This window comes from Leisingera caerulea DSM 24564 (genome assembly GCF_000473325.1).
Lineage (GTDB): Bacteria > Pseudomonadota > Alphaproteobacteria > Rhodobacterales > Rhodobacteraceae > Leisingera > Leisingera caerulea.
Genome location: NZ_KI421513.1, coordinates 2,162,074 through 2,605,952 on the forward strand (window position 1 = coordinate 2,162,074; position 443,879 = coordinate 2,605,952).

The window sequence follows — 443,879 nt, forward strand, 5'->3', positions numbered from 1 at the left end:
CTTTCGGGGGCCTGACAGCCGCAGGAGACCGCTATGCCGGCATAAGTCCCAAGCTTCCGGCCATACTGTCCATGCTCCCAAGCGCCGGCTGGCGAGCGTGATGATCAGCAGCTCTGGCCTCCTGGCGGATGGGGGGGCGGCCAGGGCTGCGCGATAAGCAGCATGCGCCCGCCCGGCCGGCGCGGGGCACCCGCCGCGTGAAGGCCTGCTGCCGGGCCTGGCCGCCGGTATTGCCCCGGACAATGCAGCCAAAAACCGTGATATCCGCGGCGCCCGCCGCAGTTCCCGCGAGGCCCGGCCAAATGCCGGGAAAGGCGCGGGGCCGCCGAAGCTGCAGCAACCGGGGTTTCTTGCCGTTACTTCATTCCGGAACAGGGCGGCTGCTGGCTGCAAACCGTTTTAAATAACGCAGCGGTGGCGGGTTTGACCGCCTTGACGGGGGCAGGGCGCGCCGGGCTTGGTCCCTCCGGCAGACCGGCAGCGGCACAACAAGGGCGCTGTCAGGCCGGCTTCTGCATCTGGTTTTTTTCAAGGCAGACCAGAAACCGGATCGTCGTGCCGGTCTCCGCGTGCGGATCGCACCAGATTGTCCCGTTATGACGCTTGGCGATTTTGGCGCAGGTTGCCAGTCCAAGACCGGTGCCAGGCTGGTCGCTGCCGCGCTGCAGCCGCTTGAAGGGCTCAAATATCTTCTCCCGGTACTCCGGCGGAACGCCAATCCCGTTATCCGCCACAGAGATCATCACGCCGGCGCCCGCGGGTTCGGCGGTCACGGAGATTTCGGGTGTTATGCCGCCGCTGTACTTGATGGCGTTGCCGATCAGGTTTTGCAGCAACTGCACGATGTCCGGCGGGAAACACGAGACGCTCAACCCGCCGGGCTGCCATTCGATCCGGGCGCCGGATGCCGCAAGATCCTGCGCCATAACAGCGCGCAGGCTGTCGAACAGGCTCTCGACAGTGACATATTCCGCGGTGCCATTGCTGTGCGGGTTGATATGGCTTGCCAGCCGTTCAATCAGCTCGGAGGTCTTGCGGACCGACTTTTTCATCAGCTCCAGCTGCCGTGCCACCTCGTCAAATTCCCCGTCTTGGTAATCCTCCTGAATCTGGTCGCTGAGAAACTTGATGGCCCTGAGCGGCGCCCGCATGTCATGCACCAGCACATCGGAAAACAGCCGCAGCTCATTCTGCTGCTCCTGGATTCTCCAGCGCATTTCCGCGACCTTCAACCCGTTGGCAACCATCCGCTGGAGAGCCTCGGCAGTAATGGCGGATTTGGGAATGTAATCGCTGGCGCCTGCCAGAATGACACTCTTGGCGATTTCCTCGTCGCCTTGGCCGGTGGTCATAAACAGAACTGCCCGCGGCCAGGTTGCCGTCAGCTGCGCGATAAGGTCCAGCCCGGTGCCGTCCGGCAGAAGGTAGTCCAGAATGATCACGTCAACCGGCAGACCGGCTTGAGACAAGGCGCCTTTGCCGCTGTCCGCCTCGAAGACCTTGGCATCCGGGTGCGATTGCAGCAGCAGCCTGCGCACGAGCTTCCGGTCACCAGCGTCGTCGTCAATGATCAGGATGTTGAGAACCGTCATCGGACACCTTTCTGATGTGAACTTCGGGCAGTTCAACGATGCGCCAGTAATGGTCGAGCGTCGCCATCAGGTCGACAAACATGTCTCCGGCATTGGACTTGAGAATGTAGCCGGCCACATTGTTGGCATAGGCCGCAGAGATGTCCCTTTCGTCCTCAGATGTTGTCAGCACGATAAACAGGATCTTGCGCAGCACAGGATCGGCGCGGATCTCCTCCAGCAGTTCAATGCCGTTTTTCCGGGGCATGTTGATATCGCTCAGCACCACGAAGCTGGGCGGCGGCACCTGGCTCATTTCGCCGCGCAGGAAGGCCAAAGCCTCGACACCGTCGGTGAACCGCTGAATCGGATTGGCGATCTTGGCCCGGCTGAAAGCGCGGCGCAGGGCCTTGGCATCGCCGTCATCATCCTCGACAAGAACGATATTAAGGGCAGGGCGGCCTGCGGGGGGACTGTTGAGTGTCATGCTGGGGTCTCCTTGCTCAGGGCCTCCTGCGGCCAGGTGCAGCGAAAACAGCTCCCGCTGGCAGCGGACCGCTGGGCTGCGGTTCGGCCGACGGCCGCCATCACGCGTTTCTTTCTCAAGGCCCGCCCTCTGCCGCGGCCTTCAACGTGTTCCTCCGGTTTAAGTTCTTGGAGGATTTTTGAGCTTTTGGTGCGGTGCTGCTTTGCAAGTGCGGGGGGATCGCCGCACACTGAAAATTGGCCGATGGACTCTCCCGCGTTGACACCGATCCAGACAGTGCCTTTTGCTTGGTCCCGGTGCCGGATGCCGGTTGTCATCTGGTTCAGCAGACCCGCCTTTAGCGGAAGCCTGGGCAAAGGCAGCCCTCTGTTGCGGCGGGAAGACTGCACTATCCTTCCAATCCGGCCATGCTGCAGCACCGGGCTTCCTGCCTGCCCTTCCGCCCTGTCCGCGGTGACCTCAGGCGCGCGCGTCCGGCGGGTGCGCAAATGAGGCAACAATTCTTCCAGCAGCCAGTTCGAAGCGTTTTGAATGCTCCGCAAGGCGGCTTTCGCACTGTGACAGGCGAAACAGGCAGGCTGCTCCAGATTTTCCTTGGACCTCCGGAGCGGTATGGCCAAGGGCGGCATCCGGTCTTCAGCCAAATTGCACTCGGTTATAACCTTGATAGCGCATGGAAAAAAATCATCACGCCAAGGGCGGGCCTGGCTGGCGGCAATTTCGGGCGGCATCTTTGACCGCTGCTTCGTGCCGCCGAGACAGGCATCGCCCGCGTCTCTGAGGCGATGCAGAATATTCTCCGGCGCGTTCAAAGGCAGCAGTTCCGGATCGCTATGACACAAGTGCGTGGCCGCCCTAACGCTTCCGGCCGGGTCTGGTGGCAGGCCCCGGGTATTCACCCGCCAGGCGTCCTGCAAGCTGCCGCCACTCATCAGAAAGCGCAGCCGGGTACCGGAGGCCCCTTTGGTGATGGGGCTGGCAGACATCTGGTCCTGTTTCGTTTGCGATTGTTCCACGGCCAGGCCGACCGGATCCAGCTGATTGCCGCTGATGCAGCAGCGCTTGACGCCGGCGATTGCAGGGCGGGAGCCAAAGGCGTTCAGGTCCGTTTCCAGATCAGCAAAATCCCCGCCAACATAGCAGGCGCGGATTTGGTTATTCGTGGCGAGTTGCTGAGTTACCTGTTTCCCAATACGCTGTTTTGCGTTCAAGCAGCCGGCAGTGAAGATCAGCGGCAGAGAAACCCCTATGACGCAGACGACAGTTAAGGCAGCTTTGGTCTTCATTCATTTGCGCTCCGCAAGCGGTTTGAGGTTCTCTGCCCCTGGATGGGCAGGCATCTGCCCAGGGCGGCAGGAAGAACTGCTGCCCGCAGTGGCAGGCCGTTATTGCAGCAAATTGGGTGAAGCTTTGGCGGTAAACTCCCGGGTGTCTTCGATCACGCTGTCCAAGTCGTCCATGAACACAACAAGATCCTTGCAGCTGCGTTCCAGCATCGAGACATCCGACAGAACGGCGGGGGGCACGCCGCCATCCTGACGCGCCTGCGACTTGATCACCCGCACCCCCGCGAGCGTCCTCCTCAGAAGCAGCCGAAGATCGGGCCCGCAGCCGACGATGAACCGCTGGAAGATCCGTTTCAGCTCCTTTTCTGAGGCCCGAGCGCTGGACAATTGGCCATAAAGCGCCCGCCGCTCCAGCGCTGAGGCGATGGATTTCATCAGGGAATCCGTCGTCAGCTCATCCTTGACGATGTAATCCGCGCAGCCCCGGCGCATGGCCTCGACGGCGATATGATAATTTGTCGCGCTGGTCAGCATTATAGGAACCGCCTGAACTTGATCTTCATGAGTCACCAGCTGCTTCAACGCATCCAGCCCAGTGTCCATGCCCAGGTTGTGATCGAGGAACACCAGATCGAACTGCTCCGTGTCCAGCTGCTGGCGCATTTCATCCAGGTTTGCTGCTTCGTGGAATTCAGCCGTCATCCCGGCTTTGCGGCACAGCTTGTTCAGGCGCAGCCTGTCAACCTCATCATCATCAACGGAGAGGATGTTCAGATTGACAGCCTGCAGAACCGGCGGGGCGCCCTTGTTGGGGAACTGATTATTTCTCATCCTGATACCTTTTAAAACTGCGCTGCACCCGGATCGGTTGCCTGGGCGTTCACTCTAAGCGGCATTGTAGCCGCTCAATTTCACGTATGGGTTTATTATCTTGAGGCATTTGATTAAGGAAATCTGAGCTCCGGCCAGCGTTGCTGGGATTTTACGTTAAGGATACGTTGGGCAACTTCTATTTGCGGCACCCTTGCGTTTCAGGGTGCAGGACAGTCAGCCAAGGACGCTTGGAGCAGAAAATTTATTGAAAATTCTTGGCAGTAAGACCCGTCCGGCCCGCTCTGACGGGGCCGGATGCCAATCACTTATGGACATACGCGGAAAGGGCGCCGCGCCACGCTGGAGTTTCTTTGGCCTAAAGCTGTTGCCGCATCGCACAGCGGCAGCGGCCGGAACTCCCGCTGCGGAGGCTAAGCGATCCCTTGCGGTGGTCTCCGGTCCGCGCCCCGCCGGAGGCGTAGCGGCGCGGTATGGCTGAACGGTTTGCAAGTCTCATAGGGACAGCAGAAAGGCTGCAGTATAAGGTCCGCCGCGCCAGCCCTGCCATCCCTTGCTGCAGAGAGTCCTGTTGATATCCGCTGCCGGAACGGCGTCTCGGCCGCAGGTTTAAGCGCCACCGCTCCAGACTTGCCAGTGAAAGGCGGGCTGTGCGCCCGCTTAGATCAGAAGTCCTCCCATTTGCTTGCCCCGCCGGTGCCTGTTGCCGCGGGCCTTGCTGCGGCCCCATCCGCAGGCAAGCCAGGCTCATCCTTCCAGAAATCATCCGGCGCCTCAGTGCCGTGCGCACTGGGCTTCGGTATCACCTGGTGGTCCGGGCGGGGTGCTTGCTGCGCGTCAATCGTGAAATGGGACACGAGTTCAGCCAGTTTGCTGGAATCGGTGTGCAGCATGTGGCCGGCCGCGGTGGCCTCTTCGACCATGGCCGCGTTCTGCTGGGTCACCTGGTCAAGCTGGGTGACGCCGGTGTTGATCTCCGCCAGCCCGGTCGACTGCTCGGCTGCGCCCTCGGCAATGCCGGACACCAGCTGCGAGATATGGGTGACCCGTTCGACGATGCTTTGCAGCGCCTCACCGGCCTTGCCGACCAGATCCACGCCGCGCTCCACCTGTTTGGAGCTGTCGCTGATCAGGGTCTTGATCTCCATCGCCGCGTCCGAGGAGCGCTGCGCCAGGGCCCGCACCTCGCTGGCAACCACGGCAAAGCCCTTGCCGGCCTCGCCTGCCCGCGCCGCCTCGACGCCTGCGTTCAGCGCCAGCAGGTTGGTCTGGAAGGCAATGTCGTCGATCACCGAGATGATCTGGCTGATGTGGTTCGAGCTCTGCTCGATCTCGGTCATGGCAGCGACGGCATTCCCGACCACGGAGCCGCTGGATTCGGCTTCGGCGCGCGCTTCCTCCATCGTCGCCTCAACGCTGCGGGCGCCTTCGGCGGCGGATTTCACCGACGCGGTCAGCTCATCCAGTGCCGCCGCGGTCTCCTCCAGCGTGGCGGCCTGGCTCTCGGTGCGGTGGGAGAGGTCATCGGAGGCCTGGCTGATCTCCTCGGCCCCGTTGCGGATACTGCCGGCCGCCACGATCACTTGCTGCACTGTCTCCTTCAGGGTTTCCAGTGTCAGATTGTAGTCATGGCGCAACTGCTCATGATCCTTCGGGAAGGCCTGGGTGATCGGCTGTGAGAAATCCCCGGCGGACAGCCGCACCAGGCCGGCGCTCAGGCTTTCGACCACGAACTGCTGCTGCTGCTGCAGCTCGTTGCGGCGTTCTTCGGCAAGGCGTGCCTGTTTCAGGTCGGCCTGCATCGACACCAGTGTCTTGCCGATCTTGCCGATTTCGTCGTTGCGTGCAGCGGCGTCGATGCTGGTGTCAAGATCGCCCGCGGCGACCGCCTCCATGTGCCTGCAGATTTTGTCGACCGGGCGGGTGATCGACCGCGCGAACAGCCAGCCAAGGAAGGAGACAGCCGCAGCACAGGACAGCGAGATCAGCAGCATGATCTGGCGCTGGCGGACCGCGGGCGCCAGAATTTCCTCCCGGTCCAGCTCCGCAACGATCGCCCAGTTCAGGTCGCGGAAGGTAAAGGGCGCGGTGACGGCGGCAACCGTGCTGCCATCCGGCTTCTGGACGGCCGGGTGGAACGAGACATCCTGTGCGTCCCCGGCAGCCGGTGCGCTGCCCGTAGTGGCGCTGCTGGAAAAGGCAGCCTCGATGTAAGGCAGGCCCGGCAGCTCTTCCAGCACGCTGTGCCGGCCTTCGAGGCGCGACTGGGTGCGGGCCCTGAAGTCGCCGCCGATCAGGTAAACATCCAGAGTCTTCAGCTCGCCGCCGAAATTGGTGGTGATCAGGGCGATCTCGTCGATGGCCACCTGCAGGGCAAACACCCCTGCAAACCGGCCTGCGTTATCCACGATCCGGGTCGCCGCAAAACCTGCCGGGGCGCCTGCACTGGGTTCATAGTCTTCGATATCAGAGAAATAGACCCGTCCGGCTTCGCCTGCTTCGGCCATCCGGAACGCCTTGGCCAAGCCTGTTTCGCGATACGGGCCAGAGACCATGTTAGTGGCATAGTCGCTTTCCTTGGTGACCGAAAAGACCACATCCCCTGCCGGGTTGATCAGGAAGATGTCATAAAAGCCCATCCGCTCCATCACCTTCTGGAAGGCGGGATGGTTGCGTTCGAAGTGAAGATCATAAGGCGATGCGGCGGACGCAAACATCGACAGGTTTTGAACCTCGGCCTGGCCTGCACCGTCCCTGGTGGACCAGGTTGCGGTCAGATCCTTCATCGCGTCGGCGGTTGAGGGGACCGAGGCAATCGTCAGGATGGCCGCTTCAATCCCTTCGAAGTAGGATTGCAGCGCCAGCTCCCGGTCCTGCACCAGCGACTGCATGAAAACTTCGCTGTTGTGGAGCACCCCGCGCCGGAAGTTGCTGGTGCTGACGGCAATCAGGACGGCGGTCAGGACCAGCGCAGTGCTGACGATCAGCAGCGGCAGCTTGTGGGCGAGCTTCATGGATCTCAGAATTTTCAATTTGACCTCCAGCGGAGAGGCATCCCGCGGGCGCCGCCGCCGTCAGATGCCAGTGATGCAATTTGTCTCAGTTTCAATGCCAGATAGATTTTTTATCGGTTAATGCGCCTGCTGTTTTACGATAGGGTTTTGATATTTTCTCTTCGCCTTTCGATTGAATCCGGCCAGTACACTGCAGTCTGGTGCCTTACAGCGCCTGACAAAGGATGGTCTGGACGGCCGGGGCTTTAACGATTGCGGCGGCGCCGGTCACAGCATCGCAGAGCCTTCTTGCCCGCTTCCGCCGCGCCGCGAAGCTGCAAATGGTTAACGATTCCGGCGGCGCGAATCGTTTCCGCAGGGGCAGCGCGGTGTCCGAAACCCGGCTTGGCGGCAGAAGATTTCCCTGCGTTTGCGGGGAGTTCTTTGATTTCCGCCGGTGATGACCGGGTTTTTCTGGCAATGCGAAGGCGTTTTTTGCCATGGTTAAGCATCAATAACCGGGGGGTTAGGGAATTGTTAACGCTGCCGCAATCTGTCCATGAATTCGTCTCTTCATGGCTTTTTTGGGCCTCATTCCAGCCGCACGCCTGAATGACGATGCGTTTATGGGAAGCTGGAGTGGGTTATGAGACTGTTAATTGCTGCAATAGCGGCATGCCTGGCCTTGGGCATGCCCGCCGGTGCGGCTGCGAGTGACGCGCAGCCAAGCGCCACATCCATTGAAGGGTGGGAGGCCGTCGGACGGCTGAACATTGCCAACGGAAACATCTGCACCGGTGCGCTGGTGGCACCGGATCTGGTGCTGACGGCCGCGCATTGCCTGTTCGATCCGCGCACCGGGGCGCAGGTTGCCCCGGCGTCGATCTGGTTCGAAGCCGGGTTGTCGGGGCGGCAGGCTGTGGCCCTGCGGCAGGTGGCTAAGGCGGTGGTGCATCCGCAGTACCGCTACCGGCCTGCGGGCGCGCATCAAATCGGCAGCGATCTGGCGGTGCTCAAGCTGGACCGGCCGATCAGCCGCAGCCAGATCCAGCCGCTGGCAATGTCGCAGGATGCGGAGCGGGGCGATATTCTGCGGGTTCTGTCCTATACTCGCAGGCATGCAACCCGGCCGGGGCTGGAACCGTCCTGCAGCGTGCTGGCGCGGCAAAGCCGGACCCTGGTGTTGTCCTGCCTGGTGGATTTCGGCGCTTCGGGGGCTCCGGTGCTGGAGATGCGCCCGGGCCTGCCGCCGCGGCTGGTTTCGGTGATCTCAGCCAAGGCGGCGATGGGCAAGCGCCGGGTTTCAATCGGCACGGCGCTGGATGCATCGCTGCGTGAGCTGATGCGGCGCGCGGGGTAGGAGCAGCCGCCGTATACCGCGACGCCTGCTGCCTTTAAGGCAGCCGCATGCGGTATCAGGGTTCGCGCAGGGCTTCGCGGGATTTGTAGAGCGGCTTCAGCAGGTACTGCAGCACGGTTTTGGCGCCGGTCTGCAGCTCTGCGGCGGCCCGCATGCCCGGCCGGATCTCGATGGACTGCTGGCGTTCGGTGAAGCCGGATTTGTCGACCCGCACCGTCACCCGGTAATAGGGCTCGGCGCGCGGGTTGCGCTCATCTTCGAATGTATCGGCGGACACGAAATCCACCTTGCCGCGCAGCGAGCCGTAGATGGTGTAGTCATAGGCCGACAGCTTGATCGTGGCGTCCTGGCCCGGCTGTACGCTGGCGATGTCTTCGGGCCTTACCCGCGCCTCGACAAACAGCTCCTCGCCTAGCGGGATAATTTCCAGGATCTCCTCGCCGGGACGGATCACGCCGCCGATGGTGGTCACTGCCAGGCTGTTGACGATCCCGGCCATGGGGGAGGTGATAATGGTGCGGTTCAGCTGGTCCACCGCCAGCCGCTGCTCCTGGCGCAGGGTGGTGAGGTCGCGCAGCGTCTGCGAGTATTCCTCAGCCTGCTCCAGTTCTGCCTGAGTGCCGATCTCGTTGTATTTGGCGCGGGCATCGGTGGCGGCCTTGCGGGCCTTGTTCACCTCGATCAGCGCGACGATCTTCTGCTTGTAGAGCTGCTCCATATTGGCAAGCTCGGCGTTCAGCTGATCCATGATCTGCCGGGCACTGTCGCGGCGGCTGGTGAAGTCGGTCTGCCGGGCGGTCAGCAGGCCGCGTTCCGAGGCAAGAATGCCGGGCGAGCGCTGCGCCAGCATCTCCGGCACCGTGAATTCAAAGGCGCCTTTCATCTGCGCTTCGAGCCGGTGGCGCTTGATCTCCAGGGCGTCGATCTGGTTTTGCAGCTCATCAGCGGCGGCGCGGAACTTGGTGTCCTGCAGCTTGGCCAGCACCTGGCCGGCGCTGACGATATCGCCTTGGCGCACATGCAGCTCTGCCAGAATGCCGCCCTCCAGGTTCTGCACGATCTGCGCGCGGGAGGAGGAAACCACCTGGCCCTCGCCGCGCACGATCTCGTCGATGGAGGCGAATGCCGCCCAGATCAGGAAAGTAAGCACGGCGGCAAGCGCCAGATAGATGATGCGGCTGGCGCTGCGCGGCGTCTCTGCAGTGCCGTAGGGATCGTGCAGGGCCATGGTCACTTGCCTTCGCCAGCGGCCAGATGGGCCAGGACCTGATCGCGCGGGCCGTCCACAACCATCCGGCCGGATTGCAGGATCAGGGTGCGGTTGGTCAGCGACAGGATCGGCATCCGGTGGGTGGCGATCACTGCGGTGCGGCCTTCCAGCCAGTTCTCCAGGCGGCTCACCAATGTGCGCTCCAGCGTCTGGTCCAGCGCTGCGGTCGGTTCATCCAGCAGGACAACTGAAGGGTTTTGCAACCACAGCCGCGCCCAGCCGATCGACTGGCGCTGTCCTATGGACAGGCCGTGACCGCCGTCGCTGATCTCCAGATCCAGGCCCTTATGGTGGTTGCGCACATGGGCGCCGAGGCCTGCAAACTCCAGCGCCTCCATCAACCGGTCGTCGTCGCGCTCCAGCTGGTTGAGGTTCAGGTTGTCGCGCAGGGAGCCGGCAAACAGCCGCACGTCCTGGCTGAGATAGCCGATGTTTGCGCGCAGGTCGCGCGGGTCGATCTGGGCCATGTCGGTGCCGTCAAGCAGGATGCGGCCCCGGTCAGGGGCGTAAAGGCCCGACAGCAGTTTGAGCAGGGTCGACTTGCCGGAACCATTGACGCCCAGCACCGCAACCCGCTGGCCCGGCGTGACGGCCACGGCCTGCACATCCAGCGTCGGCGCTGCATCGTCCTCGTAACGGAACATAATCTCGCGCAGCTCGAACCGGCCTTCAATCGTCTGGCGGCGCAGGTAGGTGCGTTCCTTTTCCTTCTCCTGCGGGGCCTGGGCGATGGCATCCAGACCTTCCAGCGCGGCCTTGACGTTGCTCCAGCGCGCCAGGGTGGCCGCGAACTGCGTCAGCGGCGCCAGCGTCCGGCTGGTCAGGATGCCGGTGGCGATGATGGTGCCGACGGTGAATTCACCGGCAAAGACCAGCAGTGTGCCCAGCACCACGGCGGTGATATAGGTCGCCTGCTGCACCCCTTGCGACCAGTAGGTGAGGGCACTGGACAGCTTGCGCTGCTCCGTTGCGGAATGGGAGGACAGCGTGTTCAGTTCATCCCACAGCCGAAGCACCCGGTCCTCGCCGCGCTGGGTCTTCACGGTGTCCAGCTCGGTCACAACCTCATGCAGCAACCGCCCCGCCTTGGCGTTCGCGCCTTGGGTCTGACGGGTATAGGCGATCATCTTTTTCTGCATGAAGTAGGCAGGCAGCAGCATCAGAATGCCGCCGGCAATGATCACCCAGACCACAGGCCCGGCGATTGAGGCGACCAGCAGCAGGAACACCGCGATAAAGGGAATGTCCGCAAGCGTCGAGATGGTGGAGGAGGTGAAGAACTCCCGCACCGAGCCGAAGTCCCGCATCGCGGCAAACAGGCCGGAGGGCGGCAGCGGCTTCTTGTCGGAGCGCATGCCGATCAGGCGGCGCATCAGGTTGTGCTGCACCGACAGCTCGATCTGGCGGCCGGCCGCGTCGGTCAGCCGGGCGCGGGCCAGCTTCAGCATCGCCTCCAGCGCAATCGCGAGGAAGGCGCCGACAGCCAGCACCCACAGCGTGGCGTGCGACTGATGCGGCACCACCCGGTCATAGACCTGCAAAGAGAACAGCGCGACCGAGACCGCCAGGATATTGGCGACCAGCGACCCCAGCATGATCTCGCCCACCTGGCGGCGGTATTTGGGGAACTCGCTCCAGAACCAATGGCCCGGGTCGATCTGCGGCGTGTGCTTGGCCGCCATCTGGCTGATCGAGGGGCGGGCCGACAGCACGGTGCCGGTGAAAAAGGGGCTGAACTCCGCCAGCGGCACTTCGGTGCGGTTGTCCGGGCAGGAGGTGTCATAGATCGTCAGCACATCGTCTGCCTGGTCCAGCACCAGCACGCATTGGCCGCCGGACATGATCGCCAGCGCAGGCCATAGAGCAGGTGCAAGGCTTTGTTCTTCCAGCACCTTGGGCTGCAGCCCGGCGGATTGCAGCGCCTTGGCCAGCGTGTGCAGCGACAGATCGCCCGGCGTTTCCTTCCACAGGAAGGCGGCGACGTCGCTGACCGGCACTTCGCTGCCCTTCAGTGCAGCAAGGGTGGCGATCAGGCTGGCGCGGTGCTGGATGCGGGCGGCGGCGCCCTCCAGCAGCGAGCCCACTTCAGGCGGAGCGTCCTGCGGCTGAGGCTTGGGCCGGTTGTCCGTGCGCGGCTTAAGCTGCGCCTTGGGGCCGGGCGCCGGGGCAGGGGTGTTGGCAGGCTGCATCCCGCCGTGCGGCGCGGCCTGCGGGCTGGACACGGGCACCGCCCGCAGCACCGGCTTTTTGCCGGAGGCGGGCAGGGGACGCGGGGGCTTTTGTGTCGTGTCGGTCAAATCTTGTCCCCATCGGCCAAAAGGCCCAGGTCGCGCGCCAGTTGCAGCTGGATCAGCACCACCTCGTATTTCGCGTCGATGAATGCCTGCTCGCGGCGCACCAGCTCCTCATAGACCTGGATCACTTCCATCACCGGGCGCTGCCCCGCTTCGAACTGCTTTTGGAACAGCTCATAAGTCTCGCGGCTGCGGCGCACCAGGGCCGCGGTCTCAGCCTCCTGGCGGCGGTAGGAGGCGATCTGCTGAATCTGGCGGCTGTAGGTGCGGCGGGCGGCCTCCTCCGCTTCGCCCACCTGGCGGGTAGCGGCTTCCTTGGAGGCTTCCAATGCCTGAATGGCGGCAGGGGTGCCCAGTCCCAGGGGCTGGCCGACGCCCAGGGTCAGCCCGGCGCCGGAGCCGTCGGTGGTCACGTTGCCCGCAGCGGAGATCTGCGGCAGCAGGCCGGCGCGGCCGGATTTGGCCTGCGCAATGGCGCGGTCCGCTTCGGCGCCAGCCTTGAGCACCGAGAGGAACTGCACCTGCTCCGGCGGTGTCCGGATGTCCAGATGCGCCGGCGTTTGCGGGAAGCTCTGGCCGGTCATCGCGTGCAGCTCCGCGCGCGCAGTGGCGGCGGCATCCCGGGCGGTGGCCGTAGCGGTGCGGATGCCGCTGATCTTGCTGTCCACCACATTAATGTCGGCACGGTCCGACACGCCGCCGTCCACACGGCCCTGCACGATCCGGCGGAAGTCCTGCATCCGGCGCAGCGCCCGGTTTCCATAGGCGGCTTTCTCGTCACCGCGCAGGGCGGCGGCATACAGTCCAACGGCGGTCTCAACCCGGCTGTTCATGTCTTCAGACAGGTTGACCGCGGCAACCTCGACATCAGCGGCGGCAAACGCCCGTTCGGCCTTGCGTCGGCCGTTGTCGAACAGCACTTGTTCGATCAGCAGCCCCGCCACCAGATCGCCCAGCTCAGTCAGGCTGACCGAGGGCCCAAGCGTCGGCAGCCAGTTCTTGGACGCCGCTTCGGCCCGCAGCTTGGCGCTGATCAGCTCAGCCTCGGCGGCGCGGGAGGAAGCGGCGATGGCAGCGGCGGCAACCTGGCCGTAGGCGCTGTCCTCGGCCAGCAGCGACCGCCGGTCCATCAGCTGCCGGATTACCTCCGAGGACGCTTCGCCGGATTGCGCGAAGTTGCTTCGCGGCGCATCGCCGGCCGCGGCTTCCGGGCCGCCGGACAGCGGTGACTGTGCGCATGCCGACAGGCTGCACATCACTGCGATGGCGCAAAGAAAGCGTCCCGGTTGCATTCTGCCCTTTGCCCTTATGTCTAAGGCTTTTGTTGTGTTGGGCCCGGCTGAAAGTCCCCCCGGGCCGGCCGTTCAGATCACGGTGTTGACGTCTTCGTCGACGATCAGCGTGGTGCCGTCATCGCCAATGGTGTAGACGTTGTAGGCTTCGCCATCGATGGTTTCGGTGCCTGTTGCCGCAGCTCCGGTGATGGTGAGCGTGTCATCAGAGCCGCCATGCACAATCACCGTATCGGAGTTGCCGGACAGCGCGTTGATGTCCGCTTCGGTCAGGGTCAGGTCGACGCCATCGGCATGCACCAGGTTCAGTTCGTCGATGTTGAACTGCGACAGGCCTGCGTGGTCCAGAGCGGTTGCGCCCGCGCCGTCCTCAAGCACCACCATCGTGCCGGAGCTGTTGCCCGCATCATCGACCCGGTTGACCACCAGATGCGAGCCATCCGGCACATCCGCGTCGAAGCTGAACAAGGTCCGGCCGCCGGTCAGGTCGGTCTCGGTGCCGGTGATATCGGCAACGCCGCCGCCGCTTGTCAGCTCATGCGCGGTGTCGCCGGTTTCGAAATCATCGCTGAAGAAGCCGCTGACACCGGCGCCGGTGCTGATGACGTCGCCGACATTCGGAGCGTCATATTCTGTGTCGATGCCAAAGGTTTCGGTCAGGGTTTGGGTGTTGCCCGCCGCATCGGTCGCGGTGATCTCTGCGGTGGCGGTGGCGGTGGTGTCGCCGTCGGGCAGGTCATCGGCGTCAAATGCGGCGCTCCAGTTGCCATCGGCATCCACAGTTGCAGCCCGGGTTACGCCGCCGATGGTCACCTCAACGCTGGATCCCGCCTCGACCGTGCCGGTCATGGTCAGGCCCGCTGCGCGCTCCGCGACATTCAGCACATCGTCATCGGTCTGGCTGCTGTCTGCGGTGAACGGCGTTACCTCGGTGTCGATGGTCAGCGTGTCGCTGATTTCCGAGGTGTTGCCTGCGGCGTCGGTGGCTGTGACGGTGATGTCCGCCTCATAGCTGCCCTGGGCAATGTCGGAGGCGGCAAAATCCACACTCCAGTTGCCGCCGGCATCAACCGTCGCGGTTTCGGTGGCGCTGCCCAGCTGCACGACGACGGTCGAGCCCGGCTCCACGGTACCGGTGAGCGTCACCCCGTCGCTATGCTCGGTGTTGTTGACGACGTTGTCGCCTTCGATGCTGCCGGATTCCAGGGTCAGCGGGTCGACCAGCGTGTCCACGCGCAGGCCGGCGGTCGCGGTTGCTGTATTGCCGGCCGCGTCGGTCGAAGTCACGCTGACGGTGGTGTCATATTCGCCGGCAGGCAGCGAGCCTGCTTCGAATTCGGCGGCCCAGTTGCCGTCCGCGTCCACCGTGGCGCTGCGGGTGACACCTTCCACGGTGACACTGACCGAGGCGCCCGGTTCGCCGGTGCCGGTCAGGGTCAGGGCAGACGCCGCCTCGGAGCCGTTGACCAGATCGTCGCCGCCGGCCTGGCCGGGATCAATCTCCACCGCGGTTGTGGTATCGACGCGGATCGTGCCGGTCACGCTGCCGGTGTTGCCGAAGCTGTCGGTCGCCGTGACGGTGACCTCTGAATCATATTCGCCCGCGGCGATCTCAGATGCGGCGAAATCCGCGCTCCAGGTGCCGTCCTCCGTTGCGATGACGGTGCGGGTGACGCCCTGGAATGTCACGTCGACTGTGGCGCCGGCTTCGGCGGTGCCTGTCAGGGTGACGCCATCGGCGGCTTCCGCAGCGTTGATCATGTCATCGCCGCCGGCCTGGCCGTCATCAAGGGTGACTTCGGCAACGGTGTCGATCACTACGGTGGGGCCGTCCAGGTCGAATTCGTTGCCATCCGGGTCAACCACATGAACAGTTGACTCGTAATTGCCGTCCTCCGGCAGGTCATCGACCGGGAAGGTGACGCCCCAGTTGCCGTCCTCATCGACAGTTGTCGTCTGGGTCGAGGTTCCGACGGTCACTGTCACCTCAGACCCCGGCGCCCCGGTGCCGGTGATCTCAACCGGTGTGGTGGTCGAGCCAGAAACGGGGAAGGTGGCGTCCGGGTCGTTCACCGTGGGCACGATGCTTCCCGTTTCGCCGCCGCCATCTCCGCCGCCGCCGGCGATAACCGCGGCGCCGACAACACCCGCCGCGGCCCCTGCGGCCCCCAGACCGCCGAACAGCGGTGCGGCCAGCGGCGCGACCACAGGCTCGATCCGGTCGACGTCCAGAAAGACCATCTCGTCGTAAGCGCTCCACTTGCCAGCCAGGTCGAGCGGCTCATAAGTGGCAAACAGCATGCCGCTGGACTTGTCCTCCAGCACCACTTCGGTGAACTGGCCTTCGGAGCTGAGGAACAGGTTTTTGCCGCCAGTGGTGTCAAAGGCGTAATAGTTTTCCAGCACCAGTTCCTGGCCGTTTGCCAGAGTGATGTGCAGGTCGCTGCCGCGGCGGGCATAGCTTTCTACATCAGCCGGGCTGAGGTTCAGGGAAATATCCTTGGCCGGTGCAGCGTCAATGCGCGCCGGATTGCCTTCGGAGAAGTTTCCATGCTGTGTCGTGCCCGCCATGTTGCGGGTAATAAATGCAACCGTGCTCATTGTTTTACCGCTCAATCTGTACGCTGTGGCGCCATGAATAAGGCGCGCGCTGCGTGGTTCCGTTGCCTGTAGTTTTGCCCTTCGGCCGTCTTTTGCGGCCATTTTGAGGCCATACTGAGACGATTTTTTGTGGCCTGTCCAGTATGTAGGCTCCAAAGCTGCGGCAAAAATAGCGGTAACCGTGTCCTGGCTGCCGCAGAATTTCTAAGGTTTTTCACCGGGCCGGGGCGGCAGGAGGGTCCTGCTGCCCCGGCAGACCCGGCTGCGGCAGGCCCTGAAATACAGGTCAAATGCTCCTTGATCCGCATTAGGGGCGATCAGCAGCTGAGGTGATCTCCAAATAGGAGAAGCACACCCGGAACACCTTGAAATGCCGCGTTGCAGAAGGGGCGGCAGCAAGGGGTGTTCGCTACTATGTGAAGAAAATTTCCCGCAAAAGATTCTGGCAATTAATTAAAAGTACACCACTTTCAGATAGGAAGAAGTTCGTAATTGGTGTAAGCTCGAGAGTAAGTCAAGACGACGCCGACAGCCCTGGTAACCGGGCGCAGGCCGCCGCCAAGAGCGGCCAGCCGGACGTATAACGCCAGCAGCGGCGCCGAGCAGAAATCAGAACTCAACACTGACGCGGACACCTATGCCCACGTGCTGGGCACCCTCTGTCCGCGTGCGAAGGAACGCCAGGAGGAACGGCGCCAGTTAACCAGGAGGCTTGATCCACGATGAAAGACATTGCCGAACTTTTTGCAGAGCAGTACGGCGAAACGCGCGAGCAGGAAATGCCGCTGCAGGACTATTTGAATGCCTGCCGCGACGATCCAAGCCTGTACGCGAACGTCGCCGAGAGGATGCTGAGGGCAATTGGCGAAGAGGAGCTGGTAGACACGTCCAAGGACGCGCGGCTCGGGCCGATCTTTCAGAACCGAACGATCAAGCGGTACAGCGCCTTCCACGATTTCTATGGCATGGAAGACACCATTGAGCGGATTGTCGGCTATTTCCGCCACGCCGCGCAGGGTCTGGAGGAGCGCAAGCAGATTCTCTACCTGCTGGGACCGGTCGGCGGCGGCAAGTCCTCGCTGGCGGAACGCCTGAAGCGCCTGATGGAAGACCAGCCGATCTATGTGCTGAAGGCGGGCAACCAGATCTCGCCGATTTTCGAAAGCCCCCTGGGCCTGTTTGATCCGGTCCGCATGGGAAAGGTGCTGGAAGAGGAATACGGCATTGCCCAGCACCGGCTGCCGGGGCTGATGTCGCCTTGGGCGGTGCAGCGTCTGGATGAATTCGATGGTGATATCAACAAGTTCTCGGTCGTGCGCCTGCATCCTTCGCGGCTGCGCCGGATCTGTGTCGCCAAGGTGGAGCCGGGTGATGAAAACAACCAGGATATCTCGACCCTGGTCGGCAAGGTCGACATCCGCCAGCTGGAGCATTTCAGCCAGGATAACCCGGATGCCTACAGCTTCTCCGGCGGCCTGAACCGGGCGACCCAGGGCATCCTGGAATTCGTCGAGATGTTCAAGGCGCCGATCAAGATGCTGCACCCGCTGCTTACGGCGACCCAGGAAGGCAACTACATGGGCACCGAAAGCTTCGGTGCGATCCCGTTCAGCGGCCTGATCCTGGCGCATTCCAACGAAAGCGAATGGCAGTCCTTCAAGAACAACAAGAACAACGAGGCCTTCATCGACCGGGTGTCGATCGTCAAGGTGCCTTATTGCCTGCGGGTTTCGGATGAGACGTCGATCTATGAAAAGCTGATTGAAAACAGTGAGCTGCGCAATGCCCCCTGTGCGCCGGAGACGCTGAAGATCCTCAGCCGCTTCTCGGTGCTGACCCGTCTGAAGCCGCATGAGAACTCGAACCTCTACTCCAAGATGCGGGTCTATGACGGCGAAAGCCTGAAGGACACCGACCCCAAGGCCAAGACGGTCCAGGAATACCAGGACCGGGCCGGCGTCGACGAGGGCATGAACGGCATCTCGACCCGCTTTGCCTTCAAGGTGCTGTCCACCACCTTCAACTTCGACACCAACGAGGTGGCGGCGGACCCGGTGCACCTGATGTATGTGCTGGAGCAGATGATCAAGCGCGAGCAGTTTCCGCAGGAGACGGAACAGAAGTATCTTGAGTTCATCAAGACAGAGCTGGCGCCCAGGTACGAGGAGTTCATCGGCAACGAGATCCAGAAGGCGTACCTCGAAAGCTATACCGAATACGGCCAGAACGTCTTTGACCGCTACATCGCCTATGCCGATGCTTGGATCGAGGAGCAGGATTACAAGGATCCGGATACCGGCCAGCTCTATAACCGCGAGGTGCTGGATGCGGAGCTTAGCAAGATCGAAAAGCCGGTTGGCATCGCCAACCCCAAGGACTTCCGCAACGAGGTCGTGAAATTCGCCCTGCGCCACCGTGCCAACACCGGGTCCAATCCGGCCTGGAACTCCTATGAGAAGCTGCGCGACGTGATCGAGAAGCACATGTTCAGCCAGGTCGAGGAACTGCTGCCGGTGATCTCCTTCGGGTCCAAGAAGGACAGCAAGACCGAAAGCAAGCATCAGGAGTTCGTCGAGCGGATGCGCGGCCACGGCTATACCGACCGGCAGGTGCGGCGCCTGGTCGAGTGGTACATGCGCGTCAACAAGGCGGGCTAAAGAGGAGCGCTGTGCAACATGCATCATTTCATCGACAGGCGCGCCAATCCGAAGGGCAAGAGCCTCGGGAACCGCCAGCGGTTCCTGCGGCGGGCCCGGGAGAATATTAAGGAGCGCGTCGACCAGTCGGTCCGGGGGAAATCAATCCAAAGCGGAAGCGGTGTCCCGGACGAAGGCGAAAAGGTCACCATCCCGACACGGGGGCTGAAGGAGCCGCGGTTCTTTCATTCCTCCAAGGGCGGGCTGCGCCGCCATGTTCTGCCCGGCAACAAGGATTTTGTTGTCGGCGACACTATCAAGCGCCCGCAGGGCGGTGCCGGGGAGGGCGGCCGCAAGGCTTCAGAGGACGGTGACGGCGAGGACGAGTTTTCCTTCACTCTGACTCAGGAAGAATATCTGGAAATCCTGTTCGACGGGCTGGAACTGCCGGATCTGGTGGAAAAGGCCACGGTGGAGACTGAGACGATCGGCACCCGCCGAGCCGGCCTGACAACTGCCGGAACGCCCAACAACCTCAATCTGGTGCGCACCATGCGCAACTCGCTGGGCCGCCGGATCGCCCTGCAGCGTCCCACCACCAAATCCCAGCGCGATTTGGAAGAGCAGATCGCCGAACTGGAGGCGCTTGATGACCGCACGCCGCCGCAGGAGGAATTCCTGGAGGCGCTGAGGAAGAAGCTCGACGGCATTGTCCGCAAGCGCAAGGTGGTCGGCTATATCGACCCGCTGGACCTGCGCTACGACACCTTTGTGCCCGAGAAGATCCGCAACTCCCGCGCGGTGGTATTCTGCCTGATGGACGTCTCCGGCTCGATGCAGGAGCGCGAGAAGGACCTGGCAAAACGGTTCTTCCTGCTGCTGCACCTGTTTCTGGAACGCTGCTATGAGCACACCGAACTGGTGTTCGTGCGCCATACTCACCACGCGCAGGAAGTGGATGAGGAGACCTTTTTCTACGCCCGTGAAACCGGTGGCACCATCGTGTCGACCGCTCTGGAGAAAATGAAGGAGATCATCGACGAGCGTTATCCGCCGGATGAGTGGAACATCTACGGCGCCCAGGCCTCTGACGGGGAGAACTTCGGCAACGACTCCGCGCGCTGCAAGAATCTGCTGCTGAAGGATCTGCTGCCGGTCAGCCAGTTTTACGCCTATGTGGAGATTGTCGATGAGGCGGCGGAGATGCTGCTGAACAATCCGGAAGCAGGCGAAGACCTGTGGCAGAACTACCGCGAGGTGAAGAGCCAGGCCCCGCATTTCGAAATGCAGCGGGTATCGCAGCCCGGCCATATCTATCCAATTTTCCGGGAGTTCTTCCTCCCCAAGGTGAAAGGGGTGCAGAATGCAGGCAGCTGAAAAGGCGCGCGTGCCGCTGTTCGACGGGCCGGAATGGACCTTTGAACTGATGGAAAGGGCGCGCGACGCGATCGAGCGGATCGCGCTCGAAGACCTCGGGCTGGATGTCTACCCCAACCAGATCGAGATCATCTCTGCGGAGCAGATGCTGGATGCCTATTCCTGCGTCGGCCTGCCGCTGATGTATCAGCACTGGTCCTTCGGCAAGCATTTTGCCCGTGACGAGGCGTTGTACCGGACCGGCCGCCAGGGGCTGGCCTATGAGATCGTGATCAACTCCAACCCCTGCATCAGCTACAACATGGAAGAAAACACCATGGCGATGCAGACCCTGGTGATGGCGCACGCGGCCTTTGGGCATAACCATTTCTTCAAGAACAATTATCTGTTTCAGCAATGGACCGACGCGTCGGGCATTCACGACTACCTGGCCTTCGCCAAGAATTACATCACCGCCTGCGAGGAGCGCTATGGCCTCAGCGCGGTGGAAGAAGTGCTGGACGCCGCCCATGCGCTGCAGTCCCAGGGCGTGTTCCGCTATGGCCGCCCGCCTAAACCGACCAGCGAGGAACTGGTCGCGATGCAGAAGGTGCGCGAAGGCTATGAAAGCAGCCAGAGCGTGCTGGACATCTGGACCGACAGCACCTTGGGCCGCGACAAGCTGAAAGAAGCCGAGGATGCCTCGTTCAGCGCGCGCCGCAAGCAGATGAACCTGCCGCAGGAAAATCTGCTGTATTTTCTGGAAAAGCACAGCCCGGTGCTGGAGCCCTGGCAGTGCGAGATCCTGCGTATCGTGCGGATGCTGGCGCAGTATCTGTATCCGCAGAAGCAGACCAAAGTGATGAACGAGGGCTGCGCGACCTTCGTGCATTACTACATCATCAACAAGCTGTATGAGCAGGGCCAGATCACCGAAGGCGCCTATATGGAAATGCTGCACAGCCATACCAATGTGGTGATGCAGCCGGAATATGACGATCCGCGTTATTCGGGCATCAACCCTTATGCGCTGGGCTTTGCGATGATGCAGGACATACGCCGCATCTGCCAGGACCCGACCGATGAGGACCGGGAGTGGTTCCCGGACTTTGCGGGCAATCCGGACTGGCGCGGGGTGCTGCGCGATGCCTGGGCGAACTACCGCGACGAAAGCTTTATCCAGCAGTTCCTGTCGCCGAACCTGATCCGCAAGTTCAAGCTGTTCACGCTGACCAATGACGCGGATCTGCCCAATCTGGTTGTCAGCCAGATCCACAACCGCGCGGGCTATAAGGCGATCCGCCGCGATCTGGCCAAGCAGTATGACCTGGCCTATCTGGAGCCTGATATCCAGGTGACCGATGCGGACCTGCGCGGCGACCGGGAGCTGAAGCTGACCCATACCGTGCGCGATGGCATCCACCTGGATGAAGAGGATCAGGAAGAGGTGCTCAAGCACCTGCGCCGGCTTTGGGGCTATGGCGTCAGGCTGGATGCGGTCGAGGCCTCGACCGAGGACTGATCCTCATGTGCGGGCCCGGCCTTGTCCTTGGGGCGGGGTGAACACCGCAAGCGCTTAGCACCCAAAATGAAAACGCAGGCCCGGGGGCCTGCGTTTCAAGGTTTGGCATTCGGCCGGGATCAGAACTCCACCACGGCGCGGATGGATTTACCCTCGTGCATCAGATCGAAGCCTTCGTTGATCTGATCCAGGGTCAGCTTGTGGGTGATCATCGGGTCGATCTCGATTTTGCCGTCCATGTACCAGTCGACGATCTTGGGCACGTCGGTGCGGCCGGAGGCGCCGCCGAAGGCGGTGCCCTTCCAGACCCGGCCGGTGACCAGCTGGAACGGGCGGGTGGCAATCTCGGCACCGGCCGGCGCCACGCCGATGATGATGCTTTCACCCCAGCCCTTGTGGGCGCATTCCAGCGCAGTGCGCATCACCTGCACGTTGCCGGTGGCGTCAAAGGTATAATCCGCGCCGCCACCGGTCAGTTCGACCAGATGCGCCACCAGGTCGCCGTCGACCTCGGCCGGATTGACAAAATCGGTCATGCCGAATTTCTTCGCCATTTCCACCTTGCCCGGGTTCAGGTCGACGCCGACAATCTGGTCGGCACCGGCAAGCCGCAGGCCCTGGATTACATTGAGGCCGATACCGCCGAGGCCGAAAACCACCGCGCGGGAGCCGATTTCGACCTTAGCGGTGTTGATCACCGCGCCGATGCCGGTGGTGACGCCGCAGCCGATGTAGCAGACCTTGTCGAACGGCGCGTCCTCACGGATTTTCGCCAGCGCGATTTCCGGCACCACGGTGTGGTTCGCGAAGGTCGAGCAGCCCATGTAATGATGGATCGGGGTGCCGTCCTGCATCGAAAAGCGGGTGGTGCCGTCCGGCAGCAGGCCCTGGCCCTGGGTCGAGCGGATCGCCTGGCACAGGTTGGTTTTGGGGTTGAGGCAGTATTCGCACTCGCGGCATTCCGGCGTGTAGAGCGGGATCACGTGGTCGCCGGGCTTCAGCGAGGTGACGCCTTCGCCGACCTCGACCACGACGCCCGCGCCCTCATGGCCCAGGATCGCCGGGAAGATGCCCTCGGGGTCATCGCCCGAGCGGGTGAATTCGTCGGTGTGGCACAGGCCGGTTGCCTTGATTTCCACCAGAACCTCGCCCGCTTTGGGGCCTTCGAGGTTCACCTCCATGATTTCCAGCGGTTTGCCGGGGGCAACCGCAACGGCGGCGCGGGTCTTGATCATGTGACTGGTCCTTCGTCCATATTCTCCGGGACCGGGCCGCCGCAGGGCGGGACCGGGGTGAAGGCGTTGCCAGCGGCAGCACCGCGGGTCTGAATGACCCAGCGTTACATTTGCAGTCCGGCGCACGCAAGCATTGCCTCGGCACCCTAACAGTCCCGGCGCGCAGGGCTTTGCCTTGAATGCGACAGCTGAGCGGCGGTCCGCGCCATCTGCTGATGTGAAAAAAGCTGCCGATTCCAGCGCCTTGCCTGCAGGCTTCCAGTTTCGGGAAGGAATCTTGCTTCGGGGCCTTGACCTTCCTCTGACTGGAACCCTCATATGAACTCACATAGGACAAAACCCGCAGGTCTCCCATGTCAGAAAACACCGCTGTATCACTGCAAATCACCAACCTGAGCTGCGCAGGCTGCGCCGGGCGCGCCGAACGTGCCCTGGCGGCGGTCGACGGGGTCAAGACGGCCTCGGTGAACCTTGCAAACGCAACCGGCCAGGTCGAGGCCGCGCCTCAGGTGGAACTGGTTCAGCTGACGGACGCGCTCAAATCCGCGGGCTACCCGGCGGCAGAGTCTGAGGTCACCTTGGCCCTCAGCGGAATGACCTGCGCGTCTTGCGTGGGACGGGTGGAACGGGCGTTGCTGGCGGTGCCAGGCGTGCTGGAGGCACGCGTCAACCTGGCCAGCGAAAGCGCGCAAGTCCGGTTCCTTACCGGGGCGGTCCGGGCCGCCGATCTGGCCCGCACGGTGACAGAAGCGGGCTATCCGGCGCGCCTGAGCAGTGGGGCACCGGACGAGGCGGAGCAGGCAAGCCAGCGCAAGGCGGACGAGATCGCCGCGCTGGGCCGGCAGGTTCTGATCGCCGCGGTGCTGACGCTGCCCGTCTTCCTGATTGAGATGGGCGGCCACATGATCCCGGCGCTGCATCACTGGGTGGCGGCCAATATCGGTATGCAGAACAGTTACTTGCTGCAATTTGCCCTGACCACCCTGGTGCTGGCAGGGCCGGGGCGGCAATTTTATACCAAAGGCTTCCCGGCACTGTTCCGGGGGGCGCCGGACATGAACGCGCTGGTGGCGCTGGGCACCTCCGCCGCCTATGGGTTCTCGGTCATTTCCACCTTTGCACCTGGGCTGCTGCCCGCAGGCACAGCGAATGTGTATTACGAGGCCGCTGCAGTGATCGTGGTGCTGATCCTGACGGGCCGGTACCTGGAGGCGCGCGCCAAGGGGCGCACCGGCGCGGCTATCCGCAAGCTGGCCGGGCTGCAGCCGAAAACCGCCATGGTCGTTGCTGCTGGCGAGGCGGTGGAAACCCCGGTGGAAGAGATCGGGGCAGGGGACCTGATCCGGGTCCGCCCGGGTGAGCGCATCGCGGTGGACGGCGAGATCGTCTCGGGCAGCTCCTACATCGACGAAAGCATGATCAGCGGCGAGCCGGTGCCGGTGGCAAAAGCTCCGGGCGATGAGGTGACCGCGGGCACCATCAACGGCAATTCGGCGCTGGAATTCCGCGCCACCCGGGTCGGTCGCGACACCGTGCTGGCGCAGATCATCCGCATGGTGGAGCAAGCCCAGGGCGCCAAGCTGCCGGTGCAGGGGCTGGTCGACCGCATTACCCTTTGGTTCGTGCCCGCGGTGATCGTGGTTGCGGCGCTCACGGTTCTGGCCTGGTCGCTGTTCGGCCCTGCACCGTCGCTGCCGCTGGCCTTGGTGGCGGGTGTTTCGGTGCTGATCATTGCGTGCCCTTGCGCCATGGGGCTGGCCACGCCGACCTCGATCATGGTCGGGATCGGGCGCGCCGCGCAGATGGGGGTGCTGTTCCGCAAGGGCGACGCGCTCCAGCGGTTGCAGGAAGTGCAGGTGGTGGCGCTCGACAAGACCGGAACGCTGACCGAAGGCCGCCCGGCATTGACCGCATTGATCTGCGCTGAGGGCTTCACCCGCGAGGAGGTCCTGCGGCTGGCCGGCGCGGCGGAGGCGCAGTCGGAACATCCCATCGCGCGCGCCATCACGGCTGCTGCGGGCAAGGGGCTGCCCAAGCCGGAGGCTTTTGAGGCGATCCCGGGTTACGGCCTGCGGGCGCAGGTCGAGGGGCGTGAGGTTCTTGTTGGCGCGGCCCGGCTGATGGTGCGCGAAGGCATTTCGATGGACGGGCTGGACGCTGAGGGTCAGCGGCTGGCGGAGCGTGGTGAAACCCCGCTGTACGCAGCCATTGACGGGCAGGCGGCGGCGGTTATTGCGGTGGCCGATCCGGTCAAGCCGGGCACTCCGGCGGCGATTAAGGCGTTCCATGACCAGGGGCTGAAGGTGGCGATGATCACCGGTGATGCCGCAGCTACTGCGCGGGCAATTGCCGCACGGCTTGGCATTGATGCGGTGAAGGCGGAATGTCTGCCGGCGGATAAGGTAACCGCGATTGCGGAACTGCAGCAGGAGCACGGCACGCTGGCCTTTGTCGGCGATGGCATCAATGATGCGCCGGCGCTGGCGTCGGCGGATGCGGGCATCGCGATCGGCACCGGCACAGATGTGGCGATCGAAGCCGCCGATGTGGTGCTGGTCTCCGGCGATCTGCGCGGGGTGGTGAATGCGCTGACCGTCAGCCGCGCCACCATGCGCAACATCCGCCAGAACCTGGGCTGGGCGTTTGGCTATAACGTGCTGCTGATCCCGGTGGCTGCGGGCGTGCTCTATCCCTTTGGCGGGCCGCTGCTGTCGCCGGCGCTGGCGGCGGGCGCGATGGCGCTGTCGAGTGTCTTTGTGCTGTCCAATGCCCTGCGCTTGCGCCGCCTGACACCTGCCATAGATGAGGAGCAGTCCGTATCTCCGGCCAAGGAAGCCGCTAAGCAGGAGGCGCGCGCATGAACATCGGGGACGTCTCCAGCCGCTCGGGCCTGCCCGCCAAGACCATCCGCTATTACGAGGACATCGGCCTGATCAAACCGCACCGCAGCGCCAACGGTTACCGCTGCTTTGCCGAGACCGATCTGCACAAGCTGGCGTTTCTGGGCCGGGCGCGGGCGCTGGGCTTCACGATTGAGGACTGCCGCACCCTGATGGCGCTTTACGAGGACGAAAGCCGCGCCAGCGCCGACGTGAAACAGCTGGCGCTGGAGCATCTGGCCAAGATCGAGGAAAAGATCGCCGACCTGCAGGCGATGCGCGATACGCTGGGGGAGCTGGTCAGCAGCTGCGCAGGCGACAGCCGCCCGGATTGCCCGATTCTGAAGGACCTGTCCGGCGAGGGGTGATCCGGCTGGCGGGGCAGGCAGTCGGCTGGGATCTCCCGCGCCCGCGGCTGCCCTGACGGGACGCCTGGCAGCCTTGGGCATGGCTTCGGGCCGCCGGCCCGAAGCCATGCCCTCAGGCTGGGCGCAGCTCCAGGATCTCGCGGGCCTGCTGCCAGGTGGCGACGGGGCGCTCATATTTCTCGCACAGGTCTGCCGCGCGTTTCACCAGCGCCGCGTTGGAGGGTGCAAGCGTCTCGCGGTCGAGCCGCATGTTGTCCTCCAGCCCGGTGCGCGTATGGCCGCCTGCGGCGATGGACCATTCGTTGACCAGGATCTGCCCCGGCCCGACACCGGCGCCGCACCACTGGGCCTCAGGTGCCAGCCGCTGCATGGTTTTGACGTAGTAGTCGAACACGTCCTTATCCACCGGCATCGCGTTCTTCACCCCCATCACGAACTGGACGTAAAGCGTGCCGGGAATGCGTCCCTCGCGGTTCATCTTCACCGCCTGGTGGATATGCGACAGGTCAAAGGCCTCAATCTCCGGCTTCACCTCATAGGTCCGCATCTCAGAGGCGAGCCAGTCCACCAGGTCGGGGGAGTTCTCGTAGACGCGGGTGGGGAAGTTGTTGGAGCCCACGGACAGCGACGCCATGTCGGGACGCAAGGGCAGCATCCCCCCGCGCTCGCGCCCGGCGCCGGAGCGGCCGCCGGTCGATAGCTGGATGATCATGCCGGGGCAGTGCTTCTGCAAACCTTCCATCAGGCGCGCGAACTTCTCCGGGTCCGAGGTTGGCGTCTGGTCGTCGTTGCGCACATGGCAATGGGCAATCGAAGCGCCGGCCTCAAACGCCTCTTGAGTGCTTTCGAGCTGTTCCGAAATGGTGACGGGCACCGCCGGGTTGTTCTCCTTGGTCGGGACCGAGCCGGTAATGGCGACGCAGATAATGCAGGGTTTGCTCATGGAATTCCCCTTCAGATGTCGAAAAACACGGTTTCATCCTCGCCTTGCAGGCGGATGTCGAAGCGGTAGACGGGCTTGCCGCCGCGTTCGCTGCGGCCGGCAATCAGGGTGGACCGGCGGCGCTCCCACTCTATCACATTCAGCACCGGGTCTGCCGCATTGGCCTCGCCCTCATCCTCAAAATAGAGCCTTGTGTTCAGCCCCACGTTGATGCCTCGGGCCACAATCCACAGGTTGATGTGCGGTGCCATCATCTGCCCGCCCCGGCCCAGGACCAGCCCCGGTTTCACCGTGTCAAAACCCCATTCACCGGTCTCGAAATCCGTGATCACCCGGCCCCAGCCGCGGAACCCCTCCTCTACATCGCCTGGGTGCTCAGGGTGGGCATAGATGCCCTCCGCATTGGCCTGCCAGGCCTCCAGCAGCACGTCCTTGACCGGCGAGCCAGTGCCGTCAACCACTACGCCCTCGACCCGGATCCGCTCTCCCTTGGCGCCGGGGCCGGCAATCTCCCAGCCTAGCTCCTGGTCGTAGATCTGGAATCCCGCCGCGCCGGGCGCGAGGCCGATATGGACGTAAGGGCCAGCGGTCTGCGAGGGGGTTTCCTTCAGATAATCAAGGCGCCGAGGCATCAGTTCCCCTCCAGCCGGTTTTCAAACAGAGTGGACCGCCGCCCGCGCAGCACGATGTCAAAGCGGTAGGCGATGGTGTCCAGCGGAATGGTCGCGTTCATGTCGAGCCGGGCAATCAGCATCTCCACTGCCTCATGATCCGGAATGGTGTTCACGATCGGGCAGCGCGCAATCAGCGGATCGCCTTCAAAATACAGCTGGGTGATCAGCCGCTGGGCAAAGCCGGTTCCGAAGACCGAAACGTGGATATGCGCCGGGCGCCAGTCGTTCACCCAGTTGCGCCAGGGGTAGGCGCCGGGTTTCACTGTGCGGAAATGGTAGCAGCCGTTTTCATCCGTCAGCGTCCGGCCGCAGCCGCCGAAATTCGGATCCAGCGCGCCGAGGTAGGTGTCCTTCTTGTGCCGGTAGCGGCCGGAGGCATTGGCCTGCCAAATCTCCACCAGCGTGTTCGGCACAGGCCGCGCGTTTTCATCCAGAACCCGGCCATGCACGATAATGCGCTCGCCGATCGGACTTTCGCCGGGCTGGGCGAAGTTGCTCAGCAGGTCATTGTCGGTGGCATTGATATCGTTATGTCCGAATACCGGGCCGGTGATCTCGCTGGCAGTGTTTTCCAGGCTGATCAGCGGAAACTGCGGCGAGCGGGTGACCGAGGTTTTGTAGTCCTGCGAGAGGGCAGGCGGATGCCAGCGGCGGTCGCGCTGATAAAATTCTCCCTGTTTCGGCGGTGTGCTCATGCGGGTTCCTCTCCTTCAGCTGCCATTGCGGCATAGGTCTCCTTGGCCAGTTTCAGCGCCTGATTGGCGCGCGGCACGCCGGCATAGATGGCCACATGCTGGAACGCTTCCTGCACGTCTGCCTGGCTGGCGCCGGTGCGGGCGGTGGCGCGAATGTGCATCGGGATCTCAGCGAAATTACCGGTCGCCGCCAGCAGCGCCAGTGTCAGCATCGACCGTTCCCGCAAGGATATCCGGTCCGACGCCCAGACCGTGCCCCAGGCGGCCTCAGTAATCAGCTCCTGAAATGGCTGGTCCAGTGGGGTCTTGGCGGTCTCGGCGCGGTCCACATGGGCATCGCCCAGCACCCTGCGCCGGACCTGCATGCCGCGGTCGTATCGGTCTTGCGTCATTGCGATCTCCCTTTGCTTGGGAGTATCGCATACCGCAGGTGAGCTGTATAATCCCCAGTCAGGCATAAAGTGATACCAAAAGTGATATGCGACTTTCGTCCTCTTTGAAGCTGCGCCATCTTGAAGTCTTCGTCGAAGTGGCCCGAAAGATGAGCGTTACCCAGGCGGCCGAGGCGCTGGGCATGACCCAGCCGGCGGTCACCCGGGCGCTGCGCGAATTGGAGGCAGTTTGCGGCAAGCCGCTGGTGGAGAAACATGGGCGTGGCATCCGGCTCAGCAGCTATGGCGAGTTGTTCCGGGACCATGCCGGACGCAGCCTGGCGCTGGCGCGTGACGGGGTGGCGCTGTTGCAGGGGCTGGGCGAGGCGGAAGGGCCGCAGGTGGCTATCGGGGCGCTGCCCACCGTGGCCGCGGACCTGGTGCCGGACACGCTGGCGCAGCTGCGTGCAGGCAGTGCGCCGGGCCGTTTCATGGTGATGTCCGGCGGCAATCACTATCTGATCGACCAGCTGCGCCGCGGTAGTCTGGATGTGGTGGTCGGCCGGCTGCCTGCGCCGGAAACCATGGCCGGGGTAGAGTTCGACCCTTTGTACCGCGAGCGCGTGGCGGTGGTGGTCGCGAAAAGCCACCCGCTGGCCGGAGTTGCCCATCTGCCGCCGGGTGTGTTTGACGACTACCCGGTGCTGATGCCGTCCGAAGGCTCTATAATCCGCCCCTTCGTCGAGCGGATGTTTCTGGAGCAGGGGCTGGCGCTGCCGCGCTTCCCGGTCGAGACGGTGTCCCCTTCGTTCGGCCGGCGCTTTGTGCTGGCGCATCAGGCGGTCTGGGTCATCAGCCACGGCGTGGTGCGGCCTGATCTGGAGGCTGGAACCATGACGGTGCTGCCGGTGAACACCGACAGCACTTTAGGCCCGGTTGGACTGTGCACCCGCCGTGAGCATCAGCTCAGCCCCGCCGCGCAGCGGTTTTGCGCCGCGCTGCGCAGCCATTGCGCCGCTCTGGGCTTCACTTGAAGTCATTGCGGGCAGCCCTGCGGCAATGCAGGCGTTTCCCTTTGGCTCGTCACACTATATAATTCATCAAATGCGATATTTGCATTTGATGCGGACTGAGTGAAGCGGGAGGAGAGGTCATGGCCTTGAGCAGACGGAATTTCGGCCTGGCGGCTGCGGCGGGGCTGGCTGCGGCGGCGGCACCCGGATGGGCTCCGGCCCGGATCGCGCTGGGGGCGAAGAGGATTGAAACGCTGTCGGACGGCCACCTTACCCTGCCGCAGGAGTTCGTCTTTGGCGGGCTTGACCCGGAAGCGCTTCAGCCGCTGCTGCAGAGCCACGGGATCGGGGACGGGCCGCTGACGCCGGAGGTCAATGTGACCCTGCTCAGGGACGAGGGCCGGGTGGTGCTGTTTGACGCGGGCTCCGGGCCCGGGTTTCAGAACAGCGCGGGCAAGCTCCCTATGGCGCTGGAAGCCATCGGTGTCGCCCCGGAGGAGGTAACGCATGTGGTCTTTACCCATTGCCATCCGGATCACCTCTGGGGGGTGCTGGATGATTTCGACGATGTGCTGTTTCCCGAAGCTGTTTTTCTGATGGGCCAGGGCGAATGGGACTATTGGTACGATCCGGACACCGCCGCCAGCATCGGCAGCAGCCGCGCTGCCATGGCCGCCGGGGCCCGCCGCCGGATGGAGGTGCTGGAAGACAGGATGCAGCTGTTCGCCGATGGCACGGAAATCCTGCCTGGTGTTGCCGCCCAGGCCACCCGCGGCCACACGCCGGGGCATATGTCCTTCGAGATCCGCAGCGGCAGTGAAAGTGTTCTGATCCTGGGGGACGCAATTGGCAATGACCATGTCAGTTTCGCTGAACCGACCTGGCCGGTTGGCTCTGATCAAGACCCCCAGACTGCGGCTGCGACGCGCTTGCGCCTGCTGGACCAGCTGGCGTCGGAGCAAATGCGGCTGATCGGTTACCATCTGCCTGGCGGCGGAATCGGGCGGGCGGAGCGATCCGGCAGCGGTTACCGCTTCGTGCCTGAGGGTTAGGGGCGGGGCTTTTTGCCGGTGCCGCCGGTGCGGCCAGCCCTGGTGCTTTCCGGCGGGGCCTGAGCTTGCCGTTCCGGACTGAACCGCGCGGCCAGTGCTCCACCAGGCTGGTCAGGCCCAAGCCGGTCTGAATCAGCCCCCGGCAAGGAGGCCAAGCCTGCTCAGTATTCTAAGCTTGCAGCCGCCAGGTGTCCTCATGCTCCAGGCTGCTGCTGTCCTGCCCGGGCTCTGCAGCTTGGGTGCGGAAGGCGCCGATGGCTCCCGCCATGGCCTGAGCTTCCCTGGACAGGCCCAGGCTGGAGGAGGTGACCTCCTCGAACAATGCCGCGTTGCGGGTGGTGGCGTCATCAAGATTGGCCATCGCCGTATTAATCTCCTGAAGACTTCCGGACTGTTCGGAGGACGCCTGGGAAATGGACTTCATCAGGTCGGCTGCGCTGGCGACGGAGGCGGAGATTTCGCCGATTGCCGCGCGGGTTTGTTCGACCAGATCCGCGCCAAGCTCAACGTTCTGGCCGGCTTCATCCACAAGCGCAGCGATTTCCGTGGCGGCCTCCTTGGACCGGTGCGCCAGAGTCCGCACTTCGGAGGCGACGACGGCAAAGCCTTTGCCGACAGTGCCGGCGCGGGCCGCTTCGACGCCAGCATTCAGCGCCAGCAGATTCGTCTGCTGGGCAATTGCCTCGATCATGCCGATGATCCGGGAAATCTTCTCGGAACTGTCCTTGATCGCTTCCATCGCGCCGTAGGTCCGCTTCACCACCTCAATGCTCTCGCTGGCATTCTGGCGCGCCGCCTCCACCGAGGCAGAAGCCTCGCCCGAGGCCTGGGCGGTGCCGGCGATGGAAACCGAAAGCTGGTTCACCGCAGCCGCTGTTCCGGCCAGGGTCTGCGCGGTGTGCTCTGAACGCTCGGAAAGGTTGCGGGAGGCCGATGAGATTTCGGTGCTGCCGCCGGCAATCGACTGGCCGCTGGTGCTGAGGCTGCGCACCGAGGCTTCCAGCTTTTCAAGGGCCGCGTTGAAGTCATCGCGCAATTTGGCATAGCCCTCGCCCATTTCGCCGCGGATGCGGTAGGTGAGATCCCCCTGGGACAGCCGCTCCAGACCGCTGCCGATGGCTGTCACCGCGGCCGTCTGCTCGGCCACGCGCGCCTCGCGCTCAGCTTCGGCTGCGGCCTCTACTTCGGCTTTTTGCACCAGCCCGTCGCGGAACACCGACAGCGCCGTTGCGATGCGGTAGATTTCATCGCTGGAACGCTCATAACCGGTCACCGGGCGCAGATTCCCCGCAGCCAGCCGTTCAGTTGTGCCGCTGATGTCGGCCAGCGGGCGCAGGATGAGGATCCGGGTCAGGACCAGTGCTGCCAGGAACACCGCCGCCGCCACAGCCGCCAGGATCTGCAGCTGCCGCTGCGCCGCGGTGACATCGCTGGCAAGCCCATCCGCGATCGAGGCAATCTCCAGCTGGCTTTCAGCGCCGAGCCCGGTCGCCTTGTGGGCAAATTCAAGCACCGCCTCCACAGTGGCCTGCGACGCAACGGCAGCTTCGGCAGCGGCCTCCAGCGCCGCGGCCTTGAACACCGGCAGGCCTTGGGAGGGGTCGGCCAGCGCGATCATCCCTTCCAGCTCCTGGGCGAAAACCCCGTCATTGAACCCGCTGTAGCCCGCCAGCGCAGCGGCGGCTTCCTGCAGCGGTCCGACAGCGGCCCGGGCGGCGGAAATCTGATGCGCGGCGGCCATGTCCAGCGCGGCGACCTGGAAGGCGCTGATCCAGCCATTGATTTCCAGCAGCTGCTGCAGAACGCCGACCTGGTTGTCCAGCAGGCCCTGGATGGCGGTGCGGTTGTCGGCGCTGGCCTGGGTCGCCGCAACTGACAGGGTGAACACCATCCGCTCCATCGACTGGGTCAGCGGGCGCACGCTGGCGTTGCGGGCAGCCAGCACATCTTTGCGGCTGTCTTTCAGCTCCTTGCGGCTGGCCGTCAGCGTATATCGGAACAGCTCAACGGACTCGCGGACCTTTTTCGCCCGGACGGCATCCAGGCCCAGCTCCTCGAGACGGCCCAAAACCGGCTCCAGCCGCTTTAATGCGTCCTTGGCCATTTTCTTGAGCTCCCGTTTGGTAGGCACGTCGCGCACGTGCCCGAGCGCCAGTGCCGCTCCGGACAGGATGCTGATGTCCGCCCGCGCTTCCAGCAGCGTCTGCAGGCCGCCGAATTGCTGTTCCACCAGATTGTTAAGGACCTCATCGACCTGGATGATGGTCTCTTCGCCGCCTGCCATCAGGCTGTCGCGGGCTTCGGAGGCGACCATGACAAGTTTGTTCTGCAGCGTCTGGCTCAGGGTTTGCAGGCTGGCGGTCTGGGCGTCGATCGAGGCTTGATTTTGAAAGGCGCCCTTGCGTGCCGCAATCAGGTTGCTGAGCATTTCAGCAGCGGCGGCTTCCTCCGGCGCGAACAGAGCCTGTTCTCCGGCGGGCAGCTCCGCAACAGTGTCGTCGAGATTTGCGATAGCGGCGGCGGCCTGTTCCTCGGCCTGGGCCAGGTCCTCAACCGATCCGGCCTGCAAAACGCCGATCATCGTATTCTTGGCCCGGCTTGCAGCGTTCACCAGCCGGCTGCTCATCTCCAGCTGCGGGACCTTCTCCTGCGTCAGAACTTCCATCTGGCGGCCGGTCTGCGAAAACACCAGAGTGACCAGAATTCCCCCTGCGGCACAGGCCGCGCCCATCGTCATCAGAATAAGCGTGATCTTGGCGCCGATGCTGGAAAACAGCCGGAAACGGCGCCGTGCAGGAAGGTCATTTTTAATCGTCATAGTCTCACCCAAGGCATCCGTCCGCTTTCATCCGAGCCTGGGCCAGTCAGGGAGGCACCCCGCTGGCGCGAAGGTCAGGCCAGGTATTAAAGGTGCAGGTCCACTGCCGCGCAGCACCCGCTCTCTCCGTTAGAAGGGCGGAAAGAATCTAAAAAAAGCATGAGCAGAGGCGGGAAAGTCAGTTGCATTTTACCGGCCGCCACTTTGTGCGGCGGCGCTGGGCGGGGGGGGGCTGCGGATGCCCTCAGGGCTGCGCCTAGAAAGATTCCGAGAGCCGCCGCATGGCGTGCAAGGGCAGGTTCACGGTATCTGCCGCCGGACGGTAGCCGCTCAGCGGGTCGAACTCATGGCGGATCTGGCCGCCCTCGCGGCAGGAAGTCAGTAGAACCGGGCGGTCATTGACCCGCTCGCCTGACACCGAGACCGGCAATGTGCCGGTGAGCCAGCCGCCATAGCTGACGGCGCCATTGGGGCCGCGGATGACAATCTCAAAATAGTCCAAGGCTGCCATGCGGAATATGAGGTCCGGCGCGCCTTCCAGTTTGCCGCCAAGATGCCCGACCGTCAGCTCTGCGCCGATCAGATTGCTGACTGAGTACCCCCAGCGGTGCATGAAGTCTTCCACAATGCCGAGAATTTCCTGCGTCCGCTCTTCGGGCTGCACAGCCGGGCCGAAGTCAGAGAAACGCCGATCAAATGCCAGTACTGTGCTCACGCCTTCTCCCTGCACCGTCCTTTACGGATCATTATCTGCCCGGTCACCCGCCGGGTCTTGGCGGATGCTAGCACGCTTGGCCTGGTCTTCAGATAAAAGATTCCGTTCGGATGCGCATTTCCCCGCGTCACCCTGCGGCTGAGAAGGAGTATTGTCCGGCCGGGGCTATTCAGGCACCCCGGCCCGCCGCAGCGCAGAGGCCCATTCCGGTCCGGCCGGGCTCATTGCGGCCGGGTTGTCGCGCTGGAATTGCGACAGGCAGAATTTCGGCGCTGCCTCAAGCAATGTCTGCACCGTGGACCGGGCTTCGTCGTCCCGGCCGGACATCTGCAGGGCAATCGCCTTGGAGCGCAGCGGCACCGGGAAGGCGCCCTTGGCCTCCAGCGAGCGGTCGGCCAGTTCGATCGCCCGGCCGTAGTTGCGGGCAGACAGATGCGCGAGGGCCGAGATCGCGTCGAAGTAGTAGCGCTGCGGCCCCAAAGGGGTCAGCTGACGGGCCGCGTCTGTCATCTGCACCGCCTCGTCCGGCATGTCCTGATAGGCCAGCGTCGCCCCTTTCAGCAGCAGCGCCAGGGCTTCGTTCGGGTTGTCGCGCAGAGCCAGGTCATACGCATCCTGCGCCAGATCGAACCGGAAGGTCAGGTGGCTGGAGATGAGCCCCTTGAGCGTATGGGCCAGTGAAAAGGCGGGCGCCCCTTCGATGGCCGCTTCCGCCATCCTGCTGGCGAGGCGGCTGTCTTCCTCCCGATTCGGCGAAAGCCCTTTCTCAACCCGCATCACGTGCCAGAAGCCCATCCAGGTGAGCGGCAGCGCATGTTTCGGCTCCCGCTCCAGCAGATGGGACAGGATCTCATGCGCCCGCTGGAATTTCCGCACGTCCATTTCCTGCATCAGCGAAATTGCGGCCATCAGCAGCACATGGCTTTCCAGCGCCTTCAGCGGCTTGAACCCGGCCAGGCGGACCGCCTCGCCTGCAGCGCTTTGGCCGATCTGCAGCGTGGCGTTCCGGAGCACTGAACTGCGTCCCTCCAGCAGGCTGCTCTTGCTGCCTTCGAAGCTGCGTGACCAGATCACCTTCTCGCGGACCGCATCATGCAGGTCTATTTCCGCGCGGAACCGGCTGCCTTCGCTGGAGACCGTTCCGGAAATCAGATAATCGACCCCTGCGATCGAAGAAACCTCGGCCGGGCGGACCGTGTCCGGGTCAAACTGGCGCGAGGCCAGATAGGAGGTCACTGAAAAGGCCCAGCTGCGCGACAGGTGCCGTGACAGCTCTTCGGACATCAGCGATCCAAGTGGTGCATCCGCCGAGCCCGGCGACCGGTGGACAAAAGGCAAAACCGCAATCGAGGGCAGCAACCTGTCCAGGATCACACGCCCCGGCGTCGCACCGGCGAGCGGCGACGGCTGCGCAGAACTGCGGGCAAACTCCGCCCGGGTCTCCGTCAGCCATGCGTTAAAGACAGTTTCATGAGGCAGCTCAAAGCCTTCCATGAATTCTGCATTGCCCGTGCAGCTGTCCAGCTCCACCCGGGTCAGGTCCAGGATGACCCGTTCGCGGTTGGCAAACAGCAGCTTGGCCGCCTCTGGCCCCAGATGCCGCCGCAGCGTCGACAGAGCCGTGCGCAGGCTCGCCTTGGCCTGCTCCGGTTGCGCCAGGCACCACAGTGTCTTCTCCAGAAAGGCCCGCGTCCGGATCCCTCCGTCGGCTGTGGACAGCAGTGACATCAGCGCCTGATGCTTGGCCCCCAGCTGTACGCTCGCTCCATCCGCGTCAAAGACGCCAAAAGCTCCAAACCGGCAAATCTTGAGAAAGACAGTCATCCGTCAACCCCACTAAACGATTGTTGCATCTGATATTAAACCACCATCACATTGCATTGTCTTTATTTATTTTGCAATTGCTGATTGTAATTTATTGAGCCTTGGGGCGGCGCCATGATGCGCAGTCACGTGGAGGGCTTTCTCAACCTATCATAGTTGACCTTGCGTAAGTCATCAACCGCATCGCTCAGCAGCTGTTCCGCCGACTAAACCGCAGCTTCGCAAGGAGGCTCCTGTTGTATCGAGAGCACTGGCTGCCGCGCACGGAATACGTGCAAACTCTGGCCCTCGGCAGAGCGCGCGGCGGGCAGCCGAAATTTGCCCCATCTGACCAAAGGCGCGGCGGAAGTATGCACAGAGACGCGCGGGGTGAGAGGGCATGGCGCTGACTTCTAGACACCGCGACCGCGGTCATACCGAATTTTCGCAGTGCAAAACCCCAATTATCGAGATGCCGAAACGAAAGAGCCGGTCGCCTGAGTTAAAGGCCGGCTTCAGAGGCGGGGCGCTGACGGGTGCTGGGTGACGGCAACAGTGCGGCGGCCCAAGATGCGGTTCCGAAGGCGGTAGGCGGCGGCCGCGAGGTTCGTCTACTGTGTCGTCAACCTGGCAGTCATCAGGACGACGACGATGGTTCGGCATCGGCGCGGTAACGAACTGTGCTGTCGGCCAGAGCATCTGGTGGAAGGGTCAGCGGCGGATAACAAGCGCTACGACTGGGATCACTGGGCGAACGGTGTGGACTTCAGCTTGCACTAACCCGTGGCGATGGCCTCCAGCGATCTACTGGGGGCCTCCCGATCCACCCGAGACACCCGTTCAGAAGCCGCCAGCAGCACGCCAAAACACTGGGGCCGAAAACGGGGGCAGTTCGGCTCTTTCGAGCTCGTTAGCGTCTTGCAATGTTCGGAAGAAGGCCGATGGCTGGGGTGGTAGGATTCGAACCTACGGTACACGGTACCAAAAACCGCTGCCTTACCACTTGGCTACACCCCATCGGTGAGGCGCTGTCTAAAGTTTGTTGCGGAGGGGTGCAAGAGGGTTTTTGAAAAAAAATGCAGTTCTTTCTCAAAGCTCCCCGCAAAACCTGCCGGCGGGCTGTTTAACACCGTCGGATAAGGGGCTTCAAGGCAGGATCCGCGAACGAAATTAAGGGGTTGTGAGAATGCTCGCCCAAGGTTTTCGAGGCGTGAACCGGTCCCGAAAGTGGACTTGATGAGGATAATCTGGCGGGCCGGGGCCGAAGAAATGCGGCCAGCCCGATGACGGGCTGGCGCCGGGCGAAACAGTCTCAGGAGCCCCAGATGGCCTGATGCGCTTCCTCGCCGCTTTCGAATATGTGCGGCTGCACGCTGCGGCTGGCCAGCTCGCCCTGCATCTTCAGGCGCATGAAGGCGCTGGTGGTGTAATGGGCAACAGAGGCGCTGTTCTTCTCCAGCGTTTCACCGACGGAGGCGGCGTAGCCGTCCTGCAGGTCCTCGGCGATGCGGAAGCCGTTCTGGTTCATCACAATGTTCACGTCACGGCCGCTCTTGGCGAAAGCGTTCCGCAGGACGCGGTCCAGATCCTCGACATCCTGCTTCTTGCGCACGCTCCAGCCTTCGAGGTTGAGGAACATGGTGTGACGGGCGGCGTCATAGGTGACGCGTTCGGAGAGGTTGAGGTTCAACAGGTCGTTCATCAGCCCCATCGGCTCATCCCGGAAGATGCGCGTGTCCATCAGGGCGACGTTTTCGATGATCGGCTTGAACTCCATCTGATCGAGGATGTCGCGCTGCAGGTCGATGCCGGGGGCGATCTCGATCAGCTCCAGGCCCTTGGGGGTCAGCTGCAGCACGCAGCGTTCGGTGACGTACAGAACCGGCTGCGAGCGCTGCGAGGCGTAAGGCCCCGAGAAGGTGATCTGTTCGATCAGGCGGACGAATTTCTTGTTGCGGCCCTCCTGGACGATGCGCAGCTCGCCGTTTTCCACCGCCACTTTCAGCCCGCCCGCGGTGAAGGTGCCGGCAAAAACCACGGCGCGGGAGTTCTGGGAGATGTTGATAAAGCCGCCGCAGCCATTGAGGCGGCCGCCGAAGCGGGAGGCGTTGACGCTGCCCTCGGCGTCGCATTCGGCCATGCCGAGGCAGGTGAGGTCCAGCCCGCCGCCGTCATAGAAATCGAACATCTGGTTCTGGTCAATGATGGCGTCGGCATTGGCGGAGGAGCCGAAGCTGGAGCCGCCTGCCAGCACGCCGCCGACGGCGCCGGCCTCAGTAGTCAGGGTGATATAGGGGGTGGCTTTTTCCTCGTTGGCCACGGCAGCGACGCCGTCGGGCGCGCCGACGCCGAGGTTCACCGCGCCGTTGGGCGGCAGCTCAAAGGCGGCACGGCGGGCGATGATCTTGCGCTGGTCCAGCGGCATCTTAGCAATGCCTTCGACCGGCACCCGGATTTCGCCCGAAAGCGCCGGATTGTGCTGAACGCCATAATTCATCCGGTGCATTTCCGGGTCCTCGGCGACGCAAACGCAGTCCACCAGCAGGCCGGGGATTTTCACGTCCTTCGGCTTGATCGAGCCGTCCTCTACGATGCGTTCGACTTGGGCGATCACGATGCCGCCGTTGTTGTGGGCGGCCATCGCCTGGGCCAGGCAGTCCAGCGTCAGCGCCTCGCGTTCCATGCTGATGTTGCCGGAGCGGTCGGCGCTGGTGCCGCGGATAAAGGCGACGTCGATCTTGGTGGCCTTGTAGAACAGCCAGTCTTCGCCATCGACTTCGACATGCTTGACGATATCCTCCTCGGTCACCTTGTTGACTCTGCCGCCGCCATGGCGCGGGTCGACATAGGTGTGCAGGCCGACCTTGGAGAACAGCCCGGGCTGGCCGGCGGCGCATGCGCGGTAGAGCTGGGAGATCACCCCCTGGGGCAGGTTGTAGCCGCAAATCTTGTTCTCTTGCGCCGCTTGGGCGACCTTGGGCATCCTCCCGAAGTTGCCGGCGATCACCCGGCGCAAGAGGCCGTCGTGATGCAGCCGCCCGGTGCCCAGCCCCTTGCTGTCTCCGGCACCCGCACACATGATCAGCGTGAGGTCGCGGGGGGCGCCCTGTTCCAGGAACCGTTTTTCCAGCGCTGCGTGCAGCATTTCAGGAATGCAGCTTTGCACGAAACCGGTTGTGGTTACGACATCCCCGTCCCGGATCAGCGCCATCGCCTGTTCGGTGGTGGTTGTCTTGTCTTTCATGGCGGCGCGTCCTCCCCGATGCCGGTTGCCGTCTGTTCAGAACCTGCGTCCTGACGGCGGCATGATCGGGAATGTTAGGCCCGCGCCGGCGCGGGGCAGTCCTTCGATTGCGTCAGCGGATCGAGAACTTACGACATCGGTCAGCCACGTCTGGCTGGAAGTTTCCGATCGGCGCCTGCAATTTCCGCGGCCGGGCCGTTTTGTATACTGCTGCCGGCAATTGGGCCTAGAAAAAGCTTGCCCCGGCGTCCAGCCAATCGCTCAGGGTGATGCCTTCGAAGGTCACGGAGCAGCCGTCGCCGAATGCAAAAGTCAGCCCGTCGGCAGTGTCCTTGGCCTGCGCGGTCCAGGAGTGCGGGCCAATGATTTTCGTCCTGTCGACACCGAGTTCGAAGTCCGAAATTGTATCCGCACCTGTTTTTTGGGTGTTGAACACGAAGCAATCTGCGCCTGCTCCGCCGGTCAGGACGTCATCGCCTTTGCCGCCAGCCAAAGTGTCGTTTCCCGTGCCGCCTTCCAGGGTGTCGCGGCCTGACCCGCCCGTAAGGACGTCATTATGGCTGCCGCCTGACAGGAAGTCGGCTGCGCCGCCGCCCTTCAGCCTGTCCGCGCCGCTGCCTCCGTCCAGGCAATCGCTGCCCCGGTTGCCGGTCAGGATGTCCCTGCCGCCGCCCCCCTGCAGGTCGTCATCACCGGAATTGCCGGAAAGGACATCCGCGCCTTTGCGGCCAAAAATGAAGTCCTGGCCGGACCCGCCGCTCAGAACGTCGTCGCTGGCCGTTCCGGCAATCCTGTCCATGGCGGCAAAGGCATCCTTTTGCAGGTTCTGAACATCCGTATTGCGCAGAATAACGTCAGACAGCGACGTGTCCCAAAGCGCCTTCAGATCCTCTGCCGGGATGCCTTCGCGGCCCTCGCTCCAGAATGGGTCGCCGTCGCGCAGGCGGGTGAACTGATCAATCATCACAAGCGTGAAGGTCTGCCCGAGCAGCCCATTGCCAAAGGCGTCCTCGGCAAGGCCGCCAATCCAGGCGTCGACCAGGTCGGTATCGCCATAAGCTTCTTCCAGCTTGGCGGCCAGCGCCGCGTCGGAGGTAATGTCGGAGAAGCTTTCCGCGCGGGACAGACCCAGAGCCTCGCGCAGATCATTATAGCTGGCCACCCCCATGTCGCGCCCGCGCTGGATGTTCAGCGCGGCCAGATCCAGCCCGCCGGCACCCGGCGGCCCGAACAGGAAGGAGCGCACGTCTTCGACCACCTTGGTGTCGATGGCTTCGGATGTCTGGGTGGCCGCCCCGCGCAGGACACTTTCGACCATGCCTTTCTGGCTGACCAGTTGCGGCTGGAAAAACGCATCGCGCAACGCCAGCGGGTCCAGCTGGGTGCCGTTTTCGGTGACCCGCTGCAGGTTGGCCGACAGCAGGGTATGCCCCAGCCGGTAGACGGCGCCGGAAAACTCAATCGCAATTCCCGGGTTCACCTCCGGGTCATGGCCCTGGTAGGCGCCAAAGGCATCATCGCCCAGCAGAACCGGCAGAAACTCCTTGAAGGTGATGGCTTGCACCAGGGCCTCGACCCGTGCGCGGGCGGCCTCGAACAGCTGATCGTCGGTCAGCGACGGGTCCCTTGCCGCCAGCTCTTCAATCAGCCGGTTGTGCTCGCGGGTGAACAGCGTGTGCATCGAGGTCAGGGCTACGTTTTCGGCGGCGCGGACATCGCCGGTCAGGAAGCCATCGCCTTCGAGGTTGAGGAATTGATCCTCAGTCATCTTCAGCTTGCCGCCCTGGTCCCGCATTGCCGCGACCATCTCTGCGGTCGAGCCATAGATCATCGAGGCGTCGATGCAGGCGGTGATCTCGTTGAGGAATTCCCCGTCGTGCTGTTCCACCCGGGTGAACGGAATGATGGCGCTGCCGGTGCCGAAGGGATCAAAGAACGGATCGCCTTCGGGGACTGCTATGTCTGCATGCTCGCCGCTTTCGGTGCCGGTGAGCGACAAGTCATGGTCCAGGAACTGGCCCCAGATCCAAAGGAAATCTGACGCTCCGGCGGCATTTGCCGTTTCCCCGGTCTGGGCGGACAGGATGTTGGACACTTCGCGAGAGTTCGGCCTGTCCGCGCCCGCCATTTCGCCATCCGGCCCCAGCGCGCTGCCCGCAAGCCTCAGCAGCTCTGTGCCGGTTGCGCCCCAGTCAGGATGGTCTGGATTTGCGGACGTGCCATCGGAGGGCCGTGCGGCCCCAATCTGTAAACTGGACATGTGATCCCCCAATCACTCGTAAAAAACAATGTCACCGGAAATGCCATCGCGCGGCCCCGGAAACGCCTGTGCGCCCCGTGCCGCCGAACGCCGATATCCCCCGCAGGTGCAGCCGTGCGCGGGCTGCAGTTTTCAGGTAGTGCTTCACGATTTCGTGTCAAACCGTGGGTTTTCGTGAATACGGCGGCGCCGGCCGATTGCACTCGCCCCGGCGAGAGCCGCCGTGCGGGATTGGGGTGTTCAGGCCTGCCTGGCCTGCGGCGCGGCACCGCCGGTATCGCTGGTTCCGGTCCACTTGGCAATTTGTCCCAGCAGTTCCTTCTTGCGCACCGGTTTAGACAGGAACCCCACCATGCCCGCCGCGCGGCAGGCGGCCTCGTCTGTGCTCAGCACATTGGCGGTCAGTGCCAGAATCGGGCAGGGCGCGCGGCTGTTTTCCTGCTCCCACGCCCGCAGCCGGCGGGTTGCCTCAAGCCCGTCCATCACCGGCATCGACATATCCATCAGCACCAGGTCGAACGGCTGCGCGGCAAAGGTTTCGACCGCTTCCTGGCCGTTGCTGCAAATGGTCATCTGGATGCCGGACGGGCCAAGCATCTTTTTCAGAACCAGCTGGTTGGTGCGGTTGTCCTCTGCCACCAGCAGCCGCAGGCTGCTGAACCCGGCAGCAGCCTGTCTGGCCGCTTCTGATTGCGGCGCCGGGACGGCAGGCGCAGCACCGGGGTGCAAGGCCTCCTGCAGTGTCTGCAGCAGCACCCTGTTGCGGGCGGGTTTCATCAGCACGTGCAAGGTCTTGCACTGCTTGAGCGCCTGGTAGTCTGAGATCAGCCGGCTGCCGACGCAAAACACGACCGGCAGCTCGCGGCAGCCGGGCAGGCTGTGCAGCCGCTGGCACAGGTTTCTGGCTTGCTCCAGCGGCACGCTGTTTTCGACCAGCACCAGGTCAGGCTGCTGCTGCCGGGCGGCCAGCGCTTCAATCTGCTCCAGCAGCTCCGCCGCACCGGGCGGGACCATTGTCTCTGCGCCCCAGAATGCCAGCTGGCGCAGCCGCACATCGCGGGAAAACGCCAGATCGGCGACCACGGCAACCCGTTTGCCGGACAGCGGCCTGGAAGGTGCCGGTGACGGGGCCGCAACCGGCAGCGTCAGGCAAACCGTGAAACAGGAGCCCTTGCCGCTCTTTGAGACCACGTCGATACGCCCACCCATGGCCTGTGCCAGCCGTGACGAGATGGCCAGCCCCAGGCCGGTGCCCTCAAAGCGCCGGGCGGTGGTGCTTTCCACCTGTTCGAAGGCATGGAAGATCTGGCCGATGCTGTCCTCGGGAATGCCGACGCCGGTGTCGCGGACGTCGATGCACAGCGGGATGTTGTGGCTGGGATCGTAATTGAGGGTGATGCTGATATGGCCTTCGAGGGTGAATTTAACGGCGTTGCCAACCAGGTTCATCAGGATCTGCCGCACCCGGCCGCTGTCGCCGATAAATTCTGGCGGCGTGTGCTCCGGGATGTCGATACAGATTTCCACACCCTTGGCGGTGGCGCTGGGCGACATCAGCGTGGCCACGTCATAGATCACATCGCGCAGGTTGAACGGCTGCTGCAGCATTTGCGCCTTGCCGGCTTCCAGCTTTGAAAAGTCGAGAATGTCATTGACGATGCGCAGCAGCGCCTCGGAGGAGGCCAGGATGGTGCCGGTGCAGGATTTCTGCTCCGGGTTAAGCTGGGTTTCGTTCAGCACTTCCGCCATTCCCAGCACCCCGTTGATCGGGGTGCGGATTTCGTGGCTCATGGTTGCCAGAAAGCGCGACTTGGTCTCAGTTGCGGCCTCAGCGCGGGCCTTTTCCTGCTGCAAATGCTCGGCAATCCGCTTTTTTTCCTGCAAGCTCGCATCAAGCGTGTCGAGCGCCGCAAACACGGCCCCGATTTCGTCTTCGGCTTTCGGCGGGCCGGATTGTTCCCCGCTGGCCAGCCGCTGCAGCGTGGCGGCGGCCGACTGGATCGCTGCTGAAATGGTATGGGCCTTACGCATCGAGAAAATCAGCGCCGCGGCCATCATCAGCGCAGTTCCTGTCAGACCAAGAACAAAGATACGCGACAGCGCCTGATTGGCTGCCGCGACGGTTTGCTCCGCGTGCACCGCAGCAAGGGAGGTCACCATCGCGGCCTGCCGGGTGACGGCCTCGCTGCTCATCATCAGCGCGCTGAGGGTCGGGATCTCTTGGGCCGGTTTGATGCTGAGCAGAACAACTGCCATCTGGCACCATTCGGCCAGCATATCGTTCAGCGCTTCGGCCTCGGCCCTGAGCGGCCCTGGCAGCGGTTGCTGCAGCAAGGCGCTGAGGTCGCGGTTTATGACCTGAAGATGCGCCTGGAAGTTTTCGGCCACTTCTTCCTGCGGGATCAGCCGGGTCATCGACAGCACATCCTGGGCATAGGTTTGGGCGGCCGTGATGCCGGTGCTGACGCTGCTGGTGCGGCGGGTGACTTCCAGTGCGGCTTCCAGCACGGCGTCTTTGCGGCTGGAGGCATAGACCGCCATGCCGCCGACCAGCAGCACTGCAAACAGCGCGGCCACCGTGATGACAAGTACCGGCAGGACAATGGATCGCTTGATGATCATGAAAGGATGCCTTCAGCCGCGCGCATCAATTGGCCGGCAGGATCGGTGTGGGCACATTGGTTTCATTGTCCGTCAGTGTCTCAAGAAAGGCGATCAGGTCTGCAATATCGCCCTCGCTGGCGGCGAACCCGTTGATGTCCGTCTGCCGCTCAATTCCGGCAGCGCCGCCATCGGCATAATGACGGATGACCGCAGTCAGCGACGGCAGCGACCCGTCGTGCATATAGGGCGCCCGCAAGACGATATTGCGCAGCCCCGGGGTCTTGAAGCGGAAGTACCCGGTTGGGTCTTGCGGCGGCACGCCGCCGCCGCCCAGGTCCGTGGCGGGCAGTCCGATATCATGCATCCTGTTGTCGGTGAACATCCAGCCGGAATGGCAGGACACGCAGTTTGCGCGCCCGGTGAACAAAGTAAAGCCGCGCTTGGCGGCTTCTGATACCGCGCTGGTATCGCCGCTGACCCAGCGGTCAAAGCCGGCGACCCCGCTGACGATTGTCCGCTGATAGGTTGCCAGTGCGGTAAGGATGGTCTCCTTGCGGATGCCCTGGCCGGGAAACAGCCGCTCAAACCAGGCCTTGTACTCGGTCACTGCCGTCAGGCGGGCGACGATGTCCTCAAAACTCGCGTTCATTTCATCCGGTGCGGTGATCGGGCCGACAGCCTGCTCTTCCAGGCTGGCCGCCCGTCCGTCCCAGAACAGCGGGGTGATCCAGGCGGCATTCAGGATCGTCGGCGCGTGGCGGTGCACGGGGTTGTCGGAAGCGCCGATTGCCTTGGGCACCGGGGTTTCCCAGCCGAAGGAGGGGTTGTGGCAGCTGGAACAGCTGATGTTCTGTGCGCCGGACAAGCGCGGGTCGAAAAACAGCATCTTGCCCAGGGTGGCGACACCGCGGTCATACGGCGCGTTTTCGGGGAACGGTACCGTATCCGGACGCCGGAACGCATCAAGCCCGGCGGGTTGCGCCAGGCTCTGGATAGCCCAAAACAGCAGCGGCACCACAGCGGCGGCAGCTTTCCACTGCATTCAGGACCTCCTCTAGCAATCCATTTCTACCTACCCGGAATGGCAGCATCTGAGAAGGCCGTTAATTTTGCGTGAGACATGCATGTTTGCTGGGGCAGAGCAGGCGGGCCACCGCCCCGGGCTAAGGCTTTCCGGAAACTTTCTTGGGGCCGATGCGCCGGGTGACCAGCCAGGGCCCGGTTTTCAGCACCATCAAAGCAAATCCCGCGGTCCATACCACAGCCGAAACGGTGATCCCGTCCCAGCCAGCGGCGAGCTCTGCACTGCCTGCAAGGCGCAAGGCGGCAGCGCCCAGCAGCAGCATGAACGCAAGGGTCAGGGCAGGGCCAGCAACCAGCGGGCGGCCGCTGTGGCCCATGGTGGCGCGCATCATTACCGCCAGCGTCATGCCGCCGATGGCGCCGATGCCCAGGATATGCGCCGCCGCCGCAGGTTCCAGCAGGCCAAAGGGAACCCCGCCCGCGGCGATCAGCCCGGCCGGCACCAGCGCATAAGCCAGGTGCAGCATCAGCAGCAGCGGATCCGGCAGGGTGGCAAGGCCGCGCCAGCGCGCCAGCCGCACAAGGTGCAGCACACCGGCTGCCAGCAGCAGCGCGCCGCTAAGGGCGGCCCAGGGCGCGGCGGTCCAGGCCAGCAGCGCCGCGGCGCCGACGACCAGCGTCACCGCATCGAATTTCCCGAACGGCACCGGCATCTTTGCAGCCCCGCGTTTGGCCAGCCAGTTGCGGGTAAAGCTGGGAATGATCCGGCCGCCGATCAGCATGATCAGAAAGATCAGAACCGCAATGCCCAAACGGCGCGAGAAATCCGCCGTGCCTTGGGTCATCGCCTCAAGGTGAAAGCAGACGTTGGCGAGGCCCAGAAGGGTAACCGGCACCAGGACCTTGAGGTTGCGCCAGTTCTCGCCGGCAATGATCTCACGCGCGATCATGGCTATGACTGCGGCCAGAAAGGCGCAGTCGGCAACCATCACACCCAGCGCGGGCAGCCCCAGCCAGCCCGCCGCTGCCATCCGCCCCAACAGCCACACTCCCGACAGCAGCGCCAGCGGCCAGCCGCGCGCGGGCATCCGGCCGGTCCAGTTCGGCACTGCGGTGAACAGGAAGCCCGCCACCACCGCGGCGCCATAGCCAAAGATCATCTCGTGAATGTGCCAGTCAGTCGCCGGAAACGGCCCGCTGTAATCCAGATCGCCGCGCCAGATCAGCAGCCAAGCGGGAATTGCCGTCAGAGCAAACAGGCAAGCCCCCAGAAAGAACGGCCTGAAGCCGAAGGAAAACAGAATAGGGCCAGTGTATTCGGTTCGCGCAGCCATGGTGGCCTCCATGCGTCCGGTCAACGTCAGGCGGGCGGCACTGGTCAGGTGCCGCCCGCCGGTTCAGCGCAAGGGACGCAATCTTTCGCCGAACCCCGTGGATCAGCTCCGGCGGGCTGGGAGGAGGGAGGCTCCCCCGGATCCGGGTTCCCGTTTTTTCCCGCACGGTTGTTTCCTCTGCCGCCACTATGCGATAACGGCGGGGTGACCTCTTTGTCCTTCAGCAAACTTGCGGTGCATTCTTGTCCAAGCTCGACGAAAGCCTCCTGACCGGGCTGCCGCCCTTCAGCCAGCTGGAACGCGGCCAGATCCGTGAAATCCTCGACCAGGCGCTGCCTAAACGCTATGACGAGGGGACGGAGATCTTTCACGAGGGCCATGATGCCGAGCGGTTCCACCTGCTGCTGGACGGCTATATCCGGGTGGTGAAGACGACCGAGGGCGGCGAGCAGATCATCGCGCTGCATATTTCGCCAGGGCAATTGTTCGGGATCGCGCCCGCGCTGAACCGCGACACCTATCCGGCTACGGCCATTGCCGCCTCGGAATCGCTGGCCCTGTCCTGGCCGGTGCGGCTGTGGGGGGAGTTCACTTCCAAGTACCAGGGCTTTGCCACCGAAAGCTACAGCACCCTGGGCCAGCGGCTGGGGGAGATGCAGACGCGGATCACCGAATTGGCCACACAGGCGGTGGAGCAAAGGGTGGCGGCGGCGCTTCTGCGGATGGTGACCCAGTCGGGCCGCAAGGTGGAGGAGGGGATCGAAATCGCCTTTCCGGTAACCCGCCGCAATATCTCAGAGATGACCGGCACTACGCTGCACACCGTCAGCCGCCTGTTGTCGGCCTGGGAAAAGGACGGCATCGTGCACTCCACCCGCAAACACATCGTGGTGACGGACCCGCATAGGCTGGTAGTCCTGAGCGGGGCGCAGGGGTAGCAACCGCGGGCAGACCGGGCCGTGTTCCGCTGTCCGGCCGGATGGGTGCAGGCGAAGCGCGGATCAGCAGGCCCGCGTACAGGTTGCCCGGATGCAAAAGAAAACCTTGCGCAAAAGCCGTAAGGCCATTCGCAGAAGTTATTGTCCGCGCCGCCTGGCAGCCCGGCCATGCCCGGTGTTCAGTTCAATTGGCCATTTCGGGCCCGAGTCACTTGTCCTGGGAGTCGTTCAGGGGCTGGTTGCCGCGCTCGTATTGAAGCCGGGAACGTCTAAGGCGCTCAATTTTGTTGCGGCGCAATTCGTTTTCATCCTCCAGGATTTCACGCGCTGCACGCGCGGTCTTTTCCATCGCCGTTTCCTTGCGGGTCAGGCCGGCAAGTTTCAATTCCTCAGTATTAAGCTTGGACATCTGTTCACTCCTGTGAGGCTGATTTTGGGGAGGTTTCAAGTGCGCGCGCGAGAGTTCAGTTCGGACCTTCTTCCAACTGCGCCAGAAGGCCGGTGGAAGCGGCGCTGCAGCGGCTGCGCCGGTCAAACGCGGCAGGTTACGCGGCGGCGGCAGCGTTTGCTTGAAAACCAGCGGTGCTGACTGCCGAGAGGAATGCGGCACGGGCGGCGCCGACGGGCGCGAGACAGTCCATGGCTGCATCAATCTTCTCAAGCGCAACATCCCGGTTGCGGTCGGAAACCGGCCAGGCTTTCTGCAGCCAGAAATGGGCTTGTTCGATTGTAGTGATTTTTCGGGTCCGGCCCTCGGAAGGCAGGAAAATGGTCATGGGAGTGCCCCAGGAGATTTCAATCAAGTTTTATCTTTCTGTATTATGGAAAACCGCATCTGAAAGACAGGTCCGGCAGATGCGCGAAACGGGAGCATGGCAACATGCTCCCGCTGAGAGTTTCAGGCCGGCAGCGGCTTATGCGAGGGCGAGATTGCTGGCGGACTCGCGTCCGTCGCGGCCGCTTTCGATGTCGAAAGTCACGGCCTGGCCGTCGTCAAGCTGCTGGATGCCAGAGCGTTCCAGGGCGGAAATATGGACAAAAACGTCGCGCGAGCCGTGCTCGGGCGCGATGAAACCAAAACCTTTTTGAGAATTGAACCATTTCACGGTGCCATTAGCCATCGTGTCGTCTCCTTTTGAAATGCTATCCGCAACACGCGATAGCCCGGCCCAGTGTCAACATAAGAACAACTGGGGCCGTGAGGAAACAGAAGGTCGTAGGAAGAAGCTTTGCTCCATCAAGGTGGGGTATGCGACCCGCGATTGCAAGGGACCATCGGCAATATCTTGAAAATAGTTTTCAAACAGCCCCCGCCACTCCCTTCAGCTGCTCGCGGAACGCCATCTCCTCCAGCCCGTATTCCTCACAGGCGTCGATCAGCGTGTGAAAGGGGGCGATCGGGCAGCCGGGGCAAAGCATCTGACGGTTCATGAACTCGCCCGCGCAGGCGGGCCAGTGGTGGAACAGCTCTGACAAGGGCAGGTCGGGATTGTCGAAATCGGGGCGTCGCATCGGGCATCCTCCTTTTCCTGCATTTTGCGTGCAGCAATGCGCCCGGTCTTTGCGCTTCAACAACATATGCGGCGGTGCGCACGTTTAGGCAGGGCCTATCCGCAACTGTACTCAGGACCGCGATATGTCAGAGATACTTACCAAGTCGCGGGCCAGGAACGTGTTCTACGGGGGCTCCTTGTTCTTCGTCGTCGTGTTCGTGGCCATGACCGCGCACAGCCACCGTTATATCACCCAAACATCCACCGCTGGCATGGAGCTGACCGACGAGGTGCGCCAGGGCAAGCATGTGTGGGAACGCCATTCCTGCATCAACTGCCACACGCTGCATGGCGAGGGCGCCTATTTTGCCCCCGAAGTGGGCAACGTGATGACCCGCTGGGGCATGCTGGACGATCCCGAAGGCGCCTATGAAATGCTCGACGGCTGGATGAAGTCGCAGCCCTCCGGCATCGAGGGCCGCCGCCAGATGCCGTACTTCGAGCTGACCGAGGAAGAGACCAAGGCCTTGGCCGAATTCCTGCGCTGGGCGGATCAGACCGATACCCAGAACTGGCCGCCGAACGACGCAGGCTGAGGGAGAGAAACAATGAAATATCAATCACAAAAGGTGGCCTACGCCTACTTCATGGTGGCCATGGGCCTGTTTGCCATTCAGGTCCTGGGCGGTCTGCTGGCCGGCTGGATCTATGTCTGGCCCAACACTCTGAGCGAGCTTTTGCCGTTCAACATCGTGCGGATGCTGCACACCAACGCGCTGATCGTCTGGCTGCTGCTGGGCTTCTTCGGTGCTGCCTATTACCTGGTGCCGGAAGAATCCGAGCGTGAGCTGTTCTCGGTGAAACTCGCCTACATACAGCTGGCCATTCTGGTCGTCGGCACCTTGGGCGCAGTCGGCTCTTATCTCGTGGGCATCCACGGCGGGCGGGAGTTCCTGGAGCAGCCCCTGTGGGTCAAGTTCGGCATCCTGGTTGCGGCGGTGATCTTCCTCGTGAATATCTCCCTGACCGTGCTGGCGGGGCGCAAGACCGCGATCACCAACATCCTGCTGATGGGCCTGTGGCTGCTGTCGCTCTTGTGGATCTTTGCCTTCATCAACCCGGACAACCTCAGCTTGGACAAGATGTACTGGTGGTTCGTTGTCCACCTGTGGGTCGAAGCGACTTGGGAACTGGTGATGGCTGCAATCCTTGGCTACCTGATGCTGAAACTGACCGGTGTTGACCGCGAGGTGGTGGAGAAGTGGCTTTACGTCATCGTGGCGCTGGCATTGTTCTCCGGCATCCTGGGCACTGGCCACCACTTCTTCTGGATCGGCACGCCTGGCTACTGGCAGTGGATCGGCTCGATTTTCTCGACCCTCGAAGTGATCCCGTTCTTCGCGATGATGAGCTTTGCCTTTGTCATGGTCTGGAAGGGCCGCAAGAACCACCCGAACAAGGCCGCGCTCCTGTGGTCGCTGGGTGCCTCCACCGTGGCCTTCTTCGGCGCCGGCGTCTGGGGTTTCCTGCACACGCTGCACGGGGTGAACTACTATACCCACGGCACCCAGATCACCGCCGCCCACGGGCACCTGGCCTTCTACGGAGCCTATGTGGCGATGAACCTGGCGATGTTCACCTATGCGATGCCGCAACTGCGCAACCGCGATCCCTATAACCAGGTGCTGAACATGGCCTCCTTCTGGCTGATGACCGGCGGCATGGCGTTCATGACCTTTGTGCTGACCTTTGCCGGCACCATCCAGACCCATATGCAGCGCATTGTCGGCGACTATTACATGGACGTGCAGGACCAGTTGGGACTGTTCTACCTGATGCGCCTCGGCTCTGGCGCGGTGGTGGTGGTGGGTGCGCTCTTGTTCATCTACGCAACCGTCGTGGTCCGCCGCGAAGTCATCAAACCCGGCCCCGCGGCCGTACCGGGAGAATAAGCCATGAACGCGATGAACATGCCTTCCGTGCCCTTCTACCGTCCCTCAGGCGATGAATGCACCGTCTTCGAGATGGCCCAAGCCAACGGTCTGCCCCTTCTTCTGAAGGGGCCCACCGGCTGCGGCAAGACGCGGTTTGTGGAACATATGGCAGCCCGGCTCGGGCTGCCCCTCCACACCGTTGCCTGCCATGACGACCTGTCCGCCGCCGACCTGATCGGGCGCTACCTGCTGAAAGGCGGCGAGACGGTCTGGGTCGATGGTCCGCTGACCCGTGCGGTGCGCGAGGGCGGCATCTGCTACCTGGATGAGGTGGTCGAGGCCCGCAAGGACGTGGCCGTGGTCTTGCACCCGCTCACCGACGACCGCCGCCGCCTGGTGATCGACCGCACCGGCGAGGAGCTGGCCGCGCCCAAGCCCTTCATGCTGGTGGCCAGCTACAACCCCGGCTATCAGAACATCCTGAAAAAGCTGAAGCCCTCGACCCGGCAGCGTTTCCTGTCGATCGGCTTCGACTTCCCGGAAGCCTCTGCCGAAACCGCGGTGGTCGCTGCTGAAAGCGGCCTGGACGAGGACCGCTCCGCCGCGCTGGTGCGGTTGGCGGGCCATATCCGCAAGCTCTCCGGCATGGACCTGGAGGAGGGCGTCTCTACCCGTCTCCTGATCTATGCCGCCACGCTGATCGCCAAGGGCATGGGCGTGGAGCGCGCGGTCGAGGCCGCCATCATCGAACCCCTGAGCGATGAGAGTGATGTGCAGCAGGCGCTGCGCGACCTTGCCGCCAGCGTCTACGGGTGATGCCATGATCCACGCTCTCGACCTTCTGGAACCCGAAGAAACGGTTGGCAACCTGTGGCACGGCATGGCCACGCGGCTCGGCGCCGCAGAGGATGGGGCCGAACACACCGTCCGGTTCGAGGACATGCGCGCCAGCGTGGCGGCGCTGTTCCGGGCGCTGGGCGGGGCCGGGGGTGTGGAAATCCAGGTGGCGCCCGCGGTGCTGTCGGACCACCGCCCGGACCGGCTGCGCCGCATCGGCACTCCGCGGGAGATGGTGCATATGGCCAGTTTCGACGGCGAGCGCCTGCGCCTGCCGCCGGAAATGGCGGCCTTTCCCAGCCCCGAGCTGAACCGCAAGGCCTACCTGTGGCTGGCCGCAATGGCCGCCATGATCGAATTGCCCGAACGCAATGAGGACCGCTATCAGGCCGACCAGCTGGAAATCACTGCCAATGCCCGCGCCGCGGATCAGGTGTTTGCCGCCTGTCCGGGTCTGCGCTCTGCCTATGGCGCGTTCTGTGCCCATGTTGCGGGGACCCGCAAGCGCAACGGCCTGCCGCGGTTCGAGGCGCGGATTGAGCGGATGGTGCTGGATCAGATCGGCTCCGCCTGCCGCGTTGCCGAACCCTGTGCCTGCACCGAACCGCGCGGCTACCGGACCTATCAGCCGGTGCCGTTCTGGCTGCGTCTGCCAGTGCCGCAAGCGGGCCGGGGGGCAGCACCTGAGGCCGAGGAAATGAAAACTCCGGGACTCGCGGTCTCAACACGCAAGACGGCCAAGCGGCAGGATCAGGACCAGACCACCCGCAAAGACAGCTTCATCGTCCACCGGTTCGAGTCCATCCTGTCCTGGGCTGAAAGCCTGAACATCAACCGGATGGTCGATGACGACGACAACGAGAACGCCCAGAAGGCGGCCGAGGATCAGGACAACCTCACCCTCTCGCAGCACATGAAGCGCGCGGCCTCGCGGCTGCGGATCTCGCTGGACCTGTCGCCGCAGGATGCTGAGCATGAGCGGCTGGCGGGCCAGTTCACCTATCCCGAATGGAACCACAAGCTGGGCAAGCACATGCCCGCCCACGCTCGCGTGCTGGAAGCCGAAGGCAAGCCTGCGGACAGCTTCCAGCCCGATCCGAAGCTGGTCACCCGCGTGCGCCGCCAATTCGCGCCCTTGCACCCGCGCCGGGTGATGCTGCCGCGGCAGCTGGATGGTGACGAGCTGGATCTGGAAGCGGTTGTGAAATCCCACGTCGACCTCGCCTGCGGCCAGCAGGGCAGCGACCGGGTCTGGCAGGCCAGCCGCCCGATGGCCCGCGACCTGAGCGTGGCGGTTCTGATGGACTGCTCCCGCTCCACCGAGGCCACGGTCGGCGACCGCCCGGTGATCGGGACCGCCCGTGAATCTCTGGCGGCCCTCGCCGGCGGTATTGCCACCGCAGGCGACCGGCTGGGCATCTGGGGGTTCTCCTCCCTGCGCCGCGACCGGGTGTTTCTGACCCGCGCAAAAGGGTTTGAAGACCCGATGTCAGAGACGGTCACAGCCCGCATCGGTGGCTTCAAGCCTGGCCACTATACCCGTCTGGGCGCCGCAATCCGCCATGCCTCTGCGCAGCTGGCAGAGGAAGGATCCGAACGCCGCCTTCTGCTGGTGTTGACCGATGGCAAGCCTAACGACTTGGATCACTACGAAGGTGTGCATGGCATCGAGGACAGCCGCATGGCGGTGCGCGAGGCACGCGCTCTGGGCCAGTCGGTGCACGGCGTGGTGATCGACGCCGACGGGCAGGACTGGTTTGCCCGCATCTTCGGGCGCGCCGGCTTTACCCTGTTGCCAGACCCGGACCGGCTGCCCCGAGCGCTGCCGGAAATCTATCAATCCTTGACCATGGAGCACTGAGATGAAACACATTCTCTCCTTCGCCCTGCTGGCCCCCTCCAGCGCCTTTGCCGCCACTTTCGAGCGCCCGATCCCGCAGCCGCAGACTGAAACGGCGGAGTTCTGGTTCCTGGTGGGCTCCATCGCGCTGATCATCAGCCTGGGGTTCGTCCAATACCTGGTGAGCCGCCGATGACACCGCAGCCCTCCTGGCGGCTGCTGGCAGCGCTTTACCCGTTCGGGGCGGGCGCGGCGGCCGTCAACATCTTCTTTGCCTCGCTGATTGCCAGCTGGATCGGCTGGCGGGTGCTGACACCTTATGAGTCGGTTATCTGGGGACTGCTGCTGGGTGTGCCTTTGACCTATGTCTTTTCCCGCCATATCGAGCGGCTGAAGCGGCAGGCGGACGGCGGCTGACCCCGCCGCATGGCGGCGTGAAAAAGGGCCCCGCATTGCAGGGCCCCGGCACCGTTTAAGACCGGCGGGACATCAGGTGGCAAGGCGGCTCGGGGGGTGGGGAAGCCGCCTTGCCGCGGGATCAGCCTTCTGCTGCCAGCAAGCCGGCTTCTTCCGCTGCCTGCACCTCGGCGAGATCAGCTTCGCCATCGGCGTTGGAGTCAATGGTGGCAAAGGTTTCTGCAGTCAGATCCGGATAGGCCGCCTGCAGTTCTTCCAGCGAATAGGTGCCGTTGCCATCCGTGTCAGCCTCGGTGATGGATTCCATCGCAGCCAGCGGCGAAGCAGCCAGAGCAGCAAAAGCGGCGGCGGTCAGCGCGAATTTTTTCATGTGAGACACTCCATTCGTTTGTTTGTTTTCTACCTGCGGCCACGGTGTTCCGCGTGCCGTGGAATAGAGCTAGGCCGTGCCTGCGCCAGACGCTATCCCCTTGGTCAAAGAGCGTAATTTCAGGCGCTGCACCGCCGTAACAGCGCCTTGGCTTCGGCGCTTTGCCGCCCTGGAAACGGGCTGGTCCTTTCTCCGCTCAAGCCCGGCTGCCGGTACTGCAAAATTCTGCCAGTGCTAGCGCCTGCACTGGTCGGCATCTTGAAAGAGGAAAGCGGTTACCATGGTTCCTGCCGGGGACAGCCGGGTTGCAAGCGCGCATTCCGCCCGCCGCGACAGGCACGGCAGCTTGCAGAACGGGCAGTGGACGGGTGTTCCGGGCTTACTGGGCGGGAACCGCAAAGCCGCCATTCAAGGCGCTGACGGCAAGATCCGGTGCAGTGTTGCGGTTTGCCATCCGTTCCAGATTGACGATGGTCGACAGCATAATGCGGTCATGGCTCCAGTCGCTGGGCCGCTGCAGCAGCATCGCTGTTGCCAGAACCGCCCCGGCCATGGCCAGGGAAACCAGCCCCCAGCCCAGGGAGTTCGGCTGCTGCGGCTGAACGGCGGTCACCGCAATGATGCGCCGCTGCAGCGATGCGCCCCGGCGGGTTTCGCGGCGGTCGACCAGCGCCACTGCCGGGCTGCGGCGGGTAAACAGAGCCGGGCCGCGGGCGGCATGGGCGCAGGCGCGGATCAGGCATTCACAATAGGCGCGCACGTCAAACCGGGGCCGCGCCATCAGCGCCTGGTCGCAGGCGAACTCGCGCAGCAGCCGCACCTCGCGCCGCCACATGTAAAAGGCAGGGTTCCAGAACAGCAGCGGGCGCAGCATCTCCAGCAGGAACTCGCATTCGATGTCGCGCTGGCGGAAGTGCTGCAGTTCATGCGCAATGGTCAGTCGCAGGTCGCTCGGGTCGTTCAGCAGCGGCGAGGGCAGAACCACATAGCGGCAAAACGGCCCGCGGGTGGAATAGGCCACGCGGATGTCATCTGAAACCATCAGCTGCACCCGGCCGATGCGTTTCCAGGTGAAGGCGCCGCTTAGGTTCTGGCGCAGGCGGAAGACGGACACCGCCACATGCGCCAGGCAGATCAGCGCCCCGGCGGCAAATGCCGCGGCAACGGCCTGTGCCCACAGCGGCTGCAGGCTGGTGAGCCCGCGCACCGCATCCTCGCGCAGGCCCAGGGTGGCCTCGAACGTGCCGGCGCTCATGCTGACATTGCCCTGCAGGTATTGCGAGACCAGCATATCGGAGAAGTTCGGCGGATGGGCGGTGACATAATGGGTGAAGGCGAGGATCAGCACCGGCGAAGCCGCCAGCAGCACCGTCATCCCATTGAGCAGCCGCAGCTGCGGCCGGTAGGCGCGTCCCAGCGGGCTGCGCGCCAGCGCCTTGCGGGCGGCGAACCACAGCACAGTGCCGGCCAGCAGCAGAATATTCAGGTCGATATAGGCGTTCAGCAGAACCTCAGTTGGCATTGTCCCCCAGCCTTTCCTCCAAGAGCGCCCGCATCTCCTCGAGCATCTCGTCGGTCACATCCTCATCATCGACCAGCCGCGCCACCAATGCGGCGGGCGCGCCGTTGAAAAGCTTGCTCGAAAGGTTTTTCAGAGATGTTTTCTGATACTCTGCCTTGGGAACGGCGGGGCGGTAAACCAATGAGCGGTCCTTGCGCTCGCTGGTGAGAAAGCCCTTCTGTTCCATAATCTTGAGAACCGTGGCCACCGAGGTATAGGCGCGTTCCTGCACCTTGTTCAGCTCGGCCAGGATATCGCGCACGGTGCCGCCGCCCAGGTCCCAGACGACAGTCATGAATTCCAGCTCGACTTCTGTCAGCAGGGAAGTGTCGTGTTTCTTGCGCATCGCCTCGGCTGTCCGGCTCATTTGATCGTTCCAGTCATGCTAGGGGAAGGGGGCTCCCGTGAAAACTATTTTTTTAGAAGACGCACGGCGGCGGGGCTGTTGTTGTCAAATTGTGCGCTGCCGCGCGCTCTTATTCAGCTGGGGGCAAGGCGACGTGCCGGCCTCGGAGAAGGTGCCTGGTGCACACGCTGACGGTTTTGGCTGAGAAGGCCTTGAAGGGCAGGTCTGCCTTCAAGGCCCGTCTCCAGTGTGTTTAAGAATTGCGCGTCAAGGACAAGCCGCTTTCGCGGGGCCTGCGGCCTCCTTGAACCGCGGGGGGCAAAGTCAGACCTTCCAGAAGCAGAAGATGCCCCAGGCGATCGACAGCCCCAGCGGCCACCACAGCGGCATTCCCACCAGCCCCAGCCAGGCCAGGAAGATGTAGGAGGTGCCCAGAAGGCTGATGAACAGCCGGTCGCCGCGGGTGGTGGTGAGGCCCAGCACGCCCTTACGGGCCGCGCCGCCGGGGTGGCGGATCTCAGCGATGATCAGCACGCCGATGGCGGTGAAGATGCCGATGAACAGCAGGGCAGTGGGCCAGGTCCAGGCCATCCATGAAAGCATTACACCCTCCCCATCGCGAAACCCTTCGCGATGTAGTTGCGGACAAACCAGATCACGATGGCGCCCGGAATGATTGTCAAAGTTCCCGCAGCCGCCAAGAGCCCCAGTTCATAACCCGCGGACGACGCGGTCTTGGTCATGGTGGCGGCAATCGGCTTGGCGGCGACGGCGGTCAGGGTTTTCGCCAGCAGCAACTCCACCCAGGAGAACATGAAGCAGAAGAACGCTGCCACACCCACGCCCGCCTTGATCGACGGCACAAAGATCGTCGCAAAGAAGCGCGGGAAGGAATAGCCGTCAACAAATGCGGTTTCATCCAGCTCCTTGGGCACGCCGCCCATGAAGCCCTCCAGGATCCAGACCGCCAGCGGGATGTTGAAAAGGCAGTGCGCAAGAGCGACGGCCAGGTGGGTGTCGAAGAGTTCAACGGCGGAGTAAAGCTGGAAGAACGGCAGGGCAAAGACGGCGGCAGGCGCCATCCGGTTGGTCAGCAGCCAGAAGAACAGCTGCTTGTCGCCCAGGAACCGGTAGCGGCTGAATGCATAGGCTGCCGGCAGCGCCACCGCGACCGAGATCACCGTGTTGATCGTCACGTAGAGGATCGAGTTGATATAGCCCCAGTACCAGCTGGGATCGGTGAAGATGGTTGCGTAATTCTCCAGCGTGAAGGTCTGCGGGAACAGCGAGAAGCCCGACAGGATTTCATTGGTTGTCTTGAAGCTCATCGCCACCAGCCAATAGATCGGCAGCATGAGAAACAGGATATAGACGATGGGAACGATGGTGCGTTTCTGCATCTGTCTCCCTCCCTCAGTTCAGGTCGTCTTTGGTCATCAGCGTGTAGAACAGCCAACTGACCAACAGAGTGATTGCGAAATAGATGAGCGACATGGCAGCTGCAGGGCCGAGGTCGAACTGGCCGAGCGCAATTTTCACCAGGTCGATCGACAGCAGCGTGGTGGAGTTGCCGGGGCCGCCGCCGGTCAGAACAAACGGCTCGGTGTAGATGTTGAAGCTGTCCATGAAGCGCAGCAGGATGGCGATGGTCAGCACCGTTTTCATCTTCGGCAGCTGGATGAACCGGAACACCGCCCAGTTGGTGGCGCCGTCGATCTTGGCCGCCTGGTAATAGGCGTCGGGGATCGACACGAGGCCGGCATAGGACAGAAGCACCACCAGAGAGGTCCAGTGCCAGACGTCCATGGTGACGATGGTCACCCAGGCCGCAACCGGATCCTGCGTCATGTCATAATTGATGCCCAGCACGTGGTTCAGGAAATACCCCAGCAGGCCTATGTCGGGCAGGGTGAAGATGTTCCACATCGCGCCGACCACGTTCCACGGGATCAGCATCGGCAGCGCCATCAGCACCAGGCAGACAGGCACCCAGAAGCCCTTGCGCGGCATCGACAGCGCAATGGCGATGCCCAGCGGCACCTCGATGATCAGGATCAGGAAGGTGAACATGAACTGGCGGCCAAGCGCGGCGTGGAAGCGGTCCGAGCGAAGGATCTGCTGGAACCAGTCCAGGCCTTGCCAGAAGAACACGTTGTCGCCAAAGGTCTCCTGCACCGAATAGTTGACCACCGTCATCATCGGGATCAGCGCGTTGAAGGCGACCAGCGCCAGCACCGGCAGCACAAAGAACCAGGCTTTCTGGTTTTCGGTTTTCATCAGGCCGCTCCTTGTTCGTTTGCAGCGGGGGAGGTGGCAAGCCAGCCATCCACGTAAAGCCGGGTCATGTCCTGGCGGAAGGCGAGGTGCACGGCGCTGCCTTTTTGCGGGGCGGCGCCATCGGTGATGGCGTTGATACGCTGGCCGCCGGCCTCGCATTCCACCACCGTGTGGCGGCCGATGTCAGAGACCTTGGTGACGGTCGCGGGCAGGCCGGTGTCCGACAGCGAGACAAACTCAGGGCGGATGCCGATTTCGGTCTGGCCGTTTGCGGCACCCTGAATGGGGCCTTCCAGCGCAATCTGCTGCCCGGCAAACACGGCGGCGCCGTGCTGCACGCTGCAGGGCAGGATGTTCATCCCCGGTGAACCGATGAAATGACCGACAAAGGTATGCGCGGGGCGCTCGAACAGCTCCACCGGCGTGCCGATCTGCACCACCTCGCCCAGCTGCATCACCACCACCTGATCGGCAAAGGTCAGCGCTTCTGTCTGGTCGTGGGTGACGTAGATCATCGTCGCCTTCACCCGCTGGTGCAGCTCCTTCAGCTTGGAGCGCAGCTTCCACTTCAGGTGCGGGTCGATCACGGTGAGCGGTTCGTCGAACATCACCACATTCACGTCCTCGCGCACCAGCCCGCGGCCCATGGAGATCTTCTGTTTATTGTCAGGTGACAATCCTGCCGCCTTCTGATCCAGCATCCCGGTGACTTCGAGCATTTCGGCAATCGCCATCACCCGCTGGTGCACAGTGGACTCGTCCCGGCCGCGGTTCCTGAGCGGGAAGGCCAGGTTGTCGTACACCGTCATGGTGTCGTAGATCACCGGGAACTGGAACACCTGCGCGATGTTGCGCTGATCCGGGGGCAGGGCGGTCACGTCCTTGCCGTCGAACAGGATCTGGCCCTCGGAAGGGACCAGCAGGCCCGAGATGATGTTCAAAAGGGTGGATTTGCCGCAGCCCGAGGGGCCGAGCAGCGCATAGGCGCCGCCGTCGGTCCAGTCGAGGTCGATTTCCTTCAGCGCGTAATCCGAGTCGGATTTCGGCGTCGAAAGGTAGCTGTGGCGCAGTTTTGAGAGAGTTATTTTAGCCATTGATGCCTCACGCCGCGCGGCTGCCGTCGGGGGCAAAGAAATATGCCTGCGCGGGGTCCATGTAGAAGTCGTGCAGCTCACCCACCTGATAGGGGTGGACGCCGTGGGCCAGCGAAACCCAGCTGCCGGAGCCCATCTCGAAATGGGCAGAGCTTTCGGAGCCGGACAGTTCGGTCACCTGCACCTGGCCTGACAGCTGCACATGGGCGCCGTTTTTCGCCACAGGCAGCACGTGGTGCGGGCGGATGGCGATGGTGTAGGTGCCATCGGCCAGCCCGGCGGCGGCACCGCTCAGCTCCCAGGTGACGCCTGCGCCCAGCAGGGCCGTGCTGCCCTGCTTGGTGATCTCGGCTGTGTTGATCGGCGGGTCTGAGAACACTCGTGCTGCATCGACATTGCCGGGGTTGCGGTAGATCTCGGCGGTGGGGCCGAACTGGGTCACCCGGCCGTCGCGCATCAGCGCGGTCTTGCCGCCCAACAGCAGCGCCTCTTCCGGTTCGGAGGTCGCATAGACCACCACTGCGCCGCGGCCTGCAAACAGTTCTGGCAGCTGGTCGCGCAGTTCCTCGCGCAGCTTGTAGTCGAGGTTGGCGAGCGGTTCGTCCAGGAACACCGCGCGGCTTTCCTTGGCAATCGCACGGGCCAAGGCGCAGCGCTGCTGCTGGCCGCCGGACAGCTCATGCGGGCGGCGGTGCAGCATCGGTTTCAGCTGCAGGATCGCGGCGGCTTCCTCGACACGGGCGTCGATTTCCGACTTTGCCATGCCAGCCACCTTCAGCGGCGAGGCGATGTTTTCGAACACCGTCATATGCGGGTAATTGATGAAGAACTGATGCACCAAGCTGATGTTGCGCTTCTGGGTGCTGAGACGGCTGACATCCTCGCCATCCATTAGCACCTGGCCGCTGGCCATCGGGTCGAGGCCCGCCATCAGTTTGATAAGTGAGGTCTTTCCGGAGCCGGTGGCGCCGAGGAGGACGTTGAAGTGACCGGGCTCCAGCAGCAGGGAGGTTTCCTTGATGTGCTGAATAGCGCCGACGCGCTTGGTCACACCCTTGAGTTCGAGTGCCATCTTGCTTTGACTTTCCGGCAGGCGGCCTGTTAGCGCGCGGGGCAGGGGCGCGCTGTCTTTTGGGGAAGAAGGCCCCGGATGACGGGAAAGGGTCTCCGGGGCCTGAATAGCCCGGCCAGATGATGGGGAACGCTGGCCGGACCGGGAGGAGGCCTTAGTTGGTTGCCCAGCGGGCCACCAGCTCGTCATAGTTGACGGTCTGGCCCTGCGGCTTCTCGTTCTCCAGCGGCGGCTTGGCGCCGCCATTGGCGTACCACCACTCCGCGTCTTTCTCTTCGTTCAGGCGCGGGCCGCAGCCGCCATAGACATTCGCCTGCTCGTCTGCGCGCTGCATCCGGCCCATGGTGATGTCCATTTCCTCGGCCAGACGGTCCATCGCTTCCTGCGGCGTGAAGGCGCCGGAGTTCACGTCACCGATCTGCTGCCACCAGATCTGGGCCAGCTTCGGGTAATCCGGAACGTTGATGCCGGTCGGCGACCATGCCACACGGTCAGGCGAGCGGTAGAACTCTACCAGGCCGCCCAGCTTGGGTGCGCGCTCGGTGAAGCTTTCGTGGTTCACGGAAGAGTCGCGGATGAAGGTCAGGCCAACGTGCGACTTCTTCACGTCCACGGTCTTAGAGACCACGAACTGGGCATAGAGCCAGGCAGCCTGGGCACGGTCCAGCGGGGTGGACTTGAGGAAGGTCCAGGAACCCACGTCCTGATAGCCGACCTTTTGGCCTTCTTCCCAGTAGGGGCCGTGCGGGCTGGGCGCCATCCGCCACAGCGGGTTGCCCTCGGCGTCGACGGTGTTGTTGCCTTCGGACTGCGGCTTCACCATGTCGGCGGTGAAGGCGGTGTACCAGAAGATCTGCTGCGCCACGTTGCCCTGCGCCAGTGCAGGCAGCGACTGGTAGAAGTCATAGGATGCGGCGCCCGGAGGGGCATACTTGCGCAGCCATTCGTCCCACTTGCGGATCGCATATACCGCCGCTGGGCCGTTAGCCGCGCCGCCGCGGGTCACGCTGGCACCGGCCGGGTTGCAGGAGCCTTCTTCCATGCGGATGCCCCATTCGTCGATCGGCACGCCGTTCGGCTCACCCTTCGAACCGGCACCGGCCATCGACAGCCAGGCGTCGGTCATCCGCCAGCCAAGGTCCGGCGCGCGCTTGCCGTAATCCATGTGGCCATAGATCGCGGTGCCGTCGATTTCCTTGACGTGCTCGCTGAAGAATTCGGCGATGTCCTCATACGCGGACCAGTTGACCGGAACGCCCAGGTCGTAGCCGTACTTTTCCTTGAACGCGGCCTGCAGGTCTTCGCGGTCGAACCAGTCCTTGCGGAACCAGTAGAGGTTCGCGAACTGCTGGTCGGGCAGCTGGTACAGGTCGCCGTCCGGGCCGGTGGTGAACTGGGTGCCCATGAAGTCATCCAGATCGAGGCCGGGGTTGGTCACGTCCTTGAACTCGCCTGCCATCATGTCGGTCAGGTTGTAGGCCAGCTGCAGGCGCGAGTGGGTGCCGATCAGGTCGGAGTCATTGACGTAGGCGTCATAGAGGTTCCGCTTGGTCTGCATCTGGGTCTGCACGGCCTGAACGACCTCGCCTTCACCCAGGATCTGGTGGTTCACCTTGATGCCGGTGATTTCCTCAAAGGCCTTGGTCAGCACCTCGGACTCGTAGGAGTGCGTCGGGATGCCTTCCGACAGCACGTTGATCTCCATGCCCTTGAACGGCTCTGCTGCCTGGATGAACCACTGCAGCTCCGAAAGCTGCTCATCCTTGGTCAGCACCGAAGGCTGAAATTCCTCATCAATCCATTTCTTGGCCGCCATTTCGTCGGCATAGCCAATCGATCCCGCAACCATCGCGCAAACGGCGGCTGCGGACAAAAGATACTTCCGCATCTTTTTCCTCCCTGAAAGTCGCTTAAAGCCAGCTATGCATTGGCTGCATCTGACTGCCATAGAGCTTTCATAGGTTGGATTATGTTGTCAAACTAATTTTTTAGTAAGTGTTATTGTATTGTTTTTGCATAAAAAAATTCATCATCAACGGGCGGCATTTGCACGTGCAGGCCATGCCGCGGCGCAGCATCTCCAGTTGTGACGCAACGCTTCTTTTCGCCTTCTCAACAGTGAAAAAGCAGTCGCCGTGCCAGGGCATTCCCGCTACAGAGGCGGCATGACGCAAGAAAGCACATTCGAGATCTTCCTGACCGCACCGCCGGGACTGGAGCAAGCGCTGCTGGCTGAAGCCAAGGAGCTGGGATTTGCCGCCCCCAAGTCGGTGCCGGGCGGGGTCACGGTGCAGGGGGATTGGCGTGAGGTGTGGCGTGCCAACCTTTCTGTGCGCGGCGCCGCGCGGGTTCTGGCGCGGATCGGCGAATTCCGCGCCTTTCACCTGGCTCAGCTCGACAAGCGGTCGCGCAAGTTCCCCTGGGGCGATGTGCTGCGCCCGGAGGTGCCGGTGAAGGTGGAGGTCGCCACCAACAAGAAATCGAAAATCTACCACGCAGGCGCCGCCGCGCAGCGGGTGGAGAAAGCCATTGCCGAGACACTTGGCGCCCCCGTCACCAAAGACGCCGGGCTGACGGTAAAGCTGCGCATTGAGGACAATCTCTGCGTCTTCAGCGTCGACACCTCGGGCGAGGGGCTGCACAAACGCGGCCATAAATCCGCCGTCGGCAAGGCACCGATGCGCGAAAACCTCGCCGCCCTGTTCCTGCGCGAATGCAGCTTTGACGGGACAGAGCCGGTGGTGGATCCGATGTGCGGCTCCGGCACGTTTGTGATCGAGGCTGCTGAAATCACCAAGGGCCTGCTGCCCGGCCGCAGCCGCAGCTTTGCCTTTGAACAGCTGGCGACTTTTGACGCGGACGCCTGGGCAGACCTCAAGCAGCAGGGCGAAACACGCGAAACGGATCTGCTGTTCCACGGCTCCGACCGCAACGCAGGCGCTGTGGAGATGTCCGCTGCCAATGCCGAGCGCGCCGGCGTGGCGGACTGCACCCGTTTCTCTCAGGCCGCGGTCAGCGATCTGCAGCGTCCGGACGGCCCGCCCGGCCTGGTCATCGTCAACCCGCCCTACGGCGCGCGGATCGGCAACAAGAAACTGCTGTTTGCCCTCTACGGTGCCCTGGGGCAGGTGCTGAAGGAGCGCTTCTCCGGCTGGCGGGTTGGTATCGTCACCTCGGAAACCGGCCTGGCCAAGGCCACCAATCTGCCCTTCCTGCCGTTCGGCGCGCCGGTTGCCCACGGCGGCTTGAAGATCCGCCTGTTCAAGACAGACCCGCTGCCCTGAGCAGGCATGGAGACGCAAGAGGGCGCCCTGCGGCGCCCTCCGGTCCGGTTAATCCGGCAGGCAGGCTTAGCCCATGTCGTACATATCGCCTGTGCCGCCCTCAGTGCCGCCACTGGGCATTGTGCCGCCCACCGGCAGGTTCATCAGCGCCATGAAGTCCTCGGCGCCGGGCTCGCTGCCGCCGTCCTGGAACTGGCCCGCCAGGTTGGCGTCATACCAGTTGCTCAGGCCCTCGCCGGTGACCCCGCCGTTGGCATAAGCGCTGCCGCTGCTGGCTGCGGTCGCCGGGTCGTAACCACCCTCCAGCACCTGTTGCGAGCCGTCCGGATTGCTGACCACCAGCGACATGCTGCTGAGGTCGATGTCTTCCAATGTCAGCCCGGCGTCGGACCACAGGGTGAAATTGGCATTGGTGACCGTGCCGTCGGTGCTGTCCGGGACCTGGCCGAATTGCACCATCGCGTCGAAGCTGCCGGGCACGGTGGTGCCGGTGTCCAGCGCATTGACGGAATTGGCGCTGGCTTCATGGCCGGTGACTGGCAGCGCATTCTCGTCCGGGAAGAAGTTCAGCCCGCCAACGCTGGCATCATCCGCCATGTTGAAGAACAGCCCGTCGGTATCGGCCACTTCACCGTCCCACGACGTTGGCTCCATCTTGATGAACAGCTGGTTTTCCGGCGTCTGCAGCACCTCGATGGTGACACTTGGATCGCCATTGCCGCCGACTTCGAAAAACACCGAGGTCTTACCGCTGTCATCGCCGCCAGTGCTGCCGGTGCCCTTGGTCCCGCCCGATCCGCCGGAGCCTTTGGTGCCTCCGCTTCCTTTGGTCCCGCCGGATCCCTTGGTCCCGCCGCTGCCGGAGCCGCTGGTGCCGCCGGAACCCTTGGTGCCCGAGCCGCAGCCATGCGTTCCGCCGGATCCCCTCGTTCCTCCCGAGCCGCCCGGTCCGCCGGTTCCGCCTGAGCCTTTCCAGTCATCTTCCTCGCGGTACCACCAGTGCTTTGTGCCGTGATGGTCTTTGCCGCCGCACCCTTTGCTACCGCCGGATCCTTTTGTGCCGCCGGATCCTTTGGTGCCGCCGGACCCTTTGGTTCCGCCGGATCCCTTGGTGCCGCCGGATCCTTTGGTGCCGCCGGAGCCTTTGGTGCCGCCGGATCCATTGGTGCCGCCGGATCCTTTTGTGCCCCCGGATCCCTTGGTGCCGCCTGAGCCGTCTTCCTCATCCTCCCCGCCTTCACGCCAGGCCTTGTAGCCCTTGCCGTTCCAGCCATAGCGGTCTGACAGGTGGCTGTCGTACCAGCGGCCGAAATGCCCGCCTTGCACGCCGCCGTTATAATAGCTGTTGCCACCGCAAGCCTGCTTGCCGCCCCAGCCCCACGAATAATGTCCCCGGCCCATATTTCTACCCCCCCAGGCAAACCTTGAATCACAACTGCGGATTGACCTGGAAACAGGACGCAATCGCGCATTAGACAACGGTAGGAAAGCCGATCAGAAGGGCCAAATTTTCGGCACATTTTAGACAAATTACGCTATTGCCGGAGAGATTCCGGAAACAATCTCCCTGCGCGCCCTGTGATTGTGAGGCAATCCCTCTCCAATGCGCCGCGCCACTCGCGTCCGGCTCGTGCGAATCGGCCTGCGGCCTGCGGTGATTGCCCAAATCTGTCCTGAATATTGCCGCCTTTACCCGCTAGGTCGTTAACCGGAGAGGGGTAAGCTGACCGGAGTCCGGGCAGCGTTCCGGGAAGGGGGCAGGCTATGGCTGACGGAAAATTCGACGACCGCACTGCGTATATCGCGGCGGCGGCCCGGGAGGTGCTCGGCGAGGAGCCTGTGGAGATCACCGCCCCGGGCGGCAAGTCGCGCTCCTCGCTGCGGCTGCATTTCAAAGACCGCACGGCGATTGCCACCCTGCGTGCCAATTTCCGCCGCACCCATCTGGAAGCCTACGTGCTGGAGCAGCTGGCGCCCCATTGCGACGACATTCCGCGGGTGCTGGGGGTGCACAAGGACGTGCTGTTCCAGTCCGACACTGGCGAGACACGGCTGAGTGAAGAGATCATTCTGCACGGGGAGGCCGACCAGCTCGACCTCGCGGCCGAGGCCTGCGCCGCGATCTTCCGCATCCAGGCAGCAGCCCGCAAGACTGAGCTGCACACGGTGCTGCCGCATCTCGGCGCCAACCGCAGCTGGGTCCGCAATTTCATCAGCTCGGTAGAGGCGCTGGAGGCTTACTCCATGGGCATCCCGGATGATTTTGACTACCCGGCGGTGGCCCAGTACATGGAGCAGCCGGGGGTTCAGTTCCTGAAATGGGACTGCCGCGCGGGCAACGCGGCGATCGGCGCAGACGGGTATGTCCGCTGGTTCGACTTTGAATATGCAGGTCTGCGCCACGGTGCGGAGGATTTTGCCTGGCTCATCGGCGACGAGACCTGGCCGATTGCGCCGGACAAGATGGCCGACGTGATGATCGAAACCTTCGATCCGGCCTGCGGCCATGAAATTGGCGAATACCTGGAGTATCTCTCGGCCTACACCGCGCTGCACTGCGTTCAGCGCCTGGAGCTGATCCAGAAAGAGGTCAAAAGCCGCGGCTGGCTCAGCCAGGAGCGGGTGCGCAAGTATGACGACGCCGGGGTGCACCCGGAATTCGCCGCGCAGCTTTGCCGCACCGGGGCATACTACGCGGCCCAGTCCCGGCTCACATCCCCGCTCAGCCGCAACTTCGAAGCCGCAGGCCGCGCCTTCAAGGCGATGTCCGGGGGCTGACGGTTTCTCCCTTCTGTGACGTGCCGTCCAGGTTTCAGCGATGAGGTCCGGGCGGCTATCCTTCTGCCTGCCGCACATGGGGGGATGGATTATGCAGCAGGCCGAAGATTTCCGCGCCGAAAGCCGCGCCTTGGCAGCCATTCTGGAGGATCTGCCGGAGGCGGAATTCCACCGGACAACCCAGTTCAAGGACTGGACCATCGACCACGTGCTGGGACACTTGCACCTGTTCAACGCGGCGGCGGAGGCGTCTTTGCAAGGGGAGGAGGCATTCGCCGCCTTCATCGCACCGGTGCTGCAGGACATGCAGGCGGGCAAGTCTATCCTCGAGTGCCAGTTCCCCTGGCTGAATGGCCTGTCGGGCCGCGCGCTGTTTCAGGCATGGCGGCAAGGGGCAGAGCGCTGCGCCGATGCCTATGCCGCCGCGGACCCCAAGGGGCGTCTCAAATGGATCGGGCCGGACATGAGCGCGCTGAGCGCCATCACTGCCCGGCAGATGGAGACCTGGGCGCATGGCCAGGAAGTCTTTGACCTGCTGGGTCTGCAGCGGCAGGAACAGGACCGCATCCGCAATATCGCGCATCTGGGGGTGGCCACCTACGGCTGGAGCTTCGCCAACCGCGGACTGGACGTGCCGGAGCCCGCGCCGTTTGTGCAATTGACGGGACCGTCGGACGCCGTTTGGGAGTGGAACGAGCCGCAAGGCGGGAATTTCGTGAAGGGCAGCGCAGTGGAGTTCGCGCAGGTGGTCACGCAGGTCCGCAATGCCGCCGATACCAGCCTGCAGGTGGCGGGCGCCACGGCGCAGAAATGGATGCGCATCGCCCAATGTTTTGCCGGCCCGCCGGAAACGCCCCCCGGCAAAGGCAGCCGTTTCACCGCAAAGGCCTGATGCAAAGACCCGCTCCGCTATGTTCGAAGCCCGGCTAAGTCCCGGAAAAGGCTCAGTGCCGGTCCGCAAATGGGCAATGGGCGGCGAAGGGCTCCCGCCCGGCTTCGGCCGTCCTGGCGGACGGCCTGTGCCCGTTGGGCGTAGCGCCGCGCTCCGCGCGGCGCAGCCGGGTCACCTGCAGGCGCGGGAGCGCTTTGTTTTCTCGGACGCAGGCGGTGGGCGGGTTCCTAACACGGCACCTTCGCAAGCATTCGGCCCAGCCGGGAAGCAGCCGCGTCCGCTCAGCGTCCATTCCAGGCGCGGGTCAGCCCTTCCAGCGCCATTCGGGCGGGATCGGCGAGGCTGACTGGCAGCGCCTGCGCCTCCAGCGCCGCCGCATAGAGCGCCTGCAGCGGCGGTTCTGCGATCAATGCCAGGTTCTGGCCCAGCCAATACGGCCGCGCCGCGGCCAGTTCGGCACCAAGCAGCAGACCCCATATCCTGGCGTGCGCAGAGGCGGCAGGCATCTGCCCCAGAACCGACGCAGCCTGCACCGAGGCCAGCCGGGCCGCCAGCAATTCCGGCTTGGCTATTCCGTCCGCTGCCGCGTCCGCCAGCGCGGCCTTGTCCCAATCGCCTGCCGCCGCCAGTCCCGTTGCCTGTGCCGCTGCTTGCGCCAGCTGCCCGGTCAGGGCGCTCTGGAAACTGACCGCCTCGCGGGCGCTCACCTGCACCCAGTGGGTCACCGCTCCGGGCAGGCACACCACGCCGTCCCAATCCGGGTTCAGCTGCAGGAAGCCGCTGAGCTTGGCCAGTGCGCCTTGCATCACGCCGCAGGGCGCCGCCTGGCTGAAGCCGGGCAGCGCGTGAACCTCCAGCGCTTCCAGACGGATGCCGCTCAGCGGCAGTTCCGCCGGCACAGCCGGGACCGGACGCGGAGGCACCAATCCACTGCCGCCCAGCACCACTGGAAAGGTGCCGCCGCCCATGGCCTGGCGCAGTTTCGCGGCCAGCGCGGCAGGGCTCCCGTTCGGCAGCTGCAGCACCTGCGCAGGGGCCGGGGCGCCGTCCGTCACAGTCCAGGCGGTGAGCGTCAGCCCGTCCAGATTGGCAGCCAGCCAGCCGGCCGCGCTTTGGGGAGGGTTCATGATATCCTCATTTCTCTGCCATGGCGTCGCCTGCGCTTATGGCGGTGATTCCCGTTTCCGGCAAGGGCGCGGCACGCAGCAGTATAGGCCCGGATACCCGTTAGAATAGGACCCTGTCCGCCGGTATGCCCGTCATAAGCTAGAACGCCGGGCATTTGTGCAGAAGACATGCCACCCGGCACTGCGCCTGGAGCGCGGTTTCCAGTACGATGCAATAGCCGGGGCCGGGCACTGCCTGCCCCCTGGCCGGCCGCCGCTTCGGACGGCAGCTTACGACTGACCCGGCTCATCCGGAACGCGGCTTGCGCCGTAAACAGTGAAACCGGCCGAGACAGCAACAGGAGAGACCGCAGACATGCCCGCCGCACCGGCTCCGCACAATGCCATATTCGCCCAGCTCGCCGCGCGTCACTTGCTGGCCCAGGGGGTCTCGCCTGCGGCAGTTTTTGCGGGCACCGGTTTCGGCCCGGCCTTGCTGAACCAGGAAGAACCTGCCGCCCCCTTCGCTGCGATCGCCGGTTTCTTCAGCCGGGCCGCGGAGCTGACCGGCGATCCGCTGTTCGGCTTCCGCCTCGGCTGCACCAGCGATCTGCGTATGGCTGGCCTCTTGGGCTATATCGCCCGCACCTCGCCGACCGCCGGCTGCTTCCTGCGCAACATTGCACGCTACGCCGGGGTAATGAGCGATGCCTGGGAGGTGGACCCATCCCGGCTCGCCTCGCACGGGGAGTTCGCCTGGTCCTGCAAAGCGGCCTCCGGCCAGCAGGCGCATCAGTATATCGAGTTCCTGGCGGCGCTGTTCCTGACGGCCCTGCGCGAGGCGGCCGGGACGCGGATCGAGCCGCAGGAGGCGGCTTTTACCCATCAGCGCCGCCGCGGAGCCGAAGAGATGTCTGCCGCTTTCGGCTGCCCGGTGCAGTTCGGTGCCGCGGCCAGCCGCATTGTGTTCAAGCCGGAAGACCTGGATCTGCCGCTGGCCAGCGCTGACCGCCTGCTGCTGCGGGTGCTGCGCGCCTACGGCGACCAGCTGCTGCACGGGCGGGGCCTGGGACGTAAAAGCACGGACCTGACGGCGCAGGTCGAAGAAGCGGTTGCCGCCCGCCTTTCCGCCGGATCGGCGTCGCTGGCAAATGTGGCCGCGGATCTTGGCATGAGCCCGCGCACCCTGTCGCGCAAGCTGGGCCGGGCGGGCACCAGCTACTTCACTATTCTTGAGGAATTGCGCAAGGCCTTGGCGATCCGCTACCTGCGGGAGAGCAGGCTGCCGTTGTCCGAGATTGCCTTTTTGCTGGGCTATTCCGGACTGAACAGCTTCAGCGAGGCTTTCCGGCGCTGGACGGGGCAAAGCCCGGGGCAGTACCGCGGCGGCTGACCAGCCCGGACCAGGCTGCACCAGCAGCGATTCTGCGCCTGATTTCCAAGGTTTGCGAACAATTCCGGAATTTCCCCGGAAATTGTTTCCGCTCACCCTGCCGATTTGAGGCTTTTTTCGGGCTTTCCCGGCGTCTTGCCACAATTTGCGCGAATTTCCTAAAATTTAGTTTAATTAGGGGTGACTGCTGAAATGCAGCGTCGCCAGGGGATTAGGCGAACAACAAAATCGGCGCGGGCGCGTGGGGGCGCGCCCCGTTTTGGAACCTGAAAATCAGTAGTGGTGTTCTGCCGCCAATGGCGCGCGGGAGGCCGGTTTGAGTTTATACACGGCCGCCTTGTCAAAAGGGGGCGGTCCAGCCGGTTTCAGGCTGGATAGCGGGGGTTTTCGATGAAAGACATGGTTCCCGGAGGGGCGGGGCTGTCTTTTGCGCAGTTTGAACAGGATACCGGGGGTGCCGCACTGCCTCCCCGGGCTCTGCAGCATCTGCGCTTGCAGCCAACCAACATGAATGCAGGCTTGACCGGGGTTGCAACGGCCGGCGGGCACATTGCCCGGCCCGGGCGCCGTGCTGGCGGCAGCGGGTACCGGATGGCGGGCAAGCGGGTCCTGGACCTGCTGCTGGTTATTCTCAGCCTGCCGCTGACGCTGCCGGTTATCGCGCTTTGTGCGGCGGCGCTGTGGCTGGAAGGCGGGCGGCCGTTTTACACGCAGCCCCGGCTGGGACGCGGCGGCCGGGTGTTCCGCATCCTGAAGCTGCGCACAATGGTGCGCGACGCCGACGCCTTGCTGCAGCACTATTTGGACTGCGATCCCGCCTTGCGCCGGGAATGGCAGGACACCCAGAAGCTCAAGAACGATCCGCGTATCACCTCGGTCGGGCGGCTGCTGCGCATGACCTCTCTGGATGAGCTGCCGCAGCTGTGGAACGTCTGCAAGGGCGACATGAGCCTGGTCGGTCCGCGCCCGATGATGCCGGAGCAGCTTTCGCTTTACGGCGATGCGCGCGCCTATTTCGCGCTGCGCCCTGGCATCACTGGGATCTGGCAGGTTTCAGTGCGTAACGAAGGCAGCTTTGCCACCCGTGTGCTGGCCGATTTCGAGTACCGGGACGGGCTGTCGCTGAGCCGTGACCTTAGGCTGCTCTGGCGCACTGCCGGCGTTGTGATGAAGGGGACGGGATATTAACCTCTGTCTGATCCTCTGCAGGCCCGCCGGACGGGCCCGGCAGTTGATCGGCCAGCCGTTGCGGAGGGCAGGATTGTGAAGCATTTTGCAATATCAGGGGCGTGTGGCGCCACCCCGGCGCACGGCCCGCTGACAGGACTGGAAGTCGATGAGGACGGCATGAGCGAGCATGGCTACAAGCGGTTCCGCCGCCGCCGCGCGACGGCGGCTGCCACGCCGCCTGCCGCCGGCGGCACCGGCACTGAAGCGGCGCCGCAGATGGCGGCGCCCGGCGCACCGCCGCAGGCGCAGCTGCCGGCCCGCCTGCCGGAGCCTTGGGACCGGATCCGTCAGGTGCCATTTGACCCGGTGGCGCAGCGGGCAGCGCGGCTGCCGCTCGTCAGCCGGTTCCGCGTCTCGCCCGCGGCCAAGTCTTTTGACCTGCTGCGCACCCGGCTGCTGCACACCTTGAAGGCGCGCGGCTGGAAGCGGGTGGCGGTAACAGCGCCCGCGGCGGGCTGCGGCACCACATTCTCGGCGGTCAATCTGGCGCTCAGCCTGGCCCGGGTGCCGGACAGCCGCACCGTTCTGATGGACCTGAACTTCCGCCGCCCCGGCATGGCCCGGGCCCTGGGGATGGAGGCGCAGGGTGATCTGGGCGCCTTCCTGTCCGGCAGCGCCCGGATGGAGGATCACTTGCTGCGCCCGCTGCCGCAGCTGGCAGTTGGTCTCAACCAAACCGCGGATCAGGATGCCGCGGAACTGCTTCACAGCAGCAGCTGCGCCGAGGCTCTGGACGGCTTGATGCTGCGCTCGGGAGCCGATACCGCGCTGTTCGACCTGCCGCCGGTGTTGGAGCATGACGACACCGCCGCTTTCCTGCCGCAAGTGGACGCGGTGCTGCTGATCTCCGATGGCACCAGAACAACTGCCGCGCAGCTCGCGGCTTGCGAGAAGATGCTGGCAGGCCATACAGAGCTTCTGGGCGTGGTGCTGAACCGGGCCCGGAGCACAGACAGCCCGCTGAACTGACCATCCCGGCGTCATAGTTTTGCCCGGTTGCTGTGGTCAGACTCCGGGCGCGGTCCGCTGCCGGGCGGGCTGAGCCGGCAAAGCAACAGGCAGGGGCAAGAGAGCAGACAGATGGGGCCAATTTACTCGCTTGGCGATTTTTGGGACATGGTGCAGCGCAGGCTGTTCACCATCGCCTGCATCTTTGTCCTGGGCTGCCTTGCATCCCTCTGGTTTGCCGCCAGTCAGCAGCACGAGTACGAAACTGCCGAGGTTCTGCAGATCACCCAGCCGCAGATCGCCGGCGAGCTGGCCAAATCCACGGTCGAGGGCTCCTCCGCCCGCCGGATGCAGCTAATTGAGCAGCGCCTGATGGCGCGCGGCACGGTGGTGGAAGTGATTGAGAAATTCGGCCTCTATGCGGATATGGAGGCGCTGACCCAGCTGCAGAAAGTGGCGCTGCTGCGCAAGTCGGTTCGGATCACCGGGGTTGCCGCCGCCCGCGAAGGCTTTGCCGATGACGGCACCATTTCGGTGCTGACCATCACCGCCCGGATGCCCACCGCCGAACAGGCGCAGCAGGTCGCCAGCGAATTCGGCCGCCGCACCATCGAACTCAGCGTCGCCACCCGCATCGACCAGGCGCGTGAAACGCTCAGCTTCTTTGCCGGCAAGGAAGCCGCGCTGGCCGATCAGCTTGCCGCGCTGGAGGATGAAATTGCTGCCTACCGCAACGAAAATGACGTGACTCTGCCGGGCACCATCGAATTCCGCCGGGCTGAAATCGCGGCCCTGAACGAGGGCCTCCTGGAGATCGCCCGCGAACGCATCGAAATCCGCCGCGCCGCAGATCAGGCCCAGGCCACTGAACGCCCCGCCACCGCCCGCCGGATGCAGGAAGAAGCGGAGCAGCAACTGGCGACGCTGGACGCGCAGGAGCAGTTGCTGACCCGCCGCAGGGCCGGGCTCGAGGCGTCCTTGCAGACCACCCCGGAAGTTGAACGCCGGCTGGGCGCCTATGACCGGCGGCTGGAGCAATTGCAGGCAGAGCTTGCGCAGATGACCGCCCGCCGAAATGAGGCGGAGGTCGGCTTCCGTCTGGAAACCGGCCGCCAGGCCGAGCGTCTGACGGTGCTGGAGCCGGCGCCGCTGCCGGATTACCCGGTGACCGGCGCCCGCAAGACCAAGGCGCTCATGGGGGCCGCGGCCAGCCTGCTGGCTGCGCTGCTGGCCGCCTTCCTGCAGGAGCTGCGCCAGCCGGCGCTGCGCACCGCCGAACAGATGGAGCGGGAAACCGGTCTGGTGCCCGTGGTCTCCATCCCGGTTATGGACACCCGCCCGCCGCGCCGCGGCCTGCTGGACCTGCTCAGGCGCAGGAGCTAGGCATCAGGCACTTCCGCCCGGCCGATAGCCGGGCTGAACCCTGCGCTCCCCAGGGGAGGGCGCTCTCGCACCCACCCAGGGCCGGGCGCAGCCCTCATCGGTTCATTCGAAAATTGCGGATACTGGCTCTTGATCATGGGGCACTCAACGCCGCAGCCATGGCCGTGACCTCTTCCCAGTGCCAGCTCAGCGCCGCTCCGCCTGCCGCGACCGTTAGCAGCGCAAACCCCGCATCATGCAGCGGGTCCCAGACGTGGTGCCGCCGCGCCAGCCGCACCAGCACAGGATAGGCTGCCAGCATCGCCAGCCCCAGCGCCGCAATGCCGCCCGCCAGCCCGAACCACACCACGCCGCCCAGAAACATGACTGTCTGCAGGCAGGCCCGCGCGGCTGAAAACACAAAGAACCCGCGGCTGTCACCCGCTGCCAGCGCAGCCTGGTCATAAGTCATGGTGATCACTGCCGGTGCCAGCGCCAGGGCAATCAAAACAATCATCGGCCCGGCCTGCACATAGCGGTCATCATACAGCAGCTGCACCAGCCACGGCCCGGCCCAGGCCATCCCCAGCAGCATCGCCAGGATCCCAGCCGTCAGACCGCCGCGCAGCTGCCGCTGCCGCCGCAGGTTTTCCGGTGCCTCCCGCGCAGGCTTGTCGCGATAGACCGGAATCATCAGCCGCTGGTTCACGGCATGGCCCAGCAGCATCGGAAAGCTCGCCAGGAAATAGCCGATGTTGTAGATCCCCAGCACCTCAAGCGGCACGAATTTCCCCAGGATCGCCCGGTCCCCTTGAGAGGTCAGGAACCAGAAGGCGGTGGACAGGAAAATCCACTTGCCGAAATGGATCAGCTCGCGGGCGGCGGCTTTCTCCCAGCGGAACCGGTTGGCCGCCCCCGGCAGACCGTAGTGGCACAGGGTCAGCTTGGCCGCGGCCTGGATCACCCCGCCCAGCACCAGCGCAATCACCGACTCCGTCGCCAGCGCCAGCGCAATCATCGCCGCCAGCCCGATCACCTGGCCGCCGAGGTCCAGCACGGTGACACGCCCCGCCAGCAGATGCCGGTGCGCGGTCTCGATCCGCGTCGGGTTAAAGCCGGCAATCGCCAGCCCGGCGCCTGCAATCGGCAGATACACCAGCAGCTCCGGCGCGCCATAAAATGCGGCCGCGGGCCAGGCCAGAAGCGCTGTCAGCGCCCACAGGCCAAAGCCGCGGATCACCTGTATGGTCCAGGCAGTATTCAGAAACGCCGGATCGTCCCCCCGCTTGTTCTGGGCAATCGACGGCCCGATGCCAACATCCGAGAACAGCGACAGCCCTACCGTCACAACGGTGACCAGCGCCATCAGGCCAAAGGCTTCGGGGAACAGAATACGGGTCAGGATCAGGTTGGACGCCAGCCGCAGGGCCTGGCTGCCGCCATAACCGATCACCAGCCAGGAGGCCGAACGCAGCACCCGCGCCGCCATCCCCTGGCCTGCAAAATGCGATGCAACCCGCTGCATGCTGTTCCTGTCCCAAACGTCCGCCACCGCAGGCTAGGGAGGCGGGGCAGGGGCGTCAATCTCGGCGCGCCTGCGGTGGCGCAGACAGCCCCGTCAGCCCGGAATTGCAAGACAATACTGCAACCTGTGCCGCATTCTCCACGCCTGGGCGACAAGCGCCACGGGGTGCTGGGCAAGCCGGTAAACCGCCGCTAACCTGCCGCGGACACTTGCCTTTTTACACGGATTTTTCAGCGTTGAAGATCGCCTATGTCCTGAACACCTATCCGCAGCCCTCGCACAGCTTCATCCGCCGCGAGCTGCAGGCGCTGGAGCGTCAGGGCGTGGATATCCTGCGCCTGGCAATGCGCCCCTCCGGCGCGGCGCTTGCCGATCCCGGTGACCAAGCCGAGGCGGACCGCACCGAATATGTTCTGAAGGCCGGGCCCGGGCGCTTGCTGGCGGCTCTGGCGCGGGAGGCGGCGGCACCGGCCCGCTTCGGGCAGGCGCTGAGCCTGGCGCTGAAGCTGGCGCGGGCCTCGGACAAGGGCGTCCTGCGGCACCTGATCTACCTGGCGGAGGCCGCCTTTGTGAAACAGCGCTGCGCGGCCGAAGGGGTGCAGCACATGCACGCGCATTTCGGCACCAACTCTGCCGCTGTTGCGATGCTGGCACATGTGCTGGGCGGCCCCGGCTACAGCTTCACCGTGCACGGGCCGGAGGAGTTCGACGCACCGCACGCCCTGTCGCTGGGTGAGAAAATCAACCGGGCCAGTTTCACCGTTGCCGTCAGCAGCTTCGGCAGAAGCCAGCTGAGTCGTTGGGCTGCTTTCGGCAAATGGGACAGCCTGAAGGTTGTGCACTGCGGCATTGAGCCGGACCGCTTCGCCAGCCCCGCGCCGCTGCCCAAGGGGCCGCTGCGGCTGGCTGCGATCGGACGGTTTGTCGAGCAGAAGGGCCAGATGGTGCTGGTCCGCGCCATGGCACAGCTGGTTAAGGAAATCCCGGACCTGCATCTGGCGCTGATCGGCGACGGGGAGATGCGCGCGGATCTGGAAGCGGAGATCGCAAGGCACGGGCTGGGCGGTCACATCACCCTGACCGGCTGGCTGGCGGAGGAGGGTGTGCGGGCGGAGCTGGCCCGTGCCCATGCGCTGGTGATGCCCTCCTTTGCCGAGGGTTTGCCGATGGTGGTGATGGAGGCGATGGCGGCTGCACGCCCGGTCATCGCAACCTATATCGCCGGTACGCCTGAGCTAGTGGTGCCAGGGCAGACCGGCTGGCTGGTGCCGGCCGGGGATGAAACTGCGCTCGCCGGGGCGGTTCTGGAGCTGGCGCAAACACCGCCGGACAAGCTTGCCGCTATGGGGCAGGCCGGCCGCGTCCGGGTGCTAGGGCGCCACGACAGCGCCACCGAGGCAGCCAAGCTGGCAGAGCATATCCGCCAAACCATCGCCGGGTAACAGCCGCGGCACTCCCGCCCGTCGCCGCCGCATCAGCAGATGCGCCGCTCCCGTTGGGCCAGGCTCAGCGCCCCTGGCGCTGAGCCTGGCCCAAGGCCGCCAAGGGCGCGCTGGCGCAGCCAGGGCATCCTGCGGGCGCGGGAGGACCTCGTTTTGGCCAACGCGGTCAGCGACCGCGTATCCAGCGGGATTGGGAGGCAAACAGCGGCGATTTGACCGCCAAAGCTACCAAACCGTAGACTAGAAACCCGCCCGGATCCGCCGTCAGCAATTTCAGAACCGCCCTGCCACCCGGCGGCTGCTTGTCGTCATTGCGCAGCAGCTGCGGAAACCGGGCGGCCACTTCCGTGACCCCGGCGTTCTGCCGCCGCCGCACCCGCACCAGGTTTCGGAACCCTTCCACCATCGGCCAGCTGTAGCCTGCCGCCACCTGCACCCGCTCCACCGGGGCAAAACTCAGCCGGGCAAAGATGTCGTCGGCGATGATATCCGGCCAATCGCCCCAGCGCGCCCGCCCGGCGCGGGTCATGGCAAACACGCCGAACCCCGGCACCCCGCGGGTGAAGAACGGCAGCCGCACCCACAGCCGCGAATAGGCCCGGGTCACCGCGCTGCGGGCAGGGGCCACCTGCGGGCGGCCGCTGGCATAGCGCGGCGCGCCGTCCGCCAGGGCCTCAGCCAGCTGCGCGATCAGCGCGGGCGAGACCACTACGTCGGCGTCGAGATAGATCAGGATATCCCCGTGCGCCGCCGCATCGCCGGCGGTCAATGCGCGCAACTTGCCACCTTCCGGCAACTCCATCACCGCAAGCGTCCAGCCCGGCGGAGGCGCAAACGCCCGGGCCAGCGCCGCAGTCTCGTCAGTGCAGCCGTTGGCCAGCACCAGCACTTCGCCCGTCATGCCCGCAGGCAGCGGCTTGGAGGCGAACACCGCCTCCAGGCACGCCCCGATATAGCCTGCCTCGTTATGGGCCGGGATCAGCACCGACACCCGCGGGCTCATTTCACCGCCTCCAGCGCGTCCCAGCGCGGGTTATCGTCGCTAAGAGTGCGCAACGCCCCCCAGCTGCCCCATTTGCCGGGCGCGCCCACATCGGCGTAGGCAGTGAACAGCGCGCCCCCAAGCGCACGCCAGCCCGCCAGCAGCTCGGCGTAGAGGGCGCCCATTTCGGGCGTGTAATTGAAGTGGGTGAAAAAGCCGGTCAGCGCGCCATCCTCCACCATCGGCCCGATCCCGACCACATGGCTGCCGCCCTCATACATGATTAGTTCCAAACCGTGCTTTTGCGCAACATCTGCGTGATACGGCAGCACCCGGCCCAGGAGATCCGCCAGCGTGTCGGCGCTGTTGCCCGAGATCAGCCCGTCGCGCAGCTCCGCTCCGGCCTGGGCTGAGGCCGCATCATATTGGTGGCCCTCGATGAAACCCTCCGCGGCGGCACCGTTCAACCCGCGCTCCGCCGCAACGGCCCGGGCCTGATCCCGGCTGGCGTCAATCCAGGCGCGGACCTGCCCGGCCCGGTCCTCAAGCCCCAGGATGCCGCCGAAATAGCCGGTTACCGCATATGCATCGAAATAGGCCGCTGGCGCCATCCGGTCCGCCCGCTCTGCCTTCCACAGCGGTGCGGTCAGCACTTGCTCCTCCAGCCCCAGCCAGCCGGTCTGCGAGGAGATCACCCGCACCAGCCGCCCGCTGTCCGCCCCGAAAACCTCTGTCCAGATCTGAGCAACTTCCGCGGCGCGGCCGCCGTAGAACTGCATCCACAGGCCCTCCCCGCCCCAGCGCGCCTGTGCCTGCGCATCGGCCCAGGCGGCCTGCTGGAACTGCCAGTTCCAGACCTCGTTGGAATATTCGACATAGGCGCGCAGATCCTCGTCCAGGCCCTGTTCCACCAGCCGGGCAAACTGCCGGACATAGGTGTCACCGGCCATGTGGGGCATGTTGAACCAGGGATCGGCACCCAGCGTGCTGGCCAGCGCCAGCATCACTTCAACGGGCACGCCCTTCAGAGCCCAGGTGTAGTCCTGCGGCAGGGGGCGGTCCTCCCAGCCGGTCTGGGTTGAGTCGTTGGTCGCCATCCAGTCCATGAACCGCAGCGCGGCGAAGCCCTCCAGCCGCTCCAGCCACAGCGGATTGAACAGGGCGCCGCTTTCAAAGGCAGACAGATGCTCTTCCTTCACCACGGTGATATTGCGCACATAGCCGCCATCCCGGCCCATGCGCTGGATGCGGATCTCAACCGGGCCAGGGCCGGGCGTGTAATCAAACCGGACCTCGTCCTTGCCATAGCGGACATTTTCCGCGCGGCCTGTGACTTCGATGATGCCCTCGCCCTCAAACCGCAGCACATAACGCCCCTTCAAGGATACCGCCTCCTCCGGCAGGTCGGTCAGGATCACCGTGCCGATGGAGCCCAGCTCCGGCGGGATCGCAGTGGGCCAACCGTCCGGGTCCAGATAGCCTGCGGCCTGCAGGTCGCCATGATCCGCGCCGCCCCAGCGCCCGGGCAGATGGCCGATCCAGGGGCGTGCGGTCTTGAAATGGTCCAGGAAAGGCGCCTGGGTGCTCCAGTCGGCAATGCCCGCCAGGTTGATGGCAACGGGCTGGCGCGCGTGTTTACCTGTCAGTTCCGGCACGTCTTCCAGCAAGTCCGTATTAAGTACGGGCAACACCGGATCCTGCGGCAATGCTGCCGGGTCCGCGGGCAGGGCAGCCGTGCGCACACCGCCCCCTTGGGCCGCGGCCCAGGCAATATCCTGCAGCCGTGCTGCCAGCTCTGGCGGCGGCGCGGGATAGGGTTTGCCCCAGCGGTCCTGGAGCCGGTGCGGCAGGCCCGCGGGGCGTTCCCCGGTCAGCACCGCGTATTGCAGCAGCGCCAAATAGTAAAAACCGGTGGCGTTGGGGTGAATGTCATCGGCAAAGACATCGCGGATGCTGGCAAGCCCCGGCATCGTGCCTGCCTTGATCGCCTCGTCCAGCCGCGCCATCGCCTGGCCCGCGGGCAGCAGCTTCACATCGCCGCCGGTTGCAGCATTGACCTCATCCACCACCGCCTGCCAGCGCGGCAGATCCTGTTCCAGCCGCACCCGCCACGGCACATCCGCCCCGTCGTCAAAGGGCACCTCGGCGCCGGTGCCGCTGTTCAGGCTGTGCCAGGTTTCCTGCAGGTAGAAGTCCACATCCGGGTTCGCCGCGTGCGCCAGTTCATAAAACCGCGTCACGGCGCCTTTGGTATCACTCCACTTCAAATGATTGGCCAGGGGTATGGCTTCGGTCACGATCACCGCGTCCGCAGGCTGCCGCAGCCTTTCACGTGAATCAACGCCCTCCGCGGTGGCACTGTGCTGCCAGTTGTAGCTGAGCGGCGCGCCATTGATGATCTGCGCCTCCACCGTCGTCTCTGCGCGGGTATCCAGCAGCTGCTCCAGCATCTGCGGATTGTCCGGCCCGAACAGCGAATGGCCGACCATCACAACAGAGGTGATCAGCGCGTCCAAGTTCATGCCGCTGCTCTCTCCGCGGCCAGACCGGTACGGGGCAGGTTGAGCACAACCTGCCAGACGATCTGCTGCACCTTGGCCGCGGCCTCAGCGCTAAAGGCCTCTGCCGGGCTGCCATCGGCACGGGTCAGCTCATGCGGCAGCCCAACGGGCGAGCGCTGGTACAGAACCGCAAAATGGGTCAGCGCCACCACATAGGCGCCCAGGTCGTTGATATGGATTGTGTCCAGTTGCCCGTCAGCAGTGCGGGCAAACAGCGATTCACGTGAAGCCAGGCCCGAGATCTCCCCTGCCTCCGCCGCCCGCGCCACCGCTGCCAGCACCTGACCGCCGGGGATCAGATAAAATGGCTGTTGCGGGTTGCGGCGGCTGTCCGGCCCCAGCAGCTTGCCGACCCAAAGCGCCTCCAGATCACCGTCAATCCGCTCCAGCCAGCCATCGGGATCATCCAGCCGGTGCCAGGTCTCATAAATGTAAAGGCGGGAGTGCGGAACAGCCTCCCGCGCCAGATCCGCCCATTTTTCCAGGTATTTGGCCGCGTCGAAATACTTGATTGCGTCGCGCAGCTCGACCATTTCGGTCAGCACCACAGCGCCGTAGTCGCCCGACCTAATGGCTTCCTTCGCATCGCGGAAGGCAGGCGCGCGGTTGGCCGCTTTGAAATCGAGGATGTCTTCCTCCGGCTCCCAATGCGCCCGGAGAGAGGTGCCGGACCCCAGCTGGCTGTTGTAGCTATGCCCCTGTGGTGCGATCTGTGCCAGCATATGCGGCATGTCCGGCCCGACCAGCGAATGACCCAGGTGAAACACCTTCAGCGGCCCCTCGGGCGGGGTCAGCGGCGGCGGCACAGGCACGCTGCGGCTGCGGGTTGCAAACACCATCAGCCCCAGCGTGGCGGCTGCGGCTCCCAAAGCCAGAAACCCGCGCCGCCCCATCATTTGCGCCCCCGGATTTCCGCCGTGGTCATGATCAGCCCGGCCCCGATCGCGAACCGCCCGCCAACCGCCTCGCCGCGCGCAAACGGCGGCCGGTCGGCGGTGAAAAACGCCAGATACGCGCCCGCCGCCAGATCAAATTCCAGCTCCATCCCGTCAAAACCGTAGAACGCCCGGCTCAGCGTGTACTGGGCCTTATAGGCGGCTTCCTTGGCGGAGAAGATTACCTTGGCCATTTGCCCCGGATTGTCCTGGCCCTTCAGCCAAGCCTGCTCCCGGCCGGAGCAAATTGCGGGCAGCAGCTCGTCCTTTAGCGGCGTGTCTTCCTCCACGTCGATGCCCAAGGCCCGTATTTCGCCCTCGTGCGCCAGCACCGCCATGGCGCAGCTCTTGGTGTGGGTGATCGAGCCGACCACACCAGCAGGCCAGACCGGCGCCCGGTCGCTGCCGACCTGCACCGGGGCAGGGCGGATCTGCAGCTGCCGCATCGCCTGATGCACCGCGGACCGCCCGGCGGCGAACTCGTTGCGCCGCTTCTCGACTGCATTGGGCGACAGCCCCGCGGCTTCGGCCGCCAGGGGCGCGGGGGGAGCGCCCAGCGGATCCGCTCCGGCCAGCGCCACATCGGCGGCAAAAAGCGGCCGGACCAGGGCCAGCCGCTCTGCCAGTTTGCTGTTGGTCTCTGTCATCCAGCCCTTGCCCTGCGGTTTGCCCGCATGGCCCGCCGTTTCGACATGGTGTCGGCGCGGTCCGGACCTGCGGTTTCCTGCGGCTGTTTTTTCGTATTTGCCGGGGTGCCTGCAAGCCCTTCGATATGCGCCGCCAGCCCCGCCAGCGTCGGGAAGCGGAAGATATCGGTGATCGACAGCGCCGCTGTGCCCAGTTCCGCGCGCAGCTCCCGGTGCGCCTGCACCGCCAGCAGAGAATGGCCGCCCAGAGCAAAGAAGTTGTCCTGCGCGCCGATGCCGCTGACGCCCAGGATGCGGCTCCAGACCGTAGCGATCCTGGCCTGGGCGCCCGCATCAAGCGGCACCGCCGGGGCGGCTGCAGTGTGCGCAGGCTGCGGGTCCGGCAGCGCCTTGCGGTCGATTTTCTTGTTCGGCGTCAGCGGAAAAGCCTCCAGCGTGACGATATGCGCAGGCACCATGACTTCGGCCAGCCGGGCCGCCAGTGCCTTCTTCAGGGCTTCTTCCTGCACCGGGGCTGAGGCAGTGATGTAGCCCGTCAGTTGCTCCGCCCCTGCCGCGCCGCGCGGCACCACCACGGCGCCGGTCACACCGGGTTGCGCCGCCAGCGCGGCTTCGATCTCACCCAGCTCGATCCTCTGGCCGCGGATCTTCACCTGATGGTCGGTGCGGCCCAGGAAGATCAGGCTGCCATCTTCCGTCCGGCGAACCAGATCGCCGGTGCGGTAAAGGGGCGTTGCTGCGAACGCGGCGTTAACGAAGCGTTCAGACGTCAGCTCCGGCTGCTGCCAGTAGCCCGCGGTGACACCCGCACCGCCAATATACAATTCACCGGGCGCTCCCGCGGGGACGGGCGATTGCTTTTCGTCCAGCACGTAGACCTGCGTGTTGGAAATCGGCGTGCCGATCCCGGCTGTCCCTGCGGGGACACCGCTGATTGTCTCCACCGCCGACCAGATCGTCGTTTCGGTCGGACCGTACATGTTGTGGATACAGGCCCGCGTGGCTTCGCGCAGCGCCTGCACCAGATCGCCCGGCAGCGCCTCGCCGCCCACCAGCAGGTGCTGCAGCTGCGCAAGGCAGGCGCTGGTGTCAGCGTCCGCGGCAATCATCCGCGCCATCGACGGTGTGCACTGCATGTGGCTGACCCCGTGCCGCACGATTTGCGCCGCCAGGGAGAAGTCATCCGCCGCCAGCCCTCGCGGCGCATTCGACAGGCGCAGCACCTCGGCCAAGGGTTTCAACCCCTCTAGCACCACTTCCGGCGCGATGCCGTAGTCGATCAGGCAGGCAACCTCATCCACGCCGATCCGCTTCAGCTGTTCGACCCGCTGGCAAGCGTCCCCGATGGTGCCGAACAACCCGGAGTCCTCGAAATAACGCTCAAACGCGAAGTCGAGGATCGCCTCCAGCTCCTCCTCCGACAGCATCCCCAGATCCATCTCGAAGGGGTTGTTCACACCCTCCGGTTTCTTGAAGGCGGGGAAGGCCCAGGCGTATTGCTTGATCAGCCCGGCGGCAGAGCGCAGGTAGTCCTTCATCGGCTCCCGCGCCACCCGGCGGGCTTCCTCGCGGGTGCCGGCCAGATAGCTGTGCAGCATCAGCGTAACCTTGAAATCCGCGGGGTCGTGGCCCGCCTCGCGCAGGGCGTCGTGGTAGATGCGGATCTTGCCCGCGACCTCCTCGATGCTCTGGCCCAGCAGGTGAGTCAGCACGTTTGCCCCGATCGAACCCGCCTCGCGCCAGGTTTCCGGGTTGCCTGCGGTGGTAACCCAGACCGGCAGCTCCTTGGAGACCGGGCGGGGCTGGGTCAGGACACTGTGCTCACCGCCGTCCTTGCGCGGAAAGGCAACCTCCTCGCCGCGCCACAGCTTGCGCACGGTTTCAATGGCGTCAAACATTGCGGGCTTGTTGGCGGGCGGCGTGTTTTCTGGCCGCAGGATGAAATCGTCCGGCTGCCAGCCGGAGGCAAAGCCGATCCCGGCGCGCCCTGCGGTCAGGTTGTCGATCACCGCCCATTCCTCTGCAATCCGCGCCGGATGGTGCAGCGGCGCCACGCAGGAGCCGGACCGCACGCCGATGTTCTGCGTCACCGCTGCAACTGCGGCGCCGGTCACAGAAGGGTTCGGGTAGGGGCCGCCAAAGGCATGGAAGTGCCGCTCCGGCGTCCAGACTGCGTTGAACCCGTGCTGGTCTGCGAATTTGGCGCCTTCCAGCAGCAGATGATATTTCTGCGGTCCGGGCCCGTCGTCATTGCCCCAATAGAACAGGTTGAAATCCATCTTGCGGCCGCTGAGCGCCACCGGCCCCTTCGACAGCTCCAGCCGGCTTTCGTCACTCGACAGCACCAGCTTCAGCCCGCGCGAGAGCGTCCAGAACAGCTCCAGCACCGAGATGTCAAAGCTGAGGCTGGTGACCGCCAGCCAGGCATCGCCTTCCTGAAACGGGATGCGGGTGTCCATGCCGGTGAAAAAGTTCGAAACGTTGGCGTGGGTGACCATCACCCCCTTGGGCAGTCCGGTGGAGCCGGAGGTATAGATCAGGTAAGCCAGATCGCTGCCGGTGGCGCCGCCGTCAACGTTCTCTGTATCTGTCCCGGCAGAGACAGTTTCGATTTCCAGCACCGGCGCGTCCGAGGCTGGCAAACTGTCCGCCAGCGAACTTTGCGTCACGATCAACTTTGCCTGGCTGTCCTTGATGTAATGCGCAATCCGCTCGGCGGGGTAGGCGGGATCCAGCGGCACATAGGCGCCGCCGGCCTTCATCACCCCCAGCGCGGCAACCACCAGTTCCGGCGCGCGGCGGATGTGGATACCGACATGCACACCGGGTTTTACGTTCATTTCACGCAAGCGGCGGGCCACGGCATTGGCGCGGGCGTTGACGTCTGAATATGTGTAGCTTTGGTCCTCGAACACCAGCGCGGTGGCGTCCGGGGTTTTTGCGGCCTGTGCCTCAAATGCGGCGTGGATGGTCAGATCCGCAGGGAAGTCCGTTGCGGTTTGGTTCCAATCCTCCAGCAGCAGCTTGCGTTCTGCATCCGGCAGACTTGGCAGCTCTGCCACAGGGCGGCTGCCGTCCTCTGCAATGGTGCTCAGCACCAGTTCCAGCCGGGCGGCGAGCAGCGCTGCGGCGCCGGGTGTCAGGGCGGCTTTATCGCAGTGCAGCGCCATGATGCCACCGGTCAGGGAAACAGTGGCAGCGCAGCCCTCAACCGCGGCGTCGCGGCCCAGCATCAGGCCGAGGCCGGGAACCTCCAGCGCCGAAATCTCCGGTGCGCGGGCCACCAGATCTTCGGCAAAGCCGCCGGATTTCCGCGCTCTGCCAATCTCTTGCGCGGCACGCTCGACAGTGGCCGCGACGCTGTCCCGCCGCCGGACCTGCAAGGGCACCCAAGATGAGATCAACCCCGGCAGCGCCTCCATCCCCTCCACAGACAGCGCCACATCGCCGGTTTCCGCGCCGCTGCTGAGCAGGGCAAAGGCAAGCGCGGCAGCGGCGGCTTGCTCTTCGCTGAGACCCGCAGGCAGGGCGACGTCCCGGCGGCTGAAGCCGCTGCCGCCCGCATCAGACGCCAGCGGCATCCGCACCGGCTGCATCGCTGCAAGCCGCTGGCGCCAATGGTCTTCAACTCCTTGGACCGCGGCGAGGCGGGTGGTGAGCGCCCCGGCCTCTGCTGCGGTCAGGGAGGGAACCTTGTAACCGGCTGCGGCCAGTTTGGACACGTCCAGCGGCCGGCCCGAGGGTGCGGTCAAGCGCGAGAGCGTGAGGGCGCCGTCGGCGGTTGCAACTTTAATGCTAGCTTTACTGCGCTCGAGCACGGTGCCCGGCTCGCCGCTGCCCTCCGCAATCTCCGCACCGCCGGCCAGCACAACGGCCCCGCCGATCCGCAGCTTGGCGGCGCACATCGGGTTCCAGTAGCCGCCGGTGTCCAGCGCCCGCACCAGCCGGGCGAGTTCAGCCGCAGGGCGGTTGAGATCGAGCATCCCGCCGGCTGCCGGTCGGTCGGATTTCCGGAACAGGCGGCGCTGGCTCAAGTCTTGTTTCTGCCGGTTCAATTCCCCGGTTTCCAGCTGGGTGACAACCTCGCCAAAGCTGTCCATCGCCGCCGCGTAGCATTTAGAGTTAAGGCTGAAGGCGGTCTCATCCCCCGCCACATCAAACATCCGCTGGGCCAGAATATCGCCCTCGTCCACGCCGCCCTCGATAAGGTGCCAAGTGATGCCGTGCTGCGCCTCGCCGTTGATCAGCGCCCAGTTCGGGGTATTGAGGCCCGCGTAGTGGGGCAGGGGGCCGTCGTGGAAATTGACCGCGCCCTTGGCGGCCAGGGCCAAGACCTCATCGGGGATCACGGTGAGGTTGGCAATCGACAGCAGCCAGTCAAAGCCACCAGTCAGGTCTGCGGGTTTTTCCAGCAGCGTCAGCCCCTTGTCCGCGGCCCAGGCACGGATATCGGCGTCCTGAGAGACCACCGCCCGGATCTGGTGGCCGCGGGCCAGCAGCGCATCGGCGCAGCCGATCAGAAGGGATTCATTGCCGATCAGGGCACAGGTGAATGCGGTCATTTCTGCTCCTTTGCAAACGGAGAAGGGGTGCGCGTTTCCGAAGATGGTGTGCGGCGCGGCGCAAAGAGCGCACGCAGGCTGTGCAGGCAGAGATCGCGCAGGAACTGCGGCGGATCCGCCTGCGGCTTTTTCTGGATCAGGCGGCGCAGGCCATAGATCAGGCTGCCGCTGATGCGGGCCAGCGTCGCGGCGGCGGCATAGGCGCGGCCGTGGTTTTTGACAAAGTAGTGCAGGCGCGAGTCGAACCAGTAGTGCGGCGTGCGCCGCCAGCCCTTCATGCCGGTGGAGGCAGAGCCGATGTGCGCCACTTCGCTGGCCGGCACATAGTGGGTGCGCCAGCCCTCGCGGGCGGCCCGGCGGCAGAGGTCGGTTTCCTCGAAGTAGAGGAAAAAGGTCTCGTCAAAGCCGCCCACGGCCTCGATCACCTCGCGGCGGATCATCAGGCTGGCGCCGGCGGTCCAGTCGACCTGCACCTCGCCCTGCGGCATCTCCATCGCCACGACCCAGGGCCTCAGGAGGCGGGTAAAGACGCCCGTGCGCACGCTGGCCTCGAATTCCCCGGCGATGGAGGGGAAGCGGAAGGCGGTGCGGTGCGGTTCGCCATCGGTGCCGCGCACGTAGGACCCGGCAAGCCCTGCGCCGGGATGCTCCAGCAGGAAGTCGCGCAGGGTGCGGATGGTTTCTCCCTGCACAAAGGCGTCGGAGTTCAGCAGGTAATAGAACTCCGGCGCGCTGCCGTCCGCGAGGCCCGCCTGGATGCCGATGTTCATCCCTGCGCCAAAGCCGCCGTTGACCGGCGAGGCCAGCAGCCGCAGCCGCCCGCTGTCCAGCCAGCCGCGGGCCTCTGCCCCGGCGCGGATCTGGTCAAAGGAGCCGTCGCCGGAGCCGTTGTCGATGATCAGCAGCTCGCCCGGCAGCTCTTCCATCTCGTGCAGCGCCGCTTCTGCCGCCTGCAAGGTCATCTCCGGCGTGCGGTAGTTCAAGAGGATGGTGAGGATGCGCTGCTGGCTCATGACAGTCACTCCGCGGCCTGGGCATAGCGGGACCGCCCGGCAGCGGCATCGGCGGCGTCCAGGCGGGCCTTCACGCCTGCCGCCAGCACGCTGACGTTCGGCACCAGCACCATGCTGTCGTGATCGCCCGGCACCTCGGCCACTTCGGTGGCCGGGGCCCAGCGGGTCCAGTTGTTGTCGTCAAACACATACTCGCGCTCGCCGCTGACCCAATTTCCGCCGGAGACCTGCCATTTGCGGTCCAGCGGCGGCCGGAACAGGGTAAGCGGGCCATGCCAGGGCCGGAGGTCATAAGCCGCGACCGCGGCGCGGAAGGCCAGTTCGATCTTGCGGTTGTTGAACTCCGGCCGGACGCCGGTCTCCGCCGGGCTGGCGCGGCGTTTCTCAAACTCCCAGGCGATGCGGTTCCGGGCCCATTCGGCCAGATACCCCACACCCTTGCGGCGCAGTTCCGCCAGCTTGATCAGTGCCTTGTCGGGGCGGCTGAGGGCCGGACGCACCGGCAGCGGCGTGTCCAGCAGGACCAGCGCGGCGGTCTCCTGGCCCTGGTCCTTCAGCTGCTGCGCCATCTCGTAGGCGGTGATGCCGCCGCCGGAGAAGCCGCCCAGCAAATAGGGCCCCTGGGGCTGGATCTGGCGGATTTCGGACAGGCAGCTGCGGGCGGCATCCTCAATCCGGCTGTGCGGGGCGGCGTCGCCGACCAGCCCCTTGGCCTGCAGGCCATAGACCGGGCGGTCCTTGCCGACCTGCAGCGCCAGGTGGCGCAGGTTCAGCACATTGCCGAACATGCCCGCCACCAGAAAGAAGGGCCGCCGCCCGGTGCCGTCGCCGGGATGCAGCTGCACCAGATGGGTGTATTGCGGCGGCTCCTCCGCGGTTTGGGGGGTGTCCCCCGGTTCCGCCGCAACCCCGCCGCCGGTGCGGGCGATGATCCGCTCTGCCAGCGCAGCGACGCTGGGCGCCTCAAACAGCACCGACAGAGGGAATTCCACGCCAAAGCCGCGTTTCACCTGCGCAAACAGCCGCACCGCAATCAGCGAGTGACCGCCGAGGTCAAAGAAACTGTCCTCAATCCCCACCTGCGACACGCCCAGAAGCGCGGCGAAGAGCTTGGCCAGTTCCTCCTCAACCGGGTTGCGCGGAGCGATGTAATCGGTGTCGAGCTGCGGGCGCTCAAAGGTCTGCGCCTCACCCGCGGCAGGCGCAGCAGCCTGTGCCGCCTGAGCAATCAGCGCGGGCAGATCCAGCGAGGAGACCACCACCTGCGGCAGACCGGTGGCGAGCGCGCGGGCCAGGGCGTCGCCGCCTTCCTCCGCTTTGATTCCATTGGAGATGTTCAGTTGCAGGCGGCGTTCCTCCGGCGACAGCGGCTGCGCGCTGCTGGCAGGCTCCAGCCCCAGTTCCGCCGCACTGGCGTCGGCCTCAGCCGCTGCGGCAGCGGTGTCAAAGCCAGAGGCCAGCCGCTGCATCCGGAAGCCTTCGATCCGGGCCAGCACATTGCCGTCCGTGTCGGTCAGCGTTACGTCAAACATCGCGGAGGCGCTGTCCGGCGCCACGGCCAGCCGCACGTGGCTGAAGATATTCGCGGTAAGCGGCGCGAAGACGCGGATGGTGCGGTATGAGACCGGCACCCAGAGGGCATCTGCCTGATACCCCGGGATCAGCTGCATCGCCCAGCCGGTGGCCAGGTCCATCAGGCCGGGATGCAGCAGAGTGCCGTCCTGCGCCGCAGCCTCTGGCAGGGAGAGTGCGGCGATCCCTTCGCCGTCCCCAAGGGCAGCGCGCTCCAGAACATGCCAGCGCGGGCCAAAGCGCAGGTGAGCCTCTTGCGGAGACTGCAGGCGCCCGCCTGCTGGCGCCTGCTCCTCCGGGCATCGGGTGAAAAACTTCTGGAGGTTGAGTGCGGCGGGGCATTCTGCCGCCGCCGCGGAGGCCAGCATTGCCTGACAATGTAAAGAGTAACCATTTGTACACGCCGAGTAAACAAACAGTTCATAACCATTTTCTTTAGCTTCTAGCTTAACCAGAAGTTTCTTGGGATCGCCTTCCAATACAACCATAGGGCGCATAAAGTAGAGATCGCGGATTTCGAATGGCCCTTGGGTACCCGCTGCCGCCAGTGCCTCGGCTGCCATTTCGATATAGCCGGTGCCGGGAACCAGGGCGGTGCCGTCTGCGGTGCGGTGCTCATCCAGCAGCCAGTCGGCGGTGCTGAAGCAGGGCATGAAGATGCGGTTGCCAGCGGCGTCAAATCCCTGCTGCTGCAGCAGCGGCTGCGGGCAGGGCTCTGGCGTGCTGGCGGCCGCGCCGCTGTTTCGGGCACTCATGGCATCGGCGGCCATGCCTGTGTCTGCCCAGACGCCCCAGTCCACAGCCACGACGCGGGTCTGCCCGCCTGCGCGCTGTTTGGCCCAGGCGTTGAGGTATTCGTTGGCAGCAATGTAGTCCACCTGGCCGGCTGGCCGCGTTACGGCGGAGGAAGAGGAGAACAGCACCAGCAGCTCCAGGCTGCCGTCGGGAAACACCGTGTCCAGGGCGCGCAAGCCGCTGACTTTGGGGGCCAGAACGCGGGCGATCCGGTCCTCGTCCTTGGCCAGCAGCGGGCCGTCGTCGATGACGCCGGCCCCGTGGATCACCCCGGTGACCGGGCCGTTCGCGGCTTCGGCCTGCTCCCTTGCGGTGCGCAGCTCGCCCGCGTGGCAGACGTCGGCGGCCAGCGGCAGCACGGTGCCGCTGCCGGTTTCCTCCAGCGCTTTGACCGCGCGGATGCGCCGGGCGGTGCGGTTGGCCGGGCTGTGGCTGCTGAGATACCGGTCCCAGCTGTCGCGCGGCGGCAGGCCCTCGCGCGAGATCAGCGTGATCTTGGCCCCGCAGTCCCGCATCAGATGACCGGCAATCGCCAGGCCGATGCCGCCATAGCCGCCGGTGATCAGGTAATGGCCGCCCTGTTTGAAAGGCGGTGTTTCCGGTGCCGGCAGGGGCTGCGGGCGCCAGGCGAGTTCGAACCGCTTGTCCCCGCGCCAGGCGGCGGAAAGGTTTGCCGGCTCCGACAGCAGCTCTTCCAGCAGGCGGGGAGTGATGTCGTTGTCCGCCGGTTTTCGGGCAAGCAGGCCCCGCGGCGCCTGCGGCAGTTCGATGTCCACGGTGGTGCAGGTCAGCCCCGGCAGTTCGCGCGGGATCACGCCCAGGGGGCCAGCGATCATGGCCTTTTCCGGGTAGGGCAGGGCCTCGTCCCGGACCTGCGCGGCGCCGGTCGTGAAGACTGACAGATGCACCGGTCCGGGCAGATCGGCGTTACCCAGCTCCTGCGCCAGGGCGGTCAAAGCGTGGAAGCCCATCTCCAGATTGCGGTCAAAAAAGGAGGAGCCGGGGCGGAAGGTTTCCCCTTCTGTCACCAGCCAGAAATGGGCGATGCGGTCCGGCAGCAGCCCGGCCTCTGCCAGATCCCCCAGCAGGGCGCCATAGGCGGCGCGGCCCTGTTCGGGCGGCAGGATATAGGTGGTCGGCGACAGCTGCGCATAGGTGTCGCCTGCGCGCACCCGGGCGACGGCATGGCCTGCGGCCTCCAGCCGGTCTGCGGCGCGGGCAGCATGGCCGGTCTCGTCCTCGAAAATCAGCCAGTTGTGCGGCTCCTGGCCCAGCTCCTGCTGCACATCCAGCGCGCAATCGGCCAGACGCGGGCGCCAGGCGGGGCGGTAGCCCCAGTCCTTAAGGTCGCTGTGGCGGGCTGGCGCGGGGTCTTCCTCAAGCGCCGGTTTGCCCGGTTCGATGAAATAGCGGCTGCGCTGGAAGGCGTAGCCGGGCAGCGGCAGGCGGTTGCGGCGCGCTTCGCCCCAGATCTGCGGCCAGTCGGCCTCGACCCCGCAGGCCCAGAGCCGGCCGATGACGCCGAAGAAGTAGCTGTCGTCCATCACCTGCTGATCCTGGTGGCGCAGGGAGCTGAGCACCTGGCCCTGTTTCACTGCCGGCGACATCTGCGCCAGCGCGCTAAGCGCCTTGCCGGGGCCGACCTCCAGGAACACGCGGCCGGGGGTCTTGGCGAGGGTCTCGACGCAATCGGCATAGCGCACTGTGTTGCGCAGCTGGCCCACCCAATACTCGGCGCTGGTGGCCTGTTCCGCCGTCAGGGCCGTGCCGCTGCGGTTGGAGATCACCGGCAGGTTCGGCGCGGACAGGGGCAGGGAGCGGATGAAATCGCCATACTCCTGCAAGATGCCGTCCAGCATCCGCGAATGGGCGGCAATGTCGATCTGGATGCGCTGATGCTCCACCTCGCGCGCAGTCAATTCGGCGGCCAGCCGATCAAGCGCGTCCTGCGGGCCGGAGACTGCGGTGAGCGAGGGGGCGTTGACGCTGGCAATGTCCAGATCATCGCCGATGATGGCCTTGACCTCCGCCAGCGGGAGCGCAATCGACAGCATCCCGCCCGCAGGCACGGTATCAAACAGCCGGCCGCGCAGGAGGACAAGGTCGATACAATCCTCAAAGGACATAACACCGGCCAGGCAGGCGGCGGTGTTTTCGCCCATGGAATGGCCGACCAATGCGGCAGGCCGCACGCCCCAGCTGATCCACAGCTGCGCCAGCGCATATTCCACGATCATGATCAGCGGCAGCTGCACCGAGGGTTGCTGCAGGCGCGCATTGGCCGTGTCCTCCTCGCCGTCGTCCGGCAGCCAGAGGGCGCGGATGTCGTAGTCGAGGCTTTTTTGCAAATGCTCCAGCCCGCGGTCCATCCAGTCTGCAAAAACCGGCTCGGTCTCATACAGGTCGCGCGCCATTCCGGCATATTGCGCGCCGCCGCCGGGGAACATGAACACCACCTCCGGCGCATCGCCCAAGCGGTCGTGGGTGAAGATCTTGCGCGGGTCGTTTTCCTGCAGCAGCTCAATGGCCTCCGCCGCGGTTTCCGCCACCAGCACCCGCCGTTTGGCAAAGCCGCGGCGGCCTTCCTTGAGGGTGTAGGCGACGTCGGCCAGATCGGCCTCCGGGTTGGCCTTCAGGTACTCCGCCAGTGCCTGGGTATTGGCATCCAGCGCGGCCTTGGACTGGCCGGACACGCAGAGGATCTGGAACGGGAAATCGCTTTCTTCCGAGGCTGCACGCTCCGGTGCTTCCTCCAGGATCACATGGGCATTGGTGCCGCCGACGCCCAGCGAGTTGACGCCTGCCCGCCGCGGGCCCTTGTGAGGCGTCCAGGGGGTGAGGGCGGAGTTCACCTTGAACGGCGAAGTGTCGAATTCAATGGCCGGGTTCGGCGCCTCATACCCCAGCGAGGGCGGGATTTCCCTGTGGTGCAGCGCCAGAGCGGTCTTGGTCAGGCTGGCGACGCCCGCCGCCGTGTCCAGATGGCCGATGTTGGTCTTGACCGATCCGATCCGGCAGTAGCCTGTGTCCTGCGTGCTGGCGCGGTAAGCATCGGTCAGGGCGGACACCTCGATCGGGTCGCCCAGATAGGTGCCGGTGCCGTGGCATTCGACATAATCAATGGTCTCTGCCGGGGTGCCTGCCGCTGCCAGCGCCTTTTGCACCGCTGCCGACTGGCCGGCGACGGAAGGCGCCAGATAGCCCGCCTTGTCCGCGCCGTCGTTGTTGATGGCGGAGCCCTTGATGACGGCCCAGATGTGGTCGCCATCGGCAATCGCATCCTCCAGCCGCCGCAGCGCCACCGCACCGGCGCCGGAGCCGAAGACGGTGCCTTGCGCCCGGTGGTCAAAGGCGTGGCAATGCCCATCGGGCGACAGGATCTCGTTTTCCTTATAGAGATAGCCGCGCCCCTGCGGCAGCTCGATGGTGACACCCCCCGCCAGCGCCATGTCGCACTCGCCCTCGCGCAGGGCCTTGCAGGCGTAATGCACCGCCACCAGCGAGGTGGAGCAGGCGGTCTGCACGTTCACAGAAGGCCCCTTCAGGTCGAACACATGGCTGACGCGGGTCGACAGGAAGTCCTTGTCATTGCCGGTGTGGCGCAGCAGGAACATGCCCACGTCATCGACCAGGGCGGGGTTGGAGCAGATGTTGAAATAGAAATAGCTGCCCATGCCGCAGCCTGCGTAAACGCCGATGGGGCCGTTGATGCTTTCCGGCGGATGGCCCGCGTTTTCCATCGCGCCCCAGGCGACTTCCAGAAACTTGCGGTGCTGCGGGTCGAGGATGGCGGCCTCTTTCGGGCTGAAACCGAAGAACTCGGCATCAAACTCGTCAACCCCCTGCAGCCGGGCCGCGGCGGGCACATAATTCGGATCGGCCAGAGCAGAGGCGCGCTCACCGTTTGCCAGCAGCGTCTCGCGGTCTAGAACCTCAATCGATTCGATCCCAGCGCGCAGGTTCTGCCAGAACGCCCCGGCAGAGCCCGCGCCCGGCACCGTCACCGACAGCCCGACTATGGCAATATCACCGGGCTTTTTCTCTTCGGCAGCGCCCGCCGCTGCGGAAATCCCATCGTGCATCGTCAATACCTGACCCCACTGGCCCTTCGCAAACAGCCCGGCACGCCGCAGCCAGTCCGCATTGTGAAGATGGCAGGGCCCGCCGGACGGGTTGTTTATCTGATGCCGGGGTTCTCCCCGGCGGCTGGCCCGGCCCTGCGGCTTAGATCCCCATCTGCTCCGCGGGGCCGGAAGAACTCTCGTTTATCTTCGTCAATCCATGCGGCTGTCCTAAGGACGCATTGTGTCAATTTCGGCCGGAAAAGCGGAAAGATTGCGGCATCACAGGATGCTGCGCCCTTGCGGCCCGGTGGTGTCAGGCAGCATTGCCTGCGCACCGCCAAACAGGGCGGGTTTCGGCCGGAATAAGCCCGGGTAGAGCAGCCGCTCAGCGTAGCCAAGCACCGACCCGGCGCACATCCAGGTGATCGGAATCAGCGTGGCATTCAGCAGCATGTCGACCATGGTGGCCGCCAGGATCAGCGCTATCGGCGCGGCATAGGGCGAGACGCTGCCCGCAGGCACCTGCCGCGCGGCCTTGGCCAGCAGCACCAGCGGCGCGGCCAGCAGCCCCATCTCGGCGATGTAGCCCAGCCAGCCGAAGGTGCCGAAAACGATGATCCAGCGCCCGTCCGGGATCGACAGGATCTGCCCGGTTTCCTCATGCCGCACCAGGTTGCGGCCCCAGCCGCCCCAGCCGAACCACGGCTTTTCCGCGGCCCGGGCCAGCAGCTGCGCTTCGTTTTCAAACCGGTAGTTCAGCGAATGCGCCCGCTCGGCGCTGATCAGTTCGGCCTGGGCGACAAGCTCTTCGGTCGGCACCAGCCCTGCGTTGCGCAGCATCGGGTAGACCACCGCGATCAGCGCCAGCACCAAGGCCGCCCGCAGCTGCCAGCGCAAGGGCGCCAGCGCCACCACCGGGGTAAAGGCCAGCGCATAGGCGAGCGAGGCCAGGCTCTTGCACAGAACCAGAACTGCAAACAAATAGGCGGCCGCCAGCGCCAGGCGGATGCGGTCCCGGCCCTTGGCGGTGCGGGCCAGGGCGGTGGCCGCCAGCAGCGCTGACAGCATGAAAAATGCCAGCCACAGCGCGTGCGGCAGGAAAACGATGGGCCGGAAGCCGCCCTGGCGCATCATCTGGCTGAAATCATGCTGGAAGAAGCCGTAGATCCAGATGTTGATCTGCGGGCTGAACCGGATCTCGACCAGCGACGGGATGGTATAGGCCAGCGCGCCGATCATCAGCGCCAGCAGCAGCTCGCGCTGGGCCTCGGGTGTGGACAGATACCGGCGCGCCAGCAGGAACGGGATCAGCACGATCACCTGATTGATGACCACCGAGCCCAGGTCGCGCCAGCGCAGCCCCGGCAGCCGGTCGGTCAGGAAGATGATCGGATCGGAATTGGCAATCTTGCGGAAAAGGATCGGTTCGCCATTGGTCAGCACCGTGGGGATGACCCCGAACACGAACAGAAGCGCCAGCAGCCGCACCGCCGGATGCCGCGGCAACAGCGGTACCGGTTTGCGCAGCAGGAAGACGCACAGTAGGAAGGCCATCACCGAGGGGATGGCGAACTTGTCCATATCCGGCACCAGCGGCAGGTCGAACTCGGCCAGCGGCGGCAGCAGCAGGTAGCCCGCGATGATGCACCACAGAACTGCCCGCTCCAGCGGCAGACGCCGGAAGAGCACCACGCTGGCCAGCGGCCAGGCCAGCAGCATCAGATAGGCCAAGGCATTGGGCACAGGCCAGTTTCCCCTCGTTCCCCGGTTGTTGTGTCAAAGTTTAACGGTTGCCGCAGGCGCTGTCCCGCGGATTTGCAAGAACCGGTAAACGGTGTGCAGCGATGCCACGCTGGTTGGCGGGCGGTCCGTCCTGCGCTGGCCTGAGACGGACGGCGGATGTATCAGGGATCCGGGCAGAAACCGGGGGTGTGCTTTGTATTTCGAATTCAATGGCCGCCGGGTGGCGGTGAACATGCCCGGCCGGGCGCTGCTGGAGGCGGAGATCCGCGCCAGGTTCAAGGCCCGCCAGGGCTTTGCGCTGGCCACGGTCAACTTGGATCACCTTGTCAAGCTGGCGCAGTCGCCTGCGTTCCTGGCCGCCTATCAGGCGCAGGACCTGGTGGTGGCGGACGGGCGCCCGATTGTCTGGCTGTCCCGGATCGCGGGCCGCCCGGTGGAGCTGATGCCGGGCTCGGACCTGGTGCTGCCCTTGTGCCGCCTGGCGGCGGAGGCTGGGGTTCCGGTGGCGCTGGCGGGCAGCACGGAAGAAGCGCTGGCGGACGCCGCGGCAGCGCTGACTGCCGAAGTGCCGGGCCTGGACATTGCCTGGTGCCACGCGCCTTCGGGCCGGTTCGATCCGGAGGGCGAGGAGGCGGACCGGATCTTGCACCGGCTGGATGAGACCGGCATCGGGTTGTGCTTTCTGGCGCTGGGCGCGCCCAAGCAGGAGCGCCTGGCGCAGCGCGGCCGCCGCCTGGCGCCGGGCACCGGGTTTGCCTCCATCGGCGCCGGGCTGGATTTCCTTGGCGGCCATCAGAAGCGCGCCCCCGCCTGGGTGCGGGCAATCGCGATGGAGTGGCTGTGGCGGGCGCTGTCCAGCCCGTCCCGCCTGCTGCCGCGCTATGCCAAATGCCTGGCGGTCCTGCCCGGTCAGATCCTGAAGGCGTGGCGGATCCGCGTGCGCTGAGACCAGCTGGAACAGTGGCCGGAGGGCGGCATTTTGCGAGGCTCTGCCTCGCGCTCCGGGATATTTCCGGCCAGATGAATAAAGGATCCGGTCTTCATCTGGCTGAAAAAAAATCCTGGGGTGAATTGGCCCGCAGGCCAAGAGGGGCAAAGCCCCTGAAGGCGCTACTTGTACTCGAGAATCCCGCGCGCCGTGCCGCGCCAGCGGCGCCAGTAAAACTCCAGCGCACCGGTGGCCTCGGCGAATTTCCCAAGCACTGAAAACAGCGCCTGTTCTGTTCCCATGCGGCGGGAAAGGCGCAGAACCTGGGCCGGGTAGACCAGCGCTGCCAGCAGCAGGTACGGGCTGGCCAGCCCGGCGGCTGCAATGGCTGCGGGCAGCACCGCGCCCCAAGCCAGCGCGCGGCGGGTCTCGGCCACCCAGTGGCGCTCCGGCCCCGCGCCATGCAGCGCCGCACCTTCGGCAAAGGCGTGACCAGCACGGCGGCTGCGGTTCCACCACTGGCCAAAGCGCAGCATCTGCGCGTCATGCAGCGTCATTTCCGCATCAAGCCGCCAGACCTGCCAGCCTGCCCGCCGCAGCCGCAGGCACAGTTCCGGCTCCTCGCCGGCAATCAGGCCCTCGCGGTAGCCGCCCGCGGTATAAACCGCGGCCACCCGCATCATTGCATCACCGCCGCAGGCTGTGGCCTCGCCGACAGGTGTGTTCCACTCCGCGTCGCACAGCCGGTTATAGACTGATGCCTCCGGAAACCGCTCCCGCCGCCGTCCGCAAACTGCCGCAGCGCGGGGATGCGTCTGCATAAAGTCCGCCGCGGCGCCGATCCAGCCGGGGTCCAGCTCGCAATCGCCATCCGCAAACTGCACCAGCTCAATTCCGCTGCTGAGGGCCGCCAGCCCGGCGTTGCGGGCGCGCGCCGCGGTGAAGGGGCGGCTCAGGTCCAGGTCCACGACCTCAGCCCCCAGGTCCCGTGCCGCCGCAGCCGAGCCATCGGTTGAGCCGCTGTCCACATATATCAGCTGCTGCACTTGGCCTTGCAGGGAGCGCAGGCAGCGGATCAGGCGTTCGCCTTCGTTGCGGCCGATCACCACCGCGGCGATGGCCGGGGCGCTCATGCGCCGGCTCCGGCCAAGTGAGTGCTGTAACCCGGTGCGCGGCGCAGGAAGCCAATGCGCTGGAGATCGGCGATGCTGGCGTCCGCCAGCGCCGCTTCGGACCACAGGCTCAGCTCCGGCTGCGCTTGCATCGCATCGCTGCGCAGCCTGTCTTCGCCATGTTGCGAGACGGCCTCGGTCCGGGTCTGCAAATCGCGCGCCAGGCTGTCGCCGGCAAACTTGTAGTGGCGGATCAGCCCTTCAACCTCCGCCACCGCCACCCCGGCAGAGACATGCGGATGCACTGCCGCCTGCACGGCGGGACCGTTGAATACCAGCGGGTGCTTGCTGAGGCAGCAGCGCTCGCCGAAGACCTTGCCGCGCACCCCGCCGAACAGCATCCTCGCACCGCCCGGCGGCAGAGCGTTCTGGCGCAGGTAATAGGCAAGCCCGGTGTCCTCGGTGCCATAGTCCAGCGCCTGCACCGTGCTGACGTCGCAATAGCGGAAAGCCTTGACCGCTTCTGCATAGCTCAGCCCGCAGGCCGCTGCCAGCGGGCCCTTCGGGAACATCTCCAGCATCTGCGCCTGCAGCGCGGTGCAGCCCTGCTGCGCCAAATAGCCGGTCAGACCTTGAAGTCCCGCCGTGCCGCTGCCCTCGAAATCCAGCAGCTCGTCCATATCGGCAAACAGGCACCAGCGGTCGCGGCCATACCGGTTGGCGGCATAGGCGCGCAGGCTGTTTTCGAACTCCAGCCAGGGCAGGGCAGAGCGCAGAACTGCGGTGCCCGGCTCCTGCCGGATGCGGTCCACCGTGCCGTCGGCAGAGCCATTGTCGACAAACACAAAACAGGAGACGCCAAGCCGCCGGTAATGCTCAAAAAACACATCGAGATAATAGCCGCCGTCCCGCACCAGCGCGATCAGCACCACCTCCTGCGGAGCGGCAAAGCGCTGGGCGGGCCCATGCAGATGGCGCAGCGACCGGTGCAGCCTTGCCTGGTGCAGGGCGTCTTGCGCCATCCGCCCGGCGCGGGCCGCCAGCCTGTGGCCGAATGATCTGTGCACGCGGGGCTCCGTCTTGCGCCTGCCGGGAATATCGCAGTCAACCTGCAAGGTTCCGCCGGCCGCTGCAAGCGCTGCCTGCGCGCTCAGTTGCAAATGCGGCTGGATTGCTGCACTTGCTGCGCCGGTGCATGACCGGAACAGACCTCAGCAGATGGCGGCTGAGCCGGCTTTTCCGGCCGACGGCCGGCTGTCCGAGTGCAGCCGCTTCACCGTCAGTAGTCGCGCTTGAAGAACAGCCCGAACCCGGTCTCGCCTTCGCTGTCCACAGTGCCTTGAACCGTCAGGCTTTTGGTCACATCCAGATTGATGCTCAGCTCGCTGTCGCCGCGGGTGTTGACGTTGAAATCGGTATAGACGTTCTCTGCCACATAGCCGCCCAGCCCCAGTTGGCCTGCGCCCAGATTGTCGGCGCCAATGTCGACCGTGTCTGCGCCGGTGGCCTGACGCACCTTGCTCTGTGCACCGCCGCCGCGCCCGCTGAGCGTCAGCGCCGAACCGGCCAGCCGGGCCAGCGCCAGCGGCGAGATGTCCTCGATATTGTCGCCGAACAGCAGCAGCGCCAGCGCCTCCTCGGAGGGGCGCGGCGGTTCGGATGTCACCTTGATCTCCGGTGCATCGACCCGGCCGGAAATCTCCAGCGTGGCGGTGCCTTCTTCGGTGGCGGCAGTGGATTTGAACTCCAGGTAGGGTTTCAGATCGCCCAGGAGCGTGATCCGCCCCTCATCCAGCTCCAGCCGCCGGCCCAGGATGTCAAAGGTGCCGCGGATCAGGCTGATCTGGCCCGAGGGCGACAGCCGCGCAGTGGTGCCGCGCAGGCGGATGTCGCCGCCCAGCTCCGCCCGCAGGCCGCGGCCGCGGGCAAACACCCGGGAGGGGGCGCTGATCAGGATGTCCAGTTCGGTTCTGGCCGAGCCGCCCCCGCTGCCGCCGTTGTTGCCGGTCAGCCCGGCCCGCGCCAGGGTCCGGCGCACGTCGCGCGGCGCGTTCACATGGCGGATCGGCGGGATTGGCGCTGCCGAGACCGAGCCGCCGGCGGTGTTGAGGTTGATATTGGTCTCGCCCACATTGATCTGCCCTTCAATCCGCTTGTCGCCCGCCATTGCGCCTGACAGAGCCAGGCTGCCGTTCAGCAGCGTCTCGTAAGACAGGTTGTCGGTCACCACCAGATCGCCGATGGCAATCTGCAGGTTGCTGCTGAAGGGCGGGCGCATCGCCACCGGGCCGCTGATCCGCAGGGTGCCGCCGTCGCGGCCGCGGGCCGAGGCCTGCACCTGCGCGCTGGAGCGGGCAAAGGAGACCGTGGCATTGATGTCATCCAGCCGCTGCGCCGCAGCCGGGATCGCCAGCGAGGCGCCGGGGACCGACACGGTGCCGCTCAGGGAGTCCAGCGCCGGTTCCCCACGCAGGGCCAAATCGAAATTCGCAGGCCCCTGCAAAAGGTTGGGAGAGATGAACGGGTTCATCCCCTCCAGCCGCAGGGTGCCTTTGGCGGTCACATCCGCGGTGCCCTCAGCCTCGTTCCAGCTGCCCGCGATGCGGCTGTCTATGCCTGCGGGGCCGCTGGCGGTGCTGTCCACCGTCCAGGTGCCGTTGCGGCGGGCGGCGGTGCCCTTGGCGGCCAGCCGGCCGGCCAGATCCGGCACCAGCTGCTGCAGCCGGCCGATGGCGCCGTCAAACCGCAGATCGGTGTCGCCGTTGCTCTCGGCAAAGCGTCCTTCGGTCTTTACCGCCAGGTCCGCCGGACCATCCGCCCTGGCGGCGATCTGCCACTCGCCGTTGCGCCGCTCCGCGGTGCCTTCCGCCGTGAGACGGCCCGCCAGTTCCGGCACGAACCGCTCCAGCTCGTTAAAGGCGGCTTCAAAGTCGAAATCGGCATCGCCTTCCAGCGTGACCGACCCGTCCAGCCGGGCGCTGGAGGAATGCGGGCCGGTGAGCTCCGCCACGCCATCAAACCGCCTGCCAGTGCGGGTGAGGGTGGTGGCCAGCTCTAGTGTCCCGGGCGCTTGCGGCAGCAGCACCTCCACCTTGGTCAGCCGGGCGGTGATCTCCATCTGGCCGGACTGGTTGTTCAGCGTGCCGGCTGCGGAGGCTTCCAGCGCGCTGCCGTCCAGTTCGAACGTGTCCACAGTAATGCCGACCTCGTCCCGCGACGCCTTGAGCGCCAGCGTGGTGGTGCCCGCCAGCAGCTCATCCGCCTTGGCAATCCCGGCAGATAGATTCTCGGCGGTGAGATCCAGATCGGTGTCAAACGCACCGGACAGCGGCGTGAAGGAGCCCTGCACGTCCGCGCGCACCGTGCCGCCGAGGGGCCGCCCGGCCAGGTCCGAGAAGCGCGCCAGTTCCGATGCCTCCGCGGTCAGGTCCGCGGTGATCTTCAGCCCCTCTTCCAGCCCATCCAGAGTAACATCGCCCGCCGCCTGGTAATCGGTGCCGCGCAGTTCCATATCCGTGATCCGCAGCGCGCCGGGGCCTTGGGTGCTGAGCGTGCCGTCAAAGCGGATATCGTTGCCGGTGGCCTTGGCCAGCGCCGGGTCGCGCGGCTGGAACCCGCTGAGCGCGGCCGACAGCCGCCCCTCCAGCGCAAAGCCGCTGCTTTGGTCCAGCGTGCCGCGGCCGGTAACTTCGGCCTGATCGACCAGTGCGCCCGGATGGCTCAACTGGTTCAGGACTCCGTCCAGGGTCCAGTTGCCGTCCGACCGCTTGCGCAGCTGCAGATCCGCCGCCGCCAGCGTGGTCTGTCCGCCGCCAACCGGCAGCGTGACTGCGGCCTGGCCCGGCGGCGGTGTGATCGCGGCCTTCAGGTTGGCGGTGTCCAGCCGCCCGCCCGCCGCCAGCGCCGCGGCGCCGCTCACCTGCAGCGCCCGGGTGCGCAGGACAAGCGTGTCCAGCGCAACCGCGCCGCTGCCGTCGCGCGTGCCCTTCACGTTCAACCGCAGGCCGGGACCGAAGAACGGCCGGTGCACCGGCGGCAGCAGCACGTCGATATTGCCGCCCAGGCTGGCGGAAAAACGGATGTCGCGCGGGCTCTCCGGCGCCGCATCGGCAGGCAAGGGCTGGGCCGCCAGCACCACCTCGCCTGCCAGCCGCTCCGCCCCGTTGGCGCTGAAGCTGATATCGGCGGTGAAGTCCGTGACCGGGCCGCTGCCCTTGGCGGTCAGCTGCAAATCCGGGTTGCCCGGCAGGTCCAGGCTGCGCGAGATCAGCCCGCCCGCGGCCTCGTCCGCGGTCAGGTCCAGAGTGATCTGCTGGGTGTCGTTGGCATAGCCCGCCTCCAGCCGCAGATGGTCGCCGGGCTTGTCCAGCCGCACCGCCTCCAGCTTGGTGTCCAGCGCGCCGTCCGCCAGTTGCAGCGACCCCTCGACCCTGAGGCTGGCGGCGGTGCCCGCCAGCGCTTCGCCCAGCTCGATCCGCTCCGCTTTAATCTGGCCCAACTCAATCGCCACCGGCAGCTCCGGCAGCGTGAAGGGTGTGGCCGCCGCCTCCGGCAGCTCCGGGTCCGGCGGCAGCGGCTCGGGCGCGCGCTCCACCGCGATGCGCTCTGCCGACAGTTCATTGACCGAGAACCGTCCGCGCAAAAGCGCCAGGCGGTTCCAGTCCAGCGCCGCGCCTTCGATTGTCAGCCAGATGCCTTGCTCGTCCGCCACCGTGATCTTGCTGATCGTGGCCTCGGAGGAAAACGCCCCCTGCAGCCCGCTGACGCTGATATAGCGGCTGTCACCGGACAGCGTATCCTCCAGGAAATCGACCAGCAGCCCGCCGGCATCCTCTTCCGTTGTGTCCTGCGCCGTCAGCGGCACTGCGGTTAGGCCCAGGGCCAGGCTATAGGCAAGTAACTGTCTCAAAACGCCTGTCCAATCCCGATATAAAATTGCAGACCGTCCTCGGACCCGCCATCGACCGGATAGGCGAGGTCAAGCCGGATCGGCCCGATCCCCGCCACATCGTAGCGCAGCCCGATGCCGGCGCCGGCATGGCGGGCGGACGAGCCAGACACAAAACTGTCCGCATCGACGAAACCGATGTCGTAAAAGCCCACCAGCGAGATCGTGTCGGTGACCTTGCCCCGCACCTCGCCCGACAGCGCCGCAAAGCTGCGCCCGCCGGCGGTGCCGCCGCCAACCGGGACGCCCAGCGACTGGTATTCATGGCCGCGCACCGTTCCCGCACCGCCGGAGAAGAACAGCAGGGTAGGGGAGATCTCGCTTAGGGACGGACCGGCGACAGAGCCCAGCTGCAGCCGCCCGGCCAGCACGATCCGGTCGTCCGCGCCCAAGCCCAAATAGGCCCGCCCGTCCGCCTCGATCTGCAGCCCGGACTTACTGCCGCCAAAACCGACGAAGGGCGTCGCGGTACCCTGCAGATAATACCCGCTGGCCGGGTTCACCCGGCTGTCGCGCCCGTCGTACTCCGCCCGCAAGCGGCCCGCGATATATTTGAACCGCCGCTGGCCGAACACGTCCTCGGCCAAGGTCGAGGACACCCCCAACGCGGCCTCGGCAAAGAATGTGTCGGAAAAGGTGCGCCGCACCCCGGCTGCGCCAAACACCTGGGTGGCCTTGTAATGCTCCTCGTCCAGCTGTTCAGCCTCGATGAGGTAGAAGATCAGGTCATCCGGCCCCAGCGCTGCGGGCCGGTCCAGCCGCACCGCCACACGCCCGTCGATGTCGTTGCTGCTGCCGATGCCGCTGAGCCGCGCCTCGATCCGCAGCTTCTCGGCGGCGCCGAACAAGTTGCGGTGCATCCAGCTGCCCGACAGCTCCACCCCGTCGGAGGAACTGATCTCGGCCCCGAAGGTCAGGCGGCGCGGCGGCAGGTCCTCGACCACTGCGGTGAAATCCAGGGTGCCGTCCGGGTTCGGCTGCTCTGCCTCGCGCAGCACCACGCTGGAAAACGTGCCGGTGCGGCGCAGCCGAGTGGCGGACTTGGCGATCAGGTCGGGGTGGAATTCCTCCCCCGCCGGGAAGCCCGCGATCTTGCGGATGGCCTCCTCGCGCACCCTTGTGTCGCCGGTCACGGTCATCCGGCCAAAACGCAGACGCGGGCCGGGGGCGAGCCGCAGCTGGGCATCCAGGCGGGCCTGCAGGTGATTGGCGGTGATCCGTTGCTCTGCCACTGTGGCTTTGGCGTGGCCGCTGCGCCGCCAGGCCCGCACGCCCGCAACCGCCGCATCGCGGATCGCACTGGTGCTGGCAGGCTGGCCGGGGGCGAATTCTTCGGGGAACTCAACGTCGCTCTGGCGGGGCAGCGGCGACAGTTCCGCCTTGCCGAAGGAAAACCGCGGGCCCGGCTGCACGGTGATGTCTACTTTGCTGACGTTCTGCGGCGGGTTCAGCGGCTGGATCAGCGCCGCCTCGCGCCCGTCCAGGCGGATATTGACCACCGGCGCAAAATGGCCGGCGTCATACAGCACCTGCACCAGCGTCCGGTAATCCGACAGCGCCGCCGCCAGAAGCTCCTGGACGTTGGTTTCGCCGCTGGCCGCAACGGAGGCCGAGGCGCCGCGCAGCCGGTCCGCAAGGCCGGCATCGGCCCCGGGGGCCTGCAGCGTGGCGTCTGCGCCATAGGCGGCCGGCGGCAGCAAGGACAATAAGCTGAAGGCAAGGGCGCGCGCAGTCATGCGCGGGCGGAATGGAAAATTCATGTCTGCTCCCGGCGGCGGGCGTAAAAATATCGGGCCAAGCAGCCCGGCAGGGCAGCAGGCGTCAGCGCTAAGACTAGCACGGGGAAATTGCGGGAGGGAACCTGCAAAGCGGCGGCATTCCGCCTGCCTCCGGGGGCGGCGGATTGCCGCGCATCCGGGCCGCGGCGGGGCCGCCGCAGCACCAGCAGCCGCGGAGAGCGCGTCCGGCAAGAGCAACTTTTTGCCGCTTTGGCGTGAACACCGGAAAAATGACCGTAAACGAGATTGGAAAGTGAAATATTAACTGTACTATTCGGTTCAGCTCCGGCAGGTGGACCTGCCGGAGCTGGCACTCATTAACAAGAACTACATCAGGTAACGCAGGCACAGCCACCACTCACATGCAGCCAGGCCTGCTGGAAATGATACCACGTGGATTATTGCTGTCCATATAATTGTCAGTCTGATAATTTCATGTGGTATCATTCCGCCCGGCCATGGCAGCGCCGGTGCTGAACCAGAAGGTTGAGTTTTCAAGGGGTAACAGTTTTGGATGCTTTAAAATCAATTTTTGAATTGCGCGACATGCTGTTCCAGATGGAGCGCGATATCGGGCTTGACCGGCTCAGCCCGGCGGAGCGGGACGTTCTGCTGGCGGCCCATGCGCTGACCAGCGCGCCGGGAGCGCCGGTGCAATCCGACCAGATCCGCAGCCACCGGCTGGTGCAGGGGATTGCTCAGGCCACCTATCACCGCACGCTGAAGTCGCTGCTGAACATGGGGCTGCTGGAGCGGGCTGGCGGCAGCCGGGCCAAGCATTATGTGGTGCGCTTCGATCCCGCTGCCGAGTGACTGTTTGCCGCCTGCGGCGCTGCATATGATTGCAGGTTCTGCGCCGTCTGGATAAACGGGCGGCATGAGTCGATTTTACCAGTTGCTGTCCCCGGTGCAGGGGTTTGCGGTGATCACCGCTGTCTATGTCATCTGCCACGGCCTGACCGCTTGGGTGGTCACGCCGGTGCAGAACCTGTTTCTGCCGGAAATCACCGTCTTTGCCAGTCTGGCCTACCTGCCGCACGGGGTGCGGGTGCTGTGCGTCTGGCTGTTCGGCTGGAAAGCCGTTCTGCCGCTCGCCGCAGGCGCGCTTTTGTCGGAGCTGATGTTCACCGCGGCCGGCGTGCGGGAGCTGATGGAGCCGGTGCTGCTGCAATCCATCGGCGTCGGGGCGTTCTCAGTGTATGCGGCCTTTGAGATCGCTTGGCTGTTCGGCTGGGATCTGTATGCCGGTCAGTCGCGGCGGATTGCCTGGACCGGGCTGCTGGCCATCGGAGGGCTGGCGTCGGTCATCAACTCGCTGGGGCAGACGGTGGTGTTCTCGGGCCTGATTTTCCCCGACGATCAGCTGCCGGTGATGGCGGTTTACGCAGCCGGCGACCTGATCGGCCTAGCGATCTGCATGTTCGCCCTGATGCTTATTTTCCGCTGGCTGCGGCTGGCAGGACAGGGGCAAAGCCCGCAGGGATAGCCAGCCCGCGCTGTCTGCGGACGGTTCTTAGCCTGCCATCAGCCGGGCCACATCCAGCATCCTGGCGGAAAAGCCCCATTCATTGTCATACCAGCCGAACACCCGCACCTGGGAAGCCCCCGCCATACGGGTTTCCGGCCCGGCGATCACCAGCGACTCGGTCCGCGCGCGCAGGTCGGAAGACACCAGCGGCATATCGGTCCAGCCCATCACCTTGGAGGCCGCCACCCCTTCGCGCAGGGCGGCGGCGAACTCTGCCTCGCCCATCGGGGTCTTGAGCTGCGCCACCAGATCCACCGCCGACACGCTGGCCGTCGGCACCCGCACCGCGGCGCCGCTCACCCGGCCCTTCAGATGCGGCAGCACCTCGTCAATCAGATGCATGGCTGAGGTTGTCGTCGGCACCATCGACTGCGCGCCGCCGCGCGAGCGCGCGAAATCGCCACGCGGCGCGTCCACCATCGGCTGCGAGTTAGTGTAGCAATGGATCGTGGTCATATGCGCGGTATCAATGCCGGCAATCTGGTCCAGCAGCTTGACCAGCGGCGTCAGCGCGTTGGTGGTGCAAGAGGCATTGGAAACAATGCGGGTATCCCCCAACGCCTCCTCGTTGGCACCCAGCACCATGGTCAGCTCAGCCGCGGGGGAGGGGCCGGAGATCAGCACCTTGGCGGCGCCCGCCTTCAGCCCGCGCTCCGCCACATCGGATGTCCGGGCGATGCCGGTGCATTCCAGCACCAGGTCGACGCCGCCCAGATCCACCTTGGTCAGGTCGGGCTCATGGCTGACCGGAATGCTGCGGCCCATCACCTGCAGCGCATCGCCGCCGTGCTCCACCGGATGGGCAAAAGGGCCGAACGTGCTGTCGTACTGGAACAGATAGGCGCACATATCCAAGGGCGCGATATCATTGATCCGCACCACCTCGATGCCGTCTCCGCGCGAAGTGGTCAGAATCTGGCGCAGGATGGCGCGGCCGATGCGGCCGAATCCGTTGATAGCAAGTTTCATGCGCAATCTATGGCAGGCGCGCTTGGACCGCTCAATCCATGCTCCCCGGGAAAATGATCACATTTCCCAAGAGGATGTTTCAGAAAAAGGCGGCAAAACCGCACAACCGTCAGACGCGGCGTTATTTGCGGCAAATGACTTGCGCGTAATAGGTGCCGGTGATCGTGCGCACCATTGTATCGAGATTGACGCTGCAGCCGGTGGCCGCCCGTATGGCCCGCACCGCCTGCCGGGCCGTCAGCACCGCGGGCGGGCGGAAGGCCAGGTGCTCCAGGTTCATCCGCGTGGCGCTGTAGCGGCCCGTTGTGCCCTCGACCGGCACCACCAGCCAGTCACGGCCCAGAACGCTGACCTTGATGCCTTCCACGCCTTTTGCGGACGCGGTGGGCGCAAGCGCGGCACACAGGGCCGCGGCCAGTGCAGTCTGTTTCCTCATCGAAATGCTCCTGCGGGAAATGCCTGCACTCAGCCTAGCGCAGACCCGGCGCAAAGCAAGACGCCCCTTACAGGTGGTCCACCGCCTCTGCCTGACGTAGCTCGGCGGCGCATAGCTGCAGCCCTCGCAGAAGCCGCTCGGCATCTGCCTGCGGCTGCCGCCCGTGCGGGGCAGAACAGCCCGCCACGATCGGCGTCTGGCCCGGGCGCGACACTGGCACCGCATAGCCGGTAATCCCGGCCTCAAACTCGCTGTCGGTCAGGCAATAGCCCTGTTCGCGCGCTTGGGCGACGCGGTCCAGGATGGCAGCAGGGTCGGCCAGCGACTGGCTGGTGTGGTGCGGGATATCTGTTTCTGCCAGTACCGCCGCCGCATCCTCCTCTGGCAGGCCGGCCAGCAGCATCCGCCCCAGGCTGGTATGGGCCAGCGGAATGTGCGAGCCGGCAGTGAAGCCATAGGTGATATGGCCGTGATCGACGGTTGATTGCGCCAGCAGCAGCACCCGGCCCTGGTCCAGCATCGCCAGTGTCACCTCGATCTCCATTTCCCGGGCGTGGCGGTTCAAAACCGGCTGCACCCGGCGGCCGAACTGGTTGGCCTGCAGGAAACCGCCCGCCAGCGCCAGCACCCGGGGCGTCAGCGACAGCATCCGCCCGTCCTGGCGCAGATAGCCCGCCTGCACCAGCGTGAGCGCCCCGCGCCGGGCGGTCGCGCGGTCCTGGCCGGTGCGCCGGGCGATTTCGGCCAGGGTCAAGCTGGGCGTGGCCGCATCAAACACCGCCAGAACCGCCAGCCCTTTGGCAAAGCTCGACGAAATATTCCTGTCCTGTTCCACCGCTGTCATCTGCGCCGCCAAACCTTTTCTCGAAATGCTGCCGCCCGATCCGGCGGCTTTTGTACGAATAATGCACACATTGTTCGCTTTGCGAACGCTGTCAAGCCGTGAAACCTCCGTAATATCCGGATTACGCAACGGGTTACCGGGGAATTGGGCCGCGGGCTGGACGCTGGGGGTAATTCCGGTGCAATTTCAACCCGCTCTGCATCAAGAGGCCGCCCATGGCACAAGACTTCACATCCGGCAAACTGGCCCGTCTGGGGCTGCTCAGCGCAGAGGACTGCCGCAAGGCGGCGGAGATCACCGCCCGCGCGCAGTTCGACGGGATCGAGACGGTGCGGGTGCTGTTCCCGGACCAGCACGGTCTGCTGCGCGGCAAGACGGTCATGGCGGAGGCATTTGCCAGCGTCTTTGAGCGCGGCTTGAATGCGCCTGCAACCCTGCTGCTCAAGGACACCTCCCACCGCAACGCCTTTCCGGTGTGGGAGGGCGGCACCGGCCTGGCCGGGCCGATGCAGGGCGCAGGCGACGTGCTGCTGGTGCCGCGCCCGGACACCTTCCGCGCGCTGCCCTGGTCCGGCCATTCGGCTTGGATCTTCTGCGAGCCGGTCTTCCCGGACGGCCAGCGGATCCCCTTTGCCTCCAGTGCCGTGCTGCAGCGGGCGGTGGACCAGCTGGCGGGGCAGGGGGTGGCGGCCACCTTCGGGCTGGAGGTGGAATTCCATATCTTCGAGCTGGCGGACAAATCCGCCGCCCACGAACAGGCAGGCCGCCCCGGCGTGCCGGTTCAGACCCGCAACCTGACACAGGGCTATCAGTACCTCACCGAAACCCGTTATGGCGAGGTGGAGGGCGTGCTGGACCTGTTGCGCCGCAACGCCCAGAAACTGGGCCTGCCGGTGCGCTCCGTGGAGATCGAGATGGGCCCCAGCCAAGTGGAGTACACCTTTGCCCCCGACAGCGCCATGGCCCAGGCGGACGCAATGGTCATGTTCCGCACCATGGTCAAGGAGGTCTGCGCCCGCAATGGCCTGCACGCCAGCTTCATGGCCAAGCCGCGGCTGGACAATGCCATGGCCAATGGCTGGCACGTGCACCAGTCGCTGCAGGACCTGGCGACAGGGCGCAACCTGTTCATGCCGGAAACCGCCGGGATGCTGACCCCGCCCGCCAGCGCCTGGATGGCTGGTTTGCTGAAATACGCCTCTGAAACTTCGCTGCTGATTGCGCCGACGGTGAACAGCTACAAGCGCTACCTGCCGTTCCAGCTGGCCCCCAGCCGGATCGGCTGGGGTGTGGACAACCGCGGCGCCATGCTGCGCGCGCTGATGCAGCCCCATGACCCCGCCAGCCGGATCGAAAACCGTGCACCGGACAGCTCCGCCAATCCCTATTACGCGCTGGCCGCCCAGATCATTGCAGGCGCGGCGGGGATCAGCGAAGGGCTGGAGGCCCCGAAACCCACCTTGTTGCCCTACAGTGAGGACGCGGAGCGGTTGCCGCGCTCGCTGGGCCAGGCGCTGGAAGGATTTGCAGGATCTGCCCTTTGCCGCGAGGCGCTGGGGGAGGATACCGTGGACTACCTCCTGCAGCTCAAGCAGTTTGAATGGGAGCGCTACCTCGACACCGTCAGCGAATGGGAGCAGGCCGAGTATTTCAACCTGTTCTGAGCAGCCGCGGGGCCGCCGTGGGATGCGCAAAAAATCTATCCATTCCGGGATTGCCGTCTTGATCGCCAGCCCCGCCCATTGATAGCGTACACTCGCGTATGCAGGACCTGCCCGCGCCGGCCTCCTGCCATCCGCGGCCCATTTCCGGCGGCCTCAACCTATTCAAAACCCACGCCTCTTCGAAGGAAAATACCCCCATGAAATATACCGAGGAACACGAGTGGCTGCTGCCCGAGGACGATCTGATCACCGTCGGCATCACCGCCCACGCCGCCGAACAGCTGGGCGAAGTGGTCTATGTCGAACTGCCGGAGCCGGGTACCGAAGTCTCCAAGGACGACGAGATCGTGGTGATTGAATCGGTCAAGGCCGCCTCCGACATCCTGGCGCCGCTAGACGGTGAGATCGTCGAGGTGAACGAGGCGCTGGCCGATGATCCCGGCAAGGTGAACGAGGATCCGGAAGGCGGCGCCTGGTTCTTCAAGATCAAGCCCTCCGACCTGTCGCCGATGGACGACTACATGGATGAAGCCGGCTACAAGGATTTCATCTCCTGATGAATCCTGCCTGCTGCGGGCCCCGCAGCAGGCTGCGCGTGGCGGCGATCACGATCCCGCCATCCCCCTATGCACCCGCCGGTTGCGGGCTACTATCCGGTCATCGCCAACAGACCCATGCTCCGCAGGAGGTGCGCCATGACCGGATTTACAGGGCTCAAGGCCCTTTTCATCAACACATCGCTGAAAAAGGAAGGCAGCAAAAGCCACACCCTCCTGCTGATGGAGGCATCCTCCGCCATCATGGAAAAGAACGGTGTCGCGGTGGAGCATCTGCACATGCTCGACCACCAGGTGCCGCCCGGCGTCTACCCGGACATGACCGAACAGGGCTGGGACCGCGACGACTGGCCCAGGATCTGGGAGAAGGTGAAGGCGGCGCAGATCCTTGTGATCGGCACCCCGCTCTGGCTGGGCGAGGAAAGCTCTGTCTGCCGCGTTCTGATCGAACGGCTGTACGGGATGAGCGGCGAGTTGAACGATAAGGGCCAGTCGATCTTCTACGGCAAGACCGGCGGCACCGTCATCACCGGCAACGAAGACGGTATCAAGCACACTGCGATGACGATCTGTTACGCGCTCAGCCACCTCGGCTTCACCATCCCGCCGCAGGCCGATTGCGGCTGGATCGGCGAGGCCGGGCCGGGGCCATCCTATGGCGATGAGGTGGAGGGCAAGCCCGCAGGTTTTGAAAACGAGTTCACTCAGCGCAACACCACCATCATGACCTGGAACCTGATGCACCTGGCGGCCATGCTGCGCGATGCGGGCGGCTACCCGAACGAGGGCAACGACCGCAACGCCTGGTCGGCGGGCTGCCGGTTCGACTATGAAAACCCGGATTACCGGTCATAGACGCAGCGTTGTGTCCGGGGCTGGCCCGGGAATCCGCCTTGTTCCCTGCCGGAAACAAGGCGGTGCCTCCGGCGGGGATATTTTCAGCCAGAAGAAGCAGGGGGACCTTGCCGTGACGAGCGGGCATGTGGACCTCTTGCAGCTGCAAAACCGATAAACAAAAGGAAGACGCCGATGGACACTTTTCAACTCCCGATTGAGGGCGCATGCCTGTGCGGTCAGGTGCAAGTCCGGGTGACGGCCCCGCCGCTTCTGACGCTCGCGTGCCACTGCCGCGACTGCCAGAAGCTTTGCGCAAGCGCCTATTCTCTGACCGCGATGTTTCCGGCAGAGGCATTCGCTGTCACCGGGGAGCTGGTGACAGGCGGGCGAAGGACCGAGCGCCGGCAGCACAACTTCTGCCCCAAGTGTTTGAACTTCCTGTTTTCACGTATTCAAGGCGCAGAGAGCCGGGTGAACTTGCGCACAACCGTGTTTGATAACCCGGCCTGGTCCGAACCTTTCGTCGAATTGATGACAGAGGAAAAACTCTCATGGTCGCATGTTCCCGCCACGCATAGTTTCGCCCGGTTCCCGGAAACGGCAGCCGAGCTCGAAGCCCTGATGGCGGACTATTCAAAGCGCCGGGGCCTCTAGGCAAGGCCGTTGTTCTCCAAGGGGCCAGCCTTCCGCAGGGGGTAAGAGGTGGACTGGCGTTGCCAGCTCAGTACCCGCGCTGCCGGTCCACCTCGTGCAGCAGGTCTTCCCCGGCCTCCAGCCGCCGGTAATTCTCCACCACGTCCTTGAGCGCATCACCCAGGTGCCAGCCCGACACATGCGGGGTGATGGTCACCTGCGGGTGCGTCCACAGCGGGCTGTCAGCGGGCAGCGGCTCCCGGCTCAGCACATCCAGCACCGCGTGGCCGGGGGTGCCGTTGACGAGCGCCGCCAGCAGCGCGGCCTCATCCACCAGATCGCCGCGGCCCGCATTGATCAGCGTGGCGCCGGGCTTCATCGCCGCCAGTGTGTCCGCATTGATCAGCCCGCGGGTGGCGGGGGTGGAGGGCAGGATCGAACAGACGTAATCGCATTCGCCCAGCATCTGCTGCAGCGCCGCGTCGCCGTGGCGGCAGTCCACACCCTCGATTGCCTTGGGCGAACGGCTCCAGCCCAGCACCCGGAACCGCATGTCCCGCATCAGCCGCGCCGTCCTGCCGCCGATATGGCCCAGGCCCAGCACCCCCACGGTTTTTTCCTGCGGCCGTCCCGGTGCCAGCGGCTCCCAGGCGCTGCGGACCTGCGAGGCCGCATGCGCCGCCATGTTGCGCTGGCCGCGCAGCACATAGGCGAGGCAGTATTCGGCAATCTCATGCGCGGGTTCCTGCGGCTTCAGCCGGGCAACCCGCACATGCGGCGCCAGGCTGGGATGCGCCACGATGGTCTCCACCCCGGCGCCAAGCTTCTGCACCAGCTGCAGGTTCGGCAGCCGGGCAGGCAGATCCCCCTTCAGCGCCGAGACCGCCAGCACCGTGATCTCTTCCAGCTTGCCGGGCGCGGAGAGGGGACGGATATCGGCGCCGGGGTCCAGCGACCGCAGTTCATCCGCGAGTTGTTCTTCCGTGTACCAGCCGTCGTGTCCGATGCTGATCAGCACTGCCATGGGGCTCACCTGCTTGCTATACGCGTCCTTGCGCCGGACTAAGCCACGGTCCGGGGCAGAGCGACAGCAGCTTTCCGCCCGCCGCTGCCATCCCCTGCCGTGTCAGTCCAGGCGCCGGACCAGGATCTGGTTGCCCTCGCCGCGCTTGGTCTCGAACAGCCTGAGCGAGGCAATAAGGTCGCTCAGCTTGCGCTTGCCATAGCTGCGGGTGTCGAAATCCGGCGAGGCGGCGGTGATGTACTGGCCGATCTGGCCCAGGGTGAACCACTCGTCGTCCTGGTCGATGGCGTCCATTGCCCGGATCACCAGCTTGGTCGGGTCTGCCAGCTCCGCCGGTGCGTCATCGTTGGCGACCTCCGGTTTTTTGGCTTTGGGCTTGCCCTTGCCCGGGTCCTCCAGCAGGTTTTCAACATAGATGAACCGCTTGCAGGCTTTGACAAAGGCGGCGGGGGTCTTGCGCATCCCCATGCCGTAAACATCCAGCCCCTGTTCGCGGATGCGACTGGCCAGCCGGGTAAAATCGCTGTCCGAGGAGATCAGCACAAAGCCGTCAAAGCGGCCCGAATGCAGGATGTCCATCGCGTCGATCACCAGCGCGATGTCAGAGGCATTCTTGCCGGTGGTGTTGGCAAACTGCTGGTGCGGGACAATAGCCAGCGCCGCCAGTTTCTCCTTGTTCCAGCCTTGAGGGCTGCCGCCCGCAAAATCGCCGTAAATGCGGCGGATGCTGGCCTCGCCGAAGGAGGCGATTTCCTCGAACATCGCCTCCGCATATTTGGCCGAGATATTGTCAGCGTCGATCAGGACAGCCAGAAGCGGCGGTTTTGTTGTGTTTGCCATGGCGGAGTTGTGCCTCATTTGAGTGTGCCCGGCAGGGTGGCGGCACGGTTGCCTGCCATCAGCCCCTGCGGGATAGGTTGGGTTGAGTATGTGCAGCGCCCGCCAAGATGCAAGGGCGGCTTGCTGTGCGGAAACCGCCTGCAGCTGCCGGCCGGTGCGTAGGGGAGGGGGTGCACAAGGGGTGCACGGGTGGTGTACAGGGGGTGCCGCCGGCTTCCGCTCAGCGGCGGCTCAGGCGAAGGGATCTTCCGGATAGCCCACCCGCGCCAGATACAGCCCGTGACCGGGGCAAACCGGTCCGCAGGCCGCACGGTCGCGGGCCTCCAGCGCGGCCTTCACATCCGCAGGCTCCCAGGCGCCGGCGCCGACCCGCTCTAGCGTGCCGACAAAGCTGCGGACCTGGTTGTGCAGGAAGCTGCGGGCACGCACATGGAAACGGATCTCCGGCCCTGAAAAGCCCTGAACCCGCTCCACCGTCAGCTCATCCAGCGTCTTGACGGGGCTGGCCGCCTGGCAGATCGAGGAGCGGAAGGTGGTGAAATCATGATTGCCAATCAAGTGGCCGGCGGCGTCCTGCATGGCGTCCGTGTCCAGGTCATGGCTCAGCTGCCAGACCTGGCCTGCGTCATGGGTGGCAGGCGCGCGGCGGATCAGGATGCGGAACAGATACTGCCGCTCCACCGCTGAAAACCGCGCGTGCCAGTCATCCTCAACCCGGGCGCAGTCCACAATGGCGACCGGATCGGGCTTGAGATGGTAATTCAGCGCCTCCGAAAGGCGGAACGGATCCCACTCCTTGGCTAGGTCGCAATGGGCGACCTGTCCCAGCGCATGCACGCCCGCGTCGGTGCGCCCGGCGGCGGCGATGGTGTGTTCCCCGGGTTCCAGCCGCGCCAGCGCAGCTTCGATCGCGCCCTGCACGGACGGCAGCTCCTTCTGCCTCTGCCAGCCGGCAAAAGGCTTCCCGTGGTATTCGACTTTCAAAGCAAAACGCGGCATGGGCGGGCAAGTAGCAATGCAACAGGGCCGGGGCAAGTCCCGTCTGCACTCTGGTAAGCCGCCGGCCGGTTGCCTATCTTTGTGCGGGCAAGAACAGAGCAGGATCAGGGCCTTGGTGATAACTTCCCTTGCAGACGGGGTGATAAGCGGGGTGGAGAGCGTTACCAGCGGCCTCTCTTCTGCGCTGTTCGACCGGCCCTTGCGGCTGGGCGTCACCGGGCTGGCGCGCTCCGGCAAGACGGTGTTCATAACCTCGCTGGTTGCCAATCTGATGGACCGGGGCCGGATGCTGCAGCTGAACGCCGCGCGCGAAGGGCGGATCGAGGCGGCCTTTTTGCAGCCCCAGCCCGACGATACCGTGCCGCGGTTCGACTATGAGAGCCACCTCGCGGCGCTGACCGGGCCGTCACCCCACTGGCCGGACAGCACCAGGGCGGTCTCAGAGCTGCGTCTCAGCCTGAAGGTGCGGCCCGCCGGCCTTCTGTCCGGGCTGCAGGGGCTGCGCACGCTGCATCTCGATATCGTGGATTACCCGGGCGAGTGGCTGCTGGACCTGGCGCTCTTGGACAAGAGCTATGCGGAATGGTCCTCGGATGTGCTGTCGCGTATCGCCAGCCGGCCGCAGGCGCAGGGGTTTCTGACGGAAAAATCCAAGGCTGCCCCGGCAGGCACGCATGACGAGCCGCAGGCCCAGGCCCTTGCCGCCGCTTTCACCGGCTACCTGGGCGCCGCCCGCGCCGCCGGGTTCTACGACTGCACCCCTGGCCGCTTCCTGCTGCCCGGAGACCTGGAGGGGTCGCCAGTGCTGACCTTTGCGCCGCTGCCGCCGGAGGCGGGCGCCCCGCGCGGCAGCCTGTGGCGCGAGATGGAGCGGCGCTATGAGGCCTATAAATCCAAGGTCGTCAAACCCTTCTTCCGCGACCACTTTGCCCGCATCGACCGCCAGGTGGTGCTGGTGGATGCGCTGTCGGCGATCCACTCCGGCCCGCAGGCAGTGGAGGATCTGCGCCACGCGATGACAGATATTCTCAGCGCCTTCAAACCGGGCCGCAATCATTTCCTGACCCGGCTCTTGGGCGGCAAACGGGTGGAAAAGATCCTGTTCGCCGCCACTAAGGCCGACCATCTGCACCACGCTCAGCACGGCCGGATGACCGCCATCATCGAGGCACTGACCCGCGAGGCGCAGGACCGCGCCCGCTTTGCCGGGGCGGAGACCGCGGCGCTGGCCATGGCTTCCCTGCGCACCACCACCGAGGAGATGCGCGCCCACAACGGCACTGAGCTTCCTTGCGTCCGCGGCACCCTGCTGGAGACCGGCAAGCAGGCGGCGTTTTATCCCGGCGCGCTGCCTGAGGATCCCTCGCAGCTGCTCACGCCCGCCCGCCAAGGGGCCGAGCGCTGGCTGGAGGGCGACTATCAGGCGATGGCCTTTGCGCCCGCGCCGCTGACCGTGAAACACGGCAGCGGTCCGCCGCATATCCGCCTCGACCGCGCCGCCGAATTCCTGATCGGAGATGCCCTGTGACCCTCTCCTTGCGCCCTGCCGTTCCCTTGGATGCCGGTGCCGTGGGGGACATCCTCTACCGTTTCCAGCAGGACACGGAGTGGATGCCCAAGCTCTACACTTCGGCGGAGGTGATTTCCTTCTGCGGCCTGATGATCGACCGCGGCTGGGTCACCGTGGCGGAGCGGGACGGCAGCATAGCGGGGTTCCTGGCCCAGGACGGCCTGGAGGTCTGCTCGCTCTACCTCGCGCCGGGGGCGTGCGGGCAGGGGGCGGGCAAGGCGTTGCTGGACGCGGCCAAATCGTCCGCACCGCGGCTCACCTTGCGGACCTTCGCCGCCAACATCCGCGCGCAGAAGTTCTACCAGCGCGAGGGCTTTGCCGAAACCGGCCGCGGCGATGGCACGGGTAACGAAGAAGGTCTGCCCGATATCGCCTATGAATGGCGTGCCAAGCAGGAGGCGGCGGCATGAGCAAGAAGCCCGTCCTGTTCGAGCTCGATGAAGACGCCGGGGCGCCTCCGGTTGCGGAAGCCCCGCCGGTACCCGAACCCGCGGTGCCGGAGCCGCTGCCGCCGTCAGCGATGGAGCAGGCGGCCCGGATTGCCGCCCGCAAGCCGTCGCGCCTGGCACGCTGGTTCTGGGCGCTGCTGGTTGCGGTGGTTGGCGCAATGGCCTCGGTCGCGGCCTGGGATTTCGCGACCGGCCTGATCGCCCGGGTGCCGGTGCTGGGCTGGGCGGTCAGCGCCGGGCTGGCCCTTTTGCTGCTGCTGGCCCTGGCGATGGGCTTGCGCGAGCTGGCGGCGCTGTCGCGGCTGCGGCGGGTTGATACCCTGCGGCACCAGGCGGCAGAGGTTGCAGACCTGGCGGCGGCCCGTGCCTTCACCAACCGGCTGGAAGGTTTTTACAAGGGGCGCGAGGATCTTACCTGGCACCAGGCCCGGCTGGCAGAGCGCCAGGCTGAGGTTCTGGACGGCGATGCCCTTTTGCTGCTGGCGGAGGAGGAACTGCTGGTGCCGCTCGACGCCCTGGCCCTGCGGGAGGTGGAGGCCGCCGCCCGGCAGGTGGCCACGGTGACGGCAATCGTGCCGATGGCGCTGGCGGATATCCTGACGGCGCTGGTCTCCTCCCTGCGGATGATCCGCCGGGTGGCCGGGATCTATGGCGGCCGCCCCGGTTTGTTCAGCTCCTGGCGGCTGACCCGTGCGGTGCTGGCGCATCTGGCCGCCACCGGCGCGGTTGCCGCAGGCGATGACCTCTTGGAGCCGGTGCTGGGCGGCTCGGTCCTGTCCAAGCTCTCCCGCCGGTTTGGCGAGGGCCTGGTCAACGGCGCGCTGTCCGCCCGCGTCGGCATCGCCGCGATGGAGGTCTGCCGCCCGATGCCGTTCTCGCAAAAGCGCAAGCCCAGCACCCGCAAGGTGGTGCAGCGGGCGCTGACGGGGCTTTTTTCCAAGGAGAAATAGCGCGCGGCCCAGGCTCATGCGAAGCATGAGCCGCGCCCAAGGCTGCTAAGGTGTTCTGGCGCAGCCAGACTGCCGGCGGGCGCGGGAGCGCTTCCGCCGGCCTGTTTCAGAACAGGTTCGGCGGCTGGTCCTTGGGCTGGCGCATCGCCACGACGCCGGTGCGGAATCCTTCGCCGATGCGGTCGGCCAGCGCGCCCCATTGCAGCGCGGTCTGCGCTGGCAGTTCGGCCCGCAGCACCTCGTGGAACAGGCCCAGCCACATCGGGAAATGCTCCGCCTTCACGTCAGGCCGCGAGACATGCACCCGCATCGGATTACCGCTGTAGCTGCGCTCCCGCAGGATCGCATTGCGCCAGAACCCCGCAATCTTCTCCTCATGCTCCGGCCAGTCGGAGACATGCGCGGCAAAGACCGGCCCCAATACCGGGTGCGCTCTGACGCGCGCATAGAAGACCGCGACCACGCGGGAGATCTCCTCTGCGGTGATCTCAAACCGCGCCAGCGGGTTTGCGGTGTCTGTATCGCTCATAGGATGCTCCAGTCTGTTGTCGCCCGCTAGATAGTGCGGCGGCGGGGCCGGCGGAAGGGGGCAGGCGCATCTGCCGCGGCGCGGAGGCGCGGCACCACTGGCGCCCAGGGCCTCTGCCGCTATGCTGGACGCGTATTTGGCCGAAGGTATTGATTTATGGCGGAGATCACCAAGCGGGTTCTGGTTCTGGGCGCTTACGGATTTATCGGCGCTGAGGTGGTCCGGGCCTTGCGGGCCGATGGGGTCTCCGTGACGGGCCTTGGCCGCAGCGCTGAGCAGGCGGCACGGGTGCTGCCGGGGGTGCCCTTCGCTGCGGGTGATCTGCGTCAGCTATTGCAGCGCGAAGACTGGGGGCCGCTGCTGCAGGGAGTGGACGCAGTGGTGAATTGTGCGGGCGTGCTGCAGGACATGGCGCCGGGAGAGCTGGAGGCCGTGCATCACACCGCCATTTCGGCCCTGGCGGCAGCCTGCGCTGAGCGCGGTATCAAGGTGGTGCAGGTCTCCGCTGCCGGGGCGGGGACAAAAGCCGCGACAGAGTTCATGCGCAGCAAGGGGCGGGGTGATGAAGCTTTGCGCGCCTCAGGTGCTGCAGCTTGGATCCTGAAACCCGGGCTGGTGATCGGGCAGGGGGCTTATGGCGGCACAAGGCTCTTGCGGATGCTGGCGGCGGTGCCTTTGGTGCAGCCGGTGGCGCTGGCCGGTGCTTCGGTGCAATGCGTGGGGATGCCGGACCTGGCCGCGGCGGTGGCGGCCGCGCTGACCGGAGTGCTGCCGCCCGGCACCTACGATCTGGTGGAAGATCAGCCGCACACGCTCGAGGCGGTACTGGCAGAGACCCGCAACTGGCTGGGTTTTGCGCCCGCCCGGATGGTGCTGCGGTTCCCGGACTGGCTGCTGCCGCCGGTCGCGGCCTGCGCCGATGCGCTGGGGCGACTTGGCTGGCGCTCGCCCTTGCGCAGCACAGCAATTGCGGAAATCCGCAGCGGCGTGCGCGGGGACCCGGAACCGTACCGCGCAGCCATCGGGCAGGGGCTCGCGCCCCTGGAAGCGATCTGCCAATCGCTGCCAGCAAGCCGTGCGCAGCGTCTGGATGCTCGAATGGCGTTGCTGATGCCGGTCGCGGTTGCAGTGCTGAGCCTGTTCTGGCTGGCCTCGGGGCTGGTCGGCTTGTGGCAGCTGGACTCCGCGGCCCAAGTGCTGCGGGCCAAGGGATGGAGCACTAACCTGGCCGGCTCGAGCGTGATTTTCTGGTTGCTCGCGGATATTGCCTTGGGGCTGGCTATCCTGTGGCGGCCCTGGGCGGAGCGGGCCTGCCTGGGGATGGCTGCGGTGTCGCTTGTCTATCTGCTGGCGGCCACGGTGGTGACGCCGGAGATGTGGGCGGACCCGTTGGGACCGCTGGTCAAGGTGCTGCCTGGCCTGCTGCTGGCGCTGATCACGCATCAATTGCTGCAGGAGCGTTAAAATGGACCCTGAGCTGACCCTGCGCTGGATGCATGTGATCGGCGCCTGTGTCTTGCTGGGAACCGGGGCAGGCATTGCCTTTTTCATGCTAATGGCGCATCGCACCCGCAACGCGCATCTGGTTGCCCATACTGCGGGTGTTGTGGTGCTGGCAGACCTCCTGTTTACCGCTACGGCGGTGATCGTGCAGCCCGTCACCGGCGGTCTGCTGGCCTGGCGGCTGGGCTGGCCGCTGAGCGAGGGCTGGCTGGCGCTGTCGCTGGGGCTATATGTGCTGACCGGGGCCTTCTGGCTGCCGGTGGTCTGGATCCAGCTGCGGCTGCGCGATTTGGCACGGGCCGCGGCCGAGGCAGGCGAGGCGCTGCCTGCGCGCTATCATCAGCTGTTTGCGATCTGGTTTGCCTGCGGCTTCCCTGCCTTTGTCTCGGTGCTGGCGATCATCTGGCTGATGCTGGCGCGGCCGGACCTGGGTGTGTGGCTGGTGCGCTGATTGATATCTTCCGACCGGCCGCAAGGCCGGGCAGCGCCCGACCCTCCCCACGGGAGGGCGCTTGGCGCCCACCCAGGGCAGGGCGCTGCCCTAGGCGTGATGCGGCACATCTGCCGCTTTACGCCTCCGCTGCTGCGGCCTATAAGGCCTCCCATGTCCCTATTCGCGGCCATCATTATTCGAATTATGTCCCCGGCGCTCTGAAACCAATGAGCCGCCGGGCAAAGGCGCTTGAGCCATCGCGCCGAACCGAATATCCCAATTTCCGACCTTGATCATCCAAAGGACGCCCCCGATGTGCGCCGACACGCCCCAGACGCCTGACTACAAAGACACCCTGAACCTGCCGAAAACCGATTTCCCGATGCGTGCAGGCCTGCCCAAACGCGAGCCCGGCTGGCTGGAGCGCTGGGCGCAGATGGGCGTTTACGACAAACTCCGCGAGAAGGCTGCCGCGGCCAAGGGCACGGACGCGGAACGCAAGCCCTTCACCCTGCACGACGGCCCCCCTTATGCCAACGGCCACCTGCACATCGGCCACGCGCTGAACAAGACCATCAAGGACATGATCGTGCGCTCCCATCAGATGATGGGCTTTGATGCGCGCTATGTGCCGGGCTGGGACTGCCACGGCCTGCCGATCGAATGGAAGATCGAGGAGCAGTACCGCAAGAAGGGCAAGAACAAGGATGCCGTCCCGGTGGTGGAGTTCCGCCAGGAATGCCGCGCCTTTGCCGACAGCTGGGTCGATATCCAGCGCGAGGAATTCAAACGGCTGGGCATCACCGGCAACTGGGATGATCCGTATCTGACCATGAACTACCACGCCGAAGCGGTGATCGCGGATGAGTTCATGAAGTTCCTGATGAACGGCACCCTCTATCAGGGCTCCAAGCCGGTGATGTGGTCACCGGTCGAAAAGACCGCGCTGGCCGAGGCCGAGGTCGAATATCATGACAAGGAAAGCTTCACCATCTGGGTGAAGTTCAAGGTGGCCGAGGCGGGCGGCTTTGTGGCCGCTGACGGCGAGGATGCGGATTTCGCAGGTGCCGACTCGGCGATCGTGGCGCAGGATCTGGAAGGCGCCCATGTGGTGATCTGGACAACCACCCCCTGGACCATCCCCTCGAACAAGGCGGTGGTGTACGGGGCTGAGATCGCCTATGGCCTTTATGAGGTGACCGGCACGCCCGAGGAATGCTGGGCCGCTGTGGGTGACAGGTTCATCCTGGCCGACAACCTGGCTGCCGATGTGTTCAAGCGCGCCCGCCTGGGTGAAGACCAGTACAAGCGCCTGCGCGGGGTCTCAGCTGAGGAACTGTCCAGCCTTTCGCTGAAGCACCCCCTTGCAGGTGCCGAGGGCGCAAACGGCGAATGGGATGCTATCCGCGACTTCCGCGCGGCGGATTTCGTGACCGACACCGAAGGCACCGGCTTTGTCCATTGCGCACCCAGCCACGGCATGGAGGAATTCGAGCTCTACCGTGATCTGGGCATGCTGGAGCAGGTCATCACCTACAACGTCATGGACGACGGTTCTTTCCGTGCCGATCTGCCGTTCTTTGGCGGCACCTACATCCTCAGCCGCAAGGGCGGCGAGGGTGATGCCAACAAGACCATCATCGACAAGCTGGTTGAGGTTGGCGGCCTGCTGGCACGCGGCAAGATCAAGCACAGCTACCCGCATTCCTGGCGCTCCAAGGCGCCGATCATCTACCGCAACACGCCGCAGTGGTTTGCCTCCGTCGACCGCAAGCTGGACGACGGCATGAATGAGATGGGCGACAGCATCCGCGAACGCGCCCTGCGCTCCATCGACGAGCTGGTGAAATGGTGGCCGCAGACCGGGCGCAACCGCCTGCATTCGATGATCGAAAGCCGCCCCGACTGGGTGCTGAGCCGCCAGCGCGCCTGGGGCGTGCCGCTCACCTGCTTCACCAAAAAGGGCGCGCTGCCGACCGATGCGGACTTCCTGCTGCGCAATGAGGACGTCAACAGGCGCATCGTTGCGGAGTTTGAGGAGCACGGCGCCGACGTCTGGTACGAGGACGGCTTCAAAGCGCGGGTTTTGGGGAACAGCGTGGATCCCGACGATTACGACCAGGTGTTCGACGTGCTGGACGTGTGGTTCGACTCCGGCTCGACCCATGCCTTTGTGCTGCGCGACCGCGAAGACGGCACCGAGGACGGCATCGCTGACGTCTACATGGAAGGCACCGACCAGCACCGCGGCTGGTTCCATTCTTCGCTGCTGCAGGCCTGCGGCACCAAGGGCCGCGCGCCGTACCGCAATGTGGTGACCCACGGCTTCACGCTGGACGAGAAGGGCATGAAAATGTCCAAGTCGCTTGGCAACACCATCGTGCCGGAAGAGGTCGTCAAGCAGTACGGCGCCGACATCCTGCGCCTGTGGGTGGCCCAGACCGACTACACCGCCGACCAGCGCATCGGGCCGGAGATCCTGAAGGGCGCCGCCGACAGCTACCGCCGCCTGCGCAACACCATGCGCTTCTTGTTGGGCTCACTTGGCGACTTCCGCGAAGATCAGCGGGTGGCGCCGGAGGATATGCCGGAGCTGGAGCAGTGGGTTCTGCACCGGCTGGCTGAGCTCGACCACAAGGTGCGCACCGGCTACCAGTCCTTCGACTTCCAGGGCGTGTTCTCGGCAGTCTTCAACTTTGCCACTGTGGACCTGTCAGCCTTCTACTTCGACATCCGCAAGGATGCGCTCTATTGCGACGGCGACACCCTGAATGCCCGCGCCGCGCGCACCGTGCTGGACATCCTGTTCCACCGCCTGACCACCTGGCTGGCGCCGATCCTGGTCTTCACCATGGAAGAGGTCTGGCTGGAGAAATACCCGGGCGGGGACAGCTCGGTGCATCTGCAGGACATCCCGGAAACCCCGGGCGATTGGCTGAACGAGCCGCTGGCCGCCAAGTGGTCCAAGATCCGCCAGGCCCGCCGGGTGGTGACCGCAGCGCTGGAGGTGCAGCGCACCGACAAGGTGATTGGTGCTTCGCTGGAGGCCGCTCCGGTGGTGCATGTGCGCGACACGGAGGCGCTGGCGGCGCTGAAATCGGTGAATTTCGCCGATATCTGCATCACTTCGGACATCATGCTGACCAATGATCCGGCTCCGGCCGAAGCGTTCCGGATGCCGGAAGTCGATGGTGTTTCGGTGGTGTTTGAGAAGGCCGACGGCGGCAAATGCCAGCGCTGCTGGAAGATCCTGCCGGATGTGGGCCGCCACAGCCATGCTGGCGTCTGCGGACGCTGCGACAGCGCGCTGAGCTGACCCGCCGCTCACCTCAGGGTAGAATTCAACGCCCGGCCCGATGGCCGGGCGTTGTCATTTTTACGCTGCTGTTGCGGTATTTCCCGCACTTTTCCCGTGTGCCGCCTTGTGTCGCGGCATTTTGGATTCCTCTAGATGTTGACCGGTTTTCCACAACTGGTTAAGAATTCGTTAATTCCACGAAGATTTTCAGCCGTTATTTCAAAACATGGCATGGGGCAGGGGGGCAGTTTTCAATGCTGAAGCTGAAGGCGGACGCGCAACCGGCGGACGAGCTTGGCGCGCCGCGCAAGATGGCGGTCCGGATTGACGGGATCTCTGCGCCGAAAAACATGAAAATCGGGCTGGTGTCTGGCGGTGCGGACCAAATGGCAAGCGCGGCTCCGGCCCCGGTCAAGATGCCCGAACCCGCAGTCGCAAACGCAGCACAGGCGGCGCAGATTTCTCCGCCCGCCGCACAGCAGGCGCCTGCGCGAACCCTGAAACTTGTGAAGGCGGCGCAAGCTGTCAGAGCGGCCCTAGCCGCCCGTCGTGCGCAGGCAGCCCGGCAGCCTGTTGCGGCTGCTGAAACCGGAAGCCCGCTGCCGAAACTGGGCCTCGCTGCGGCCGGGCTGGCGGTGGCCTCTGCCATGCTGCTCTATTTCCAGTTCGGTGGTGCCGCCGCGCCTGCAAAAACAGAGCAGGCCAGCCTGGCGCAGGACGCCGGTCTTCCCGCTGGGGCGGCTTCGGCTGCGGGCCTGGCAGAGGGCGCAAGCAGCAGCGAGGACGCTTTGGTTGCCCGCATCACTGCAGGCACGCTGGCCGCCCTGCGCAGCAAACAGGCTGAGGCCGCCACGGCAGTTCCGGCCGCTGCCGCGACAGCGCCCGCGGAAGGCACTGCGCTGTTCAAAATGGTGATGACAGCCGCCGCCCAGGGCCAGTCCGAGGCCTACATCGACCAGATGGTGAACGGCGCCTATGCACGCCAGGAAATCACCGTGCCCGCCAGTTTGATCCGCGCCGACGGGCGGGTCGACACGGCCACGCTGCTGGCTCTGTTCGTCGGCAATTGATCTTTGCTCCGGCGGCCGCGCCGGAGCTGCCACCGGGCATCCGCACAGGCTTTGGCCCTGCTGGACCGGCGGCTTTTCAAAACAAAAACAACACAGACACGCGCCGCAGCCCGCAAACGGGCGCGGTGGATAAGACTTCCGGGGGGACCATGAAGACGTTTTTCGCTGCCGCAGCCATGGGGCTGTTTGCCCTTGCCGCCAACTCCGCAGCCGCCGAGACCTGCGGCGGGGTTTACACTGTGCAGTCCGGCGACAGCCTGTCGGTGATTGCCGACAAAATGTACAAGGACGCGGGCAAGTGGAGCGCCATCCACAACCGCAACATCGACAAGATCGGCCCCAAGCCGAACGCGATCCGGGTCGGCATGAAACTGTCGCTGGCCTGTCTCGAGGGGCTGCCGCTGGGGCTGCCGGGCGGCAAGGAAATCTCCGCCGCCGTTCCCGCCGCTGCGGTGCCGGTCAAGGTGGCACCCGGCAACGCCGCGGTGCGCAAGAAGATCAACCTGCTGACCGGCGACGATTACGCGCCTTTCACCTCCAAGGCTGCGCACAACGGCGGGCTGATCACCGAGGTGGTGAACGCCGCCATGGCCAAGGCAGCGCCGGCCGAAGGCTATGCCATCCACTGGGTGAACGACTGGTCCTCGCATTTCGACCCGCTGCTGTCCAACGCGCTGCTGGACCTGGGCTTCCCCTGGTACAAGCCCGACTGCGAAACCATGCCGGACAGCTACCGCTGCCAGAACTTTCATTTCTCGGAGCCGATGTTCGAAACCCTGATGCTGCTGTTTGCCGACAGCGGCCGGCCCTTCGCCTTTGAGCAGGACAGCGACATCGAGGGCAAGACCCTGTGCCGCCCCGCGGGGTATCTGACCTTTGACCTGGATGAGCGCGGCCGCAACTGGATTGCGGAGAAGAAAATCACCCTGAAGCAGCCGCACAAGGTGAAGGACTGCTTTGACATGGTGGCCGCGGGGGAGGCCGATGCGGTGGCGATCAACGAATTCACCGGCCGCAGCGTGATGAAAGAGCACGGGCTGGAGGGTCAGTTCACCATCCTGCCGCAGCCGCTGTCGGTGCTGGGCATCTATGTGGTGGTCCACAAGACCCACCCGCGCGCGGAGGAGATGCTGTCGATGATTAACACCGGCCTGCGCAGCATCCAGGAGGACGGCAGCTATCAAGCGATCGTCGAGGACCATATGGCCCGGATCTGGGCCGGTTTCTGAGGAGGATGCCATCATGAAACGGTTGTTCTCCCGCCTTCTTCAGCTGGCCGCGGTGTTCAGTTTTGCGCCGGCCGCGGCCTGGGCAATCTGCGATGTCGATTATGTGGCCCAGCCCGGCGACACGCTGTTCTCCATCGCCGAGACCCATTATGGCGAACGCGAGCGCTGGACGCTGGTATACTACCGCAACCAGAAACTGCTGGCGGGCGCGACAGTGCTGCCGGGCCGCAAGCTGTTCATTCCCTGCATCACCGGGGCGACCGCGCCGGATGCCACACCGCTGCGCAAGGACAAGGCAGAGCTGACACTGCTGACCGGCGGCGGCTATGCGCCCTTTACCGGCCGCGGCCTGCCGGGTCAGGGGATGGTGACCGAGCTGGTCAACGCCGCGCTGGAACTGGCGCCCGCGCCGGTCAGCTATTCGGTCAGCTGGGAGGACGACTGGTCCAAGCACCTGTTTCCGATGCTGGACCAGAAGGAATTCGACATGGGCTTTCCCTGGCTCAAGCCCGACTGCGCGGCTGAGCCGGACAATGAGCGCTGCGCTAACTTCCATTTCTCCGAACCGGTGATGACCCTTCCGGTCATGCTGTTTGCGCGCGCGGGCAGCGGCTTTGAGTACCGCGAGGATGCGGACGTTGAGGGCAAAACCCTGTGCCGCCCGGCCGGCTATTTCACCCATGATCTGAACCGCACCGGGCGCCGCTGGCTGGACGAGGACAAGATCACGCTGGTGCAGCCGAAAACCCCTGCTGACTGTTTCCGTATGGTGGCAGAGGGCAAGGTGGATGCGGTCGCGGTCAACCTGTTCCTGGGCGCCAGCACAATCGTCCGGGAAGGGCTGCGCGACACAGTTGTGCCGCTTGAAAAACCGCTTTCGGAAGAGGGCCTGCATGTGGTGATTTCCAAGCGCCACTGGCGCGGCACCACCCATCTCTACCGGATCAATGCGGGCCTGCAGAAGCTGCGGGGCAGCGGCCGGTTCGAAGAGATCATGTCACGCCACCTGGAGCTGTTCTGGGCGCAGCTGCAATAAGGCGCGGCTGCATCAGGCCGACAGGGTTTTGGCCGCCTCATAGCCGTGGCAGGCCGCCTCGCATTCCGTCTCGCTGTCCGGGGTCTGATGCTCGGCGCGCTGCAGCAGCAGGTGCTCCGCCAGAACCGGGTTTTCCGGAGGCAAGCCGGTTTCGGCCTCAGCGCCGTGCCCGCCGGGGGCGGCCGGATGCCTGCGGCGGTCATTCGGATCGGACGGCTCCAGGGGGGGGGCGTCGGGTTCCTGCTCCCGCGGGCTGGTGTTTGCGGATTCGCTGCGGTCCGGGTCGTCAGAGCGCACAACCGGACGGGCGGTCAGATGGCCGCGGTTCGGTTTGACAGGATCTACCCTTCCTGAAACTGGCAAAAACATAGAGCGGGTCCTTCGCGGTGGCTGTGAACCGGTCTAAAGCGAAGGTTAATGCAAAGCGCTTAACATCAGGTTAATGCGCTTTGGGAGGCGCTGCCGCCGGATCGCTGCTTGAAGCTCAGCCTGGTTGGCCAGTAATGAGCCGGGCCTTGGCATAGCTGGCTTCCGCTTGAAGCGCGCTGACCGGTTTGGGGCCCGCCTGGCAGCCATTCATCAGATCCTGGTAGAACGTGGCCATGTCGGTGCCGTTCACCTGCTTCAGGTTCAGCGCGTCAGTGCGGGCCGCGGAGCGGGCCGGGCCGATGTACTGCGTGGTCAAGGCGTCGGGGCGGGCGCCGCTCAGCGCTTCCTCCCGCTGCACGCTGCGGGCCAAGCCCCGGGAGGTGCCGTCGATCAGGGGTGCATCCACCGGCTGGCCGCCTGCTTGTGCGATTGCGGGCTGCCTCCGGTACGCGGCCTGAAGCTGCTTCATGCCGTTGTACAGACTGGCGGTGCTGGACACTGCAGACAGCATTTGAATACCTTTCACTCCGTTCTTGAGACTCACTTTATGATAATTTGACGTAATCTGGTGAGGAAACCTTAGCATTGGTTAACGCGCCGTTAACCGTACCGGCGCAAGCCAGGCACGGGCCGCCTTGCCAGCGGGGCAATTCCCAGGGATGATGCGGGCTTTGGCAGAGCCGGGGGTGCGGGATGATTTCAGCCAGCCTTGAAACGCCTGTCGGTGCGCTCAGCGTGACAGAGCGGGACGGCGCAATCGTGCGGCTGGCCTGGTCTGCGGCGGCAACAGGGCAGTCAGCCTTGCTGGACCGGGCGCTGGACCAGCTGCGCGCCTATTTCGCCGGCGAGCTGACGGCATTCGATTTGCCGCTGCATGTGGGTGGCTCTGATTTCCAGCGGGCGGTATGCGAGGCGATGCAAGCGATCCCCTTTGGCGAAACCCGCACCTATGGGGACATTGCCAAAGGGCTCGGCGCCCCGCCGCAGCCGGTGGGCAATGCCTGCGGCGGCAATCCGATCCCTGTGATCATCCCGTGCCACCGGGTGCTGAGCGCAACAGGCCTGGGCGGATTTTCCGGACAAGGCGGGGTGGAAACCAAGGTTGCTCTTCTGAAACACGAAGGCGCCGCCAGCCTGCTGATCTGATCCGGCAGGCGGGCCGCGGTGTTCAGTAATGCTACCTTACGGCTGAACATGGCCCCGGGCCATGCGTCAGCAAGGGGCGGAGGAGCAGCGTCCCTCTGGTGAATATCCGGGCCGCGGGGCGGCACGGGCGGGGTCAGGCAAACAGCGCCTTCACCTGGTCATAGAGGGGTGCGGTGTCCGTGCCGGAGCTTTCGGAAAAATCGCTGATCAGCGCCAGGATGACCGATTCCATATCGGCTTCGGACGGTGCCTCGGGGGCGGGTGCCGCGGCGGTTTCTGAAATGCTGTCCGGGCTCTCCGCCGCGGCTGCCCCGCCGGTGGCTGCGGTGCCGGAGGTGTCTCCTGCCGGCGGCTGGGCAGCCTCTGCAGCCTCGGCCTGCTTGGCGCGCCAGCCCCAGGCCTTGGCGTGGTCGGGCGGCCCGGGCTGCTTGCTGCCGGTCACTGCGTTCAGGGCATTGCTCAGCCCGTTTGGGGGCAGGGCAGGGGCGGATACGGGTTGCATGGCGGTCTCCTGTGATCGCTGCCGCAAGGGCAAGTTCCGCATCAGTGTCCGCATTGGCCCGTTAAATCGGGCTTACCGGCAGGGCCGCTTTCTAGGGCAAACTCCATTCAAACTTTCGGCGATTTGCCAAAGCCCCTTAGCGCATACGAAAAGCGCTGCCGGAGCAGGGCAGCGCGTGCGGTCCGCCGCAGGCTCAGGGATGCGACGGCGCGCGGCGGCGTTCGGGAATGATCTGCTGGGCAATGCCGACAAACAGCAGGTAGACCGAGGTGACCACCAGCCCCCAATGGGCCCAGCTGGCCGGATGGAAATCGACCCAGGCGGCCCAGCCGGCAAAGAACGTCCAGGCCAGCGCCACCGGCAGCGAGACCTTGCGCCAGCGGGCCGTGCGCACCGGATGGATGAATTTCAACGGCAGGAACATGGCAATGGACAACAGCGTCACCAGCACCAGAATGGTCCAATGGCTGGGTTCCAGCGCAAAGATCACCAGCACCGGCATGTTCCACACGCCGGGATAGCCGGAAAAGGAATTGTCCTTGGTCTTCATCCGCGTGTCGGCGTAATACATCGCGCTGCCGAAGGTGATAACGATGATCGCGAACCAGCCGGTCCAGCCCGCCATCAGCCCGGACTGGAACAGCGCAAAGGCCGGGATGAAGACATAGGTCAGGTAGTCGATGATCAGGTCCAGCAGCACCCCGTCGAATTCCGGCGAGTAGCGCTTGACGTGGTAATGCCTGGCCAGCGGGCCGTCGACGCCGTCCACGGCAAAGGCCACCACCAGCCAGACGAACATCAGGCTCCACTTGCCGTCCGCTGCTGCCAGCATGGCCAGCATGGCGAAGACGGCGCCAGTTGCAGTGAGCAGGTGTACGGAAAGGGCGCGGATCTGAGGTGTCATGGGTCCCTGATGGCGAATTTGCCCCGGGCCCGCAACCGTTCAGTGCAGATTTGGGCGGAATTCCGTGCCCGCAGCAAACTGGATTCGGGCCATGCGGCGGCCAAAGGGGGCGGGGTCGGTGATATCAGGGGAGGAGAACGGCGCCCTGGAGGGCATATCGCCCATCCGCTCCCACGGCTGGCCGCCGGGCGGCGGGGCAGGGGCGGCAGGGGCACCATCGGCAAACAGGGCGGCAGAACCGGTCATGGTCATAGCGGAATCCTTTCTGGATCGGTTTCCGCCATAAAGCCGGAGCGGCCTTAACACCGGCTTGCCGGGGGCTGAAATAATATAGTGCATTTTAGCTAATCCGGCCCGGATCAGCGGATCCGGCTCAGGTCAGGATATCCGGTTCAAGCGGGCTCAGCCGCAGCAGCTGGTCCCCCTTTGCACCGGCGGGCAGGGAACCGTGCCGTAGGAGCAGAACACGCAGCAGTCGCCGGGACGGGGCCGCAGCAGGGTGCGGCAGCCCGGGCATTCGTGGAACCACTGGCAGGCGTCCTGCGGCATCGTTTCCGTGGCCTGATGGCCGCAGGACGGACAGGTGAGAGTGCTGGTCAGGACGGGGTCTTCAGGCATTGTGCCGGACATGGGCAGGCCTCCCTGTCCCCAGCAGAGGCCGGAAACCGCGCCGGGTCAAGTCATGCCTTGGGGTGGGCGCGCATGTAGACGTCCATCAGATGGGTGGTGTCCACTGCCGTATAGGCCTGTGTGGTCGACAGTGAGGCATGGCCGAGCAGCTCCTGAATGGCGCGCAGGTCGCCGCCCGCTTCCAGCAGATGGGTGGCAAAGCTGTGGCGCAGCGCATGCGGGGTCGCGGTGGCTGGCAGCCCCAGCTGGGCGCGGGTCTTGGCCATCACCCCCTGGATCTGTCGCGGGTTCAGCGCGCCGCCGCGCACGCCCCGGAACAGCGGCGCTGCCGCCTCCTGCGGGTGCGGGCACAGCTCCAAGTAGCGGCCAACGGCATCGCGGGCGGCGGGCAGAACCGGCACCACCCGTTCTTTCTTGCCCTTGCCCAGGATGCGCAGCACCGGCGGCAGCGGTGCGTCGCTGCCCTTCAGCCCCAGCGCTTCTGAAATCCGCAGGCCGCAGCCGTAAAGCAGCGTGACCACCGCCACATCGCGGGCGGCGACCCAGTCCTTGTCCGATTGCAGCTCCACCGTTTCCAGCACCGCTTTGGCAGCTTCCGGGGCCAGCGGGCGGGGCAGCTTCTTTTGAAATTTGGGTGCGCGGGCGGACAGCACCGCGGCCGGTTCAAACCCCTCGCGCTCCGCCAGCCAGCGGTAGAACGTCTTGACCGCCGACAGCTTGCGCGCCAGCGACCGCGCGCCGGTGCCGGAGCTGCGCTCCGAGGCCATCCAGGCGCGCATGTCTGCGGTGGTGATCCGCGCCAGCGCGCCCAGCCCCTGCGGGCCGCCGGAATGCTGCGTCATGAAGGCAAGAAACGCGGTCACATCGCCGCGGTAAGCCGTCAGCGTGTTGTCCGAGGCATCTTCCAGCCCGCCCAGCCGCTCCAGCCAAAACTGCAGCGCATCGCGGCAGGCGGGGGAAATCAGGGTCATGACAGCCAGTAGCGCATCGAGCGTTCAAAAACGCCGCCGAAAAAGGCCAGGAGATCGCTGCCCTGCATGGGGGAAAACTGATGCGGGTCTTCTGAGCCCATCACCAGCATTCCGGGCAGGCGGCCCTCGCCCAGGTCCAGCATCAGGCAGGCCTCCGAGCGGATCCATTCGGCCTTCTGGCCATAGACCCGGGGGCTGGCGCTTTGAGTCTGGCGCAGGGTCACGCTGCGCTGACTGCCGGGCTGGCCGACATAGCTTTCGGTAAAGCCCGGGCCTGCCAGTTTCAGCGAACCGGACTTGCGTTCTACCTCGTCGCCGCCGGGCTGTGAGGTTTCCAGCACCAGCGCCAGGGCGTCGACCCGCAGGATCTCCGGCATGTCCTGCTCCAGACAAGCGAGGAAGGCGGTAAAGTCCTGCGGCTCCAGCAGACGCAGCACCGCCCGGTGGATCAGGTTGGTGCCGGCCAGGTTGTCGTAAGCCGCGGCAATGACGGAGCGGTGGGTGTCCTCCAGCCGGTCGAGCCTTGCCGCCATCCGCTCCATTGCGATGCCGCGCAGGTCAACGACATTGGAACCCATCGCCCGCTCATTGGCGGCAACTAGGGCATTCATCAGGTGCTGGTCCTCCAGCACCGCATCGGGTTTGGCGAGGATCGCCTCGCGCAGCTGGTCTTCCAGGCTGATTGAAGGGCTTGTACTGCTCATGCGTGAAACTCTTACGGCTCCGGACCTCTGACGGGTTTGGTCCCGTGTATAACACGGGTTTTGCGCAATGCTGCGGAAAAATGCGGGGGCGGAGGAAATTGCCGCGCGGGGAGGCTTCCGCCCGTCGCCGGTGCATTACAATGCCCCGCTCCCGTTGGGCCAGGCGCCGGGCGTTCGCCCGGCGCCATCGGCGTTTCACGCCGCCGCAGCGCGCCGCAGGCGCGATGCCGGACCCAAGCCGCTCCATGCGGCCCGGCGGCAGCCGTGGTGCATGGCGGCGCGGGAGTGCCCGCTCCGCAGCGGCCAAAGAAAAAGGCGCCCGCTGCCGGGCGCCTTTATTCGTGTCTCGTCTGGCAGGGTGATCAGAGGATCTTGATCTCAGCCGCCTTGATGTCGGCCAGGAAGGCGTCCAGGCCCTTGTCGGTCAGCGGGTGGTTCACCATCGCCTTGATCACCGCGGGCGGCGCGGTGATCACGTCCGCGCCGATGCGGGCCGAGTCCAGCACGTGGTTCACCGAGCGGATCGAGGCGGCCAGGATCTGGGTCTCAAAGCCGTAGTTGTCATAGATGGTGCGGATGTCCTCGATCAGCTCCATGCCGTCCAGGTTGATGTCATCCAGACGCCCGATGAACGGAGAGATGAAGGTCGCGCCCGCTTTGGCCGCCAGCAGCGCCTGGTTGGCGGAGAAGCACAGGGTCACGTTTACCATGTGGCCGTCATCGGTCAGGGTTTTACAGGCTTTCAGGCCGTCCCACGTCAGCGGCACTTTCACCGCGATGTTCTCGGCGATCTCCACCAGCTTGCGGCCTTCGGCGATCATGGTCTCCGCATCAGTGGCGGTCACTTCTGCCGACACCGGCCCGTCGACCAGGTTGCAGATCTCCTTGGTGACCTCGATGATGTCGCGGCCGGATTTCTTGATCAGCGACGGGTTGGTGGTGACACCGTCGACCATGCCCAGATCGTTCAGCTCGGCAATGGCGTCGATCTCGGCGGTATCTACGAAGAATTTCATGGGGCAGTCCTTTGGATGGGTTGGCCTCGGTCGCTTCTGCCTTTACCTCATGGGATTACGGGCGGCAACATGGGCAGCAGCATGAGCGGGCAGGAGTTCTTTCAGGCAGGCGAACGGGTTGGGGTTCTGACCACGCAACCCCTTGACCGGCTTCTGGATTACCGCGCGCCGGAGGGCGGCTGCTATCTGGGCGCCTATGTCGAGGTGCCCTTGGGCCCGCGCAAGGTGCTGGGCGTGGTCTGGGGGCCGGGTGCGGGCGATTTCGATTCGGCCAAGCTGCGCGCAGTGATCCGGGTGCTGGATGTGGCCCCGATGCGCAGCGAGATGCGCCAGTTTCTGGGCAAGGCTGCCGACTACACCCTGACTCCACTGCCCGCGATGCTGCGGCTGGCCACCCGCGCGCCGGGCCTCAGCGATCCGCCCTCGATGCGCAAGATCCTGCGCCGGGGCGAGGGGGTGCCCGACCGGATGACCGAGGCCCGCACCCGCGTGCTGGAGGTGCTGGAGGACTACGGCGGCCTTGCCTTCACGCCCAGGGAACTGGCCGATATGGCAGACGTCACGCCTTCGGTGGTGAAGGGGCTGGTCAAGCAGGGCGCTCTGCGCGAGGAGGAAGCACCGCGCGATACACCCTATCCGCATCTGGATCCGGAACTGCCCTCCAAGCAATTGACAGATGACCAGGCCGCGGCAGCGTCGGTTCTGGCAGAGGCGGTGCACAGCGGCCGGTACGGCACGACCCTGCTGAAGGGGGTCACCGGCTCCGGCAAGACCGAGGTCTACCTGGAGGCCGTCGCCGCCGCCCTGCGCGCCGGGCGGCAGGCGTTGGTGCTGCTGCCGGAAATCGCCCTGACCGCCGAATTCCTGACCCGTGTGGAGGCGCGGTTTGGCGCCAAACCGGCCGAATGGCATTCCGGCGCCACCATGACAGAGCGCCGCCGGGTTTGGAAAATGGTCGGGCAGGGGGCGGCGCAGCTGGTGATCGGCGCCCGCTCGGCGCTGTTCCTGCCGTTCCGCGACCTCGGACTGATTATTGTCGATGAAGAGCACGACACCTCCTACAAGCAGGAGGACGGGGTTCTTTACAACGCCCGCGACATGGCGGTGCTGCGCGCGGCGATGTGCTCGGCGCAGGTGGTTCTCGCGTCCGCGACGCCCAGCTTGGAAACCTGGGCCAATGCGGAGGCGGGCAAGTACAAGCGGCTGAACCTCACCTCCCGCTTCGGCGCCTCTGTGCTGCCGGAGATGCGGGCGGTGGACATGCGGTCAGAGGACCTGCTGCCCTCCACCTGGATCTCGCCGACCCTGAAACAGGCGATGAAACTCAGGATGGAGCGGGGCGAGCAATCGCTCCTGTTCCTGAACCGCCGCGGCTTTGCCCCGGTCACCGTCTGCCGCGCCTGCGGCGCGCAGGTGGCCTGCGACCATTGCGACGCGCGGATGGTCGAGCACCGGTTCATGAAGCGGCTGATGTGCCACCAGTGCGGCGAGACCAAGCCGGTGCCCGACGCCTGCCCGTCCTGCGAGGTGGAGGGCAAGATGGCCCCGGTCGGCCCCGGTATCGAGCGGCTGGCCGAGGAAGCCACCGCCCTGTTCCCCGAGGCGCGCATCGCGGTGCTCAGCTCCGACCTGTTCGGCTCCGCCCGCGCGCTGAAGCAGCGGATCGAGGAAATCGCCGCGGGCGAGGCCGACATCATCCTTGGCACCCAGCTGGTCGCCAAGGGCCACAACTTCCCGCTTCTGACGCTTGTGGGGGTAATCGACGCTGACCTCGGCCTGCAGGGCTCCGACCTGCGCGCGGCGGAGCGGACGTTTCAGCTGATGCGCCAGGTGGCGGGCCGGGCAGGGCGCGCCGAACGGCCGGGCGAGGCCTTGATGCAGACCTTCCAGCCCGAACACCCGGTGATCCGGGCAATTCTGTCCGGCGATGAGGAAAGCTTCTGGAAAGCCGAAGCCGCCGAACGCCAGGCCGCCGGTGTCCCGCCTTACGGACGGATGGCCGGGATCATCCTGTCCGGGCCGGATCTGGCGGCAGTCTTCGACCTCGGCAATGCCATGGCCCGCAATGACGGCCCCTTGCGCCAGATCGGCGCCCAGCTGTTTGGCCCGGCGCCTGCTCCCATCGCCCGCGTCCGCGGCCGTCACCGGGTGCGGCTATTGGTCAAGGCCCCCAAGGGCGTGCCGCTGCAAGACGCCATCGCCCGCTGGATTGCGCCGCTGCGGCTGAAGGGCGATTTGCGGCTGAGTGTTGATATTGATCCGCAGAGTTTCTTCTGAGCGCAGAACAAAAGGGGCTCTGCCCCCGGCCCTCGCGGGCCTCCCCCGGGATATTTGGGGCCAGATGAAGTGCGGCCCCTTTATTCATCTGGCTGAAAAAATCCCGGAGCGCGAGGCAGCGCCTCGCATGAGGCCCTGCATCAAACCGCTGCGGCTTCGGCTGGCGTGCGGAACAGGATGCTTGTGGCGACGGCTCCAATCCACATGAAGAACAGCGCAGTCCAGGCCGTACCCGCGAAGATCGAGCCGCCGGTGACGCCGGCGCCGATGGCGCAGCCGCCGGCCAGCATGCCGCCGAACCCCATCAGCGCGGCGCCGGTCATCGCCTTGCGCATGGTGGCGGTGTCGTCAAAGGCCTGCAGCTTCATCTCCCCGGCCAGCGCCGCGGCCAGCATCGCGCCGATGAACACGCCGGGCACCAGGCCGATATCGAATTCCAGCACCGCGCCCCGGTCCAGGAAAAACATCAGCGTATGGGCGGAGGGTCCGGTGAAGGTCGCGCTTTCGATCTGCACCGGGTCAAAGGCCACCTGGCTCAGCGCGTAGGTCAGCACCCAGCCGAGCGCGACGGCGAAACCGACGCCGGAGGCAAAAATCAGCCGGGCCGCGCCGATCCGGTTGCGGCGCGCCAGCCCCAGGGCCAGCGCTGCTGTGGCCAGGCCCAGCCCCAGCCCGCCTGCCTGCGGCAGGCCAAGGGCGGCCAGCAGGTCCAGATTGCGTCCGCCGTCGGTGATCCACAGCCGCGCGGCCCAGTCCCGCGCCGGCGACAGCAGGCCGGAAAGGCTCATCTGCGCCACCACCGCAAAAATCAGCCCGGACACCACCGAGCGCAGGTTGCCGGTTGCCGCCAGCACCAGAAGCCGCCCCGAGCAACCGCGCGCCAGCACCATGCCGCAGCCGAACATCAGCCCGCCGAGGATGGCTCCGGACCAGCTGCCCGGCACTGCCATCATCCGGGCGTCGGCGCTTTCCATCAGCCCCAGCAGCTGCGCCGCCTGCACCCAGACTACCGCGGTGGAGAACGTCAGGAGCCAGACCGCCACCTTGTCCCCCAGCCGCCCGCCGGCGAACTCCACAGTCGCCGCCCGCAGGCAGAACCGCGACCTCTGGGCCGCAACGCCAAAGACGATGCCCGTCGCCAGACCCAGCAGCGCCGCCGCGGGCGCTTCGCCGATACGCTCAACCAGGGGAACCAGATCCATCACTCACCTCCAAATTCACATGTTTGCATATGTGGTCCGGCAGGCGGACGCTTTGATGCAGATCAGGGAAGGGGGCGGTATGCTTCTGCGCGCTGGTGCAAAGGTTGATGTGCAGCCGCCTGTTGCCTCTCGCCAAACCGGGCGCAGAGGCGTACATCCTGTGCATGTTCAAACCGATGCCCCTGCACGAGGCGCAAGGCCTCCCGTTCTGGCGCCGCCCTGTGACGCTTTTGTTCCTGATGGCGCTGGCGATGCCGATTGCCTTCAATGCCTGGAACGCGCTGCTCAACAACTTCGTGATCGAGGCGGCGCAGTTCGACGGGGCCGACATCGGCCTGCTGCACACGGTGCGGGAGATTCCCGGCTTTCTGGCGGTGGGCGTGATCGCCGTCATCCTGTTCGTCCGCGAGCAGGTGCTGGGGATGATTTCGCTGGTGCTGCTGGGGGCGGCGACGGCCGTCACGGCCTGGTTCCCGTCGCTGGGCGGCCTGCTGATGGTGACGCTGCTGAGTTCGATCGGCTTTCACTATTATGAGACGGTAAACCAGTCGCTGCAGCTGCAATGGCTGTCCAAGGAGAAGGCGCCTCAGACCCTTGGCTGGCTGGTGGCAGCAGGCTCCGCCGCGACGCTGGTGGTTTACGGGCTGATCGTGCTGACCTGGGAACGGTTTGATCTGGCGTACAACACTGTCTTTCTGGCCGCAGGCGGGGCTACGGTTCTGATCGCGCTGTTTGCGCTCTTTGCCTATCCGCAGTTCGACGCGCCGCATCCGCAAACCAAGAAGCTGATCCTGCGCAAGCGCTACTGGCTGTATTACGCGCTGCAGTTCATGGCGGGCGCCCGGCGGCAGATCTTTGTGGTGTTCGCGGGCTTCATGATGGTGGAGAAATTCGGCTTCCAGGTGCATGAGCTGACCGGGCTTTACCTGATCAACCTGGTGATCAACATGACCGCGGCGCCGATGCTGGGCAAGGCTGTGGCAATGTTCGGCGAGCGGCGCACGCTGATCTTTGAATACGCCGGTCTGGCCACAGTCTTTGCCGCCTACGGCGGGATCTACTGGTTTGGCTGGGGCGTGGTGGTTGCTGCGGTTCTGTACGTGGTGGACCATGTGCTGTTTGCCCTGGCGCTGGCGCTCAAGACCTATTTTCAGAAGATTGCCGATCCGGGCGACATTGCCCCCACCGCTGCTGTGGCCTTTACCATCAACCATATTGCTGCGGTGTTCCTGCCGGTGCTGCTGGGGCTTCTGTGGGTCTATTCGCCGGGCATGGTGTTTGCCCTGGCGGCGGGCATGGCGCTGGTCTCGCTGTCCCTGTCGCTGCTGATTCCGCGCCATCCGGAGCCCGGCAATGAGACCATTTTCAGCAAATACGCCCGCCCCGCGCCGGCTGAGTGACGCGTCAGTCCTGTGGCGCCCGCTGCGCCGCGCGAACTGCGACCGGGGGCGCTGGCTGGCCTGCAGCCAGGCGGGGGACGCTTGACGCGGGGCGCGCGGCGGCCTAGGCGCTTGCCAACAGTTTCAGGAGCGACGCCATGACCACCTTCACCGCCCTCACCACGCTCACCGGAAAAGCCCAGGCCGAAGCGCTGGGCGAAGCCATGGAGCGGTTGAACCCGGAACCCACCGGTGTCGGCGTGTTTGAGATGGAAGACGGCTCCGGCCTGTGGGAGGTCGGCGGCTATTTCACCGAGAGCCCGGATGAGGCAGGCCTCGCCCTGCTGGCCGCAATGCACGAGGCCAAACCCTTTGTCGTCTCTGAGGTGCCGGAAACCGACTGGGTCGCACATGTGCGCCGCGAGCTGGCGCCGGTCGAGGCGGGCCGTTTCTTCGTTTACGGCAGCCACGACGCGGATAAGCTGCCCGAAGGCCGCATTCCGCTGCTGATCGAGGCCGCGATGGCGTTCGGCACCGGCCACCACGGCACCACCCTGGGCTGCCTCAAGGCGCTGGATCATCTGCTGGACCAGGGGTTTCGTGGCGAAAAGGTGGCGGATATCGGCTGCGGCACCGCGGTGCTGGCAATGGCCGCCGCACGGGTCTGGGACGGCACCATTCTGGCCAGCGACATTGACGAGGTGGCGGTGGACGTCGCCGAGGCCAATCTGAAGGCCAACGGCATGGAGGGCGCGGTCACCTGTCTGGAAGCGGCCGGTTTCGATCACCCGGATCTGCAGGCGCAGGCGCCCTATGACCTCATCTTCGCCAATATTCTGAAGGGGCCGCTGGTGGCATTGGCTCCCGATCTGGCGGCGAATCTGCGCCCCTGCGGCTATGCGATTCTCTCCGGGATCCTGAACGAACAGGCCGATGATGTGGTCGCGGTTTATGCTCAGAACGGCATCAATCTGGACCAACGGGACGAAATTGGTGAATGGACAACGTTACTTCTGCGTAAAGCGGGCTGATTGACTTAAGTTTGCGGCGAATTTGAATGGTTTGCCGCATTTTCGCCTCATTTCGAGCCAAGAATAAGCCATCCGCTGGTGGGGGCCAGTTCGGAGGCTCGTAATGGGCGAACATCGTGATCAGTTCCAGGCGCGTTTGAAGCAGATCAACCGCAAGCATGAAGCCTTGTCTGGGGGCTATTCGGCAAGGCTGCGGGCGGATGGCCTGCTGGTGGTGAACCCGCGCCGGGTGCAATCCCGGATTTCCGCACGCACGCTGATTTTCTTCACCGCGGCGTTCCTGCTGTTCAAGGGCTTCCTGATGGCAGCCCTGGGCTTTGGCAGCTATGACGAGAGGGTGCGGCGGCTTGCGGACGGCAGCGGCCTGGAACGTGCAGGTGCCTTCATCATGCAGGCCGACCCGGTATCCGTCTTTTTTGCACAAAAGATCGGCCCCGTGCTGCGCTGACGGTGCAGTCAGCGGTTTGGCCGCAGAGAGGCCGCCGGCAGGGGGGGGCTGGCGGCCTTTTTCCGTTCTTGCCTGATCAAGCGGGATCTTGCGGGGCAGGCAACAAAAAACGCCGCGGCCTTTTCAGGTCCGCGGCGTTTCCCTATTCGCCCCGAGGGAGGAGGCAGGGCTGAAAAAGGGGTCTCAGAAGACGGATTTTCCGCTGGCGACGCTTTCGATGTCGCCGCGGCACATGCCGATGTCGGCCAGTTCGCGGTCGGACAGGCCGGACAGCGCATTGCGGGTCGCGCGGGCGTCGTTCCAGGCGGCGAATGCGCCGGCAGCGCTGGCTACCAGATCGCCGATGCGGCCAAACAGGCCGGTGGAACCATAGGTGGTACGGGTGGTGTCAAAAGCGGCCATATCCTTGTCCTCTGATCTGGTGTTGGCTGTCTTCGCGTTGTTGCGATGGCGGGCATCTAGTGGGGAACATTCAGTGCGGCAAGGCCCGAATTTGCATGTGTCGTATGCAGTTTGCGCATAGCTTAAAGCCTTATAAACAAGGGCTTTCCTTCCGGTCGGCGAAATCGTCGGAAAATGTCGTTCCCGCCTCTGCAGAGGGTCGGTTTCAGACCTCGGCGGCGCCGCTTTGCAGCATTCGGATGAGGGAAAGCAATTGGACATGTTCGCGTTTTGTGCTAGCCGTTGGAAAAATAATTTTCGGACAAGCAGGCAGGGGCCGGGCACATCATGCGGATTTTGGGAATTGATCCGGGGTTGCGGAACCTCGGATGGGGCGTGATCGAATCGCGCGGCACCAGGCTGAGCCATGTTGCCAATGGCGTCTGCACCTCCGACGGCGATGACCTGGGCGAGCGGCTGCTGTCGCTGCACAACCAGGTCACCGAGATCATAGAGGCTTTTGCCCCCGACCAGGCGGCGATCGAACAGACCTTCGTGAACAAGGACGGCGCGGGCACTCTGAAACTGGGCCAGGCGCGCGGCGTGGCGCTGCTGACGCTGGCCAAGGCGGGGCTGCCGGTAGGCGAATACGCCCCCAACCGGGTCAAGAAAACAGTGGTGGGCGTAGGCCATGCCGAGAAGGAACAGGTCATGCATATGGTCAAGCTGCAGCTGCCGGGCTGCCTGCCCAAAAACGCCGATGCGGCGGATGCGCTGGCGATTGCCATCTGCCACGCCTATTACAGGGGCACGCAGCAGCGCCAGCTGAAGGAGAAACGCGCATGACGGGCAGGCAGGCATGATTGGCAAGCTGACAGGGCGGCTCGACTACCGGGCGCAGGATCACGTGCTGATCGACGTGCGCGGCGTCGGCTATATCGTCTATTGCTCCGACCGCACCATGGCGGCGCTGCCGGGCACGGGGGAGGCTATCGCGCTTTATACCGACATGGTGGTGCGCGAGGATCTGATGCAGCTTTACGGCTTCACCTCGCTGGTTGAAAAGGAATGGCACCGCCTGCTGACCTCTGTGCAGGGCGTCGGCGCCAAGGTCTCGCTGGCCATTCTCGGCGCTCTGGGGCCGGACGGGGTGAGCCGCGCGATTGCCCTTGGGGACTGGGCATCGGTGAAGGCGGCCAAGGGCGTCGGCCCCAAGACGGCACAGCGTATTGTGCTGGACCTCAAGGACAAGGCGCCAGGCGTGATGGCGATGGGCGGCACGGTTGTGGATGCGATGGACGGCCCGGGGCTGGAGGTGGTTGACGATGCCGATCCCGGACCTGCCGCCAAACCGGCCCGAAAGGCGCCTCCGAAGAAACCCTCAGGGGCAGCGGCTGCCTCTGCCGGGGCGCTGTCGGCCTTGGGCAACCTGGGCTATGGTCCCTCGGATGCGGCTGCTGCGGTTGCCGAGGCTGCGGCGACCTATCCGGACGCGGATGAAGCAGAGTTGATCCGCGCCGCGCTGCGCCTGCTGGCGCCGAAGGGATAAGAAAATGCCTGCAAGCATATGCGAGATTTTGGATAGGGCGGCGCCCGGCCCGGCCTGTCGGCCGGGCCGATCTGCAGAAAAGTTGAAGCACGCGGAGTACCGCAGATGATTGACGCCGACCCCGCCCTGCGCCCCGAACCGCTGCCGGAAGACAGCGCTGCGGAAAACGACCGCGCCCTGCGTCCCCAGGGCCTCGGCGAATTCATCGGCCAGGCCGAAGCCCGCGCCAACCTGCGTGTCTTCATCGAAAGCGCCCGCCGCCGCGGCGAGGCGATGGACCACACACTGTTTCATGGCCCGCCGGGCCTCGGCAAGACCACTCTGGCCCAGATCGTCGCCCGCGAGCTGGGGGTGAACTTCCGAATGACCTCCGGCCCGGTGCTGGCCAAGGCCGGCGACCTGGCGGCGATCCTGACCAACCTCGAATCCCGCGACGTGCTGTTCATTGACGAAATCCACCGTCTGAACCCGGCGGTGGAGGAAGTGCTCTACCCGGCGATGGAGGATTTCGAGCTGGACCTGGTGATTGGCGAAGGCCCCGCCGCGCGTACCGTGCGTATCGAGTTGCAGCCCTTCACCCTTGTCGGCGCCACCACCCGCATGGGCCTGCTGACCACGCCGCTGCGCGACCGGTTCGGTATTCCGACCCGGCTGCAGTTCTACACAATTGATGAGCTGTTTGAGATTGTCAGCCGCAACGCCCGCAAGCTGGGCGCGCCGGCCGATGACGCCGGCGCCCGCGAGATCGCGCGGCGCGCCAGGGGCACCCCCAGGATCGCCGGGCGGCTCCTGCGCCGCGTGGTGGACTTCGCGGTTGTCGAGGGCGATGGAACCATCACCCGCGAGTTGGCCGATGGCGCGCTGACCCGGCTGGGGGTGGACCAGCTGGGGCTCGACGGGGCCGACCGGCGGTATTTGAAGCTGATCGCGGAGAATTACGGCGGCGGGCCGGTGGGGATCGAAACGATTTCGGCCGCCCTCAGCGAGAGCCGCGACGCGCTGGAAGAAGTAATCGAGCCATATCTTTTGCAGCAGGGGCTGATCCAGCGCACCCCGCGCGGCCGGATGCTGGCGCAAAAGGCCTGGACCCATTTGGGAATGGCGCCGCCGCGCAGCCAGAACGACCTGTTCGGGTAAAAGCAGCGCGCACCACCATAAGTTGTGTCAGTGATGCTGCCCAAATGTTTCGCGCGCGAAACATTTGGGCAGGATGACTGACCTATTTGCGAGGCACCGATTTCTATTCCAGGCAGGCGCTCCCGCCCACCGCCAGCCCATCACAGATGGGCCTGCGCCTGTTGGGCGTGGCGCCGCGCTCACGCGCGGCGCAGCTGCGCTCAATCCGGGCCTGCGCCGCGTCAGCGGCGCCGGGCCCAAGGCTGCTGCCGGCGGCCTGGCGCAGCCAGGAGGCCGGGCAGGCGCGGGAGCCGCCCCCTTGCCGCCGCGCGGCGCAGACGGCATAGACAGGGCAGGACCAAGGAGACGCCCATGACCGCCCAGCTGCCAGACCTGACGCCGGAGCAGATCGAAGCCCTGTTCACCCGCCACGACGGCTCTTACGCCTTTGCCCGCTGGGGGCGGCCTGTGGCGCCGATTGTGTTCGGGGTGCAGGATGAGACGCTGAAAACCGTCAAAGGCGCCCTGGAGGCGGTGATGACGCTGGCGGGCCACCAGATGGCCGAGACCGACCCGGAGCTGGGCTCGAACCTGATGTTCTTCTTCTTCCGCGACTGGGATGAGCTGCTCGCGGTGCCGGACCTGGACCGGCTGATCCCGGGGCTGGCACCGCTGGTTGCACGGCTGAAAGAGGGCGATGCCAGCCAGTACCGCGCGTTCCGGTTTGACGATCAGGGCGGCATCAAGGCGGCGTTTGTGTTCCTGCGGATGCAGGGCGCGATGGCGCAAATGCCAGCCGAGACGCTGGCGCTTACGCAGGCGGTGCAGGTGGCGCTGATGTGGGGTGATGCGGCCTTTACTGAGGCCTCGCCGCTTGCGGTGCTGCCGGAGACCGGCGCCACCATCCTGCGCCCGGAGATCGCGGGCGTGATTGCCGCAGCTTACGACCGGATGATGCCGGTGGCGGCGGAGGACAAATCCCACGCCCTGCGCCTGTTTGCGCGCCTGCAGGCCCCGGCGGAACCGCCGCAACCCTGATGCGCGCTTTCCTGGGCCTGCCGCTGCCCGACGCAGCCCTGGACGCGCTGGAGCGCGTGCAGGAGGGGCTGACGGTGGGCCGCCATGTCCCGGCAGAAAACATGCACCTGACGCTCGCCTTCCTGGATGACCAGCCGGAGGCAGCGCTGCAGGCGCTGCATCAGTTGCTGGCGGAGATCAGCACGCCGCCATTGACGCTGTCCTTCCGCGGGCTGGACACCTTTGGCGGCAAGCTGCCGCGGGTGCTGGCGGCGGAGGTGCAGAAAACGCCGGAACTGACCCAGCTGCGCAGCCGTGTCCGCAGTGCCTGCCGCGATGCGGGAATGGACCTCTCCCGCGAGCGCTTCCGCCCGCATGTGACCCTGGCCCGCTTTCCCCGGCATCTGGAGGCCGGGCAGGTGGAGAAGATTGCGCGCTTTCTGGCGGAAGCGGCGGGGTTCCGGCTGGACTGCGAGGCGGAGAGTTTTGCGCTGTACCAGTCGACGCTGGCACCGGACGGTGCGCGGTATGACGTGCTGGCGGAATATCCCCTGAAGGGTTGAGCGGCTTGCAGCGGCCTGGCGCCGCCCATAGGGTGCGCACGGCTATTCAGGAGGGCAGTCAATGCACCACGAGTTCCCCGTCCGGGTCTATTACGAAGACACCGACATGGGCGGGATTGTCTATCACGCCAATTATCTGCGGTTCATCGAACGCGCCCGCAGCGACTGGGTGCGCGGCATCGGGGTGGATCAGAATGCCATGCGTGAGAGCGGGCTGATCTATGTGGTGCGCCGGATCGAGGCGGACTACCTGGCGCCTGCCAAGTTCGACGAGGAGCTGCTGGTCACCACCTCCATGCAGAACGTGACGCCCGCCCGGATGGTGCTGAGTCAAGAGGTCACACGGGACGGCAAGCCGTTGTTCCGGGCGAAGGTCACCATCGCCTGCATCACCACGGGCGGCACACCGGCCCGGCTGCCGGCAGAGATTCGCGCATTGCGGTAACATTTGGCGCGTCACCGCCTGTTTTGATGGTCTTTGGCGTTGATCTGCGCTAGCGTCCCGTCAAATAAGGCCGGATAAACGGCCGGAACATCTATAGAGCAGGCGAATGGAAGCAGAAACTCTGGCGCTGGCGCAGGAGATTGATTTCTCCATGTGGGGCCTATTCGCGCGGGCCACCGTGACCGTGAAACTGGTGATGCTGATGCTGGTGGGGGCCTCGATCTGGTCCTGGGGCATCATCATTCAGAAGATGATCAACTACCGCAAGGCGCGGCAGGAGGCGGATGCCTTTGACCGGGCCTTCTGGTCGGGCAATCCGCTGGATTCGCTGTTCGACCAGATCGGTGCTGAGCCTCCCGGCCAGGCGGCGCGGATCTTTTCCGCCGGCATGACCGAATGGCGGCGCAGCCACCGCAGCGACGGCGGCCTGATCCCCGGCGCGCAGGCGCGCATCGACCGGTCAATGGATGTGGCCATCGCCAAGGAGACCGAGGGGCTGCAAAGCGGCCTGTCGGTGCTGGCCACCGTCGGGTCCACCGCGCCCTTCGTGGGTCTGTTCGGGACCGTCTGGGGCATCATGACCGCGTTTATCGAGATTGCCGAGCAGCAGAACACCAACCTGGCCGTTGTGGCGCCGGGCATTGCCGAGGCGCTGATGGCGACCGGCCTGGGCCTGCTGGCCGCGATCCCGGCGGTGGTTTTCTACAACAAGCTGAGCGCGGACAGCGACCGCATCATCGGCGGCTATGAGGCCTTTGCCGATGAGTTCGCCACCATCCTCAGCCGCCAGCTGGATTCCTGAGGCCATGGGTGCCGCAGTCCAGCAGCCGCAGGGAGGCGGCGACCGCCGCCGGGGCCGCCGCCGCCGCCGCGGCCAGCCGATGTCGGAAATCAACGTCACGCCGTTCGTCGACGTCATGCTGGTGCTGCTGATCATCTTCATGGTGGCAGCGCCCCTGATGACCGTCGGCGTGCCGGTGCAATTGCCCAAGACCGCAGCCGGAGCCCTGCCGGGCGACGAGGAAGAACCGCTGACCGTCACCATGACCGCGGAGGGCGGGGTCGAGATTCAGACCACCCCGGTGGCGCGCGATGAGCTGGTGCCCAAGCTGCGGGCAATTGCGGCAGAGCGGTCCTCGGACCGGGTGTTCCTGCGCGCGGACGGCAAGATCGCCTATGCCGATGTGATGCAGGTGATGGGCGCGCTGAATGCCGGCGGCTTTTCCAACGTGGGGCTGGTCACCGACACCGGCGGCCCGGCCTTGGACGGGCGGCAGGCGCAGGGCACGGATCAGTAAGCGGGGACGCGGACGGTGCAGACCGGAACCAAGATCTCTCTTGCCGGACACGGTTTGCTGATGGGATGGGTTGTCTTTGGCGCCTGGTTCCCGTCCGAACCCTTGCCGTCCAATGTGCAGCAGGTGGCGCTGATTTCGGCTGAGCAGTTCGAGAAACTGAGCCAGCAGCGCAAGGCGCCGCAGGTCGCTCCGGAGCCTGCGCCGCTGAACGAGCCTGCCGAGGTGCAGCCCGCGCCGGAGCCCGCACCGCAGCCCGACCCGGAACCCGAAATTTCCCGGCCCGAACCGGTGGCACCGGCGGAGCCCGACCCGCAGGTGGTGGAACTGCCCGATGCGCAGCCCGAGCCTGAGGTGCCGGATGCGCCTCCGGCAGCGGCGGAAGAGCCGGAAATTGCCGCGCTGGTGCCGCAGGTCAGGCCGGAGGCTGCGCCGCGCCCGGTGGACCGGGTGGCGCCGGAGCCGGTTGCGCCGCCGGAGCCGGACACGCGGATCGACGATATCGTGCAGCCTGAGGTGGCGCCGGAACAGGGCGCCGAGACCGATCAGGAGGTGCAGGAGGCCACCGCGCGCGAGGCTGCCAGCGACCGGATCGTCACCGAGGAGAACGAGGGCGAGGACGTCGCGGCCTCTGCTGCGCCCGCCATTTCCAAGCGCCCCGTGACCCGGCCGTCGCGGCCGCAGCCGGAACCGGACAGGCAGGTCACCGAAGCCGCGCAGCCGGCAGAGCCGGAGCAGTCCAGCACGTCCTCTGCCGTGGCGGACGCCTTGGCAGAGGCGCTGGCGGGCGGCGCCGATGTGGAGGCGCCGGAACCTTCTGGCCCGCCGCTGACGCTGGGCGAAAAGGACGCCTTGCGGGTGGCGGTGTCGCAGTGCTGGAATGTGGGCTCGCTGTCCACCGATGCGCTGAAAACCACCGTGGTTGTTGCGGTGTCGCTGGCGCAGGACGGCCGGCCCGACACGGGCTCTATCCGGATGCTGTCCAGCACCGGCGGCGCATCGTCGGCGGCGCAGCAGGCCTTTGACGCGGCCCGGCGGGCGATTATCCGCTGCGGCGCCAGGGGATTTCAGCTTCCGGCTGAAAAATACGCGCAATGGCGTGATATTGAGATGACATTCAATCCTGAAAGGATGCGGATCAAATGAGGAATTTTCTGGCAGCACTCCTGATCGGCGCCTCGGCACTGGCCGGGGCAGGCGCAGCCGCGGCGCAGACCGGCCCGCTCCGCATCGAAATCGACCAGGGCGTGATCGAACCTTTGCCTTATGCGGTGCCGGATTTCGTGCCGGAAACCCCGGCGGCTGCGGAATATGCCACCGAAATCGCGCGCGTTATCGCCTCTGACCTCAGCGGCACCGGGCTGTTCCGGGAAGTGCCTGCCAGCGCCCATATCTCCAAGGTGGCGGCGTTCGACGCCCCGGTGAAATTTGCCGATTGGAAGGCGGTGAACGCCCAGGCACTGATCACCGGCGCGGTCAGCGTCACCGGCAACCGGCTGACGGTCCGGTTCCGCGGCTATGACGTGTTTGCGGAAAAGGAACTGGAAACCGCGCTGCAGTTCACCGGCACCACCGACGGCTGGCGGCGGATGGCGCATAAGGTGGCGGATGCCATCTACAGCGAGATTACGGGAGAGAGCGGTTATTTCGACAGCCGGGTGGTCTATGTCTCCGAGAGCGGGCCCAAGAACGACCGCCGCAAGCGGCTGGCGGTGATGGATTACGATGGCGCCAATGTGCAGTACCTGACCAACAGCGCCTCCATCGTGCTGGCGCCGCGGTTCTCGCCCACTGGTGACCGGGTGCTGTATACCAGCTACGAAAGCGGCTTCCCGCAGATCCACGTGCTGGATGTGGGCCAGGTGCAGCGCAAGGTGCTGTCCAGCGGCGACGGCACCATGAGCTTTGCGCCGCGGTTTGCGCCGGACGGGCGCACCGTGGTCTATTCGCAGACGCAGGGCGGCAATACCGACCTCTATTCGATGGATATCGAAACCGGCGCCAAGACCCGGCTGACCTCTGCCCCGTCGATCGAGACGGCGCCGTCGTTCTCGCCTGATGGCAGCCAGATCGTGTTTGAAAGCGACCGCTCCGGCAGCCAGCAGCTGTATGTGATGCCCGCGGGCGGCGGCGAGGCGCGGCGGATCAGCTTCGGGCAGGGCCGTTACGGCACCCCGGTATGGTCGCCGCGCGGCGACATGGTGGCCTTCACCAAGCAGAACAAGGGCCGCTTCCACATCGGCGTGATGCGCACCGACGGCAGCGAGGAGCGGTTGCTGACCGCCTCTTTCCTGGACGAAGGGCCGACCTGGGCGCCCAATGGCCGGGTGATCATGTTCACCCGTGAAAGCCAGGGCAGCGCCGGGCGGGCGCTGCTGTATTCGGTGGATATCACCGGCCGCAACCTCAAGCCGGTCAAGACGCCGGACGGGGCCTCGGACCCGTCGTGGTCGCCGCTGCAGAAGTAACCGCAGCGGCATTGGAGCCGTTAAGGCGGGGATACCCGCATAGAACCAGGCCCGGGCTTATGATAACGTCAGGGCAAGAAACGCAAAGGAATAGGCAGACATCATGAGCGGCTTGAAATTGGCAATGGCGGCGGTTGCCGTGCTGGGGCTTGCAGCCTGCAGCAACAACCCCTGGAACGACGATCTGAACGGTGCCGCCGGGGCAGGCGGCGCAGGCGCGGGCGCTGGCGCGGGGGCACTGGATCCGGCCAGCCCGGCCTATTTCCAGCAGACCGTGGGCGACCGGGTTCTGTTTGCGGTCGATCAGCACACGCTGTCGCCTGCGGCGCAGGCCACCCTTCAGGGACAGGCGCGCTGGCTGGCGCAGAACGCTGATTACGCGGTCACCATCGAGGGTCACGCGGATGAGCAGGGCACCCGGGAATACAACCTCGGCCTGGGCGCCAAGCGCGCCAATGCCGCCCGCGAATACCTGATCTCGCAAGGCATTTCCGGCAGCCGCATCAAGGTGGTGAGCTATGGCAAGGAGCGCCCGCTGGAAATCTGCTCGGACGAGACCTGCTATTCCAAGAACCGCCGCGCGGTCACCGTGCTGGCGGGCGGTCTGACGGGGTAACGGCATGAAACCTCTGCGCACCGCGCTTCTGGCCACTGTGATGCTGCTGCCGCTGCCGCTGGCGGCGCAGGACCAGCAGACCCTGGCGGACATCCGCCAGGAGCTGACCGTCTTGCATGTGGAGGTGCAGCGGCTGAAGCGCGAGCTGTCGACCACTGGATCCCCGTCTGCGGATGTCTCCGGCAACACGGTCCTGGACCGGGTTGCCGCGATTGAAAGCGAACTGCAGCGGCTGACCCAGAAGACCGAGGAGATGGGCCACCGGATCGACCGGATCGTGGCCGATGGCACCAACCGGATCGGTGATCTGGAGTTCCGCCTGGTCGAGCTGGAAGGCGGCGACGTCGGCGCCCTGGGCGAGACCACGACCCTTGGCGGCGGCGAGCTGCCGGCCGCGGTGGCCGCCGCCCCGCAAGCGGTGGACAGCGGCGCAGCGGGCGGTGAACTGGCGATCGGCGAGCAGGCGGATTTCGATGCCGCCGAGAAGCTGCTGGCCGAAGGCCAGTACCAGGAAGCGGCCGAAAAGCTTGCGGCGTTCAATCAGGCCTATCCGGGCAGCCCGCTGGCGGCGGCTGCCGAATTCAGCCGCGGCAAGGCGCTGGACGGGCTGGGCGACACCCGCGAGGCGGCCCGGGCCTATCTGGCGGCCTTTACCGGCAATTCCTCCGGCCCGGTGGCGCCCAAGGCGCTGTTTGAGCTTGGCGCTGCATTGGGCCGCCTTGGCCAGACCGATCAGGCCTGCGTGACGCTGTCCGAAGTCGGCGTGCGGTTCCCGGGCACCGGCGCGGAAGAAGAGGCCAGGGCCGAAATGGCCAAGCTGGGCTGTTCTTGACACCGGCCGGGCGGGATATCCCTGCTCTGGTGCGCAGCCGGTTCCGTTCTGCTCTGCCCGCCAGGCTGGGTATTGCCCTGTCCGGCGGCGGTGATTCGATGGCCCTTTTGCATCTGCTGCACGAGTGTTTCGGCGGCGGAGAGGTTGAGCTTTACGCGGCAACCGTCGACCACGGGCTGCGCCCCGGCTCGGCGGATGAGGCGGCAGCGGCCGGCGCCGCAGCGGCCCGGCTTGGCATCCCCCATGAGGTGCTGCAGTGGACGGACAGGCCGCAGGACGGCAACCTGCAGGCCCAGGCGCGGGCGGCGCGGTATGAGCTGCTGTGCGGCTGGGCGCGGCAGCACGATATCCCGGTTCTGGCGCTTGGCCACACGGCGGACGATCAGGCTGAAACGGTGCTGATGCGCATGGCCCGTGCCTCTGGCGTGACGGGGCTGTCGGGCATGGCGGAGCGGCGCACCCACAAGGGGGTGACCCTGCTGCGGCCGCTTCTGGATGTGAGCCGGAGCGAACTGCGCCGCTATCTGGAGGACCGCGGCGTGGACTGGGCCGAGGATCCAAGCAACGAGGATACAAGGTTTGAGCGGGTGCGGATGCGCAAGGCGCTGGAGCATCTGGCGCCGCTGGGGCTGACGCCCGAAGTGCTGGCCGGCGTTGCCCGGAACATGTCCAAAGCGCGTGAGGCGCTTGACTGGTATGTCTTTCTGGCCGCCCGCGACCTGGCGCATGTCCAGGCCGGCGCCGTTGTTTTGTGCCGGCGCAAGTTCCGCACCTTGCCCGGCGAAATCAGCCACCGGCTGCTGGTGCGCGCGTTCCAATGGATTTCCGGCGCCGCCTATCCGCCGCGCCGGGTGCCGATGGAGAAAGCTGTTCTGGCTGCGCGCAGCGGCAGTTCGGTGACCCTTGCAGGCTGTCGTCTGGTCAGCACCGCCAAGCAGGTCTGGATCTGCCGGGAATACAATGCCGTGAACGGGGAAACCGCTTTGCCGGGGCAGCTCTGGGACGGCAGGTGGAAGATTTTCGGCGGCGATGCAAAGGGATGCGAAGTGCGGGCGCTTGGGCGGCAGGGGCTGGCGCAATGCCCTGACTGGCGCGCCACCGGCGTGCCGGGCCCGGTGCTGGAGGCCACTCCGGCGGTGTGGCGCGGCGCCCGGCTGACCGCTGCTCCTGTGGCTGGAATGGCCAATGGCTGGTCGGCTGAAACGGCCGGAAGCGAAGAAGAGTTCTTTGCATCCCTTTTATCTCATTGAACCTGCCTGAATGATCCTTATTTTAAGCACAACGCAGGCGGCCTGTGAGGTGCGCCTATCTGATAGGGAGAACTTTCCTTGGGCAACGCTCGCAATATCGCCTTTTGGGTTGTTCTGTTTCTGCTGATTCTGGCGCTGTTCAATTTGTTCAGCGGTTCCGGCAGCACGATGCAGAGCCGTGAACGCACTTTTTCTGACTTCGTCAGTTCGGTTGAAACCGGCAAGGTCAGCACCGTCACCTTGGACGGGGAACAGGTGCGTTATACTACCACCGACGGGCAGAACTACGTCACCATCAAACCGGGCGATGCCGAGGTCACCTCGCTGCTGATCGCCAATGACATCCCGGTGCGCGCCGAGAAGCAGCAGCAATCGGGCTTCCAGTCGTTCCTGATCACGCTGCTTCCGTTCCTGCTGCTGATCGGTGTCTGGATCTATTTCATGAACCGGATGCAGGGCGGCGGCAAAGGCGGCGCCATGGGATTCGGAAAATCCAAGGCCAAGATGTTGACGGAGAAGCACGGCCGCGTCACCTTTGACGATGTCGCGGGCATCGACGAGGCCAAGGAAGAGCTGGAAGAGATCGTCGAATTCCTGCGCAATCCGCAGAAATTCTCGCGCCTGGGCGGCAAAATTCCAAAGGGTGCGCTGCTGGTTGGCCCTCCGGGCACCGGTAAGACGCTGCTGGCGCGCGCCATCGCGGGCGAGGCCGGGGTGCCGTTCTTCACCATCTCCGGTTCCGACTTTGTCGAGATGTTCGTGGGTGTCGGCGCAAGCCGCGTCCGCGACATGTTCGAGCAGGCCAAGAAAAACGCGCCCTGCATTGTGTTCATCGACGAGATCGACGCGGTGGGCCGTCATCGCGGCGCCGGCTACGGCGGCGGCAATGACGAGCGGGAGCAGACCCTGAACCAGCTGCTGGTGGAAATGGACGGATTTGAGGCCAATGAGGGTGTCATCATCCTGGCCGCCACCAACCGCAAGGACGTGCTGGACCCGGCGCTGCTGCGCCCCGGCCGCTTTGACCGCCAGGTCACCGTCGGCAATCCGGACATCAAGGGCCGCGAGAAAATCCTGGGCGTGCACGCCCGCAAGACCCCCCTGGGCCCGGACGTGGATCTGCGCATCATCGCCCGCGGCACTCCCGGTTTCTCGGGAGCGGATCTGGCCAACCTGGTCAACGAGGCCGCGCTGATGGCCGCCCGCGTCGGCCGCCGCTTTGTCACCATGGAAGATTTCGAATCGGCCAAGGACAAGGTGATGATGGGGGCCGAACGGCGCTCGATGGTGCTGACCCAGGACCAGAAGGAAAAGACCGCCTACCACGAGGCCGGACACGCCGTTGTCGGCTTGGTGCTGCCGGAGTGCGATCCGGTCTACAAGGCGACCATCATTCCGCGCGGCGGCGCGCTTGGCATGGTGGTGAGCTTGCCCGAGATGGACCGTCTGAACTGGCACAAGGATGAGTGCGAGCAGAAGCTGGCGATGACCATGGCGGGAAAGGCGGCCGAAATCATCAAATACGGCGAAAACCATGTGTCCAACGGCCCGGCCGGCGACATTCAGCAAGCCAGCCAGCTGGCCCGCGCCATGGTGATGCGCTGGGGCATGTCCGAAAAGGTCGGCAATATCGACTATGCCGAGGCGCATGAAGGCTACTCGGGCAATACCGCCGGCTTCTCGGTCTCGGCCCACACCAAGGAGATGATCGAGGAAGAGGTGAAGAGCTTCATCCAGGAAGGCTATGACCGTGCCTTCCAGATCCTCACCGAGCACAAGGAGGAGTGGGAACGCTTGGCCCAGGGCCTGCTGGAATACGAGACGCTGACCGGCGACGAGATCAAGCGGGTCATGAACGGCGAGCCGCCGCAGGCTGGCGATGATGAGGATGGCGGCGAGGATGAGGGCAATGCATCCGTGACCGCGATCCCCAAAGCCAAGCCCAAGAAAACACCGCCGGAAGGCGGCATGGAGCCTGAGCCGACAGCGTAAGCGCCAAGCCAGGAATTGAGACACGTCCCGGAACCCTGCAGCGGTTTCCGGGACGTTTGCTTTTGGGGGTGGCGGGGGCCGCGGCGGGCAGCAGAGCTGCCCGCCGCGGCCCCCGCCCGGATCGGATCGCCAAGGCGATCCGATCCGCAGGCGCATGGCGCCTGCACCGGTGCCGGAGTGCTGTCTCCGGTCTGGGGCCGTAGGACCCCCCGGCATTCCGTTGCCCGGTGGCAGCCGCGGAAAAAGCCTGTAAGGTCCGCTCCATAGGGAAAGTTCGTTTGAGGAGAACCGGAATGCCGGTATTGCGCAACAGCGGTTTCAGCGGCGAAATCACGTGGCTTGGCAGTGTCCCGGCAGGGGCAGGGTTGCAAGCGGTCCCGTCAGACGCGCTGCCGCTGGGGTTCGGCGGAATTGCGGGGGAGCGCCACGAGGGCGAAAACCGGGCCTCCTGCGTGCGGGTACGCAACCTCCACCCGGAAGGCACCGAAATCCGCAATGTGCGCCAGCTCACCATCCTGTCGGAAGAGGAACTGGTGCTGATCGCCGCGGACATGGGGATGGCGCGGGCCGATCCCGCGCATCTGGGCGCCACCGTGGTGCTGCGCGGTATCCCGGATTTCACCTTTGTACCGCCGTCCTCGCGCCTGCAGGGGCCGGACGGGGTGACCCTGACCGTGGATATGGAAAACCGCCCCTGCGTGCTGCCAGGCCGGGAGATCGAAAAGGACCATGCGGGCTTTGGCGCCCGGTTCAAGCCGGCCGCCCGGAACCGCCGGGGAATCACCGCCTGGGTGGAGCGGCCCGGAACCTTGTCCCTGGGCGACAGTCTCACCCTCTTTGTGCCGGATCAGCGCGCTTGGGCCCCGTGAGATCCCCTATTTTGGGTAACGCGTTTCCTTTAAGGAACCCGGAGCGGCGCGGGGAAGGAGCCCACGCCGCTTCAAGGCAGGATAATGTCGGAAATCACGCGCGTGTTTTGCCGCATATTGGCTAAGTCTACCGCGAAACCGGCATCCTTGTGCCGGCGATCGTATGCAAACTCAGCAGGAACCTTGCCATGAGCTACAAGAGTGACATTGAGATCGCGCGGGAAGCGCAGAAGAAGCCGATCCAGGAGATTGGTGCGAAGATCGGGATTTCCAATGACGATCTTCTGCCCTACGGCCACGACAAGGCGAAAGTGTCCCAGTCCTTCATCAACTCGGTGCAGGACAAGGAAGACGGCAAGCTGATCCTGGTGACCGCGATCAACCCGACGCCGGCGGGCGAAGGCAAGACCACCACCACCGTGGGCCTGGGCGACGGCCTGAACCGGATCGGCAAGAACGCGATGATCTGCATCCGCGAAGCCTCGCTCGGCCCGAACTTCGGCATGAAGGGCGGCGCTGCAGGCGGCGGTTACGCGCAAGTGGTGCCGATGGAGGAGATGAACCTCCACTTCACCGGCGACTTCCACGCCATCACCTCGGCGCATTCGCTGCTCAGCGCGATGATCGACAACCACATCTACTGGGGCAACGAGTGCGAGATCGACGTGCGCCGCGTCGCATGGCGCCGGGTGGTCGACATGAACGACCGCGCCCTGCGCCAGATCACCGCCTCCCTCGGCGGCGTCTCCAACGGCTTCCCGCGCGAAGCGGGCTTTGACATCACCGTGGCGTCGGAAGTCATGGCGATCCTGTGCCTGGCCAACGATCTGAAGGACCTGGAGAAGCGCCTGGGCGACATCATCGTGGCCTACCGCCGCGACAAGACCCCGGTCTACTGCCGCGACATCAAGGCCGAAGGCGCGATGACCGTTCTGCTGAAAGACGCGATGCAGCCGAACCTGGTGCAGACCCTGGAAAACAACCCGGCGTTTGTGCACGGCGGCCCGTTCGCCAACATCGCGCACGGCTGCAACTCGGTGATCGCCACCAAGACCGCGCTGAAAGTGGCTGACTATGTGGTGACCGAGGCGGGCTTCGGCGCGGACCTGGGCGCCGAGAAGTTCATGAACATCAAGTGCCGCAAGGCAGGCATCGCGCCGTCGGCGGTGGTGCTGGTGGCCACCGTGCGCGCGATGAAGATGAACGGCGGCGTTGCCAAGGCGGATCTGGGCGCCGAGAACGTCGATGCGGTCAACAAGGGCTGCGCCAACCTCGGCCGCCACATCGAGAACGTCAAATCCTTCGGCGTGCCGGTGGTGGTTGCGATCAACCACTTCGTGACCGACACCGATGCCGAAGTTGACGCCGTCAAAGCCTACTGCGCCACCCACGGCGTCGAGGCGGTGCTGTCGCGCCACTGGGAGCTGGGCTCCGAGGGCTCTGCGCCGCTGGCGGAGAAAGTGGTTGAGATCGTCGATGCAGGCTCTGCCAACTTCTCGCCGATCTACCCCGACGAGATGCCGCTGTTCGAGAAGATCGAGACCATCGCCAAGCGCATCTACCGCGCCGACGAGGTGCTGGCGGACAACAAGATCCGCAACCAGCTGAAGGAATGGGAAGAAGCGGGCTACGGCAACCTGCCGGTCTGCATGGCCAAGACCCAGTACTCCTTCTCGACCGACCCGAGCTTGCGCGGGGCGCCGGTGGGCCACTCGGTGCCGGTGCGCGAAGTGCGCCTGTCGGCCGGTGCCGGCTTCATCGTTGCGGTCTGCGGCGAGATCATGACAATGCCGGGGCTGCCGCGCAAACCGGCGGCGGAAACCATCTGCCTGAACGATGACGGCCAGATCGAAGGCCTGTTCTAAGGCACCGCAAACGGAATGCAGCGGCCCGGGGACACCCGGGCCGCTGAAGCTTTGAGATGACGGGACCGGATCCGGGGCGGCGCCCCCGGCGGAAAGGAAGAGAGCAATGGCAGCAACAGTGATTGACGGCAAGGCCTTTGCGGCCAAGGTGCGCGGCCAGGTGGCGGAGCATGTGGCGCGGCTGAAAGAGGAGCATGGCATCACCCCCGGGCTGGCGGTGGTGCTGGTGGGCGAGGACCCGGCCTCTCAGGTCTATGTCCGCTCCAAGGGCAAGAGCACCGTTGAGGTGGGCATGAACTCGTTCGAGCACAAGCTGGACGCGGGCACCTCCGAGGCCGATCTGCTGGCGCTGATCGATCAGCTGAACAGCGACCCGAAGGTGCATGGCATCCTGGTGCAGCTGCCGCTGCCGGGGCATCTGGACGAGGATCTGGTGATCAACTCGATCGCGCCGGAGAAGGATGTGGACGGCTTCCACATCTCCAACGTCGGCCTGCTGGGCACCGGCCAGAAGTCGATGGTGCCCTGCACGCCCTTGGGCTGCCTGATGATGCTGCGCGAGCACCACGGCTCGCTGTCGGGCCTGGACGCGGTGGTGATCGGCCGCTCCAACATTGTCGGCAAGCCGATGGCGCAATTGCTGCTGGGCGACAGCTGCACCGTGACGATTGCGCACAGCCGCACCAAGGATCTGCCGGATGTGGTGCGCCGCGCCGACATCGTGGTGGCGGCCGTGGGCCGTCCGGAGATGGTGCCGGGCGACTGGATCAAGGAAGGCGCCACCGTGATCGACGTTGGCATCAACCGCATTGACGCGCCGGAGAAGGGCGAGGGTAAGACCCGCCTGGTGGGCGATGTGGACTATGCCTCTGCGGCTGAGCGCGCGGGCGCCATCACCCCGGTGCCGGGCGGTGTCGGCCCGATGACCATCGCCTGCCTGCTGGCCAACACGGTGACCGCCGCCTGCCGCGCCAACAACCTGGCCGAGCCGGAAGGCCTGACCGCGTAAGCGCAGAACGCTGAGCGTTGACCTGACCAGCTCCCGCCGGACGCCTCCGGCGGGAGTATTTGTTTGGAAAGATGAAAAGTCGGGGGTCAGGAAGTGACCGGAACCATGGTGCCCTGCAGGAGGGCAACCAGCTTTTCCTCCTTGCCTGTTATTGCGTGGACCTCTGCCGTGACGATGACAAGGCGGCGGCCCGGCTTGATGACCTTGCCGGTGGCGCGCAGGTGTTCTCCGGCGCCGGGAGCCAGCAGGTTGATCTTCATCTCTGCGGTCATCACTTCGCAGTCCTCGGGCATCACGGTGAGCGCGGCGTAGCCTGCCGCCGTGTCGCCGATGGCGAAGCTGAGGGCGGCATGGGCCACATCGTGCTGCTGGCGGCTGCCCGGCAGGATCGGGGCGGTGATCACCACTTCACCTGCTGCGACGCTTTCGACTTCGGCGCCCAGTGTTTGCATCATGCTTTGCTTGGCGAAGCTGCTGCGGATGCGGTCTTCCATTGCGGTGTCCTTCTGCTGGTCTGCCAGCAGCATAGTGGAGCGCCGGCGCCTTGCGCAGGTGACGCTGCGCCATTTGCCTGGTCAGCGCGGCATCGGCACCGGCAGCGGCCGCGGCCCTGTCAGGATCGCGAGGGCGTCGGGTGCCATCAGCGGAGTGAACGCAGGATCGCTGCTGCGCAGGCCCCCGGTGTAGGTTCCGAAGGCAGGCAGGATCAGACGAAACCGGTCGAGCAGAAAGGCGGGCCGGGAGGTGCTGCGCAGCCGCGCCTTGGGGTGGTAGTGACCGGAGATTTCCGCGCTGGATTTCGGGTCGGCAATGTGGCGGAAGGTGAGCGGGCCCAGCGTCAGGGCGGCGGCGTGCTCTCCGCCAAGGGCTGGCGGGGCAGGGTCGTGGTTTCCCTCGATCCAGATCCAGCGGCGATTCTGCATCAGGCGGGCGATGCGGTTCAGATCAGCCTGGGGCAGCGCGCGGCAGGCTGCGTCATCGTCGAAACTATCACCAAGGCAGATCAGCGTTTGCGCGCCGGTGATCTCCAGCGCGGCTTCGAGCCGGTCCAGCGTGTCGCGGGTTTCATAGGGCGGCAGAACGCTGCCGCCGCGCCGCGCGTGGCGTTCGGACTTGCCCAGATGCAGGTCGGAGACGCAGAGGGTGCGCTGCTCCGCCCACCAGAGAGCGCCGCTGCCGAGGGCGGTCAGGCGGGCGCCTGCGAGGGTGAAATCGAAGCCGTTCATGGTGCGTTCTTAACGGTGCCAGCGGCGCTGGCAAGACCTATTGCGGCAGGGCGCTGAGCCCGGATTGCTGCATCAGAGCTTCGGTTTCCCGCAGCAGCAATTTCTCCTCTGCCGCGCCTTTGACCGGCACTTTTCCAGCCTCTAGCAGCAGCGGCGCGGCAAGGGGGGAAATCCGTTGCAGCCGCCTGAGCATTATGCGGCCCTCGATGCGGTCCAGCATTTCTTCGATCCGTCCGAAATCCACCAGCCCGCGCAGGGCTTCTTCGCGGGTGATGTCCAGCAGCAGGTGATTGGGATCGTACTTGCGCAGCGTGTCATAGAGGATGTCGGAGGAGAAGGTGGCCTGCCGCCCGTTCTTGCGCTGGCCCGGCGTGTTGCGTTCTATGAGGCCTGCGATGGTGGCCGCTCCGCGGAAGGCGCGTTTCATCACCGCATTGCCCGCCAGCCAGCCCTCCAGCCCGTCGCGCAAGGCGCCGGTGTCGAACAGCGGCGCCGGGTCGGTGAGTTCCTCCAGTCCCCAGATCAAGGTTGCGTAGTCGGTGGCGACAAAGCCGAGGGGGTCGAGGCCCAGTTCCTCCATCCGCTTGGTCAGGAGAAGCCCCAGCGTCTGCTGGGCGTTGCGGCCTGCGAAGCCATAGATGCAGGCGTGCTCGCGGCCGTCATGCGGGAAGCTTTCGATCAGCAGGGCGCCTGCGCGGGGAAGCTCGGAAACCTGGCGCTGGAGGTCCAGCCAATCGGCTGTGTGGCGCGGCAGGCTGGGCCAGCTGTCCTGTTTGAACATCTCCAGAATGCGGGCGCTGAGCTGGGTGGAGGTGGCGAATTTGGTGCCGGAGAAGACGGCGATCTTGGGTTTTTTACCGGGGTTGCGGCTGACCTCCACGGTCATCTCGCGCAGGCCCTCGTAGCGCACGGTCTGGCCGCCGATCAGGAAGGTGTCGCCGGGGGTGAGGGTGGCGGCAAAGGCTTCTTCGATCTCGCCCAGCGGTTTGCCGCCGCGATTGCGTTTCAGGCGGACCTTGACCAGATCGGTGTCCTGGATGGTGCCCAGATTCATGCGGATGCGGGCGGCGGCGCGCGGGTCGCGCAGCTGCCACTTGCCATCCGGTCGCTGCAGCAGGCGCTGCCACTGGTCGTAAGCCTTCAGCGCGTAGCCGCCAGTGGCGCAAAAATCGAGACAGGCATCGAATTCGGCGCGGGGCAGGGCAGCATAGGCCCCCGCCTGGGTCATTTCCGCATAGAGCTGGTCAGCGTCGAAGGGGCCCGCGCAGGCTGCGATCAGGATGTGCTGGCACAGGACGTCGCGGGGGCCGGGACCGCGCGGTGCGCCGTCCAGGTCGTTTTCCCGCACCGCCTCCAGCGCGGCGCGGCATTCGACCACTTCGAACCGGTTGGCAGGCACAAGCAGCGCCTTGGACGGTGCGTTATAGCGGTGGTTGGCGCGGCCGATGCGCTGCACCAAGCGTTTGACGTTCTTGGGGGCGCCGATCTGGATTACCAGGTCCACGTCGCCCCAGTCGATGCCGAGGTCCAGGGAGCCGGTGCAGACGATGGCGCGCAGCTCGCCGCGGACCATTGCCGCCTCGACCCGCTCGCGCTGGACCCGGTCGAGCGATCCGTGGTGGATGCCGATGGGCAGCGCGTCCTCGTTGGCGAGCCAGAGATTGTGAAAGAATATCTCTGCCTGGGCGCGGGTGTTGTGGAAGATCAGTGTGGTGTTGTGCGCCTTGATCTGCTCCATCACTGCCGGGATCGCATAGGCCGCGCCGCCGCCGGCCCAAGGGGGCGGCTCATCGGTTTCCAGCATCCGGATGTCGGGGGCGGGGCCGGGGTCGGCCTGCATGATATCGCAGGGGTCCGGATGCCTGGCGAGGTAGCTGGCAATCGCCTGCGGGTCGTCCACGGTGGCCGACAGACCCACCCGGCGCAGATCCGGACAGAGGGTTTGCAGCCGGGCCAGCGCCAGCATCAGCTGGTCACCGCGCTTGCTTTCGGCCAGGGCATGGATTTCGTCGACCACCACCCGCTTGAGGCCCTTGAAGGTGCGGGCCGCGTCCTCGTAGGAGGTGAGCAGGGCGAGGCTTTCCGGCGTGGTCAGCAGGATATGCGGCGGGTCGGCGCGCTGGCGTTTCTTGCGGCTGGAGGGGGTGTCGCCCGTGCGGTCGTCGATGCGGACGGGCAGGCCCATCTCCTCGACTGGCGCGCGCAGGTTGCGCTTGATGTCGGCCGCCAGCGCCTTGAGCGGGGAGATATAGAGGGTGTGCAGCCCCTCGTGGCTGCCGTCCGCCAGCTCCACCAGGGTGGGCAGGAAGCCGGCCATGGTCTTGCCGCCGCCGGTGGGGGCGATCAGCAGCGTGCAGGGTTGAGACGCCCGCTCCAGCATGGCGTGCTGGTGCGGGTGGATTGACCAGCCTTTGGAGGCAAACCAGGTTTCGATGACGGGTGGCAGACTGCTCATCCGTCCCATGTAGGTGCTGCCGCAAAACTTTTTAGAAAAGTTTTGCCCAAAGTTTTCAAAAAACTTTGGATCCGGGTCATTTCACGATCTGCTCGTCCTTGACGAACATGTTGGCCCAGGCCCGGTCGATCAGGTCGGGCGACATCTGATAGGGGATGCCCTCGAACTCGCAGATCGCGATCATCTGGTCGATCAGGAACCCCGGCTGGTAGTTGGCGTAGATGTTGCTGATGGCGGGGTATTTATTCTTGAGAAGGTGAACCAGGGTGCCTTCGTCCAAGGGCATGCCCTTTTTGCGGGCCATCATGGCAAAGATCTTGAGGAAGTTCTCCTGATCCGGCCCGTCGATCTTGATCTTGAAGAAGATCCGGCGCAGCGCCGCCTGGTCGAAGATCTCGTTCGGGTGAAAGTTGGTGGAGAATATCACCAGGGTGTCGAAGGGCACCTCGAATTTCTCGCCTGATTGCAGCGCCAGGATGTCCTTGCTTTCCTCCAGCGGCACGATCCAGCGGTTGACCAGCGCCTGCGGCGGCTCCGCCTGGCGGCCGAGGTCGTCGACGATGAAAATGCCGCCGGTGGATTTCAGCTGCAGCGGTGCCTGATAGGTGCGCGCGGTGGGGTTGTAGACCAGGTCCAGCATGTCCAGCGACAGCTCACCACCGGTGACCACGGTGGGGCGCTCGCACATCACATAGCGCTCGTCGAAGCGGCGGCGGCGGCGCAGGGCGTTCGGGTCTTCGGGCTCTTGCGCGACTTCTGTGTGGACGATCGGGTCGAAGACGGTGATCACCTGGCCGGAATATTCGATGGCGCGGGGCACGTAGACATGATCCCCCAGAGCGTCGCGGATGCCGTTGGAGATCGAGGATTTACCGTTGCCCGGCGGGCCGTACATCAGGATCGAGCGGCCGGCGCTGACCGCCGGGCCCAGGTGGTCCAGCAGGCTGTTGGGCAGGATCAGGTGGCCCATCGCATTGGTCAGCTGGTCGCGGGTCACCTGGATGTTGCGGATCGACTGGCGCTTGACCTGCTCGCGGTAAACCGCCAGCGGCACCGGCATGGCGCCAAAGTACTCCGACTGGCTGAGCGCATCCAGCGCACGGGCCTTGCCGGCATCGGTCAGCTGATAGCCCATCTCGTTGCCGCTGTTGGCGTTCAGCGTGCCGGTGGCTTCGAGCAGCTTCTGCTCGCGGGCCATGTCCACCAGCTCTTGGGTGACAGCGCCGGGCAGGCAGATTGCTTCGGCAATTTCGGTCACCGTTTCCGCGTTCTTGCGAAAGATTGTCTTGAGCAGGATGTCCCGCATCATCACCACCGGCAGCTGCATCTGCTCCAGCCCCTTGGGGGCTGGCGGGGCCGTCACGGTGAGGTTCTGCATGTTCATGGCGGTGCCTGTTCCTGAAGTCCGTATTTGCGCCCCCGGTGCGGAGGCAGGCTTGGAAACAGACTATTCAGGACTGTGGCAACAGCGGGGCAGAGCTGCAGCATTTCCGCGGAGGCGGCAGGAAAACCGGGACAGTTTTGAGGGGCAGTGCCGCTCAGCTGCCGAACAGGGCGGCGAGGATCAGGTAGAGTGCAAGGGTGCCGCCCAGGCACAGGCCCATGGGAAAGCTCTTGCCGGTTTCCCAGCTTTGCCAATGCGGTGCCAGCTGGCGCAGCGGGGTGTATTTGGCGATCCGGTGGGCGGTGAAGCCTGCCAGCAGGGTGGCGGCAAAGATAATCATCAAGAGACGCAAATCGCCAAGCGCAAAGAAGGGCGCGGCGGCACCGGCAAACTTGGCATCGCCGGCGCCGACGGCGCCAGCGGAATAGAACAGGAAGCCCAGGCCGATCCCGGCCGGAAGATGCAGCAGGTGCCAGCCGTAGTCCGCCCAGGAAGGCATCGCAATAGCCCCCACAGCCACATAGATCACCGCCAGCACGTCCACCGCCCAATTCGGGATGCGCATGCCGCGCAGGTCAGTCAGCGCCACCGTCAAGCACAGCGGCAGCACGAAGGGCAGGAACCACAGGGCGGCGTGGGCCGGGAACTGCATGGATCAGCCGTTTTCCAGAGCTGCCAGCGAGCGCGAGGCTTCCTCGAAGTGCTGCGGGTGGGTCTCGATGGCCTCGCGCAGCAGGTTTTCACCCACCTTGACGTCACCCTGCTTCACCGCCGACAGCGCCAGCGTATGCAGCAGCAGCGCGCGTTCGGTCTGGTCCAGCGGGATCACCGGCAGGGTGTAGTTGCGCTGCGCGCCGCGGGCCAGCACCAGGTTGTTCTTGGCGGTGAACAGGCTCGGGCTCTGGCGGATCGCTTCGCCGAACAAACGCTCAGCCCCGGCGAAATCGCCGCGGGTCAGCTTGGAATAGCCCCAGTTGTTCATCACCTTGGCGGGTTTGGTGGTCAGCCCGGTGGCGATCTCGTAGAAGCTGTCCGCCCGCTTCCAGTCCTTGCCTGCATCCGCCACCACGGCCTCAAGCCGGTAGCGCTCATAGGTCTCATGGGTCGGCGGCACTTTGTCCAGAACGGCCTTGGCCGCGTCCCATTCACCGCTGCGCACCAGGGCGCCCGCCAGTTGCACGTGATCCTCGCTGGTGGCGCCCTTCATCGACACCACCTTCTTCCAGGCGGTGGTGCCCTCGGTGGTGCGCTTGGCACGGATCAGCGAATAGGCGAGGCCGCGCTGCAGCTCGATCCGGTCCGGGCTGGTCTTGAGGGTGCGCTGGAAGTGGACCACCGCCTCATTCGGGTCGGCCACGGTCATCATGACATCGTTGAGATTGCTCTCGTCAATGACATTCACTTCCTGAAAGGCCCGTTCCACGGTTTCGTCGGCTTTCTCTGCGCAGGCGGACAGGACCAGCGCCCCTGCCAGAGAAGCGGATAGGAAAAACTGCTGGCGCATGGGTGCGTCCTTTTACTGCTCTGCCTCTGTCATGGTGTCGGGCGAATCAGGTAGCTGCCGCCGCCTTGCCGCACCAATTTATAATCTTGGTTTTGCGGCTCAGTATGCGCAGGATTGTCCAGTTTTGCGAGTGCCAGGCGCAAATTATCGCGGATTGCGTCACTTTCGCCATTGTCCAGCGCATAGGCGCGCTGGAACACCTGCACGGCTTCGGCGGTTTTGCCGCGTTCCATCAGCACGACGCCTAGGTTGTTCATCGGCTCGGGCCAGGCCGGGTCGGCATCGACTGCCTGGCGCAGCAGCTCCTCTGCCTGGCCCAGACGCCGGAGGCCCAGCTTGGCCGAGCCCATGCCGGACAGCACCTCGGCCGTCAGCCCCTGGTCGAGCGCAGCGCGGGTGAAGGCCTCCAGCGCCAGCTCGTGCTCGCCTGCGGCCATCAGCCGGTGGCCGACCTGCAAACCATCCTCTGCGGTTTTCCGGTGGTCGGCGCCGGGCGCCCAGGGGCTGCCCTTGTCCTGTTTCAGACCGCCCGGCGCGCAGGCCGCCGCCAGCACGATGGCGCTGGCGGCGGCAAGAGCACGTCCGAGGCGGACAGGCATGGCCCGTCCTTTTGCTGTCATGTTCAGTTGCCCATATTCATGATGCCCTGTATCGACGGGCCAACCAGAATGATCAGCAGCGGCGGGACCGTCAGTCCCATTGTGGCAAGGGTCATCTTCACGGGCAACTTGTTTGCGGCCTCTTCGGCGCGCATCACGCGCTTGTCACGCATTTCACCGGCATAAACCCGCAGCGCATCTGCAATCGAGGTGCCGAAGCTGGCGGACTGGATCATTACCGTCACGAAAGAGGAGACATCCTGCACCCCGCAGCGGGTGCCCATGTCGCGCAGCACCTTGTCCTTTTCCTTGCCCGCCTTCATCTCATAGGCGACGACCTCGAATTCCTCGGCCAGATCCGGGTAGGAGGCGTGCAGCTCCTTGGCGACGCGGACAATCGCCTGGTCCAGCGACTGGCCGGCCTCGACACAGACCAGCATCATGTCCAGCGCATCGGGGAACCCTTCGGTGATCTTCTGCTTGCGCTCTTCGATGCGGCGGGTGATCCAGTATTTCGGCAGCAAGTAACCAGCCGCGCCGGGTCCGATGATGCGGATCGCCATCTGCTGGCTGTCATAGTCGATGTCGGCCTTCAGCACATAGACAAAGAACAGCCCGCCCATCAGCCCCAGCAGGCCGAGGGCAAACTGGGCAAAATGGAACAGGCGCACCGAGTCTTTTGAGTGGTAGCCCGCCTGGCGCAGCTTGAGCTCCATCGCCGACAGCTCATCGGCGTTCTGCGGCTCCAGAAAGCCCGCGAATTTCTGCAGCTGTTCGTTGCGGTTGGCCTGGCGCAGACGTTCCTTTTTGGGGTCGCTTCGGGTCTCCGGCTTGATGTTCTTCTGCAGTTTCTTCAGCGGATCCTCGGGCTGGTTCAGCAGCAGCGGAACCGCCAGCAGGATCATGAACAGCCCGGCAATGCCAAGCGCAAGGAGCGGGCCGAATTCGCCGAAGTGCGAGGTCAGGTAGTCGTTTATACCGGTCAGAAAACCCACAGTCCCCTCCTTAAACTTTGATGTTGGTCAGCATGCGCATGACAAAGAGGTTGGCGGTCAGCATCACGCCCACCGCAAAGCAGGCGGGAATAAACCAGGGGTGGTCCAGCACCTTGTCGTAATAGTTGGGATCCTTGACCAGGATGCCGACCAGACAGAACAGCGGGAACCCCGACAGGAACTTGCCCGACCATTGCGCTTCGGCGGTGATCGCCTTCACGCGGCGGAACAGGCGGAAGCGGGCGCGGATCACCTTGGCGAGGCCTGCCAGCACTTCGGCCAGGTTGCCGCCCGATTGCTGCTGGATGGTCACGGCAACCGCCAGGAAACGCATGTCCTGCATATCCAGCCGCTCGGCCATTTCCTTGAGCGCTTCGCCGACATCGCGGCCATAGGCGCATTCGTCGGAGATGATGCCGAATTCGGTGGCCAGCGGGTCCTCCACCTCATTGGCGACGATCTGCACCGCGGAGGTGAAGGGGTGGCCGACGCGCAGAGAGCGCACCATCAGTTCCACCGCGTCGGGCAGTTGCTCCTCAATCAGCGCCATCCGCTTGGCGGCCTTTTTGTTGACCCAGAAGAACACCGCGCCGACACCGATGATGACGGACCCCAGAATGCGGACGGGCAGGGGGGCTGACGTGCCGATGCTGAGGCCGACGAAGGCAAGCGCTGCCAGCCCGGCCATGATCAGGATCAGCTGTTTCGGTGAAAAGGCAATGGCCGCCTTCTGCGCCCGTTCCGACAGCAGCGAGTAGAGCGGGATCGACTGCGATCTGGCGTGCTGGCCCAGCTCCTTGCGCAGCTGCTCCAGCACCTGCTCGCGGTTGCTGCCCTTCTCCATCATCTCCAGCCGGCGGTTGACCCGGCTGTTGAGGCTGATGGATTTGCCGAAGGTGAACAGATACAGGCCCTCGACCAGGGCCAGCACCCCGAAGAAGATCAGGCCATAGATAAGCGGTTCCGCACTCAGCTGCATCAGCGCTTCTCCATCACGGTGGGTTCATAGATCGAGGGCGGCAGATCGAACCCCCACAGGCGGAAGCGCTCGGAGTAATGGCTGCGCACGCCGGTGGCGGTGAAGTGGCCGATGATCTTGTTGTCGGGCGTCAGGCCGACGCGCTGGAAGCGGAAGATTTCCTGCATCGAGATCACATCGCCCTCCATGCCGGTAATTTCGGTGATCGAGGTCATCCGGCGCGAGCCGTCCTGCAGGCGGGAGGCCTGCACGATCAGGTTCACAGCCGATGCAATCTGGCTGCGCACCGCCTTGATGGGCATCTCGATGCCGGCCATGGCGATCATGTTTTCCAGACGCGAAATGCCGTCGCGGGCGGAGTTGGCGTGGATCGTGGTCATAGAGCCGTCGTGGCCAGTGTTCATGGCCTGCAGCATGTCGATCACTTCTTCGCCGCGGGTTTCGCCGACGATGATGCGGTCGGGGCGCATCCGCAGTGCGTTCTTGAGGCAGTCGCGGGGGCTGACCTCGCCCTTGCCTTCGACGTTGGGCGGGCGGCTTTCCATCCGGCCCACATGGGTCTGCTGCAGTTGAAGCTCCGCGGTATCCTCAATTGTCAGGATGCGCTCGGCGTTGTCGATGAAGGACGACAGTGCGTTCAGCGTGGTGGTTTTACCCGAACCGGTGCCGCCGGAAACAATCACGTTCAGGCGGGTCGACACGGCGGCTTGCAGATATGCTGCCATTTCTTCGGTGAAGGCGCCAAATTGCACCAGGTCGTCGATGCCCAGCTTGTCCTTTTTGAACTTCCGGATCGACACCAGTGAGCCGTCCACCGCGACCGGCGGCACCATCGCGTTGAAGCGCGAGCCGTCGGCGAGGCGGGCGTCCACGTAAGGGTTGGATTCATCGACCCGGCGTCCCACGGCAGAGACGATCTTGTCGATGATCCGCATCAGGTGCTTCTCATCCTTGAAGGTGATGTCGGACAGCTGCAGCTTGCCGCTGCGTTCGACAAAGATCTGATGCGGACCGTTGACCAGGATATCGCTCACCGATTCATCCTGCAGCAGCGTCTCCAGCGGGCCCAGGCCCGTCACCTCGTCATACAGCTCCTTGTTGAGCTGCTGCCGGTCCTCGCGGTTCAGGACGATGCTTTTCTCGGCCAGGATCTCGGTGGCGATGGTGGCGATCTCAGAACGCAGCTCCGCTTCGCCTGCGCGTTCCAGCGCGGCCAGGTTCAGGTTTTCCAGCAGCTCCCGGTGCAGCTGGATCTTGATCTCGCCCAGGCGCTCCTTGCGCTTGCGCTCCTTGTCCATCGGCTGCGCCTCGGCCGCCTTGCGCTGCACCGGGCGGCGCAGGCTGGCGGCTGGGGCGGCAGCGGCGGCGGCCGCTGCAGCCGGCTCAGGCGTCGGCGCGGCAGGTTTCGGCGCTTGCTTCTTGTACTTGGAAAACATCAACTCACCCCCAATTCAAGCCGTTCAGGCGGCTTCTGCTTCACTGCGGCCCAGCTCATGCAGCGAGGCTGCGAGCTTGGCGATTTCTTTCCGCAAGGGATTTTTCGCAGCCGAAACGGCCAGCGGCAGCCCGTGGTCGCAGCTTTGCAGCACCTGCTTGCCGCCGTCGGGCAATTGCAGGTCGATCGAGATGCTGAGGGATTCGGCCATCCGTTTGACGCGGCTTTTGCCAGCAAGATCTGTAAACTTCGGCGCGCGGTTCAGGGCAAAGCGCAGTTTCTCAAACGGCAGGTCCTCCGACTGCAGCGCCCGTTTCATGCGCAGCGCGTTCTGGGCTGAACGCATGTCCAGTTCGATCAAGGCGAAATAGACATGCGCCGTGCTCAGCACGGTTTCGGACCACTGCACCAGCGTGTGCGGCATGTCGATGACCACAAAATCGAAATGGCTGCGCGCCATTTCGATCACCCGGGTGATGTCCTCTGGCGACAACAGGTCCAGCGGCACCAGTTCCGACGGGGCGGTCAGGACCTGCAGCTTTTCCTGAAACGGCAGCAGCGCCTGGCCGAACAGATCCTCGTCCATGCTCTCGGATTCGCTGAGCATCTCCATCACCACCTCGCGGCGGGGCAGGTCCAGATAGGTCGAGACCGAACCATGCTGCAGGTCCAGATCCAGCAGGCAGACGCTGGGCTCCTCCTGCTCGCTGAGCGCGGCAAGCTCCCACGCCAGGTTCACCGCCATGGTGGTCGAGCCGGTGCCGCCGGCCAGCCCGTGGCAAACAATCACTGCGCCTTCGCGCTGGCTGCCGGACTGCAGCTGATGCGTGGTCTGCGCCACCGGCGGCGGCGGCGCCTGCAGCCGTTCGATGGCCGCCTGCAATTCCTGCTCGGGCAGCGGGTAGGGGACAAATTCATCCGCGCCCTGGCGCAGCAGCGTGTGGAGCGCGGCCGGGGTCACGTCCTCGGCAATCAGAATCACCTTGATACCGCGCGCCTTGGCCTGAGTGATGATCTCGCCCATCAGCGGCAGATCCCCCTCATCGGCGCTGTCGATGGCCAGGGCAACAAACTGCAGCGGTTCCGCCTCGGTCTGACCAAAGAAAGCCAGCGCCTCGGCAAAGCCCAGATCGCCCCAGGCCTCTCCCAAGGCGGCTTCCATATCCTCGATCAGGAGGTCGAAATTCTGCACATCGCGGCTGATTGTGCAGGCAACAATTGCTGGTGTTTCTGTCTGCGGCATACCGCTGCTCATCGCCATCATCCTTGTTCACATGGGCGGAACCGGGCCATGGGCACAGTTCGCCTCTTGGAAACAATGTCGGTGGCAATCTAGGCGATATTGGGGCCAAAAATCCCCAAATATAGGGAATTGTTACTACTTCGTAACCGCCCGGCAGCGCGGCTGCCTTATTGCAGCGTGCGCTCCAGCGACTTCTGCTGGGTCAGGGTGGTCCCCGGAACCGCGCTTTCCAGATATTCGCGATAGATGATCTGGGCGTATTTTCCGTCCAGCACCGTCTGGTGGCGCTTGAGGAAGCCGCTCACCTCGGTCACGGTGCGGCGGTTGCGGCGTTCGCGCTCGGGTGTCGGAATCAGCGGCTGTGTCTCGCCGTGCGAGATAACCGCTTCCAGACGGCTGCGGCTGATGCCGCGGGACACCAGGTAATTCACGGCCGCCCGGGCCCGGCGCAGGCCGAGCTTGCGGTTGTAGGCGTTGCTGCCGACCGCATCGGTGTGGCCGAAGACGCGGAAGCGCACTTCGGGAAACTGCCTGATCCAATGCGCCTGCCGGTCCAGCACTGCGCGCGCGGTCTGGTCCAGCCGGGCGCTGTCAAAGTCGAAGGTGATGGTGGTGGGCACTTCCTGGGCGAACCGGCCGGCCAGCTGGATGGCATAGTTGCGTTCGCCGCTCATCACCGCCGAATTGTTAAGGGTGGCCTCGCCGAAGGTTCCCCTGCGGTTCAGTTCGCGCCCGGCTTCCCGCTCGCAGGCGGCCGCGGTCAGGAAAAGGCCGAGAATTGCAGCGGTTCTGATCATCTGTGCCACTCCTTATCAGTCCAGCACGTAGCCGTAAGAGCCGTTGAAATCCTGCTTGGCCACCTCGGCGGCAGGCCCGGCGCGGTTGCGGGATGTGCGCCCGAACAGGAACAGATCCTTTTCGCTGGGCGGGGCCACCCGGTCGGTCGGCAGCGTCAGCGCCTCGCCGCGGGTCGGGGTGACCAGATGGGCGCTGACGATGATCACCAGCTCGGTCTGCTCGCGCTGGTAATCGGCGCTGCGGAACAGCGCGCCCAGCACCGGCACGTCGCCCAGCCAGGGCAGCTGCGAGGAGTTGTCGAGGAATTCGTCGCGGATCAGGCCGGCAATGGCAAAGCTTTCGCCGTCGCGCATTTCCACCGTTGTGGAGGTTTCCCGGCGGGAGAAGGCGTCGATGGTCAGGCCGCTGAGTTCCAGCGAATTGGTCGGGTCGATGGCGGAAACCGCGGCGTTCAGTTCCAGATTGATCAGGTCGCCGTCAACCACCCGCGGGATGAAGTTCAGCTCGATCCCGAAGGGCTTGAATTCGATGGTGATCACGCCGCCTTCCTGGGCCACCGGCACCGGGTATTCGCCGCCTGCCAGGAATTTCGCTTCCTGACCCGAAAGGGCCGAAAGGTTCGGTTCGGCCAGGGTGCGGACCACGCCCTTCTGCTCCAGCGCTTCCAGCAGCAGGCTGACCTGGACGGAGCCTGCGTTGAAGCCGAACAGGAAGGCACCGGTGTTTTCGTTGGCGGCCGGGATGTTGCCCGCCAGTGAGTTGGCCAGCGCACCGGAGGTGTTCAGGGTGTTGTAGCCACCGGTGCGGCCGTTGCCGGTGCCGCCGTTGAAGCCGAGAGAGGCGCTCAGCGATTTCGAGACCGAGCGCTGCATTTCGGCAAAGCGGACCTTGAGCATCACCTGCTGCACGCCGCCCACCGACATCAGGTTGCTGACCCGCTCTGGTGCGTAGCGTTCAGCCAGGTCGAGCGCCCGCTGCAGCCGGGCCGAGCTGGACACGGTGCCGGACAGCACGATGCCGTCATTGGCGGTGCGCACTTCGATCTTCTCGTTGGGCAGGATCTGGCGAAGACGCTGCTTGAACTCGGTCACATCGGCGGCGACCCGCACGTTGACATTGGTGATCAGGCGGCCGGAAGCGTCGAGCAGCGTCAGTGTCGTCAAGCCGGGCGATTTGCCCAGAACGTAAATGGTGCGGTCGGACAGCGAGGAGATATCCGCGATGCCGGGGTTGGCGATGCTGAGTTCGGCAAAGGGGATTTCGCTTTCCACCACCACCGCGCGGTTCATCGGAACGTCCAGCGTTGCCGCCGTGCCCTTTTTCACCACCCGCAAAGATTGCGCCCAGGCCCCATCTGCCTGCGGCATGCCAATAAGCGATAGACCCATCAGGGCCGCCGCCACGAACCGTCTAAATGCCATGTGACCTGCCTTTCCGATCACGCCTCAGTACCCGGGTCTTTTTGCCCGCTGTTTCGGGCACTGTGGTGCAGATCCCGAATTATTGCAAGAATCAAAGGCTTCGAGACCTTTCCTGAAGGGGCGCCAATGTGGAGCCTGCGCAACAGGCAGAACAGCCGCCCTTCGCTGGGAAGAGACGGCTGAACCTGTTAAAGGACTGTGCGGACATATGAATTCTAGTTGGCGCAAGGGATCGGGATTTCCACAACCTCGGCGCCGCGGCGGGTGCGGATGGTGCAAACCTTTTCCTTCTCGACTTCTTGCGGAGCCTCCAGGGCGCCCAATCCCAGCAGCGTGCGCTGGTCCACTTCAACCACTGTGGCAATGGTGTCATCGCCCGCGCCCACCAGGGCCAGCGACAGCCGCCCGGTGGTTTGGGCTTGCGCCAGCGCCGCCACCTGCGCGGGCTTGACGGCAACGGTGACGGTGCGGGCAATGATGGCTTCATTGATGTCGCCGCCGGCGCTCTGGTCCACAGCCACAAGTTCCACATTGGTCTCGATCAGCCGGGTGACCTCTCCGCGCGCGCCGTTGGCGCCGGGCATCATGCCGGTCCAGTAAACGTCCACCTTGTCGCCGGGGCGTAGAAAGCCGGAGACGCCGGAGGATACATCGACCTTGATCGCAAAGGCGCGCATTCCGCGCTGCAGCCGCGAGGTGATGCCGGCATCCTCGCCCGGGGCGGTGACCTTGACGGCCATGACCGCCTCATCCTTCTCCATGGCGCGCAGCACCACCCGCAGCTTGTCGCCGCTCTGCGGCGGGAACAAGGCGTCCAGGGTGGTATAGGCGCCTTCGGGTATGGCGTTTTCCGGCCAGCGCACGGCACGCACCGCCTCCTTGGACAGCCGCTCGCCGTATTTCAGCGGCTTGGTGGCGACAAACACATCGACCGTCGGCACCGCTTCAGCCCGGGCAGCGCGTTCGCGCGCCAGTTCATTCTGATAGGCCGAGATATAGTTTTTGGCCATCATCACGGCGCCGCCGGCGAGGGCGACACCGACAATCAGCACTAGTCCGAAAACTGCACGCATTGTGTTACCTCTCATCAACTTAGGCCGGCGTTCCGCAATCGGAACCGGCTGCTGGGTGTCTCATACTGCAACGGGAACCCCGGGCATTGGCCGGGTCAGCGCAGGTGCCTTGAAGGCAGCGTACTGGAGCCAGTCGTTTCTGCCGGTATCAGCCGAAAGACCAATTGGACATGAAGGCGGCAATCGCTTGTGCCGCGCCCAGGGCGCCATCTTCCATTGCCGCAGCAATCATTGCGGCCATCCCGACGACTGCAGCGCAGAGAACAACCCAGTCGACGGAAACCGCACCGTCGTCGCTAGCGATGTATAACCGTAACTTCTTCATAGTCTGATCCTCGCTGCCTGAACGGTTCCGGGGCAGAGGCGGCACCGGACTGACCGGCGCCGCCTCAGAAGTCAGGCAGTGATTAGGTCGGAGCCTGGGTGCCCAGGTAAGAACCGGTCTTGCTGGTCAGGTCCGACGCGCCATCTTCGATGGCGGTGTAGACGACACCGCCCAGAGCGGCCACGGCTGCGGTCAGCACAACCCAGTCAACAGTCACGGCGCCGGATTCGTCTTTGCGGAAGTTTTTGAAGAATTTGATCATGGCTTGGTCCCTCCAAAGGAAACTGAAATGCTGTATCTGGCCCGCCGGGCGATCTGGCCAGCTCTCTCCTTCTGGCCTGCCCGCCGGTTGATGAGTCTATTAAGCTTCATGAATGGGGCGTTAATTGGGCGTAATACTGAGTTTTCTGCCCTATTGCCGGGAAACCTGGCGGATCAGTTGGCGCTGAAAAAACTGAGGAAAGCGGCGGGATTCAGGATGCCTGCAAACGAAACAGGCCGCCCGGAAACGGGCGGCCTGTCACGCGGTCAGTCAGACCACTATAAGCGATTAGGTCGGAGCTTGGGTGCCCAGGTAAGAACCGGTCTTGCTGGTCAGGTCCGACGCGCCGTCTTCGATGGCGGTGTAGACAACACCGCCCAGAGCGGCCACGGCTGCGGTCAGCACAACCCAGTCAACAGTCACGGCGCCGGATTCGTCTTTGCGGAAGTTTTTGAAGAATTTGATCATGGCTTGGTCCCTCCAAAGGATCTCAGAATTTGAACTATCCCGCCTTCGCGCCAGGGTCCGCTCTCTCACCTGCTTGACCTCTGTCCGGCTTGGATGAGCTTATATAGCCAGCCCAGCGTGGCAGGATTTGGGCTGAAAGCCGGAAATTGCCGCCTCAATTTTACTTTTTGGCAATGATTTCCGTAACCCTATGATTTTGAGGCATTAATTTTCCGTTACCTTTTGGCGGCCCGTGGCATTTCCGCGCCAGAGTCGGGAAAATATGGCGATTGCGCCAGATTCTGGCGGCCAAAGGCTGGTTTTCAGCAGCCAATTTCCCGAGTCTCGCGTGGCAGAATCCACTGGCAGGCAAAGAAATGGCAGTCCGTAACGCGATTTTGGCACTGGCGGCCTCTGCCGTGCCCCTGACAGCAGCGGGGCAGGAGGCACCGCCGCAACCGTTTCCCCAGTTCGAGGCGAAACGGGTGAAACCGCCTGCGCAGGGCGCCGGCAAGCGCATCACCGTTCAGATCGAGCCGGAACCGGAGGCCGAGCCAGCCGCTCCGGAGCGGGAGCATATTGAGAGCGCAAATCAGACCCCCGGGCGGTATGGCTGGTTCTGGGACAAGATCTCTCCCGGGGTTGAGGAGAGCGGGCCCGGGCGCTTGGACGACGCCCTGCAGGCGCTGGCCGGGGCCAAGGGGCTGGCGGCGCCGCGGTTGCAGCTGATGCAGGAAATCGCCCAGTCCCGCGGGGTTCAGATCCTGACCGAAAGCGCCAGCACACAGGTCTCGCCTGCCTTGGTGCTGGCTGTGATCGCTGTTGAATCCGCAGGCAAGGCGGACGCAATCAGTTCCGCTGGCGCCCAGGGGCTGATGCAGCTGATGCCCGATACCGCGGCGCGCTTTGGCGTGACGGACGCACTGGAGGCGCAGCAGAATATCTCGGGGGGCATCCGCTATCTCGACTGGCTGATGACGGAGTTCGGCGGCGACCCGATTTTGGTGCTGGCCGGGTATAACGCGGGCGAGGGGGCCGTGCGAAACCACCAGGGGGTGCCGCCCTTTGCTGAAACCCGCGATTACGTGCCCAAGGTGCTGGCAGCCTATCAGGTGGCCCGCGGCCTGTGCCTGACACCGCCGCAGCTGATCTCCGATGGCTGCGTGTTCCGGGTGATGAACTAGCCCGGCCCGGTTCAGTCCTCCGCCAGATAGGGGTGCAGCAGCATCCGGGCCGTGTGCCGGGCGTCCCCGGCCGGATCGGGGGTCACCGACATGGCCGCCAGCACGATCGCGCCTTCCTTTAGTGTCAGCAGCTGCCGGGCCAGTCCTGAGGCGTCGGACGCACCGGCTGCTTTGGCCAGGCCCGTGAAATGCTTCAGCAGCATCTGCTTGTGTTCAGTTGACTGCTGATACACCGGATGCGCCCGGTCCTGAAACTCAGCGCTTGCCTTAATGAACATGCAGCCGGCAAATTCCGGTTTGCCGAACCATTCGCCAAGAGCTGTGAACATTGCAAGCAGTTGCCCGGCCGGTGTATCCGACAAAGCCTCCATCCGATTGAACAGCCAGGTCCGGAAGTTCTCGTCCCGCAGGCGCAGCACGGCAATAATCAGGTCGTCTTTGGTGCGGAAGTGCTTGTAGATTGAAGTCTTGGAGATGCCGGTTTCCTTGACCAGCGTGTCCATTCCCGTGGCGTGGAACCCGCCCCGGTAAAAGACCTCCAAGGCCTTGCTGACCAGTTCGTCTCGCTTGTTGGGGCGCATGATTCGTCCTCAAGTGTACCGTTCGGTACATATTGGCGCCGCGCCCGCCCGGCAAATCAAAAATATTTTTGCTGCAACAAAAAGGCGTTAAGACCGGGCGCCGCCGTGCAGCCTTGGTCGCGAGAAAAAGTCCTTGATTTAAAGTACCGATCGGTACACCTTACTGGCGTGAGTTGACAGATCGGTACACTTTGTTAGGGGGACTGGCATGAGACGTCTTTTCAAACCGATGGCTTCACCGTTCGGGCCGGTGATACTGGCTGCCTGCATTGCTGCTGCGCTGACGGCACCGGCCGCGGACACGCGCCCGGATGCGGCGTCCGGCACAGGCGTGCAATTCAATGCGGGAGGGGCCAAGGCATGATTGGGCAACCGGCGAAGCACTGCCCGCGCGGCTGCGCGGGGTCCCGCGCATGAAACAGGAAATTCTTATGGCGGCGCTGGCCGCTGTTCTTGCCGGTGGCGTTCTGCTGCCGGTGACACTGCCGCGGGTGCCCGCTGGGACAGCCGCTGTGCAAGTTCCGAGCGGCGGCTGAAGCTGAGCAGCGGCCTGAACTACCGGCGGCTTCCCCGTGCGAACCGCTGCAGCGGGTTTGGGCAACCCTTCGGCGCCGGTTCGCTGCATCACCCGGCTGCCGCTGGCTGGGCACGCGTCAGCGGTCCTTGGGGGCTGCGGCGGCCAAAGCAGATAACCTTCTGAACAGACGTTTCGCAGCGGCCCGATTTGCGGAGATTTTTCGCAGACGCCCTGCCATCTGCCCAGAGCCGCCGGTATGTTGGCAATAAAGCATATTTTTTTAGCTTAATTTTATTGGAGAACAGATTTGGATTTGGGATTTAACCCATCGGAAATTGCCGTGGGTGCGCAAAGTCTTAGTGGAAAGCTTCTGCTGTTCGCCCTGCTGGCGTTCATTGGTTTTTTCGGGCGGCTCGTCTTCTCCGCATTCGGGCCGCAGCTCGCGGAGTTCAACCCGTTCCGGAAATTCTCGGGTCTGGGGTTTCTCCTGCTGGCGGCGGCGCTGTTTGCAGGGGCGCTCTATGTCTCTGGCAAGCAGACCAAGGCAATGGTTCTGTTGAAAAGCCATCTGGTCGACCCGGTCATTGTCACCGTTCTGGGCCGCGACAGCTGTGATCCGGCGCAGGGCAGCTATTGCGTGGTGGTGTTTGAGGACGGGCGGGAAAAGATCGTCAACTGGCATGATAAGCGCGTCTACATGTGGGAAATCATCAACCCGCCTGCAGGTGCGGTCTGGCACACGCTGCGGCCCCGGCCGCGTCCCGGAGCGGCTGCCGGGGTGTGACCGCCAGCATGACCTGAACGAAAAAGGCCCGCCGGAAACCGGCGGGCCATCATTGCCAGTTTTGATCCGGGATCAGCCGACGATGGTGGCTTCGGTGGAGCTGCGCAGCTCCTCTTCGCTGACGCCCTCGGCCAGCTCGACGATCTTCAGCCCGCCATCGACAACATCCAGAACACCCAGGTTGGTGATGATGCGGTCGACCACGCCCTTGCCGGTCAGCGGCAGGGTGCATTCCTTCAGCACTTTGCTGTCGCCGTGCTTGTTGGTGTGATCCATTACCACGATCACGCGGCCGACGCCCGCGACCAGATCCATGGCGCCGCCCATGCCTTTGACCAGTTTGCCCGGGATCATCCAGTTCGCCAGATCGCCGTTCTCGGCCACTTCCATCGCGCCCAGGATCGCTGCTGCGATCTTGCCGCCGCGGATCATGCCGAAGGAGGTTGCGCTGTCGAAGTAGGAGGTGCGCGCCAGCTCGGTGATGGTCTGCTTGCCCGCGTTGATCAGGTCCGGATCCTCGTCGCCCTCATAAGGGAAGGGGCCCATGCCCAGCATGCCGTTCTCCGACTGCAGGGTGATGTCCTTGTCGCCCACGTAGTTTGCCACCAGCGTCGGAATGCCGATGCCGAGGTTCACATACATGCCGTCTTCGAGTTCCTGCGCGGCGCGCTCGGCCATTTGGTTGCGGTCCCAAGCCATGGTTCAAGCCTCCTCACGCTTGCGGGTGGTGCGCTGCTCGATGCGCTTCTCGTGCTCGCCCTGGATGATGCGGTGCACGTAGATGCCCGGCAGGTGGATCTGGTCGGGGTCCAGCTCGCCGCGGGGCACGATTTCCTCCACTTCCGCCACGCAGATCTTGCCGCACATCGCGGCAGGCGGGTTGAAGTTGCGGGCGGTCTTGCGGAAGATCAGGTTGCCGGTGTCATCCGCCTTCCAGGCCTTCACGATGGAAAGATCGGCAAAGATGCCTTCTTCCAGAATGTAGGTCTCGCCGTTGAAGTCCTTGTGTTCCTTACCCTCGGCAATCACGGTGCCGACACCGGTCTTGGTGTAAAAGCCCGGAATGCCGCAGCCGCCGGCGCGCATGCGCTCGGCCAGGGTGCCCTGGGGATTGAATTCCAGCTCCAGCTCGCCGGACAGGTACTGGCGCATGAATTCCGCATTCTCGCCCACGTAGGAGGAGATCATCTTTTTCACCTGCTTGGACTGCAGCAGGATGCCGATGCCGAAATCGTCAACGCCTGCATTGTTGGAGGCAAAGGTCAGGTCCTTGGTGCCCGCGTCCTTGATTGCCTGCAGAAGCAGTTCGGGGATGCCGCAGAGGCCAAAGCCCCCCGCGGCGATCAGCATGCCGTCGTGAAGCAGCCCGTCGAGCGCTTCGGCGGCGTTGGCGTAAACCTTTTTCATGGAGCTCTCCCAACAACTACCGTTTGACAGTGGTTCTGACGCCGGGGCGGGCACAAGTCAACGATACGGAGAAGTTTGCGTATTTCTACGGAGGGAGGTGCGCTCCCGCGCCCTCCCGGCGCCTGTGCCTGCGGCAAGGCGCCGTCAGGCTTGGGCGTGGCGCCGCTGCGCGGCGTGGAAGGATTTGCAGAATTGCCCGTTAAAGGCAGGCTGCCCTTAACGGATGTTTGGGAGTGTTGTCTTGCTGCGCGACACCTCAAGGGCAAGCCGCTGACGCTGCGTCTGCGCCGCCCTTGACCCGCAGCACGCCGGGGGTGCAAGACGCGAGCGCGCCGCGCCAGCGGCGCCGGGCCCAACGGGCAGGGCGCATGTTAATGCGCCCGCAGTCGGCGGGAGAGCGCCGTCCCGACAGTTTCTCCGGGATCAGTCCTTAGCGGCGGCCTTTTTCGGGGCGGCCTTTTTCTTGGCCGCAGGTTTCTTGGCAGCGGGCTTCTTAGCGGCGGTTTTCTTCTTGCCGCCTTTTGACGCTTTTTCGGAGATCAGCTCGACCGCCATCTCCATGGTCACGTCCTTGGGCTCCACGTCCTTGGGCAGGGTGGCATTCACCTTCTCCCATTTGACATAAGGCCCGTAACGCCCGTCCATGATGTTGACCGCGCCGCCGCTTTCGGGGTGTTCGCCGAGTTCCTTCAGCGGCTTGGCGGCGGCACGGCTGCCGCGCCGCCCCGGGTTGGCTCGTTTTTCGGCAAGCATTTCCACCGCCCGGTTCATGCCGATTTCAAAGACGTCCAGTGTCTCCTTGAGGTTCACGTAAACCGGCTTTTCCTCATCGGGCAGCTGATGCGCGATGTAGGGGCCGAACCGTCCCAGATTGGCTTGAATTTCACCGCCATCCGGATGCTGGCCGATCTCGCGCGGCAGGGTGAGCAGGGTCAGCGCCTGCTCCAGGGTGATCTCGTTCGGGCCCCAGCCGGGCAGGAAGTCCTTGCCTTGTTTCGGCAGCGAGGAGCGCGGCGGCTTCTTGTTTTCAGGCGTGGCTTCGCCGCGCTGGACATACGGCCCGAAGCGGCCGGATTTCAGGTGGATCTCGTCGCCGTCATCTTCGCCCAGAATACGTTCATAGCCTTCGGCGCCTTCACCGGAAATCGGGCGGGTGTAATTGCATTCGGGGTAGTTGCCGCAACCGACGAAGCCGCCGGTGCGCGAGGTCTTCAAATGCAACTGGCCTGCGCCGCACTTGGGGCAGGTCCGCGGATCGGTGCCATCTTCGCGCGGCGGGTAGAGCTGCGGCGCCAGCGCGTCGTCCAGCACGTCTAGAACCTCAGTGATGCGCAGCTCGGAGGTCTCGGCGATCGCAGCGGAGAAATCGCGCCAGAACCTGCCCAAGAGGTCCTTGTAGTCGCGTTCGCCCGCGCTCACGTCGTCGAGCTCTTCCTCCAGGTTGGCGGTGAACTCGTAGCCCACGTATTTGCGGAAGAAGTTCAGCAGGAAAATGGTGACGATCCGGCCCTTGTCCTCGGGGAACAGGCGGTTCTTGTCCTTGCGGACGTATTCGCGGTCTTGGATCGTGGTGATCACGGAGGCATAGGTGGAGGGGCGGCCGATGCCGAGCTCTTCCATCCGTTTGACCAGCGTTGCCTCGGTATAGCGCGGCGGAGGCTGGGTATGGTGCTGCAGCGCCAGCACGGCGCCGTCGTCCGACAGGACCGATGCGTCCTTGCCTGCCTTCTCGGCCTGCGCCGCCAGAGAGGAGGCGAATTTCATCGCCTCGCCTTGCATGATCTGCGGCAGGCGCTTGTCATCCTCGTCCGCGACATCGTCGCGGCCTTCTTCGTAAACCCGCATGAAGCCGTCAAACAGCACCACCTGGCCAGTGGCGCGCAGCACAACCTGCTGGTCGTCCGAACCGATGTCGACGGTGGTGCGCTCCAGCCGCGCGCCTTCCATCTGGCAGGACAGCGTCCGTTTCCAAATCAGGTCATACAACTTGCGCTGGTCGTCGTCGGTTACCTTCAGCGCCCTTGCGTCGCGGCTCATGTCCGTCGGGCGGATACACTCGTGCGCTTCCTGGGCGTTCTTGGCCTTGTTCTTGTAAATCCGGGGCGAGGAGGGAACATACTCGGCGCCATAGCGCTTTTCGATCTCGGCGCGGGCCTCCTGCACGGCTTCCGGCGCCATGTCGATGCCGTCGGTCCGCATATAGGTGATGTAGCCCGCTTCATACAGGCGCTGTGCCGCGTTCATGGTCTGGCGCGCGCCCATGCCGAACTTGCGGCTGGCCTCTTGTTGCAGAGTGGAGGTCATGAAGGGCGCCGATGGGTTGCGGGCCGCAGGCTTGGCTTCGACCGACAGCACCTTGAGCTGACGCGAGGCCACGGCCTGAACCGCCAGCTCTGCCGCGGTGGAATTCTTCAGGCTGTATTTGTCGAGCTTGTCGCCGCCCAGCACGGTCAGGCGCGCCTCGAACTCCTGGCCGCGCGGGGTCGCCAGCTGTGCGCGCACCGACCAGTATTCCTGCGGGTTGAAGGCCTCGATCTCCATTTCGCGTTCGACGATCAGGCGCAGGCAGACCGATTGCACCCGGCCTGCGGACCGTGCGCCCGGCAGCTTGCGCCACAAAACCGGCGAAAGGTTGAAGCCCACAAGGTAGTCCAGCGCGCGCCGGGCCAGATAGGCCTCCACCAGCGGCATGTCGACCTGGCGCGGGTTCTGCATCGCCTCGGTCACCGCTTCCTTGGTGATCGCGTTGAAGGTCACCCGGCTGACGGCGGTATCCTTCTTGATCGAGCGGCGCTTGGTCAGCGCTTCCTGCAGGTGCCAGCTGATTGCCTCGCCCTCGCGGTCGGGGTCGGTAGCGAGAATCAGCGCGTTATCGTCTTTCAGCGCGTCGGCGATGGCCTTCACATGTTTGCGGGAATCATTTGCGACTTCCCAGGTCATGCCGAAATCATTGTCGGTATCGACCGAACCGTCCTTGGGCGGCAGGTCGCGCACGTGGCCATAAGACGCCAGAACCGTATAGTCGGGGCCAAGATACTTATTGATTGTTTTTGCTTTGGCCGGGGATTCGACAACAACTACTGGCATAAATTCTGATACCTCTTCGGACCACTTCTGCGGGTTCTATGGCGGGGCAACATGTGGGGCGCAAGAGGTGATTGTCAATCCGGGTGCATTGGCCGCGGCGGCAAACAGGCAGTTCAAGCAGCACCTGCGGTCAATCGCCGTCCTCCGGAAACGCCTTGGACAGCAGTCCGCCCGGCTGGCGGCGGATCGCGCCTTCAAGCTCCAGATCCGTCAGCGCCGGCGCCAGCTCATGCGGCGGCAGGGACAAGTCGCGCAGCAGCTCGGTCTCGGAGGTGGGGGAGGGGCCCAGCCTGCCGAGGATCTGCTGGTGCAGGGCGTGGGTCTGCGCCAGGCTGCGCCGCTGGGGCGGCGGCGGGGGCAGGTCTGCCAGTGCCTCTTGCAGGCTGTTTCCGGCCGGATCGGGCGGGGGCGGGCCGCATGGCGGCAGAGCCGCCAGCACATCGGCAGCATCGCGGACCAGCAGGGCGCCGTCGCGGATCAGCCGGTTGCAGCCGGAGCTGCGGGCATCAAACGGGTGGCCCGGCACGGCCAGCACCTCGCGCCCGTAATCCAGCGCATCCTGGGCGGTGATCAGGGTGCCGGACTTCGCCGCCGCCTCCACCACCACCACGGCGCGGGCCATGCCGGCGATGATCCGGTTGCGCTTGGGAAAGTCGCGGGCCTGCGGAGTGAGGCCCATCGGCTGTTCCGACAGCCGCAGGCCGGTTTCGCAGATATCCTCGGCCAGCCGCGCGTTTTCCGCGGGGTAAATCACATCGGCGCCGCCTGCCAGCACTGCGAGTGTGCCGGTTTGCAGCGCCGCCTGATGCGCGGCGGTATCAATGCCGCGGGCCATGCCGGAGATCACAGTATACCCAGCTTCACCCAGATTCTGCGCCAGCGACCGGGCCATGCGCAGCCCAAGCGAGGACGCGTTCCGCGCCCCGACTATGGCAATCATCGGACGGTCCAGAACCGAAAGATCGCCAATGGCCCACAACAGGGGCGGGGCGTCCTTCAGTCCGGTCAGGAGTTTGGGATAGTCGGGATCCGGAAAGCACAAAAGCCGCGCTTTGGCGGCTTTTGCGGCCTTAATTTCGGCGTCCACCGCTTTGGCAGGGCATGTTTCATACCCCTTGATGCCTGCGGAGCGTGCCACTTCGGGCAGCGCTTCCAGCGCGTTCTGCGCTGAACCGTATTCAGCGAGCAGCCGGTGAAAGGTCACCGGGCCGACCCGCTTGGAGCGCAACAGACGAAGCCATGAAAACTGAGTATCTTCCGTGGTGGGTGGGAGTGGGGGGTGAGTGGAAGAATGTGCTTCTTCAGTCATCCGCAGCTCCGCCTGTTTGCAGGATTAGAATTAACCCTTAGGCGGTTAACAGTTAGTGAACAGCCGGCAGTTTTCGGCCAATACCCTGAAAATTATCCTAAGTGTCGAAAACAAATGAAGAAATATTAATCCCAAAATGATCTTGCGCCGCTCCGTGCGGCAGAGGGGGCCGGAAGCGCTGGCATCCGGCCCGGAAATTTACGGCAGTATCATGGTTTTACCGGCTTTTTGCGGGATGATTCAGGCCGCCGAGCCGCCAACGGTCAGCCCGCCCATCAGCACCGAGGGCTGGCCGACGCCCACCGGAACCCATTGGCCTGCCTTGCCGCAATTGCCCATGCCAGGGTCCAGCGCCATGTCGTTGCCAAGGCCGCGAATCTGTTTCAGCGCGGTTGCGCCGTCACCGATCAGCGTGGCGCCCTTAACCGGCGCGCCGACCTTGCCGTCCTTCACCCGGTAGGCCTCGGTGCAGGAGAACACGAACTTGCCGTTGGTGATATCCACCTGGCCGCCGCCAAAGCCCACGGCCCAGATACCGTCCTTGATGCCTGCCACCAGATCGCCGGGATCGGAATTGCCGCCCAGCATATAAGTATTGGTCATCCGCGGCATCGGCGCGTGGGCATAGCTTTGGCGCCGCCCGTTGCCGGTGGGGGAGACGCCCATCAGGCGGGCGTTCTGGCGGTCCTGCATGAAGCCGACCAGCACGCCGTCCTCGATCAGCGTGGTTTTCTGGCTTGGCGTGCCCTCGTCATCCACAGTGATAGAGCCGCGCCGGTCCGGGATGGTGCCGTCGTCCAGCACCGTCACCCCTTTTGCAGCAATCTGCTGGCCCATCAGGCCGGCAAAGGCAGACGACCCCTTGCGGTTGAAATCGCCTTCCAGCCCGTGCCCGATCGCCTCGTGCAGCAGGATGCCGGGCCAGCCGGGGCCGAGCACCACGTCCATTTCGCCAGCCGGGGCGGGGACCGCGTCCAGGTTGACCAGGGCGATGCGCAGCGCCTCCTGCACCTGGGCCTGCCAGTGCTGGGGGTCGACCAGCCCATCAAGGCCCAGACGCCCGCCGCCGCCGGCCGAGCCGCTTTCGCGGCGGCCGTCCTTTTCCACGATCACCGACACATTGACCCGCGCCATCGGGCGGGTGTCGCGCACCCGCGCACCGTCCGCGCGCAGGATCTCCACCTCTTGCAGCGAGGCAGCCAGGGACGCGGAAACCTGAACCACGCGTTGATCCAGATCACGTGCATAGGCATCAATTTCGCGCAGCGTCTCCACCTTCACCGGGAACGGCATGGCGCTGATCGGATCGGCATCGGTGTACAGCTTTTTGTTGGTCGCCTGCGGCGCGTCCGAGTAGGTGCCGCCGCCCTCGCCAACGGCCAGTTTGGCCGTCTCTGCCGCCCGCTTCAGCGACGCGATGGAGACATCGGTGGAATGCGCGTATCCGGCCACATCGCCGTTTACCGCCCGCAAACCAAAGCCCTCGGACGCATCGTAGCTGGCGCTGCGCAGCCGCCCGTCGTCAAAGGACAGGGCCTCCGACTTGCGGCGCTCGGCAAAGATCTCGCCATCCTCCGCGCCACTCAGCGCATCGCGCAGCGTCGCCAGCGCCTCATCCTCCGGAAGCGCGGTTTCAAAGGGGCGGAAGGCTGGGTTTTCCATGGCACGGTCCTCGGATTTTTTTGATCTAAATCAAGAAAGCGACGGTTTGACGCTTGGCTGCCTCTTTATCTGTACGCCCGAATATGATTTTAAGCGGCGTCAAAGACAACGGGGCTGGTGCGTTTTGTGGAATCATTGATTCCCCCCATTCGTGCTGCCGCAGATAAATGCGATCAACCGATCAGGACAGAACATGAAAAACGCTTTGATGCTTTCGGGCCTTTTTGCCGGCCTTTCGAGCCTTCCAGCAATGGCGCAAGAAGGCCTGGAAACCATTGGTAAGCCGGTTGACGGCGGGCTGAACTTTCAGCCGGCGGCGACCTCGCTGGCAGAAGGCCTGCAGCGCCTGGACTACATGATCCTGGTGATCATCACCGTCATCTGCGTGTTCGTCGCGGGCCTGCTGCTGTGGGCGATCCTGCGGTTCAACCGCCGCGCCAACCCGACCCCGGCCAAGTTCACCCACCATACCCCGATCGAGATCGCCTGGACCGTGGTGCCGATCCTGGTGCTGGTGTTCATCGGTTCTTTCTCGCTGCCGCAGCTGTTTGCCCAGCAGGAGATCCCCGAGGGCGACATCAACATCAAGGTGACCGGCTACCAGTGGTACTGGGGCTATGAGTACACCGACCACGAGTTCGGCTTCGAAAGCTTCCTGCTGCCCAAGGACCAGCTGGCCGCAAACGGCTATGCCGAGGACGAGTACCTGCTTGCCACCGACACCGCCGTTGTCGTGCCCTCGGGCAAGACCATCGTGATGAACGTGACCGCGGCGGACGTGATCCACTCCTGGACCATCCCGGCCTTCGGCGTGAAGCAGGACGGCGTTCCGGGCCGCCTGGCACAGCTGTGGTTCAAGGTCGACGAAGGCAAGGAAGGCATCTACTTCGGCCAGTGCTCCGAGCTGTGCGGCAAGGACCACGCCTACATGCCGATCACCGTCAAGGTCGTGACCCAGGAAGAGTATGACGCCTGGCTGGAAGGCGCCAAGGAAGAGTACGCGGGCATCCCGCAGGCCTACCAGGTCGCTTCCAACTGATAGCTGGAAGGCGGGGCGCATGCCGCCCCATCTGCCGCAGTGAAAAGACCAGGGTGCGCAGCGATGCGCACCTGTTGCCGCCAAAGGACCCAAGATGAGCGACGCAAGCATCAACGCAAGCCGGGCATATGAGGACGAGGCCAGCTTTGGCGACTATTTCGCCCTGCTGAAACCCCGTGTCATGTCGCTGGTGGTGTTCACCGCTCTGGTCGGGCTGCTGGCCGCGCCTGCCGGCGTGCATCCTGTAATCGGCTTCAGCGCCATCCTGTTCATCGCCATCGGCGGTGGCGCCTCCGGCGCGCTGAACATGTGGTGGGATGCGGACATCGACAAGGTAATGAAACGCACCAAGTCCCGCCCGATTCCGGCCGGCAAGGTCGAGCCGGGCGAGGCGCTGGCGCTGGGTCTGGCGCTGTCGGGCCTGTCGGTGATCATGCTGGCGCTGGCGGCCAATGTCTTTGCCGGTGCGTTTCTGGCCTTCACCATCTTCTTTTACGTGGTGGTCTACACCATGTGGCTGAAGCGCGCGACGCCGCAGAACATCGTGATCGGCGGCGCAGCGGGGGCCTTCCCGCCGGTGATCGGCTGGATCGCCGCCACCGGCACCATGTCGGTTGAGCCCTGGCTGATGTTCCTGCTGACCTTCATGTGGACGCCGCCGCATTTCTGGGCGCTGGCGCTGTTCATGCGCTCCGATTATGACGACGCAGGCGTGCCGATGCTGACCGTGACCCACGGCCGCCGCGCCACCCGCGTGCATATCCTGGTTTACACCGTGCTGCTGGCGCTGCTGGCCGTTGGCACCGCATTCTCCGGCATCGGCGGGCCGCTGTACCTGGCCGCAGCGCTGGTGATGAACGCGCTGTTCCTGCATGGCGCCTGGAAGATTTCCCGCCGCGACGAGGACGATTCCGAAGCAGACAATTTCAAGGTGGAGCGCAGCTTCTTCAAACTGTCGCTGCTCTACCTGTTTCTGCACTTCGGCGCGATCCTGGCCGAGGCGCTGCTGAAGCCCTACGGGCTGGGAGGCTGGTAATATGGCGCTGCGCAAGGAACATGAAATCCACAAACGCCGATCCGGCCGCAACATGGGCGTGGGCATCCTGCTGGCCGCCTTTGTGGTGCTGATCCTGGCCCTGACCATGGTCAAGGTCACCTCCAACGGCTTCTCCTTTCCTGATACCCAGGCGGAGCAGAACTGATGGCGCTGCAAGGTCCCCGGAAAACCGTTCTCCAGCTTGTGGGCGTGGTTGTCCTGATGGGCGGCCTGTCCTGGGCGTCGGTGCCGTTTTACGACTGGTTCTGCCGGGTCACCGGCTTTGGCGGCGTCACCGGCGTGGCCAGCGCCGGTTCGGACACAATTCTGGACCAGACCATCAAGGTGCGTTTCGACGGATCCAAGCAGCGCGGAATGCCGTGGGAGTTCAAGCCGGTCCAGCGCGAGATGGAAGTCCGCCTCGGCGAAACCGGCCTGGCGTTCTATGAGGCGTACAACCCGACCGACCGCCCGGTGGCGGGGCAGGCGTCCTACAATGTCACGCCCTATCAGGCCGGCGGGTTCTTTTCGAAAATCGACTGCTTCTGCTTTACTGAGCAGGTGCTTCAGCCGGGGGAGCGGGTGCAGATGCCCGTGACCTTCTATGTGGATCCCGAAATCATTGACGACCGGGATGCAAAATACGTGCATACGATCACGCTTTCGTACACGTTCCATGAAATCGATCTGCCCGAGGGCTATGCAGCGCTCGAAACCGGGGATAACACCGGGGCAGGCTCAACCACGAACTAGGCCGCTAGGTGAGGGACACTTAAATGGCGCACGCTAAAAATCACGATTATCACATTCTGCCGCCGTCGATCTGGCCGCTGGCCGCCTCTGTGGGCACTTTCGTCATGCTGGTTGGCGCAGTGTTCTGGATGAAGGGCATCACTGCCTGGGCCTTCTGGATCGGCTTCGTCGCGGTTCTGTACTCCGCCTTTGCCTGGTGGTCCGAAGTGGTGGCCGAAAGCCGCCAGGGCGACCACACCCCCGTCGTGCGCATCGGCCTGCGTTACGGCTTCATCCTGTTTGTGATGTCCGAGGTGATGTTCTTCTTCGCCTGGTTCTGGTCGTTCTTCAAACATGCCATGTACCCGATGGAGACTTACATCGGCACTGAATACGTGGCGCCGGAAATCTACCCGGTCGACCCGTTCCACCTGCCGCTGATCAACACCCTGATCCTGCTGCTGTCGGGCTGTGCCGTGACCTGGGCGCACCACGCGCTGGTTCACAACAACGACCGCAAGGCGCTGATCCAGGGCCTGGCCATCGGTATCGCCTTTGGCGTCGCCTTCACCTTCCTGCAGGGCTACGAATATGCGCACTTGCTGCACGAAGGCTGGAAGTTCGGCGGTGACGAGTTCTACTCGAACTTCTTCATGGCAACCGGTTTCCACGGCTTCCACGTGATCATCGGCACCATCTTCCTGACCGTCTGCCTGATCCGCGCGATGAAGGGCGACTTCACCCCGGAGCAGCACGTCGGCTTCGAGGCCGCTGCCTGGTACTGGCACTTCGTGGACGTTGTCTGGCTGTTCCTGTTCGTGGCTGTCTACATCTGGGGCACCTCCGGGCTGTAAAGCGCGGCCTGTAACGGGCTGTTTGTAACGGTTACATGTTTGCGGTTGATTATCCGCAGTCATGAAGTCACACACAGGGCGCGCAAGGGACACCTTGCGCGCCCTTGGTTTTGAAACGGAGCGGCACAGATGCGGCGTGTCATCTTCCTGTTGATCATCAGCGGCGCGGGCCTGGCCGTGCTGATCGGGCTTGGAACCTGGCAGCTGCAGCGCAAGGCCTGGAAGGAAGGCATCCTCGACACTATCGAGGAACGCATCGCCGGTGATGCCGCCGCTGGTCTGCCCGCGCCGCTGGACCCTGAAACCGACAAATACCGCCCCGTGCGCCTGCAGGGTGTAATCGGCCCGCAGGAACTGCATGTCCTCACCTCGATCAAGGGCGTTGGCCCCGGCTACCGGGTGATCTCTCCGTTTGGCCTGGAGGACGGCCGCCGGGTTCTGATCGACCGCGGCTTTGTCCCGGTCAAGGACAAGCAGGCCGCGCGCCTGACCGGCCCGGCAGTCATCGAAGGCAACATTCACTGGCCGCAGGAAACCGACAGCTACACGCCGGCGCCCGATCTGGCCGGTAACATCTGGTATGCCAGGGACGCGGACCGCATGGCCGACCACCTCGGCACCGAAGCTGTGATGATCGTCCTGCGCGCCAATCCTGAGGGAGAGGCGGCCCTGCGCCCGGTGCCGGTTTCGGCATCCGGCATCCCCAATGACCACTTGCAATATGCGATCACCTGGTTTTCGCTGGCCTTTATCTGGGCGGCGATGACCATCTATTTTCTGCGGCGCAGCCGCCCCAACCCGAAGAGCTGAAGGCGATGAAATATATCTCGACCCGGGGCCAAGCGCCCGAGCTGACCTTTGAAGACGCGATGCTGACGGGCCTGGCCCGCGACGGCGGGCTTTATGTGCCCGCGGAAATTCCGCAGATGTCCCACGACGAGATCGCGGCGCTGGCGGGGCTGTCTTACGAGGAAACCGCCTTTCGCGTCATGCGCCCGTTCCTTGGCGATTGCTTCACCGATGAGGAATTCCGCGCCATCATTGCCCGCGCCTACGAGAGCTTCGGTCACGCTGCCCGCGCACCGCTGAAGCAGCTGGCGCCGAACCATTTCCTGCTGGAGCTGTTCCACGGCCCGACGCTGGCGTTCAAGGACTTCGCGATGCAGCTGATCGGCCAGCTGTTCCAGACCGCGCTGGAGCGCCGGGGCGACCGGGTGACCATCGCAGGCGCCACCTCCGGCGATACCGGCTCGGCGGCGATGGAGGCCTTCCGGGGCCTGAGCAACGTGGATGTCTTCATCCTCTACCCGCATGGCCGCGTCTCTGAGGTGCAGCGCCGCCAGATGACCACGCCGCAGGACGCCAATGTCCATGCGCTGGCCGTCGATGGCGACTTTGATGACTGCCAGGCGCGCGTCAAGGATATGTTCAACGACTTCGATTTCCGCGACAGCGTGAAACTGGCCGGCGTGAACTCGATCAATATCGCCCGGGTGCTGGCGCAGGTGGTCTATTACTTCTCCTCCGCCGTCAGCCTTGGCGCGCCGCAGCGCAAGGTGAGCTTCACTGTGCCCACCGGCAACTTCGGCGACATCTTTGCAGGCTTCATCGCCAAGCAGATGGGCTTGCCGATTGACCAGCTGGTGGTCGCCACCAATCAGAACGACATCCTGCATCGCTGCCTGTCGGGGCAGGGCTACTACAAGGGCGAAACCCAGCCCTCGATCAGCCCTTCGATGGACATTCAGGTGTCTTCGAACTTCGAGCGCGCATTGTTCTATGCCTATGGCCAGGACAGCAAGGCAGTGGCCCTCTTGATGGATGAGCTGAAGAACGGCGGCTTTGATGTCTCCCAAGGCGCGATGCAGGCGCTGGCCGAGAATTATGAGTCCGGACGCACCTCCGAGGAAGAAACCCTCGCTACCATCAAGTCCGAGCTGGCCTCCTCGGGCGAGCTGATCTGCCCGCATGGCGCAGTGGCCGTGAAGGTCGCCAATGAGCACCGCAAGGCAGATGTGCCGATGATCACCCTGGCCACGGCGCACCCGGCGAAATTCCCGGCGGCCGTCGAAGACGCCAGCGGCATTCATCCGCCTCTTCCCCCGCGCATGGCGGACCTGTATGAGAGGCCGGAACGGGTGACCCGGATCGCCAACGATCTGGCTGCCCTCGAGGATCATATCAGAAAGAACATCGCGAATTGACAGTTCAGCAGCACACACTCGCCAACGGGTTCCGCATCGTGTCCGAGCATATGCCGGGACTGGAATCCGCGGCGGTCGGGATCTGGGTCACTGCCGGCGGCCGCCACGAGCGGCTTGAGCAGAACGGCATTGCCCATTTCCTGGAGCACATGGCGTTTAAGGGAACCAAAACCCGTTCGGCCCTGCAGATCGCCGAGGAGATTGAGGATGTCGGCGGCTACATCAACGCCTACACCTCGCGCGAGGTGACGGCCTATTACGCCCGTGTGCTCAAGGACGACGTGCCGCTGGCAGTGGATGTGATCGGGGACATCCTGCTGAACCCGGTTTTTGACACGCGCGAGATCGAGGTCGAGCGCGGGGTGATCCTGCAAGAGATCGGCCAGTCGCTGGACACGCCGGATGATGTGATCTTTGACTGGCTGCAGGAAGAGAGCTACCGCGGCCAGCCTTTGGGCCGCACTATCTTGGGGCCGGAGGAGCGAGTCCGCAGTTTCTCCCGCGCCGATTTGCAGGGGTTTGTCGAGGAACACTACGGTCCTGGCCAGATGATCCTGGCGGCGGCCGGCGGTGTGGACCATGACGCCTTGGTTAAACTCGCTGACCGGCTGTTCGGCCACATGGAGGCCAAGACCAGTCTTACCGCGGAAGGCGCCACCTTCACCGGCGGCGAGGCGCGGCAGATCAAGGATCTTGAGCAGGCGCATTTTGCGCTGGCGCTTGAGGGGCCGGGCTACCGCGACCAGTCGATGTACACTGCGCAGATCTACGCCAGCGCGCTCGGCGGGGGCATGTCCTCGCGGCTGTTTCAGGAAGTGCGCGAAAAACGCGGCCTCTGCTACACCATCTTCTCCCAGGCGGGCTCATATGCCGATACCGGTTCAATGACGGTTTATGCCGGCACGTCCGGGGAGCAGCTGGCAGAGCTTGCGGGCATCACCATAGACGAGATGAAACGCGCTGCGGACGACATGAGCGACGCTGAAGTGGAACGCGCCCGCGCGCAGATGAAGGCAGGAATGCTGATGGGGCTGGAAAGCCCCTCTAACCGGGCGGAGCGGCTGGCGCGGCTGGTGCAGATCTGGGACAAGGTGCCGTCGCTGGAGCGCACTGTCGAACGGATCGACGCGGTGACCACCAAGGATGTGCGGGCGCTGGCCGAGACCATGGCCGTGACGGCCCCGGCGGCGCTGGCGCTTTATGGCCCGGTGGCGGACGCCCCGGCGCTTGAGAGGCTGCAGGAGAGGCGCGCTGCCTGATGCTGCTCAGCCGCCGCAAGGTCCGCATTGAAACCGAGCGCCTGACCCTCAGGCCGCCGGTGCATGCGGATTTTCACGGCTGGGCGGCGTTGAGGCTGCAAAGCCAGCCCTATCTGACACCTTGGGAGCCCAGCTGGGCGGCGGATCACCTCAGCCGCAAGAGCTTTACCAACCGGGTCTACTGGGCGCGCCGCTCGGTGGCCTCGGGCTCAGCCTTGCCGCTGTTCCTGATCCGCCGGTCGGACCAGGTTCTGGTCGGGGCGATCACGCTCGACAACATCCGCCGCGGCCCCGCCCAGGCCGGCACGCTGGGCTATTGGACGGGCCAGCCCTTTGCCCGCAAAGGCTACATGCGCGAGGCGATCGGCGCGGTGGTGCATCACGCGTTCACCAAGCTCGACCTTAGCCGGATCGAGGCCGCCTGCCTGCCGGAAAACCAGGCCTCCCGCGGGCTGCTGGAGAAATCCGGCTTCAAGTACGAAGGCGTTGCCCAGTCTTATCTGCAAATCAACGGCCGCTGGCGCACCCATGTGCTCTACGCCGCCCTGCGCCACGATCGGCGCGGCAAGACCCTGACTGGCCAAGCCTAGGCGCTCCGGCCCCGCAAAAGGCAAAGTCTCCCGCCCGCCGCCAGTGCATTGGCATGCACCGCGCCCGTTGGGCATGGCGCCGCACCTGCGGCGCGGCGCCTTCCGGCCTAGTGGCCAGGCGGGGATGGTTTGCTGGCGGCTGCGCGCGCCGGGCTGAAGGCCCGGCGCCAGGCCCAACCGCAAGGCGGAATTTCCAATTCGGCCGGAGCGGACGGGAGTGCCCCGGCAGGTTTTTCGAGCTTGGGGGCTGACAGCGGCGGATTGCGCCCTAGAACCTGCTTCATGCGCGCGCTCTGCTGTCTCCTTTGGCTGATCCTCTGTGCCAGTGCCCTCCACGCTCAGGAGCGGCGGCCCAGCCACTGCATCGCGCTGGCGCAGGAAACACCCGGCCTGAATTATCTGCACAAAGCCAGCTGGCAGGACCCGGTTGCAGCGGACAGCGTGCTGATCCGCTATATAGCCCACGCCTCCTTTCTGCTGCGCACCGAAGGCGGGCTGAACGTGGTCACCGATTTTACCGGCTTCACCGGGGCTGCGCCGCTGATCCCTGATGTGGTCACTATGAACCACGCCCATGAAACCCATTGGACCGCGCATCCCGACCCCGCGATCCCGCATGTGCTGCAGGGCTGGGGGCCGTTCGGAGCAGGCATCGACCACCATCTGGACCTTGGCGAGATGCTGATCCGCAATGTCTCCACCGACATCCGCAACATGTTCGGCGGGGTGGAGGAGCGGGGCAACTCGATCTTTGTGTTCGAGGCCGCGGGGCTGTGCATCGGTCACTTGGGCCATCTGCACCATGTGCCGACGCCGCAACAATACGCTGCGCTGGGACGGCTGGACGTGGTGATGGCAGCAGTGGACGGCGGCATCACCCTGCCGCTTGATCAGATGCTGGAGGTGCTGGGGCGGCTGCGCTCCTCCGTGATCATCCCGATGCACTGGTTCAGCGACTACTCGCTGGACCGCTTTCTGTCTCAGGTAGGCCCGGAATTCGATGTGGTCGATGACGGCAGCAGCACGCTCACCATCTCGCTGCGCAGCCTGCCCAGCCGCCCGACCATCCATGTTCTGCGGCCCAGGTACCTGGTCGAGGATGAGTGAGCTGCCTTGCCAGCCGCAGGGCCTTGCGGCATGGATAGGGCATGACGCTGACCCCCGCCAATCCCGCCTTTGCCGCCCGTCTCTCTGCCTTGCTGCCCGAAGGCGTGCTGCGCCAGCCTGAGCCGCGCCACCTGGAGGAGCCGCGCGGGCGCTATCAGGGGCAGGCGGGGCTGCTGGCGCTGCCGCAAACTGTGGAACAGGTCTCAACACTGCTGCGCGAGGCCAATGCTGCCCGGGTGCCGGTTGTGCCCTACGGCGGCGGCACCGGTCTGGTCGGCGGCCAGGTGATGCCGGACGGCCCGGCGCCGCTGCTTTTGTCACTGGAGCGGATGACGGCGATCCGTGCGGTCCACCGCCAGGAGAACGTGATCATCGCGGAGGCAGGCGCGATCCTGGCGGATGTGCAGGCCGCAGCGCAGGTGGCAGACCGGCTGTTCCCGCTGTCGCTGGCGGCGGAAGGCTCGGCCCGGATTGGCGGCAACCTCTCGACCAACGCCGGAGGGGTCAACGTGCTGCGCTACGGCAACGCCCGCGACCTGTGCCTGGGGCTGGAAGCGGTGCTGCCATCCGGAGAGGTCTGGCACGGGCTGTCGCGGCTCAGGAAAGACAACACCGGTTACGACCTCAAAAACCTCCTGATCGGCGCGGAAGGAACGCTGGGTGTGATTACTGCTGCGGCCCTGAAACTGTCGCCTGTTCCGGCGGGGCAGGGAACGGCCCTCTTCACCGTGAAAGACCCTGAGGCGGCCATCGCGCTGCTGGCCCTGGCCCGGGATCAGGCCGGAGAGGCCGTCAGCGCCTTTGAGCTGATCCACCGGCAGGGGCTGGAGTTCCTGGCCGAGACCCAGCCGCAAGTGCGCCAGCCGTTTGCCCCGGCGCCGGAGTGGTCGGTGCTGATCGAACTTGGCCTGCCGCGCGGGCTGGACCCCGAAACCGCCTTGGCAGAGCTGTTCGCGGCGGCTGAACAGGCCGGTCTTGCTGAGGATGGCGTCATTGCCCAATCCGAGGCGCAGCGGCAGGCGCTGTGGTCGCTGCGCGAGCATATCCCGGTTGCCAACAAGGCGATCGGCGCAATTTCCAGCCATGACATCTCGGTGCCGATCTCAGAAATCCCGGCGTTCATCAAGCGCGGTCATGAAGCTGTGGCGGCCCTAGGCGCCTTCCGCATCAACTGTTTCGGCCACCTGGGCGACGGCAACCTGCACTACAACGTGTTCCCGCCCAAAGGCCGCAAGCGGGAGGACTACGATCACATGCGCGGTGCGGTGAAGGAAGCCGTGCACGACCTGGTTCACACCTTTGGCGGCTCCTTCAGCGCAGAGCACGGGGTGGGAAGGATGAAGACCGGCGACCTTGAGCGGTACGGCGATCCGGTCAAGCTGGCGGCCATGCGGGCGATCAAGCAGGCGCTGGACCCGAACGGGATCATGAACCCGGGCGCGGTGCTGAGAGCCGTCTGATTTCTCTGAAACAGGAAGGGCTCCCGCACCCGCCCGGCTGCGCCGGACCGCCTGACGGCTTTGTGCCCGGCGCCGCGCAGATGCGCGGCGCGCCTTTCAGGTGCCGATGCGGGGCACCTGAAAGGCCACGCCCAACCGGCAAAGCCATTTTAGCAGAAAATGGCGCATGGCGGGCGGGAGAGCCGCGCCGTCAGCGATTAATACACTGGGCCGTTTGACAGGACCGGCTCAGAGCCCTTCGAACTCGCAAAGGACGTGCACATCCATGCCCATGCTCTCCAGCAGTTTGCGGCCGCCCAGTTCCGGCAGGTCGACGATGAAGGAGCAGGACACGATTTCGCCGCCCAGACGCTGGATCAGCTTGATGCCCGCACCCGCGGTGCCGCCAGTGGCCAGCAGGTCATCCACAACCAGGATCTTCTCGCCCGGCTTGATCGCATCGTCGTGGATCTCGACAATCGCCTCGCCGTATTCCAGCTTGTACTCCTGGCTGATGGTGGTGCCGGGCAGCTTGCCCTTCTTGCGGATCGGCACAAAGCCGACGCTTAGCTGATGCGCGATTGCCCCGCCCAAGATGAAGCCGCGCGCCTCTAGCCCCACCACCTTGTCGATCTGCTCGCCTGCATAGGGATGCAGCATCTGGTCGATAGCCATGCGGAAGCCGCGCGGGTCGGCAAACAAGGTGGTCACATCGCGGAACATGATCCCTTCGTGCGGGAAGTCGACGATGGTGCGGATGTAATCCTTGACGGCGGTCTTCTTGGGCATCGGCTTGGCTCCCCTTGGCGCATCGGTTCCGGCGGCCCGGCACTGCCGCCGGGCACAGGGGGTTTGGCCGAAGCCGCGCCGTCATGCAAGGGGGAACCGGCCGCCGCGCCGGTGACGTCACTTGGCGTGCCGGATTTTCCGCCGCGAGAGGTAGCTGCGGTAGAGACTTTCCGGAAGCCAGGCCAGATGCGCGCGGCGCCAGTCACGGCGGCGCAGGACAAGAAGACTTTGGGCGGCGTTGATGTTCATGGTTGATCTGCCTCGACTGTTTAACATTACACTGGTTTCGTGCAGCTTCAGGCGGGTGCGCCGGTATGTTAATTGTATATACAAAAGGGCCGCAAATCAACGTTGCGGCACAGGGGAGAGCAGCAAGTGGCCAAGAAGGACAAGAAAGCCGGCAAGAAAGACAGCCAGCTCATCCTGCGCCTGAGCAAGGAGGACCGGGACGCCTTTGTCGAACTGTGCAAGGAACTGGATACGTCAGCGGCCCGGGAAATCCGCCACTTCATCCGCAAGTTCTTGAAGGACCACGGCAAGCGCTAGGCGCGCAACCGGCCAGCAATTAGCAGGACTGCACCGTTGCCGCAGCCGGGCTGGCGAAGCGGCAGACTGCCAGCGGGTCTTAGCGCGGGAAACTGGTGCTCCAGCGCATCAGCGCCTCCAGCGGCCCGCGTTTCGCAATGAGGTTCCAGATCCAAGCCGCCAGCATGGACAGGGCACAGAAACCCAGCGAGTAGCCGAAGATCTGCTCAGCGGTCACAGAGCCGTCAAGCTGCCCCATGGCCTCCAGGGTGCCCATGCCGAGCAGGATGTGCGCTGCATAGAGGCTCAGTGCCTGCCGGCCCGGGGCGGCCAGCCATTCGGCAAGGCCCGCCTTGTCCAGCGCCGGGGTTATGGCGAGCGTTAGTCCGATGACCGCCAGCGCGCTGCCGGAGGCTGCGATGATATAAAACGGTCCGGGTGGAATGGCGCTGGTGCCCAGAAGCTCCACCAGTTCCGGGTCCTGCACCAGAAACCTAGGCAAGGCCCCCAGCATCGCTGCTGCTGCACCCCAAAGCACCAGGCGCGCTTGCACGCTCCGGCTGGCGAGATCCAAACGCCCTATCCACATACCTAGAAACAGGAAGGCCGCCCAGGGAAACACCGGGTGCCAGCCATTGAAGAAGGAATGGCGCAGGAAGCCTTCCGGCGTCCAGAACTCCGCGTAAGCCAGCGTTTCCCAATTCCAATGCGCCTCGTAGTCCAATACCAGAAGGCCGATCAGGCCGATCAGCACCGTGCCCGCGGCGGCCAGCAGCAGGACCCGGCCGGAGGCTGTCAGGAACGGAAGCGCCACCACAAAGTAAAGCGCGTAGAAATGCAGGATGTCGGCTTCGAAGACGGTCAGGTTCAAGAGCCCGATCAGGAACAGGAACACAGCGCGGCGGAACAGGGTTGCGCGGTCCGGTTTGCCCAGCGACAGGCCAACTCCCGCGAGGACAACGAACAGCGCCGCGGCCCGGCCCTCCAGCGCATTGGTGAACAGCGAGACGGTATCTGTGCCGGGGGGCACTTGCGCCGCGATCCGGAAGTTGACCAGCACCATGCCGCAGAAGGCGAGGAAACGGGCGATGTCCAATCCGTGAAGGCGCATGAAAAGGTCCTGAAATCCTGAAGCAAATCCTGCTGACCGATAAAGGAACCCGATCGGCAAAAGAAAAGGGGCGGCACCCGTTGGTCCGCCCCGAAAATTAAACTGTGTTGCTGCCGGGGATCAGCCCAGTACCCGGCCCGCGACCGCGTCGAGCTTGGCCAGCAGCGCCGGATCCCGCCGCTCCGGCGCGGTCATGATAGCGTACTCCAGCGCCTTGTCGCAGCCGTGCGGGCAGTCCGCGCGCTGCTGGCCCAGCAGGTCAGGCAGGCGGCGCACCAGCTCGCGGGCGTTGGCGGAGTTGCCCTGCAAAGTCGCAATAATATCAGTAATTTCCACCGCGCCATGCTCCGGGTGCCAGCTGTCGTAATCGGTGACCATGGCGATGGAGGCGTAACACAGCTCCGCCTCGCGGGCGAGCTTGGCCTCGGGCATGTTGGTCATGCCGATCACGTCGCAGCCCCATTGCTCGCGGTACATCTTGCTTTCCGCCACAGAGGAGAACTGCGGCCCTTCCATGCACAGGTAGGTGCCGCCGCGGTGGATCTTGATGCCCGCATCCCGGCCCGCGGCCTCTGCCGCGTCCGAGAGCCGCTCGCAGGTCGGGTGCGCAACGCTCACGTGGGCGACGCAGCCGGTGCCGAAGAAGCTCTTTTCGCGCGCAAACGTCCGGTCAATGAACTGATCCACAACAACAAAATCGCCCGGCGCCATTTCCTCGCGGAAGGAGCCGCAGGCGGAAACGGAGAACACGTCGGTCACACCCAGCCGCTTCAGCGCGTCGATGTTGGCGCGGTAGGGGACCTCGGTCGGGGAATGCACATGGCCGCGGCCGTGGCGGGGCAGGAAGGCCATCTTCACGCCGCCCAAGGTCCCGGTCAGAATGTGATCTGACGGCGCCCCCCAAGGCGTTTCCACCGAGACCCACTCGGCGCCTTCCAGCCCGTCGATCTCGTAAATGCCCGAGCCGCCGATCACGGCGATCATGGTTTCGCGGGGTTCTGATGCGGTCACGTGCTGCCCTCCTGATGCTGTTGTTTGGGTTATGCGCAAGTGGGGAGAGCATTGGCAAGCCCAAGCTGCGAAATGAGGGGGTGTCCTGCGTGCACCCCCTGTGCACCCCCTGTACACCGGGAGAGTGCCGCAGGTGTGGGAGCCTCCGGCGGGAGTACTTGGGGAAAGATGAAGCCGGGCATCATGTCAATCGGCCCGCAATTTTGGCTCTGAAGCAGATTTGGTGCAGCCCAACCTGCTAAGCGCTATATATTGGCAGGTTTTGGAGGAGGTTGCCGATGGCGTCACAGTTTTCACGGCGGGATTTCCTGCCAGCAGGTCTCAAGGCCGACCAGGTTGAGCTTGTTGGGAACACGGTCCGGATCCACTCGCGTTCCGCCAAAGCCACGGCGGCGTGCCCGCGCTGCGGCACGGCTTCACGCCATGTTCACAGCAGGTACCGCCGACGGCCTGCCGATCTTCCTGCGCATGGCCGGAAGGTGGAACTGGTCCTGCTGGTTCGCCGCTTTCGCTGCCGTGCTCTGCATTGCCCAGCCAAGATATTTGCCGAGCGGTTTCCGGCGGACGTGACCCGGCCACATGCGCGGCGCACCTCCCGTCTGCAAGGACTGGTCCGGCACCTCGGCCTGGCACTCGGCGGGCGTCCGGCACAGGCGCTCGCCGCACGGCTCCTGCTGCCGGTCAGCAAGGATACTTTCCTCCGCAGCATCCGGGACACGGCTGAGGCCTCAAACAGTGATCTCCGCGTTATAGGTATCGACGATTGGGCTTGGCGAAAGGGGCAGCGATACGGCACTTTGATCTGCGATCTGGAGCGGCGCCGGGTCATTGATCTCCTTCCGGACCGGGAACCGGCCACGGTCGAGGCCTGGCTGCGGGCCCGTCCAGGGATTGAGGTCGTCGCCCGCGACCGCAACGGAGGCTATGGAGGTGCCGTCTCTCGGGCCTTGCCAAAAGCGGTTCAGGTTGCCGACCGCTGGCACCTGTTAGAAAACGTGAGCACAGCTTTCCTGGCCGCTGTGCAGCGTAACATGCCTGCCATCCGCAAAGCGATCGGAGCAAAGACACTGGACCCAAAGCTGCTGACAGCCGCTGAAAAGCTGCAATACGAAGGCTATCTGCGCCGCCAGCAAACCAACCGGATGGTTCGCCAGATGGCTGATGATGGCGTACCGATCCGGCGGATCGTTCGCCAGACAGGGCTCAGCCGCCAGCTCGTCCGCCAGATTTTGCGCGGGGAACGCGAGGATGTTTTCCGCATCCGTGAGAGCAGTCTGACTCCTTGGCTGCCGCGGCTGGAGCGGGAATGGGCGGGCGGCTGCCGGAACGGCGCCGAAATCTGGCGCCGGCTGCGGGCCGATGGTTTCCAGGGCAGCCTCCGCGTCGTCGGGGAATGGGCCACGCGCCAGCGCCGTGCCGGGCGGGCCGCGCCATCGGGAGCAGAAAAATCGCCGCCCGCGCGCAAGATTGCCCGCCTCCTGACCCTGGGCCGGGATCATCTGTGCAAGGCGGATGCCATCCAGGTCGCAAGGATCGAAGCTTCGCTGCCTGCTCTCGCCACAGCCCGAAGGCTGACCGACCGGTTTACGGACATGGTACGCAATGCTCGCGAAGGCGCGCTGGAAGGATGGCTGAATGAAGCGGAAGACGGGCTGCTCGGTGCCTTTGCCCGCGGGCTGCGGCGAGATCAGGCAGCGGTCGCCGCGGCGCTTCGGGAACCATGGTCGAACGGGCAGACTGAAGGGCAGATTAACCGCCTCAAAACGCTCAAACGCCAGATGTATGGAAGGGCGAACATCGACCTGCTCAAAGCGCGGCTCGTTCAAGCGCTCTGATCTGAGGGAGGCCGAAGTTGCACCAAAACTGAGTCAGAGCCATTTTTGGATGCCGATCACCCCTCAACGGGGCCAAAATTGCATGCTGGTTCACAGCCAGCAGGCCACCCGCCACGAGGCTGGCGAGTGCCGGGTTGTTGAACCGGCTGCAATGCCGCCCATCTCCGGGGGCTATTTCACAAGGCTGCGGGCTATGGCGGCGGCCCGGAAGTTGGCAAAGGCTGCGTCAAACCCATCGAGCGGCCAGGTGAGGTCCTGCGACTGCCCGTGCCGGTCGCGGAAGGTGAAGCGGAACGCGCCACCGTCTAGCATCCGCGCAATCAGCTCATCTGCGCCTGCGCCGGTGAAGCTGCAGCTCAGGCCGGTGAGGCAGCCGGGGTGCAGGCTGCGCCAGGTGACCTCTCCCTCCTGTTCGATACGGAAGCCCGCGGGGCTGAACAGGGTTCCGGGCTCGATCCCGAATTCCACTTTCCAGCCGTCCGCATCAGGGGTGAGGAACAGGAACTGGCCGGCGAACCTGGGGCGTGGTGAGAACACATCCACCCAGCGTATGTAACAGCGCTGCATAAGCGTGCCGGTTTCCTCGCGCTCGTCGCAGACGGAGGTCCAGATGCCGAAGCTCTCATAGTGTTTGACCCGCCAGTCGCTGGCGGTGTCGTTTCCGGTCCGGTCCTGCGCAAAGGCGGGTGCGGCGGCGAAGGCAAGGCAGGCAAGCAGGATCCGCATCTCCATTCCCCCAAGGAACTTACTGCGGTTGAACCTGTGTATGGGGGGCCATTGGCGCAATTCACGTTCGCGCGATGCATGACCCCTTGGCGCCGCACCCTTGCCCCATTGGCGTATTTCCGCTAGGGGCGGGCAGCGAACACTCCTCCTCCCGAGCACAGGTACACCCAATGAGACGCGCAGCGATGGCTTTGCTGGCCAAGCAGATATCCCCGCCCAACCTTTCCATTATGCAGGACGAGGGCTTTACCGTGGCCCGCGTGCGCACCGAATTGCTGTCCGGCCTTACCGTGGCGCTGGCGCTGGTGCCGGAGGCGGTGGCCTTTGCATTCGTCGCGGGCGTGCATCCGCTGGTCGGGCTGTATGCGGCCTTTATGGTGGGGCTGATCACCGCGGTGTTCGGCGGCCGGCCCGGGATGATCTCTGGTGCGACCGGTGCGCTGGCGGTGGTGATGGTGGCGCTGGTGGCGGATCATGGGGTGGAATACCTGTTTGCCACTGTGGTGCTGATGGGGATCCTGCAGATCATCGCGGGTGTCATGCATTGGGGTAAGTTCATCCGCCTGGTGCCGCATCCGGTGATGCTGGGGTTCGTGAACGGCCTCGCCATCGTGATCTTCCTGGCGCAGCTGACCCAGTTCAAGGATCCGGCCTCCGGCGGGGCGGAGTGGCTGCAGGGCGGTTCGATGCTCTTGATGCTGGGGCTGGTGGCGCTGACCATGGTGATCATCTGGGGCATGCCCAAGATCACCAACATCATCCCGGCGCCGCTGGCGGGGATCGGCATCGTGGCGGTGCTGGTGATCGCCATGGGGCTGGATGTGCCGCGGGTGGGTGACATGGCCTCGATCGAGGGCGGGCTGCCGGCCTTCCACATCCCGATGGTGCCGCTGAACTGGGAAACCTTTGAGATCATCCTGCCCTATGCCGTGATCCTGGCGGCCATCGGCCTGATCGAGAGCCTTTTGACCCTGAACCTGGTGGGCGAGATCACCGGCAAGCGCGGCGGTGCCAGCCAGGAGTGCATTGCGCAAGGTGCCTCGAACGTGGTGACCGGCTTCTTTGGCGGCATGGGCGGCTGTGCGATGATCGGCCAGTCGATGATCAACGTGAAATCGGGCGGGCGGACGCGGATTGCGGGCATTGCCGCGGCGCTGTTCCTGCTGGCCTTCATCGTCGTGGCCTCGCCGCTGATCGAGCAGATCCCGCTGGCCGCTCTTGTGGGGGTGATGTTCATGGTGGTGATCGGCACCTTCGCCTGGAACAGCCTCAAGATCATGACAAAGGTGCCGCCGATGGATGCCTTTGTGATCGTGCTGGTGACCGTGGTGACGGTGATGACCGACCTGGCGATTGCGGTGGTTGTGGGCGTGATCGTTTCGGCGCTGGCCTATGCCTGGAACAACGCGCGCCGCATTCACGCCTATACCCGCGAGTCGGCGACCGACAAGGGCGCCAAGGTTTATGAGATCGAGGGGCCGCTGTTCTTTGGCTCCACCGACGGGTTCATTGAGCTGTTTGACGTGGCGGGCGACCCGGACCGTGTGATTGTCGACTTTGCCCGCAGCCGGGTGGTGGACCAGTCGGCGTTGCAGGCGATCGAGGCGATTGCCGGCAAGTATGAGGCCGAGGACAAGAAACTGGTGCTGCGCCACCTGAGCCGCGATTGCCATCAGCTGCTGACAAAGGCGGGCCACCTGATGGTCGACAGCGATGACGACCCGGAGTACGAGATCGCGGTGGATTACTCGGTCAAGACCGGGATCCTGGGCGGTCACTGACGCCGGACAGATTGAAAGAGAAACCCGCGGTTCCGGTGAGCCGCGGGTTTTCGTTTGGATAGGGGGCTTCTGGCTCGCCAAACCAGCAGGGGCTTAGTCGGGGGCGAGGGTTTCCAGCATGTCGAGGTCGCCCGACAAGAGCGCGGGTTCGGCGCGGGTGATCAGCTCAGCCGGCCAGTCCCACCATTTGAGCGCGAGCAGCCGGGCAATCTGCGGCTTGGAGAAGCGGAAGCTTTGCACCGTGCCGGGGTTGCCGGTGACGATGGCGTAGGACGGCACCGTGCCGCGCACCACCGCACCTGCGCCGATGATGGCGCCATCGCCGATGCGGGCGCCCGGCAGGACCAGAGCGCCGTAGCCGATCCAGACGTCGTTGCCCACGACAGTGTCGCGGGTGTCGGGCTGGAAACCGGCCATCTGGCCGGGGTCGAACACCGGGAACGGGTAGCAGCTGAGGCCTTCCTGGGCATGGTTGGCCGAGGCGGTGATGAAGCGCGCACCGTGGGCGATCTGGCAGAAGCGGCCGATCACCAGACGCTCGCGGGCGCCGGGGAACAGGTAAGGCGCCAGATGCTGCGCCCAGTTCTCCGGCGGATCGAAATCGGAGGCATAGCTGTAAACGCCGGCCTGGATGTTGGGGTGGTCCAGCACCCGGCTCAGCATCACGGTGCCTGCATGCGGCGTGCCGTCCGGCAGGATGATCGGATTGCGTTTGCGGGGATCAGGCAGCGGCATTGCGGGCCTCAATCGTCGGGACGGGTGAGCGGGAACAGGTCGCGCACCACCGAATAGTCGCGGTAGCCGAGGCGGGCCAGCGGCTGGAAGGTGGTGACGTCGAAGGCGCCGTCCTTGAGGTGCTCGTCGCGCATGTGCACGCCGGTCACCTCGCCGAACACCACCTTGTTGGCCTCGCCCGGCAGGGTCACGATTTTGGTGAGCCGGCACTCCAGCGCCGCGGGGGCTTCGGCGACGCGGGCGCAGGCGATGGTTTCGCACTCCACGGCGGTCAGGCCCGCATGGGCGAACTCGTCCTCGTCCTTGTGCAGCGCGCCGGAGCTGGCGTTCATCGCGTCGCGCAGCGCATAGGAGACCACGTTGACGCAAAAGACGCCGGTGGCCTCAATATTGGCGACGCTGTCCTTGGTGCCGTCCTGGTCCGGCTTGGCGCTGGTGGAGGCAAACATCACCTGCGGCGGCGTATAGGCGACTGCGTTGAAGAAGGAATACGGCGCCAGGTTATTCACCCCGTCGGCGGAGCGGGAGGAGATCCAGCCGATGGGGCGCGGCGTGACAATGGCGTTGAACGGGTTGTGGGGCAGGCCGTGGCCGTCCTCGGGGCGGTAGAACATTCTGGCTTCCTGTTCTGTGGCTTAGGTGTTTGCCCAAGCCTTACGCCCGTGTTAGGCCAAATGCCAGCCTGCAGGGGATATTGGCGGAGGCAGGGCAGCGTGATCGAATTGCAAGCGGAACAGGCGGACGACCGGTGGGAGGTCGAGGCGCTTTACGATCTGTGCTTTGCGCCGGGCCGTGAGGCGCTGTCCTCATACCGGCTGCGCAACGGGGTGCCGCCGGTGGCGGGCCTGAGCCAGGTGGCGCGCGACAGCGACGGGATCCTGGCTGCTGCAATCCGGTTCTGGCCGGTGCTGATCGGTGATGCCCCGGCGCTGCTTCTGGGGCCGGTCGCGGTGCATCCGACGCGCCAGGGCGAGGGACTGGGCGGGTCTTTGATTCGCGACAGCCTGGCCAAGGCAGAGGAAAGCGGCTGGGCCAGGGTGATGCTGGTGGGCGATGCGCCCTATTACCGGCGCTTTGGCTTCACCCGGCTGGAGGGGGTGGAAATGCCGCCCCCCACCAACCCCGACCGGGTGCTGGGGCTGGCGCTGCAGGACGCGGCCTGGGACGGCATCCGGGGCCAGGTAACCCGCTGGCAGGGTTGAAATCGCCCCTGGTTCCGCCGATGTCTTACACAGATACAGGAGGCGGATGTGGCGGACATTCTGAGCAACGCGCGGGAGATAACCCCGCAAGAGGTCGAGGCAGAGCTGGACGCGCTGGCAGAACGTTACCACGCGGCTGGCGGGTTCGGCGTCGAGCTGCTGAACCGGCTGGGCGGCAGCGGCGAGAGCCTGCTGGAGCGGCTGCCCGCCCCGGTGCGTGCCGGGCTGACCGGCGCCACGGAAACCGCGCTGCAGCTGGCGATGAAGGGCGCCACCCGGTCGCGACGGCTGGTGCCCGACCAGAAACCCGGTGTCGACCGAATGGTGAGCGCCGCCATGGGCGCGGCAGGCGGAGCGGCGGGCCTGCCGGGCGCGCTGGTGGAGCTTCCTGCAACCACCGCCTTTCTGCTGCGGACCATCCAAAGCGCCGCTGCCGCCGAAGGCTTTGATCCCGAGGCCGAGAGCGTGACCTTCGACTGCATTCAGGTGTTTGCCGCAGCAGGCCCGCTGGCGGAGGATGACGGGGCCGATTTGGGCTTTGTCTCATTGCGGCTGGGCTTGCCCGGCGGGGTGCACAAGCTGATTGCCCAGGTGGCGCCCAAGCTGGGCGCGGTGCTGGGGCAGAAGCTGGCGGCGCAGGCGGTGCCGGTTGCCGGTGCGGTCGCGGGCGCGGCGGTAAATTATGTCTTCTCTGGCTATTACCGGGAGATGGCGCATGTGCATTTCGGCCTGCGGCGGCTGGCGGTGGAGGCCGGAACGCCGCAGGAGGAGCTGGCGGCGCGGCTGCGGCAGCGGCTGCAACGCCCAGGTGCGGCGGATTAAGCGCATCAAGCACTTGCACTTGCTGGAAAGGCAGATTTAATCGCCTCTTCCTGTTATGAGGGAAAGCATGATTCAATACAGCCTTAAATGCGCAGAAGGCCACAGCTTTGACAGCTGGTTTCAGTCTGCGGCGGCTTTTGACAAGCTGGCGGCGGCGGGCATGGTGTCCTGTGCGGTGTGCGGCGGCACCAAGGTGGAAAAGGCGATCATGGCGCCGCGGGTGCGCCCGGGGCGCAAGGCGGTGTCCGCTGTTGGCGAGTCCGAGCCGCAGGCTGCCGTGCCCTCCGCCCCGGGCGCGTCTTCTGCACCGGTGCCAGCCCGGGCGCCCGCAGCGGCGCAGGCCGGGCCTGGCTTGCTGACCCGCCCGTCAGGCGAGGTCGAAAAGGCAATTGCGGAGCTGCGCCGGAAGGTCGAGGAAAACTCCGATTACGTCGGTGACAGTTTTGTCCGGGAGGCGCGGGCGATGCATCTGGGCGAGGCGCCGGAGCGGGCCATCCACGGCGAGGCCAAACTGGAAGACGCGCGGGAACTGATCGAGGAAGGCGTGCCGGTGATGCCGCTGCCGTTCCGTCCCGGGGGCAAATCGAATTGAGGGACAGGGCAGCATGCATGCAGTTGTGACGGGAACCAGCCGCGGAATCGGCAAGGAACTGGTGAAGCAGCTGCGGGAGGCTGGCTATGAGGTGACCGGCACCTCGCGGGATCATTCCTCGGGGGTGAAGCTGGATGTCTCCGATCCCGGCCAGCAAGCGCGATTTGCCGCCCAGATCCGGAACCGGCCGGTGGACCTGCTGGTGTGCAATGCCGGGGTTTATATCGACAAGGCGATGGGGCTGGAGGATTACTCGGCCGAAGTCTGGGCCAAGACGCTGGCGGCCAATGTGACCGGTGTGTTCCTGACGGTGCAGGCGATGCTGCCCAACCTGCGGCTGGCGGAGGAGCCGAAGATTGCCATCCTGTCATCGCAGATGGCGAGCCAGGCGCGGGCGCCGGGCGGCAGCTATGCCTACCGCGCCTCCAAGGCGGCGGCGCTCAACATCGGCCGCAACCTGGCCACCGATCTGCAGCCCGAGGGGATTGCCGTCGGTATCTATCACCCGGGCTGGGTGCGCACGGACATGGGCGGCGATGAAGGCGATATCACGGTAGCGGAGTCGGTCGCCGGGCTGATCAACGAGTTCGAGGTGTTGTCGCTGGAAACAACCGGCTGCTTCCACACCTGGGACGGGCGTATCCATCCCTACTGACACCCGCACCGGCCCTGTGCCTGACAGGCAGCGGCGGGCTCCCGCGCCCGCAGGTGCCATCAGCGGGGCTGATGCCCCCTTGGCGGCCTTGGGCCCGGCGCCGCACGGAGGTGCGGTGCCATGCCCAACGGGCTGAGGGCCTGGCAAGGCCTGAAGCCGGGCGGGAGCTGTTCCGTGCGCCGCAAGCGCAAAATCCTCAATCAGGCGCGGCACCGGCCGCAAAAAAGCCGGCGCGATGCGCGCGCCGGCTGATGTGTTCTGAACTTCAGCACCCGTATCCGGGCCGGTCGATTACTCCCAGCAGCTGACCAGAACGGTCATACCGGAGGCGAGCCGGGCGATTGCCGCGCTGGGCAGGCTGCCGGCGGCGGGAGACTTGCTCGCTGCGGTCATCCCGGCAGCGTTCAGCGCGCCGCGGAGGGCTTCGGCATTGACCGCAAAGCTGACGCCTTCCGGCAGTTGCTTGCCATCGGGCTGCCGCGGCAGCAGCATGCCGTGCACCGCGCCAGTGCTGTCAATCACCGGGCCGCCGACATCGCCGGGCTGGGCCGCCAGATCGAGGCGCGCCACTTCGGTGTTGCCATCGAGGCTTTTGACATCGGCGATCTTGCCCCAGGTGAGGCTCGGTGCGCCCAGCACACCCTCGTAGGAGAAGCCGGATACCGCCACCTCCGACTGCAGCCGCGGGGAGGAGGTGCTGAGTTCAGCCACCGCGGCGGGCGCCAGCGGCTCTGCCGGGCGCAGGATGGCGATGCCGCCGGCCGCGTCATTGGCCGCAACCTCCGCCTGATAGCCGTGATCCAGGGTGATCCGGGTGCAACCCACCACCACGTCCGAGGTGGTCAGCACGCTGCCGTTGCCGTCCACAAAGAAACCCGAGCGCGACAGTTTCGGTTTGCGGATCTCCAGGCCGGAGACCAGGTCGATGTCCTGCACCACGTCGCCGCCTGCTGCCGGGTCCAGCACGCTGCCGAGGCGGGTGAAGCTGGCCTGCATCGCCGCCAGAACCCGGGTGCGGCGGTCTTCGTCACCGGTGGGCCAGATCAGCGTGAAGCCCTTCACTTCACCGTTCTTCAGGCTGGCCTGGGTGAAGGAGACGATCCGGTCGTTGCGGCCTTCAATGGTGAAGCTGTCGCTGCCGCGCTGGCGCGGGCCATCCAGCGGCACGATTTCCAGCGTCTGCAGGATGTCGTAGAGGCCGAACAGGGTGCGTTTGTCGCCGGGCTGGCTGATCAATAGCACCTGCGCGCCCAGGTCGCCTTTGCTGGTGTAATGGGCAAAGGGCGATTCATAGCGGTCGAACGCCACCTCGTCTGCGGGCATCTGCAGGGCGATACCGGCCTTGGCATCCTCTACCCGCGCCATGCCGACGGAAATCAGCGGCGCGTTGTATTCGTCCAGCAGCACCTGGCGCTGGGCAGTGGTCAGCACGCCGGTCGGCTCAAAGCCGCGCGCTGCCTGCCAGTCGCGCATAGAAGCGCGGGTGCCGCGCCCGAAGGCGCCGTCGATACCGGAGTTGTAGAAGCCTGCCGCCTTCAGCGCCACCTGCAGCTCCATCCGCTGTTCGCGGCTCAGGGCGCGCTCGCTGCGCCGGGCCTCTGCGGGGCTTTCATCGGGCAGGGTGGACTGCAGGGCGGCCTGCTGCTGCGGTTCCGGCTCTGCCTGAGCGGGGGCGGCAGGCGCGGGCGCTGCTTCCGGTTCCGCCGGCGGGGTGGCATCTGCCGCCACCGGGTAGAACTGGCTGCGCAGGTTGCGGCGGAACGCGATGAAGCTGTCGCGCGGGATCTGGCCCTCGGCGCGGTAAACCTGGAGCACCCGTTCGGCGTCGTCGCGGGCGTAGGGGCCCAGAACCACGCCGTACCAGCCGCCGCCAAGCGCATAGCCCGAGACATCGGGCAGGCGTGCGGCATAGGTGCGGGCCTCGCTTTCGGCTTCACGCAGGGAGGGGCGGGCGGCAATCTGGATCCAGACCGCATCCCGGCTGCTTTGCGCCGAAACCGGCGCAGCGAACGCAATGGCCAGCGCAATCAGCGGCAGCGCCAGAGCGGCAAACAGTTTTTTCATGTGTGGGCCTCGTATCCCGGAAGTACGCTTATTCTTTGCCGCGGAGGTTAAGCATTTTGCAGCGGCAAAGGGAACTCCTCATCGCAGGGGGAATTCCCGGCCCGTTGCCGCATTCCCGCACTTTTGCAGCCGATGAAGCGTAAACTGTGGCCAGACGGGGCAACGCAAGCGGCCAGAGGGCGTTGACCCTGCCCATAGCCTTGCATATGACCCTGGCAATGGCCCTTTAAAAGGCTCTTTCAAGTGCCCTGGCCGGGGTCCTTGAGAGATCAATCACCGCAATTGCAGCCCGAGTAGGGATGACAGATGACCCAGACCAACGGCGCGCCGCGCTCCTTCCAAGAGATTATCCTGAGGCTTCAGAATTACTGGGCCGCCAAGGGCTGCGCGGTGATGCAGCCCTATGACATGGAAGTCGGCGCCGGAACCTTCCACCCGGCGACCACGTTGCGCTCGCTGGGATCCAAGGCCTGGGCCGCGGCTTATGTGCAGCCCTCGCGCCGCCCGACCGACGGGCGCTATGGCGAAAACCCGAACCGGCTGCAGCATTACTACCAGTATCAGGTGCTGATCAAGCCGAGCCCGCCGGACCTGCAGGAGCTGTACCTGGGTTCGCTGGAGGCGATCGGCATCGACATGGCGCTGCATGACATCCGTTTTGTCGAAGATGACTGGGAGAGCCCGACGCTGGGCGCCTGGGGGCTGGGCTGGGAAGTCTGGTGCGACGGCATGGAAGTCAGCCAGTTCACCTATTTCCAGCAGGTCGGAGGCCATGATTGCCACCCGGTGTCCGGCGAACTGACCTATGGCCTGGAGCGTTTGGCGATGTATGTGCTGGGTGTCGATCACGTGATGGACATGCCCTTCAACGATCCGGACGCGATGATCCCGCTGACCTATGGCGATGTGTTCAAGCAGACCGAGGAAGAATACGCCCGCTGGAATTTCGACGTGGCCAGCACCGAAGTGCTGCTGCGCCATTTCGAGGAGGCCGAGGCCGAATGCGCCGCGATCCTGTCGCAGGAGCATATCGACCCCAAGACCGGCAAGCGCATCATCATGGCGCATCCGGCCTATGATCAGTGCATCAAGGCCTCGCACATCTTTAACCTGCTGGACGCCCGCGGGGTGATCTCGGTCACGGAACGACAGGCTTACATCGGCCGCGTCCGGGCGCTGGCCAAGCAATGCGCCGACGCCTTCGTGCTGACAGAGGCCGGCGGGCATACGGCTGAGACCGCGGCCTGAGCAGGGGACTGATACGTCATGGGGAAACTCCTTGCGCTGATCCTGATCGTCTTCGCGCTCGCCGCCGGGGGGGCGATGTATTACCTGCAGGTCTATGGCTTCTATGATGAGGTCGCGCTGCAGCCGGGACGCGACGTGGTGCTGGTGCCGCTGGATGGCGGCGAGGGGCAACCGATTGCCTATGCGGATTTCGAGGCGATTGACGCCGGCAGCTCCCCCATCCGTTACCGGGCCTGTTTCAACACCAAGATGACGCCGGACGAGCTGGCCCAGGTCTTTACCCTGTCGGACAAGATTGAGCCGCGCAATGCGCCGGAGTGGTTTGACTGCTTCGATGCGGCGGCCATCGGCGCCAAGCTGGCCGATGGTTCGGCCAAGTCCTTCCTTTCGGTCAAGAACATTTCCTATGGCGTCGACCGGATTGTCGCCGTCACCGATGCGGGCCGCGGCTATGCCTGGCATGAGCTGAACGACTGCGGCCAGAAAGCCTATGACGGCACCGTTGTGGGCGAGGAGTGCCCGCCCCGGCCAGAGAACTGACAGGGGTTCCTGTGGGTGAAACCTATCAGATACCCGGCTTTCTCACGCTTACGCTGGGATTTGCCATCTATCTGCTGGGGGCGGAGATCAACGCGCGCGTTGATGTGCTGCGGCGCTTCAACATTCCCGAACCGGTGACGGGCGGGTTGCTGGGGTCGCTGGCGGTTCTGGGCCTTTACCTGATGTTCAGCCTCGAGCTGTCCTTTGACCTGGCGCCGCGCGACTTTCTGCTGGTTTTGTTTTTCGCCTGCATCGGCCTCAATGCGCGGCTTTCGGACCTGATCGCAGGCGGGCGGCCGCTGCTGCTGTTGCTTGTCCTGACACTGGTGACCATCGTTGCCCAGAATGTGATCGGTGCCGCCGGGGCGGTGCTGTTCGGCTACCCGTTGCAGACAGGGGTCCTGTTTGGCTCTGCGGCGCTGATCGGCGGACATGGCACCGCCATTGCCTGGGCTCCGGAAGTTGCGCATGCCGCCGGGATTGAGGGGGCAACCGAGCTTGGCGTGGCGGTTGCTACCCTGGGACTGGTTCTGGCCGCCCTGGTCGGCGGCCCGGTTGCGCGTCTGCTGGTCGAGGGCCGCAGCCTTGCCCCCGCCCGCCCTGACGAGCAGCACACGGTCGGGCTGCCCGAGGAGGGCGCGCCGGCAGTCTCCCGGATTGACCATCTGACCGTGATGCGGGTTCTGCTGTATCTGAACCTGGCCATCATCTCGGGCTTTTTTCTGCACGGGGCGATTGCCGCTGCCGGATTGAAGCTGCCGCTGTTCGTGCCGTGCCTGATCATGGGCATCGTGATTGCGAACCTGCGCAGCGCCTTGGCGCCAGCTGCGGCACCGGTCTCGCGCACGCCCTCGCTGGCGCTGGTGTCGGAGTTTGCCTTGGGCACGTTCCTGGCAATGTCCCTGATGAGCCTGCAGCTCTGGACGATTGCCGAAATGGGGGCTGTGATTGCCGTGATCATGGCCCTCCAGGCCTTGCTGACGGTGGCATTCGTGATCTGGGTTCTGTTCCCGGTCATGGGAAGCAACTACCGCGCCGCGGTGCTGGCTGCCGGCTTTGGCGGCTTCGCGCTGGGGGCCACCCCGACCGCCATCGCAAATATGACCGCTGTCACGAAACGGTATGGGCCGTCGCCTATTGCCTTCGTCGTGCTCCCCCTTGTATCCGCCTTCTTTGTTGATATCGCCAATGCGATCGTCATCCAGGCGATTGTGAACTTCTGAGGACATCCAGATGCCCGACCTGCTCATTGAACTCTTTTCCGAGGAAATCCCGGCCCGCATGCAGACGCGTGCCGCCGAGGATCTGAAGAAGCGCGTGACCGATGGCCTGGTCGAGGCGGGTCTCACCTATGCCGGGGCCGCGGCGCTGTCGACGCCGCGCCGCCTGACCCTGGCGGTGGACGGCTTGCTGGCGGAAAGCCCGACCGTCCGGGAAGAGCGCAAAGGCCCCAAGGTCGGCGCGCCGGACAAGGCCATCGAGGGCTTCCTGCGCGGTGCGGGCCTGACCCGCGACCAGCTGGAAGAGCGCGAAACCCCCAAAGGCGCGGTCTATTTCGCGCTGATCGAAAAACCGGGCCGCCCGGCGGCGGAGATTATTGCCGAAGTGCTGGAAGACACCATCCGCAACTTCCCCTGGCCGAAATCCATGCGCTGGGGCGCAGGCGCCTTGCGCTGGGTGCGGCCGCTGTATTCGATCCTGTGCATCCTGTCGGATGAAAACGGCGCCTCCGTGGTCGATCTGAATATCGACGGCATCAAGGCGGGCAACACCACCCGCGGCCACCGTTTCATGGCGCCGGATGAGATCACCGTCAGCGGCTTTGACGACTACGCCGCCAAGCTGAAGCGCGCGCATGTGGTTCTGGACGCCCGCGAACGGGCCGAGGCGATCTGGCAGGAGGCCACCAATCAGGCCTTTGCCAGCGGCTTGGACGTGGTTGAGGACAAGGGCCTGCTGGCGGAGGTCGCAGGCCTGGTCGAATGGCCGGTGGTGCTGATGGGCGCGATTGACGAAGAGTTCCTGGAACTGCCGCCGGAGGTGCTGCAAACCTCGATGAAGGAGCATCAGAAGTTCTTCTCGGTGAAGAACCCCAAGACGGGCCGGATCGAGAGGTTCATCACCGTCGCCAATCGCGAGACCGCGGATAACGGCGCCACCATTCTGGCGGGCAATCAAAAGGTCCTGTCGGCGCGTCTGGCCGATGCCAAGTTCTTCTGGGAGAACGATCTGCGCACGGCCAAGTCCGAGGCGGGCATGAGCGCCTGGGTAGATAACCTCGGGAACGTGACCTTCCACAACAAGCTGGGCACCCAGGCCGCGCGCATCGACCGGATTGCCGCGCTGGCCCGCGAGATCGCGCCGGTTGTTGGTGCTGATGCCGGTCTGGCAGAGCAGGCAGCGCGCGTGGCGAAGGCCGACCTGTCGTCGGAAATGGTCTATGAATTCCCGGAACTGCAGGGCCTGATGGGCCGCTACTACGCCGAGGCCGCGGGCCTGCCGCAGGAAGTCGCCAACGCCTGCGAGCAGCATTATTCGCCGCTGGGGCCGTCCGATGATGTGCCGTCGGAGCCGGTCTCGGTCGCGGTGGCGCTGGCTGACAAGCTGGACACGCTGACCGGCTTCTGGGCCATCGACGAAAAGCCCACCGGATCGAAAGACCCCTTTGCCCTGCGCCGCGCCGCGCTGGGCGTGATCCGGCTGGTGCTGGAGAATGATTTGCGCGTGGGGGTCCGGAAAGTGTTCTGGACGCACCTTGAACGCACTCCGGCACCTGTGGCGGGAGACTACGAGGAAACTTCTGACGATCTCCTCTCCTTCTTCCACGACCGCCTCAAGGTGTTCCTGCGTGATCAGGGCATCCGCCATGACGTGATCGACGCCTGCATCGCGATGGGGGGCAACGACGACCTGACCCTCTTGGTGAAACGCGCGCGCGCCTTGGAGGACTTCCTGAAGACCGAGAATGGCGAGAACCTGCTGCAGGGTTTCAAGCGCGCCAACAACATCCTGTCCCAGGCGGAGGAAAAAGACGGCGTGGAATACTCGTTCGGCGCCGACCGCAAGTTTGCCGAGGACGAAACCGAAAAGGCGCTGTTCGATGCGCTGGAGGCAGGCGGGGCGGCGATCTCTCCGGCCATCGAGGCCGAAGATTTCGCGGCGGCCATGCGGGGCATGGCCGCCCTGCGCGCGCCGGTCGATGCGTTCTTTGAAGCGGTGCAGGTGAACGCGGAGAACGAGGTGCTGCGCCGCAACCGCCTCAACCTCCTGAGCCAGATCCGCCAGGTCTGCGGCCAGGTGGCCGACCTCACCAAGGTCGAGGGCTGAGAGGGCGCGGCCGCGCTTTCATCTTTCCAAAAAATACTCGCCCCGCAGGGACCGGCCTTTCCGCAAGGGAAGGCCGGTTTTTCATTTCTGAACCGCTTTCAGCTTCCGGCAGGCCGGTACAAGGCTCTTGCGCCACCGCGTCTTCCCCTTATGGTGACAGGCAAAGGAGACACGCTGCAGTGCAGAAAGATTTCGAACAGACCCCGCCGGCTTGCCTCATCACCGCCACCGCACCGATTGCCACCGCCACCCATGGCGGGCGGGCGAAATGCCTGCAGCGGCTGGTGCGGCTCGATCTGCCGGTGCCGCGCACGGTGGCGTTGTCCTTTGATGCGGTGCATGCCATTGCCGAAGGGCAGTTGCCGGATCTGTCGGCGGTGCTGAACGAGTTCGACTCGGAGGCGTTGCTGTGCGTGCGCCCGTCCTCCGAAGACCCGGACTGGGGCGGTCCCGGAGCGATCCTGAACATCGGCATGAACGATGCCCGCTATGTCGATCTGTGCGACACCCTGGGCCGGGAAGCGGCGGCGGCGCTGTATCTGCGGTTCGTGCAGTCCTACGCGGTGCATGTGGCGCGGCTGGATCCGGATGTGTTCGACGATGTCGAGGACGGCGGCCCGGATGCGCTGAGCGAGATCCTGCACGCCTATGAGGCGGAAACCGATGAGCCGTTCCCGCAGGATCCGGGCGAGCAGCTCGCGGCGGTGCTGCGCTCGATGGCGCGGGCGTGGGAAGGCACTTCGGCGCGGCTGTTGCGCCAGGCCAAGGGCGCGCCGGCCGATGCGGGGCTGGGTCTGGTGGTGCAGGAGATGATCCCCGGTGTGGGCCAGGGCGAATGCGGCTCCGGCGTGTTGCAGCTGGTGAACACCACCACGGGCCAGCCGCAGCTGACCGGGCGCTATCTGAGCCAAAGCCAGGGGCGCGACGCGCTGGGGGCGGGGGCCGGGGCGCTGTACCTGGCCAAGGATGCGCGCGGGCTGTCGCTGGAGGAGCTGGCGCCGGAGGCCTTTGCGGATCTGCAGGCCCATGCCGCGCTGATGCGCCGCAAGCTGCGCGAGGAGATGCAGCTGGAATTCGTCGTCGACAACGGCCGGGTGCATATCCTGGACGGGGTGCGGGTGGCGCGCACGGCTCAGGCAGCGGTGCGGATCGCGGTTGCGCTGGCAGAGGATGGCATCATCCCGCAGGAAGAGGCGCTGATGCGGGTCGATGCGCATATTCTGAATGAGCTGCTGCACCGCCAGGTGGCGCCGGATGCCAAGCGCGACATGATCGGCCGCGGCATTGCCGCCAGCCCCGGCGCCGCCACTGGCAAGCTGGTCTTCACAGCCGCCGGTGCGCAGGCCAGTGCCGCCCGCGGCGAGCCTTGCATTCTGGTGCGGCGGGAAACCTCACCGGAGGATGTGCGAGGTATGCACGCCGCCGCCGGGGTGCTGACCGAAAAGGGCGGCATGACCAGCCATGCGGCGGTGATCGGCCGCGGGCTGGGGCTGCCCTGTATTGTCGGCGCGTCCAACCTGAAGTTTCACACCAAGCGCAAGATGCTGCAGGCGGCGGATGGCCGGGTGTTCAAGGCCGGCGACCTCATCACGATCGACGGCAGCAGCGGCCAGGTGCTGGCGGGTCAGCCGGAAATGCTGGAAGCGGCGCAGGACGGCGCGCTGCAGACCCTTCTGACCTGGGCCGACGACGCCCGCGACATCGGCATCCGGGCCAATGCGGATACGCCAGAAGACGCTGAAACTGCGCGGAAATTCAACGCTCAGGGTATCGGGCTGTGCCGCACTGAGCATATGTTCTTTGACCCTGGCCGCCTGACAGTGATGCGGGAAATGATCTTTGCCGAGACGTCCTCGGGCCGTGCCGCGGTGCTGGAACGCCTGCTGCCGATGCAGCGCGACGACTTTCGCGAACTGTTCCGTATCATGGAGGGGATGCCAGTCTGCATCCGGCTGTTCGACCCGCCGTTGCACGAATTCCTGCCCGCCACCAAAACCGGCCAGCGCGAGCTGTCCGAGGCCCTGGGCATCCCTGTCAGCGATGTGACGCGCCGGGTCGAGGAGATGGGCGAATACAACCCGATGCTGGGCCTGCGCGGCGTGCGGCTGGGGGTCACCGTGCCGGAAATCTACGACATGCAGGCGCGGGCCATATTCGAGGCCACGCTGGAGGCCTCCAAATGGGGCGACCCGGTGGTGCCGGAGATCATGATTCCGCTGGTTTCGGCCAAGCGCGAGGTGGAGCTGGTCAAGGCCCGCATTGACGCGGTGGCCGCGGCGGTGAAGTCGGAGCGGGGCGAGGATTTCACCTACCGGCTGGGGGTGATGGTGGAAACGCCGCGCGCGGCGCTGCGGGCGGGGGAGATTTCGCCGCACACGGCGTTCCTGAGCTTCGGGACCAATGACCTGACCCAGATGACTTATGGCCTGTCGCGTGACGATGCGGGGCGGTTCATGTCTGATTATGTGAATCAGGGCGTTTTCCCGGAAGATCCGTTCCACGTGCTGGACACCGATGGCGTTGGCGAGCTGCTGAAACTGGGGGTGCAGCGCGGCCGGGCGGAGAACGGGGACATCACCTTGTCGATCTGCGGTGAGCACGGCGGCAACCCCGAATCGATCGCCTTTTGCCGGGACGCGGGCTTTGATTATGTTTCCTGCTCGCCCTTTCGCGTGCCGGTTGCGCGGTTGGCCGCAGCCCAATTGGCGATTTCCAGCCAAACCGGCCAGGTCGCGCCAACCTACACAAAATATTAAGAAAAATCGGAGCATTCAGCAGCAGCCGGCGCGAGACCGGCGGCTCGTGTGTTTTCCTAGTCGTGCGGCAGCCCTCCGAAAGCTGGACGTTTCGGGCCATTTCCATTAAGGGATGCGACCGCATGTGCTGGGGAAACCGGGCACAAGCTGCAAGGACGGGGGAACCCTGAATGAAATTGTTGACTATGATTGCCGTGATGGCTGCCACCATCACGATGGGTAAAAGTGTTGCTGCCGAAACCGGCCTGGACTCACTGATCGAACGCGAACAGGCCAGTCTGAACGCGGTGCCTGAGCGGAAATTCAGCGGACTTTTCGGATTCCGCTCGAGTCCGTTCAAAAGCCGCAAGCCCCAGACCAAAGTTGAATACAGCAAGGCGTGGCTGGACTCCCGCCCCAAGGCCACGGGCGGCGAGCAGTTTGCCTGCCTGGCGGAAGCGCTGTACTTCGAGGCCCGGGGCGAAACCGTCAAGGGCCAGTTCGCTGTGGCGGAGGTGATCCTGAACCGGGTGAAAAGCGCCCAGTTCCCGAACACGCTGTGCGGTGTGATCAACCAGGGCACCGGGCGCAAGTACCAGTGCCAGTTCACCTACACCTGCGACGGCTACAAGGAAGTGATCAACGAGAAGCGGGCCTATCAGCGGGTGGCCAAGGTGGCGCGGGCGGCGCTGGACGGGCTCAAGACTGAGCTCACCGATGGCGCGACCTACTATCACACCACCGCGGTGCGGCCGCGCTGGAGCCGGGTCTTCACAAACACCACGCGCATCGGCGTGCATGTGTTCTACCGCGACGATCGCTACCGGACCGCGCTGAGCAATTGAGCGCCTGAAGGCGGCACATCCGTGCCGCTTTCAGCTACTGGCGTGGCGTTTGCGGGACTGTTATGAAGGCGCCGAAAGACTATTGTTGGGACCCACACCCGACACAGCCAGCCAAAGGCCCGATCTTCCATGCCCTCTGAAATCCGCCTTGCCTTTGCGCATCCCTCCGAGCGATCCATGGCGACTGCCGCACCGGGTCCGCTGGACCGTATTTCGCTGCGCGACCATACCGTTGAGGTGGAGATCGGAGCCTTTCAGGCAGAGCGCGGCACCACCCAGCGGATCTGTTTCAACGTGGTGGTGGAAGTGGCGCCGCTGCCCAAGGATCTGGATGACGATGTCGACCGGATCCTGTCTTATGACAAGGTGACGGAGGCGATTGCGCATGAGCTGGCGGCGGAGCGGCTGAACCTGCTGGAAACCCTGGCCGAACGGGTGGCCGAGCGGATCCTCCTGGAGCATCAGGCCGTGCGCGCCTTTGTGCGGATTGAAAAACTGGACCGCGGCCCCGGCGCGCTGGGCGTCGAGGTGGTGCGCTCCAAGGATCAGATCAGCCATCTGGTGGATGAGGAAGAACGCCCGCACCCGCGGCTGATGTACCTGTCCAACGATGCCATCGACAGCGGAAACCTGACCGGCTGGATCGATCAGATGGAATGCCGCAAGCGGCCGCTGATCCTGTGCGTTGGCACCCATCCGCTGCAGGTGCCCACGACCGGCCACAAGTGGACCCAGCGGCGCATCGACCTGCTGGCCATTGAGCAGAACGCCTGGCGGCTGGCGGCCAAGGACGACCGCTGCGTGGTGGTCTCGACCCGGACCGAGCTGGACTGGGCGATGAAAAACGGCCAGATCTGCGTCTGGGCCCCCTCCAAGATTGTGCTGGACGCGGTGGACGGGCCTTCGGCGCCGCCCTCGAACTCGGTGGCGCTGGCGGCCTGGTTTGCGGCGACCTTCGAGGCAGGTGAAATGATTGTGCTTGGCGGGGATTTGCCTGATAATCCCGGTGTCCCCTTGCGGGCCGTCAGCGTGGAGCAAGCACAACTGTGATATATTACCGGCCGTTGGTTCGACATGGCGAGGCGCGCCCCGAGGGCGCTGTTCCGCTTGCAGGCTCCGCCCTGTGGTTCACCGAGGTTGAGATCCTGAGCCGCGACGCGCCGCCGCGGATCGCGCCGGCCGGACTGGTGCCCGAGCTGCAACGCCGTCGGCTGAGCGCGCGGCGTGCGTCCATTGCCGGGCTGGACATGACCCAGCCGCAGATCATGGGCATCCTGAATGTAACCCCTGACAGCTTTTCTGACGGCGGCAAACATACAGGCGTTGAGGCCGGCAAGGCAGCAGCGTTGCAGATGGTGGCCGACGGCGCCACGATCATTGATGTGGGCGGCGAGTCCACCCGGCCAGGCGCTGAGGAAGTGGCCGAGGCCGACGAGATTGCCCGCACTGCACCGGTGATTGCGGCGATCCGGGCTGAAAGCTCTGTTCCCATCTCCATCGACACTCGCAAGGCCACGGTCGGGCTGGAAGCGCTGGAGGCTGGGGCGGACTTGCTGAATGATGTCTCCGGGTTCACCTTCGATCCCGCGCTGGCCCCGCTGGCGGCGCAGGCCAGCGTGCCGGTCTGCATCATGCATGCCCAGGGCGATCCCGCCACCATGCAGCAAGACCCGCAATACGGCAACGTGCTGCTGGATGTGTATGACTTCCTCGAGCAGCAGATCGACCGGCTGGAAGCGACCGGTGTAATCCGCGAGCAGATCGTGATCGATCCCGGCATCGGCTTTGGCAAGACGCAGGAACACAACCTGACGCTTCTGCGCAATCTCAGCCTGTTTCACGGGCTGGGCTGCCCGATTTTGCTGGGCGTTTCCCGCAAGGGTTTTATCGGCAGGATCGGCGGGGAGCCGCGTGCCGAAGCCCGCGCGCCGGGCTCGATTGCCGTGGGGCTTGCGGCCCTGGCGCAAGGCGTGCAATTTTTGCGGGTGCATGACGTGGCCGGGACGGTTCAGGCGCTGCGCCTTTGGCAGGCCGTCCGCTAAGGCCCTATTTGGGCAGGAAAACTTTGATGCGAAATCTCTTTGGCACCGATGGCGTGCGCGGAACCGCCAATATTCACCCCATGACCGCCGAAATGGCGCTGCGCATCGGCGCCGCTGTCGGGCGCTATTTCCGGCGCGACGGCACCGGGGTGCACCGGGTGGTGATCGGCAAGGATACCCGGCTGTCCGGCTACATGTTTGAAAACGCGCTGACGGCGGGGCTGACCTCTACCGGCATGAACGTGCTGCTGCTTGGGCCGGTGCCGACGCCTGCGGTCGGATTGATGACGCGGTCGATGCGGGCCGATCTGGGGGTGATGATTTCGGCCAGCCACAACCCCTCCGAGGACAATGGGATAAAGTTCTTCGGCCCCGATGGCTTCAAGCTCTCGGACAGTGCGGAGATAGAGATCGAGGCGCTGATTGAGGCGGGCGTCGAGCCGGCCCAGGCAGCCAACATCGGCCGGGCCAAGCGGATCGATGACGCCCGCTTTCGCTATGGCGAGCGGGTCAAAAGCTCGTTGCCGCGCAACCTGGGCCTTAACGGTCTGAAGGTGGTGATTGACTGTGCCAATGGCGCGGCGCACCGGACAGCGCCGGAAGTCCTTTGGGAGCTTGGCGCTGAGGTAATCCCGGTGGGGGTGGCGCCTGACGGGCTGAACATCAACCGCGGTTGCGGGTCGACGCATCCGCAGACAGCCGCCGAAGCAGTTGTGGCGCATGGTGCCCATGCGGGCATCTGCCTGGACGGCGATGCGGACCGGGTGATCGTGATCGACGAGACCGGAACTGTGGCCGATGGCGACCAGCTGATGGCGCTGCTGGCGACCCGCTGGGCCGAACAGGACCAGCTGGCGGGCGGCGCGCTGGTGGCGACTGTGATGTCGAACCTGGGCCTTGAACGCTATTTGAACGGGAAGGGGCTGGGCCTGGAGCGCACTGCCGTGGGCGACCGCTATGTGGTGGAGCGGATGCGCGAGGGCGGCTTTAACCTTGGCGGTGAGCAGTCGGGCCATATCGTGATGAGCGATTTTGCCACCACCGGCGACGGGCTGATGGCGGGGCTGCACTTCCTGGCTGAAATGGTTCAGACCGGCAAAAAAGCCTCAGAGCTGGCGCATCAGTTCGAGACTGTGCCGCAGCGGCTGCGCAACGTGCGGTTCCAGGCGGGCCAGGCGCCGCTGGAAGATGAGCACGTGCAGGACGCGATTGCCGCGGCGGAGAAGATGCTGGACGGCCAGGGGCGGCTGCTGATCCGCAAATCCGGCACAGAGCCGCTGGTGCGGGTGATGGCCGAGAGCGAGGACGCAGAGCTGATGACGCTGGCGGTCGACAGCGTTGTTGCCGCGGTCGAGGCGGCTGTGGCGGAGTGATCCGGCAGGGGGCGCTCAGCCCCCTTTGCTGAACAGGCGGCTCAGCCTGCCGAACTGGCTGAGGCCAAGGCCGCCCAGGATCATCGCCATCGCAAGCAGCATTGAGGGCGGCAACTCCTCGCCCAGGAACACCGCCCCCAGCACCACCGCCCAGACCGGTACCTGGTAATTGGTGAGGGTCATGAAAGTGGGCCCTGCCTCCCGCACCACGATGACGCGCAGCAGGTTGGCAGCAGCGGTGGGAATCAGGCCGAGGATGGCCGCGATGAGCAGGGTGCGGCTGTCCGGCATCACTGGCGGGCCTTCGACGGCCCAGGCGGCCGGGAAGATGATGAAGCAGCCGATCACCAGCAGGATGGCCGCCAGCCCTACCGGGTCCACCGGCGGCAGGCGGCGGGTCAGGATGGAGCTGACCGAGTAACAAGCGGCGGCAGACAGGCAGGCGGCGCGGCCATAAGCCTCAAGCTCTGCGCCGCTCGTCTCAAACGCCTTGCCGCCGATCAGCAGCGCGACGCCTGCAAAGCCGATGCAGAAGCCGATAAGGCGGCGCAGGGTCATCTGCTCTCCGGGGACAAAGACATGCGCCAGCGGCAGCACCATCAGCGGGATTGCCGCCATGCTGACGCCGGTGAAGCCGGAGGAGACATGCTGCTGGCCCCAAGAGATCAGCATGAAGGGCAGGGCAGTGCTGAGGATGCCGATGATTACCAGCGAGGGCCAGTTGGTTTCAGACTTGAACAGCTTGAACCCGCGCCAGCCCCAGACCGCGCACAGCAGGAGCGCGGCAAAGCCAATCCGGCTGGCCGCCAGCCAGAACGGGGTGATCCCGTCCAGCGCCAGCTTGATCAGCAAAAAGGTTGCGCCCCAGACAAAGCCGAGAGTGGCGATCATCAGCCAGTAGCGCGGGGTGATGCTGCTTGTGCTCATGACCGGCTCTTGGCCCATTCATCAATTGCGGTCCGAAAGAGTTCGAGCGCCCGTGGCAGGATTGCCGGGTCCTTCATCTTGCGGTCAAGTGTTTCGAGCTGTGGCTGCAAATGGCGATGGTTGCACGAAGACGCTCCTGTGAGTAGAGGGATTGCCTTTGTGAATAAGGCTACGGCTTTTGCATCTTCGCCAAGGTCTGCCTGTGCGATGCCTTGATTGATCAAATTGGTGGCGCGCTGATGGTCAGTATACAGAAAGCCTGTAAACCGCAGACTGTTTTCGCATTTGCGCAACCGCTCATCCGCAGGGCGGCTGAACTTGTGGCATCCGGAAGCGTAGAGGCTAAAGGAGAAGAAATAGATCCAAAACCCCAGAAAGGCCCAGATCGCAATTGCCTTCAGCCATTGCTTGGGAGTGTCGCGCGGTTCAGCGCTGGGCATGGTTTTCTCCTGCGGTTCACGGCGCGACAAGACCCCGCCGAGCGGGCGGGGTCAATGGCAATTGCTTTGTTATCTATCGAAGTGTTCGGGGCTTACGCCACGCGCGGGCGGCGGCTGCGGCTGAGAAGGAGGCCGCCAAGGATCAGCGCCAGCGCGGCAAACAACTGCGGTGGCAAGGTTTCTCCGAGCAGCGCGGCGCCAAAGATCACCGACCAGACCGGCACTTGGTAGTTCACGGTGGACAGGAACGCAGGACCGGCGCTGCGGGCGACCTGGACCAGCAGCACTTGGGCGAGGGCGGTTGGCAGCAAACCGAGGTAGATCACCGCGCCCAGCGGCAGGGCGGCGGGCAGTTCCGGCACGCCTTCGGCCCAGAGCGCGGCGGGGGTCATCATGGCAGCGCCGCACAGGAGCGCTGCGGCGGAAAGCGACAGCATGTTCACCTGCGGGCAGAGCCGGGTGATGATTGAGCCGATGGCGTAGCAGAGCGACGCACCGAGGCAGGCGAGGCGGGCGAGTGATTCAAAATCCGTTCCGGCAGAGCGGAAGGCGTCGAGGCCGATTAGTATGACAACGCCGGCAAAGCCGATCAGGAAGCTGATTGTACGGCGCAGGGTCATGTGCTCGCCCGGCACCAGCAGATGCGCGAGCGGCAGCACAAACAGCGGCACCACCGCCATGCAAACCCCGGCAAAGCCGCTGGCCACATAGGTCTGCCCCCAACTGAGCAGGGTGAAGGGCAGGGCGTTGGTGAAGAACCCCATGCCGATGGCACAGGCCCAGATGATCCGGCCTTCGCGCGTTCGCGGCGAAGGCAGGCCGATGCCCATCGCATAGACCACGCTCAGCAGGCACAGCGCGCCGATGGAGATCCGTAGCGCGGCGATGGTCATCGGCGGGAAGCCTCGCAGCGCCAGTGACACCGCCATGAAAGAGGCGCCCCAGATAACACCGAGGAACAGGAGCTTGGCCCAATTGGCGGCGCCGGGGGAGTCTGGCATCGGATACCCTCAATGGAATAAATGAAAAAGGGCGCCCCAAATCGGAGCGCCCTGCAGAGGTAAGGTCAGCGGGTGGTCCCGCGGGCGCCTTAGTTCTTCTCTTTGTCGACCATCTTGCCGGCCGAGATCCACGGCATCATGCCGCGCAGCTTGGCGCCGGTTTCTTCGATCAGGTGCTCGTCGTTGGCACGGCGGGAGGCTTTCAGGGTCGGCTGGCCAACCTGGTTCTCCAGCATGAAGTCGCGGACGAATTTGCCCTGCTGGATGTCTTCCAGAACCGCTTTCATGCGGGCTTTGGTTTCGTCGTACTTCAGGATGCGCGGGCCGGTGACGTACTGGCCGTACTCGGCGGTGTTGGAGATCGAGTAGTCCATGTTGGCGATGCCGCCTTCATAGATCAGGTCAACGATCAGCTTCACTTCGTGCAGGCACTCGAAATAGGCCATTTCCGGTGCGTAGCCAGCTTCGACCAGGGTCTCAAAGCCGCAGCGGATCAGCTCAACCAGGCCGCCGCAGAGAACGGCCTGCTCGCCGAACAGGTCGGTTTCGCATTCTTCGCGGAAGTTGGTTTCGATGATGCCGGAGCGGCCGCCGCCGATGGCGGAGCAGTAGGACAGGCCGGTTTCCAGCGCCTTGCCGGTGGCGTCGGTGTGAACCGCAACCAGGCAGGGCACGCCGCCGCCTTTGGTGTATTCGCCGCGCACGGTGTGGCCCGGGCCCTTGGGTGCCATCATGATGACGTCGACGCCTTCTTTCGGCTCGATCAGGCCGAAGTGCACATTCAGGCCGTGGGCGAATGCGATGGCGGCACCCGGCTTGATGTTGTCGTGGACGTATTTCTTGTAGGTTTCTGCCTGCAGTTCGTCGGGCATGGTGAACATGATCACGTCGCACCAGGCCGCCGCTTCCGCGATGCCCATGACCTGCAGGCCTTCGCCTTCCGCTTTCTTGGCCGAGGGGGAGCCTTCGCGCAGTGCAACGACAAGGTTCTTGGCGCCGGAATCGCGCAGGTTCAGCGCGTGGGCGTGGCCTTGGGAGCCATAGCCCAGGATGGCCACTTTCTTGTCCTTGATCAGGTTCACATCGCAATCGCGGTCGTAATAAACGCGCATGATCCACGTCCTTTCATTTGGTGTTTGATGGCATCATAGGCATGCGGGCAGGGAAGGCGATTGCTGATGTGCATGAAATTCGCAGTTTCTTTGCGGTAGCCATTCGTTATTTTGCCTGATAGTGAAGAAATCATGCTTGATGATCTCGACCGGCGCATTCTGCGCTATATGCAAAGCGACCCGGAGCAATCGATTCCGGATCGGGCCGAACGGCTGGGCCTAACTGCTTCGCGCCTGTCGCGGCGGCTGGAGAAGCTGCGCGAGGGCGGCGTGATCCTGGGGCAGAGGGCGGTGATTGACTGGCGAGCCTTGGGCTACGAGGTCGAAGTTTCCCTGCGGGTGACGCTGGACAAGACCAACCCGCGCGCCTTTGACGAATTCATCGAGGCGGCCCGTGGCATTGCCGAGGTGATCGAGATCCAGACCTTCCTGGGCCAGGTCGATGTGCGGCTTTCGGTGATTGCGCGGGACATGCCGCATTACCAGCAGATCTACCGCGCCGGCATTCTGAACCTGCCGCATATCACCGATATCGAGGCGCTGATGCATGTGGCGCGGATCAAGTCGGATGAGGTGCTGCCGGTATGAGCGCGCTGGATGATCTGGACTTTGGCATCCTGCGGGCGCTGTCCGAGGATGCGACCTTGTCGGCAGGCGCCTTAGGACGGCAGCTGGACCTCAGCCAGCCCGCCACATGGCGTCGGATCAAGCGGCTGCAGGAAGCGGGCATCATCGCGGGCCGCAGGCTGGAACTGGACAAGGAGAAGCTGGGGTTTGGCGTCACCGTCTTTCTGGGCGTGAAGCTGGCGACCAAGGGGCGGGTCAGCCTGGAGGATTTCGAGCGCGCGGTTTCTGCCATCCCCGAGGTGCAGACGGTGGAGCATGTGCTGGGCATGTATGACTACCGCCTGCGGGTGACGGCGCGGGACATCTCCGATTTTGAGCGCGTGCTGCGTCGCCGGGTAATGACCCTGCCGGGGGTGGGGAATGTTGAGGCCAATGTGCTGCTGAGCGAGGAGCGGCGGCCGGGTCCGCTGGGCTGACGCCGCCCTTTTGTTGCCGATCAGAAACCGGCTTGGCGCAAATGGGGGGAACTTCTGTCGTGCCTGGGCTGTCTTTTTGCCGGGGCGCCGTCAAAATCAGCCTTCGGAGAACGGCCGCTCCGGTGTATGCCAAGTCAGGGTTTGCCAAAGCCCGCAGCACAGTTTAGCCGTTTCACGAGACATTTCAGGGAGGCCGCAATGGCATTGCTCGATACCGTCGACCCGCAGGGTCTGGATGAATTCTCGGTGGTGTTCACCGACCGCTCGCTCAATCACATGTCTAAGACCTTCCAGACCGTGATGCTGGATATCAACGCGATGCTCAAGGAGGTCTATAACGCTGAGGCCGTGGCGCTGGTGCCGGGCGGCGGCACCTATGCGATGGAGGCGGTGGCCCGCCAGTTCGCCCGTGATGCGAAGGCGCTGGTGGTGCGCAATGGCTGGTTCTCCTACCGCTGGAGCCAGATCTTCGAGGCGGGCGGACTTACCGCGTCCTCCACCGTGATGAAGGCGCGCCGCACCGGTAATGAAACGGCCTCGCCGTTTGAGCCTGCGCCGATTGCCGATGTGGTTGCCGCGATCAAGGAACAGAAACCGGACATCGTCTTTGCCCCGCATGTGGAAACCGCCGCGGGTGTGATCCTGCCGGATGACTATGTGACCGCGATGGCGGAGGCCGCGCATGAGGTCGGCGCACTGATGGTGCTGGATTGCATCGCCTCCGGCTGCGCCTGGGTCGACATGAAGGCCACCGGCGTCGATGTGCTGATCTCCGCCCCGCAAAAAGGCTGGAGCGCATCGCCCTCTGCCGGTCTGGTGATGTTCTCGGAGCGTGCGCTGGCGCGGCTGGAGGAAACCGCCTCGGACAGCTTTGCGCTGAACCTGAAACAGTGGCGCGCCATCATGAAGGCTTATGAGGACGGCGGCCACGCCTATCACGCCACCATGCCGACCGATGCGCTGCGCGCCTTCCGCGACACCATGCTGGAAACCAAAGAGTACGGCTTTGAGCGCCTGCGCGAGGCGCAGTGGAAGCTGGGCAACGGCGTGCGGATGATGCTGAAGGACAAGGGCATCACCTCGGTTGCCGCCGAAGGCTTTGGCGCGCCGGGTGTGGTGGTGAGCTATACCAGCGATCCGGACGTGCAGAATGGCAAGAAGTTTCTGGCGCTGGGCACCCAGATCGCCGCGGGTGTTCCGCTGCAGTGCGACGAGCCCGCCGATTTCCGCACCTTCCGCTTGGGACTGTTCGGCCTCGACAAGCTCTATGATGTGGATTCAACCCTGGCACGGCTGAAAACCGTGGTGGATCAGGTGCTTTAACGCATAATCCGGATTGGGCTGCGCAGGGGAATATTGCTTGTGCGGCCCAGCCCATGGCGCAGGGTGAGCCAGATCACCCCGAGGCTGATTGCCAGCCAAATGCCTCCCCACAGCATGGTTGCGCCGCCGAGCTCCTCGGCCATCATCCGGGCGTCCGAGTGCAGGTGGGAACGCGCGATGGTGTCGTCCCAGAGATCGAGCGGGGCGTAGATCATGCTGCTGACCCCGATCACCCGCAGGATCATGTCGTTGATATTGAGGCTGATGTAGCGTGATGCGGCGAGCATCAGAGCGCCGGTGGCAACGCTGAAGCCAAGCGCAAAGAGATCCCGGACATAAAAGGCTGCAACTGCCAAGGTGAGGACGCCGAAGATGGCGAGCACCTTGCGGTCCCAGTCGGTGCGCAGCGCAATCACGAACAGGGTAGAACCGATCAGCAGTGAGCCGGTGTAACCTGCCGTGAGCGTCAGGAACCGGCTGCCGCCGCGCGAGACCACCATGCCGCCCTCATAAGGATCGACGGTGAGGCTGACCAACTCGCCGCCGGTCAGCAATGTCATGGCGGCATGGGAGACTTCATGCAGGAACACGGTCAGGACCCGCAAGGGCAGCATCGCCGGGGTCTGCCAGAGAGCGGCGATGGCCAAGGTCAGGCAGAGGAGCTGCCAGTGGCCTCTGAGGAAGCGTCCGGCAGCCCGCATGTTACTTCACGCCCAGCCCCATCTGCATCAGCGTCTTGCGCACCGGCGCCAGGGAATAGAGCGCGTTGAGGCCAAAGGCGCGCAGGTCGCGCAGCGGGCGCGGGGCCAGCATCGAGGTGCGGTTCAACAGGTCAATGCCCTTCACCCGCAGCAGTATCTCATTGTGGCGGGCCTTGTGGTAGGCGGCCAGCATCTGCGCGTCGCCCAGACCCTCGGGGCGGGCCTCGGCCAGTTCCAGCAGGCTGCGCAGGTCGCCCAGAGACATGTTGAGGCCCTGCGCGCCGATCGGCGGCACCACATGGGCGGCCTCGGCCATCAGCGCCAGGCGCTCGCCGTTCAGCCGCTCCGCTGACTGGCTGATGATCGGCCAGATGGTGCGGCGCGACGCCAGTTTCAGATCACCGAACAAGCCGCAGCTGCGCTCGGTCATAGCGGCCTCGAAGTCGGCCGGCTCCAGGTTCAAGAGTTCCTGCGCCCGCGGCCCGCGTTCCATCCAGACAATGGCCGAGGACGGCTGGCCCTGGTAATCGGGCAGCGGCACCAGGGTGAAGGGGCCGCCGGAGCGGTGAATTTCGGTCGACACATTCTCATGCGGCACCGGATGGGTGACGGCAAAGGCCAGTGCTTTTTGCCCGTAGCGGGTGGTTTTCACCGGAATGCCCGCCGCCTCTCGCATCGGAGAGTTGCGGCCGTCGCAGGCCACCACCAGCTTGGCTGTCACCTGGCTGCCGTCGCTGAGGCTGACGCGCGCCTCATCGGTGCGGGTGAACAGGGCCGTGGTGCCAGTACCAAAGCGCAGGTCTGCGTTGGGCAGCTCCGCCAGCCGGGCAATCATTTCGCGCCGCAACAGCCAGTTCGGCAGGTTCCACCCGAAGGGCTGGTCGGAGATATCGGCGGCATTGAAATCCTTGACCACACGCGGCTCGGGCCGGGCACCGCCTGCATCGACGATGCGCATGATCTGCAATGGCGCGGCGTGCTCTTCCAGCCGCGCCCAGATGCCGCAGCGTGCCAGCAGCGCTTGCGCGGGCTGCAGAAACGCGGTGGTGCGCAGGTCGGAGCCTTCGGCGTCTCGGTCTGTCACCGGCGGGGCCGGGTCGGCGCAGATCACGCTGAAGCCGCTGGACGCAAAAGCGGCGGCTGCGGTCAGTCCCGCAATGCCGCCGCCGGAAATCAGGATATCGCAGGTCTCGGCCATCTCGTCAGCCCTCCGTTCTGGGGCCAGAAATAGGCCCGGACGGCGGGGGAAGACAAGCCGTTACCGGCAGATAGGGCGCTTAGCCGCGGGTGATGGTGATCAGCAGGGTGAACATCACCGGCACCATCGCCAGCGCCGGGAGGTACAGCCCCGGAATGCCGAACAGCATGATCGAGCAGCCCCACAGGCTGACGAATGTTGCGATGGCGTAATAGAGGTTCTCAGCCGGGCCATAGGCGACCTCCTTGATCATCCGGCCCAACAGCGGCACGGCAAACAGGATCCGCTGCCACAGGGTCAGTTGTGCGGGAAGGGCATATGCGCTCATCGGTCAGGCTCCTACGTTTCGTTACGCGGCGCATATAGGGAGGAAAACATGCGGCAAACAGGTATATTTTGCCGCAGGTGCGAAGATTTGCCGGTATGCGATTGTGCACATGCAGAAACGCGGGAATTGCCCGCCCGGAGGCGCCGCTGGCTGAGCCGGAAAATCAGATCAGCTTTGCCAGAAAGCCGGCCAGATCATCCGAATGATGATGGATGTGCGCGGCGGCCAGGGGCTCTGGCGCCACATGCACCGTGCGCATGCCCATCTCATGCGGGGCGGCGAGGTTGCGCGCGTCATCCTCGAACATCGCGGCCTGCTGCGGGGCTACGCCCGCGCGGGCAAAGACCTTGTCAAAGGCGCGGCGCTCCGGTTTCGGGTGGTAATCCGCGTGTTCGACCCCAAAGACACCGTCAAACAGCCCCGACAGCCCCCGTGCGGCCAGCACCCGCTCGGCATAAGGCGCGGAGCCGTTGGTATAGACGATCTTCTTGCCGGGCAGATTGCGGATGCCTGCCGCCAGGGCGGCGTCCTCTTCCAGGTGGTCCATCGAGATATCATGCACCGCGTCCAGATAGGGCTCCGGGTCCAGATCATGTTCCCGCATCAGCCCTGCCAGCGTGGTGCCATGCTCGCGCCAGTAATGGCTGCGCAGGCGGTCTGCCTCGGCCCTGTCCACCTTGAGGGCATCCATCACATAGGCGGTCATCTTGACCTCGATCTGGTTGAACAGCCGCGCAGACGGGTGGTACAGGGTGTTGTCGAGGTCGAACACCCATTGGGAGACATGGGAAAAGGCATGTTTAGGCATACCGCCGGAGTAGGGCGGGATTGCCGCGATTGCAATCAAAAGCGCATTTTGCCTGCTGGTTTTCAGCACTTTGGCGCCATCAGGGTTGATTGCTGCCCCTTGGCCTGTAGAGATTGGCGCACCGGGAAAAGCAGGAACGACAATGAACCAGAGCCGCAGCAACCTGAAAGATGCCTATGCGCTGATCCTCGAAGCGATCGACTCAGGGGTCTACAAACCGGGCGACCGGCTGGTGGAGAGCGACCTGGCCGAGCGGTTCGGCGTGTCGCGCACCCCGATCCGCGAAGCGCTGCAGCGGCTGGAAACCCAATCGCTGCTGGAGCGCGACGGGCGGTCGCTGATCGTGGCCTCGCTGGACCATAACCAGATGGCGGAGCTGTATGTGGTGCGGCGCGAGCTGGAGGGCCTGGCGGCCCGGCTGGCGGCGCGCCATGCCACTGAGGAAGAGATCAAGGTGCTGAAGGAGATGGTCGAGGCGGACAATGCGCTGATCGGCAACCCGGCGGAGCTGTCCAAGGCAAACCGCCGTTTCCATGAGCAGATCCACCTGGCCTCGCACAACCGCTATCTGGTGCAGCAGCTGGACCTGGTGCACCGGACCATGGCGCTGATGGCGACCACCTCGCTGGCGGCGGAGGGACGCAGTGAGATTGCCCAGTCTGAGCACAAGGGGATTGTCGATGCGATCAGCCGCCGCGACGAGGATGCCGCGGGCCAGGCGCTCAAGGACCACATCTCGATTGCCTTCATGACCCGGCTGAAACAGGACGCCAGCGGGCGGGGCTGAACCGCCCCAAACCGGTTTTGCGGCGGGTTTTCGCGGCGGGTTTGACGCCGTGGGCGGTCTTGTCCCAGAAGAACGGGCGGGCCACCAGCTCATAAGCCGCCTTGGCAGCGGCGAGGGCGCCCATCGGGAAATACAGGATCATTGCAGGCGCCCAGCCAGCCAGCCAGGGGCGGCCCATGTCCCGGGCGGCAGTGATGCAGATGATAAGCCCCAGAAGTTCAAAGAACACCAGCGCCGCCGCCGCCAGCGGCAGCAGCAGCGGCGGTGCTGCGCCTTCGCTGGGGTGCGGCAGGCCCAGGGCGATCAGCCAGAAGGACCACAGGAGCGGCGCAAACAGGAACTGCCCCAGCGTGCCCAGGAAGAAGGCCTGAAACCCCAGAAAGCGTTTCCAGCCCAGATCGCCCAGCAGCCGCAGCGGCTGGCGCATGTGCACCAGGTAGGTGACCATAAACCCCTTCAGCCAGCGCGAGCGCTGCTTGACCCAGGGCCAAGGGCGGCAGTTGGCTTCCTCATATGTGGTGCTGGGCAGCATTTGGGTGCGGTAGCCCGCACGGTACAGGCGGACGCCCAGATCGGCATCCTCGGTCACGTTATGGGCATCCCAGCCGCCCAGCTCCTCCAGCACCTGACGGCGGACAAACATAGTGGTTCCGCCCAGCGGCACCACCAGCCCAAGCCGGGCAATGCCTTGCAGGACGATGCGGAACCAGCTGCCGTATTCCAGCGTGAAGCAGCGCGAGATCCAGTTGGTGCGCGGGTTGTAATAGTCGAGAACGCCCTGCACGCAGGCGGTGCGGTTGTCCGCCCGGGAAAAAGCTTGCGCCACCTTGCTCAGCTGGTCCGCTTCCGGCGCGTCTTCGGCATCCCAGACGCCGATGATCGCGCCGCGGCAGAAGTTCAGTGCATAATTCATCGCCCGCGGCTTGGTTGTCAGCCCGCCAAAGGCCGGGACCTCCACTACCCGTATCCAGGGCGGCAGGCGGGTGTTCTTCAGTGCGGCGCGGGTGACTCTGTCGTGTTCCTCCAGCACCAGGATCACGTCCGTCAAAGCCCGGGGGTAGCTGAGTTTGCGGATGCGTGACAGCAGGGCGCGGCTGATCTCAGCTTCCTTGTAAAGTGGGACCATAACTGAAATGACCGGCTGCTCATGCCCGTTTTGCCGGCGGGCAGCAGGCAGCGGTGGCGGGGCAGTAAGGCGCCCCCGCGCGCGCGCGGACCAATAGGCCGCAAGCCCGCAGGCCTTCAGGGCCGTGAACAGCAGCACCGACACAAGCGCCAGCAGGCTGAGGGCGGTAAAGACCGCCGCCGGGGCGGTGCAGGACAGGTACAGGGCGGGCAGGGTGCAGGCGGCCGCCACGGCGCGGCCCCGGGCAGGCTGCAGGGTGCGGCAGCTGAGCTGCGGCACCACGCTGCTGCTGGCCTGGCGCACAAGCGAGGGGCTGAAATGGCTGGTGAGCAGGGCGGTGATCTGCGCCTCCCCGGCCAGCACCGGTGTGATGCTGCCAAAGCTGTCCTGCAGTTCGCGCTGCAGCGCCTCGAACCGGTCGGGGTGGGCAGTGGCAACGGTGACGGTCTTGCCCAGCTGCAGCCAGGGCAGGGCGCAATGGCGCAGCCAGAATTGAGCGGGTTTGCGGGCCAGCAGCCGGGCGTTGACAATCTGGCCGGTCAGATCGGCGCGGGGCATCCGGTACTGCCGCGCCAGCGTGTCCTGCACCTGGTCCTCGCTGGCCAGCCCCTCGGCCACCAGCACCCGCCCCAGCGCGGCCTTCTGATGCTGGCGCAGTACCAGCGCGCGCATCATGCTGGCGCCATCTTCCGGCAGCCGCGGGCCCGGCGAGGGCTTCCCCGCAAGCTGCGGCGGCCGGAGCTGCCGCAGCGGTTGTGACACAAAACCCATCGCCTGCCCGCACCAATAACCCCGTCAGGCCTTCAGGCTGCCGGCGGCGGCTTAAAAAACGGTAAACGCGGCGTTAACCATGCCGCCGGGCGGCATGGTTAACAGCTTTTTTACGCAGATTTGCGCTCGGCCATGGCCTCGGCAAAGCGTTCGAACAGGTAGAAGCTGTCCTGCGGGCCGGGGCTGGCCTCGGGGTGGTGCTGCACCGAATAGACCGGACGGCCGGAAATGCGGATGCCGCAGTTGGAGCCGTCGAACAGCGACACATGGGTCTCCTCGACGCCCTCGGGCAGGGTCTGCGCGTCCACCGCAAAGCCGTGGTTCATAGAGGTGATCTCCACTTTGCCGGTGGAATGCTCCTTGACCGGGTGGTTGGCGCCGTGGTGGCCGTGGTTCATCTTGACGGTCTTGGCGCCCAGTGCCAGCGCCAGCATCTGGTGGCCGAGGCAGATGCCGAAGACCGGCAGGTCGGCTTTCAGAACGTCCTGGATCATCGGCACCGCGTATTCGCCGGTGGCGGCCGGGTCGCCCGGGCCGTTGGACAGGAACACGCCGTCAGGATTGTGGGCCAGCACCTCTTCCGCCGTGGCGGTGGCGGGCAGCACGGTCACGTCGCAGCCGGCCGAGGCCAGGCAGCGCAGGATGTTGCGCTTGGCACCATAGTCGATCGCCACGACCTTGTGCGCGGGCTCTTCCTGGCGGGCATAGCCGTCGGGCCAGGCCCAGCGCATCTCATCCCAGCGGTAGCTTTGCGCGCAGGTCACATCCTTGGCCAGGTCCAGGCCCACCAGGCCGGACCACTCACGCGCCTTGGCGACCAGCGCCTCGATGTCGAAGTTGCCCTCCGGGTCGTGGGCAAGGGCCACATGCGGCGCGCCTTGCTGGCGGATCGCGCGGGTCAGGCGGCGGGTGTCGACGCCGCCGATGGCGATGCGGCCGGTGCGGGTCAGCCAGCCCTTCAGCTCTTCGGTGGCGCGCCAGTTCGACGCCAGCGTCGGGTCCCATTTCACCACCATGCCGGCGGCGACGGGATCTGCGGTTTCGTCATCCTCCGGCGTCACGCCGGTGTTGCCGATATGGGGGAAGGTGAAGGTGACGATCTGGCCCGCATAGGAGGGATCGGTCATGATCTCCTGGTAGCCGGTCATCGCGGTGTTGAAGCAGAGCTCTGCCACGGTTTCGCCGGTGGCGCCGAAACCGGTGCCGTAAAAGACGGTGCCATCAGCGAGCGCCAGGCATGCGGTGGGCTTGGACGGGGCAGAAGCGGCCATTGCGCGAGTCTCCATGCGGGTGAAATTCATGGGCTTGTAAGGGGGGCGCGGCAGCGGGTCAAGCCTGCAAGGAGCGGGCAGGCTGACGCGGGGTCGGGAATAGAAGATTTACTGTAAACTTGCACAGCAGCGGCAGAATGGATAACCATCGGTGTCCGGCAACCATGGGGATGCTTTTGAATATGGATACGCACACCCGGGTCAATCAGGCCCTGAAGCAAGCGATGAAAGACAAGGCGGCAGAGCGGCTGTGTACGCTGCGGCTGATCAATGCTGCGATCAAGGACCGGGAAATCGCCGCCCGCGCCGACGGCGAGGAGGGTGGCATCGGCGAAGAGGAAATCCTGGCCATCCTGGGCAAGATGACCAAGCAGCGCAAGGAAAGCGCCCGCGCCTATGAGGAAGGCGGGCGGCTGGATCTGGCAGAGCGGGAACTGGGCGAGATCGCCGTTATCGAGGAATTTCTGCCGCAGCAGTTGAGCGACGAGGAAGCCGAGGACGCGGTGAAGGCCGCGGTTGCTGAAACCGGCGCCGAATCGATTCGCGACATGGGTAAGGTGATGGCCGCGCTGAAGTCGAAATACACCGGCCAGATGGATTTCGGCAAAGCCGGGCCGATGGTCAAGGACCAGCTCTGCAGCAAGGGCGGCTGCTGATTTGCCGCAACCTGGCTGAGACCGCGCTGGCGCGGTGCCCGCGGCGCGAGTATCTGACCAAAGAAGAAGAGATAAGGCCCGCATTGCGGGCCTTGTTCGTGTCTGCCTAGTCAGACAAGGCGGATTTGAGGTCGCCGTAAAGCGCGACCCGCTCCTCCTCTGACAGAAAGGCGCCGATCTCCACCTCACGGCCGCAGCCCTGCAGAGTGACATAATGCGGCACCGGACCGTCGTGGTCGTGCATCTCCACCCGTGCCCAATAGCGGTTGCAGTGCCAGCTTTGCCGCCTGCCGTCCGGGTTGATCCGCTCCAGATGCGCGTCTTCCGGGCCGATGGTCAGCACCTCCAAAATCTGGTGGTCGCGGCGGCTGCGGTCCAGCGCCCATTTAAGGCCGAACAGGGTAAGCAGCAGGAACGGCAGCAGCCCCCACAGCAGGACGGAGCCCAGCACCGGGATCAGCGGCACGCAGATCAGCGCCGCGGTGAGGCCCAGGAACCGTGCATAGCCCTGCGGCGGCAAAGACTGATGCGGCCAGAGGTGCAGCTCACGCTCGGCGCCGGGTTGCGGTCGGGTCCAGTTGTAGGGCATCGGTTCGCGCCTGCTGAAATGGGTGTCTTTCTTAATGATGTAGCTGAAAGACTGGATTTCCACTGCCTTGATACCGCAGGCGGGCGTCACGAAAAAGGCCCCGGAGCAGATGCGCCGGGGCCTTTTCCAATGTCAGTGTCTGAGGCCGCTTAATGCGAATGCGAGCGGTCCCAGTCTTCCTGCTTGGGCAGGATTTCGAAGGTGTGCTCCGGCGGCGGGGAGGGCAGGGTCCACTCCAGGGTGTCCGCGTATTCGTTCCAGTAGTTGTTCTGGGTGACGCGGGCGCCGCGCAGCAGCGAATAGATCACCACGCCGAAGAACAGCAGGAACGAGGCAAAGGACAGGAACGCGCCATAGGACGAGATCTTGTTCCAGTAGGCGAACCCTTCCGGGTAGTCGATATACCGGCGCGGCATGCCCTGACGGCCCAGGAAGTGCTGCGGGAAGAAGGTCAGGTTGGCGCCGATGAAGAACATCCAGAAGTGGATCTGAGCGCCCAGCTCGTTGTACTGGCGGCCGGTCATCTTGCCGAAGTAGAAGTAGACGCCTGCGAAGATCGCAAACACGGCACCCAGGCTCATCACGTAATGGAAGTGAGCCACGACGTAGTAGGTGTCGTGATAGGCGCGGTCGACGGAGGCCTGCGACAGCACCACGCCGGTCACACCGCCGACGGTGAACAGGAACAGGAAGCCGAAGGCGAACATCATCGGTGCCTTGAACTCGATGGAGCCGCCCCACATGGTGGCGATCCAGGAGAACACTTTCACTCCGGTCGGAACCGCGATGACCATCGTGGCGAGCATGAAGTAAGCCTGCTGGTTCAGCGACATGCCGACGGTGTACATGTGGTGCGCCCACACGACAAAGCCCAGCACGCCGATGGCGATGATCGCCCAGACCATCGGCAGGTAGCCGAACACCGGCTTGCGCGCGAAGGTGGCGATGACGTGGGAGATGATGCCGAAGCCGGGCAGGATCACGATGTACACTTCCGGGTGGCCGAAGAACCACAGGATGTGCTGGTACAGGATCGGATCGCCGCCGCCGGCCGCATCAAAGAAGGTGAAGCCGAAGTTGCGGTCCATCAGCAGCATGGTGATGGCGCCGGCCAGCACCGGCAGCGACAGCAGGATCAGCCAGGAGGTGACGAAGATCGACCAGGAGAACAGCGGCACCTTGAACAGGGTCATGCCGGGGGCGCGCATGTTCAGGAAGGTGGTGATCATGTTGATCGCACCCAGGATCGAGGACGCGCCGGAGACGTGCACGGCGAAGATCGCCAGGTCCATCGAGTAGCCGCCTTCGTTCACGGACAGCGGCGGGTACAGAACCCAGCCCACGCCGGAACCCAGCTGGTCATTGCCGCCCGGGGAGACAACCGAGAGCACCGCCAGAGAGGTGCCTGCGACATACATCCAGAAGCTGAGGTTGTTCATCCGCGGGAACGCCATGTCCGGCGCGCCGATCTGCAGCGGCATGAAGTAGTTGCCGAAACCGCCGAACAGGGCCGGGATCACCACGAAGAACATCATCAGGATGCCGTGGGCGGTGATCATCACGTTCCAGAGGTGGCCGTTCGGGGTACATTCCGCGGAGGCGTCGGCAAACATGCGCGCACCCTCCAGGCACATGTACTGAACGCCGGGGTCCATCAGTTCCAGCCGCATGTAAACGGTGAAGATGACGGAGATGAGACCTGCGATCGCCGAAACGATCAGGTAAAGAATGCCGATATCCTTATGGTTCGTGCTCATGAACCAGCGGGTGAAGAAACTCCGCTCGTCCTCGTGGCCGTGACCATGAATGGCTGCGTCTGCCATTTAGGTGCCTCCTGCTGCATAACGAAAGGCCCCCGGAGACGGACTCCGGGCGGCCTGGATTCCTTGGAGTATTAGAATGGCCCGCCGTGGCCTTCAATGGCGGAGTTTGATCTGGATCAAGATTTATTGCCGCAGGGCCTTGAAACCGCAGGCTGTGTTTCGGACCGGCGGCGCTTGACCTGGCGTTCGGGCGCGCGCACAACCGGGGAAAGACATAGAAGGAGGCCAGGCGCATGCCCGATTATGATCCCGACAACATTTTTGCCAAGCTCCTGCGCGGCGAGATCCCCTCGACCCGTGTCTATGAGGACGACGACACGCTGGCCTTCATGGATATCATGCCGCGCGCGGACGGGCATCTCCTGGTGATTCCGAAAACGGCCTGCCGCAACCTGCTGGATGCCAGCCCGGAGCAGATGGCGGCTGTGATGCGGACAGTGCAGAAGCTGTCCCATGCGGTGATCAAGGCCTTTGGTGCCGATGGCGTGACCGTTCAGCAGTTCAACGAGGCGGCCGGCGGGCAGGAAGTGTTTCACCTGCACATGCATGTGCTGCCGCGCAAGGAGGGCGACCGGCTGCGGCCGCCGGGGCAGATGGGCGATATGGATCAGATTCAGGCCCAGGCGGAAAAAATTCGCGCGGCCCTTGGGCAGGACTGAAGGCTGCCGCCTATCCAGCGCCTTTGGGACGCCGCCGGTTCAGGCGGCGTTTTTCACTGTGAATTAGTGCGTGAAACCCTCCGCGGCTTCGGGCATTTGAATTAAATGTTGAATTTCAGTTGAATTTGATCATAGCTGTTTCTCAAATTGGTTGTAAGTCAGAGAGGGCGCACGCGCCCAAGCGTATGGGGTCCCAAGAATTGGGGTGGTCCGGCACCGGTTGCCTGCTGTGTCAGAGGGGCAAATGCCGGGTTTTCATTATTGACAGGCTGACTGCCTGAAACGTGCGGGCCGCTGCGCCTGCACGCAGGCCTATGCTTGCGGCGCGCGCGGTCTCTTTGGCCCGGAAAAAGCAGTATTGGAGGGGCGCAGTGACGCTCTTGTACCGCGCGCAGGCCATGTCCCAGGAGCAGGTCGCCGCCGCAATTTACGAGACCATGATCCGGCCGGAGCAGTTCGACCGGTTTTTCTCCGGGCTGCCGGCAGCAGGCGAGGCTGCCGCGGGCGCCGGGGCGCCGCAGCGTCCGCGGGGGGCGCCGGTGCTGCGGGCGCATTTTGCCCGCGCGGCGCAAATCCAGGAACAGCAATGGGAGCAGGCCGGGCGGCCGCATCCTGGCGGGTATTCAGAGGCCTGCAACCGGTTCTGGATGCTGGCCGGGACCGGGTCCGGCAGCAGGCTGCTCAATGCCTCGCAGCGGGCGGCGCGGCAATTGATAGGCTGCAGTGATCTTGCTTCGGCCATGGGGCTGACGCCGGCGGCTGCAGACCGGTGGCACACCTTCCTGGAGCAGGTGCGCCAGGGTGCGTTTTCGTGGCAGGACGTTCTGGTGCTGGGCACCCGCCGCCCCGGAGAGCGGTTCCTGTGCCGCCCGGTCCGGCTGGACACTGCTGGCGGCGCGGCCGTGGCGGTGATGGCGGAGCGTCTGGATTGGGAATGGCACGGCGAGGCCGCGGGCCAGGTTGCTACAGCCTTTGGCCTGCGGAAAGCTGACCTCAAGCGTTTCAAAGCAGTGCTAAGCGGTCCCGGCGGCAAGGTTTCGGACGGGCTGCAGCAGGCTGCCGCCCGGGCCGGAGCGCCGGGCACGGCAGAGCTGATCCGGCTGGCCGCCTTTCTGATGACCGAGCACGTCCGGGATCTGAAAATTGCGCGCGGAGAGCTGCTGCCGCCCGCGGAGGACGTCCAGGACAGCAGCGGGCAGCGCTGCCAGTATTTCCGGCTGGGGGCGGAAACCGGCCAGCCGGTGATCTTCGTGCACGGGCTGCTGGACGGTATTGCCCCGCTGCAGCGGCTGCAGCCGCAGCTGCGGATGCTTGGGTTCCGGGTCTATGCGCCGATGCGGGCCGGCTACGGTGGCTCGGCGCCGCTGCCGCGCGGGCAGGATCCGGCGGATGCCTTTGTGCGGCAGCTGGAGGCGCTGATGCGCCGCGAAAACCTGCAGCGTCCAGTACTGCTGAGCCATCGCGGTGGCGCGCTGTACGGCTGCCGCGCCGCCAACCGCCTGCACCGGCGGATCGCCGGGCTGGTGGCGGTGGCGCCGAATTGCTCCATCACCTCGACGCGGCAGTTTTCCGGGCTGCGGGGGTATGCCTGGCTTGTCGCCGCCTGCGCCGCGCGGGCCGGCTGGCTGCTGCCGGTGCTGATGAAGGGCTGGTCCGCGGCGTTGCGCTGGTACGGTCCCAAGGCCCTGCTGCGGTTTCAGACCGCCCGCGGCAGCCGCGAACGGGCCTTGCTGCATAAAATGGAGCTGCTGCAGCTGCTGCAGCAGAGCCAGGCGCTGTTCCTGCAGCAGGGCGGGGCCGGGTTTCTGACGGATGTGCAGATGATGCGGCGCGGCGTTCAGAAGCTGCCGCTGCCGCGCGAAACGCGGGCGGTTTTCCTGCACGGCGGCGAGGATCACGTGGCGCCGCTGCGTGATGTGCGGGATGCGCTGAACGGGCTTGGCGGCGCGCAGCTGTGCGTCAGCCAAGAGGCGGGCGCGCTGGTGTTCTACACCTTTCCGGAACTGGTTCTAACCGCTCTGCAGGACTGCGCCGCAGCTGCACCGGACGCCGCCTAGCCTCCGAACACCTGCGCAAAGCTGCGTTTGAGGGCGACATCCACATCCGCCAGGGTGACCGGCAGCCCCAGGTCGACCAGGCTGGTGACTCCGTATTCGGTGATGCCGCAGGGCACGATGCCGGAGAAATGCTCCAGTTCCGGCTCCACGTTGATTGAGATGCCGTGAAAGCTTACCCATTTGCGCAGACGGATGCCGATGGCCGCGATCTTGTCCTCTGCCATGCCGCCCGAGATAGTGCGCGGCTTGTCCGGGCGCTCGACCCAGACGCCGACCCGGCCGTCGCGGATATGGCCTTTGATATTGAACTCATCAAGCGCGGCAATCACCCAGCTTTCCAGCTGCTCCACGAACCGGCGCACGTCGTGGCCGCGCTGGCCGACGTTCAGCATCACATAGACCACCCGCTGCCCCGGCCCGTGATAGGTGTACTGTCCGCCGCGCTTGCTGTCATAGACCGGGAACCGGTCCGGATCAGTCAGGTCCTCGCGCCTGGCCGAGGTGCCGGCAGTGTAAAGCGGCGGGTGTTCAACCAGCCAGATGCACTCTTCCGCTGATCCCGCAGCAATCGCCGCGGCGCGCTCTTCCATGAACGCAACCGCTTGATCATATTCGACAAGACCGTCTGCTGTGATCCACTCAACCATGGCCGAAACTGTCCTTTTCCATCCGTGCGCAGGGAGCAGGCCGGCAATTCGGCCGGAAAACCCCTAGGTACAGGCGCTGCCTGTGGAGTATCCTGATTCCGTAACGAGTATCCATAGGGGGCGAGTATCATGTTTACCAAGCCGCTCAAGCCGGCCTTGGCGGCCGCATTTCTGGCAACCTCGGCCACAGGCCCGGCCATCGCGGACGAATTGGGCGCCGCAATTGTCGGGGGCGTCATTGGCGGCGTTATCGTCAATGAAATTCACAAGAACAAGCAGCGCCAGCGCAGCACCACCCGGACCTACCGCCGGGCGCCGGCCTATTCCGCCGCGCGGACTGAAAACCGCGAGACCCAGACGGCGCTCAACTATTTCGGCTTCAATGCCGGTTCCGCTGACGGGGTTCTGGGCCGCCGGTCGCGTGCGGCCATCACTCAGTATCAGATCCACATGGGTTATCCGGCGACCGGCCATCTGGCCCCGTATGAGCGCAACTTTCTTGTCAGTTCCTACAACCGCGCGCAGATCGGCGGCCCGCAGGTGATCAAGGCGATGCAGGGCCCGCAGGGCGTGCGCGGCCTGCTGCACAGCTGGCGCGATGAGGCGGCAGGCCTGCGCACCGCCGGCAGCAGCTACGGCGGCAATACCTATGGCGGGCTGCCGCCGGAAGTCAGCCATGCGGTGGACGAGGTCGCCGCCAGCTCCGAACCTTCGGGCGAGCAGCTGTTGCAGCGCACCGGCTTCATGCAGCTGGCAGACCTGAACGGCGACGGCCGCAACGATTATGTGCTGGACACCTCGGTCTCCGGCAGCTCGTTCTGGTGCGGTGCCTCCAACTGTTCGGTTATGGTGTTTGCCTCTACTCCGCAGGGGTACCAGCGCAACGACTTCCTGGCGCGCGGCGTGACGCCGGCCAGTTTTGCCTGCCACCAGGGCACCTGCCGCATGCTGGATGCCGCCGGCGAAGCCCCGGTGCAGGCCGCGCAGGAGACCCGCAGCACAGTAACCGCCGCTGCCGCACAGCCCAGCGCGTCGCTGGGCGGTATCACCCTTTTCGATCAGCCCAAGGAAAGCGCTTCGCTGACCAGCTACTGCAGCAAGGTGAGCCTGCTGACCAGTTCCAACGGCGGCTTCATGACGGCAGAAAACATGACCGACCCGGAACTGGCGCTGGGCGAGCAGTTCTGTCTGGCCCGGACCTATGCCATTAACGCTGGCGAGACCCAGGCCGGCAAGGTCAAGGGTGTGACGCAAGCGCAGATCGACAGCCAGTGCGATGCCTTCGGCCCGGCAGTGCAGCCGTTCCTGGCCAAGCTTGGCACCGCGGGCAGCGGCGAAGTGATGGGCGATGTGCAGAAGTTCGTGCTGCAGTCCGGCATGTCTCTGGAGCAGCTGGCCAATACCGCCGGGATCTGCCTGTTCTCCGGCTACCGCCGCGATGACATGGAAGTGGCGCTGGGCGCGGCATTGATCCTGACAGGCATCGGCAAGCGCCCCTATGCGGAGCTGATCGGCCATCACCTGGCGCTGGGCTTCGGCGCGCCGAACGCGGCCGAAAAGGCGCAGGAGTGGTACAGCATGGCGGTAATCTCGCTGGAAAGCGGCACCGCGCCGGTGTTTGCCCCCGGCCAGCCCGGGCGCCCGGAGCTGATCAAGGCGGCCTCGGTCAAGCTGGCGGGCGGCCGGGTGCAGCCGGTGCAGGCCTCCGGCGGCGCGGCGCTGCCTTCCTTCTCCTCTGATTGAGGATGGGAGGGCCTTGCCTGCGTAAGGCAAATTGCCGGCAGCTGTGCCCCTGGTGATTCATAGCCAGTTGCCGGCCTTATATGGCCTCTGTCCGGGGAAGGCGGGCTTGCGCCGCCAGAGAATTGCGCAGGCCAACCGGCCAGCGGCGGGGCCTCGCTAAAGCGCAAAAGCGGCCCTACTATATGCCTGTTTTCCAGCACTTAGGCGGGGCGCACGGCGGCGGCGAACATTCTGCCGCGAAAAGGCGATTTTCGTCTTCACATCGCTTCCGCGCTGGTCTATACGCCCCTACACCAAGCCTAAGACAGTGCGGTCGTGGCGGAATTGGTAGACGCGCAGCGTTGAGGTCGCTGTTCCTTAACCGGAGTGGAAGTTCGAGTCTTCTCGACCGCACCAACTTTTCCCAAATTTCAATCTGAATGCGCAGCGCATTGCGGCGCGGCGCCTTGCTGTTCTGTTGCGGGAATATCAGCTGCCGACGGCATTGCAGTCAGGCAGCAGCGTTTCCCGGTTCCGGCACACCGGATGGCCGGTTATAAGGTCACTTGCCCCGGGCGCGGCTTCCGGGGCCAAGAACGCCATAACGTGAAACAGCAGTATGCCCAGTCCAGCAAACGGGAAACGCGACAGCAGGATCCTTGAGCGTGAGCTTTACGCGCTGTCCCTGGGGCAGGCTGTTTTGCTGGATGCGGTGGAAATGCCGGGCGGTAATGGCCGCCTTGCCCGCCTGTTCTTTAAGTCCGGCACCACGCGGGAAGGGCTTTATACAGCGTCTCTGTCCAGCAAGACGATCCTGCACAACTTTGGAGGCGCGCCTGTTTTGGATGCGGAGATCAAGGCGGAGCGCAGCGCGCTTGAGGTCTGCGTTGATGGCACGCTGTTCGACATCAGCCTGCATCCGGATGAGACGGAGCTGTTCGCGGGCTTGAACGTGCTGGCCGCGGTGCGCAATGGCGAAACGCTCCAGACGGCGGTGGAATGGCTGCGGTTTCACACCGCGCAGCATGGCCTGCAAGGGGCGGTCATCCTTGACCGGGCGCCGCCGCAGGAGAGCCGGCAGTTCATTCAGGCCCTTCGGGAGCAGGCCGCCGGCATCAATGGGCTGGAGCGGGTTGTCGTGGTGCATTCCAAACTGCCCTTGGGCAAGGACAGCCTGCCGGAGGAGGCGCATCCCTTCAACGTGCCGGGCGCGCCGGGCAAGGACCGGATGGAAATCCCGCCCGCAGATCCCTGGAACGCGCCGCTGGGCGAAATCCTGATCTATGAAATCCTGCGCGCCCGGTTTCTGGCGCGGGCGCGCGCCGTGGCCAACATCGACTTGTTCGATCTGCTGGCACCCGGCGATGGTCCAAATGTCTTTGACCGCGCGGTGGAGGCCCCGTCCGGCTGTCTGCGTCTCGGCGGGGTGCAGGCCTATCCCTGGCGGGTGCGCAAAGGGAGCGAGGCGTCCTTTGCGGATCACATCTGCACCCAATTCGACGCCACCGGCCTGCGCCCGCGCTGGTGCCTGGCCCCGGCAAATGCCGGAGCGGACGGCATCTGGCGCCTGATCCGGGTCGTGGGGGCAGAGCCTGACCCGGCGGATGATCTGCGGTTCTACCGCTGCATGGCCTTGCGCCATCCAACCGATACCGTCTCAAAGATCGTGCCGAAAACCAGCCTGGTGGAAACGCCGGAGCTGCTGGAGCTGGCCACTGGATATTTCGGCGCAAAACCCGTGCGCATCCCCGAGGAGCAGGCCATCCGGCGCAGCGGCGGCAAGCCCAAGACCGCCATCGTCACCACAATGAAGAACGAAGGCCCCTTCATCCTGGAATGGCTGGCCTATCACCGGGTGATCGGAGTGGATGATTTCCTCGTCTACACCAACGACTGCACCGACGGCACTGATACCATGCTGCAGATGCTGCAGGAGAAAGGCCTGGTGCAGCACCGCGAAAACCCGTTCCGGGGGTCCGGTCTGAAACCGCAGCACGCGGCGCTGCAGGCGGCGGAAGACGAACCGGTCATCAAAAACGCCGACTGGCTGGTCTGCATGGATGTGGATGAGTTCATCAACATCAAATGCGGGGAAGGGCGGCTGGCCGACCTGTTTGAGGCAGTGGGCGATGCCAACATGATCTCGATGACCTGGCGGCTGTTCGGCAATAACGACGTGCGCGACTTCACCGGCGATCTGGTCCTGCGCGATTTCACCCGCTGTGCCTTTGAGGTGACCCGCAAGCCGCATCAGGCCTGGGGCTTCAAGACGCTGTTCCGCAACACTGGCATTTTCAAGAAGCTGGGGGTGCACCGGCCCAAGGGGCTGAAGCCGCAGTTGTGGGAGGACATCCGCTGGGTCAACGGCTCCGGCCGGGACATGCCGCGGGAGATGTTCCGCAACGGCTGGCGGTCGTCGATGAGCACCTATGGCTATGATCTGGTGCAGCTGAATCATTACGCCGTTCGCAGCGCCGAAAGCTTCCTGGTCAAGCGCGACCGCGGCCGGGTGAACCATGTGGACCGCGACCAGGGTCTGTCCTACTGGTTCCGGATGAACAACAACGCCGAGGATGAGCGCTCGATCCAGCGGATGATCCCGGCGCTGGAGGCGGAGATGGCGCGGCTGCTGGCAGACCCGGACATCGCCGCGGCGCATGAGTTTTCCCGCCGCAAGCACCGCGAAAAAATCGAGGAGCTGAAGACCCGCGGCGACATGCTGGAGCTGTTCAATCAGCTGACAGGGGACAAGCTGCGCAAGCTATCACGGATGCATGCCCATTTCGGCGCCAATGTGTTTCTCAGCGGTCCCGGCGTGATCCCGGACGGGATTGCCGAGAAGGATCCGGACAGCGACTTCTGGTTCACGGTGGCGCGCGGAGAAACCACACATTAAGCCTGCCGAAGCCCGGCAGATTGACAGGCCTTCCGGCAGCAGGGTAATTTTCGTTAACGATAAGGCGCGGTTACAATGCCAATGCGCCGGGTTTGATGAGGGGCAGGTATCATGGCACTTCCGGCCATTGCGTCACTTTGGGTGGGCGCTGAGCTCAGCTGGCTGGAACAGCTCTGCCTGCAGTCCTTCCTGGACAATGGGCATGATTTCATCCTGTTCACATATGACGAGGTAAAAGGCGTGCCGGATGGCGTGCAGATTGCGGACGCCAACGAAATCCTGCCCGCTGAGCGCATCATCCGCCACGCCAAGACCGGCAGCCCGGCCTATCACGCCGACGTCTTCCGGCTGCATATGCTGCGCCAGACAGATTACATCTGGGCCGATACCGATGCCTATTGCTGCCAGCCCTGGGACATCAAGGGCAAGCATTTCCACGGCTGGATCTCCGACAATAAGCCGATGGTGAACAATGGCGTGCTGCGGCTGCCCAAGACCTCCAGGGCGCTGAAGGCAATGCTGCAGTTCACCAGCGGCGAATATCCCATCCCGCCCTGGTACAGCCCGCAGAAACAGGCCGAGCTGCAGGCGCTCAAGGACGCCGGGCAGGGGGTTCACGTGTCGCTGTTGCCGTGGGGCGTCTGGGGGCCGGATGCGCTGACCTGGTTCCTGCAGGAAACCGGCGAGATCTCGCACTCCCGCCCGGGCCACGTGATCTATCCGGTGCCGTTCAAGCGGGCGGGCGTGGTGCTGAACCCGAACCGCCCGAACCAGGCGCGCGGCCATATCCGCAGCGATACCCTGTCGATCCATTTCTGGGGCCGCCGCTTCCGCAATATCGCTGCCAAATACGGTGGCGTGCCGGCCGAAGGGTGTTATGTCCACGAACTGCTGGCCAAGCACCGGATTGATGCGGAGAAAACCCGCCACCTGCTGCAGCCCGCTCCCGAGCCGGACGAGGCCGGGACCGATGCGATGGACCCCGCCAGCTTGGACTTTTCAATGTTCAGCGACAGCGATGTCGCCAACATTCTGTTGCAGCGCTCCGAACTTGCCCGCTCCGGTCAGACCATCAGGGATTGGCTGGCAGGCGACGAGGCGCTTTTGCTGTCGGAAGCCCAGGCACAGAGGGACCATATCCTGCAGGAGGCGATCCGGATCGCCGAGCGGGAATGCAATTTCTTTTTTGCCGCCACCGATGCCATCGCGCCCGCGCGGGCCGCTGACATCGGCTGCGGCTATGCGTTTGCCAGCCTTCTGCTGCATCGCCGCTACGGCTGTGAAATCGTGCTGATCGACATCGAGGAGGGCAATGGCCGCCATTTCGGCTTTCAGGGCGAGGGGGCAGGCTATACCAGCCTGAAGACCGCCCGCGCGTTCCTTGAGATGAACGGCGTGCCGCCGGAGAAGATCACCACCATCAACCCCAAGACCCAGGACCCTGCAACGATGGGCAGTTTTGACCTGGTCATCAGCCTGGCATCCTGTGGGTTTCATTATCCTGTCGGCACTTATGAGGATTTGTTCCGCAATCAGATCAGCAAGGGTGGCGGTATTGTGCTGGATATCCGCAAAGGGTCCGGCGGCATCGCTGCGATGAAAAGCTTTGGTGCCGTCGATGTGCTGGCAAAGCACGGCAAGTACTCCACGGTCCTGACCCGCGCCGGGCAGAAGGCGTGAGCAGTAACCGGATCCTTAACTCTTTTCGGGTATGGCGGGAGACTAAGAGACCAACAGGTCCCGGTACTGGCGCCGCCCCGCAGCGGGCACGTGCCAGGCGGGTCAGGGGACGGCAGGCCCATAGGGGACAGCAGGCGGCGAATGTTTGGTGAAGACTTTGATTTCAAGGACGTTCTGCCGGCGCTGGACGTAGACGATGTGCACACCGTTGCCGACATCAACGGCCAGGCCCCCGAACTGTGCATCCTGCTGCATCAGCGTTATGGCTGCCGGATTGATTTTGTCAGTCTCGACCGCAAGGGTGCCCCCCAGGCGCCGGATGAGGCTGTGTTTCAGGACTGGCTGGCGCGGCTCAAACAGGCTGGGGTTGACCAGGACTTGATCCGGGTTGCGGACACGCAGCGCGGGCTGGGCAGGAGTGACGTGATCCTGGCGCTGAACGGTTTCGGCGCCCGCCGCAAGATCCGGAATTTCAAACCGCTGCTGGACCGCGCGCTGCACCCGCTCAGCCGTCTGGTGATCGAGATCCGCAAGGGCTCGGGCAGCTACCCGTTCCTCAAGGCTTACGGCAGCTGCAACACACTGCTGCCGCCAGAGGCGGGCAGGAACGGCCTGGCTGTGCTCTCCGCCGAACCGCAGGAGGTGCCGCCGCCCTCGCGCGAGTGGTCCCGGGTGGCCCGCCAGCTGGCCGGAAAGGAGGGTTTCTTTGACGAGCTGGAGGAGCATTCCTTCCTGTTCATGCCGCGCGGCGGGACGCTGGTGGTGACCTTCGACAACCTTGATATCGCGATGACAAAACGCGATGACCGGCGGCCTTGGGGCTTCAGCTTCATCGAGGCGCAGGGCTGGTCGATGCTGGGTGTGATGGCCAACGGCTGGACCTGGTTCCGCCACCAGGAGGTCAGCCGAAAGTTCGAGGCGCTGCGCGACAGCGGTTTCTTCGAGCAGTTCAGCAGGGTGGTGTTCTACGGCGCTTCGATGGGCGGCTATGCGGCGGCGGCCTATGCTGCTGCGGCGCCAGGGTCCACGGTGTTTGCTATCAGCCCGCAATCCACCCTCGACAAGACGCTGGTGCCCTGGGAGATGCGATACAAAAAGGTCTGGGACCGGGATTTCTCCGGCCCCTTCGGCGACGCCGCGCAAGCCAGCCAGGCAGCAGGCGAGGTGCATATCATGTTCGACCCCTATGTGGCGCCGGACGCGGCCCATGCCGCCCGGTTCACCGGGGCAAATGTCAGGTTGTGGCGCTGTCCGCTGCTGGGGCACCGGCTGGGCTCTTCGCTGCAGCAGATGGGCATCCTGCAGGAGATTGCCCGCGGCGCCATAGCAGGCGAGCTGACGCCGCACCGGTTCCACCGCCTGCTGCGCAAGCGGCACAGCTTTCCCCGCTTCCAGCGGGAGCTGGCAAACCTGGCGCTGGACCGCGGCCATCCCCGGCTTGCGCAGCGGGTTTGCGACTATATTCTGCGCCAGCGGGACGACCGGTTCTTTCGCCGGTTGAAGGCGCGGCTGTAATCCGCACAAGCAGCGGTGCAGCGGGCCGCCGCCGCGGAAAGGACACCCGGCATCAGCCGGATAAGACAATGAACCAGACAGACAGCACCATGCGGGACATCACCCTTGCCTTTCACATCGGGGCCCCCAACACCGACAACGGCCAGCTGACCTGGTCGCTGCGCAAGGATGCGCAGCCGCTGCTGGATCGCGGCGTCATGATACGCCGCCCGGGCACCTATATGTCCGCCGTCACCAACCTGGTGCAAAAGCAGGACAAAGAGCCCGTGACGAACCAGGAGCGCGAGGCGCTTCTGGCGTCCATCGTCAAGGATCAGGAGGTGTCCCGCCTCATTCTGACCAATTCGGGCTTTCTGGGGGTGCCGGGCTGGATGCTCAGCGGCGGCCGGCTGTTCCGCAACGCAGGCAAGAACACCGCCGCCCTGCGGCACGCCTTTCCCGGCAACCCGTGCGAATTTTTCCTTGGGCTGCGCGATCCGGCAACGCTGATCGGACCGGTGTTCCGGTCCCAAACCGGCAGGACGTGGAAGCAGTTTGCCGGGCGTGCGGATTTTCTGAACCTGCGCTGGTCCGATGTTGTTGCGGACATCCAGGCGCACAACCCGGGCTGCCGCATAACTGTCTGGTGCAATGAGGAAACACCGGTGATCTGGCCCAGCATCCTGGGCCATGTGACCGGGCTGGGCGACAGTTTCCGCTTCAGCGGCGGGCTGGACATCACCCGCGGCATCATTTCGGAGCAGGGGTACGAGCGGCTGGAGGCCTATCTTGCCAGCCGGCCCGGCCTGTCCGAGAACCAGCGCGAGCGGGTGCAGGAGCTGTTTCTGACCTACTTCCATTCCGAGGAGGCGGTGGAGGAGGAAATCGACCTGCCAGGCTGGTCGCAGGCGCTGGTGGATGCGATGGGAGATGCCTACCTGTCCGATACCGAGCTGATCCGCCGGATGCCCGGGGTCACCTTTCTGTCCTAAGGCCCGGACTGCCCCAGCTTGGTGAATTGAAACGGGGTGCCTGCGCGGGTGCCGTCACGGGCGGTCCGGCTTGAGTCCTGCTGCAACTGTATGCAGCTTCGAACTCAATCTTGCACGGGGCCGGCCGCTGCCGTACTCTGCACGGCGGAATAAACGTACGGCGGGAACATGGCCAAACGCGAAAGCAATGTGGACCGGGTGTATGAGGCCCTGCGCCGGATGGCGGCGGATTTTGCCTTCAAGCCGGACCAGCGGATCAATGAAAGCGCGCTCTCAGAAGTGCTGGGCGCCAGCCGCACTCCGCTGCGCGAGGCGCTGAACCGGCTGGTGGCCGAGGGGTTCCTCACCTTCCAGAACAACCGCGGTTTCTTCTGCCGGCCGCTGACGCCCAGTTATATCGTGGACCTTTACGAGGCCCGGGTGGCGGTGGAGTGCGAGGCCGCGCGGCTGGCCTGCACCCGGGCATCAGATGAGGACATCGCAGCGCTGGCGGACTATCTCAACCGGATGGAGCCGGAGTATCAAAGCGCTACCGACCCGGAGGCGCTTCTGGCGATGGACGAAAGCTTTCATGCCAGCCTGGCGCAGCTTTCGGGCAACAGCGAGCTGCAGCGCATCCTCAATAACCTCAATGGCCGCATCCGCTATATCCGGCTCATTGACCTCAAGCGGATGCGCGACCGGGCCGGGGGCAAGGCGCCGGGGGACACCTCAGCGCACCGGCAGATCGTCGAGGGTATCGCCGCCCGCGACGCGCAGGCTGCGGCGGCGGCCATGCGGAGCCATATCGAAAAACGGCGGGAGGAGGCGACGGAGGCCGTCCGCATCGCGTTTTCGCAGCTTTATGTGCCGGACGAGTAAGGGCAGCGCTGGGCGGGTCTGTTGCAGATGCCGGAAATTCCTTAATGAAATCTGAAGGATAAGGTCAGGCTTTCTGTCCAGATGTTTCGCGCGCGAAACATTGCGGCAGAGGTGCTGACCTTTCTGTCAGCTCAGCAAAAGCAGCCAGAACCAGACCGTCAGGATGCTCGCCCCCGTGGCAATCAGCACCGAAGAGGCCGCCACCCGCTTGGCCCGCCCGTACATATTGGCAAAGATATATCCGTTGAACCCGGTCGCCATCGCCGCATTCAGCACGCCAGAGCGGAACAGATCCTGCGGCAGTGCCAGCGCTGTCCCCAAGGTCCAGACAATCGCGGGGTGGATCATCAGCGAGGTGAAGCAGACAAACAGGATCGCCCGCATATCGCCCTCGGGGCGGTATTTGACCAGCACGCCGCCCAAGGCAAACAGCGCGCCGGGCAGGGCGGCGCGAATGATCAGCGACAGCGCTTCATCCACCACCAGCGGAATGGCCAGCCCCGACAGGTTCACTGCAAATCCCAGCGTGATCCCCAGGATCAGAACATTGCGGAACATCGCATTCAGCACTGAGACCGCGGTCCTGATCCCGCCTGCACCTCGGTTGCGCACAAATTCCATCGCGGTGATGCCCACGCCGTAACAGAACGGCGAATGAAAGGCGATGATCGCGTAGTTGCCGGTCAGGTTGTCCGGTCCGAACGCCCGCTCGGTGATCGGCAGGCCCAGCAGGACAGAGTTGGAGAACAAGCAGCAGAACCCGATCGCAATGCAGTCTTCCCAGTCCCGTTTGAACAGGATCCGGGCACCAAAGACGCCAATCAGAAAGCAGGTGAAGGCGCCGGTATAGAAACTCGCCAGCAGCCGCGGATCGAACCCGGCGGAGAGGTCCAGTTCCGCCATCGCCTTGAACAGCAGGCAGGGAATGGCAAAGCCCTGGGCAAACTTCATCACCCCTTCGATGTGGTCCTGGCTCAGCACGCCCCTGGCGGTGGCCGCATAACCCGCGCCGACAACCAGAAACACCGGCAGGATGACGTCAATCAGGCTTTGAAACACGCTGCTTCCTCAAATCCCTCAAAAGAAAAAGGGCGCCGCCAGCGCCCCTCAGACCTCCATCCGGATCACCATCCCGTCATAGGCAGGAGTGATGTGGTCCGGGGTCTCGGCCTCGACCGTGGCGTAATCCATGTCGATATGCATGTTGGTGATGATGCCGCGCTTGGGCGCCATCTTTTCGAACCATTCCAGCGCTTCCTGATAGCTGAAGTGGGTCGGGTGCGGGGTGCGGCGCAGGCCGTCCAGGATCCAGATATCCAGCCCCTCCAGCTCCGGCAGGGCGCCATCGGGGATTTCGGACACATCCGGCAGATAGGCCAGTCCGCCGATGCGGAACCCCAGCGCGTCGATGGAGCCATGGCTGACCTCGAACGGGCGGAACGTGATGCCGCCGCCGGGCCCGTCGATGGTGAACGGGCCGCCGATCGTCTGCAGCTCCAGGATCGGCGGATAGGGGGAGTTGTCGGGCTGCGCAAAGGCATAGCCGAAGCGGTTCAGCAGGTCGTTCTGTGTCGCCCCGTCGGCATAGACCGGGATGCGCTGGCGCATATTGAAGTAGACCATGCGCAGATCGTCGATCCCGTGCAGGTGGTCGGCATGGGAGTGGGTGTAAACCACCGCATCCAGGCGGCTTACCTCTGCATCCAGCAGCTGGCTGCGCATGTCCGGCGTGGTGTCGATCAGCACAGACGTGGTTCCATCCGGCCCGTCGCGCTCCACCAGCATCGAACAGCGGCGGCGGCGGTTCTTCGGGTTCTCCGGGTCGCAGTCGCCCCAATGGCCGCCAATCCGCGGCACCCCGCCCGACGACCCCGAGCCGAGGATGGTGAAGCGCATCTCCGCCATCAGGCCGCGGCCTCATACTGGGCGGCTTTCCAGAACAGCCGGTCGAAATTCGCCTGCGTCTGTGCGGCAAAGTCGGCGTAGTCCAGGCCGAACACCTCTGCGCCCACCTTGGCGGTAAAGGCGGTATAGGCGGGTTCATTGCGCTTGCCGCGGTAGGGCGGCGGCGCCAGATAGGGGGCGTCGGTCTCCACCAGAATGCGCTCTACCGGGGCGGCGGCAAAGATATCGCGCAGCTCCTGGCTTTTGGGGAAGGCAGCAATGCCGGACATCGACAGGTAGAACCCCAGGTCCAGCGCAGCCCTGGCCAGTTCAGCGGAGGAGGAAAAGCAGTGCATCACGCAAGTGTATGCGCCGTTCTTCATTTCTTCGCTCAGGATGCGCGCCATGTCGTCATCCGCCGCGCGCGCGTGGATGATCAGCGGCAGTTCGGTGTCGCGGGCAGCAGCGATATGGGTGCGCAGGGACTGCTGCTGCACTTCGGCGCTGTCGGCAGTGTAGTGGTAGTCCAGCCCGGTCTCGCCGATGCCGACAAATTTCGGGTGCTTTGCCAGCGCCACCAGCTCATCCACCGAGACCAGCGGTTCGTCGGCGGCGCTCATCGGGTGGGTGCCTGCGGCATAGAACACCGGTGCGTGTGCTTCGGCGATGGCACGCACGGAGGGTTCGTTCTTCATCTTGGTGCAGATTGTCACCATCCGGGTCACGCCGGCCTCTGCCGCGCTGGCAATCACCTCATCCAGCCGCCCCTCAAAATCGGGGAAGTCCAGGTGGCAATGGCTGTCGGTGATCTGAGGGGGGGTCTGTGGGGTGGTCTCGGTCATGAATCCTCTGGCGCCACATATGCCGCGGGAGGCTTGGAGCCTCAGCGCGACGCGGTTTCCTGCATCTTGAAAACCGTATCTAGGACAAGCGCCGCGGGGTCAAGGTTCACCGCCTGACCGTGGCGGGCGCGGGCGGTCACTTCTGCTGCAAGGTCCGCCCAGGCACGCGCCTTGCGGGGGTCAGGCGACAGACGCGACAGCATCGCTGCTTCCTGCGGTGCCGCTTCCGGCGCTGGCGGCGCGCCGGTTGCACCAGTGCGCGCCAGACGGGCCAGGGCCATCTCTGTCAGCGACAGCAGCAGCTCGAATCGCGCCGCAGCGCCGCGCTGCGCAGCGGCCTCGGCCAGTGCCATCGCCCGCTGCCGGTCCAGCCGCGGCATCGAATCGAGGATCTGCACCAGCTCGGCATAGATCTTGAGCCCGCCCAGATTGATCAGCCGCAAAGCGGCGCCGACGGACCCGCCCGCGAGTGCCGCGAGATTGTCCATGTTCCGGGGCAGCTCGACGCCAGATTGCGCCAGCGCCGCCTCCATGTCCGGCGCGGACAAAGGCCCCAGGCGCAGGGTGCGGCAGCGGGAACGGATCGTCGGCAACAGGCGCGAGGGCTGATGCGAGATCAGCAGGATAGTGGTGCGTGCCGGCGGCTCCTCCAGCATCTTCAGCAGCGCGTTGGCGGCGCTCACGTTCATGTCGTCAGCCGCATCGACAATCACAACCCGCCGCCCGCCATCGGTGGCCGACAGGCCGAAGAAGCGGTTCAGCTTGCGGATGTCGTCCACCACAATCTGGCTGCGCAGCTTGCCCTTATCGTCATAAGACCGGGTGATCGGCGCCAGACCGGGTTCCGCCAGTGCCTGAACGCGGTGCGAGACCGGATGGTCCGGGTCAATGTCCAGCGTTTCCGGGGGCGGCGGGGCGCCGAACAGTCCTTCCTCAGCCGGCGGCGTGGCCAGCAGGAACCGGGCGATCCGCCAGGCCAGCGTGGCCTTGCCCACCCCTTGCGGGCCGGTCAGCAGCCAGCCGTGGTGCAGCCGGTCGGAGTTGTAAGCGGTCAGAAAGTCCCGTTCCGCCGCATCCTGTCCAATGAGGCGCAGGGTTTCGCGCGGGTGCGGCGCGCCCTCGGCCTGGTCGGCCCGCGGCAGTTCGTCGTCAGCGCTCATGCCCCGGTTTCCTCCAGCGCTTCTTCCGCCAGACGGCGCACATCTGCGGCGACGTCTTCGACCGGGCGGGCGCCATCAACCACCCGGAAGCGGTCCGCAAATTCCTGCGCCAGCGCCAGGAAACCGGCGCGCATCTTCTCTTGCAGTTCCACGCCGAAATCCTCGAAGCGTTCCTCCTTGCCCTGCCGCCCCTTGGCGCGGGCCAGGCCCTCGGCCGGGTCCATGTCGATCAGCAGTGTCAGGTCCGGCTCGCGCCCGATCATCAGCTTGTGCATCTGGTCGACGGCGGCGCGCAGGTCGCCGCGCGACAGGCCCTGGTACATCCGGGTGCTGTCGGCAAAGCGGTCGCAGATTACTACCTTGCCCGCTGCCAGAGCGGGTTCGATGGTGCGCTCCAGATGGTCGCGCCGCGCCGCCATGAACAGCAGCAGCTCCGTTTCAGCCGACCAGCGGTCAGGGTCGCCTTCCAGCACCAGCCGGCGGATCTCCTCAGCGCCCGGGGAGCCGCCGGGCTCCCGCGTCAGCACCACGTCGCGGCCAGCCGCGCGCAACGCTTCGGCCAGCAGCTGGCATTGTGTCGATTTACCGGAGCCGTCGATGCCTTCGAAAGTGATGAACACCCCGCGCTTGCCGCCCGCCGTCACAGCGCCCCCTCGGGACCGGTCAGGAATTGCTTGATCAGCACTTGCGCCGCGGTCTTGACCCGCACCACAAAGCCGCCCGCGGGAACGTCACTCTCCGCCACCAACGGCAGCCGCACCTCCGGCAGCTCTTCCGGCTGCAGCACCAGCTCTGCCAGACGCTGGCCTTTCTTCACCGGCGCCTCGATCGGGCCGTTATAGACAACTTCGCCCTGGATGGTGTTCGCGGACAGCGACGGCAGCAGGATTTCCAGATCCTCGGCCGGCACCAGCCCTACCGATCGCTCGGCCCCCCGCCAAATCTCGGCTTCGGCGATGGCGACGCCCTCCTTGGCGACGGTTTTCTTGGCAAATTGGCGAAACGACCAGTTAACGAGGGCTTCGGCCTCCTCTGCGCGCCCGCGCTCTGTGTCGAGCCCGGAGACCACAAAGATCACCCGCCGGTCGCCCTGCTTGGCCGAGCCGACCAGGCCATAGCCGGCTTCTTCGGTGTGGCCGGTCTTCAGCCCGTCAGCGCCGATCCCCAGCTTCAAGAGCGGGTTGCGGTTGCGGATGTTGGAGGGCGCGCGGCCGTCGAATTCAAACGTGGTCTCAGCAAACAGCGGATAGTATTCCGGGAAGTCCTCGATCAGCCGCTCGGCCAGGACCGCCAGGTCATGCACCGACATCCGGTGCCCGGCGGCAGGCCAGCCGTTTGAATTGGCAAAGGTCGAGGCGGTCATGCCCAGATCCTCGGCCCGCTTGGTCATGTAGCGGGCAAAGCCGGCCTCGGTGCCATCCGGGCTCAGCGCCTCGGCGATCACCACGCAGGCGTCATTGCCCGACAGCACGATGATGCCGCGCAGCAGGTCCTCGACCCGGACCCGGTCGGTGGTGTCCAGGAACATGGTGGAGCCGCCATAGCTCATCGCGTGCTCGCTCACCGGCAGCCGCTCATCCAGCGTCAGCCGCCCGTCGCGCAGGGCTTCAAACGCCACATACAGCGTCATCAGCTTGGACATGGAGGCCGGCGGCAGCGGCACATCGGCGTTCTTGGACAAGAGCACCGTATCCGTGCCCGCATCCAGCACATAGGCCGCGCGCGCGCTGGTATCAAAGGCCGCAGCCGACAGCGCCGACAGGCTGACCGCCAGGCCCGCCGCCAGCGCCAGCCGCAAAGACGACTTCAGAGCGTGGCCCAAGTGCATGGTTTTCCGTTCAATTGGTGACAGCATAGGCGTCCGCAAATCCGGTTTCCTTCACGCTATTCAGCAGCTGGCTGCGTTCGGTCTTGGTCTGTGCCGGGCCGACCAGCACCCGCCAGAACGCCTTGCCGCTGGAGGACTGTTCCCGCACCACCGGCACCATGCCCGCGCTGCGCATCATATTTGCGGTCCGCTTGGCGTTCGCCTCGACGCTGAAGATGCCGATCTGGATGAAGGGTTTCTTCAGCGCGGACTTCTGCGGCTTTGGGGCAGGGGCCGCGGCGGGCTCTGCCGTTGCAGGTGCGGCCTGCGCCGGGGCAGAGGCATCAATTGCGGCTGCGGCACCGGCAATCGGGTCCAGCGCGGTTTCGGTGATCTCGCTGCCCGCCAGCGCGGCCTCGTTCACGTCCGCGGCCTCCGGCAAAGCGGCGCCATCGCCGGACTGTTCATCCGGCTGCGGTTCCGGCGTGACTTCCTCGCGCCGCAGGGCGGTCACGTTCAGCTCAGCCGGCGCTCCGGCCAGCATGCCCAGGGCCGCAGCGGCATCTGATGAAACCTGCAGCCGCGGTCCCGGGATCTCCCGCTCGCGGCGGAACAGCGCGCCGATCACGAACTGGCCATTGGCATTGTTGCGGATGATCACCCGCTCGGGGTCTTTGGTGTCAGGATGCGCCACCCATACCCCGCCGATCGAGGGGCGGCCGTCCCACAGGCCCGCCTCGGTCACCTGGAACACATCGGGCGCCTCCACGTCGCGCTCCACCAGCTTGGTGCTGCTGGAGGCCTCAACGGCACCCTCCGCCTTGGGTTTGGGTTGCAGAAAGCCCAGTTTCGGCCCGTCCTCGCAGCCTGCCAGAACCAGCAGGCCCAAGGCCGCCGCGGCGGCGCGCGGGGCCGTCATTGCTTTCGACATGGTGTCATTCATGCTTTCGTCCTTGCCTGTGCCCGCGGCGCTTCTGCGCCCCCGCCGGAATGCCCGGTCTTCTTAATTTGGCGGCATGATAACCTGCACTTCCGGCCATGAAAACCCTGACAGGCCGCGGCACAAGGGAAACCCGCGTGGGCGGCATAAATCCGCGCGGTTGACAGGGGCCTGCAGTTTTCCCTTGCGGCATGGATTTCCTCTTGCCTCATTCCGCTTTGCGCCCTAAACCGCAGGGCGGACCGGGGAGGTGGCAGAGTGGTCGAATGCGGCGGTCTTGAAAACCGTTGAACGTGAGAGCGTTCCCAGGGTTCGAATCCCTGTCTCCCCGCCACTCCGCTGCACGCCACCGGCGCGTTCCCTCGGGCTTTCCCTACACACTGCAGGCTTCCGGCCTAGGTTGATGGTGGGCGCAGTCAGTGCGCCCGATCCGTTTCCAGAAACCCAGCCGGACCCGAATGACATGGCCGAAGCCGGACAGCTTTTCCTGCTGCAACCGCCTGCGGAGGGCGCGATGAAGCTGGCGGGGCGCCGGGGCGGCCTGCAAATCCGCAAGCAAAATAAGGGGAAGCTTGCGAAATTCACGGCTTGGGACTGCTTTGATGGCTCTGTCCGGTCCAGCGGCCGGCTGCTGGTGGAGCGCGGCAGCAAGCTGCACCTGCTGGGTCCTGGGTATGTGCTGACACAGTCCGCCAAACGCACGGGCAATTTCCTGCACGATCTGCGCGCCGGCCCGGTGCAGGACGCCTTGAGCGGCCTGTTTCCGCTGCGCTGCCTGCTGCCGGCGGCTTCGGGCCGGCTGGCGCGCAGGCGGTATCGGTTCACCTGGAAACAGGCAGGCCGCGGCGCCTTGTTCCGCTGGCATTTCTCTGGTGCCTTTGGATCAATTTCGCTGGTGGAAGTGCTGGCTGAGCCGGGAGAGCCGCGGGACGCAGCCGTGCAATTGCTGGCCGCCCTGGGGGCTGACCCTGCCGTTCCGGGAGCCCTCTATGCGCTGCTGGCGCCGGGCCGGACGGTGTACATGCTGAAACCGCCGGTTCCGCTGACGCCTGAACAGCCGGCGCTGGAGGCGGCGGCTGCGATCATCCGCTCCTGCCTTGGCGTGGCCCGGCAGAACGAGCCGGGCATTGCCGCGGACCACGATACTGAATTCCTGCATGACTACCGGATTTCGCTCCGCCGCATCCGTTCGGTGCTGAGCCTGTTCAAAGGGGTGTTCACCACCCGGGACGCCGCGCGGCTGAAACAGGCGTTCTCCGGCCTGATGGACGCGACTGGGCGGTTGCGGGACCTGGATGTCTATCTGCTGCAGCGCGAAGGGTTCTATGCGCGGGTGCCGGAGCAGCTGCACCCGGGGCTGGACGCGATGTTCAGGGCCTTCGAGGCTGAACGGCAGCAGGGCCACCAGAGGTTCGCCCAGTATCTGGCCGGCGCCCGGTACAAACGGCAGATCATGGTGCTTCAGGCGGAATTCGCGGAAACGGCTGTGATCGCGCCGGGCCCGAAGGCCGGGCGCCCGGCGTTGCAATTGGCACAAAAGCTGATCTGGAAACGCTACAGCAAGGTCTGCCGGATCGCAGCGGGCATTACTGCGGACACGCCGGACAGCGAGGTGCATGAACTGCGCATCAACTGCAAAAAACTGCGCTATCTGATGGAGCTGTTTGAACCCCTGTTTGAGAGCGCAGAGCTGAAAGCAGTTCTGAAGCCTTTGAAGAGGCTGCAGAATACGCTGGGGGATTTTAATGACTGCTCCGTCCAGCAGGCGGCGTTGCTGAAGTTCGCAGGCAGTCCGGCGGCAACGCGGGAGATCGCGCTGAGCGCCGGAGCGCTGATAGCGGTACTGCACCAGAACCAGCGGGATGCGCGTGCAATGGTCGAGGAGAAGTTCCAAGCCTTCGACAGCCCGAAGACGCAAAGGCGGTTCCGGGACATGTTCTCCGGCTGACCCCGCCTTTCACCGGCGCCGCAGCAGGTAGATATCCATGATCCAGCCATGCGCGGCCCGGGCCTCGGCGCGGGTTGCAATGATCTTGTCTGTCACTTCGGCCAGAGGGCCCGCGACCGAAATCTGGTTCTCCATCCCGGCATAGGCCGTCCAGAAGATCTCCACCCCCTGCGGGTCGATGGCCTGAAAGGAACACTCCCCGTCCAGCATGATCACCAGCGTATCGGCGCTGTCCGGCCAGCCGTTTTCACGCAGCTGGCGGCCGGTGGTGATGGTGAAGGGCGCGCCGATTTCGTTGACCGGGATGGCGTGGGCTGCAGTCAGCGCCTGGATCGAGGTGATGCCCGGGATCACCGTCAGCTGTATCTCAGCCAGCTTCTTCAGCCGCTCGGCAATCCGCATGGTGCTGTCGTACAGCGACGGATCGCCCCAGACCAGGAACCCGGCCTTGCAGCCTTCGGGCAGGTTGGCGGTGATGGTCTGCCACCAGATCTCGGCGATGGCGTCGTGCCAGTCGTCCACCCGCTTGCGGTAGCTTTTGGTTGCCTCGTCGCGTACCGGCAGGGCGAATTCGACGATCTTCGGACCGTCACCCCGGATGGCCCGGTTGCAGATCTCGCGCCGCAGCCCTGCCAGGTCGTCCTTGCCCGCGCCCTTGTTGGGGATCAGGATCAGGTCCTGCGCGTTCAGCGCCTCAATCGCTTGCAGCGTCATGTGCTGCGGGTTGCCGGTGCCGATGCCGATCAGGGAAAGCTCAATCATGACGGGGCCTTTCACATGAAAACACGGCCCCCTATGGAGCCGCGCCGTTGTCCTTGCAAGCCTGCAATTGCGGTCAGGAGCCTTCGCCGCCTGCCGGCACGGTGAGTATTGCCTCAACCGGCTGGTCCGCTACCAGCAGCGCGCCGTGGCTATTGGTGTTGAGCGAGACCTTCACCTCAGCCCCTTCGGGCAGCGAGGGGATGTGCATCCAGTTGGCGTAGAGGCGGGCGAGTTTCTCGCCGTTCACATAGACATGCGCATGGCCTTCGCCGTCCGCGTCCGCAGCGGAGGCGTTTTCCGGGGCAAAGCGGAAGTTCTGCGGTGTAACCTGCAGGTTCCAGCCGACCATCGGGTCCTTGTGCAGCTGGATGGCAACGCTGGGAGCGTCCGGGCCTGCGGGAAGGCTGACCGATTGGGAGTGGTCATGCGCTGCCATTCCGGCATGGCCGCCGCCGTGGTGCGCCGGGTCGCCGTGGTCGTGGCCGTCAAAGGTCACGCCATTGCCGGCCGCAATCACAAAGCCGATGCCGCCGCCGAACACCAGTCCGATGGCAAAAAGAGCGAGAGAACGGGACATCTTGTCATCCTCTGGAAAAAGAATGCCCCGCCGGTTCGGGCCGGCGGGGAGTGACTGCGCGGGCTTAGGCTGCGGCGTGTTCGCGCTTGCCTTCAGCCTGCCAGAAGTAGCCGGTAAAGGCGCCCAGCAGCACCCAGGCGGCCATGCCGATGCCAAAGGCGCGGGCGGCAAACAGCGCGCCGATCTCGGTCGGAACCGGTCCGGAGAAGCTCTCCGGCTCAGGCGCGCCGACGATATGCGGACCCATCAGCAGGAGCGCCGCGATCAGGTAGCTCACCAGGTTGCCGCCAAAGGCGATCAGCCACATGGCCACCCCAGCAGCCGCAACAGTGATCGTCCACCAGATCTGGCGCGCGCCGATGTCCGCGGCGGCCACACCCGGCACTTCCGGCGCCAGCGACAGGCCGGGTGCAAAGTGGAAGGTGATGAAACCCGCGAGCCCCCACAAGAGGCCGGTGCGCGCGTTGATCTCATGGCCCTGGCGCTCAGCCACCGACATCAGTGCTGCCATCACCAGCGCATAGCCGGTGTAGGTCAGCATGGTGAAGATGATGCTGAGGCCATCGCGCATGGGCTCAGCGAACAGGCCGGGCAGGTCGGGATGGGCCGTTACGGGGTCAGCGCCGAAATGCACTAGGTCGCCGCCCTCGTAAAGTTCGGCGTGGAGCAGCACGGGCTGCACGAAATACAGCTGCAGCAGGGCGGTAATCAACCCTGCTGCAGCACCAGCGAACAGGCCGCTGGTCAGAATGCGACTGAACATGGCCTTAGTGGCAGGGGAAGCCAGTTGCGTGGCGCACGTCATGCGCGGCGTCGTGCAGGGCAGATGCCTGAACATGGCCGGTCAGCGTGATGATCCCCAGCCCCAGAACCACGGCAAACAGTGCCGGAAGCACAGTGGAGCCAGCGGCGGAAGCCTTAAGTGTTTTGGTCGTCATTTGTCGTCCTCCTTACCGTCACACCCGACGGCATAAGTTGTGTCCATTCACACGGCCGGTCTCCTGACTCGCGGGTCGCTGCTGCCATCCTCCTTCCCGGCCTTGGCCAGTGGATATTGGAAGGCCGCTCGCCGCTCACAGTCGCGGGGGCGGTTGAGGCTTCGGTGCCGCAATTTGGTCCACCGTCCTCATTCCCGTTTCAGTCCCAGTGCTTAGGCACTATCAGACACCGTATCGGATTGTTTTGCCCCGTGCGGCTGAGTCTGGTCAAGGACGAAACCGCCAATCCGGAGTGCTTCAGCGTCATAGGGCAGGCGGATCAGCCCATGCCGGCTGGAATGCGGGCAATCGCCTTGAACCGCAGGCGGCCCAGCGGGCGGGCATCGGCAATGCTGCCGTCCGGACTCTCCGCATAGATCCGCAGGAAGGTCAGAATGTCCGGCAGGTCCGCTGCGGTGATCTCTCCGAACAGATAGGCGGTCTTGCCGCTCTGGCGCACCGCCAGAGTTTGCGGCCGCTTGCAGCCGGACATGCAGTCCACCTGCTGCAGCCTTGCCTGCACCCCGGCCGCCTCCAGCGCTGCGGCGACCTGCACTGGCAGGGCGGGGTCCGCGTCGCGGCAGGTGCGGCACAGGGTGACGGTGGGCGGGGTCATGCGCCGGGCATGTCCTGATCCGCCAGCGGGCCGTACAGGATCAGCACCGGCGCCTTGGTCTCCATTGCGCGCAGAACGGACGGCAGCTCACCCACCGTGTGGCAGAACAGTTTCTGCTCCGGCGTCGAGACCCCCTGCGCCACCAGCGCGTGGGTTTCTTCGGGCAGGCCCGCCTCCATCAGCTTTTCCGCCAGCGCGGCAAAGGTGCTTTTGCCCATGTAGACCACGGTGGTGGCGTGCGGGTCGGCCAGCGCTGCCATGTTCAAATCGTCCGGCAGCCCGCCGGTCACGTCATGGCCGGTGATGAACTGCAGCCGCCGCGCTGTCAGCCGCCGGGTCAGCGGGATGTTCGCGGCCGCCGCCGCTGCTGAGGCCGCAGTGACGCCAGGCACGATCTCAAATCCGATGCCGGCCGCGCGCAATGCGGTGATCTCTTCCTCAAGGCGTCCGAAGACGCCGGAATCCCCGGATTTCAGCCGCACCACATTCAGGCCGCTTTGGGCATAGTCGACCAGCAGCTGGCTCACATGGTCCTGCTTGGGCGAGGGGCGGCCAGCCCGCTTGCCGACGCCCACCAGATCGGCATCCGCGCGGGCATGGCTCAGGATCGGGCCGGACGACAGGTCGTCAAACAGGATTGCATCCGCCGCCTCCAGCCGCTTCACCGCCTTGACGGTCAAGAGCTCGGGGTCGCCGGGGCCGGAGGACACAAAGCTCACGAAACCGCTCATGCATGCTCTCCCGTGATCAGGTGGAAGAAGGTGCCGGTCACATTGCCCTTGATCGAGCCGGTCTCCGGCACAGGGTTGCCGTCGGCATCCATGACGTTTGCCAGCGGCGCGTCGGGTTCTTCCAGAATGGTGGAGTAGTGGAATTCATGGCCGCGCAGCGCAGTGCCCGCGCCAAAGCCCGGCATCCCTGCCTGCAGAATGGCGCGGCGGTAGCCGAGGTGGAACTTGCGCTTCTCGTAGGAGGTCACGAGGCCCAGAAGGCCCAGCATCTGGTGGCGGTTGCCTGCCTTGTCGATAAGCGCCTCGCCCAGGGCCATATAGCCGCCGCATTCGCCATGCACCGGCTTGGTCTCGGCATGCTTCTGCACGCCTGCGCGGAAGGTTTCCGCAGCGGCCAGCGTGCCGCCGTGTAGCTCTGGGTAGCCGCCGGGCAGCCAGACCAGATCGGCATCTGCTGCCGGCGCCTCATCCGCCAGCGGCGAGAACGGCAGGATCTCGGCTCCGGCTGCGCGCCAGCCGCTCAGCAAATGCGGATAGGTGAAGGAAAACGCCGCATCCCGTGCCAGCGCGATCCGCTGCGCGGGCGGTGCCGGAAGGCTGGCCGGGGCAGGAGCCTGGCCCGCCAGAGCGGCGGCCTTGATCGCCTCCAGATCCACATGTTCGCGCAGGAAGGAAGCATAGCCTGCGATGGCGGCTTCCAGATCCGGATGTTCCACCGCCTGGATCAGGCCCAGATGCCGTTCCGGCAAGGCCAGATCGCCGCGCCGGGGCAGGGAGCCGAGGACCTTGATCCCGGCCTTCTCCATGCCAAGGCGCGTCAGCCGTTCATGGCGCGGGCTCGCGACGCGGTTCAGGATCACCCCGGCAAAGGGCAGTTCCGGGTCATAATTCTTGAACCCCAGCGCGGTGGCCGCGGCAGACTGCGCTTGACCGCCCACATCGACGACCAGCACAACCGGCCAGCCCATGCGCTTGGCGGTCTCGGCAGAGGAGCCAAAGCCCGACTGGCCGCGCGTTGCCACGCCGTCGTAAAGACCCATGGAGCCTTCGCCGACGCAGATTTCCGCACCCGCAGATTGGGCAGTGACCGCATCCAGCAGCCCGCCGTCCATCGCCCAGGTGTCCAGGTTGAAACTGGGGCGCTTAGCTGCTGCCAAGTGAAATGCCGGGTCGATATAGTCCGGCCCGCTCTTGTAGGGCTGAACGGTCAGCCCCTCCTCGGCCAGTGCCCGCAGGAGGCCCAGCATCACGGTGGTCTTGCCGGTGCCCGAGGAGGGCGCTGAGATCATCAGTCCGGGAGGGTTCAAGTTTGTCATGGCCTTAATCGTCCCCATGGTTCCAGCTCGACCACGGGCTGTTGGCGCTTTGCGGCCGGTAGCGGCGGTCGTAGTCGGTGGAGTACAGGCAGCTTTCGTCAAAGCCTTCTCCCTTCAGCACCGGTCCCACCAGGATCAGCGCGGTGCGGGAGATTTTCTCGTCGAGCGAGTCCTTCAGTGTCTCCAAAGTGGCCCGGATAATCTGCTGGTCCGGCCAGCTGGCGCGGTAGACCACCGCCACCGGACAGTCGGCACCGTAATGCGGGGTGAGGCTGTCCACCACATGGTCCAGATTGCCGATCGACAGGTGGATCGCCAGCGTGGCGCCGGTCTTGGCAAAATTCTCCAGCGACTCGCCTGCAGGCATCGAGGACGCGCGGCCCGGCGTGCGGGTCAGCACCACAGACTGGCCCAGGCCCGGCAAGGTCAGCTCGGTCCCCAGCGCGGCAGCCGCAGCAGCAAAGGAAGGCACGCCGGGGGTCACGGACACGGGAATGCCCTCGGCCTTCAGGCGGCGGAGCTGCTCACCCATGGCAGACCAGACTGACAGGTCGCCGGAGTGCAGCCGGGCAACGTCTTGACCGGCTTCATGCGCGGCCTTGATTTCTGCCACGATGGCCTCCAGATCCATCGCCGCGGTGTTCACGATCTTTGCGTCCGCAGGGCAGTGGCTCAGGATTTCCTCTGGCACCAGTGAGCCCGCGTACAGGCACACCGGGCAGGAGGCGATGATGTCGCGCCCGCGCAGGGTCAGAAGGTCGGCAGCGCCCGGTCCGGCGCCAATGAAGTGAACGGTCATGGCTCAAGTCTTTCTGCTATGGCCGCGGTGGCAAGCCCATCCGCGGTGACAACTCTGGGGACAAGCAGGCGCGCGTGTGCACCCGGCACCCCGTGGCGCGCGCCCGCCAGCGCCGCGGCTTCCGCCAGCGAGCCGGTACCGAACCGCGCCTTGATCCGGGGAGAGCAGGTCAGCGTCTGCTCCCCGGCAATATCCTGTTCCTGCAGCGCAATCACCGGCAGCCCGGTGGCACGCGCAAACGCCTGCATAGCAGGCGCTTCGGCTTTCTCCGCGATGGAGGCCAGAGCATCGGCCTGCACGCCGGTCAGCGCGAGCGCTGCCTGCAGATCTGCTGCCGTTGCGGCGCCGCGAAATCCGATGCCTGCTACGATCATCGCGTGACGCTCCACTGGATGACGGGCCGTGCCCGGCGCCAATCACGCATTGTGCCCAGGGGGCCCGCCTCGGCAATTTCCGCCTTCAGCAGATGACCGCCGCGTGCGGCATGGGCCTGCATCAGCAGCGTCTCGGTTTCCAGCGTGACACCATTGGCGACCAGCCGCGTGCCTTCTGGCAGGATCTCCCACAGATGGTTCAGCAGTTCCTGCGAGCCGCCACCGCCAATGAACACGCAATCGGGCTTCTCAAATCCGTCCAGCACATCCGGGGCTTTGCCCAGCACGGGTTTCATTCGGTGATCCAGCCCGAACGCTGACGCGTTGGCGCGGATGTTCTCCAGCCGGCTCTCGCGCGGCTCGAAGGTGATCGCCCGTGCGCCGCGCGCTGCCAGGCACCACTCGACCGAGACAGACCCGGAGCCGCCGCCGATGTCCCACAACACCTCGCCTGCGCGCGGTGCCAGCGCCGACAGTGTCAGCGCCCGGACCGGCCGCTTAGTAATCTGCCCGTCGCTGGCGAAGAGATCATCTGCCAGCCCGGACGCCTGCGGCAGGCCCTTGCTGCCCGCGGCTTCAACCGCCACGGCTACGGGCGCCTGAATGTCCTGAATATCGAACCCTTCGGCAGTGGCAGAGCGCACCTGCTGGCGCGGCCCGCCCAGGCATTCCATCACGGTCAGGGCAGAGGCGCCAAAACCCTCAGCCACCAGCCAGTCCGCCAGCTCCGCCGGTGCAGACCCATCCCGCATGGTGCAGATGACGCGGGTGCCCGCTTCCAACAGGGGCCGCAACCGCGCGTAAGGCGCAGCATGCAGGCCGAGGCACAGCACCTCTTCCAGCTTCCAGGCCAGATGGTTGGCCGCCAGCGCGAAGGTGGACGGCACCGGATAGGACACCCACTCGCCATCCTTCAAATCCCGAGCCAGGGAGCCGCCGGCGCCATGCCAGAACGGATCTCCCGAGGCCAGAACGGCCACTTTGCGGCCGCGCAGGTCCAGCACGGGGGCGGTGGAAAACGGCACCGGCCAGGGCTGGCCCTTGCTGGCTGCACCCGCCAGTTCCAGATGCCGCGGGCCGCCGAATATCATGTCGGCCTCTGCCAGCGCCTTCCGGCTTGCATCGCCCAGGCCTTCCAGTCCATTTTCGCCCAGACCAATTATCGTAAGCCATGGATCAGACATGACACGCATCCTTCTTCTGGGCGGCACCACCGAGGCCTCGACGCTGGCCAGGACACTGGCGGAGGCTGGTTCGGATGCGGTGTTTTCCTACGCGGGCCGCACCGCCGAGCCGGTCAGCCAGCCGCTGCCCACGCGCGTGGGCGGCTTTGGCGGCGCAGAAGGATTGGCGGCTTACCTGGTGGCCGAAAACATCACCCATGTGGTCGACGCCACCCATCCGTTTGCAGCACAGATGAGTTCCAACGCCGTCCACGCCTGCGACGCGGCGGGTGTGCCGCTGTGCGCCTTTGAGCGCCCGGCCTGGCAGGCAGGGGAAGGCGACCAATGGCTGCACACGGACAGGATAGAAGAGGCCGTCAACGCGCTGCCCGACACCCCGTCGCGGGTGTTCTTGGCAATCGGCAAGCAGAACCTTGCGGCCTTCGCGGCCAAGCCCCAGCATCACTACCTCTTGCGGCTGGTGGACGCGCCGGAGGCCCCTTTGCCGCTGCCCAACACCACGGTTGAGATCGCCCGCGGACCGTTTGATGCGGCGGGGGACACAGACCTGATGCAGCGTCATGGCATCACGCATATTGTGGCCAAAAACGCCGGCGGCGCAGGGGCCGCAGCCAAGCTCACTGCCGCGCGCGACCTCGCCCTGCCGGTCATCATGATCGGCAGACCGCAGTTGCCCGAGCGCCCCATCAAGGGCAGCGTGGCAGAGGTTATGGCCTGGCTGTCCCATCCCGCCGCTTAACCCTCAGCTGCGTAGCGGGGGGTGTAGACGTAGTTGCCAACCCGGCGGGTGTCGCGGTTGCCGACAATCACCACGGTGCGCATGTCGGCCATCTCGGGCGTCGCCTCTTTCAGCGGCACCGTCAGCAGCTCTTGCCCTGGTTTGGTCACGTCGCGGGCAAAGGTGATCAGGGTGTCCGCGCCGCAAGCCTCCCGCAGGATCTCCAGCGCCCGGGCAAACTGATGCGGCCGCGACTTGGAGCGCGGGTTGTAGAAGGCCATCGCCAGCCCGGCCTCGCCGACCAGCTGCAGGCGTTTCTCGATCAGACTCCACGGCTTCAGGTTGTCGCTGAGGTTGATGGCCGCGAAATCATGCCCCAGCGGCGCGCCGATGGCGGCGGCGGCAGCCAGCATGGCGGTGATGCCGGGCAGCACCCTGATGTCCAGATCCAGCCAGTCAGGGTGGTTTTCTGCGTTGTTCTCCAACGCTTCAAACACGGCGGAGGCCATCGCAAACACGCCCGGATCACCGGAGGAGACCACGACCACGCGCTTGCCCTCGGCGGCCATTTCCAGCGCGTGGGTGGCGCGGTCGACCTCGACCCGGTTGTCGGTGGCGTGCAGGGTCAGCCCCTCGCGCGGCTCGATGCGTTTGACGTAGGGGATATAGCCAACGATATCAGTCGCTTCGCCAACAGCGTCGCGGACTTCCTGGGTCACCAGCGCCTCGTTGCCCGGCCCGAGACCGGCAATCACCACCCAGCCGTTTTGCGATACATTCATGGCCGGCGCCCCTGTCCGTGAACCAGTACGATGGAGAAGTAAGGCACTTCGCCGTCGATCTCCGACAGCTTCTGCACGGTTTGCCCCGGCATGGTGCCGCGCTCGACCAGCCAAGCGTCATCGGCGCGGCCCGCACGCTCCAGCGCGCGGCGCAGCTTGGGCAGGTTGCGGCCGATTTTCATGACGACCAGCGCGTCTGTTTCCGCCGCGCGCTTGGCCAGCTCATCCTCGCTGAGGGTGGCCATCGCCACGGTCAGCACATCGTCCCCCCAGGTGATCGGCTGTCCCGAGGCGGTCCAGCAGCCGGACATGCCGGTGATACCGGGCACGATCTCCTGCGCCGCGCGGCCCTGCAGCCGGGTGTAGAGGTGCATGTAGGAGCCGTAGAGGAACGGATCCCCCTCGCAGAGCACCACCACGTCCTCGCCTTTGGCAATCTCGGCCAGAGTATCTGCCCACTGGTCATAGAACTCCGCCAGCACCCGGTTGTACTCGGGGTCGGAGAAATGAATCTCGGTGGTGACCGGGTACTCCATCGCGTGCTCGGTGACGCCGTCGGCCAGCATGCCCTCGACAATGGCGCGGGCCTGGCCCTGGCGGCCTGCCTTGCGGAAATAGGCGATGTGGCGCGCGGAGGAAATCAGCCGGTGCGAGCGGACGCTCATCAGGTCGGGATCCCCGGGGCCGAGCCCTGCGCAGATGACTTTGCCCATGGTCACTCTTTCCAGCTTGCCAGCGCGTTCACCGCCGCGACGGTGATGGCGGAGCCGCCCAGGCGGCCCTTCACGATCATCGAGGGTACCGGCAGGTCCTCCATCAGCGCCTCTTTCGATTCCATCGCGCCGACAAAGCCCACCGGGCAGCCGATAATGGCGGCGGGGCGGGGGCAGTCCGGGTCCTTCAGCATGTTCAGCAGGTGAAACAGCGCGGTCGGGGCGTTGCCAATAGCGACCACGGCGCCTTCCAGTTTCGGGCGCCACAGCTCCAGCGCCGCCGCCGAGCGGGTGTTGGACATCTCCTTGGCCAGCTCCGGCACCCGTGCGTCGCGCAGGGTGCAGATCACCTCGTTGTCCGCGGGCAGGCGCGGGCGGGTGATGCCTTCGCTGACCATATAAGCATCGCACAGGATCGGTGCGCCCTTGGCAAGTGCTGCGCGGGCGGTCTCAGCCATGCCTTCGGAAAACCGCACGTGCTCTTCCAGGCCAACCATGCCTGCGGCGTGGATCATGCGGACGACGACGCTTTCCTCGTCCTTGTTGAAGCGGGCAAGGTCAGCTTCGCGGCGGATGGTGGCAAAGCTTTCGGCGTAGATCGCGGCGCCGTCGGTTTCATAAGTGTGGAGCATGTCAGCTGCCCTCTTTCAAAAGTTCGGGAGCGGCGCGCAAAGCGCTGGCGCTCAGGCGGGTCTTTAGCGGCTGATCCGCGGCGGTGCCATTGCGGATCAGGGAGAATTCGTTTTCGCCGGTGGCCGTCAGCGTGAGCGGCGCGGGGCCCGGGCAGGCACAGCCCTTGGCGCAGCCGGAGATATGCAGTTTTGTCCCGGCAGGGACATGCGGTGCCAGCTCCCGTGCAAGGTCCCGGGTGGACGAAAGCGCCTGCAGGCAGCCGGGCGCGCCGGTGCAAGCGACCACTTGCAGGCGCGGGTCAGTGGCGTCCAGGATCAGGCCGGGCAGGGGCGGGAGGCTTTTGGCACCTTCCACCAGCAGCATCCGCCAGGGGGTGAGGCGGATTGGACCGTGGTCTGCCAGCTGCGCCAGCGTGGCGGCGGGCATTTGGCCGAACTCCAAAGCGGCAAGAGTTCCTGCGGGGACAGCACCCGGTTTTGCGGCGAAGGCGGTCCTCGCCACCGGTGCGGCATGCGCTGCCGGCGGCCCGCGGCGCGCGATGAGACGGTGCATCCTGCCCCGGCCTTCCGGCGCGCCGCCTTGCTCCAGGAACCAGCGGGCGAGGGCGAGGGCTTCGGCAACGGCGGATTCACGTGTGACGGGCAGGCCGGCACCGGCGCCGTCGGCGCGCAGGATCAGAGTGCCGCCGGACCGTTCGATGCGGATATCGGCGGCGATGTCTTGCAGGACGGGTTCCGCGCCGCAGTCGACGGCAAAGCCGAACTTGCCGGGCAGGGTGAGGTCTGCCGCCCCGGCCAGCGCGGCGCTAAGGCCGGTGGCGATGGCATGGGTGTCGTCGCCCTCTGCCCAGAACGGGGCGGGCAGGACGTTGCGGCGGGCTTCGGCACTGGCGTCGGGGTCAATCAGGCCAAGCGTGCGCAATGCTTCGATCAGGTCCTCATGCGCCTCCTCGCGGATGCCGCGCATCTGCAGGTTGGCGCGGGTGGAAATGTCGAGGAGGCCGTTGCCGAAGTCTTCAGAAAGTCTTGCCACACCGCGCGCCTGGGTAACCGACAGTTTACCCAGCGGTGCGCGCACGCGGACCACCAGCCCGTCGCCCGACATCATCGGCCGCAGGGCGCCGGGGCACCAGCCGTAGACCTTGGGTTCGGCAGCGGCACTCATGCCGCGCCCTCCAGCTCTGCCATGATCGAGTTGCGCCGGGTGCTCCAGAGGCCCGCATCGTACAAGGCGCGGAAGCGGTCGCGCATGGCGGCGAGCGCCTCGGGGTTTTCGCGCTCCATGAAGTCGACCAGATCATCGCGGCCCAGGGTGGCCTCGAAATAGAGGTCGAACAGATGCGGCTGCACCACTTGCGCCAGATGCGCGAAGGCGGCCATGTGATCGAGCGTTGCAACAATCTCAGCCGCGCCGCGGAAGCCGTGGTTCATCATCGACGTCGCCCAGTCCGGGTTGGCGGCGCGGGCGCGGGTGACACGGGCGATTTCCTCACCCAGGGAACGCGCTTGCGGTTTGTCGGGCCGGGTCGCGTCGAGGTGGTAGAGCGCCGGTGCGGTCTGGCCGATGCGGGCCATGGCGGCGGCAAAGCCTGCCTCATGCGCGGCATAGTCCGAGGCGATCAGCACGTCGGTTTCCGGCAGGTCCTGCAAGTGCACAAAGCTGTCGGCCCCCTGCAGGCGGGTTTCCAGCGCCTCGCGCGCGTCATGGATGGTGCCTTTGGCGTCGATCGCGTGGGAGGAGGCGTTGAGCCAAGCCTCCCCCGCGGCTGCGCGGGCCTCGTCGCTGTAGTCGTCCAGATGCGGGTTCATCGACAGCCCGTACTGGCCCGGCTTGGGGCCGAAGACCCGCGGGGTTTCGGTGAGATAGGGGTTGTCCGCCTGCGTTTCCTCGCGGCCTGCAAGGGCGGCGGCGGCGGTTTCGAACATCTGGGCAAGGCCCGGGAAGACATCGCGGAACAGGCCGGAGACACGCAGGGTGACGTCGATGCGCGGGCGGTTCAGCATCGAGAGCGGCAGCACCTCGAACCCGGAGACGCGTTCGGAGCCTTCGTCCCACTTGGGCGCGAGGCCCGCAAGATGCAGCGCCATTGCAAACTCCTCACCCGCGGTGCGCATGGTGGCGGAGCCCCAGAGGTCGATCACCAGCCCCTTGGGCCAGTCGCCGTGGTCCTGGAGGTGGCGGCGCAGCAGCTCTTCCGCCAGTTTGACCCCTTGCGCATGCGCCGCCCGCGACGGCACCGCCCGCGGATCGGTGGTGAAGAGGTTGCGCCCCGTTGGGATCACATCGGCGCGGCCGCGGAAGGGCGAGCCGGAGGGGCCGGGGGTGACGATCTTGCCGTCCAGCGCGGCGATCAGCCCGGCGCGCTCCTCTGCACCGCATTGGCCGGTGCCGAAGATATGCAGGCCCTCGCCGTACTGGCTTTCCTTGATGTCGCAGACAAAGGCGTCGATGCGGGTGATCGCCTCGGCGGGGGAAGTGTCGGGGGTGAGGCCGAGATCGGCCTCCACGCCGGTTCCCTGCGCCTCGGCCCGGATGTCTCCGATCAGCCGGTCGCGGCGGGCAGGATCCAGCCCGTCTGCAGTGGAATATTCGTCGAGAAGGCTTTCGAGCCGTGCCATGCCCTCAGGCAGGGTGGTCTGCGCCAAGGGCGGCGGCAGGTGGCCGATGGTGACAGCGCCGATGCGGCGCTTGGCCTGCGCCGCCTCGCCGGGGTCATTGACGATGAAGGGGTAGGCGACCGGCAGCGGGCCGGTCAGCACCTCGGGCCAGCAGGCGCCGGAGAGTGCCACGGCCTTGCCCGGCAGCCATTCCAGCGTGCCATGGGCGCCGATGTGGATGAGCGCGTCGGTTTGCTCCCGCAGCCACAGGTAAAAGGCCACATAGGCATGGCGCGGGGTGCGGTCGAGGTCGTGGTAGTCGTCAACGCGGGTTTTCACCTCGCCGCGTTCGGGCTGCAGGGCGATCAGGGCGTTACCTGCACGCAAGGCTTTGAAATGAAAGGCGCCGTCGCGGCAGTCCGCGTCTTCATCCGGGCTGCCCCAGGCCTCGGCCAGGGTGTCCTGCAAGTCTCGCGGCAGGGTGGCGAGGGCGGTTTTGTAGTCGGCTAGCGGGACGCAGAGGGTTTCCTTCATCAGCCGCAGGCCGGTATTATCCTGCGGCTCCACCGTATAGCCCTGATCCCAGAGTTCACGCAGGATCTCGTCGCAGGATGCGAGGGCGTCGAGGCCGACGGCATGGGCGAGGTTGTGGTCTCTCCCCGGGTAGGTGGAGAGGATCAGCGCGAGGCGTTTTTCTGCGTTCGGCATATTGGCAAGGCGCAGCCAGCCCTCCACGCGGTCCACGGCGGATTTGACGCGATCCGCGTCGGCGCGGTGGGCGAAGCGGGAATATTGCAGGTCCGGGTCTTTTTTGCCCGGGGATTTGAAGCTGACGACGCCTGCGAAGATGCGGCCATCGACCTCGGGCAGCACGACATGCATGGCGAGGTCGGCGGGCGACAAGCCGCGGTCTGCTTCAGCCCAGTCTTTCTTGCGGGCGGTGGAGAGGGCGACCTGGAACACCGGGCAGCCGGTGGTTGAAAGCGGCGAGGCGCTGCCGTCGGTGCCTTGAGAGGAAAACGCGGTGGCGTTGATGATGGCGGCAGGGGCCAGTTCGGGGAGTTTCGCGCGCAGCCAATCGGCGGCGGCAGGCGCCTTGAGACTGGCGGCAAAGGTGCCGTAGGCGGCATAGCCGCGGGCGCGCAGCTCTTCGATCAGCGCATCCACCGGCGCGGTGTCGGCGGCGGTGAGGTAGGACCGGTAGAAACTCACCAGCACCAGCGGCTTGTCCTGCGCCGGCAGATCTGCGAGCACGCCCTTGGCGGGGTCGTAGAAGCCGTGTTGCGGCATCGTCTTGAGGCCAAGCACCGGGCCTGCGTAGAGGCCTGCCGCCAGCGACAGCTGGGCAAGCGCAGCCTGAGCCGCGACGGCGCCGCCGGCGTCGCACAGGGATTGCAAACGGCGCAGGGTGGAGACGGGCAGGGTGGACAGCTCATCCAGCCGCGCGTCCTCGCGCCCGTCTGCGGGGAGGATCGCCAGCGCGATGCCCTTGCGGCGGGCCAGGTCCTGCAGGGTGGCAAGGCCGTAGGACCAGTAGCTTTCGCCGCCGATCAGGCGCACGAGAACGCCCTTAGCGCCTTCCAGCGTCTGTTCCGCGTAGACGTCGACCGACAGCGGGTGCTTGAGCGCCACCAGGTTGGCGAGGCGCAGGGAGGGCAGCTTGCCGTCCGCGCGGTGCCAGCCCGCCGCGAAGGCGCCGAGATCGCTGTCGGAAAAGGACAGCACCACAAGGTCCGCAGGCGTCTGCCCGAGGTCCTGCGGGGTGTCGGTCTCGTCAAGGCCGTGGCTTTCGCGGAAGACGACGTGCATGGGTCAGGCTCCCTGCCTGTAAGGTCGTTTGGTAGAGGGGAGGGCAGCGCCCGGCCCGGCGGGGCAGGAAGCGAAGCGCCCGCCCCTTGGGGGGCGGGACGGGCGCTGCCCGGCGTGCCGCCGGGCTGGACCGTTCAATTTCTGACGCTTCAATTTCACTTGCTTCAGGCCCCAAGTTCGGCGCGGATGGCCTGTTCGTCAATGTCGTCATGCTCAGCGATGACCACCAGGGCGGTCTTGCGCGGCTGCGCACCCCAGGGCTGATCATACTGGGCGCGCAGGCGCTCGCCCACGGCCTGAACCAGCATCCGCATCGGTTTCCCCTCCACCGCGACATAGCCTTTGACGCGCAGGATGTTGCGCTCGCGGGCGAGTTTCACGATGGCATTCTGCAGCGCTTCGGGGTCGGAAACTTCGCCCATTTCGACAACGATGCTTTCAAAATCGTCATGCTCGTGGTCGTGGTGGCCGTCGTGGTGGCTGGGGCGGGCCTCCAGATCGTCCTCGGCAGCCGCACCCAGGCCCAGGATGATGCGCGGGTCGATGACGCCTTCGCTCATCGGCAGGATCGGCAGTTTGCGCGGTGCTTCGGCCTCGATCACTGCGCGGGCCTTCTCGACGCCTGCGTCGCCGGCCAGGTCGGCCTTGGAAAGCAGAACGATATCGGCGCAGGAAATCTGATCCTCGAACACTTCCGACAGCGGGGTTTCGTGGTCGATGCTGTCATCCGCCTCGCGCTGGGCCTGGACGGCGTCCAGGTCGGGGGCGAACTGGCCCTTGGCCACCGCCTCAGCATCGGCCAGGGCAATCACACCGTCCACGGTGATGCGGGAGCGGATGGCGGGCCAGTCGAAGGCCTTCAAAAGCGGCTTGGGCAGCGCCAGGCCGGAGGTTTCGATCACGATGTGATCGGGCTTTTCCGGCAGGTCCATCAACTGTTCGATGGTGGGGATGAAGTCGTCGGCCACGGTGCAGCAGATGCAGCCGTTGGCCAGCTCCATGATGTTCTCCGCCGGGCAATTTTCATGCGCGCAGGATTTCAGAATGTCGCCGTCGACGCCGGCGGTGCCGAATTCATTGACGACCACCGCCAGGCGCTTGCCTTGCGGGTTTTGCATCAGGTGGCGGATCAGGGTGGTTTTGCCCGCGCCGAGAAAGCCGGTGATGACGGTGACGGGGATCTTGTTGAGGTCGCTCATGATTACTCCTCGGAGAAGAACTTGGCCGGCGGGATGCGGGCAACGGATTGCTTGCGGAAGGTCTGCGGGCGTTCGCGCCAGGGCACAACGCCGTCGGCGGTGGCGGCATAGGCTGCAGCGCCTTCCAGGATCTCGGGGACATGCTGGTCCGGGTCGAGGTCGCCGTAGACATAAGTCCAGCGCTCGGTGCCGCCGATCAGCGCCACGGCGCAGCCGCGTTTGCAGGAGGACAGGCATTCGACCCCGCGCAGACGGACGCCTTCGGGCATCCCGGCCTCTTCCAATGCGGCGTGCAGAATGGCGCCGGGGCGGGCGGCCTCCGGGTCGGCACCCTCGCGGCGGCAGGTGAGGCAAACGGTCAGCGTGACCGGTCCTGGGGTGCTGGCAGGTTTGTCTGCCATATCGTCAGCCATCGGCGCGTCTCCTGTCGCGGCAGGCGTGGGGATGGCCGAAAGGGGGCTGCAGCGTGCCAGCCCTCAACCGGTCGCGGAACACCCCGCCCGCCCGTTGATCTCTCTCTTGCTGGCAGGTCTCCCGGCTTGCGGATGCCAAGGCTGCGGCGCCTTGCCGGCCATCCTGCCTTCCCGGGGCTTTCCCAGTGGCATGGCGGCCTCATCCGGTCACGGTCGCGGGGGCGGCTGTGCTTCGGCAATCCAAAGAAATTTGGCGGCCTTCACATTCCCTCTTCGCCTGCTTTCGCAGGAACCAGCGAAACCCCCTTGCGCTATCGCGCCCTTCTTTGTCAAGACATGGGGTCAAACAGCTGGAGAGCCCCCATGAGCGAAAAGTCTGAAACCGGCATCTCAGAGGAAGAAGCCGCCCGTCACGCCTCCAAGATGGCCAAGAAAAAGGCCGCGCGCGACCGGATGATGAAGACCAAGGAGGGCGAGAAGGGCCTGATCATCGTCCACACCGGGCCGGGCAAGGGCAAATCCTCCTCAGGGTTCGGGATGATCATGCGCTGCATCGCGCATGGGATGCCGTCAGCCGTGGTGCAGTTCATCAAGGGCGCCTGGCAGACTGGCGAGCGGACGCTGATCGAGGAAAACTTCAGCGATCTCTGCCAGTTCTACGCGATGGGCGAGGGGTTCACCTGGGAAACCCAGGACAAGGCCCGCGACATTGCCGCGGCCCAGAAGGGCTGGGAAAAGGCCAAGGAGATGATCCTGGACGAGCGCAACACCATGGTGCTGCTGGACGAGATCAACATCGCGCTGCGCTATGAGTATCTGGACCTGGAAGAGGTGCTGGAGTTCCTTGTCGAGCACAAGCCGCCGATGACGCATGTAGTGCTGACAGGCAGGAACGCCAAGGAGGAGCTGATCGAGATCGCCGACCTGGTGACCGAGATGGGCCAGATCAAGCACCCGTTCCGCGCCGGGGTGAAGGCGCAGAAGGGTGTAGAGTTTTAAAGCTGAGGGCAGCGCCCGAGCCTGGGTGGGTGCGTAAGTGCCCTCCCGTGGGGAGGGTCGGGCGCTGCCCGGCGGTGCCGCCGGGCAAAACATTCTTTATGCGGCGAGCTGTGCAGCCTTGCCTTGGATGTAGGCATCCACCGCCGCCCGCTGGGCTTCATCCAATCGCAGGCCCAGTTTGGTGCGCCGCCACAGGTAATCGTCGCCTGCGCGCACCCATTCGCTGGCAATCGCCCAGTCAAGCTCCCGCGCGGTGATGGTGGCGCCAAAGTCCTGGCCCAGATCGCCGGCAGTGTTGGCGTCGCCCAGCACCTCCCAGGTCTCGGTGCCATAGGCGCGGATCATCCGGCCTGCCCAGTAAGGAGTGAGAAACGGGTAGTCCGCGGCCAGTTTCGATGTCAGCTTTGCCACATCCTCCACCGGGAAATCGCCGCCGGGCAGCGCCACGCCTGCGGTCCAGTCGGCGGGCAGCTGGGGGAACACCTCGCCGATTTTGGCCAGCGCCGCCTCGGCCAGCTTGCGGTAGGTGGTGATCTTGCCGCCAAAGACATTGAGCAGCGGCGCTTGCGCCTGATCCAGCGTCAGCACGTATTCGCGGGTGGCCGCGGTGGCGGAGCTGGCACCGTCGTCATAGAGCGGGCGCACGCCGGAGTAGGTCCAGACGATGTCCTCGCGCGTCACCGGCTTCTCGAAATACTCCGATGCGAAGGCCGCCAGATAGTCCTGTTCGGCTTCTGTGCAGACCGGTGCGGTGTCCGGATCCGGGTGGTCGGCGTCGGTGGTGCCGATCAGGGTGAAATCCTGCTCATAGGGGATGGCAAAGATGATCCGCCCGTCTGTCCCTTGGAAGAAATAGCAGCGGCCGTGGTCGAACAGCTTTGGCACCACGATATGGCTGCCGCGCACGAGGCGGATGTTCTCGCGGCTGTTCTGGCCCAGCTTCTGATGCAGCACATCGGCCACCCACGGACCGCCTGCATTGACCAGCATTCTGGCGCGGTGTTCCTGTTCGGCGCCGGTGGCGTGGTCCTTGGTGCGGATCAGCCAGTGATCTGCATGGCGCTCGGCCGACAGAACCTCAGTCCGGGTCAGGATTTCTGCGCTGCGGGCCTTTGCGTCACGCGCGTTCAGCACCACCAGGCGGGCGTCCTCGATCCAGCAGTCGGAGTATTCGAACGCCGTTTTGAATTTGCTTTTCAGCGGGCGGCCCGCCGGGTCGCTTGTCAGGTCCAGTTTGGCGGTCCCGGGCAGGATTCCGCGTTTGCCCAGGCTGTCGTACAGAAACAGTCCCAGACGGATCAGCCAGGCCGGGCGGCGGCCCTTCATCCACGGCATGAAGGTCGTCAGCAGCTTTGAGGTCGGCGTTTCGCTGTCGAACCGCATGTCCTTGTGGAACGGCAGCACAAAGCGCATCGGCCAGGAGATATGCGGCATCGCCTTCAGCAGCACCTCGCGCTCGACCAGCGCTTCGCGCACCAGGCGGAACTCGAAGTATTCCAGGTAGCGCAGGCCGCCGTGGAACAGCTTGGTCGAGGCGGAGGACGTGGCGGAGGCAAGGTCATTCATCTCTGCCAGCGTCACCGACAGGCCGCGGCCGGCGGCGTCACGGGCGATGCCGCAGCCGTTGATGCCGCCGCCGATGATGAAAAGATCCGTTACGGGCGTGTCAGTCATTTTCGCTGCTTTCGTTTTGTCCTGCGGTGAGGATTCGGGTGCCTGCGGCCTGTGCGGCCTCAGCAAATTCTGTTGGCACCGGCCGGTCGGTGATCACCACGTCCAGATCAGCCGCATTGCAGATCCGCACCGGCGCGGAGCGTTCGAACTTGCTGCCGTCGCAGACCAGCACCTTTTGGCGGGCGTTTTTCAGGATCGCGCGGGCAACCGAAACTTCGCGCGCGTCGTGGTCCATCACCGCGCCGTCGGCGTCCAGGGCCGAGGCGCCGATGATGGCAAAATCAACCTTATAGCGGCAGAAGAAGTCCACCGCATCCTCGCCCACGATGGCGCCGTCACTCTGCCGCACGGTGCCGCCGGCCAGGATCAGATCCTTGGCCTGGCCGCCCATCATCATATTGATAATGTTTATATTATTGGAAATAACTGTAAGGCCTCTGTGGCCGGACAGCGCACGGGCAACCTGTTCAGTCGAGGTGCCAATGTTGAGCGAGAGCGAGCAATTGTCGGGGATCAGCTCTGCCGCCAGGGCCGCCATTGCCAGCTTGTTGCCGGCATTCAGCTTGCGCCGGTCCTCATAGTCCTGGCTGGCGGCGGAGCTGACCCGGACAGCGCCGCCGTGCACGCGGGACAGGGCGCCGCGCGCCGACAGGTCGCGCAGGTCGGCGCGCACCGTTTGCAAGGACACGCCAAAGCGGCGGGAGAGATCCTCGACCTCGACCCGGTCCTGCCGGTTCAGGAGGGAGATGATCTCGTTCTGACGGCCAATCGCATCCATTTGCTTTCCTTTCGCAGCGGTTTCTTAGCGTGATGCGCGCGGAGAGTCATCATTCTTTTTCGGTTTTGTTTCGCAAGGCCGCAAAACGAAAAGGCGCACCGCTGGGGCGCGCCTTTTCGTTTGCAGCCTGGCAAAGTGTCAGTGCAGGGGGATCAGGTGATTGTCCCACGCCAGGTCCGCACGGTGTAGCCGGTGCTGGCCGGCGTCTGAAATTGCAAAGACCTGGCCGCTGCCGGTGCTGGCCGTAAAGCCGCCCGCAGAAGGCGCCAGCCCGCAGACATCGCGCATCCTGTATTCGCGCAGCAGCGCGCCGCTGACGGTGTCCATCACTTGCAATACCCCGCCGCGGGGGGAGGTGACGCCGATCCGGGTGCCATCGTCCGAAAAGGCAACAGAGCCGCCATAGCCATTCATGTTCAATACCCGTGCGTCGTTCTCCGCCATCAGGCGCGGCGCATTGCCGGGCCGGTGCAGCCCCGTGGTGGGAACCTGCTCACCCGGATCACCCTGCCACTGCATGGCAAATCCAACAGTGCCATCGGCGCGCATTGCCAAATGGCGGATCGAGTTCAGGTGCAACTCGCGGGGCAGTTCCATCTGCTCTTGTATGCCGCCCTCAAAGCTGAGGTAGCTGAGGTTCGGGCGCATGCTGGGCAGGTTCAGCTTGGCGCGGCCGCTGTCTGGATGGGTCTCAATCCCGCCATTGGCGACAACCAGCCCCGGCGCGCCGCGTCGCAGCGCCATGTCGTGCGGGCCGATGCCGCCCGAACTGAAGGCGCCGATGCGGCGGTAGCCGTCCGCGGCATCCCAGACACCGATGACACCGCGCGCAGTCTCATAGTCGTTCTCAGTGGTGAACAGGCGGCTGCCGTCCGGAGAGAAGATGCCGTGGCCGTAGAAATGATGCCCCGCAGGCGGCTCCAGCCGGGCGATGGCGGCGCCGCTGCGGCAGTCGATCACATCGGCAAAGCGGCCTGGTCGGCGGGCAAAGGCGACGGCTTCGGGGCGCCTGGGGTGCGCGGCGGCAGCATGGCCGCGGCCGGGCAAGGGGTGGCGGAACAGGATCTCGCCAGTCTCTGTGAGGCCGGCCAGCAGAAAGGCGCCGCCGGCATCCCTGCCTGCGGACAAAAAGGCGGGGCTGCCTGCGCTGGCCCAGCTGGCCTGCGGGGCGAGGGATGCGGCCATCAGGCCAGCCAGAAATCCGCGGCGCGAGGTCACTGATCCATCCTTTCGCTTAGTCGCCGTCCAGCGCATTGAAGCCGGCCGCGACGCCCAGGGCAGGGCCGAGTTCTTCGCCCATCAGCACGCGCAGATCCTTGATCTCCTGCCGCAGCGATTCAATGCGGAAGCGGGTTGCGGGATCAGAGACGCCCGAGAAGTCGGGGTCCCCGAGGGTTTCAGCCTTGGTGCGGGCCCTGTCAAAGCGGGCAGTGATCTTTTCCTGCAAGTCCCCGTGCCCCATTGCGAGCGACAGGGCCAGCGGCTCCAGCTCGTTCAGCGATACCAGTACATGGCGCAAGCTGCGTCCGGAGCGGCGGGCCTCGGCGCGGTTCGGGCGGGGCTTTTGATAGGTGCCCAGCGGGCGGCCCAGGCGCATGTCGTCCAGCACCTGAAGCCCGGTGGTAAGTGCCTTCAGCAGCTCCTGGGTGATTTCCTCTTCAGTACGGTAACGCTTTGCGGGCTTGCGCATTTCTGCGGCGAAACCCTGCTGCCAATCGGTGCTGACGGCCTGTGTCGTCGCGGCAATGTCGGTGCTGATCGCGCGGGTCAGGGCGCAGCGGTAATCCGCGCTGCCGGCGGTGGAAAGCTGCGGATCATACAGCAGGTATTCCAGCGCATAAAACCCGCGGGCGGCGATGGAGTAGCTGGCAAAACCGGCGGGGTCCTTGATGCCGACGTCCTTGCTGCGGATCAGGCTGGCCAGCGCCTTGGGTGTTTTGCCGCGGCTGTCGGGCCAGAACGCAAGCGCAAAGGCGCGGCTGTCCGTTTCGGTGGGGCCAAAGCGGTAATGGCTGGCGGCGATCCAGGCGTCGAAGGCTTCACCGTAGGCTGCGCGCAGGCTTTCAGATTGCGGGCCGCAGTCTTTCTCTGCCGCATCCGCAAGCGCTGCTGCATCTGCTGCCAGTTCTTCAAATGCCGGGAGGATCAGTTGATCGGTGATGGTGCTGGAAAGTTCCGACGCCGCGGCGGGGGCCGCGGCCAGGGCAAGGGTCAGGGCCAAGGCGCGCATCAGAGGCTCTCCAGAAATGTGATAAGGGCGGCACGGTCTTCGGGTGGCAGTTCCACCACGCGGGTTTTCGCTGCTTCCGCCTCGCCGCCGTGCCACAGGACGGCCTCCAGCAAGGTGCGGGCGCGGCCGTCGTGCAGGAAGGTGGCGCGGGGCGAGACCTGCTGGGTCAGGCCGATGCCCCACAGCGGCGCGGTGCGCCATTCGCGGCCCGTGGCGCGTCCCTCGGGGCGGTTGTCGGCAAGCGCTTCGCCCATGTCGTGCAGCAAGAGGTCGGTGTAGGGCCAGATGAGCTGGAAGCTTTGTTCCGGACGGTCCTGCAGCCGGTGGGTCACGTATTTCGGCACATGGCAGGCGGGGCAGCCCGCCTTGTAGAACACCTGCTTGCCGCGCAGGACCTGGGGGTCGCTGGTGCCGCGGCGGGCTGGTACGCCGAGGTTGCGGCTGTAGAAGGCGACCAGATCCATGTTCGGCTGGTCGATTTCGGTTTCACGGGAATCACCGCCGCCGTGCGGGGCGGTTTGGCAGGCGGCCTGCCGGCCGGTGCATTCGCCCGCATGTGCCGGGAACAGGGGGGTGGAAATGCCGATATCGCCGGAAAAGGCGCTGGCGGATTGCTCATGCACCGTGGCCATCCCGGCCTTGAGCCCGAAGCGGCCCAGCATGATGCGGTTGAACTCTTGCGACCAGACCAGATTGGCGCGCCCCGATATGCCATCGCCGTCAGCGTCCTCCTCATCCGCATGGGCGAAGATGTCGGCGGCTGGGATCGCCTCCAAGAGGCCCAGGCCGATCATCGGCGGCGCAACGCGGGGGGAGAGCATGGCACCCCTGTCCAGCGGGCCGTAACCAAGGTTGGCGGCGGTGTAGCTGGGGCGGCGCAGGGTGGCGGTCTCATCGCCGTTCAGGGCAACCTCGAATTCCTCATAAGCCACCTGCAGCGTGTATTCCGGGGTAATGCCGGGGGCGGAGAAGTCCTGCAGCTGGGTGCCATAATTCGGGTCCGGCGCGGTGCCGAAATAATCCCCGATCTCTTGCAGTTCCGGCGGCACCGGGCCAGGGACAGAGACGCGCAGGAACATGCTGGTTGAAGCATACTCCGGCTGCTCCGGCACATGGCCGCGGCCGTCCTTCAGGTGGCAGCGCTGGCAGGAGCGGGCGTTATACAGCGGGCCGAGACCGTCGGAGGCTTTGGTGGAGGCGGGCGAGAATACCCAGATCTTCTTGAACAGCCCGTTGCCGAGCTTGAATTCCAGCTCCTGTTCAAAGCTCAGGTTCGCCGAATGCTGGGAAAACGCCTCGTCGTCCGGCCGGGCGCGCACGGTGGCGGCGCCTGCGGGCAGATCCTCAAACGGTTCAGGCGCGGTGAAATCCGTGGCGGGAGACGTGACGGCCCCGATCCGGGACCGTTCGGCGTCAGTGCGGGGAAGGGGGGAGAGATGCGGCTCTGCCTGGTACTGGCTGGCCAGGTCCATCGCCGCAAGGGGCGTGGCCGCCGCAAAAGCGGCAGCCAGCGTCAGGTTAGTCTTCAACCTCTTCCATCTTGGTAGCGTTGAGCTGGGCATAGTTTTCGGCACCGATCCGGTCGTGCAGCTCAAGCTGCGTTTCGAGGAAATCGATGTGACCTTCTTCATCCGCCATCAGGTCTTCAAACAGCTTTTGGGTGACGTAGTCGCCCGCTTTGTTGCAGGCGTCGCGGGCTTCCTTGTAGAGCGCGCGGGCGTCCACTTCGGCGGCAAGGTCGCATTCGAGGGTTTCTTTCGGCGTCTGGCCGATCCGCAGCGGGTCAAGTTTCTGCAGGTTCGGGTGGCCGCCGAGGAACAAAATCCTTTCAATCAATTTATCCGCGTGCTCCATCTCCTCGATGGATTCCTCGCGGCTTTTCTTGGCCATGCTGCCCAGGCCCCAATCGTCCTGCAGCCGGTAGTGCAGCCAGTACTGGCTGACCGCCGTCAGCTCGTGGCGCAGCGCTTTATTGAGATAGTCGATGACCTTGGCGTCGCCCTTCATTACTTTTCTCCCGAATTGATGCTGCGCGTAAATTCGTAAGCTGCGCAGGTACTTCCAGCTTACTGCTGGAACGCATCGTGTCGAGGAAAAGCGGCATGCAGCCGCCGCAATCGGCGGATTTTCCCAAGGCGTGATAGATCTTGCCGGGGGTGATTATCGTTTCGGGATCGGCGCTTCGCATCCAGTCGATGGCGGCGCGGATGTCGTGGTCCGATATGTTCGTGCAGTGGCAAACGATCATGCTGCTTGCGTCCTTGCCCGGTGGCGCAAATGGCCAAGTGATTCCGTTGGGCAATATATCCGACAGATTTGCTTGGGCTTCAAGTCTTAACCAGAGTGAAACGCTTGGGATTTGCCTCTCGATAATAAATACGGGCCGCAGAAACTGCGGCCCGCCACTGCCCGGTAGTTTGGTTTTCTTACTGGAACACTGCCGAGGGATTATCGAGACTGTCGGAGCCTTCGATGGCGACGCCGTCCAGATCCAGGGTCGTGACAACCCGTTCGATAGAGCGGGTCTGGTCGATCAGCCCGTTGACGCCGCCCATCACCAGCGCCTCGCCGGCGGCGTTGCTCTGGGCCAGCATCTGGTCATAGGACAGGCCCGCCTCCGCCGCAGTCTTGATGCGGCCAAGCGCCAGCATGGTGTCCGCCAGCTTGGCGCGCATCTCAGTGTCCAGATCCGCGTCCTTGGAAGCGACCAGATCCGACAGGGAAGGCCCGGAGACCAATTCGCCGTTCACCCGGACGTATTCGCCCAGATAGACGTTCTGCACCCCCAGCCCGTCGTAGTAGTGGCTGTTGTGGGTGTTGTCGGAGAAGCAGTCGTGCTCCTCCTCCGGGTCGTTCAGCATCAGGCCGAGGCGCATCCGCTCTCCGGCTTGTTCGCCATAGGACAGGGAGCCCATGCCGGTCAGCATCGCGGTGATGCCCGCGTTTTCGTCGGCCAGCAGGGCGGTGCGGGCGTCGCCCTCGGTGCCCCATTGCGCGGCCATCCACTCCAGGTCGGATATCAGCAGATCCGTCGCCGCCTGCAGGTAGTCGCCGCGGCGGCCGCAGTTGCCGTTGGTGCAGGCCTCGCCCTGGGCGTAGTCGGTCCAGGGGCGGTCGCCCGCGCCATGTTCGGTGCCGTTCAAATCCTGGCCCCAGAGCAGGAATTCAATGGCGTGGTAGCCGGTGGCGACATTGGCCTCGATCCCGTCGGCCTCATGCAGGGCGCCTTCCAGCAGGTCCGGGGTGATCTTGGCCGCGTCGACCGCCTTGCCCGACAGCTCAAAGCTGGGGTTGGCGATTACGTTCAGCGCCGCCAATGTGTTTTCGTCGCTCGGACCGCCATAAGACGCGTCGACATAGTCGATCAGGCCCTCGTCCAGCGGCCAGGCGTTCACCTTGCCTTCCCAGTCGTCGACGATGGCGTTGCCGAAACGGAAGACTTCGGACTGCTGATAGGGCACGCGCGCGGCGATCCAGGCGGTGCGGGCGGCTGCGAGGGTCTGGGCAGAGGGGTGCGCGACCAGCGCGTCCACAGCGGCCTTCAGCACCTGCGCAGTGGCCAGGCTGTCCTGGTATTTAGCTTCGGCGATATTGGCATAGTTGGTCAGCACCGCGGTCTTGTCAGCGGCCAGGGCGGCTGAGGCGCCAAAGGTCAGGCCCGCCAGGGCTGTGCCTGCGAAAAACAGGGATTTCATGATAAGCGTCCTTGGGTTCTGTGAATTCAATGAAGGGTGGCGCTGGCAGGGCGGGCCGGCTGCGGCGGCAGCTGAGCACTCATGATTTGCTGCATCAGCAGGCCGCAATCGGAGGCGAGCCGCGTCAGCTCCTGCGCCTTGCGCGGGGTGACGATCAGCGAGGCAAGGATATGCGCGTCGTCCTGCTGGCCCTCGGCGGCGGAGGCCAGCAGGTTGGCAAAGCAATTCTCATCCGCGCCCAGGCATTTGCAGGTCATGCCGTGGCGTACCAGCGGGCGGCGGCCGTGGGCGGCGCAGAAGTTGCACAGATAGCCAAAGGCTTCGAACGCGGATTCGGCCATTTCCGGGCCAAAGTTCACCTGGAAGTCGCGGCGCATCTGTTCGCGGGTTTCGCTGCTGGAAAACCAGTGGCGCAAGTAGATCACCGCACCGGCTTCCAGCGGCGGCAGATCGGACAGGGTGCCGACGGTCACACCGCCACGGGGCGTTGATTGCTCAGGGCTCATGGCCGTCCGCTCACTTGGTCAGGATCAGCTTGCCCGCGCGAGTGATGCGCAGCGAGTAGATCTGTCCGTTCAGCAGGATGCGGGCCTGCACGCCGCCGCGGGTCAGGTCCTCGGCATGGTAGGTGGGGAAGACTTCGGTGGTTGCGGTGGTTGGCACCGGCTTGGAGGCAATCTGGTTCATGACTTTCGCCCATTGCTGAATTCCGCCCTGTCCAGAAGCCATTCCAGACAAAAGCCGGACAGAGCGCCGGACGACGCAAAGACCTGCGGCCACAATTGGCGCATGTCTTCCTGTTCCAGCTCCTTGACTTGAGGGCCGCGGGGGCGGCTGTCTCCGTTCGGCATGGGGGCGATCTCGGTTGATGACAGGTCACTCGGGCTCGCCTGAACCGAGTCAGGCTGGCTGGAATGCCTGTATTCCTGAATTAATTGCTCAGGTATGTCAATCCGAGTTTTTTAGTAAGATTTAATTTTTGTGATGGCGCAACGGGATACACCCAACAGAAAAGGCCGCCCGGCGGGCGGCCCTTTATAAAGTCTGTGCTGGCAGCCTCAGCTGCGGGTGCCGGAAAAGCGCGTCTGCCACTCTTCGCGCTGCTCGTCAGTGATCTTGGCGAACAGTACTTCCGGCACGGTGAAGCCGTGGCCTGCGGGCAGGGCGGAGAGCGCTGCCGCCACGTCCTCGGGCCAGTTGCGGTCGTCCGAGTTCAGCGCCGCCATCAGCGTGTCGGTGGCGTGCGGGATGAAGGGTGCCGACAGCACCGCGTAAAGGCGGATCAGGTTCAGGCCCAGGCGCACCTGCGCAGCGGCGCGTTCGGGGTCTTCCTTGAACACCGACCAGGGCGCGGCGGACTGCAGGTATTCGTTGCCGGCCACCCAGATCGCCCGCAGCTCCTGCGCGGATTTGCGGACCTCCATCGCCTCCATGTGGCCTTCATAGGCGCGGATGCGGGTGGTCAGCTCGTCGATCAGCGCCTGCTCCTGCGGGCCGTATTCGCCGCCTGCGGGCACTTCTTCACCGAACTTGGAGCGGCAGAATTTGGTGATGCGGCTGACGAAGTTTCCGAGCACGTCCGCAAGGTCCTTGTTCACCGACTGCTGGAAGTTCTCCCAGGTGAATTCGGAGTCAGAGCTTTCCGGCGCGTGGCTCAGAAGCCACCAGCGCCAGTAATCAGCCGGCAGGATCTCCAGCGCCTGATCCATGAACACGCCACGGCCCTGCGAGGTGGAGAACTGGCCGCCGTCATAGTTCAGGTAGTTGAACGATTTCAGGTGGTCGACCATTTTCCACGGCTCGCCGGAGCCAAGGATAGTGGCCGGGAACGACAGGGTGTGGAAGGGGACGTTGTCCTTGCCCATGAACTGGACGTATTTTACGTCCTCGGCGCCCTTGTCGGTGCGCCACCAGCGCTGCCAGTCGGCATCCGCTTTGCCGTTGGCCTCGGCCCATTCGGCGGCGCAGGCGATGTATTCGATCGGCGCGTCGAACCAGACATAAAAGACCTTGCCCTCCATGCCGGGCCAGTCTTCATCACCTTTCTTGACCGGCACGCCCCAGTCCAGATCGCGGGTGATGCCGCGGTCCTGCAGGCCATCGCCGTCATGCAGCCACTTCTTGGCAATCGAGGTGGTCAGAACCGGCCAGTCCTTCTTGGAGTCGATCCAGGCGTCCAGCTGATCCTTCAGCTGCGACTGGCACAGGTACAGGTGCTTGGTCTCGCGCACTTCCAGGTCGGTGGAGCCGGACACGGCGGAGCGCGGATTGATCAGGTCGGTGGGGTCCAGCTGCTTGGTGCATTCCTCGCACTGGTCGCCGCGGGCGCGTTCATAGCCGCAGTTGGGGCAGGTGCCCTCGATATAGCGGTCCGGCAGAAAGCGGCCGTCGGCGTGGGAATAGACCTGTTTTTCGGTGACTTCGCGGATCAGGCCGGCCTCGGCCAGCTTGCCTGCGAAATGCTGGGTCAGCGCGTGGTTCTGCGGGCTGGAGGAACGGCCGAAGTGGTCGAACGACAGGGCAAAGCCCTTGGCGATCTCCGACTGGATGGCGTGCATTTCGGCGCAGTATTCCGCGACCGGCTTGTCCGCCTTGGCGGCGGCCAGTTCCGCCGGGGTGCCATGCTCGTCGGTGGCGCAGAGGAACATCACCTCATTGCCGCGTCCGCGCTGGAACCGGGCATACAGATCGGCAGGCAGCTGCGAGCCCACCAGGTTGCCCAGATGCTTGATCCCGTTGATGTAAGGGATCGCCGAAGTGATCAGAATGCGTGCCATGCCATCCATCCAGGTAATGCGTCAAAGGCCCGTCTAGCGCATGGCGCGCGCGGCGGAAACCCCGGCTGCTGGTTTCGGTGAAAAATTGGGGCGCAGGCGCTACCGCCGCTCGCGGGCCCGCTTCAGCAGGCGGCCGATGGTAAAGGAGGTGCGCGGCGCATAGACATAGCTGGTGCGCTCTTCCGGTGCCGGGCGGGCCCGCATCCGGCTGAGGCCGAACACGATCAGCAGCAAATGCCCGGCGGCAACATAGGCAAACAGCGCCGGCGGCCCGAAGGTGTCGATCAGGGCCGAGGAGACATAGGGCGAGGCGATGGCGCCAAGCGCATACCAGAACATCAGTGCCGCCGACAGCTCGACCCGCTCGGCAGAGGTGGCGAAGTCGTTGGCGTGGGCGGCAGAGACCGAGAATATCGGGAAGGTTGTGAAGCCGAAGAAACCCGCCGTCAGCATGACGCCCCAAATGCCGGTGCCGCTGGCCGCCATGGTGACGCCGCAGCTGAGAATGGCGGCGCCCGACAGCCAGATCAGCACCCAGCGGCGGTCGTATTTGTCGGCCAGCCAGCCCATCGGATATTGCGCCAGCGCGCCGCCCAGCACAAAAGAAGCGAGGAAGAACGCGATCTGGCCGATCTCCAGGCCGACCTCCTGGCCGTAAACCGGGCCGACCATCCGGAAGGAAGCGGAGCTGAGCGCAGCGACAATCACACCGGCGACTGCCAGCGGCGAGCAGCGCCAGGCCAGTTTGGGGCGCAGGCGCGGGGCGTCAGGGGTTTCCGGCTGGCTGGCTCTGGTCAGGGTCAGCGGCAGCAGGGCCGCGCAGCACAGCAGCGCCAGCAGGTTATAGGAGATATAGGCCGCGGGCGGCAGCACTGCGATGATCAGCTGCGCTGCCAGCGAGGCGCTCAGGTCGGCCAGCCGGTAGGTGCCCATGGCGCGGCCGCGGGTTTCGTTGGTGACCTTGGCGTTGAGCCAGGCCTCAATTACCGTGTAGCTGCCCGCCACACACAGCCCGGAGGCCATCCGCATCGCGGCCCAGGCATAGGGGTTATCGGTCAGCGTGTGGCCCAGCAGGCCCATGGCGCCAAGCGCGGTGCAGACTGCAAAGGCGCGGGAATGGCCGACGCTGCCCATCAGCCGCGGCGCCCACCAGCAGCCGATAAAGAAGCCGAAGAAATGGCCAGAGCCCAGGAGGCCGATCTGCTCTTTGGTGAAGTTCATCGTCAGGCCCGAGATGGCATCGAGCGGGCCGACGCCTCCGGTCGACAGCTGCAGCAGGATGACGGAAAGGAACAGGGCGGCAAATGAGATGATCAGGCGCATAACGGTGCGACCATGACAGGCTGGGGCGGCATTGCCAGCCGTTTTGCGCCAAACCTGTGTCGTATTTCTGCGCGGCGGTGCTTTTCGGCTCCTCTTGAGGCGGGGTCAGCGCGCTTGCCGGATGCGGGCCCTGATGGCGAGGCCGACCTGGTCGGCCACCAGGCCTTCGTATCCGGTGGCGCCAAAGGCCGCGCGGCTGAGCTGGCCGGACAGATGCACGTCCAGTTCCCGCAGATCGTCCGCCGCGGTGCCGGGGCGGCGGTAGAGAGCGGCCTGCAGGGTGATGGCCCGGGTGGTGCCGCGCAGGGTGAGATCGCCGGTGATCTGGGCGCCGCCGGACAGCCGCCCGTCCGGCCCGAGGCGGATCCGGGTGGAGCGGAAGCGGATCTCCGGGAACCGGGCGGTGTCCAGAATGCCCGGGCTTTTCAGCGCTTCGGTGGCAAAAATCAGCCCGGTCCGGGCCCGCCTTGCGTCGAGGGTGATGTCGGCCTGGCTGCGGGCCAGATTCTGCGGGTCGATTCGGATGCGGGCCGCGCGCACAGGAAGCCGGCCCTGCTGGGGCTGGCCGTTGAGCAGGAAGGTAAAGCGGACATCCGTGGCCTCGGGCACCAGGCGGTACGGCAGGGGCGCTGCCAGCAGCGCTTGCGGCGCCAGCAGTGCGGCGCTGAGGCCGGCCAGCAGGGTGCGGCGCTGTATCCGGGTTGTGTGCATAGGGTTCCCAATCCGTTCTTGCGGCCTGCTGTCTGACCTTATCCGGGTTTTCCGATGGGGCGGCTCACTTTCCCGCGTGCATCCGTGAAGGCCGTGCACCCTTTCCCAATGCAGCGGGGGCTCCCGCCAGCCGCCGGCTTTTTGCCCAAAGCCGCTAAGGCGGCGCTGGCGCAGCCATGGCCTCCTGCGGGAGCGGGAGGGCGCCAGCCTTGCCATCGGGCAGGCGGAGGGGCAGTCCTCTGGGCAGGTCTTGGGAGGGCAGAGGGGGATCCGAGGCTGCCGGGGGCGCCGGTACAGCCCGCAGCGCGCCGCCGGCGGCGGCCTGGAGGACTTGCCAGCTACGGGGCGGCAGGGTGCGGGCGCGCAGGCGCTGCAGGCTCCAGCAGCTTTGGCTGCCTGCTGTTCCCTCGCCGGTCAAACGGTCATGGACCAAGCGGTTATGGACCAGAAGGTTGTGGGCAGGGGCCAGGTGCCAGCGGCTTTCGATGCCCTGGGCGCCGCCCTGTCCAGGCGTCAGCAGCAGGCCCAGCGGCGCCGGGCCGAAGCGCCCGCCGGCCTCCGCCGCCAGGTGCAGCCGCCGCACCGGGGTCATGGCGGGCGGCTCGGGCAGTTCGGCCACCACCAGCGCCGCCGCGCCGCTGCGCAGGGCTTCCTCCATGATCCAGAGCTGATCCTCTGTCCGGGCGGCCTGCACGAACAGGAAGCGGGCGGGGCTGGCGCAGGCGGCCAGCCCGTCCGGGTTCAGCTGGCGGCCGCCCCGCGGCGGGGGCAGCCACAGCACCGGCCCCGGGGCTGCGTCCGGCGCGGCAGCCCTGGCGGCCTTCTGGGCGGCGGCGGCCAGCCAGAGCGCAAAGCGGTGGCGGGCGGGGCCGCAGGCCTCATGCGTGCGGCCGTGTTCCAGGGCAATCCCCTCCGTCAGGGGCAATGCCGGCCGGGGGCTGTGGCGGCGGCGGTTAAGCAGGTGAGTCGGCATGGGGGGAACATAGCATGTTCCCTATTTGTTCTCAATCGTGACCTGTGGCGCGGGCGCTGTCAGGCAAAGGCCAGCGCGTCTTCCAGCGCCTGGAAAAAACCGCTTTGGAAAAGGTCTCGATCCAAGATTTGCGGCCGCAGCGTTGCAACACGCGGAAACGGAGCACCGGCAGCACCCGGGCTACCGTGCAGCACAGCAACCGTGTAAGGGGGAGGCGCCGTGCCGCCGGAGGAAACAGGCTGCCTGCTGCAGTCTGCGCGGCTCAGCCCTCGCGGGGGACCACCGGGCCGCCCTGTTTGGCCCATTCGCTGAAGCCGCCTTCAAGATGCACCACAGGTTTCAGCCCCATCTCCATCGCCGCCTTGGCACTCAGCGCCGAGCGCCAAGCGCTGGCGCAGTAGAACACATAGGTCTTGTCCTGGTTGAACACCGGTTTGTGGTAGGGGCTGTCCGGGTCGATCCAGAACTCCAGCATTCCGCGCGGGCAGGAGAAGGCGCCGGGGATCATGCCGGTGCGCTGCAGTTCGCGGATGTCGCGCAGGTCGATGAAGACGTAGTTCTCGTCCAGAACCTCCTGCTTGGCGTCTTCGACAGGCATGGTTTCAACCAGGCTGTTGGCTTCGCTCAGCAGCGCCTTGACGCCCTTGGTGATCTGTTGCGGCATAGTCGTCGCTCCCCGGAATTTCGGGAGCAGGCTGCCGGTAAATGAGCGGCGGCGCAAGCGACGGGATGCATTAATTCAGGGCTGGACGGATGTTTACCACTTGTAGGGGGCTGCAGGGCCGCCTTCGGCAATCCAGCCGTTGAAACCGCCGCGCAGATAGAACACCTGCGGAAGGCCCATTTCCAGTGCGGCCTTGGCTGCCAGCGCCGACCGCCAGCCGTTGTCGCAGTAAAAGACGAAGACCTTGTCTTCGGCAAAAACCGGTTTGTGATAGGGGCTGTCCGGATCAATCCAGAATTCCATCAGGCCGCGCGGGCAGGAAAATGCGCCGGCAATCGCGCCGGTCTTTTCAATCTCGCGGATGACGCGCAGATCGACAAATACGGTCTCCTTGCAGCCATGTGCCGCAAGCGCATCCGCAAGGCTGAGCGAAGGCGCCGCGGCTTCGGCTTCCGCAATGAGGTCCTTGTAACTTTTGGTCATAGACAGTGTCATGGCTCACTCCTTTTGCAGGGGTTTCTGACAATTTTAATAATATCACAGACGGGCGTGATCCGGCTGTGATTGCCGGTAAATGGTTAACGGCGCAAACGGGGCTGTGTCCGCAGCGGCTTGCACTTCCCTGGCGGAGCCTTAGGGTCGCTGGCACATCCGGAACTGGGGAGCGCGCGATATGAAAATGAACCCGTTGGGCCGTACTGGCATCAAGGTCTCTGAGCTGTGCCTGGGCACGATGACCTTTGGCACCCAGACGCCGCAGGACGAGGCCCATGCGCAGATTGATCGGGCACTGGCGGCAGGCGTGAACTTTGCCGACACGGCTGAAATGTATCCAGTGAACCCGGTCAGCGCGGAGACCATCGGTGACAGCGAGAGGATCATCGGCAACTGGAACGAAAAGACCGGACGGCGCAGCGATTACATCCTGGCGACCAAGCACTCCGGCGAGGGGATGAAGCATGCGCGGGACGGCGCGCCGATCTCGTCCAAGACCATCGCGCCCGCGGTGGAAGCCTCGCTGAAGCGGCTGAAGACAGACTATATCGACCTCTACCAATTCCACTGGCCGAACCGGGGCAGCTACATGTTCCGGCAGAACTGGACCTATGATCCCTCCGGCCAGAACCGCGAGGAGGTGCTGGCCAATATGGAGGACTGCCTGGAAGCGCTGCAGCGCGAGGTGGAGCGCGGCACTATCCGGGCCTTCGGCCTGTCGAACGAAAGCGCCTGGGGCACCGCGCAATGGCTGCGCATCGCCGAGGATCGCGGCTGGCCGCGGGTGGCTTCGATCCAGAATGAATACTCGCTGCTCTGCCGGATGTATGACACCGACCTGGCGGAGCTGAGCGTCAATGAGAACGTGGGCCTGATGGCGTTTTCGCCGCTGGGCACCGGGCTCCTGACCGGCAAGTATCAGGACGGGGCGGTGCCGGAAGGCTCGCGCAAGTCGATCAACCCGGAGCTGGGGGGGCGGCATTCCCCGCGGGTCTATGATGCGGTCGCGGCCTATTTGGAAATCGCCAAACGGCACGGGCTGGACCCGGTGCATATGGCGCTGGCCTGGTGCCGGACCCGGCCGTTCATGGCGTCGGCGATCTTTGGCGCGACGCATCTGCCGCAGCTGGAGCATCTGCTGAAATCAGTGGATGTGGAGCTGAGCCAGGAGGTTCTGGGCGAGATCAACGCTGCGCACCGGGCGCATCCGATGCCTTATTGAGGCGGGCGGAGGAGGGGGCGCTGCCCCCTCTTGCGCTGGGGGCGCAATTCACCCCCGGGATATTTTCAGCCAGGTGAAAGGGATTCTGCCGGGGTCAGTGCGCGGTCGGGCGCGCCTGTTCCTGGCGCAGGTCGCGGGCCGAGGTGCCGTGCGCGGTGCGGAAGGCGCGGGCGAAGCTTGATTGCGAGGTGAAGCCGGTGGCCATCGCCACCTCCATCAGCGGCATGTTGGTGTCGGTGACCAGGCGGCGGGCTTCGGCCAGGCGCAGCTGCAGGTAGTGGTCCTGCGGCGTCGTATTGAGGCGCAGGCGGAATTGCTGCTGCAGGCTGCGCGGGCTGGTGCCGAGCGTCTCGGCAATGGCGCTGAGCGGCAGCGGCTCGTCGAGCGCCGACTCCATCAGCGCGTTGGCCTTGGCGGTCAGCGCGTTGTGCTTGCGGCCGCCCAGCCGGCTTTGCGGGCGGGGTTCGGCGGCGGGCCCGTCGTAGAGGAACAGCCCGGCCACCCGTGCGGCAAAGCCCGCGCCGTGGCGGGCGCCGATGATGTGCAGCATCATCTCGATCGCGGGCGTTGCGCCGCCCGACGTCAGGCGGCCTTCGGACACGGTGAAGCGGTCGTTGCGGACGTCGGCGTCCGGGAAGCGGGCGGAGAAGTTCTCCAGGTCTTCCCAATGGGTGGTGGCGGGGTGGCCGTCCAGCAGCCCGGCCTCGGCCATCAGCCAGGGGCCGCCGTCGATGCCTGCAATCGTGGCGCCGGTGGCGGCGATGCGGCGCAGGCCGGCCAGCAGGCTGGGGGTGGCGTGGCGGGCCAGCTGGAAGCCGGCCACGACGATCAGCAGCTCGCAGCCCTCAAGCCGGGCCAGCGGAATGCTGGGCACGGTCAGGCCGCTGGTCAGCATCGGCGGTTCGGCGGTGGCGCTGACGTAATCCCAGTCAAAGGCCGCGCGGCCCGCCAGCCGGTTTGCGGCGCGCATCGGGTCGACCGCTGCCGCGAACGACAGCGTGTTGCATTCGTCCAGCACCAGCAGCGCGGTTTTCAGGGGCCGGTTCTCGGGCTGCAGGATGTTTTTTGCGGATTTCATCAACTTCGATTCGCCTGGTGTAAACTGTGCCGCAAAAGGCTGCGGCAGAGTCGGAGCCAGCGCAAATCAGAATCTGGGGAGGAGCCTGGGGATAACCCGAGGCAAAACCCTGTACATCGACGGGAGAAGACAAATGCCGCTGGAAATGAACCGTGAGGTCTTTATCACCTGTGCCGTGACGGGATCCGGCAGCACTCAGGACCGCAGCCCGCATGTGCCGCGGTCGCCCAAGGAAATCGCTGAGTCGGCCATTGCCGCGGCCAAGGCCGGGGCGGCCATCGTCCACTGCCACGTGCGCGATCCGGAGACCGGGGTGCCAAGCCGCCGCCTGGACCTGTACCGCGAGGTGACGGACCGGATCCGCGATGCGGAGGTGGATGTGGTGCTGAACCTGACCGCCGGCATGGGCGGCGACATCGTATTCGGCGACACCGAAAACCCGCTGCCGCTGAAGGAAGCGGGCACTGACATGGTGGGTGCCACAGAGCGGATGGCGCATATCGCGGAATGCCTGCCGGAGATTTGCACGCTGGACTGCGGCACCATGAACTTTGCCGAGGCCGATTACGTCATGACCAACACGCCGGGTATGCTGCGGGCGATGGGGCAGATGATGACCGACCTGGGCGTGAAGCCGGAGATCGAGGCATTTGACACCGGCCATCTGTGGTTTGCCAAGGAGCTGGTGAAGGAAGGCGTGCTGGAGCCGAAGGCGCTGGTGCAGCTGTGCATGGGGGTTCCTTGGGGGGCGCCGGATGATCTGAATACCTTCATGGCGATGGTCAATAATGTGCCGGACGATTGGACCTTCTCGGCCTTTGCCTTGGGCCGCAACCAGATGGCCTATGCCGCGCAGTCGGTTCTGGCGGGTGGCAACGTGCGGGTCGGGCTGGAGGACAACCTGTGGCTTGGCAAGGGGGTGCTGGCGGAGAACTGGCAGTTGGTCGAGCGCGCAAACACCATCGTGTCGAACATGGGCGCGCGGGTGATCGGGCCGCAGGAGGTGCGCGAGCAGCTGGGGCTGACCAAGCGCGCACCGGCGGCTAGCTGAGGGAACCGCTCAGGACGCGGGGCGTTGGGGTGTGATGAAATCCAACGCCCCGATTCAGGAGATCCCGGCCATGACCTTCCGCAAATTCATCCCGGCAGTTGCTGCCTCAGCCTTTTTGATAGCCGCCGCGGCGGCCTCTGCCCGGGCTGAGGGCTACCGGGACACGGATGTGCCGATGACGGTGCAGGAGGATCTGGATCTCTCCCGCTATCTGGGGACGTGGTACGAGATCGCCCGCTTTCCCAACCGCTTTGAAGAGGGCTGCGAAGGGGTGACAGCGACCTACAGCGCGCTGGAAGATGCGCGGATCAATGTCGTCAACCGCTGCCGCCGCGAGGGCCTGGACGGGCCGGTCGAGGCGGCGGAGGGGGTGGCCCGCGTCCGTGCGCCGGGCAAGCTGGAGGTGAACTTCGTCTCCTGGCTGAGCTGGCTGCCGCTGACCTGGGGCGATTACTGGGTGCTGGACGTGACGGAGGATTACTCGGTTGCTGTGGTCGGCACCCCAAGCGGCGAACAGGGCTGGATTCTGGCGCGCAGCCCGGAATTGGGCGCAGAAGACCTGGCAGAGGCCAAGGCAGTGCTGCGCCGCAACGGCTATGACCCTGAGGCATTGGAGATGGTGCTTCAGACCAAGGAATAACACACGGGCCCGGCGGCCGGGTCCCTCGGAGGATGGACGACAATGGTGGAGCAATCGGCGGCAATTATCGGCGGCGGGGTTATTGGCGGCGGATGGGCCGCGCGGTTCCTGCTGAATGGCTGGAACGTGCGGGTGTTCGACCCGGACCCGGATGCGGAACGCAAAATCGGTGAAGTGCTGGACAATGCCCGCCGCTCGCTGCCGGGTTTGGGCAATGTGGCGCTGCCTGCGGAGGGACAGCTATCGTTTCATGACACCATCGCGGAGGCTGTCGAGGGTGCCGAGTGGATTCAGGAGAGTGTGCCTGAGCGGCTGGACCTGAAGCAGAAAGTCTATGCTGAACTGCAGGCCCATTGCGCGCCGGATGCGGTGATCGGCTCGTCCACCTCCGGCTTCAAGCCGTCGCAGCTGCAGGACGGGCGTGAAAACCCCGGCCAGATCGTGGTGGCGCATCCGTTCAACCCGGTCTACCTGCTGCCGCTGGTGGAACTGGTCACCACCGGGGCCAATCCGGCCGGTGTCATTGACCGCGCCAAGGAGATCATCAGTGCCATCGGCATGTATCCCTTGCATCTGAAGAAGGAAATCGACGCCCATGTGGCCGACCGTTTCCTGGAGGCGGTCTGGCGCGAGGCGCTGTGGCTGGTGAAGGACGGTATTGCCACCACCGAGGAGATCGACAACGCGATCCGCTATGGCTTTGGCATCCGCTGGGCGCAGATGGGCCTGTTCGAGACCTACCGGGTGGCCGGCGGCGAAGCGGGCATGAAGCATTTCATGGCCCAGTTCGGCCCGGCGCTGCAGTGGCCCTGGACCAAGCTGATGGATGTCCCGCAGTTCACCGACGAACTGGTGGACTTGATCGCCGGCCAGTCCGACGCGCAGTCCGGCCAGTATTCGATCCGTGAGCTGGAGCGGCACCGGGACGATAACCTGGTGGGCATGATGCGGGCGCTGGGCAACAACGACTGGGGCGCCGGTGCGCTGCAGAATGCCCACGACCTGAACCGCGAGGGCGAGGCCGGTCTGGTGCGCTCGATTGATGAGATTGAGGACTTGAGCCAGCCGGTGCTGACCCAAAGCCGCGTGGTGCCGCTGGACTGGACCGACTACAACGGCCATATGACCGAGAGCCGCTATCTGGATGCCTTTGCGCAGTCGACCGACCGGCTGATGATGATCATCGGATGCGATGCGGACTATATCGCCAACGGCGGCAGCTATTTCACCGCTGAAACCCACATCCGCCATATCGACGAAGTGCATGCAGGCGACCCGATCCAGGTGCGGACCCGCGTGATCATGGGCGCGGGCAAGAAGATGCATCTGTGGCACGAGATGTTCTCGGGCGAGCGGCTGTTGGCAACCGGCGAGCACATGCTGTTGCATGTGGATCTTGCGACCCGCCGCTCCGCCCCGCCTGCGCCGCATATCGAGGCCAATTTGGCGAAACTGGCGGAGGCCCATACGGCGCTGCCGGCACCCGAGGGGCTTGGCCGCGCGATTGGCGCTCCGCGATGAGCCGGGTTCTGATCACCGCCGGCGGGTCTGGAATTGGCCGTGCGATGGCGGAGGGCTTTGCTGCCGCCGGCCATCAGGTCTGGGTCACGGATGTGAGCGCCGTGGCGCTGGCAGACCTGCCGGAGTGCTGGCGGACAACGGCAGTGAATGCCACCGATGAGGCGGGCGTGAAGGCGCTGTTTGCCGAGATCGCCGGCACGTGGGGCGGTTTGGATGTGCTCTGCGCCAATGCAGGCATCGCCGGACCGACCGCGCGGATCGAGGACATTGCGCTGGAGGACTGGCGCAAATGCGTGAGCGTCAATCTGGAGGGTTGCTTTTTGGCCGCAAAATATGCGGCACCTTTGATGAAGGCAGCCAAGGCCGGGTCAATCGTCGTAACGTCCTCAACCGCGGGCCAGTACGGCTACCCGAACCGGGCGCCTTATTGTTCGGCGAAATGGGCCGTTATCGGCCTGATGAAAACACTGGCGATGGAGTTGGGTCCGTTTGGCATCCGCGCCAATGTGATTTGTCCCGGCGCGGTGGAAGGGCCGCGGATGGAAGGCGTGCTGGAACGTGAGGCCGCGGCCAAGGGCATGACCCGGGATGAGGTCTATGCCGGCTATGCGTCCGGGACTTCGATGGGCCGGTTCGTCGAAGCCCGCGACATTGCCAATATGGCGGTGTTTCTGGGGTCGGACGCAGCGCGGCTGGTGTCAGGGCAGGTGATTGCCGTCGACGGCCATACGGAGAACCCGGATCCGAAGGTGTGAGGTCTGGATCTCGCAAGCAAAGAGCAGCGTCCGCCCCGTGGGGAAGCGGGACGGGCGCTGCCCGGCGTATCGGCCGGGCGGAACAACTGCTTAATTCGTCTTAACTGCTGATCGCTGCCCTGAGCGCCCGCAGCCGCCCCGGCAATTGCCGCGCAGTTATATCCGCCTCGCGAACCAGATTGTCGAAATGATTTGTGAAGGTGGCGATCCGCTCTTTGTCGCGGAAGGCGAGGTAATGGGTGCCCGCATAGAACACGCAGAGGAGCGGGCCGAAGATGGTGATCGGCGAGGAGTAGAGCCGCTTGGCATCGAACAGGTAGATGCGCAGGCGGGGGTAAAGCTGCTCGCAGAGCCGTTCGAACTGCGCGAGCTGCTCCAGACGCACCTCCACCGGCAGTCCTTCGTAGTAGCCCACGCCATGCGCGAAGCTGTCGAGTTCAAAGAGCGGCAGCGCAATTTCATAGTCGGACGGCGACTGCCGCATCCAGGTGAGCCGGTCCTCGGAGGCGCCGATGGCCTGGCCGGCTGTGCGGCCCAGGTGCGGCGAGTATTCCCATTCCAGCAGCGCGCGCGTTTTCAGCATGTCAGGGAGGGCAGCCGGCACGTGGCGGATCTTGTAGCCCTCCGCCTCCTGATGCCAGTCAAAGATCCGCTCATCCACCAAGGCACGCGGCGCCTCGGTGAGGGAGAGGCTGGAGGCCAGCAGCTCCGCCGCGCTTTCGGGCCGGTCTGAGAGGCTGAGCAGCCAGTCGGCGGACACCCCCAGCGCACCGGCACAGGCGCCGACCACATGCGCGTTCGGGAGCCGCGCGCCCTCATCGGTCAGCAGCTGCGAAATGGTGGAGCGGTCGACCCCGACGGCGCGGGCCAGGGCGCTCTGGCTGAGGCCGCTGTCGCGCAGCGCCCTGTTCAATCTTTGCCGGAACTGCTCTGCCCGCACCCGTTTGTCGATATTTTCTATCATATGTTTTTAAATATCACGCTCGATGGATTTTGTTAACTGCATTCGGAATTCTGCACACCCTCCTGCCGCGGTAGTTTCGAAACAAGCACTTATCCAAGAATAGCAGGAGGCAATATGGAAACGCGCAAGCGCTCCATTGTGAAGGCGGTGATTTGGAACGTTCTCGGGCTGGTCTCGATGACGCTGGTGGGGCTGGCCGCCACCGGCTCAGTCAAGGCGGGCGGGGTGATGGCGCTGATCAACACCGGCATCGGCTTTACCGTCTACCTGGTGTACGAGCGGGTCTGGGCGCAGATCAGCTGGGGGCGGCGCCATGTCTGAGAGCTGCCGCGGATATATGCCCCGCAGCGCCGAATGGGGCACCCTGGCGCTGATCCTGGCCTGTTACGGCGGCTGGCTGGCGGCATTGTGGCTGCTGCCCGGCATCAGCCTGGCGCTGACGGTGCTGGCGCTGGGCGTGATGGCGGCGTTGCATTCCTCGCTGACCCATGAGGCACTGCACGGGCACCCGTTCCGCAGCCGCTGGCTCAATGAGGCGCTGATGTTCTTTCCGCTGAGCATGGCGGTCCCCTACGGCCGGTTCCGTGACACCCATCTGGCGCACCATGAGGATGAGGCGCTGACCGATCCCTATGACGACCCGGAGAGCAATTTCCAGGATCCGGCGGTCTGGTCGCGGCTGCCCGGCTGGCGCAAGGCGCTGCTGCGGGTGAACAATACGCTGCTGGGGCGGATGGTGCTGGGGCCGCTGGTGGGGCAGGTCTGCTTCATGGCCGGCGACTGGCGGCTGGCGCGCCGGGGGGAGCCGGGGATTGTCCGCGACTGGATTTTGCACTTCATCGGTCTGGCCGCAGTGGCCTGGGTGGTGCTGCAGTCGCCGGCGCCGCTGTGGGCGGCGGTTGCCGGAGCTTATATGGGGCTTGGGCTGCTGAAGATCCGCACGTTTCTGGAGCATCGGGCGCATGAGAGCGCCGGCGGCCGCACCGTGGTGATCGAGGACAAGGGGCCGCTTGCCTTCCTGTTCCTGAACAACAACCTGCATATTGTTCATCACATGCACCCAGGCGTGCCCTGGTATGCCCTGCCGCAGCTGTACCAGGCCCGCAAGGCGGAATTCCTGAAAGCCAACGACGGCTATATCTACCGCAACTACCTGCAGATTTTCCGCAACTACCTGCTGCGCGCCAAGGATCCGGTGCCGCATCCGCTCTGGCAGCAGGGGGAATAACGGCGCATAAGCAAGGGCATGTTTGCCTGGATCCCCGTTTCCATTGCCGCTGCCTCTTTTCAGACCGTGCGCTTCATGCTGCAGAAGGTCCTCAGCAGCGTGACGCTGACGCCGGGCGGAGCCACCTTCGCCCGGTTTTTCTATTCCGCACCGTTCATCCTGACGGGGCTGGCGCTGTATCTGGCGGTCTCCGGACGGTCTCTGCCACCGCTGCCGCCGGCATTCTGGATCTATGCCGCCATCGGCGGCACGGCGCAGATCCTGGCAACGGTCTGCGTGGTGGCGCTGTTCAAGCAGCGCAATTTTGCGGTGGGGATCACCTTCAAGAAGACCGAAGTGATCCAGACCGCCATCGTCGGTCTGGCGGTGCTCGGTGACCCGGTCAGCTTTGGCGGCTGGGTGGCGATCCTGATCGGGCTGGCGGCGGTGCTGGTCCTGTCCCGGGCGCCGGACGCAACAGGCGCCTGGTGGCGGCACCTGACCAACCGCGCGGCGCAGCTGGGGCTGGGGTCGGGGGTGCTGTTTGCCTTCTCCGCCGTCAGCTACCGGGGCGCATCGCTGCAGCTGGGCGATCTGGAGCCTGCATTCCGCGCGGCGGTGACGCTGGCGGCGGTGGTCAGCTTGCAGACACTGTTCATGGGCGTGTGGCTGGGCCTGCGCGACAAGGGCGAGATCGCTCGGGTCTGGGCGGCGCGCAAAGTGGCGGTCTGGGTGGGGCTGACCAGCATGGGCGGCTCGTTCTGCTGGTTCTGGGCCTTCACGCTGCAAAACGCGGCCTATGTGAAGGCGGTGGGACAGGTGGAGCTGCTGCTGTCGCTGCTGGCCTCAGTGCTGTTCTTCAAGGAGAAGGTCACAGCGCGTGAGCTGGCGGGCATGGCGCTGCTGGTCGTGTCGATCCTGGTGCTGGTTCTGGCGATCTGACCGGCAGCGCCTGCAGCAGGGCAGCCGGAATTATGCGATAATTCCGGATTGGAGAACGTTACCCGTCCGCTGGCATCGGATACCCCTTGAGGCGCAGGAACAGGCTGGCCTCGTCGTTATTGTGGAAATAGGGCACGCTTTGCGGCGGCTCGGCATCGCGGACGCGGGCGGTGACTTCGGCCAGCACCACTTCGGTGATGAAGGGCAGGTCAAAGCTGCGCACCTGGCTGAGCGGGATCCATTGCAGATGCGACAGCTCATCCGCAGCACGGGAGAAATCATCCAGATCGCCGGTGATCTGATCGGCATCGACCAAAAAGAAGCGCGCGTCGAACCGGCGCGGGCGGCCCGGCGGGGTCAGGGCGCGGAAGACGAATTGCATCGCCCTAGCCGAAGGAACATGGCCGGTGGCGGCAAAGCTCTGCCAGTCTTCGGGGATGTCCCCGGTCCAGCTGCCGGGCTCGCCCAGGATCAGGCCGGTTTCCTCCCACAGCTCCCGCACCGCGGCGACGCTGAGGGCGTGGTGCATGTCAGCGGGTGCCTTGTCGGCCAGGCGTTCCTGGCAGACGGGGGAGATTGGCGAGGCCAGGGGGATCTGCGCGTCTTCCACATCAACCGCGCCGCCTGGGAAAACGAACTTGTTCGGCATGAAGGCGGCCTTGGCGCCGCGCTGGCCCATCAGCACCTGCGGGTCGCTGGTCATCCGGCCGCGCATGGCAATGACCGTGGCCGCGTTGCGGATTGCGGTTTTGTCAGTGGTGGTTTCACCGCTCAGAAATGTGTCGCTCATGCTGTTATTGCCCTGTTACCGCCGGGGTGTCCTTGCCGAACCCGTGCATCCGCCGCGCCCACTGGTAGGCGATGACGATCCCCTTCATCCGCGGCAGAAGATAGAGGGAAGAGGCCAGGCAGCCAATCGTGAACACAGTGAACATCACCAAAGGCTCCGGCCGCCAGGAGAAATAGACCACATGCATCAAGGGCGCCATGATGTGGCCGACGATCAGGATCGTCAGGTATGCCGGGCCGTCATCAGCGCGCGCATGAGTCAGGTCCAGGCCGCAGTGGCTGCAGCTGCTGTTCACTTTCAGATAGGAGTGCAAGAGCTTGCCCTGCCCGCAGTTGGGGCACTTGCAGCGCCAGCCTTTGGCCAGGGCGGGCATGGTGGGCCGGTCGTTCTCTGTTTCGGGGGCCGTAACGGCGGGGGACTCGGTCATGAAAATATCCTGTGTGCTGGGCATATCTTTGCGCGCTTCAGCTGGCGCGGGAAAGGGGAAAGCCCGATTTCTGCGCCGGTTTGCCGCAACGTGCGGGGGCTGGGAAAAATATTCTGGATTCTGCGACGGATCTGCGGCGGGTGTGCGTTTCTCCTATGTATCAGGCAGCAAGAGGCTGCCGCAGGACAAAGGAAAGACGATATGAAACACGTCACGTTCATCGCCGCGATCGTTGCCGCAGCTGCTGTGACTGCAAGCGGCGCTGCCCTGGCGCAGGGGTTCGGGCATCATGGGCCGAGGATGTCCTTTGAGGAAATCGACGCGGACGGCAATGGCGAGGTCACCAGGGCCGAGATTGAGGCCATGAAGGACGCGCATTTTGCCGAGGCGGACGCCGATGGCGACGGCAAGCTGACGCTGGAAGAAATGCAGGCGCGGGCGCGGGAGCACGCCAATGAGCGGGCCGCCTGGATGCTGGAACGCTTTGACACCGACAAGGATGGAGCGTTGACTAAGGAAGAGCTGCCGCAGCCGCGCCGGGCGGGCAAGATGTTTGACCGCATGGATGCCGATGGCAGCGGCGGTATCTCCAAGGCGGAATTCGAGAATGCCCGGATGCATCGCGGCGGGATGCATGGCCATGGGTACGGTCAAGGGAATAACACGGAGCAGAACTGATCGCTGACGCGTGCTGCATAAGACGGAAATATCGCGGCGCCGGGCCCCTTCTGGGGGTCCGGATGCCATGAGCGCAGCCGCGGAGGAGGTCTCCGGCGATGCGCTTATGGTGCTGTATGCCAATGGCGACAGCCGGGCAGCGGCGGAGCTGACCGCGCGGCTGGGGCCAAGGGTCTTTGGTGTGGCAATGCGGGTGATGGGAAACCGAGCCGAGGCCGAGGACGTGACCCAGGAGGCCATGCTGCGGCTGTGGAAGATGGCGCCGCAGTGGCAGCCGGGGCAGGCGCAGGTCTCGACCTGGCTGTACCGGGTGGCGATGAACCTGTGCATCGACCGCAAGCGGCGCGCCCGCGGCGGCCATGCGGATCTGGATGCGGTGCCGGAGCCGCCGGACCCGGGCCGCTCGGCGGCGGAGCAGATGCAGGAGGGCGCGCGGCAGGATGCGCTGCAGGCCGCCCTGATGCAATTGCCGGAGCGCCAGCGCCAGGCGGTGGTGCTGCGGCATCTGGAAGAGCTTTCGAACCCGGAGATCGCCGGGATCATGGACATCAGCGTCGAGGCGGTCGAGAGTCTGACCGCCCGGGGCAAACGGGCGCTGGCTGCGGCTTTGGCCGGGCGGCGCGAAGAGTTGGGGTATAGCGATGGCTGACACGGATAAGGCACTGGAGGAGCTGGAGGATCTGTTTGCTGCGGCACGCAGCCAGCGGCCCGGGATGCCGGCGCCGCTGAACGCTGCCATTCTGGCCGATGCGGCACGCGAGCAAGCGGGCTTCCGGGCCGCGTGGCCTGAGCGGGCGGTGCGCCAGCCGCTGTGGCGGCAGCTGATCGAGGCGATCGGCGGCTGGCCTGCGATGGGCGGACTGGCGGCGGCCAGCGCGGCGGGCCTGTGGATCGGAATCGCGCCGCCCTCCTTTGTGCCGGACCCGGTGGCGCTGGCCGGATATGAGAACACCAGCACCGCGTTCGCCGATGAGAGCTATGACATGGCGCTGATGCTGAGCGAGGACCTGCAATGAGTGCGGAGGGCAAACCCGGAATGAAGCTGTGGCTGAAACTTCTGCTGGCGGCCTCGCTGGCGCTGAACCTCGCGGTGATCGGCATCGCGGCCGGTGCGGCCTGGCGGTTCTCCGGCTCGGACCGGCACTGGCAGCGGCCGCCGTCGGTGGGTGCGATGATCTTCCGCGAGCTGGACCGCGATACCCGGAAGGAGTTGCGGCAGCAGGCGGGGGGGCATCACGGCAGTTACTTCGAGCGCCGCCATGCCGAGGGTGAGGCGGTGATCGCGGCGTTGCGCAGCGGCAGTTTCGACGCCGCAGCGCTGCGGGACATGCTGCGCAGCCAGGCGGACGCGCGCCACGCCTTCCACTCTAAAGTGCAGGATGCCTGGGTGAGTAAGATGGAGGCGATGACGCCGGAGGAGCGCGCCGCCTTTGCTGACCGTATGGAAGACAGGATGCAGCGGCGCGGCAAGCATTGGCACAGGTCTGGGCACGGGCGGGATTGATCCGCCCGCGGCAGATATTGGACAGCGCCACTCACCTGAAAGGCAGCCGGTTGCGGCTGCCGCATTTCTTGACCGGATGCGTGCGCAGGCCTCAGGCGGCCACGGTGCATTCTTTGGATAAGGTGACCTGATTGCGGCCGGCGTGCTTGGCATTATAGAGCGCCTGATCCGCCTTCTCGACCAGTGCCGCGGCGCTGCCGTCCTGACCGCCGCCGCCCATCACCGCGCCTATGCTGATGGTGACCTGGACCGGTTCCGCGGCGCCGGGGACTTCGAAAGGGGTGCCGTTGATTGCGTTGCACAGGGCAACGGCGGCGACGCCGGCCTCGGCCTCGCTGGCGCCGGGCAGGACGGCCATGAACTCCTCACCGCCGACCCGGGCCAGCAGATCCGCCGGGCCCAGCACTTGCTGCATACGGCGGGCGGCCTCGATCAGCACCGCGTCGCCGGCAGGGTGGCCGTAGACATCGTTGATCCGCTTGAAATGGTCGAGATCGGCCAGCATGACGGCGAATTTCTCGCCATTGGCGGCGGCGGAATGCGCCACCCGGTCCAGGAACGGCTTGGCATAGCGGCGGTTGTAGAGGCCGGTCATCGGGTCCAGCACCGCGGCGCGCAACCCGTTGCGGACGCTGTCGCGCAGCCGGTCCTTGCGGGCCTTGTGCTGCAGCTGGGCGGTGAGGCGCAGTTCCAGCTCCTCGACATCGAAACCGGTTTGCAGCACGTCATGGGCGCCGCGGTCCAGCGCCTCGGCGGCGATCTGCGGATCGGCCGGATTGGGCACCGCGATCACCACCGTCTGGCGGGTGGCGGCGCGGGCGCGCAGGTCGGCCAGCAGCCGCAGGCCTGGACCGGCCGAGGCCTCATTCAGCTCAACGATAATGGCATCGGCGACCGGTGCCTGCATCAGTCCCTGGATATCGCTGATCGCATGGGTGCGAAGCTCGTAGGGCAGGCAGGCGGAGAGGCGGTCGCGCCAGGCCATGGCGGTGCGGGGATCCTGCGCTACCAAAGCGACGGTGGCATTGCGCAGTTCCTCGGCGCAGCAGCGGTCGCTCAGCGGCAGAATGAACCCGTGCGAGGCATCGCGCTGCAGGTTCAGCTCCTCGTCGGCGCTGCGGGCGCGCAGCAGGCTGCGGATGCGGGCCTGCAGGATCACGTCGTCCACCGGCTGCTGCAGCACATCGTCGATGCCCTCGGACAGCGCCTGCAGCCGGGCCTTGGAGCCCTCCCAGTCGGAAATCGCGATGACGGGCAGATCGGCCAGCGTCTCATCCGCGGCCAGCTCGCGCTTGACGCCGGCAGCCGTGCCGTCGGGCAGCGACATCGCGGTGAGCACCAGATCAGGGCGGTGCTGGCGGGCGGCCTGCAGTACCTCGGCGGTGCTGCCGGCCTGGACCACGTCATAGTAGGCAGCCGCCAGCTGCACCTTCAGCATGATGCGGTTGGTGGAGACGCCGTCGATGACCAGGATAGTGCCTTGCACGCGGTATCCTTTCGCCCCTTGCAAATCCTATGACTGGAAGTTTTGCTGAGACTGGTTAAGAAACCCTTTCGGATTTTTACTAAATTGGCCGCAATGCGGCAGGAGTGTGGAGAACATGCGGATTTCCGCCGATGGCGCCGAGACCCTGGCGCTGCAAGCCCTGGCCTGGCTGGCCGGAAATGATGAGCTGCTGCCGGTGTTTCTGGGTGCAACAGGCGCCAGCGCGGCGGATCTGCGCGCGCGGGCAGCGGAGCCGGAGTTTCTGGGGTCGGTGCTCGATTTCTTAACGATGGACGACAACTGGGTGATGCAGTTCTGCGATTCCCACGGCCTGGATTATGAGATGCCGCTGCAGGCGCGGATGTCGCTGCCGGGCGGCGCGCAGGTGAACTGGACTTGAGATCGGCGGGGGCTGTGCCTAGGGTTCCGCCAAATTCCCGCGGAGGAGAGGACCCGCCATGCCCGTTGATGCCTTCCTGTTCGACAAGGACGGAACCCTGTTCGACTTTGCCGCCACCTGGAACGGCTGGGCGGCCCGGGTGCTTGAGACGCTCGCCAAGGGCGACCAGGAGGTTCTGGCGGCGATGGCCGGGGTGATCAGCTATGACCTGGAGCGGCGCGCGTTCAACCCCGACAGTCTGGTGATTGCCGGGTCCAACGACGAGGTGGCGGAGGTTCTGGCACCGTTTGTGGCGGAGATGGAGGTTGAGGAACTGGCGGTGTTCCTGGCCCAAAGTGCGGCGGAGGCCGAGCTGGCACCCGCGGTGCCGCTGGCGGAGTTCCTCGACGGGCTGCTGGCACGCGGCAAGGTGCTGGGGGTGATGACCAACGACGCCGAGGTCTCCGCCAAGAGCCAGCTGCAGCGGGCGGGTGTGCTGGACCGCTTCGCCTTTGTCGCGGGCTGCGACAGCGGCCATGGTGCCAAGCCGGACCCGGATCCGCTGCTGGCCTTCTGCAAGGCGGCGGGGGTGCCGCCGGAGCGCACCGCAATGGTCGGCGACAGTCTGCATGACCTGGAGGCCGGAGCCGCGGCAGGGATGCGGCGGATCGGGGTGCTGACAGGCATGGCGCTGCGCGAGGACCTAGCGCCGCACGCCGATATCGTGCTGCCCGACATCGGCCATATCCCGGCCTGGATCGACCGCTGATCCCTTCCTGATTCCATTGACCTTAGGCTGGCGGGGCTGTTTCACCGGCGCACGGCTCTCGCGCGCCGGTTTTTGCTGCGGCACACTGGGCACAAGTGTACAGAAATGGTCTGGACCGCCGGATTTCAGGGCAAAAACGACAGCGATGGTCGGGAACGGACAGGTTCGGACCGTGCAGATTGGCACAGTGAATGGCTATCGGCATTTGGAAACTCGGATCTAGGGGAGACCGGCATGGCAGAGACAGGCGCGCGCAAGAGGCGGGGCGGGGGCAGGGCAGGCGCGGCGGCCCGGCGCGGCAGTGCGGCGCTGGAGCAAATGCCGTGGCAGATCCCGGTCAACATCGACCGCCCGACCGAGCCATTGACCGACGAAGGCATCCAGGCGATCCACGAAGGCGCCATGCGCATTCTGGAGGAGATTGGCGTGGTGTTCCTGAACCCGGAAGCCCTGGGGATCTTCAAGCAGGCCGGCGTCAAGGTCGAAGGCGAGCTGGTCAAAATGGACCGGGATTTCGTGATGGAGATGGTTGGCAAAGCGCCCCGCGAATTCTCGATCACCCCGCGCAACCCGGACCGGACCATTCCGCTCGGCGGCAACCATATCCTGTTCGGCAATGTCTCCTCGCCGCCCAACTACTGGGATATGGAGCTGAACAAGAAGGTGGCCGGCAACCGCGAGCAGTGCCGCAACCTGCTGAAGCTGACGCAGTATTTCAACTGCATCCACTTCGCCGGCGGCTATCCGGTGGAGCCGGTGGACATCCATGCCTCGGTCCGCCATCTGGATGTGCTTTATGACAAGCTGACCCTCACCGACAAGGCGATGCACGCCTACAGCTTGGGCAAGGAGCGGGTCGAGGATGTGATGGAAATGGTGCGGATCGCCGGCGGGCTCAGCCATGAGGAGTTCGAAGCCAAGCCGCATATGTACACCAACATCAACTCCACCTCGCCGCTGAAGCATGATTTCCCGATGATCGACGGCTGCCTGCGGCTGGCGCGGCGGGGGCAGGCGATTGTGGTGTCGCCGTTTACCCTGGCGGGCGCAATGGCGCCGGTGACCATGGCGGGCGCGGTGGCACAGTCGATTGCCGAGAGCCTCTGTGCCATTGCGCTGTTTCAGTATGTGCGCCCGGGCACGCCCTGTGTGATCGGCACGTTTACCTCGAATGTCGACATGAAGTCGGGCGCGCCGGCCTTTGGCACGCCGGAATACATGCGCTCAACCCAGATGACCGGGCAGATGGCGCGGTTCTATGGCTTGCCGATGCGTTCGTCCGGGGTTTGCGCGGCCAACGTGCCGGACGGGCAGGCAATCTGGGAGACTTCGAACTCGCTGTGGGCGGCGGTGCAGTCGGGCACCAACATGGTGTACCACGCGGCCGGATGGCTGGAGGGCGGGCTGATCGCCAGCCCCGAGAAGTTCATCATGGATTGTGAGATCCTGCAGCAGATCGAACGCTACATGCAGCCGCAGATCTCAGCCACCGGGCCGGAGGAGATCGCCCTGGATGCAATCAAGGAAGTCGGCAACGACGGCCATTTCTTCGGCATTCAGCACACTCAGGACCGCTATGCGGAGGCATTCTATCAGCCGTTTCTGAGTGATTGGCGCAACTATGAGGCCTGGGAGGCGGCAGGCGCCACCTGGACCGCGGAACGCGCCCACAAGCTGTTCAAGGAAATCATCGCCGATTTCGAGGAGCCGCCGATGGACGCGGCGATCCGCGGCGAACTGGCGGATTTTGTTGCCCGCCGCAAGGCTGAGGGCGGGGCGCCCACAGACTTCTGAAACCGGCAGCTGCGCGGGAAAGGCGGAGGGGTAACCCTCCGCTTTTTTGGTTGGGGGACTGGCAGCAGGTCAGATTCTGCCGGTCTGGCAGGCACGGCCCGTTGCGGGCTTGCCTCTTGGCGCCAGCCGGTCCAGTAGGGGAAAGCCGGAACCGGGTAAGCAAGCTGCATTGCCGGAACCGCTTGGCCAGAGCCCGGCAGCCGGACTAGGATCGTAACACGCACAGGGCCGGTGTCCGCTGCGCAAGGCGGCGGGCCTGGTTCAAAAGAAAAAACCGGGGGAAATGCGCGCGATTAATCACGCAAATTTGCTTTGTTGGGCCTTTCTTAACCCGCAGGCGTCAAGACTGTGGCATAGGCAAAAAGGGGCCATTGCATGCACGGTCTGATCAACAGGGCGATTCAGGCTTTTGTGACCAGTACCTACGGAGCGGACCGCTGGGAAGAGGTTATGGAAGAGGCCGGGCTCGGGTTTTCCGAGTTCGAGGCAATGCTGTTTTACACTGATGAACAATCGGGTCGGATGCTGGCGGCAATGGAAAAGGTGCTGGCACGCCCTCTGCCTGAAATGCTGGAGGACATGGGCACTTTCCTGGTGTCCAATCCTCAGGTGGAGGCGCTGAGGCGATTGCTCCGCTTTGGCGGCGTGAACTACGTTGAATTCCTGCATTCGCTGGATGATCTGCCGGACCGGGCGCGGCTGGCGGTTTCGGACCTGCATCTTCCCGCGCTGGAACTGCTGGAGCAGGCGCCGCAGCAGTTTGAGCTGATCTGCCAGCCGGGGCTGCCGGGCTATGCCTATGTTCTGATGGGTGTTCTGCGGGCGATGGCCGATGACTACGGCGACCTGGTTTTCCTGGACCACAGCGGCACCCAAGGCGGCGCAGAGGTGATTTCCATTACTCTGGTGGAAACCAAGTTCGCTGCCGGGCGCGAGTTTGATTTGGGGGCGCACTCGTTATGATGACACTCGAGCAGCTGACCCGGATGGCAGGTGTGGTCTGCCCGATGTACGCAATTGTCGATCCCAAGGGGCGCATCGTCTCTGCCGGGCCGACCCTGAAGAAGCTGCGCCCGCAGCTAAGCTGGGAGGGGCGGCGGTTCTTCCGGGTCTTTGATTTGTCGCGGCCGCGCTCGGTGCGCTCGGTGGAGGATCTGCTGCGGACTTCCGGCAGCAAGCTGCATTTGCAGTTCCGTGACGCGCCTCAGACCGGTCTGAAGGGGGTTTGCACGCCGCTGCCGGACGGGCAGGGCGCGTTCATCAACCTGTCCTTCGGGATCTCGGTTCTGGAAGCGGTGCGCGATTACGATCTGACCAGCGCCGATTTTTCGCCGACCGACCTGACCATCGAGATGCTCTATCTGGTGGAGGCGAAATCCGCCGCGATGGAGGCGTCCCGCCAGCTGAACCTGCGTCTGCAGGGGGCCAAGATCGCCGCCGAGGAGCAGGCCTTTACCGATACTCTTACCGGGCTCAAGAACCGCCGGGCGATGGATCATGTGCTGGGGCGGCTGATCGCCAGCGGCCGCGAATTTGCACTAATGCATCTGGATCTGGATTTCTTCAAGCAGGTGAACGATACGCTGGGTCATGCCGCCGGCGATGCGGTGCTGCAGCAGGCGGCGCGGATCATGGTGGAATGCACCCGTCAGTCGGACACTGTGGTCCGGGTGGGCGGTGACGAGTTTGTGATGATCCTCGAAGGTGTGCTGGACACCACGCGGCTGGCGGCCATTGCCAAGCGGCTGATTCAGCAATTGGAGGAGCCAATTCCCTTTGGCGCCCAGACCTGCAGGATTTCCGCCAGTGCCGGCACCACCCTGTCGACCTGGCAGAAGGTCCCGGACATGCAGCAGCTGCTGAACCAGGCGGATCTGGCGCTTTATGCTGCTAAACGCGCGGGGCGGGCGCAGCATTGCTTCTACCGCGAAGGCATGGAAAAGGACGACCTGGGTGCAGCCGCCTGCGGCAACGGTGCGGCTGAGCCGCAGCAGGCAGCGGGCGGTCCAGCTTCCTGACCGGCGGGATTGCCGCGGGTCAAACTGGACCGGGGCCGGAGTTCCGGCCGCGGTTCTGGGTGTTTCCACTGCGTCAGCGGAACAGCGCACAGCAAAAGAAAGGCTGAGCGCCCGGGATATGCGCCAGTGCGCCGCGTCGGATTAATTTTTCGGGGGAGGAAGTGGCAGCCCGTAGGGGAATCGAACCCCTCTTTCCAGGTTGAAAACCTGGCGTCCTAACCGATAGACGAACGGGCCACTCTGTCTGTGGGGCGGTGTTTACTGATTGCGCCGGCCGGGCGCAAGAGGGTTTTTGCGGAAATGCGAAGATTTTTTCCGGGCCGCTTCGCAGGGGTAATCCGCTGGAAATAAACGCAAAAAATCGCGCGGTTGGCGCGTCGAGAGTGTCTGCTTCTGGCGGGGGGAAGTGGCAGCCCGTAGGGGAATCGAACCCCTCTTTCCAGGTTGAAAACCTGGCGTCCTAACCGATAGACGAACGGGCCACTCAGTGCGTGAGCGGGTATTTAGTTATAAGCGCCGGAACCCGCAAGAGAAAAAATACGCATTCGCGAAATTTCTTATCCACAGGCAGCAAGCCTTTGAAATCTCACGCTTCGGCAGCGTCCTCCAGGCGCAGCTGGGGGCTTTGGCGACCGCCCCAGGTGTTGATTTCCAGCCGTCCGGCAAAATGGAAGCGGGCACCGCCGTGCTCCAGCAGCCGCGGGCCCAGGGCGGTGTCAAAGGCACCAAAGCAGATCGCATCCACCCCACCCCCCATGCCGTCGCTGAGCGACAGTTTCAGGTGGCTTTCGCCGACCTTCTTGGCAAAACGCACCTGCAGGTCGGGCAGCGCATAGCGCGGGGCAGGGGCACCGGCGCCAAAGGGGCCGGCCTGTTCGATCTGTCCGATCAGGTCCACCGTGGCGGCACCGGGCATCAGGGCGCCGTCCAGTTTCAGGTCGGCGGGGCCGCCTTGTCCAGCGCCCTGTTTGGCCAGAAGTTCGCTCAGCCGCTCCATCGCCGGTTCCAGCTTGTCGCGCATCACGGTAAGGCCCGCTGCCATCTTGTGGCCGCCGCCCTTGACCAGCAGGCCCTCAGAAGCCAGCCGCTGGATCGAGGCGCCAAGATCGACGCCGGAGACCGAACGTCCCGATCCCTTGCCTTCATCCCCGTCGAAGCCGATCACGATGGCGGGCCGGTTGGCGGCTTCTTTCAGGCGGGAGGCGACGATGCCCACCACGCCCGGATGCCAGCCCGCGCCTGCGGCCCAGACCAATGGTCCCTCCAGCCCGCGTGCCTCGGCCTGGTCCAAAGCCGCAGCGCGCACCGCATTTTCGATGTCGCGGCGTTCGGTGTTCAACTGGTCCAGCCGTTCGGCCAGGGCGGCGGCCTCATGCGGATTGTCAGTTGACAATAATCGCGCGCCCAGGTCGGCCTTGCCGATCCGGCCGCCGGCATTGACCCGCGGTCCCAGCAGAAAGCCGAGGTGATAGGTGGAGGGCGCCGAATCCATGCGGCTGACATCGGAAAGCGCCACCAGCCCGGGGCGTTTGCGTGCCGCCATCACTTTCAGCCCCTGGCGTACCAGCGCCCGGTTGGCGCCGATCAGCGGCGCCACATCGGCGACAGTGGCCAGTGCCACCAGGTCCAGCAGGGGCATCAGATCCGGCCCCTTGGCACCTGCCTCGCGCATCTGCCGCCCGGCCTCGACCAGCATCAGGAACACCACGCCGGCGGCACAGAAATAGCCCAGGTCGCCGCTTTCGTCCTGCCGGTTGGGGTTCACCACCGCCACGCATTCCGGCAGCGTCTCGCCGCCCAGGTGGTGGTCCAGCACGATCACGTCAGCGCCCTTGGCGGCGGCGATCGGCTCATGGCTGAGGGTGCCGCAGTCGACGCAGATGATCAGGTCGTGGGCGGCGGCCAGCTCCTGCATGGCGGGCACGTTGGGGCCATAACCCTCGTCGATGCGGTCCGGGATATAAAGCGTCGCCTCCAGCCCCATCTGCCGCAGCCAGACCAGCAGCAGCGCGGCGGAGCTGCCGCCGTCGACATCGTAGTCGGCAAAGACCGCGATCCGCTGCTTGCGCCGCACCGCCTCCAGGAACCGGGCCGCGGCGGCCTCCATGTCTTTCATCTCGCGCGGGTCGGGCAGCAGCTCCTTCAGCCTGGGCTCCAGAAACCCCGTCGCCTCCATCGCCGGAACGCCCCTCCGGGCCAGCACCTGGCACACCGAACGGGGCAGGCCGGTCTGCTGCGCCATCATTTCCGACGCCCGGTCCACCTCCACGCCTGGCCCGACCCAGCGGCGCCCGCTCAAGGATTGCTCAACACCCAAAAAGCTCATTATCTGCCCCCATGCGCAAAGGCCGGACCCAATCCGGATCCGGCCCTTTCATCTTTCATCAAATACTCCCGCCGGAGGCAGCGGCGCAAGCCGCTTCCTGTCGGCGCAGGACCGGCTTACATCTGATGCGGTGCCAGCGGCGTGCGGTAGGACATGCGGCGGACCGACCCGGTCTTGGAGCGCATCAGCAGGGTGGTGGTCTCGACCCAGCCCGGCTCGCGCTTGATCCGCGGCAGCAGCGAGCCGCCGGTGACGCCGGTGGCGGCAAAGATCACGTCCTGGGTGACCATTTCATCGCGGGAATAGATGCGGTCCAGGTCGGTGATGCCTGTCTTGGCGGCCCGCGCCTTCTCGTCGTCGTTGCGGAACAGCAGCTGGCCGAAGATCTGGCCGCCCATGCATTTCAGCGCCGCGGCCGCCAGCACGCCCTCAGGGGCGCCGCCCTGGCCCATGTACATGTCGATGCCGGTGGTGCCGCTTTCGGCGCAGTGCATCACGCCGGCCACGTCGCCGTCGGTGATCAGCCGGATCGAGGCGCCGGTTTCGCGCACTTCGGCGATCATTGCCTCATGGCGGGGGCGTTCCAGGATGCAGACGGTGATGTCGGACGGCGCGCAGCCCTTGGCCTTGGCCAGCGCCTCAACCCGCTCGCGCGGGGACATTTCCAGCGAGACCACGCCTTCGGCAAAGCCCGGGCCGATGGCCAGCTTGTCCATATAGGTGTCCGGCGCGTGCAGCATCGAGCCGCGCGGCCCCATGGCGATCACGGTCAGCGCGTTGGGCATGTCCTTGGCGGTCAGGGTGGTGCCTTCCAGCGGGTCGAGCGCGATGTCGACGCCGGGGCCGTTGCCGGTGCCGACTTCCTCGCCGATGTACAGCATGGGGGCCTCATCGCGCTCGCCTTCGCCGATCACCACTACGCCTGCGATGTCCAGCAGGTTCAGCTGCTCGCGCATGGCGTTCACGGCGGCCTGGTCGGCGGCCTTTTCGTCACCGCGGCCGATCAGCGAGGCAGAGGCCAGGGCGGCCTGCTCGGCAACGCGGGCCAGGCCCAGCGACAGCATGCGGTCATAAAAGGGCGCGTCAGAAGTGTTCGAAGTCATACCGGAAATCCTGTCTCAACGGGTCAGATGTCAATGGGCGTTCCAAGCCGAATAGCGCGGGGCGGGGCCGGCTCGCAAGGGAAGATAGCGCTTGCCGCGGCAGGAATGCCCCGCCGCGGCGTGCAAAACGGCCGTTTTTTGCGGGGCGGGGCGGCTCAGACCTCTTCGATGCGCAGGGCGACGGGGGTGCCGTCGACCACATCGGTGGCGGCGAGGCCGTCCAGCGCCGCGTCCAGGGTGGCGCGGGTGCATTTGTGGGTGACGATCAGCACCGGCGCAACGGGTTCGGAATGGCCGTACTGGCGCATCCGGTCGATCGAGACGCCGGCTTCGCCAAGGATTGCCGCCACCTTGGCCAGCGCGCCGGGTTTATCCAGCAGCCCCATGCGCAGATAGAAGGGCGCGGGCAGGCCGGTCTGGGCCGCCGGGGCCTCCTGCAGGGTTTCGGCGGGCTGGCCGAAGGTGGAGATCCGCAGGCCGCGGGCCAGGTCCAGCACATCGCCCATTACCGCGCTGGCGGTCGGGCCTTCGCCGGCGCCAGGGCCGCGCAGAACCACCTGCTCGATCGAGTCGCCCTCGATCACCACCATGTTGGTGCCGCCTTCCAGCTGGCCGAGCGGCGAGTCGGCGGGCACCAGGCAGGGCGACATGCGCTGTTCCAGCCCGCGGGCGGAGCGCTGCGCCACCCCCAGGAGCTTGATGCGGTAGCCCATATCGGCGGCGGCGTGGATGTCTTCCAGCTGGATGCGCTGGATGCCCTCCAGCTGCACGCTGTCAAAGTCAGGTTTGGTGCCAAAGGCGATAGAGGCCAGCAGCGCCAGCTTGTGGCCCGCGTCGATGCCGCCCACGTCCAGGTTGGGGTCGGCCTCCAGATAGCCCAGGCGGCCGCATTCCTCGAACAGCGCGTTATAGCCCTGCTCGGTGGCCTGCATCTGGGTCAGGATGTAATTGCAGGTGCCGTTCATTACGCCCATGACGCGGGTGATTTCATTGCCGGCCAGGCCTTCGGTCAGCGATTTGATCACCGGGATGCCGCCGGCAACGGCGGCCTCGAAACGGATCACCCGGCCTGCGGCCTCAGCCTGTTCGGCCAGCGCCTGGCCGTGGATTGCCAGCAGCGCCTTGTTGGCGGTGACGACATCCTTGCCCGCGGCCAGCGCGGCCTCGGTGGCGGCCTTGGCGGCGCCCTCATGGCCGCCCATCAGCTCGACAAACACATCCACGTCGTCGCGCACGGCCAGCGCCACCGGGTCGGTTTCCCAGGCGTAGCCGCTCAGCGGGATACCGCGGTCCTTGCTTGCGTCGCGGGCCGACACCGCGGAAATCACCACCGGCCGCCCGGTCCGTGCCTCCAGCAGCGCGGCGTGGCGGCGGATGATCTTGACCACGCCGATGCCAACCGTGCCCAAACCTGCAATCCCAAGACGAAGCGGTTCTGTCATAGCTGGAGGTCCTTTGTTCCGAAATGCTCAGCCCCGCCTTATCGGGTTCGGCGCGAGCGTGCAACGCCGCTGCCGCATGCAGCGGGGAGAAGAAGTTGAGAATGCCGGGAAGCGGTCAGAATTCGGCGTTTTTCACCGCCGCGGCCCGGCGCTGCAGCCGGTCGCTGCGGGCGTCGAGCTCCTGCTGCAGCTCTTCGCCGGCCTGCTGCGGCGGGTCCAGCGGCTCAAGCGTGTCATCGAGCGGCAGCAGCCTGGGATAGCCGGCATTGCGCAGGTCAGGGGTCAGCCGGTCTTCCAGTTCGGGCACCCGGGTGCAGGCGGCAGCCGCTGCCAAAGCCACGAGGAAGGTGATCCGCGCCCACATCTGCATTGCCTAAACCCTTTGTTCCGCACTGCCGGTTCTAGGGGCTCCGGTGCGGCTGTACAATTGATTTCCCGCCGCAACGGGCGTTGGCTTTGCCGGGCGGTGCGGTTACAGAAAGGGCGGCCGCATTCCCTCTTTTATATGAACGCTTGTTCAGTTATCTTTGCCGGCATGGCACGCACCCAAGGTTCCCATTCCGATATCACCGGCCCCCGCATCCGCCAAGCGGCATTGCGGCTGTTTGCCCAGCATGGCTATGCCGCCGTGTCGATGCGCCAAATCGCCAAGGAGGTCGGGGTGCAGGCGGGGGCTCTGTACAATTACACGCCGGACAAGCAGAGCCTGCTGTTCAGCCTGATGTCCAGCCATATGGAAGAGCTGCAGGCGGCTTGGGATGCGGTGCCCCGGGCGGCGGGTGCGATGGAGCGGCTGCGCGCCTTCACCGGGTTTCATATCCGCTTTCACCTGGAACGCCCGGATGCGGTTTTCATCGCCTACATGGAGCTGCGTAACCTGACCGAGGAAAACTTCACCGTCATCGAATCGCTGCGCCGCGACTATGAAAACGGGGTGGAGGCGATCCTGAAGGAAGGTGTGGAGCAGGGGGTCTTCGCGATCCCCGACACCAAGATTGCAACGCTGGCGGTGATTGCGATGCTGAACGGGGTCAACACCTGGTACCGGTCCGAGGGGCGGCTCTCGCTGGATGAGGTGGAGCGGGTCTATTGGGACATGGTGCAAAAGGCAGTCAGCGCATGAGCCTGCTGGAACTGCAGACCAGCCGCCTGCGGGCGGTACGCTGGCAGGATCTGACTGCGGCGGAGCTGGAAGCACTGTTTGCACCTAAGGTGGTGCAATGGCTGCCCGAAGGATTCCAGGCCAAAGAAAGCGATCAGGCCCGGCGCGATTTCCTGGCGGCGGTGGCGCAGCAGGCTGAGGTGATCGGCCTGCGAGACACAGGCGGGCAGGGCATCGGGCTGCTGATCCTGTCTTACCCGGAGGACGGCAGCAAAATCCGCAACCTTGGCTATCTGTTTGCAGAGGCTGCCTGGGGGCAAGGCCTGGCGAGCGAGCTGATCGGAGGCCTGCAGGCACATTTCAGGGGCAGCGGCACTTGCCTGAGCGGCGGTGTCATGCAGCAGAACGCGGCTTCGGCCCGGGTGCTGGAAAAGGCGGGCTTCACGCCGCAGTCCGCGGGCGGGGAGACTGTCTTCAGCTGGTGCGCGGAAGGCTGAGCCTCGCAGACGGCCTGTCAGCTCAGCAGGCCGATCATGTCGTAGTGGTCGATCTGGCGGCTCAGCACCATCGGGTCCTCCTCCGGCAGCACATGCGGCTGCTCCCAGTCCTCGCCGGCAAAAGCCTGCAGCGCGTCGATGCTCTCCCACACCATCACCACGCAGAAAGTGGCCGGCGATTCCGGCCGCGGCAGGCCGGCCGTGACCGAAACGAGTCCGGGCTGGCGGCGCACATGCGGCACGGCTGTATTTGTCAGGAAGTCCTTGAAGTCTCTGATCTTGTCGTCGCGGACGGTGGCGCGGAACACCCGGATGATCATGTCTCCCCCCATCTGTTCGTTGGACGGGGGGAGTATAGCACATCAAGGGCCCGGTTTGCGGGCCGCAGGCGGTCAGTGCGCGGGCCTGCGCCGCGCACAGGGAAAAGCGGGCACCGGTTTTCCTGGTCAGTGCGCGGGCTTGATAAACGTCCCGTTGCGCAACTCGCGGAACGCTTGGTGCAGTTCAGCCTGGGTGTTCATCACGATCGGCCCGTGCCAGGCGACCGGTTCATTGATCGGCGCACCGGAGATCAGCAGGAAGCGCACGCCTTCGGGGCCTGCCTGCACAGTGATCCCGTCACCGGTGCCAAAGCGGATCAGGGTGCGGTCGCCGGACAGATCGCGGATGTTGACCTCCTGGCCTGCGACTTCCTTCTCCAGCAGCACGCCTTGCGGGGCTGAGGCATCGGCAAAGGCGGCCTCGCCTTCGAAGACATAAGCGAATGCCCGGCGGTAGGTGTCGACCGGCAGGGTCTTCTTGACGCCTGCGGGGACGAAGACATCCAGGTACTGCGGATCTGCGGCAATGCCGTCCACCAGGCCGCGCTTGCCCCAGAAATCACCAGCAATCACCTTCACGCGGGTGCCGTCATCGTCGATGATCTCGGGGATGTCGGTGCCCTTCACGTCCTGATAGCGCGGCGCGGTCATCTTCTGGCTGGCAGGCAGGTTGCCCCACAGCTGGAACCCATGCATCTGGCCCTTGGCGTTGCCCGAGGGCATCTCCTGATGCAGGATGCCGGACCCGGCGGTCATCCACTGTACATCGCCTGCACCCAGGGTGCCCGCGTTGCCCAGCGAATCGCCATGTTCCACGGACCCGGCCAGCACATAGGTGATGGTCTCGATGCCGCGGTGCGGGTGCCAGGGGAAGCCGCGCAGGTAGTCCTCGGGGTTTTCGTTGCGGAAGTCGTCGAACAGCAGGAACGGGTCCAGCTCCGACGGGTCCTGAAAGCCGAAGGCGCGGTGCAGCTTGACGCCCGCGCCCTCGGTGTGGGGCTGGGCGGCGCGGGTTTCGAGAATGGGTCTGAGGGACATCTCAATGCCTCCTGTAAACGTTGACTGCGACTAAGATAAGATGTGCGCTGCCGCCCGGAAACCTGCCGCCGGACACGAGGGCTGTGCGCAGGTGAACAGGTGCCCCCGCAGCCCGCAGGGCTGCCCGGCCCAACGGGACGCGGTGCCGCAGGCACCAAGGACGGGCGGGAGCATTGCCGTTGCCGCGTGATGGACCTGCGGGGTAGCCTGAGCAGATGACACAAACCCCCGATCCCATGTTGCAGCTGCCGCCGGACCGTCTGCAGGGCGCCTTGCGGCTGATCTCCTACTTGCTGGAGGAGGGGCGCTCCGCCGCGGATCCGGATCAGGTGCTGGAGAAGATGTGCCGCCTGATCCGCACAGTGGGGGTGCCGCTGCAGCGCGCCGCCTCCATCGTGCAGCTGCTGCATGCCGAGGCGGTGGCCAGTGCCCGCTTCTGGGAGCACGGGCAGGGCACCCGCAGCGAGCTGTTCCCGTTCAACGAGGACAGCGGCGATGGTTATGCCCGCTCGCCCGCTGCTGATGTGCACAAAACCGGCGAATGGGTGATCCTGTGGCTGCCGGACACGCCCGACGACCGCTATGGCATCGTCCCGGACCTGAAGGCGGAAGGGTACACTCACTACATCATGGCGCCGGTGTTCATGGGGATCGGCACGGCCGGTATCTTCAGCTTTGCCACTCAGTCACCGGAGGGGTTTTCTGACGAAGACATCCGTTTCCTGCGCGCGGTTTTTCCGGCACTGGCTGCCTGCCAGGAAGTCCTCTCCACCGCCCGCACCATGAAGGAAGTGCTGCGGATCTACGTAGGTGAGGAGCCGCAGCGCCGGATCCTGTCGGGCGATGTGCACCGGGGCGAGGTGATGCGGATCCGTTCCGCCATCCTGTTTGCCGACATGCGCCGCTTTACCGAACTGACCGCCGGGATGAGTGCGGAGCAGGCGACCGGCCTTCTGAATGCCTATTACGACTGCATCGTGCCGCCGGTCGAGGCCGCGGGCGGCGAGGTGCTGAAACTGATCGGCGATGGCATCCTGGCGGTTTTTCGTGCCGGCGACGACGGGGCGCAGACCTGTAGCCAGGCGCTGACCGCCGCCCGTGAGGGCTTGGCGCGGGTCGCCGCCCGTTCAGTACAGCCGAAATTCGACGTCGGCATCGCGCTGCACTTTGGCGAAGTGGCGTTCGGCAACGTGGGGTCGGGGATGCGGCTGGACTACACGGTGATCGGCCGCGACGTGAACCTGGCCGCGCGTGTGGCGGAGCTGTGCGGCGCCAAAGATGAACCGTTGCTGGTCTCATCCGAGTTCCGGCAACGGGCGGGGCTGGAGGGGCGGTCTTTGGGAGAGCATAGCCTCAAAGGGTTGCAGACGCCGGAGGAGGTGTTTGCGGTTTCGGTTAGCCCGTGAGCGCTGTGCGGGAAATTTAACTAAGGGCCGTCCCTGCCGGTGCAGGCAGGCGCGGCCCGGGCAATGTTGCCGGGCTTTTTTCAGGCCTCATTCCACCACTCCGATGGTTTGCGCCGCTGCCCGTGTTTCCCTGCCAGCCGCAGCGCCAGCTTGCGCAGCGGGCCAAGCGCCAGCTTCAGCCACAGCCGGTTGCGCCACTTGGAAAAATCGCGGTTGAACGGGCAAACCCGCATGCAGATCGCGCAGTCAGAGGCCATCCTGGCCCAAAAGGAAAAGCACTTTTCGGCATCCGATGTCCATTTCCTGACCCCCTTGATCGCCGAGACATTGGCGGTGCGGGTGGAGGGCGGCCCGTAGGGCAGCGCCTTCACCGGGCAGGCATCGGCGCATTTGGTGCAGATATCGCAGAACGCCTTTACCCCTTGCGGCTGCGGCGCGTCATGGGACAGCGGCAGGCTGGTGAAAATCTTGGAAAACCTGAGCCGCGGTCCGAACTCCGGCGTGATCACCATCTGGTTGCGGGCGTATTCGCCCAGCCCTGCCTTGACGGCATAGGGGATCACCAGGCCGGTGTCATTCATCGACGGCACCGCCTCATACCCGAGGTTGCGGATATAGGCGGCCAGCTGCATCACGATGGAGGCCTCGTGGCTGTATTCCCGCCCCGTAGCGGCGCCTGCCAGCGCGGAGGGGTAGGTGGCCACCAGTTCCCTGTCCATTTCATGGCCCAGCACGATCACGCTGGTCAGCCCCTCGGGCAGATCATGCGGCGCCTCGGACATGTCGCGGGCATCGACCCGCGCGGTATAAAGCCAGCGTTCGTCCAGATCGGTTATGCCGCAGAGATCAGCGCCGAAGAACCTGGCGATGCGTTTCACCTCGGCGGACATCCGGGTGGGGTCATCAATTTCCAGCGCCTCCTTGGCCACCGGCGTGTCGGCGCGGATTGCGGCCTGAAACCCTTCGCGGACACCCTCATGCGCCCGGCGGCTGGAGACCACGTCGGAGATCAGCCAGGCCGCGTTGCGCAGGGCAAAGTCGCGCTGGGAGAAACCGTCGCCGCGGCGCGGGGCAGCCTCCATCCGGTAGGAGGCGAAGAATTTGGCGGTGTGTTTGGATTTAACCCGTTCGTCCCAGAAAGCGCGGGTAAAGATGTCGTTGCGCTGCGAGAACCGCTCGAAACCGTCGGTGACGTCGATCCCTGCGGCGGCATCGCCGTCGCGCTGGGGCGGGGTGTTCTGTGGCCAGGGCATGGCCGGACGCTAGCCGTCAATCCCGGAGCCGGCAAGGGCCGGCGGTGCTTCAGGCGAACAGCGACACGATCCAATCCCGCACCATGGCGGTTTCGGCGCTGTTCGGCGCTTCCCCGGCCGCGGGCATCAGGTAGTGGCCCTGGCCCATCGGAATCTCGGCGTCCAGCACCGGCGAGAGCCGGCCGTGCGACAGTGGCAGTTCAGCATAGCGGCGCATCAGCATGGCAACGCCTGCGCCAGAGGCCGCCATCTCGATCGCCGCCAGCGAAGTGTCGACATAGAGCGGCGCGCTGCGGTCTTTCAGCGGCACACCCTCCTGTTCCGACAGCCGCAGCCAGTGGTCCTGATAGCCGTGGATGTGGATCAGGGTCTGGCCGAAAAGCTGGTCCAGCGATTTCAGCTGCCCCGCCATCAGCGGCTGCGCGACTGGGATCACGCTTTCGGTGGAGAGCAGATGCGCACGCCGGTCAAACCAGCCTGACGGCCCCAGCCGGAGGTCAATATCCACATCTTCATCCTGGGTGCTGTCGGCCCAGACGGCGGAAATCAGCCGGATCCGGATGTGCGGGTTGGCGCTGTGAAACGCACCCAGCCGCGGCGCCACCCACAGGACCGCGGTGGAGACCGGCGCCCGCAGGGTCACGGTCCGGGTGTGCGCATGGCCCAGCAGGCCGCGGGTGGAATAGGCGATATCGGTCAGCGCCTGCGCGACGGAGGGGTAGTAGGCGTGCCCCAGCTCCGTCAGTTCCAGGTGCCGTGACCGGCGGATGAACAGGGTTATCCCAAAGCTTTTCTCCAGGCTGCGCACCTGATGGCTGACCGCGGCCTGGGTCAGTCCCAGTTCCTCTGCCGCGGCGGTGAAGCTTTGCAGGCGGGCGGCGGTCTCAAAGGCGCGCAGCCAGACGAGATTGGGCAGATCGGGCATTTGTGTTGCAAAAATTCTTTGGGTCAGACCGCGTTATTATTCGTTTTTGTTTAGGGGAAGGTCAAGCTAGCCATATCGCATGCAAAACCCCGGGGAGGAAAAGCGGGACATGAAAACGGATATGAAGATCGGCTTCATCGGCCTCGGCAACGTCGGCGGCAAGCTGGCGGGCAGCCTGGTGCGCAACGGGCTGGACGTGGCAGTGCATGATCTGGATGCGGCACTGGTCGGGGAATTCGTCGCGCGCGGCGCCAAGGCGGGCGGAAGCCCGGCGCAGATGATGCAGGACTGCGATGCGGTGATCACCTGCCTGCCGAGCCCGGCGGCCTCGGACGCGGTTGTCACCGAAATGCTGCCGCATGTGCAGCCCGGCAAGATCTGGATGGAGATGTCCACTACCGACGTGGAAGAGGTGAGACGCCTGGGCGCGCTGGTAGCGGAGCGCGGCGGCGAGGCTGTCGATTGCCCTGTCTCCGGCGGTTGCCACCGGGCCGATACCGGCAACATCTCGATCTACGCGGGCTGCGAGCGCGAGACCTTCGACCGGATCCTGCCGGTCCTGACCACCATGGGCCGCCGCATCCTGCATGTGGGCGAGATCGGCAATTCCTCGACCCTGAAGGTGATGACCAACTATCTGGCCAACCTGAACCTGCTGGCGGTCATGGAAGCGCTGACGGTGATGAAGGCCTGCGGCATGGACTTGGGCATGACCTATGAGGCGATCTCGATGTCCTCGGGCACGTCCTTTGCGCATGAAACCGAAAGCCAGCTGATTCTGTCCGGCTCGCGCGATGTAAACTTCACAATGGATCTTGTAATGAAGGACATCGGGTTGTTTCAGACTTTGGCAGACCGCCACGATGTGCCGTTGGAACTGTCACCACTGATGATCGATATGATGAAGGACGGCCAGCGCCGCTATGGCGAACGGGCGCAGTCCGACCGGATGATCGAGCGGCTGGAAGAGGCGACCGGGCTGTCGATCACCGCGCCGGGATTCCCGCAGGAACTGATCGACGACGAGCCGGAAGAACCGGGACACGAGGTAGTCGTGCGCCGCGCCGCGGCCGAATAAGCCTCCCGGGCAGCGCTGCATTCGGCCCCCGCACTGGCGGGGGCTGTTTTCTTTTGCCAATCCGGTTTATGCCCGGCTTGAGCAGTAAGGAGAGCAGCTGATGAGCAACGACATCCTGGCCACAATCGAGGCCTCGGCCGCGCGCCGGGTGATGGGGACAGCGATGCTGGGCCTGACCGGCGCCCTGCTGGTCTATGTAGCGTTTTCCGCGCCGCCGTCGCCTGCCTGGCTGGTATTCCTGCTGGCGGTGGGGGCCGCGGCGCTGTGGCTGGCGGTTCGGATGTGGCAGGCCACAATGCACCGGATCGAGCTGACCGCGGAGGAGCTGCGCTGCTCCGACGGGCAGCTGATTGCCAGGGTGGACGATATCGAGGCCATCGACCGCGGCTTCTTTGCTTTCAAGCCGTCGAACGGCTTTCTGATCCGTACCGGAACGCCCGGAGGCCGAACCTGGATGCCGGGGTTGTGGTGGCGGTCCGGCCGCCGCATCGGTATCGGCGGCGTGACGCCGGGGTCGCAAGGCAAGGCGATGTCGGAAATTCTGGCCGCGATGCTGGTGCAGCGCGGCCAGGTCTGATCAGGCAGGCGGTCCGGCCTTCTCGGCGTCATCGTTGTGGTTGTTGCCGTTGCCCTTGTCCTCGACAAAGACGACCTGCGGGGCAAAGCGCGGGCGGGTGAAGACAAAGTTCTGCACATCCATCAGCGGAATGCCCACGTTGAAGGCCGGCTGGATTTCGTTCCAGGTCTCCACCAGGATCACGCGTTCCTGATCGGGCATGGTGGGCAGATCGTCCTTTACCTCGTTGATGGTGCCGTCAACCCACTCCTGAAAGACGGTGCCGCGGACCTTGGACCAGTCGACGTAGTACCGGTTATCTCCCTCGTCCCAGCGCACAACGGAGATCCGGGTCGACAGCGTGGTGTCACTGCGCACCAGTTCCGTGGCCAGCGCATGCATGCTGTCGATGTAGGCCTCGTTCACATAATTGGTCTCACGCGAGATCAGGTCGGAAACGGTGTAGGCGGCCTTCAGGTTAATACTCTCCTGACGGAAGGCGTCAAAGAAAGTGTAGATGGCGGCAAACAGCCCCAGCAGCAACGGCGCGTAAAAGGCGAATTCGATCGAGACGCTGCCTTGGGTGCCGTTCAGGAAGCGGCGGGCGGGGCCGGGCAGGCGGCCGGACAAATGGCGGGACAGAAGTGTCAGCATGGTGTTACCTCGGCTCCTGGACGAAGGCGGATGAAGCGATCAGATTGACGCGGCCGTCGCCGTCCTTGCTCAGGTTGGTGCCCAGCCCCCAGGTCGGAAAAATCGGGTCGAACTTCATGCAGGCGCGGATGAACATCAGTTCGTTTGACTGGCCGTTCACGAATGTCCGCACCGGCTGAACCTCCTCGACACTGTCAATGCAGTCGGGTGTCGGGTCGATCGGCGTCCAGGCGTAGGGGTTGATCTGGAGCATTTCCAGGCGCAGCGACGTGCTGCATTCGTCGATGAACCCGGAGCGGGTGCAGATCTCATCGCGCAGCTGGTCATGGCTCATGTCCCCTCCGGTGCTGAGACGGATGGTGCGGACGGTCTGGTCCAGCGCCCGCTCCAGCTGGGAATGGCGCAGATTGATCATGCCCAGTTCGACGGTCGACATCAGGATCATGATGAAGGCCGGGATGACGATGGCGAACTCCACGGTGGCGTTGCCATCCTGTTGCTGCCTGAAACGGCGCAGGGCGTGTGCGGCACGGCGGATCATTGGGTCAGCCTCAGCTGGCGGATCGAGGTGGCGATGGACGAGAACGCATCGGAGATTTCCAGGCCCTCCACATCGAAGAAGTGGGCGGGCGAGCTGGCGCAGTCCTCCAGCACCTTGATGCCGGCGGATGGGGCCTCGAAGCCGACCGAGTAAACGATCACGCCCTGATCCTTGGTGATGTCGCAGATCGTCTTGGTGTGCTGATCCTTGGCGACGCGGTTATGGAAATAGCGGCCGGCGGTGAACCAGTCAGCCCAAGCGCTGGGACTGAATTCGTAAAGATAGCGGGCAATGTGGGCCAGCGAGACCTGGGCGTGAAGCTCCTGATAGGTCAGCCGCTTGAGGCCGTCTCCGCCTTCTTCAGCGACAGGGTCGCATCCTTCACAAGGCTCATAACTGCCTTCTCCGTAGGCGTGGTCTTCCCACCGGTCCAGATGAGGCCAGTAATAATTCTTCTCGCCGTTTGAGTGGTAGACGGAGTAAACGCCGATCAGGTCATCGTTCCAGTAAATCCGCTCATCGTGAGCCGCGTCAGGATTGTACCAGACGTTTGATAACCCCTCTCGGCGGCTCTCGTTCACCATGTACTGATTGGTGTTCTGGCCGTCGGACATCAGGATGATGATTTTCAGCGTGTCGCCGCTGCCATAGTCGGTCGGCCGGTTGCGGAAAGACGCGTCGATCACGCCGTCGTCAACCAGCGCGTTCACTACGCCGCGCGCAGTGGGATCCAGCAGGGCGCTGCCCCACTTCATCCCGATGTCGATCGAAGTGTTGCCATAGGCCGTAAGGCTGTCGATGTAGGCATGCAGTTTTGCCGCATCGTTGGTGAAGGGCAGAATGGCCGAGCCTTCCCGGGTCGGGCAGACAGGGCGGTCGATCATGTTCTCCGAATAGGTGAACGTGTCAAAGTGCGCGGTGCGGATCAGGTTTTCATTCTGGTACAGAGTATGCTTGCTGAACTGATCCTTGATGAAGTTCACGCAGTAGGAATAGTCATGCTCCTGCGTGACGTTGGGATATTTGCTCAGCAGTTCCTTACCGGCATTCACCTGCGTCGCATATGGGATGATCGAGATCGACAGATTGGTGACATCGGTATTGGTGGTGATCTGTGTCACAAAGGATTTCGCGGCGGCCTGCAGGTTCACAAGCCGGTTGCCGGAGTTCATGGAGCCGGAGATATCGAGCACCATTGAGATTTCGACGCTTCCGATGGTCTCTTCCGCGCGGGAGTTCGCGTAGAGGGATATGTTGTCGCCGCCAGCGAACTTCAGCAGATAGGCCTCGAAATCGGTGTCGATGGTTGCCTCGACACTTTTGTAGCCAAGTCCCTTCTGATCATCCGGGTCGGAATAATACTGCTCCAGCCCGGCCTTGGTCAGATAGTCCAGAACGACAGCGTCGGCATCCAGGGATTGGTCCAGATCCGCCGCGGCGAGCACTGCCCGGTCAAGCGTGTACTGCAGCTCAGTCCTGTCACGCTCCATCCGCATCAGGTCCACCCCGATGCCGCCGACGGCCAGCATGGCCAGGAATGTGCCGATCATCGGCTTGGCCAGCACCCCGTCTTCTTCGTGCAGGAAACTTTGCACTTTGGACAGGCAGCGCGCCATGAGCGGATTGCTCAGCGCGGTAGAGTTTTTGTGATGCATAATCATGTAACCACCCCCTGAATACCCCCGCCGGCTTGGGAACAGGTCAGCACGGCTTTGGCAGCGGAATTTACGTTGATTAATGCTTGGTAAAGGTGGCGGAATTGGGGCGCCATTTTGCCGAAATAGCTACGATTGTAATGGATAGGGCGTCCAATCTTACGCGGTTCTGCCAAGTTGTCCCGTCAGTGCGAACAATGGCCCAAGCGGCGGCGGCGAATCGTCAACCTTCGGATAAAATGAGAATCTTTTTGGCTGGGAATGGTCAAAAAGGTCGCACTCCTTAATTAACTCTGCATAGAGTGAGGGCATCATCGGCAGCGAGTCGATGTTTGAGCACGGAGAAGTTTTTAGATGAGCAGCCGCACAGAGCCGAGCTTCCGCGAAAGCGTGGACCTGATGTTTAACCGGGCCGTATCCCTGATGGATCTGCCGCCGGGGCTGGAGGAAAAGATCAGAGTTTGCAATGCAACCTACACAGTGCGGTTCGGGGTGCGCCTGCGCGGCGCCATGCACACCTTCACCGGCTACCGTTCCGTTCACTCCGAGCATATGGAGCCGGTTAAGGGCGGTATCCGTTATGCCACCGGCGTGAACCAGGACGAGGTTGAGGCGCTGGCGGCGCTGATGACCTACAAATGCGCCCTGGTGGAGGCGCCGTTCGGCGGCTCCAAGGGGGGCTTGTGCATCGACCCGCGCGAATATGACGAGCATGAGCTGGAGCTGATCACCCGCCGCTTTGCCTATGAGCTGGCCAAGCGCGACCTGATCAACCCGTCCCAGAACGTGCCCGCGCCCGACATGGGCACCGGCGAGCGTGAGATGGCCTGGATTGCAGACCAATACGCGCGGATGAACACCACCGACATCAACGCCAAGGCCTGTGTCACCGGCAAGCCGCTGAACGCAGGCGGCATCTCCGGCCGGGTCGAGGCCACCGGGCGCGGCGTGCAATATGCCCTGCGTGAGTTCTTCCGTTATGAGGAAGACAAGGCCGCAGCCGGGCTGTCCGGCAAGCTGGAAGGCAAACGCATCATCGTTCAGGGGCTCGGCAACGTGGGCTACCACGCGGCCAAGTTCCTGGCTGAGGAAGATGGCTCGCTGATCACCGGCATCATTGAACGCGACGGCGGTCTTTACAGCGCGGACGGCCTTGACGTGGAGGCGGTGCGCAACTGGATCGTCAAGCACGACGGCGTGGCCGGCTATCCCGACGCGCAGTTCGTCGAGGACGGCTCGCTGCTGCTGGAGGAAGACTGCGACGTGCTGATCCCGGCCGCGCTGGAAGGGGTGATCAACCTGGAGAACGCCGAGCGCGTCAAGGCGCCGCTGATCATCGAGGCCGCAAACGGCCCCGTGACCGCCGGCGCGGATGAGGTCCTGCGCAAGAAGGGCACAGTCATCATTCCCGACATGTATGCCAATGCAGGCGGTGTGACGGTGTCCTACTTCGAGTGGGTCAAGAACCTCAGCCACATCCGCTTCGGCCGCATGCAGCGCCGCCAGGAAGAGGCGCGCCACCAGCTGGTGATCGACGAGCTGCAGCGCCTGGACGATGTGATGGGCGATACCTGGTCGATGTCGCCGAACTTCAAGGACAAATACCTGCGCGGCGCGGACGAGCTGGAACTGGTGCGCTCTGGCCTCGATGATACGATGCGGGTGGCCTATCAGTCGATGCGCGAAGTCTGGCACAGCCGCGACGATGTGACGGACCTGCGCACCGCAGCCTATCTCGTGTCGATCGACAAGGTTGCCAAGAGCTACCACGCCAAGGGGCTTTGACGGTTCGCAAGGACGGGCCGGAAGCGTCCTGAGAACAGCCGGGGCGGAGGGGAAACTCTCCGCCCCGTTCATTTTTGCACCCGGCACGCAATACGTCACACGCTGTCGCAATTGACACTAGACACAAGTGATCAGTTCATGTGATTTGCAGCAAAGCCGTGCTGATGTGCCGCAAAACGAGCCTTTGGGCTAGGAGCAGCAGGAGAAAGCGGGTAGCAATGCCGCCAAGGCCCGGGCCTGCAATTATCCGGGTGCGGACAAGTGATTTGACGGGGAGGGACGACATGCGGTTTTCGGGCTGGCGTGTGCTCCGGGAGGGGCTCACCGGAAACAAGGGGTGGGCGCCCCATTGGCGGGACCCTGAGCCCAAATCCGAATATGACGTGGTGATCATCGGCGGCGGCGGCCACGGGCTCGCGACGGCCTATTACCTGGCCAAGGAACACGGCATTACCAATGTCGCTGTGCTGGAAAAGGGGTACCTCGGCGGCGGCAATGTGGGGCGCAACACCACAATTGTGCGGGCCAACTACTATTTGCCGGGCAACTCCGAATTCTATTCCCATTCACTGAAGCTGTGGGAAACGATGGAGCAGGACCTGAACTACAACGCGATGATGTCCCAGCGCGGCATCATCAACCTGTTCCACAACGACGGCCAGCGCGATGCGGCGGTGCGCCGGGGCAATTCCATCGTGAACCAGGGCGATGATGCCGAGCTGCTGAGCCGGGAGCAGGTGCGCGAGCTGGCGCCGTTTTTGAATTTCGACAACAACCGCTTTCCGATCATGGGCGGGCTGTTGCAGCGCCGTGCGGGGACCGCACGGCATGATGCAGTGGCCTGGGGTTATGCCCGCGGGGCTGACATGCGCGGGGTTGATCTGATCCAGAACTGCGAAGTCACCGGAATCGACGTCAAGAACGGCAAGGTGGTGGGCGTGCAGACCGCTCGCGGCCCGATCCGCGCCAAGAAAGTGGCACTGGCTGCTGCGGGCCGTTCCGGCCAGGTGGCGGCGATGGCGGGGCTGACGCTGCCGATCGAAAGCCACGTGCTGCAGGCCTTTGTGTCGGAAGGGCTGAAGCCCATTGTCGACCATGTGATCACCTTTGCCGAGGGGCATCTCTATATCAGCCAGTCTGACAAGGGCGGGCTGGTTTTCGGCAGCTACCTGGATTTCTACAGTTCCTATGCGGCGCGGGGAAACCTGCCGATGGTGGAGCACACGATGGAAACATTTGTGGCGATGGTGCCCGCAGTCAGCAAGGCGCGGCTCTTGCGCAGCTGGGGCGGGATCATGGACATGACACCGGACGGCTCGCCCATCATCGACCATGCGCCGATCGACGGCCTCTACCTGAACTGCGGCTGGTGTTACGGCGGCTTCAAGGCGACACCGGGCTCGGGCAGCGTATACGCGCACCTGATTGCCACGGACCGGCCGCATGGCGCCGCCGCGAAGTTCAAGCTCGACCGCTTCCGCAGCGGCGTTGGCCTGATGGATGAGGAGGGGACCGGTGCGCAGCATAACCTGCACTAAGCGTTTGGAGCGCGCCGGGCATGCCTCCGGCGGGAGTATTTTCGGAAAGATGAAAGGGCGCCGGTCATGAGAATTACCTGTCCGCTCTGCGGTGAGAGGGACCGCCGCGAATTCTATTACAAAGGTGCCGCACTGGTGCGCCCGGCTGAGGGGGCAGATCTGGACGCCTGGCATGAATATCTGAACCTGCGCGAGAACCCGGCGGGACCGCTGGATGAGCTGTGGTACCACGAAATGGGCTGCAATGCCTGGCTGAAGGTCACCCGTGATACTGCCACGCACGAGATTTCGGCTGTAGAGCTGGCGTCTGAGGCCGGGCTGGGAGGTGAGACATGAGGCTTCCCGGCAAGGGTCTGAATCAGGGCGCGAAGCCCATCACCTTTTCCTTCAATGGCCGTCACATGATGGGGCTTGAAGGCGACACGCTGGCGGCAGCGCTGCTGGCCAACGGCGTGCATCTGGTGGGGCGGTCGTTTAAATACCACCGCCCGCGCGGTGTGCTGACCGCGGGCAGCGAGGAGCCGAACGCGCTGATGACCATCGGTACCGGCGGCCAGCAGGATCCGAACGTGCGCGCCACCCAGCAGGAGCTGTTCGAGGGGCTGGAGGCGCGCAGCCAGAATTGCTGGCCCTCGGTCGAGCGCGACGTGATGGCCGTGAACGACCTGGCGGCGCCGTTCTTTGGCGCGGGGTTCTACTACAAAACCTTCATGTGGCCGGCGGCGTTCTGGGAGAAGGTCTATGAGCCGGTGATCCGCAATGCGGCAGGTCTTGGCGCGCTGTCGGGCGAGGCGGATCAGGACCGGTATGAGAAGGCTTTTGCCTTCTGCGACGTGCTGGTGATCGGCTCCGGTCCTGCCGGGCTGATGGCGGCGCTGACTGCGGGCCGTGCCGGGGCTGATGTGATCCTGGCAGAGGAAGACAGCCGCATGGGCGGCCGCCTGCTGGCAGAGCGCGAGGAAATCGGCGGCAAGCCGGGCCATGAGTGGGCGGCTGAAGTTCTGGCAGAGCTTGAGGCGATGGATAACGTGCGGCTGATGACCCGGACTGCCGTCACCGGCGCTTATGACCAGGGCACCTATGGCGCGCTGGAGCGGGTCTCGCACCATCTGCCGCGGCGGCACTCGCTGAAGGACAGCCATCTGCCGCGCGAATGTTTCTGGCGGATTGCGGCCAAGCACGCGGTGCTGGCTGCTGGCGCGATCGAGCGTCCGGTGGCGTTCCGCAACAACGACCGACCCGGCATCATGATGGCGGGGGCCGTGCGCGCCTATCTGAACCGCTGGGGCGTGGCGCCGGGTGAGCGGGTCACTGTCTTTGCCAACAACGATCAGGCGCACCGTACTGCGCGCGACCTGCATGACGCGGGCGTGCATATTGCGGCAGTGATCGACAGCCGCCATGACGCGCCCGTTGATGGCCCGTATCAGGTGATCAAAGGCGCGCAGGTTTGCGGCAGCGCGGGCCGTCAGCGCGTCGAAAGCATCACTGTGCGCTCGGTCAAGGGCGAGGAGAAGATCCAGACCGACTGCCTGGCGATGTCCGGCGGCTGGAATCCTTCGGTGCATCTGACCTGCCATCTGAACAGCCGTCCTGCATGGAATCGTGAGGCGCTGGCCTTTGTGCCCGCTGAGGGGACGGTGCCGGGCATGGTGACGGCCGGGGCCTGCAACGGCACCTTCTCCACCGCTGGGGCGCTGCGTGAAGGCGCGGAGGCTGCGGGTAAGGTGCTGGAGGCGCTGGGCCTGAAATCCGCTGACGCCGATCTGCCGGATGCCGAGGACGACCCCTACCGCATCGCTGCACTGTGGGCGGTGCCGGGCAAGGGCCGGGCCTGGCTCGACTTCCAGAACGACGTGACCGTGAAGGATGTGAAACAGGCGGCAGTCGAGAACTTCCGCTCGGTTGAGCATATGAAGCGCTACACCACGCAAGGGATGGCCACCGATCAGGGCAAGAACTCCAACGTCGCTGCACTGGCGGTGCTGGCGGATTCCACCGGGCGGACAATCCCGGAGACCGGCACAACCACCTTCCGTCCGCCGTTTGTGCCGGTGTCCATCGGGGCAATGGGGGCAGGGGCCACGGATGAGGGCTTCAAGCCGCAGCGCTTCCTGACCTCCCATGGCGAGAGCGACGCGCGCGGCGCGCATCAGCTGGAAGTGGGCCTGTGGTACCGCGCTGCCTATTTCCCGAAACCAGGGGAGACCAGCTGGCGCCAGTCCTGCGACCGGGAGGTGACTCTTGTGCGCAAGGCAGTTGGCATCTGTGATGTCTCCACCCTGGGCAAGATCGACATTCAGGGGCCGGATGCAGGCAAGTTCCTCGATTTCCTCTACACCAACACCTTCAGCACGCTGAAGGTGGGCAAGGTCCGTTACGGGCTGATGCTGCGCGAGGATGGCTTTGTCATGGATGACGGCACCACCGCGCGGCTGGGCGATCACCACTATGTCATGACCACCACCACCGCTGCCGCGGGGCAGGTGATGGCGCATATGGAGTTCGTGTCCCAGGTGCTCTACCCGGAATGGGACGTGCGCTTTGCATCAGTGACCGAGCAATGGGCGCAGTTTGCTGTCGCTGGTCCAAAGTCGCAGGAACTGTTGGATGGCCTTTTGGATGAGGACGTGAATGGCGAAACCTGGCCCTTCATGGGCTGCGGCGCGGCGACCGTGCTGGGCGTGAAGGGGCGGCTGTTCCGGATCTCCTTCTCGGGTGAACATGCCTATGAGGTGGCGGTGCCTGCGCGCTATGGCGAAAGCCTGTTCCGCGAGCTGCTGAAGCGGGCCGAGGCGATGGGCGGCGGTGCCTATGGCATGGAGGCGCTGAATGTCCTGCGGGTCGAAAAGGGCCTAATCACCCATGCCGAGATCAACGGCACCGTGACCGCCTTTGACCTGGGCCTGCAGGGCATGATGTCCAAGAAAAAGGACTTTCTGGGCAAGGCAATGTCCACCCGCGAGGGGCTGATGGCCGAGGACCGGATGCGCCTGGTGGGCCTGAAGCCCGTGGGTGCGGCCAAGGAGATCACCGCTGGAGCGCATCTGTTCACGCCGGGCGACCCGGTCGAGCGGATCTATGACCAGGGCTACGTGACCTCGGCCGGCTATTCCCCGACACTGGGGCATCCGATTGGTCTGGCCTTCCTCAAGGAAGGGCCTGACCGTATCGGCGAAACTGTGCGCCTGGTCGACCATATGCGCGGTGCCGACACCTTGTGCGAGGTTGTCTCGCCTGTGTTCTTTGATCCTGAGGGAGGGCGTGCCCGTGGCTGAACTGACTGCAAAAAGCCCCTGCGACGGACTGCTCCCGGTGACTATCGGCGGAATGAGCCTGACTGAGGAACAGCCCGGCAGCATGTGGATCGTTGCCCCCTTCAAAGGGCAGCAGGAGGCGCTGAGCAAGGCGCTGGAGGCGGCGCACGGCATGGCCTTTCCGGCCGTGAACCGGGCAACGGGCAAGGCAGGCAGCCGGGCGGTCTGGTTCGGCCGGGACATGGCGCTGCTGATGGGGCCTGCACCGGATGCCAGCTTGGCAAAGCACGCCGCCCTGACCGATCAGAGCGATGCCTGGGCGGTCGTTCGGCTGGACGGGCAGGGTGCAGAGGACGTGCTGGCGCGGCTGGTGCCGGTGGATCTGCGCCCCCGGGGCTTCAAGCGCGGCCATACCGCGCGGACGGAGCTGAAGCACATGATGGCCTCGCTCACACGCACCGGCCCGCAGGCGTTTCAGATCATGGTGTTCCGCTCAATGGCGAAAACGCTTGTGCATGATTTGAAAACAGCCATGGAAGCCGTCACGGCACGGGGGTAACCTGCGGGGATCACCAACTGATTCCCGGAGCGCATCTATGATCCGCATCGCCCTTGCAGCCGCCTTGCTGGCGGCTCCGGCCTATGCTTCTGAAACCAAAGAACAAAGCTGTAAATACCAGGGCCAGGTCATGGCCGCAGTGCAGCAGGCGCGGCTGGACCGGGTGAAGCAGGAAAAGGTGGAGCAGACTATTCTGGACAGCGAGCCGGAATGGCCTGCCGCCTATTCCAAGGCGATCCCGCAGCTGACAAGCCACGTCTATGCGATGAAGCGGCGCGACTTGAAAAGCACCGACCTTGGCGCACTGTTCGAACAGCAGTGCCTGCAGAACTGGGATCAGATCCAGGCGATGCAGAAACAGCTGAAGTCGAACTGATATGTCCCTGCCGCCCGGCTTTCTGGATGAACTGCGAACCCGCATCAGTATATCTGATGTTGTCGGGCGCAAGGTCATGTGGGACCAGCGCAAGTCGCAGCCCGGCAAGGGCGACTATTGGGGGCCGTGCCCTTTCCATCACGAGAAAACCGCATCCTTCCATGTCGAAGACCGCAAAGGCTTCTACTATTGCTTCGGCTGCCACGCCAAAGGCGACGCGCTGAAGTTTGTGCAGGAGACCGAGAACGTAGGTTTTATGGAGGCGGTCGAGATCCTGGCGCAGGAAGCGGGTATGGAGATGCCCAAGCGCGACCCCCGTGCGCAGGAAAAGCAGGACCGCCGTACGCTGCTGGCCGATGTGATGGAGCAGGCGGTGCAGTTTTTCCGGCTGCAGCTCAAGACCAATGCCGCCCAGGATGTCCGCGCCTATCTGCAGCGCCGCGGGCTTACTGCGCAGGCGCTGGATCGCTGGGAGATCGGCTTTGCCCCCGATGGCTGGCAGAACCTGTGGGATGCCTTGCGCGGCAAGAATGTACCTGAGGACCTGATCATCGGGGCAGGTCTGGCCAAGCCTTCGAACAAGGGCGGCAAGCCTTATGACACCTTCCGCAACCGGATCATGTTCCCGATCCGCGATGCGCGGGGCCGCGCGATTGCCTTTGGCGGCCGGGCGATGGACCCGAACGACAACGCCAAATACCTGAACTCGCCCGAGACAGAGCTGTTCGACAAGGGGCGCAGCCTTTACAACCACGGGCCCGCGCGGGCGGCATCGGGCCGGGGCTCCACGCTCGTTGTGGCCGAGGGCTATATGGATGTGATTGCGCTGTCTGAGGGTGGCTTTCAGTCCTCCGTTGCACCGCTGGGCACCGCGATTACCGAAAACCAGCTGCAGATGCTGTGGCGGATGTCGGATGAACCGATCATCGCGCTGGACGGCGACACCGCAGGCATCCGCGCCGCGATGCGCTTGATTGACCTGGCGCTGCCGCTGCTGGAAGCGGGCAAGTCGCTAAGATTTGCCATCATGCCGGAGGGCAAGGACCCCGACGACATGATCCGCAGCGAAGGGCCGGAGGCTGTGCAGGCGGTGCTGGATCAGGCGATGCCGATGGTCAAGCTGCTGTGGCAGCGCGAGACCGAGGGCAAGGTCTTTGACAGCCCGGAGCGCAAAGCAGCGCTCGACAAGGCGCTGCGGGAGAAGATCAAGCTGATCCGCGACCCCTCGATCCGCAAGCATTACGGCGAAGACGTCAAGGAAATGCGCTGGCAGCTGTTCCGCGGCAGCCGGGGCGGCAGCGAGGGCGGGTATCAGCAGCGCGCGGGCAAGGGCGGCGGCTTCCGCGACGGCGCCCGGGCACCGTGGAAGCCGGGCAAGGGCTTTGGCGTGATCCCGCAGCCGCGCGCCACGACCCGGGCCTCGCTGGTGGCAGGCGCCGATGACGAATCCTTTGCTGCCATGCGCGAGGCGGTGATCCTGGCGACGGCGATCACCACCCCCGCAGTGATCCCGGACTTCGAGACCAGCCTGGAGCGCCTGCAATGCGCCGATCCGGACCTGGCGGCCCTGCGGGACATGGTGCTGCGCCACGGCATCGACGCGCCAGAGCGGCTGCGGGAAGAAATCGACTGGGCTTTGGGGCCTCATGCCCTTGAAAACCTGTTTGGCCTTCGCCACGTTGCAATCATCCCCTGCCTGCGCAAACCCGGCGACACTGAACTGGCCAGCATGACCCTGGCCGAGGAACTGGCAAAACTCGAAGCGCGGCGCGGGCTGGATGCGGAACTGGCAGAAGCCGAAGAGGATTTGCATGGCCTTGCGGACGAGGCGCTGACCTGGCGGCTGCGGCAGGCGGCAGAGGCCAAGAACAAGGCCGTGCGCAGCGAAAATGAGGACAAGGCAACTTACGACGTGGGCAAGAACGGTGCGCGGCTCAACCGGGATGAGCGTGATGCCTTCGGTGCCCTTTTGAACCGGATCGGCTTTTCAGAGAAGTGACGCGCGGGCGGGTGATTCTGCGTTTTGCTAAGGAAGAGCACAGGAAAATTGGGTAAACGGGGTGACGAATCGGATTATCGCGCTAATGATTCGCGTGATTCGCACCGTCCCGCAGCCCCTGAGTAGGAGCATTGAATGGCCGCCAAAGACACCGACGACCGCAAACCTGACGATCAGGACGCCGAAATCTCCCTCGACATGAGCCAGGCTCAGGTCAAGAAGATGATCGCGGAAGCCCGCGAGAAAGGCTACATCACCTACGATCAGCTCAATCAGGTTCTGCCGCCGGATCAGGTCAGCTCGGAACAGATCGAAGACGTGATGTCGATGCTCAGCGAAATGGGCATCAACATCATCGAGGATGAAGAGGCCGAGGAAGAAGAGAACAAGGGCACCACTGACCTTGTGACCACCGAAGGCCCGCGCGAGGTTGCGCTGGCAGGCGCCCAGACCGAGAAGCTGGACCGCACCGACGACCCGGTGCGCATGTACCTGCGCGAGATGGGCTCGGTCGAGCTGCTGAGCCGCGAAGGCGAGATCGCGATTGCCAAGCGCATCGAGGCCGGCCGCAACACGATGATTGCGGGCCTGTGCGAAAGCCCGCTGACCTTCCAGGCGATCACCATCTGGCACGACGAACTTCTGTCCGAGGACATTCTCCTGCGCGACGTCATCGACCTGGAGGCCACCTTTGGCAACCAGCTGGATGAGGACGGCGAGGAGGAGACCCCGGTGGTCGACACCTCAGCGGTGCAGGCGGCGGCCAAGCCGGCCAAGGAGGAAGGCCCGGAGCTGGACGCCGACGGCAACCCGATCTCCACCGATGACGACGATGACGAGGACGATCAGGCCAACATGTCGCTGGCCGCGATGGAGGCTGCGCTCAAGGACCGGGTGCTGACCACGCTGGAGCGGATCTCCACCGACTTCGCCGAACTGAGCGAAATGCAGGACAGCCGGATCTCCGCCACCCTGAACGAAGACGGCTCCTTCAGCTCGGAAGACGAGGCGCGCTACCAGGCGCTGCGCTCCGAAATCGTCGAGCTGGTCAATGGCCTGCACCTGCACAACAACCGTATCGAGGCGCTGATCGACCAGCTTTACGGCATCAACCGCCGCGTCATGCAGATCGACAGCTCAATGGTGAAGCTGGCCGACCAGGCCCGCATCAACCGCCGCGAGTTCATCGACGCCTACCGCGGCCGCGAGCTGGACCCGAACTGGCTCGCCGAAATGGGCGAAAAGCCCGGCCGCGGCTGGCAGATGTTCATCGAACGCTCCACCGGCAAGGTCGAGGAGCTGCGTGCCGACATGGCTCAGGTGGGCCAGTATGTCGGTCTGGACATCTCCGAATTCCGCCGCATCGTGCAGCAGGTCCAGAAGGGCGAGAAAGAAGCCCGCCAGGCTAAGAAGGAAATGGTCGAGGCCAACCTGCGCCTGGTGATCTCGATCGCCAAGAAATACACCAACCGCGGCCTGCAGTTCCTGGACCTGATCCAGGAGGGCAACATCGGCCTGATGAAGGCGGTGGACAAGTTCGAATACCGCCGCGGCTACAAGTTTTCGACCTATGCGACCTGGTGGATCCGTCAGGCGATCACCCGCTCGATCGCCGACCAGGCCCGCACCATCCGGATCCCGGTCCACATGATCGAGACCATCAACAAGCTGGTCCGCACCGGCCGCCAGATGCTGCACGAGATCGGCCGCGAGCCGACCCCGGAGGAGCTGGCCGACAAGCTTCAGATGCCGCTGGAGAAGGTCCGCAAGGTGATGAAGATCGCCAAGGAGCCGATCTCTCTCGAAACCCCGATCGGGGACGAGGAAGATTCGCAGCTGGGCGATTTCATCGAGGACAAGAATGCGGTTCTGCCTTTGGACAGCGCCATTCAGGAGAACCTCAAGGAAACCACCACCCGGGTGCTTGCGTCCCTGACGCCGCGCGAGGAGCGGGTTCTGCGGATGCGTTTCGGCATCGGTATGAACACCGACCACACCCTTGAGGAAGTCGGCCAGCAGTTCAGCGTGACCCGCGAACGGATCCGTCAGATCGAGGCGAAGGCGCTCAGGAAGCTGAAGCACCCCAGCCGCTCGCGCAAGCTGCGCAGCTTCCTGGATCAGTAAAGTGAAAGGCGCCCTGCGGGGCGCCTTTTTCTTGCCGGATTGACCTGTATTCTCCGCGGCATATTAGCTTGGGAATTTCAGATCATGTTGTTCAGATTCGTACTTGCCGCATTGGCTGCCGGCACAGTAACCGCGCGGGCAGAAGCCCCGGATTTCCATCAGATTCCGTTCCTTTCGGACGCCGCCAGCGCCTCTATTCAGAGAGACTATGAGAGGGTGCGCTGCAAGCGGACGTATATGGTCGCGGTGTCGCCAAACGGCCATTGGGCGTCCCGTTGCAGCGGCAATAAACTGTCGTCGACGATTACCAGCGCCGTGCTGCAAAAGTGCGAGCACAGCGCCGGACAGCCTTGCGGCCTGGCGATTGCAAGGGGGCGGAACCTGCCCGGTTGGCGGGCGGTGTCCTCGCTGGTTTATGCAGAAACGGTCAATCCTGAAACCATCCCGTTTGTGGACGGCCTGCGCGGCCGGGATGTGGTTGCCCGCTACACTGCGGCCCGTCGGAACAAGGCGCTTGCGCTGAGCCGGAACGGTGCCTGGGCCTATGCGTCCGGGCGGCTGACAATGCGTGAGGCAGAGCAGGCTGCGCTTAGCAATTGTGAAGAAAATGATGGTAACCGTATGCGGTGCTTCTTGTACGCTTCTGGCAATGAAGTGGTGTTTGGGCCCGAGACGGATATCTATCCCGAGCGCTGATCAACGCTGGAGCAAAATTTGGAAAGGCCGTTCCATGACCGCCGGTGACCCGCGTCAGAACCTCATCGTCTTCGACGGCGAATGCGTGCTGTGCTCTGGCTTCTTCCGTTTCATGCTGCGCCATGACCGGGAAGGCCGGTTCTCCTTCGCCACAGCGCAGTCGCCTCTGGGGCAGCAAGTTTACCGCGAACACGGGCTGCCAACAGATGAGTTCGAGACCAACCTGGTGATCGTCGATGGTCGCTCCCATCAGCGCCTTGATGCGTTCGCTGCGGCGATGCGGGCGCTGGCCTGGCCCTGGCCGGTGCTGTCGGTCTGCCGGTTCCTGCCGGGATGGCTGAAGGACCCGCTCTATTTCAGCGTCGCCCGCAACCGTTACCGGCTGTTCGGCCGCTACAACAGCTGCATGATCCCCAGCCCGGAGATCCGCGCACGCTTTGCCGCCGGGGGCTTCGGCGCATGAGGGACGCCTTTGGCGAAATCATCGCATCGCAACGGCTGGAGGTGCCGCCAGCCCTGCTGCGGTTCCATGCGCAGCCGCCGGAGCGCAGCCAGGGCGTTGTCACGGTGGAGGGCGGCAACCGCTGGGCGCGGCTGCTGGCCGGGCTGGCAGGCTTTCCGCCGCCAATGGCGCAGTCCCGCTTCCGGCTGGACGTCGCGCCGCAGGGCAGGGGGCACGTGTGGCAGCGCAGTTTCGGTAAGTACCAGACCCGCTCGCGCCTGCGGTTCGACCCGCGCAAAGGGCGGGCCGTGGAACGCTTCGGGCCGGTTGAGCTGGAGCTTTCGGCCTCGGTCCAGCAGGGCGCGCTGGTGGTAACAGTCGAGAAGGCACGGCTGTTCGGCCTGCCGCTGCCCCGCGCCCTGTGCCCGCAAAGCGCGTCGATGGAATTTGAAACGCCGGAGGGGCACCTGGGCTTCGACATCTCCGCCAGCCTGCCGCGGATCGGCCTGCTGGTGCGCTACAGCGGCCATCTCGTGCTGCCGGAGCTGGATGTCCGGCGTTAACCATTTGCTAACCCTGGCATTGTCCCGCCTGAGGGCGGCGCTTAAAATCGCAGGTATCGCCAAAGGTCTTCCGGGGGGAAGGGGATGTCTGCACATAATGAAATGAATGAGGCGCTTGCGGTGCTGACGGACAAGCTCCGCTCGCTCAATGATCTGGTGGCTGCCAACCAGTTTATGGTCGAGGCGCTCGCGCAGCAGGGGGAAGCGCTTAAGCAGATGGACGCCAGCGGCTCCAAGGATATGCTCCGCCGCCAAGCCAGGGCCAGGTTCAACCCGGACACCGGAACCGCGCCCAATGCGGCCGTTCTGGCCGTTCTGGAGGAGGTGCTGGGCCGCCAGCAGCAAAGCGCAGAGATCATTCCGTTCCCTGTGCGGGCCTGACATCAGCCCCACACACATCTGCGAGAGCAAGCGGCTTTGCCCGCAAGCGGGCCTTGGAGCCCCAGCCGCCAACCCTTATGTTGACCGCAGCAAAGGGATAATTCCGGATGAGACACTTCATTTACGCGCTTGGCTTGGCCTGCCTGGGCGCGGTTCCCGCATTTGCCGAGCCCTTCCTTGCCAACCGGGGTGTGCGGGTGCTGCCAGTCGATGACATCGTGTAGGAGGTGGTGCCGGGAAGATCCGGCGGCACCTGGGACTATTGGTGCGCCGCCGCCCAGTATGCCCGCCGGGAACTGGGCGCAAACTGGACCGACCGCTTTTACGTGGTGCGCGGACGGGACATGAGCGTCACCACCGGCCGCCGCTCGTCGGTGCAGTTCACGCTTTACCCGGAGCGGGCGGGCATCACCCCCAAGGTCGGCTGGCTGTCACTTGGCTTCCGCCCGGGCGAGAGCATGTCCGTGCAGCAAGGCCACGGCTACTGCGCGCAGGCGTCTGCCCTTTAAGATTTCCTGCAGGCAGCAATTGAGGATACAGGCAGATGGCAGCTGTCAAGAAAGCTGCGCCGGCGCTGGGGTCAGCGGCGTCAGGGTTGGGGATAAGATCACATTCTTCTTTTGAAGGCCGCCCTCAAACGGGGGCTGCTGCGCAATGGCAACTGTGGAAACAGTTGCCGAAGGAGCGGGCATGGGGCGTGCCGCGGGCCAGCATCTGCTGCGGGTCTATGACCAAGGCGTTGTAAACGCTGACTTAGCTGCGTTCGCACCGGAGCTTCCAGACACAGATCAAAAATGATTTGCCGCCGCCGGCCTGCCGCCGCACGGCAGTGTGACTGGCTTGTGTTCCAAATTTTCCTACCCTTGTGAGGGAGCCGCCCGGCCGGGCGGGCAACCTTCAGACCGGAGGGAAGATCAGATGAAACCAGCAACCGCCGCCGCCGTTTTTGCCGCGTCCTTGATACTGGCGCTCCCGGACGTTTCCGCCGCTAACGCCAGCCGCCACAGCATCCGGGTCAATCCGGTCTCCGACGGCGTGTTCGAAGTCATTGCCCGGACCGGCAACGGCTATCTGTTCTGGTGCGGCGCCGCCGATCACGTGCAGCGTGTCTTGCGGCGCCCGTGGAGCAGCAAACTGTATATCTACCGCGGCCTTGGCCCCAGCGAAACCACCGGGCGCCGGTCTGCGGTCCAGTTCACGCTGGACGCAAATCTGGCGGCCGCGGCGCCGTCTGACGGATACAGGTCTGTCAACAGCCTGCAAGCTGGTGATACAATGAGTGTCCTGAGGGCCCACGAGTATTGCTTCGTGCCATTCGGGCGGCCCTGAAACCAGATTGATCCGCAGCTGTCGCAGCGGCGGGGGAAGGGGTTTAAATGAAATGCAGAAAACTGTGGCTTCCAGGGCTGCTGGCTTTGGTTCTGGCCGTTCCGGCACCCGCCTCCGCCTGGCGTGCGATCAACCGGAATGAGGTGCTGCCGGTTTCCCAAGGTGTCTGGGAAGTCGTGGCCCGGAGCCGGTCCGGCGCACAGGATTACTGGTGCAGCATCGCCGACTTTGCCATCCGCCAGCTGCGGGCGCCGGTCAATCAGCGCATTTACGTCTGGCGCGGCGAGGGGCCTTCGGTCAACCGGCCGGGCCGCAAGGCGGTGCAGTTTGCCTTTGGCCTGCCGCCCGGGGTGCCTGACCGCTCCGGCAGCCTTTCACTGAATGTGCGGGAGGCGGGCGACAGCCTGCGGGTGACGGCGGCGCAGACCTACTGCTATGACCGGCTGCCCGGGCGCGACCGCTGGCGGTGGTAACGGCTGAGACAGCGCAGCGTATCGGTTGCCTGCTGGCCCGGATTGCGCCAAAACTGCCGCATGCACAACGAATTCACTATTCCGACGCGCGGTCAGGGCCTTTATGAATTTACTGCCGGTGTGCGGTCCTGGGTGGCTGGGAGCGGCCTGCGGGATGGGCTGCTGACGCTGTTTGTCCGCCACACGTCTTGCTCCCTGCTGATCCAGGAAAATGCCGACCCCGAGGTGCAAACCGACCTGAGGGCCTTTTTTGCCCGCCTGGTGCCGCCCTCTAGCCATCCGTCGATGTCCTATCTGCGTCACACCTATGAAGGGCCGGACGATATGCCGGCCCATATCAAGGCGGCCTTGATGCCGGTGAGCTTGACGGTCCCGGTAACGGGCGGCGCGCCGGTGCTGGGCACCTGGCAGGGTATATATCTGTTTGAGCACCGGGATGCCCCGCACCAGCGCCGGGTGGCTGCGCACCTGGCGTGAACCTCTTTATCTAGCGGCGAAAAATCAGCTCTACCCAAATTCTGGAGGGTAGCCTATAGTTGTGGATAACCGGGCTGGTACCGGCACTAATAATCAAACTGACAGGATTGAGGAAGCAGGCGGATGCGCTGCCCATTTTGCGGAAATATCGACACTCAGGTCAAGGATTCACGCCCCGCCGAAGATCATGTTTCGATCCGGAGGCGCCGGTTCTGCCCGGCCTGCGGCGGCCGGTTCACCACTTATGAGCGGGTGCAGCTGCGCGATCTGGTGGTGATCAAGTCCAATGGCAAGCGGGAGGATTTCGACCGCGACAAGCTGGAGCGCTCGATCCGCATTTCGATGCAAAAACGCCCGATTGAGCCGGAACGTATCGACCAGATGATCTCTGGCATCGTGCGGCGGCTGGAAAGCATGGGCGAGACCGACATCCCCTCCAAGAAGATCGGCGAGATTGTGATGGAGGCGCTGGCCCGGATCGACACCGTGGCCTATGTGCGCTTTGCCAGTGTGTACAAGAACTTCCAGGCCGCGGACGACTTCGAGGATTTTGTCCATGAGCTGCGCCCGCCGGTGGCACCGGAAGAATAATGGACGCTGATCATCGTTTCATGGCGCTGGCGCTGTCCCTGGGGCGGCGCGGCCAGGGCAATTGCTGGCCGAACCCGGCTGTCGGCTGTGTCATTGTGCAAGGAAGCCGGGTTGTCGGCCGCGGCTGGACCAAACCCGGCGGCCGTCCTCATGCGGAAACCGAGGCGCTGGCGCAGGCCGGCGAAGCGGCCCGCGGTGCCACGGCCTATGTGACGCTGGAGCCCTGCGCCCACCAAGGCGCAACGCCGCCCTGCGCCCAAGCGCTGATTGATGCCGGGGTGGCGCGGGTTGTGGCCGCCATCGGGGACAGCGATCCGCGGGTCTCCGGCCAGGGCATCCGGATGCTGCGGGAGGCGGGCATCCGGGTGGACACGGGCATCTGGGGCGCTCAGGCAGCGCGCGATCATGCGGGGTTCTTTCTCAAGACCGAACAGGGCCGTCCGCTGGTGACGCTGAAACTGGCCAGCAGCTTCGATGGCCGCATTGCCACCGGATCGGGGCAGAGCAAATGGATCACCGGGCCGGAGGCGCGCCGCGCCGTGCATGCGATGCGCGCCCGCCACGACGCGGTGATGGTCGGCGGCGGCACTGCGCGGGCGGATGATCCTTCGCTGACAGTGCGCGATCTGGGGGTGGAGCGCCAGCCGGTGCGGGTGGTGATCTCCCGCCATCTGGACCTGCCGCTGATGGGTCAGCTGGCCCGCACTGCCAAACAGGTGCCGGTCTGGCTCTGCCATGGCCATGGCGCCGACCAGGAACGCATTCAGGCCTGGGAAGGGCTGGGGGCCAAGCTGATCCCTTGCGCCTCGCACGGGGTGCAGCTGGATGCTGGGGATGTGCTGCAGCAGCTGGGGCAGGCGGGGCTGACCCGTGTGTTCTGCGAGGGCGGCAGCGCCTTGGCGGCCTCGCTCCTGGCCTTTGACCTGGTGGATGAGCTGATCGGTTTCACCGCCGGTCTGGGGATCGGTGCCGAGGGGCTGCCCTCGATCGGGGCCCTGGGCATCGGCCGGCTGGAGGAAGCGCCGCGGTTCGAGCTGGTCGAAACCCGTCCCCTCGGCGGCGACATCCTGCACCGCTGGACCCGGGCGCTGCGCTGACCCCTGATGTTCTTACCTGACAGGCGGGTTCTCCCGCCCGTCGCCGGAGCATGGACATGCTCCGCTCCCGTTGGGCGTGGCCCGGCGCCTCGCGCCGGGCCACGCCCAAGGCCGCCAAGGATGCGCTGGCGGCAGCCAGGGCGTCCTGCGGGCGCGGGAGCTCTGCCTGTGCAGTTTGTTGCCGGGGTCAGCGCCACATATAGGCGTAGGTCGCAAACAGCCCTTGCAGCTTGGACAGAAGGCGGTTGCCAAGCCCTGGATGCGGCAGGCGGCCTTCACGCAGGCGCATAACCGCCACTTCCGGCGGGCAGGGCTGGCCGGTCACAGGGTCGACATAGCGCGGGTAGTCGATCAGCGCCGCATGGGCGAGGCCCAACAGCGGCACCTGTGCCTGGCGCCAGGGCGGCACCGTGGCCAGATCCGTGGTCAGCCCCCAGCCGGCATAAAACGGCGTGCCCAGCGTGGTCACCTTCACCCCGCGCAGAAGTGCCTCGAAGCCCAGGAGAGAGGTCATGGTCCAGACCTCCTGCACCGCTCCCAGAAGGGCCATGGGGTCTGCCTGCGCGGCAACAACATCCGCCAGCCCCTCGGCTTCCACCTGTCCCCGGCGCAGCCCGGCCTCCACATCCGGGTGCGGCTTGTAGATGATTACCGCCTCCGGGTTGGCGTCCCGCGCGGCGCGCAAAAGCTCCAGACTGGTCCGAACCTGCCCGGCCCCGCAGAGGAGCGAGGCGTCATCCTCCACCTGGCCCGGCACCAGGATCCGGCGGCCCTCCGGCAGGGCAGGGACGCCGCCGCCAAGATTGTACTTTGACACGCCGTCCCGGACCAGCGACTGCACCAGCCGCTCGGCGCGCAGCTCCTCTGCCTGGGTCATCTCCGCGCGGCGGGCGATCAGCGCGTCAAGGTCCGAGGGCTGGCGCGGATCGTAGTAGATCCCGCGCCGGTCGGTGACCAGCGACAGGGGCGGCACCAGCTCGGCGCCCAGCCCGCGCGACCGCAGGAAACCGTCCTCCACCCGCACCGCGCCGCTATGCGCGTCTGTAGCCTTGCCAGCCCAGACCATCCAATTGCGGCAGCTGGCCTGCGCCTTGGCCGGGTCCCCGTTGAACAGCACCTTCTTTTCTGCGCCAAAGAATTTCTGCAGCGGCTTGCGCTTCCACATCCGCATGCCGGATGCGGTCCAGCCGCGGCGGTCCTGCCGCCAGGCGCGGGTGCGCGCCTCCAGGTTGTCCATCACCGTTTCCAGCTCGCACAGTTTGTCCCGGAACGGGTCGTACCATTTCGGGTACAGGATCATCGCCGCCGCGAACAACTGCGCCCGTGTCAGCTGCCGCTGCCGCCGTGCGGGCGGCGCGTCGTCGATGCTCAGCCCCCAGCCTGCATAAAACGGCTGGCCGAAGACCCGCGGCTTGTGGCCGGCCAGGATCGCCTCGAACCCCAGCTGGGAGGAGACGGTGTAAACCCCGACAGCCCCCTCCAGCAGCGCCCAGGGCGACACGCTGCCGGTGAACAGCTCGATCCGCCCCTGCGCGTCCCCGGTATCGTAATAGCCTGCCCGGTAGCCGCGCAGCGTCTCAGGGTGGGTCTTGATCAGCACCCGCGCGCCTGGGTGTTCCTCCTGGGCAAAGGTCAGCATCTCCAGAAACCGGCCCCGGTCCGCCCGTGAGGCGGTGACGGAAGCATCGTCCCGCGCCTGATCCGCCACCAGCACATAGCCAGGCTCCGGCACCGGATCTTCGGGGTCAAAGGCGTTGTACTTGCTCAGATGCGCCGTCTTCAGGCGGGCGATAGCATCTCGCGCCCGGTGCATCAGATGGGAGTCATCCAGCGGGTGGGCGGCCAGCAGCTGCTCCAGATCCGAAGGCACGCCAGCGTCGAAATGCAATCCTGCCCGGTCCAGCAGCAGCCCCGCGGACGGCTCTCCGCAGCGGCCGGGATGGACAGAACGCAAAAAGGCATCCTCCACCCGCAGCAAGCCGCTGCCGCGCCGCTGTGCCACTGCCAGGCCCCGGTGCGCAGTGGGGGAGGCGCCCCACAGGCCGATCAGATCCTCAGGCTGCGGCAGGCCCAGCCGGATGTCATAACCGGACAGTTGTAGAATCCGCCGCACCCGGCGCTGGGTCAGAAAGCCGCCATTGTAAACAAAAAGCCGGGACGCAGTGCTCCCGGCTTCGTGCTGGCCTGTGGTCAGGCTCATGCTGTTTCAGCTGCCGTCAAGCGCGGTCGACACGCTCGACAGGGACCCCACCGGCGTCACAAGCAGCGAGATGGTCTTGGTCCACTGCGCATAAGGTGCCTCGGTGACATACAGCGTGTCGTCGTCGCGGATCACAAAGTCGCGGGCGACAAACAGCCCGTTCGGCTGGGTCAGGTTCAGCACGTAGACCATCCGCTGGGCGCCGATCAGGTCGTCGCGGCCCAGCACCTGGTTGGCGATCTCAGCAGGCTCGTTGCGCAGGATGAACACGCCCGTAGGGTCCGAGGCAGTGGAAATCAGGCCGCCGACCTGGGCGATGGCTTCCAGCGCTGACAGGTCCTGGCTTTCAAACGGCACCCGCGCCTGGGCGGAGGTTGCGCCAAGGGCGGTGAAGGAGCGGGTGTCCTCCTCCACCAGAATGCGGTCGCCGCCGCGCAGGGCGACATCCAGCTGCGGATTGTCGAACAGATCCTGGAACCAGATCTTGCCCTTCTCCTGGCCGCGGATCACGGTGACCTGGGCGATTTCCGGCTGGATCGTCACACCGCCGGCCTGTGCCAGCATGGCCGACAGGGTCCGGGTCGGCCGCTCGATCGGGTAGACACCCTGGGCCCCGACAGAGCCGGTCAGGCTGACGGTCGCGCCATCGCCCGCCAGGCGGCGTACCTGCACCTGCGGATCGGGGGTCTGGTCTTCCAGCTTGCGGGTAATGGTCTCGCGCAGCTGATCCGGCGTGTTGCCGGAGGCCCGCAGCCGGCCTGCGTAAGGCACGAAGATATAGCCCGCGCTGTCGACCTGCACCTCCTCCAGCACGGTGGAGTTTGTGGCTTCTGCCGCCAGCAGCCCGTCATCCACGTTTTCCCAGACCGTCAGGCCCAGCACATCGCCGGGGCGGATGGTGTCTGAGGTCAGCCGCCCCGCCGAGGTGAACCCGGAGGAGAACCCCAAAGCAGGCACAACTGCCGTGGCGCGGGCAACCCGGTCGTTGACAGAGACGATAAAGGCATCGCCTTCCCGCTGCACGGACCCGGCGAAGATCTGGCGCTTGTTGGGGCCGACTTTGGGCAGGCCGCAGGAGGCGGCCAGCGTCAAGGCGGCCAGCATGGCCACCGGACGCGCCCAGCGAAGGGGAACGGATTTCACTGCTCGGTCTCCTCGACCAATTATTGTTTGCCTCAAGTTTTACCGGCAACCTAACCGGGCAGCAGGGAAAAATCCAGTCTTCGGGCAAATCTGCATCAGGTCACCAGCCGTAACTGTTGCCGCGGTGCCGCTGTGCCCAGGCGCAGCGCGTCATAGGGATCCTCCTGTGCCAGCATCATATCCGCCACCTGGCGCAGCAGCTGGCGGCGCCCCTCCCGCGAATAATACCCTCCCGGCACTTGCGAAGTTTCCAGCAGGAAGCGGCGGTAATCTTTGTAGGCGCGGCTGTCGGGGCGGCAGGCGGCGGCGAAGAATTCCGTCAGCGGCTGCTCCGAAACAAATTCCGGCTTGCCATAGACCGCGCGCCCGAACACCCGCAGCGGGATGCCGCGCCACAGCACCTGCTGGCCGGCGGTGGAGTTGACGGTCACCGCGGTGCGTGCCTCGTTCAGCAGCTGCGCCAGCTTGCCGCCGCGCACGTAATGTACCCGGCCGGCGATGCCGTGCTCCCGCGCCAGCCGCCGCAGGGTGCGGCGCACCTGGGCGCGGCCATCCTCCAGCGGGTGCGCCTTGATCACCAAGTGATGGTGGAGCGGAGCGCCTTTGGCAAAGCCGCCGATCACTTCCGCCAGGAAATCGCCCATGCTGCTGAAGGGGGAGTGCATCTGGAAGGAGCTGTCATGCTCCAGCTGCAGCAGCGCCAGATGGTAGGGGAAGCCGCCGTTGCGGATGCGCTGCTCCGCCAGGCGCCGCTCCAGCGCCTGCGCGGGCATCAGCACCAAGCGCTTGAGGTAGAGCTGGAATTCCTTGGTTACCGGCAGCGCCCGGTGCGGCCGGAAGTGGCGGTACTTGCGGTTCCGGAACATGACAAACCAGTGGTACAGCGCGCCATAGAAGACATGCTGACGCATATCGCCCCAATGCGCCGGCGGCAGCGGCGCTTCCACGTCGGACAGCGCCAGCGCCTCCTGCATTTGCGGCACGGTCATGTCCATCAGGCGTGAGTGTCCATTGGCGCCGCCGCGCTCATAAGTCACCCAGTAGGGGCGCAGATAGCCTTCCTCAAACACATGCACAGTCAGGCCGCGCTGCCGTGCCGCCGCGACTGCGGCGGCGTGAACCGGGCGGGTGTCGCCATACAGCACGATGTCGGTGATGCCGCGGCTGTCCAGCAGCCCGGCCAGCACCTCAGGCCACTCCTGTTGTGTCCCGGTGAACGGAATATAGCTGTCCCTGCCGCGCCAGAAGGCCTGGTCGCCTGCATTGAACCCGACCCGCGCCACTTCGCAGCCCGCGGCCCGCAGCAGTTTGCCGAGGGCTGCGAAAAACGGCCCGTGCGGGCCTTGCAGGAACAGAAAGCTCCGGTCTGGTGCAGGTTTCTGGGGCATCACAGGGGGCTGAACTCGAAAAACTAAGATATGGATCGGATAATATTTCAGTGCGGCGAAACTAAGGCTTCAGCGGGGGAGATGGCAAGCCGGGGCTTGTGAAGACCGCACGGCTTGGCTACCTCTGCCGCAGGATAGACTTTGCACCGGGCGGGGAGCGCACTCATGTTCACAGGCATCATCACTGACGTTGGCACCATCGCCGAACTGGAGCAGCAGGGCGACCTGCGGGCGCGGATCCGCACGGGCTATGACACGGCCACCATCGACATCGGCGCTTCGATCGCCTCGGACGGTGTCTGCCTGACGGTGATCGCACTGGGCGATGACTGGTACGACGTGCAGGTCTCGGCCGAAACTGTCTCCAAGACCAACCTCGGCGCCTGGACCGTAGGCAAACGGGTCAACCTGGAGCGTGCGCTGAAAGTGGGCGACGAATTGGGCGGCCATATCGTGTCCGGGCATGTGGACGGCGTCGCCGAAGTTGTGGCAATGACGGACGAGGGCGACAGCACCCGCGTCACCCTGCGCGCACCAGAGGCGCTGGCCCGCTTCATCGCCCCCAAGGGCTCGGTGGCGCTGAACGGCACCTCGCTGACGGTAAACGATGTGGACGGCTGCGATTTCGGCATCAACTTCATCCCGCACACCAAGGACGTCACCACCTGGGGCGATGTGAAGACCGGGGACCGCATCAACCTGGAGATCGACACCCTGGCCCGCTACGTCGCCCGGCTGCACGAAGCCGGATAACAGCGCCGGTCATTTATTTTTCCCGAAATACTCCGGGGTGAGGCCGCCAGGCCGAGGGGCAGCGCCCCTTATGCGCTGGCGGTCAGCGCGCTCCCGCCCCTTTGGACTGCATCGCAGATGCCGTCAAAAGCGTTGGGCCGGGCGCGCCGCCATGGCGGCGCGCGTCACCACATGTCGCCGACGGTATAGCCCGCGGGGAACGGGTCGCTGGGATCCAGCGTGTAGCTGGAGAGGCCATAAATCCAGCCCTGACCGGACAGTGTCGGGACAATGGCCTTGTACGGCCCCACCTGCGTCTCCTCGACAATCCGCCCGGTGAAGGTGGTGCCAAGCGGCCCGGCGTTCGCATAGTCCTGCCCGATGCCCAGCAGCCCGCGCGCATGCAGCACCGCCATCTTGGCGCAGGTGCCGGTGCCGCAGGGCGAGCGGTCGAGGATACCGCTGGCATCCTGCGGGCGCTCCGGGTTGAAGGGGCCGGTGGAAATGGTAATTGCCCCGCGCCCGTGGGTGCCCTCCGCCACCGGCAGCCCCCATAGGTTGGTGATCGTCGGACCGGTGATCTCAGGGTTTTCGGGATGCACCACGGGCAGCTGCTCCGCGGCGGCGTGGCGGATGGCTTCCGAAACCCGCACAATCTCCGCGCCGTTGTCCGCGTCCAGCGCGACACCCAGGCGTTCGGCCCCGGCCAGCACAAAGAACATGCCGCCCCAGGCCACATCCACACTGACAGTGCCGAGCCCCGCCACCTCCACCTGCGCATCCAGATGCACGGCGAAGGCGGGCACGTTCCTGAATGCCACCCGTGTGACCTTGCCGTCCCGGCAGTCAGCCCGCACCCGGATCAGCCCGGCAGGGGCCTCCAGCACCAGCTCCGTCACCGGCTCTGTCATTGGCACGATGCCGGTCTCCAGCAGCACCGTCACCACGCAGATCGTGTTGGAGCCGGACATCGGCGGGTACTCTGTCTGCTCGAAGATGATGAAACCCGCATCGGCCTCCGGGTGGCAGGGCGGCACGATGGCATTGCCGCACAGGCCGGGATTGCCGCGCGGCTCGCGCAGCATCGTGAGGCGGATGTCGTCATGGTTGGCGGCCATGTCCTGCATCTTCTCGAACACCGAATTGCCCCGCAGCAGGGGCATGCCGCCGGTGATCACCCGGCCCGGCTCGCCCTCGGCATGAGCCTCGACCGCCTGCAGTATGCGGGATGCGCGCATGTCTGGTCCTCCCAACCCATTGATGCTTGACTCTGAGATTGGATCCAAAGCAACTTGTGCACAGATGCACAGGGCGCGTCCAGACCCCTTGTTGCCGTTTGCGGGACTGGCATTTGCTGCCGGCCTGGGCTATCTGGCTGGGAAAGAACCCGCAGTGCCAGGCGTGCTGCCCACGCACATCGAAAGGCTGCCATATGAGCTTTGAAACACCGGGGCCGGTTGAGGCGCAACTGCGCGATGCAATCAGCCCGATTGAAGAGATCATCGAAGAGGCCCGCCAGGGCCGCATGTTCATCCTTGTCGACCACGAGGACCGCGAGAACGAAGGCGACCTGGTGATCCCGGCGCAGCACGCCGATGCCGCCGCGATCAACTTCATGGCCACCCACGGCCGCGGGCTGATCTGCCTGACGATGCCCGCGGAGCGGATCGAGGAGCTGGGCCTGCCGATGATGGCGCTGCACAACTCCTCGCGCCACGAAACCGCCTTTACCGTGTCGATCGAGGCCCGCGAGGGCGTCTCCACCGGCATTTCCGCCGCCGACCGCGCGCTGACCGTGGCCACCGCCATCGATCCGGAGAAGACCGCCGCCGACATCGCCACCCCCGGCCATGTCTTCCCGCTGCGCGCGCGCCGGGGCGGAGTGCTGGTCCGTGCAGGCCACACGGAGGCCGGCTGCGATGTGGCGCGTCTGGCGGGCCATTACCCGTCGTCGGTGATCTGCGAGATCATGAAGGAAGACGGCACCATGGCGCGGCTGCCCGATCTGGTCGAATACGCGCAAAAGCACGGGCTGAAGATCGGCACCATTTCCGACCTGATCACCTACCGCGCCCGCAACGACAACCTGGTGGTGGAAACCTCGCGCGAGACCGTGACTTCGGAAATCGGCGGCGAGTGGGAAATGCGGCTGTTTACCGATCAGACCCACGGTATTGAGCATGTGGTGATGATCAAGGGCGACATTACCACGCCAGAGCCGGTACTGGTGCGGACCCACGCACTGCATGAGGCGACAGATATCCTGGGTCTCGGCCCCAAGTCAGCCCGCCAGCTGCCGCGCGCGATGGAGATCATTGCCGAAGAGGGCCGCGGTGTGGTGACCCTGTTCCGCCAGCCGCGCAATGCGCTTTATGCCAATGAGGACGAAGGCCCGCGCACCGTGACCATCAAGCAGACCGGCATCGGTGCCCAGATCCTGTCGGGCCTGGGCCTGCATGAGCTGGTCCTGCTGACCGACTCGCCCTCGACCAAATACGTCGGGCTGGACGCCTATGGCCTGTCCATCACCGGCAGCCGCCCCATTCTGAAGGACTCCTGATATGGCCGGACATGAAACCCATTACACCCTGCCGCGGGCCGAGTTCGACAAGCCGGTGAAGCTGCTGATCGTTGTCGCGCCCTACTATAAGGATATTGCCGACAATCTGGTCGCAGGCGCCGCCGCCGAGATCGAGGCCGCAGGCGGCACATTCGAGGTTGTCGAAGTGCCCGGCGCGCTGGAAGTGCCGACCGCGATAGCGATTGCCGACCGCACGTCCAACTTCGACGGCTACGTGGCATTGGGCTGCGTGATCCGCGGCGAGACCACCCACTATGACACCGTCTGCAACGACAGCTCCCGCGCGATTCAGCTGATGGGCCTGCAGGGCTTGTGCATCGGCAACGGCATCCTGACCGTGGAAAACCGCAAGCAAGCGGAAGTGCGCGCAGATACTGCCGATCAGAACAAAGGCGGCGGCGCGGCAGCTGCGGCCTTGCATCTGATCGCTCTCACGCGTAAGTGGGGCGCCCAGACCAAAGGCATCGGCTTCAAGGCGCCCGCAGGGGCGTATCAGATTGCCGGTACAGACAACGGATCCACCAGCGCATGAGCACCCAGGACAGCCGCCCCAAGGGCAATGGCAAGAATCAAATGAGATCGGCAGCGCGGCTTTATGCGCTGCAGGCGCTGTTCCAGATGGAGCAGAGCAGCCAGACCTTTGACCAGGTGATCGTCGAGTTCGAGGACCACCGGTTCGGCGCTGTCTACGAAGGTGACGAAATGGCGGAAGGCGACACCAAGGTCTTCCGCAAGCTGGTGCGCGAGGCCGTGAACCATCAGGCCCGGATCGACCAGATGACCGACCGCGCCCTGGTGGCGAAATGGCCGATTGCCCGGATCGACCCGACCCTGCGGGCGCTGTTCCGCGCGGCGGGGGCTGAGCTGACCCAGTCCGACACCCCGCCCAAGGTGGTGATCAACGAGTTCGTCGACATCGCCCGCGCCTTCTTTCCCGAAGGCAAGGAGCCGAAGTTCGTCAATGCCGTGCTCGACCACATGGCGCGTGAAGCCAAGCCGGAAGCGTTCTGAGGCTGTCCGGTAAGGGTTTCGAAGTTGAAAAGGCGCGCCGCAGGGCGCGCTTTTTTGCGTCAGGGGCAACCGGTTCGCAAAGGGTGCGACAAATTCCGCTCATCCCCTCCGGAACCGCTGGACGGCGCTGCAAAGGCTGATAACCTCAATTTGCAATTCTGGAGGACTCAGATGCCTGAACTGGTTAAGATGTATATCCGCAATGTTGTGATCGGCTTTGGAATCGCCGCTGCCTTTGTCGCGGTTCTGTTGTGGTTCAATGTGATGAACCTCTGGTCGCTGGTCACCGCTTCGGATGCGGGGCTGCTGGCGGTGTTCCTGCTCTGGTTCATGCATGGCATCGTCTTTGCCGGGGTGCAGTTCGCCTGGGCGGTGATGGCGATGGCTGAGAAAGACGGCGGCCCCCGCCGCGGCACGCCTGTGGTGAATGACTTTCAGCCGGTCAAAGTGCCCGCTGAAAAGCCGTCTCAGGTACAGCGCCAGCTGCGCGCCCGCCGCTGACCCGCAGACATACGGACATCCGAACCGCGCTTTCCTGACGGAGGGCGCGGATTTCTTTTGCGTAAAGGGGGGAGAAGCGGCGGGACCACCAGTCAACCGTGCGGCTTTGATTCCCGAGGACCTGTATATACAGGTGGGCGCCAGGTAAACGGACCAGGATCCGGACAGAGCCAGCTCCCTCGGAATTGCTTAAGGCCACCGGAATGCTGCCTGTCACGAGAAGGGCAGAACCCGCCAAGGCCGTAAGTAAGCTGCCCGGTCCTTCGTTACAAGGGGGCGCAAGGCCCGGCTTCGTCATTTCCGGGCAAAACCGCGGGATTGCAATTTGTTCACCAATTGTTCACATTCGCGCCCATGATGGAAGATTTGCAGCCTGGACAAAAACTGGCCCGCGGGGTGTCGCGCTATCTGCGCTCGCTCGGATACGCGCCGCTGGAGGAATTCGTGCCCGCCCGCGGTTTGCGGGTGGACGTGATGGCGCTGGGGCCGAAGGGGGAGCTTTGGGTCATCGAATGCAAATCCAGCCGCGCTGATTTCCAGGCTGACAGCAAATGGGAAGGCTATCTGGAATGGTGCGACCGCTATTTCTGGGCGGTGGATATGGATTTTCCCGCCGAACTGCTGCCGGGCGGCACGGGGCTGATCATCGCTGATCCCTATGACGCGGAAATCATCCGCATGGCGCCGGAGGATAAGCTGCCGCCCGCCCGGCGCAAGAAGCTGGTGCAAAAGTTCGCCATGGACGCCGCACGCCGCCTGCAATTCCTGCGCGATCCGGTCCCGGGCAAGGACGGTCTGCTGCTCGGTGGAGCAGGGAAGGAAACGCCGGATATGTGAGGGCGGAGGGGCGGGGGCTCCCGCGCCCGCAGGTGCCCCGGCTGCGCCGGGCCCCCTTGGCAGCCTTGGGCCCGGCAGCGCGCCTTCGGCGCCCTGCCGGCGGTTGCGGACCCGCTCCGTCAGGCAACGGCAGTCTGCGTGCGGGGATCGCGCGCCACGTCACGATTGTCAGCTGCACCGGTCGCAAAGTCCGGGCCGGAGACAGCCCGGAGCAATCGTCCGGTTTGAGTGAACAGGCTCCAGGACTGAACACCGGCCTGAAAACAGGCGCGGCGGTTCTGGCGGCCTGGATCAGGTGATGCTGCGCGCTGCCTGGGCTGCTGCGCGGATTTCGTCGGCGATCTCGTCAGCCTCTTCCGGATCGAAGTCCATCGGGATTTCGGTGCCGCCGGCTTCAATGAAGATCCGCACCATGCCCTGATCGGTCGGGCCGATTTGCAGGTTTGCCTCGACGTCGCGTTCGGTGTTGATACTCATCTTGCACTCCCTAGCCGGTCAGCGGAATGCAGCCGGTGCTAGCCCGCCGCACGCTGAAAGGCAAGCCGCGTTTGCGCTACACTGGGGGTATGACGGATGTGACCTTGCGCCGATTCGCCCCGACCGACATGCAATGGCTGGTGGCCCGCCACCAGGATCTCTATGCCCGCGAGGCCGGGTTTGACGAGACCTTCGGACCGCTGGTCGCCGACATCCTGCACAGTTTTTGCGCGGGCCATGATCCGGGCTGCGAACGGGGCTGGATGGCGGAAAGCCGCGGCGAGCGGCTGGGCACGGTGTTCTGCATGAAGAAGGACGACCAGACCGCGCAGTTGCGGCTGTTCCTGCTGACGCCCGAGGCGCGCGGCAAGGGGCTGGGCAAGCGGCTGTTGCGTGAGTGCATGGGATTTGCCCGCGCCGCAGGGTACCGGGGCATGATGCTGACAACCCATGAAAGCCACCGCACGGCCTGCGCCCTGTACCAGGCCTTTGGCTGGCAGCTGACCGGCAGCCGTCCGGTGCGCAGTTACGGCCAGGACCTTGTGGAACAGACCTGGCGCCTGTCATTTGACTCTTCAGGCGCTTAGCCGAAGCAGGGTAGGCTGCGCCGGATTCGGGTGTAATTGCAACCGGTTGTGGATAACTCCCGGGCGGCTGCGGCAGGCCGCACAAGGCGCTGCATCAGAATTTCAGCAGCCGCTGTTTTCTGCGGCGGAAACGTGAAAAAACCTCTTGCGTGCCTCTGGGACGTGCTATAAATGCCCCCTCAGTGCCGCCTTAGCTCAGTTGGTTAGAGCGCTGGATTGTGGATCCAGAGGTCCCCCGTTCAAGCCGGGGAGGCGGTACCATCTCTCTTAAAAGAAATTGCCAGTCAGAACGCTTCGAGCACAGTTGCCGGGCGGTCCTTCGGTTTTGCGCTGTTGCTGCTGACATTTACGGCGGCACACGGCAGGCGGTGCGGCGGCGTGTAAGGGCATCAATGCCGGGGCGCCCGGCGCCGTAAAGCAGGCCGGCCGCTGCCTGAACCAGCGGCCGGCCTCGGCCTCAATCGGCCGTGCTTGTGGTGGTTGTTGTCGTTGTTGTGGTGGTGCCGTCATCGTCGTCGGCAATCACAACCAGAAACAGCGCGCCCGCGACCACCCCGGCGGTGGCTCCAGCCGACAGACCGGTCTGCGGCATCCCGTTGGTGTTGTTCTGGGCCACGGTTTCGGCGCCTGTGGCCTGGCACGTCACCTGCAGCGAACCGTCCGGAAGATAGCTGGCGGAAACCGGCACCCCGGCGCCGCAGGCCAGGCGGCGCTTGGCCTCATCCAGGGCCGGACCCGCTGCTTGGGCAAAAGCCGCCTGACCGGCGAAGGCGAGCGGAATTATCAGCGTGGCCGCCTGCAAGATACTGGTATACATGGATAAACAACCTTATGATTAGGAACGTATTCAGATTAGTTAACGGCTGAGCACCGGGCAATATCGCAGATACCGGGCCGCGTTGTTCCGGCAAGATGCCGCGCAATGCCGCTGCGCGGAGCGGGCGGCGGCGGGTGCTCTCAGCGCTGCAGCAGGGGTTACGAGATGCTGAAATCAATCGCCAAGACATTGACCGCAGGGGTTTCCTGCCTGGGCCTGACTGCCGCGCCGGCCCTGGCACAAAGCCCGGGGACGTTTGTCTATACGGTCGTGGTGCCGGCCGGGGAGTTCGGCTCGGCCGCCTTTCTGGCGGAGCTGCTGGCAACCTTGGCGGCGGCCAAGGCCTTCTGCCGCGCCACCGGCGATTCGGCCCTTCAGGTCGACTGCCTGTCCGAACGGCTTGAGGCTGCAGCGGGCGGTATTCCCGAAGGCACCGACTACGATGAGGTGCGCAGCGTGCTGGAGGACACCTCCGGCAGGCTCAAGCGGCTGGCCCGCCAGAACCGCGATCCCGACCGGCGCCGGGTCACCGTCTCCAGCGCAACTGACCCGGCAGAACGCACTGCCCGGCCGCTCACTCCGGTGCGCGCCTCAGTCCAGGCTGCGGTCAATCAGGAGGCTACCCGCATTCTGGAAGAAGCCGCCACTGTCCTGTTGCGCAGTGCGGAGACCGCGCAGGAGCGGCAGACCCAATACGCCCAGATCGCCGCGGCAATCGATTCCAACAAGGTGCTGCTGCGGTCCTGAGCCGGGCGGCTTAGTCCTTGATCTGCACTTGCTGGCGCAATTCACCGGTCTCCCGGTCATAGATCAGGATGCGGTTGTCCTGGCTGACCACCGCGATCCAGTCCCGGCCCAGCGTCACCGCCTCAGCCTCCGCCCCGGCGGGCAGGGCGATTTCCGCGGGCAGCGGCACATCACTTGCCTGCAGGCGGATGACAAGCAGCGAGATTATCACTACAAGCCCGCCAATCATCACCACGGTCAGCGTGGTCACAAGCCTACGCAGGAACCGGATCTGCGGCGGCTCCGTTTGGATTTCGGTCTCGGAAGGATCAGTCATGGGCAGCCGCCGGATTGAGTTTGTCATCGCGGAAAACCCGCCTAAGCGGCTTGATAAAGCGGTTTCGCGCGATGTGCCAGAGGAGGCGTCTTTGTCGCGCACCCGTCTGGCCCGGCTGATCGAGGAGGGCGCGCTGACGGTCGACGGCGCCGTGGTTCAGGACGCCAAGGCCAAGGTTGAGGCCGGTGCATTGATTGCGATCGAGGTGGAGGAGGCCGAAGACAGCCACATCGGCCCCGAGGACATCCCGCTGGAGATCGTCTTTGAAGACGACGACCTGATCGTGATCAACAAACCTGCGGGCATGGTGGTGCATCCGGCGCCGGGTTCGCCTTCGGGCACGCTGGTCAACGCGCTGCTGCATCACTTTGGCGGCAACCTGTCGGGCGTCGGCGGTGTCAAGCGCCCGGGCATCGTGCACCGCATCGACAAGGAGACCAGCGGTCTGCTGGTGGTTGCCAAATCCGATGCCGCGCATCAGGGGCTGGCTGCGCAGTTCGAAAAGCACACGGTGGAGCGTTACTATCAGGCGGTCTGCTACGGGGTTCCGGACGGCAACGACCCGCGCCTGCGCGGCGTCAAGGGGGCGAGCTTTGAGCCCGGAAATATCCTTAAGCTCACCACCCAGCTGGCCCGGCACAAGACCGACCGTCAGAGGCAGGCAGTGCTGTTCCAGGGCGGCCGCCACGCGGTGACCCGCGCGCGCATCTGCGAAAGCTTCGGCACCCCGCCTTGCGCGGCGCTTATTGAATGCTGGCTGGAAACCGGCCGCACCCACCAGATCCGGGTGCATATGGCCCATGCCGGGCACGGGCTGGTGGGCGATCCCACCTATGGCGGCCGCCGCAAACTGCCCGCCAAGGCCTTGAGCGAGGCGGCGCAGGCCGCGGTTCAGGCGTTTCCGCGCCAGGCACTGCATGCCGCGGTTTTGGGGTTTGCCCATCCGGTTACCGGCGAGTCACTCAGATTTGATGCGCCGCTGCCGCAGGATATGGCGGATTTGCTGGCTGCTTTGCGCCAGTAAACTACCAGCAAATATGTGTGTTCAGCCCTGTGATGCAATTCACAGACGGCAGCGGCGGCGCTAACATAGAAGAATTCCACAAGCGGTCCTTGAAAAGGGCTTAGCGCTAACACATATGCGCTAATGTTAAGTCCTTATACATTTTGGGAGGGACACTTTAGATGGCGAATTATGCAAACCTGCCTGCCCCGACGCCCGAAGGCGGCCTAAACCGGTATCTCCAGGAAATCCGCAAGTTTCCACTGCTGGAGCCGGAAGAGGAATATATGCTGGCCAAGCGCTGGGTGGAGGAACAGGATGCGGCCTCGGCCCATAAGATGGTAACATCCCATCTGCGGCTCGCGGCCAAGATCGCCATGGGCTACCGCGGCTATGGCTTGCCGCAGGCCGAAGTGATCTCCGAGGCGAACGTCGGCCTGATGCAGGCTGTGAAACGCTTTGACCCCGAAAAGGGCTTCCGCCTGGCGACCTATGCCATGTGGTGGATCCGCGCCTCGATCCAGGAATACATTCTGCGGTCCTGGTCGCTGGTGAAGCTGGGCACCACTTCGGCGCAAAAGAAACTGTTCTTCAACCTGCGCAAAGCCAAGGCCCGCATCGGCGCGCTGGAAGACGGCGACCTGCGCCCCGAGAACGTCAAGCGGATTGCCACCGACCTCGGCGTGACCGAGGACGAGGTGATCTCGATGAACCGCCGCATGTCCGGCGGCGACGCCTCGCTCAACGCTACTGTCGGCTCCGAGGGCGAGGGCACCATGCAGTGGCAGGACTGGCTGGAGGATGAGGACGCCGACCAGGCCAGCGATTACGAGGCCCGCGATGAGTTGGAGGCGCGGCGCGAGCTGCTGGCCGAGGCGCTGGATGTGCTGAACGACCGCGAGAAGGACATCCTGACCCAGCGCCGCCTGATGGATCAGGCGGTGACGCTCGAGGATCTGAGCTCGCAGTATAATGTCAGCCGTGAACGCATCCGCCAGATCGAGGTGCGGGCGTTCGAAAAGCTGCAGAAGAAAATGCGTGAACTGGCGAGCGAAAAGGGCATGCTGTCCAGCGTCTGACCGCAGTTTCCCGCGGAAAATAGTCAAAGGCGGTGCCGCGGCACCGCCTTTTTTCGTGCGCCGGGCTGCTGGCCGTTGTGCTGGCTTTACGGCAGGAGTGTTTCCCCAATGTTTCGCGCGCGAAACATTGGGTCAGTCTGGCTGACCTGAAAGGCTGGCGGATGCTGGCAGGATAACCTGTCTGGCGCGTGGCTGGCTGCTGCGGGGCTGGGTGCGCTCAAGCTGGATGGGGAGGGCTGGCGGAATTGCTGGCTGAGGGGCTGGCGCGTGGCCGGCTGAAATCACTCTGGTGGCGGGCGTCGCTGGCGGTCTGGCTGTCCCGGAGGATGGCTGGTGCGCTGGCTGCTTGCGGCCTGGTGAGTCTGGCTTGCTTGCAATTTCTGCATTCTGTGTATCGGGGAATAAGCGGGTCGTCAATGGAAAATGTAATAAAATCATATAGTTGACAGATTTGCTCGGATATTGCCGCCGCAGGGCACTGGTCAGGGCGGCTGTCCGGCCCTACATTCACATCCTCTGGCACAGGAGGAGGAGCCATGGCAGGCGGCTGGGCACAGGATGGTGCGGTGAATGAGCAGATCGAAGCCTCGATCAATGATGAGCTGGCACGGTTGAAGGCGCAGAAACGCCCGGTGGGCGAAAGCCTGACCCATTGCGCCGAGTGCGAGGAGCCGATCCCCGAGAAGCGCCGCGCGGCCATCCCGGGCGTGAAGCTGTGCATCGACTGCCAGCAGGAACGCGACGGCGCGCATCAGTCGCGCAGCGGCATCAACCGGCGCGGCTCCAAGGACAGCCAGCTGAAATAAGCGCTGCCTGCGATTGGTCGCGCTCTTACCGCCGTCTGCGCCGCAGCCACCGGCGGATCAGCTTGATGTCCATGGCGGCGACCAGCACGCCAAGCGGGATCATCCAGAAGCCGAGGACCGGCAGAAACCCGAACACCCCGCCAACAATCAGCAGGATGCCCAGCAGCAGCCTCAGCCCGCGCGGCACATGCGCGCGCACCCAGGCAAAGAAGGGGCGGAAACGGTCCCTGAAATTATCCTTCCCGGCCACCTAGCGCTCCGCCGCGAGGCCCATCCGCAGAATGTGCTGCGGGCCGGCGAGACCGTGGGGGTTGATGCCGCCGGTATCGGCAAAACCGCCCTTCAGGTAGCAGCGGACGGCGCCGTGGTTCTGCATGTTGACCGTCAGCACCACAGCGCGGCGGTCAGGGTAGCAGGCGGGCAGGTAGGCTTTCAGTGCCGCCACGGCTGCGGTGGCATAACCTTTGCCCTGATCATCGCTGTGGATCATAAAGGCGCGCAGGCCCAGCTCATCCGCTTGGGCAAACTCATAGGTCTCGTGATACAGCCGGTCGATCTTAAAGAAGCCCACCGCGCGGCTGCTGTCGAGGATGGCGTGAAAATCCACGCCTTCCTCATTCTCTTCAAACGCCTGCGCCACCGTGCCGGAATACCGCACCTGATCCGGTTCCACCTGGATGCGGGAAACCAGATCAAATTCGCTGCGGGCCACCGCACGCAGGGAGAGGCGCATCAGTCCTCCATCGCCTCCAGCTCATCAATGAAGCCGGAAATCATGCTGAGGCCCTTGTCCCAGAACTTGGGGTCAGTGGCATCAAGACCGAAGGGCGCCAGCAGCTCCTTGTGGTGCTTGGAGCCGCCCGCCTTGAGCATCTCGAAATACTTGTCCTCGAACCCTTCGCCGCCCTCGGCGTAGACCGAGTAGAGCGCGTTCACGAGGCCATCGCCGAAGGCATAGGCATAGACGTAGAAGGGCGAATGCACGAAGTGGGGGATGTAGGCCCAGAAGGTCTCATAGCCTTCCATGTAATCAAATGCCGGGCCGAGCGATTCCGCCTGCACCGACATCCAGATGGCGTTGATGTCATCCGGTGTCAGCTCACCCCCGGCGCGGGCTTCGTGCAGTTTGCATTCAAAGTCATAGAAAGCGATCTGGCGCACCACCGTGTTGATCATGTCCTCGACCTTGCCCGCCAGCAGCACCTTGCGCTGCTCTTTGGTTTCGGCCTTGTCCAGCATCTTGCGGAAAGTCAGCATCTCGCCGAAGACAGACGCGGTTTCCGCCAGCGTCAGCGGGGTGGAAGACAGCATCTCGCCCTGATCCGCCGCCAGCACCTGGTGCACACCGTGGCCCAGTTCGTGCGCCAGGGTCATCACGTCGCGCGGTTTGCCCAGGTAGTTGAGCATCACATAGGGGTGCACGTTGGTGACCGTCGGATGGGCAAAGGCGCCCGGCGCCTTGCCGGGTTTCACGCCTGCGTCGATCCAGCCGTCGGAGAAGAACGGCGCGGCGATCTCGCCCATGCGGGGATCAAAGGCGTTGTAGGCCTCCATCACGGTTTTTTCGGCCTCGTCCCAGCCAATGGTGCGAGTGTCCTCCAGCGGCAGCGGCGCGTTGCGGTCCCAGACCTGCATCACGTCCAGCCCCAGCCATTTGCGCTTCAGCTCATAGTAGCGGTGGCTGAGCTTGGGGTAGGCGGCAACCACCGCCTCGCGCAGCGCTTCGACCACTTCGGGCTCCACATCGTTGGAGAGGTGGCGGCCGGTCTGCGGGCTGGGCATGCCGCGCCAGCGGTCGATGATTTCCTTTTCCTTGGCTTGCGTGTTGTGGACGCGGGCAAAGGTCTTGATGTTTTCACCAAACACGCGCGCCAGCTCGCGGGCCGCGGCCTCGCGCTTGCTGCGGTCCTGCTCGGTCAGCAGGTTCAGGGTGCCTTCGATGTTCAGTTCTTCGCCATCGACGGTAAAGGTCAGGCCCGCGATGGTTTCGTCAAACAGCTTTTCCCAGGCGTCGCCGACGATGCCAAGGTCGTGCATGAATTTCTCCAGTTCATCCGACAGCTGGTAAGGCTTCATCGCGCGGATGCGGCGGAACACGCTGGCATAGCGGGCGAGCTCAGCATTGGCGTCCAGATGCGCCTGCATCGCGTCATCTTCGATGCGGTTCAGTTCCAGCGTGAAGAACACCAGCGGGGTGGTGGCGATGGTCACCTTTTCCTGGCAGTCCGACAGGAAGGCGGCGCGGTCCGCGTCGGTGGTCAGCTGGTAATAGCGCAGGCCCGCATAGGACATGATGCGGCCGGCGATGTTGTTGATCTTCTCGTTGCGCTGCACGCATTCCAGCAGGCCGTCGGCATCCAGATCCGCCAGCTTGCCTTCGTAATCGGCGGCAAAGGCAGCGCATTCCTGCTCCAGCCAGTCCAGATCGCGGGCCAGTTCGGGGGCGTCCTCGGAGGTGTAAAGGTCGCTGAGGTCCCACTCCGGCAAGTTGCCGAGGCCGCCGGAACCGGCGGTGGCGTTTGCGTCGCGGACGGGGAAGGGAAGCTGGAACATGGGGGCTCCTGTTATGAGAAATGCTTTGACCCAACATCTAAGCGGCGGCTTGCGGGATCACAAGCAGCCGGGGGCGGATCAGCGCAGGAGAATGACAGAGCCGGGTAACGGCCGGGTAAAAGGGGCGCGCGCTGGACGGGCAACGGGATGCCGCGGGGTGTCAGCCGCCGTGCTGCTCAAACAGACGGCACATGCGGGAAAACACATGGGCGCGGATGTCCGGGGTTTCCATCATCACCTCGTGCTGGCCGCCCTTGATTAGGTCCAGCTCGCCGCCGGGCCAGCGGTCCATGCGGTCGTGGATCGCCTCGCAGTTGACGATCTGCTCTTCGGTGCCCAGGAAGGTGATGCAGGGCAGGGCGGGAGAGGGCTGCTGCGCCAGCCAGGCGCATTCTTCCAGGCTGACGCGCAGCCATTGGATGGTGGGGCCGCCAAGCGCAAGGTCCGGCTGCGCCGCCAGCTGGGCATGCATCATCCGGTACATCTCCGGATCGGTGGTCAGCGTGTTGCCTTCAAACGGGGTGATCTGGACGTATTGCTCCAGCGCGGTGGTCGGCAGCAGCCGCTCGTGCAGGCGCAGATAGGGCGCGATGCCGCTGAGGACGCGCACCAGCGGGCGCATCAGCGGCGGGATCTGGATGCCCCACATCGGGCCGGTGAAGCAGCAGGCATTCACGTCCAGCCCTTCGATCAGCGCCCGCAGGCCGATGGCGCCGCCCATGGAATGACCCACCAGAAACCATGGCCTGGGCAGCTCCAGCTGTTCCGCCAGCGCCGCGAGCGCCTTCACGTCTTTCTGGAAATCGGTGAAATGGCCCACGTGGCCCAGCCTGCGTTCGGCCAGCATCCGCCCGGCCAGCCCCTGGCCGCGCCAGTCCACCGTCAGGGTGGCAAAGCCGCGGGCGGCAAACTCTGCCGCGGCCAGCCCGTATTTCTCAACATATTCGGTGCGCCCGGGGAACAGCAGGACCGTGCCCTTGCCCGCCCCCTCAGGACGCCAATGGCCTGCGCGGATGCGCAGGCCGTCAGTGGTCTGCACCCAATGGGCCGCGCCATTTGCAGGCCCCTGCGCGATCTCCGCGAACAGGGGTGCAGGCTGCAGCTCCACCGGGGCGCCGTCCATCAGGCCAGTGCCGAAGCCAGCTTCATCGCGGCACCCATGTCGCCGTCGATGGTCAGCTTGCCGGACATGAAGGCAGCGGTCGGGTTCAGCTCGCCGTCCAGGATCGACTGGAAGGTATCGGCGTCCGCGGTCATGGTCACATCCGCCTCTTCGTCGCCGACACGGGCGCCGGCGCCGTCCAGCATGATGGCGCCCAGGCCTTCGATCTGGAATTTCGCAGTGGAATCGAATTCGCCTGCGTCCAGTTTGCCGTTCAGGGCCTCTGCCGCCTGTTCAAGGGTAACGCTCATATCGGTCCTCAATCTGTTTTGCGCGCTTATAGCACAAACCTGTGAAGCATGTGCATCCAATACTGGAAAATGCGGCGCGCGGGATTACACTGGGGGCATCATGCTGGCAAATTTCCCAAAGCTCAAAGCTATCGTGGCGGCAACGGCGGCCGCAGTCACCTTTTTCCTGCCCGGGCAGGCTATGGCCCAGGGCCTGTCTGCCGATGTGCTGCTGCAAGACCTGGCCTTGGCCGAAGCAACGGAAGCTGCGGCGATTGACCGCGAGCTTCAGGCGCTGTGGGCGAGGAGCGGCTCGCCGTCGATGGACCTGCTCTTGCGGCGCGGCACCGACGCGATGGAGCGCGGGGATTTGCAGCAGGCGGCGGAGCATTTGACGGCGCTGACAGATCATGCGCCGGAATTCGCCCGGGGCTGGTATGAGCGCGCGCGGGTCTATTTCGCGATGGGGCTTTACGGCCCGTCAGTTGCCGACCTAGAGCGCGCGCTGGCCTTGAATCCCCGGGATTACAACGCCATCTACGCGCTGGGCGCGCTGTTCGAACAGTTCCGTGAGCCTGAGCGCGCCTATCAGGCCTACCTGCGCGCCAAGGCTATACATCCGCACCACGAGGAAGTAAGCAGCGCCCTCGAACGTCTGAAGCCCTCGGTCGAGGGCAGGGAACTCTAAGCCCTTTCGGGGGCGGGGGCTGAAGCAATGGCAAGCGCATCGCGGATCGTGGCCGTTCTGGGCCCGACCAATACCGGCAAAACCCATTACGCCATCGAACGCATGCTGGGCTACCGCACCGGTGTGATGGGGTTCCCGCTGCGCCTGCTGGCGCGGGAGGTCTATGACAAGGTGGTTGCCGCCCGCGGGCCCTCCGTCGTGGCGCTGGTCACCGGCGAGGAACGCATTGTGCCGCCGCGGGCGCAGTACTGGATCTGCACCGTGGAGGCGATGCCCGAGGGCATGGGCTGCGACTTCCTGGCGATCGACGAGATCCAGCTGTGCGCCGACCCGGAGCGCGGCCATGTCTTCACCGACCGGCTGCTGCGGGCCCGCGGCACGCTGGAGACGCTGTTCCTGGGGGCTGACACCATGCGCGGGCCGATTTCGGCACTGGTGCCGGGTGTCGAATTCCACCGCCGCGAGCGGATGTCCGATCTGGTCTATGCAGGTTCGAAAAAGATAAGCCGGATGCCGCAGCGCACCGCGATTGTCGGGTTTTCTGTTGATAACGTCTATGCAATTGCCGAGCTGATCCGCCGCCAGAAGGGTGGCGCAGCGGTGGTGATGGGGGCGCTGTCCCCGCGCACGCGCAACGCCCAGGTGGCGCTGTATCAGAATGGCGAGGTCGACTATCTGGTCGCCACCGATGCCATCGGCATGGGGCTGAACCTTGACATCGATCATGTGGCGTTTTCCTCCACCACCAAGTTCGACGGCCGCCGGATGCGCCCGCTGGCCCCCAATGAGCTGGCGCAGATCGCAGGCCGCGCAGGCCGGGGGATGAGCCACGGCACGTTCGGCGTCACCGGTGATGCCCGGCCGCTGGACGAGGGCACCGCCTCGGCCATCATGAACCACCAGTTCACGCCGCTGAAAAAGCTCAACTGGCGCTCAGCGGACTTGCAGTTCGGCACGGTTGAGGCGCTGATCAACTCGCTCGAATCAAGCCCCTCGAACGAGCACCTGACCAAGGCGCGTGAGGCCGACGACCTGGGCGCGCTGAAAATGCTGTCGCGCGAATCCTCCATCATCGCCCGCACCACCAATGCGCAATCGGTGAAACTGCTGTGGGACGTGTGCCGGATTCCGGACTTCCGCGGCATCAGCCATGCGGAACATTCGTCGCTTCTGGGCGTTATATTCGAGCACCTTCACGGCGGCGGCGTGGTGCCGGACGACTGGATGGCCCGCCAGATCAAGCGGATTGACCGGACCGACGGCAACATAGATACCCTGTCCAAGCGTCTGGCCTTTATCCGGACGTGGACATATGTCGCGCAGCGGAATGGCTGGCTGCGTGACGAAAGCCATTGGCGCGGGGAGACGCGCGCTGTAGAAGACAGATTGTCAGACGCGCTGCACGAGCGCTTGACTCAGCGATTTGTGGACCGGCGCACATCCGTGCTTCTGCGCCGGCTCAAACAGAAGGAGGCCCTTTTGGCCGAAGTGAATGACAAGGGTGAAGTGACGGTCGAAGGCGAATTCGTCGGCCGTCTGGAAGGGTTCCGGTTCAGCCCGGACAAAGGTGCGCAGGGTGCCGAGGCAAAAGCCTTGAAAGCGGCCTCGCTGCAGGCTTTGGCGCCGCAATTCCATCTGCGTGCGGACCGGTTCTATAACGCGCCTGATACCGAGATCGATTTTACCGAACAGGGCGGCCTGATGTGGGGCGGCGATGCGGTGGGCAAGCTGGTGGCTGGCGCAGACGCGCTAAGCCCGCAGATCGAGGTGTTCGTCGACGAAGCGGCGGGGCCTGATGTCGCCCAGAAGGTTGAGCGCCGCCTGCTGCATTTCATCACCCGCAAGATCAACGCTCTGTTCGAGCCGCTGCTGAACCTGCAGAAGGACGAAGAGCTGTCCGGCCTGGCCCGCGGTTTTGCCTTCCGGATGGTCGAAAACCTCGGCGTGCTGCCGCGTGCAGGCGTTGCGCAAGAGGTCAAGGACCTGGACCAGGACGCCCGCGGCGCCCTGCGCAAGCATGGCATCCGCTTTGGCCAGTTCACCATCTTCATGCCGCTGCTGCTGAAGCCCGCGCCGACCCGTCTGCGCCTGGTGCTGTGGTCGCTGGCCAATGGCCTGCAGGACTTCCCGGAGGCGCCGCCCCCGGGTCTGGTCACCGTGCCGTCGATCAAGGACGCGCCCGAAGGCTATGACACCATGTGCGGCTACCGTGCGGCAGGCGAGCGGATGATCCGCATCGACATGCTGGAGCGTCTGGCCGACATGCTGCGCGGCGAAGACAGCCGCGGCGGTTTTGAAGCCAAGGCTGACATGCTGTCGATCACCGGCATGACGCTGGACCAGTTCGCCGACCTTATGCAGGGCCTGGGCTACAAAGCCGAAAAGGGCGAGCGCCTGAAGGTCAAGCCGGTCGACGCCGTTGTCACCGAAACCGGCACCCCGTCCGAAGACAAGCCGGTGATGGACGCCGCCGCTGAGGTCGAGAACACGCCCGCTGCCGCGCCGGTCGAAGATGGCGAAACTGCCCCCGCAGATGTGCCGGAAGGCACCGAAGCGATTGAGGATGCAGGCGTTGCTCCGGTGGCCGAGGAACCGGCCGAGCCGGTGGCAGAGGCGCCGGTCCCGGAGACCGCTGCGGATGAAACCCCGGTTGGCGAAGCGGCCGATGCCGCCGTGGACGCGCCGGAAATGGAGGTCTTCTACACCTTCACCTGGGGCGGCACCCGGGGCGGACGCCAGGGCGGCCAGCGCCAGCAGAACCGCCGTGCGCAGGGCGACGACAAGCCGGGCGGCAAGGGCAAACCGCGCGGCGGCAAAGCCGGTGGCGAAGGCGGCCGCGGCAAGCCTGGCCGCAAGGGCGGTCCGCGCCAGGACAAGGGCGCCAAGACCTATTCCTCGCGTCCCGCCAAGAAGGAAAAGCAGATCGACCCGGACAACCCCTTTGCCGCTGCGCTGATGGGGCTGAAACAGGGCGACTGACCCGGCCATGACCGGGGACGCGCCCAAGATCCGCATCGACAAGTGGCTGTGGTTTGCGCGGTTTTTCAAGACCCGCAGCCTGGCCGCCAAACAGGTCAGTGCGGGCCATGTGCGCGTCAACGGCACCAAGGCATTGAAACCGGCTCAGAACGTCTCTCCCGGAGACGTTCTGACCTTTTCCCAGGGCAAGGTGATCCGCGTGGTGCGGGTAGAGGGCACCGGCGAGCGCCGCGGCCCGGCGCCGGAAGCGCAGGCGCTGTATTTCGACATGACGGAGAAGCAGGAAAAAATTCCGGCCAATCCCAAGTTCGAAGGAAAAGGCCGCCCGGACAAAAAAGCCCGCAGGGCGCTTGATCTTACTCGCAAGCAGGATACCCTTTGACGGCTTGAAGCCTTCGCCGGTCTGGATTAGCTAGGCGCAAACGGATAACGGGACTCGGTACTATGACCTATGTCGTGACGGAAAACTGCATCGCCTGCAAATACACCGACTGTGTCGAGGTGTGCCCGGTGGACTGCTTTTACGAGGGCGAGAACACCCTGGTGATTCACCCCGACGAATGCATCGACTGCGGCGTTTGCGAACCGGAATGCCCGGCGGATGCGATCCGTCCGGACACCGAGCCGGACATGGACAAGTGGGTTGAATTCAACCGCAAATACTCCGAAATGTGGCCGGTGATCGTGTCCAAGAAGGACCCGCTGCCCGACGCCGAAGAACGCGACGGCGAAGAAGGCAAGATGGAGAAGTATTTCTCCGAGGCGCCCGGCGAAGGCGGCTGATTCCCTGCCTAGCGCGGCGATGCCGCAATTGTGCGGAAAATCGCCGCATTGCATTTGGATTTTACGTCTCCTGGCCAGCGGGCTGCCTTTCGGGCGGCCCTTTTTTATGATATACTCGAGCCACAATAGACATAAACAATCGGAGTCCGCCCCCGGCGCACGCCTCAAGCGGTGCGCACTTCGGGCGGTATTTCTGCGGAGAAAAATGTCCCGGGGACTGGTCAAAATGAACTGGCCGGAGCCGGGTGCTTTTTCGCGTTAATGCCGGTGCCGCCCGGCTGTGAGTGAGGAAAAACCTGTATGACCAAGTCGAAGAAGCTCGAATTCCGCCCCAATGATTACGTGGTCTACCCGGCGCATGGCGTTGGCCAGATCATCTCGATCGAGGAGCAGGAAGTGGCCGGCTTTGCGCTGGAGCTTTTCGTGATCACCTTTGAAAAGGACAAGATGACCCTGCGGGTGCCGACCAATAAGGCGACCGAAGTGGGGATGCGTTCGCTGAGCTCGCCCGATGTGATCGAGCAGGCGATGAAGACGCTTAAGGGCAAGGCCAAGGTGAAGCGCGCGATGTGGTCGCGCCGCGCCCAGGAATATGAGCAGAAGATCAACTCCGGCGACCTGATCTCGATTGCCGAGGTGGTGCGCGATCTGCACCGGACCGATGATCAGCGCGAGCAGAGCTACTCCGAGCGCCAGCTGTACGAAGCCGCGCTTGAGCGCCTGACCCGCGAAGTGGCCGCCGTCTCCGGCAACGACGAGATTGCTGCCGCCAAGCAGGTGGATGAGGTTCTGACCTCTCGCGCTGCCTGATCCCTGCGGATAGTATTCATCAGCAGAAGCCGCGCCCCCGGGTGCGGCTTCTTTGCATTCAGGCCGGCGGTTGCGGGCGGCGAAGCTTTGCCTTTTAGTTGGCCCGGGAGGCGCAGATGGACGAATTCCGGGATTTGGTAAAAGGGTTGTACCTGGGACGCGCCCGCGGGGCGGTGGCCTTCCGCTATGGTCTGATCCTGTTCGACGGGCTGACGATTGCCTTTTTCCTGGCGACAGCCCATCTGCACCACGGGCCGGTCCTGATCGGATTCAGCATTGCCGTTGGCCTTGTCATCCTGCTGGACCTTGCAGCCCGGTTGTGGATCGCCTCCAGCCCGCGCAAGCTGCTGCTGCGCATCTACACGCTTGCCGATATCGTGGTGATCCTGTCGCTGCTGCTGGAGCCGTTCCTGGCCGGCAACCTGGCCTTCTTGCGGGTCCTGCGGGGGCTGCGGCTCATTCACTCCTACCATTTGCTGAGCGATCTGCGCCGGGACAGCAAGATCTTCCGCCGCCACGAGGACGCGGTGATCGCGGCCATCAACCTTCTGGTTTTCATCTTTGTGACCGCCGCGGCCGTGCTGGTGTTCTTCTTTGACGACCACGTCACGGAAACGCCCTATATCGACGCGCTCTACTTCACGGTGGCGGCGCTCACCACCACCGGGTTCGGCGACATCACGATGACGACACCCGCGGGCAAGCTGTTCTCGGTGTTTGTAATGGCCGTGGGCGTGGCGCTGTTCGTGCGTCTGGCGCAGACGCTGTTTCAGCCGCAAAAAGTGCATTACACCTGCCGGGAATGCGGGCTGCTGCGCCATGAAGCCGACGCGGTGCATTGCAAGCATTGCGGTGCCAAGCTGAAGATCCCGACGCCCGGTTTGGAATAACCGGTCTTGGACGGGCGGCTAGCTCAGCGCCAGCAGCGTAAGCAGCCCGGCAATCTCGGCAACCTGCTGCGACGCGCCCAGAATGTCACCGGTCTGGCCGCCGATCTTGGCCTTGGCCAGCGCGCCGAGGCCCAAGGCAGCCACGCCCATTGCCAGGGCGGTGCCCAGGGCCGCTGCGCCAATCAGCGGCAGTGACAGCAAAACTGCAAGAAACGCCGCCAAAAGACAAGGCAGGGCGCGGGGGCGGCCCACAGTCTGCGAAAGACCTGCAGTGCGCGCATTGGGCAGCGCCGCCATCAGTGCAGGCATCACCGCCCGGCTCATCATTGCCAGCGCCACCAGGGGCCAGGGGGCTGCAACCTGCAGCAAGGCGGCCACAGCAGACCAGCGCAGGCCGAACCCCAGGATCAGCGCAATCACCCCATAGGCCCCGATACGGCTGTCCTTCATGATCTCCAGGCGCCGCGCGCGGTCGAAGCCGCCCCACAGCCCGTCGGCGGTGTCGGCCAGCCCGTCTTCGTGCATGGCGCCGGTCAGCATCACCTGAACCGCCAGCGCCAGCCCCGCCGCCGCCGCAGGCGGCAGGCCCGCAGCAAGCGCCAGCGCGGCCAGCAGCGCCGCGGGCAGGGCGACCGCGAGGCCCGCCAGCGGAAACGCCCAGACAGCCTTGGCCTGGCGCTGGAAAGTCGCAGCGGGCAGATGCGGCAGCGGCAGCCGGGTCAGCAGCACCAGTGCCAAAGCCACGTCATTTGCCTGAATGTCGTTTTTTCGCATTTACGGGCCTATTGCGGGGCTTGCGGCACTGCCGCCAGCGGTTAAACAGATTGCCAACCGCTTTATCCGCGTCACCCGCTCAGATGCAACGAGGCTTTCACATGCTGCCACAGCTTTCCTCTCTTGATGATTTCCGCGCCGCACTGGCCGACGCGCCGGCCCAGGATCAGGCCGCGCTGCAGGGGGCTGCCGCGCGCAACAGCCAGCTGACCAAACCGCCGGGCGCGCTGGGACGGCTGGAGGATCTGGCCGTCTGGTACGGCGGCTGGCGCGGCAGCGGCCGGCCCGAAATCTCCGCGCCGCAGGTGATTGTCTTTGCCGGAAATCACGGGGTGACGGCCCAGGGCGTTTCGGCCTTTCCGCCGGAGGTCACCGCACAGATGGTGATCAATTTCGAACACGGCGGGGCCGCGATCAACCAGCTGGCCCGGCTGGCAGGCGCCCGCATGGATGTGCACGCGCTGGAGCTGGACCGGCCGACCGCCGATTTCACCCAGGGCCCGGCGATGACCCAAGAAGACCTGCTGACCGCCCTGCAGGCAGGCTGGGATGCGGTGGATCCGAGCGCTGACCTGCTGGTGGTTGGCGAAATGGGCATTGGCAACACTACCCCGGCTGCGGCGCTGGCCTGTGCGCTGTTCGGCGGTGAGGCGGCGGACTGGACCGGGCGCGGCACCGGCGTGGATGACGCCGGTCTTGCCAGCAAAACCCGGGTGGTGGCCGAAGGCGTGGCGCTGCACAAAGACGCCATCCGGGACGGTCTGGATGCGATGGCCTGCCTCGGCGGGCGCGAGATTGCCGCCATGGCCGGCGCTATTGCCGCGGCCCGGGTGCTGCGCATCCCGGTGATCCTGGACGGCTTCATTTGCTGCGCCGCTGCCGCCTGCCTGCTGCAAACCGCAGACGGCGCGCTGGACCACGCGCTGGCAGGCCATCAAAGCGCTGAGGGCGCCCACCGGGCGCTGCTGGAAAAACTGGGCAAGCAGCCGCTGCTGTCGCTGGGCCTGCGGCTGGGCGAGGCCTCAGGTGCGGCGCTGGCGATCCAGGTGCTGAAAGGCGCGATTGCCTGCCACAGCGGCATGGCGACTTTTGCCGAGGCGGGGGTCTCAGACGGCTGACCGCGTGACTGGCCCTGCAAAACCAAGCCCCGGCCTGCGCCGGGGCTTTTTCATTCGGCGGCTTCGGAGGATTTCTTCCGCTTGCGCTCTGCCATCTCGAAAATCGCGCTTTCGATGGCTTTTTCCAGTTCCCGCGCCCGTTCGATATAGGCCGGGTTCTGGCTTGCGGGCACGCCCGGGATCCAGTGCTCGGCCAAGTCGCGAAGGTTCTGGCGGTCATGGCCATAGAAGGTCTGCGCCGCCTGCGCCGCCTCGTACTCGGTGAGGCCGACGTTCTCCAGCACGTAGCGGCCCGCCCGCACCGAGCTGTCGAACAGCTCGCGCACGATGTCGTCGGCGCCGGCCTTATACAGCTCATAGACGTGGTTGCGGTCCTTGGCGCGGGCGATGATATGCAGGTCCGGATAGGCGCGGCGCACATAGGACACCATCTTGACCACCCCTTCGGGGTCATCCAGGGCCACCACGAACACCTTGGCCTTGGCGATGCCTGCCGCCTTCAGCAGTTCCGGGCGGGTCGGGTCGCCGAGGAAGCTTTTGACCCCGAAGCGGCGCATCAGCTGCACCGCTTCCATGTCATGGTCCAGCACCACCGTCTTGAAGCCGCTGGCCTGCACCAGCCGGTTGACGATTTGGCCGAAGCGGCCGATGCCCGCGATGATAACGGGGCCTTCCTCGTCGATCTCGTCCGGCTCGTGCTCCTGGCGGGCCTCGCCCATGCGTTTGGACAGGAGGTCATAGAGGATAAACAGCAGCGGCGTGATCAGCATCGACAGCGCAATCACCAAAAGCAGCTTTTCCGACAGCGCCGCCGGAATGACGTTGAGCTGGCGGGAGAACGCGAGCAGCACAAAGCCGAATTCACCAGCCTGGGCCAGGCTGAGTGTAAACAGCCACAGCCCGCGGCGGCGCAGGCCAAAGGCCCGGCCAACGGCAAACAGGACCGCACCCTTGGCAAAGATCACCAGCGCTGCCAGGCCGATCAGGTCGGCCGGGTCGGCCAGGAACTGGCGGTAGTCGATGCCTGCGCCGACGGTGATGAAAAACAGCCCCAGCAACAGCCCCTTGAAGGGGTTGAGGTCGCTTTCCAGCTCGTGCCGGAATTCCGTGTTGGCCAGCACCACCCCCGCCAGGAACGCGCCAAGCGCCGGCGACAGGCCGACCAGCGTCATCAGGAAGGAGATGCCGACAACGATCATCAGCGCCAGCGCGGTGTACATCTCGCGCAGGTTGGAGGCGTGGATGAAGCGGAACAGCGGCCGGGTGAGGTAAATGCCTGCCAGGATGATAAAGGCGATGGCCGCGAGGGTCACAAGTGCCACGGCCCAGCCGGGCAGCCCGTCCACCAGCGACAGGGAACTGTGACCCGCGCCATGGTCGTCGCCTTCGAGGCTGATGGAGCCGTCGCTGGAGAACTGCGGGATCGCATATGAGCCGAGCAGCGGGAGGAAAGCCAGGATCGGGATCACCGCGATGTCCTGGGTCAGCAGCACCGAAAAAGCCGAGCGGCCGCCGCCGGTCCGCATCAGCCCCTTCTCCGACAGGGTCTGCAGCACGATCGCAGTGGAGGAGAGCGACAGCGCCAGGCCGATGGCAAGGCTGACATGCCAGGGCTGGCCCATGGCCATTGCCGCGCCCATCAGGGCCAGGGTGGACAGGGAGACCTGCATGCCGCCCAAGCCCAGCAGCTTGTGCCGCATCGCCCACAGCGTGCGCGGCTCCAGTTCCAGCCCGATCAGGAACAGCATCATGACGACGCCGAACTCGGCAAAATGGCGCAGGTCTTCGGTTTCGGTGCCGGTCAGGCCAAGCACCGGGCCAATGGCAATGCCCGCCGCCAGGTAGCCCAGCACAGAGCCGAGGCCGAGACGTGCGGCCAGAGGCACCGCGATGACAGCGGCCGCCAGATAAACGGTTGCCTGATAAAAAAACTCTTCCATACAGAAGGTATCGCAAGCGCGCCGGTACCTTGGCAATGGCTTTGGCAGCTGCGGCGCGCGGTTAGGGCAATTCAGCGCCTGCCTGGGGCAGGCGCTGCGGAATTATTGCTCGAACAGGCGGATTTCTTCGCTGAGTTTGCCGATCCGGTCCAGCCGCCGCGATATCCGCTCCTGGAAACCGCCGAGCTGGTCGATGATATCGGCCAGGGTTTCACCGGAATCGGTCAGTCTTGCGCTTTCGATCTTGAGCAGCACCCGGGTCGAGCTGAGGCCGAGGAAATGCCGGTGCATGATCTGGCAGGCGCTGGTGATGCGGTCGGATTCCTGGTCGACCTCCTTCATGCCGTCCTGCGCGCGCTTGACCTGGTCCTTCACAAGGTCGCCGAGAATTTTGCGTTCGGCCTCCATGTCGACATTGCCAAGGTCGCGGCGCTCCTTTTGCAGCTGGTTGTCGCATTCGATCAGGATCCGCGCCATGCCTTCGACAAACAGGCTGTCGTTCACGGAGGATTTGATCTTGGCGAAGTTGCTGTTCTTGCCCATCACATGCGCGCCGAACCAGTCCGACATCTCACGCGACATGGAGCCGTAGTTCTGCGACAGCACCGTGACCGGGCCGCCCGACGGCTCGATCCGCGAAGCCAGCACCCGCAGGTTATGCGGGATCGTGTGCATGGCGTCGAAATCGGCGATCAGCCCCTCGGTTTCCTCCACCAGGGTTTCGGCGTTGCGCAGCATGCCGGTCAGCTCCTGGATGCGGACGTGGGCCTGGTTTCCCAGGCCGGTGTCACGCGCGATCAGCTCCTGGCTCAGCGCGTGGGCGGCAAACTCGTGGTAGTTCTCGTAACCATGGCCGCCCAGCCAGTCGAGCAGGTACTGGGCGCTTTCCTCCGGCTTGACGCCTTGCTCATTCTCGCGTTTGAGCATCTGCGTATAGAAGGCGCGCACCTCATCGAACAGCTTGCTGCTGGGCTTGATCCGGGCGGAGAGATAGCCGTCCTCGCAGGGGACGACCACGGCAAACACCCAATAGTACAGACCGTCCTTGGACTTGTTCTTGACATAGGCGCCCATGCATTCGCCGCGTTTGAGCGTGTCCCAGAACAGCGAAAACACGCCCTTGGGCATGTCCTGGTGGCGGATCACCTTGTGCGGCGCACCGATCAGTTCCTCCCAGGGGTAGGCACCGACGCGGCGGAACACGTAGTTGCCCGCCTGGATCACACCGCGGCTGTCAGTCCTGGAAAAGAAAACTTCATTGAGGCCAAAGGGAGCCTCGCCGCTGCTTGGTCGCGTTTCAACACGGCGGTCAACAAAAGACACGGCAATTTCCACTTCTGATTACGGAATTCGTTGCCGTCTGTTTACGTTCAAATCCTTCCCGCTTGGTTAAGTCGGCAGCGGGGCATCGCGTTTTAATTGTGCCATTACGATCTGACTCTGGACTCTGGACACGCCGGGGTGCGGCAGCAGGATCTCGTGAATCAGGGCGTTCAGCGCCTGCAGGTCGGCGCAATAGACCCGCAGCAGGTAGTCGGCCTCGCCGGTCATTGTCCAAGCTGAGGTGATTTGCGGCTGGCTGGCCACCAGCCGGGCGAAACCCTTGGATTGTTCGGGGCCGTGGCTGCCCAGATGCACTTGCACGAATCCCTGTACTGCCAGCCCCAGCTTGGCCGGGTTCAGCCGCGCGGAATACCCCTCGATATAACCTTCCGCCTCCAGCCGCTGGCGCCGTCGCCCGGCCTGGCTGGGCGACAGGTTGAGCAGGTCGCCGAGCTGCTGCGCGGTCAGATGCGCGTCCTTCTGCAGTGCTGCGAGAAGTTTCGTGTCTGTCGGATCCAGCATGCGCAAAAACTCCTCATTTTCCCCACTTTCCGCGAAAACTCCGCGCAAATCAACCGGCGCGCGCGAAACTATGCGGAAACCCTGTATCCGAAAAGCGGTATTCTTAGGACAAGATTTAATCCTGTCCCCACATCAGATGAAGGAGACGCGCGATGGGCCCGTTCCCGCATAACGCCCCGAAATCCGAGATCACGCCTGAAAACCCCGCTGGCACCGATGGCTTTGAATTTGTTGAATTTGCCAGCCCGGAGCCGCAGGAGCTGCGCGACCTGTTCACCCAGATGGGCTATGAGCTGGTCGGCCGTCACAAGCAGAAGCCCGGCGTTGAGCTGTGGCAGCAGGGCGACATCACTTACATCCTGAACGCCGAGGCCGGCAGCTTTGCCGAGAAGTTCGTCGCAGAGCACGGCCCCTGCGCCCCGTCGATGGGCTGGCGCGTGGCGGATGCCCGGAAGGCGTTCGAGCATGCCGTTGCCAAGGGGGCCGAACCCTATGAAGATGATGACAAAACCATGGACGTGCCCGCGATCAAGGGCATTGGCGGCTCGCTGATCTATTTCATCGACCAGTATTACGACACCTCGCCCTATAACGAGGAATTCGAGTGGCTGAAGCAGTCCAAGCCGCGCGGCGTCGGCTTCTATTACCTCGATCACCTGACCCACAATGTCTACAAGGGCAACATGGACAAGTGGTTCAATTTCTACGGCGAGCTGTTCAACTTCAAGGAGATCCGCTTCTTTGACATCGAAGGCAAGTACACCGGCCTGCTCAGCCGCGCGCTGACCTCGCCCTGCGGCCGCATCCGGATCCCGATCAACGAGGACCGGGGCGAGACCGGGCAGATCGTCTCCTACCTGAAGAAGTACAAGGGCGAGGGCATCCAGCACATCGCCGTCGGCACCGAGAACATCTATGACTCGACCGATGAGATTTCGGAACGCGGCATCAAGTTCATGCCGGCCCCGCCGGAGACCTATTACGATCTGAGCCACGACCGCGTGCAGGGCCACGAGGAGCCGCTGGACCGGATGAAGAAACACGGCATCCTGATCGACGGCGAGGGCGTGGTCGACGGCGGCGAAACCAAGATCCTGCTGCAGATCTTCTCCAAGACCGTGATCGGGCCGATCTTCTTCGAGTTTATCCAGCGCAAGGGTGACGACGGCTTTGGCGAGGGTAACTTCAAGGCGCTGTTTGAATCGATCGAGCGGGAGCAGATCGAAAACGGCGAAATCCAAGCCGCCGAGTAACCGCAGCCAAACAAGTGCGATGGCCGGGTCCGCAGTGCGGGCCCGGCTTTTTTTTTATGTCCGGTATCAAGAAAACAGGAGTAAATCAGCCCAGTCAGCCGGTGAGAAGATGGGCGATTGCCGCCGCGAACCAGTCACCCCCGGCTGACTGTCGGTCCTAGGAGGGGGGTAAGAGGGGGAGACGCCGTCCAGCCCGGGCCTTCAGCCGTTCGGTATCTTCAGGGTGCGGTTGCGCCCGCTTTTCTGGTACTGCAACTGGTTTTCGCCGATGGCGATCACCCGGCCGCCGTCGATGCGGTCTCCGACTTGCACCTTCTTGTAGCGGCCCGAGGGCAGCCGGACCAGCGCCCGGCGGTTGGATGCGGTGCCGTAGACTCCGATCAGGTTCAGCTTGCGCAGGTTGATGGCGTTGCTGACGGTGGCGCGGCGGGCGACCGACGCCGTGGTCGGTATGCGCGGCGCAGCGGCGGCGGCAGCGGCTGGCACGGCGGCTGCGGTCTGCACCTGGTTCTGGGCGTTGCGGCGGGCGCGGTCGACCAGGTTGGCGAAATTCGCGGGCCGCCCGCGGGGCACCACCGAGGCGGCAACCGCCAGGGCGGTGGCAGGCATCTGCTCTTCTTCCGCCGGTTTAAGGCTGGCCGGGCGCTGGCGCGGGCGCAGCGAAGCGAGCTCGGCGCGGCTGAGGCCGCCCAGCTGGGCGCGCTCGACCTGTTCCTCCAGGTCCGAGGGCCGTGCCTTGGGGCGCTTGCGCGACAGAACCTGGTTGCGGGCCACTTCCTCAGCCAGGGCTTCGGCGGCGGGGTCGCTGCGCTCCGGCGCGCGCGGCGGCACTTTACCGGGGCGGCCGAGGTAGACCATGATGCCATCGGGGTTGAGCGTGCCTTCGCGGCTAGCCGTCACCAGGCCGCGGTCGTTGAGTTCAAATGCTTGCCCCGCCGCGGCAGGGGAGGTGATGGCTGCCGGCTGACCGTCTTGTGCAAAAGACTCCGCCTGCGGCAGAGCCACGGCATCCGCCGCGATGTCGGGCTGGTCAATGGAGGCGGTATAAAGCTCGTTAAGGCCCGGCGCAGCGGGGAAGCTTCCCAGATCAGGTGCAACAGGCCAGACCCCGGTTGCGGCGTAGCGCGCGGCCTGGGCCAGTTCGTCCAGCGGCTCTTCTAGCGCCGCCGCCGGGGCAGGCGCCTGCAAGCCGCCCTCCGTCTCGCCGCCCTCAGGGGCGTCCGTGACCACTGCGGCGGTGTCAGCGCTCTCCACGGGCAGCTCCGCGCCATCTGCGGCGGCTTCGTCTGCGGCAGCGGGGATCAGTCCGGTGTCTTGCACGCCGGGGTCGGGCTGATCCGCCAGCACGCTTACCTGCGGCGCGATAGCTTGCGCACCCTCGTCCGTGCCGGGCTGCGGCGCTGCTGCCGGTGTTCCGGCCGGGCTGTCTTCGTCTTCCGGCAGGCCGCTGCCGGGGGCGGCTTCCGTGTCGGGGGAAAGGCTGCTGTCCTTAGCAGGCGTGTCCGAAAGAAAGCCACTTTCACCGAAAACCGCCCATACCGCGACGGTGGCCATGAACAGCAGCAGCAGGGCGGTCAGGATCACCCCAAGGTAGCGCGGTTTGCCTTTGGCGGCCGGTTTTCCGGCGGCCTCCTTGGGCGGTGGGGCCGGGGTTGCGGCAGCCTCACGCAGCGCCGCGGGGGCGGGCGGGATCTTCGGCTGCGGCGTGGTGGCTTCGGCCTGGTCCGCGGGCCTGGCCGCACCAGCGGCTTCCAGCGGTTTCGCCGCTGACGGGGCTGGGGCCGGCTGGGGCCCTTTGGCAAGCGGCGGCGGCACCTGTTCGGGCTGCGGCGCCTTTGCCGGACCCAAAACAGGCGGGGCAGAGGAATCTGCGGGCGCAGCCTTGCTGCGGATGCTGGAGAACCCGTTGCCCTCCTGCGCGGAGCCATCGGCTGCCGGTGCAGGCGGAAGGCTGACTGGCGTCTTTGCTTCTGCGGCCGTCGCCGGGGCGCCCTCAGTGGCTTCCTCTTCTGACGGTTCCGCTTCCGGTTTTGGTTCCTCCGCGGGCGCCTGTGGGTGCTCCGGGGTGTCCCTGCCGCCTGCCGGTTCAACGCTTTCAGCTTGCGGCGCAGGCGGCAGCTGCGCCGCGGGCTGTTCGGCGGCGGTGTCCTTGGGCGGCTCCGCAGTGTCCTCCGCCGGGGCGGGCGGGCTGTCTTCTTTATCGTCTTCCGCCGCCGGATCCGGCATCTTAACCGGGCCAATAACCTCTACTGCGGCGCTGTCGGGCTCCACCTCGGTGCCGCGGATCGCGCGGGCAGTGCCAAAGAATGGCTCACCCTGAAACCCGCTGTCTTCGGGCGCCGCGACGAAGCTGGCAGGGCCAAAGCCATGCTCCACCGCAAAGGTCTCTGCCTCATCCAGCGTTTCCAGCGCCACGGCGGCGATATGGGTCAGGCCGCCGTCAGCACTGATATCAAAGGCCAGCTCGTCCACCTCATAGGGGGTCGCGCCTTCCAGCGCGGCCCTGGCGGCAGCAATCCTCTCCTCCGCAGGCAGTTCGCCGGTCTCCACCGTCAGATAACGGATCTGGTCATTGGGCAGGATCAGCTTGCTGAACACGCCGCCCGGTGCCAGCCGCAGCGCATCGGCGCGCATGTCCGCCAGCGCAGCGGGCAGATCCTCAGCGCTGAACGGGGTGCTGCCCACGCTCCGCCAGCCGTCGCCGGCGCGATAAAGAAGCGCAATACCATCAGCGGAAAGCGAAAGAGCAAAAGCCGGTTTCATGCCTTGGGTCAAACCATCCAAATCCATACTGCCCGGGGCCGCCTGCCGCGCCCGGTGTTTTGCCGCGGACCTTAAAGCAGGAGTCTGCCGAGTTAAAGGAAAAGACTTCCGGCGGGGCTTGCGGGCGGCTGTCCGCCACCCCCATCTAGTGGTCATTCAACAAAGGAGCTTTTGAGGATGAAAGCAAAGAAACTTCTGGCCGCCGCACTGGCGCTGTCGATGGGCGCTGGCGCTGTTGCGGCAAGCGAGGCCGCCGCGCCGCGGCAGATCACGGTCAGTGGCGAAAGCACGCTGCAGGTGGCCCCTGAGCTGGCAACCATCACTCTTGGCGTGACCGAGGAGGCGGAGGAAGCCGCAGCTGCAATGGCGGCAGCATCGGAGGCGATGGGCGCGGTGATCGCGCGGCTCAAGGACAGCGGCATCGCCGGCGCGGACATGCAAACCCAGCAGATTGCGATGCATCCGGTCTGGTCGCAGGACCGCTCCAGCGGCAACGGCGGCCGGCGCGAGATCACCGGCTTCCAGGCCTCGAACACGCTGATGGTGCGGGTGCGGTATCTGGACCGGCTGGGGCCGGTGCTGGACACGGTGCTGACGGCCGGCGCCAACCAGTTTCAGGGCTTGAACTTTGGTGTTGAGGACCCTGCCGCGGTCATCGGCAGGATCCGCGGCGAGGCGGTGAAGGATGCGATGCGCAAAGCGCAGCAGCTGGCTGAAGCGGCCGGCATGGAGCTGGGTCCGGTGCGCACAATCACCGAGAACGGCAGCGGTGGCGGGCCCCGGCCGATGATGGCCATGGACATGGCGCGCAGCGAGGCGATGCCGGTCGAAGCCGGGGAGCTGACCTTCACGCATAATGTCTCAGTGGTGTTCGACATGACCGTGCCGGGCGGCGCGGTAAGCGAATAAAAAAAGGCCGGGCAGGGCGCCCGGCCTTTCTCTTACGGGTAGACGGTGAGTCAGCCGCAGGCCTTGGCCAGCGCCTGGTCCAGGTCACGGATCAGGTCGTCCGCATCCTCGATACCGATGGACACGCGCACCACGTTGGGGCTGGCACCCGCCGCTTCCTGCTGCTCCGGTGTCAGCTGCCGGTGGGTGGTGGAGGCCGAGTGGATGATCAGCGAGCGGGTGTCGCCCAGATTGGCCACGTGGCTGAAAATCTCCAGCGAATCCACCAGCTTGATGCAGGCCTCATAGCCGCCCTTGACGGCAAAAGTGAACAGCCCGCCAGTGCCCTTCGGGTAGTGCTCCTGGGCGCGCTCGAAATAAGGCGAGGACGGCAGCCCGGCATAGGTCACATAGTCGATCCGCTCGTCGTTCTCGAGCCATTCGGCCACCTTGCGGGCGTTCTCGCAATGGCGCTGCATCCGCAGGGACAGCGTCTCGACGCCCATCAGCGTGTAATGCGCCGCCTGCGGGTTCATCGTCATGCCCAGATCGCGCAGGCCGATGGCGATGCCGTGGAAGGTATAGGCCAGGGGTCCGAAGGTTTCATGGAACTTGAGGCCGTGATAGGCGGGTTCCGGCTCCGACAGGGAGGGGAACTTGTCATTGGCCGACCAGTCGAAGGTGCCGCTGTCGATGACGCAGCCGCCGGTCACAGTGCCGTTGCCGGTCAGGTATTTGGTGGTCGAATGCACCACCAGCGACGCGCCCTGCTCGATCGGGCGGCACAGGTAGGGGGTGGCGGAGGTGTTATCGACGATCAGCGGAATACCGGCGCCGTCGGTGATATTGGCCAGCGCGCGGATGTCGGTGACATAGCCGCCCGGGTTGGCGATGGATTCGCAGAACACGGCGCGGGTGTTCTCGTCGATCGCCGCCTCCACTGCATCCAGATCGTCGGTGTCGACGAATTTCGCCGACCAGCCGAAGCGTTTGATGGTCTGGCTGAACTGGGTCACTGTGCCGCCGTAAAGCCGGGTCGAGGCCACCACATTGCAGCCCGGCGCCATCAGCGGGAACAGCGCCATGATCTGCGCCGCGTGGCCGGAGGAGCAGCAGACCGCGCCGACGCCGCCCTCCAGCGTCGCCAGCCGTTCCTGCAGCACCGCAACGGTAGGGTTGGTCAGGCGGGAATAGATAAATCCGACCTCTTGCAGGTTGAACAGGGCTGCAGCGTGTTCGGCATCGCGGAAGACATAAGCGGTGCTTTGATAGATCGGCGTCTGCCGCGCGCCGGTGGCCGGGTCCGGCTTGGCGCCAGCATGGATCTGCAAGGTGTCAAAACCATAAGACGGGGCATCGGTCATGAGTGGGTCTCCCTGAAAACTATTTCGCGCGCACAACAGCATGGCTGAGTGCGGAAGGCAATTGCGGCAATGCCGCAGCGGAAGCAGGCCGGGTTGCGATATGTTCTGCGGTTTGCAAGCGGCGGTTTCAACACGGCAGGCGGGCTCTGGCACCTGTGAGTTGAGGGGGTATTGCGGGCAGAACGGCCAAAAACGCTTTTCCCGGTGCCCCCGGAGAGCGCAGGAAACCTGAAGCGAAACCAATGCTTTAGAGAGGTTGGTGGTGCCCCCACACGGACTCGAACCGCGGACCTACTGATTACAAATCAGTTGCTCTACCAGCTGAGCTATAGGGGCACTTAGCTGTGAAACCGCGCTTAACATCCTTCGCGGGTCTGTCGCAAGAGGTCTTTTTCCTGAAATGGGCTGCCTTCATGCCGCCGAGGCAAGGCAGCCGGTTCAGTCCTGCGGAAGGGGCTGCCCGTCACGCCCGAAGGCCAGGCTTTCCACTGTCAGATCATCAAACGTCACCTCCACAGCAATCTGCTGAATCGAGCCCAGCGGATAGCTGCGGTAAGGCATGCCGTCCTCTTCCTTGATCATGTTCGGAAAGCCTTCGTCCAGGTGGCACTCCGGCAGCGGCCAGATTTCCGGCGCAGCGCCGTTCACGCCCAGCCTGACCTGCGCCAGGCCGCAGCGCCAGGACCACAGGTGGGTCACATAAAGCAGGTCCTGGCCGTTGAATTCGCGCACATGGATCCAGTTGGCCCGGGTCGCGGACAGGATCGGCTTCACCTCTGTTGCAGTGGTAAAGCGGCCGGTGGCCTCCTGCGGCTCCGCCGCCAGCGCGGTGCGGGCCGGCGCGGGCGCGGACACCGCCGCGGTCGCGGGCACGCCGTTGTCCGCACCCGGCTGGGCCGAGGCCGCGATGATTGCCAGGATCACATCAATCATAGTCTTTCTCCGCTTGCGGCGCCCGCTGCAACACAGGGGCGCCCGAATTTTCCAACCGCCTGTTGCACGGCATCCTGCAGGCTTGTAGCTACCTTATCAGGCAGTTCTGCCTGCGGCCTTAACAGGCAGTCCTAACCGCCCGGCAGGGACGGAAAAACGGGGAAAACAATGGCAAATGCCCCCTTCAACGTGATGATCATCGGCCAGGCGGGCCGGCTGCAGTATGAGGCGGTGCTGTTTGCGGCCTCGCTGCGCCATTGCGCGCCGGGGTTTGCCGGGCGGCTGTTCGTGGCGGTGCCGCAGCCGGGGCCCTTGTGGGACAAGGATCCCAGCATCCGCAATCCGGAGGTGCTGCAGGCGCTGGCGGATCTGGCGGCGGAAATCCTGCCGTTTGAGAGCAAGGCGTTCGGCGCCGCATACCCCTATGGCAACAAGATCGAGGCGCTGCAGGCGCTGCCCGAGGGCGAGCCTTTTGCGTTTTTCGACACCGATACGCTGATCACCGGCGAGCTGGCGGAGGTGCCGTTCGATTTCTCCTGCCCCTCGGCCTCCTTGCGGGTGGAGGGCACATGGCCGAAGCCGACGCTGTACGGTCCCGGCTATGCTGGCATCTGGCAGTCGCTCTATGCCCGCTTCGGCCTCGATTTCCCGTCCAGCCTCGACCTCAGCCAGCCGGATGAATTCTGGAAGCGGTATCTCTATTTCAACGCGGGTTTTTTCTACGGCGCCTGTCCGCGGGCCTTTGGCGCGCGGTTCCTGGCCTATGCGCAGTCGGTCCGGGACGATCCGCCAGTCGAACTCACCGGCCAAAGCCTGGACCCCTGGCTCGACCAGATCGTGCTGCCCCTGGTGATCCATTCCTTCGGCGGCGGCCGCGATGCGCTGCCAAGCGGTTACCTCGATGGAGAGACCAGCTGCCACTACCGGCTATTTCCGCTGCTCTATGCGCGTGAAAGCGACCGGGTGGTTGAGCTGCTGCATGAAATAGCCGCGCCGAACCGGATCAAGAAGGTACTGAAAGCCTATGAGCCGATCAAGCGCATGGTCTACCAGGGCCGCGGCGCGAAGGTGCGGGCGCTGTTCGACCGCGGGAATTTGCCCCGGCGCGAGCAGGCGATCCGCAACCGGATCAAGAAAGAAGGCTTCTGGATGCGCTGAGGCTGGCGGCGGGCGCGCGTTTCTGCCCCGCTACCGCAGCGCGCGCTCGATGCTGCGGGCAAATTGCAGCAGCCGCGCATCTGATCCTTTCGGCCCGGTGATATGAAGCCCGACGGGCATCCCGTCCGCCGAGCGGCCGCAGGGGATTGAGATTGACGGCAGCTCCATCGGCGGCGTCAGGGTCACCGTGCGCCAGTCCTCGGGCAGCTCGCCGTCGCGCAGGTCTGCTGAGAACGGCATCCCGGTTGCCGTGGGCCACAGGGCAACGTCGTAGCGGTCAAAGAAGGCGGCAACATCCGCCCAGACCCGGGCGCGGGTTTTCTGATAGGCAATCAGTTCCGCCAGGCTGCGCCCCTCTGCCTGGGCGCAAGCGGTGCGGAAGCTTTCCCCCGCCAGCTCCATGTCCGGTTCCAGCGCGGCGCGGATCTGCAGCGCGCACTGGCCGCGGGTGATACCGCCATGCGCCAGCAGCGGTTCCAGCGCCGGGGCGTCCTCAGCCACTTGCCAGCCCAGCGCTTGGCACAGGGTTCCGACCGGCGCAACCGCCGCCTGCACCGACGGCTCCACACTGGCGCCGAAGGGGGAGAGCGACAGGGCGATCCGGCCACAGCGCCTGGCAGGGGGCGCTTCCAGATCCGCCAGCCGCGGCACATCCTGCCAGAAGCCCAGCGGCTGGCTGGGGGCGTGGCCCTGCATCACCTCCAGCATCAGCACCAGGTCCCGCACTGTCCGCGCCATCGGCCCCGGCACCGACAGCCCGTCAAAGGGCGCCGGGTTCGGCTCATAGGGAATAAGGCCGGAGGTGGGGCGCATCCCCACAACCCCGCACCAGGCCGCAGGCGTGCGGGTGCTGCCGCCGAGGTCGGAGCCATCGGCCAGCGCCGCCATATTTGCCGCCAGCGCCGCCGCCGCGCCGCCGGAACTGCCGGCGACGGATTTTTCCGGGTGCAGCGGGTTGCGGGTGGTGCCGGCCACCAGGTTGCTGGTCTGGCCGGAAAAGGTGAACTCCGGCGTGTTGGTCTTGCCGGTAATCACCGCGCCCGCCGCCCGCAGCCGCGCCACATGCAGCGCGTCATAGTCCGGCACATGGGACGCAAAGCTCCGCGATCCCCAGGTGGTGCGCAGGCCCCTGGTTTCAAAGCAGTCCTTGATTGCCACGGGCAGCCCGTGCAGCGGCCCGGCAAACTCCCCGCAGGCGGCCATCGCATCCAATTCCGCCGCCCGCGCCTCTGCCGCGTCCCAGTCGATGGTGACAAAGGCATTGACCGCGCCCTCCCGCGCCTCGGTCTGCGCCTTGTGCGCCGCCAGCACCTCGCGGGCGCTCAGATCGCGCGTGCGCAGTTTCGCTGCCATCTGCTCAGCGGTGAGCGCGGTGATATCGGTCATGCGGCAGGTCTCCCGGGCCTGGGCGTGAAAGGCTGCCCGGACACTAGGGAGACGGGCCGGGAAGCTCCGTCCTGAAACCGGCCTAAAGACTGTCTGGCAGCGACCTTGCGCGCCTCAGCGGCGCAGCCAGCAGTGCACCGCGTCCTTGCCGTGGCGGCAGGCCTCTTGCAGGCTGTCCCCCTTTGCCAGATGGCAGGCAATGGCCGTGGCCAGACTGCACCCGGTGCCGCGTTTTGACACCGCCAGCCGCGGCGCGGCAAAGGGGGCAGGCGCGTCCTCCGCGGTGAACAGCAGGTCCACGCTTTCAGCACCGGTGCCATGGCCGCCTTTGACCAGCACCGCGCGCGCCCCCTGCGTCAGCAGTGCAGCGGCTTGCGCCTCAGGGCTGCCCAAAACGCCGGACAGCACCTCCAGCTCCGCCAGGTTCGGCGTGACCAGCGCCGCCCGCCGCAGCAGCGCGCCAAAACCGTCCGCCTCCATCAAAGTGCCTCCGGAACTTGCCTTCAGCACCGGGTCCAGCACGATGGGCAATCCCGCGGGCAGGGCCGCGTCCACCGCCTCTGCCACCGCAGCGGAGCCCAGCATCCCGATCTTCACCGCCCCCGGCAGAGCAGGCGTTGCCAAGGCGGCGCGCGCCTGATCCGCAACACGTGGGGGCGGGCAGGGGTGGACGTCCAGTACAGTCTCATTGGTTTGCACGGTCACGGCTGTCACCACCGGCCGGACTGCGGTCCCCAGCTCCGCCGCCATGGCGGTATCGCGGGTAAGGCCCGCGCCGCCGCTGCTGTCGGTGCCGCCAATGGCCAGGATCACTGTCACGCACTGCCTCCCGCTGCCAGCAGCGCCAGATCGCTATACCCGGCCTGCCGCAAGTCCTGTGCCGCCCCCCAGGCCCGCAAACCTGTGCGGCAGCACAGCACGATACGCGCCTTGCGGGGCAGGCCCGCCGCCAGCAGATCCGCACGGGAAATCCGCCGGGCCTGCGGCGCTGGCAGGCGCGGGGCTTCGGCGGCATCGCGCAGCTCGATCACCGTATCCTCAGGGCCGATATGAGACGCTGCGATAAAGGGCAGGGCTTCCTCCGGCTCTTCCGCCCCATCAAAGCGGAAAGAGCTGACCTGCAGGTCCTGCAGGCGGAAGATAAACAGCTGTCCCCGCGGGGAGGGCTGGTGATTGAGCAGCGCCTTCAGGGCAAGCTGCGCCTGCAGCGCGCCGATCATGCCCACGGCAGGCCCCATCACGCCCGCGGTTGCGCAGGTCGCAGCCTGTGCGGGCAAGTCCGGGAACACTGCGCGCAGGGACGGCCCGCCGCCGCAGAAGCCGCCGGCATACCCGGATTGACCCAGCGCCGAAGCGGAGATCAGCGTCTTGCCCTGCCGCAGGCATTCATCCGAGAGGATGTAAGACACCGCGAAACTGTCTGCCGCATCCACCACCAGATCGGCCCCGGCCACCATTGCGGGGGCGTTGGCGGCGTCCAGCGCTTGAACAAGTGCGCTGATGTGCAACGCTGGATTTGCGGCCAGCAGGTGCTGACGTGCAGCCTCCGCCTTGGGCCGGCCGAGGTCCGCCATGGAATAGAGCACCTGCCGGTGCAGGTTGCTCTCCTCCGCTAGGTCGCCGTCCATCACCGTGATCCGGCCCACTCCGGCCCCGCCCAGATATTGCAGCACCGGGCAGCCCAGCCCGCCTGCGCCCACCACCAGCACATGGGCGATTGCCAGCCGCTCCTGACCCTCCGCACCGACCTCCGGCAGGATCATCTGGCGCGCGTAGCGGCTCATGCGGGCTCCTTTGCGCGGCAGGCCTCCACCCATTCGCGGGTGCGCGCCTCGGGGTCGTCCGCCAGCTGGATATCAGTCACCACCGCGGCGCTGTCGGCCCCTGCGGCAAAGACCCCCGGCAGCCGCTCCGGCGTCAGCCCGCCAATCGCGACCAAAGGGGTCTTTCCCGCCATTTGCTTCCAGCGGGAGACCCGCTCCAGACCCTGCGGCCCCCATTTCATCTTCTTCAGCAATGTCGGATAGACCGGCCCCAGTGCCACATAGGACGGGTTGAGGGACAGGGCGCGGTCCAGCTCCGCCTCGTCATGAGTCGACAGCCCAAAGCGCGCACCCTTGCGGCGCAGCGCGGCAAAGTCGGCGGTGTCCATGTCCTCCTGCCCCAGGTGGACGAAGTTGCAATTCAGGTCCAAAGCCGCCTGCCAATAGTCATTCACCACCAGCTGCGCGCCATGCACCGCGCAAAAGTCGCGGGCGCGGGCGATCTGGCGGCGGACCTCAGCCTCCGGCTGGTCCTTGATGCGCAGCTGCACAAGCCTTGCCCCATGCGGCACCAGCAGCTCCAGCCGTCCCACATGGCCGACGATCAGATAGAAACGCTCCATCATGCAAACTCCGCCAGGCCCAGCACCGGGGTGGAGGGCACCGCCATGTCGCGCGGCTCCATCGGATCGGCCTCATATCCCAAACGCCCGGCCTCAATAGCCAGCGCCATCGCGCGGGCCATCCCGGCGGGGTCGCCGGCCTTGGCCACGGCGGTGTTCAACAGGACCGCATCCATACCCAGCTCCATTGCCTGGGCAGCGTCCGACGGCCGCCCGATGCCGGCATCCACGATCAGCGGCACACCGGTGAAATGCGCGCGCATCGTGCGCAGGGCGTCCGGGTTGCGCAGCCCCTGGCCGGAACCGATAGGCGCTCCCCAGGGCATCAGCACTTCACAGCCGGCATCCAGCAGCTTTTCCCCCACCACCAGATCGTCCGTGGTATAGGGAAAAACCTGGAAACCCTCGCCGCTGAGGATCCGGGCCGCCTCCACCAATCCGAACACATCCGGCTGCAGGGTGTCGGAATGGCCGATCACTTCCAGCTTGATCCAAGGGGTATCAAACAGCTCCCGTGCCATACGGGCGGTGGTCACCGCCTCCAGCACTGAATGGCAGCCGGCGGTATTAGGCAGGATGCGGCAGCCGGTTTTCCGCAGGCTCTCCCAGAACCCGGCGCCGGAGCCATCGGCGGTCTCGCGGCGCAGGGACACGGTGATGACCTCCGTGCCGCTGGACTGTATCGCCCCGGCCAGCACTGCGGGTGAAGGATATTGCGCGGTGCCCAGGAAAAGGCGCGAGGTGATCTCTGTTCCGTAAACTTTCATCTCATCCTCCCTGCATCGGGGCCAGCACTTCCAGCCGGTCGCCCTCGGACAGCTGCACCTGTTCCCGCTTGCCGCGGGCCACAAAGGTGCCGTTCAGCGCGGTGGCCACGGCCGAGGAGGCAAAGCCCAGCTCGTGCAGTGCCGTCTTCAGATCGGTTGCGGATACGTCACGCCGTTCGGCGTTCACGATGATCTTCATCTGATGTCTCCTGTAGCAGGCGGCGTGCCGCTGCTTGCGCCATCGCGGGGGCAAGCAGAAAGCCGTGCCGGTAAAGGCCATTGAGGCAGAGCGTGCCGTCCCGTTCGGTCAGCCGCGGCAGGTTGTCCGGAAAGGCCGGGCGCAGGCCCGCGCCGGTCTCCGCCACGCTGGCCTCGGCAAAGGCGGGGTGCAGGGCAAAGGCGGCGCTCAGCAATTCACTGAGCGAGCGCAGGGAGATGGGCCGGTCAGAGCTGCTCTCGATCATGGTGCCGCCGATCATGAAATACCCGTCTCCGCGCGGAACGAGGTAGAGCGGCATCCGCGGGTGCAGCAGCCGCAGGGTGCGGCTGATCTCCACCTCCGGGCAATACAGGATGGCCATCTCGCCGCGCACCGGGCGCAGGCCGGGCAGTGGTGCCGCCATCCCGGTGCAATCCAGCGTGACGCGGGCCGGGGCAGGGGTGCCATAGCGGATCTCCACCCCCATCGCCTGCACCTTGGCGCTCAGATCGCGCAGCGCGCGCCGCGGGTCCAGATGCGCCTCCTGCTCAAAGAACAGCCCTTGCGCAAACCGCCCCGCCAGCGCCGGTTCCAGTTCGCCAATCTCCGCCCCGTCCACGCCCCGGTGGCCGCGGGTGCGGCGGGCGAAACGGGTCAGCTCCGCCCGGTCGCGGGCAGGCGCCACCACCAGCGTGCCGCGCCTGTGAACCGGGGTGACCTTGGCCCACCAGCCGAAGGCGCGGCTGCCGAGGGTGATCACCTCTTCCTCGGCGCTTTCGCGTTCGCACCAGGGCGCCAGCATGCCGCCCGCAAAGCGCGCGACGCTGCCGGCCCCGGGCGCCTCGCCCCGCTCATAGACGGTGACCGCCGCCCCGCGCTGCGCCAGTTCATAGGCACAGGCGAGGCCGGCCAAGCCCGCGCCGGCGATGGTGATCATTCGGCCGGTTCCGCAGCCTCGGCGGCAGGCACATACAGCTCGCCGCCCTCCCGGAACTTGGCGGCCATCGCCTCCATGCCTTCTTTCTGGGCCTCGGCGCGGATGTCGTGAGATATCCGCATGGAGCAGAACTTCGGTCCGCACATGGAGCAGAAATGGGCGACCTTATGGGCCTGTTTCGGCAGGGTCTGATCGTGGAATTCGCGCGCGGTGTCCGGGTCCAGCGACAGGTTGAACTGATCCTCCCAGCGGAACTCGAAACGGGCGCGGGACAGCGCATCGTCGCGGCGCTGGGCGCCCGGCAGACCTTTGGCGAGGTCGGCAGCATGGGCCGCGATCTTGTAGGTGATCACCCCGGTCTTCACATCGTCGCGGTCGGGCAGGCCCAGATGCTCCTTCGGCGTCACGTAGCACAGCATCGCGCAGCCGAACCAGCCGATCATCGCGGCCCCGATGCCGCTGGTGATGTGGTCATAGCCCGGCGCGATATCTGTGGTCAGCGGCCCAAGCGTATAGAACGGCGCCTCGTGGCAGCACTCCAGCTGCTTGTCCATGTTCTCCTTGATCTTGTGCATGGCGACATGGCCTGGCCCCTCGATCATCACCTGGCAGTCCTTGGCCCAGGCGATCTTGGTCAGCTCGCCCAGGGTTTCCAGCTCCGCAAACTGCGCTTCGTCATTGGCGTCCGCAATGGAACCGGGGCGCAGCCCGTCGCCCAGCGAGAAGGACACGTCATACTGGCGGCATATGTCGCAGATTTCCTCGAAATGCTCATAGAGGAAGCTCTCCTTGTGGTGATGCAGGCACCACTTGGCCATGATCGACCCGCCGCGCGAGACGATCCCCGTCACCCGGTTCACCGTCATCGGCACCATGTGCAGCCGCACACCGGCATGGATGGTAAAATAGTCGACGCCCTGTTCCGCCTGCTCGATCAGCGTGTCGCGGAACACCTCCCACGTCAGGTCCTCGGCGATGCCGTTCACCTTTTCCAGCGCCTGGTAGATCGGCACGGTGCCGATCGGAACCGGAGAGTTGCGCACGATCCATTCGCGGGTGTTGTGGATGTTGCGGCCTGTCGACAGGTCCATCACCGTATCAGCCCCCCAGCGGATCGCCCAGACCAGCTTGTCGACCTCTTCCTCCATCGAGGAGGTGACGGCAGAGGTGCCCATGTTGGCGTTGATCTTCACCTTAAAATTGCGGCCGATGATCATCGGCTCGATTTCCGGGTGGTTGATGTTGGCCGGGATGATGGCGCGGCCCGCGGCGATTTCCTGGCGCACGAATTCCGGCGTCACGTAGTCGGGGATGTTGGCGCCGAAGTCATTGCCGTCACGGTTCGCGTGGCACGGCGACAGCTCGCGCAGCTGGTTTTCGCGGATCGCCACAAATTCCATCTCCGGTGTGATGATGCCCGCACGGGCATAGGCCAGCTGGGTCGGCGCCTTGCCGTCCTTGCCGCGCAGGGGGGCGGGTCTCACCGGGAACTCAGGCGTCAGCCGGTCGCCCTCGACAAATCCATTGTCCTCCGGCTTCACATCGCGGCCCTGGTAGCTCTCGACGTCGCCGCGCGCCTCAATCCACTGGCGGCGCAGCTGCGGCAGGCCCTGGCGGATGTCGGTCAGCACGTCCGGGTCGGTGTAGGGGCCGGAGCTGTCATAGACCGGCAACGGCGCCTCGCCCGCGGTAGGGTGGGTGGAGATCTCACGCATTGGCACGCGGATGTCCTGGTGGACCTCGCCGCTGACATAGATCTTGCGCGATGCGGGCAGGGCGCCCGTGGTGATCTTGGGATTGGGGACGTTCATCTGGTGTTCCTCCGGGGCTTCGGTTCAAAAACACCAATTGAGCCGGGACGGAGGAAAACGGGCAGGGGGGTGTACAGCCGGTGTACGGCCGGTGCACGCATGCTGCCTGTCCGAAACAGCGCTTGCCGCCGGGGCGCCGTGCGATGCTTCTTGCTTCCTACGCCAGTATCAACTGGGTCAGGTTCAAAGGGTCGCGCCGCCGGTCCGGGATACCCCGCACCATGACGCCTCTCAGTCCCTTGGGCGGGACTCCCCTGCGTGCCTATAGGGCTAGGGGAGGGGCGGGGTTCGCGTCAACCGGAATCTTTGTAGATTATTTTTTGGTATTAGTATCAGCGTGATACTGGACTTATGGGCGGGTTTTTGAGGCAAATCGCTGCAGCGCAGCTTTGATGCTTGATCGGCGGCTGCAAAATTATCTATAAAAACCAGCAACGCCATCCGCGCATGGCCAACAGGTATAGAGAACAGGAGACAGCATGCTGGACGCTGCACCCATCCGCACCGACTGGACCCGCGAGGAAGCGGAAGCGATTTACAATAAGCCATTCATGGACTTGCTGTTTCAGGCGCACACCGTGCACCGGCAGTATTTCGACCCCAATCAGGTGCAGAAATCCAAGCTGCTCAGCATCAAGACCGGCGGCTGCGCCGAGGATTGCGCCTATTGCTCGCAGTCGGCGCGCAACGGCGCGCAGCTCTCGGCCTCCAAGCTGATCGAGGTTCAGCGTGTGATCGCCGAGGCCAAGAAAGCTAAGGAAGGCGGCGCCACCCGTTACTGCATGGGCGCCGCCTGGCGCTCTCCCAAGGACCGCGACATGGCGGCTCTGGAGGCGATGGTGCAGGGCGTCAAGGACCTGGGTATGGAAACCTGCATGACCCTGGGCATGCTGGACGAGGAACAGGTGTTCCGCCTGCGCGACGCCGGTCTCGATTATTACAACCACAACATCGACACCTCGGAGCGCTACTACTCCGAGATCATCACCACCCGCACCTTCGCCGACCGGATCGACACCCTGAACCGAGTGCGCGAGGCGGGCATCAAGGTGTGCTCCGGCGGCATCGTCGGCATGGGCGAGCAGCAGCTGGACCGTATCGATATGATGCTGGCGCTGGCGACGCTGGAGGTGCACCCGGATTCGGTGCCGGTCAACATGCTGATCCCGATCGCCGATACGCCGCTGGCCAATGTCGAGAAGCTGGACCCGATCGAATTCGTCCGCTCGGTTGCTCTGGCCCGCATTCTGATGCCGAAATCGCACGTGCGCCTGTCCGCAGGCCGCACCGATATGTCGGACGAGATGCAGGCGATGTGCTTCTTTGCCGGGGCCAACTCGATCTTTGTCGGCGACACGCTGCTGACTGCCGACAACCCCGAAGAGGACAAGGACCAGCAGCTGTTCGACCGTCTGGGCATCACCGCCATGGCCGCGGGCTGCGACGGCAGCCGCTGATGGCGGGCGCCTTCCCCAGGCATGAGAAATCGCTGGAAGCGCTGCGCACGCGCGGACGCTACCGGCAGCTGATGCCGCGGGAAGGGCATGACTTCGCCTCCAATGACTACCTTGGGCTGGCGTGCAGCGATGTGATGCGCGCCGCCGCAGCCGATGCGCTGGCGCGCGGTGTGCCGGTGGGGGCAGGCGGCGCGCGCCTGCTGCGCGGCAATGACGCGGAACACCAGCTTCTGGAGGCTGAGGCAGCGGAGTTCTTCGGCACCGAGGCCGCGCTGTTCATGGGCGGCGGCTTTAATGCCAATCAGGCGATCTTCTCTACCCTGCCGCAACTGGGCGATCTGGTGCTCTATGACGCGCTGATCCATGCGAGCACTCACGACGGAATGCGGCTGGGCCGGGCGGAGACCCGCAGCTTTGCGCATGGCGATGTGGAAGACGCGGCGCGGGTGCTGAAAGAGTGGCGCGCGGCGGGCGGCACCGGTCAGGTCTGGATCGCGGTTGAGGCGGTTTATTCCATGGACGGCGACCTCGCGCCGCTGGACGCGCTGATGGCACTGGCCGATGCGGACGGCGCAGTGCTGGTGGTGGATGAGGCGCATTCAACGGGCGTGTTCGGCGATTTGGGCCGCGGGCTGGCGTATGAGATCGCGCACCGGCCAAACGTCCTGAGCCTGCACACCTGCGGCAAGGCGCTGGGGGCCTCCGGCGCTTTGATCTGCGGTCAGCGGGTGCTGATTGAGACGCTGATCAACAAGGCGCGCGGGTTTATCTTTGCCACCGCCCCGTCACCCTTGAACGCGGCACTGGTGCGGGCGGCCTTGCAGGAGCTGCAGCAGAACCCAAGCCGCCGCGAGCAAGCGTGGCAGGGGATCACCCATGCCCAAGGTGAAGCCAAACGCCTGTGCGGGCTGGAGGGTTTCCAAAGCCAGATCCTGCCGGTGGTGATCGGTGACGACAAGCGCTCCATGGCGCTGGCCTCCGCTATGCAGGCCCGCGGCTATGACATTCGCGGCATCCGCCCGCCGACCGTGCCACGCGGCACCTCGCGGCTGCGGCTGTCGATCACGCTGAACACGGGGGCAGGGGTCATCACCGCGATGTTCGAAGACCTCGCCCGGGAAATGGAGAATGGGGCATGAGCGCGCTGATCGTCACCGGGACCGATACAGGCATTGGCAAGACCGTCTTCTCGGCCGGCCTGGTGCAGGCCCTGGGCGCAACCTACTGGAAGCCGGTGCAATCCGGACTGGAAGAGGAGACCGACAGCCAGATCGTCTCCCGCCTGTCGGGCCGCCCGGCGCTGCCTGAAGGGTATCTTCTGCAACTGCCAGCCTCGCCGCATCTGTCGGCAGAGGCCGAGGGCGTGGAGATCGACCCGGATTCGCTGTCTTTGCCTGAGGCCGATGGCGTGCTGGTGGCCGAAGGCGCAGGCGGGCTGATGGTGCCGCTGAACCGCAAGGTGCTGTATCTCGATCTGTTCGCCCGCTGGGGCGCGCCGGTGATCCTCTGCGCGCGGACCCAGCTGGGCACGATCAACCACACGCTGCTGTCGCTGAAAGCCCTGCGCGATGCGGGCTGCCCGGTTGCGGGCGTGGCCTTCATCGGCGACGCGGAGCCGGCGGTGGAGGAAACCATCTGCCAATTCGGCCAAGTGGCGCACCTGGGGCGGCTGCCGGTGCTTGGCGAGCTGACCTCTGACGCGCTGGCCGTGGCCTTTCAGGCCAGCATCCGGGTGGACCTGATCAAGGAGGTGCTGTCATGAGTGCCGCAGACCTCACCCAGCTGGAGTTTGACCAGCAGCACCTCTGGCATCCCTACACCAATGTCGCCAAGCCCGGTCCGACGTTCGTCGTGAAGGAGAGCGAGGGTGTTTACATCACTCTGGACGACGGTACCCGGCTGATCGACGCCATGTCGTCCTGGTGGTGCATGATGCACGGCCACAAGAATCCGGCGATCACCAAGGCCATTCACGACCAGCTCGACACCCTGCCGCATGTGATGTTCGGCGGGCTGACCCATGACCCGGCGATTGACCTGGGCCGCAAGCTGCTGGAGATCACCCCCGAAAGCCTCACGCGCATTTTCTATTGTGATTCAGGCTCGGTCTCGGTCGAGGTGGCGATGAAGATGGCGGTGCAGTACCAGCACGCGATCGGCCAGCCGGATCGCAAGGAGTTTGCCACCATCCGCTCCGGCTATCACGGCGATACCTGGAAGGCGATGAGCGTTTGCGACCCGGACACCGGCATGCACCATCTGTTTCAGGGCGCGCTGAGCGTGCAGCATTTCGTCTCCCGCCCGCCGAACCGCATTAATGAGGACTGGAATGACGACCCGGCGCAAAACGGTCTGGGAGAACTGCGTGCCGTGCTGGAAGCCAACGCGCAGAAGATCGCAGCCTTCATTCTGGAGCCCGTGGTGCAGGGCACCGGCGGCATGTATTTCTACCACCCGGAGTATCTGAATCAGGCGCGTGCAATGTGCGATGAGCTGGGCATCCTCTTGATCTTCGACGAGATCGCCACCGGTTTCGCCCGCACGGGCGAGCTGTTCGCCACAAATTTCTGCACCGTCGAGCCGGATATCATCTGCCTCGGCAAGGGCCTGACCGGCGGCCATATCTCTTTCGCCTGCACCATGACCAATGACCGCGTGGCCGAAGGCATCGGCGGCGGCAATCCCGGTTTGTTCATGCACGGGCCGACTTACATGGGCAACCCGCTGGCCTGTGCGGCCGCGAAGGCCTCGCTGGACCTGCTGACCGGCCAGGACTGGCGCGGCACGGTGGCGGCTATCGGCGAGCAGATGGAGGCGGAGCTGGCGCCTGCGCGCGGCCTGCCCAATGTGGCGGACGTGCGGGTGCTGGGCGCCATCGGTGTGATTGAGATGAAGCACCGGGTTTCCGCAGACGAGGCGCACGCCCGCGCGCATGAGATGGGCGTCTTCCTGCGCCCCTTCGGGACTAACATCTACACCATGCCGCCCTTCATCACGGCGCCGGATCAGCTCAGCGAAATCACCGCGGGCATGCTGCGGCTGGCGCGGGAGCTGTAGGCATGGAATTCCGCTGGCTCAAACACAACAGCGCAGCCGAGGCCATCGTGGTCTTTGGCGGCTGGGCTGTGGGGCCAGAGGTGTTCTGGCATCTGGATGGCCCGCAGGACATCCTGTTTGCCAGCGGTTACAGCGATCTGAACGCGGAGCTGCCGGACCTGTCGGGCTATGAACGGATCAGCCTGCTGGCGTGGTCGTTCGGCGTGGCGGCCTATGCACACTGGCAGCAGGGGCGGCCGGATCCGTTCCAGCGCAAGGTGGCGGTGAACGGCAGCCTGAAACCGGTGAACCGCAGCGCGGGCATTCCGCCCGCGGTCTTCCGCAAAACGGCTGAGACGCTGAGCCTGGAAAGCTTTCAGAGCTTCCTGACGCGCGTCTTCGGGCAGCCTCAGCCCCCTGAGCCGCTGGATGCGGACGCGCTCCGGGCTGAGCTGCTGGCAGTGGAGCGGCGCGGCGACGCTCCGCAAACGCGGTTCGACCGGGTCTGGATCAGCACCGGCGACAAGATTTTTCCGCCCGCCAACCTGGAACGGGCCTGGGCGGGGCAGGCAGTCAGCCTGATCGACGCGCCGCACGCGCCATTCGGCCAGTTCGCGGCGTGGGAGGCGCTGTTGCAATGAAAGACATGACGCCTCCTCAGCTGGACCAGTCGCGGGTCCGGCAAAGCTTCCGCCGCGGGCTGCAAAGCTATCACCGCACCGCCTCGGTGCAGGCGGATATTGCCGCACGGCTGGCAGACTTGCTGCAGGCCCAGGGCGCGCCCGGGCAATTCGAGACTGCTTTGGAATTCGGCTGCGGCACCGGCCACCTGACCCGGCAGCTGGTGCAGCGGTTCGAAATTGGCAGCCTGCTGCTGAACGATCTGGTGCCGGAAGCGGCGTCCGCCTTGCAGGATTTCGGGGGCGCTGCGCCGGTTCAGGCCCGGTTCAAAGCCGGGCCGGTCGAAAGCCTGCCGCTGCCGCACGGGCTGGATCTGATCGCCTCGGCCTCCACCGTGCAATGGATTCCGGACCTGCCGGCGCTGACGGCGCGGCTGGCGGCACGGCTGAAGCCCGGCGGATGGCTGGCGCTTTCGGGCTTCGGGCGCGGGCAGTTTCGCGAGCTGGCGGCGTTGGGCTCCGCGGCCGCCGCGCCCAGCTACCTGGATGCCGCGGAGTGGCGGCCGGTGCTGCCGCAATGCCTGGATCTGCTGGCGGTCAAACAGGCGCCGGTGGTGCTGGAATTCGACAGCGCGCTGGCGCTGCTGCGGCATTTGCGCCAGACCGGCGTCAACGGCCATGCCCAGCAAAGCTGGTCCCGCCGGCATCTGCGCGACTTTGAGGACGCTTACCGGGCGCGGTTCGGCTGCGATGGAAAGCTGCCGCTGACCTATGATCCGGTGCTGCTGGTGGCCCGGCGCACCGCCTGACCGGTTGGCGCTGTTCCCGCGGCGCGATGCGCGCTTGAAGCAAGTTTTAGGCTTTTTTCTATTCTTTCGCGAAGCCGCCCCGCCGCAGCGTTAATCTTTGTCAATGTCCCCCTGTTATGCCGGACCCTGAGCTGCGCCTGCGCGCGGCACGTGGGAAGACTGGCAGTACGGGAGTGACGCCAATGAAAGTCAAAGCGTTTACGGCAGCGCTGGCGGCGCTGGCAGTTTCGGGGGCCGTTGAAGCGGCCGATATGGGGGATGTGGAAACGCCCATCCGCCTGTCGCTGAACAATTGGACCGGCCAGCGCCTGTCGACCTATATCGCGGGCGGGATGCTGGAGGAGGCAGGCTATACGGTCGAATATGTCGAGGCGGATCAGGGCGCCTTGTACGAGCAGATTGCCACTGGCGAGCTGCATGCCATGGTGGAGATCTGGACTACCAGCAATCCCGACGAATACATCGCAGCGCGGGAGGCTGGCCGGGTAGAAGAACTGGGCGACCTGGGGCTGGATGCACGCAACGGCGTGGTTTACCCGCCCTATGTGGCGCAGATGTGCCCGGGGCTGCCCAACTGGGAAGCGTTGCGTGAGTGTGCCAGCATCTTCTCCGAAGACGGCAACGGCAAGCGCGGGCGCTACCTGGCCTATCCGGAATCCTGGGGCTCGCCCGGGGCGGACCGGATCCGGGCGCTGGATCTGCCGTTTGACGTGGTCGCGGCCGAGTCCGAGGCGGCGATGATCGAGGAGTTCCAGCAGGCCTACAAGGACAAGCGCCCGGTGATCGCCACCTTCTGGGCACCGCACTGGGCGATGTCATCTTATGCGCTGCAATTCGTGCGGTTGCCCAAGCCGGAGCCGGCCTGCTACAGCGACCCGTCTTGGGGGCCGAACCCAAAGGCCACCGGCGATTGCGACTTTGCCCGCGGCGGCGTGGTCAAGGCCAGCTGGTCCGGCTTCAAGGGCCGCTGGCCCGCAGCCCATGAAATCCTCAAGAACTACGAGCTGAGCATCTGGGACCAGCAGCCGCTGATCGGGCTGGTGGATGTGCGGGGCGAGACCGTCCAGGGCGCGGCCCGCGGCTGGCTGGCGGTGAACCGCGCCAAGTGGATGCCAACGGTCGAGGAGGCCACCGGCAAGGGCCGTTCCTGATCGCGGGGGCAGCCAGGCAATTTGGTGATTAAATCTTCGGAACAGCGCCTCTGCGATGCGGGGCGCTGTTTTCGCATTCAGCCTTGCGGCTTGTGCCTGGATGCGCCGCCGCGTAAGCCCGGCGAGGGCGGGGAAAGTGATTCCGGAACTTGTGTGTTTACACAAAAACTTGAACCGTCAATCAAAATATTTTGCCGTTTGCGACGCAATTGCTCGACAAAGTGTCGTAATATGTTCCAATACTTGCATTATCCCCGGCCACACTTGGCTCATGGGCGCCGCTGACAGAAACACGGCCGGCTGAAATGCCAGTCAGGTGCCATGAACCGTCGGGTTCCAAAAGACGCGCCACAGCCGGAAACAGGCGGCGCAAAAGGATAATGACAGGGAGTATTGAGATGACTTTCAAAGGATATGCGCTGGCACTGGGCGCAGCCGCGATGACTGTGGCTGCGGGCATCGCCTCGGCCGCTGAACTGGGCGACACCAGCAAGCCGATCAAGCTGGCGGTGAACGAATGGACCGGCCAGCACGTGACCACCCACATCGCGGGCGAGATGCTCAAGGCTGCAGGCTATGACGTCGAATATGTCTCTGCGGGCATGATGAACCAGTTCCAGGCGATTGCCGATGGCGACATCCACGCGACGCTGGAAATCTGGTCCTCCAACGTTTCCGACGAATACGCCAAGAAGATCGAAGAAGGCACCGTGGTGGAGCTGGGCGACCTGGAGCTGAACGCCCGTGAAGGCATCGCCTATCCGGCGCATGTGGCGGAGATCTGCCCCGGCCTGCCGGCCTGGGAAGCGCTGAAAGACTGCGCGATGCAGTTCGCCACCGCCGAAACCCTGCCCGAAGGCCGCCTGGTGGACTACCCCGCTGACTGGGGCACGCCGGGTGCGGACCGCATGACCGGTCTGGGGCTGCCGTTCAAGGCTGTGCCTGCTGGCTCCGAGGCGGCGCTGATCGTCGAGCTGCGCGCCGCGACCGAGCGCAAGACGCCGCTGCTGATCACCTTCTGGCAGCCGCATTGGGCGATGTCCGCCTATGACGTCAAGTTCGTCGACCTGCCGCCGGGCGAGGACGCCTGTTTCAGCGATCCGGCTTGGGGCCCGAACCCCGATGCGGTGAACGACTGCGACTTCTCGCCTTCCCGCATCTTCAAGGCCGCCTGGTCCGGGATGGAGGAAACCTGGCCCGCAGCCTATGAAATCCTGTCGAACTACACCCTGGCCGTGGAAGACCAGCAGCCGATGATGGGCGCGGTCGATGTGGACGGCGGCAAGGTCGAAGAGGTGGTTGCCGAATGGATGGCCGCCAACGAGGACAAGTGGCGCCCGGTTGTCGACGCCGCCACCAACTGAGCCTTGCCCAGTGAGCGGCTCTGAAACGCCTGCCATCACCTGCCGGAATGTCTGGCAAGTGTTTGGCAACAATGCAGGCAGCGCCTTGAAGGAGGCGCTGTCGCGGCACGAAACACCCGAAGCGGCAGCTCAGGATCTGCGCTCCAAGGGGCTGATTCCGGCGGTGCAGGACGCCTCCTTTGACGTGAAGGAGGGGGAGCTGTTCGTGATCATGGGGCTGTCGGGCTCCGGCAAGTCGACCCTGATCCGCTGCATCTCGCACCTGCTGCACGCCACCGGCGGCGAAATCCGTATCGATGGCGAGAACATCGTCGAGGCCAGCCCCAAGCGGCTGATCGAGCTGCGCCGCAAGAAGCTGGGCATGGTGTTCCAGCACTTCGGCCTGTTCCCGCATATGACCGTAGCCGACAACGTCGCCTACCCGCTGCGGGTGCAGGGGGTGAAGAAGAAGCAGCGCCTTGCCAAGGCGCAGGAAGTCATCGAACTGGTCGGCCTCGGCGGGCGCGAAAAGAACTACCCGCGCGAACTCTCCGGCGGCCAGCGCCAGCGCGTCGGCATCGCCCGCTCGCTGGTGGCGGATTGCTCGGTCTGGTTCCTGGATGAGCCGTTCTCGGCGCTGGACCCGCTGATCCGGCGGCAGCTGCAGGATGAGTTCCTGGAGATCCAGGCCAAGCTGAAGACCACCATCGTTTTCATCACCCATGACATCAACGAGGCGCTGAAACTGGCTGACCGCATCGCCATCATGCGCGACGGCAAGGTCGTGCAGATCGGCACACCCGCCGACATCGTGCTGCGCCCGGTCGATGACTACGTGCGCGAGTTTTCCAAGGACGTGGCCAAGGGCCAGCACGCGCATGTGTCCTCGGTGATGCAGCCGGGCGAACACCATGTTTACGGCGCCGACGATCCCGGCCTGCGCCAGGACATGACGCTGGATGCAGCCCTTGCGCGCTGCATGGAGCTGTACGAGCCTGTGCCGGTCCGCACGGATGACGGCAAGCTGGTCGGCGTGGTGAACCCTGCGGATCTGGCCGCGGCCCTGCAGGTGGAGCAAGAGTGATGGCGGGTCTTTCGAAAGGCTCCATTGCGGCGCTGATCGCAGCGGCGGTAGGCGCCCTATGCCTTCTGCTGGAAAGCAGCCTGCCGTGGCTGGTGAAATTCCCGGCCGCCTGGGTGCTGCCCGCAACCGATTGGGTCGGGGCCGCCATGGAATGGTTTCTGGCGCTGATCAAACCTGCGGCGCGCAGTTTCTCGGCGCTAATGTTCTACCCTATGGAGGCCGCCAATTATGTGCTGAGCCACACGCCCTGGCCTCTGGTCATTTGCGCCACCACGGCGCTGGCCTGGATGCTGGGCGGCGTGCGCATGGCGCTGATGGCTGTGGTTGGCCTCGGCTTTGTGCTGGCGTCGGGCTATTGGCCCGAAAGCATGAACACCCTGGCGCTGGTTGCCGTCTCAGTGCCGCTGGCGCTGATCATCGGCGGCGGCATCGGTATCCTCGCCAATGAATACCCCAGGATCCGCCAGCCGGTGCAGGCGGTGCTGGATATCATGCAGACGGTGCCGACCTTTGCCTACCTGACGCCGCTGCTGGTGCTGTTCGGCTTTGGCCCGGTGGTCGGCCTCATCGCCTCGGCCATTTATGCCGCCCCGCCAATGGCGCGCAACGTGCTGTTGGGGTTGGAGCGGGTGGAGCCTGAGATCAAGGAAGCCGCCGTCATGTCCGGCGGCACCCGCCTGCAGCAGTTGTTCCAGTGCGAGATCCCCTCGGCCGGGCAGCAGATCATGGTGGGTGTCAACCAATGCCTGATGGCGGCTTTGTCGATGGTGATCATTGCGGCCGTGATCGGCGGCTTTGACGACATCGGCTGGGAGGTCCTCTTGACCATGCGCAAGGCGCAGTTCGGGCAAAGCCTGCTGGCCGGTCTGGTAATCGTGATCTTCGCGATCCTGATCGACCGGATGAGTGGCACCCTGACTCAGGACCGGCGCAACAGACACGACCCGCGCGTTGCCTGGGGCATTCTGGCACTGGGCGCGGCAGTAAGCGCAATCTTTTGGAGCCAGCTTCAGCAGCCCGGCACCTATGCCCTGTTCAACCCGGTCGCGGATAGCGTCGACCGGGGGCTGTCGGCCTTCACCAGCGCCAATGCGGAGGTTCTGACAGCGCTGAAAAACAACGTGCTGTTCTACGTGCTGCTGCCGCTGCGGATCGGATTGGATCAGGCTGTGCTGCCCTTCACCTGGGGCTTTGCCTGGACCCCGGTGATGAGCCTGGGGCTGTTTGCAGCAGGCGCTGCGGCGGCGGTGGTTTTTGCCCTGCGCGGCCAAATTGCGCTGGGCGTGATGCTGCTGATTGCCGCCGGAATGCTGGAAACCGGCATCTCGCAGTTGCCTTGGCCCTTTGTGCTCGCCGGGGCAGGGGCCTTGGCCTGGGTCGCAGGCGGGCGCGGGCTGGCAATCCTTACTGTGGTGCTCTTGGGGACCATCCTTCTCTCCGGCCTGTGGGAACGGGCGCTCTTGTCGCTCTACCTCTCCGGCGCTGCGGTCTTTGCCTGCGCGGTGCTGGGCGGAGCGGTTGGCCTGGCCTCTGCGGTGTCACCCGGTGTCTGGCGCGTGGTGCGGCCGGTCTGTGACATGCTGCAGACGATCCCGCTGTTCGTGTTCCTGATCCCTGTGCTGATGGTGTTCCAGATCGGCGAGTTCTCCGCCTTCCTGGCGATCATCGCCTATGCCATCGTCCCGATGATCCGTTACACCCGGCACGGGCTGGTCTCGACACCGGATGAGATGATCGAAGCAGCCACCGCCTCTGGCGCAACCACGTGGCAGATGCTCAAGGACATCCGCGCGCCTTATGCGGCGCCGTCGATCCTCTTGGGGCTCAACCAGACCATTCTCTATGCCTTTGCGATGCTGGTGATTGCGGCGCTGATCGGCACCACTGGCCTGGGCCAGTCGATCTACCTGGCGCTGGGGCAGGCGGACGTGGGGCTGGGCATCTCCGCCGGCGCGGCGATGGCGATCCTTGCCTTGATTGCCGACCGCATGGTGCAGGGTTTTGCAGAGGAGCGGCGCAAGGCGCTGGGTCTGTAGCGATCCTGAAAACCCTTAAAGAAGGGCGCCCCAGCGGCGCCCTTTTTTGATCTGGGGCAACGTTTTATACTGCCCGCCCGCCTATAGCTGCACGCAAGACTGATATATATCCGGAGAAACCCCATGGGCTGGCTTGAATTCACCGCCGCGCTGATGCTGTTCCTGGCCAGCCACGCCATTCCCGTGCGCCCGCCGGTGCGGCCTTGGCTGGTCAGCCGCATGGGGCTGCGCGGCTACATCATTGCCTACAGCCTGTTGTCGCTTGCGATCCTGGCCTGGCTGGTCGTGGCCGCCGCCCGTGCGCCTTACGTAGGTGTGCTGCCCTATTGGGAGGGGTTCCGCTGGGTGCCTTTGCTGGTGATGCCTCTGGCCTGCCTGCTGGCGGTCGCGGGGATGATGCGGCAGAATCCGTTCAGCTTTGGCGGGTTGGGGCTGCGCGCCTTTGATCCGGCTGACCCCGGCATTCTGGCCGTCAGCCGCCATCCGCTGCTGGCGGCAATGGCGCTCTGGGCCGGGGCGCATCTGTTGGCCAATGGCGACCTGGCGCATGTGATCCTGTTCGGGCTGTTCGCGGGCTTTGCCTGGATCGGCATGGTGCTGATCGACAGACGCAAGCAGCGCCAGATGGGGCAAGGGGAATGGAACCGCCTCAGCCGCAACACCGCGCGGCTGAACCCCGCCCGCTTGCGGCCCGCGGCCGCTGAGGCCGGGCTCGCGGCAGCGGTTTTCCTGGCGCTCCTGATCCTGCACGCACCGGTCATCGGCTACTCCCCGCTGCCCTGGTAGGGGTTGACCCCGGACGCCGCATGACCACCTATGAAATCTGACGACACTGGAGATTTAGACCGATGCACCTGGCCTATGTGATGACCGAAGAGCGCGGCGCCACCGACCGCCTGCTGAGCGAACTGGCCGAACGGCTGCAGGCCAAGGGCCTTCGCCTGGCAGGCATCGTGCAGACCAACGTGGAATGCTATGACAAGGAGCTCTGCGATATGGATGTGCGGGTGCTGCCGGACGGTGAAACCATCCGCATCTCGCAATCGCTGGGCGCAGGCGCCCGCGGCTGCCGCCTGAACCCTGAGGCGCTGGAACAGGCGGTGGGGCAGGTCTCTGCATCGCTGCAATCGGAGCCGGCGCCGCAGCTGCTGATCGTCAACAAATTCGGCAAGCACGAGGCCGATGGGCGCGGCATGCGCCCTATCATCGGCGAGGCCCTGGCGCTGGGCATCCCGGTGATTTCCGGCGTCAACAAGATGAACGTGGAGCCGTTCCAGGCCTTTGCAGATGGTATGGCGGTGGCGGCGGGCCCGGATCTGGACGCGCTGGCCGAATGGGCAGAACAGGCCGTGGCCGAAACTGCCTGACCGGCGGATTGCCTTTTCTAATCAAACGGAAAGCCCGCGCAGTTCACGCGGGCTTTTTGCAGCGTGCCACAGCGTGCGGCCTGTTCAGCCTGCTGCTGAACCACCATCGTCTGATCTGAAAAAAGAGAAGATGGTGGGCGACCCTGGAATCGAACCAGGCGTGCGTCTCCGCGAGGGAGTTACAGTCCCCTGCCACACCTTGCGGCCTGTCGCCCACTGTCAGTTGCGTGTTGCACCTGATGTGGAGGCGTGATTACTAGCAGGCCAAACGGGCGTCAACAGGAAAATCGCAAGTTTTTCGCACGCCTCGAAAATTCTTTCTGCCGGAGAGCAAAATGTCCAAGAAACCCAAATGGGTCGTCGAAAAAGAGCAGGCCAAAAAGGCCGCCTCAGCGGAAACCGTGTGGCTGTTCGGGCTGCACGCGGTGCGCGATGCGCTGCTCAATCCCAAGCGGGAAAAACTGCGCCTGATGGTGACGATGAACGCTCAGGCAAAGCTGGCAGACGCCATTGAAGACTCCGGTATTGAGGCCGAGGTGATCGACCCGCGCAAGTTCAACCCGCCGATTGATCCGCAGTCTGTGCACCAGGGCGCAGCGCTGGAGGTGAAGCCCTTGAACTGGGGCGGGCTGGCCGAAAACTGCATTGGCCGCGAGGCCCCGCGGGTGCTGCTCTTGGACCGGGTGACTGACCCCCATAACGTCGGCGCCATCCTGCGCTCGGCTGAGGTGCTGGGCGCCAGCGCGGTGATCGGCACCCGCCACCATTCGGCTCCCGAAACGGGGGCGCTGGCCAAGACCGCCAGCGGCGCGCTGGAACGCCAGCCCTACCTGCGGATGCGCAATCTGGCCGACACCATCTCCGAACTGCAGAACATGGGCTTTATCGTGCTGGGCCTGGACGGCGAGGCAGAAGCGACCATCGAGACCGCGCTGGACGGTAAGCAGCACCTGCCGGTCGCGCTGGTGCTGGGGGCCGAGGGCCCGGGCCTGCGCCAGAAAACCAAGGAGACCGTCGATCAGCTGGTCAAGATTGATGCGGCAGGCGGATTCGGCTCTCTCAACGTGTCCAATGCTGCGGCGATTGCGCTTTACGCCTCGATTGCACGCTAGGCGGGCCCGGCCCGTCACGGGGTGATCACATCTGCGTATCCTCCCTTTGCAACAGCAGGCCGCTGCGGCAGAGTCGGTGGGCTGCTGACTGTATGTGAATGGAGAAAAACGTGGCTCTGCGCCTGCTGGTTATGGCTGTTGCGGCGATGTTTCTATCGCTCCCCGGTTCGCTCCGGGCGGATGGGGCGGAGTCGGCTGTGTTCTCCTCTCGCGCAGGGGTCGCTATTGGCGGCTATGATCCGGTCGCGTTTTTCGAACAAGGCATCGCCGAGCCCGGGCGGCGCGGCAATGCGGTGATGTGGAAGGGGGTCGTGTGGCGCTTTGCCTCGGCCCGTAACCAGGCCCGTTTCGAAGCCAACCCGCGCGCCTATGCGCCGGCCTTTGGCGGGTATTGCGCCTTTGCAATGTCCCAGGGCAGGCTGCTGGACGGCGACCCGCAGCTCTGGGCGATCGTGGACGGCGAGCTGTACTTGCTTAATAATCCACAGGCCCACGGAGCCTGGGCCGCCCGCCGTGGTGAGTTGATTGCCCAGGCGCAGCTGCACTGGCCGGTGATTCTCCGCAAATAGCCCGTCACCTCACGTTTTCGCGAGGGGGGCTTTTATTTTTCTGACTGTGACCCATATTCAATACAGACTGCGGAGTGGAACCACCGCAGATCTTTTTCACTGTCCCTCGTTCCATACCTAGCGCCCGGTTCATCCGGGCGCTTTTTTATTTGGACGGCGGCGAATCCGGCTTTGCGCCGGTGCACCGCAAGGCTAGGGTGCGCGGCATGGAAAACTACAGCGACGAGCATCTGAAAAAGGTCCTGCAGCGCACCAAGGTGGTGGCTGTGGTCGGGGTTTCGATGAACCCGGTGCGGCCCAGCTATTACGTGGCGCGCTACTTGGGCCTGAAGGGCTACCGGGTGATCCCGGTGAACCCGGGCCATGCCGGCAAGCGGCTGTTCGGCGAGACGGTGCGCGCAGGCCTGTCTGAGATAGATGCGCCGGTTGATATGGTCGACATCTTCCGCCGCTCCGAGGCGGTGCCGCCGATTGTGGACGAGGCGCTGGAGGCGTTTCCGAAGCTGCAGACCATCTGGATGCAGATCGGAGTCGCGCACGCAGAGGCCGCCGCCAGGGCTGAGGCGCGCGGCGTCACCGTGATCCAGAACCGTTGCCCCAAGATCGAATACCAGCGCCTGTTCGGCGAGCTGCGCATGGGCGGCTTTGCCACCGGAATCATTTCCTCGAAACTGTGACGCCTGCGGCAGGGCAGGGCGCTCCCGCCCGCTCCAGCCGTCCTGCAGGACGGCCGTCACGGTTGGGCCCGGCGCCGCTGCGCCTCCCGTGACCCGCATCCAGAGGCGCAGCCCTGCTTAGGATCAGCCCTTGGGGCGCCCGGCCTTCTCGGCAATGCCGCTGAGGCCCTGGCGTTCCGCCAGCACCTGCAGCACATCGTCCAGCGCCACGTCGCGGGCGGCTAGCATCACCAGGAAATGATAGAGCACGTCGGCCCCTTCGGACGCGAGCTTGGCCTTGTCATTCTTCACCGCCTCAATGATGGCCTCAATGGCCTCCTCGCCGAATTTCTCGGCGCATTTTTCCGGTCCTTTGGCCAGCAGCTTGGCGGTCCAGCTGGTGTCCGGATCAGCGCCCTTGCGGGACAGGATGGTGGCTTCAAGATCGTGCAGCAGGCTCATCGCATGCCCCTCAGTTCAGCCGCATCGGGATGCCGGCGGCGGCCATGTGTTCCTTGGCTTCCTGGATGGTGTATTCGCCGAAGTGAAAGATCGAGGCCGCCAGAACCGCGCTTGCGCCACCCTTGGTCACGCCCTCCACCAGGTGATCCAGATTGCCGACACCGCCCGAGGCGATCACCGGCACGTCCACGGCATCGGAAATCGCCTTGGTCAGCGGCAGGTTGAAACCGGATTTGGTGCCGTCGCGGTCCATAGACGTCAGCAGGATTTCCCCCGCGCCCTTGGCCGTGACCAGCTTGGCAAATTCCACGGCGTCAATGCCTGTGGGCTTGCGCCCGCCGTGGGTGAAGATTTCCCAGCGGCCCGGCTCAACCGTTTTGGCGTCGATGGCGCAGACAATGCACTGGCTGCCGAACTGATCCGCGGCCTCGGCAATCACGTCCGGGTTGGCCACGGCGGCCGAGTTGAAGGAGACCTTGTCGGCGCCTGCCAGCAGAAGCGCCCGCACGTCATCCTTGGTCCGGACCCCGCCGCCCACCGTCAGCGGCACAAAGCACTGCTCAGCGGTGCGCTGCACCACATCGAACATGGTGCCGCGGTTTTCATGGGTCGCGTGAATATCGAGGAAACAGATCTCATCCGCGCCGGCCGCATCATAGGCCTTGGCCGATTCCACCGGGTCGCCCGCATCGCGCAGGCCGACAAAGTTGACGCCCTTGACCACGCGCCCGTCGGCGACGTCGAGACAGGGAATGATACGGGTCTTCAGCATGATGCCGTCCATTTCAAACTGCTTGGCCCCGTGGGTACGCAATGCCTGCGGCAAGCGCAACAAATATGGCAGCGGCTGCGCGATTTGGTCCGGGACGCGGGTGCGATCCGCGCGAAACCGCCGGAACCGAGCAGTCTCGCAGTTGTGAATTGCCTGGCCGGAGCGGTTGCCCCGATCATGATCAGATGTCCCTGAATTTGGAGCAGCTGTTATGACAAAGAGCATTTTCCTCGCCGGAGCCATCGCCCTCGCCACCGCACTGCCGGCTGCCGCGGAACTGGTGACCGTGCAAAGCCAGAAATCCGTTGGTGAGACCATCGACGCGCTTCAGGCCGCGGTTGAAAACGCAGGCGCCACCGTCTTTGCGCGTGTGGACCATGCCGCAGGCGCGCAAAACGCGGCGCTGGAGCTGAATCCGTCCCAGTTGCTGATCTTCGGCAACCCCAAGCTGGGCACTCCGGCGATGCAGGCAGACATGCGGGCGGGGCTCTACCTGCCGCTCAAGGTGCTGGCGTATGAGGATGGGGACGGCCAGGTCTGGCTGACTTATCAGGATCCAGGTGAAATGCTCTCTGGCCTCGATATCCCGGCTGATGCGGCGTTTATCGCCAAGATGCAGGGCGCCCTGGGTAAGCTGACCGCAAAAGCAGCCGAGTAGGCTTAGCGCCGCGCTGCCAGATAGCGTGACAGCGCAATTGCCAGCCCCCACAGCAGCCCGGCCCCCATGGAGACCGGGCCAAAGATCAGCGGCCCCCAGGCGGCAAGGACCCCCAGGGTATAGGCCGCCTCTCCCAAGTCGCGGCCCAGCACCACGCAGGGGTTGGCAAAGCCTTCGTGGATTTCGCAATCAAAGCCAAACCCCAGCAGCATCACCGCGGCAATGCACAGCAGCCACAGGACGATGGGCCCTATAGTCAGTGTCGCGAGGAGTCTGCGGACAAGGCGCATGAGGTTTCCAATTGCCGGGCGCGACGTCAGGCCTTCAGAACCGCCAGCGCCTCATTCAGGTCTATGGCCCCATCATAGAGCGCCCGGCCAGAAATCGCGCCATTAAGCGGCGCGCCGCAGGATTTCAGCGCCCTGAGGTCGTCCAGAGAGGACACGCCGCCAGAGGCAATCACAGGGATGCTGACCGCATTGGCCAGATCAGCGGTGGCCTCCACATTCGGACCCTTCATCGCGCCATCGCGCAGAATGTCGGTATAGATGATCGCGGCAACGCCCGCGTCCTCAAACGACTTGGCGAGGTCGGTGACCATCACGTCGGTCTCCTCGGCCCAGCCCTTGGTGGCAACCTTGCCATTGCGGGCGTCGATGCCGACCGCGACCTTGCCGGGGAATTCCCGCGCCGCCTCGCGCACCAGGTCCGGGTTCTCCACCGCCACGGTGCCCAGGATGACCCGCGCCAGACCCTTGCCGATCCAGCGCTCGATGGTGGCCATGTCGCGGATGCCGCCGCCCAGCTGCGCGGGCACCTTGGTCTGCTTCAGGATCTCCTCAACCGGGGCCGCGTTCACCGGCTCGCCGGCAAAGGCACCGTTGAGGTCCACCAGATGCAGCCACTCGCAGCCCGCCTCGACGAACTCCAGCGCCTGCGCAGCGGGGTTGTCGTTGAACACGGTGGTCTTGTCCATCTCGCCATGCAGCAGGCGCACGGCCTGGCCGTCTTTGAGGTCAATCGCGGGGTAGAGGATCATCCGGGCGGTCCTTCGTGAAATCAAGCTGGCGGTGTTTTGCACAACGTAAGGGCAGATTGCAACGCGACCCGAAGTCAACCTTGCCTCAAACGCCGCATCAGGGACAGGCTGCCTGAAAAACAGGGAGGAAATGGAATGAAACATCTATTGGCAGGTATGGCCTTGGCTCTGGGTTTGGCAGGGGCCGCTGCGGCGGATCCGGTTCTCGGTGTCTGGAAAACGGAACCCGATGACGGCTCCTACGCCCATATCCAGATGGCGAAATGCGGCGCCGCGGTCTGCGGCAAGATTGCCCGCACCTTCAACAGCGGGGGCGAATACAAGTCCCCGAACCTCGGCAAGACTCTGGTGATCGACATGGTGCCGAACGGCGATGGCTCATACGAGGGCAAGGTCTGGCGGCCGTCCAACGACAAGATTTACATCGGCAAGATGGCAGTGACGGGCAACAGACTTGCCTTGCGCGGCTGCGTGGCGGGCGGGCTGATCTGCTCCAAGCAGACCTGGACCCGGATCAAGTGAACCGCTGAGGGGCTGTCTTTACAGCAGCCCCAGCTGCACCGGGATCGGCGCATAGCCGCGCTTCAGCTGCCGGTCCCGGAACCCTTCAAAAATCGCCAGCGCCTCTGCGTGACCGGCGAAATAGGTCCGCTTCTGCGCCCCGCCCGGCGCGTTCAGCGGCCCCGAGACACGCTCAACGCACCAGTCGCCGAACAGCGTCGGCGTCAGGCTCAGCAGGCAATAGCGGTGCTTGCCTTCGGTGTGGTCGTATTTCTCGAAACGGATGTGCAAGGAGGGGGCCGCAGTGACAAAAGGTCCGCCCCGTATGCCTCGAAGCGGACCGCTTGTCTATTGCTCAAACAGGTGAATTGTACCGGCCCCCGCGGCAGTTGCGGTGCTTACACCTCGCCGGTGTATTCGCCGCGCGCCGGGTAGTTGTTGGGGATCGCGAAATCCAGCGCCGCCACCAGTTCCGCGAAATGCGGGCGCACAAACGGCATGGTCTGGACTGAGCCGTAGTACAGCGTCTGCTCCGGCGTCACCATGAACAGGCCGGGTTCCGCAAACAGGTCCGGTTCCTCGATTCCGATCGAGGTCTTGCCGCGCGAGGTGGAGATATAGAGCCCCCAGTCGCGTGCCTCGGACAGCGGCAGGTCATAGCCGAACCGCAGCTCCTTGGCCTCGATCTTGTCCGCCATGGCGCGGGCGCGCTCCTCGCCGTCGGTGCTGATGGCGATGCAGTTGACGCCTCGCTCGGCAAAATCCGGAACCTTCCTTTCGAACTCCTTCAAGTAGGTCGCGCAGATCGGGCAGTGCAGCCCGCGGTAAAAGCAGATCACTGTGCCTCGTTCGGCAGTCTCAGAGGACAGGTCGAACCGGCCGTGGTCCAGCGTCGGCAGGGACAGGTCCGGGGTTTTCTGGCGGGGAATCAGCATGGGCAGGGTCCTTGTGAACGGTGTGAGTGGTGGTGCGTGAGTGGTGGTCTTGTTCAAAGGTATCGCGCAGTTTAAGGTCTCATAAATCCGAAAAACCTGATGGGAACACCGGAAGTCATGGACCGCCTCACCACCTTGATGGACCGATTCCAGCTCGCAGTACAGGCCGCGGCGCCGGGGGAGGCCAATCTGGCCGCGGTGGCTGACGGCACCGGCGCGCCGGTGCGCATCCTCTACTGCACCAAAGCGGCGCTGGAGGGGCTGGACCCTGGCACGGTCATGTGGTCCGCGCGGGTGGAGTGGTCCGGGCAGAGCAACCCGTTTCTGGCCGCCTTGCCGCCGATGGTGGAGTACGGCGTCGCCGGAAACCCCGAGGCGCAGGGCCTGGTGCGGCTGATGCAGGAGGAAACAGAGGGCCAGCACTGCGGCGCGCAGTCGGTGATCAACCGGCTGGGCGAGGTTCTGATGGTGCGCCTGCTGCGCAACCAGATCCGGAAAGGCGCGACTGAGCCGGGACTGCTGGCCGGTCTCGCGGATCCGCGCCTCAGCCGGGCCATCGTGGCGATGCATGATCATCCCGGCCGCCTTTGGACCAACGCCGATCTGGCGCAGGAGGCGGGATTGTCGCTCTCACGCTTTGCGGAGCTGTTCGCGGCGGAAGTGGGCGAAACCCCGATGGGCTACCTGCGCCGCTGGCGCCTGATCCTGGCGCATCAGGACCTCGTGCGCGGCGACCGGGTGGAGGCTGTGGCGCGCCGCTACGCCTACGCCAGCCCCGAAGGCTTCACCCGCGCCTTCCGCAAGGCGTACGGCGTCGCGCCGGTCTCCTTGCGAACCGCTGCTGCTTGAACGCCGCAGCTTTCATCTTTCCCAAAGTACTCCCGCCGGAGGCCACGGCGCGCCAGCGCCGTCCCCTTAGGGTTTCCAGGTCAGGAAATTGCCGATCATCCGCAATCCGGTGGCCTGGCTTTTCTCCGGGTGGAACTGCATGCCGACCATCGTGTCCCGGCCGATCACTGCGGTCACGTCGCCGGCATAATCCACATGCGCCAGCCGCTCCGCCGGGCTGGCCACTCGGAAGTGGTAGGAATGCACGAAATACACGTGATCGCCGCTTTCAATCCCGTCAAACACCGGGTGCGCATGGTCGATCACCAGGTCGTTCCACCCCATGTGCGGCACCTTCAGGGCCGGGTCGGCGGGCGTGATTTTCACCACATCGCCGCCGATCCAGCCCAGGCCCGGAGTGTCCTGATACTCGTGCCCGGTGGTCGCCATCAGCTGCATGCCGACGCAGATTCCCAGGAAGGGCCGGCCCTTCTGCTCCACCGCTTCGACCATAGCATCATAAATGCCCTTGTGGCCGCGCAGCTCTGCCGCGCAGGCCGGAAAGGCGCCGTCGCCCGGCAGCACCAGCCGGTCGGCGCGTGCCACAACATCGGCGTCAGACGTCACCACAACCTCTCCCGCATCCATCTCCCGCGCCATGCGCTGGAACGCCTTTTCAGCGGAGTGCAGGTTGCCGGATTCGTAATCGATAATCGCGGTCAGCATGTCAGAGCGCACCTTTGGTGGACGGAATCGCATCCGCCTTGCGCGGATCGGTCTCCACCGCCAGCCGCAGCGCGCGGGCCACTGCTTTGAACGCCGCTTCGGCAATATGGTGGCTGTTGAACCCGTGCAGCTGGTCAATGTGCAGGGTAATGCCGCCATGGGTGCTGAGCGCCTGGAAGAACTCGCGCACCAGTTCGGTGTCGAATGCGCCGATCTTCTGGGTGGGCAGCTCCACATTCCAGATCAGGAAGGGGCGCGCCGAAAGATCCAGCGCGCAGCGCACCTGGGCGTCATCCATCGGCAGATGGCACTCGCCGTAACGGCGGATGCCCTTCTTGTCTCCCAGCGCCTGCACCAGCGCCTGACCCAGCGCAATGCCGGTGTCCTCCACCGTGTGGTGGTCGTCGATGTGGTAATCGCCCTTGGCGCGGATGGTCATGTCGATCAGCGAATGGCGCGCCAGCTGGTCCAGCATGTGATCAAAGAAGCCGACGCCGGTCTGGTTGTCATAAACCCCGGTGCCGTCGAGGTTGATCTCGACCGAAATATCGGTTTCCGCGGTCTTGCGGGTCACTTTGGCGGTACGCATCAGCGGCTTATCCTTCGTCATGCTGCCAGAACTTTAATTCTGCCTGGGCGCTTATAGGGCGGGCAGGGGGCACGGCTCAAGTGCGGCATTGTGCATGGGGGGCAATCTGTTGCGGCAATCCCGGCCTTTTCCCGGTCTCTTGCGCCCGGATGCGCCGCATGCGAGCTTGGGCGCAAATCCGTGACCATTCAAAAGGGCCGACCATGTCCACCTGCGTCTTTGTCCAGATCCGCTGCAAGCCCGGCACCACCTACAAGGTGGCCGAGGAGATTGCGCTGCGGGAAATCCATTCGGAACTCTACTCCACCAGCGGCAACTTCGACCTCTTGATGAAGCTCTACATTCCCAGTGGCGAAGATGTGGGCAAATACATCAACGACCAGCTGCTGCAGATCGAGGGGATTGAACGCTCGCTCACCACCATGACCTACAAGGTCTTCTAAGAGACCCGGGGCGCAAGCGCCCAACAGTAAAACGCCCCGCAGTGCGGGGCGTTTTTTGTTTTCGGGGTAAAGGATCAGGCGGCAATCAGCCCCTTGTCCTGCAGTTCTGCATAGGCGGTATCGACGGCGGCTTTCATCCGGGCCAGCATGTCGTCCACCTCTGCCTTAGTGATGATCAGCGGCGGGCACAGCGCCAGCGCATTGCCGGCCACCGCCCGCAGGATCAGCCCGTTGTCCTGGCAGGCCTTCTGCGCAGCAGCCCCTGCGGCCCCCTTGTCAAAGCTTGCGCCGGTGGTCTTGTTCGACACCAGCTCCAGCGCCGCAATCAGCCCCTTGCCGCGCACCTCGCCGACCAGCGGGTGATCGGTGAAGATCCCGCGCAGCTGCGCCTGCATATAGGCGCCCACCTCGGCGGCATGCTCAAACAAGTTGTCACGCTCATAAATCTCCAGCGTCTTCAGCGCCGCGGCGCAGGCCGCCGGGTGGCCGGAGTAGGTATAACCATGTCCGAACACGCCAACCTCGTTGGTCTGCGCAATCATCGCCTCATACATCCAGCCCGGAATGACCGACGCCGAGATCGGGAAATAGGCCGAGGAGAGCTGCTTGGCGAAGGTCATCAAATCCGGCTTGATGCCCATGGTGGTGCAGCCGAAATCGGCCCCGGTGCGCCCGAAGCCGCAGATCACCTCATCGGCCCAAACCAGGATGCCATGCTTGCGCAGCAGCGCCTGCAGCTTCTCGTAATATCCCTCCGGCGGCACGATCACGCCCGATGCGCCGGTGATCGGCTCCACGATCATCGCGGCGATGGTGTCAGGGTCTTCGGCCAGGATCTGTTCTTCCAGATTGCTGATGATCCGGTCGACAAACTGCTCCTCGGTCTCGTTGCCCTGACGGCCTGTGTAATAATGCGGCGCGTCCGAGCGCAGGATATGCAACGCCTCCAGCGGCGCGTCGAAATGCGCCAGATTCGCGGGCAGGGAGGTCAGCGAACCGGCGGCGACGGTGACCCCGTGATAGCCGCGCTCGCGGGTGATGATCTTGCGCTTCTCCGGCTTGCCGATGGCGTTGAAGTAATAGCGCAGCATCTTGTAATGGGTGTCATTGGCATCCGAGCCGGAGTTGCCGAAGAAGATATAGGCATCCTCCACCGGCACCATTGCCTTCAGCTTCTCAGCCAGCTCCATGACCGGCTTGTGGGTCTTGCCGCCAAAGGTGTGGGTGAACGGCAGTTTGTGCAGCTGCTCTGTGATCGCATCCATCACCTCGGTGTTGCTGTAACCCAGCGAGGTGCACCACAGGCCCGCCAGCCCTTCGATGTATTTGTTGCCGTCCGTGTCATAGACATAGATGCCGTCGCCGCGGTCCAGGCACAGTTGCTCGGTCGCGGTGAAATTGGTGGTGGGATAGATGACAGGGGCCATGGCCAAACTCCTCCGGTGAACCGCCCTTGGGGCACATTTGAGGGAAGCTTTGGCGTGTTTTGGCACGCGCGTCAAAAGGAATTTGATCAAATTTCACCGGCAAGGCTGAAAAAGCGAAAGGCCGCCCCGAAGGGCGGCCTGTCCGGTTCCGGATGGAGCGGGCGATGAGATTCGAACTCACGACCCTTACCTTGGCAAGGTAATGCTCTACCCCTGAGCTACGCCCGCGCTGCCATCTGGTGAGGCGGTGAATAGGAAATCCGGCAGGCGGCTGCAAGCGGAAAATGACAGGGCCATGAAGAAAATGCCGCCGCTGCCGCCGGGCCAAAAAGCGAAAGGCCGCCCCAAAGGACGGCCTTTTCGGCTTTCGAATGGAGCGGGCGATGAGATTCGAACTCACGACCCTTACCTTGGCAAGGTAATGCTCTACCCCTGAGCTACGCCCGCGCTGCCATTCGGTGAGCCGGTGTTTAGGGTTTTCCAAAACGGGCTGCAAGAAGAAATTTTCAAAACGCTGCAAGTAATTGTGGATAATCACTATTCTCCGGTTCTGAGGAAGCCCGCGAGGCGGGTTTCCAGGGCTTCAAGGTCCTTGGTTTCGCATTCCCAGACCGTCAGCACCTGCCAGCCCGCGGCCAGCAGGGCCGCCTCTTGCTCTGCGTCGCGTTCGGCATTGCGGCGCAGCTTGGGCTCCCAGTAATCGCGGCGGCTGGACGGAATGCGCCCGTCGCGGCAGTCATGCAGATGCCAGAAGCAGCCGTGCACAAAAATCACCTTGCGGCGCGGTCCGAACACCAGGTCGGGCTTGCCCGGCAGGTCCTTGCGGTGCAGCCGGTAGCGGTAGCCCATGCCATGCACCATCCGCCGCACCAGCATTTCGGGCTTGGTGTGCTTGGCGCGGATCTTCGCCATATTGGCGCTGCGCCGCTCTGGTGTCAGGGTGTCGGCCATTCCACATGGTGCCTGGATTGTTCCACCATGCGCGTATGATAGCCGCTTTCGATCCGGCAGGAAATGAAGGCGCTGGGCGGGCAGGGCGGCAGCCCCAGCGCTTTGATCAGCTGGGCATCCTTCTGGCCTTCCAGCAGCACGATCTGCTCGCGCGCCAGAATATCGCGGGTGCCATGGCCGCCGTCGGCGCGGATGCGGCGCATGAAGTCCTTCTGCTGCGCCACCGCCTCCACCACGTCGCGGGGGACCGGGCAGCCCTGGATCAGCCGGAACAGCCGCGCCATCCGCTCGTTGCCGGTCTCTCCCGCAAAGATCTGCTCCACCGCCGCCTCATCCGCGGTGCGCCAGAAATTTGCGGGGTAGGGCTGATCCTTCAGCAGCCACAGAATGTGGCGGAACCCCTCGGCTGAAATGCTGCGCTTGGCATCCTTGTTCTGTCCGGCTGTCAGGTAGTCCGGCCGGGCGATGATCAGCCCCAGATAGCAGCGCGCCCGCACTTCATCCGCGGCGACCAGCAGGCAGGCGCAATCAACCGCCTCGGTCGGAATCATCCAGTTGCCGCCCATGGTGTGCTTGATGTCGACATCCTGGCCCAGGATTTCGGTGTCCAGCCGCCCCTTGCGCAGTTTCAGCAGCGCCCGCAGCTCAATCTCAACCCGGGTGCCGATATAAGTCTTTTCGGTCTTTTCCAGCTCTTCATAGGCGCGCCGCCCGGTCTTGGGCGTCATGATCACATCGTCGATGCATTGGCGCAGCATCTGCGGCACATCGTATTCCAGTGCCAAAGCCCCGCCCGCACGGGTGGTGATTTCTTCCGCCAGCGGAAAGAGGCGGCCGAAATCCGGATGCCCGGGCTGGACAAGGCTGTCGGGAAGCTTCTGTTTCATGCTGAACACCGCCTGGCCGGCAGGCCGGGCGCTGCCTTCAGCTTTGTTTCCAAAACGATTGGCTTACGCCCGCACGGCATGCAGCGCCGGTTTGGCAATTGCGGCCTTCAACTCCCGCGCCACCGCCTCAGCCACCGGCGGCGGGAAGGCGTTGCCGACTTGGCGGTAGGCGTTGGTCTTGGCGCCGGTGAAATGCCAAGCGTCCGGGAAGCCTTGAATGCGCGCAACCATCCGCACCGTGAGGCGCGGCATGTCGTTGTGGAACGGGTCCGGCGCCTCATTGGCGATGGTGCGCCCCTCAACCCCCAGGGCCGCCCAGGCGCGTCGCGCGCGGGTCGGGCCCAGATCCGGCCCGCCGTGTTTCTTGGAGCCGCCGACGATGGTCGGCGCAATCTCATCCGCCTTGGCCGCCCAGTCGTCCGCCCCGCGCCAGCCGCGTTCCTTCATCAGGTCGATCAGCGTGGCGCCCACGGTCGGCGGGTTGTGCGGCAGCGGCTCGGGCCAGTTGAACTGGCCGGCAAACTCCTTGCGCAAGGCCACAATCGCCACCCGCGGCCGCAGCTGCGGCACGCCAAAGTCGGAGGCGTTCAACAAGCGCCAGTCGGTCTCGTACCCCAGCTTTGACAGCTGCTTCTTCAGCTTCTCGCGGTAGTCATGGAAAACTGCATCCAGAAAGCCGCGCACGTTCTCGATCATCACGGCGCGGGGGCGGGTGGCGTCGACGATCTCGATCGCATCATCAAACAGATTGCGCTCGTCCTTCTCGCCCAGCTGCTTGCCAGCGACGGAAAACGGCGGGCAGGGCAGACCGCCTGCCAGCAGGTCGATACCTTTGTAATCGCCCGCAACGTCCTTGAACTTGCGCACGTCTTCTTCCAGCACGTTCCATGCGGGGCGGTTGTGGCGCAGGGTGGCGCAGCAATGCTTGTCGATCTCAACCAGCGCGGTGTGATCAAAGCCCGCCGCCTCGAGACCGAGGGCCTGGCCGCCCGCACCTGCGCATAGTTCAACCGATGTCAGCATTCTGCTCTGCCCGCCCGTTTCTGTTCTTGCTCTGTTCCTAAGCGGAATCGTGATTCCGCACAAGGTTTTCTGCACCCGGGCAGACTATGCGGAAATCCTCAAAAGCGAAAGGCCGCCCCGAAGGGCGGCCTGTCCGTTTCCCGATGGAGCGGGCGATGAGATTCGAACTCACGACCCTTACCTTGGCAAGGTAATGCTCTACCCCTGAGCTACGCCCGCGCTGCCATCCGGTGAGCGGTGAAATAGGGGCTCCGCCCGCGGGCTGCAAGAGGAAAAACGGTGCCTGCGGAAAAAAATTCAATGGGCCGCGACGGAATTCCTAAGGCCATGCGTTTCACACCTCAACAACCAGCTTTTCAAAGGGAGATTGAGGGTATGCTTTGCAAGGACTTCCTGCGGATCACCTGCCTTGGCGCGGCGATTGCCTTGGGACTGCTGGTGCAAAACGCTCAGCACATCAGCGCCCCGCAAGCTGACAGCTGGGCCGGGCAGGCCGAAGGCGCCAGACCTGTGCAGTCCGAAACGGTGAGCCTGGCGCAGCCTGCGGCGTTCAACGCCTGACCGGCGGGCAAGACGTTTTCCCGGCGCGGTAAACCGGCCGAAAATCCTGCGAGGGTTTCGGGGCCATTTGCAACAGGCGGAGCTAGTGTCTGCGCCGGAAAACCGGCCGGAATTCGCGCCGAACTCCTGCTCCCCGCGCAAAGCAAAAGGGCGCCCCGCCAGCCGGCAGGGCGCCCTTCACTCAATTTCAGGCGCTGGCTTATTCCAGCTCGACCAGCAGATCCTTGGCGTCGATCTGGCCGCCGGCCTGCACGTGCACGGCCTTCACAACCGCATCGCGCTCGGCGTGGATGCCGGTTTCCATCTTCATCGCTTCGATGGTCAGCAGCATATCGCCTTCATGCACCTGCTGGCCCGGCTGCACCGCGACAGAGGCCACGACCCCCGGCATCGGCGCGCCGACGTGGTTCGCATTGCCCGCTTCCGCCTTGGCGCGCTGTTCGGTCGAGGCTTTGACCAGACGGTTCGGCACCCGGATCACCCGCGGCTGGCCGTTGAGTTCAAAGAAGACCTTCACTTCGCCTTTCTCATCGGTCTCGGAAATCGCCTGCAGACGGATCTCCAGGGTCTTGCCCGGGTCGATTTCTGCGGTGATCTCCTCGCCCGGCTCCATGCCGTAAAAGAAAGTGCGGGTCGGCAGGGTGCGGACCGGGCCGTACTGGCGGTGGCGGCCCATGTAATCCAGGAACACCTTGGGATACATCAGGTAGCCGTTCAGGTCCTCGTTATCGACCTTGAAGCCTTCCAGCTGCTTGGACAGGTCTGCGCGGACCGCTTCCAGGTCAACCGGCTCCAGATGCTTGCCCGGGCGCTCGGTGTTCGGCGCTTCGCCTTTCAGCACCTTGCTGACGATGCCCTCGGGGAAGCCGCCCGGAGGCTGGCCCAGGTTGCCGCGCATCATGTCGACCACCGAGTCGGGGAAGGCCACATCGGTTTCCGGGTTCTCGACCTCATCGCGGGTCAGGCCCTGGCTCACCATCATCAGCGCCATGTCGCCAACCACCTTGGACGACGGGGTCACCTTAACGATGTCACCGAACATCTGGTTCACATCGGCATAGGTCTGCGCCACATCGGCCCATTTCTCCTCCAGACCCAAGGAGCGCGCCTGCGCCTTCAGGTTGGTGAACTGGCCGCCCGGCATCTCGTGCAGGTACACTTCCGAGGCCGGCGCCGCGAGGCCGCTTTCAAACGCGGCATACTGCGCCCGAACCTGTTCCCAGTAGCCGGAGATCTCGCGCACCTTGGCGATGTCGATGCCGGTGTCGCGATCTGTGTTGCGCAGCGCCTCGACGATGGAGCCCAGGCAGGGCTGCGAGGTGCCGCCGGAGAAGGCGTCCATGGCTGCGTCCACCGCATCCACGCCGGCATCCGCCGCCGCCAGGATGGTGGCACCGGCCACGCCCGAGGTGTCGTGGGTGTGGAAGTGGACCGGCAGGCCGACCTCTTCCTTCAGCGCCTTGACCAGCTGGCGGGCAGCCGCGGGCTTCAGCAGGCCCGCCATGTCCTTCAGGCCCAGGATATGGGCACCAGCGGCTTCCAGCTCCTTGGCCATGCCGACGTAATACTTCAGGTCGTACTTGGCGCGGTTCGGGTCCAGGATATCGCCGGTATAGCAGATGGTGCCTTCGCAGACCTTGCCGCTTTCGACCACCGCGTCCATCGCAACGCGCATGTTCTCGACCCAGTTCAGCGAGTCGAAGACGCGGAACACGTCGACCCCGGTCTCCGCCGCCTGGCGCACGAACTCCTGCACCACATTGTCCGGATAGTTGGTGTAGCCGACGCCGTTGGAAGCGCGCAGCAGCATCTGGGTCATCACGTTCGGCATCGCCTCGCGCAGGTCGCGCAGGCGCTGCCAGGGGCATTCCTGCAGGAAGCGGTAGGCCACGTCAAAGGTCGCACCGCCCCAGCATTCGACCGAGAACAGCTGGCTCAGGTTCTGCGCATAGGCCGGCGCCACCTTGATCATGTCGATCGAGCGCATCCGGGTCGCCAGCAGCGACTGGTGGCCGTCGCGCATGGTGGTGTCGGTCAGCAGCAGTTGCGGCTGCGCCTTCAACCAGTCGGCAACTGCCTGCGCGCCTTTTTCCTCCAGCAGATTGCGGGTGCCGTGCGGCAGCTCGCCCGGTTCAACCCGGGGCGCGCGCGGCTCCTTCAGGTCGGCGGCGGGCGCCGGACGGCCTTCGGTCTCCGGGTGGCCGTTCACGGTGATGTCCGCGATATAGGTCAGCACCTTGGTGCCGCGGTCGCGGCGCTTCTTGAACTGGAACAGCTCCGGTGTCTCGTCGATGAATTTAGTGGTGTATTCGTTCGACAGGAAGGTCGGGTGCTTCAGCAGGTTTTCGACAAACGCGATGTTGGTCGACACGCCGCGCACCCGGAATTCGCGCAGGGCGCGGTCCATGCGGGCAATCGCCTTCTCGGGCGTCGGCGCCCAGGCGGTCACCTTGGTCAGCAGCGAGTCGTAATAGCGGGTGATCACGCCGCCCGCATACGCGGTGCCGCCGTCCAGGCGGATGCCCATACCGGTGGCCGAACGGTAGGCGGTGATGCGGCCATAGTCCGGGATGAAGTTGTTCAGCGGATCTTCGGTGGTCACACGGGTCTGCAGCGCGTGGCCGTTCAGGCGGATATCGTCCTGCGATGCCTTGCCGGTCGCTTCGGCAATGGATTTGCCCTCAGCGATCAGGATCTGCGCCTGCACGATGTCGATGCCTGTGACCTCTTCGGTCACGGTATGCTCCACCTGCACCCGCGGGTTCACTTCGATGAAGTAGAAGTTGCCGGACTCCATATCCATCAGGAATTCGACGGTGCCCGCGCATTCATAGTTCACATGCTGGCAGATCTTGCGGCCCAGGTCGCACAGCTCGGCGCGCTGTTCTTCGCTCAGGTACGGGGCCGGGGCGCGCTCGACCACTTTCTGGTTGCGGCGCTGGACCGAGCAGTCCCGCTCGTAAAGGTGATAGATGTTGCCGTCCTTGTCGCCCAGGATCTGCACCTCGACGTGGCGGGCGCGGGTGATCATCTTCTCCAGATACCCCTCGCCGTTGCCGAACGCGGCTTCCGCCTCGCGGCGGCCTTCCAGCACCTTCTCTTCCAGCTCCTTTTCGGCGTGGATCGGACGCATGCCGCGGCCGCCGCCGCCCCAGGAGGCTTTCAGCATCAAGGGATAGCCGATCTCAGCCGCTTCCTTGCGGATCGCGTCCATGTCGTCGCCCAGCACCTCGGTCGCCGGAATCACCGGCACGCCGGCCTGTATCGCCACCTTGCGGGCCGAGGCCTTGTCGCCCAGAGCGCGCATGGTTTCTGCCTTGGGGCCGATGAAGGTGATGCCGTTGCGGGCGCAGGCGTCCACGAATTCCGGGTTCTCGGACAGCAGGCCGTAACCAGGGTGGATCGCATCGGCGCCGCATTCCTTGGCGACGCGGATGATTTCGTCGATCGACAGATAGGCCGCAACCGGCCCCATGCCTTCGCCGATCCGGTAGGCTTCGTCCGCCTTGAACCGGTGCAGGCCGAGCTTGTCCTCCTCGGCATAGACGGCGACGGTGCGTTTGCCCATCTCGTTGGCGGCGCGCATCACGCGGATCGCGATCTCGCCACGGTTGGCAATCAGGATCTTTTTGAAGTCGGTCATTTCACCCTCGGGGTCCGTGCAAGTTGGTGCAGTGTTAGGCGGATATTAGCGATCCGCACAACCGTAGTTCTGGGTATTTCCGGCATGATTGCGCTCTCAAGCGGCCTGTTTTTGGATTTTTGTTACATCCCGGATGGCGGTTTTTTGCGCTTTGTAACGGGCTTTGCGCCGGCAGGGGTCCGGCGGCATGCTGCAATGCGGCAGCCGGAGCGGAGCGCTTTCGGCCAGCGCGCTCAACTTCGGGTCAGGAAAGCGCCGCGCGGCGCAACCAAAGAGCCCGGTCCTGACCTTCCGGCACAGGCGCAGCCCGGTGCCTTCCGGTTAGACTGAAAACAGACTTGGGTTCAATTGCTTGCCCTCAGAAAACCAGCCGCGCTCCGGCGCCGGCTGCTGCCAAGGAGAGTAATCATGCACCGTATCATATACGTCAGCCAGGCCGTGCGCGGCATGTCCAGCAAGGAGCTGGCCGTGATCGTGGAGAAAGCGCAGAAATCCAACGCCGCCGCTGATGTGACCGGCATGCTGGTCGGCCACATGGGGTGGTTCCTGCAGGTGATCGAAGGCCCGGCGGAGGCATTGGCTGCGCTGTTTCACCGCATCAGCTCAGACCCGCGGCACGGCAATATCCGGGTGCTGGTCAGCGAAGCGGCGCCCGCCCGGGCGTTTCCGGAATGGCGGATGGCCTTCTCGGAGCCGCATGTGCTGCCCAAGCCGGTGCAAAAGCACGTGTTTGCGCTGCAGAACCTGATCCCGATCAACAGTCCCGACCGCGGCAGCGAAACCGCCGTGCGGCAGGTTGTGCGCGACTTCCTGGCCGCGTTTGAGCGGTTGGAGAAAACCGCCTGACCTGCGCCGCGCAACGGTTCATCCTGCCGCAGGCGGCCACCGCTCCAGGGATTTCAAAGCCGCCAGGTCCGGCGCGCCCAGCTGGCTCATGTTGGCCTGCATGTCCTTGGCCAGAATATCGGTCAGATGCGCCGGGCCGTTTTCGCCAAGTGCTGCCAGCGCATAGTGATAGGCGCGGCCCAGCATGACGAAATCCGCGCCCAGGGCCAGCGCCCGGATAATGTCCAGCCCGCCTTCGATGCCGCTGTCGAAAATAAGCGGTATCCGCACCGCCTCCCGGATCTCCGGCAGCACGTCTATCGCCGCGGGGCAGCCATCAAACTGGCGGCCGCCGTGATTTGAGATCCAGACCGCATCGGCGCCGGCCTCTTCCAGCCGCTTGGCATCGCGCGCGCGCATCACCCCCTTGACGATGAAAGGGCCGTCCCAATTGCGCCGCAGCCATTGCACATAGTCCCAATCAGGCGAGGTGCGCAGCAAATAGCCGACGTGGGCGGTCGGCGGCAGGTTTGCCTGCGCGCCGGAGATATATTTGTCCAGCGTCCGCATATGCGGCATCCCGTGCCGCGCCATTCCCAGCGCCCAGGCGGGCCGCACCGCAATCTGCGCCAGCAGCCGCGGGGTCAGCCGGGGCGGCTGGGTCAAGCCGGAGCGGGTCTGCCGTTCCCGGCGCGAGGCGGCGGGCACATCCACCGTCAGAACCAGTGTTCTGAAACCCGCATCCCGGGCCCGCGCCAGCAGGTCGGCGCGGATGCCCTCGTCCTTGGGCGGGTACAGCTGGAACCAGCCGTCCTGCCCCAGATGCGGGGCCAGATCCTCCGGCGACCGGCTGGCCACGGTGGACAGGCAAAACGGAATGCCCGCCGCGGCGGCGCTGCGCGCAAGTGCGGCCTCGGCATCCGGCCAGATCAGCCCGGACATACCCACCGGGGCGATGCCGAAGGGCAGGGCCTGGGAGGTGCCCAGGAAACTGGTGCTCAGCTCCGGCTCCATCGGGCCGTGCAGAACGGACGGCAGAAAGCGGATCCGGTCCAGCGCCGTGCGGTTGCGGGCGCGGGCCTGCTCGGCGCCGGTGCCGCTGTCCAGGTAATCCCACACAAACCGCGGCAGCCGGTTTTTGGCGCGGTGTTTCAAATCGTCGAGGCCGGGGTAACGCTGATGCAGATCCATCCTCGCATTTGGAAGCCGTGATGCAGAAAAGTCCAGCCCCGCAAAGCAGTTGCCGCAGCCGCCCGCATTCAGCCGCTGTCAGCCCGCCTTGTTCGCTCCGGCGGCGGGCGGGCACGCGGAGGCCGCCTGTTCTGCCGCGCGCCATGCGGCATCCTGTTCGGCCTCGGTGCCGGCCGCGGCCGCGCAGACCTGGTTCCGCCCCTTCGCCTTGGCGGCATAAAGCGCCTCATCCGCGGCCCGCAGCAGGTCCTGCGGCAACAGCCCGTGGGCCGGGTAATGCGCAACACCGGCGGAAATGGTGATCTGCGGCAGGGTCTTCTCGCCATAGCGCACGCTGATCTCCTCCACCGCCTGGCGCAGCAGTTCGGCCCGGGCCAGCGCCTCTTCGGGGGTGGCGCCAGGCAGGATCAGGGTGAACTCCTCGCCGCCGGGGCGGCAGGCGGCCTCGCTGCCGTCGCAGGCCTTTTCCAGCACCGTGCTGACCGCCCGCAGCACCATGTCGCCCGCGTCATGGCCGTGGTTGTCGTTGAATTTCTTGAAATGGTCGACATCCACCGCAATCACACTCAGGCGCGTGCAGTTCAACTCGCCGCTGTTCAGGTGCTTGCGCAGGCTGTCGGTCATGTGGCGGCGGTTGAACAGCCCGGTCAGCGGGTCGCGCACCGACTGGTCGTGCAGCTGGTCGCGCATCCGCACATTGGCGATGGCCATGCTGATCTGCTCGGCGCACATCTGCGCCAGCGGCTTGCAGGTGGCAAAATCGCCGGCCCGCGGCGGCATTGCCCGCAGGTGCATCAGGCCGACGGTCTCGCCGTGGGCAAGGATCGGAAAGCAGAAATACGGCCGCCCGTCATGCGGTGCCGCATGGGCGCAGGTGAACTCCACCTCGGAGGCGCCGTATTCATAGGTGCGGCCGCGGCGCAGCCCCCAGCATTCATCGGGCCGGATATGGTCCTTGAGCCCGCCGCCGTTCCAGCTGGCGCAGCCGGCCAGCACATCGCGCGAGTTGGAAAACACATAGATGCTGCCCTCGGCATCCGGCAGCAGATGGCTCATGAACTCAGACACCATCTTGAACAGCTCATCCAGCGAACGGCAGGACTGCAGCCATTCGTTCAGCTCCCCCAGCAGCTTGACCTCACGCGCCAGCTGCATCTGGCTGGCCATGATTTCCTGATCCTTGGCGGCACGCTGCTGCATCTGGCGCAGGCTCAGCCGGTTGGTCCTGATGACAACCACGGACACGATGCCGATCGCGGCCACCATCACGGCAGACACCAGCGCCAGCGAAATGCGCACCCGGCTGAGGAAGGTGTCGCGCACCGCGGTGATGTCCGAATAGAACTCGATCGCCCCGGCAAACTGCCCGCCCTTCAGCACCGGCGTATAGATCTCCGCCACTTCGCGGCTGACCGCCATGGCGCCGGTGTCCCGGGTTTCGAAACCATCGACCTGGGACACTGGCTTGGTGCCGCGGGCGTAATAGACAGCGCCCTTGGCCACCTTCTGCTGGAAATAGGGTTTGCGGTTCACCGTGCCGATGTCCGCGGGGCGGGTGGACCACATAACGCGCCCGTCCGCCTGGAACAGTTTGATCCGGTAGGCATCGGTGGTTGCCGGCAGCAGCGACAGGTATTCGATGTCATGCTGGTCCAGCTGCCCGGTAAAGAAGCTGCCGGCGCCGTCCTCCAGATGCAAAAGGATCCGGCGCCGCCAGTCCGTTGCCTGTTTGCGCAGGTCAGCCTCCAGCATCCGGTCGACCGCAGGGGCGGGGACGGCATAGACCGCCCAGGCCGACAGCGCGGCTGCCGCCAGCAGCACCAGCAGCAGCGAATAAGTCTTGAGGAGGGGCAGCAGCTGCCCGGACGGCTGAATTGGCATCCCGATCACTTTAAACCATTTAAACCATGTATTTCGCCCAAGGGTTGCGCAATGATCTTTCGGTTTCGTGAAGGTGGCGTCCGGGGCGGCGCAGAAGGCGGAAAAAATGGGGCGAAAACGTTTCAAATCCGCGCTTTCCCGGGCGGGCTGCCTGCGGTCCGTAAACGTGTGAACAGAGTGTGAACGTCCTCTTTCCGCCGGGCTTGAATCAGGTTAGGATCGCGGCCATGAGCAGTTTCGACGAAATGGACGCCTTCGAGGGCGCATCGCTGTCGGCCCGCGCCATGCAGGCGCGGCCGATGCCGTATCTGGACACGCTGAACCCCGCCCAGCGGGAGGCGGTGGAATGCTTGGACGGACCGGTCCTGATGCTGGCCGGCGCCGGCACCGGCAAGACCAAGGCGCTGACCACCCGCATCGTGCACCTCCTCAGCACCGGCCGTGCGCGCCCAAATGAGATCCTGTCGGTAACCTTTACCAACAAGGCCGCGCGCGAAATGAAGGAACGGGTGGCGGGCATGCTGGGCCAGGCGGTCGAGGGGATGCCCTGGCTTGGCACCTTTCACTCAATCTGCGTCAAGCTGCTGCGCCGCCATGCCGAACTGGCGGGGCTCAAGTCAAACTTCACCATTCTCGACACCGACGACCAGATCCGCCTGCTGAAGCAGCTGATCCAGGCTGCGGGCATCGACGACAAGCGCTGGCCAGCGCGGATGCTGGCCGGTATCATCGACGACTGGAAGAACCGGGCCCTGACGCCGGACAAGGTGCCCGCAGGCGACGCCAGCGCCTATAACAACCGCGGCACCGAATTCTATGCCCAGTACCAGACCCGCCTGCGCGAGCTGAACGCGGTGGATTTCGGCGACCTGCTCTTGCACATGGTCACGATTTTCCAGATCCACCCCGACGTGCTGGAACAGTACCAGCGCTGGTTCCGCTACATCATGGTGGACGAATACCAGGATACCAACGTCGCCCAATACCTGTGGCTGCGGCTGCTGGCGGGCAAGCACAAGAACGTCTGCTGCGTCGGCGACGACGACCAGTCGATCTATGGCTGGCGCGGCGCCGAGGTGGGCAACATCCTGCGGTTCGAAAAGGATTTTCCCGGCGCCATGGTGGTCCGGCTGGAGCAGAACTACCGCTCCACCGGCCATATCCTCGCCGCCGCCGCGGGCGTGATCCGCGGCAACCAGGGCCGCCTCGGCAAGGAGCTGTGGACCGATGCCGGCGACGGCGAAAAGGTGCGCCTGATCGGCCATTGGGACGGCGAGGAAGAGGCGCGCTGGATCGGCGAAGAAATAGAATCGATGCAGCGCGGCACCCGCGGCCAGGCACCGTTGGGGCTGGACCAGATGGCCATCCTGGTGCGCGCCTCCCACCAGATGCGCGCGTTTGAGGACCGCTTCCTGACCATCGGCCTGCCGTACCGGGTGATCGGCGGCCCGCGCTTCTATGAGCGGTTGGAGATCCGCGACGCGATGGCCTATTTCCGCGTTGTTGTGTCCCCCGACGACGACCTCGCGTTCGAGCGCATCGTCAACACCCCCAAGCGCGGCCTGGGCGACAAGGCGCAGCAGACGATTCAGACCATTGCGCGCGAGAATGGCGTGCCGCTGGTCGAAGGCGCCCGGCTGGCGGTCGAGAGCGGCCAGATCAAGGGCAAGGGCGGCGGCGCCCTGCGCCAGCTGGTCGAGGGCATCGCCCGCTGGGGCCGCTTGGCTGGCGACCCCGACACGACCCATATGGAACTGGCGGAGATCATCCTGGATGAGTCGGGCTACACAACCATGTGGCAGAACGACAAGAACCCGGATTCGCCGGGCCGCCTGGAAAACCTCAAGGAACTGGTGAAGGCGCTGGAGTCTTTCGAGAACCTGCAGGGTTTCCTGGAGCACGTCAGCCTGGTGATGGACAACGACAAGCAGGACGCGGACGAGAAGGTCTCGATCATGACCCTGCACGCCGCCAAGGGCCTGGAGTTTCCTGCCGTGTTCCTGCCGGGCTGGGAGGACGGCCTGTTCCCGTCCCAGCGCTCAATGGACGAAAGCGGCCTGAAAGGGTTGGAGGAGGAACGCCGCCTTGCCTATGTCGGCATCACCCGCGCCGAGCAGATCTGCACCATTTCCTTTGCCGGCAACCGCCGGGTGTTCGGCCAGTGGCAATCGCAGCTGCCCTCGCGGTTCATTGATGAGCTGCCGGAGGAGCATGTCGAAGTGCTGACCCCGCCGGGCCTCTACGGCGGCGGCTACGGCGCGGCAGCGCCCGGCGGCGGCATGGGGGCAGAGCAGGTGCGCTCAACGATCGACGAAAAGGTGGCGCAGGCCGACGGCTACAACTCCCCTGGCTGGAAACGGATGCAGGCCCGGGCGGGCCAGCGCGGCCTGTCGCAGCCCAAGGAAAGCAAGCACCAGGTGATCGACCTCACCGCCACCTCCAGCTTCACCCTGGGCGAACGGGTTTTCCACCAGAAATTCGGCTATGGCGCCATCACCGGCATCGAGGGCGACAAGCTGGAAGTGGAGTTCGAAAAGGCGGGCACCAAGAAAGTGGTCGCCCGTTTTGTCTCCGCCACGGACGACGTTCCGTTCTGACCAGAAGTTTTGCGCCGGCTGGGCCGGCGGATCGGATCGCGCAGCGATCCGATCCGGGCGCGGGGGCGGCGGGCAGCTGTGCTGCCCGCCGCCCCCGCGCCACCCCCATCCTCTGAGAGCAGCGCGGCAGCAGCAGGCTTGTGCCTGGCTGCAGCCGCTTGCCTGCAGCACGCTTCCGGCATGCCGCAAGGGTGCGGGGGCTTTGATGTGATGTCCTGAAAAACAAGAAACGGCGGCGCCCAGGGAGGAGGAGGGGCACCGCCGTTCTGTCAAACACCGGGGAAAAGGGAGGAGGAGACCCCGGTGATTCAAGCCCGGCTTCAAGACCGGTATAGGGTGCGGCGGCATCAGGGAGGAGGAGGATGCCGCCGCGTAGGACAGGCTCTTCAAAGGGAGGAGGAGGAAGAGCCTGATCTCTATCAGTTGTTCTCGTAAGCAGCCTGGTAGGCGACGCGCTTGATTTCGCAGCGGCTCAGCCCCAGGTCCGCCAGCTCGCGGCCCGACAGCGCCGACAGCTCATTGACGGTCTGGCGGTACAGGCGGTAGCGGGTGAACTTCACCAGCAGCGCGTTCAGGAACCCGGCCGGGGATGCTACGCTCACCGCGGAGATTTGATGTGCAGCAGCCATGGTCGTGTTCCTTCATCCAGCCGTTTCGTCATCTGCGTCTTGCGCCTCAGCGGCGCCGCTTGAGCCATAATTTAGGGATCTCCCCGGGAGTCGCAATCCCGTGCTTCGTCATTGCTGCTATGCAGCATCTGCATGGGTGACGTATGGGTATGTAACTGGAATATGACAATAATTTCGGCAGCGCGTTGCGCATCTGTATAATTTTGCGGCACCGCGCGGCGGTTTCTGCATGGCTTCGGGCGGCGCCTGTTGACAGGCCGCGCATCCGGTCTCCGCGGCCCATGTGCGGCAATCGGGCCTGGCGGGTTTCAAGCTCTGCCGCCGCCGCATATATATGTGCCGGATAACACGCAGGAGAGCAGACATGCCGGTCACCCAGGATCAGATTCACGCAGCGCTGGAGCGGCTGGCCCTGCCGGACGGCGGCACGCTGGTGTCGCGCGACATGCTGCGGGCGCTGCGGATCGACGGCAGCAAGGTCAGCTTTGTGATCGAGGCCCCCAGCCTTGAGATCGCCAAGCTGATGGAGCCCCTGCGCAAGGCGGCCGAGGCGGCGGTGCTGTCCATCGAGGGCGTCGAAACCGTCTCCGCCGCGCTGACCGCCCACGCGCCGCAGCAGCCTGCGCCCAGCCTCAAGGTCGGCGGCCACCCGAAACCGCAGGCGGAGCCGCTGAAACCCGCAGGCGTCAAGCGCATCCTGGCGATTGCCTCCGGCAAGGGCGGGGTGGGCAAATCGACCGTATCGTCGAATCTCGCCGTGGCTCTGGCGAAACAGGGCCGCAAGGTGGGGCTGCTGGATGCCGATATCTATGGCCCCTCCCAGCCGCGGATGATGGGCGCCAAGGGCCGCCCCGCCAGTCCCGACGGCAAGACCATCGAACCGCTGCACGCCCATGGCGTCACCCTGATGTCGATCGGCTTCATGCTGGAGGAAGGCAAGGCGGTGGTCTGGCGCGGCCCGATGCTGATGGGGGCGCTGCAGCAGATGCTGGGGCAAGTGAACTGGGGCGAGCTGGACGTGCTGATCGTCGACCTGCCGCCCGGCACCGGCGACGTGCAGCTGACGCTCTGCACCAAGGCAGAGCTGTCGGGCGCCATCGTCGTCTCCACCCCGCAGGACGTGGCGCTCTTGGATGCGCGAAAGGCAATGGACATGTTCAAGACGCTGAAGACCCCGGTGCTGGGGCTGATTGAGAACATGTCCTTCTTCACCTGCCCGGATTGCGGCGGCGAGCATCACATCTTCGGCCATGGCGGCGTCGCGGCTGAGGCCGAGGCTCTGGGCCTGCCGCTGCTTGGAGCATTGCCGATTGATCTGGACACCCGGCTGGCGGGCGACAGCGGCACGCCGGTGGCCGCGGGCGAGGGCGCAATGGCCCAGGCCTATGCCCGGATCGCCGAGGGGCTGATCGGCGGCGGCATGGCCTGACGCCCCGCGGGCACGCACACACACTCTCTATAAATACGATCGGATGGCCCGCCCCCTGTGGCGGGCCTGCTGCTGTTTGCGGCCCGCACATGGGCGCTGATGGGATTGCCTGCCGGAACCGGGAGCGGATGTGACAGGCCGCACAGGGCAAAGGCGTGCAGGGCAGGCGGGAAACCATGGGACGGCTGGGAAATCACGGGATCTGCGGGAAATCATGGGCGCCATGGGAAATCATGGCCCGTTTTTCCGCCTGTTCCCTCTTGCCAGCACGAATCACCCCGTGCTGAAACGCTGATAACAGGAATTTCCGGCGCGAGGGGAGGAGGTGATTTGCGAACGTTGCGCGAACATTGGCGGAATCTGCGAGTCGTCTGACGGAATCGCGGGAAACTATGGGAAAAAATTTGCAGCCGCAACTCCCCTCTATATGTAGTGTTTGCGTTGCATTAACTCACAACAAGTTCCGGAATTTGTCCTGAGTTGGCCACGAATCTGGGGCGAATCTGCTGATGCACTGTCAAGGCCTCGGCAGGTTCCCGCAAAAAACAGTTGCAGGGCCATCAATTCCCATAGTATCCCTTGTTCATCGGATGAGACGAGGGACGGGGCGCCAAACGACCCCAAGCCAAAAACAAAACAAGCAGGTTTCATACAGGCCTTCGCTTTCATCGAACCAAGAGATCCGGCGCGCGAGCGAGCAGACATCCCCCCAGGTGGCGCGCGCAGTCGGACATCCCGCAAAGCGGGCCAAGGCGGCGGGTTGATCAGTGGCAGCAGATCAACCCGCCCCTTTTCATTCTGGGGGACGGATTAACGCGAGGGACGCGCGAAAAGGACGGGAAATTGGGCCGCAGGTTCAGAGGCGAAAGCCACCACAAGGTGGACAGCAAGGGGCGGGTGTCAATCCCCGCCTCCTTTCGCCGTGTGCTGGAGGCCGCCGATCCGAACTGGCAGCCCGGCCAGAACCCCGAACTGGTTATCGTCTACGGCGACCATCGCCGCAATTTCCTGGAATGCTATACTATAGAGGCAATCGAAGAGGTCGACGCCAAGATCGACCAGCTGCCGCGCGGCTCGATGCAGCGCAAGATGCTGCAACGGATGTTCCACGGCCAGTCCTTCCCGACCAATGTGGATGAGACCGGCCGCCTGGTGCTGCCCGCCAAGCTGCGCCAGAAGATTGATCTGGAGGTCGAGGCCTTTTTTATCGCCGCGGGCGACACCTTCCAGATCTGGAAGCCGGAAACCTACGAGGCTGAGGAACTGGCTCAGGCCGAGAAATGGATGGAAGAGCTGCCCGACGACTTCGATCCGATGGAATTCCTAGATGGCGCCGGGAGCGCTTAAGACATGACCCAGGACCAGAAAGCTGCCAATGGTCCCCACATCCCCGTTCTTCTGCGCCCGCTGTTGCAGGCGGTGGCGCCTGTCACCGGCCGCTGGCTGGACGGAACCTTCGGCGCCGGCGGCTACACCTGCGGCCTGCTGGAGGCCGGGGCAGAGCAGGTGATCGGCGTTGACCGCGACCCGCTGGCCTTTGAACTCGCCAAGCCCTGGGCAGGGCGGTATGGCGACCGCCTGATCCTGCAGCAGGGTGTGTTTTCCCGCATGGATGAATATGCCCAGGACCTGGATGGCGTTGTTCTGGACCTTGGCGTCTCTTCCATGCAGCTGGACCTGGCCGAACGCGGCTTTTCCTTCATGAAGGACGGCCCGCTGGACATGCGGATGTCGCAGTCCGGCCCCTCCGCCGCCGACCTGATCGCAGAGCTGACCGAGGCGCAGATCGCCGATATCCTGTTCCACTACGGCGAGGAACGCGCCAGCCGCCGCATCGCCAAGGCCATCGTCCGCGAGCGCGAGATCGAACCGATCACCACCACCCTGCGCCTTGCGGGCATCATCGAGAGCTGCCTGCCGCGCCCCAAGCCCGGCCAGTCGCACCCCGCGACCCGCAGCTTCCAGGGCCTGCGCATCGCGGTGAACGCCGAATATGACGAGCTGTTTGAGGGCCTCCTGGCCGCCGAACGCGCGCTGAAGCCCGGCGGGCTTCTGGCCGTCGTCACCTTCCACTCGGTCGAGGACCGGATGGTCAAACGCTTCTTCCAGCACCGCGCAGGCAAGACCGGACGCGCCAACCGCTATGCGCCGGAGCAGGAGGAAACCCCGCCCCAGTTCGAACTGGTCACCCGCAAGGCGGTTGGCCCGGACGAGCAGGAGCTGGCCGAAAACCCCCGTGCCCGTTCCGCCCGCCTGCGGGTCGGGCGCCGCACCGATGCCGCGCCGGGGCCGATCTCGGCCAAGGACCTTGGAATGCCGCAGCTGAAAGAGACGCGTAAATGAAGACCCTGCTGTATGCCGCAACTTGTCTGGCTGTGTTCGGCCTTGCCTTTTGGGCCTACCGCGAAAACTACGCCACCCAGCAGGTGCTGAAGGAAACCCGCGCCCTGCAGCAGCAGATCGGCGCGGCGCAGGTGCGCCTCAGCGTGCTGCGTGCCGAGTGGGCCTATCTCAACCGCCCGCAGCGGCTGCGCGATCTGGCCGACATCAATTTCGACCGCCTCGGCCTGCTGCCGCTTCGCCCTGACCAGTTCGGGCGGGTGGATGAGGTCTCCTACCCGGTGCTGCCGGACCTGGAGATCACCAACGAGGTGGAAGTCTCGGGCCTGAATGCGGGGACACGGCCATGATTCGCACACCGCTCCGCCCGCTGGCCCGTGTCCTTCATGCCCGCGCAACCGGCGCTAACCCGGACGCGATCGAACGCGAAAACCTCAGCCTGCGCCACCAGGAAATGCAGGTGCAGGCCCGCCAGCGCGCCGAGGGGCGGCTTTTGGTGCTGGGCCTGTTCTTTGTTTGCGCCTTCGGGGCGATCATTGCCCGCATGGCGATGACCGCGGTGTCAGAACCGGCAGAACCCGTGGCCAGCGTGCCGGGCAGCGCCATCGCCATGCAGCGCGCCGATATCGTCGACCGCGACGGGCGCCTGCTGGCCACCAATTTCGAAACCCACTCTCTATATGCTCAGCCGCCGCAGATGATCGACCCTGTTGGTGCTGCGGAAAAGCTGGTGGAAATTTTCCCCGACCTGGACCGCGAACGGCTGATCAAGGACTTCACCGGCAAGCGCAAGTTCCTGTGGGTAAAGAAGAAAATCAGCCCCGAGCAGCTCCAGGCGGTGCATGATATCGGCGATCCGGGCCTGATGTTCGGCCCGCGCGAAATGCGCCTCTATCCGAACGGCAGCCTGGCCGCGCATGTGCTGGGCGGTGCGGGTTTCGGCAAGGAAGGCGTGAACGCAGCTGAGGTGATCGGCGTCGCCGGTGTCGAGCGCCAGTTCGACGATTACCTGCGCGACCCGGCCAATGCGGGCAAGCCGCTGCAGCTGTCCCTCGACCTCACCGTGCAGGCGGCCGCTGAGCAGGTTCTGCATGGCGGCATGAAATTGATGAACGCCAAGGGCGCCACCTCGATCCTGATGGATGCGCATACGGGCGAGGTGATCTCGGTCGTCTCTTTCCCGGACTTCGACCCCAACGACCGTCCGCGCCCGCCGGCCTCCGGCTTTGACCCCTCCGTCAGCCCGCTGTTCAACCGCGCGGTGCAGGGGGTGTATGAGCTTGGCTCCACCTTCAAGATCTTCACCGCCGCGCAGGCGATGGATCTGGGGCTGGTCGGCGCCGACACCGTGATCGACACCCGCGGGCCGCTGCGCTGGGGCCGTTTTGCGATCCGCGATTTCCGCAACTACGGCAACGAGATGTCGGTGACCAAGATCATCGTCAAATCCTCCAACATCGGCACTGCGCGGCTGGCGCAGCAGATCGGGGTGGAGCGGCAGAAAAGCTTCCTCGACACGCTGGGCATGCTGGAGCCGACGCCGTTTGAAATCTCCGAGGCCAAGGGCGGCAAGCCGCTGCTGCCCGGCAACTGGTCGGAACTGTCGGCGATGACAATCTCTTACGGTCACGGCATTTCCACCACGCCGATGCATCTGGCCGCGGGCTATGCCGCGGTGGCCAATGGCGGCCGTTACGTGGCGCCGACGATTCTGAAACGGAACGGCCCGCAGCTGGGCGAACGGGTGATGAGCGAGGCCTCAGCCGCCGCCGCACGCAAAATGCTGCGCAAGGTGGTGAGCGAAGGCACCGCCTCCTTTGCCGAGGTCGACGGCTATCAGGTCGGCGGCAAGACCGGCACCGCGGACAAGCCCAAGCCGCAGGGCGGCTATTACGAGGACAAGGTGATTGCCACTTTTGCCTCTATTTTCCCGGCACATGACCCGAAATACGTGCTGATCGTGACGCTTGACGAACCCTCCATCATCGCTCACGGCGAGGAACGCCGCACCGCAGGCTGGACCGCCACCCCGGTGGCGGCTGAGATGATCGGCCGGGTCGCGCCGCTGTTGGGGCTGCGTCCGCAAGTTGAACCCGCAGAGGTGACTGGTATAACCCTCACCTCGAACTAATCCAGGTGAGGGCCGCCATGAGCAGCAGCAGACCAGACCAGCCCCTGAGCCAATTGGGGCTCACTGCCCGCGGCGGCGCCGACCCGCAGATCCGCGGACTGGCGGTGGACAGCCGCGACGTGCGCGAGGGGTTCCTGTTCGCGGCCCTTCCCGGCAGCCAGGTGCACGGGGCCAAATTCATCCCCGCCGCGCTGGAGCAGGGCGCCTCCGCCATTCTGACCGATGCCGCAGGGGCCGGCATCGCCGCCAAGGTGCTGGACGAAAGCCACGCGGCTTTGGTGGTGGTTGAGGACCCGCGCCAGACGCTGGCCTATGCCGCCGCCCTGTGGTTCGGCGGCCAGCCGCAGACCGTGGTGGCGGTGACCGGCACCAACGGCAAGACGTCCGTGGCGACCTTCGTGCGCCAGATCTGGATGGAGCTGGGCCATCAGGCCGTCAACATGGGCACCACCGGCATCGAAGGCGCCTGGAGCTATCCGCTGGCCCATACCACGCCGGAACCCATCACCCTGCACCGTGCCCTGGCAGAGGCCGCGGCGGCGGGTGTCACCCATGCGGCGATGGAGGCGTCCTCCCACGGGCTTGACCAGCGCCGTCTGGACGGGGTGCAGCTGGCCGCCGCAGGCTTCACCAATTTCACCCAGGACCATCTGGATTATCACGAGACGTTTGAGGCCTATTTCGCCGCCAAGGCGGGCCTGTTCCGCCGGGTGCTGCCGGAGGAGGGCGTCGCCGTCATCAACATGAACGATCCCCGCGGTGCTGAGATGCGCGCCGTCGCCGCCGCCCGCGGGCAGGAGGTGATCAGCGTGGGCCGGGGGCTGGGCGACCTCAGCCTCTTGGGCTTGCGCTATGACGGCACCGGCCAGGACATGCGCTTTGCTTGGCATGACAGGCCGTATCAGGTGCGGCTGAACCTGATTGGCGGCTTCCAGGCGGAAAACGTGCTCTTGGCCTGCGGGCTGGTGATTGCCGGCGGCGAAGACCCGGAGCGGGTGTTTGAGACCCTGCCGCATCTGACCACCGTGCGCGGCCGGATGCAGCTGGCGGCGGAGCGGGACAATGGCTCAGCCGTGTTTGTCGACTACGCCCATACCCCGGATGCTGTCGGCAGCGCCATCAAGGCGCTGCGCCCGCATGTGCTGGGACGGCTGATTGCCATCGTCGGCGCGGGCGGCGACCGCGACACCACCAAGCGGCCCCTGATGGGGCAGGCAGCGCACCAGAACGCCGATGTGGTGATCGTGACCGACGACAACCCCCGCAGCGAGGACCCGGCCATCATCCGCGCCGCCGTGAAGGGCGGCGCGCCGGACTGTATCGAGATCGGCGACCGCGCCGAGGCGATCCTGCGCGGCGCCGACATGCTGGGGCCGGGCGATGCGCTGATCATCTGCGGCAAGGGGCATGAGACCGGCCAGACCGTGGGCGACACCGTGCTGCCGTTTGACGATGTGGAACAGGCCAGTATTGCCGTGTCCGCGCTTGACGGGAGGATCGCATGACGCTTTGGACCGCAGAAGAGGCCGCCGCCGCCACTGGCGGGCAGGCGCAGGGCGATTGGGCTGTCTCCGGCCTGTCGATCGACACCCGCACCATTGAGGCAGGCGACATGTTCGTGGCCCTGAAGGCCGCCCGCGACGGCCATGACTTCGTGGCGCAGGCGCTGGAAAAGGGCGCGGCTGCGGCGCTGGTGTCCCGCATTCCCGACGGGCTGCCGGAAGACGCGCCGCTGCTGATCGTGGACGACGTGCAGGCCGGGCTGGAGGCCTTGGGCAAGGCGTCGCGCGCGCGGACGCAGGCCAAGGTCGTCGCCGTCACCGGCTCGGTCGGCAAGACCTCGACCAAGGAAATGCTGGCGCGGATGCTGTCGGATCAGGGCCGCACCCATGCGGCTGTCGCCAGCTATAACAACCATTGGGGCGTGCCGCTGACGCTGGCGCGGATGCCGCGCGATACCGAGTTTGCGGTGATCGAGATCGGCATGAACCACCCCGGCGAGATCGCGCCATTGGCAAAACAGGCCCGCCCGCATGTGGCAATGGTGACCACCGTGGCTGCGGTGCATCTGGAAGCCTTTGAAAACGTCGAAGGCATCGCCCGCGAGAAGGCCGCGATCATGGAGGGGCTGGAGCCCGGCGGCGTTGCGGTGCTGAACGCTGATATCGCTGAAGCGCATGTGCTGCGGGATGTGGCCACGGAGCTGGGCGTCTCTGCCTGCTGGTTCGGCGAGAGTGCGGAGGACTGCACCCTGCACTCTGCCGGGATCGACGGCGAGGAGACCGTCGCCCGCGCCACCGCCAATGGCCGTGAGGTTGAGCTGCACATTCAATCGCTTGGCGCGCATTTCGCAATGAACGCGCTTGGCGCGCTGGCCTGTGCCGAGGCGCTGGGTGCCGACCCGGTGAAAGCCGTGGAAAGCCTTGCCCTGTGGTCGCCGGTCAAGGGCCGCGGCGTGCGGGAGGCAATCCGGCTGGACAGCGGCGCCGTCACCCTGCTGGACGACAGCTACAACGCCAACCCGACCTCGATGGCGGCGGCGCTGGCGGTGCTGGCAGCCACTCCGGGCGAGGGCCGCAGGATCGCCTATGTGGGCGACATGAAGGAACTGGGCCCGCAGGAGATGGACCTGCACGCCGGGCTGGCGGAGCTGGAGGCGGTGCAGGGCATCGACCGGATCCATTGCATCGGCCCGTTGATGCAGGCGCTGCACAAAGCGCTGCCAGAGGGCAAGCGCGGCGGCTGGTACCCAACCAGCGCGGAAGCGCTGCCCGGTCTGGCAAGCGAAATCCAAGGCGGCGATATCGTGCTGGCAAAGGGTTCTTTGAGCATGGCGCTGGCCAAGATCGTTGACGGCATCCGCGAAATGGGTCAATCCGGCCCCAACTCAGAAAACGCGTAAGAAGAACGAGGGAAGGGCCAGGATGCTCTATTGGCTGACCGCTTTGTCGGACGGGGGGGATTTCTACAACCTGTTCCGCTATATCACATTCCGCGCAGGCGGCGCCTTTTTGACCGCGCTGGTCTTTGGCTTCCTGTTCGGCAAGCCGCTGATCAACGTGCTGCGCAAGCGGCAGGGCAAGGGCCAGCCGATCCGCGACGACGGGCCGGAGGGGCATTTCACCAAAGCGGGCACCCCGACCATGGGGGGCTTGCTGATCGTCGGTGCGCTGCTGACCGCGACGCTGATGTGGGCGCGCTGGGACAACCCCTTTGTCTGGCTGGTTCTGTTTGTGACCATGGCCTACGGCCTCATCGGCTTTGCCGACGATTACGCCAAGGTCTCAAAGCAAAACACCAAGGGCGTGCCGGGCAAGGTGCGGCTGCTCTTGGGGGTGCTGATCGCGGTGACCGCGTCGCTGTGGGCTGCGGCCTATCACCCGGAGCCGCTGCAGCACCAGCTGGCGCTGCCGGTGTTCAAGGACACGCTGATCAATCTCGGGATCTTCTATGTGCCGTTTTCGATTTGCGTCATCGTCGGCGCGGCCAATGCGGTGAACCTGACCGATGGCCTTGACGGGCTGGCGATCATGCCGTCGATGATTGCGGCCGGAACGCTGGGCGTGATTGCCTATGCGGTGGGGCGGGTCGATTTCACCGAATACCTGGACGTGCATTACGTGCCCGGCACCGGCGAGATCCTGATCTTTACCGCGGCGCTGTTTGGCGCGGGCCTCGGCTTCCTGTGGTACAACGCGCCGCCTGCGGCGGTGTTCATGGGCGACACCGGATCGCTGGCCCTGGGCGGTGCCCTGGGCGCGATTGCGGTGGCCACCAAGCACGAGCTGGTGCTGGCCATTGTCGGCGGACTGTTCGTGGTCGAGGCGCTGTCGGTGATCATTCAGGTCCTCTACTTCAAGCGCACCGGACGGCGGGTGTTCCTGATGGCGCCGATCCATCACCACTACGAAAAGAAGGGCTGGGCGGAGCCGACCATCGTGATCCGTTTCTGGATCATCTCGCTGATCCTGGCGATGATCGGGCTGGCAACGCTGAAGGTGCGGTAATGTTCCACTTTATGCGCAAGAACAGTGAATGGATCGCCAATTGCTTCCAATCTGCGGGTGCTGCGATCATTTTGTTTCATGTTTTGTTGAAATTGTCACATGCCCTTGGAAGTGCAAACGCCTCGCTGCCGCTTATTCTAATTAGTTATCTCGCTTTAGCGATCTGCTTCAGTGTCCCAGCTTATGCGTTGCTGGCAAATGCAGCAATTGTGATGTTTCGAGGCTTAGGCGTGCTGAGACCGGATCAGGGGTTCGAAGAAATCGCGAGGTGGGGCAAGAGTAAGCAGGCCTTCCATTGTATGGTGTTTTTTGGAGCGTTATTGGTTTTTGTCCCACTGATCTTGCCAGATGCACTTGACGGAAGGGGAGTTGTTTTCTGGACCCTCACAGGTCTTTCTTTGGTGTTGCCTTTTATCTACTGTGTTTTTCTCTGGTATTGCTGGAGAGCAAGGCAATAGGTTCAGTAAATGCTCTGGAGGGCGCCGCGGTCGCGATGAAGGGCCTGGCGACGCTGAAGGCGCCTTGAGCCACACCGGTTTTGTCCGCCGCGCCGGACGTTCCGGCGGGGCGGTTTGAACACTCTGATCTGTGGAACCGCTCGGGGCTGCCGCTTCGGGCGGTTTGTCTTTTTAGAAGAAGGCGGCGCCGCCAAAGGGGCGGAGCATCGGATGGCCCTTGCCACGGGGCCATGTCCGTCTATCGGCCTGTGCGGACCCGCCCTGCACCCAATGAGGAGGTGGTCTGAGGGGGCCGGTCTCCTGGTCTTCTCGTTGCAACGCATTGAAACTAGCGCGGGCGGGTGAAGATCGCGTGAGGGCAGCGTGCGGCGGTTGCGCAACACGCGGGCGGCGCGCGGATGTCAGAACACCGACCAATCCATTTCGCGGGCCAGCCGCTCCATCGCTTCGGTGCCCAGCTTGGAATTGCCGTTATGGTCCAGCCCGGGCGACCATACCGCAACGCTGGCCTTGCCCGGCACGATCGCCAGAATACCGCCGCCGACACCGCTTTTGGCGGGCAGGCCGACGCGGTAGGCAAACTCGCCCGATCCGTCGTAATGGCCGCAGGTCAGCATCAGGGCGTTCAGCCGCCGGACCCGGCCCTGCGACACCATGCTGGGGCCCTTGTCGGCACCGATCAGGAACCGTCCGGCCTTGGCCAGCTGCACCGTCGTCATTTCGGTGGCGCATTGGTGGAAATAGGTGCCCAGCGTTTTCTCCGGCGTGTTCTTGAGGTTGCCGAAGGCCGCCAGGAAGTTGGCATGGGCAAAGTTGCGGTGGCCGTGGCGGGTCTCCGAGCTGGCCACGTTCTTGTTGATATGGATGTCCTCGTCGCCGGCGGCGGCGCGGATGAAGCCGAGGATTTCCGCCAGCGCTTCCCGGGGCTCGCGGCCCGCCAGCAGCTCATCCGTGGTGACGATAGCGCCTGCGTTGACGAAGGGGTTGCGGGGGCGGCCGCGCTCATGCTCCAGCTGGACGATGGAATTGAAGGCGGTGCCCGAAGGCTCGCGCCCGACCCGGCTCCAGAGCTGGTCGCCTGCGCGGCCGAGTGCAATGGCGAGGGTGAACACCTTGGTGATGCTTTGCGCCGAAAACCGGGTCTGCGCATCGCCCGCGTGAAACAGCCTGCCATCGGCGGTGGCGACCGCGATGGCGAACTGGTCCGGGTCGACCTGCCCGAGTTCGGGAATATAGCTGGCGACCACGCCGCGGTCGGTGCGGCTGCGCATCTCTGCGCTGATCCGGTCGAGCAGGCTTTGCATATCCGGTGCCACGCGCCGCGTCCTCCTGTTGCCTCGCGGCGAACTTCGGGCATGGGCCGGGGCTTGTCAATCTGACGGCGCTGGCTGAGGGCACTGGCAAAGCCTGAAGGGATCGGGTAGCGGTTTCGGCACAGATTTCGAGGGAGTACAGGCGATGATCCCGGTCAAAGGATATGAGGGCGCGAAACTGGCGGTTCTGGGGCTGGGGCGGTCCGGCCTGGCCACCGCCCGCGCGGTGCGGGCAGGCGGCGCGGAGGCGCTGTGCTGGGATGACAACCCGGCAGCGCGGGAGTCGGCTGAGGCCGAAGGGTTCACCTGCCGCGACCTGCACAAGGGCGGCGCCTTTGACGATGTGGTGGCGCTGATCACCTCGCCCGGCATTCCGCATCTGTATCCGAAACCCAATCCGGTGATCCGCGCCGCGATGGAGGCCGGGGTGCCGGTGGACAATGATATCGGCTTGTTCTTCCGTTCCTTTGCCGACGCTGAGTGGCAGATGCACGACCAGCCGCCCCGGGTGGTTGCGGTCACGGGATCGAACGGCAAATCGACCACGGTGGCGCTCTTGCATCACATCCTGCAGGAGGCGGGCCGCGAGAGCCAGCTGGCGGGCAACATCGGCCGCGGTGTGCTGGACATCGACCCGCCGGGCGAGGGCGGCGTGGTGGTCTTGGAGCTGTCGAGCTATCAGACGGAGCTTGCCCGCGCGCTGACCCCGGATGTGGCGGTGTTCACCAACCTGTCGCCCGACCATCTGGACCGGCACGGCGGCATGGGCGGCTATTTCGCCGCCAAGCGCCGCCTGTTCGCCGAGGGCGGCCCGGACCGTGCAGTCATCGGCATCGACGAGGACGAGGGGCTGTTCCTGGCGGGCCAGCTGTCCGAGGGCGCCAGCGACGACCGTGTGATCCGCATTTCCGCGACGCATAAGCTGACCGGGCCGGGCTGGCAGGTCTTTGCAAAGAAGGGCTTCTTGAGCGAGTACCGCAAGGGGCGGCAGGCGGCCTCCATCGACCTGCGCGGGATGATGGGGCTGCCGGGGGCGCACAACCACCAGAACGCCTGCGCAGCCTATGCGGCGGCGCGCACCCTGGGGCTGGCGCCGCGGCTGATCGGCGATGCGATGGCCACCTTCCCCGGCCTGCCGCACCGCAGCCAGACCATCGCTGAGGCAGGCGGCGTGCGCTATGTGAATGACAGCAAGGCGACCAATGTGGACAGTGCGGTCAAAGCCTTGAGTGCCTTCAAGAACATCCGCTGGATCTGCGGCGGGCTGGAAAAGGACGGCGGTCTGGACGCCTTGAAAGGGCGGACTGGCAACGTGGTGAAGGCCTATGTGATCGGCCGCGAGGCGGCGGGTTTTGCCCTGCAGCTGGATGTGGAAGCAGACGTCTGCACCACCATGGCGGCAGCGGTGGAACGGGCGATGGCGGACGCGCAAGACGGCGACACCGTGCTGCTGGCGCCTGCCGCGGCGAGCTTTGACCAGTACGATAACTTCGAGCAGCGCGGCGAGGATTTTACCGCGGAAGTGAAGACGCGGCTGGGGTGAGGAGAGCGGGGAAAGGGGCTTCAGGCTCACCTAAGCGGAAAATCCGCGTCGCACCCGCCTTCACGTGTCCTGTGCCTGTCAAAGCTGCCGCGCGCGGCCAAGGGAAATAGCGGTATCCGCCTGCGGCGGAGCCTCCGCGATTTCCCTTGACCCCGCCCGTCATCCCTGGCCGCCTTTGCCCAAGCGAAGGCGGCTCCGAAGCGGAAAGCTCCGGAAGGTGCGGTGCCTGGCTGTCCGCGGCAGTGGCTGAGCGTCAGTCAGCGGCGGGTATTGCTGTCTCCGCTGACAGGATGCTGAAATAGCCGGGGAGGAGGTCATGCAGCCGCTGGCGGCCTTCTGCGGTGAGAAAGACCTCCTTGGAGCGCCCGTCTGTCCGGCTTGCGGCGAGCTGTATCAGGCTGTCCTGCTCCAGTGCGTGCAATGTCCTGCTGAGCACCGGCTTGGAGATATCTATCCGCTGCGCGATTTCATTCGGCGTCAGCGACTGGCGCTCCGGTTCCCGGTCGATCACGATCAGCACCAGGAACCGCAGCTGCGACAGCCCATGAGCGGCGAAATAGCCGTCGAGCCTGCGGATGAGGAGACTGGCGCGCCGCATCATCACAAGGGCGCCGGTTATCTGCGCAGGGTCCGCGCCGCAGGGAGCGGCGAAGGCTTCGACCATCTGCTGCGACGGGAGCTCCTTGAGGAAGAACACTGGCGGTCAGGCCAGCGGCGTCATTTTGTGGATTTCAACCGGTGCCGCCAGCCAGTCCTCGTATTTGGCGAAGATCGGGGTGATGTAGGGGGCGGCGTAGTGTTCTGCCAGGGCGTCGTCGCTGGCCCATTCCTCGTCCAGGTAGAAACAGCCGCCATCGCGGCCCTCGAGCAGATTGAACTTCAGGCAGCCCGGCTCGGCGCGTGTCTTGGCGAGAATGCTGAGCAGGCTGTCCCGGACCGCGTCCGCATGGTCCGGCTTTGGCGTGATTTTGGCGATCAGCTGAAAGGGGGCGGTCATGGGAAACTCCTTTTAAGTTATCATGGCAACTAAATAGCAGGCAGGCACCTTGGTGTAAAGCCGCGCTCAGCCCTTGGCGGCGATGGCGGTGCCTGCGGCAAAGCCTGATGACCAGGCCCATTGGAAGTTGTAGCCGCCAAGCCAGCCAGTCACGTCCACGGCTTCGCCGATGGCATAGAGGCCGGGGGCGTTTTTGGCTTTCATGGTTTTGGAGGAAAGGCCGTCCGTGCAGATGCCGCCCAGGGTGACTTCGGCAGTGCGGTATCCTTCGGTGCCGGCGGGCAGCAGGCGCCAGTTTTGCAGCGCGTCGCGCAGCGCGGTGAGTGCGGCGTCGGACTGGTCGGCGAGGCGGCCCTTCAGGCCAAGCTGGGGCGTGAGGAACTCCACCAGCTTGCCGGGCAGGTGGCGGGAGAGTTCGGTGGTCAGGTCGCGGCGGCCCTCGGCCTGGCGCTGCTCGCGCAGGAGATCGAAAAGCGGCGTTTCCGGGATCAGGTTCACCGTGATCTCCTCGCCCTCGCGCCAGTAGGAGGAGAGCTGCAGCACCGAGGGCCCCGAGAGGCCGCGGTGGGTGAACAGCAGGGCCTCGTCAAAGGCGGTGCGGTGGTTGCTGAGGCGCGCAGGCAGGGCGGTGCCGGCCAGCGGCTGGAAGCGCCCGTCGGGGAAGGTGAAGGGCACCAGCGCCGGGCGCGTGTCCGTCACCTCCAGCCCGAACTGGCGGGCGAGGTCGTATGCAAGCCCGGTGGCACCCATCTTGGGGATCGACTTGCCGCCGGTGGCCAGCACCAGGTTGCGGCAGGTGACGGTCTGCGGCTGGCCCTCCCGCAGCAGCTGGACGCGGAAGCCTTCTGCAGTTTGTTCGGCGGATTCCACCGCGGTCTGCAGCCACAGGTCCGCGCCTGCCTGCGCCATCTCCTGCGTCAGCATGGCGATGATCTGCTTGGCGGAGCCGTCGCAGAACAGCTGGCCCAGGGTTTTCTCGTGCCAGGCGATGCCGTGGCGGCTGACCAGTTCGATAAAGTCCCACTGGGTATAGCGGGCCAGCGCCGACTTGCAGAAATGCGGATTGGCGGAAAGGTAGTTCTTCGCCTCTGCATACATGTTGGTGAAATTGCAGCGGCCGCCGCCGGAAATGCGGATCTTTTCGCCCGGCGCCTTGGCGTGGTCGATCACCAGGGTGCTGCCGCCCGCGTAGCGCGCGCACATCATGCCAGCTGCGCCGGCGCCGAGAATCAGGGTGTTTATCTGCATGGCGGGCATCGACCACGGAACCGGCGCCGGCGCAAGGGGGAGGGCCGGGCGGCGGGCATTTGCGGATTGCCGCCGGCGTGCGGGCAGCTTCTTGCCTGTCAAGACGGGGGTGCGGCACGGCGGTGGGATTCCGCCGAAGGGCGTTCTTTTTCTGGCGCCATCGCTCACGAATCGTTACAGTTTAGGTGAGACCCCGAAAAATGGGGCGGAGCGAGGCAATTAGTGGCGGTATTCCCATGACTGAGATGGTCTATGGCGCGGTTCCTGTGCGGGCAGGCGAGCCGATCCTTCCGAAATGGTGGCGGACGCTGGATAAATGGACGATGTCCTGCATCCTGATGCTGTTCGTGATCGGCCTGCTCCTGGGGCTTGCCGCCTCGGTGCCGTTGGCGGAGCGGAACGGGTTCGGCAATTTCCACTATGTGCAGCGGCAGGCGGTGTTCGGGCTGACGGCGCTGGCCGCGATGCTGATCACCTCGGTGATGTCGCCGACGC

At 64.9% G+C, this 443,879-nt stretch carries 420 protein-coding genes, 11 tRNA genes and 3 riboswitches (2 of these 434 only partly in view); of the genes, 207 read left to right on the forward strand and 224 right to left on the reverse strand.

Translation table 11 applies throughout. The features are described 5' to 3' along the window. Window positions 1–15, forward strand: the 3' end of a protein-coding gene (locus CAER_RS0117720) for a GntR family transcriptional regulator (protein WP_027236616.1). Its footprint begins 654 nt before the window's first position; only the last 15 of its 669 coding nucleotides appear in the window; its start codon lies beyond the left edge, outside the window; its stop codon occupies window positions 13–15. Between the two features lie 485 nt (window positions 16–500). Here the strand turns inward: CAER_RS0117720 and CAER_RS0117725 are convergent, their stop codons facing one another. The 6 genes from CAER_RS0117725 to CAER_RS29775 form a co-directional block, all read right to left on the reverse strand. Then, window positions 501–1,592, reverse strand: coding sequence for a sensor histidine kinase (locus CAER_RS0117725; protein ID WP_027236617.1), 1,092 nt, complete (start codon window positions 1,590–1,592; stop codon window positions 501–503). After that, complete coding sequence (locus tag CAER_RS0117730) at window positions 1,564–2,058, reverse strand: response regulator (RefSeq protein WP_027236618.1); 495 nt, start codon at window positions 2,056–2,058, stop codon at window positions 1,564–1,566. Before CAER_RS0117730 ends, CAER_RS0117725 begins: the two co-directional genes overlap by 29 nt. Next, a complete protein-coding gene (locus CAER_RS28205) occupies window positions 2,055–3,344 on the reverse strand; it encodes a hypothetical protein (RefSeq protein WP_036797413.1) in 1,290 nt (429 codons plus the stop codon). The genes CAER_RS0117730 and CAER_RS28205 overlap by 4 nt, the downstream gene beginning before the upstream one ends. A 99-nt stretch (window positions 3,345–3,443) precedes the next feature. Next, entirely contained in the window at window positions 3,444–4,175 is a 732-nt protein-coding gene (locus CAER_RS0117740) for a response regulator (protein WP_027236619.1), read from the reverse strand. 665 nt (window positions 4,176–4,840) lie between these two features. After that, on the reverse strand, window positions 4,841–7,189 hold the full coding sequence (locus CAER_RS0117745) for a methyl-accepting chemotaxis protein (RefSeq protein WP_245597380.1): 2,349 nt from the start codon (window positions 7,187–7,189) through the stop codon (window positions 4,841–4,843). Window positions 7,190–7,394: 205 nt separating this feature from the next. Then, the gene (locus CAER_RS29775) at window positions 7,395–7,670 is read right to left on the reverse strand and encodes a hypothetical protein (RefSeq protein ID WP_154667789.1); all 276 of its coding nucleotides are present in this window, start codon (window positions 7,668–7,670) and stop codon (window positions 7,395–7,397) included. A gap of 144 nt (window positions 7,671–7,814) precedes the next feature. Between CAER_RS29775 and CAER_RS28210 the strand changes: the two genes are divergently transcribed. Further along, complete coding sequence (locus CAER_RS28210) at window positions 7,815–8,528, forward strand: trypsin-like serine peptidase (RefSeq protein WP_027236621.1); 714 nt, start codon at window positions 7,815–7,817, stop codon at window positions 8,526–8,528. Between the two features lie 55 nt (window positions 8,529–8,583). On the opposite strand, the gene CAER_RS0117755 is transcribed toward CAER_RS28210, so the two are convergent. The 4 genes from CAER_RS0117755 to CAER_RS0117770 form a co-directional block, all read right to left on the reverse strand. Then, window positions 8,584–9,756: an HlyD family type I secretion periplasmic adaptor subunit gene (locus tag CAER_RS0117755; protein WP_209320207.1), complete on the reverse strand. Its 1,173-nt coding sequence runs from the start codon at window positions 9,754–9,756 to the stop codon at window positions 8,584–8,586. A gap of 2 nt (window positions 9,757–9,758) precedes the next feature. Further along, window positions 9,759–12,095: an ATP-binding cassette domain-containing protein gene (locus CAER_RS0117760; RefSeq protein WP_027236623.1), complete on the reverse strand. Its 2,337-nt coding sequence runs from the start codon at window positions 12,093–12,095 to the stop codon at window positions 9,759–9,761. After that, entirely contained in the window at window positions 12,092–13,384 is a 1,293-nt protein-coding gene (locus CAER_RS0117765) for a TolC family protein (RefSeq protein ID WP_027236624.1), read from the reverse strand. Before CAER_RS0117765 ends, CAER_RS0117760 begins: the two co-directional genes overlap by 4 nt. A 72-nt stretch (window positions 13,385–13,456) precedes the next feature. Next, window positions 13,457–15,985: an Ig-like domain-containing protein gene (locus tag CAER_RS0117770; RefSeq protein ID WP_036797417.1), complete on the reverse strand. Its 2,529-nt coding sequence runs from the start codon at window positions 15,983–15,985 to the stop codon at window positions 13,457–13,459. A gap of 722 nt (window positions 15,986–16,707) precedes the next feature. On the opposite strand from CAER_RS0117770, the gene CAER_RS0117775 reads away from it, so the two are divergent. Genes CAER_RS0117775 through CAER_RS0117785 form a run of 3 tightly spaced genes read left to right on the forward strand, consistent with a single transcriptional unit; the run spans window position 16,708 to window position 21,499 of the window. After that, a complete protein-coding gene (locus tag CAER_RS0117775; protein WP_027236626.1) occupies window positions 16,708–18,642 on the forward strand; it encodes a PrkA family serine protein kinase in 1,935 nt (644 codons plus the stop codon). A gap of 18 nt (window positions 18,643–18,660) precedes the next feature. Next, window positions 18,661–19,998 carry a YeaH/YhbH family protein gene (locus CAER_RS0117780; RefSeq protein ID WP_027236627.1) on the forward strand — a complete coding sequence of 446 codons (1,338 nt, stop codon included), beginning with the start codon at window positions 18,661–18,663 and terminating at the stop codon, window positions 19,996–19,998. After that, window positions 19,985–21,499, forward strand: coding sequence for a SpoVR family protein (locus CAER_RS0117785; RefSeq protein WP_027236628.1), 1,515 nt, complete (start codon window positions 19,985–19,987; stop codon window positions 21,497–21,499). Before CAER_RS0117780 ends, CAER_RS0117785 begins: the two co-directional genes overlap by 14 nt. Window positions 21,500–21,618: 119 nt before the next feature. Here the strand turns inward: CAER_RS0117785 and CAER_RS0117790 are convergent, their stop codons facing one another. Further along, complete coding sequence (locus tag CAER_RS0117790; protein WP_027236629.1) at window positions 21,619–22,731, reverse strand: S-(hydroxymethyl)glutathione dehydrogenase/class III alcohol dehydrogenase; 1,113 nt, start codon at window positions 22,729–22,731, stop codon at window positions 21,619–21,621. Window positions 22,732–23,087: 356 nt separating this feature from the next. On the opposite strand from CAER_RS0117790, the gene CAER_RS0117795 reads away from it, so the two are divergent. Beyond that, window positions 23,088–25,595, forward strand: coding sequence for a heavy metal translocating P-type ATPase (locus tag CAER_RS0117795; protein WP_027236630.1), 2,508 nt, complete (start codon window positions 23,088–23,090; stop codon window positions 25,593–25,595). Continuing rightward, window positions 25,592–25,981, forward strand: a complete 390-nt coding sequence (gene cueR / locus CAER_RS0117800; RefSeq protein WP_027236631.1) for a Cu(I)-responsive transcriptional regulator — start codon at window positions 25,592–25,594, stop codon at window positions 25,979–25,981. The genes CAER_RS0117795 and cueR overlap by 4 nt, the downstream gene beginning before the upstream one ends. A gap of 112 nt (window positions 25,982–26,093) precedes the next feature. Here the strand turns inward: cueR and CAER_RS0117805 are convergent, their stop codons facing one another. From CAER_RS0117805 to pcaC, 4 genes are read right to left on the reverse strand one after another with little or no spacing between them, the layout of a single operon-like run. Beyond that, entirely contained in the window at window positions 26,094–26,924 is an 831-nt protein-coding gene (locus CAER_RS0117805; protein WP_027236632.1) for a beta-keto acid cleavage family enzyme, read from the reverse strand. A gap of 11 nt (window positions 26,925–26,935) precedes the next feature. Then, window positions 26,936–27,556 (reverse strand): protocatechuate 3,4-dioxygenase subunit alpha, encoded by a 621-nt coding sequence (gene pcaG, locus CAER_RS0117810; RefSeq protein ID WP_027236633.1) that lies wholly within the window; start codon window positions 27,554–27,556, stop codon window positions 26,936–26,938. Then, window positions 27,556–28,293: a protocatechuate 3,4-dioxygenase subunit beta gene (pcaH, locus tag CAER_RS0117815; protein WP_027236634.1), complete on the reverse strand. Its 738-nt coding sequence runs from the start codon at window positions 28,291–28,293 to the stop codon at window positions 27,556–27,558. Before pcaH ends, pcaG begins: the two co-directional genes overlap by 1 nt. Continuing rightward, the gene (gene pcaC / locus CAER_RS0117820) at window positions 28,290–28,685 is read right to left on the reverse strand and encodes a 4-carboxymuconolactone decarboxylase (RefSeq protein WP_027236635.1); all 396 of its coding nucleotides are present in this window, start codon (window positions 28,683–28,685) and stop codon (window positions 28,290–28,292) included. Before pcaC ends, pcaH begins: the two co-directional genes overlap by 4 nt. A gap of 86 nt (window positions 28,686–28,771) precedes the next feature. On the opposite strand from pcaC, the gene pcaQ reads away from it, so the two are divergent. Together pcaQ and CAER_RS0117830 are read left to right on the forward strand one after the other, a co-directional pair. After that, a complete protein-coding gene (gene pcaQ / locus CAER_RS0117825) occupies window positions 28,772–29,698 on the forward strand; it encodes a pca operon transcription factor PcaQ (RefSeq protein WP_027236636.1) in 927 nt (308 codons plus the stop codon). A 119-nt stretch (window positions 29,699–29,817) separates the two neighbouring features. After that, window positions 29,818–30,729: an MBL fold metallo-hydrolase gene (locus CAER_RS0117830; RefSeq protein ID WP_027236637.1), complete on the forward strand. Its 912-nt coding sequence runs from the start codon at window positions 29,818–29,820 to the stop codon at window positions 30,727–30,729. A 169-nt stretch (window positions 30,730–30,898) separates the two neighbouring features. Here CAER_RS0117830 and CAER_RS0117835 read toward each other — a convergent pair whose 3' ends face one another. The 9 genes from CAER_RS0117835 to CAER_RS0117875 form a co-directional block, all read right to left on the reverse strand. Beyond that, complete coding sequence (locus tag CAER_RS0117835; RefSeq protein ID WP_027236638.1) at window positions 30,899–33,547, reverse strand: methyl-accepting chemotaxis protein; 2,649 nt, start codon at window positions 33,545–33,547, stop codon at window positions 30,899–30,901. A gap of 256 nt (window positions 33,548–33,803) precedes the next feature. Beyond that, window positions 33,804–34,262 (reverse strand): hypothetical protein, encoded by a 459-nt coding sequence (locus CAER_RS0117840; protein ID WP_027236639.1) that lies wholly within the window; start codon window positions 34,260–34,262, stop codon window positions 33,804–33,806. A 165-nt stretch (window positions 34,263–34,427) separates the two neighbouring features. Further along, window positions 34,428–36,086 (reverse strand): transcriptional regulator, encoded by a 1,659-nt coding sequence (locus CAER_RS0117845; RefSeq protein ID WP_027236640.1) that lies wholly within the window; start codon window positions 36,084–36,086, stop codon window positions 34,428–34,430. 921 nt (window positions 36,087–37,007) lie between these two features. Continuing rightward, window positions 37,008–37,082: transfer RNA gene (locus CAER_RS0117850), tRNA-Gln, on the reverse strand. Between the two features lie 295 nt (window positions 37,083–37,377). Further along, complete coding sequence (locus CAER_RS0117855; RefSeq protein WP_027236641.1) at window positions 37,378–39,309, reverse strand: acyl CoA:acetate/3-ketoacid CoA transferase; 1,932 nt, start codon at window positions 39,307–39,309, stop codon at window positions 37,378–37,380. A 226-nt stretch (window positions 39,310–39,535) separates the two neighbouring features. Then, complete coding sequence (locus tag CAER_RS0117860; RefSeq protein ID WP_027236642.1) at window positions 39,536–41,569, reverse strand: peroxidase family protein; 2,034 nt, start codon at window positions 41,567–41,569, stop codon at window positions 39,536–39,538. Window positions 41,570–41,809: 240 nt separating this feature from the next. Then, the gene (locus CAER_RS0117865) at window positions 41,810–44,191 is read right to left on the reverse strand and encodes a hybrid sensor histidine kinase/response regulator (RefSeq protein ID WP_027236643.1); all 2,382 of its coding nucleotides are present in this window, start codon (window positions 44,189–44,191) and stop codon (window positions 41,810–41,812) included. Window positions 44,192–44,216: 25 nt separating this feature from the next. Continuing rightward, window positions 44,217–45,215, reverse strand: coding sequence for a cytochrome-c peroxidase (locus tag CAER_RS0117870; protein ID WP_027236644.1), 999 nt, complete (start codon window positions 45,213–45,215; stop codon window positions 44,217–44,219). Between the two features lie 121 nt (window positions 45,216–45,336). Beyond that, window positions 45,337–46,530, reverse strand: coding sequence for an NnrS family protein (locus CAER_RS0117875; protein WP_027236645.1), 1,194 nt, complete (start codon window positions 46,528–46,530; stop codon window positions 45,337–45,339). A gap of 242 nt (window positions 46,531–46,772) precedes the next feature. On the opposite strand from CAER_RS0117875, the gene CAER_RS0117880 reads away from it, so the two are divergent. Next, window positions 46,773–47,468, forward strand: a complete 696-nt coding sequence (locus tag CAER_RS0117880) for a Crp/Fnr family transcriptional regulator (RefSeq protein ID WP_027236646.1) — start codon at window positions 46,773–46,775, stop codon at window positions 47,466–47,468. Window positions 47,469–47,676: 208 nt separating this feature from the next. Here the strand turns inward: CAER_RS0117880 and CAER_RS30075 are convergent, their stop codons facing one another. The 4 genes from CAER_RS30075 to CAER_RS0117900 all read right to left on the reverse strand — a co-directional run bounded on the left by CAER_RS30075 (window position 47,677) and on the right by CAER_RS0117900 (window position 48,980). Continuing rightward, the gene (locus tag CAER_RS30075; RefSeq protein ID WP_209320223.1) at window positions 47,677–48,117 is read right to left on the reverse strand and encodes a hypothetical protein; all 441 of its coding nucleotides are present in this window, start codon (window positions 48,115–48,117) and stop codon (window positions 47,677–47,679) included. Beyond that, window positions 48,014–48,244 carry a DUF982 domain-containing protein gene (locus CAER_RS0117890; protein WP_084299582.1) on the reverse strand — a complete coding sequence of 77 codons (231 nt, stop codon included), beginning with the start codon at window positions 48,242–48,244 and terminating at the stop codon, window positions 48,014–48,016. Before CAER_RS0117890 ends, CAER_RS30075 begins: the two co-directional genes overlap by 104 nt. A 138-nt stretch (window positions 48,245–48,382) precedes the next feature. Next, entirely contained in the window at window positions 48,383–48,589 is a 207-nt protein-coding gene (locus CAER_RS0117895) for a cold-shock protein (protein WP_027236649.1), read from the reverse strand. A gap of 178 nt (window positions 48,590–48,767) precedes the next feature. Further along, on the reverse strand, window positions 48,768–48,980 hold the full coding sequence (locus CAER_RS0117900; RefSeq protein WP_027236650.1) for a hypothetical protein: 213 nt from the start codon (window positions 48,978–48,980) through the stop codon (window positions 48,768–48,770). A gap of 124 nt (window positions 48,981–49,104) precedes the next feature. Between CAER_RS0117900 and CAER_RS0117905 the strand changes: the two genes are divergently transcribed. The 6 genes from CAER_RS0117905 to CAER_RS0117930 are packed head-to-tail and all read left to right on the forward strand — an operon-like array spanning window position 49,105 to window position 53,989. Further along, window positions 49,105–49,557, forward strand: a complete 453-nt coding sequence (locus tag CAER_RS0117905; RefSeq protein ID WP_027236651.1) for a c-type cytochrome — start codon at window positions 49,105–49,107, stop codon at window positions 49,555–49,557. A 12-nt stretch (window positions 49,558–49,569) separates the two neighbouring features. Then, window positions 49,570–50,913: a cbb3-type cytochrome c oxidase subunit I gene (locus tag CAER_RS0117910; protein WP_027236652.1), complete on the forward strand. Its 1,344-nt coding sequence runs from the start codon at window positions 49,570–49,572 to the stop codon at window positions 50,911–50,913. 3 nt (window positions 50,914–50,916) lie between these two features. Then, window positions 50,917–51,711: a CbbQ/NirQ/NorQ/GpvN family protein gene (locus tag CAER_RS0117915; RefSeq protein WP_027236653.1), complete on the forward strand. Its 795-nt coding sequence runs from the start codon at window positions 50,917–50,919 to the stop codon at window positions 51,709–51,711. Between the two features lie 4 nt (window positions 51,712–51,715). Further along, on the forward strand, window positions 51,716–53,593 hold the full coding sequence (locus tag CAER_RS0117920) for a nitric oxide reductase activation protein NorD (RefSeq protein WP_027236654.1): 1,878 nt from the start codon (window positions 51,716–51,718) through the stop codon (window positions 53,591–53,593). 1 nt (window position 53,594) lies between these two features. Beyond that, on the forward strand, window positions 53,595–53,768 hold the full coding sequence (locus CAER_RS30200; RefSeq protein ID WP_167332326.1) for a hypothetical protein: 174 nt from the start codon (window positions 53,595–53,597) through the stop codon (window positions 53,766–53,768). Next, window positions 53,765–53,989 carry a hypothetical protein gene (locus CAER_RS0117930; RefSeq protein ID WP_027236655.1) on the forward strand — a complete coding sequence of 75 codons (225 nt, stop codon included), beginning with the start codon at window positions 53,765–53,767 and terminating at the stop codon, window positions 53,987–53,989. Before CAER_RS30200 ends, CAER_RS0117930 begins: the two co-directional genes overlap by 4 nt. A gap of 121 nt (window positions 53,990–54,110) precedes the next feature. Here CAER_RS0117930 and CAER_RS0117935 read toward each other — a convergent pair whose 3' ends face one another. The 9 genes from CAER_RS0117935 to CAER_RS0117975 form a co-directional block, all read right to left on the reverse strand. After that, complete coding sequence (locus CAER_RS0117935; protein ID WP_027236656.1) at window positions 54,111–54,359, reverse strand: EF-hand domain-containing protein; 249 nt, start codon at window positions 54,357–54,359, stop codon at window positions 54,111–54,113. A 379-nt stretch (window positions 54,360–54,738) separates the two neighbouring features. Continuing rightward, window positions 54,739–55,881 (reverse strand): M56 family metallopeptidase, encoded by a 1,143-nt coding sequence (locus CAER_RS0117940; RefSeq protein ID WP_027236657.1) that lies wholly within the window; start codon window positions 55,879–55,881, stop codon window positions 54,739–54,741. Further along, window positions 55,871–56,287 carry a BlaI/MecI/CopY family transcriptional regulator gene (locus tag CAER_RS0117945; RefSeq protein ID WP_008555282.1) on the reverse strand — a complete coding sequence of 139 codons (417 nt, stop codon included), beginning with the start codon at window positions 56,285–56,287 and terminating at the stop codon, window positions 55,871–55,873. The genes CAER_RS0117940 and CAER_RS0117945 overlap by 11 nt, the downstream gene beginning before the upstream one ends. Before the next feature lie 303 nt (window positions 56,288–56,590). After that, window positions 56,591–56,869: a DUF2160 domain-containing protein gene (locus CAER_RS0117950; protein WP_027236659.1), complete on the reverse strand. Its 279-nt coding sequence runs from the start codon at window positions 56,867–56,869 to the stop codon at window positions 56,591–56,593. Next, window positions 56,869–57,666: a carbohydrate ABC transporter permease gene (locus tag CAER_RS0117955; RefSeq protein ID WP_027236660.1), complete on the reverse strand. Its 798-nt coding sequence runs from the start codon at window positions 57,664–57,666 to the stop codon at window positions 56,869–56,871. The genes CAER_RS0117950 and CAER_RS0117955 overlap by 1 nt, the downstream gene beginning before the upstream one ends. A 13-nt stretch (window positions 57,667–57,679) precedes the next feature. Then, window positions 57,680–58,543, reverse strand: coding sequence for a carbohydrate ABC transporter permease (locus CAER_RS0117960; protein WP_027236661.1), 864 nt, complete (start codon window positions 58,541–58,543; stop codon window positions 57,680–57,682). Then, a complete protein-coding gene (locus CAER_RS0117965; RefSeq protein WP_027236662.1) occupies window positions 58,543–59,637 on the reverse strand; it encodes an ABC transporter ATP-binding protein in 1,095 nt (364 codons plus the stop codon). Before CAER_RS0117965 ends, CAER_RS0117960 begins: the two co-directional genes overlap by 1 nt. A gap of 7 nt (window positions 59,638–59,644) precedes the next feature. Next, window positions 59,645–60,709 carry an ABC transporter ATP-binding protein gene (locus CAER_RS0117970; protein ID WP_027236663.1) on the reverse strand — a complete coding sequence of 355 codons (1,065 nt, stop codon included), beginning with the start codon at window positions 60,707–60,709 and terminating at the stop codon, window positions 59,645–59,647. A gap of 154 nt (window positions 60,710–60,863) precedes the next feature. Then, window positions 60,864–62,597: an ABC transporter substrate-binding protein gene (locus tag CAER_RS0117975; RefSeq protein WP_027236664.1), complete on the reverse strand. Its 1,734-nt coding sequence runs from the start codon at window positions 62,595–62,597 to the stop codon at window positions 60,864–60,866. A 277-nt stretch (window positions 62,598–62,874) separates the two neighbouring features. Between CAER_RS0117975 and CAER_RS0117985 the strand changes: the two genes are divergently transcribed. Continuing rightward, window positions 62,875–63,993, forward strand: coding sequence for a THUMP domain-containing class I SAM-dependent RNA methyltransferase (locus CAER_RS0117985; protein WP_027236665.1), 1,119 nt, complete (start codon window positions 62,875–62,877; stop codon window positions 63,991–63,993). 66 nt (window positions 63,994–64,059) lie between these two features. Here CAER_RS0117985 and CAER_RS30385 read toward each other — a convergent pair whose 3' ends face one another. Further along, window positions 64,060–65,394 (reverse strand): hypothetical protein, encoded by a 1,335-nt coding sequence (locus CAER_RS30385; protein WP_027236666.1) that lies wholly within the window; start codon window positions 65,392–65,394, stop codon window positions 64,060–64,062. 363 nt (window positions 65,395–65,757) lie between these two features. Here CAER_RS30385 and CAER_RS0117995 point away from each other — a divergent pair, with 363 nt between their 5' ends. Together CAER_RS0117995 and CAER_RS0118000 are read left to right on the forward strand one after the other, a co-directional pair. After that, window positions 65,758–66,771, forward strand: coding sequence for a hypothetical protein (locus CAER_RS0117995; RefSeq protein WP_027236667.1), 1,014 nt, complete (start codon window positions 65,758–65,760; stop codon window positions 66,769–66,771). A 91-nt stretch (window positions 66,772–66,862) separates the two neighbouring features. After that, window positions 66,863–67,663 (forward strand): TIGR03084 family metal-binding protein, encoded by an 801-nt coding sequence (locus tag CAER_RS0118000; RefSeq protein WP_027236668.1) that lies wholly within the window; start codon window positions 66,863–66,865, stop codon window positions 67,661–67,663. Between the two features lie 281 nt (window positions 67,664–67,944). Here CAER_RS0118000 and CAER_RS0118005 read toward each other — a convergent pair whose 3' ends face one another. Beyond that, window positions 67,945–68,790 carry a 2-dehydro-3-deoxygalactonokinase gene (locus CAER_RS0118005; protein ID WP_027236669.1) on the reverse strand — a complete coding sequence of 282 codons (846 nt, stop codon included), beginning with the start codon at window positions 68,788–68,790 and terminating at the stop codon, window positions 67,945–67,947. Window positions 68,791–69,145: 355 nt separating this feature from the next. On the opposite strand from CAER_RS0118005, the gene CAER_RS28215 reads away from it, so the two are divergent. The 4 genes from CAER_RS28215 (at window position 69,146) to CAER_RS0118025 (ending at window position 73,723) form a co-directional block, all read left to right on the forward strand. Further along, window positions 69,146–70,162, forward strand: a complete 1,017-nt coding sequence (locus CAER_RS28215; protein WP_051357812.1) for an AraC family transcriptional regulator — start codon at window positions 69,146–69,148, stop codon at window positions 70,160–70,162. 507 nt (window positions 70,163–70,669) lie between these two features. Further along, window positions 70,670–71,350: a sugar transferase gene (locus CAER_RS0118015; RefSeq protein WP_036797805.1), complete on the forward strand. Its 681-nt coding sequence runs from the start codon at window positions 70,670–70,672 to the stop codon at window positions 71,348–71,350. A gap of 75 nt (window positions 71,351–71,425) precedes the next feature. Then, window positions 71,426–72,361, forward strand: a complete 936-nt coding sequence (locus CAER_RS0118020; RefSeq protein WP_245597381.1) for a CpsD/CapB family tyrosine-protein kinase — start codon at window positions 71,426–71,428, stop codon at window positions 72,359–72,361. 111 nt (window positions 72,362–72,472) lie between these two features. Beyond that, window positions 72,473–73,723, forward strand: coding sequence for a GumC domain-containing protein (locus CAER_RS0118025; RefSeq protein ID WP_027236672.1), 1,251 nt, complete (start codon window positions 72,473–72,475; stop codon window positions 73,721–73,723). 133 nt (window positions 73,724–73,856) lie between these two features. On the opposite strand, the gene CAER_RS0118030 is transcribed toward CAER_RS0118025, so the two are convergent. Continuing rightward, complete coding sequence (locus CAER_RS0118030) at window positions 73,857–75,227, reverse strand: oligosaccharide flippase family protein (protein WP_027236673.1); 1,371 nt, start codon at window positions 75,225–75,227, stop codon at window positions 73,857–73,859. Between the two features lie 236 nt (window positions 75,228–75,463). On the opposite strand from CAER_RS0118030, the gene CAER_RS0118035 reads away from it, so the two are divergent. Continuing rightward, window positions 75,464–76,669 (forward strand): glycosyltransferase, encoded by a 1,206-nt coding sequence (locus CAER_RS0118035; RefSeq protein ID WP_027236674.1) that lies wholly within the window; start codon window positions 75,464–75,466, stop codon window positions 76,667–76,669. Window positions 76,670–76,835: 166 nt separating this feature from the next. On the opposite strand, the gene CAER_RS0118040 is transcribed toward CAER_RS0118035, so the two are convergent. The 8 genes from CAER_RS0118040 to CAER_RS0118075 form a co-directional block, all read right to left on the reverse strand. Then, on the reverse strand, window positions 76,836–77,672 hold the full coding sequence (locus tag CAER_RS0118040; RefSeq protein ID WP_027236675.1) for a glycosyltransferase family 2 protein: 837 nt from the start codon (window positions 77,670–77,672) through the stop codon (window positions 76,836–76,838). Next, window positions 77,669–80,173 (reverse strand): hypothetical protein, encoded by a 2,505-nt coding sequence (locus CAER_RS0118045; protein ID WP_027236676.1) that lies wholly within the window; start codon window positions 80,171–80,173, stop codon window positions 77,669–77,671. The genes CAER_RS0118040 and CAER_RS0118045 overlap by 4 nt, the downstream gene beginning before the upstream one ends. Next, window positions 80,170–81,105, reverse strand: coding sequence for a hypothetical protein (locus CAER_RS0118050; RefSeq protein WP_084299644.1), 936 nt, complete (start codon window positions 81,103–81,105; stop codon window positions 80,170–80,172). The genes CAER_RS0118045 and CAER_RS0118050 overlap by 4 nt, the downstream gene beginning before the upstream one ends. Further along, on the reverse strand, window positions 81,105–81,794 hold the full coding sequence (locus CAER_RS0118055) for a 4'-phosphopantetheinyl transferase family protein (protein ID WP_027236678.1): 690 nt from the start codon (window positions 81,792–81,794) through the stop codon (window positions 81,105–81,107). Before CAER_RS0118055 ends, CAER_RS0118050 begins: the two co-directional genes overlap by 1 nt. Then, window positions 81,791–86,356 carry a MupA/Atu3671 family FMN-dependent luciferase-like monooxygenase gene (locus CAER_RS0118060; protein ID WP_027236679.1) on the reverse strand — a complete coding sequence of 1,522 codons (4,566 nt, stop codon included), beginning with the start codon at window positions 86,354–86,356 and terminating at the stop codon, window positions 81,791–81,793. Before CAER_RS0118060 ends, CAER_RS0118055 begins: the two co-directional genes overlap by 4 nt. Then, complete coding sequence (locus CAER_RS0118065) at window positions 86,353–87,369, reverse strand: glycosyltransferase family 2 protein (protein WP_027236680.1); 1,017 nt, start codon at window positions 87,367–87,369, stop codon at window positions 86,353–86,355. Before CAER_RS0118065 ends, CAER_RS0118060 begins: the two co-directional genes overlap by 4 nt. Before the next feature lie 5 nt (window positions 87,370–87,374). Further along, entirely contained in the window at window positions 87,375–93,818 is a 6,444-nt protein-coding gene (locus CAER_RS0118070) for a type I polyketide synthase (RefSeq protein WP_027236681.1), read from the reverse strand. Between the two features lie 261 nt (window positions 93,819–94,079). Continuing rightward, on the reverse strand, window positions 94,080–95,543 hold the full coding sequence (locus CAER_RS0118075) for a membrane protein (protein ID WP_027236682.1): 1,464 nt from the start codon (window positions 95,541–95,543) through the stop codon (window positions 94,080–94,082). A 193-nt stretch (window positions 95,544–95,736) separates the two neighbouring features. On the opposite strand from CAER_RS0118075, the gene CAER_RS0118080 reads away from it, so the two are divergent. After that, window positions 95,737–96,489: a WecB/TagA/CpsF family glycosyltransferase gene (locus CAER_RS0118080; protein ID WP_027236683.1), complete on the forward strand. Its 753-nt coding sequence runs from the start codon at window positions 95,737–95,739 to the stop codon at window positions 96,487–96,489. A gap of 164 nt (window positions 96,490–96,653) precedes the next feature. Here CAER_RS0118080 and CAER_RS0118085 read toward each other — a convergent pair whose 3' ends face one another. The 4 genes from CAER_RS0118085 to CAER_RS0118100 all read right to left on the reverse strand — a co-directional run bounded on the left by CAER_RS0118085 (window position 96,654) and on the right by CAER_RS0118100 (window position 104,291). Next, a complete protein-coding gene (locus tag CAER_RS0118085; RefSeq protein ID WP_027236684.1) occupies window positions 96,654–97,604 on the reverse strand; it encodes a glycosyltransferase family 2 protein in 951 nt (316 codons plus the stop codon). Continuing rightward, on the reverse strand, window positions 97,601–98,650 hold the full coding sequence (locus tag CAER_RS0118090; protein WP_245597382.1) for a glycosyltransferase family 2 protein: 1,050 nt from the start codon (window positions 98,648–98,650) through the stop codon (window positions 97,601–97,603). The genes CAER_RS0118085 and CAER_RS0118090 overlap by 4 nt, the downstream gene beginning before the upstream one ends. Before the next feature lie 212 nt (window positions 98,651–98,862). Continuing rightward, window positions 98,863–102,492 carry a translocation/assembly module TamB domain-containing protein gene (locus CAER_RS0118095; RefSeq protein WP_027236686.1) on the reverse strand — a complete coding sequence of 1,210 codons (3,630 nt, stop codon included), beginning with the start codon at window positions 102,490–102,492 and terminating at the stop codon, window positions 98,863–98,865. Next, the gene (locus CAER_RS0118100) at window positions 102,489–104,291 is read right to left on the reverse strand and encodes an autotransporter assembly complex protein TamA (protein ID WP_027236687.1); all 1,803 of its coding nucleotides are present in this window, start codon (window positions 104,289–104,291) and stop codon (window positions 102,489–102,491) included. Before CAER_RS0118100 ends, CAER_RS0118095 begins: the two co-directional genes overlap by 4 nt. A gap of 564 nt (window positions 104,292–104,855) precedes the next feature. Here CAER_RS0118100 and CAER_RS0118105 point away from each other — a divergent pair. Continuing rightward, a complete protein-coding gene (locus CAER_RS0118105; RefSeq protein WP_245597383.1) occupies window positions 104,856–105,122 on the forward strand; it encodes a hypothetical protein in 267 nt (88 codons plus the stop codon). 64 nt (window positions 105,123–105,186) lie between these two features. Beyond that, complete coding sequence (locus tag CAER_RS0118110; RefSeq protein ID WP_027236689.1) at window positions 105,187–105,795, forward strand: hypothetical protein; 609 nt, start codon at window positions 105,187–105,189, stop codon at window positions 105,793–105,795. A gap of 27 nt (window positions 105,796–105,822) precedes the next feature. Here the strand turns inward: CAER_RS0118110 and CAER_RS0118115 are convergent, their stop codons facing one another. The 3 genes from CAER_RS0118115 to CAER_RS0118125 all read right to left on the reverse strand — a co-directional run bounded on the left by CAER_RS0118115 (window position 105,823) and on the right by CAER_RS0118125 (window position 108,086). Continuing rightward, window positions 105,823–106,806 (reverse strand): type I glyceraldehyde-3-phosphate dehydrogenase, encoded by a 984-nt coding sequence (locus CAER_RS0118115; protein ID WP_027236690.1) that lies wholly within the window; start codon window positions 106,804–106,806, stop codon window positions 105,823–105,825. A gap of 121 nt (window positions 106,807–106,927) precedes the next feature. Further along, window positions 106,928–107,242, reverse strand: a complete 315-nt coding sequence (locus CAER_RS0118120) for a hypothetical protein (RefSeq protein ID WP_027236691.1) — start codon at window positions 107,240–107,242, stop codon at window positions 106,928–106,930. A 67-nt stretch (window positions 107,243–107,309) separates the two neighbouring features. Further along, window positions 107,310–108,086, reverse strand: a complete 777-nt coding sequence (locus CAER_RS0118125) for an IclR family transcriptional regulator domain-containing protein (RefSeq protein WP_027236692.1) — start codon at window positions 108,084–108,086, stop codon at window positions 107,310–107,312. Between the two features lie 215 nt (window positions 108,087–108,301). Here CAER_RS0118125 and CAER_RS0118130 point away from each other — a divergent pair, with 215 nt between their 5' ends. The 4 genes from CAER_RS0118130 to CAER_RS0118145 all read left to right on the forward strand — a co-directional run bounded on the left by CAER_RS0118130 (window position 108,302) and on the right by CAER_RS0118145 (window position 111,798). Beyond that, window positions 108,302–109,750 (forward strand): glutamine synthetase family protein, encoded by a 1,449-nt coding sequence (locus CAER_RS0118130; protein ID WP_027236693.1) that lies wholly within the window; start codon window positions 108,302–108,304, stop codon window positions 109,748–109,750. Between the two features lie 197 nt (window positions 109,751–109,947). Beyond that, window positions 109,948–110,307 (forward strand): glycine cleavage system protein GcvH, encoded by a 360-nt coding sequence (gene gcvH / locus CAER_RS0118135; RefSeq protein ID WP_027236694.1) that lies wholly within the window; start codon window positions 109,948–109,950, stop codon window positions 110,305–110,307. A gap of 138 nt (window positions 110,308–110,445) precedes the next feature. Next, a complete protein-coding gene (locus CAER_RS0118140) occupies window positions 110,446–111,162 on the forward strand; it encodes a flavodoxin family protein (RefSeq protein WP_027236695.1) in 717 nt (238 codons plus the stop codon). A gap of 174 nt (window positions 111,163–111,336) precedes the next feature. Continuing rightward, a complete protein-coding gene (locus CAER_RS0118145; RefSeq protein ID WP_027236696.1) occupies window positions 111,337–111,798 on the forward strand; it encodes a GFA family protein in 462 nt (153 codons plus the stop codon). A gap of 67 nt (window positions 111,799–111,865) precedes the next feature. On the opposite strand, the gene CAER_RS0118150 is transcribed toward CAER_RS0118145, so the two are convergent. From CAER_RS0118150 to truA, 3 genes are all read right to left on the reverse strand, one after another. Further along, window positions 111,866–112,801, reverse strand: a complete 936-nt coding sequence (locus CAER_RS0118150) for a 2-hydroxyacid dehydrogenase (protein ID WP_027236697.1) — start codon at window positions 112,799–112,801, stop codon at window positions 111,866–111,868. Between the two features lie 102 nt (window positions 112,802–112,903). Beyond that, on the reverse strand, window positions 112,904–113,641 hold the full coding sequence (locus CAER_RS0118155; protein ID WP_027236698.1) for an NYN domain-containing protein: 738 nt from the start codon (window positions 113,639–113,641) through the stop codon (window positions 112,904–112,906). Between the two features lie 231 nt (window positions 113,642–113,872). Continuing rightward, complete coding sequence (gene truA, locus CAER_RS0118160; protein WP_027236699.1) at window positions 113,873–114,640, reverse strand: tRNA pseudouridine(38-40) synthase TruA; 768 nt, start codon at window positions 114,638–114,640, stop codon at window positions 113,873–113,875. Window positions 114,641–114,752: 112 nt separating this feature from the next. On the opposite strand from truA, the gene CAER_RS0118165 reads away from it, so the two are divergent. Genes CAER_RS0118165 through CAER_RS0118175 form a run of 3 tightly spaced genes read left to right on the forward strand, consistent with a single transcriptional unit; the run spans window position 114,753 to window position 117,609 of the window. Continuing rightward, window positions 114,753–116,168: a YcjX family GTP-binding protein gene (locus tag CAER_RS0118165; protein WP_027236700.1), complete on the forward strand. Its 1,416-nt coding sequence runs from the start codon at window positions 114,753–114,755 to the stop codon at window positions 116,166–116,168. Then, complete coding sequence (locus CAER_RS0118170; RefSeq protein ID WP_027236701.1) at window positions 116,165–116,620, forward strand: GNAT family N-acetyltransferase; 456 nt, start codon at window positions 116,165–116,167, stop codon at window positions 116,618–116,620. Before CAER_RS0118165 ends, CAER_RS0118170 begins: the two co-directional genes overlap by 4 nt. Further along, window positions 116,617–117,609 carry a YcjF family protein gene (locus CAER_RS0118175; protein ID WP_027236702.1) on the forward strand — a complete coding sequence of 331 codons (993 nt, stop codon included), beginning with the start codon at window positions 116,617–116,619 and terminating at the stop codon, window positions 117,607–117,609. The genes CAER_RS0118170 and CAER_RS0118175 overlap by 4 nt, the downstream gene beginning before the upstream one ends. Before the next feature lie 106 nt (window positions 117,610–117,715). On the opposite strand, the gene CAER_RS0118180 is transcribed toward CAER_RS0118175, so the two are convergent. Next, a complete protein-coding gene (locus CAER_RS0118180) occupies window positions 117,716–118,138 on the reverse strand; it encodes a group III truncated hemoglobin (protein ID WP_027236703.1) in 423 nt (140 codons plus the stop codon). A 156-nt stretch (window positions 118,139–118,294) separates the two neighbouring features. Between CAER_RS0118180 and CAER_RS0118185 the strand changes: the two genes are divergently transcribed. From CAER_RS0118185 to CAER_RS0118210, 6 genes are all read left to right on the forward strand, one after another. Beyond that, window positions 118,295–119,602, forward strand: a complete 1,308-nt coding sequence (locus CAER_RS0118185) for an SDR family oxidoreductase (RefSeq protein ID WP_027236704.1) — start codon at window positions 118,295–118,297, stop codon at window positions 119,600–119,602. 1 nt (window position 119,603) lies between these two features. Beyond that, entirely contained in the window at window positions 119,604–120,092 is a 489-nt protein-coding gene (locus CAER_RS0118190; protein ID WP_027236705.1) for a DUF2269 family protein, read from the forward strand. Between the two features lie 295 nt (window positions 120,093–120,387). Continuing rightward, window positions 120,388–123,390, forward strand: coding sequence for an isoleucine--tRNA ligase (gene ileS, locus CAER_RS0118195; RefSeq protein WP_027236706.1), 3,003 nt, complete (start codon window positions 120,388–120,390; stop codon window positions 123,388–123,390). A 236-nt stretch (window positions 123,391–123,626) separates the two neighbouring features. After that, window positions 123,627–124,442: a hypothetical protein gene (locus tag CAER_RS0118200; protein ID WP_027236707.1), complete on the forward strand. Its 816-nt coding sequence runs from the start codon at window positions 123,627–123,629 to the stop codon at window positions 124,440–124,442. Window positions 124,443–124,591: 149 nt separating this feature from the next. Continuing rightward, the gene (locus tag CAER_RS0118205; protein WP_027236708.1) at window positions 124,592–125,671 is read left to right on the forward strand and encodes a LysM peptidoglycan-binding domain-containing protein; all 1,080 of its coding nucleotides are present in this window, start codon (window positions 124,592–124,594) and stop codon (window positions 125,669–125,671) included. Window positions 125,672–125,684: 13 nt separating this feature from the next. Next, window positions 125,685–126,707: a transporter substrate-binding domain-containing protein gene (locus tag CAER_RS0118210; RefSeq protein ID WP_027236709.1), complete on the forward strand. Its 1,023-nt coding sequence runs from the start codon at window positions 125,685–125,687 to the stop codon at window positions 126,705–126,707. 12 nt (window positions 126,708–126,719) lie between these two features. Here the strand turns inward: CAER_RS0118210 and CAER_RS0118215 are convergent, their stop codons facing one another. Together CAER_RS0118215 and CAER_RS0118220 are read right to left on the reverse strand one after the other, a co-directional pair. After that, window positions 126,720–127,076 carry a hypothetical protein gene (locus CAER_RS0118215; RefSeq protein ID WP_154667790.1) on the reverse strand — a complete coding sequence of 119 codons (357 nt, stop codon included), beginning with the start codon at window positions 127,074–127,076 and terminating at the stop codon, window positions 126,720–126,722. A 115-nt stretch (window positions 127,077–127,191) separates the two neighbouring features. After that, window positions 127,192–127,545, reverse strand: a complete 354-nt coding sequence (locus tag CAER_RS0118220) for a hypothetical protein (protein WP_154667791.1) — start codon at window positions 127,543–127,545, stop codon at window positions 127,192–127,194. Window positions 127,546–127,769: 224 nt separating this feature from the next. Here CAER_RS0118220 and CAER_RS0118225 point away from each other — a divergent pair, with 224 nt between their 5' ends. Next, window positions 127,770–128,222, forward strand: coding sequence for a methylated-DNA--[protein]-cysteine S-methyltransferase (locus tag CAER_RS0118225; protein ID WP_027236712.1), 453 nt, complete (start codon window positions 127,770–127,772; stop codon window positions 128,220–128,222). Between the two features lie 133 nt (window positions 128,223–128,355). On the opposite strand, the gene CAER_RS0118230 is transcribed toward CAER_RS0118225, so the two are convergent. The 7 genes from CAER_RS0118230 to fsa all read right to left on the reverse strand — a co-directional run bounded on the left by CAER_RS0118230 (window position 128,356) and on the right by fsa (window position 132,949). Next, a complete protein-coding gene (locus CAER_RS0118230; RefSeq protein ID WP_027236713.1) occupies window positions 128,356–128,724 on the reverse strand; it encodes a hypothetical protein in 369 nt (122 codons plus the stop codon). A 193-nt stretch (window positions 128,725–128,917) separates the two neighbouring features. Next, window positions 128,918–129,628 (reverse strand): CDP-alcohol phosphatidyltransferase family protein, encoded by a 711-nt coding sequence (locus tag CAER_RS0118235; protein ID WP_027236714.1) that lies wholly within the window; start codon window positions 129,626–129,628, stop codon window positions 128,918–128,920. A gap of 39 nt (window positions 129,629–129,667) precedes the next feature. Continuing rightward, window positions 129,668–129,880, reverse strand: a complete 213-nt coding sequence (locus tag CAER_RS0118240; protein WP_027236715.1) for a hypothetical protein — start codon at window positions 129,878–129,880, stop codon at window positions 129,668–129,670. A 150-nt stretch (window positions 129,881–130,030) separates the two neighbouring features. Further along, window positions 130,031–130,246 carry a GDCCVxC domain-containing (seleno)protein gene (locus CAER_RS29315; RefSeq protein WP_084299646.1) on the reverse strand — a complete coding sequence of 72 codons (216 nt, stop codon included), beginning with the start codon at window positions 130,244–130,246 and terminating at the stop codon, window positions 130,031–130,033. Between the two features lie 62 nt (window positions 130,247–130,308). Next, window positions 130,309–131,229 (reverse strand): tyrosine recombinase XerC, encoded by a 921-nt coding sequence (locus CAER_RS0118250; RefSeq protein WP_027236716.1) that lies wholly within the window; start codon window positions 131,227–131,229, stop codon window positions 130,309–130,311. Beyond that, the gene (locus CAER_RS0118255; RefSeq protein WP_027236717.1) at window positions 131,226–131,933 is read right to left on the reverse strand and encodes a DUF484 family protein; all 708 of its coding nucleotides are present in this window, start codon (window positions 131,931–131,933) and stop codon (window positions 131,226–131,228) included. The genes CAER_RS0118250 and CAER_RS0118255 overlap by 4 nt, the downstream gene beginning before the upstream one ends. Before the next feature lie 362 nt (window positions 131,934–132,295). Next, window positions 132,296–132,949, reverse strand: coding sequence for a fructose-6-phosphate aldolase (gene fsa, locus CAER_RS0118260; RefSeq protein WP_027236718.1), 654 nt, complete (start codon window positions 132,947–132,949; stop codon window positions 132,296–132,298). 81 nt (window positions 132,950–133,030) lie between these two features. Between fsa and CAER_RS0118265 the strand changes: the two genes are divergently transcribed. Beyond that, window positions 133,031–135,226 carry a primosomal protein N' gene (locus CAER_RS0118265; protein WP_027236719.1) on the forward strand — a complete coding sequence of 732 codons (2,196 nt, stop codon included), beginning with the start codon at window positions 133,031–133,033 and terminating at the stop codon, window positions 135,224–135,226. Window positions 135,227–135,366: 140 nt separating this feature from the next. Here CAER_RS0118265 and CAER_RS0118270 read toward each other — a convergent pair whose 3' ends face one another. Then, the gene (locus CAER_RS0118270) at window positions 135,367–136,428 is read right to left on the reverse strand and encodes a YeeE/YedE family protein (protein ID WP_027236720.1); all 1,062 of its coding nucleotides are present in this window, start codon (window positions 136,426–136,428) and stop codon (window positions 135,367–135,369) included. Window positions 136,429–136,592: 164 nt separating this feature from the next. On the opposite strand from CAER_RS0118270, the gene CAER_RS0118275 reads away from it, so the two are divergent. From CAER_RS0118275 to CAER_RS0118285, 3 genes are all read left to right on the forward strand, one after another. Further along, complete coding sequence (locus CAER_RS0118275) at window positions 136,593–137,828, forward strand: MFS transporter (RefSeq protein WP_027236721.1); 1,236 nt, start codon at window positions 136,593–136,595, stop codon at window positions 137,826–137,828. Between the two features lie 137 nt (window positions 137,829–137,965). Continuing rightward, window positions 137,966–138,838 (forward strand): 50S ribosomal protein L11 methyltransferase, encoded by an 873-nt coding sequence (locus CAER_RS0118280; protein WP_027236722.1) that lies wholly within the window; start codon window positions 137,966–137,968, stop codon window positions 138,836–138,838. Between the two features lie 103 nt (window positions 138,839–138,941). After that, window positions 138,942–139,286 (forward strand): hypothetical protein, encoded by a 345-nt coding sequence (locus CAER_RS0118285; RefSeq protein WP_027236723.1) that lies wholly within the window; start codon window positions 138,942–138,944, stop codon window positions 139,284–139,286. 183 nt (window positions 139,287–139,469) lie between these two features. On the opposite strand, the gene CAER_RS0118290 is transcribed toward CAER_RS0118285, so the two are convergent. Continuing rightward, a complete protein-coding gene (locus tag CAER_RS0118290; protein WP_027236724.1) occupies window positions 139,470–139,688 on the reverse strand; it encodes a DUF1127 domain-containing protein in 219 nt (72 codons plus the stop codon). Between the two features lie 327 nt (window positions 139,689–140,015). On the opposite strand from CAER_RS0118290, the gene ruvC reads away from it, so the two are divergent. From ruvC to folD, 17 genes are all read left to right on the forward strand, one after another. Beyond that, window positions 140,016–140,513: a crossover junction endodeoxyribonuclease RuvC gene (gene ruvC, locus CAER_RS0118295; protein WP_027236725.1), complete on the forward strand. Its 498-nt coding sequence runs from the start codon at window positions 140,016–140,018 to the stop codon at window positions 140,511–140,513. Window positions 140,514–140,526: 13 nt separating this feature from the next. Beyond that, the gene (gene ruvA / locus CAER_RS0118300; protein ID WP_027236726.1) at window positions 140,527–141,216 is read left to right on the forward strand and encodes a Holliday junction branch migration protein RuvA; all 690 of its coding nucleotides are present in this window, start codon (window positions 140,527–140,529) and stop codon (window positions 141,214–141,216) included. 105 nt (window positions 141,217–141,321) lie between these two features. Continuing rightward, window positions 141,322–142,353: a Holliday junction branch migration DNA helicase RuvB gene (ruvB, locus tag CAER_RS0118305; protein ID WP_027236727.1), complete on the forward strand. Its 1,032-nt coding sequence runs from the start codon at window positions 141,322–141,324 to the stop codon at window positions 142,351–142,353. A 351-nt stretch (window positions 142,354–142,704) separates the two neighbouring features. Further along, window positions 142,705–143,370: a hypothetical protein gene (locus CAER_RS0118315; RefSeq protein ID WP_027236729.1), complete on the forward strand. Its 666-nt coding sequence runs from the start codon at window positions 142,705–142,707 to the stop codon at window positions 143,368–143,370. Next, on the forward strand, window positions 143,370–143,912 hold the full coding sequence (gene thpR, locus CAER_RS0118320; protein ID WP_084299586.1) for an RNA 2',3'-cyclic phosphodiesterase: 543 nt from the start codon (window positions 143,370–143,372) through the stop codon (window positions 143,910–143,912). Before CAER_RS0118315 ends, thpR begins: the two co-directional genes overlap by 1 nt. Window positions 143,913–143,973: 61 nt before the next feature. Further along, on the forward strand, window positions 143,974–144,357 hold the full coding sequence (ybgC, locus tag CAER_RS0118325) for a tol-pal system-associated acyl-CoA thioesterase (RefSeq protein ID WP_027236731.1): 384 nt from the start codon (window positions 143,974–143,976) through the stop codon (window positions 144,355–144,357). Window positions 144,358–144,463: 106 nt separating this feature from the next. Further along, window positions 144,464–145,159, forward strand: coding sequence for a protein TolQ (gene tolQ, locus CAER_RS0118330; protein WP_027236732.1), 696 nt, complete (start codon window positions 144,464–144,466; stop codon window positions 145,157–145,159). Window positions 145,160–145,163: 4 nt separating this feature from the next. After that, window positions 145,164–145,655 (forward strand): protein TolR, encoded by a 492-nt coding sequence (gene tolR, locus CAER_RS0118335; RefSeq protein WP_027236733.1) that lies wholly within the window; start codon window positions 145,164–145,166, stop codon window positions 145,653–145,655. Between the two features lie 15 nt (window positions 145,656–145,670). Beyond that, window positions 145,671–146,798, forward strand: a complete 1,128-nt coding sequence (locus tag CAER_RS0118340) for a hypothetical protein (protein ID WP_027236734.1) — start codon at window positions 145,671–145,673, stop codon at window positions 146,796–146,798. Continuing rightward, window positions 146,795–148,120 carry a Tol-Pal system beta propeller repeat protein TolB gene (gene tolB, locus CAER_RS0118345; protein ID WP_027236735.1) on the forward strand — a complete coding sequence of 442 codons (1,326 nt, stop codon included), beginning with the start codon at window positions 146,795–146,797 and terminating at the stop codon, window positions 148,118–148,120. The genes CAER_RS0118340 and tolB overlap by 4 nt, the downstream gene beginning before the upstream one ends. Window positions 148,121–148,223: 103 nt before the next feature. Further along, entirely contained in the window at window positions 148,224–148,736 is a 513-nt protein-coding gene (pal, locus tag CAER_RS0118350) for a peptidoglycan-associated lipoprotein Pal (protein WP_027236736.1), read from the forward strand. Window positions 148,737–148,740: 4 nt separating this feature from the next. Continuing rightward, window positions 148,741–149,568 carry a tol-pal system protein YbgF gene (gene ybgF, locus CAER_RS0118355; protein ID WP_027236737.1) on the forward strand — a complete coding sequence of 276 codons (828 nt, stop codon included), beginning with the start codon at window positions 148,741–148,743 and terminating at the stop codon, window positions 149,566–149,568. Next, on the forward strand, window positions 149,565–150,818 hold the full coding sequence (gene tilS / locus CAER_RS0118360; protein ID WP_027236738.1) for a tRNA lysidine(34) synthetase TilS: 1,254 nt from the start codon (window positions 149,565–149,567) through the stop codon (window positions 150,816–150,818). The genes ybgF and tilS overlap by 4 nt, the downstream gene beginning before the upstream one ends. A 78-nt stretch (window positions 150,819–150,896) precedes the next feature. Further along, the gene (gene ftsH / locus CAER_RS0118365) at window positions 150,897–152,810 is read left to right on the forward strand and encodes an ATP-dependent zinc metalloprotease FtsH (RefSeq protein WP_027236739.1); all 1,914 of its coding nucleotides are present in this window, start codon (window positions 150,897–150,899) and stop codon (window positions 152,808–152,810) included. A 293-nt stretch (window positions 152,811–153,103) separates the two neighbouring features. After that, window positions 153,104–153,679 carry an MOSC domain-containing protein gene (locus CAER_RS0118370; protein ID WP_027236740.1) on the forward strand — a complete coding sequence of 192 codons (576 nt, stop codon included), beginning with the start codon at window positions 153,104–153,106 and terminating at the stop codon, window positions 153,677–153,679. A gap of 188 nt (window positions 153,680–153,867) precedes the next feature. Then, entirely contained in the window at window positions 153,868–155,544 is a 1,677-nt protein-coding gene (locus CAER_RS0118375) for a formate--tetrahydrofolate ligase (RefSeq protein ID WP_027236197.1), read from the forward strand. Between the two features lie 106 nt (window positions 155,545–155,650). Continuing rightward, window positions 155,651–156,553, forward strand: a complete 903-nt coding sequence (gene folD / locus CAER_RS0118380; protein WP_027236198.1) for a bifunctional methylenetetrahydrofolate dehydrogenase/methenyltetrahydrofolate cyclohydrolase FolD — start codon at window positions 155,651–155,653, stop codon at window positions 156,551–156,553. A gap of 86 nt (window positions 156,554–156,639) precedes the next feature. Here the strand turns inward: folD and CAER_RS0118385 are convergent, their stop codons facing one another. The 17 genes from CAER_RS0118385 to CAER_RS0118465 form a co-directional block, all read right to left on the reverse strand. Further along, window positions 156,640–157,047, reverse strand: a complete 408-nt coding sequence (locus CAER_RS0118385) for a PaaI family thioesterase (protein WP_027236741.1) — start codon at window positions 157,045–157,047, stop codon at window positions 156,640–156,642. Window positions 157,048–157,128: 81 nt separating this feature from the next. Beyond that, window positions 157,129–157,779 (reverse strand): ligase-associated DNA damage response endonuclease PdeM, encoded by a 651-nt coding sequence (gene pdeM / locus CAER_RS0118390; protein WP_027236742.1) that lies wholly within the window; start codon window positions 157,777–157,779, stop codon window positions 157,129–157,131. Window positions 157,780–157,816: 37 nt separating this feature from the next. Beyond that, window positions 157,817–160,234, reverse strand: coding sequence for a ligase-associated DNA damage response DEXH box helicase (locus tag CAER_RS0118395; protein ID WP_027236743.1), 2,418 nt, complete (start codon window positions 160,232–160,234; stop codon window positions 157,817–157,819). A 76-nt stretch (window positions 160,235–160,310) separates the two neighbouring features. After that, window positions 160,311–161,618: an ATPase gene (locus CAER_RS0118400; RefSeq protein WP_027236744.1), complete on the reverse strand. Its 1,308-nt coding sequence runs from the start codon at window positions 161,616–161,618 to the stop codon at window positions 160,311–160,313. A 154-nt stretch (window positions 161,619–161,772) separates the two neighbouring features. After that, a complete protein-coding gene (locus CAER_RS0118405) occupies window positions 161,773–162,270 on the reverse strand; it encodes a prepilin peptidase (RefSeq protein ID WP_027236745.1) in 498 nt (165 codons plus the stop codon). A gap of 3 nt (window positions 162,271–162,273) precedes the next feature. Then, complete coding sequence (locus CAER_RS0118410) at window positions 162,274–163,122, reverse strand: tetratricopeptide repeat protein (protein WP_027236746.1); 849 nt, start codon at window positions 163,120–163,122, stop codon at window positions 162,274–162,276. A gap of 29 nt (window positions 163,123–163,151) precedes the next feature. Continuing rightward, window positions 163,152–163,742, reverse strand: coding sequence for a tetratricopeptide repeat protein (locus CAER_RS0118415; RefSeq protein ID WP_027236747.1), 591 nt, complete (start codon window positions 163,740–163,742; stop codon window positions 163,152–163,154). 2 nt (window positions 163,743–163,744) lie between these two features. Continuing rightward, a complete protein-coding gene (locus CAER_RS0118420; RefSeq protein WP_027236748.1) occupies window positions 163,745–164,716 on the reverse strand; it encodes a type II secretion system F family protein in 972 nt (323 codons plus the stop codon). A 10-nt stretch (window positions 164,717–164,726) separates the two neighbouring features. Further along, window positions 164,727–165,695: a type II secretion system F family protein gene (locus CAER_RS0118425; protein ID WP_027236749.1), complete on the reverse strand. Its 969-nt coding sequence runs from the start codon at window positions 165,693–165,695 to the stop codon at window positions 164,727–164,729. Continuing rightward, on the reverse strand, window positions 165,695–167,131 hold the full coding sequence (locus CAER_RS0118430; RefSeq protein WP_027236750.1) for a CpaF family protein: 1,437 nt from the start codon (window positions 167,129–167,131) through the stop codon (window positions 165,695–165,697). Before CAER_RS0118430 ends, CAER_RS0118425 begins: the two co-directional genes overlap by 1 nt. 24 nt (window positions 167,132–167,155) lie before the next feature. Continuing rightward, a complete protein-coding gene (locus tag CAER_RS0118435; RefSeq protein WP_027236751.1) occupies window positions 167,156–168,385 on the reverse strand; it encodes an AAA family ATPase in 1,230 nt (409 codons plus the stop codon). Window positions 168,386–168,540: 155 nt separating this feature from the next. Further along, entirely contained in the window at window positions 168,541–169,170 is a 630-nt protein-coding gene (locus tag CAER_RS0118440; protein ID WP_027236752.1) for an OmpA family protein, read from the reverse strand. A gap of 15 nt (window positions 169,171–169,185) precedes the next feature. Further along, complete coding sequence (locus CAER_RS0118445; protein ID WP_036797428.1) at window positions 169,186–170,592, reverse strand: type II and III secretion system protein family protein; 1,407 nt, start codon at window positions 170,590–170,592, stop codon at window positions 169,186–169,188. Between the two features lie 215 nt (window positions 170,593–170,807). After that, window positions 170,808–171,665, reverse strand: coding sequence for a Flp pilus assembly protein CpaB (gene cpaB, locus CAER_RS0118450; RefSeq protein ID WP_027236754.1), 858 nt, complete (start codon window positions 171,663–171,665; stop codon window positions 170,808–170,810). Between the two features lie 148 nt (window positions 171,666–171,813). After that, window positions 171,814–171,990: a hypothetical protein gene (locus tag CAER_RS30205; protein ID WP_167332327.1), complete on the reverse strand. Its 177-nt coding sequence runs from the start codon at window positions 171,988–171,990 to the stop codon at window positions 171,814–171,816. 82 nt (window positions 171,991–172,072) lie between these two features. Further along, window positions 172,073–172,252 carry a Flp family type IVb pilin gene (locus CAER_RS0118460; RefSeq protein WP_027236755.1) on the reverse strand — a complete coding sequence of 60 codons (180 nt, stop codon included), beginning with the start codon at window positions 172,250–172,252 and terminating at the stop codon, window positions 172,073–172,075. A gap of 288 nt (window positions 172,253–172,540) precedes the next feature. Beyond that, complete coding sequence (locus CAER_RS0118465; protein ID WP_027236755.1) at window positions 172,541–172,720, reverse strand: Flp family type IVb pilin; 180 nt, start codon at window positions 172,718–172,720, stop codon at window positions 172,541–172,543. A 356-nt stretch (window positions 172,721–173,076) separates the two neighbouring features. Here CAER_RS0118465 and CAER_RS0118470 point away from each other — a divergent pair, with 356 nt between their 5' ends. Then, on the forward strand, window positions 173,077–173,883 hold the full coding sequence (locus tag CAER_RS0118470; protein WP_027236756.1) for a lytic transglycosylase domain-containing protein: 807 nt from the start codon (window positions 173,077–173,079) through the stop codon (window positions 173,881–173,883). 11 nt (window positions 173,884–173,894) lie between these two features. On the opposite strand, the gene CAER_RS0118475 is transcribed toward CAER_RS0118470, so the two are convergent. Then, entirely contained in the window at window positions 173,895–174,464 is a 570-nt protein-coding gene (locus tag CAER_RS0118475; protein ID WP_027236757.1) for a TetR/AcrR family transcriptional regulator, read from the reverse strand. A gap of 208 nt (window positions 174,465–174,672) precedes the next feature. Here CAER_RS0118475 and CAER_RS29780 point away from each other — a divergent pair, with 208 nt between their 5' ends. The 3 genes from CAER_RS29780 to CAER_RS0118490 all read left to right on the forward strand — a co-directional run bounded on the left by CAER_RS29780 (window position 174,673) and on the right by CAER_RS0118490 (window position 175,765). Then, window positions 174,673–174,828, forward strand: coding sequence for a hypothetical protein (locus CAER_RS29780; RefSeq protein ID WP_154667792.1), 156 nt, complete (start codon window positions 174,673–174,675; stop codon window positions 174,826–174,828). A gap of 49 nt (window positions 174,829–174,877) precedes the next feature. Then, window positions 174,878–175,000 (forward strand): hypothetical protein, encoded by a 123-nt coding sequence (locus CAER_RS30645; protein WP_281172283.1) that lies wholly within the window; start codon window positions 174,878–174,880, stop codon window positions 174,998–175,000. A 321-nt stretch (window positions 175,001–175,321) separates the two neighbouring features. After that, on the forward strand, window positions 175,322–175,765 hold the full coding sequence (locus CAER_RS0118490) for a hypothetical protein (protein WP_084299647.1): 444 nt from the start codon (window positions 175,322–175,324) through the stop codon (window positions 175,763–175,765). 72 nt (window positions 175,766–175,837) lie between these two features. Here the strand turns inward: CAER_RS0118490 and CAER_RS0118495 are convergent, their stop codons facing one another. The 5 genes from CAER_RS0118495 to tldD all read right to left on the reverse strand — a co-directional run bounded on the left by CAER_RS0118495 (window position 175,838) and on the right by tldD (window position 183,230). Continuing rightward, on the reverse strand, window positions 175,838–176,464 hold the full coding sequence (locus CAER_RS0118495; RefSeq protein ID WP_027236759.1) for a CoA transferase subunit B: 627 nt from the start codon (window positions 176,462–176,464) through the stop codon (window positions 175,838–175,840). A 3-nt stretch (window positions 176,465–176,467) separates the two neighbouring features. Then, complete coding sequence (locus tag CAER_RS0118500; protein WP_027236760.1) at window positions 176,468–177,172, reverse strand: CoA transferase subunit A; 705 nt, start codon at window positions 177,170–177,172, stop codon at window positions 176,468–176,470. A 423-nt stretch (window positions 177,173–177,595) separates the two neighbouring features. Beyond that, window positions 177,596–180,259, reverse strand: a complete 2,664-nt coding sequence (topA, locus tag CAER_RS0118505) for a type I DNA topoisomerase (protein WP_027236761.1) — start codon at window positions 180,257–180,259, stop codon at window positions 177,596–177,598. Between the two features lie 130 nt (window positions 180,260–180,389). Then, window positions 180,390–181,568: a DNA-processing protein DprA gene (gene dprA, locus CAER_RS0118510; protein WP_027236762.1), complete on the reverse strand. Its 1,179-nt coding sequence runs from the start codon at window positions 181,566–181,568 to the stop codon at window positions 180,390–180,392. 240 nt (window positions 181,569–181,808) lie between these two features. Then, window positions 181,809–183,230: a metalloprotease TldD gene (gene tldD / locus CAER_RS0118515; protein WP_027236763.1), complete on the reverse strand. Its 1,422-nt coding sequence runs from the start codon at window positions 183,228–183,230 to the stop codon at window positions 181,809–181,811. 193 nt (window positions 183,231–183,423) lie between these two features. On the opposite strand from tldD, the gene coxB reads away from it, so the two are divergent. The 11 genes from coxB to CAER_RS0118570 all read left to right on the forward strand — a co-directional run bounded on the left by coxB (window position 183,424) and on the right by CAER_RS0118570 (window position 193,511). Further along, complete coding sequence (gene coxB / locus CAER_RS0118520; protein ID WP_027236764.1) at window positions 183,424–184,269, forward strand: cytochrome c oxidase subunit II; 846 nt, start codon at window positions 183,424–183,426, stop codon at window positions 184,267–184,269. Between the two features lie 94 nt (window positions 184,270–184,363). After that, the gene (cyoE, locus tag CAER_RS0118525; RefSeq protein ID WP_027236765.1) at window positions 184,364–185,305 is read left to right on the forward strand and encodes a heme o synthase; all 942 of its coding nucleotides are present in this window, start codon (window positions 184,364–184,366) and stop codon (window positions 185,303–185,305) included. 1 nt (window position 185,306) lies between these two features. Then, window positions 185,307–185,471, forward strand: a complete 165-nt coding sequence (locus CAER_RS0118530) for a hypothetical protein (protein WP_027236766.1) — start codon at window positions 185,307–185,309, stop codon at window positions 185,469–185,471. After that, entirely contained in the window at window positions 185,471–186,058 is a 588-nt protein-coding gene (locus CAER_RS0118535; RefSeq protein ID WP_027236767.1) for a cytochrome c oxidase assembly protein, read from the forward strand. The genes CAER_RS0118530 and CAER_RS0118535 overlap by 1 nt, the downstream gene beginning before the upstream one ends. A 23-nt stretch (window positions 186,059–186,081) precedes the next feature. Beyond that, entirely contained in the window at window positions 186,082–186,891 is an 810-nt protein-coding gene (locus tag CAER_RS0118540) for a cytochrome c oxidase subunit 3 (protein WP_027236768.1), read from the forward strand. Between the two features lie 129 nt (window positions 186,892–187,020). After that, window positions 187,021–187,701, forward strand: coding sequence for an SURF1 family protein (locus CAER_RS0118545; protein ID WP_027236769.1), 681 nt, complete (start codon window positions 187,021–187,023; stop codon window positions 187,699–187,701). A gap of 5 nt (window positions 187,702–187,706) precedes the next feature. Then, window positions 187,707–189,095, forward strand: a complete 1,389-nt coding sequence (gene thrC, locus CAER_RS0118550) for a threonine synthase (RefSeq protein ID WP_027236770.1) — start codon at window positions 187,707–187,709, stop codon at window positions 189,093–189,095. Beyond that, window positions 189,092–190,354 carry a M16 family metallopeptidase gene (locus CAER_RS0118555; RefSeq protein WP_027236771.1) on the forward strand — a complete coding sequence of 421 codons (1,263 nt, stop codon included), beginning with the start codon at window positions 189,092–189,094 and terminating at the stop codon, window positions 190,352–190,354. Before thrC ends, CAER_RS0118555 begins: the two co-directional genes overlap by 4 nt. Next, window positions 190,354–190,944: a GNAT family N-acetyltransferase gene (locus CAER_RS0118560; protein WP_027236772.1), complete on the forward strand. Its 591-nt coding sequence runs from the start codon at window positions 190,354–190,356 to the stop codon at window positions 190,942–190,944. Before CAER_RS0118555 ends, CAER_RS0118560 begins: the two co-directional genes overlap by 1 nt. 282 nt (window positions 190,945–191,226) lie before the next feature. Further along, the gene (locus CAER_RS0118565; protein ID WP_036797430.1) at window positions 191,227–192,051 is read left to right on the forward strand and encodes an MBL fold metallo-hydrolase; all 825 of its coding nucleotides are present in this window, start codon (window positions 191,227–191,229) and stop codon (window positions 192,049–192,051) included. A gap of 41 nt (window positions 192,052–192,092) precedes the next feature. Beyond that, the gene (locus CAER_RS0118570; protein WP_027236774.1) at window positions 192,093–193,511 is read left to right on the forward strand and encodes an FAD-binding oxidoreductase; all 1,419 of its coding nucleotides are present in this window, start codon (window positions 192,093–192,095) and stop codon (window positions 193,509–193,511) included. Between the two features lie 228 nt (window positions 193,512–193,739). Here the strand turns inward: CAER_RS0118570 and CAER_RS0118575 are convergent, their stop codons facing one another. Further along, complete coding sequence (locus CAER_RS0118575) at window positions 193,740–194,279, reverse strand: adenine phosphoribosyltransferase (protein ID WP_027236775.1); 540 nt, start codon at window positions 194,277–194,279, stop codon at window positions 193,740–193,742. Between the two features lie 117 nt (window positions 194,280–194,396). Further along, window positions 194,397–194,528 (reverse strand): hypothetical protein, encoded by a 132-nt coding sequence (locus CAER_RS30650; RefSeq protein WP_259967077.1) that lies wholly within the window; start codon window positions 194,526–194,528, stop codon window positions 194,397–194,399. A gap of 126 nt (window positions 194,529–194,654) precedes the next feature. Here CAER_RS30650 and CAER_RS30210 point away from each other — a divergent pair, with 126 nt between their 5' ends. Beyond that, on the forward strand, window positions 194,655–194,825 hold the full coding sequence (locus CAER_RS30210) for a hypothetical protein (protein WP_167332328.1): 171 nt from the start codon (window positions 194,655–194,657) through the stop codon (window positions 194,823–194,825). A 79-nt stretch (window positions 194,826–194,904) separates the two neighbouring features. Here the strand turns inward: CAER_RS30210 and CAER_RS0118590 are convergent, their stop codons facing one another. Both CAER_RS0118590 and CAER_RS0118595 read right to left on the reverse strand, forming a co-directional pair. Beyond that, window positions 194,905–195,915, reverse strand: a complete 1,011-nt coding sequence (locus tag CAER_RS0118590) for a DUF418 domain-containing protein (RefSeq protein ID WP_027236776.1) — start codon at window positions 195,913–195,915, stop codon at window positions 194,905–194,907. A 120-nt stretch (window positions 195,916–196,035) separates the two neighbouring features. Next, window positions 196,036–196,899, reverse strand: a complete 864-nt coding sequence (locus tag CAER_RS0118595; RefSeq protein ID WP_036797432.1) for an S-methyl-5'-thioadenosine phosphorylase — start codon at window positions 196,897–196,899, stop codon at window positions 196,036–196,038. Between the two features lie 305 nt (window positions 196,900–197,204). On the opposite strand from CAER_RS0118595, the gene CAER_RS0118600 reads away from it, so the two are divergent. Continuing rightward, window positions 197,205–198,761, forward strand: coding sequence for an ISL3 family transposase (locus CAER_RS0118600; protein ID WP_027233537.1), 1,557 nt, complete (start codon window positions 197,205–197,207; stop codon window positions 198,759–198,761). Window positions 198,762–198,932: 171 nt separating this feature from the next. On the opposite strand, the gene CAER_RS0118605 is transcribed toward CAER_RS0118600, so the two are convergent. Continuing rightward, entirely contained in the window at window positions 198,933–199,487 is a 555-nt protein-coding gene (locus CAER_RS0118605) for an invasion associated locus B family protein (protein WP_027236778.1), read from the reverse strand. Window positions 199,488–199,657: 170 nt separating this feature from the next. On the opposite strand from CAER_RS0118605, the gene CAER_RS0118610 reads away from it, so the two are divergent. Further along, window positions 199,658–201,268 carry a SulP family inorganic anion transporter gene (locus tag CAER_RS0118610; RefSeq protein ID WP_027236779.1) on the forward strand — a complete coding sequence of 537 codons (1,611 nt, stop codon included), beginning with the start codon at window positions 199,658–199,660 and terminating at the stop codon, window positions 201,266–201,268. Between the two features lie 93 nt (window positions 201,269–201,361). Here CAER_RS0118610 and CAER_RS0118615 read toward each other — a convergent pair whose 3' ends face one another. Continuing rightward, the gene (locus CAER_RS0118615; protein WP_027236780.1) at window positions 201,362–202,003 is read right to left on the reverse strand and encodes a CatB-related O-acetyltransferase; all 642 of its coding nucleotides are present in this window, start codon (window positions 202,001–202,003) and stop codon (window positions 201,362–201,364) included. 8 nt (window positions 202,004–202,011) lie between these two features. Beyond that, window positions 202,012–202,617 carry a flavin reductase family protein gene (locus tag CAER_RS0118620; RefSeq protein ID WP_027236781.1) on the reverse strand — a complete coding sequence of 202 codons (606 nt, stop codon included), beginning with the start codon at window positions 202,615–202,617 and terminating at the stop codon, window positions 202,012–202,014. 99 nt (window positions 202,618–202,716) lie between these two features. Here CAER_RS0118620 and CAER_RS0118625 point away from each other — a divergent pair, with 99 nt between their 5' ends. From CAER_RS0118625 to CAER_RS30655, 5 genes are all read left to right on the forward strand, one after another. Beyond that, window positions 202,717–203,205 carry a GNAT family N-acetyltransferase gene (locus CAER_RS0118625; protein ID WP_027236782.1) on the forward strand — a complete coding sequence of 163 codons (489 nt, stop codon included), beginning with the start codon at window positions 202,717–202,719 and terminating at the stop codon, window positions 203,203–203,205. 48 nt (window positions 203,206–203,253) lie between these two features. Then, entirely contained in the window at window positions 203,254–204,027 is a 774-nt protein-coding gene (locus tag CAER_RS0118630; protein WP_027236783.1) for an EcsC family protein, read from the forward strand. Window positions 204,028–204,094: 67 nt separating this feature from the next. Beyond that, window positions 204,095–204,619, forward strand: coding sequence for a DUF1178 family protein (locus CAER_RS0118635; protein WP_027236784.1), 525 nt, complete (start codon window positions 204,095–204,097; stop codon window positions 204,617–204,619). Window positions 204,620–204,632: 13 nt separating this feature from the next. Then, window positions 204,633–205,274, forward strand: a complete 642-nt coding sequence (locus CAER_RS0118640; protein ID WP_027236785.1) for an SDR family oxidoreductase — start codon at window positions 204,633–204,635, stop codon at window positions 205,272–205,274. Between the two features lie 120 nt (window positions 205,275–205,394). Continuing rightward, window positions 205,395–205,526 (forward strand): hypothetical protein, encoded by a 132-nt coding sequence (locus CAER_RS30655; RefSeq protein ID WP_281172284.1) that lies wholly within the window; start codon window positions 205,395–205,397, stop codon window positions 205,524–205,526. Between the two features lie 39 nt (window positions 205,527–205,565). Here the strand turns inward: CAER_RS30655 and CAER_RS0118650 are convergent, their stop codons facing one another. After that, complete coding sequence (locus tag CAER_RS0118650) at window positions 205,566–207,338, reverse strand: trypsin-like peptidase domain-containing protein (RefSeq protein WP_027236786.1); 1,773 nt, start codon at window positions 207,336–207,338, stop codon at window positions 205,566–205,568. Window positions 207,339–207,644: 306 nt separating this feature from the next. On the opposite strand from CAER_RS0118650, the gene CAER_RS0118655 reads away from it, so the two are divergent. The 9 genes from CAER_RS0118655 (at window position 207,645) to glmM (ending at window position 219,448) form a co-directional block, all read left to right on the forward strand. Then, entirely contained in the window at window positions 207,645–208,586 is a 942-nt protein-coding gene (locus tag CAER_RS0118655; RefSeq protein ID WP_027236787.1) for a glycine--tRNA ligase subunit alpha, read from the forward strand. Window positions 208,587–208,604: 18 nt separating this feature from the next. Then, complete coding sequence (locus tag CAER_RS0118660) at window positions 208,605–209,126, forward strand: DUF6446 family protein (protein WP_027236788.1); 522 nt, start codon at window positions 208,605–208,607, stop codon at window positions 209,124–209,126. Window positions 209,127–209,137: 11 nt separating this feature from the next. Continuing rightward, entirely contained in the window at window positions 209,138–210,349 is a 1,212-nt protein-coding gene (gltS, locus tag CAER_RS0118665; protein WP_027236789.1) for a sodium/glutamate symporter, read from the forward strand. A gap of 10 nt (window positions 210,350–210,359) precedes the next feature. Further along, on the forward strand, window positions 210,360–212,453 hold the full coding sequence (glyS, locus tag CAER_RS0118670) for a glycine--tRNA ligase subunit beta (protein WP_027236790.1): 2,094 nt from the start codon (window positions 210,360–210,362) through the stop codon (window positions 212,451–212,453). Between the two features lie 179 nt (window positions 212,454–212,632). Further along, on the forward strand, window positions 212,633–215,209 hold the full coding sequence (locus tag CAER_RS0118675) for a putative PEP-binding protein (RefSeq protein WP_027236791.1): 2,577 nt from the start codon (window positions 212,633–212,635) through the stop codon (window positions 215,207–215,209). A gap of 170 nt (window positions 215,210–215,379) precedes the next feature. Then, window positions 215,380–216,033 carry a cell wall hydrolase gene (locus CAER_RS0118680; RefSeq protein ID WP_027236792.1) on the forward strand — a complete coding sequence of 218 codons (654 nt, stop codon included), beginning with the start codon at window positions 215,380–215,382 and terminating at the stop codon, window positions 216,031–216,033. Window positions 216,034–216,162: 129 nt separating this feature from the next. Continuing rightward, window positions 216,163–217,083, forward strand: coding sequence for a dihydroneopterin aldolase (locus tag CAER_RS0118685; protein ID WP_027236793.1), 921 nt, complete (start codon window positions 216,163–216,165; stop codon window positions 217,081–217,083). After that, window positions 217,080–218,075, forward strand: a complete 996-nt coding sequence (gene folP, locus CAER_RS0118690) for a dihydropteroate synthase (protein ID WP_027236794.1) — start codon at window positions 217,080–217,082, stop codon at window positions 218,073–218,075. The genes CAER_RS0118685 and folP overlap by 4 nt, the downstream gene beginning before the upstream one ends. 26 nt (window positions 218,076–218,101) lie before the next feature. After that, window positions 218,102–219,448: a phosphoglucosamine mutase gene (gene glmM / locus CAER_RS0118695; RefSeq protein WP_027236795.1), complete on the forward strand. Its 1,347-nt coding sequence runs from the start codon at window positions 218,102–218,104 to the stop codon at window positions 219,446–219,448. Window positions 219,449–219,463: 15 nt separating this feature from the next. On the opposite strand, the gene CAER_RS0118700 is transcribed toward glmM, so the two are convergent. The 4 genes from CAER_RS0118700 to ilvC form a co-directional block, all read right to left on the reverse strand. Continuing rightward, window positions 219,464–220,375 (reverse strand): DMT family transporter, encoded by a 912-nt coding sequence (locus CAER_RS0118700; protein ID WP_027236796.1) that lies wholly within the window; start codon window positions 220,373–220,375, stop codon window positions 219,464–219,466. Further along, window positions 220,372–220,815: a hypothetical protein gene (locus CAER_RS0118705; RefSeq protein WP_027236797.1), complete on the reverse strand. Its 444-nt coding sequence runs from the start codon at window positions 220,813–220,815 to the stop codon at window positions 220,372–220,374. The genes CAER_RS0118700 and CAER_RS0118705 overlap by 4 nt, the downstream gene beginning before the upstream one ends. A gap of 92 nt (window positions 220,816–220,907) precedes the next feature. Next, complete coding sequence (locus tag CAER_RS0118710) at window positions 220,908–221,816, reverse strand: DMT family transporter (RefSeq protein ID WP_027236798.1); 909 nt, start codon at window positions 221,814–221,816, stop codon at window positions 220,908–220,910. A gap of 89 nt (window positions 221,817–221,905) precedes the next feature. Further along, complete coding sequence (gene ilvC, locus CAER_RS0118715) at window positions 221,906–222,928, reverse strand: ketol-acid reductoisomerase (RefSeq protein WP_027236799.1); 1,023 nt, start codon at window positions 222,926–222,928, stop codon at window positions 221,906–221,908. A 132-nt stretch (window positions 222,929–223,060) separates the two neighbouring features. Between ilvC and CAER_RS0118720 the strand changes: the two genes are divergently transcribed. The 3 genes from CAER_RS0118720 (at window position 223,061) to CAER_RS0118730 (ending at window position 225,294) form a co-directional block, all read left to right on the forward strand. Continuing rightward, on the forward strand, window positions 223,061–223,516 hold the full coding sequence (locus tag CAER_RS0118720) for an Lrp/AsnC family transcriptional regulator (RefSeq protein WP_027236800.1): 456 nt from the start codon (window positions 223,061–223,063) through the stop codon (window positions 223,514–223,516). Beyond that, the gene (locus tag CAER_RS0118725; RefSeq protein WP_027236801.1) at window positions 223,513–223,971 is read left to right on the forward strand and encodes an Lrp/AsnC family transcriptional regulator; all 459 of its coding nucleotides are present in this window, start codon (window positions 223,513–223,515) and stop codon (window positions 223,969–223,971) included. The genes CAER_RS0118720 and CAER_RS0118725 overlap by 4 nt, the downstream gene beginning before the upstream one ends. Before the next feature lie 198 nt (window positions 223,972–224,169). Then, on the forward strand, window positions 224,170–225,294 hold the full coding sequence (locus CAER_RS0118730; protein WP_027236802.1) for an aminotransferase class V-fold PLP-dependent enzyme: 1,125 nt from the start codon (window positions 224,170–224,172) through the stop codon (window positions 225,292–225,294). Here CAER_RS0118730 and CAER_RS0118735 read toward each other — a convergent pair. The 4 genes from CAER_RS0118735 to CAER_RS0118750 form a co-directional block, all read right to left on the reverse strand. Continuing rightward, entirely contained in the window at window positions 225,291–225,941 is a 651-nt protein-coding gene (locus CAER_RS0118735; protein ID WP_245597384.1) for a M50 family metallopeptidase, read from the reverse strand. The two genes, CAER_RS0118730 and CAER_RS0118735, sit on opposite strands and share 4 nt — an antisense overlap. Before the next feature lie 55 nt (window positions 225,942–225,996). After that, the gene (locus CAER_RS0118740; RefSeq protein WP_027236804.1) at window positions 225,997–227,193 is read right to left on the reverse strand and encodes a UbiH/UbiF family hydroxylase; all 1,197 of its coding nucleotides are present in this window, start codon (window positions 227,191–227,193) and stop codon (window positions 225,997–225,999) included. 79 nt (window positions 227,194–227,272) lie between these two features. After that, entirely contained in the window at window positions 227,273–227,521 is a 249-nt protein-coding gene (locus tag CAER_RS0118745; RefSeq protein WP_027236805.1) for a hypothetical protein, read from the reverse strand. 163 nt (window positions 227,522–227,684) lie between these two features. Beyond that, a complete protein-coding gene (locus tag CAER_RS0118750) occupies window positions 227,685–228,329 on the reverse strand; it encodes a pyrimidine 5'-nucleotidase (protein WP_027236806.1) in 645 nt (214 codons plus the stop codon). A gap of 142 nt (window positions 228,330–228,471) precedes the next feature. Here CAER_RS0118750 and CAER_RS0118755 point away from each other — a divergent pair, with 142 nt between their 5' ends. Beyond that, window positions 228,472–229,116 (forward strand): GntR family transcriptional regulator, encoded by a 645-nt coding sequence (locus CAER_RS0118755; protein WP_027236807.1) that lies wholly within the window; start codon window positions 228,472–228,474, stop codon window positions 229,114–229,116. On the opposite strand, the gene CAER_RS0118760 is transcribed toward CAER_RS0118755, so the two are convergent. Both CAER_RS0118760 and carA read right to left on the reverse strand, forming a co-directional pair. Next, on the reverse strand, window positions 229,076–231,013 hold the full coding sequence (locus CAER_RS0118760) for a glycosyltransferase (RefSeq protein ID WP_027236808.1): 1,938 nt from the start codon (window positions 231,011–231,013) through the stop codon (window positions 229,076–229,078). The two genes, CAER_RS0118755 and CAER_RS0118760, sit on opposite strands and share 41 nt — an antisense overlap. A gap of 110 nt (window positions 231,014–231,123) precedes the next feature. Further along, the gene (gene carA / locus CAER_RS0118765) at window positions 231,124–232,284 is read right to left on the reverse strand and encodes a glutamine-hydrolyzing carbamoyl-phosphate synthase small subunit (RefSeq protein WP_027236809.1); all 1,161 of its coding nucleotides are present in this window, start codon (window positions 232,282–232,284) and stop codon (window positions 231,124–231,126) included. 182 nt (window positions 232,285–232,466) lie between these two features. Here carA and CAER_RS0118770 point away from each other — a divergent pair, with 182 nt between their 5' ends. Continuing rightward, window positions 232,467–232,940, forward strand: a complete 474-nt coding sequence (locus CAER_RS0118770) for a GatB/YqeY domain-containing protein (RefSeq protein WP_027236810.1) — start codon at window positions 232,467–232,469, stop codon at window positions 232,938–232,940. 106 nt (window positions 232,941–233,046) lie between these two features. On the opposite strand, the gene CAER_RS0118775 is transcribed toward CAER_RS0118770, so the two are convergent. Beyond that, window positions 233,047–233,529 (reverse strand): DUF2244 domain-containing protein, encoded by a 483-nt coding sequence (locus tag CAER_RS0118775; protein ID WP_027236811.1) that lies wholly within the window; start codon window positions 233,527–233,529, stop codon window positions 233,047–233,049. Window positions 233,530–233,678: 149 nt separating this feature from the next. Beyond that, window positions 233,679–235,352, reverse strand: coding sequence for a cytochrome c oxidase subunit I (gene ctaD, locus CAER_RS0118780; protein ID WP_027236812.1), 1,674 nt, complete (start codon window positions 235,350–235,352; stop codon window positions 233,679–233,681). Between the two features lie 233 nt (window positions 235,353–235,585). Between ctaD and CAER_RS0118785 the strand changes: the two genes are divergently transcribed. Next, window positions 235,586–236,011 (forward strand): HIT family protein, encoded by a 426-nt coding sequence (locus CAER_RS0118785; protein ID WP_027236813.1) that lies wholly within the window; start codon window positions 235,586–235,588, stop codon window positions 236,009–236,011. 371 nt (window positions 236,012–236,382) lie between these two features. Beyond that, window positions 236,383–238,068, forward strand: coding sequence for an alpha/beta hydrolase (locus tag CAER_RS0118790; protein ID WP_027236814.1), 1,686 nt, complete (start codon window positions 236,383–236,385; stop codon window positions 238,066–238,068). On the opposite strand, the gene lipB is transcribed toward CAER_RS0118790, so the two are convergent. Beyond that, the gene (lipB, locus tag CAER_RS0118795) at window positions 238,065–238,715 is read right to left on the reverse strand and encodes a lipoyl(octanoyl) transferase LipB (protein WP_027236815.1); all 651 of its coding nucleotides are present in this window, start codon (window positions 238,713–238,715) and stop codon (window positions 238,065–238,067) included. The two genes, CAER_RS0118790 and lipB, sit on opposite strands and share 4 nt — an antisense overlap. Before the next feature lie 129 nt (window positions 238,716–238,844). Between lipB and CAER_RS0118800 the strand changes: the two genes are divergently transcribed. From CAER_RS0118800 to CAER_RS0118830, 7 genes are all read left to right on the forward strand, one after another. After that, entirely contained in the window at window positions 238,845–240,458 is a 1,614-nt protein-coding gene (locus CAER_RS0118800) for a peptidoglycan-binding domain-containing protein (RefSeq protein ID WP_027236816.1), read from the forward strand. 309 nt (window positions 240,459–240,767) lie between these two features. Continuing rightward, a tRNA-Leu gene (locus CAER_RS0118805) sits at window positions 240,768–240,854 on the forward strand. Between the two features lie 202 nt (window positions 240,855–241,056). Further along, window positions 241,057–243,333, forward strand: a complete 2,277-nt coding sequence (locus CAER_RS0118810) for a glycosyltransferase family 2 protein (RefSeq protein ID WP_027236817.1) — start codon at window positions 241,057–241,059, stop codon at window positions 243,331–243,333. Between the two features lie 111 nt (window positions 243,334–243,444). Further along, complete coding sequence (locus CAER_RS0118815) at window positions 243,445–245,013, forward strand: class I SAM-dependent methyltransferase (RefSeq protein WP_027236818.1); 1,569 nt, start codon at window positions 243,445–243,447, stop codon at window positions 245,011–245,013. 141 nt (window positions 245,014–245,154) lie between these two features. After that, window positions 245,155–246,528 (forward strand): hypothetical protein, encoded by a 1,374-nt coding sequence (locus CAER_RS0118820; RefSeq protein ID WP_027236819.1) that lies wholly within the window; start codon window positions 245,155–245,157, stop codon window positions 246,526–246,528. A gap of 68 nt (window positions 246,529–246,596) precedes the next feature. Continuing rightward, complete coding sequence (locus CAER_RS0118825; protein WP_027236820.1) at window positions 246,597–247,499, forward strand: hypothetical protein; 903 nt, start codon at window positions 246,597–246,599, stop codon at window positions 247,497–247,499. A gap of 168 nt (window positions 247,500–247,667) precedes the next feature. Then, window positions 247,668–248,360 (forward strand): GntR family transcriptional regulator, encoded by a 693-nt coding sequence (locus CAER_RS0118830; RefSeq protein WP_027236821.1) that lies wholly within the window; start codon window positions 247,668–247,670, stop codon window positions 248,358–248,360. 126 nt (window positions 248,361–248,486) lie between these two features. Here CAER_RS0118830 and CAER_RS0118835 read toward each other — a convergent pair whose 3' ends face one another. From CAER_RS0118835 to CAER_RS0118865, 7 genes are read right to left on the reverse strand one after another with little or no spacing between them, the layout of a single operon-like run. Continuing rightward, window positions 248,487–249,419, reverse strand: a complete 933-nt coding sequence (locus tag CAER_RS0118835) for an AEC family transporter (protein WP_027236822.1) — start codon at window positions 249,417–249,419, stop codon at window positions 248,487–248,489. Window positions 249,420–249,467: 48 nt separating this feature from the next. Beyond that, entirely contained in the window at window positions 249,468–250,265 is a 798-nt protein-coding gene (locus CAER_RS0118840; RefSeq protein ID WP_027236823.1) for an MBL fold metallo-hydrolase, read from the reverse strand. Beyond that, on the reverse strand, window positions 250,265–251,086 hold the full coding sequence (locus CAER_RS0118845) for a TatD family hydrolase (protein ID WP_027236824.1): 822 nt from the start codon (window positions 251,084–251,086) through the stop codon (window positions 250,265–250,267). Before CAER_RS0118845 ends, CAER_RS0118840 begins: the two co-directional genes overlap by 1 nt. Before the next feature lie 41 nt (window positions 251,087–251,127). After that, a complete protein-coding gene (locus tag CAER_RS0118850) occupies window positions 251,128–252,246 on the reverse strand; it encodes a DNA polymerase III subunit delta' (RefSeq protein ID WP_027236825.1) in 1,119 nt (372 codons plus the stop codon). Beyond that, window positions 252,243–252,890 carry a dTMP kinase gene (gene tmk, locus CAER_RS0118855; protein ID WP_027236826.1) on the reverse strand — a complete coding sequence of 216 codons (648 nt, stop codon included), beginning with the start codon at window positions 252,888–252,890 and terminating at the stop codon, window positions 252,243–252,245. The genes CAER_RS0118850 and tmk overlap by 4 nt, the downstream gene beginning before the upstream one ends. Continuing rightward, window positions 252,887–254,074, reverse strand: a complete 1,188-nt coding sequence (locus CAER_RS0118860; protein ID WP_036797437.1) for a D-alanyl-D-alanine carboxypeptidase family protein — start codon at window positions 254,072–254,074, stop codon at window positions 252,887–252,889. Before CAER_RS0118860 ends, tmk begins: the two co-directional genes overlap by 4 nt. Before the next feature lie 10 nt (window positions 254,075–254,084). Next, a complete protein-coding gene (locus tag CAER_RS0118865) occupies window positions 254,085–254,996 on the reverse strand; it encodes an SPOR domain-containing protein (RefSeq protein ID WP_027236828.1) in 912 nt (303 codons plus the stop codon). A gap of 241 nt (window positions 254,997–255,237) precedes the next feature. Between CAER_RS0118865 and CAER_RS0118870 the strand changes: the two genes are divergently transcribed. Together CAER_RS0118870 and CAER_RS28220 are read left to right on the forward strand one after the other, a co-directional pair. Beyond that, a tRNA-Ser gene (locus tag CAER_RS0118870) sits at window positions 255,238–255,327 on the forward strand. Between the two features lie 69 nt (window positions 255,328–255,396). Further along, a complete protein-coding gene (locus CAER_RS28220) occupies window positions 255,397–256,941 on the forward strand; it encodes a CYTH and CHAD domain-containing protein (RefSeq protein ID WP_051357814.1) in 1,545 nt (514 codons plus the stop codon). 9 nt (window positions 256,942–256,950) lie between these two features. Here the strand turns inward: CAER_RS28220 and cobF are convergent, their stop codons facing one another. The 10 genes from cobF to CAER_RS0118925 all read right to left on the reverse strand — a co-directional run bounded on the left by cobF (window position 256,951) and on the right by CAER_RS0118925 (window position 264,277). Further along, window positions 256,951–257,703 carry a precorrin-6A synthase (deacetylating) gene (cobF, locus tag CAER_RS0118880; RefSeq protein WP_027236829.1) on the reverse strand — a complete coding sequence of 251 codons (753 nt, stop codon included), beginning with the start codon at window positions 257,701–257,703 and terminating at the stop codon, window positions 256,951–256,953. A 73-nt stretch (window positions 257,704–257,776) separates the two neighbouring features. After that, window positions 257,777–258,280, reverse strand: a complete 504-nt coding sequence (locus CAER_RS0118885) for a hypothetical protein (protein WP_027236830.1) — start codon at window positions 258,278–258,280, stop codon at window positions 257,777–257,779. Between the two features lie 64 nt (window positions 258,281–258,344). Next, the gene (locus tag CAER_RS0118890) at window positions 258,345–259,043 is read right to left on the reverse strand and encodes a CbtA family protein (protein ID WP_027236831.1); all 699 of its coding nucleotides are present in this window, start codon (window positions 259,041–259,043) and stop codon (window positions 258,345–258,347) included. Window positions 259,044–259,047: 4 nt separating this feature from the next. Then, a complete protein-coding gene (locus CAER_RS29320) occupies window positions 259,048–259,218 on the reverse strand; it encodes a CbtB domain-containing protein (RefSeq protein ID WP_084299591.1) in 171 nt (56 codons plus the stop codon). Between the two features lie 36 nt (window positions 259,219–259,254). Beyond that, window positions 259,255–259,464: riboswitch (cobalamin riboswitch) on the reverse strand. Window positions 259,465–259,537: 73 nt separating this feature from the next. Further along, entirely contained in the window at window positions 259,538–259,873 is a 336-nt protein-coding gene (locus tag CAER_RS0118900) for a DUF1636 family protein (RefSeq protein WP_027236832.1), read from the reverse strand. Then, window positions 259,870–260,604 (reverse strand): uroporphyrinogen-III C-methyltransferase, encoded by a 735-nt coding sequence (cobA, locus tag CAER_RS0118905; RefSeq protein ID WP_027236833.1) that lies wholly within the window; start codon window positions 260,602–260,604, stop codon window positions 259,870–259,872. Before cobA ends, CAER_RS0118900 begins: the two co-directional genes overlap by 4 nt. Then, on the reverse strand, window positions 260,601–261,920 hold the full coding sequence (locus tag CAER_RS0118910; RefSeq protein WP_027236834.1) for a cobyrinate a,c-diamide synthase: 1,320 nt from the start codon (window positions 261,918–261,920) through the stop codon (window positions 260,601–260,603). Before CAER_RS0118910 ends, cobA begins: the two co-directional genes overlap by 4 nt. 4 nt (window positions 261,921–261,924) lie before the next feature. Next, entirely contained in the window at window positions 261,925–262,719 is a 795-nt protein-coding gene (gene cobM / locus CAER_RS0118915) for a precorrin-4 C(11)-methyltransferase (protein ID WP_027236835.1), read from the reverse strand. Further along, window positions 262,716–263,093: a cobalamin biosynthesis protein gene (locus CAER_RS0118920; RefSeq protein ID WP_027236836.1), complete on the reverse strand. Its 378-nt coding sequence runs from the start codon at window positions 263,091–263,093 to the stop codon at window positions 262,716–262,718. Before CAER_RS0118920 ends, cobM begins: the two co-directional genes overlap by 4 nt. Next, window positions 263,090–264,277 (reverse strand): bifunctional cobalt-precorrin-7 (C(5))-methyltransferase/cobalt-precorrin-6B (C(15))-methyltransferase, encoded by a 1,188-nt coding sequence (locus CAER_RS0118925; protein WP_027236837.1) that lies wholly within the window; start codon window positions 264,275–264,277, stop codon window positions 263,090–263,092. Before CAER_RS0118925 ends, CAER_RS0118920 begins: the two co-directional genes overlap by 4 nt. Between CAER_RS0118925 and CAER_RS0118930 the strand changes: the two genes are divergently transcribed. Continuing rightward, the gene (locus tag CAER_RS0118930) at window positions 264,276–265,016 is read left to right on the forward strand and encodes a cobalt-precorrin-6A reductase (protein WP_027236838.1); all 741 of its coding nucleotides are present in this window, start codon (window positions 264,276–264,278) and stop codon (window positions 265,014–265,016) included. The two genes, CAER_RS0118925 and CAER_RS0118930, sit on opposite strands and share 2 nt — an antisense overlap. On the opposite strand, the gene cobJ is transcribed toward CAER_RS0118930, so the two are convergent. The 7 genes from cobJ to CAER_RS0118965 all read right to left on the reverse strand — a co-directional run bounded on the left by cobJ (window position 265,013) and on the right by CAER_RS0118965 (window position 273,141). After that, on the reverse strand, window positions 265,013–265,777 hold the full coding sequence (gene cobJ / locus CAER_RS0118935) for a precorrin-3B C(17)-methyltransferase (protein WP_027236839.1): 765 nt from the start codon (window positions 265,775–265,777) through the stop codon (window positions 265,013–265,015). The genes CAER_RS0118930 and cobJ overlap by 4 nt on opposite strands. Continuing rightward, window positions 265,774–266,490 carry a precorrin-2 C(20)-methyltransferase gene (locus tag CAER_RS0118940; RefSeq protein WP_027236840.1) on the reverse strand — a complete coding sequence of 239 codons (717 nt, stop codon included), beginning with the start codon at window positions 266,488–266,490 and terminating at the stop codon, window positions 265,774–265,776. Before CAER_RS0118940 ends, cobJ begins: the two co-directional genes overlap by 4 nt. A 2-nt stretch (window positions 266,491–266,492) precedes the next feature. Beyond that, complete coding sequence (locus CAER_RS0118945) at window positions 266,493–267,122, reverse strand: precorrin-8X methylmutase (RefSeq protein WP_027236841.1); 630 nt, start codon at window positions 267,120–267,122, stop codon at window positions 266,493–266,495. Window position 267,123: 1 nt separating this feature from the next. Continuing rightward, a complete protein-coding gene (cobG, locus tag CAER_RS0118950) occupies window positions 267,124–268,287 on the reverse strand; it encodes a precorrin-3B synthase (protein WP_027236842.1) in 1,164 nt (387 codons plus the stop codon). Next, on the reverse strand, window positions 268,284–271,529 hold the full coding sequence (gene cobN / locus CAER_RS0118955) for a cobaltochelatase subunit CobN (protein ID WP_027236843.1): 3,246 nt from the start codon (window positions 271,527–271,529) through the stop codon (window positions 268,284–268,286). Before cobN ends, cobG begins: the two co-directional genes overlap by 4 nt. A 164-nt stretch (window positions 271,530–271,693) precedes the next feature. Next, on the reverse strand, window positions 271,694–272,728 hold the full coding sequence (gene cobW / locus CAER_RS0118960; protein WP_027236844.1) for a cobalamin biosynthesis protein CobW: 1,035 nt from the start codon (window positions 272,726–272,728) through the stop codon (window positions 271,694–271,696). A gap of 2 nt (window positions 272,729–272,730) precedes the next feature. Further along, a complete protein-coding gene (locus CAER_RS0118965) occupies window positions 272,731–273,141 on the reverse strand; it encodes a DUF1636 family protein (protein WP_036797440.1) in 411 nt (136 codons plus the stop codon). 94 nt (window positions 273,142–273,235) lie between these two features. After that, a riboswitch (cobalamin riboswitch) is annotated at window positions 273,236–273,453 on the reverse strand. 51 nt (window positions 273,454–273,504) lie between these two features. Here CAER_RS0118965 and cobO point away from each other — a divergent pair. Beyond that, complete coding sequence (cobO, locus tag CAER_RS0118970) at window positions 273,505–274,140, forward strand: cob(I)yrinic acid a,c-diamide adenosyltransferase (RefSeq protein WP_027236846.1); 636 nt, start codon at window positions 273,505–273,507, stop codon at window positions 274,138–274,140. Between the two features lie 96 nt (window positions 274,141–274,236). Here cobO and glpD read toward each other — a convergent pair whose 3' ends face one another. The 16 genes from glpD to CAER_RS0119050 form a co-directional block, all read right to left on the reverse strand. Next, window positions 274,237–275,814, reverse strand: a complete 1,578-nt coding sequence (glpD, locus tag CAER_RS0118975) for a glycerol-3-phosphate dehydrogenase (RefSeq protein WP_027236847.1) — start codon at window positions 275,812–275,814, stop codon at window positions 274,237–274,239. After that, a complete protein-coding gene (locus CAER_RS0118980) occupies window positions 275,807–276,592 on the reverse strand; it encodes a DeoR/GlpR family DNA-binding transcription regulator (protein ID WP_027236848.1) in 786 nt (261 codons plus the stop codon). The genes glpD and CAER_RS0118980 overlap by 8 nt, the downstream gene beginning before the upstream one ends. A gap of 138 nt (window positions 276,593–276,730) precedes the next feature. Further along, a complete protein-coding gene (locus tag CAER_RS0118985) occupies window positions 276,731–277,810 on the reverse strand; it encodes a DUF1513 domain-containing protein (RefSeq protein ID WP_027236849.1) in 1,080 nt (359 codons plus the stop codon). Window positions 277,811–277,826: 16 nt separating this feature from the next. Then, window positions 277,827–278,822 (reverse strand): imelysin family protein, encoded by a 996-nt coding sequence (locus CAER_RS0118990; protein ID WP_027236850.1) that lies wholly within the window; start codon window positions 278,820–278,822, stop codon window positions 277,827–277,829. Beyond that, window positions 278,822–280,351, reverse strand: a complete 1,530-nt coding sequence (locus CAER_RS0118995; RefSeq protein ID WP_027236851.1) for a di-heme oxidoreductase family protein — start codon at window positions 280,349–280,351, stop codon at window positions 278,822–278,824. The genes CAER_RS0118990 and CAER_RS0118995 overlap by 1 nt, the downstream gene beginning before the upstream one ends. Next, window positions 280,341–280,829, reverse strand: a complete 489-nt coding sequence (bfr, locus tag CAER_RS0119000) for a bacterioferritin (protein ID WP_027236852.1) — start codon at window positions 280,827–280,829, stop codon at window positions 280,341–280,343. The genes CAER_RS0118995 and bfr overlap by 11 nt, the downstream gene beginning before the upstream one ends. Next, a complete protein-coding gene (locus CAER_RS29325; RefSeq protein ID WP_084299595.1) occupies window positions 280,792–281,070 on the reverse strand; it encodes a (2Fe-2S)-binding protein in 279 nt (92 codons plus the stop codon). Before CAER_RS29325 ends, bfr begins: the two co-directional genes overlap by 38 nt. Before the next feature lie 178 nt (window positions 281,071–281,248). Beyond that, window positions 281,249–282,517: an imelysin family protein gene (locus CAER_RS0119005; RefSeq protein ID WP_027236853.1), complete on the reverse strand. Its 1,269-nt coding sequence runs from the start codon at window positions 282,515–282,517 to the stop codon at window positions 281,249–281,251. 26 nt (window positions 282,518–282,543) lie between these two features. Then, window positions 282,544–283,023 carry a hypothetical protein gene (locus CAER_RS0119010; protein WP_027236854.1) on the reverse strand — a complete coding sequence of 160 codons (480 nt, stop codon included), beginning with the start codon at window positions 283,021–283,023 and terminating at the stop codon, window positions 282,544–282,546. 10 nt (window positions 283,024–283,033) lie between these two features. Beyond that, window positions 283,034–283,204 carry a hemin uptake protein HemP gene (hemP, locus tag CAER_RS29330; protein WP_008554566.1) on the reverse strand — a complete coding sequence of 57 codons (171 nt, stop codon included), beginning with the start codon at window positions 283,202–283,204 and terminating at the stop codon, window positions 283,034–283,036. Window positions 283,205–283,575: 371 nt separating this feature from the next. Then, window positions 283,576–285,294 carry a methionine--tRNA ligase gene (gene metG, locus CAER_RS0119025; protein WP_027236855.1) on the reverse strand — a complete coding sequence of 573 codons (1,719 nt, stop codon included), beginning with the start codon at window positions 285,292–285,294 and terminating at the stop codon, window positions 283,576–283,578. A gap of 99 nt (window positions 285,295–285,393) precedes the next feature. Next, window positions 285,394–286,617 carry an MFS transporter gene (locus CAER_RS0119030; protein ID WP_027236856.1) on the reverse strand — a complete coding sequence of 408 codons (1,224 nt, stop codon included), beginning with the start codon at window positions 286,615–286,617 and terminating at the stop codon, window positions 285,394–285,396. Between the two features lie 105 nt (window positions 286,618–286,722). Next, a complete protein-coding gene (locus tag CAER_RS0119035; RefSeq protein WP_036797444.1) occupies window positions 286,723–287,328 on the reverse strand; it encodes a YceI family protein in 606 nt (201 codons plus the stop codon). Between the two features lie 154 nt (window positions 287,329–287,482). Then, window positions 287,483–288,301 carry a hypothetical protein gene (locus CAER_RS28225; RefSeq protein WP_209320210.1) on the reverse strand — a complete coding sequence of 273 codons (819 nt, stop codon included), beginning with the start codon at window positions 288,299–288,301 and terminating at the stop codon, window positions 287,483–287,485. A 262-nt stretch (window positions 288,302–288,563) separates the two neighbouring features. Further along, complete coding sequence (locus CAER_RS0119045) at window positions 288,564–288,965, reverse strand: rhodanese-like domain-containing protein (protein ID WP_027236858.1); 402 nt, start codon at window positions 288,963–288,965, stop codon at window positions 288,564–288,566. 93 nt (window positions 288,966–289,058) lie between these two features. Next, window positions 289,059–289,460 carry a rhodanese-like domain-containing protein gene (locus tag CAER_RS0119050; protein WP_036797446.1) on the reverse strand — a complete coding sequence of 134 codons (402 nt, stop codon included), beginning with the start codon at window positions 289,458–289,460 and terminating at the stop codon, window positions 289,059–289,061. A 178-nt stretch (window positions 289,461–289,638) separates the two neighbouring features. Between CAER_RS0119050 and CAER_RS0119055 the strand changes: the two genes are divergently transcribed. Beyond that, a complete protein-coding gene (locus CAER_RS0119055) occupies window positions 289,639–290,682 on the forward strand; it encodes an aldo/keto reductase (protein ID WP_027236860.1) in 1,044 nt (347 codons plus the stop codon). A gap of 94 nt (window positions 290,683–290,776) precedes the next feature. Here CAER_RS0119055 and CAER_RS0119060 read toward each other — a convergent pair whose 3' ends face one another. Then, window positions 290,777–291,760: a GlxA family transcriptional regulator gene (locus CAER_RS0119060; RefSeq protein WP_027236861.1), complete on the reverse strand. Its 984-nt coding sequence runs from the start codon at window positions 291,758–291,760 to the stop codon at window positions 290,777–290,779. A 133-nt stretch (window positions 291,761–291,893) separates the two neighbouring features. Here CAER_RS0119060 and CAER_RS0119065 point away from each other — a divergent pair, with 133 nt between their 5' ends. The 4 genes from CAER_RS0119065 to CAER_RS0119080 all read left to right on the forward strand — a co-directional run bounded on the left by CAER_RS0119065 (window position 291,894) and on the right by CAER_RS0119080 (window position 295,727). Beyond that, on the forward strand, window positions 291,894–292,811 hold the full coding sequence (locus CAER_RS0119065; RefSeq protein ID WP_027236862.1) for a beta-keto acid cleavage family enzyme: 918 nt from the start codon (window positions 291,894–291,896) through the stop codon (window positions 292,809–292,811). A gap of 70 nt (window positions 292,812–292,881) precedes the next feature. After that, window positions 292,882–293,451 (forward strand): lipocalin family protein, encoded by a 570-nt coding sequence (locus tag CAER_RS0119070; protein WP_027236863.1) that lies wholly within the window; start codon window positions 292,882–292,884, stop codon window positions 293,449–293,451. 45 nt (window positions 293,452–293,496) lie between these two features. Beyond that, window positions 293,497–294,972: a carnitine 3-dehydrogenase gene (locus CAER_RS0119075; protein ID WP_027236864.1), complete on the forward strand. Its 1,476-nt coding sequence runs from the start codon at window positions 293,497–293,499 to the stop codon at window positions 294,970–294,972. Continuing rightward, window positions 294,969–295,727 (forward strand): SDR family oxidoreductase, encoded by a 759-nt coding sequence (locus CAER_RS0119080; protein ID WP_027236865.1) that lies wholly within the window; start codon window positions 294,969–294,971, stop codon window positions 295,725–295,727. The genes CAER_RS0119075 and CAER_RS0119080 overlap by 4 nt, the downstream gene beginning before the upstream one ends. 100 nt (window positions 295,728–295,827) lie before the next feature. Here the strand turns inward: CAER_RS0119080 and CAER_RS0119085 are convergent, their stop codons facing one another. After that, window positions 295,828–296,691, reverse strand: a complete 864-nt coding sequence (locus CAER_RS0119085) for a helix-turn-helix domain-containing protein (protein ID WP_027236866.1) — start codon at window positions 296,689–296,691, stop codon at window positions 295,828–295,830. Between the two features lie 114 nt (window positions 296,692–296,805). Here CAER_RS0119085 and CAER_RS0119090 point away from each other — a divergent pair, with 114 nt between their 5' ends. Genes CAER_RS0119090 through CAER_RS0119100 form a run of 3 tightly spaced genes read left to right on the forward strand, consistent with a single transcriptional unit; the run spans window position 296,806 to window position 298,840 of the window. After that, window positions 296,806–297,012 carry a DUF2061 domain-containing protein gene (locus tag CAER_RS0119090; protein ID WP_027236867.1) on the forward strand — a complete coding sequence of 69 codons (207 nt, stop codon included), beginning with the start codon at window positions 296,806–296,808 and terminating at the stop codon, window positions 297,010–297,012. Continuing rightward, complete coding sequence (locus CAER_RS0119095; protein ID WP_027236868.1) at window positions 297,005–297,919, forward strand: fatty acid desaturase; 915 nt, start codon at window positions 297,005–297,007, stop codon at window positions 297,917–297,919. The genes CAER_RS0119090 and CAER_RS0119095 overlap by 8 nt, the downstream gene beginning before the upstream one ends. A gap of 18 nt (window positions 297,920–297,937) precedes the next feature. Then, window positions 297,938–298,840, forward strand: a complete 903-nt coding sequence (locus CAER_RS0119100; RefSeq protein WP_027236869.1) for an EamA family transporter — start codon at window positions 297,938–297,940, stop codon at window positions 298,838–298,840. 58 nt (window positions 298,841–298,898) lie between these two features. Here CAER_RS0119100 and CAER_RS0119105 read toward each other — a convergent pair whose 3' ends face one another. Next, window positions 298,899–299,630 (reverse strand): NUDIX hydrolase, encoded by a 732-nt coding sequence (locus tag CAER_RS0119105; RefSeq protein ID WP_027236870.1) that lies wholly within the window; start codon window positions 299,628–299,630, stop codon window positions 298,899–298,901. A gap of 4 nt (window positions 299,631–299,634) precedes the next feature. Next, window positions 299,635–300,057 carry a DUF983 domain-containing protein gene (locus tag CAER_RS0119110; protein WP_027236871.1) on the reverse strand — a complete coding sequence of 141 codons (423 nt, stop codon included), beginning with the start codon at window positions 300,055–300,057 and terminating at the stop codon, window positions 299,635–299,637. A 201-nt stretch (window positions 300,058–300,258) separates the two neighbouring features. Here CAER_RS0119110 and CAER_RS0119115 point away from each other — a divergent pair, with 201 nt between their 5' ends. From CAER_RS0119115 to CAER_RS0119130, 4 genes are all read left to right on the forward strand, one after another. Beyond that, a complete protein-coding gene (locus tag CAER_RS0119115; protein WP_027236872.1) occupies window positions 300,259–300,735 on the forward strand; it encodes an EF-hand domain-containing protein in 477 nt (158 codons plus the stop codon). Window positions 300,736–300,802: 67 nt separating this feature from the next. Further along, window positions 300,803–301,384 carry an RNA polymerase sigma factor gene (locus tag CAER_RS0119120; protein WP_027236873.1) on the forward strand — a complete coding sequence of 194 codons (582 nt, stop codon included), beginning with the start codon at window positions 300,803–300,805 and terminating at the stop codon, window positions 301,382–301,384. Continuing rightward, window positions 301,377–301,751: a hypothetical protein gene (locus CAER_RS0119125; RefSeq protein ID WP_027236874.1), complete on the forward strand. Its 375-nt coding sequence runs from the start codon at window positions 301,377–301,379 to the stop codon at window positions 301,749–301,751. Before CAER_RS0119120 ends, CAER_RS0119125 begins: the two co-directional genes overlap by 8 nt. After that, complete coding sequence (locus tag CAER_RS0119130; RefSeq protein ID WP_027236875.1) at window positions 301,748–302,239, forward strand: periplasmic heavy metal sensor; 492 nt, start codon at window positions 301,748–301,750, stop codon at window positions 302,237–302,239. Before CAER_RS0119125 ends, CAER_RS0119130 begins: the two co-directional genes overlap by 4 nt. 91 nt (window positions 302,240–302,330) lie before the next feature. On the opposite strand, the gene CAER_RS0119135 is transcribed toward CAER_RS0119130, so the two are convergent. Beyond that, a complete protein-coding gene (locus CAER_RS0119135) occupies window positions 302,331–303,725 on the reverse strand; it encodes a diguanylate cyclase domain-containing protein (RefSeq protein ID WP_027236876.1) in 1,395 nt (464 codons plus the stop codon). Window positions 303,726–303,840: 115 nt separating this feature from the next. Between CAER_RS0119135 and CAER_RS0119140 the strand changes: the two genes are divergently transcribed. The 5 genes from CAER_RS0119140 (at window position 303,841) to CAER_RS28230 (ending at window position 308,685) form a co-directional block, all read left to right on the forward strand. Further along, on the forward strand, window positions 303,841–304,125 hold the full coding sequence (locus CAER_RS0119140; RefSeq protein ID WP_027236877.1) for a DUF3572 domain-containing protein: 285 nt from the start codon (window positions 303,841–303,843) through the stop codon (window positions 304,123–304,125). A 58-nt stretch (window positions 304,126–304,183) separates the two neighbouring features. Further along, window positions 304,184–304,873, forward strand: a complete 690-nt coding sequence (locus CAER_RS0119145) for an HAD family hydrolase (RefSeq protein ID WP_027236878.1) — start codon at window positions 304,184–304,186, stop codon at window positions 304,871–304,873. Between the two features lie 234 nt (window positions 304,874–305,107). After that, window positions 305,108–306,667: a trimethylamine methyltransferase family protein gene (locus tag CAER_RS0119150; RefSeq protein ID WP_027236879.1), complete on the forward strand. Its 1,560-nt coding sequence runs from the start codon at window positions 305,108–305,110 to the stop codon at window positions 306,665–306,667. 375 nt (window positions 306,668–307,042) lie between these two features. After that, complete coding sequence (locus CAER_RS0119155; RefSeq protein ID WP_027236880.1) at window positions 307,043–307,630, forward strand: heme NO-binding domain-containing protein; 588 nt, start codon at window positions 307,043–307,045, stop codon at window positions 307,628–307,630. Continuing rightward, window positions 307,627–308,685 (forward strand): GGDEF domain-containing protein, encoded by a 1,059-nt coding sequence (locus CAER_RS28230; protein ID WP_036797449.1) that lies wholly within the window; start codon window positions 307,627–307,629, stop codon window positions 308,683–308,685. Before CAER_RS0119155 ends, CAER_RS28230 begins: the two co-directional genes overlap by 4 nt. 162 nt (window positions 308,686–308,847) lie before the next feature. Here CAER_RS28230 and CAER_RS0119165 read toward each other — a convergent pair. From CAER_RS0119165 to CAER_RS0119190, 6 genes are all read right to left on the reverse strand, one after another. Then, window positions 308,848–308,922, reverse strand: a tRNA-Glu gene (locus CAER_RS0119165). A 170-nt stretch (window positions 308,923–309,092) separates the two neighbouring features. Next, window positions 309,093–309,167: transfer RNA gene (locus CAER_RS0119170), tRNA-Glu, on the reverse strand. 104 nt (window positions 309,168–309,271) lie between these two features. Then, a complete protein-coding gene (gene recJ / locus CAER_RS0119175; protein ID WP_027236881.1) occupies window positions 309,272–311,011 on the reverse strand; it encodes a single-stranded-DNA-specific exonuclease RecJ in 1,740 nt (579 codons plus the stop codon). A gap of 116 nt (window positions 311,012–311,127) precedes the next feature. Then, the gene (gene glpX / locus CAER_RS0119180) at window positions 311,128–312,114 is read right to left on the reverse strand and encodes a class II fructose-bisphosphatase (protein WP_027236882.1); all 987 of its coding nucleotides are present in this window, start codon (window positions 312,112–312,114) and stop codon (window positions 311,128–311,130) included. A gap of 155 nt (window positions 312,115–312,269) precedes the next feature. After that, on the reverse strand, window positions 312,270–313,556 hold the full coding sequence (locus CAER_RS0119185) for a homoserine dehydrogenase (RefSeq protein WP_027236883.1): 1,287 nt from the start codon (window positions 313,554–313,556) through the stop codon (window positions 312,270–312,272). Between the two features lie 115 nt (window positions 313,557–313,671). After that, window positions 313,672–313,926: a hypothetical protein gene (locus CAER_RS0119190; protein WP_027236884.1), complete on the reverse strand. Its 255-nt coding sequence runs from the start codon at window positions 313,924–313,926 to the stop codon at window positions 313,672–313,674. 165 nt (window positions 313,927–314,091) lie between these two features. On the opposite strand from CAER_RS0119190, the gene CAER_RS0119195 reads away from it, so the two are divergent. Together CAER_RS0119195 and CAER_RS0119200 are read left to right on the forward strand one after the other, a co-directional pair. Then, window positions 314,092–314,679, forward strand: coding sequence for a TetR/AcrR family transcriptional regulator (locus tag CAER_RS0119195; protein ID WP_027236885.1), 588 nt, complete (start codon window positions 314,092–314,094; stop codon window positions 314,677–314,679). Further along, on the forward strand, window positions 314,676–315,155 hold the full coding sequence (locus CAER_RS0119200) for a GNAT family N-acetyltransferase (RefSeq protein ID WP_027236886.1): 480 nt from the start codon (window positions 314,676–314,678) through the stop codon (window positions 315,153–315,155). The genes CAER_RS0119195 and CAER_RS0119200 overlap by 4 nt, the downstream gene beginning before the upstream one ends. Before the next feature lie 17 nt (window positions 315,156–315,172). Here CAER_RS0119200 and CAER_RS0119205 read toward each other — a convergent pair whose 3' ends face one another. Both CAER_RS0119205 and CAER_RS0119210 read right to left on the reverse strand, forming a co-directional pair. Beyond that, the gene (locus CAER_RS0119205) at window positions 315,173–315,475 is read right to left on the reverse strand and encodes an antibiotic biosynthesis monooxygenase family protein (protein WP_027236887.1); all 303 of its coding nucleotides are present in this window, start codon (window positions 315,473–315,475) and stop codon (window positions 315,173–315,175) included. Window positions 315,476–315,601: 126 nt separating this feature from the next. Beyond that, a complete protein-coding gene (locus CAER_RS0119210; protein WP_027236888.1) occupies window positions 315,602–316,513 on the reverse strand; it encodes a pirin family protein in 912 nt (303 codons plus the stop codon). 215 nt (window positions 316,514–316,728) lie between these two features. Here CAER_RS0119210 and CAER_RS0119215 point away from each other — a divergent pair, with 215 nt between their 5' ends. Then, window positions 316,729–317,919, forward strand: a complete 1,191-nt coding sequence (locus CAER_RS0119215) for an adenylate/guanylate cyclase domain-containing protein (protein ID WP_027236889.1) — start codon at window positions 316,729–316,731, stop codon at window positions 317,917–317,919. A gap of 80 nt (window positions 317,920–317,999) precedes the next feature. Here the strand turns inward: CAER_RS0119215 and CAER_RS0119220 are convergent, their stop codons facing one another. Together CAER_RS0119220 and CAER_RS0119225 are read right to left on the reverse strand one after the other, a co-directional pair. Further along, window positions 318,000–319,172, reverse strand: a complete 1,173-nt coding sequence (locus tag CAER_RS0119220; protein ID WP_027236890.1) for a 4Fe-4S double cluster binding domain-containing protein — start codon at window positions 319,170–319,172, stop codon at window positions 318,000–318,002. Window positions 319,173–319,221: 49 nt separating this feature from the next. After that, window positions 319,222–320,097: a LysR family transcriptional regulator gene (locus tag CAER_RS0119225; protein WP_027236891.1), complete on the reverse strand. Its 876-nt coding sequence runs from the start codon at window positions 320,095–320,097 to the stop codon at window positions 319,222–319,224. Between the two features lie 121 nt (window positions 320,098–320,218). On the opposite strand from CAER_RS0119225, the gene CAER_RS0119230 reads away from it, so the two are divergent. Both CAER_RS0119230 and CAER_RS0119235 read left to right on the forward strand, forming a co-directional pair. Then, a complete protein-coding gene (locus CAER_RS0119230; RefSeq protein ID WP_027236892.1) occupies window positions 320,219–321,175 on the forward strand; it encodes an NAD(P)-dependent oxidoreductase in 957 nt (318 codons plus the stop codon). 100 nt (window positions 321,176–321,275) lie between these two features. Further along, window positions 321,276–321,752 carry a hypothetical protein gene (locus tag CAER_RS0119235; protein ID WP_027236893.1) on the forward strand — a complete coding sequence of 159 codons (477 nt, stop codon included), beginning with the start codon at window positions 321,276–321,278 and terminating at the stop codon, window positions 321,750–321,752. On the opposite strand, the gene CAER_RS0119240 is transcribed toward CAER_RS0119235, so the two are convergent. Genes CAER_RS0119240 through CAER_RS0119250 form a run of 3 tightly spaced genes read right to left on the reverse strand, consistent with a single transcriptional unit; the run spans window position 321,753 to window position 324,587 of the window. Further along, on the reverse strand, window positions 321,753–322,385 hold the full coding sequence (locus CAER_RS0119240; protein ID WP_027236894.1) for a TadE/TadG family type IV pilus assembly protein: 633 nt from the start codon (window positions 322,383–322,385) through the stop codon (window positions 321,753–321,755). A 4-nt stretch (window positions 322,386–322,389) separates the two neighbouring features. Then, window positions 322,390–322,926 carry a TadE/TadG family type IV pilus assembly protein gene (locus CAER_RS0119245; protein WP_027236895.1) on the reverse strand — a complete coding sequence of 179 codons (537 nt, stop codon included), beginning with the start codon at window positions 322,924–322,926 and terminating at the stop codon, window positions 322,390–322,392. Further along, window positions 322,923–324,587 (reverse strand): TadE/TadG family type IV pilus assembly protein, encoded by a 1,665-nt coding sequence (locus CAER_RS0119250; RefSeq protein ID WP_027236896.1) that lies wholly within the window; start codon window positions 324,585–324,587, stop codon window positions 322,923–322,925. Before CAER_RS0119250 ends, CAER_RS0119245 begins: the two co-directional genes overlap by 4 nt. Before the next feature lie 348 nt (window positions 324,588–324,935). Here CAER_RS0119250 and CAER_RS0119255 point away from each other — a divergent pair, with 348 nt between their 5' ends. From CAER_RS0119255 to ribD, 18 genes are all read left to right on the forward strand, one after another. Continuing rightward, window positions 324,936–326,366 (forward strand): Glu/Leu/Phe/Val family dehydrogenase, encoded by a 1,431-nt coding sequence (locus CAER_RS0119255; RefSeq protein WP_027236897.1) that lies wholly within the window; start codon window positions 324,936–324,938, stop codon window positions 326,364–326,366. Between the two features lie 284 nt (window positions 326,367–326,650). Then, complete coding sequence (locus tag CAER_RS0119265) at window positions 326,651–327,904, forward strand: sarcosine oxidase subunit beta family protein (protein WP_027236898.1); 1,254 nt, start codon at window positions 326,651–326,653, stop codon at window positions 327,902–327,904. A 66-nt stretch (window positions 327,905–327,970) separates the two neighbouring features. Beyond that, complete coding sequence (locus CAER_RS0119270) at window positions 327,971–328,240, forward strand: sarcosine oxidase subunit delta (RefSeq protein WP_027236899.1); 270 nt, start codon at window positions 327,971–327,973, stop codon at window positions 328,238–328,240. Beyond that, window positions 328,237–331,182, forward strand: a complete 2,946-nt coding sequence (locus CAER_RS0119275; RefSeq protein ID WP_027236900.1) for a sarcosine oxidase subunit alpha family protein — start codon at window positions 328,237–328,239, stop codon at window positions 331,180–331,182. The genes CAER_RS0119270 and CAER_RS0119275 overlap by 4 nt, the downstream gene beginning before the upstream one ends. Continuing rightward, window positions 331,175–331,720 carry a sarcosine oxidase subunit gamma gene (locus CAER_RS0119280; protein WP_027236901.1) on the forward strand — a complete coding sequence of 182 codons (546 nt, stop codon included), beginning with the start codon at window positions 331,175–331,177 and terminating at the stop codon, window positions 331,718–331,720. Before CAER_RS0119275 ends, CAER_RS0119280 begins: the two co-directional genes overlap by 8 nt. Window positions 331,721–331,757: 37 nt before the next feature. After that, window positions 331,758–332,096 (forward strand): hypothetical protein, encoded by a 339-nt coding sequence (locus CAER_RS0119285; RefSeq protein WP_027236902.1) that lies wholly within the window; start codon window positions 331,758–331,760, stop codon window positions 332,094–332,096. Between the two features lies 1 nt (window position 332,097). After that, the gene (dnaG, locus tag CAER_RS0119290; RefSeq protein WP_027236903.1) at window positions 332,098–334,095 is read left to right on the forward strand and encodes a DNA primase; all 1,998 of its coding nucleotides are present in this window, start codon (window positions 332,098–332,100) and stop codon (window positions 334,093–334,095) included. 135 nt (window positions 334,096–334,230) lie between these two features. Continuing rightward, window positions 334,231–336,219: an RNA polymerase sigma factor RpoD gene (gene rpoD / locus CAER_RS0119295; protein ID WP_027236904.1), complete on the forward strand. Its 1,989-nt coding sequence runs from the start codon at window positions 334,231–334,233 to the stop codon at window positions 336,217–336,219. An 84-nt stretch (window positions 336,220–336,303) separates the two neighbouring features. Continuing rightward, window positions 336,304–336,915 carry a hypothetical protein gene (locus tag CAER_RS28235; protein ID WP_154667793.1) on the forward strand — a complete coding sequence of 204 codons (612 nt, stop codon included), beginning with the start codon at window positions 336,304–336,306 and terminating at the stop codon, window positions 336,913–336,915. 34 nt (window positions 336,916–336,949) lie between these two features. Further along, window positions 336,950–337,378: a thiol-disulfide oxidoreductase DCC family protein gene (locus tag CAER_RS0119300; RefSeq protein ID WP_036797455.1), complete on the forward strand. Its 429-nt coding sequence runs from the start codon at window positions 336,950–336,952 to the stop codon at window positions 337,376–337,378. Continuing rightward, the gene (locus CAER_RS0119305; protein ID WP_027236906.1) at window positions 337,375–337,920 is read left to right on the forward strand and encodes a DUF4166 domain-containing protein; all 546 of its coding nucleotides are present in this window, start codon (window positions 337,375–337,377) and stop codon (window positions 337,918–337,920) included. The genes CAER_RS0119300 and CAER_RS0119305 overlap by 4 nt, the downstream gene beginning before the upstream one ends. A gap of 84 nt (window positions 337,921–338,004) precedes the next feature. Continuing rightward, window positions 338,005–338,301, forward strand: a complete 297-nt coding sequence (locus tag CAER_RS0119310; RefSeq protein ID WP_027236907.1) for a hypothetical protein — start codon at window positions 338,005–338,007, stop codon at window positions 338,299–338,301. A 230-nt stretch (window positions 338,302–338,531) separates the two neighbouring features. Continuing rightward, on the forward strand, window positions 338,532–338,810 hold the full coding sequence (locus CAER_RS28240) for a hypothetical protein (protein ID WP_245597385.1): 279 nt from the start codon (window positions 338,532–338,534) through the stop codon (window positions 338,808–338,810). Between the two features lie 409 nt (window positions 338,811–339,219). Beyond that, a complete protein-coding gene (locus tag CAER_RS0119320; protein WP_027236908.1) occupies window positions 339,220–339,630 on the forward strand; it encodes a hypothetical protein in 411 nt (136 codons plus the stop codon). 47 nt (window positions 339,631–339,677) lie between these two features. Further along, the gene (locus CAER_RS0119325) at window positions 339,678–340,103 is read left to right on the forward strand and encodes a hypothetical protein (protein WP_027236909.1); all 426 of its coding nucleotides are present in this window, start codon (window positions 339,678–339,680) and stop codon (window positions 340,101–340,103) included. 60 nt (window positions 340,104–340,163) lie between these two features. After that, window positions 340,164–340,580, forward strand: a complete 417-nt coding sequence (locus CAER_RS0119330) for a secondary thiamine-phosphate synthase enzyme YjbQ (protein ID WP_027236910.1) — start codon at window positions 340,164–340,166, stop codon at window positions 340,578–340,580. A gap of 123 nt (window positions 340,581–340,703) precedes the next feature. Next, window positions 340,704–341,171: a transcriptional regulator NrdR gene (gene nrdR, locus CAER_RS0119335; protein ID WP_027236911.1), complete on the forward strand. Its 468-nt coding sequence runs from the start codon at window positions 340,704–340,706 to the stop codon at window positions 341,169–341,171. Next, complete coding sequence (gene ribD / locus CAER_RS0119340) at window positions 341,171–342,268, forward strand: bifunctional diaminohydroxyphosphoribosylaminopyrimidine deaminase/5-amino-6-(5-phosphoribosylamino)uracil reductase RibD (protein WP_084299597.1); 1,098 nt, start codon at window positions 341,171–341,173, stop codon at window positions 342,266–342,268. Before nrdR ends, ribD begins: the two co-directional genes overlap by 1 nt. Before the next feature lie 187 nt (window positions 342,269–342,455). Here the strand turns inward: ribD and CAER_RS0119345 are convergent, their stop codons facing one another. From CAER_RS0119345 to CAER_RS0119355, 3 genes are all read right to left on the reverse strand, one after another. Further along, the gene (locus tag CAER_RS0119345; protein ID WP_027236913.1) at window positions 342,456–344,468 is read right to left on the reverse strand and encodes a capsular polysaccharide biosynthesis protein; all 2,013 of its coding nucleotides are present in this window, start codon (window positions 344,466–344,468) and stop codon (window positions 342,456–342,458) included. Between the two features lie 6 nt (window positions 344,469–344,474). Next, the gene (locus CAER_RS0119350; protein WP_027236914.1) at window positions 344,475–345,611 is read right to left on the reverse strand and encodes a polysaccharide biosynthesis/export family protein; all 1,137 of its coding nucleotides are present in this window, start codon (window positions 345,609–345,611) and stop codon (window positions 344,475–344,477) included. Window positions 345,612–345,706: 95 nt separating this feature from the next. Next, a complete protein-coding gene (locus CAER_RS0119355; RefSeq protein ID WP_027236915.1) occupies window positions 345,707–346,999 on the reverse strand; it encodes a capsule biosynthesis protein in 1,293 nt (430 codons plus the stop codon). Window positions 347,000–347,164: 165 nt separating this feature from the next. Between CAER_RS0119355 and CAER_RS0119360 the strand changes: the two genes are divergently transcribed. After that, window positions 347,165–347,752 (forward strand): riboflavin synthase, encoded by a 588-nt coding sequence (locus tag CAER_RS0119360; RefSeq protein WP_027236916.1) that lies wholly within the window; start codon window positions 347,165–347,167, stop codon window positions 347,750–347,752. A gap of 164 nt (window positions 347,753–347,916) precedes the next feature. On the opposite strand, the gene CAER_RS0119365 is transcribed toward CAER_RS0119360, so the two are convergent. Beyond that, window positions 347,917–348,969, reverse strand: a complete 1,053-nt coding sequence (locus tag CAER_RS0119365; RefSeq protein WP_027236917.1) for a proline racemase family protein — start codon at window positions 348,967–348,969, stop codon at window positions 347,917–347,919. Between the two features lie 194 nt (window positions 348,970–349,163). Here CAER_RS0119365 and ribB point away from each other — a divergent pair, with 194 nt between their 5' ends. The 5 genes from ribB (at window position 349,164) to CAER_RS0119390 (ending at window position 352,661) form a co-directional block, all read left to right on the forward strand. Continuing rightward, complete coding sequence (gene ribB / locus CAER_RS0119370; protein WP_027236918.1) at window positions 349,164–350,291, forward strand: 3,4-dihydroxy-2-butanone-4-phosphate synthase; 1,128 nt, start codon at window positions 349,164–349,166, stop codon at window positions 350,289–350,291. 1 nt (window position 350,292) lies between these two features. Beyond that, complete coding sequence (locus CAER_RS0119375) at window positions 350,293–350,844, forward strand: 6,7-dimethyl-8-ribityllumazine synthase (protein WP_027236919.1); 552 nt, start codon at window positions 350,293–350,295, stop codon at window positions 350,842–350,844. Beyond that, window positions 350,841–351,323, forward strand: coding sequence for a transcription antitermination factor NusB (gene nusB, locus CAER_RS0119380; RefSeq protein ID WP_027236920.1), 483 nt, complete (start codon window positions 350,841–350,843; stop codon window positions 351,321–351,323). The genes CAER_RS0119375 and nusB overlap by 4 nt, the downstream gene beginning before the upstream one ends. Before the next feature lie 171 nt (window positions 351,324–351,494). Continuing rightward, complete coding sequence (locus CAER_RS0119385) at window positions 351,495–351,824, forward strand: hypothetical protein (protein ID WP_027236921.1); 330 nt, start codon at window positions 351,495–351,497, stop codon at window positions 351,822–351,824. Between the two features lie 354 nt (window positions 351,825–352,178). Continuing rightward, on the forward strand, window positions 352,179–352,661 hold the full coding sequence (locus CAER_RS0119390) for an MmcB family DNA repair protein (protein ID WP_036797822.1): 483 nt from the start codon (window positions 352,179–352,181) through the stop codon (window positions 352,659–352,661). A gap of 291 nt (window positions 352,662–352,952) precedes the next feature. Here the strand turns inward: CAER_RS0119390 and CAER_RS0119395 are convergent, their stop codons facing one another. Continuing rightward, the gene (locus CAER_RS0119395; protein ID WP_027236923.1) at window positions 352,953–353,138 is read right to left on the reverse strand and encodes a DUF6324 family protein; all 186 of its coding nucleotides are present in this window, start codon (window positions 353,136–353,138) and stop codon (window positions 352,953–352,955) included. Window positions 353,139–353,227: 89 nt separating this feature from the next. Between CAER_RS0119395 and CAER_RS0119400 the strand changes: the two genes are divergently transcribed. Together CAER_RS0119400 and CAER_RS0119405 are read left to right on the forward strand one after the other, a co-directional pair. Then, window positions 353,228–353,725 (forward strand): GNAT family N-acetyltransferase, encoded by a 498-nt coding sequence (locus CAER_RS0119400; protein ID WP_027236924.1) that lies wholly within the window; start codon window positions 353,228–353,230, stop codon window positions 353,723–353,725. A 184-nt stretch (window positions 353,726–353,909) separates the two neighbouring features. Further along, window positions 353,910–353,986: transfer RNA gene (locus CAER_RS0119405), tRNA-His, on the forward strand. A gap of 196 nt (window positions 353,987–354,182) precedes the next feature. Here the strand turns inward: CAER_RS0119405 and CAER_RS0119410 are convergent. Continuing rightward, window positions 354,183–354,542, reverse strand: coding sequence for a hypothetical protein (locus tag CAER_RS0119410; protein WP_027236925.1), 360 nt, complete (start codon window positions 354,540–354,542; stop codon window positions 354,183–354,185). 165 nt (window positions 354,543–354,707) lie between these two features. Between CAER_RS0119410 and CAER_RS0119415 the strand changes: the two genes are divergently transcribed. Further along, entirely contained in the window at window positions 354,708–355,289 is a 582-nt protein-coding gene (locus CAER_RS0119415; RefSeq protein ID WP_027236926.1) for a hypothetical protein, read from the forward strand. 10 nt (window positions 355,290–355,299) lie between these two features. On the opposite strand, the gene CAER_RS0119420 is transcribed toward CAER_RS0119415, so the two are convergent. Then, complete coding sequence (locus CAER_RS0119420; RefSeq protein ID WP_027236927.1) at window positions 355,300–355,605, reverse strand: DUF6476 family protein; 306 nt, start codon at window positions 355,603–355,605, stop codon at window positions 355,300–355,302. Here CAER_RS0119420 and CAER_RS0119425 point away from each other — a divergent pair. The 3 genes from CAER_RS0119425 (at window position 355,604) to CAER_RS0119435 (ending at window position 358,493) form a co-directional block, all read left to right on the forward strand. Further along, window positions 355,604–356,629: an RluA family pseudouridine synthase gene (locus tag CAER_RS0119425; RefSeq protein ID WP_027236928.1), complete on the forward strand. Its 1,026-nt coding sequence runs from the start codon at window positions 355,604–355,606 to the stop codon at window positions 356,627–356,629. The two genes, CAER_RS0119420 and CAER_RS0119425, sit on opposite strands and share 2 nt — an antisense overlap. A 161-nt stretch (window positions 356,630–356,790) precedes the next feature. Further along, window positions 356,791–357,687 (forward strand): RNA polymerase sigma factor RpoH, encoded by an 897-nt coding sequence (gene rpoH / locus CAER_RS0119430; protein ID WP_027236929.1) that lies wholly within the window; start codon window positions 356,791–356,793, stop codon window positions 357,685–357,687. 536 nt (window positions 357,688–358,223) lie between these two features. Beyond that, window positions 358,224–358,493 (forward strand): DksA/TraR family C4-type zinc finger protein, encoded by a 270-nt coding sequence (locus CAER_RS0119435; RefSeq protein ID WP_027236930.1) that lies wholly within the window; start codon window positions 358,224–358,226, stop codon window positions 358,491–358,493. Window positions 358,494–358,518: 25 nt separating this feature from the next. On the opposite strand, the gene CAER_RS0119440 is transcribed toward CAER_RS0119435, so the two are convergent. From CAER_RS0119440 to CAER_RS0119460, 5 genes are all read right to left on the reverse strand, one after another. Next, entirely contained in the window at window positions 358,519–358,743 is a 225-nt protein-coding gene (locus tag CAER_RS0119440) for a hypothetical protein (RefSeq protein WP_027236931.1), read from the reverse strand. Further along, window positions 358,744–359,226: a GNAT family N-acetyltransferase gene (locus CAER_RS0119445; RefSeq protein ID WP_051357817.1), complete on the reverse strand. Its 483-nt coding sequence runs from the start codon at window positions 359,224–359,226 to the stop codon at window positions 358,744–358,746. It lies immediately after the preceding gene. After that, window positions 359,226–361,046, reverse strand: coding sequence for a M3 family oligoendopeptidase (locus CAER_RS0119450; protein WP_027236933.1), 1,821 nt, complete (start codon window positions 361,044–361,046; stop codon window positions 359,226–359,228). The genes CAER_RS0119445 and CAER_RS0119450 overlap by 1 nt, the downstream gene beginning before the upstream one ends. Before the next feature lie 160 nt (window positions 361,047–361,206). Beyond that, a complete protein-coding gene (locus tag CAER_RS0119455; protein ID WP_027236934.1) occupies window positions 361,207–362,169 on the reverse strand; it encodes an alpha/beta fold hydrolase in 963 nt (320 codons plus the stop codon). Next, the gene (locus tag CAER_RS0119460) at window positions 362,169–362,459 is read right to left on the reverse strand and encodes an SCP2 sterol-binding domain-containing protein (RefSeq protein ID WP_027236935.1); all 291 of its coding nucleotides are present in this window, start codon (window positions 362,457–362,459) and stop codon (window positions 362,169–362,171) included. The genes CAER_RS0119455 and CAER_RS0119460 overlap by 1 nt, the downstream gene beginning before the upstream one ends. A gap of 100 nt (window positions 362,460–362,559) precedes the next feature. On the opposite strand from CAER_RS0119460, the gene CAER_RS0119465 reads away from it, so the two are divergent. The 6 genes from CAER_RS0119465 to CAER_RS0119490 all read left to right on the forward strand — a co-directional run bounded on the left by CAER_RS0119465 (window position 362,560) and on the right by CAER_RS0119490 (window position 368,588). Further along, window positions 362,560–363,126: a tetratricopeptide repeat protein gene (locus CAER_RS0119465; RefSeq protein ID WP_027236936.1), complete on the forward strand. Its 567-nt coding sequence runs from the start codon at window positions 362,560–362,562 to the stop codon at window positions 363,124–363,126. A 27-nt stretch (window positions 363,127–363,153) separates the two neighbouring features. Then, complete coding sequence (locus CAER_RS0119470; protein WP_027236937.1) at window positions 363,154–366,105, forward strand: helicase-related protein; 2,952 nt, start codon at window positions 363,154–363,156, stop codon at window positions 366,103–366,105. A gap of 7 nt (window positions 366,106–366,112) precedes the next feature. Continuing rightward, the gene (locus CAER_RS0119475; protein ID WP_027236938.1) at window positions 366,113–366,487 is read left to right on the forward strand and encodes an RNA-binding S4 domain-containing protein; all 375 of its coding nucleotides are present in this window, start codon (window positions 366,113–366,115) and stop codon (window positions 366,485–366,487) included. Window positions 366,488–366,549: 62 nt separating this feature from the next. After that, on the forward strand, window positions 366,550–366,888 hold the full coding sequence (gene fdxA / locus CAER_RS0119480) for a ferredoxin FdxA (protein ID WP_027236939.1): 339 nt from the start codon (window positions 366,550–366,552) through the stop codon (window positions 366,886–366,888). 300 nt (window positions 366,889–367,188) lie between these two features. After that, window positions 367,189–367,698, forward strand: a complete 510-nt coding sequence (locus CAER_RS0119485; RefSeq protein WP_027236940.1) for a CarD family transcriptional regulator — start codon at window positions 367,189–367,191, stop codon at window positions 367,696–367,698. Window positions 367,699–367,814: 116 nt separating this feature from the next. Next, window positions 367,815–368,588, forward strand: a complete 774-nt coding sequence (locus CAER_RS0119490; RefSeq protein ID WP_027236941.1) for a potassium channel family protein — start codon at window positions 367,815–367,817, stop codon at window positions 368,586–368,588. A gap of 18 nt (window positions 368,589–368,606) precedes the next feature. On the opposite strand, the gene cobS is transcribed toward CAER_RS0119490, so the two are convergent. Then, window positions 368,607–369,362: an adenosylcobinamide-GDP ribazoletransferase gene (gene cobS / locus CAER_RS0119495; RefSeq protein ID WP_027236942.1), complete on the reverse strand. Its 756-nt coding sequence runs from the start codon at window positions 369,360–369,362 to the stop codon at window positions 368,607–368,609. 101 nt (window positions 369,363–369,463) lie between these two features. Between cobS and cobT the strand changes: the two genes are divergently transcribed. Continuing rightward, window positions 369,464–370,480, forward strand: a complete 1,017-nt coding sequence (gene cobT / locus CAER_RS0119500; RefSeq protein WP_027236943.1) for a nicotinate-nucleotide--dimethylbenzimidazole phosphoribosyltransferase — start codon at window positions 369,464–369,466, stop codon at window positions 370,478–370,480. A 50-nt stretch (window positions 370,481–370,530) separates the two neighbouring features. On the opposite strand, the gene CAER_RS0119505 is transcribed toward cobT, so the two are convergent. The 3 genes from CAER_RS0119505 to CAER_RS0119515 all read right to left on the reverse strand — a co-directional run bounded on the left by CAER_RS0119505 (window position 370,531) and on the right by CAER_RS0119515 (window position 374,265). After that, complete coding sequence (locus CAER_RS0119505; protein WP_027236944.1) at window positions 370,531–372,420, reverse strand: monovalent cation:proton antiporter-2 (CPA2) family protein; 1,890 nt, start codon at window positions 372,418–372,420, stop codon at window positions 370,531–370,533. 102 nt (window positions 372,421–372,522) lie between these two features. Further along, window positions 372,523–373,743 carry a PAS domain-containing protein gene (locus tag CAER_RS0119510; RefSeq protein ID WP_027236945.1) on the reverse strand — a complete coding sequence of 407 codons (1,221 nt, stop codon included), beginning with the start codon at window positions 373,741–373,743 and terminating at the stop codon, window positions 372,523–372,525. Window positions 373,744–373,809: 66 nt separating this feature from the next. Next, window positions 373,810–374,265 (reverse strand): Lrp/AsnC family transcriptional regulator, encoded by a 456-nt coding sequence (locus CAER_RS0119515; RefSeq protein WP_027236946.1) that lies wholly within the window; start codon window positions 374,263–374,265, stop codon window positions 373,810–373,812. Between the two features lie 152 nt (window positions 374,266–374,417). On the opposite strand from CAER_RS0119515, the gene hppD reads away from it, so the two are divergent. Further along, window positions 374,418–375,518, forward strand: coding sequence for a 4-hydroxyphenylpyruvate dioxygenase (gene hppD, locus CAER_RS0119520; protein ID WP_027236947.1), 1,101 nt, complete (start codon window positions 374,418–374,420; stop codon window positions 375,516–375,518). A 201-nt stretch (window positions 375,519–375,719) separates the two neighbouring features. Here hppD and CAER_RS0119525 read toward each other — a convergent pair whose 3' ends face one another. Further along, on the reverse strand, window positions 375,720–378,281 hold the full coding sequence (locus CAER_RS0119525) for a hypothetical protein (RefSeq protein WP_027236948.1): 2,562 nt from the start codon (window positions 378,279–378,281) through the stop codon (window positions 375,720–375,722). A 177-nt stretch (window positions 378,282–378,458) separates the two neighbouring features. Between CAER_RS0119525 and CAER_RS0119530 the strand changes: the two genes are divergently transcribed. Then, a complete protein-coding gene (locus CAER_RS0119530; protein WP_027236949.1) occupies window positions 378,459–379,190 on the forward strand; it encodes an SIMPL domain-containing protein in 732 nt (243 codons plus the stop codon). Between the two features lie 50 nt (window positions 379,191–379,240). On the opposite strand, the gene CAER_RS0119535 is transcribed toward CAER_RS0119530, so the two are convergent. The 3 genes from CAER_RS0119535 to CAER_RS0119550 all read right to left on the reverse strand — a co-directional run bounded on the left by CAER_RS0119535 (window position 379,241) and on the right by CAER_RS0119550 (window position 381,466). Continuing rightward, window positions 379,241–380,533: an O-acetylhomoserine aminocarboxypropyltransferase/cysteine synthase family protein gene (locus CAER_RS0119535; RefSeq protein WP_027236950.1), complete on the reverse strand. Its 1,293-nt coding sequence runs from the start codon at window positions 380,531–380,533 to the stop codon at window positions 379,241–379,243. A gap of 260 nt (window positions 380,534–380,793) precedes the next feature. Next, window positions 380,794–380,869, reverse strand: a tRNA-Thr gene (locus tag CAER_RS0119545). Between the two features lie 102 nt (window positions 380,870–380,971). Continuing rightward, the gene (locus CAER_RS0119550) at window positions 380,972–381,466 is read right to left on the reverse strand and encodes a hypothetical protein (protein WP_036797459.1); all 495 of its coding nucleotides are present in this window, start codon (window positions 381,464–381,466) and stop codon (window positions 380,972–380,974) included. Window positions 381,467–381,634: 168 nt separating this feature from the next. Between CAER_RS0119550 and CAER_RS0119555 the strand changes: the two genes are divergently transcribed. Then, the gene (locus CAER_RS0119555; RefSeq protein WP_027236952.1) at window positions 381,635–382,624 is read left to right on the forward strand and encodes a hypothetical protein; all 990 of its coding nucleotides are present in this window, start codon (window positions 381,635–381,637) and stop codon (window positions 382,622–382,624) included. Window positions 382,625–382,654: 30 nt separating this feature from the next. On the opposite strand, the gene CAER_RS0119560 is transcribed toward CAER_RS0119555, so the two are convergent. From CAER_RS0119560 to thiC, 8 genes are all read right to left on the reverse strand, one after another. After that, a complete protein-coding gene (locus tag CAER_RS0119560) occupies window positions 382,655–384,010 on the reverse strand; it encodes an amidase (protein ID WP_027236953.1) in 1,356 nt (451 codons plus the stop codon). A 114-nt stretch (window positions 384,011–384,124) separates the two neighbouring features. Beyond that, complete coding sequence (gene thiD / locus CAER_RS0119565; protein ID WP_027236954.1) at window positions 384,125–384,829, reverse strand: bifunctional hydroxymethylpyrimidine kinase/phosphomethylpyrimidine kinase; 705 nt, start codon at window positions 384,827–384,829, stop codon at window positions 384,125–384,127. Beyond that, window positions 384,826–385,794: a HesA/MoeB/ThiF family protein gene (locus tag CAER_RS0119570; RefSeq protein ID WP_027236955.1), complete on the reverse strand. Its 969-nt coding sequence runs from the start codon at window positions 385,792–385,794 to the stop codon at window positions 384,826–384,828. The genes thiD and CAER_RS0119570 overlap by 4 nt, the downstream gene beginning before the upstream one ends. Then, a complete protein-coding gene (locus CAER_RS0119575; RefSeq protein ID WP_027236956.1) occupies window positions 385,791–386,396 on the reverse strand; it encodes a thiamine phosphate synthase in 606 nt (201 codons plus the stop codon). Before CAER_RS0119575 ends, CAER_RS0119570 begins: the two co-directional genes overlap by 4 nt. Beyond that, window positions 386,396–387,163 carry a thiazole synthase gene (locus CAER_RS0119580; RefSeq protein WP_027236957.1) on the reverse strand — a complete coding sequence of 256 codons (768 nt, stop codon included), beginning with the start codon at window positions 387,161–387,163 and terminating at the stop codon, window positions 386,396–386,398. Before CAER_RS0119580 ends, CAER_RS0119575 begins: the two co-directional genes overlap by 1 nt. Before the next feature lies 1 nt (window position 387,164). Further along, window positions 387,165–387,362 carry a sulfur carrier protein ThiS gene (gene thiS / locus CAER_RS0119585; protein WP_027236958.1) on the reverse strand — a complete coding sequence of 66 codons (198 nt, stop codon included), beginning with the start codon at window positions 387,360–387,362 and terminating at the stop codon, window positions 387,165–387,167. Next, complete coding sequence (locus CAER_RS0119590; RefSeq protein WP_027236959.1) at window positions 387,331–388,299, reverse strand: FAD-dependent oxidoreductase; 969 nt, start codon at window positions 388,297–388,299, stop codon at window positions 387,331–387,333. The genes thiS and CAER_RS0119590 overlap by 32 nt, the downstream gene beginning before the upstream one ends. After that, window positions 388,296–390,110, reverse strand: a complete 1,815-nt coding sequence (gene thiC / locus CAER_RS0119595) for a phosphomethylpyrimidine synthase ThiC (RefSeq protein ID WP_027236960.1) — start codon at window positions 390,108–390,110, stop codon at window positions 388,296–388,298. The genes CAER_RS0119590 and thiC overlap by 4 nt, the downstream gene beginning before the upstream one ends. Before the next feature lie 137 nt (window positions 390,111–390,247). Further along, window positions 390,248–390,376: riboswitch (TPP riboswitch) on the reverse strand. Window positions 390,377–390,589: 213 nt separating this feature from the next. Between thiC and bioB the strand changes: the two genes are divergently transcribed. From bioB to CAER_RS0119655, 12 genes are all read left to right on the forward strand, one after another. Then, window positions 390,590–391,567: a biotin synthase BioB gene (gene bioB / locus CAER_RS0119600; RefSeq protein ID WP_008556688.1), complete on the forward strand. Its 978-nt coding sequence runs from the start codon at window positions 390,590–390,592 to the stop codon at window positions 391,565–391,567. Continuing rightward, complete coding sequence (locus tag CAER_RS0119605) at window positions 391,567–392,706, forward strand: 8-amino-7-oxononanoate synthase (protein ID WP_027236961.1); 1,140 nt, start codon at window positions 391,567–391,569, stop codon at window positions 392,704–392,706. Before bioB ends, CAER_RS0119605 begins: the two co-directional genes overlap by 1 nt. Next, a complete protein-coding gene (gene bioD, locus CAER_RS0119610; protein ID WP_027236962.1) occupies window positions 392,703–393,329 on the forward strand; it encodes a dethiobiotin synthase in 627 nt (208 codons plus the stop codon). The genes CAER_RS0119605 and bioD overlap by 4 nt, the downstream gene beginning before the upstream one ends. Continuing rightward, window positions 393,326–394,624, forward strand: a complete 1,299-nt coding sequence (gene bioA, locus CAER_RS0119615) for an adenosylmethionine--8-amino-7-oxononanoate transaminase (protein ID WP_027236963.1) — start codon at window positions 393,326–393,328, stop codon at window positions 394,622–394,624. Before bioD ends, bioA begins: the two co-directional genes overlap by 4 nt. Window positions 394,625–394,626: 2 nt before the next feature. Continuing rightward, window positions 394,627–395,244 carry a pimeloyl-ACP methyl esterase BioG family protein gene (locus CAER_RS0119620; protein ID WP_027236964.1) on the forward strand — a complete coding sequence of 206 codons (618 nt, stop codon included), beginning with the start codon at window positions 394,627–394,629 and terminating at the stop codon, window positions 395,242–395,244. Beyond that, window positions 395,241–396,032 carry a malonyl-ACP O-methyltransferase BioC gene (gene bioC, locus CAER_RS0119625; protein WP_027236965.1) on the forward strand — a complete coding sequence of 264 codons (792 nt, stop codon included), beginning with the start codon at window positions 395,241–395,243 and terminating at the stop codon, window positions 396,030–396,032. Before CAER_RS0119620 ends, bioC begins: the two co-directional genes overlap by 4 nt. A gap of 182 nt (window positions 396,033–396,214) precedes the next feature. Beyond that, window positions 396,215–397,183: an ABC transporter substrate-binding protein gene (locus CAER_RS0119630; protein ID WP_027236966.1), complete on the forward strand. Its 969-nt coding sequence runs from the start codon at window positions 396,215–396,217 to the stop codon at window positions 397,181–397,183. Between the two features lie 398 nt (window positions 397,184–397,581). Beyond that, window positions 397,582–398,547: an ABC transporter substrate-binding protein gene (locus CAER_RS0119635; protein ID WP_027236967.1), complete on the forward strand. Its 966-nt coding sequence runs from the start codon at window positions 397,582–397,584 to the stop codon at window positions 398,545–398,547. Window positions 398,548–398,557: 10 nt separating this feature from the next. Beyond that, on the forward strand, window positions 398,558–399,610 hold the full coding sequence (locus CAER_RS0119640) for a quaternary amine ABC transporter ATP-binding protein (protein WP_027236968.1): 1,053 nt from the start codon (window positions 398,558–398,560) through the stop codon (window positions 399,608–399,610). Next, window positions 399,610–401,646, forward strand: a complete 2,037-nt coding sequence (locus tag CAER_RS0119645; protein WP_036797462.1) for an ABC transporter permease — start codon at window positions 399,610–399,612, stop codon at window positions 401,644–401,646. The genes CAER_RS0119640 and CAER_RS0119645 overlap by 1 nt, the downstream gene beginning before the upstream one ends. Window positions 401,647–401,769: 123 nt before the next feature. Next, window positions 401,770–402,432 (forward strand): NnrU family protein, encoded by a 663-nt coding sequence (locus CAER_RS0119650; RefSeq protein WP_027236970.1) that lies wholly within the window; start codon window positions 401,770–401,772, stop codon window positions 402,430–402,432. A gap of 62 nt (window positions 402,433–402,494) precedes the next feature. Next, window positions 402,495–403,013 carry a DUF2478 domain-containing protein gene (locus CAER_RS0119655; RefSeq protein ID WP_027236971.1) on the forward strand — a complete coding sequence of 173 codons (519 nt, stop codon included), beginning with the start codon at window positions 402,495–402,497 and terminating at the stop codon, window positions 403,011–403,013. Between the two features lie 131 nt (window positions 403,014–403,144). Here the strand turns inward: CAER_RS0119655 and CAER_RS29790 are convergent. Next, window positions 403,145–403,228, reverse strand: a tRNA-Tyr gene (locus CAER_RS29790). A gap of 120 nt (window positions 403,229–403,348) precedes the next feature. Here CAER_RS29790 and rlmB point away from each other — a divergent pair. The 3 genes from rlmB to CAER_RS0119675 all read left to right on the forward strand — a co-directional run bounded on the left by rlmB (window position 403,349) and on the right by CAER_RS0119675 (window position 405,371). Then, window positions 403,349–404,125 (forward strand): 23S rRNA (guanosine(2251)-2'-O)-methyltransferase RlmB, encoded by a 777-nt coding sequence (gene rlmB / locus CAER_RS0119665; protein ID WP_027236972.1) that lies wholly within the window; start codon window positions 403,349–403,351, stop codon window positions 404,123–404,125. Between the two features lie 98 nt (window positions 404,126–404,223). Beyond that, entirely contained in the window at window positions 404,224–404,694 is a 471-nt protein-coding gene (locus CAER_RS0119670; RefSeq protein ID WP_027236973.1) for a YHS domain-containing (seleno)protein, read from the forward strand. Window positions 404,695–404,900: 206 nt separating this feature from the next. Beyond that, window positions 404,901–405,371, forward strand: a complete 471-nt coding sequence (locus CAER_RS0119675) for a CoA-binding protein (protein ID WP_027236974.1) — start codon at window positions 404,901–404,903, stop codon at window positions 405,369–405,371. 123 nt (window positions 405,372–405,494) lie between these two features. Here CAER_RS0119675 and CAER_RS0119680 read toward each other — a convergent pair whose 3' ends face one another. Next, window positions 405,495–405,812, reverse strand: a complete 318-nt coding sequence (locus CAER_RS0119680) for a phosphoribosyl-ATP diphosphatase (protein ID WP_027236975.1) — start codon at window positions 405,810–405,812, stop codon at window positions 405,495–405,497. Window positions 405,813–405,822: 10 nt separating this feature from the next. After that, on the reverse strand, window positions 405,823–406,584 hold the full coding sequence (gene hisF, locus CAER_RS0119685) for an imidazole glycerol phosphate synthase subunit HisF (protein WP_027236976.1): 762 nt from the start codon (window positions 406,582–406,584) through the stop codon (window positions 405,823–405,825). A gap of 211 nt (window positions 406,585–406,795) precedes the next feature. On the opposite strand from hisF, the gene CAER_RS0119690 reads away from it, so the two are divergent. Beyond that, complete coding sequence (locus CAER_RS0119690) at window positions 406,796–407,242, forward strand: DUF302 domain-containing protein (RefSeq protein WP_027236977.1); 447 nt, start codon at window positions 406,796–406,798, stop codon at window positions 407,240–407,242. A gap of 2 nt (window positions 407,243–407,244) precedes the next feature. On the opposite strand, the gene CAER_RS0119695 is transcribed toward CAER_RS0119690, so the two are convergent. Together CAER_RS0119695 and hisA are read right to left on the reverse strand one after the other, a co-directional pair. Next, window positions 407,245–407,532, reverse strand: a complete 288-nt coding sequence (locus tag CAER_RS0119695; protein ID WP_027236978.1) for a hypothetical protein — start codon at window positions 407,530–407,532, stop codon at window positions 407,245–407,247. A 26-nt stretch (window positions 407,533–407,558) separates the two neighbouring features. Then, window positions 407,559–408,281, reverse strand: a complete 723-nt coding sequence (hisA, locus tag CAER_RS0119700; protein ID WP_027236979.1) for a 1-(5-phosphoribosyl)-5-[(5-phosphoribosylamino)methylideneamino]imidazole-4-carboxamide isomerase — start codon at window positions 408,279–408,281, stop codon at window positions 407,559–407,561. 135 nt (window positions 408,282–408,416) lie between these two features. Between hisA and CAER_RS0119705 the strand changes: the two genes are divergently transcribed. Then, window positions 408,417–408,803, forward strand: a complete 387-nt coding sequence (locus CAER_RS0119705; protein WP_027236980.1) for a DUF2147 domain-containing protein — start codon at window positions 408,417–408,419, stop codon at window positions 408,801–408,803. Between the two features lie 18 nt (window positions 408,804–408,821). On the opposite strand, the gene CAER_RS0119710 is transcribed toward CAER_RS0119705, so the two are convergent. Together CAER_RS0119710 and CAER_RS0119715 are read right to left on the reverse strand one after the other, a co-directional pair. Beyond that, complete coding sequence (locus CAER_RS0119710) at window positions 408,822–409,073, reverse strand: WGR domain-containing protein (RefSeq protein ID WP_027236981.1); 252 nt, start codon at window positions 409,071–409,073, stop codon at window positions 408,822–408,824. Between the two features lie 107 nt (window positions 409,074–409,180). After that, a complete protein-coding gene (locus tag CAER_RS0119715; RefSeq protein ID WP_027236982.1) occupies window positions 409,181–409,717 on the reverse strand; it encodes a peroxiredoxin-like family protein in 537 nt (178 codons plus the stop codon). 117 nt (window positions 409,718–409,834) lie between these two features. Between CAER_RS0119715 and CAER_RS0119720 the strand changes: the two genes are divergently transcribed. After that, complete coding sequence (locus CAER_RS0119720; protein ID WP_027236983.1) at window positions 409,835–410,566, forward strand: AraC family transcriptional regulator; 732 nt, start codon at window positions 409,835–409,837, stop codon at window positions 410,564–410,566. Between the two features lie 66 nt (window positions 410,567–410,632). Here the strand turns inward: CAER_RS0119720 and hisH are convergent, their stop codons facing one another. Then, window positions 410,633–411,271 carry an imidazole glycerol phosphate synthase subunit HisH gene (gene hisH, locus CAER_RS0119725; RefSeq protein WP_027236984.1) on the reverse strand — a complete coding sequence of 213 codons (639 nt, stop codon included), beginning with the start codon at window positions 411,269–411,271 and terminating at the stop codon, window positions 410,633–410,635. A gap of 1 nt (window position 411,272) precedes the next feature. After that, entirely contained in the window at window positions 411,273–411,860 is a 588-nt protein-coding gene (gene hisB, locus CAER_RS0119730; protein WP_027236985.1) for an imidazoleglycerol-phosphate dehydratase HisB, read from the reverse strand. 203 nt (window positions 411,861–412,063) lie between these two features. On the opposite strand from hisB, the gene CAER_RS0119735 reads away from it, so the two are divergent. Further along, window positions 412,064–412,303 carry an Lrp/AsnC family transcriptional regulator gene (locus CAER_RS0119735; RefSeq protein ID WP_027236986.1) on the forward strand — a complete coding sequence of 80 codons (240 nt, stop codon included), beginning with the start codon at window positions 412,064–412,066 and terminating at the stop codon, window positions 412,301–412,303. Between the two features lie 74 nt (window positions 412,304–412,377). Here CAER_RS0119735 and CAER_RS0119740 read toward each other — a convergent pair whose 3' ends face one another. From CAER_RS0119740 to CAER_RS0119770, 7 genes are all read right to left on the reverse strand, one after another. Next, a complete protein-coding gene (locus CAER_RS0119740) occupies window positions 412,378–413,730 on the reverse strand; it encodes an aminotransferase (RefSeq protein WP_027236987.1) in 1,353 nt (450 codons plus the stop codon). A 153-nt stretch (window positions 413,731–413,883) separates the two neighbouring features. Continuing rightward, window positions 413,884–413,958: transfer RNA gene (locus CAER_RS0119745), tRNA-Gly, on the reverse strand. Between the two features lie 144 nt (window positions 413,959–414,102). Beyond that, window positions 414,103–414,177, reverse strand: a tRNA-Gly gene (locus CAER_RS0119750). A 90-nt stretch (window positions 414,178–414,267) separates the two neighbouring features. Beyond that, a complete protein-coding gene (locus CAER_RS0119755) occupies window positions 414,268–414,681 on the reverse strand; it encodes a very short patch repair endonuclease (protein WP_027236988.1) in 414 nt (137 codons plus the stop codon). Then, complete coding sequence (locus CAER_RS0119760) at window positions 414,666–415,568, reverse strand: NaeI family type II restriction endonuclease (RefSeq protein WP_027236989.1); 903 nt, start codon at window positions 415,566–415,568, stop codon at window positions 414,666–414,668. Before CAER_RS0119760 ends, CAER_RS0119755 begins: the two co-directional genes overlap by 16 nt. 63 nt (window positions 415,569–415,631) lie before the next feature. Beyond that, on the reverse strand, window positions 415,632–416,591 hold the full coding sequence (locus CAER_RS0119765; protein WP_027236990.1) for a DNA cytosine methyltransferase: 960 nt from the start codon (window positions 416,589–416,591) through the stop codon (window positions 415,632–415,634). A 144-nt stretch (window positions 416,592–416,735) separates the two neighbouring features. Further along, window positions 416,736–416,810, reverse strand: a tRNA-Gly gene (locus CAER_RS0119770). A gap of 156 nt (window positions 416,811–416,966) precedes the next feature. On the opposite strand from CAER_RS0119770, the gene CAER_RS0119775 reads away from it, so the two are divergent. Next, a complete protein-coding gene (locus CAER_RS0119775; RefSeq protein WP_036797465.1) occupies window positions 416,967–417,152 on the forward strand; it encodes a hypothetical protein in 186 nt (61 codons plus the stop codon). Window positions 417,153–417,351: 199 nt separating this feature from the next. Here CAER_RS0119775 and CAER_RS0119780 read toward each other — a convergent pair whose 3' ends face one another. Beyond that, the gene (locus CAER_RS0119780) at window positions 417,352–420,795 is read right to left on the reverse strand and encodes a pyruvate carboxylase (RefSeq protein WP_027236992.1); all 3,444 of its coding nucleotides are present in this window, start codon (window positions 420,793–420,795) and stop codon (window positions 417,352–417,354) included. 408 nt (window positions 420,796–421,203) lie between these two features. Here CAER_RS0119780 and CAER_RS28245 point away from each other — a divergent pair, with 408 nt between their 5' ends. After that, the gene (locus CAER_RS28245) at window positions 421,204–421,641 is read left to right on the forward strand and encodes a BLUF domain-containing protein (RefSeq protein ID WP_036797467.1); all 438 of its coding nucleotides are present in this window, start codon (window positions 421,204–421,206) and stop codon (window positions 421,639–421,641) included. Between the two features lie 18 nt (window positions 421,642–421,659). Here the strand turns inward: CAER_RS28245 and CAER_RS0119790 are convergent, their stop codons facing one another. After that, entirely contained in the window at window positions 421,660–422,811 is a 1,152-nt protein-coding gene (locus CAER_RS0119790) for an alpha-hydroxy acid oxidase (RefSeq protein WP_027236993.1), read from the reverse strand. Between the two features lie 78 nt (window positions 422,812–422,889). Next, window positions 422,890–424,692: a sensor domain-containing diguanylate cyclase gene (locus CAER_RS0119795; RefSeq protein WP_027236994.1), complete on the reverse strand. Its 1,803-nt coding sequence runs from the start codon at window positions 424,690–424,692 to the stop codon at window positions 422,890–422,892. A gap of 227 nt (window positions 424,693–424,919) precedes the next feature. Between CAER_RS0119795 and CAER_RS0119800 the strand changes: the two genes are divergently transcribed. Then, complete coding sequence (locus tag CAER_RS0119800; RefSeq protein ID WP_027236995.1) at window positions 424,920–427,289, forward strand: ATP-dependent helicase; 2,370 nt, start codon at window positions 424,920–424,922, stop codon at window positions 427,287–427,289. Window positions 427,290–427,708: 419 nt separating this feature from the next. Here the strand turns inward: CAER_RS0119800 and CAER_RS0119805 are convergent, their stop codons facing one another. Continuing rightward, complete coding sequence (locus CAER_RS0119805; protein ID WP_027236996.1) at window positions 427,709–427,918, reverse strand: DUF1127 domain-containing protein; 210 nt, start codon at window positions 427,916–427,918, stop codon at window positions 427,709–427,711. Between the two features lie 364 nt (window positions 427,919–428,282). On the opposite strand from CAER_RS0119805, the gene CAER_RS0119810 reads away from it, so the two are divergent. The 9 genes from CAER_RS0119810 to CAER_RS0119850 all read left to right on the forward strand — a co-directional run bounded on the left by CAER_RS0119810 (window position 428,283) and on the right by CAER_RS0119850 (window position 438,283). Further along, window positions 428,283–429,347, forward strand: a complete 1,065-nt coding sequence (locus CAER_RS0119810) for an Mrp/NBP35 family ATP-binding protein (RefSeq protein WP_027236997.1) — start codon at window positions 428,283–428,285, stop codon at window positions 429,345–429,347. A gap of 843 nt (window positions 429,348–430,190) precedes the next feature. Next, window positions 430,191–430,694, forward strand: coding sequence for a division/cell wall cluster transcriptional repressor MraZ (gene mraZ, locus CAER_RS0119815; protein WP_084299600.1), 504 nt, complete (start codon window positions 430,191–430,193; stop codon window positions 430,692–430,694). Between the two features lie 3 nt (window positions 430,695–430,697). Continuing rightward, complete coding sequence (rsmH, locus tag CAER_RS0119820) at window positions 430,698–431,690, forward strand: 16S rRNA (cytosine(1402)-N(4))-methyltransferase RsmH (protein WP_027236999.1); 993 nt, start codon at window positions 430,698–430,700, stop codon at window positions 431,688–431,690. Next, window positions 431,687–432,037 (forward strand): cell division protein FtsL, encoded by a 351-nt coding sequence (ftsL, locus tag CAER_RS0119825; RefSeq protein WP_027237000.1) that lies wholly within the window; start codon window positions 431,687–431,689, stop codon window positions 432,035–432,037. Before rsmH ends, ftsL begins: the two co-directional genes overlap by 4 nt. Then, window positions 432,034–433,818, forward strand: coding sequence for a peptidoglycan D,D-transpeptidase FtsI family protein (locus CAER_RS0119830; RefSeq protein WP_027237001.1), 1,785 nt, complete (start codon window positions 432,034–432,036; stop codon window positions 433,816–433,818). The genes ftsL and CAER_RS0119830 overlap by 4 nt, the downstream gene beginning before the upstream one ends. Before the next feature lie 17 nt (window positions 433,819–433,835). Further along, complete coding sequence (locus tag CAER_RS0119835) at window positions 433,836–435,323, forward strand: UDP-N-acetylmuramoyl-L-alanyl-D-glutamate--2,6-diaminopimelate ligase (RefSeq protein ID WP_027237002.1); 1,488 nt, start codon at window positions 433,836–433,838, stop codon at window positions 435,321–435,323. Further along, window positions 435,320–436,720 carry a UDP-N-acetylmuramoyl-tripeptide--D-alanyl-D-alanine ligase gene (locus CAER_RS0119840; RefSeq protein ID WP_027237003.1) on the forward strand — a complete coding sequence of 467 codons (1,401 nt, stop codon included), beginning with the start codon at window positions 435,320–435,322 and terminating at the stop codon, window positions 436,718–436,720. The genes CAER_RS0119835 and CAER_RS0119840 overlap by 4 nt, the downstream gene beginning before the upstream one ends. A 22-nt stretch (window positions 436,721–436,742) precedes the next feature. Beyond that, the gene (mraY, locus tag CAER_RS0119845) at window positions 436,743–437,825 is read left to right on the forward strand and encodes a phospho-N-acetylmuramoyl-pentapeptide-transferase (protein WP_027237004.1); all 1,083 of its coding nucleotides are present in this window, start codon (window positions 436,743–436,745) and stop codon (window positions 437,823–437,825) included. Further along, window positions 437,825–438,283 (forward strand): hypothetical protein, encoded by a 459-nt coding sequence (locus tag CAER_RS0119850; protein WP_027237005.1) that lies wholly within the window; start codon window positions 437,825–437,827, stop codon window positions 438,281–438,283. The genes mraY and CAER_RS0119850 overlap by 1 nt, the downstream gene beginning before the upstream one ends. A 401-nt stretch (window positions 438,284–438,684) precedes the next feature. Here CAER_RS0119850 and CAER_RS0119855 read toward each other — a convergent pair whose 3' ends face one another. Further along, on the reverse strand, window positions 438,685–439,587 hold the full coding sequence (locus CAER_RS0119855; protein WP_409359728.1) for a glutaminase: 903 nt from the start codon (window positions 439,585–439,587) through the stop codon (window positions 438,685–438,687). A gap of 154 nt (window positions 439,588–439,741) precedes the next feature. Between CAER_RS0119855 and murD the strand changes: the two genes are divergently transcribed. Continuing rightward, window positions 439,742–441,139: a UDP-N-acetylmuramoyl-L-alanine--D-glutamate ligase gene (gene murD / locus CAER_RS0119860; RefSeq protein WP_027237007.1), complete on the forward strand. Its 1,398-nt coding sequence runs from the start codon at window positions 439,742–439,744 to the stop codon at window positions 441,137–441,139. Window positions 441,140–441,392: 253 nt separating this feature from the next. On the opposite strand, the gene CAER_RS0119865 is transcribed toward murD, so the two are convergent. The 3 genes from CAER_RS0119865 to CAER_RS0119875 all read right to left on the reverse strand — a co-directional run bounded on the left by CAER_RS0119865 (window position 441,393) and on the right by CAER_RS0119875 (window position 443,384). Continuing rightward, the gene (locus CAER_RS0119865) at window positions 441,393–441,836 is read right to left on the reverse strand and encodes a MarR family winged helix-turn-helix transcriptional regulator (RefSeq protein WP_027237008.1); all 444 of its coding nucleotides are present in this window, start codon (window positions 441,834–441,836) and stop codon (window positions 441,393–441,395) included. A 6-nt stretch (window positions 441,837–441,842) separates the two neighbouring features. Then, window positions 441,843–442,136, reverse strand: a complete 294-nt coding sequence (locus CAER_RS0119870) for a putative quinol monooxygenase (protein ID WP_027237009.1) — start codon at window positions 442,134–442,136, stop codon at window positions 441,843–441,845. 66 nt (window positions 442,137–442,202) lie between these two features. Beyond that, window positions 442,203–443,384, reverse strand: coding sequence for a BaiN/RdsA family NAD(P)/FAD-dependent oxidoreductase (locus tag CAER_RS0119875; RefSeq protein ID WP_027237010.1), 1,182 nt, complete (start codon window positions 443,382–443,384; stop codon window positions 442,203–442,205). A 236-nt stretch (window positions 443,385–443,620) separates the two neighbouring features. On the opposite strand from CAER_RS0119875, the gene ftsW reads away from it, so the two are divergent. Beyond that, window positions 443,621–443,879: the 5' end (the start) of a putative lipid II flippase FtsW gene (ftsW, locus tag CAER_RS0119880; RefSeq protein ID WP_027237011.1), read on the forward strand. 908 nt of this gene lie beyond the right edge of the window; only the first 259 of its 1,167 coding nucleotides appear in the window; it begins with the start codon at window positions 443,621–443,623; its stop codon lies beyond the right edge, outside the window.

What these genes read in the sequence shown, in the direction of transcription:
- CAER_RS0117725 (WP_027236617.1), bottom strand. Translation starts at nt 1,592, where the DNA reads ATGACGGTTCTCAACATCCTGATCATTGACGACGACGCTGGTGACCGG.
- CAER_RS0117730 (WP_027236618.1), bottom strand. Translation starts at nt 2,058, where the DNA reads ATGACACTCAACAGTCCCCCCGCAGGCCGCCCTGCCCTTAATATCGTT.
- CAER_RS28205 (WP_036797413.1), bottom strand. Translation starts at nt 3,344, where the DNA reads ATGAAGACCAAAGCTGCCTTAACTGTCGTCTGCGTCATAGGGGTTTCT.
- CAER_RS0117740 (WP_027236619.1), bottom strand. Translation starts at nt 4,175, where the DNA reads ATGAGAAATAATCAGTTCCCCAACAAGGGCGCCCCGCCGGTTCTGCAG.
- CAER_RS0117745 (WP_245597380.1), bottom strand. Translation starts at nt 7,189, where the DNA reads ATGAAGCTCGCCCACAAGCTGCCGCTGCTGATCGTCAGCACTGCGCTG.
- CAER_RS29775 (WP_154667789.1), bottom strand. Translation starts at nt 7,670, where the DNA reads ATGGCAAAAAACGCCTTCGCATTGCCAGAAAAACCCGGTCATCACCGG.
- CAER_RS28210 (WP_027236621.1), top strand. Translation starts at nt 7,815, where the DNA reads ATGAGACTGTTAATTGCTGCAATAGCGGCATGCCTGGCCTTGGGCATG.
- CAER_RS0117755 (WP_209320207.1), bottom strand. Translation starts at nt 9,756, where the DNA reads ATGGCCCTGCACGATCCCTACGGCACTGCAGAGACGCCGCGCAGCGCC.
- CAER_RS0117765 (WP_027236624.1), bottom strand. Translation starts at nt 13,384, where the DNA reads ATGCAACCGGGACGCTTTCTTTGCGCCATCGCAGTGATGTGCAGCCTG.
- CAER_RS0117770 (WP_036797417.1), bottom strand. Translation starts at nt 15,985, where the DNA reads ATGAGCACGGTTGCATTTATTACCCGCAACATGGCGGGCACGACACAG.
- CAER_RS0117775 (WP_027236626.1), top strand. Translation starts at nt 16,708, where the DNA reads ATGAAAGACATTGCCGAACTTTTTGCAGAGCAGTACGGCGAAACGCGC.
- CAER_RS0117780 (WP_027236627.1), top strand. Translation starts at nt 18,661, where the DNA reads ATGCATCATTTCATCGACAGGCGCGCCAATCCGAAGGGCAAGAGCCTC.
- CAER_RS0117785 (WP_027236628.1), top strand. Translation starts at nt 19,985, where the DNA reads ATGCAGGCAGCTGAAAAGGCGCGCGTGCCGCTGTTCGACGGGCCGGAA.
- CAER_RS0117795 (WP_027236630.1), top strand. Translation starts at nt 23,088, where the DNA reads ATGTCAGAAAACACCGCTGTATCACTGCAAATCACCAACCTGAGCTGC.
- cueR (WP_027236631.1), top strand. Translation starts at nt 25,592, where the DNA reads ATGAACATCGGGGACGTCTCCAGCCGCTCGGGCCTGCCCGCCAAGACC.
- CAER_RS0117805 (WP_027236632.1), bottom strand. Translation starts at nt 26,924, where the DNA reads ATGAGCAAACCCTGCATTATCTGCGTCGCCATTACCGGCTCGGTCCCG.
- pcaG (WP_027236633.1), bottom strand. Translation starts at nt 27,556, where the DNA reads ATGCCTCGGCGCCTTGATTATCTGAAGGAAACCCCCTCGCAGACCGCT.
- pcaH (WP_027236634.1), bottom strand. Translation starts at nt 28,293, where the DNA reads ATGAGCACACCGCCGAAACAGGGAGAATTTTATCAGCGCGACCGCCGC.
- pcaC (WP_027236635.1), bottom strand. Translation starts at nt 28,685, where the DNA reads ATGACGCAAGACCGATACGACCGCGGCATGCAGGTCCGGCGCAGGGTG.
- pcaQ (WP_027236636.1), top strand. Translation starts at nt 28,772, where the DNA reads ATGCGACTTTCGTCCTCTTTGAAGCTGCGCCATCTTGAAGTCTTCGTC.
- CAER_RS0117830 (WP_027236637.1), top strand. Translation starts at nt 29,818, where the DNA reads ATGGCCTTGAGCAGACGGAATTTCGGCCTGGCGGCTGCGGCGGGGCTG.
- CAER_RS0117835 (WP_027236638.1), bottom strand. Translation starts at nt 33,547, where the DNA reads ATGACGATTAAAAATGACCTTCCTGCACGGCGCCGTTTCCGGCTGTTT.
- CAER_RS0117845 (WP_027236640.1), bottom strand. Translation starts at nt 36,086, where the DNA reads ATGACTGTCTTTCTCAAGATTTGCCGGTTTGGAGCTTTTGGCGTCTTT.
- CAER_RS0117855 (WP_027236641.1), bottom strand. Translation starts at nt 39,309, where the DNA reads ATGAAAGACAAGACAACCACCACCGAACAGGCGATGGCGCTGATCCGG.
- CAER_RS0117860 (WP_027236642.1), bottom strand. Translation starts at nt 41,569, where the DNA reads ATGTCCAGTTTACAGATTGGGGCCGCACGGCCCTCCGATGGCACGTCC.
- CAER_RS0117865 (WP_027236643.1), bottom strand. Translation starts at nt 44,191, where the DNA reads ATGATCATCAAGCGATCCATTGTCCTGCCGGTACTTGTCATCACGGTG.
- CAER_RS0117870 (WP_027236644.1), bottom strand. Translation starts at nt 45,215, where the DNA reads ATGCAGTGGAAAGCTGCCGCCGCTGTGGTGCCGCTGCTGTTTTGGGCT.
- CAER_RS0117875 (WP_027236645.1), bottom strand. Translation starts at nt 46,530, where the DNA reads ATGGCTGCGCGAACCGAATACACTGGCCCTATTCTGTTTTCCTTCGGC.
- CAER_RS30075 (WP_209320223.1), bottom strand. Translation starts at nt 48,117, where the DNA reads ATGCAGCCATGGACTGTCTCGCGCCCGTCGGCGCCGCCCGTGCCGCAT.
- CAER_RS0117890 (WP_084299582.1), bottom strand. Translation starts at nt 48,244, where the DNA reads ATGACCATTTTCCTGCCTTCCGAGGGCCGGACCCGAAAAATCACTACA.
- CAER_RS0117895 (WP_027236649.1), bottom strand. Translation starts at nt 48,589, where the DNA reads ATGGCTAATGGCACCGTGAAATGGTTCAATTCTCAAAAAGGTTTTGGT.
- CAER_RS0117900 (WP_027236650.1), bottom strand. Translation starts at nt 48,980, where the DNA reads ATGCGACGCCCCGATTTCGACAATCCCGACCTGCCCTTGTCAGAGCTG.
- CAER_RS0117905 (WP_027236651.1), top strand. Translation starts at nt 49,105, where the DNA reads ATGTCAGAGATACTTACCAAGTCGCGGGCCAGGAACGTGTTCTACGGG.
- CAER_RS0117910 (WP_027236652.1), top strand. Translation starts at nt 49,570, where the DNA reads ATGAAATATCAATCACAAAAGGTGGCCTACGCCTACTTCATGGTGGCC.
- CAER_RS0117915 (WP_027236653.1), top strand. Translation starts at nt 50,917, where the DNA reads ATGAACGCGATGAACATGCCTTCCGTGCCCTTCTACCGTCCCTCAGGC.
- CAER_RS0117920 (WP_027236654.1), top strand. Translation starts at nt 51,716, where the DNA reads ATGATCCACGCTCTCGACCTTCTGGAACCCGAAGAAACGGTTGGCAAC.
- CAER_RS30200 (WP_167332326.1), top strand. Translation starts at nt 53,595, where the DNA reads ATGAAACACATTCTCTCCTTCGCCCTGCTGGCCCCCTCCAGCGCCTTT.
- CAER_RS0117930 (WP_027236655.1), top strand. Translation starts at nt 53,765, where the DNA reads ATGACACCGCAGCCCTCCTGGCGGCTGCTGGCAGCGCTTTACCCGTTC.
- CAER_RS0117935 (WP_027236656.1), bottom strand. Translation starts at nt 54,359, where the DNA reads ATGAAAAAATTCGCGCTGACCGCCGCCGCTTTTGCTGCTCTGGCTGCT.
- CAER_RS0117940 (WP_027236657.1), bottom strand. Translation starts at nt 55,881, where the DNA reads ATGCCAACTGAGGTTCTGCTGAACGCCTATATCGACCTGAATATTCTG.
- CAER_RS0117945 (WP_008555282.1), bottom strand. Translation starts at nt 56,287, where the DNA reads ATGAGCCGGACAGCCGAGGCGATGCGCAAGAAACACGACACTTCCCTG.
- CAER_RS0117950 (WP_027236659.1), bottom strand. Translation starts at nt 56,869, where the DNA reads ATGCTTTCATGGATGGCCTGGACCTGGCCCACTGCCCTGCTGTTCATC.
- CAER_RS0117955 (WP_027236660.1), bottom strand. Translation starts at nt 57,666, where the DNA reads ATGCAGAAACGCACCATCGTTCCCATCGTCTATATCCTGTTTCTCATG.
- CAER_RS0117960 (WP_027236661.1), bottom strand. Translation starts at nt 58,543, where the DNA reads ATGAAAACCGAAAACCAGAAAGCCTGGTTCTTTGTGCTGCCGGTGCTG.
- CAER_RS0117965 (WP_027236662.1), bottom strand. Translation starts at nt 59,637, where the DNA reads ATGGCTAAAATAACTCTCTCAAAACTGCGCCACAGCTACCTTTCGACG.
- CAER_RS0117970 (WP_027236663.1), bottom strand. Translation starts at nt 60,709, where the DNA reads ATGGCACTCGAACTCAAGGGTGTGACCAAGCGCGTCGGCGCTATTCAG.
- CAER_RS0117975 (WP_027236664.1), bottom strand. Translation starts at nt 62,597, where the DNA reads ATGCGGAAGTATCTTTTGTCCGCAGCCGCCGTTTGCGCGATGGTTGCG.
- CAER_RS0117985 (WP_027236665.1), top strand. Translation starts at nt 62,875, where the DNA reads ATGACGCAAGAAAGCACATTCGAGATCTTCCTGACCGCACCGCCGGGA.
- CAER_RS30385 (WP_027236666.1), bottom strand. Translation starts at nt 65,394, where the DNA reads ATGGGCCGGGGACATTATTCGTGGGGCTGGGGCGGCAAGCAGGCTTGC.
- CAER_RS0117995 (WP_027236667.1), top strand. Translation starts at nt 65,758, where the DNA reads ATGGCTGACGGAAAATTCGACGACCGCACTGCGTATATCGCGGCGGCG.
- CAER_RS0118000 (WP_027236668.1), top strand. Translation starts at nt 66,863, where the DNA reads ATGCAGCAGGCCGAAGATTTCCGCGCCGAAAGCCGCGCCTTGGCAGCC.
- CAER_RS0118005 (WP_027236669.1), bottom strand. Translation starts at nt 68,790, where the DNA reads ATGAACCCTCCCCAAAGCGCGGCCGGCTGGCTGGCTGCCAATCTGGAC.
- CAER_RS28215 (WP_051357812.1), top strand. Translation starts at nt 69,146, where the DNA reads ATGCCCGCCGCACCGGCTCCGCACAATGCCATATTCGCCCAGCTCGCC.
- CAER_RS0118015 (WP_036797805.1), top strand. Translation starts at nt 70,670, where the DNA reads ATGAATGCAGGCTTGACCGGGGTTGCAACGGCCGGCGGGCACATTGCC.
- CAER_RS0118025 (WP_027236672.1), top strand. Translation starts at nt 72,473, where the DNA reads ATGGGGCCAATTTACTCGCTTGGCGATTTTTGGGACATGGTGCAGCGC.
- CAER_RS0118030 (WP_027236673.1), bottom strand. Translation starts at nt 75,227, where the DNA reads ATGCAGCGGGTTGCATCGCATTTTGCAGGCCAGGGGATGGCGGCGCGG.
- CAER_RS0118040 (WP_027236675.1), bottom strand. Translation starts at nt 77,672, where the DNA reads ATGAGCCCGCGGGTGTCGGTGCTGATCCCGGCCCATAACGAGGCAGGC.
- CAER_RS0118045 (WP_027236676.1), bottom strand. Translation starts at nt 80,173, where the DNA reads ATGAACTTGGACGCGCTGATCACCTCTGTTGTGATGGTCGGCCATTCG.
- CAER_RS0118050 (WP_084299644.1), bottom strand. Translation starts at nt 81,105, where the DNA reads ATGGGGCGGCGCGGGTTTCTGGCTTTGGGAGCCGCAGCCGCCACGCTG.
- CAER_RS0118055 (WP_027236678.1), bottom strand. Translation starts at nt 81,794, where the DNA reads ATGACAGAGACCAACAGCAAACTGGCAGAGCGGCTGGCCCTGGTCCGG.
- CAER_RS0118060 (WP_027236679.1), bottom strand. Translation starts at nt 86,356, where the DNA reads ATGACCGCATTCACCTGTGCCCTGATCGGCAATGAATCCCTTCTGATC.
- CAER_RS0118065 (WP_027236680.1), bottom strand. Translation starts at nt 87,369, where the DNA reads ATGAGCCAGCAGCGCATCCTCACCATCCTCTTGAACTACCGCACGCCG.
- CAER_RS0118070 (WP_027236681.1), bottom strand. Translation starts at nt 93,818, where the DNA reads ATGCACGATGGGATTTCCGCAGCGGCGGGCGCTGCCGAAGAGAAAAAG.
- CAER_RS0118085 (WP_027236684.1), bottom strand. Translation starts at nt 97,604, where the DNA reads ATGAGCGCCCCGGCCATCGCCGCGGTGGTGATCGGCCGCAACGAAGGC.
- CAER_RS0118100 (WP_027236687.1), bottom strand. Translation starts at nt 104,291, where the DNA reads ATGAATTTTCCATTCCGCCCGCGCATGACTGCGCGCGCCCTTGCCTTC.
- CAER_RS0118105 (WP_245597383.1), top strand. Translation starts at nt 104,856, where the DNA reads ATGCTGTTCCAGATGGAGCGCGATATCGGGCTTGACCGGCTCAGCCCG.
- CAER_RS0118110 (WP_027236689.1), top strand. Translation starts at nt 105,187, where the DNA reads ATGAGTCGATTTTACCAGTTGCTGTCCCCGGTGCAGGGGTTTGCGGTG.
- CAER_RS0118115 (WP_027236690.1), bottom strand. Translation starts at nt 106,806, where the DNA reads ATGAAACTTGCTATCAACGGATTCGGCCGCATCGGCCGCGCCATCCTG.
- CAER_RS0118120 (WP_027236691.1), bottom strand. Translation starts at nt 107,242, where the DNA reads ATGAGGAAACAGACTGCACTGGCCGCGGCCCTGTGTGCCGCGCTTGCG.
- CAER_RS0118125 (WP_027236692.1), bottom strand. Translation starts at nt 108,086, where the DNA reads ATGACAGCGGTGGAACAGGACAGGAATATTTCGTCGAGCTTTGCCAAA.
- CAER_RS0118130 (WP_027236693.1), top strand. Translation starts at nt 108,302, where the DNA reads ATGGCACAAGACTTCACATCCGGCAAACTGGCCCGTCTGGGGCTGCTC.
- gcvH (WP_027236694.1), top strand. Translation starts at nt 109,948, where the DNA reads ATGAAATATACCGAGGAACACGAGTGGCTGCTGCCCGAGGACGATCTG.
- CAER_RS0118140 (WP_027236695.1), top strand. Translation starts at nt 110,446, where the DNA reads ATGACCGGATTTACAGGGCTCAAGGCCCTTTTCATCAACACATCGCTG.
- CAER_RS0118145 (WP_027236696.1), top strand. Translation starts at nt 111,337, where the DNA reads ATGGACACTTTTCAACTCCCGATTGAGGGCGCATGCCTGTGCGGTCAG.
- CAER_RS0118150 (WP_027236697.1), bottom strand. Translation starts at nt 112,801, where the DNA reads ATGGCAGTGCTGATCAGCATCGGACACGACGGCTGGTACACGGAAGAA.
- CAER_RS0118155 (WP_027236698.1), bottom strand. Translation starts at nt 113,641, where the DNA reads ATGGCAAACACAACAAAACCGCCGCTTCTGGCTGTCCTGATCGACGCT.
- truA (WP_027236699.1), bottom strand. Translation starts at nt 114,640, where the DNA reads ATGCCGCGTTTTGCTTTGAAAGTCGAATACCACGGGAAGCCTTTTGCC.
- CAER_RS0118175 (WP_027236702.1), top strand. Translation starts at nt 116,617, where the DNA reads ATGAGCAAGAAGCCCGTCCTGTTCGAGCTCGATGAAGACGCCGGGGCG.
- CAER_RS0118180 (WP_027236703.1), bottom strand. Translation starts at nt 118,138, where the DNA reads ATGAGCGATACAGACACCGCAAACCCGCTGGCGCGGTTTGAGATCACC.
- CAER_RS0118185 (WP_027236704.1), top strand. Translation starts at nt 118,295, where the DNA reads ATGGCGGAGATCACCAAGCGGGTTCTGGTTCTGGGCGCTTACGGATTT.
- CAER_RS0118190 (WP_027236705.1), top strand. Translation starts at nt 119,604, where the DNA reads ATGGACCCTGAGCTGACCCTGCGCTGGATGCATGTGATCGGCGCCTGT.
- ileS (WP_027236706.1), top strand. Translation starts at nt 120,388, where the DNA reads ATGTGCGCCGACACGCCCCAGACGCCTGACTACAAAGACACCCTGAAC.
- CAER_RS0118200 (WP_027236707.1), top strand. Translation starts at nt 123,627, where the DNA reads ATGCTGAAGCTGAAGGCGGACGCGCAACCGGCGGACGAGCTTGGCGCG.
- CAER_RS0118205 (WP_027236708.1), top strand. Translation starts at nt 124,592, where the DNA reads ATGAAGACGTTTTTCGCTGCCGCAGCCATGGGGCTGTTTGCCCTTGCC.
- CAER_RS0118210 (WP_027236709.1), top strand. Translation starts at nt 125,685, where the DNA reads ATGAAACGGTTGTTCTCCCGCCTTCTTCAGCTGGCCGCGGTGTTCAGT.
- CAER_RS0118215 (WP_154667790.1), bottom strand. Translation starts at nt 127,076, where the DNA reads ATGTTTTTGCCAGTTTCAGGAAGGGTAGATCCTGTCAAACCGAACCGC.
- CAER_RS0118220 (WP_154667791.1), bottom strand. Translation starts at nt 127,545, where the DNA reads ATGAAGCAGCTTCAGGCCGCGTACCGGAGGCAGCCCGCAATCGCACAA.
- CAER_RS0118225 (WP_027236712.1), top strand. Translation starts at nt 127,770, where the DNA reads ATGATTTCAGCCAGCCTTGAAACGCCTGTCGGTGCGCTCAGCGTGACA.
- CAER_RS0118230 (WP_027236713.1), bottom strand. Translation starts at nt 128,724, where the DNA reads ATGCAACCCGTATCCGCCCCTGCCCTGCCCCCAAACGGGCTGAGCAAT.
- CAER_RS0118235 (WP_027236714.1), bottom strand. Translation starts at nt 129,628, where the DNA reads ATGACACCTCAGATCCGCGCCCTTTCCGTACACCTGCTCACTGCAACT.
- CAER_RS0118240 (WP_027236715.1), bottom strand. Translation starts at nt 129,880, where the DNA reads ATGACCATGACCGGTTCTGCCGCCCTGTTTGCCGATGGTGCCCCTGCC.
- CAER_RS29315 (WP_084299646.1), bottom strand. Translation starts at nt 130,246, where the DNA reads ATGCCTGAAGACCCCGTCCTGACCAGCACTCTCACCTGTCCGTCCTGC.
- CAER_RS0118250 (WP_027236716.1), bottom strand. Translation starts at nt 131,229, where the DNA reads ATGACCCTGATTTCCCCCGCCTGCCGCGATGCGCTGCAGTTTTGGCTG.
- CAER_RS0118255 (WP_027236717.1), bottom strand. Translation starts at nt 131,933, where the DNA reads ATGAGCAGTACAAGCCCTTCAATCAGCCTGGAAGACCAGCTGCGCGAG.
- fsa (WP_027236718.1), bottom strand. Translation starts at nt 132,949, where the DNA reads ATGAAATTCTTCGTAGATACCGCCGAGATCGACGCCATTGCCGAGCTG.
- CAER_RS0118265 (WP_027236719.1), top strand. Translation starts at nt 133,031, where the DNA reads ATGAGCGGGCAGGAGTTCTTTCAGGCAGGCGAACGGGTTGGGGTTCTG.
- CAER_RS0118270 (WP_027236720.1), bottom strand. Translation starts at nt 136,428, where the DNA reads ATGGATCTGGTTCCCCTGGTTGAGCGTATCGGCGAAGCGCCCGCGGCG.
- CAER_RS0118275 (WP_027236721.1), top strand. Translation starts at nt 136,593, where the DNA reads ATGTTCAAACCGATGCCCCTGCACGAGGCGCAAGGCCTCCCGTTCTGG.
- CAER_RS0118280 (WP_027236722.1), top strand. Translation starts at nt 137,966, where the DNA reads ATGACCACCTTCACCGCCCTCACCACGCTCACCGGAAAAGCCCAGGCC.
- CAER_RS0118285 (WP_027236723.1), top strand. Translation starts at nt 138,942, where the DNA reads ATGGGCGAACATCGTGATCAGTTCCAGGCGCGTTTGAAGCAGATCAAC.
- CAER_RS0118290 (WP_027236724.1), bottom strand. Translation starts at nt 139,688, where the DNA reads ATGGCCGCTTTTGACACCACCCGTACCACCTATGGTTCCACCGGCCTG.
- ruvC (WP_027236725.1), top strand. Translation starts at nt 140,016, where the DNA reads ATGCGGATTTTGGGAATTGATCCGGGGTTGCGGAACCTCGGATGGGGC.
- ruvA (WP_027236726.1), top strand. Translation starts at nt 140,527, where the DNA reads ATGATTGGCAAGCTGACAGGGCGGCTCGACTACCGGGCGCAGGATCAC.
- ruvB (WP_027236727.1), top strand. Translation starts at nt 141,322, where the DNA reads ATGATTGACGCCGACCCCGCCCTGCGCCCCGAACCGCTGCCGGAAGAC.
- CAER_RS0118315 (WP_027236729.1), top strand. Translation starts at nt 142,705, where the DNA reads ATGACCGCCCAGCTGCCAGACCTGACGCCGGAGCAGATCGAAGCCCTG.
- thpR (WP_084299586.1), top strand. Translation starts at nt 143,370, where the DNA reads ATGCGCGCTTTCCTGGGCCTGCCGCTGCCCGACGCAGCCCTGGACGCG.
- ybgC (WP_027236731.1), top strand. Translation starts at nt 143,974, where the DNA reads ATGCACCACGAGTTCCCCGTCCGGGTCTATTACGAAGACACCGACATG.
- tolQ (WP_027236732.1), top strand. Translation starts at nt 144,464, where the DNA reads ATGGAAGCAGAAACTCTGGCGCTGGCGCAGGAGATTGATTTCTCCATG.
- tolR (WP_027236733.1), top strand. Translation starts at nt 145,164, where the DNA reads ATGGGTGCCGCAGTCCAGCAGCCGCAGGGAGGCGGCGACCGCCGCCGG.
- tolB (WP_027236735.1), top strand. Translation starts at nt 146,795, where the DNA reads ATGAGGAATTTTCTGGCAGCACTCCTGATCGGCGCCTCGGCACTGGCC.
- pal (WP_027236736.1), top strand. Translation starts at nt 148,224, where the DNA reads ATGAGCGGCTTGAAATTGGCAATGGCGGCGGTTGCCGTGCTGGGGCTT.
- ybgF (WP_027236737.1), top strand. Translation starts at nt 148,741, where the DNA reads ATGAAACCTCTGCGCACCGCGCTTCTGGCCACTGTGATGCTGCTGCCG.
- CAER_RS0118370 (WP_027236740.1), top strand. Translation starts at nt 153,104, where the DNA reads ATGCCGGTATTGCGCAACAGCGGTTTCAGCGGCGAAATCACGTGGCTT.
- CAER_RS0118375 (WP_027236197.1), top strand. Translation starts at nt 153,868, where the DNA reads ATGAGCTACAAGAGTGACATTGAGATCGCGCGGGAAGCGCAGAAGAAG.
- folD (WP_027236198.1), top strand. Translation starts at nt 155,651, where the DNA reads ATGGCAGCAACAGTGATTGACGGCAAGGCCTTTGCGGCCAAGGTGCGC.
- CAER_RS0118385 (WP_027236741.1), bottom strand. Translation starts at nt 157,047, where the DNA reads ATGGAAGACCGCATCCGCAGCAGCTTCGCCAAGCAAAGCATGATGCAA.
- pdeM (WP_027236742.1), bottom strand. Translation starts at nt 157,779, where the DNA reads ATGAACGGCTTCGATTTCACCCTCGCAGGCGCCCGCCTGACCGCCCTC.
- CAER_RS0118395 (WP_027236743.1), bottom strand. Translation starts at nt 160,234, where the DNA reads ATGAGCAGTCTGCCACCCGTCATCGAAACCTGGTTTGCCTCCAAAGGC.
- CAER_RS0118400 (WP_027236744.1), bottom strand. Translation starts at nt 161,618, where the DNA reads ATGAACATGCAGAACCTCACCGTGACGGCCCCGCCAGCCCCCAAGGGG.
- CAER_RS0118405 (WP_027236745.1), bottom strand. Translation starts at nt 162,270, where the DNA reads ATGCAGTTCCCGGCCCACGCCGCCCTGTGGTTCCTGCCCTTCGTGCTG.
- CAER_RS0118410 (WP_027236746.1), bottom strand. Translation starts at nt 163,122, where the DNA reads ATGCGCCAGCAGTTTTTCCTATCCGCTTCTCTGGCAGGGGCGCTGGTC.
- CAER_RS0118415 (WP_027236747.1), bottom strand. Translation starts at nt 163,742, where the DNA reads ATGACAGCAAAAGGACGGGCCATGCCTGTCCGCCTCGGACGTGCTCTT.
- CAER_RS0118425 (WP_027236749.1), bottom strand. Translation starts at nt 165,695, where the DNA reads ATGCAGCTGAGTGCGGAACCGCTTATCTATGGCCTGATCTTCTTCGGG.
- CAER_RS0118430 (WP_027236750.1), bottom strand. Translation starts at nt 167,131, where the DNA reads ATGTTTTCCAAGTACAAGAAGCAAGCGCCGAAACCTGCCGCGCCGACG.
- CAER_RS0118435 (WP_027236751.1), bottom strand. Translation starts at nt 168,385, where the DNA reads ATGAGCAGCGGTATGCCGCAGACAGAAACACCAGCAATTGTTGCCTGC.
- CAER_RS0118440 (WP_027236752.1), bottom strand. Translation starts at nt 169,170, where the DNA reads ATGATCAGAACCGCTGCAATTCTCGGCCTTTTCCTGACCGCGGCCGCC.
- CAER_RS0118445 (WP_036797428.1), bottom strand. Translation starts at nt 170,592, where the DNA reads ATGGCATTTAGACGGTTCGTGGCGGCGGCCCTGATGGGTCTATCGCTT.
- cpaB (WP_027236754.1), bottom strand. Translation starts at nt 171,665, where the DNA reads ATGCGTGCAGTTTTCGGACTAGTGCTGATTGTCGGTGTCGCCCTCGCC.
- CAER_RS30205 (WP_167332327.1), bottom strand. Translation starts at nt 171,990, where the DNA reads ATGAAGAAGTTACGGTTATACATCGCTAGCGACGACGGTGCGGTTTCC.
- CAER_RS0118460 (WP_027236755.1), bottom strand. Translation starts at nt 172,252, where the DNA reads ATGATCAAATTCTTCAAAAACTTCCGCAAAGACGAATCCGGCGCCGTG.
- CAER_RS0118465 (WP_027236755.1), bottom strand. Translation starts at nt 172,720, where the DNA reads ATGATCAAATTCTTCAAAAACTTCCGCAAAGACGAATCCGGCGCCGTG.
- CAER_RS0118470 (WP_027236756.1), top strand. Translation starts at nt 173,077, where the DNA reads ATGGCAGTCCGTAACGCGATTTTGGCACTGGCGGCCTCTGCCGTGCCC.
- CAER_RS0118475 (WP_027236757.1), bottom strand. Translation starts at nt 174,464, where the DNA reads ATGCGCCCCAACAAGCGAGACGAACTGGTCAGCAAGGCCTTGGAGGTC.
- CAER_RS29780 (WP_154667792.1), top strand. Translation starts at nt 174,673, where the DNA reads ATGAGACGTCTTTTCAAACCGATGGCTTCACCGTTCGGGCCGGTGATA.
- CAER_RS30645 (WP_281172283.1), top strand. Translation starts at nt 174,878, where the DNA reads ATGAAACAGGAAATTCTTATGGCGGCGCTGGCCGCTGTTCTTGCCGGT.
- CAER_RS0118495 (WP_027236759.1), bottom strand. Translation starts at nt 176,464, where the DNA reads ATGGCTTGGGACCGCAACCAAATGGCCGAGCGCGCCGCGCAGGAACTC.
- CAER_RS0118500 (WP_027236760.1), bottom strand. Translation starts at nt 177,172, where the DNA reads ATGAAAAAGGTTTACGCCAACGCCGCCGAAGCGCTCGACGGGCTGCTT.
- topA (WP_027236761.1), bottom strand. Translation starts at nt 180,259, where the DNA reads ATGCCAGTAGTTGTTGTCGAATCCCCGGCCAAAGCAAAAACAATCAAT.
- dprA (WP_027236762.1), bottom strand. Translation starts at nt 181,568, where the DNA reads ATGACTGAAGAAGCACATTCTTCCACTCACCCCCCACTCCCACCCACC.
- tldD (WP_027236763.1), bottom strand. Translation starts at nt 183,230, where the DNA reads ATGGAAAACCCAGCCTTCCGCCCCTTTGAAACCGCGCTTCCGGAGGAT.
- coxB (WP_027236764.1), top strand. Translation starts at nt 183,424, where the DNA reads ATGAAAAACGCTTTGATGCTTTCGGGCCTTTTTGCCGGCCTTTCGAGC.
- cyoE (WP_027236765.1), top strand. Translation starts at nt 184,364, where the DNA reads ATGAGCGACGCAAGCATCAACGCAAGCCGGGCATATGAGGACGAGGCC.
- CAER_RS0118530 (WP_027236766.1), top strand. Translation starts at nt 185,307, where the DNA reads ATGGCGCTGCGCAAGGAACATGAAATCCACAAACGCCGATCCGGCCGC.
- CAER_RS0118535 (WP_027236767.1), top strand. Translation starts at nt 185,471, where the DNA reads ATGGCGCTGCAAGGTCCCCGGAAAACCGTTCTCCAGCTTGTGGGCGTG.
- CAER_RS0118540 (WP_027236768.1), top strand. Translation starts at nt 186,082, where the DNA reads ATGGCGCACGCTAAAAATCACGATTATCACATTCTGCCGCCGTCGATC.
- CAER_RS0118545 (WP_027236769.1), top strand. Translation starts at nt 187,021, where the DNA reads ATGCGGCGTGTCATCTTCCTGTTGATCATCAGCGGCGCGGGCCTGGCC.
- thrC (WP_027236770.1), top strand. Translation starts at nt 187,707, where the DNA reads ATGAAATATATCTCGACCCGGGGCCAAGCGCCCGAGCTGACCTTTGAA.
- CAER_RS0118560 (WP_027236772.1), top strand. Translation starts at nt 190,354, where the DNA reads ATGCTGCTCAGCCGCCGCAAGGTCCGCATTGAAACCGAGCGCCTGACC.
- CAER_RS0118565 (WP_036797430.1), top strand. Translation starts at nt 191,227, where the DNA reads ATGCGCGCGCTCTGCTGTCTCCTTTGGCTGATCCTCTGTGCCAGTGCC.
- CAER_RS0118570 (WP_027236774.1), top strand. Translation starts at nt 192,093, where the DNA reads ATGACGCTGACCCCCGCCAATCCCGCCTTTGCCGCCCGTCTCTCTGCC.
- CAER_RS0118575 (WP_027236775.1), bottom strand. Translation starts at nt 194,279, where the DNA reads ATGCCCAAGAAGACCGCCGTCAAGGATTACATCCGCACCATCGTCGAC.
- CAER_RS30650 (WP_259967077.1), bottom strand. Translation starts at nt 194,528, where the DNA reads ATGAACATCAACGCCGCCCAAAGTCTTCTTGTCCTGCGCCGCCGTGAC.
- CAER_RS0118590 (WP_027236776.1), bottom strand. Translation starts at nt 195,915, where the DNA reads ATGCGCCTTCACGGATTGGACATCGCCCGTTTCCTCGCCTTCTGCGGC.
- CAER_RS0118595 (WP_036797432.1), bottom strand. Translation starts at nt 196,899, where the DNA reads ATGATCGCCGTGATCGGCGGCTCGGGCATTTACGAGATCGACGGGCTG.
- CAER_RS0118600 (WP_027233537.1), top strand. Translation starts at nt 197,205, where the DNA reads ATGGCGTCACAGTTTTCACGGCGGGATTTCCTGCCAGCAGGTCTCAAG.
- CAER_RS0118605 (WP_027236778.1), bottom strand. Translation starts at nt 199,487, where the DNA reads ATGCGGATCCTGCTTGCCTGCCTTGCCTTCGCCGCCGCACCCGCCTTT.
- CAER_RS0118610 (WP_027236779.1), top strand. Translation starts at nt 199,658, where the DNA reads ATGAGACGCGCAGCGATGGCTTTGCTGGCCAAGCAGATATCCCCGCCC.
- CAER_RS0118615 (WP_027236780.1), bottom strand. Translation starts at nt 202,003, where the DNA reads ATGCCGCTGCCTGATCCCCGCAAACGCAATCCGATCATCCTGCCGGAC.
- CAER_RS0118620 (WP_027236781.1), bottom strand. Translation starts at nt 202,617, where the DNA reads ATGTTCTACCGCCCCGAGGACGGCCACGGCCTGCCCCACAACCCGTTC.
- CAER_RS0118635 (WP_027236784.1), top strand. Translation starts at nt 204,095, where the DNA reads ATGATTCAATACAGCCTTAAATGCGCAGAAGGCCACAGCTTTGACAGC.
- CAER_RS0118640 (WP_027236785.1), top strand. Translation starts at nt 204,633, where the DNA reads ATGCATGCAGTTGTGACGGGAACCAGCCGCGGAATCGGCAAGGAACTG.
- CAER_RS30655 (WP_281172284.1), top strand. Translation starts at nt 205,395, where the DNA reads ATGCCCAACGGGCTGAGGGCCTGGCAAGGCCTGAAGCCGGGCGGGAGC.
- CAER_RS0118650 (WP_027236786.1), bottom strand. Translation starts at nt 207,338, where the DNA reads ATGAAAAAACTGTTTGCCGCTCTGGCGCTGCCGCTGATTGCGCTGGCC.
- CAER_RS0118655 (WP_027236787.1), top strand. Translation starts at nt 207,645, where the DNA reads ATGACCCAGACCAACGGCGCGCCGCGCTCCTTCCAAGAGATTATCCTG.
- CAER_RS0118660 (WP_027236788.1), top strand. Translation starts at nt 208,605, where the DNA reads ATGGGGAAACTCCTTGCGCTGATCCTGATCGTCTTCGCGCTCGCCGCC.
- glyS (WP_027236790.1), top strand. Translation starts at nt 210,360, where the DNA reads ATGCCCGACCTGCTCATTGAACTCTTTTCCGAGGAAATCCCGGCCCGC.
- CAER_RS0118680 (WP_027236792.1), top strand. Translation starts at nt 215,380, where the DNA reads ATGAAATTGTTGACTATGATTGCCGTGATGGCTGCCACCATCACGATG.
- CAER_RS0118685 (WP_027236793.1), top strand. Translation starts at nt 216,163, where the DNA reads ATGCCCTCTGAAATCCGCCTTGCCTTTGCGCATCCCTCCGAGCGATCC.
- glmM (WP_027236795.1), top strand. Translation starts at nt 218,102, where the DNA reads ATGCGAAATCTCTTTGGCACCGATGGCGTGCGCGGAACCGCCAATATT.
- CAER_RS0118700 (WP_027236796.1), bottom strand. Translation starts at nt 220,375, where the DNA reads ATGAGCACAAGCAGCATCACCCCGCGCTACTGGCTGATGATCGCCACT.
- CAER_RS0118705 (WP_027236797.1), bottom strand. Translation starts at nt 220,815, where the DNA reads ATGCCCAGCGCTGAACCGCGCGACACTCCCAAGCAATGGCTGAAGGCA.
- CAER_RS0118710 (WP_027236798.1), bottom strand. Translation starts at nt 221,816, where the DNA reads ATGCCAGACTCCCCCGGCGCCGCCAATTGGGCCAAGCTCCTGTTCCTC.
- ilvC (WP_027236799.1), bottom strand. Translation starts at nt 222,928, where the DNA reads ATGCGCGTTTATTACGACCGCGATTGCGATGTGAACCTGATCAAGGAC.
- CAER_RS0118720 (WP_027236800.1), top strand. Translation starts at nt 223,061, where the DNA reads ATGCTTGATGATCTCGACCGGCGCATTCTGCGCTATATGCAAAGCGAC.
- CAER_RS0118725 (WP_027236801.1), top strand. Translation starts at nt 223,513, where the DNA reads ATGAGCGCGCTGGATGATCTGGACTTTGGCATCCTGCGGGCGCTGTCC.
- CAER_RS0118730 (WP_027236802.1), top strand. Translation starts at nt 224,170, where the DNA reads ATGGCATTGCTCGATACCGTCGACCCGCAGGGTCTGGATGAATTCTCG.
- CAER_RS0118740 (WP_027236804.1), bottom strand. Translation starts at nt 227,193, where the DNA reads ATGGCCGAGACCTGCGATATCCTGATTTCCGGCGGCGGCATTGCGGGA.
- CAER_RS0118745 (WP_027236805.1), bottom strand. Translation starts at nt 227,521, where the DNA reads ATGAGCGCATATGCCCTTCCCGCACAACTGACCCTGTGGCAGCGGATC.
- CAER_RS0118750 (WP_027236806.1), bottom strand. Translation starts at nt 228,329, where the DNA reads ATGCCTAAACATGCCTTTTCCCATGTCTCCCAATGGGTGTTCGACCTC.
- CAER_RS0118755 (WP_027236807.1), top strand. Translation starts at nt 228,472, where the DNA reads ATGAACCAGAGCCGCAGCAACCTGAAAGATGCCTATGCGCTGATCCTC.
- CAER_RS0118760 (WP_027236808.1), bottom strand. Translation starts at nt 231,013, where the DNA reads ATGGGTTTTGTGTCACAACCGCTGCGGCAGCTCCGGCCGCCGCAGCTT.
- carA (WP_027236809.1), bottom strand. Translation starts at nt 232,284, where the DNA reads ATGGCCGCTTCTGCCCCGTCCAAGCCCACCGCATGCCTGGCGCTCGCT.
- CAER_RS0118770 (WP_027236810.1), top strand. Translation starts at nt 232,467, where the DNA reads ATGGATACGCACACCCGGGTCAATCAGGCCCTGAAGCAAGCGATGAAA.
- CAER_RS0118775 (WP_027236811.1), bottom strand. Translation starts at nt 233,529, where the DNA reads ATGCCCTACAACTGGACCCGACCGCAACCCGGCGCCGAGCGTGAGCTG.
- ctaD (WP_027236812.1), bottom strand. Translation starts at nt 235,352, where the DNA reads ATGGCAGACGCAGCCATTCATGGTCACGGCCACGAGGACGAGCGGAGT.
- CAER_RS0118785 (WP_027236813.1), top strand. Translation starts at nt 235,586, where the DNA reads ATGCCCGATTATGATCCCGACAACATTTTTGCCAAGCTCCTGCGCGGC.
- lipB (WP_027236815.1), bottom strand. Translation starts at nt 238,715, where the DNA reads ATGGTTGAGTGGATCACAGCAGACGGTCTTGTCGAATATGATCAAGCG.
- CAER_RS0118800 (WP_027236816.1), top strand. Translation starts at nt 238,845, where the DNA reads ATGTTTACCAAGCCGCTCAAGCCGGCCTTGGCGGCCGCATTTCTGGCA.
- CAER_RS0118810 (WP_027236817.1), top strand. Translation starts at nt 241,057, where the DNA reads ATGCCCAGTCCAGCAAACGGGAAACGCGACAGCAGGATCCTTGAGCGT.
- CAER_RS0118815 (WP_027236818.1), top strand. Translation starts at nt 243,445, where the DNA reads ATGGCACTTCCGGCCATTGCGTCACTTTGGGTGGGCGCTGAGCTCAGC.
- CAER_RS0118820 (WP_027236819.1), top strand. Translation starts at nt 245,155, where the DNA reads ATGTTTGGTGAAGACTTTGATTTCAAGGACGTTCTGCCGGCGCTGGAC.
- CAER_RS0118825 (WP_027236820.1), top strand. Translation starts at nt 246,597, where the DNA reads ATGAACCAGACAGACAGCACCATGCGGGACATCACCCTTGCCTTTCAC.
- CAER_RS0118830 (WP_027236821.1), top strand. Translation starts at nt 247,668, where the DNA reads ATGGCCAAACGCGAAAGCAATGTGGACCGGGTGTATGAGGCCCTGCGC.
- CAER_RS0118840 (WP_027236823.1), bottom strand. Translation starts at nt 250,265, where the DNA reads ATGGCGGAGATGCGCTTCACCATCCTCGGCTCGGGGTCGTCGGGCGGG.
- CAER_RS0118845 (WP_027236824.1), bottom strand. Translation starts at nt 251,086, where the DNA reads ATGACCGAGACCACCCCACAGACCCCCCCTCAGATCACCGACAGCCAT.
- CAER_RS0118850 (WP_027236825.1), bottom strand. Translation starts at nt 252,246, where the DNA reads ATGAGCGCTGACGACGAACTGCCGCGGGCCGACCAGGCCGAGGGCGCG.
- CAER_RS0118860 (WP_036797437.1), bottom strand. Translation starts at nt 254,074, where the DNA reads ATGCACTTGGGCCACGCTCTGAAGTCGTCTTTGCGGCTGGCGCTGGCG.
- CAER_RS0118865 (WP_027236828.1), bottom strand. Translation starts at nt 254,996, where the DNA reads ATGAATGACACCATGTCGAAAGCAATGACGGCCCCGCGCGCCGCCGCG.
- CAER_RS28220 (WP_051357814.1), top strand. Translation starts at nt 255,397, where the DNA reads ATGGTGGGCGCAGTCAGTGCGCCCGATCCGTTTCCAGAAACCCAGCCG.
- cobF (WP_027236829.1), bottom strand. Translation starts at nt 257,703, where the DNA reads ATGATTGAGCTTTCCCTGATCGGCATCGGCACCGGCAACCCGCAGCAC.
- CAER_RS0118885 (WP_027236830.1), bottom strand. Translation starts at nt 258,280, where the DNA reads ATGTCCCGTTCTCTCGCTCTTTTTGCCATCGGACTGGTGTTCGGCGGC.
- CAER_RS0118890 (WP_027236831.1), bottom strand. Translation starts at nt 259,043, where the DNA reads ATGTTCAGTCGCATTCTGACCAGCGGCCTGTTCGCTGGTGCTGCAGCA.
- CAER_RS29320 (WP_084299591.1), bottom strand. Translation starts at nt 259,218, where the DNA reads ATGACGACCAAAACACTTAAGGCTTCCGCCGCTGGCTCCACTGTGCTT.
- CAER_RS0118900 (WP_027236832.1), bottom strand. Translation starts at nt 259,873, where the DNA reads ATGACCCCGCCCACCGTCACCCTGTGCCGCACCTGCCGCGACGCGGAC.
- cobA (WP_027236833.1), bottom strand. Translation starts at nt 260,604, where the DNA reads ATGAGCGGTTTCGTGAGCTTTGTGTCCTCCGGCCCCGGCGACCCCGAG.
- CAER_RS0118910 (WP_027236834.1), bottom strand. Translation starts at nt 261,920, where the DNA reads ATGACAAACTTGAACCCTCCCGGACTGATGATCTCAGCGCCCTCCTCG.
- cobM (WP_027236835.1), bottom strand. Translation starts at nt 262,719, where the DNA reads ATGACCGTTCACTTCATTGGCGCCGGACCGGGCGCTGCCGACCTTCTG.
- CAER_RS0118920 (WP_027236836.1), bottom strand. Translation starts at nt 263,093, where the DNA reads ATGATCGTAGCAGGCATCGGATTTCGCGGCGCCGCAACGGCAGCAGAT.
- CAER_RS0118930 (WP_027236838.1), top strand. Translation starts at nt 264,276, where the DNA reads ATGACACGCATCCTTCTTCTGGGCGGCACCACCGAGGCCTCGACGCTG.
- CAER_RS0118925 (WP_027236837.1), bottom strand. Translation starts at nt 264,277, where the DNA reads ATGTCTGATCCATGGCTTACGATAATTGGTCTGGGCGAAAATGGACTG.
- cobJ (WP_027236839.1), bottom strand. Translation starts at nt 265,777, where the DNA reads ATGAATGTATCGCAAAACGGCTGGGTGGTGATTGCCGGTCTCGGGCCG.
- CAER_RS0118940 (WP_027236840.1), bottom strand. Translation starts at nt 266,490, where the DNA reads ATGGGCAAAGTCATCTGCGCAGGGCTCGGCCCCGGGGATCCCGACCTG.
- CAER_RS0118945 (WP_027236841.1), bottom strand. Translation starts at nt 267,122, where the DNA reads ATGCTCCACACTTATGAAACCGACGGCGCCGCGATCTACGCCGAAAGC.
- cobG (WP_027236842.1), bottom strand. Translation starts at nt 268,287, where the DNA reads ATGAGTGCCGCTGCCGAACCCAAGGTCTACGGCTGGTGCCCCGGCGCC.
- cobN (WP_027236843.1), bottom strand. Translation starts at nt 271,529, where the DNA reads ATGCACGTCGTCTTCCGCGAAAGCCACGGCCTTGACGAGACCGACACC.
- cobW (WP_027236844.1), bottom strand. Translation starts at nt 272,728, where the DNA reads ATGAGCGACCTCAACAAGATCCCCGTCACCGTCATCACCGGCTTTCTC.
- CAER_RS0118965 (WP_036797440.1), bottom strand. Translation starts at nt 273,141, where the DNA reads ATGGCTGACGATATGGCAGACAAACCTGCCAGCACCCCAGGACCGGTC.
- cobO (WP_027236846.1), top strand. Translation starts at nt 273,505, where the DNA reads ATGAGCGAAAAGTCTGAAACCGGCATCTCAGAGGAAGAAGCCGCCCGT.
- glpD (WP_027236847.1), bottom strand. Translation starts at nt 275,814, where the DNA reads ATGACTGACACGCCCGTAACGGATCTTTTCATCATCGGCGGCGGCATC.
- CAER_RS0118980 (WP_027236848.1), bottom strand. Translation starts at nt 276,592, where the DNA reads ATGGATGCGATTGGCCGTCAGAACGAGATCATCTCCCTCCTGAACCGG.
- CAER_RS0118990 (WP_027236850.1), bottom strand. Translation starts at nt 278,822, where the DNA reads ATGCGCGCCTTGGCCCTGACCCTTGCCCTGGCCGCGGCCCCCGCCGCG.
- bfr (WP_027236852.1), bottom strand. Translation starts at nt 280,829, where the DNA reads ATGAAGGGCGACGCCAAGGTCATCGACTATCTCAATAAAGCGCTGCGC.
- CAER_RS29325 (WP_084299595.1), bottom strand. Translation starts at nt 281,070, where the DNA reads ATGATCGTTTGCCACTGCACGAACATATCGGACCACGACATCCGCGCC.
- CAER_RS0119005 (WP_027236853.1), bottom strand. Translation starts at nt 282,517, where the DNA reads ATGAAATCCCTGTTTTTCGCAGGCACAGCCCTGGCGGGCCTGACCTTT.
- CAER_RS0119010 (WP_027236854.1), bottom strand. Translation starts at nt 283,023, where the DNA reads ATGAGCCCTGAGCAATCAACGCCCCGTGGCGGTGTGACCGTCGGCACC.
- hemP (WP_008554566.1), bottom strand. Translation starts at nt 283,204, where the DNA reads ATGAACCAGATTGCCTCCAAGCCGGTGCCAACCACCGCAACCACCGAA.
- metG (WP_027236855.1), bottom strand. Translation starts at nt 285,294, where the DNA reads ATGGCACGCATTCTGATCACTTCGGCGATCCCTTACATCAACGGGATC.
- CAER_RS0119030 (WP_027236856.1), bottom strand. Translation starts at nt 286,617, where the DNA reads ATGCGCCTGATCATCTCATTTGCCGCCCTGTTCCTTTCCGTCATCCTG.
- CAER_RS0119035 (WP_036797444.1), bottom strand. Translation starts at nt 287,328, where the DNA reads ATGCACACAACCCGGATACAGCGCCGCACCCTGCTGGCCGGCCTCAGC.
- CAER_RS28225 (WP_209320210.1), bottom strand. Translation starts at nt 288,301, where the DNA reads ATGCCGACTCACCTGCTTAACCGCCGCCGCCACAGCCCCCGGCCGGCA.
- CAER_RS0119045 (WP_027236858.1), bottom strand. Translation starts at nt 288,965, where the DNA reads ATGCCGCAACAGATCACCAAGGGCGTCAAGGCGCTGCTGAGCGAAGCC.
- CAER_RS0119050 (WP_036797446.1), bottom strand. Translation starts at nt 289,460, where the DNA reads ATGACACTGTCTATGACCAAAAGTTACAAGGACCTCATTGCGGAAGCC.
- CAER_RS0119055 (WP_027236860.1), top strand. Translation starts at nt 289,639, where the DNA reads ATGAAAATGAACCCGTTGGGCCGTACTGGCATCAAGGTCTCTGAGCTG.
- CAER_RS0119060 (WP_027236861.1), bottom strand. Translation starts at nt 291,760, where the DNA reads ATGAAATCCGCAAAAAACATCCTGCAGCCCGAGAACCGGCCCCTGAAA.
- CAER_RS0119065 (WP_027236862.1), top strand. Translation starts at nt 291,894, where the DNA reads ATGCCGCTGGAAATGAACCGTGAGGTCTTTATCACCTGTGCCGTGACG.
- CAER_RS0119070 (WP_027236863.1), top strand. Translation starts at nt 292,882, where the DNA reads ATGACCTTCCGCAAATTCATCCCGGCAGTTGCTGCCTCAGCCTTTTTG.
- CAER_RS0119080 (WP_027236865.1), top strand. Translation starts at nt 294,969, where the DNA reads ATGAGCCGGGTTCTGATCACCGCCGGCGGGTCTGGAATTGGCCGTGCG.
- CAER_RS0119085 (WP_027236866.1), bottom strand. Translation starts at nt 296,691, where the DNA reads ATGATAGAAAATATCGACAAACGGGTGCGGGCAGAGCAGTTCCGGCAA.
- CAER_RS0119090 (WP_027236867.1), top strand. Translation starts at nt 296,806, where the DNA reads ATGGAAACGCGCAAGCGCTCCATTGTGAAGGCGGTGATTTGGAACGTT.
- CAER_RS0119095 (WP_027236868.1), top strand. Translation starts at nt 297,005, where the DNA reads ATGTCTGAGAGCTGCCGCGGATATATGCCCCGCAGCGCCGAATGGGGC.
- CAER_RS0119100 (WP_027236869.1), top strand. Translation starts at nt 297,938, where the DNA reads ATGTTTGCCTGGATCCCCGTTTCCATTGCCGCTGCCTCTTTTCAGACC.
- CAER_RS0119105 (WP_027236870.1), bottom strand. Translation starts at nt 299,630, where the DNA reads ATGAGCGACACATTTCTGAGCGGTGAAACCACCACTGACAAAACCGCA.
- CAER_RS0119110 (WP_027236871.1), bottom strand. Translation starts at nt 300,057, where the DNA reads ATGACCGAGTCCCCCGCCGTTACGGCCCCCGAAACAGAGAACGACCGG.
- CAER_RS0119115 (WP_027236872.1), top strand. Translation starts at nt 300,259, where the DNA reads ATGAAACACGTCACGTTCATCGCCGCGATCGTTGCCGCAGCTGCTGTG.
- CAER_RS0119120 (WP_027236873.1), top strand. Translation starts at nt 300,803, where the DNA reads ATGAGCGCAGCCGCGGAGGAGGTCTCCGGCGATGCGCTTATGGTGCTG.
- CAER_RS0119125 (WP_027236874.1), top strand. Translation starts at nt 301,377, where the DNA reads ATGGCTGACACGGATAAGGCACTGGAGGAGCTGGAGGATCTGTTTGCT.
- CAER_RS0119130 (WP_027236875.1), top strand. Translation starts at nt 301,748, where the DNA reads ATGAGTGCGGAGGGCAAACCCGGAATGAAGCTGTGGCTGAAACTTCTG.
- CAER_RS0119140 (WP_027236877.1), top strand. Translation starts at nt 303,841, where the DNA reads ATGCGGATTTCCGCCGATGGCGCCGAGACCCTGGCGCTGCAAGCCCTG.
- CAER_RS0119145 (WP_027236878.1), top strand. Translation starts at nt 304,184, where the DNA reads ATGCCCGTTGATGCCTTCCTGTTCGACAAGGACGGAACCCTGTTCGAC.
- CAER_RS0119150 (WP_027236879.1), top strand. Translation starts at nt 305,108, where the DNA reads ATGGCAGAGACAGGCGCGCGCAAGAGGCGGGGCGGGGGCAGGGCAGGC.
- CAER_RS0119155 (WP_027236880.1), top strand. Translation starts at nt 307,043, where the DNA reads ATGCACGGTCTGATCAACAGGGCGATTCAGGCTTTTGTGACCAGTACC.
- CAER_RS28230 (WP_036797449.1), top strand. Translation starts at nt 307,627, where the DNA reads ATGATGACACTCGAGCAGCTGACCCGGATGGCAGGTGTGGTCTGCCCG.
- recJ (WP_027236881.1), bottom strand. Translation starts at nt 311,011, where the DNA reads ATGAGCTTTTTGGGTGTTGAGCAATCCTTGAGCGGGCGCCGCTGGGTC.
- glpX (WP_027236882.1), bottom strand. Translation starts at nt 312,114, where the DNA reads ATGACTTCGAACACTTCTGACGCGCCCTTTTATGACCGCATGCTGTCG.
- CAER_RS0119185 (WP_027236883.1), bottom strand. Translation starts at nt 313,556, where the DNA reads ATGACAGAACCGCTTCGTCTTGGGATTGCAGGTTTGGGCACGGTTGGC.
- CAER_RS0119190 (WP_027236884.1), bottom strand. Translation starts at nt 313,926, where the DNA reads ATGCAGATGTGGGCGCGGATCACCTTCCTCGTGGCTTTGGCAGCGGCT.
- CAER_RS0119195 (WP_027236885.1), top strand. Translation starts at nt 314,092, where the DNA reads ATGGCACGCACCCAAGGTTCCCATTCCGATATCACCGGCCCCCGCATC.
- CAER_RS0119200 (WP_027236886.1), top strand. Translation starts at nt 314,676, where the DNA reads ATGAGCCTGCTGGAACTGCAGACCAGCCGCCTGCGGGCGGTACGCTGG.
- CAER_RS0119205 (WP_027236887.1), bottom strand. Translation starts at nt 315,475, where the DNA reads ATGATCATCCGGGTGTTCCGCGCCACCGTCCGCGACGACAAGATCAGA.
- CAER_RS0119210 (WP_027236888.1), bottom strand. Translation starts at nt 316,513, where the DNA reads ATGTCCCTCAGACCCATTCTCGAAACCCGCGCCGCCCAGCCCCACACC.
- CAER_RS0119215 (WP_027236889.1), top strand. Translation starts at nt 316,729, where the DNA reads ATGACACAAACCCCCGATCCCATGTTGCAGCTGCCGCCGGACCGTCTG.
- CAER_RS0119220 (WP_027236890.1), bottom strand. Translation starts at nt 319,172, where the DNA reads ATGCCCTGGCCACAGAACACCCCGCCCCAGCGCGACGGCGATGCCGCC.
- CAER_RS0119225 (WP_027236891.1), bottom strand. Translation starts at nt 320,097, where the DNA reads ATGCCCGATCTGCCCAATCTCGTCTGGCTGCGCGCCTTTGAGACCGCC.
- CAER_RS0119230 (WP_027236892.1), top strand. Translation starts at nt 320,219, where the DNA reads ATGAAGATCGGCTTCATCGGCCTCGGCAACGTCGGCGGCAAGCTGGCG.
- CAER_RS0119235 (WP_027236893.1), top strand. Translation starts at nt 321,276, where the DNA reads ATGAGCAACGACATCCTGGCCACAATCGAGGCCTCGGCCGCGCGCCGG.
- CAER_RS0119240 (WP_027236894.1), bottom strand. Translation starts at nt 322,385, where the DNA reads ATGCTGACACTTCTGTCCCGCCATTTGTCCGGCCGCCTGCCCGGCCCC.
- CAER_RS0119245 (WP_027236895.1), bottom strand. Translation starts at nt 322,926, where the DNA reads ATGATCCGCCGTGCCGCACACGCCCTGCGCCGTTTCAGGCAGCAACAG.
- CAER_RS0119250 (WP_027236896.1), bottom strand. Translation starts at nt 324,587, where the DNA reads ATGATTATGCATCACAAAAACTCTACCGCGCTGAGCAATCCGCTCATG.
- CAER_RS0119255 (WP_027236897.1), top strand. Translation starts at nt 324,936, where the DNA reads ATGAGCAGCCGCACAGAGCCGAGCTTCCGCGAAAGCGTGGACCTGATG.
- CAER_RS0119265 (WP_027236898.1), top strand. Translation starts at nt 326,651, where the DNA reads ATGCGGTTTTCGGGCTGGCGTGTGCTCCGGGAGGGGCTCACCGGAAAC.
- CAER_RS0119270 (WP_027236899.1), top strand. Translation starts at nt 327,971, where the DNA reads ATGAGAATTACCTGTCCGCTCTGCGGTGAGAGGGACCGCCGCGAATTC.
- CAER_RS0119275 (WP_027236900.1), top strand. Translation starts at nt 328,237, where the DNA reads ATGAGGCTTCCCGGCAAGGGTCTGAATCAGGGCGCGAAGCCCATCACC.
- CAER_RS0119285 (WP_027236902.1), top strand. Translation starts at nt 331,758, where the DNA reads ATGATCCGCATCGCCCTTGCAGCCGCCTTGCTGGCGGCTCCGGCCTAT.
- dnaG (WP_027236903.1), top strand. Translation starts at nt 332,098, where the DNA reads ATGTCCCTGCCGCCCGGCTTTCTGGATGAACTGCGAACCCGCATCAGT.
- rpoD (WP_027236904.1), top strand. Translation starts at nt 334,231, where the DNA reads ATGGCCGCCAAAGACACCGACGACCGCAAACCTGACGATCAGGACGCC.
- CAER_RS28235 (WP_154667793.1), top strand. Translation starts at nt 336,304, where the DNA reads ATGTTGTTCAGATTCGTACTTGCCGCATTGGCTGCCGGCACAGTAACC.
- CAER_RS0119300 (WP_036797455.1), top strand. Translation starts at nt 336,950, where the DNA reads ATGACCGCCGGTGACCCGCGTCAGAACCTCATCGTCTTCGACGGCGAA.
- CAER_RS0119305 (WP_027236906.1), top strand. Translation starts at nt 337,375, where the DNA reads ATGAGGGACGCCTTTGGCGAAATCATCGCATCGCAACGGCTGGAGGTG.
- CAER_RS0119310 (WP_027236907.1), top strand. Translation starts at nt 338,005, where the DNA reads ATGTCTGCACATAATGAAATGAATGAGGCGCTTGCGGTGCTGACGGAC.
- CAER_RS0119320 (WP_027236908.1), top strand. Translation starts at nt 339,220, where the DNA reads ATGAAACCAGCAACCGCCGCCGCCGTTTTTGCCGCGTCCTTGATACTG.
- CAER_RS0119325 (WP_027236909.1), top strand. Translation starts at nt 339,678, where the DNA reads ATGAAATGCAGAAAACTGTGGCTTCCAGGGCTGCTGGCTTTGGTTCTG.
- CAER_RS0119330 (WP_027236910.1), top strand. Translation starts at nt 340,164, where the DNA reads ATGCACAACGAATTCACTATTCCGACGCGCGGTCAGGGCCTTTATGAA.
- nrdR (WP_027236911.1), top strand. Translation starts at nt 340,704, where the DNA reads ATGCGCTGCCCATTTTGCGGAAATATCGACACTCAGGTCAAGGATTCA.
- ribD (WP_084299597.1), top strand. Translation starts at nt 341,171, where the DNA reads ATGGACGCTGATCATCGTTTCATGGCGCTGGCGCTGTCCCTGGGGCGG.
- CAER_RS0119345 (WP_027236913.1), bottom strand. Translation starts at nt 344,468, where the DNA reads ATGAGCCTGACCACAGGCCAGCACGAAGCCGGGAGCACTGCGTCCCGG.
- CAER_RS0119355 (WP_027236915.1), bottom strand. Translation starts at nt 346,999, where the DNA reads ATGCCCCAGAAACCTGCACCAGACCGGAGCTTTCTGTTCCTGCAAGGC.
- CAER_RS0119360 (WP_027236916.1), top strand. Translation starts at nt 347,165, where the DNA reads ATGTTCACAGGCATCATCACTGACGTTGGCACCATCGCCGAACTGGAG.
- CAER_RS0119365 (WP_027236917.1), bottom strand. Translation starts at nt 348,969, where the DNA reads ATGCGCGCATCCCGCATACTGCAGGCGGTCGAGGCTCATGCCGAGGGC.
- ribB (WP_027236918.1), top strand. Translation starts at nt 349,164, where the DNA reads ATGAGCTTTGAAACACCGGGGCCGGTTGAGGCGCAACTGCGCGATGCA.
- CAER_RS0119375 (WP_027236919.1), top strand. Translation starts at nt 350,293, where the DNA reads ATGGCCGGACATGAAACCCATTACACCCTGCCGCGGGCCGAGTTCGAC.
- nusB (WP_027236920.1), top strand. Translation starts at nt 350,841, where the DNA reads ATGAGCACCCAGGACAGCCGCCCCAAGGGCAATGGCAAGAATCAAATG.
- CAER_RS0119385 (WP_027236921.1), top strand. Translation starts at nt 351,495, where the DNA reads ATGCCTGAACTGGTTAAGATGTATATCCGCAATGTTGTGATCGGCTTT.
- CAER_RS0119390 (WP_036797822.1), top strand. Translation starts at nt 352,179, where the DNA reads ATGATGGAAGATTTGCAGCCTGGACAAAAACTGGCCCGCGGGGTGTCG.
- CAER_RS0119395 (WP_027236923.1), bottom strand. Translation starts at nt 353,138, where the DNA reads ATGAGTATCAACACCGAACGCGACGTCGAGGCAAACCTGCAAATCGGC.
- CAER_RS0119400 (WP_027236924.1), top strand. Translation starts at nt 353,228, where the DNA reads ATGACGGATGTGACCTTGCGCCGATTCGCCCCGACCGACATGCAATGG.
- CAER_RS0119410 (WP_027236925.1), bottom strand. Translation starts at nt 354,542, where the DNA reads ATGTATACCAGTATCTTGCAGGCGGCCACGCTGATAATTCCGCTCGCC.
- CAER_RS0119415 (WP_027236926.1), top strand. Translation starts at nt 354,708, where the DNA reads ATGCTGAAATCAATCGCCAAGACATTGACCGCAGGGGTTTCCTGCCTG.
- CAER_RS0119425 (WP_027236928.1), top strand. Translation starts at nt 355,604, where the DNA reads ATGGGCAGCCGCCGGATTGAGTTTGTCATCGCGGAAAACCCGCCTAAG.
- CAER_RS0119420 (WP_027236927.1), bottom strand. Translation starts at nt 355,605, where the DNA reads ATGACTGATCCTTCCGAGACCGAAATCCAAACGGAGCCGCCGCAGATC.
- rpoH (WP_027236929.1), top strand. Translation starts at nt 356,791, where the DNA reads ATGGCGAATTATGCAAACCTGCCTGCCCCGACGCCCGAAGGCGGCCTA.
- CAER_RS0119435 (WP_027236930.1), top strand. Translation starts at nt 358,224, where the DNA reads ATGGCAGGCGGCTGGGCACAGGATGGTGCGGTGAATGAGCAGATCGAA.
- CAER_RS0119445 (WP_051357817.1), bottom strand. Translation starts at nt 359,226, where the DNA reads ATGCGCCTCTCCCTGCGTGCGGTGGCCCGCAGCGAATTTGATCTGGTT.
- CAER_RS0119450 (WP_027236933.1), bottom strand. Translation starts at nt 361,046, where the DNA reads ATGTTCCAGCTTCCCTTCCCCGTCCGCGACGCAAACGCCACCGCCGGT.
- CAER_RS0119455 (WP_027236934.1), bottom strand. Translation starts at nt 362,169, where the DNA reads ATGGACGGCGCCCCGGTGGAGCTGCAGCCTGCACCCCTGTTCGCGGAG.
- CAER_RS0119460 (WP_027236935.1), bottom strand. Translation starts at nt 362,459, where the DNA reads ATGAGCGTTACCCTTGAACAGGCGGCAGAGGCCCTGAACGGCAAACTG.
- CAER_RS0119465 (WP_027236936.1), top strand. Translation starts at nt 362,560, where the DNA reads ATGCTGGCAAATTTCCCAAAGCTCAAAGCTATCGTGGCGGCAACGGCG.
- CAER_RS0119470 (WP_027236937.1), top strand. Translation starts at nt 363,154, where the DNA reads ATGGCAAGCGCATCGCGGATCGTGGCCGTTCTGGGCCCGACCAATACC.
- CAER_RS0119475 (WP_027236938.1), top strand. Translation starts at nt 366,113, where the DNA reads ATGACCGGGGACGCGCCCAAGATCCGCATCGACAAGTGGCTGTGGTTT.
- fdxA (WP_027236939.1), top strand. Translation starts at nt 366,550, where the DNA reads ATGACCTATGTCGTGACGGAAAACTGCATCGCCTGCAAATACACCGAC.
- CAER_RS0119485 (WP_027236940.1), top strand. Translation starts at nt 367,189, where the DNA reads ATGACCAAGTCGAAGAAGCTCGAATTCCGCCCCAATGATTACGTGGTC.
- CAER_RS0119490 (WP_027236941.1), top strand. Translation starts at nt 367,815, where the DNA reads ATGGACGAATTCCGGGATTTGGTAAAAGGGTTGTACCTGGGACGCGCC.
- cobS (WP_027236942.1), bottom strand. Translation starts at nt 369,362, where the DNA reads ATGCGAAAAAACGACATTCAGGCAAATGACGTGGCTTTGGCACTGGTG.
- cobT (WP_027236943.1), top strand. Translation starts at nt 369,464, where the DNA reads ATGCTGCCACAGCTTTCCTCTCTTGATGATTTCCGCGCCGCACTGGCC.
- CAER_RS0119505 (WP_027236944.1), bottom strand. Translation starts at nt 372,420, where the DNA reads ATGGAAGAGTTTTTTTATCAGGCAACCGTTTATCTGGCGGCCGCTGTC.
- CAER_RS0119515 (WP_027236946.1), bottom strand. Translation starts at nt 374,265, where the DNA reads ATGCTGGATCCGACAGACACGAAACTTCTCGCAGCACTGCAGAAGGAC.
- hppD (WP_027236947.1), top strand. Translation starts at nt 374,418, where the DNA reads ATGGGCCCGTTCCCGCATAACGCCCCGAAATCCGAGATCACGCCTGAA.
- CAER_RS0119525 (WP_027236948.1), bottom strand. Translation starts at nt 378,281, where the DNA reads ATGAAACCGGCTTTTGCTCTTTCGCTTTCCGCTGATGGTATTGCGCTT.
- CAER_RS0119530 (WP_027236949.1), top strand. Translation starts at nt 378,459, where the DNA reads ATGAAAGCAAAGAAACTTCTGGCCGCCGCACTGGCGCTGTCGATGGGC.
- CAER_RS0119535 (WP_027236950.1), bottom strand. Translation starts at nt 380,533, where the DNA reads ATGACCGATGCCCCGTCTTATGGTTTTGACACCTTGCAGATCCATGCT.
- CAER_RS0119550 (WP_036797459.1), bottom strand. Translation starts at nt 381,466, where the DNA reads ATGATTGATGTGATCCTGGCAATCATCGCGGCCTCGGCCCAGCCGGGT.
- CAER_RS0119555 (WP_027236952.1), top strand. Translation starts at nt 381,635, where the DNA reads ATGGCAAATGCCCCCTTCAACGTGATGATCATCGGCCAGGCGGGCCGG.
- CAER_RS0119560 (WP_027236953.1), bottom strand. Translation starts at nt 384,010, where the DNA reads ATGACCGATATCACCGCGCTCACCGCTGAGCAGATGGCAGCGAAACTG.
- CAER_RS0119570 (WP_027236955.1), bottom strand. Translation starts at nt 385,794, where the DNA reads ATGAGCCGCTACGCGCGCCAGATGATCCTGCCGGAGGTCGGTGCGGAG.
- CAER_RS0119575 (WP_027236956.1), bottom strand. Translation starts at nt 386,396, where the DNA reads ATGGAGCGTTTCTATCTGATCGTCGGCCATGTGGGACGGCTGGAGCTG.
- CAER_RS0119580 (WP_027236957.1), bottom strand. Translation starts at nt 387,163, where the DNA reads ATGAAAGTTTACGGAACAGAGATCACCTCGCGCCTTTTCCTGGGCACC.
- thiS (WP_027236958.1), bottom strand. Translation starts at nt 387,362, where the DNA reads ATGAAGATCATCGTGAACGCCGAACGGCGTGACGTATCCGCAACCGAT.
- CAER_RS0119590 (WP_027236959.1), bottom strand. Translation starts at nt 388,299, where the DNA reads ATGATCACCATCGCCGGCGCGGGCTTGGCCGGCCTCGCCTGTGCCTAT.
- thiC (WP_027236960.1), bottom strand. Translation starts at nt 390,110, where the DNA reads ATGAACGTCCCCAATCCCAAGATCACCACGGGCGCCCTGCCCGCATCG.
- bioB (WP_008556688.1), top strand. Translation starts at nt 390,590, where the DNA reads ATGCTGGACGCTGCACCCATCCGCACCGACTGGACCCGCGAGGAAGCG.
- CAER_RS0119605 (WP_027236961.1), top strand. Translation starts at nt 391,567, where the DNA reads ATGGCGGGCGCCTTCCCCAGGCATGAGAAATCGCTGGAAGCGCTGCGC.
- bioD (WP_027236962.1), top strand. Translation starts at nt 392,703, where the DNA reads ATGAGCGCGCTGATCGTCACCGGGACCGATACAGGCATTGGCAAGACC.
- bioA (WP_027236963.1), top strand. Translation starts at nt 393,326, where the DNA reads ATGAGTGCCGCAGACCTCACCCAGCTGGAGTTTGACCAGCAGCACCTC.
- CAER_RS0119620 (WP_027236964.1), top strand. Translation starts at nt 394,627, where the DNA reads ATGGAATTCCGCTGGCTCAAACACAACAGCGCAGCCGAGGCCATCGTG.
- bioC (WP_027236965.1), top strand. Translation starts at nt 395,241, where the DNA reads ATGAAAGACATGACGCCTCCTCAGCTGGACCAGTCGCGGGTCCGGCAA.
- CAER_RS0119630 (WP_027236966.1), top strand. Translation starts at nt 396,215, where the DNA reads ATGAAAGTCAAAGCGTTTACGGCAGCGCTGGCGGCGCTGGCAGTTTCG.
- CAER_RS0119635 (WP_027236967.1), top strand. Translation starts at nt 397,582, where the DNA reads ATGACTTTCAAAGGATATGCGCTGGCACTGGGCGCAGCCGCGATGACT.
- CAER_RS0119645 (WP_036797462.1), top strand. Translation starts at nt 399,610, where the DNA reads ATGGCGGGTCTTTCGAAAGGCTCCATTGCGGCGCTGATCGCAGCGGCG.
- CAER_RS0119650 (WP_027236970.1), top strand. Translation starts at nt 401,770, where the DNA reads ATGGGCTGGCTTGAATTCACCGCCGCGCTGATGCTGTTCCTGGCCAGC.
- CAER_RS0119655 (WP_027236971.1), top strand. Translation starts at nt 402,495, where the DNA reads ATGCACCTGGCCTATGTGATGACCGAAGAGCGCGGCGCCACCGACCGC.
- rlmB (WP_027236972.1), top strand. Translation starts at nt 403,349, where the DNA reads ATGTCCAAGAAACCCAAATGGGTCGTCGAAAAAGAGCAGGCCAAAAAG.
- CAER_RS0119670 (WP_027236973.1), top strand. Translation starts at nt 404,224, where the DNA reads ATGGAGAAAAACGTGGCTCTGCGCCTGCTGGTTATGGCTGTTGCGGCG.
- CAER_RS0119675 (WP_027236974.1), top strand. Translation starts at nt 404,901, where the DNA reads ATGGAAAACTACAGCGACGAGCATCTGAAAAAGGTCCTGCAGCGCACC.
- CAER_RS0119680 (WP_027236975.1), bottom strand. Translation starts at nt 405,812, where the DNA reads ATGAGCCTGCTGCACGATCTTGAAGCCACCATCCTGTCCCGCAAGGGC.
- hisF (WP_027236976.1), bottom strand. Translation starts at nt 406,584, where the DNA reads ATGCTGAAGACCCGTATCATTCCCTGTCTCGACGTCGCCGACGGGCGC.
- CAER_RS0119690 (WP_027236977.1), top strand. Translation starts at nt 406,796, where the DNA reads ATGACAAAGAGCATTTTCCTCGCCGGAGCCATCGCCCTCGCCACCGCA.
- CAER_RS0119695 (WP_027236978.1), bottom strand. Translation starts at nt 407,532, where the DNA reads ATGCGCCTTGTCCGCAGACTCCTCGCGACACTGACTATAGGGCCCATC.
- hisA (WP_027236979.1), bottom strand. Translation starts at nt 408,281, where the DNA reads ATGATCCTCTACCCCGCGATTGACCTCAAAGACGGCCAGGCCGTGCGC.
- CAER_RS0119705 (WP_027236980.1), top strand. Translation starts at nt 408,417, where the DNA reads ATGAAACATCTATTGGCAGGTATGGCCTTGGCTCTGGGTTTGGCAGGG.
- CAER_RS0119715 (WP_027236982.1), bottom strand. Translation starts at nt 409,717, where the DNA reads ATGCTGATTCCCCGCCAGAAAACCCCGGACCTGTCCCTGCCGACGCTG.
- CAER_RS0119720 (WP_027236983.1), top strand. Translation starts at nt 409,835, where the DNA reads ATGGACCGCCTCACCACCTTGATGGACCGATTCCAGCTCGCAGTACAG.
- hisH (WP_027236984.1), bottom strand. Translation starts at nt 411,271, where the DNA reads ATGCTGACCGCGATTATCGATTACGAATCCGGCAACCTGCACTCCGCT.
- hisB (WP_027236985.1), bottom strand. Translation starts at nt 411,860, where the DNA reads ATGCGTACCGCCAAAGTGACCCGCAAGACCGCGGAAACCGATATTTCG.
- CAER_RS0119735 (WP_027236986.1), top strand. Translation starts at nt 412,064, where the DNA reads ATGTCCACCTGCGTCTTTGTCCAGATCCGCTGCAAGCCCGGCACCACC.
- CAER_RS0119740 (WP_027236987.1), bottom strand. Translation starts at nt 413,730, where the DNA reads ATGGCCCCTGTCATCTATCCCACCACCAATTTCACCGCGACCGAGCAA.
- CAER_RS0119755 (WP_027236988.1), bottom strand. Translation starts at nt 414,681, where the DNA reads ATGGCCGACACCCTGACACCAGAGCGGCGCAGCGCCAATATGGCGAAG.
- CAER_RS0119760 (WP_027236989.1), bottom strand. Translation starts at nt 415,568, where the DNA reads ATGAAACAGAAGCTTCCCGACAGCCTTGTCCAGCCCGGGCATCCGGAT.
- CAER_RS0119765 (WP_027236990.1), bottom strand. Translation starts at nt 416,591, where the DNA reads ATGCTGACATCGGTTGAACTATGCGCAGGTGCGGGCGGCCAGGCCCTC.
- CAER_RS0119775 (WP_036797465.1), top strand. Translation starts at nt 416,967, where the DNA reads ATGCTTTGCAAGGACTTCCTGCGGATCACCTGCCTTGGCGCGGCGATT.
- CAER_RS0119780 (WP_027236992.1), bottom strand. Translation starts at nt 420,795, where the DNA reads ATGACCGACTTCAAAAAGATCCTGATTGCCAACCGTGGCGAGATCGCG.
- CAER_RS28245 (WP_036797467.1), top strand. Translation starts at nt 421,204, where the DNA reads ATGCACCGTATCATATACGTCAGCCAGGCCGTGCGCGGCATGTCCAGC.
- CAER_RS0119790 (WP_027236993.1), bottom strand. Translation starts at nt 422,811, where the DNA reads ATGGATCTGCATCAGCGTTACCCCGGCCTCGACGATTTGAAACACCGC.
- CAER_RS0119795 (WP_027236994.1), bottom strand. Translation starts at nt 424,692, where the DNA reads ATGCCAATTCAGCCGTCCGGGCAGCTGCTGCCCCTCCTCAAGACTTAT.
- CAER_RS0119800 (WP_027236995.1), top strand. Translation starts at nt 424,920, where the DNA reads ATGAGCAGTTTCGACGAAATGGACGCCTTCGAGGGCGCATCGCTGTCG.
- CAER_RS0119805 (WP_027236996.1), bottom strand. Translation starts at nt 427,918, where the DNA reads ATGGCTGCTGCACATCAAATCTCCGCGGTGAGCGTAGCATCCCCGGCC.
- CAER_RS0119810 (WP_027236997.1), top strand. Translation starts at nt 428,283, where the DNA reads ATGCCGGTCACCCAGGATCAGATTCACGCAGCGCTGGAGCGGCTGGCC.
- rsmH (WP_027236999.1), top strand. Translation starts at nt 430,698, where the DNA reads ATGACCCAGGACCAGAAAGCTGCCAATGGTCCCCACATCCCCGTTCTT.
- ftsL (WP_027237000.1), top strand. Translation starts at nt 431,687, where the DNA reads ATGAAGACCCTGCTGTATGCCGCAACTTGTCTGGCTGTGTTCGGCCTT.
- CAER_RS0119830 (WP_027237001.1), top strand. Translation starts at nt 432,034, where the DNA reads ATGATTCGCACACCGCTCCGCCCGCTGGCCCGTGTCCTTCATGCCCGC.
- CAER_RS0119835 (WP_027237002.1), top strand. Translation starts at nt 433,836, where the DNA reads ATGAGCAGCAGCAGACCAGACCAGCCCCTGAGCCAATTGGGGCTCACT.
- CAER_RS0119840 (WP_027237003.1), top strand. Translation starts at nt 435,320, where the DNA reads ATGACGCTTTGGACCGCAGAAGAGGCCGCCGCCGCCACTGGCGGGCAG.
- mraY (WP_027237004.1), top strand. Translation starts at nt 436,743, where the DNA reads ATGCTCTATTGGCTGACCGCTTTGTCGGACGGGGGGGATTTCTACAAC.
- CAER_RS0119850 (WP_027237005.1), top strand. Translation starts at nt 437,825, where the DNA reads ATGTTCCACTTTATGCGCAAGAACAGTGAATGGATCGCCAATTGCTTC.
- CAER_RS0119855 (WP_409359728.1), bottom strand. Translation starts at nt 439,587, where the DNA reads ATGCAAAGCCTGCTCGACCGGATCAGCGCAGAGATGCGCAGCCGCACC.
- murD (WP_027237007.1), top strand. Translation starts at nt 439,742, where the DNA reads ATGATCCCGGTCAAAGGATATGAGGGCGCGAAACTGGCGGTTCTGGGG.
- CAER_RS0119870 (WP_027237009.1), bottom strand. Translation starts at nt 442,136, where the DNA reads ATGACCGCCCCCTTTCAGCTGATCGCCAAAATCACGCCAAAGCCGGAC.
- CAER_RS0119875 (WP_027237010.1), bottom strand. Translation starts at nt 443,384, where the DNA reads ATGCAGATAAACACCCTGATTCTCGGCGCCGGCGCAGCTGGCATGATG.